The following is a 460090-nucleotide window of genomic DNA, read 5'->3' as shown; positions in this document are numbered from 1 at the left end:
CCGTGGCCAGGCTGACGAACTCCACCACTTCGACCGTTTCACCGTCCAGCCGGAAGTGCGTCCCGACCCCCAGCCTTGTTCCGGCCCCGCTCATGCGGCCCTCCGCAGCACGTGCCCCGCGCTCAACGGCCGGTCCAACGCGGTCGTCACATGCCCGGACCACAGCAGATGCAGCACCGCCGACTTCACCAGTGGCCGAGGCCACTCGGGCAGTAGCCGGAAAGCATCGCCCAGCGGTATCCCGTCCAGATCCGCAACCCGCAGGGCGGCCACCAGATCAGGGTCGAACAGCCAGGCGCGGCGGTAGCCGGCCAGGAACCGGACGTTCTCAAGCACGGACGGATCCGGCTCGCTCCACACCTCGTACTGCCACCCGCGCGACGTGACCGTCTCCCGTGTCCAGGCGAAGGTGAAGGCGATCTCCGGCTTCTCAAGCCGGTGCTGCGGCTTGACGTCCACGACCACCGGACCGTCGTCCGTCAGCAGCAGATAGTCCGGGATGTGCTTGCGCACTTTGCCATCGATCCCAGCCTTGAGCAGGAACGGCTGGGCCACGATATGCCGCACCTCAGGGGCGAAGTCGGCGAACAGCAGCCGCCCCAGCTCCAGCCGTGACTCGTAGATCACGTGGTCGCCCATGGTGGCCGACCAGTAGGTGCCCGAGTAGTGCTGCTGTCCCTTGAACCAGCGGAACGTCCGCCACGGCCGGGCCTCCCGCAGCAGCCCGAGCGGCACTAACGGCCACTCCAGGTCCTCCACAACGGCCCCGTCATCGCGCCGGACACTCATCCGTACCGGCGCGGCAACCGCTGTACCCATCGGACCACCAACCCCGCGATTTCCGAGCGGCCTCACTAGCCACCGAACGCTGGGGTCCTGCCCCGGCCAGAAGTGGAGACGCCGACCGGGAGGGTCCTGTACACGAAGAGGGGAACTACTCGCTCATGGGGCATGAATCCCATCCCCGTGTCCTATTGGACACGGGGTGGACATCGCCGGTGGGAAAAGGACACGGGATCTGGGATCCCACACCCGGTCAGCCCCCGTACGCCCCCGAAGCCGTCAGACGCAGCGCCGTGTCGATGAGCGGAACGTGACTGAACGCCTGGGGGAAGTTGCCCACCTGGCGCTGGAGGTGCGGGTCCCACTCCTCCGCCAGCAGGCCGAGGTCGTTGCGCAGCGACAGCAGCTTCTCGAACAGCTTGCGGGCCTCGTCCACGCGGCCGATCATCGCCAGGTCGTCGGCCATCCAGAACGAGCAGGCGAGGAACGCGCCCTCGTCGCCGGGCAGGCCGTCGACGCCCTCGTTGTCGCCCTCCGTCGGGTAGCGCAGGATGAACCCGTCCGGCGTGGACAGCTCCCGCTGGATCGCCTCGATGGTGCCGATGACACGCTTGTCGTCCGGCGGCAGGAAGCCCATCTGCGGGATCAGCAGCAGCGACGCGTCCAGCTCCTTCGAGCCGTACGACTGCGTGAAGGTGTTGCGTTCCTTGTCGTAGCCCTTCTCGCACACGTCGCGGTGGATGTCGTCGCGCAGTTCCTTCCACCGCTCCAGCGGGCCGTCGGCGTCGCCGGATTCGATCAGCTTGATCGTGCGGTCGACGGCGACCCAGGCCATCACCTTGGAGTGCACGAAGTGGCGGCGCGGGCCGCGCACCTCCCAGATGCCCTCGTCCGGGTCCTGCCAGTGGTCCTCCAGGTAGCGGATCAGCTTCAGCTGGAGCAGCGAGGCGTAGTCGTTGCGCGCGAGACCCGTCATGTGGGCCAGGTGCAGGGCCTCGGTGACCTCGCCGTAGACGTCCAGCTGGAGCTGGTGCGCGGCGCCGTTGCCGACCCGGACGGGGGTGGAGTTCTCGTAACCCGGCAGCCAGTCCAGCTCCGCCTCGCCCAGCTCCCGCTCACCGGCGATGCCGTACATGATCTGGAGGTTCTCCGGGTCGCCGGCCACGGCCCGCAGCAGCCACTCGCGCCAGGCGCGGGCCTCCTCGCGGTAGCCGGTGCGCAGCAGCGAGGACAGGGTGATCGCCGCGTCCCGCAGCCAGGTGTAGCGGTAGTCCCAGTTGCGGACGCCGCCGATGTCCTCCGGCAGGGAGGTGGTCGGCGCGGCGACGATGCCGCCGGTCGGAGCGTACGTCAGGGCCTTCAGCGTGATCAGCGAGCGGACCACGGCCTCCCGGTAGGGGCCGTGGTACGTGCAGTGGTCGACCCACTCGCGCCAGAAGTCCTCCGTCGCCTCCAGGGACTGCTCCGGCTCGGGCAGCGGCGGCGGCTCCTTGTGCGAGGGCTGCCAGGAGATCGTGAACGCGATCCGGTCACCCGGGGCGACCGTGAAGTCCGCGTACGTCGTCAGGGACTTGCCGTACGTCTCGGTGGATGTGTCGAACCACACGGAGTCGGGGCCCGCCACGGCCACCGTGCGCCCTTCGTGCTTGTGCACCCACGGCACCACCCGCCCGTAGGAGAACCGCATCCGCAGCGCCGAGCGCATCGGCACGCGGCCCGAGACGCCCTCCACGATCCGGATCAGCTGCGGGGCGCCGTCACGCGGCGGCATGAAATCGGTCACCCGGACCGTGCCCCGCTGGGTGTCCCACTCGGACTCCAGGATCAGCGAGTCACCGCGGTAGCTGCGCCGGGCCGCGGTGGGCGGCTGCTGGTCGGAGGCGTACGCGGGCCCGAGCCGCCAGAAGCCGTGCTCCTCGTTGCCCAGCAGGCCGGCGAAGATGGCGTGCGAGTCGAAGCGGGGCAGGCACAGCCAGTCGACTGTGCCGTCCCGGCAGACCAGGGCTGCGGTCTGCATGTCTCCGATGAGTGCGTAATCTTCGATGCGCCCGGCCACGTGCAACTCCAGTCGAACGGCCACGTCACCCCATAAGGGGGCTGTCGCTAGTGCGGTCAAGGGGATTTTCAGCAAGTCTTGCAATTGCATCGTTGAGCGATGAAGCAAAACAGGTCGCTTGCCGTGATGCAAAGCGCCAATTGTTGCTCAACGAACTGACGAGCTCACGTTGTTCCGGTACTTCCGGGCGGGGGATGGTGCCGTTGGGCCGGCGGGCTCGGCAGCGAGTGTCCGAGCAGGATACGACGCACGCCCATGTTCCGGGTGCCCGTCCAGGCAAGGCGAGTACGCCGAACGAGTGAGCATGGGGTGAGAGACCGGTGAGGGTGACCGCCTCCGTGTCGACATGTGTGCGGAGCGTGGCCGGAAGCCATCGCCCCGCGGCGCTGATACGCTGGTAGCCCGTGGACCGGTGGGCAGCAAACCCCCGAACCGCAGCGACGGCAACCCCCCGGAAACCTCCGGCAGGCAGCCGCACCGCACCCCCAGACCGCGACCACGGGAGCCCCGTCTTGGCCATGCCGCCCGCCGCTTTTCGTAACTCGACGACCAAGCACATCTTCGTCACCGGGGGTGTCGCCTCCTCGCTCGGCAAGGGCCTGACGGCCTCCAGCCTCGGCATGCTGCTCAAGGCCCGCGGTCTGCGCGTCGTGATGCAGAAGCTCGACCCGTACCTGAACGTGGACCCGGGCACGATGAACCCCTTCCAGCACGGTGAGGTGTTCGTCACCAACGACGGCGCCGAGACCGACCTGGACATCGGCCACTACGAGCGCTTCCTCGACCGGGACCTGGACGGCTCGGCCAACGTCACCACCGGCCAGGTGTACTCCACCGTGATCGCCAAGGAGCGGCGCGGCGAGTACCTGGGCGACACCGTGCAGGTCATCCCGCACATCACCAACGAGATCAAGCACCGCATCCGCCGCATGGCGACGGACGAGGTCGACGTCGTGATCACGGAGGTCGGCGGCACGGTCGGCGACATCGAGTCGCTGCCGTTCCTGGAGACCGTCCGCCAGGTCCGGCACGAGGTCGGCCGTGACAACGTCTTCGTCGTCCATATCTCGCTCCTGCCGTACATCGGCCCCTCGGGTGAGCTGAAGACGAAGCCCACCCAGCACTCGGTTGCGGCCCTGCGCAACATCGGTATCCAGCCGGACGCGATCGTGCTGCGCTGCGACCGCGAGGTGCCGACCGCGATCAAGCGGAAGATCTCGCTGATGTGCGACGTCGACGAGGCCGCCGTGGTCGCCTGCCCCGACGCCCGCTCGATCTACGACATCCCCAAGACCGTGCACGGCGAGGGCCTGGACGCCTACGTGGTCCGCAAGCTCGACCTGCCGTTCCGCGACGTGGACTGGACAACCTGGGACGACCTGCTCGACCGCGTCCACAACCCGGACCACGAGATCACCCTCGCGCTGGTCGGCAAGTACATCGACCTGCCCGACGCCTACCTGTCGGTCACCGAGGCGCTGCGCGCCGGCGGGTTCGCCAACCGGGCCCGCGTCAAGATCAAGTGGGTCACCTCCGACGACTGCAAGACCCCGGCGGGCGCGGCCCAGCAGCTCGGCGACGTCGACGGCGTCTGCATCCCCGGCGGCTTCGGCGACCGCGGTGTGCTCGGCAAGGTCGGCGCGATCAAGTACGCCCGCGAGAACAAGATCCCGCTGCTCGGCCTCTGCCTCGGCCTCCAGTGCATCGTGATCGAGGCCGCGCGCAGCCTGGCCGACATCGGCGACGCCAACTCCACCGAGTTCGACCCGGCCACCGCCCACCCGGTCATCTCCACGATGGCCGAGCAGCTCGACATCGTCGCCGGTGAGGGCGACATGGGCGGCACCATGCGGCTCGGCATGTACCCGGCGAAGCTGGCCGAGGGCTCGATCGTGCGCGAGGTGTACGACGGCAAGGAGTACGTCGAGGAGCGCCACCGGCACCGCTACGAGGTGAACAACGCCTACCGCGCCGAGTTGGAGAAGCGGGCGGGCATCCTGTTCTCCGGCACGTCCCCGGACGGCAAGCTCGTCGAGTACGTCGAGTACCCGCGCGAGGTCCACCCGTACCTGGTCGCCACGCAGGCGCACCCGGAGCTGCGCTCGCGCCCGACGCGCCCGCACCCGCTGTTCGCCGGGCTCGTCAAGGCCGCTGTCGAGCGGAAGACTTCGAAGTAACACACCAGTTGTACGGTGGCCGGGGTGCATCCCTTCAAAGGGTGTGCACCCCGGTTTCTTTTCGGCACGTCGGGCCCGGTGCGTGGAGTCGTGCCGGGCACGTGGAAGGACAGGCATGACGATCAAGGACACCCCGGAGGAGTGGGAGATCCGGGCGACGGACACCCCCTTCGTGGGCAACAAGACCTCCGTCCGCACCGACGACGTGGTCATGCCCGACGGCAGCGTGGTCCGCCGCGACTACCAGGTCCACCCCGGCTCCGTGGCCGTCCTCGCCCTCGACGAGGCCGACCGCGTCCTGGTTCTGCGCCAGTACCGCCACCCCGTGCGCCACAAGCTGTGGGAGATCCCGGCCGGTCTGCTCGACGTCCCCGGCGAGAACCCGCTGCACGCCGCGCAACGCGAGCTGTACGAAGAGGCGCACGTCAAGGCCGAGGACTGGCGGGTGCTGACCGACGTCTACACCACCCCCGGCGGCTGCGACGAGGCCGTTCGGATCTTCCTCGCCCGCGATCTCTCCGAGGCCGAGGGTGAGCGCTTCGCGGTCGAGGAGGAAGAGGCCGACATGGAGCTCGACCGGGTGCCGGTCGAGGACCTCGTCCGGGGCGTGCTGGCCGGGGAACTGCACAACAACTGCCTCGTCGTGGGCGTCCTCTCCCTGGTCGCCGCGCGCGCCGGCGACGGCCTGGACGCACTGCGCCCGGCCCAGGCGCCGTGGCCGGCGCGTCCGTTCGAGGCGTGAACCCTCCGGAGGTGGGCCGGGTCGGGGGCGGCTGACCCAGGCCGGGCGGTGGATCCGGGCCGGGCGGCGGGTCCGGGTCGGGCGGTGGATCCGAGTCAGGCGGTGGATTCGGGCGCCGGAGACGCGGCCTGCTGACCGGCCCTGCCGCCACAGCGGCATTGCGCCTGTGGCGACTGGGTCAGGTGGGCGTTGGGCCGCCCGGTGTGACGGGGCGCCGCCGCGCCCACTCTCCGCACGCTCTTCGCTTCGCTCGCGCAGAGGTCCTGGTTGTGGTGTGACGATCGGCTGATCCGATCGGGGGACGTGCCCGCCGTGCCCGTCGTGCTTCGGCCGGGGCGTTGCAGAGCGTGAACTAGGCTCTGTTCACGCCCGGACCGGAGTCCCGGCGGGCTTGTGCGTGTGGTGGGACGGGAGTGTGGCCCGTGACGGATCAGGTCGTGGAGACAGGCGACGTGCGGCTGACCGGACACGCTTCCGGGGAGAGCCGATTCCTGGGCCGCACACGCGAGTTGAAGGAACTGCGCGCCGACATCGAGCGCGCCGGCCTCGACACCCTCGCGGGCCGCAAGCCCCCACGCGCGCGCGTGCTGCTCATCGCCGGCAGGCCCGGCTCGGGGCGCACCGCACTCGCCGAGGAGCTCGTACGGCAGGTCGCGGACCGTTACCCGGACGGGGTGCTGCGCGCCCGGCTGAGCGACCCCGACGGCACCCCCGTGCCGGTCGAGCGCACCGCCCGGGACCTGCTCGCCGCCCTGGAGCAGGAGGCCCCGGCAGGCGCCTCCGAAGACGACCTGACCGACGCCCTGCGCACTGCCCTGGCCGACCGCCGTGCCCTGCTCCTGCTGGACGACGCTGCCGACGCCGAGCAGGTCGACGCCCTGCTGCCCGACACACCGGACTGCTTGGTCGTCGCGGTCTCCGAGGGCCCGCTGACCGGTATCTCGGACGTCCGCCCGTGCACCCTGGGTGGCCTGGACGCCAAGTCCGGGGTGGAGCTGCTGTCCCGGTACACCGGCGCGGTCCGCATCACCGTCGACCCCCGGGCCGCCGAGGGCCTCGCCGAGGAGTGCCAGGGGCAGCCGGCCGCACTGATGCTGGCGGGCGGCTGGCTCGCCGCCCGCCCCCAGGCGGCCGTCTCCGACCTCGCCAAGCAACTGCGCGCCGAGGACATCGAGGGGAACGCGCTGAACCGGGTCTTCCGGCTCGCCTACGCCGCCCTGCCCGCCACCGCCGCCCGGATGCTGCGCCTGCTCGCCCTCGCCCCGGCCGGACTCGTCGACCCGCAGACCGCCTCCGCCCTCGCCGGCTGCTCGGTCGCCGGCGCCCGGACCACCCTGGACGACTTCGTGGCCCTCGGCTTCCTGCACGCGGTGGAGTCGCCGCTGCCGCAGTACGAGGTGCCGGGCTGTCTGCACGCCCAGCTCCGCGTCCTCGCCGAGCGCCATGAGCGCCCGGCCGAGCTCCAGCTGGCCCGCGCCCGCATGCTGGAGCGGACGGTGCGACTGCTCCAGGCCTGCCGGGCGATCACCGAGACCGACAGCCCCCAGGCCCGCCAGAAGCTCATCGACCTGCCGCCGGCCCTGCGTTTTCCCACGCCCCGGGCGGCCGCCGACTGGCTGCGCGTGACCCGGCCCGCACTGCTGGCCTCGGCCAGGCTCGCGGTCGCCGACGGGCAGCTGGACACCCTGGCCCGGCGGCTGATGTCCCAGCTGGTGCGGACCATGGTGGCGCATGTCGGCACCCAGGCGGCGGCACCCGACCTGTACGGCATCCACAACCTGGTCCTCGACGTGGCCGAGCGCCGGAACCTGCCCCGCGAGCGGGCCGCCGCCCTCCTCAACCTCGGCGACCTCGACGCCCGGACCGGGCGCACGGCCGACGCGCTGGCCCGCTACCGGGCCGCGCTGGACGCCGGACGCGAGGTGAGCGATCCGTATGCGACCGGGCGCGCGATGGAATCCGTAGGCGGTGCGCATCTGGAGCTCGGCGACTTCGACCGGGCCGCCGACTGGTTCGGCCGGGCCCTGGTCGAGCGGCTCGCCCGGGACGAGCGTGCCGACGCCGCCCGGCTGTACGGGCGGATCGCCGCCGCCCACACCTACGCGGGCCGCTACGGCGAGGCCCTGCGGAACTGGCGCGCGGCGATCGCCGGGCACCGCAAGAACGACGACGTGGCCGCCCAGGCCCGGGCGCTGAGCGAGTTGGCGCGGGTCCAGGAGTACGCCGGCCGGCCCGAGGAGTCGCTGCGCACCTGTCGCGAGGCCGTGGAGTGGGCGCGGCGGGCCGAGGACACGCGGTTGCAGGCCGCGCTGCACCTGCGGGTCGCCGACACCCTCGAGCACCTCGGCGACCCCGCGTCGGCCCGGCTGCACCGGGGCGCCGCCGAGCGGATCCTCGGCGAGCACCAGGAGGGCCAGGAAGAGCCCGTAACGGCCTCCCACGGCGACTCACAGCGGAAACCGGAACCTGACGCCTGCGAAATCCGTGGCACATCCGCTGAAGATTGATGCAATGAAAGGCTAGACAGCGGGAACACCTTCATTAGACTGGCTCTGCCGCACGTTCTCCTGCGGTCTGTCCCGGTGTGCCCGTGCGCGCCCGGGTATGCCTAGTAATGCGCCCATACCCTCCGAGCCAAGGACCGTGATCGACGTGAAGGTCGGCATCCCCCGCGAGGTCAAGAACAACGAGTTCCGGGTGGCCATCACCCCCGCCGGCGTGCACGAGCTGGTGCGTCATGGCCACCAGGTCGTCATCGAGCGCGGTGCCGGCGTCGGCTCCTCGATCGCGGACGAGGAGTACGTCGCCGCCGGTGCGCGGATCCTGGACACCGCCGACGAGGTCTGGGCCACCGCCGACCTGCTGCTGAAGGTCAAGGAGCCCATCGCCGAGGAGTACCACCGCCTCCGCAAGGACCAGACGCTCTTCACCTACCTGCACCTGGCCGCCTCCAAGGAGTGCACGAACGCCCTGCTGGAGTCCGGCACCACGGCGATCGCCTACGAGACGGTCGAGCTGTCCGGCCGCGCGCTGCCGCTGCTCGCCCCGATGTCCGAGGTCGCGGGCCGGCTGGCCCCGCAGGTCGGCGCCTACCACCTGATGCGCGCCAACGGCGGCCGCGGCGTGCTGCCCGGCGGCGTCCCCGGAGTGCCGGCCGGCCGGGCCGTGGTCATCGGCGGCGGCGTCTCCGGCTGGCAGGCGGCGCAGATCGCCATCGGCCTGGGCTTCCACGTGACCCTGCTCGACAAGGACGTCAACAAGCTCCGCGAGGCGGACAAGATCTTCGGCACGAAGATCCAGACCGTCGTCTCCAACGCGCTGGAGCTGGAGAAGGCCTGCCTGGAGGCCGACCTCGTCATCGGCGCGGTGCTGGTCCCCGGCGCCAAGGCCCCGAAGCTGGTCACCAACGAGCTCGTCTCGCGGATGAAGCCCGGAAGTGTCCTTGTCGACATCGCGATCGACCAGGGCGGCTGCTTCGAGGACTCCCGTCCGACCACCCACGCCGAGCCGACCTTCCAGGTCCACAACTCGGTCTTCTACTGTGTCGCCAACATGCCCGGCGCGGTGCCGAACACCTCCACCTACGCGCTGACCAACGCCACGCTGCCCTACATCGTGGAGCTCGCCGACCACGGCTGGGCGGACGCGCTGCGCCGCGACCCGGCACTGGCCAAGGGCCTCAACACCCATGACGGCAAGGTCGTTTACAAGGAGGTCGCCGAGGCGCACGACGTGGAGCACGTGGAGCTGTCCTCGCTGCTCGGCTGAGCCCGCGGCCGGTAAGCCGGCCAAGTCGCCAAGGGGTAAAGGCGATACGTCAACACAGGTCGTCAATGCCGCGCACCCGGCCGGACCTTGCCCGACAAGGTCCGGCCGGATGTGTGTATGGTCACTTCGCGGTTCTCGGGCAACTCGCCTCGAACGTAACCCTTCAACCGATTCGCACACCGGTGAAACCTGCCGTGCGACGGCCGTACGCCCTTGACAGCGGGATGTTTCATTGCCGACACATCGGGCCGGGTCCGGCGGATTGTGTTGCTGCGGACGCCCGACACGCCATAGAGTCGCCAATCGTCGGCATGGTGCCACGCTGACCTGTCTAGAAGTTTCCTGGTCACCAAGGAGGTAAGACGACTTGTGAATGAGTCGACATTTACTCCCGGGGGTGGTCAACCAGGAATGCCTGCACGGGGCCAGGGTCCCGCGGGGTTCGCTGCTGTCGGCTCCGTCGCTGTGCGCACCTTCGCAGCCCACCAGAGTCAGCAGGCGACTCACACAGCACACCAGAAGATGGATGGCCATCACGTGAACGCCATGGCCGGCGACGGAAGTGGCGCGCCCCACAACCACTTCGCCGACTACGACGAACTGCCCGAGGGGCACTTCTACGACCCCGACGCGGAGTACGAGCCCGACCCCGAGTACGCGGCCACTCTCGCGCCCGACGCGGCCAGACAGCGCCGGGAGCGTATCGGCCCGACCGGGCGCCCGCTGCCGTACTTCCCGATCCCGGGTCCGCTGACCGAGCACGGACCCGCGAAGATCATCGCGATGTGCAACCAGAAGGGCGGCGTCGGCAAGACGACGTCGACCATCAACCTGGGTGCCGCGCTCGCGGAGTACGGACGCCGGGTCCTGCTCGTGGACTTCGACCCGCAGGGCGCGCTGTCGGTCGGACTCGGCGTCAACCCGATGGAACTCGACCTCACCGTCTACAACCTGCTCATGGAGCGGGGGATGGCGGCCGACGAGGTGCTGCTGAAGACGGCGGTCCCCAACATGGACCTGCTGCCCAGCAACATCGACCTGTCGGCGGCCGAGGTCCAGCTGGTCTCCGAGGTCGCCCGTGAGTCGACGCTGCAGCGCGCCCTGAAGCCGCTGCTGCCCGACTACGACTTCATCGTCATCGACTGCCAGCCCTCGCTCGGCCTGCTCACGGTGAACGCCCTGACGGCCGCGCACAAGGTGATAGTGCCTCTGGAGTGCGAGTTCTTCGCGCTGCGTGGTGTGGCCCTGCTGACGGAGACCATCGAGAAGGTCCAGGAACGGCTCAACCCGGAGCTGGAGCTCGACGGCATCCTCGCCACGATGTACGACTCGCGCACGGTGCACAGCCGTGAGGTGCTCGCGCGTGTGGTCGAGGCGTTCGACGACCACGTCTACCACACGGTCATCGGGCGCACGGTCCGCTTCCCGGAGACCACGGTCGCCGGTGAGCCGATCACCACGTACGCCTCCAACTCCGTCGGTGCCGCCGCCTACCGCCAGCTCGCCAGGGAGGTGCTCGCCCGGTGTCACGCCGAGTGAGTCTGCCGGGGGCCGACGAACTCTTCCGTACGACAGGGGGGATGGCGCTTCAGTCGTCCACGCCCAGGCGTCCGGCCAACGGCGACGCCCGGGTGCCCGCTCCTGCGGGGGAGGGTGACGCGGTGGCGGCAACGGCCGCGGAGGACGCGCCGCAGTCGGTGCCCGCGCAGGGCGGTGACGGCGAGGGTGCGGAGCATGTCGCGGCGGACTCGGAGTCGGCCGAGGCCGGGGAGTCCCGCAGCCGCTCGGCGGCCGCCGAGCGCGGCGGCTCCGCCCGGCGGCAGGCGGCACAGGAAGGTTCTGCCGCGGGTGCGGCCGGTGCCGCCGCTGCGGCACCCCGCAAGCGCGGGCGGGCCGCCTCGCGCCGTCCCAGCGGCCGTGAGAGGCACGACGAGAAGATCACGGTGTACGTGTCGGCCGAGGAGCTCATGGACCTGGAGCACGCCCGTCTCGTGCTCCGCGGCGAGCACGGCCTGGCCGTCGACCGCGGCCGTATCGTCCGCGAGGCGGTCGCCGTGGTCCTCGCCGACCTGGAGACCCGCGGGGACGCCAGCATCCTCGTACGACGGCTGCGCGGGCGGTAGCGGTAGCCTGCGGAGGCCATGACCTCGAACGCTTCCCCACCGCCCGTCGGCGGCCCGTCCGGCCGCCGGCGCGCGCTGGGGCGTGGCCCGGGGGCTCCGCGGGTGGCTCCGCAGGGTGAGCCGACGGACGTGGTCGAGCCCGGTGCGCCGCCTGCGGACACCGCCCGGTCGGGCGGGACGTCGGAGGAGACCGGGGCTGCCGGGTCGGGCGTGTGGTCCGCGGAGGCAGCGGCCGGCGCGCAGGCGTTGGTTGCCGAGGAGCCGCCCGTCGTCGTGGAGCGACAGACCCCTGCCGGGCCTGCCGGTCCCGGGGCGGGCCGTGAGGGCGTTTCCCCGGAGGGAGACGACGCGTCCGGGCCTGGGCCCGAAGCGGGTCAACCGGCGGCGGGGCGTGAGCATCCCGCCCTCGGGCCGGTGGCTGCGGTTGAGACCGCCGCCCCGGCCGCCGAGCCCGTCGAGACCGGGTCCCGGCGCGAGGCGTTCCCTTCCGCTCCTGGGACCGATGCCGACGCCGAGGCCGCCGTTCCGGAGAGGGAAGACGAGGGTGTTCCTCCGCAGGCCGAGGCCGAGGCCGAAGCCGGGGTGGCCCCCGGAGCGCAGGCCCCGCGGGGGCGGAGCGAGTCGGGGGGCACCGCCCAGCCCCCGGCCGGAGGTGCCGACGGCGATGACGGGGTCTTCAAGGTCCGGCTTGCCAACTTCGAAGGGCCCTTCGATCTGCTGCTTCAGCTGATCTCCAGGCACAAGCTGGACGTCACCGAGGTCGCGCTGTCGAAGGTGACCGATGAGTTCATGGCGTACATCCGGGCGATGGGGCCGGACTGGGATCTGGACGAGACGACCGAGTTCCTCGTCGTCGCGGCCACGCTGCTCGATCTGAAGGCGGCGCGGCTGCTGCCCGCCGCCGAGGTGGAGGACGAGGCCGACCTCGCGCTGCTCGAAGCCCGGGACCTGCTGTTCGCCCGGCTGCTCCAGTACCGGGCGTACAAGCGGATCGCCGACATCTTCAGCGGGCGGCTCGACGACGAGGCCCGGCGCTATCCGCGTACCGTCGGGCTCGAACCCCACCATGCCGAGCTGCTGCCCGAGGTGGTCATCAGCATCGGCGCGGAAGGGTTCGCCAAGCTCGCCGTGAAGGCGATGCAGCCAAAGCCCAAGCCGCAGGTGTACGTCGACCACATCCACGCCCCGTTGGTCAGCGTGCAGGAGCAGGCCGCGATCGTCGTCGCGCGGCTCAGGGAGCTCGGCGAGGCCGGCTTCCGGGAGCTCGTGGCGGACACCGACGACACATTGACCGTCGTGGCCCGGTTCCTCGCGCTGCTGGAGCTGTACCGCGAGAAGGCCGTCGAGCTGGAGCAGGAGACCGCGCTCGGTGAACTGCTCGTGCGGTGGACCGGCGGGGACGGGGACGAGACGCCGACCGTCACGGACGAGTTCGACCGGCCGCCCGAGCCGCCGAAGGAGGAGAAGAAGGCATGAGCCAGGAAGCCACCGAGGTCCCGGCCGGGTTGCGTGCCGTCGCCGATCTCGATCTCAAGCCCGCTCTGGAGGCCGTCCTCATGGTCGTGGACGAGCCCGCTACCGAGGAGCACCTCGCGAAGATACTGGAGCGGCCGAAGCGCCGGATCGCGGACGCGCTGCGCGAGCTGGCCGACGAGTACACCGTCCAGGGCCGCGGCTTCGAACTGCGGTTCGTGGCGAACGGCTGGCGGTTCTACACCCGCGCCGAGTACGCGCCCGCCGTCGAGCGGTTCGTGCTGGACGGCCAGCAGGCCCGCCTCACCCAGGCCGCCCTGGAGACCCTGGCCGTCGTCGCCTACCGGCAGCCGGTCAGCCGCAGCCGGGTCTCCGCCGTACGCGGAGTCAACTGCGACGGCGTCATGCGCACCCTCCTCCAGCGCGGTCTGATCGAGGAGGCGGGCACGGAACTCGAAACAGGTGCGATCCTGTACACGACGACGAACTACTTTCTGGAGCGGATGGGCCTGCGCGGTCTGGACGAGCTCCCGGAACTCGCGCCCTTCCTCCCGGAGGCGGAGGCGATCGAGGCCGAGACCCAGGAAGGCGTACCGTCGTTCGACCCGGACGCGCCTGATGACGACGTGCCGGGCCGCCCGGTCACCCCGGGTACCGACGACGAAGACGACCAGACGGAACTTTGATGCGAAGCAGCGGCAGCGGCAAGAGCGGCGGGCGCGGTAACCACCGCGGCGCCGGCAACGACAGGGACCAGAAGCAGGGGCAGGGCCGCCCCCGCAAGCCCCGCCCGGAGGAGCGCCGCTACGACGTGGGCCCCGGAGCGACGAAGGACGGCCCCAAGGCCGGACGCGGCGGCGCCGCGCGCGGCGGAGCCAAGGGCGGGCCCAAGCAGCCCCAGAAGGGCGGTCGTACGGCCCCGGCGCGCCCCCGCGAGTACGAGGCGAAGATCGAGGAGCGCAACCGCGACCGGTATGCCGGGAAGAAGGACGTCAAGCTCCCCAAGACCTTCCCGGGCGCCGAGCAGGAGGGCGAGCGCATCCAGAAGGTCCTCGCCCGCGCGGGCTTCGGCTCCCGGCGTGCCTGCGAGGAGCTGATCGAGGAGGCCCGGGTCGAGATCAACGGCGAGATCGTGCTGGAGCAGGGGCGGCGGGTCGACCCGGAGAAGGACGAGATCAAGGTCGACGGGCTGACCGTCGCCACGCAGAGCTACCAGTTCTTCTCGCTGAACAAGCCCGCCGGGGTCGTCTCCACCATGGAGGACCCGGAGGGGCGGCAGTGCCTCGGTGACTACGTCACCAACCGCGAGACCCGGCTCTTCCACGTCGGCCGGCTCGACACCGAGACCGAGGGTGTCATCCTGCTCACCAACCACGGCGAGCTGGCCCACCGGCTGACCCACCCCAGGTACGGCGTGAAGAAGACCTACCTCGCGCACATCGTCGGCCCGATCCCGCGCGATCTGGGCAAGCAGCTCAAGGACGGCATCCAGCTGGAGGACGGCTACGCGCGCGCGGACCACTTCCGGGTCGTCCAGCAGACCGGCAAGAACTACCTCGTCGAGGTCACCCTCCATGAGGGCCGCAAGCACATCGTGCGCCGGATGCTCGCGGAGGCCGGGTTCCCGGTCGACAAGCTGGTCCGCACCGCCTTCGGCCCGATCACCCTCGGCGACCAGAAGTCCGGCTGGCTGCGGCGGCTGTCCAACACGGAGGTCGGCATGCTGATGCAGGAAGTCGATCTCTAGGCTTACGGGGACACCCCGAGTGCCGAGAGTTCCCCGTGTCCTTCAGGGCGCGGGGACGGAAGGACTTCTGACATGGCCACGCTCGTCTACAAGCAAGCCGCCACCGGAGCGCTGACCGGCCTCGCCCTCGGGGACGCACTGGGGTATCCGACCGAGTTCAGCGACGTACCGTCGATCGTCGCCAGATTCGGCCCGTGGCGGCGGCTGGAGCTGCCGGCACCGGCGCTCGTCACCGACGACACGCAGATGACGCTGGCGCTCGGCCGGGGCATCCGGACGGCGATGGACCGGGGTGTACTCGAGCCCGAGGGGATGGCCGCCGCCGTACGGCAGGAGTTCATCGCCTGGAACCGCTCTCCGGAGAACAACCGCGCTCCCGGCAACACGTGTCTGCGGGCCTGCGCCCTGCTGGAACATGCTGACCGCCCCTGGCAGGACGCCAGTCAGATCCACTCCAAGGGCTGTGGCGCCAACATGCGTGTCGCGCCCCTGGGGCTGGTTCCCGGTCTGAGTGACGAACAGCGCGCGGGTGCCGCCCAGTTGCAGTCCGCCCTCACCCACGGGCACCCCACCGCGCTCGCCGCGTCCGACCTGACCGCGCACGCCGTTCGGCTGCTCGCGGAGGGCGCCGAGCCGGCCGGGCTGGTCGGTCTGCTCCGCTCGTACGCCCTGGAGAACCGCAGCCACTACCACGAGCGCTGGCTCGGCGACCTGTGGCGCCGGGCCCAGGATCCGAGCCCCGAGCAGTTCATCGCGCGCGGCTGGGACGAGTGCCTGGCGATTCTCGACCGGCTCCGGCACGCCGTGGGCACCGTCTCGCCCGAGGCCGACCCGTGCCTGGCCACCGGCGAGGGCTGGATCGCCGAGGAGGCACTGGCGACCGGTCTGCTGTGCTTCCTGCTCTTCGCCGACGAGCCGCTCACGGCCCTGCGCCGCGCCGCCTGCACCGCCGGCGACTCGGACTCCATCGCCTGCCTGGCCGGCGCCTTCGCCGGCGCGTACCTGGGCGCCGAGGCCTGGCCGAACGAGTGGGCCGATCGCATCGAGTACCGGAGCGACCTGCTGACCCTCGGGGCGCTCTGGGACGCCTGATCAGGCCCTCGGACCGAGGATCGAGGACCGAGGCGCGGCGGGCGGGATGCTGGGGTCGGCGCGCAGGGCCGGCTCGCAGAAGGCTCTCGGGCCGCATGCCCGGGAGCGTGCGCGGGCCCTTACGTCAGCCGAACCGACTTTCCCTCCACGGTGATCTTCTCGGCGGGCAGCGGCCGCGTCGCCGGGCCGTGGGCCACCGAGCCGTCGGCGATGCGGAACTTGCTGCCGTGACATACGCAGTTGATGGTGCCGTCGGAGACGGACGCCACCGTGCAGCGCTGGTGGGTGCAGATCGCCGAGAAGGCCTTGAACTGGCCCTGCTCGGGCTGGGTCACCACGACTTCTTCCTCCTTGAAGATCTTTCCGCCGCCGACGGGGATCTCGTCCGTGGAGGCCAGCTCCTGGCCGGCCGTCTCCTGGCCGGTGGGTGAGCTCGTCGACGCGGAGCCGTTGTCGTCACCGCCCCCGCCGCAGGCCGCGACGAACGCCAACGCGCCCGTCGCGCCCGTCGCGAGGAGGACCGTGCGGCGTGTGGTCTCGTAGGTCATGTCGTCACTCCGAAGGCGCCAAAGAGGGATAAATCGGAATTCTCTCTGCATCTTGGCATCGAAATGCCCAGGAGGCGGCAATGCCGGTGTCTCATCGGACGGGCGCCGCGCACCCCGGCCGCGCGGGCTGACTAGGCTTGACACCCAGAGCGACACACACGCCAGCAAGGAGCAACGCCGTGGCGGTACGAGCGGTCCGGGGCGCCGTCCAACTCGAACGGGACGAAGCCGGGCACATGGACGAGCAGGTCGGAGCCCTGCTCACGGCCATCCTGGAGCGCAACGACCTCACCGCCGAGGATCTGATCAGCGTCTGGTTCACGGCCACGCCCGACCTGCACAGCGACTTCCCGGCGGCCGCCGCCCGCAAGCTCGGCATCGTGGACGTCCCGCTGATCTGCGCCCAGGAACTGAACATCGAGGGCGCCATGCCGCGCGTCGTTCGCGTCCTCGCGCACATCGAGTCGGACCGGCCCCGCGCCGACATCGCCCACGTCTACCTCGGCGCCGCTGCCGCCCTGCGCAAGGACATCGCCCAGTGAGAACCGCACTCGTCATCGGTACCGGGCTCATCGGCACGTCCGCCGCCCTCGCCCTGTCGCAGCGGGGCGTCACCGTGCACCTCGCCGACCACGACGCGGAGCAGGCCCGTACGGCTGCCGCGCTCGGCGCCGGTACGGACGAGGTGCCGGACGGGCCCGTCGACCTCGCGATCGTCGCCGCCCCGCCCGCGCACGTGGCCGACGTGCTCGCCGACGCCATGCGCCGCGGCGTGGCGCGCGGCTACCTCGACGTCGCCAGCGTCAAGGGCGGGCCGCGCCGTGAGCTGGAGGCACGCGGCCTCGACCTGACCGCGTACCTCGGCACGCATCCCATGTCGGGCCGCGAGAGGTCCGGCCCGCTGGCCGCCTCCGGCGACCTCTTCGAGGGCCGCCCCTGGGTGCTGACCCCGACCCGGGACACCGACACCGAAGTGCTGAACCTCGCCCTGGAACTGGTCTCGCACTGCCGTGCCGTGCCGGTCGTGATGGACGCCGACGCCCACGACCGTGCCGTCGCTCTCGTCTCCCACATGCCCCACCTGGTCTCCAGCCTGGTCGCCGCACGCCTGGAGCACGCCGAGGAGGCCGCCGTACGGCTGTGCGGGCAGGGCATCCGGGACGTGACCCGGATCGCCGCCTCAGACCCCCGGATGTGGATCGACATCCTCTCCGCGAACCCCGGGCCGGTCGCCGACCTGCTCACGGACGTCGCCGCCGACCTGGAGGAGACCGTGCGGGCCCTGCGTGCCCTCCAGTCCTCCGACGAGGACAAGCGCCGTGACGGCACCACCGGCATCGAGGACGTCCTGCGGCGCGGCAACGCGGGACAGGTCCGCGTCCCCGGCAAGCACGGATCCGCCCCGCGGGTCTACGAGGTCGTGGCTGTGCTCATCGACGACCAGCCGGGACAGCTGGCCCGGATCTTCGCGGACGCGGGCAGGGCCGGCGTCAACATCGAGGACGTGCGCATCGAGCACGCGACCGGGCAGCAGGCCGGTCTGATGCAGCTGATGGTGGAGCCGAAGGCGGCACCCGTACTGAGCGCCGCACTGCGGGAGCGGGGCTGGGCGATCCGGCAGTAGTGCATGCTGGATGTGGCTGACCGACGCGCGGCCGGACGAGTGACCCGCACCCAGTAACCTTGTGCGGGGCAGTCGCGCCCTCACCCCGCCAGCCCAGTCCAGGAAGGTCCCCACTGTGGAAAGCGCCACGCCAGTGATTGTCGCCATCGACGGCCCCGCCGGCACGGGCAAGTCGAGCACGTCGAAGGCCGTGGCGGCGCAGCTCGGTCTGAGCTACCTGGACACCGGCGCCCAGTACCGGGCGATCACCTGGTGGATGGTGAACAACGGCATCGACATCGATGACCCGTCCGCCATCGCCGCCGCGGCCGGCAAGCCCGAGATCGTCTCCGGCACCGACCCGGAGGGGCCGACCATCACGGTCGACGGCGTCGACGTGGCGGGCCCGATCCGCACCCAGGAGGTCTCCTCCAAGGTCAGCGCGGTCAGCGCGGTGCCCGAGGTGCGCGCCCGCATCACCGAGCTGCAGCGCTCGATCGCGTCCTCCGCGAAGAACGGCATCGTGGTCGAAGGCCGGGACATCGGCACGACCGTGCTGCCGGACGCCGACCTGAAGATCTTCCTCACCGCCTCCGCGGAGGCGCGTGCCGCCCGCCGCAGTGGTGAGCTGAAGGGCGCCGACGTGCACTCCACCCGCGAGGCCCTGATCAAGCGGGACGCCGCCGACTCCGGCCGCAAGACCTCGCCGCTGGCCAAGGCGGACGACGCCGTCGAGGTGGACACCACCGAGCTCACGCTGGCCCAGGTCATCGAGTGCGTCGTCACCCTCGTCGAGGAGAAGCGGGCCGGGAAGTGACCGAACTGCCTTCTCCGCGGGGCGCCGAGGTCGGGCGGCGCATCGGCGTCGGCCTGATGTACGGGCTGTGGAAGCCGCGCGTGCTCGGCGCATGGAAGGTGCCCGCGAACGGCCCGGTGATCCTCGCGGTCAACCACTCCCACAACATCGACGGCCCGATGGTCATGGGCGTGGCACCCCGGCCGACGCACTTCCTGATCAAGAAGGAGGCGTTCGTCGGCCCGCTCGACCCGTTCCTGACTGGCATCGGCCAGCTGAAGGTGGACCGCGACACCACCGACCGCACGGCGATCACCCGGGCGCTGGGCGTGCTGGAGAACGGCGGCGTGCTCGGCATCTTCCCGGAGGGCACCCGGGGCGAGGGCGACTTCGCCTCGCTGCGCGCCGGGCTCGCCTACTTCGCGGTGCGCAGCGGTGCGCCGATCGTGCCGGTCGCGGTGCTGGGAAGTACCGACCGACCGGGACGGTTGATAAAGGGGCTGCCTCCGCTGCGGTCCCGCGTCGACGTCGTCTTCGGGGAGCCCTTCGAGGCGGGCGACGGCAGCGGGCGCCGTACGCGCACGGCGCTGGACGAGGCGACCGGGCGCATCCAGAAGCAGCTCGCCGCCCACCTGGAAAACGCCAGGCGCTTCACCGGGCGCTAGGCAACACTGAGTAGTGGATCAGCCCGCGAGACAGCGGGTACTCCACCGACCACCACGATGAACGACGAGGTACGGACTTCATGAACGACCACATCCAGCCCGACGGCTCGGACGCGTACGAAGGTGCGCCCGAGCACGACCACGGGGCGCTCGGCGACGCCGAGTACGCGGAGTTCATGGAGCTCGCCGTGGAGGAGGGCTTCGACCTCGAGGACGTCGAGGGCGCGATCGAGGAGGCCGGGCACGGCCCGCTGCCCGTCCTCGCCGTGGTCGGCCGCCCCAATGTCGGCAAGTCGACCCTGGTGAACCGCATCATCGGCCGCCGCGAGGCCGTCGTCGAGGACAAGCCCGGCGTCACCCGCGACCGTGTGACCTACGAGGCCGAGTGGGCGGGCCGCCGCTTCAAGGTCGTCGACACCGGCGGCTGGGAGCAGGACGTCCTCGGTATCGACGCCTCCGTGGCAGCCCAGGCCGAGTACGCCATCGACGCGGCCGACGCCGTGGTCTTCGTCGTCGACGCCAAGGTCGGCGCCACCGACACCGACGAGGCTGTCGTCCGGCTGCTGCGCAAGGCCGGCAAGCCGGTCGTGCTGTGCGCCAACAAGGTGGACGGCCCGAGTGGCGAGGCCGACGCGGCCTACCTGTGGTCGCTGGGCCTGGGGGAGCCGTACCCGGTCTCGGCGCTGCACGGCCGGGGCACCGGCGACATGCTCGACCAGGTCCTTGAGGTGCTACCCGAAGCGCCGCGCGAGACATTCGGCGGGGGCGGCATCGGCGGGCCGCGTCGCATCGCCCTGATCGGCCGCCCGAACGTGGGCAAGTCCTCACTGCTGAACAAGGTGGCGGGCGAGGAGCGCGTCGTCGTCAACGAGCTGGCGGGCACCACCCGTGACCCGGTCGACGAGCTGATCGAACTCGGCGGCGTCACCTGGAAGTTCGTCGACACGGCGGGCATCCGCAAGCGGGTCCACCTCCAGCAGGGCGCCGACTACTACGCCTCGCTGCGCACCGCCGCCGCCGTCGAGAAGGCGGAGGTCGCGGTCATCCTCATCGACGCCTCCGAGTCCATCTCGGTGCAGGACCAGCGGATCGTCACCATGGCCGTCGAGGCGGGCCGTGCGGTCGTCCTCGCCTTCAACAAGTGGGACACCCTCGACGAGGAGCGCCGCTACTACCTGGAGCGGGAGATCGAGACCGAGCTCGGCCAGGTGGCGTGGGCCCCGCGCGTCAACGTCTCGGCGCGCACCGGCCGCCACATGGAGAAGCTGGTCCCGGCAGTCGAGACGGCCCTGGCGGGCTGGGAGACCCGGGTCCCGACGGGCCGGCTGAACGCGTTCCTCGGCGAGCTGGTCGCCGCCCATCCGCACCCGGTCCGGGGCGGCAAGCAGCCGCGCATCCTGTTCGGCACGCAGGCGGGCACCAAGCCGCCGCGGTTCGTACTGTTCGCCTCCGGCTTCATCGAGGCGGGCTACCGGCGCTTCATCGAGCGTCGCCTGCGCGAGGAGTTCGGCTTCGAGGGGACGCCGATCCACATCTCGGTGCGGGTGCGCGAGAAGCGCGGCGCGAAGAGGAAGTAGCACGAAGCAGCGGAAGGGCGGCCCCAGCCGGGGCCGCCCTTCCGCTGTACGGTGCTCGCTTCAGACGCCGCTTCTCCGACCCGGCGGCAGTGCGGCCGGCACGTGGTGCATCCCCGTGCCGTGCGAGCCGATGGTCCCGACGCGCTGCCACTGCGGCTGCTGTCCGGCGGCGTGGCGGGCGCTCTGGGCACCCGCGCTGTAGGCATTGTACGAGCTGTTGTGCGAACTGCCGTACGAGTCCGTACTGTGCGGGAGGTTCCCGAAGGCGGTGAAGCCGAGTTTCTCCTCGCCGCTGCGGTCGCCGGGAAGTGCGCGGAAGGACTTGACGTACTCGGCGTAGAGCGCGTCGTAGATCGGCGTGGCCGATGGGCCGCACTGGGAGTCCTGAGCCGACCGTGCGGAGGGGATCGACGAGTAGGACTGGCGGCGGGGAACGTCGTATGCGTGCACGTATGTCCAAACGACCCCGCGGGTCAAGGGATGCGGCCCGGATACGGCTTTCGCGGGGGGTGCGGCCTGCCCGGGTGACGCGCCGCTCAGATGCCGGCGAGAGGCAGCGCGGCGGCGACCAGCTTTCCGTTGGCCGCCGCCTTGTCCAGCGCGTCCCGCAGCAGGTCCTCGCGCGGCTGGCGGCCGATCGAGCCGACCGGCGCGGCGAACATCAGCACCTGCTGGTGCTTGTTGGCGGCCGCGCGCCAGCCCTCGGTGACCTGGAGCGGCTGGTGGGCCTGCCACCAGGCCACCGGCTGGCCGCCGTTGCTGCCGGGCTGGAGCACCGCGTGCAGCCGGCCCACGGCGAGCAGCACGGACCAGCCGTGCAGCACGGGCGGCACGGCGGACAGCTCGGTCAGCGGCGTGAAGCCCTGCTCGATGAGCAGCGGCAGGAAGTCGTCGCCGGAGCCGGTGGTGCCGGGCCGGGCGATGGGCGCGGTCGGCTCCACCACCAGGGCCGGGTGCAGCTCCCCGGCGATCAGCACGAGTCCGCTGGTCACGCCGAGCACCGCCTGCTCGGGCACCACCTTGTCGGGCTCCAGGTCGACGGTGTCGCCGGTGATGGACTTCACGGCGCCCCGGAGCTGTTCCTCGGTGAGCTGGACGACCTGCGAGGGCAGGCAGCCGGCGTGGGCGAAGGCGAGGACGGCGGTCTCGTCCCCGATGAACAGGACGGTGCTGGTGCGCTCCTGTTCGGAGTCGCCCGGAGTGCGGCAGGACGTGCAGTCGTAACTGCCCGGGGCGGTCTCTCCGGCGAGCAGGCGGTCGGCTTCTTCGTCGCCGATCTCGGCGCGTACCTCGTCGCTGACGTCGAGCATGCGCGGCACGGGTGGCTCCCTCGGGGATGCGGTGCGTGGCAAGGCCGGGTGGCTCCCGGCCGTGGTCCGGGTGGGCCCGGCTCATGAAGAAGACAACGGGTGATCTGTGGCGGGAGTCACGCCCCAGAGCGAACGGAATCGAACCAACCAGCGCACAGGGTCACGCTCGGCGCGGAATCGCGCACTCACTGTCAAGTCCCCGCTCCGCAAAGGGTGTTGACGGGGTGAGGTGGGTCACAGGTCGTCAGGCGGATGGGTCGACATATCAGGAAATCCAGGAATGAAGTGGGTGTCCGGAATTAGCCGTTACCCGAGGTATCGGGGAACTGGCCTGGAAAGACGGACCACCGGTTGATGACGGCCCGCAACCTCCTTAGATTCCTCGGCCGTGTGCAGCGAGCACCGCTCGGGTACGTCCGCCGGCCGCGTGATTCTCCGGAACCACGCGCAGCACCACACCGGTGGACGGGGCGAGCGCGACCCACGCGCCCCATGGCGCGGGGAGTGGCGTTCCGCCTTGGGGGACCCCGAGTGTTTCGAGAGGGAACTACATGTCCGAATGTGCCGATACCACGCGCGACAACGCTCGGAAGAACCAGGTTCGTACGACGGCGGTCCTCGCCGGGGCGGCACTGCTCGCGCCCCTCGGACTGCTCGCCGCGACCGGAAACGCCGCGGCGGCTGACAGCGGAGTGTGGGACCGCATCGCCCAGTGCGAGAGCGGCGGCAACTGGCACATCAACACCGGCAACGGCTACTACGGCGGACTCCAGTTCGCCGCCTCCACCTGGCGCGCCTACGGCGGCACGGCCTACGCGCCCACCGCCGACCAGGCGAGCAAGTCCCAGCAGATCGCCGTCGCCACCAAGGTCCAGCGCGCCCAGGGATGGGGCGCCTGGCCGGCCTGCTCGGCACGCGCCGGGGCGAGCGGCAGCGCACCCGCGGCGTCCGCGGCCGACCCGGTCACCTCGGTCAAGCCCGCTCCGGCGAAGCCCTCGCAGACGCCGGCGCGTTCCACGGCACACCCGGACCGCGGCTCCTCCCGCGGCGACTACACCGTCCGCGAGGGCGACACGCTGAGCGGCGTCGCCGCCCGGCACGGGACCACCTGGCAGCACCTCTACGCCGCCAACAAGGCCGCCATCGGAGGCGATCCCGGCCTGATCATGCCCGGCCTGCGCCTCGAACTCTGAAGCCGCTCCCGCTCGCCGGGACACGCGGGGCCCCGTCCGGCCGGCCGGACGGGGCCCCGCGTGTCTCCGGCTCACGGTCCGAGCTCGCTGGCCTCCCCGGCGAACACGACGGACCCACGGCGCAGTTCGTACACCAGGACCGGCCGGTCCCGCAGGGCGGGCGGCAGGCGCTGCTCGGCGACCACCACGCACGCGTCGAGCGCGCTCAGCAGCCCGTAGGTGCGGGCCGCGACCGAGGGCGACATGCCCTGGGCGGGCTCGTCGACGAGCACCACGCGCGCGCGTGCCGACAGCACCCGGGACAGGGCGAGCATGCGCTGTTCCCCGCCGGAAAGAGTGCCGGCACGCCGCTCCAGCAGGGGCCGCAGCTGCGGATAGGCGTCGAGGGCAGGGCCGTGGTCCGGGGCGGCGAGTTCGAGGTTCTCGCGCACGGAGAGCGAGCCGAACACGGCCTGCCGCTCCGGCACCAGGCACAACCCGCGCCGGGCGCGCTCGTACGCCGGTACGCGGGTCACGTCGGCGCCGTCCCACACCACGGCGCCGCCCGACAGGGGCACCGTTCCGGCCAGGGCGCGCAGGGCCGTGCTGCGGCCGGAGCCGTTGCGGCCCAGCAGCACGGTCAGGCCTGGACCGGGGGCGGCGAGGGTGACGCCGTGCAGGGCCTCCAGCGGGCCGTAGCGCACGCGCGCGTGGCGCAGGGAGACGGTCGTCATCGCCCGGCCGCCGTTCCCAGGGCGTCCAGGACGTGCCCGGGCGGGCCGGAGGCGACGATCCGGCCCGCCGTCATCACGTGCACGACGTCGGCGAGGCCGGCGACCAGGTCCAGGTCGTGCTCGACGACGAGCAGGGCAGTGCCGTCGGCGGCCAGGGCCTTCAGGACCCGGGCGAGAGCGGCCACTTCGGCGGTGTCGAGGCCGGCGGCGGGCTCGTCGAGCAGCAGGACGCGCGGGGCGCCCGCGAGGGCCCGGGCCAGTTCGACGCGGCGCAGCGTCCCCGTGGGCAGGTCGGCGGCGGGCTGCGCCCGTACCGGCCCGTCCAACCCGAGCAGCCTGAGCGTCCGCTCCACGGCGCCCGGGTCGGTCACCCGGCCCTGTTCGGCGCCCACCCGGACGTTCCCGGCCACGGTCAGCGACGGGAAGACGGCCAGTCGCTGGAAGGTCCGCGCGACACCGAGCCGGGTGCGGGCGTGCGCGGGCAGGGCGGTGATGTCCCTCCCGCCCAACCGCACCTCACCGCGCGCGGGCCGTAGCGTGCCGGCCAGACAGTGGAACAGAGTGCTCTTTCCCGCCCCGTTGGGACCCACGACCGCGGTGATCCGGCCGGGGGAGACGTCGAGGTCGACCCCGTCGAGGGCGGTGAAGCCGCCGTAGTGGGCGTGGAGGCGGCGGGCGGTGAGGAGAGGAGAGGCGGGGGCGGACGGTGTGGATGTGTCCGGGGAGGCCGGCGGCCGTCCGCTCCGGTGGCGTGCCGCACGTGTGGTCACTCCTGTCGCTGTCGCGCCTGCGGGCACCGGCGCCGCCCGGACCGCCCGCCGCTCCGCCGGGCGCAGCAGCCCGCGGGCCCGGGTTCCCGCAGGTGTAAGGGCCGGTCTGCGGCGCAGGCGTTCCGCCGCTGTCCGCAAGGACTCGTACGGGCCGCCGGGGAAGCGGCCCACGAGGACCGCCAGGACGCCGATCACAGCCGCCGCCACGCCGCCGCGCGTGCCCGCGTCCAGGCCGACCAGGAGGGCCGCGGCGGCGATGGCGCCGAGGGTGCTGTCGGCACCCAGCACCACGACCGCGGCGAACCACAGCAGACCGCGCACGGGGTCGTAGGCGGTGGGATCGAAGGCACGCAGGCCCATGCCGAGCATGCCGCCGCCCAGCGCGGCGAGCGCGGCGCCCGCGACGAAGGCGAGCAGCTTGAGGGACGGCACCCGGACGCCCGCCGCCTGCGCCCCCGCCTCGTGGTCCCGCATCGCCGCGAGGGCCCGGCCCGTCCGCCCCCGGCGCAGCGCGTGCGTCGCCAGCAGTGCGAGTGCCAGCAGGAGCAACTCCAGGACGTAGTAGGCGCGGTCCCCGTCGAAACCCGCCGGGCGGCCCAGCGACAGGCCCGACGTGGCGTACGGCTGGGCGAAGACGAAGCGGCTCACGCCCACCCCGACGGCGAACGTCGCCAGCGCCAGGGCCAGACCCCGGCGGCCGATCGCCGGCCAGCCCGTGAGCAGGCCGAGCGGTGCCACCAGGACGACCGCCACCGCGAGGGCCGCCAGCTCCGGCATGGCCGGCAAGGCCGGGAAGCGGCCCGCCGCCAGCAGCGCGGTGAACAGGGCGCCCAGACCCGCGTACGCCGCCTGCCCCAGGGAGATCTGGCCGCCGCGGCCGGTGACCACCACCAGGGACAGCAGGACGACGGCCAGCGCCGGCACCTGGATCGACGTGTGCAGGTCCCGGCCGGCCAGGCCCAGCGGCAGCAGGAACAGCACGGCCGCCACGATCCACGCGCCGGGCGGCGTCGGAACCCGGGCGGTGGCCGTGCGCGGCAGCGCGTCACGTGTGCCCACGCCCGGCAGGACCAGGGCCGCGACCAGCAGGGCGACGACGAACAGGTTCGTGCCGGCCGCCTGGAGCAGCGGCGCGCCCCACCCGGACGGGTGCAGCCGCGTGAGCTGACTCTGCGCCACCCCGACGCCCAGCGCCACCACCACCGCGACCGGCAGGCTTCGCATCCGCGCGGCCACCGCGACCGCCACCACCTCCATGACGAGCAGCGGCAGCCCGTACGGGTCGAGACGCACGTACGGCGCCAGCAGTACGCCGGTCAGGCCCGCCGTGAAGGAGCCGAAAGCCCAGCCCGCCGCCGCGACCCGGTCCGCGTCGATGCCGCCCAGCACCGCGAGCTGCCGGTCGTCGACCACGGCCCGCAGCTCCCGCCCGAACCGCGTCCGGCGGACGACCGCCGCGACCCCGGCGGCCAGCACCAGCACCACCGCCAGCTGCCCCCACGGCTCGTCCGGCACCAGCTCCGGCGCGTCGTCCCGCGCCCCCTGCCCCCACAGCAGCGCAGCCCCGCCCACCAGCAGCACGAACACCCCGATGGACGCCACCAGCGTCTGCGCGGGGTCACCGCCGAGGACCGCCAGAGGCCGGAAGACGAACCGTTCCAGTACGACGCCCAGCCCCGGCGCCAGCACCAGCAGCGTCACCGCGGCTCCGAGCCACAGCGGCCAGCCCCACTCGACCACGCACTGCCGCAACGCGTATGCGCACACCATCGCGACCGCGCCGTGCGCGAAGTTCAGCACGCCGGTCGCGCGGTACGTCACGATCAGGCCGATCCCGGTCAGCGCCGCCGCGCTGCCGACCGACAGACCTGCCAGGGTGAGGTCGTACGTCAGCGAGGACATCGGCCGGGCTCAGTCGGTCTCTTCGGTGGGCTCGCAGATCGGGCACGGGCCCAACTCGCCGCTCGCCACCAGCTTGGAGTCCACCGGAACCGCCTCCGCCTTCCCCGCGACCAGCGGGCAGTCCGCGCGGTGCCACAGCGTGCCGCCCGGCACCATCAGCAGCTCGCCGCTGACCGCGAGGGGCGCGAGCGCGGCCTGCCCGGTCTCGACGGCTGCCTGACCGGCATCGTCGGGCTCGGCCGCCACCAGCAGGCCGTACAGCTCCTCCACGCGCGCGGCGGCGATCGAGCTCCGGCCGTGGGCCAGCAGCACCGCTCCCGAGATGATCAGGGCCGCGCCGGGAACCGTGCAGGAGGCGAGGTAGGGCAGCTGCCGTTCGGCGAAGCGCTCCCCGGAGACGCCGTACCAGCCGACGACGCACAGCACCGCACCGGCGGCCAGCGCCGCCCAGCCGGCCCAGAGGACGGGATGCACGGTCCGCAGTCGGCTTGTCCGCATCGCTGGCTCCCACACGTCGGTTGTCCGGGCACGCGCCTGGCCGCCTGTTCAAGTCCGCCGATCGCTTGCACTATGCCCCTTGGAAGCTGACCCTGAAAGCACCGGGCGCACATGGCCCGGACCGACACCCGGTGGTGAGCCAGATGGTTCTCGGCAGCGACCTCAGGCGGGGGAACGCGACACGGGGCCCACGAGCCGCGGGACGGGGTACGGCGATCACGGCCGCCCTGGTCCTGGCCCTCGCCCCGGCCCTCGCGGCATGCACCGACGACGACGGCGGCGGCAGCCAGGCCACGCCGCCCCAGCCGACCGCGGACCGGACCGCGAGCGCACCGGCCAGCGCGCCGGCGGACCGGGCCGCGGCCGAGACGGAGATCAGGCAGAACTGGCAGAAGTTCTTCGACCCGAAGACCTCGACCCAGGACAAGCAGGCCGTCCTTGAGAACGGCGACCGGATGGGCCCCGTCCTTGAGGCCTTCAGCGGCGACGAGCGCGGCGGGCAGGTCCAGGCGAAGGTCACCAAGATCGAGTTCACCTCGGCGACCGAGGCGGACGTGACGTACACGCTCACCCTGAAGGGCGCCACCGCCCTGCCGGACGCCTCCGGGACGGCCGTCGAGCAGGACGGCACCTGGAAGGTGTCCGCCAAGACGCTGTGCGCGCTGGTGCAACTGAGCGGCAATGCGTCGCCGGTCCCGGGCTGCTGAGGCCCTCGCCGCGGTGCTGCTGCTCGCCCTGAGCGCGGCCTGCGGCAGCCGGCTCCCGGAGAGCGACTTCGAGCACGACGGCCGCACCTCCGCGCCCCGCGACTCCCCGCCCCTGCGGGTCGGCATCATCACCAGCGCCACCAGCCCGGTCGGCGGCGCCGCCTTCACCGGCCCGCGCGACGGCGCCGAGGCGTGGTTCGACCGGCTCAACGCGCGCGGGGGCATCGACGGCCGCCGCGTGGAGGTGCGCCGGTGCGACGACGGCGGCAGCGGCGTCGGCAACAACGAGTGCGTGCACCGGCTGGTCGAGGAGGACAAGGTGGTGGCCCTGGTCGCCACCACCGCCCTGGACTACGCGGGCGCCTCCCGCGTCTCACGCGCGCGCGTGCCCGACATCGGCGGCCAGCCCCTCGGCAGCGCCTACGACACCTACCCGCACCTCTACGGCATCTACGGCAGCCTCGCGCCGCGCGACGGCACCACCGGCTGGGACGGCAAGCTGTACGGCGGCACCGAGGTCTACCGTTACTTCAAGCGCGCGCACGGTGCCCGGACCGCCGCCGTCGTCTCCTACAACCAGTCCGCGTCCGCCGCCTACGCCCGGCTCGTCGAGCGGGGCCTGCGCGCCGAGGGCTACAAGGTCGTCACCGAGCAGGTCGACTTCGCCCTGCCCAACTTCCGCGCCGTCGCGGCCGACCTGAAGGAACAGGGCGCCGACCTCGTCTTCGACGCCATCGACAGCCACGGCAACGCCCGGCTGTGCCAGGCCATGGACGAGGCCGGTGCCGACGTCACCGCCAAGGTGACCAACGTGCAGAACTGGACGTCCGCCGTCGCCGACGCGTACAAGGACGCCCCGCGCTGCCGCAACGCCCTCTGGGCGACCGGCTCCAGCCGCAACGTCGACGACACCGGCCATCCGGCCGTACGGGAGTTCCGCGAGGCCACGAAGGACCTGAAGACGCACTCGCAGTGGCAACTGGAGGGCTGGGCGGCCGCCCGGTGGTTCACGGACGCCGCCAAGTCCTGCGCGAGGACGGGCATCACGCGCGCGTGCGTCGACGCCTACATGAGCCGCAGCGAGGGATACACCGCGGGCGGACTGCTTCTGCCTGTCGAGTTCGAGCGGCGCCCCGAGCCGCCGAGGACCAGCCGGACCTGCCTGTCGGTGGCCCGCTGGCAGGACGGCAAGGGCTGGGTCGGCCAGGGGGACATGAACCGCACCTGCTTCGACGTCCCGCAGCTGGCCTACGAGCCTTGAGGACAGCGGCTGTCCGCAAGGGCTGGCAGACTCGCCTCCATGTTGGAGACCTCGGCACGCCTGCTGCGCCTGCTGTCCCTGCTCCAGGCCCACCGCGAGTGGTCCGGCCCCGACCTGGCCGAACGGCTCGGCGTCAGCGCCCGCACCCTGCGCCGGGACGTGGACCGGCTGCGCGAACTCGGCTACCCGGTCAATGGCAGCCCCGGCACGGGCGGCGGCTACCAGCTGGGGGCGGGCGCCGAACTGCCGCCGCTGCTGCTGGACGACGACGAGGCCGTCGCCGTGGCGATCGGGCTGCGCACGGCGGCCGGGCAGGGCATCGAGGGCATCGGCGAGACCTCGGTACGGGCCCTCGCCAAACTGGAACAGGTGCTGCCGAACCGGCTGCGCCGCCGCGTGGGCGCCCTCAACGCCTTCACCGTGCCGATGCTGCGCGGCCCCGTGCCCGACGCCGTCGACCCGGCCGTGCTGACCGAGCTCGCCCACCTCTGCCGGGACGCCGAGCGCCTGCGCTTCGAGTACCGCGGCCACGACGGCACCCAGAGCCGCCGCAGTGTCGAACCGCACCGCCTGGTGTGCACCGAGCGCCGCTGGTACCTGGTCGCCTGGGACCTCGACCGGGAGGACTGGCGCACGTTCCGCGTGGACCGCATCACGCCCAGGCCACCGCACGGGCCGCGCTTCGAGCCGCGCGAGGCGCCCGCCGAGGACCTCGCCGCCTACGTCTCCCAGGGCGTCTCCACGCGCGTGTACGCAGCCCACGCCGTCGTGCGGCTCCTGGTGCCCCTGGAGGAGGCCACCGCGCACATCTCGCCCAGCGCCGGGGTGCTGGAGCCGGAGGGCCCGGACAGCTGCCTGCTGCGCTGCGGCGCCGGGAGCCTCGACGTGATGGTGATCCACGTGGTGATGCTGGGCTTCGAGTTCGAGGTGCTGGAGCCGGTCGGGCTGATCGACGCGATCAGGAGGACTCGGGACCGGCTTGATGGGGCTCTGGCTCGGGCTGCGCAGTCACCGCCGCGTACTGCGGATGGTGCAGGTCGAACGCCGGCGACTCCGACCGGATCCGGGGCAGCGCCGTGAAGTTGTGCCGGGGCGGCGGGCACGAGGTCGCCCACTCCAGGGAACGACCGTAGCCCCAGGGGTCGTCGACCTCGACCTTCTCGCCGTACTTGGCGGTCTTCCACACGTTGTAGAGGAACGGCAGCGTCGACATGCCGAGCAGGAACGCGCCGATCGTCGAGACGGTGTTGAGCGCGGTGAACCCGTCCGCGGCGAGGTAGTCGGCGTACCGGCGGGGCATGCCCTCGGCGCCCAGCCAGTGCTGCACCAGGAACGTGGTGTGGAAGCCGACGAAGAGCGTCCAGAACTGGATCTTGCCGAGCCGCTCGTCGAGCATCTTCCCGGTGAACTTCGGCCACCAGAAGAAGAAGCCGGCGAAGATCGCGAAGACGACGGTGCCGAAGACGACGTAGTGGAAGTGCGCCACCACGAAGTACGTGTCCGTCACGTGGAAGTCCATCGGCGGCGACGCGAGGATCACCCCGGTCAGCCCGCCGAGCAGGAACGTCACCAGGAAGCCCGTCGCCCACAGCATCGGCGTCTCGAAGGACAGCGAGCCCTTGATCATCGTGCCGGTCCAGTTGAAGAACTTCACGCCCGTCGGCACCGCGATCAGGAAGCTCATGAAGGAGAAGAACGGCAGCAGTACCGCGCCCGTGGCGAACATGTGGTGCGCCCACACCACCATCGACAGGCCGGTGATCGCCATCGTCGCGCCGACCAGCGTCAGATAGCCGAACATCGGCTTGCGGCTGAAGACCGGGATGATCTCCGTGATGATGCCGAAGAACGGCAGCGCGATGATGTACACCTCGGGATGGCCGAAGAACCAGAACAGGTGCTGCCACAGGATCGCCCCGCCGTTGGTCGCGTCGAAGACCTGCGAGCCGAACCGCCGGTCCGCCTCCAGCACCAGCAGCGCCGCCGCCAGCACCGGGAACGCCATCAGGATCAGGATCGACGTGAACAGCGTGTTCCAGACGAAGATCGGCATCCGGAACATCGTCATGCCGGGCGCGCGCATCCCGATGATGGTGGTGATGAAGTTGACCGCGCCGAGGATCGTGCCGAAGCCGGACAGCGCCAGCCCCATGATCCACAGATCGGCCCCGATGCCCGGAGTCCGCTCCGCGCTGTTCAGCGGGGCGTAGGCGAACCAGCCGAAGTCCGCCGGGCCCGAGGGCACCAGCAGCGAGCCGAGCACGATCAACCCGCCGAAGAGGAACAGCCAGTACGAGAACATGTTCAGCCGCGGGAAGGCGACGTCGGGCGCGCCGATCTGCAACGGCATCAGCTCGTTCGCGAAACCCGCGAAGGTCGGCGTCGCGAACAGCAGCAGCATGATCGTGCCGTGCAGCGTGAAGGCCTGGTTGAACTGCTCGTTGTCGATGATCTGGAGGCCGGGGCGGGCCAGCTCGGCGCGCATCAGCAGCGCCATCACGCCGGCGACGAGGAAGAACAGGAACGACGTGATCAGGTAGAGGTGGCCGATCTTCTTGTGGTCCGTCGTGGTCAGCCAGTCGACCACCACCCGCCCGTGCTTCTTCCTCGGCACGGGCCGCGCCGTCGCCTGTACGGTCTGCGTCCCCATCGCTCGCTCGCCCCTTCGCTCATCGCGTGCCGGGCCCGCCGAAGCCCGCGCCACACGTACGCGCGAGCTCACGCCATGATGCTCGCGTCACCGAGCGCTCCGACAGGGGGGCGTACCGGCCTCTCTGTGCCGAATCCATGCATTTCCTGTGCGGCGGCGGCTCCACCGGCCCGGTGCGGCGCCGGAATGGAATGGGGCCCCGAAGTCACTTCTCCCGGAACTTTCCGCCGGGCTTTTCCATGGGCTCATGTGACACGCGGGAATTACGATCGAATGCCTGCGGAAGGCCTATGAAACCGCTCGTCCGTGTGACGGACAGCGCCCGAAACACCTGTCGTGATCTTGTGACAGAAGCGTGACAGGGGAGGGACAGGGACAGGGGGAACCGGCCCGGACTTCCGTGGTCGCCGGGCGCGGCATAGCGTGGCGGCATGGCATCGATTCCGACACCTTCCGCGGAACCCGACGACAGCCCGGACACCTATGTCGGCCTGGAGGCCGGCCGGGCCGAGCACCTCGCGCGTGAGCGCGGCTGGCCGACGGTGCGCTCGCTGCCGCCGGGGGCGATCATCACGATGGAGTACCGCGTGGGCCGGCTGAACTTCGAGGTGAAGGGCGGCCGGGTGGCGCGGGCCTGGAAGGGCTGAGACACCGCGAAGGCCCCGGTTCCGCTCCGGAACCGGGGCCTTCGCCGTGCCGGGACGGGGTGTGCGCACCGGTCCGCCGTCCGTCGTGGTCAGCCACCCGTCAGGGGCGGGCCGAGGAGGATGCCGAGCCGCGTGGATGCCGCTCCGTGTGCGGCGGGCGGCGGCTGCCCGCGGGGGTGATCGGTGAGCGCTCCGAGCGGGCCGTGTGCGGTCCCGGCGCCAGGTAGGCCGGGGCCCGGGGCGAGCGGGCCGCGACGTCGTCCCGGTCGGCGGTCAGCGGCGTGACCATCACGGGCGGCGCGCTGGCCGGGCCGGCGGCCGACGCCGTACGGCTCCGGCGGGCCCGCCAGCGGTCGCGCAGGTCGAAGATCCTCGCCTCGGAACGGGCGATCAGCGGCTCGAACCACGGCAGGCCGAGCAGGATCAGCAGCCCCGCGACCCAGCCCAGCAGCACATCGCTCAGCCAGTGCGTACCGAGGTAGACGGTGGCCATCCCGACGCCGAGCGAGGTCACCGCGGACACGGCGGACAGCCAGCGCTGCGCTCTCGCCGTGGAGGCCAGGTAGGCCAGGATTCCCCAGGTCACCACGGCGTTGGCGGTGTGACCACTCGGAAATATATCGCCGCCGCGCCACATCTCGTTCGAGCCGATCACGGTCGCGTAGTGCGGTCCCAGGCGGCCCATGCCGTACTTGGCGGCGCCGACCGTGATGTTCAGCAGGAGCAGCGAGACGCCGAGGGCGAGGAGCGGGCGCAGGGTGTGCTGCCGCCAGGAACGCCAGCCCAGCCAGGCCGCGACCATCACGGCGGTCGGGCCGCGCTGGCCGAGCACCACGTAGTAGTCGACGAACCAGTGGATCTCCGACCACTGCTGGTACGGCCGGAAGAACATGACCTGCCAGTCGAGCCGCACCAGCCAGGACGTGATGATCACGGCCCACACGATCGCGCCGTAGAAGGCCAGGGTCGCCGCGAAGAGCACGATGCGGTGCCTGCTCATCTTCGGCACATCGATGTGGGCCGGTCGTTCCGGCTCACGGTCCAGCCGGGCGAACACCCGGTCCAGACGGGTGAGCTTCGGTTCGGTACGCACCCAATCGACGTTACAGCGAGTGAGCTCGGATCCCTGGCGAATCAACGGCTTTGTGATGACGATGTGATGTGGGATTCCTCTCAGGAGGAGGTTTATTTCCAGCGAATCCCTAACCGCCGGGCCCTGCGGCCTTCAATTCCTTTGATCATTCCGGATGCGGTTTTATTGAGCTTTTGAATTCGTTCACCGGGGCATGGTGCGGAATTCTCCGGGCGCTCACAGCGGGTCAGGGGGGACCCGAGCCGTTCAGCCAGAACGCCCCGTACGCCGCCGAGGCCACCGCCACCGACCCGAGCACCAGCGCTGACCTGCGCATACGCAGCCGGGCCAAGGCCAGGGCGAGGGGTAGCAACAGCGGGAAGGCGGGCATCAGCAGGCGCGGTTTCGAGCCGAAGTAGCTCGACGCGCACAGGGCGAGCGCGGTGACTGCTCCGGTGTAGACCAGCAGGGGCAGTGGCTGGCGCTGACGTACGCCGGCCACATACAGCCAGACGACTGACACGACCCCGGCGATCAGCCCGGCGCCGGCCAGGGCCGAGGGAAACGACGTGAACTTTTCGGCGACGAACCGGGCGAAGGCGTAACCCCCGTCGAAGCCGTTGCGCCATCCCGCCTGCACGTCGAGATAGCCGAGCGGCCCCTTGCCGGTGTGGTGGCCGACCCACAGCACGTATCCGGCGGTGCCGAGGGGGGCGAGCAGCATGCCGAGGGCACGGCGGGCGCGAGGGCCGGGCCCGTCGGCGTCGCCGGCCCGCCGCTCCCGCGCGAAGGAGGCGATCCCCGCCGCCCACACCGCGGCCACCACGGCCGTCCCGACCGGGCGGGTCAGGCCCGCCAGCAGGGCCAGTGTGCCCGCAGTCACCCAGCGGCCCGTCAGGACCGCGTACAGCGACCACGCGGCGAGCGCCGTGAACAGCGACTCGCTGTACGCCATCGACTGCACGATCCCGACCGGAAGGACGGCCCACAGCAGCACCGCGCACACCCCGGCCCGGCGGCCGTACGCGTGGTCCGCGACCGCGAAGATCCCCCACGCCGCGGCGAGGGAGGCGACCAGGCTGACGAGGAAACCGCCGTCCGCGTACGACAGCGGGGACACCGCCGCCACCAGCCGCTCCAGCCAGGGCAACAGCGGGAAGAACGCGAGGTTCGAGTGCACGTCCCCGTTCGCCAGGCGCACCTCGTAGCCGTAGCCGAGTTCGGCGACCCTGGTGTACCAGAGCGCGTCCCAGCGAGCGGTCAGCAGCGTGTACGCGCTCTTGTCCCGCGCCGCGCTCCACAGGGCCAGGGCCACGAGGCCCAGGGCACGGACGGCCGCGTACCCGAGGAGCGCCGGGGCCGCCCGGCGCAGCGCCCCGGCGCGGGACGGAGCCGCGCGCGTCTCAAGATCGGTCACGGGCCCGATTATCGACCCGGGCCGGAACCGGCCGGCCGCCCGGGGCGTGGACGACGGCGAGGGGAGTGGCGTACGCCACACCTTTCCGCCGGACGTGTGAGAGGTCCGCCACTCGGCTCCGGCGCGGACTCGCGTACTCTGACGTGTCACTCGCTTTTCGTTTGCGCGGGCCGGAGACCACCGCTCCTCTCCGGCCGAGTCGCGGGGGCGTGTCCCCCACCCCGTGAGCCCGCCGAACGCGAGGGAACATCTGGGAGGTACGTACATGTCCGGGACGACCACGGCCGCTGCGCTGCGCCGTCGGGCGGCCGGGGCCGGTGCCAACCGCTGGGTGGTTCTCGTCGTCCTCTGCGTCAGCCTGCTGCTGGTCGCCGTCGACGCCACCGTGCTGCACGTGGCGGTCCCCGCCGTCACCGAGGACCTGAAGCCCGGCGGGATAGAGCTGCTCTGGATCGTCGACGTCTACCCGCTGGTCTGCGCCTCGCTGCTGATCCTGTTCGGCACGCTGGGCGACCGCGTCGGCCGCAGAAGGGTCCTGCTCCTCGGGTACGCGCTGTTCGGCGTCGCCTCCGGCCTGGCGGCCCTGGCGGACAACGCCCAGGTACTGATCGTGGCGCGGGCGCTGCTCGGCGTGGGCGGCGCGATGATCATGCCGGCGACCCTGTCGATCCTGCGGCAGGTCTTCCCGGACCGGCGCGAACGGGCGCTCGCGATCGGCATCTGGAGCGCCGTGGCCGCGGTGGGCGCGGCGGTCGGACCGCTGCTCGGCGGCTTCCTGCTGGAGCACTTCTGGTGGGGCTCGGTGTTCCTCGTCAACATCCCGTTGATGCTGGTCAGTCTCCCGGTGGGGCGACTTCTGCTGCCCGAGTCGAAGGGTGACGGCGAAGGGCCCTGGGACGTGGTCGGCGCGCTGATGGCGGCGATCGGGCTGTTCGGGGTGGTGCTGGGCGTCAAGCGGCTCGGCGGCGGGGAGTCGGTGGGGAGCCTGCTCACCGTGCCGCCGCTGGTCGTGGGCGCGGCGCTGCTGGCCGCCTTCGTACGGCGGCAGCGGCGGCGGACGCATCCGCTGGTCGATCTCAGGATGTTCGCGCGGCCGGCGTTCAGCACGTCCGTCGGGTGCATCGTGCTGGCGATGCTCGCACTGGTGGGACTCGAACTGATCGCCGCGCAGTACCTCCAGCTGGTGCTCGGGCTGTCACCGCTGGAGACGGGGCTGCGGCTGCTGCCGCTGACGTTCGCCGCGATGGCGGCCGGGCTGGCGGGGGCGCGGATGCTGCGGCGGTTCGGGCCGCGGCGGATGGTGTGCTTCGGGTTCTGTCTGACGGCGTTCGCGGTGGTGCTGCTGACGGCGCTGGGCCGGACGGACGACTGCGCGCTGATGCTGACCGGGTTCGTGCTGCTCGGCTTCGGGCTGGAGACGACGCTGTTCGGGGCGTACGAGTCGATGCTGAGCGAGGCGCCGCAGGAGCAGGCCGGCGGGGCGGCGGCGATCGGTGAGACGTCGTACCAGCTGGGGGCGGGGATCGGGATCGCACTGCTCGGCACGGTGATGAACGCGGCGTACGCGCCCGGGTTGTCGGATGTGCCGGGGGTGCCGGAGCCGGCGTCCTCTGCTGCGGGGCATTCGCTGGGGGAGGCGTACGAGGTTGCTGCGCAGCTGGGCGGGGTTGCGGGTGTTGCTCTGCGGCAGGCCGCGCGGGATGCGTTTGTGCACGGGCTGCATGTGACGTTGCTGGTGAGTGCGGGGTTGTTGTTGCTCGGGGCGGTGATGGCGTTGCGCTTGCCGCGGGTCATGCAGTGTGAGGGCGCTGGTGCGGTGGAGTTGCCCGCACCCAGGGACGCCGCGGAGTCGCGCGTCTCGGTGTGACGTGCTTGCCCACCCACGCGCCACCCGTATCTGCCGATCGAGGGGTGGAGGTCACCTGCGGGGTGGGGCGCCGTCGGCGGCTTGCGGGGGGTCGGGGTAGGGGGAGTGGTGCGGAGCGGGTGCCGCCGGGCTGTGCGGGGTGGGGAGGTGGTGTGGTGCGGCTTTGGCTGGTGGGCTGTGCTGTGCGGGGTGGGTGAGTGGTGTGGTGCGGCTTTGGCCCGGCTGTGCGCGGGCCGGGGCAGGTGAGTGGTGTGGTGCGGCTGCCGCCGGGCTGTGTGCGTAGTGAGCGGGCGTCCGTGTCGCGCTGGGTGTCGCGTGAGCCGGTGAGCGCAGTGCGCTGGGGTGTCGCGTGAGCCGCGGTGAGCGCGGTGCGCTGGGGTGTCGCGTGAGCCGCGGTGAGCGCGGTGCGCTGAGGTGTCGCGTGAGCCGGTGTGTGCGGTGCGCTGGGTGTCGCCGCGATCCTCCGCCGAGGGCGGCGGTGGGCCCTCGGCCCGGCGACCGGTTCGCCCGCGCCGGCGAGAGGAGCAGCCCTTCGGGTAGCGCGTCCGTGCGCCGTCGGCGGCGCCGCGCGCTGGAGCCTTCCGGGCCGCGAAGCGGCCGGCTGAAGCCCGCGGCCGCCGACGGCGCGGTGGCACCACTGGCGACCTCGGCCCGTCGGTTGGGAGCTACGGGTGGTGCGGGGGTGGGCGAAGGTCGTAGCGTCTTGGCTAGCGGTGCTAGTTAAAGAGCTTCGGAGGGTGTCCGCATGTCCGAGTCGTCCAAGCTTCCTCCCTTCGACCCCGCCGACCCCCTCGGCCTCGACGAACTTCTGGAGCCGGAGGATCTCGGCATCAGGGACACCGTGCGGGCCTGGGCCGCGGACCGGGTGCTGCCGTACGTAGCCGAGTGGTACGAGAAGGGGGAGCTGCCCGGGATCCGGGAGCTGGCCCGGGAGCTGGGGAGCATCGGTGCCCTCGGGATGTCCCTGGAGGGGTACGGCTGCGCCGGCGCGTCCGCCGTGCAGTACGGGCTCGCCTGTCTGGAGCTGGAGGCCGCCGACTCCGGGATCAGGTCCCTCGTCTCCGTGCAGGGCTCCCTCGCCATGTACGCCATCCACCGGTTCGGCAGCGAAGCGCAGAAGCAGGAGTGGCTGCCCCGGATGGCCTCCGGCGAGGTCATCGGGTGCTTCGGGCTGACCGAGCCCGACCACGGATCCGACCCGGCCTCCATGCGGACGTACGCCAAGCGCGACGGCACCGACTGGATCCTCAACGGCCGCAAGATGTGGATCACCAACGGGTCGGTCGCCGGCGTCGCCGTCGTATGGGCGCAGACCGAGGACGGGATCCGCGGGTTCGTCGTGCCGACGGACGGCGCCGGGTTCTCCGCGCCCGAGATCAAGCACAAGTGGTCCCTCAGGGCCTCCGTCACCAGCGAACTCGTCCTCGACGACGTACGGCTGCCCGCCGACGCCGTACTGCCGGAGGGCACCGGCCTGCGCGGGCCGCTCAGCTGTCTGTCGCACGCCCGGTACGGGATCGTCTGGGGCGCCATGGGCGCGGCCCGGAGTTGTTTCGAGGCCGCGGTCGACTACGCGAAGTCGCGGGAGCAGTTCGGACGGCCCATCGGCGGCTTCCAGCTCACCCAGGCCAAACTGGCCGACATGGCGGTCGAACTGCACAAGGGAATTCTGCTCGCCCATCATCTCGGGCGGCGTATGGACGCCGGCCGCCTGCGTCCCGAGCAGGTCAGCTTCGGCAAGCTCAACAACGTACGAGAGGCGATCGAGATCTGCCGCACGGCCCGCACCATTCTCGGGGCCAACGGGATCTCGCTCGAATACCCCGTGATGCGGCACGCGACCAACCTCGAGTCGGTGCTCACCTACGAGGGCACCGTCGAGATGCACCAGCTCGTGCTCGGCAAGGCGCTCACCGGACTCGACGCCTTCCGGTGAACCCTGCGCGGGGGCAGGGCCGGTGAGCGGCCCTGCCTCAGCTCTGGTTGAAGAAGCCGTCCGTGCGGTGCGCGGCCGGGTCGCCGTTCACGATCTCCGTGTTGGCGGGGGTCAGCAGGAACACGCGGGTCGACACCCGCTCGATCGAACCGCGCAGGCCGAAGATCAGCCCGGCCGCGAAGTCGACCACGCGCTTGGCGTCGCCGGCGTCCATGGCCGTGAGGTTCACGATGACCGGCACGCCCTCGCGGAACAGCTCCCCGATGGCGCGCGCGTCCCGGAAGCTGTCCGGGGTCACCGTGCCGATGCGGCGCCCCTTCTCCTCGGCGACGTCCGAGGCCACCTTGACGCGCGGATCGGTGACCCAGGCCTCCCCGGGCTCGGTCCCGTCGGAGTAGTCGTCGTCGTAGTAACGCTCGTCTTCGTTGTCGTCGACGAGGCCAAGCCAGGCACTTGCCTTGCGTACCGATCCCATGGACGCCTCCTCTCACAGCGGTCTTTCTGCTTTCCGCATCCCTATGGTCGTCCATGATGCGGATGGCGCGCCAAGTGGATAGACGCCGCACGGGGGGTTTGTGACGGTACTGGTGCACAGCGAATCCGTCGAGAGTCCGTGTTTCCCAAGGGCCTTGTCGTAAACGACTGCTGACTGTGAGTGAAATATGATTCTTCGCGGCGTACGGGTGATGAGCGGAGCGTATGGGTGAACGCGATGGCCGATACCATGCGGCACCAAACGTCGTACGGAGCACGGGGGGACAGCGGTGTTCGGAATGGTCAGGCCCTGTCGGCACCGGCTCGGGGAGAGTCTCGCGGCCCAGTGGATGGCTCATTTGTGTGGGCTGTGTCTCGCGTTGCGCGGGGACCACGGCCAGCTCGCGCGCATCGTCACGAACTATGACGGGCTTCTCGTCTCCGTGTTGACGGAGGCTCAGGTGGAGCGGACGCCCGGCACGTCGAGTGGAGTGGGGCGGCGTACGGCAGGGCCGTGTCCGCTGCGCGGGATGCGCACCGCGTCCGTCGCGCACGGTGAGGGAGCGCGGCTCGCGGCGGCCGTGTCGCTGGTGCTCGCCTCCGCCAAGGTGCGCGACCACGTCGCCGACGGCGACGGACTGCTGGCCCGCGCGCCGGTCGCGCGCGCCGCGCGCCGGGTCGCCGCGGGCTGGGACCGCGCCGGGGCGCGCACCGGCTCCACCGTCGGGTTCGACACGGCCGTCCTGGTCGACGCCGTGGACCGGCAGGGCGGCATCGAGGCGCTCGCCGGGCCCGGGACACCGATCCTGACGGTCACCGAACCGACCGAGACCGCGACCGCCGCCGCCTTCGCGCACACGGCGGTCCTCGCCGGCCGGCCGCACAACGCCGGGCCGCTCGCCGAGGCCGGACGGCTCTTCGGGCGGCTGGCCCACCTGCTGGATGCCGTGGAGGATCTGAACACTGACGCCGCGTCAGGCGCCTGGAACCCGATCGCCGCGACCGGCACCTCCCTCACGGAGGCCCGGCGGCTCGCCGACGACGCCGTGCACGGGGTGCGGCTCGCGCTGCGCGAGGCCGAGTTCACCGATGCGAAGCTCGTGCATCTGCTGCTTGTGCACGAACTGCGGCGCTCGGTGGACCGGGCGTTCGGCACGGTGCCGGTGTGCGCGTCACACCAGGGCGGGCCGTACGGGCAGCAGCCGTCTCAGGGGCCGTACGCCCAGGGGTCGCACGGTGCTCCGCGGGACCCGTACGCGGGCGGTGGCGGAAACCCGTACGCCGGAGGGGGAGGAGGGTACGGCGGCGGCGGTTTCGGTGGCGGCGCGCCGGTGCCCCAGCCGCCCCGGGGCCGGCGCGGGTTCTGGGCCGGCTGCGGGATGTTCTGGCTGCTGTGCTGCACCTGCAAGCTGTGCTGTGCCAAGGAGTACGAGGGGCCGTGGTCCCGCAAGAAGCGTGAAGGCTGCTGCCGGGATTGCGACTGCGACGGGTGCGACTGCTGCTGCCCCTGCGACGGCTGACCGCCCCCGTATCCGTCACATGCTGCTGCTGCCGCCGGGCGACTTCGCCCCCATTTCGCGGCTTCATGACAGGTCGTTCGAATGGCCACGGCCGAAAGGCCCTCTTGCGCCTACCGGCCGTTCGGCCGAATACTCCCCCACAGCGCTTGTCAGGGGCACGGCGGTTCGGAATTCGAACAAGCCGGTCCCGGACTGCGCCTCACGGGCCCGAAACCCCACGAGGGCCCCCGACTTCCTTTGTGGAGGAACGAAAAGTGAGGATCAAGCGCACCACCCCCCGCAGCGGCTTTTCGAGACGGACCCGGCTGATCGCCGTTTCCACCGGCCTCGTCGCCGCCGCCGCGATCGCGATCCCCAGCGCGAACGCGTCCGACACCCCCGCCACCTTCAGTGCCACCGAGCTCAAGAGCGCCAGCGGCTCGATCCTGAAGGCCGACATCCCGGGCACCGCCTGGGCTGTCGACAGCAAGACCAACCGCGTGCTCCTGACCGTCGACAGCACGGTCAGCCAGGCCGAGATAGCGAAGATCAAGCAGCAGGCCGGCGCCAACGCCGACGCGCTCACGATCAAGCGCACCCCCGGCAAGTTCAACAAGCTGATCCAGGGCGGCGACGCCATCTATGCGAGTAGCTGGCGCTGCTCCCTCGGCTTCAACGTCCGTGCCAGCAACGGCACCGAGTACTTCCTGACCGCCGGTCACTGCACCGACGGCGCGGGCACCTGGTACTCCAACTCCGGCCGCACCACGGTCATCGGCTCGACCGCCGGCTCCAGCTTCCCGGGCAACGACTACGGCCTCGTCCGCTACAGCGGCTCCGTCAGCCGTCCCGGCACCGCGAACGGCGTGGACATCACGCGCGCGGCCACCCCGAGCGTGGGCACCACCGTGATCCGCGACGGCTCCACGACCGGTACGCACAGCGGCCGTGTCACCGCCCTCAACGCCACCGTCAACTATGGCGGTGGGGACGTCGTCTCCGGCCTGATCCAGACCACCGTCTGCGCCGAGCCCGGTGACTCCGGCGGTTCGCTCTACGGCAGCAACGGCGTCGCGTACGGTCTGACCTCCGGCGGCAGCGGTAACTGCTCCTCCGGTGGTACGACGTTCTTCCAGCCCGTCACGGAGGCCCTGAGCGCCTACGGGGTCAGCGTGTACTAGGCCGGTCCAGGTCGGCAGCAGGCTGAGTTCATGTGCCCCCGCACGCACCGCGTGCGGGGGCTTCCCTTTGTCGGCGGAGGTCGTCGTGGGCTGACCGGACAGGCGTTTTTCAGCCATGACCAGACCTCACAGAGTGGGCACACATTACTCACGCGTAGTGTTTGCAGTGTGAACGCGCGTGAAGCAGCTGGGAGTTGGGTCCGATTTGACCGTGGACGATCAAAATGAGGGGGCGTGCGTTCCGTAATCTACGCGCGTCCTGAACTCGACCTTGTGTGCTCCCTGTTGTCCTCGGAATAGTGGTCGCTCGTCAACAAAGCCTTCCGGTTCGCGAGGTCCCCACAACCTCTCGGGCCGACCCCCCACAGGAGGACGTGAGTTGAAGCACCGACGCATACCCAAGCGGCGTGTAGCCGTGGCAGGTGCGGGTATCGCCGCACTGGTCGCCGCGGGAGTCACCTTCCAGACTGCGAACGCGAGCGAGACCCCGGAGGCCTCCGCGCCCCAGACCCTGTCGGTCACGGCGGCCGGAAAGCTCGCCTCGACGCTGGCCGAGGACCTGGGCGCCGACGCGGCGGGCACGTACTACGACACGAAGAGCAAGAACCTCGTGGTGAACGTGCTCGACGAGGCCGCGGCCAAGGCCGTCGAGAAGGCCGGAGCCAAGGCGAGAGTCGTGGCGAACTCCCTCGCCGAACTCAAGAGCGCCCGCAGCACGCTGAAGCAGGACGCGACGATCCCGGGTACCGCCTGGGTGACCGACCCGACGACCAACAAGATCGTCGTCACCGCCGACCGTACGGTGTCCAAGGCCGAGTGGGCGAAGCTGACGAAGGTCGTCGACGGGCTCGGCGCGAAGGCCGAACTCAATCGGACGAAGGGCGAGTACAAGCCCTTCGTCGCCGGTGGCGACGCGATCACCGGGGGCAGTGGCCGCTGCTCGCTCGGCTTCAACGTGGTCAAGGGCGGCGAGCCGTTCTTCCTGACCGCCGGGCACTGCACCGAGGGCATCTCCACGTGGTCGGACTCCAGCGGCAAGGAGATCGGCACCAACGCGGACTCCAGCTTCCCGGGTGACGACTACGGGCTGGTCAAGTACACCGCGGATGTGGCTCACCCGAGTGAGGTGAACCTCTACAACGGCTCGACGCAGAAGATCACGGGTGCCGCCGAGGCGACGGTCGGCATGGAGGTCACGCGGAGCGGTTCGACGACCCAGGTGCACGACGGGAAGGTCACGGGGCTGGACGCCACCGTGAACTACGGCAACGGTGACATCGTGAACGGTCTGATCCAGACCGACGTGTGCGCGGAGCCCGGTGACAGTGGTGGCTCGCTCTTCTCGGGCAGCAACGCGATCGGGCTTACGTCCGGTGGCAGTGGTGACTGCACGTCCGGTGGGGAGACGTTCTTCCAGCCTGTGACGGAGGCGCTGTCGGCTACCGGGACCGAGATCGGCTGAGTTCTGGGTTCCAGGTTGTGAAGTCCCGCCCCTTGTGTGAGGGGCGGGACTTTCGTGTGTGCTGCCGGTGCGTTAGCGCCTTCGCGGTGGTGGGTCGGGACACGTCCCCTTCCCGCGTGCGCGGGCACGCCTCCCTGTGGGCGGGGTTACGGCGCCCTGTCGTGGGCGCGCGAGTGCCGGGTCGCGGATGCCGCCACGGTGGCGCAGCAGGATGGCCAGGTCGATGCCGATCGGGCCGAAGATGCCCTGGAGGGCCGGGGTGGCCGCGCCCACGGCGAAGATGATCAAGGTGCCCAGACCTGGAAGGGTCGCTGTGTTTTCGCAGGTGGGGCGGGGTCGAATAGATGTCGCACATACATTCGAGAATTGGTCTATGGTGGGGGTGGGGTAGCTGGGAACAGATGTTCGAGAGCCGGTGTGGTTCACGAGTGCGGGAGGTGCGTGTGCCGGGGTTCACGCATCTGCACACCGTCTCCGGGTTCTCGTTGCGGTATGGAGCCTCGCACCCGGAGCGGCTGGCCGAGCGTGCCTCCGAGCGGGGCATGGACGCCCTGGCTCTCACTGATCGCGACACGCTTGCCGGTGCTGTCCGGTTCGCGAAGGCCTGTGCGAAGGCGGGGGTCCGTCCGGTGTTCGGGGCGGATCTGGCGGTGGCGGGAGCGGAGCCCCCTGAGCCCGGGGCCGGGCGGGGGCGGCGCCGGACTCCTGTGCGCGGTGGCGCCTTCGTCGACGAGTCGGCCCCCCGGGCGACCTTCCTCGCCCGGGACGGTGCCCGTGGGTGGGCCGGGCTGTGCCGGCTGGTCTCGGCGGTGCATGAGGGGGAGGGGACGCCCCTGCTGCCCTGGGGGCGCAATCACGCCGAGGGCGTGACCGTGCTGCTCGGGCCTGACTCGGATGTGGGGCGTGCCCTGGCCGCCGGGCGTCCCGACCGCGCGGCGCGGCTGCTCGTGCCCTGGCGGGAGGTCTACGGCGACGCCCTGCGGCTGGAGGCCGTCTGGCATGGCCGGAAAGGTACGGGGCCCGGCTCCCTGCGACTGGCCGCCCGGACCGTCGGGTTCGCCGCCGAGCAGCGGATCCGGCCCGTGCTCGGCAACGCCGTACGGTACGCCGACCCGGGGCTGGGGCCGGTCGCCGACGTGCTGGACGCCGCGCGCCGGCTGGTGCCCGTCGACCCGACCAAGGAGTTGGACTCCGGCGAGGCCTGGCTCAAGGACGCGGGGGCCATGCTCGGGGTGGCGGAGCGGATCGTGGAGGCCGCCGGGTTCCGGCGGGGCACCGCTCACCGGCTGGTGGAGCAGACCGAGGCCACGGCCGCCGAGTGCCTGGTCGATCCCGAGGACGACCTCGGGATCGGCACCGTCCACTTTCCCGAGGCGCATCTGGTCGGAGCCGGCCGCCGTACCGCCCAGCGGACGCTGGCCTCGCGGGCGGCGGCGGGGATGGTGCTGCGCGGATACGACCGGCGGCGGGAGTACTGGGAGCGGATGCACCACGAGCTGGACATCATCGCCCACCACGGCTTCGCCTCCTACTTTCTGACCGTGGCCCAAGTGGTCGACGACGCACGGGAGATGGGTATCCGGGTCGCCGCCCGGGGGTCCGGTGCGGGGTCGCTCGTCAACCATCTGCTCGGGATCGCGCACGCCGATCCGATTGAGCACCGGCTGCTGATGGAGCGGTTCCTGTCGAAGGAGCGGGTCGTGCTGCCCGACATCGACATCGACGTGGAGTCCGCGCGTCGGCTGGAGGTCTACCGCGCGATCATCGACCGGTTCGGCACCGAGCGGGTCGCGACGGTCGCGATGCCGGAGACGTATCGCGTGCGGCATGCGATCCGTGATGTGGGGGCCGCCCTGTCGATGGATCCGGCCGAGATCGACCGTGTGGCCAAGTCCTTTCCGCATATTCGGGCGCGGGATGCCCGCGCCGCGCTGGAGGAGTTGCCCGAGCTGCGGGCGCTGGCGGGGGAGAAGGAGAGATACGGGAGGCTGTGGGAGCTGGTCGAGGCGCTGGACGCGCTGCCGCGCGGGGTGGCCATGCACCCGTGCGGGGTGCTGCTGTCCGATGCCTCCCTGCTGGCGCGTACGCCGGTCATGCCGACCAGTGGCGAGGGTTTTCCGATGTCGCAGTTCGACAAGGACGACGTGGAGGACCTCGGGCTGCTCAAGCTGGACGTGCTGGGAGTGCGGATGCAGTCGGCGATGGCGCACGCCGTGGCGGAAGTGGAGCGGGTGTCGGGCGTCAGGGTCGATCTGGACGCCCTGCCGCCGGGGGATCCGGAGACGTACCGGCTGGTCCGGTCCACCGAGACCCTCGGCTGCTTCCAGATCGAGTCGCCGGGGCAGCGGGACCTGGTCGGGCGGCTCCAGCCGGCCACCTTCCACGATCTCGTCGTCGACATCTCGCTGTTCCGGCCCGGGCCGGTCGCCGCCGACATGGTGCGGCCGTTCATCGAGGCACGGCACGGGCGGGCGCCGATCCGCTATCCGCACCCGGATCTGGAGGAGCCGCTGAAGGAGACGTACGGGGTCGTCGTCTTCCACGAGCAGATCATCGACATCGTCGACATCATGACCGGCTGCGGGCGCGGGGAGGCGGACCGGGTGCGGCGCGGGCTGTCGGACCCGGAGTCGCAGGGACGGATCAAGGTGTGGTTCGCGCAGCACGCGGCGGCGAACGGTTATGACGCGGAAACGATTCAGCGGACCTGGGAGATCATCGAGGCCTTCGGCTCGTACGGCTTCTGCAAGGCGCACGCGGTCGCCTTCGCCGTACCGACCTACCAGTCGGCGTGGCTGAAAGCGCATCATCCGGCCGCCTTCTACGCGGGGTTGCTCACGCACGATCCCGGCATGTACCCGAAGCGGCTGTTGCTGGCGGACGCGCGGCGGCGCGGAGTGCCCGTGCTGCCGTTGGATGTGAACGCGTCGGGCGTCGCACACCGTATCGAACTGGTGTCCGGTAAATGGGGGCTGCGGCTGGCGCTCTCCGATGTGCACGGCATCAGCGAGGCCGAGGCGGCGCGGATCGCCGAGGGGCAGCCGTACGCCTCGCTGGTCGACTTCTGGGAGCGGGGCCGGCCCAGTCGTCCGCTGGCCCAGCGGCTCGCGCAGGTGGGGGCGCTGGACGCGTTCGGCGCGAACCGCCGTGATCTGCAACTGCATCTGACCGAGCTGCACCGGGGCGCGCGAGGGGCGGGCGGTGGCCAGCTCCCGTTGGCCGGCGGGCGGAAGACCGCACCGGCCGGGCTGCCCGACCTCACGTCGTCGGAGCGGCTCAGTGCCGAGCTGGGTGTGCTGTCCATGGACGCCTCACGCAATCTGATGGACGATCACCGGGCGTTCCTCGACGAGCTGGGCGTGGTGTCCGCGCGTCGGCTGCGCGAGGCCCGGCACGGGGAGACGGTGCTGGTCGCGGGCGCCAAGGCGGCCACCCAGACACCGCCGATCCGGTCCGGCAAGCGGGTCATCTTCAGCACCCTGGACGACGGCACCGGCTTGGTCGACCTCGCGTTCTTCGACGACTCGCACGACGCCTGCGCCCACACCGTCTTCCACTCCTGGCTGCTGCTGGTGCGCGGGGTGGTGCAGCGGCGCGGCCCGCGCAGCCTCAGCGTGGTGGGCGCCGCCGCATGGAACCTCGCGGAGCTGCTGGAGGTGCGCCGGGAGGAGGGGCTCGAGGGAGTCGCGGCCCGGTTGGCCGGTGCCGGGGGTCCCGGCGATGACGGTGAGGGGGCCGCGCGTCGGCGGCTCGCCGGCTCGGAGGGAGCGCCCGCGCCGGCGGGCTCCGCGGCCCAGGGGCCGACGGAGCAGCGGAAGATCCGCATGCCCACGGGGTACGAGATGCACCCCTGGGCCGATCTGCGTCCTGCGGGTGAAGGGCCCGCGGTGGGAAGAAAGTTGTGGCACCAGAGTCCGGGGAGTGCGGGATGACCATCCTCTGCGTACGTTTCCAGCTGCCTCCGACGCGCGAGGCCGACCTGCCCCGACTGCTCGGGATGCTGGAGGAGTTCACGCCCGTCGTCCAGGCCCTGCCACCGGACGGGGCGCTGGCCGACCTGCGGGGCGCCGAGCGGTACTTCGGGCGGGACGCCGTCGAACTGGCCTCGGTGATCCGGGTGCGCTCGCTCGCGCTGTACGGGGTCGACTGTGTGATCGGTGCCGGGCCCGGGCCGATGCTGGCCCGCGTGGCGCTGCGCGACGCGGTGCCCGGGGTGACGTGTGCGGTGCCCGAGGAGCGGGACGCCATCGCGGAGTTCCTCGCGGAGAAGCCCGTCGCCGCGCTGCCCGGCGTCGGCGCCGCGACCGCCCGTACGCTGGGCGACTACGGCCTCGACACCCTCGGCAGGGTCGCCGCCGCGCCGCTGTCCACGCTCCAGCGGCTGGTCGGCGCGAAGGCCGGCCGCGAACTGCACGAGAAGGCGAACGGCGTCGACCGCGGCCGGGTCGTCCCGAACGCCGTCTCCCTCCCCCAAGCTCTCGGCTGCGCTCGAGCAGGGGGGACCCCCATCCTCGCGACGGAACGCCCCTTCGGCCGCGACGAACTGGACCCGGACCGCCACCGCCGTGCTCTGCTGTCGGCCGCCGAGGAGCTCGGTGCCCGGCTGCGCGCCCTGGAGAAGGTCTGCCGCACGCTCACCCTCACCGTGCGCTACGCCGACTGCTCCGCCACCACCCGCAGCCGCACGCTGAACGAACCGACCGCGCACTCGCCGGACCTGACCAGGGCCGCGTACGGCATGTACGAGGCGCTCGGCCTGCAACGCGCCCGGGTCCGCGCGATCGCCCTGCGCGCCGAGGGGCTCGACCCCGCCGACCGGGCCTCCTACCAGCTGACCTTCGACCCCGTGGACGAGAAGGTCCGCCGCATCGAGGAGGTCGCGGACCGCGCGCGGGCGAAGTTCGGGCCGCGGGCGGTGATGCCCGGGGGGCTAGGGGGGCTGGCGGCGTAGATCCCTCTGCGTGACGTCAGTTGGCCCACGGCGGCACGATGCGGGTGCCGTCGGCGAGCCGTGCCTCCAGGCCGATCGAGGTGGTGACCCAGGAGTAGGCGGTCCGGTCGGTGGGGTTCTCGACGGTCAGGGTGGCGCCGGGGTTGATGATCACTGTGTCGCCCGCCGTGATCCGCTCGGTGCGGCCGTCGAGGGTGATCAGCAGCTCGCCGTCGAGCAGATGGAAGATCTCCTCCCGGTTGACGGTGTGCGCGGGCGCCTTGAGACCGGCGGGGATCTCACCGCGCCAGGCGCACAGCTCCTTGCTGCCGCTGTGCGGGGTGGCGTACGAGGCGAAGCGGGCGCCGTGGATCTCGTGGGTGACGGCTTCGGACGAGCGGACGACGGGCATGACGGCCTCCAAGTGGTCAAGCAGCTTGACTATATGGTCAAGCCGCTTGACCGTCACGTCAAGGGTGTTTCAATGCATGCGTGCAGAACTCCGAGGCCATGGCCCTGTCCGCCGCCCTGCTCGCCGCCGCCGGCGGGCTCACGCAACGCATCCACGAGGGCGTTGTCGCGCGCGGTTTCGAGGGGCTGCGACCCGCGCACGGCTTCGCCTTCGCCCGGCTCGCCCCGGACGGCGCGACGGTCACCGACCTGGCCGTCCACCTAGGGGTGACCAAGCAGGCCGCCAGTCAGCTCGTGGACGAGATGGTGCGCAAGGGATACGCCGAGCGGCGGCCGCATCCGGAGGACGCGCGGGCGCGACTGGTCGTGCTGACCGGGCGGGGGTGGGATTGCACGCGGGCGGCGGAGGAGGCGGCTGCGGAAGCCGTGCGGGAGTGGGCGGCCGTACTGGGGGAGGGGCAAGTGCGGGTGCTGCGGGAGCAGTTGCTGCGCATCGCACCCCAGGGGCCCATCCGGCCTGCCTGGTGAAGGGGCGCCAGACCGGCCCACCGCCGTCGGTTACCACTGGAAGTTTTTACTGACGCGTAACTTCCCAGTTCGACTACTCGCTCGTAACTTGACGAGTGAACAGCATCCCGTGATCCGGATCACAGGCGTCGTGCCGTCGCACCTCCCTTGAGCCGCACCTCCCTTGAGCCGCAAGGAGATCACTCGATGCTGCCCTGGAAACGAGTGCTCAGACCCCTGGCCGCGCTGCTGCTGACCGCCGCGGCCGTCACTGCCCCCGCCACCGCCGCGCAGGCGGCAAGTGCTCCTACGGCCGGCTGGAACGACTATTCCTGCAAGCCGTCCGCCACTCATCCCCGCCCCGTCGTCCTCGTCCACGGCACTCTCGGGAACTCCGTCGACAACTGGCTGGGCCTCGCCCCTTATCTGAAGGTCCGCGGCTACTGCGTCTTCTCCCTCGACTACGGCCGGCTCGAGGGAGTCCCCTTCTTCCACGGCCTCGGACCCGTCGAGAAGTCGGCCGGACAGCTCAAGGACTTCGTCGACAAGGTGCTCGCCGCCACCGGCGCCGCCGAGACCGACATCGTCGGACACTCGCAGGGCGGCATGATGCCCCGCTGGTATCTGCGGTTCCTCGGCGGAGCCGCCAAGGTGAACGCCCTGGTCGGCATCGCGCCCAGCAACCACGGCACCACGCTGAACGGCTTCACCGACTTGCTGCCGTACTTCCCGGGCGCAGGGGACCTGTTGGCGAAGACCACTCCCGCCCTCGCCGACCAGGTCACCGGCTCGGACTTCCTCAAGCGGCTCAACGCGGGCGGCGACACCGTGCCCGGCGTGCGCTACACCGTCATCGCCACCCAGTACGACGAGGTGGTCACGCCGTGGCGCAGCCAGTACCTGAGCGGGCCGGACGTGCGCAACGTCCTGCTCCAGGACCTGTGCCCGGTCGACCTGTCCGAGCACGTGGCCATCGGGCTGTTCGACAGGATCGCCTTCCACGAGGTGGCCAACGCCCTCGACCCGGCACGGGCCAGGCCCACCACCTGTGCGTCGGCGTTCGACTGACACGTGTAGGGGAAACGTTTCGGGGCCTGTCCGGCCTGAGCCGCCGGACAGGCCCCGAGTCATGGGGGCAGCGGCCCCGGTCAGCGGCCCTGCCGAGCGCCACTCACCGTCCGCCGCCGGGCCGACAGGAACAGGGCCGACGAGCCGAGCGCCAGCGCGACCGCGCCGCCGATCGCGAGGTACGGGGTGCTGCCGTCGCCGCCGGTCTCGGCGAGGTTCTCCGTGGCACCGGCCGCCTTCGGCTGGTTGGGAGCGGCTTCGGCTGCCGTGGGCCGGTTCGGGACGGTGCTCTCCGGGGCCGCGGCCGGCTCGGCCGAGGTGCTGGGGTCGTTGTCGCCGTGCCCTTGGTGCTCGATCGACGACTTGTCGTTGCCCGCCTCGATCTGCTCCTTGGTCGGAGCGGAGGCCGTCGGGCCCGGGGCGGTGCCGCCTGCCGCGCTGTCGCCGCCGCCGAAGCTGACGTCCGAGCAGGAGTAGAACGCCTCCGGGCTGTCCGACCGCTGCCAGACGGCGTACAGCAGATGCCTCCCGGAGCGCTCGGGCAGGCTGCCGGAGAAGGTGTGGAAACCGCCTGTTGCGGCTGGGTCGGTGGCCGTCGCGACAGGGTGCTCCAGGTCCAGGTCGTTCCAGGCGAGCGGCTCGGCCGGGTCGTAGCCGGGCTTGGTGATGTACACCTTGAAGGTGCCCTTGTGAGGGGCCGTCACGCGGTACGTGAAGGTGTGCGAGCCGCTGCGCACCCCGGTCGCCGGCCAGTCGGCGCGGGCCAGGTCGAGCCCCTTGAACTGCTCGTTGTTCGCGCTGCACAGCTTGCCGTCCGGGATGAGCTGCTGGTGCCGCCCGCCCGCGTCCCCGATGCGGATGCCGTTCCAGTCGTAGAGGGCCTGCGTGCCGCCCGCCGCGACCGCCGCCTTGCACGCGGCCGACTCGGGGCTCTCCGGGCCCTCGGCGTAGCACTGCGAGACCCGGCTGACCGGGTCGCCCATCGAACCGTGCGCTGCCGCCGGCGTGGCGGTCAGTCCGGTCAGGGCGAGCGGGAGGGTGCCGAGGGCGGCGACGGTGACTGCCGTGCGGCGTGCGGGCATGCGGGAACTCCTCGAAACGACACGGGGGAACAGGGCCGGGCCCGAGTGGGCCGGATCCCGTGGGGTGATTCGAAGCTAGCCCCTGAGAACCGCGAAATCGCCTGCTGAGGGCGGGTGAGGGAGACCCTTATGGCCGCGTTAAGGGAGTGCTCAGCCTGGCATCAGGCAGGTACCGTGCGCGCCATGGAGGACGAGGAGATCCGGCCGGCCGGCGTCGCCGACGTACCAGTCGTCAAGGACGTGATCGACGCGGCCTTCCGCCCCTACATCGAGCGCATCGGCCAGGCCCCGAAGCCCATGGAGGAGGACCACGCGGCGAACGTGGCGGCGGGAAAGGTGTTCGTGACGGGCGAGCCCGTGATCGGCCTCGTCGTGGTCGAGGCGTTCGAGGACCATCTCTTCCTCGACACCATCGCCGTCCACCCCTCCGCGCAGGGCGGGGGAGTGGGGCGACGGCTGCTCCGGTTCGTGGACGCACGCGCGCGTGGGCTCGGCCTGCCCGAGGTCAGGCTCTACACGAACGCGATGATGTGGGAGAACCAGAGGATCTATCCGAAGTACGGCTACGAGTTGATGGAGCGCCGCGCCGAAGGGCCCTACGACCGCGTCCACTATCGCAAGCGGCTGCTCTGACGCGTCTCATGATCGGTACCCGCCGCTCAGGCGTCCGGCCACCACGTGCGTGCGATGTCCTTGCGGACTTCCGGGCGTCCCGCGGGGCGCTCGTCGGCCTCCTCGCGGGCCCGGCGGACGTCCGTCTTCTTCAGGGGCTTCTGCACGGTCACACGGCGCATGGCTGCCTCCTTAAAGGGGCTACCGGGTTCCGCGTTCTCACGGAGGTAGACCTTTCGGGGGAGAGTTCCTCATCACTCCTGGTCTGTCAGTGGCGGTTGTCACGATTCGGGTGTCAGTGGCGGGTGTCACTATTGGGCACATGGCGAACGACAGTGACGGCACGACCTCGGCGAACACCGGCGCCGACGTGGACTGGGACGCGCGGGCCGCCGGCTTCGACGAGGAGCCGGACCACGGTCTGCGCGATCCGGAGGTGCGCCGGGCCTGGGCCACTCGGCTGCGCTCCTGGCTGCCCGGGCGGGCCGGCGACGTCCTCGATCTCGGCTGCGGCACCGGCAGTCTGTCGCTCCTCGCGTCCGAGCAGGGGCACCGGGTGACGGGCGTGGATCTCTCCCCGGCGATGGTGACGCTCGCCCGGCAGAAGCTGGCCGGGCGTGACGCGGTGTTCCTCGTCGGTGACGCGGCGGCACCGCCGGTCGGGGAGCGGCGCTTCGATGCCGTGCTCGTCCGGCATGTCCTGTGGGCCCTGCCCGATCCCGGCCGCGCTCTGCGGCACTGGGCGGGGCTGCTGCGGACGGGAGGGCGGCTCGTGCTGGTGGAGGGCGTGTGGGGGACGGCCGAACCGGCCGGGATACCGGCGGAGCGTGTCACCGGCCTCCTCGCGCCGATCGCCGGGCAGGTGAGCGTGGAGCGGCTGTCCGGCGATCCGCTGCTGTGGGGCGGGGAGGTGACGGACGAGCGGTACGCGGTGGTGGCTGTGACGGGGTGAGCGGAGGGCTCAGGCCAGGAGTGCGGCGAAGTCGTCGCCTCGGGCCAGTGACTCCAGTTCGTCGAGCGCGGCGAGCGCGGCGGCTGCCGCCGCGGGGTCCGTCTCACCGAGGCCGCTGTCGGCGAACTCGTCCTCGTCCAGGCGTCGGACGTCCGTGCCGTCCGCGGAGACCCACAGGTCCAGGTCGAGGTCCTCCACGACCAGCTCCGGGCCGGAGCGCGAGGCGGGGCGGGTGATGTCGCAGTACCAGCCCTTCAGCGCGCCCGTGGCGGAGCGGACCTCCTTCACCGCGTACCAGCGGTCACGCCAGTAGTACTCCGTGAAGACGTCCCCGGGCTCGAAGCGGACGAAGCCGAAGTCGCGGACGCCGCTGCCCGCCCACGGGGCGCGGACCGCGACGCGGGTGCCGTCGTCCGTCAGGAGTTCACCGGTGTAGCGGATCTTCGTACGGCCCGCCTTGACGAGCACGACGTCCAGCTTCCCGGGCAGGTCAGCCGATTTCACGGACATGGCGCACTTCCTTCGCACAGATCTCGTAGCCGAACCACTTGTTGATGGCGATCATCGGTTCGTTTCCGATGTCGTTGCCGGTGAACGCCTCCGTGTAACCCGCGGCGCGGGCCCGGTGCAGGGAGTCGTTCTTGGCGAGCTTCGCCAGGCCCCGGCCGCGGAACGCCCGGGCGGTGCCGGTCATGGCGGTGCCGTAGCGGGTGCCGTCCGTGTGCGCCACGCTGAAGGCGGCCGGGCGGCCGTCGACGACCGCGACCGTGGTCAGCTCGCGGTTGAGGAGCGGGTGCTTCCAGTTCTCCTCCAGCCAGGCCTCGTAGTCCGTGAACTCGGCCTCGATGTCGCTCGGTTCGTCCGACGCCGTCTCGGCGTCCAGCTCGAACATCGGGCGCGGGTCGTCCGCGAAGTCGGCGGCCGTGCGCAGCTCGACGCCCGCCGGCGGGTCCTGGCGGGGTGGCAGCGTGCCGGCCAGATCCAGACGCATGAAGTAGGCGGAACGGCTCGACCGGAAGCCGTGCCGCTCGGCAAAGGCGACGTTGTCCGGCTCGTCCAGGACCCAGGCGAACAGTTTCCGGACGCCCAGCGAGGCCAGACGCTCCTCGGCAGTGCGCAGCAGGAGCGAACCGGCGCCGCGCTGCCTGCGGTCGGGGCGTACGTAGATGTTGGCGGAGCCCTGGCCGGGCTCCGGGCTCTCGTGGGCGACGCTGATCTGGGCCGTGCCGATGATCTCGCCGTCCTCCTCGGCGACGAGCTGCCCGAAGTGGGCGTCCGGGTGGGCGCGGGTCAGGGTGTGCACCACGGACTCGGGGGTGGACAGCATGTAGGGCAGGGCGAGACGGCGGGTATGGGAGAACCCCTCGGCGTCGGCTCGGACATCGGGTCGCAGGTCGCGCACGATCACGGTCATGGAGGCGCACGTTACGTGGGAGCGCAGCCTGGGGGCCTCCCATTTTCCGTCGGGTACGGGACAATCGGCCTGTGACCTTGAAGATCGACATCGACGACAGTGCTCCGCCGTACGAGCAGGTACGGGCGCGGATCTCCGAGCAGGCGCGGTCGGGGGAGCTGCCGGTGGGGTACCGGCTGCCGACCGTGCGGGGGCTGGCCGAGTCGCTGGGACTCGCCGCGAACACGGTCGCCAAGGCGTACCGGGCGCTGGAGGCGGACGGCGTGATCGAGACGCGGGGGCGCCACGGCACGTTCGTGGCCGCCGCCGGTTCGGCGGCGGACCGGGAGCTGGCGGCCGCCGCCCAGGCGTATGTCGAGCGGGCTCGAAGGCTCGGGCATGCGGAGGACGCGGCGCTTGCCGCGGTACGGGACGCCCTGCGGGCGGGTTACGGGGAGTAGGGCGTCGCTCAGCCGGCCCGCGTCAGACGCTCGGGTGTCCGGGTGATCTCCAGGCCCGCCGATCGCCCCGCCCGCGCGAACGACATCGCGTCCGCCACCGCCGCACCTCCCGGGTCGTTGTTGAAGTACGCGTAGACGTCCTCGCCCTCGGGCCAGGTCGTGGCGATGCGGTCGAGCCAGGTGGCGAGGGAGCGGCGGCCGTAGTGGGGCCAGGGATGCGCGCGGCCCTGGTGGAAACGGACGTAGCCCCAGTCGGTGGTGCGCCACAGCGGGGTCGCGGGGCGGGCCAGGACGTCGGCCCAGCACAGGGCCGCGTGCCGGGACTCGAGGACCGCGCGGACCTCCGGCGTCCACCAGGAGTCGTGGCGGGGCTCGACCGCGACCCGGGTCGAGGCGGGGAAGCAGGCGAGGCAGGCGTCCAGGAGGCCCGGGTCGGCGCGCAGGTTGGGCGGGAGCTGGAGCAGGACCGGGCCGAGGCGGTCGCCGAGGCCCGCCGCGTGGCTCATCAGGCGGTCGACCGGCTCCTCGGGGTCCTTGAGCCGTTTGATGTGGGTCAGATAGCGGCTCGCCTTCACCGCGACCACGAAGTCCGCGGGCACCCGACCGCGCCAGTCCTCGAAGGTCTCCCGGGCCGGCAGCCGGTAGAAGGCGTTGTTGATCTCGACGGTGGCGAAGTGCCCCGCGTACTCCTCCAGCCAGAGCCGCATCGGCAGCCCGGACGGGTACAGGACATCCCGCCAGTCCTTGTACTGCCACCCGGACGTGCCGACGAACAGGGTCATAGACCCATGAAAACACCGGCGCGCTCGGACCTCCTACAGATGACCTCCTACAGATGACCTCCTACAGATACAGCCCCGCGTCGGCGTCCCCGCGCGGCTCCGGCAGGGCCGTCGGGGACGTGCCCCGGCGCAGCGCGTACAACTCGGCCAGCGTCGCGCCCTCGCGGCCGATGCCGTCCTCGTGGCCGAGCCAGCTCACCGCCTCCCGGCGGGTCAGCGGACCCACCTCGATCCGGGCGAGGCAGCGGCCGGGCCGGACCACGGCGGGATGCAGGCGCTCCAGGTCCTCGTTGGTCGTGACCCCGACCAGGACGTTGCGGCCCTGTCCGAGCAGTCCGTCCGTCAGGTTCAGCAGCCGCGACAGCGCCTGGCCGGCCGTGTGCTTGGCCTCGCCGCGGATCAGCTCGTCGCAGTCCTCCAGGAGCAGCAGCCGCCAGCGGCCCTTGCCCGCCGAGTCCTCCTCGCCGATCGCGATGTCCATCAGATAGCCGACGTCACTGAAGAGCCGCTCGGGGTCCAGGACGCAGTCCACCTGGCACCAGTCCCGCCAGGAACGGGCGAGGGTGCGCAGCGCCGACGTCTTGCCGGTGCCCGGCGGGCCGTGCAGGAGGAGGAGCCGGCCCGAGATGTCCTCGGGGGTCGTCTTCATCAGGCGGTCCATCGCGTCCGCCACCGGTGCCGTGTAGTTGGGCCGCACCTCGTCCCAGGTTCCCGCCGCGATCTGGCGCGTGGTGCGGTGCGGGCCGCGGCGCGGGGAGACGTACCAGAAGCCCATCGTGACGTTCTCCGGCTGCGGTTCGGGTTCGTCCGCCGCGCCGTCCGTGGCCTGGTCGAGGACCTTCTTCGCCAGCTCCGCGCTGGTCGCCGTGACCGTGACGTCGGCGCCCCGGTTCCAGCGGGAGATCAGCAGCGTCCAGCCGTCGCCCTCCGCGAGCGTCGCGCTGCGGTCGTCGTCCCGGGCGACGCGCAGCACGCGGGCGCCGGACGGCATCAGCGTCGCCCCGGACCGTACGCGGTCGATGTTCACCGCGTGGGAGTACGGCTGCTCGCCCGTCGCGAAGCGGCCGAGGAACAGCGCGTCGACGACATCGGACGGAGAGTCGGAGTCGTCAACGTTGAGCCGGATCGGCAGCGCCTCGTGCGGGTTTCCAGACATGCCGCCATGATCCGGCACGAGGACGCCGCGTGCACCCGGTTTCCCGGTGCACGCGGCGTGTTCCCCAGGTGGAGGTCAGACCCCGAAGCGGGAGACCAGCCGGCGTGCCTGGCGTGTCCTGCGGACCACGGCGTACCCCTTGGTCAGGGCACGGTCCCTGGCGAACGTACGGGCGATCGCACGGCCCTCGACCACCCGCTCGAACTCGTCGGTGCCCGTGCTGCGGCGCACCGTCACGCGCCGCAGGGCGTACGGCCCCTGCACGCGGCGCGCGAGGCCGTTGCCGACGGCGAGTGCCTGGGCGTACCCCGTCTCGCGCACCGCCTGCCGGACCCGGCGGCTGGAGTAGCCGTAGGGATAGGCGAACGAGGCCGGTACGGTGCCCAGTTGGTCAGCGACGATCTCCTTGCAGTGGATCAGCTCGAACCGCAGCGTGGCGTCGGAGACCCGGTCGAGCTGTGGGTGGCTGTGGCTGTGCCCGCCGATCTCGACGCCCGCCGCCGCGAGCTCGCGGACCTGGTCCCAGTCCAGCATGGTGTCCAGGCCGCCGCCGGTGTCGTACGGCCCCCGGATCCACCCGGTCGAGACGAACAGGGTGGCCGGGAAGCCGTGCTTGGCGAGCACGGGCAGGGCGTGCCGGTGCACACCCTCGTAGCCGTCGTCGAACGTGATGAGGACCGGCCGCTCGGGCAGCGCGCGGCCGGAGCGCCAGCACGCCGCCAGCTCGGCGGTGGTGACGGGGCTGAGACCCCGGTCCGCGAGCACCGCCATCTGCTCGGCGAACGCGTCGGGGGTCACGGACAGGGCACGGGTCGCGTCGTTCGGATCGGTCGCGACCGCGTGGTACATGAGGATCGGTACGCGTACGTCACTCACGGACCCGCCCCTTCCAGCGCCGCTCCCTCGGCAGGCACGCGCGGAGCCGCGGCATCCGCCCCGGGGGCCGAGAGCTCGGGCACCGAGAACGTGGTCCCGCCCCGGCGGGCCCGCACGCCGCCCACCACGTATCCGCCCGCCGCCGTCAGCACCCCGGCGACGATCGCCCCCGCACGCCCGGCACCGCCCGGCCGGGCCAGCAGCGCGTCCCGCAGCCCCCGGGCCACTCCGGCCGGCAGGACCCGGGTGGCGTACCGGCGTTCGGACTCCAGTCCCTTGTCGGCGCCGACACTCCGGGCGACCAGGGCCTTGGACAGGCCCTCGGCGTACGTGCGCGTGCGGAAGTAGCGGAAGTGCTCGCGGGCCTCCGGCACCCGGTGGTGGATCACCGCCCGGTCGTCGATCAGCAGCACCGCGTCGGGCCGGGCCCGGCTGAGACGGATGCACAGTTCCGTCTCCTCGCAGCCCAGCGGGCGTTTGTCGCCGTCCCGGCCGATGCCGGTGGCGAAGCCGCCCGCCGCGTCGAAGGCGCTGCGGCGGAACGAGGCGTTGCCGCCGAGCACGTTGCGCACCCGGACCCGGCCGCGCGGCAGGCCCCGGTAGGTGCAGCCCACCACCCAGTCGAACTCCTCGGGGAACCAGGCGGGCCGCCGCCCCGACGCCCAGACGGGCTCCGTGCGCCCGCCGACCGCCATCACGCGCGGGTCGGCGTACGCCTCGGCGAAGTGCAGGAGCCAGTCGCGCTCGGCCACGGCGTCGTCGTCGAGGAAGGCGACGACCTCGCCGCGCGCGGCCGCGATCCCGGTGTTGCGGCCGGCGGACAGGCCGCGGGGGCCCGCGTTGGCGAGCACCCGCACCACAGCGCCGCCGGAGGGTTCCTTGTACTCCTTGGCCAGCCGCTCCCGGAGCGTCTCGTTGTGGTCGACGACCAGCAGTGTCTCCAGGGCGGGCCGTGACTGCGCCCGCACCGAGGAGACCGCCGCGAGGATGTCCTCCCAGCGGTCCTCGGTGTACGCGCAGATCACGACGGAGATGCCGGGACCGCTCAAGACACCTCTCCCCGCATGGCGTCAAGCATCGGCGACTGCGGTGAACGGCGGCGCAGGGCACGGCGGTTGGAGCGCTCCTGGAGGATCACCCGCAGCACGCGCAGCCCGTCCCGCACGGCCCGCAGATTACTGGTGCCGTGGATGCGCAGGTACTCGTGGCTCGGGATCTCCTGCACCTTGAGCCCGGCCTTGACGACCCGGATGTTCATCAGCGTCTCGACCTCGAAGCCGGTGCAGTCGAGGTCGATCTTGTCGAGGCAGTGCCGCCAGAACGCGTTGTAGCCGTAGCACAGGTCGGTGTAGCGGGCGCCGAACTTGCGGTTGACGACCGTGCACAGCGCCCAGTTGCCGAGCTTGCGGATGAAGGTCATGTCGTCCGTGCCGCCGCCGTTGGCGAAGCGGGAGCCCTTGGCGAAGTCCGCACCGGAGACCAGGGCGGAGACGTACGACACGATCTCGTTGCCGTCCGCCGAGCCGTCCGCGTCGACCATCACGATGATGTCGCCGGTGCACGCCTGGAACCCGGTGATCAGGGCGTCGCCCTTGCCCTTGCCGCGCTGCTCGACGACCTTGACGTCGGGCCACAGCTCGCGGGCCACCTGGACGGTGTCGTCGGTGGAGTTGCCGTCGACCAGGACCACTTCGTGGATCCAGTCGGGCAGGGTCTTGAAGACGTACGGAAGGTTGTCCGCCTCGTTCATGGCCGGGATGACCACGCTCACCGGCGGCGCTATGGCCAGGTGAGAGGAGACGGGCCGGTACTTCCCGGCGGTCGGCGGATGCTGGTCCGCCGCGGCCGGCTGCAGAACTGAGCTCATGAGTCTGGTCCCTCTCGTCCGGTGGACCGCCCCCCCAGGGCAGTCCGGATCCAATCCGGTTCGAAAGGGGGGTTCTCACCCGTGGCACGCCGAGATGGAGCTTCGGGCACGCCGGGTGAGCTGGCAAAGCTGGTCGACAGCGGAAAACGGCAGCCGACCGCGCGGCACGGCCCGGAGACAGCTGCGGTCACCGAGCACGGCACCCCCCTACCGCGCCCCGCGCCGGCCGTCGCGGTCCTTGAGCCCTCCCCTAGAGCCGCGTGCTGACGGACCGATGCGGGTGAGATGTATGACGGTATTGACGATTGAACCCGTATGGCAAGACCTGGAACGTCCTCTCACGTTTTTGTTGGTTTGGTCGTTGTGGGATGCGCTTCGTGGGTCGCAAGTTGAAAGGTTCCGGTGACGGAAACAACCGTTCCCCGGAGGCGGGTCGAGCCTCCGGGGAACGGTTGTTCAGGTGCTGGTGTCCGTGCTTGTGTCCGTGCCGGTTACGGCACGAGCTTCAGCAGCCGGTTCGGCGAGCCCGAACCCGCGCTGGTGACCTTGCCGGTGGTGGCGCCGCCGACCAGGGCCGAGGCGACCTGGGCCGGCGTGGAGGTGGTGTGGCCCGCCAGGTAGACCGCCGCCGCGCCCGCGACGTGCGGGGTCGCCATCGAGGTGCCGGAGATGGTGTTGGTCGCGGTGTCGCTGGTGTGCCAGCCGGCCGTGATGGAGGAGCCGGGCGCGAAGATGTCCAGGGCCGAGCCGTAGTTGGAGTAGCTCGCCTTGGCGTCGGTGCTGGTGGTGGCGCCGACCGTGATCGCCTCGGCGACCCGGGCCGGGGAGGACGAGGAGGCGGTGGTGCTGCTGTTGCCCGCGGCGACGGCGTAGGTGACGCCGCTGGCTATGGAGTTGCGGACCGCCGTGTCCAGTGCGGCGGAGGCGCCGCCGCCGAGGGACATGTTGGCCACCGACGGACCGGAGTGGTTCTTCGTCACCCAGTCGATGCCCGCGACCACACCGGCCGTGGTGCCGGAGCCGCTGTTGTTCAGCACGCGCACGCCCACGATTTTCGCCTTCTTGGCGACGCCGTAGGTCGAGCCCGCGATCGTGGTGGCCACATGGGTGCCGTGGCCGTTGCCGTCGGAGGCGTTGTTGTCGCCGTCGACGGCGTCGTAACCGTGCGCCGCACGGCCGCTGATCTGCTGGTGGGTGATGCGCACACCGGTGTCGATCACATAGACCGTCACGCCGCTGCCCGCGCTGTCCGGGTAGGTGTAGCTGCCGGAGAGCGGGAGCGAGGTCTGGTCGATGCGGTCCAGGCCCCAGGGGGCGTTGGTCTGGGTCGCGGAGAGCTGGACGCGCTGGTTCTGCTCGACCGAGGCCACCGCCGGGTCGGCGGCGAGGCGCCTGGCCTCGGTGGCGGAGAGGGTGGCGGAGTAGCCGTTCAGCGCCTTGCCGAACGTCTTCTGGACCGAGCCGCCGTACTCCTTGACGAGGCCCTTGCCCGCGGCCGAGGACGCCTTCAGGCCCGCGCTCTTCTTGAGCGTGACGATGTAGCTGTCCTTGATCGCGGCGGGGGAGTCCGCGGCGAGCACCCGGCCCTCGGCGGGAGCGGCGGCCTGGGCGGGGAGGGCGGTGAGCCCGCCCACGAGGGCGGCGGTCGCCGACAGGGTGATCGCGGCGAACCCGAGTCTCTTGCTACGCAGTTGTGCCATTACGAGGGAGTCCTCCTCTAGGCGGCGCGCGCCTGGGTGGGGCGCGCGTCATGTGGGGGTTGTGCGCGTGCTCGCGCACACGGCCGGGAGCGTCGCGTTCCGCTCGCGGCCGGAGTAAAGCGTCGACCATCTACCGGCGTAGAACAAGGAGTTGAGCGCTAGTCAACAAATCTGTCATGGGCACGTAACAAAGGGTGGTGGATGCGTAACAAGACGTGGGGTGAACGCGCCGCGTCCATCCCGGAAAGGGCCGAAAAGGCTTGGCATGGACACTTCCTGTCAACGCGCGTCACTGCTATGACGGTTGTGGCAGAGATCCTGCTATAGGAGGTTCCATGAGACGTTCCCGATTTGTCGTCCTCCTGAGCTCGCTCCTCCTCGCCGTCGGCACCGCCCTCACCGGGGCAGCCGCGGCGCAGGCCTCACCACTCGCCGCAACTGGCGGATATGTGGCGCTCGGAGACTCCTACTCCTCCGGAACCGGCGCCGGCAGCTACATCGCCTCCAGCGGCGAATGCAAGCGCAGCACGAAGGCCTACCCCTACCTCTGGGCCGCCGCCCACTCACCCTCGACGTTCAACTTCACGGCCTGCTCGGGTGCCCGAACGGGTGACGTCCTGGCCGGCCAGCTCGCCCCGCTCAGTGCCGCCACCGCCCTCGTCTCCCTCAGCATCGGGGGCAACGACGCCGGATTCGCCGACGTCATGACGACCTGTGTGACCCAGTCCGACAGCGCCTGCATCTCCCGCATCAACACCGCACGGGCGTACGTCGACTCCACGCTGCCCGGCAAGCTCGACAGCGTGTACTCGGCGATCCGCTCCAAGGCACCCAACGCCCACGTCGTCGTGCTCGGCTACCCCCGCTTCTACAAGCTCGGCGCCACCTGCCTCGGCCTCTCCGAGGCCAAGCGCAAGGCCATCAACGACGCCTCCGACCATCTCAACACCGCCATCGCCAAACGCGTCGCGAACCACGGCTTCACCTTCGGCGACGTACGCCCGACCTTCACCGGCCACGAGATCTGCTCCGGCGACTCCTGGCTGCACAGCCTCAACCTGCTCAACATCGGCGAGTCGTACCACCCGAAGGCCCTCGGCCAGTCGGGCGGTTACCTGCCCGTGCTCAACGCCAACGACTGACCGCTCAGCCGGAGTCCGTGTCGGACTCCGTGTCCGACTCCGTGTTCGACTCCGTGTCCGAAGGAGAAGGGGAGGCCCCGCCCGTCGGGGTCTCCGTCTCGCACGTGATCGAGAACGGCACCGACTCGGACGTCGTCCGTACCGGCTCCCGCACCTCGACACTGATCTCGTTCTCGAAGGTCCCGGTCTCCGCGTCCGTCGTCACGGTCACCGCGTCCTGCTTCGTACGGCCGTCGCCCTCCGGGAACGACAGGGTCTTCCAGCCACCGTCGAGCACCGAGCCGTCCTGCGTCACCCAGCGGTAGCGCACCTCGGCCGGCAGCCGCCCCACCGTGAACGTCGCCGTGAACCTCGGCGCCTGAGCGCTCGGCGGCGGACACGTGCCCGAGTAGTCCGTGCGCGTGCCGTCCAGGCCGACCCGCACCGACTGCGGCGGCGGACTGCTCTCCTCGCTCTCGCTCTCGCTCGGCGTCGGGGAAGGACTGGACTTCCCGCTCCCGGTGCTCTGCGGCGGATCCTTGGTCTCGGCGGGCGTACTGGCCCCGGCACCCCGGTCGCCGTTCCCGTCGCCGTCCCCGCCGTTCAGCAGCGCGTACGTCAGCCCGCCCACCGCGAGCGCCAGCGCGATCACGCCCGCGACCAGCACCCGGCCGGCCCGGCGGTCACGGTCCTGACGGGTGGCCGTCGTCGTCCCACCGGAACCGGACGCCGCCGCCTGCCCCGGGAAGGGCATCGGGGGCGTGGGTGAGGGCTCGGGGTGGCCCGCCACCGTCGGCGGATACGGCACCGCCCGTACGGTGTCCGCGCGCGGCGAGCCGCCCGCGCCGATGACCCGCAGGTCCTGCTCGGCCCGCCCGGCCGGCAGCCGCTGCGCGGGATCCTTGCGCAGCAGCCCCTCGATGACCGGGGCCAGCGGCCCGGCCCGGTACGGCGGCGGCAGCTCCTCGTCGACGATCGCGCGCAGCGTGCTCAGCGGGGTGTCGTGACGGAACGGGGAATGGCCCTCGACCGCAGCGTAGAGCAGCACACCGAGCGACCACAGGTCGGACTCCGGGCCCGGCGTGCGGCCGAGCGCCCGCTCCGGGGCGAGGAACTCGGGCGAGCCGATGACCTCCCCGGTCATGGTCAGCGCGGAGCTGCCCTCGACCATCGCGATCCCGAAGTCGGTGAGCACGATCCGGCCGTCGTTCGCGATCAGCACATTGGCCGGTTTCACGTCCCGGTGCAGCACCCCGGCCTCGTGCGCGGCCCGCAGCGCGGCCAGCACCTCGGCGCCGATGTGCGCGGCACGCTGGGGCGGCATCGGGCCCTCGGCGTCCAGGACCTCGGCCAGGGAGAGCCCGCGGACCAGTTCCATGACGATCCACGGCCGGCCGCCGTCCGTCGCCACGTCGTACACCGTGACCACGTTGCGGTTGGCGACCCGGGCCGCCGCCCACGCCTCCCGCTCCAGCCGGGCGTACATCCGCCGCACGTCGTCGCCCCCCAGCCCGGCCGGGGCGCGCACCTCCTTGACGGCGACCTCGCGGTGCAGCACCTCGTCGCGGGCGCGCCACACGGTCCCCATACCGCCCTCGCCGAGCGGTGCCAGGAGCCGGTAGCGGCCCGCGATCACACGCTCATGGCCCGGTTCTTCGGACACGGCGCCCCCATTCGCAGCCGGGCGAAATCTCCACGAGGTCTGTTTTCCCCATGAGGTCGGATTTCCTCACGAACGTAACTCAGCCCAGTGCGGATGCCGCCCCCTTGAACACCAGTCCGGCCCCGAGTACCAGCACGGCGAAGGCCGAGCCGAGTGGGGCGGTCCGGCGCACCAGGGCCGCCATCGGGCCCGCCGTCCAGCGGGGGCGCCGGTCCAGGAGCCGGGTCATTCCGCTGCCCGCCTTGACGACGGCGTATCCGGCGGCCGTGAGGGTGAGCGCGAGCCCGACGCCGTACGCGACGACCAGCAGCAGACCGAACCAGGCCTGACCGAGGGCCGCGGCACCGACGAGCACCACCACGGCGGACGGGCTGGGCACGAGCCCGCCCGCGAAGCCCATGAGGATCGTGCCGCGGAGGGTGGGGGCGACGGGGTGGGAGTGGGTGAACCCGCCGTGGGTGTGCTCGACCGTGTGGGGATGGGAGTGGGGGTGGGTGTGGTCGTGCGGGTGGTCGTGATCGTGCTCGTGGTGATCGTGGTCGTGATGGTGGTCGTGCGCGTGGCTGTGGCTCTCGTCGTCGTGTGTGTGGGTGTGGCCGCCATGGCCGTGGTGGTGGGTGTGCGCGCGGTTGCGCAGGGCACGGCGGACCAGGCTCGCGCCCGCCAGGGTCACCAGGATCCCGCTGGCCACGCCGAGCCAGGCGATCACCGAGGGGGCCGCCGCCGAACCGGCCGTCACCAGGAGGCCCAGGGCGACCACGCCCAGGGTGTGGGTGACCGTCACCGAGGCGGCCATGGGCAGGACGTCCTTCATCCGGGCCTGACCGCCCCGGGCCGCCGCCGTCGCGGCCATGATGGTCTTGCCGTGGCCCGGGGCGAGCGCGTGCATCGCGCCGAGGACGACGGCGATGAGCAGGGCCAGCGCGGCGAAGCCCGCGGTGAGGTCGTGCCGGGCGACCAGGTCGTCCAGGGCCCGCGTCCAGCGGTCGGCGCCGCGCGGCAGCACGGAGGCGGCGGGGGCGTCCGACTCCTCCTCGGCCAGGGCCGCACCGCCGGGGCGCACGCGCAGGGCGGCGGCCGCGGTGTCGGCCGGGGAGGAGAGCAACTCCTCGGGGTAGTGGGTCAGTTCGGCCGATATCGACTTCTCCGGTACGTCCGACCCGGTGAGCGTCATACGGTCGCCCCGAGCCGTGATCTCCCGCCAGCCCGGGCCGGAGGAGGCGCCCGCGCCACGGAAGGCGAGCGACACGGTCTCCTTGTCCGACGGGAGGGGAGCGGTCAGTTCGCATTCCACGCGGAGGGTGTCGAGCCCCGCCTGTCCGGGCCGCACGCGCGCGTGGCTGCGCCCGGTGGTGAGCCGGGTGCCGCGTCCGTCGACGGTGACCTCGCTGTCCGCGGCGGCCGCGGCGCACCGCTCGCGGGCCCACAGGGTGATGCCCAGCCGCTCGATGTCCGGTCCCGCCTGGGTCGCCGGGATCTCGGCGAGGTCCTCGACGTGGTGGACCCGGAGTTCGCCGGGGGCGGCGACCAGACCGTCGTAGCGGTTGACGGTGAAGTTGCCCAGAGGGTGGGCGCTCGCCGCGCCGGCGGGGAGCAGGGTGAGCGCGCAGGCGGCCGTGAGGACGGCGGCACCGGACGCGAACAGTCGGCGCAGGGTCACCGGGTCCCCTCCAGGTCCTTGAGCGCGGTACGGGCCTCGCGGGCGCCGAGCGGCGAGAAGCCGGGGTTCAGGTCGAGCGCGGCCTTCAGATGGTCGCGGGACTCGCGCTCGTCTCCGGTGGCGCGTTCGATCATCCCGCGGTGGTAGAGGAAACCGGCGTTGCGGTAGCCGGTGGCGGTGGCGCGGCGGGCGTACGGCAGGGCTTCCTCGTCGCGGCCGTTGACGTGCAGGGCCCAGGCGAGGGCGTCGGCGGTGTGCACGCTGTGCCGGCGGTTCCACTCGGCGCGGGCGGCGCGCAGGGCCTCCTTCTTGTCGCCGTGGTCGGCGGCGGCCATGGCCGAGTCGAGGTCGGCGTTGACACCGCCCGCGCGGGCGAGGGACGTCCAGGCGTCGACGAGGGCGTACTGGTCGCCGGCCTTCGCCCGGTCGCCGTCGGCGCCGCGGTCGTCGTACAGCTCGCCGAGGGCGACGAGCGGGCCGGGCAGCGGGAAGCGGGCGACAACCTGCTCCAGTCCCTCGACGGCGGCCGCGCGGTCGCCGTTCGCGGCCTGGGCGCGGGCGCGGCCCTCCAGGGCGGGGAGGTAGTCCTCGTCGGCGGCGAGGGCGCGGGCGTAGTGGTCGAGAGCCGTCTTGTACTCGCCCTGGTTCCAGGCGAGTTGCCCGAGGGCGGTGGCGACGTACGCGATGTCGGCGGGCGAGTCGGCGGATTCCAGGGCGCGCTCCAGCACGTCACGCGCCGTACGGACGTCGCCGCGCAGCTCCTTCACGTACGCGTACCGCGTGAAGACGGGCACCCCGGGCCGCCTGTCGTCGGCCGTGCGGGCGGCCTCGGCGGCGTCCTCGTACCGGCCGAGTTCGACGAGGGCGTCGATACGGGTGCACAGGGCGCGTTCGTTGTAGGGGTTCTGCTTCAGGGCCCGGTCGGCGTCCTTCAGCGCGCCGGTGAAGTCGTGCCGGGCGGCGGCGAGGGCGGCACGGCCGGCGAGAGCCTGGTCGTTACCGGGGTCCAGCTCCAGGGACCGCTTCAGCGCGCGCTCGGCCTGCGGATACCGCGAGGGGTCGCCTTTCGTCCGGGCCTGTTCGACGTAGGCGATCCCGAGGGTGGCCCAGCTGCCGAAGTCCCTGGGCTGGGCGCGAAGATGCTTCTGCAGGGACCCGATCCCCGAGTCGAGATCCCCCCGGGCCAGTACGCCGGGCGCCAGCGCCCCACCCGCGGACACGGCCTCGACACCGGCCCCCGCGCGACCGTCCCTCACACCCCCGAAGGCGACCGCCCCGCCGGTCAGCGCGACAGCCAACAGCGCGGCGCAGCCGGCCAGATGAGCAGCCCGCCAACGGCGCCCTCGGTCAGCGGCCCGCCGCATCGCGGCCACGCGCGGCTCGACACCGGCGCCGGTCTCGCAGGGAGCCTGGGGACGGGAGACGCTTTCGGCGTCGGCGGCGTTCTCCTCGTTCTCGGGGGGAGAGCTGGGGCTGCCGTGCCCGTGCTCTGCCCCGTCGGATGAGTGCGGGCGCGCCCCGTCGTCCGCCTCGGCGGCCGCGTCCCCGCCCGGCCCCGCTTCCGCCCCGGCACCGTCGGAGTCCAGGCCGGCTCGCTCCGGACCCCGCCCCGTCGAGCTCTCTCCGTCGGACTCCTGGTCCGGGCGCGGGTGGTCGTCGTCGCGCCTCTCCGGTGCGCTGTCCGTCGTACGCGGAGGCATGGCCTCTCCTCAGTCGGCTGTGCGGGTGCGGTGGGGGTGAGACAGAGGCGCGGCCCGTGCCGTGGGGGACGGGAAACGGGCCGCGCCGGTCGGTGGGAGCGGAGCGGGTCAGTACGCCCGGTTCCGCATGCGGCGCCACCACATGAGGGCTGCTCCGACCAGGACGATTCCGCCCGCCCCGGCCCCGGCGGACGCGGCGATCAGACGCATGTCGTCCGAGCCCTGAGCGTTGGCCGGCTGGAGCGCGTCGCCGAGCTGGCTGCGGACGTCGTTGCCGCCCTCCACGCCCTTGGCGAGCGGCCCGCGCGACCCCTCCGTCGGCAGGGCGACGTACGGGAAGGCCTTCTCGAAGTCCTTGTCGTTCTTGTCGACCGCGTCACCCAGGTCGTTCTTCGCGCCCAGCAGCTCACCCTCGACGACCTGGAGCGAGGCGTCGATCACGTCGTCCGTCAGCCGCCGCCCGTTCGGGAAGCCCGCGTTGTCGCCGTCCAGGACACCCAGCCGCTTGGGCTTCGCGGCCGGCTTGATGGACGTGTTGAGACGCAGCTGCTCCGACGGCGTCACGTGCGGCGGCTGGTTGAGGTCCTTGACGCCCTTCAGGAACACGTCGACCAGGTCGTTGCGCGGCTCGTCGGGCGCCGGGATCTTGTAGATCGCCTCGATGAGCTTGGGCAACTCCGGGTTGGTGACGTTCTCCAGGAACTGTGCGTCGTCCCGCGGCGCGGAAGCGTTGAACTTGTCCTTGTCCTTCAGCGGGTTGACGACCTCGTTGACCAGCGGGTTGCCGAGGCGCGAGACCTGCGCGAAGTAGCCCTGGGCGTTCTTGCGCTGCGTCGTCGACCAGATGCCGACGACCGGCTGCTCGTGCGACTCGGTGATGAAGCTGTTGGGGACCTGCAGGGCGATCGAGTTGACGTTGTAGCCCTTGAGGGTGTCGTTGCCGACCTCGGAGAGGTTCCCGCCGTACAGCAGGTCGAAGACCCTGAGGTCCAGGAAGAACGGGTCGTCGGCCTGCCCGGCGAACGTCTGGGCGCCGCCGGCGAGTTTGTGGACCGCCTGCTTGCGCAGGGTGTTGTAGTCAGGCATCGACGCCTTGCCGACGTTCGACGGCGCAACCGGCACGTCGTCGGCGACCTTGGTCTTCGACACGGCCTTCAGCTTCCGCAGCTTGATCAGCTCGAGGTCGTACGTCTGCGTGATGTTGAGGTCGGGGTCGTCGAGGCTCTCGACCGGGCCCGTGTTGTAGAGGAACGTCTTGTCGTTCTTCGTGTGCGTCTTGAACGTGTACCGGAAGAGCAGGTCTTCCTGCGCGTCGCCGTTGCTGTCGATGCGCAGGTCGTACTGGGCGTCCTCGGCGAACGTGAAGAAGTTGGGCCCGCCGGCCGGTTCCTCGAAGGGGATCCAGTTCGCGACGATGGTCGTCGTGTCCGGCTTGTCCGGGCTGACGAACGCGTACACGTCGGTGTTGTCGAACTGCGGGGTCCCCGAGATCAGCGGGGCCTCGCGGTGGCTGGAGGCGGAGGCCGCCTCAGGTTCCAGCGCGGTCACACCGGCGGCTGCGAGCCCGCCGGCGGCCAGCGCGCCACAGATCACGGTCGCGATGCTCGTGCGTCCCGCACCGGTCCTGGAGATAGGTGTCATGCCGTCCGTCCTCCGTGCCAACTTGCCTGACACACGCCATTCGGAGCGGTCGGCGAAGCGGATTGGTCGAATCTCAAACGTTCTTACGGCGCGTCGGGGAAGTTGTTTCATCGCCGGGCGACCCGCGTTTTCGGCGCGCTGATCCGTAACCCCATCCGGAGGTGTGTGCGTTGCGAATGCCTCGTGTGAGGGGACAGGCCCGATGTGGCCTGGGAGAGGGGGACCGAGTGGAGGCGGACGAGCTGCTGCTGCTCGTGGCGGGTGGGGACCACAATGCCTTCGAGGAGTTGTACGGGCTGGTGTCCGGCCCGGTGTTCGGGCTCGTACGGCGAGTGGTGCGCGACCCCGCCCAGTCGGAGGAGGTGGCTCAGGAGGTGCTGCTCGAACTGTGGCGCTCGGCAGCGAAGTTCGACCCGGGCCGGGGCAGCGCGATGTCGTGGATCCTCACCCTCGCCCACCGCCGTGCCGTCGACCGGGTGCGCAGCGCCCGCGCGGCCGGCGAGCGTGAGCAGCGGGAGGCCTGGCGCGCCCACCACCCGGCCTTCGACCAGGTCACCGAGGAGGTCGAGGCGGGACTCGAACGCGAGTGGGTACGCGTCTGCCTGGACCGCCTCACGGAACTCCAGCGGCAGTCCGTCACCCTCGCCTACTACGAGGGCTACACCTACCGTGAAGTGGCCGAGCGGCTCTCCCTGCCGCTGGGCACCGTCAAGACCCGGATGCGCGACGGGCTGACCCGGATGCGCGAGTGCCTGGGAGGCGTGGCATGAGTCTCTTCCGCCGCGAGGACCCGCACTCGCTCGCCGCGCCCTACGCGCTCGACGCCCTGGAACCCCCGGAGCGGGTCCGCTTCGAGAAGCACCTGAGGGACTGCGGCCGCTGCGCCGCCGAGGTGCGCGCCCTGTCCGAGGACGCCGTCCGGCTCGCCTGGTCCACGGCCGCCCCGCCCCCCGCCGCCCTGCGCGACCGGGTCATGGCCGCCGTACGGACGACTCCGCAGGAACCGGCGCCGCAGAACGCGGCGCGTGAGCCGGTACGCGTGCGAGCGCCGCAGCTGCCGCCGCACGTGTGGGGCACCCAGCCGCCGCCGCGGCAGCGGGAGCGGCGCCGGATCCCGCTGTTCGTGCCCTTCGCCACGGCCACCGCCGCCGCGGCCCTCGTCGTCGCCTCGCTGTTCGCGGTGCAGGCGAACCGGACCCAGGACCAGCTGACCGCCGAGCGGGACCGGTCACGTGAGATCGCCCACGTTCTCGCGGCTCCCGACGCCCGTGCGAGCAGCGGCCGGGACGGGCGGGGCAGAACAATCGGAGTGATCGCTTCCGCAACGGAGGGGAGCGCGGTGGTCACCCTCGGCGGATACGGTGCCCCGCCGGGCGGCCGAGTGCACCAGTTGTGGCTCATGCGCCCGGGCGCGCAACCACGCTCCCTGGGCCTCTTCGAGGGCGACACGCCCCTGGTCGCGACGGATCTCGGCACCTCCGCGACGTCACTGGCCGTAACCGTCGAGCCCGACGGCGGATCGCCGCAGCCCACCACCCAGCCAATCGTCCAACTCGCCCTGAAATCTGTTGGATTCGGAGAGTAATTGGGCATACATCGTCAACCCCCTTGTGGGGAAGGTGAATCCTGTGACCGCGATACACGAGTGCCCGGCCGGGGCGATAGGGTTAACCTGCCCGGGCCGGGTGGACTCGTACGGGTGGGGAGTGACATGGAACAGATAACAGTGCGCAGCAGGGCGAGGGTCCCTGCGATCACCTGCGGGAGCAGCGCGACCAGTTCGCGCCTCGACCGCCACCTCTCGGTGCTGGGTGGTCCTGCCGTCCCGCAGCGGGAGACGGTCGAGGCGACCTCGCTGATGCGTGAACTGACCGCGCGTCAACCGCAGGACCGCAGTGGCAGGGGAGCACGCGTGCGCCGCGTCTCGCTCTTCGCGCCGCTGCGTAGGCTGCGCCGCTCGCTGTTCGGCGGCAGGTAGGGGCCCGCGCTCGGGCGGTCACACCACCCCTGGCGTAACGCTGCGCACTCGTCGTCCGTCATCCCCACGGCACGCAGCGGCGCCAGGTGTGTACCCGAGCGCGGTCCCCCCCCAGTCGGTGCCTCATCCCCGCCCGGCAGTGACCGGGGGCGTCGTCCGGCTTCGGTCTTCCGGCCGCCCCTTCACCGCTCCCCGTGCGCGTACTGACGCACGGCCAGCGGCACGAACATCCCCAGCAGCACGGCGCACCACATGAGTGACCCCGCGACGGGGTGGGCCACCGGCCAGGCCGCCCCCTCGGGCACGGGCGCGTTGCCGAAGAGGTCCCGCAGGGCCGTCGCCACCGCGCTGATCGGATTCCACTCGGCGACCGTCCGCAGCCACCCCGGCAGCCCGCTGGTCGGGATGTACGCACTGGACAGCAGTGGCAGCAGGAACGTCGCCCCGCCCAGCTGACCGGCCGCCTCCTCGTTCCGGGTGAGCAGGCCGAGGTAGATCCCGGCCCACGTGCACGCGAAGCGGAAGAGCAGCAACAGCCCGACGGCTCCCGCCGCTTCGAGCACGCCGCCCTCGACCCGCCAGCCCACGGCGAGTCCGACCAGCAGGAACGGCACCGTCCCGGCGGCCGTGACCACCACGTCCGCGGCCGCCTGCCCCAGCGGTACGGCGGCCCGGCTCATCGGCAGCGTACGGAAGCGGTCCGTCACGCCCCGGTGGGTGTCCTGGGCCGCCTGGAACATGCCGGTCATGATCCCGCCCGCGGCGGTCGCCACCAGCAGACCCGGCACGAGGAACGACCGGTACGCCTCGCCCGGCATCGCCAGCGCGCTGCCGAAGACGTAGCCGAAGAACAGCAGCATGCTGACCGGCATCGTCTGGGTGAGGATCAGCAGACCCGGGTTGTTCCGCATCCGCAGCAGCTGGCGGCCCAGCATCGCGGTCCCGTCGTACGCCAGCATGCTCATGCGGCACGCTCCTTTTCGCCGGTCGTGGTCGTGGTGTCCGTGAGGCGCAGGAAGACGTCGTCGAGGGTCGGTGGCCGCAGGCTCACGTCGAGCAGCGGCACGCCCGCCGAGTCCAGCGTGCGAACGAGCAGGGGAAGGGTGAGCGTCGGGTCCTTGGCGATCGCGCCGACGGCGTTCCGCTCGTGGTCGAAGGACGGCTGCGCGCCCGTGAGCTGGTCGAGGACCGCCGCCGCCTTCGCCAGCGCGTCCGCGTCCGTCACGACGACCTCGGCGTGCGCCCCGACGAGCGCCTTGAGCTGCGCCGGCGACCCGGTGTGCGCGACCCGGCCCCGGTCCACCAGGGCGATGTCGTCGGCGAGCTGGTCGGCCTCTTCCAGGTACTGGGTGGTGAGGAGCACGGTCGTGCCCTCGGCGGTCAGGTCGCGCACCGCGTCCCAGATGAGGTTGCGGCTGGACGGGTCGAGGCCGGTCGTCGGCTCGTCCAGGAACAGCACCTCGGGGCGGCGGATCAGGCTCGCCGCCAGGTCCAGCCGACGCCGCATGCCGCCGGAGTAGGTGGAGGCGGGCCGGTCGGCGGCCTCGGCCAGCCCGAAGCGGTCGAGGAGTTCGGTGGTCCGGCCGGCGGGACCGCGCACCCGGTGCAGCCGGCCGAAGAGCAGCAGGTTCTGACGTCCGGTGAGGTCCCCGTCGATCGACGTGTCCTGCCCGGTGACACCGATCCGGCTCCGTACGGCGGCGGCCTCCCGGGCGAGATCGTGCCCGGCGACCCGCGCGGAGCCCGCGTCCGGCCGCAGCAGCGTGGTCAGCAGCCGTACGGCCGTGGTCTTGCCCGCCCCGTTCGGCCCGAGGACCCCGCACACCGTCCCCTCGGCCACCGCGAGATCCAGCCCGCGCAGTGCGTGGACCTTCCCGAACCGTTTCTCCAGACCGTCACTAAGTACAGCGTACGTAGAAGTCATGGCATGACCATAGCGCACTACGTACGCTGTACGTAACTAGGATGGTGGCCGAGGTGATGATCGATGGCGGGCCGAGCTGCCGTACCCGAAGTGATCTGGGCGCGCCCCGAGCGCACCGGACGTGGGCCGAAACCGGCGTTCACCCGCGCCGACATCGCGGCGGCGGCGGTGCGGATCGCCGACGCGGAGGGGCTGGACGCGGTGTCGATGCGGCATGTCGCGGCGGAACTGGGCTGCGGCACCATGTCGCTGTACAACTACGTCCCCCGCAAGGAGGACCTGCACGAGCTGATGGTGGACGCCGTCGGTGCCGAGCACGAGCTGTTCGAGCCCACGGGCGACTGGCGCGCCGACATGCTCCGCAACGCGGAGGAGACGCGGGCCATCATGTACCGCCACACCTGGGTGCCGCGCCTGATGTCGGGGATGTTCGGCTTCAGCCCCAACACCCTGCGCTACCTGGAGCACTGCCTGGCCTGCCTCGAACCGCTCGACGCTCCGGCCGGTACGAAGACGGAGCTGATCGCACTGCTCAACGGGGTCGTGACGACGTACACCGCGAACGACATCGCGACCGTCGAGCGAACCCGCTCCATGCCGTGGTCCGAGGAGGAGGAGAACGCGGTCCGGATGGCCTATCTGGGCAGCCAGGTGGCCACCGGCGCGTATCCGCGACTGGCCGCGGCCTTCAAGGAGCAGAGCGGGCCCGTCGATCTGGAAGCAGTGTTCAGGCGGGCCCTCGAACGCGTACTGGACGCCTACGACCCCGACCTGCGCTAGAGCAGCGCGAGCTGTCCCTGCGGGCCCTCCTCGGGGCCGTCCAGCACCGAGGCCGGGCGGCGGGCCGACGCCGGCACCGGGAGGACCCCGGCCTCGCGCAGCTCGGCCGTCGTGATCGGGTCGGGGGCCGCCGGCTCCTCAAGCGGGCGCAGTTCGGCCAGCAGGGCCAGGACCGTGACCAGTTCCAGCAGCTCCGACGTCCAGGCCTGGGGCCACGTGGCCGGGCGGATCGCGGCGAGTGTGCCCGGCTCGGCCTCGGTGACACGCGCCGTGAACCACTGCTCCAGCACGCGCACCCCGCCCACCTCGAAGTCCCAGGCCTCCGGCGGCACCGGGGAGATGCGGCCCTCGTCCAGCAGGAGAGCCTCCTCGTCCCTGTCGTAGTGCAGGGTCAGGGGGCGGGAGGGCAGCGGGGCGCGGACGTAGGGGCGGCGGCCGCCGGGGAGCTTGGGGCGTTCGCCGTCGCGGCGCATCAGCCACAGCAGCCGGTGGCCCAGCTCCAGGCCTCGCGCCCAGGCGTCGGCGTCCCCGGTGAGCGGGACGGAGAGGTCCGGGCGGGCCGTCGCCGTGAGCCAGGCCAGCACGTCCAGGGGCGTGGGGGCGCTGCCCAGGCGGGCGCTCAGATACTCCAGCAGGCCGGGGGCCAGGTTGGGTTCCCGCCCGCCGGGTCGCCGGAACAGCGGGCGGACACGGCCGGGCCGGAGCAGCGGGAGCAGTGAGGTGACGAGCAGGCGCGGGGCGAGCGCCTCGGGCATCTCCAGCACGAAGACCTGCCGTTCGTCCGCCACCCGCCACAGCTCCGGGCGCGCCGCGTCGATCAGCCGCTGGTCGGGGATCAGCCACTGCTCGTCGAAGGGGGCGTACAGCACGCGCACCGGCTCCGGGCACGGCCCCGAGGCGCGAGCCAGCTTCTCCGTGCCGCTGCCGGCCTGACCGGGCAACTGGCCGACCGCCGTGTGCGGCGTGCGCGAGCGGGTCGGCTCGAACAGGCTCTCGCGGTCGGGTCCCTCGGCCTTCATCAGAGCGTCCCAGCGGGCCTTCAGGGACGCCGCGTCGGGGCCCGCCGGCCACCCCCGGCCGAGCCGCGGCGGTGCGACGGACCACGGCATGAGGTCCGCCAGCAGCGGAGCGTCGTCGTGCGTCACGCAGGGCATCGTACGGTGTGGCTCCGACACGCCGGTCAGGTAGCGTCCAGGGTCACCGTGAAGGAGAAGCGGTCCCCCCGGTACTGGATGACGGCCACGTCCAGAGGCCGCCCGCCGGCGTCGTACGTGATGCCCGTGTAGTGCAGGATCGGGCTGAGCAGCGGCACTTGGAGCAGTTTCGCGGTCTCCGGGTCGGCCAGGCGGGCCTCCACCGTGTCCGTGATACGGCTGATGTCCGCTCCGGCGACGTCCCGCAGCACCTTGGTCATGGGCCAGCGGACCAGGTCGTCCAGGTCCATGCGCGCGGCCAGTTCGGGGCGCACGTAGTTGCGGGCGTGGTTGGTCGGCTCACCGGTCTTCTCGTCGCCGCGCAGCCGGTGGTACGTCGCCACCTCGGGCAGATCCGGGAAGAACTCGGCGAGTTCGGCCGGCACCGGGGCGGTGCCGTGGTCCAGCAGCTCGGTCGTCATGCCGGACTGCTGGGCCACGATCGCGTCCACCGAGCCGAGCAGGCGGACCGGGGAACCCCGGCGCGCGTGCGGCTCGATGAACGTGCCGCGCCGCCGGTGGCGCGAGATGAGCCCCTCGTCCTCCAGCTCCTTCAGCGCCTGCCGCATGGTCAGCACGCTCACGCCGTAGTGCCCGGCCAGCTGCTCCTCGGTGGGCAGGCGCAGCGGGTCCTGGGGTGAGCGGCCGAGGATCGAGGCGCGCAGCGACTGCGACACCTGATACCAGAGCGGCAGCTTGCGGTTCAGGACGATCGAGTCCGGAGCGAAGGAGGTCACGGGCCATCCGTACCGGTCGGGGCTGTTCAGTGCAAGGGACGGAAGTGCCGCTCCAGGCCCTGCCAGACGTCGTCGTAGCGCTGCTGGAGGTGTTCGGCACGGGCCGCTTGCGATGTGAGGGTGAGCGGCCAGCGCGTCTCGAACATGAACGCCAGGCCGTCGTCGATCTTCTGGGGCCTCAGCTCGGCGGCGCTCGCCCGGTCGAAGGTCTCCCGGTCCGGGCCGTGCGCCGACATCATGTTGTGCAGCGAGCCGCCGCCCGGCACGAAGCCCCCCTTTCCGGCCGCCTTCGCGTCGTACGCGCCCTCGATGAGGCCCATGTACTCCGTCATCACGTTCCGGTGGAAGTACGGCGGCCGGAAGGTGTCCTCGCCCACGAGCCAGCGTGGTGCGAACACCACGAAGTCGACACCCGCCAGGCCCGGAGTGTCCGACGGAGACGTCAGCACCGTGAAGATCGACGGGTCCGGGTGGTCGTACGTGATGGTGCCGAGCACATTGAAACGGCGAAGGTCGTAGATGTACGGCACATGGTTGCCGTGCCAGGCGACGACATCGAGCGGGGAGTGGTCGTACGTGGCTGTCCACAGGTTGCCGCAGAACTTGTTCACCACCTCCACCGGGCCCTCGACGTCCTCGTACGCGGCGACCGGGGCGCGGAAGTCCCGGGCGTTGGCGAGGCCGTTCGCGCCGATCGGGCCCAGGTCGGGGAGGCGGAAGGGCGCCCCGTAGTTCTCGCACACATAACCGCGGGCTGACCCGTCCAGGAGCTCCACACGGAAGCGGACCCCACGCGGAATGAGCGCCACATGGCCCGGCTCCACATGGAGCGGACCGAACTCCGTCCGCAGCAGCAGCCCGCCGCGCTCCGGGACGATCAGTAGCTCGCCGTCGGCATCGCTGAACACCCGGTCCATCGAGGCGTTGGCGGCGTAGAGGTGGACGGCGATGCCGGTGCGCTGGGTGGCGTCACCGTTGCCGCCCAGGGTCCACAGGCCGGCCAGGAAGTCGGTCTCCGGCGCCGGGTCGGGGAGGGGGTTCCAGCGCAGGCGGTTGGGGTCGGGCACGGTCTGGGTGAAGGGTGCGGTACGGATCGAGCCGTTGTGCGTGCGGGTGAACGCCGGGTGCGCGGCCGACGGGCGGATCCGGTACAGCCACGAGCGGCGGTTGTGGGCCCGGGGCTCGGTGAAGGCCGTACCGCTCAGCTGTTCCGCGTACAGCCCGAGCGGCGCCCGCTGGGGCGAGTTGCGGCCCTCCGGCAGTGCGCCCGGGACGGCCTCGGAGCTGTGCTCGTTGCCGAAGCCGGAGAGATAGGTCAGCCCTTCGGCGGTTTTCCGCGCTCCCTCACGCTCGAACCCGCTCGCGCGGGAGGTACCCCCATCGCCCATGATCGCTGCTCCCTTGCGGTCCGATTCCTATGTGACACCGTAGGATTGCGATTTCCGCGGCGCAAGAGGGACACGCCGACCTGTGGGACCTCCTCTCGGCGGAGGAGGGGAACCCGACTCCAGGACGATCCGCCGGCCCGGACGCGTGTTCTACGCTCCCCGGCATGTCGTGGACACGCAGATCTCTGGCCGTGCTCGCGGTCTGTGTCCTCCTGACCGGATCCGCGGGCTGTGGCTCCGGTGATGGGCAGGAGAACGGGGCGTCGCCCGCACCGGTGGGCAGCCTCCTGGAGGACCGGGACGCGGAAGGGCGTCCCCTCCGTGACGTGGAGCGGCGGGACGCCCCCGACGTCGGCATCGAGGTGCAGCCCGACGCGGCCGGCGGCTGGGAGGTGCGTCTTACCGTGCGGAACTTCCGCTTCTCACCTTCCGGTGTGGCGGCCCGGGTGGTGGCCGGGCAAGGTGTCGCGCGGCTCTATGTGGACGGCCGCCCGGTCGCCCGGCTCCGCGCCGCGGAGCACCGTCTCGCCGACCGCCTCGTACCGCGCGGCACGCACCAGGTCACGGCCCGCCTCTGCGCCGACGACGGCACGGTGTGGGCGGTGGACGGCGCACCCGTGGAGAGCACGGCCGACATCACCGCGTCGGAGCCCGGCCCCCACCCCACGCCGAGCGCGGACGCCCGGCGGCAAGCGCGGCCGCATGCGGCGGACATCCGGTCCCGGACCGGGGGGCGAGGTTCACCGGACCGCGCCGGACAGGCATCATGAAGCCCGTGCCCCACGCGACATCGCTCCGTCGTGCGCCCGTGCAGCGGCGCAGCGCCGAACGCCTGACCAGGATCCTCGACTCCTGCGCCGACCTCCTCGACGAGGTCGGCTACGACGCCCTGAGCACCCGTGCCGTCGCCCAGCGGGCCGGAGTCCCCATCGGCTCGGTCTACCGCTTCTTCGGCAACAAGCGCCAGATGGTCGACGCGCTGGCCCAGCGCAACCTCGATCGCTACTCGGAGCGGGTCACCCGGCGCCTGCGGGAGGCGGGTGACGGGGGCTGGCGCGAGGCCATGGACGCCGTCCTCGGCGAGTACCTGGAGATGAAGCGCACCGCGCCCGGCTTCTCCCTCGTCGACTTCGGCAACCAGATCCCGGTCGGCGCCCGACAGGCCGAACCCAACCACCGCGTCGCCGACCGCCTCACCGAGCTCCTCTCCGGCTATCTCGACCGTGAGCCCGACGAGGAGCTGCGCCGGGTCTTCCTCATCGCCGTGGAGACCGCCGACACCCTCGTGCACCTGGCGTTCCGGGTCGCGCCGGAAGGGGACCAGAAGATCATCGAGGAGATGCGGGAGATGCTGCGGGCGTATCTGGCCCGGGTGCTCGACTGACCTCACCGCGGCCAGGACCTCCCCGCCATGCGTACCGGTCGGTATGCTCGGGCCGTCCGCGCGTCACCGTAGCCGCCGCCCCTGGAGGACCCGTGTCCCGCACCGCCCTGCGTATCTGTCCCCTGTGCGAGGCCACGTGCGGCCTGACCCTCACCATCGAGGGGACGCGCGTCACCCACGCCCGAGGTGACCGCGACGACGTCTTCAGCAAGGGGTTCGTCTGCCCCAAGGGCGCCTCCTTCGGGGCCGTCGACGCCGACCCCGACCGGCTGCGCACCCCGCTCGTGCGCAGGGACGGCGAGTTGCGCGAGGCCACCTGGGAAGAGGCCTTCGACGCGGTCGCCGCCGGCATCCGGCCCGTCGTGGAGCGGTACGGCCCGAACTCCGTCGGCGTCGTCCTCGGCAACCCCAACGTGCACACCGTGGCCGGCGCCCTCTACCCGACGGTGCTGCTCGCCGGGCTCGGCACGCGCAGCGTCTTCACCGCCTCCACGGTCGACCAGATGCCCAAGCACGTCTCCAGCGGACTGCTCTTCGGCGACGCGAACGCCATCCCCGTGCCCGACCTGGACCACACCGACCATCTGCTCCTGATCGGCGCCAACCCGCTGGAGTCCAACGGCAGTCTGTGCACGGCCCCCGACTTCCCCGGCAAACTCAAGGCCCTCAAGGCCCGCGGCGGCACGCTCGTCGTGATCGACCCGCGGCGCACCCGCACCGCCAAGCTCGCCGACCGGCACATCGCCGTGCGGCCCGGCACCGACGCTCTGCTGCTGGCGGCCATGGCCCAGGTGCTCTTCGCCGAGGGCCTCACCGAGCCGACCCCGCGCGTGCAGGGCGTCGAGGAAGTGGCCGACGCCCTGCGGGAGTTCACCCCCGAAGCCGTCGCCGCCGCCTGCGATGTCGAGGCCGGCGTCATCCGCACCCTCGCCCGCGAGCTCGCCGCCGCCCCCACCGCCGCCGTCTACGGCCGCATCGGCAGCTGCACCGTCCCGCACGGCACCCTGGCCAGCTGGCTCGTCGACGTACTGAACATCCTCACCGGCAACCTCGACCGCCCCGGCGGCGCGCTCTTCCCGCAGGCCGCCACCGACAAGACCCCGCGCCCCGCCGGACCCGGCCGCGGCTTCGCCCTCGGGCGCTGGCACTCCCGCGTGAGCCGGCACCCGGAGGCCAAGGGCGAGTTGCCCCTCTCCGCCCTCGCCGAGGAGATCGACACCGCCACCGAGGAGGGCGAGCCGGTGCGCGCGCTCCTGGCCGTCGCCGCCAACCCCGTGCTCTCCGCACCCGACGGCGACCGGCTCGACAGGGCGCTCGAATCGCTCGACTTCATGGTCAGCGTCGACCCGTACCTCAACGAGACCGCACGCCACGCCGACGTCGTCCTGCCCCCGCCCCCGCCCTCCCAGAGCCCGCACCACGACTTCGCCTTCAACACCCTCGCCGTACGCAACCAGGTCCGCTACACCCGCCCCGCGATCCCTCTGGAGCCGGGCCGGATGGCCGAGACTGAGATCCTGGCCCGGCTGATCCTCGCCGTGACGGATTGGGGCCTCCCCTGCTCGAGCGAAGCCGAGAGCTTGGGGAAGCACGGGGCCGATCCCGCCGCCGTCGACCAGATGGTCATCGACCAGACCCTCGGCAAGGCGGTCGAGGAACCGCACTCGCCCGTCCACGGACGGGACCCTCGCGAGCTCGCAACGAGGCTCACCGGGGACAACGGCCCCGAGCGACGGCTGGACATGATGCTGCGCCTCGGCCCCTACGGCGACGGCTTCGGCGTACGACCGGACGGACTGACCCTGGAGAAGCTGCTCGCGCACCCGCACGGCATCGACCTCGGCCCGCTGCGCCCCCGGCTCCCGCAGCCGCTGAAGACCAGGAGCGGCAAGGTGGAGCTGCTGCCGCAGCCGATCGCGGACGACCTGCCCCGCCTCAAGCGCGCCCTGAAGGAGCGCCCCGACGGGCTCGTCCTGGTCGGCCGCCGGCACCTCCGCTCGAACAACAGCTGGATGCACAACGTGCCCGCCCTCACCGGCGGTTCCAACCGCTGCACCCTGCACATCCACCCCGAGGACGCCGAACGGCTGGGCGTGCGCGACGGGGCGCCGGTGCGCGTGAAGGGCGCCGGGGGAGAGGTGACCGCACCCGCCGAGGTCACGGACGAGGTGCGCCGGGGTGTGGTGAGCCTGCCGCACGGCTGGGGCCACGACCGCCCCGGCACCCGCCTCGGCCACGCCGCGACCGACCCCGGCGTCAACGTCAACCAGCTCCTCGACGGCCGTCTGCTCGACCCGCTGTCGGGTAACGCGGTCCTCAACGGAGTGCCCGTCGAGGTCACCCCCGAGACGGCCCCCGGATGCGCATCCGTGACCGAAAAGCTCACCGCTCTGACCTGAGCAAAGCTGTGACCAGCAGTTTTGCGCTTATTGCTCGCACGTCAACGTCTTGTTAACGCTGCTTGAACGCACCTAACGTCTCGGACACCGCCGGCCCTGGTGGGATGTTCAAGGGCGAACGTTAGGTATCCACTCATGTTGACCATCCTCGGCTTCGCCATGATCGCGACCTTCCTGGTCCTGATCATGATGAAGAAGATGTCGCCGATCGCGGCGCTCGTGCTGATTCCCGCGCTGTTCTGCGTGTTCGTCGGCAAGGGCGCCAAGCTCGGCGACTACGTCCTCGACGGCGTGACCGACCTCGCCCCCACTGCGGCGATGCTCATGTTCGCGATCGTCTACTTCGGTGTGATGATCGATGTCGGCCTCTTCGACCCGATCGTCCGCGGCATCCTCAAATTCTGCAAAGCCGACCCGATGCGGATCGTCGTCGGCACCGCCGTGCTCGCCGCGATCGTGTCGCTGGACGGCGACGGCTCCACCACCTTCATGATCACCGTCTCGGCGATGTACCCGCTGTACAAGCGCCTGAAGATGAGCCTGGTCGTGATGACCGGTGTCGCCGCCATGGCCAACGGCGTGATGAACACCCTCCCCTGGGGCGGCCCGACCGCCCGCGCCGCGACCGCGCTCAAGCTCGACGCCAGCGACATCTTCGTCCCGATGATCCCGGCGCTCCTGGTCGGCCTGCTCTTCGTGTTCGTCCTCTCCTACGTCCTCGGTGTGCGTGAGCGCCGGCGGCTGGGCGTGCTGACGCTGGACGACGTGCTGGAGGAGGAGAAGGAGACCGAGACGGTCCTCGTGGGAGCCGGCGGTTCCGGCGACGGCAAGGTCGACATGCGCAAGAGCGCCGCGGGCAACGGTGGCGCCGCCGGCGGTGCGGGCTCCGGGTCGGACGCCCCCGAGGGCGACACGCGGGACGAGGACGGCTTCCAGGGCCTCGACCCGAACCGGTCCACCCTGCGCCCCAAGCTCTACTGGTTCAACGCGCTGCTCACGGTCGTCCTGCTCACTGCGATGATCATGGAGTGGCTGCCGATCCCGGTGCTGTTCCTGCTCGGTGCCGCGCTCGTCCTCACCGTGAACTTCCCGCACATCCCCGACCAGAAGGCCCGGATCGCCGCGCACGCCGAGAACGTCCTGAACGTCTCCGGCATGGTCTTCGCCGCCGCCGTCTTCACCGGCGTCCTGCAGGGCACCGGCATGGTCGACCAGATGGCCAAGTGGATGGTGGACGTCATCCCCGCCAGCATGGGCCCGCACATGGCCATCGTCACCGGTGTGCTGAGCCTGCCGCTGACGTACTTCATGTCGAACGACGGCTTCTACTTCGGTGTCCTCCCCGTGCTCGCCGAGGCGGGTGCCGCGCACGGCGTCTCCCCGCTGGAGATGGCCCGTGCCTCGCTCGTCGGCCAGCCGCTGCACATGTCGAGCCCGCTCGTCCCCGCCGTCTACGTCCTGGTCGGCATGGCCAAGGTGGAGTTCGGCGACCACACGAAGTTCGTCGTGAAGTGGGCCGCCCTCACATGCCTGGTCATCCTCGGGGCAGGCTTGCTGTTCGGCATCATCTGATCCCCGTGGTCATCCGACCCGCATGGAGGACATCGTGAGGCCCGGTGGGAACCGCGGCTGGCTGCTCCGCCTCGTCATCGCCTTCAGCTTCGCGCAGGGGGCGGTGTCGATGGCCCGGCCCGCCGTCTCCTACCGGGCCCTCGCGCTGGGCGCGGACGAGCGTGCGGTCGGTGTGATCGCCGGTGTGTACGCGCTGCTGCCGCTGTTCGCCGCCGTCCCCCTGGGCCGCCGTACCGACCACGGCCGCTGCGCGCCCCTGCTGCCCTTCGGTGTGGTCCTCATATCCGGCGGCTGCGCGCTCAGCGGCGTCGCGAACTCCCTGTGGGCGATGGCCCTGTGGAGCGGCGTGATGGGGCTCGGCCACCTCTGCTTCGTCATCGGCTCCCAGTCCCTCGTCGCCCGCCAGTCCGCGCCGCACGAACAGGACCGCAACTTCGGCCACTTCACCATCGGTGCCGCGCTCGGCCAGTTGGTCGGCCCCATCGCCGCGGGCGCGGTGATCGGCGGCGACGACATGACGGGCACCAGCGCGCTCGCCCTGATCGTGGCGGGTGCGATCGGGGCGGTCGCGTTCACTTCGCTGTGGCACATCGAGCACCGTCGCACGGCGGCCACGTCCCGCGCGGAGAAGGGCGACCGTGTCCCGGTCGGGCGCATCCTGCGCACCCGGGGCGTGCCGGCCGGCATCCTCATCAGTCTCGCGGTGCTGTCCGCGACCGACATCCTCACCGCCTACCTTCCGGTGGTCGGCGAGCACCGGGGCATCGCGCCGTCCGTGATCGGCGTCCTGCTCAGCCTGCGAGCGGCGGCCACCATCGCGTGCCGCCTGGTGCTCACGCCCCTCCTGCGGCTGCTCGGCCGCACCCTGCTGCTCACGGTGACCTGTCTGCTGGCGGCCCTGCTGTGCGCGGGCATCGCCCTGCCGGTGCCGGTGTGGGCGCTCGGCCTGCTGCTCGTGCTGCTCGGCTTCTGCCTCGGCGTGGGGCAGCCGCTGTCCATGACGACGGTCGTTCAGGCCGCCCCCGACGAGGCCCGCTCCACGGCCCTGGCGCTGCGCCTGACCGGCAACCGGCTCGGCCAGGTCGCCGCTCCCGCCGCGGCCGGGCTGATCGCCGGGGTGGCGGGGGTGGCGGCGCCGTTCGTGATGCTCGGGGTGCTGTTGCTGCTGTCCTCGGGGGTCGCCATGCGGTCGCGGGGGGAGCCGGGTGCGGCGGCAGGGGGCGGGTCGGAGGAGGCGTCGGAGGAGGAGGCAGAGGAGGGGGCGGGCCAAGCAGGGGAAGGGTCGGGTGCGGTCCGCCGGTCAAGGGTGCGGCTGCGGCGGAAGAGCGATATCTGACGGGTCGTAGGGCGCGGTTGCGATCCGTTTCGGCGGCTATGCGGCAGAGGGGCGGGTGACGCGGCATTTGCACGAAGGGCGTGGCCGAATCAGGCCGTCCGCCTTCTCACCAGCTGGACCAAAACCCCGGATCGCGCCTCGTGTCTTCCCCAGGCCGCACACATTCCGTTAACTTCCGTGACCCACAGCCCCGTACGACCCGCACGGGGCTTCCGACCGCGGAGCACCAGCGCCCTGATGACCCCTCGGGGGCACCTCATGACACGCGCCATCTCCCTGCACGACGTGAGCAAGGCCTACACACGAGGCGTCCGCGTGGTGGACCGGCTGTCGCTGGACATCACGCCGGGCGAGTTCCTCGTGCTGCTCGGGCCGTCCGGCTGCGGCAAGTCGACCGTGCTCCGGATGATCGCCGGCCTGGAGGAGATCGACGAGGGGGAGCTGCTGCTCGACGGCGAGTACGCCAACGACCTGCCGCCGTCCGGGCGGGACATGGCGATGGTCTTCCAGAACTTCGCCCTCTACCCGAACATGACCGGCCGCGCCAACATCGGTTTCCCGCTGCGTATCGAGGCCCCGGGCGCCGACCCGGGGCCGCGCGTGGACGCCACCGCCCGGATGCTGGGCATCGAGGACCTTCTCGACCGCCTGCCCGCCCAGCTCTCCGGCGGTGAACGCCAGCGGGTCGCCATGGGCCGGGCGATCGCCCGTCACCCCTCGGCCTTCCTGATGGACGAGCCGCTGTCCAACCTCGACGCCAAGCTCCGCACCCATCTGCGGGCCGAGATCTCCCAGCTCACCCGCGAGCTGGGCGTCACCACGGTCTACGTCACCCACGACCAGTCCGAGGCCATGTCGCTCGGCGACCGGGTCGCCGTGCTGCGCGGCGGCGTGCTCCAGCAGGTCGACAGCCCGCGTGTCGTCTACGCGCTGCCCGGCAACGTGTTCGTCGCCGCGTTCATCGGCACTCCACGCATCAATCTCCTGCGCGGCCTGGTGCGCGCCCCGCTGGACGGCGCGATGACCATCAGCCTGGGCAAGCAGTTCCTGCGCCTGCCCGAGCCGCTCTCCCTGGACCACCAGTTGCTGCGCGTCCAGCAGGGGCGCGAGGTCATCGTGGGCCTGCGTTCGGAAGCCGTCCGGATCGCCAAGCGCTCCGCGGCCCGCCCCGGCGAGGTGCCGATCACCGGACTGGTCGAGCACGTGGAGTTCCAGGGGCACGAGATCCTCGTCCACTTCAACACCGGCTCCAGCCCCGCGGTCGTCCCGGAACTGGAGGCCCCGCGTCCCCGCCCCGGCCGCCCCGCCCGGCGCCGCCGCCGCGAGGGCTCGGTCATCGGGCGCCTGCGGGAGCGGTCCGCCGCTGGACGGGCGGGCCCCGTCGTGGCCCTGGACCACCCCGGGGACGCGCGCCCCGGCGTCGCGGCCGCCGAACCTCGCCTGCCCGGCGACCTCATCGTCCGCACCACCCCGGACCTGGCCCTCCGCCACGGCATGCAGGTGCCGCTCCTCGTCGACCTCGCCCATCTCTTCGTCTTCGACCAGCACGGCGACCGCATCTGCCCGCACCCGGCGCGCCTGCCCGATCTGGAGGAGTGAGGAGCCGCACACCCGGGCGGGGTCGACTCCGTGCTGTGATGACCCGGGACCCGGGACGTCTGGCGCCGGAAAACTATCGTCGCTAGTTTATGTGCCGGACGACGATGCCCCGCCCCCGGAGGAAGCGCGATGAAGGCACACGACGGCATGTACATCGGGGGCGCCTGGCGCCCCGCCGCCGGCCAGGACGTGATCGAGGTCGTGAACCCGGTCGACGAGCAGGTCATCGGCACGGTCCCCGCGGGCACCGCCGAGGACGTCGACGCCGCCGTACGGGCCGCGCGCGCCGCCCTGCCGGAGTGGGCCGCGACTCCGCCCGCCGAGCGGGCGGCGCGTCTGGCGGCCCTGCGGGACGTGCTCGTGGCCCGGGCGGACGAGATCGCCGAGACGGTGACGGCGGAACTCGGCTCGCCCCTGAAGTTCTCGCAGGCCGTCCACGCGGCCGTGCCCATCGCGGTCGCGGGCTCCTACGCCGAGCTGGCGGCCACGTACGCCTTCGAGGAGAAGACCGGCAACTCGGTCGTCCACCACGAGCCGGTGGGTGTCGTGGCGGCGATCACGCCCTGGAACTACCCGCTGCACCAGATCGTCGCCAAGGTCGCCCCGGCCCTCGCGGCCGGCTGCACGGTCGTCGTGAAGCCCGCCGAGGACACCCCGCTGGTCGCCCGCCTCTTCGCGGAGGCCGTGCACGAGGCCGGGATCCCGGCGGGCGTCTTCAACCTGGTCACGGGGCTCGGCCCGGTCGCCGGCCAGGCCCTCGCCGAGCACCCGGGCGTCGACCTGGTCTCCTTCACCGGCTCCACCGCCGTCGGCCGCGGGATCGCCGCGATCGCCGCCGGGCAGGTCAAGAAGGTCGCCCTCGAACTCGGCGGCAAGTCCGCCAACGTCATCCTCCCGACCGCCGACCTGGCCAAGGCGGTCAACGTCGGCGTCGCCAACGTCATGTCCAACTCCGGGCAGACGTGCAGCGCCTGGACCCGCATGCTGGTCCACCGCGACCAGCACGACGAGGCGGTGGACCTCGCCGCGACGGCCGCCGCCAAGTACGGCGAGCGCATCGGCCCGGTCGTCAACGCCAAGCAGCAGGCCCGGGTGCGCGGCTATATCGAGAAGGGCGTCGCGGAAGGCGCCCGCCTGGTCGCCGGCGGCCCCGAAGCGCCGCGCGAGAAGGGCTACTTCGTCAGCCCGACCGTCTTCGCCGACGTCACCCCCGACATGACCATCGCGCAGGAGGAGATCTTCGGCCCGGTCCTGTCGATCCTCCGCTACGACGACGAGGAGGACGCCCTCCGGATCGCCAACGGCACGGTCTACGGGCTGGCCGGCGCCGTCTGGGCCGGTGGCGAGACCGAGGCGGTGGCCTTCGCCCGCCGGATGGAGACCGGCCAGGTCGACATCAACGGCGGCCGCTTCAACCCCCTCGCCCCCTTCGGCGGCTACAAGCAGTCCGGCGTGGGCCGCGAGCTCGGCGTGCACGGCCTGGCCGAGTACCTCCAGACCAAGTCCCTCCAGTTCTAGCCCCAGGGGAGTCCCTTCCGTCATGGCTGTCCGCGCCGCCGTCCTGCCCGCCGTCGGTTCCCCGCTGGAGATCACCGGCATCGACCTGCCGGACCCCGGACCCGGCCAGATCCGCGTCCGGCTCGCCGCCGCCGGGGTCTGCCACTCCGACCTGTCCCTGTCCAACGGCACCATGCGCGTCCCGGTTCCGGCCGTCCTCGGCCACGAGGGCGCCGGCACGGTCGTCGCCGTCGGCGAGGGCGTCGGTCACGTCGCGCCCGGCGACGGGGTCGTCCTCAACTGGGCCCCGTCCTGCGGCACCTGCCACGCCTGCTCGCTCGGCGAGGTCTGGCTGTGCGCCAACGCGCTGGGCGGCGCCGCCGACGTCTACGCCCGCACCACCGAGGGCACCGACCTCCACCCCGGTTTGAACGTCGCCGCGTTCGCCGAGGAGACGGTGGTGTCCGCGGCCTGTGCCCTGCCCGTCCCGGACGGCGTTCCGCTCACCGACGCGGCCCTCCTCGGCTGCGCCGTCCTCACCGGCTACGGCGCCGTCCACCACTCGGCCCAGGTACGGCCCGGCGAGACGGTCGCGGTGTTCGGCGTCGGGGGAGTGGGACTCGCCGCCCTCCAGGCCGCCCGGATCGCGGGCGCCTCGAAGATCGTCGCGGTGGACGTGTCCGCCGAGAAGGAGGAGCTGGCCCGGGCGGCCGGCGCCACCGACTACGTCCTCGCCTCCGAGAACACCGCCCGCGAGATCCGCGCGCTCACCGGCAAGCAGGGCGTCGACGTCGCCGTCGAGTGCGCCGGCCGCGCGGTCTCCATCCGCACGGCCTGGGACTCCACCCGACGCGGCGGCCGCACCACGGTCGTCGGCATCGGCGGCAAGGACCAGCAGGTCACCTTCAACGCCCTGGAGATCTTCCACTGGGGCCGCACCCTCTCCGGCTGCGTCTACGGCAACTCCAACCCCGCGGACGACCTCCCGGTGCTCGCCGAACACGTCCGGGCGGGCCGTCTGGACCTGACCGCCCTGGTGACCGAACGCATCTCCCTGGACGGCATTCCGACGGCCTTCGAGAACATGCTGGCGGGCAAGGGCGGCCGGGCACTGGTCGTCTTCTAGCCCGTATCCCCCGGCACCCCGGCCTCCGCGCGAGGCCGGGGCCTGAGGCATGCCCGCACCCGTAGTCGGTGGCGCGTACAGGCAAAACTCCTGGTGCGCGACCCGTTGACGTACATACCGTCCGGTCAGTACGTTCCCCGGACCCGAGCCACCCCCCGTTCCGTCCCCGCACCCACCGGAGCGTGCACCGCATGGACACGGCCCCTTCCGCTCAGCCGGACACCCCCACCACGCCCGCCCTGGGCAGCCGCCGCCGCGTAGCCACCGCCGCGGCCCTCGCCTCGGCCGTCGAGTGGTACGACTACTTCGTCTTCGGCATCGCCGCCGCGCTCATCCTCGGCGACCTCTACTTCCCCGCAGGCAGTCCCACCGCCGGCGTGCTGGCCTCCTTCGCCACGTTCGCCGTCGGCTTCCTCGCCCGTCCCCTCGGCGGCATCGTCGCCGGCCACCTCGGCGACAAGCGCGGCCGCAAGCCGATGCTGGTCCTCGCGCTCACGCTGATGGGCGTGGCCACCACCGGCATCGGCCTGCTGCCGACGTACGACACGATCGGTGTCGCCGCCCCGATCCTGCTCGTCCTGCTCCGCGTCGCCCAGGGCGTCGCCGTCGGCGCCCAGTGGGGCGGCGCGATGCTCCTGGCCACCGAGTACGCCCCGGAGGGCAAGCGCGGCGTCTACGGCAGTGTCGTCCAGCTCGGCGTCCCCATCGGCGTGGTGACCGCCAACACGGTCTTCCTGGCCGCCGGCGCGCTCACCACCGACTCGGCGTTCGCGACCTGGGGCTGGCGGGTGCCGTTCATGGTCGGCCTGCTCGTGCTCGGCCTCGCCTGGTACATCCACACCCGCGTCGAGGAGACCCCGGCGTTCCGGGAGGCCGAACGCGCCCTCGCGGAGCAGGAGAAGTCCGAGCAGAGCTCGCCGCTGCGCACGATCCTGCGCGGCCACCTCGGCACGGTGCTCCTCGCCGGCGGTTCCTTCGCCGTGAACACCGCGACCTTCTACATCCTCATCACCGGCGTCCTCGACTACACGACCCGCGAGCTGGACATGGAGAAGGGCCCGGTGCTCACGGTCTCGCTCTGCGTCAGCCTCACCCAGCTCGTGCTGATCCCCGCCGCCGCCGCCCTCTCCGACCGCATCGGCCGCATCCGGATCTACGCCTTCGGCGCGGTCGGCATCGCGCTGTGGGCCGTACCGCTCTTCCTGCTGATCGACACCGGCTCACTGCTGTGGCTCGCGGTCGGCACCTTCGTCGCCAGCTGCTTCCTGAGCATCATGTACGGACCCCAGGCCGCCCTGTTCGCCGAGCTGTTCACGCCCGAGATGCGCTACACCGGCGCCTCCCTCGGCTATCAGATCGCGGCCGTCGCCGGCGGCGGCCTCGCCCCCTTCGTCATGGTGCTGCTGCTGGAGGCCACGGGCACCTCGATGGCGGTGTCCGGCTACATCATCGCGCTCTCGGTGATCGCCCTGGTGTCGATCAAGGTCCTCGCGGGCAGGGCGCGTTCGGCGGAACCGGAGGCCGCGCCCGAGGCCAAGGCGGAAGCCGAGTCAGCGGGCTGAGTCCGAAGTCCGCTCGGGCCGGGGCTCCGCGACCGCTCCCGGATCCCCGGCCCGAGCCGCCGCCCGCGACCGCGACCGGGACACCGCGACACCCGCCAGGCACAGCACACCGCCGACCAGGGTGAGCAGCCCCGGCACCTCGCCGAGGAACAGCCAGGACATCAGGACGACCAGCGCGGGCGCCGCGTACGTCGTCGCGCCCATCCGGCTCGCGGTCGTCCGGGACAGGGCGTACGCCCACGTCGTGAAGGCGAGAGCGGTCGGGAAGACGCCCAGGTACACCATGTTGAGCGTCGCGGAGGCCGGCGCTTCGGCGGCCTCCTGGACGAGCTGCCCGGCGAACGGCAGACAGACCACGGCGCCGACCAGGCAGCCGAACGTCGTCACCTGCAACGGACTCGCCGTACCCAGCGCCGGCTTCTGCGCGACGACACCACCGGCGTACGTGACCGCCGCCAGCAGACACAGCACGACCCCGAGCACCGAGGAACCGCCCTCGCCGGACATCGAAAGCCCCACGGTCACCGCACCTGCGAACGACACCGCCATTCCCGCCAGCAGCCGCGGCGGCATCGGATCACCGAGCAACCGGGCACCGAGCAGCGCGATGAGGATCGGCCCGGTGTTCACGACCAGGGCGGCCGTACCCGCGTCGACCTGCTGCTCGCCCCAGTTGAGGGCGACCATGTAGACGCCGAACCACAGCAGCCCCGACACCGCGATCCCGCGCCAGGCCGAGCGCGGCGGCCACCCCTCCCGCCGCAGCAGGCAGATCACCCCCAGCGTCAGCGCTCCCGCCAGCAGCCGCCCGAGCGCCAGCGCGCCCGGCGAGTAGGCCTCCCCCGCGCTGCGGATCGAGACGAAGGCGGACGCCCACAGCACGACGGTCACCGTGGCCGCCGCGGCGGCCAGCAGTTCCGCGCGACGGGCGGGACGGGACGGGGTGTTGTTCATCATGATCCCGAGGCTAGGTGGGGAGAGGGAACGGACGCTCGCGAATATCGGACGGAGCTTCAGCGGCCCATCAGGTGGTGGGCTCGTTCGGTGAGACCCGGGGTCAGCGCAGCGCCCCGGCCTCCACGCCCAGCAGCTCGAACAGGGCCCCTTCACCGGCCGCCGTCACCTTCACGGCCCGCTCGGAGCCGATACGCACACACCACCCCGTCTCCAGGGCGTGCCGGCACAGCGCCGCGCCCGCGACGCCCGCGAGATGAGGCCGGCGTTCGGTCCAGTCGAGACAGGCACGGGCCAGCGGACGCCGGCCACGCCGGTCGAGGCCGATCCCGGCCGACCCGAACCACGCCAGCCCGGCGTCGGTGAGCGCGAACCCGGTCTCCTGCAGCAGCAGCCCGCGCGCCGTCAGCGCGTCCGTGACCGCGATGCCGAGCCGCCCGGCGAGATGGTCGTAGCAGGTGCGGCCCCGGGCCATCGCCGAACCGGCGCTCGACTCCCGCAGGTTCCGCGGCCGTGCGGCCGTACCCGGCGCGACCTGCGCCGCCAGGTCCTCCACCAGCTGCGCGACCCGCGCGTCGGCCAGCCGGACGTACCGGTGCCGGCCCTGCCGCTCCTCGGCGAGCAGCCCGCCCGCGACGAGCCTGCCGAGGTGCTCGCTCAGCGTCGACGCGGCCACACCCGCGTGCCGCGCCAGCTCGCTCGCGGTCCAGGCCCGTCCGTCGAGCAGCGCCAGCAGGCACCCGGCCCGGGTCTCGTCAGCGAACAGCGCGGCGAGCCGTGCCAGGCTCGTGGCCTGCGGGTCTCTCGTCGTCATGGCCCCAGCATGAAATACGGACCCTTCGGCCGTCGCCGAAGTATCGCCGCCGCGGTGTGGCTACGCGGTCCGCCGCACCTGCTCGTACTGCCGTGCCAGCCCGTCCAGCAGGGCCGTCAGCCCGGTCTCGAAGGCCCGCTCGTCGATCTTCTCCTGCTGCTCGGCGAGGAGATGGGCCTGCTGGAGATGGGGGTAGTCGGCGGGGTCGTAGGCGCTCGCGTCGTCCACGAAGCCCCCGGCGAAGGAGCCGAGGGCGGAGCCCATCACGAAGTAGCGCATCAGCGCGCCGATGGAGGTGGCCTGCGCCGGCGGCCAGCCCGCCTCGACCATCGCGCCGTAGACGGCGTCCGCGAGGCGCAGCCCCGCCGGGCGGCGGCCGGGGCCGCGGGCCAGCACCGGGACGATGTTCGGGTGGTCGCGCAGCGCGGCCCGGTAGGAGACGGCCCAGTCGTGCAGGGCGGTCCGCCAGTCCCGGCCGTCCTGGAACATCGTCAGGTCCACCTGGCCGCTCACCGAGTCGGCGACCGCCTCCAGGATCTCGTCCTTGGTGCGGAAGTGGTTGTAGAGCGAGGGCCCGCTGACCCCGAGTTCGGCGGCGAGCCGGCGGGTGGAGACGGCCGCGAGGCCCTCCGTGTCCACGAGCGCGCGGGCCGTCTCGACGATCCGGTCGGTGCTGAGCAGGGGCTTGCGCGGTCGGGCCATGGCGCACATAGTAGGGCTGAGCGCAAAACTAGCAGTGCTAATTTAAATGTACGGTTTTCAAGTGGGGTGACTCGTGGTGAACCTGGAGCTCAGCGAGGAGCAGAGCGCCGTCCGACAGCTCGCACGGGACTTCGTGGAGCGGGAGATCACCCCGAACGCCGTCGCCTGGGACCGCGCCGAGGAGGTCGACCGCGCGATCGTCAAGAAGCTCGGCGAGGTCGGCTTCCTGGGGCTGACGATCGACGAGGAGTACGGCGGCTCGGGCGGCGACCATCTCGCGTACTGCCTGGTCACGGAGGAACTCGGCCGGGGTGACTCGTCCGTGCGCGGGATCGTCTCCGTCTCGCTGGGGCTCGTCGCCAAGACCGTCGCCGCCTGGGGGAGCGAGGAGCAGAAGCGGCGGTGGCTGCCGGGGCTCACGTCCGGCGAGTCGGTCGGCTGCTTCGGCCTCACCGAGCCGGGCACCGGCTCGGACGCCGGCAACCTCGCGACGCGGGCGGTGCGGGACGGCGACGACTACGTCATCAACGGCACCAAGATGTTCATCACCAACGGCACCTGGGCCGACGTCGTCCTGCTCTTCGCCCGCTCCACGGACGCCCCCGGCCACAAGGGCGTCTCCGCCTTCCTGGTCCCCACCGGCACGCCCGGCCTGACGCGCCGCACGATCCACGGGAAGCTGGGACTGCGCGGCCAGGCCACGGCCGAGCTCGCGCTGGAGGACGTGCGGGTGCCCGCCTCGGCGCTGCTTGGGGAGGAGGGCAAGGGTTTCTCGATCGCCATGTCCGCCCTCGCCAAGGGCCGGATGTCGGTCGCCGCGGGCTGTGTCGGCATAGCCCAGGCCGCGCTGGACGCGGCAGTGCGGTACGCGGGCGAGCGCGAGCAGTTCGGGAAGACCATCGCCCGCCACCAGCTGGTCCAGGAGCTGATCAGCGACATCGCCGTGGACGTGGACGCCGCGCGGCTGCTGACCTGGCGGGTCGCCGACCTGATCGACCGCGGGCAGCCGTTCGCCGTCGAGTCGTCCAAGGCCAAGCTGTTCGCCTCGGAGGCTGCCGTCCGCGCCGCCAACAACGCGCTCCAGGTCTTCGGCGGTTACGGCTACATCGACGAGTACCCCGCGGGCAAGTTGCTGCGGGACGCCCGCGTGATGACCCTCTACGAGGGCACGAGCCAGATCCAGAAGCTGGTCATCGGGCGGGCGCTGACGGGGGTTTCGGCGTTCTGAGTACGTCCCTGAGTACTTCAGCGGATGTGACGTGGGCCATGTCCGCTGAAGCTTGCCCCATGAGTGACACACCGGGCAGCAAGCAGCAGAACACGGCCGCCTTCTACGGCCAGGCCGTCGCCTCCTTCGCCGTCGCGATGGCGGCCACCGCCATCGGCATCTTCCAGCTGAGCGCCGACGCCTGGGTGCGGGGCTTCCTCGCCATCGCCGTCCTGTACCTGGTCACCTCCTCCTTCACCCTCGCCAAGGTGATCCGGGACCGGCAGGAGGGGGCGGCGCACTCGTACAGCCCCTTCGAGAAGCACTGAGCGGTCGCGTCGGGCGGTCGCACTGACGGGGCACACCGGGGCGGTCACACTAAGCGCTCGCTCACCTTCGGCGGTATGGTGTTGTCCCTGTCAGTGGAGAGGGGCGAGTGATGAGTACGGCGGAGGAGACGGCCGGCGGCGAGGCGCAGGCGTGGGGCGAGGTCACGCCCGACGCGGCGCGGCGGCTGCTGATCGCCGCGGTGGAGGCCTTCGCCGAGCGCGGGTACCACGCCACGACGACCCGGGACATCGCGGGTCGCGCCGGGATGAGCCCGGCCGCGCTCTACATCCACTACAAGACCAAGGAAGAGCTGCTGCACCGCATCAGCAGGATCGGCCACGAGAAGGCCCTGGAGATCCTGCGGACGGCGGCCCGGCGGGAGGGCACCGCCCGGGAGCGGCTGGCAGGCGCGGTCAGCTCCTTCGTCCGCTGGCACGCCGGCGGACGCACCACCGCCCGGGTCGTCCAGTACGAGCTGGACTCGCTCGGTCCGGACGCCCGTGCCGAGATCCTCGCGCTGCGGCGGCAGTGCGACGCCGAGGTGCAGGGGGTCATCGAGGACGGCGTGGCGGCCGGTGAGTTCGACGTGCTGGACGTGAAGGGCACGACCCTGGCCGTTCTCTCGCTGTGCATCGACGTGGCCCGTTGGTTCAGCGTCGACGGGCCGTGGACGCCGGACGAGGTCGGCGCGCTGTACGCCGACCTCGTGCTGCGGATGGTGGGGGCCGGGGAGAAGTAGCCCGCCGGGATCAGAGGTAGTAGCGGGAGACGGACTCGGCGACGCACACCGGCTTGTCGCCGCCCTCGCGTTCCACGGTGAAGGCGACCGTCACCTGGACGCCGCCCTGCACGTCGTCGACGCCGTTGATCGTCGCCGTGGCGCGCAGCCGGGAGCCGACGGGGACGGGGGAGGGGAAACGGACTTTGTTCGTCCCGTAGTTGACGCCCATCTTCACGCCCTCGACGGAGATCAGCTGCGGTCCGAACAGGGGGAGCAGCGACAGGGTGAGATAGCCGTGGGCGATGGTGGTGCCGAAGGGGCCCGCGGCGGCCTTCTCCGGGTCGATGTGGATCCACTGGTGGTCGCCGGTGGCCTCCGCGAAGAGGTCGATCCGCTTCTGGTCGATGTCGAGCCAGTCGGTGTACCCCAGTTGCTCGCCCACCGCCGACTTCAGGTCGTCGACGGACGTGAAGATCCTCGGCTGTGCCATGTCCCGGCCTCTCGCGTCAGGGAGTCTGCGTGCGCTCGTATCTCTAAGCGACTGCTTAGCATGGTCGGCTGGGGGAGCCGTGTCAACGGACTGGGTAGGGTTCGACGGTGCCCCAGATTTCAGAGAAGATCCACGAGCTCACGGTCGGCCAGCTGGCGGCGCGCAGCGGGGCCGCCGTTTCCGCCCTGCACTTCTACGAGTCCAAGGGCCTGATCAGCAGTCGCCGCACTTCGGGCAACCAGCGCCGCTACTCGCGTGACACGCTGCGCCGGGTCGCCTTCATCCGGGCGGCGCAACGGGTCGGCATCCCGCTGGCGACGATCCGCGAGGCGCTGGCGGAGCTTCCCGAGGAGCGGACGCCGACCCGGGAGGACTGGGCGCATCTCTCGGAGGCCTGGCGCTCGGAGCTGGAGGAGCGCATCAAGCAGCTGAACCGCCTCCGCGACCACCTCACCGACTGCATCGGCTGCGGCTGCCTCTCCCTCGACACCTGCGTCCTCTCCAACCCGGGCGACGTCTTCGGCGAACGCCGCGCAGGGTCGCGCCTGATGGTGGACAAGGGGCGCGGGTAGCGCCTGCGGCCGGCTTGTGGGTCGGGGCCGTGCCGGGGGGCGTCCCCGGAACTGCGGGTCCGCTGAGCTGCGGGCAGTCGTGCCTCCCCCAGCGCCTTAAGGGCCTGGGAGGTGCCTCCAGGGTGGCACGGGTGGGCGCAGCGGCACCTCGTTCCGCCGGGTTGCGGACCCATCCGGCCTCAGCAACGGTGCTGAGCACCTCGCTGACCTGCCTCGTACTCCACCAACCCCGCCGCGACCAACTCCGCATTGGACCCGGCCAGTCGTCCAGTCGGCAGACGCAGCACATCCTCGACGCCGACCCGCGTAGCCAACCCCAGCCGCCCCGCAAGCCGCAGCACCGGCCACGCACCCTCGTCCTCCCCGTGCAGCAGGACAGGACGCCCATGCGCGGCACCAAGGTCGGACAACAACCCCCGTGCAGAAGCCACCGCACTCGAAGGGTCGGTGTCCGTCACCTCGGCCAAGACCCGCAGCACCTTCGGCCCGAGCGGCGAGGCCGCGAACCGCTCCGCCCCGTCCGTTCCGGACCAGATGCCGGCCTCAACCCCCACGCCGAGCTCCATGAGCAGCGCGGCCGTCTCCTCCGCCCCCGGCTCATGCCAGTTGACCGAGGCGTGGTCGGGCAGCACGGTCCACTCGCGTATCCGATCCAGCCGGGCGGCGGGGTCGGGCTCCGCCCACGCGCCCGTGGTCACACCGACCGGCACCGGCACCCGCGCCCGGATCGCCGACAGCGTCATCGCGAGCACCCGCGGCGACAACGTGTCCCGCCCGCAAGGTGTCTTGGGGTGGACATGGATGTCCGTCGCCCCCGCGGTCACGGCCTCGGTGGCCGAGTCGGCCGTCGACTCGGGTGTCAGGGGTACGGCCACACCGTCAGCGGCCGTCCGCGAACCGTTCAGGCACACCTGCATCATGCCGACGATGGTGCCAGCCACCACCGACAGTGGGGGTGCGGCATCCCCGGCGCACCCCCCGCGCACCCGCATCCGTCAAGCCGACACCAACAGCCTCGCCCGCCTGGCGTCCGTCAGGGACTCGGGCGTGAGCACCGGACGCGGTACGAGAATCCCGCAGTCCGTGCAGACCGGACCCGCCGAGGGCTCGTGGTCCAGGTCGTACTTCCAGGCGAGTCGCTCCCCGCCACACACCGGGCACGTCGAGCCCGGCTCGCGCTCCAGCGCGGCGATCAGCCGGCGCAGCACCTCGGCCAGCGGTTCACGGGGATGGACCGCCGGATCGTCGCACCACGCCACGCCGAAACCGCCCCAGGTCAGCCGGTGCCAGTCGTCCACACTGCCCGGCCGGCGCAGTCCGTCGTGCTTCTCCTTCTTGCGGCGCTCGGCGAACTCGACCTCGTAGGCCAGCCAGACCGCCCGCGCCTCCTCCAGTTCGTCCAGTGCGGCCACGAGCCGCACTGGATCGGGGGACCGGTCCTCGGGACCGAATCCTGCCCGGGAACACAGATGGTCCCAGGTCGCCCTGTGCCCGTAAGGGGCGAACCTCTCAAGGCACTTGCGCAGCGAATAGCGCCGCAGTGCCAGATCGCACCGCGGATCGCGGACCTGTCTCGCCAGACTCCGGAAACCGGCCATCGTCCTGCACCTCCGTCACACCTGCACCTGTAATCCGGTCACTTCGGCGTCGTCGTAAGGACGTCGCCGAATAGACGTATCGACAAGCGAATCGGCTCCATCCGATTTCAAATGGCCTCCATAAGCCGTCCGACGAGGCCCGTGAGCCGACTGCCGTGGTCCGTGTGCCTGTTGTGCTGACTCCAAAAAGTGACGCTTGCTCATCTTCAATGCCGGGGATACCGGCGGTAACATCCCGCCCACCCCCATCGGGAGGAGCCCCCCACATGCCACGGCGTACCCCACGCACCGTTCTCGACAGAATGAGAACTCCCCGCGGAATCCCCGGGTTCCTGAAGACCGCGTCGGTATGCGCGCTGATCGCAGGTCTTTTGTCGCCGCTGTCGCAGGCGGCCGCCTCGGAGACGGAGACCGCGCAGGCCAAGGCGGCGGCGAACGACTACTGCGGCAACCAGTGTTCGGACATCCTCCCGCCCGGACAGAACGGCAACGCCACCCTCGCGCAGATCCTCCTGAACCAGGCATTCGGCACCCAGCCCGAGCACGCCGAGGACCAGCTCGGGCCCTACGCCGACCTCGCCAAGGGGTACACCGGCCTCACCAACGACAAGATCAACAACTTCTTCAACGACGCGTCGTTCGGGGTCCCGGCGGATCAGGTCGCCTCCACCGTCAAACCCGCCGGGCGCGGTGACGTGACGATCGTCCGGGACAAGAAGACCGGTGTGCCGCACATCACCGGTACCACCAGGTACGGCACGGAGTTCGGTGCCGGCTATGCGGCCGCCCAGGACCGGCTGTGGCTGATGGACGTCTTCCGGCACGTCGGGCGCGGTGAGCTGACCTCCTTCGCGGGCGGCGCGCCCTCCAACCAGGGCCTGGAACAGCAGTTCTGGCGGCACGCCCCGTACTCCGAGGCCGAGCTCCAGGCGCAGATCGACAACGCCGTCGCCACCAACGGCGAGCGCGGCAAGCTGGCCCTCGCCGACGCCAAGGCCTACCTCGACGGCATCAACGCCTACATCGACGCCTCCGACAGCGGCCGGTACTTCCCCGGTGAGTACGTCCTCACCGGACACAAGGACTCGGTCACCAACGCCGGGAGGATCGAGCACTTCAAGATCACCGACATGGTCGCGCTGGGGTCCGTCATCGGCGCGCTGTTCGGCTCCGGTGGGGGCGGTGAGGTCAACAACGCGCTCTCACTGCTCGCCGCCCAGGAGAAGTACGGGGTGGCGGAAGGCACCAAGGTCTGGGAGTCCTTCCGGGAGCGCAACGACCCCGAGGCCGTCCTCACCCTCCACGACGGCAGCTTTCCGTACGTGACCAAGCCGGACGACCCGCAGGGCGCGGCCGTGCCGGACGCCGGTTCGGTGAAGCCGGAGCCGCTCGTCCACGACCGCACCGGCAGCGCCACCACGCCCAGTGCCACCGGGGCGTCCAGCGAGGCGGCGAAGACGGCCCTGTCGTCCGCCAAGCGCGGCATGTCCAACGCGCTCGTGGTGGGCGGCGAGCACACCGCCAGCGGCCACCCGGTCGCCGTGTTCGGCCCGCAGACCGGCTACTTCGCCCCCCAGCTGCTGCTCCTCCAGGAGCTCCAGGGCCCGGGCATCAGCGCCCGCGGCGCCTCCTTCGCGGGCCTGAGCATGTACGTCGAACTCGGGCGCGGCCAGGACTACTCGTGGAGCGCCACGACCTCCGGCCAGGACATCATCGACACGTTCGCCGTCGAACTGTGCCAGGACGACTACCACTACCTGTATCGCGGCACCTGCACGCCGATGGAGAAGATCGAGCGGAAGAACGCCTGGAAGCCGACGACCGCCGACGGCACCGCGGCCGGCTCCTACACGATGCGCGTCTGGCGCACGAAGTACGGGCCCGTCGAGTACCGCGCGACGGTCGGCGGCAAGAAGGTCGCCTACACCACCCTGCGCTCGTCCTTCATGCACGAGGCCGACTCCATCATCGGCTTCCAGATGCTGAACGACCCGGACTACGTCAAGGGCCCGGAGTCGTTCCAGAAGGCGGTGCAGCACATCAACTACACCTTCAACTGGTTCTACGTCGACTCCGAGCACACCGCTTACTACAACAGCGGCGACAACCCGGTGCGCGCGAACGGCGTCGACGCCGAGTTCCCGGTGTGGGCCCGGCCGGCGTACGAGTGGCGGGGCTGGGACCCGGCGACCAACACGGCCGACTACACCCCGCCCTCCGCCCACCCCAACTCCATCGACCAGGACTACTACATCTCCTGGAACAACAAGCAGGCCAAGGACTACACGACAGCGCCCTGGGGCAACGGCTCCGTGCACCGCGGCAACCTCCTCGAGGACCGGGTGAAGAAGCTGGTCCAGCAGGGCGGGGTGACCAGGACCTCGCTGGTGAAGGCCATGGCCGACGCGGGCACGGCCGACCTGCGTGCGGAGGACGTCCTGCCCAAGCTGCTGAAGGTCGTCAACAGTGCGCCGGTCACCGACCCCGCCGCCGCGGCCGCCGTCGGCAAGCTCCAGGCGTGGGTCGCCGCGGGCGGCAAGCGCACGGAGACCTCGGCCGGTTCGAAGAAGTACGCCGATGCCGACGCGGTCCGCATCCTGGACGCCTGGTGGCCGCTGCTGGTCAAGGCCGAGTTCGAACCCGGCCTCGGCAGCGAGCTGTTCGCGGCCATGACCGCCAACCTCCCCGTCGACGAGTCCCCGTCCGCCTCCCACGGCCCCACCGGGTCGCACGCCGGAAGCTCCTTCCAGTACGGCTGGTGGAGCTACGTCGACAAGGACATCCGGGCCGTTCTCGGCGAGCAGGTGCGGGGGCCGCTGGCCCGCGGGTACTGCGGCGACGGAGACCTCCGCGCCTGCCGTGACACCCTCATCAGCACCCTGAAGGCGGCGGCCGGCAAGACCGCGGCCCAGGTCTATCCCGGGGACGACCAGTGCTCGGCGGGCGACCAGTGGTGCGCCGACTCGGTCATCCACCGCACCCTCGGCGGCATCAAGCACGGCAAGATCAGCTGGCAGAACCGGCCGACCTACCAGCAGGTCGTGGAGTTCACCTCGCACCGGTGACACAGGGCTCGGTCCTGTCGTTTGGATCAGATCGCAGACGCGGGGCCTGGCACGCGCATCGGCGGCGTTGTCGTCGGTTGCCGATGCTCCGCATCGACGCCCTCCTCCGCCTTGCAGCTGCACGCACCAGGCCCCGCTCACCGGCACTGAAGAGATGCCGTCGATTCCCTGCGACCTGACCCAAACGACAGGTCCTGGGCGGCGGGTCAGCGGACGCGGCCCGCCGCCAGCACCAGCCGGGCCAGTTCCTCGTGCAGGATGTCGCTGTGCGCGCCGGCGGGCGGGCCACCGCGTCTGACCACCGCCGCCGCGTCGACGTTCACGCACCCCGAGGCGGGCAGCTTCGCCCGCAGGGCCTCGGAGAGGGTGTACGCGCGCGTGCCCGGCACCGCCTGCACCCCGCCGTAGCCCATCGCACCCCACTTGGCGCCCAGGGCCCGCCCGATGCCGAGGCCCGCGACCGTCCGGCTGTCGCCGGCCATGCGTGAGGCCAGCGGATACATCGTGCCCAGGGCCGAGTCGTGCCGGGAGTGGCAGCACACCACCGGACCGTCGACGCGGTTCTGCTGCCCCTGGAGCACCCCTCCGGCGCGCGCGTCGTGCGGCAGCCGGGCCGCGAACGCGTAGTGCGAGAACGCCCCTTGGAGCAGCGTCACCGACTTCACCGTGCGCACGCCCTCGGGGAGGCCGCGCAGCGCGAACGACACCAGCCGCGCGCCGAAGCTGTGCCCCACCAGGTGCACGCGCACGCCCGGCGCCGCCTCCGCGAGCTGCCCGACGACCCGGCCGAGACCTCGCTCACCGACGGTTCCCGCGCGGCGCTTCATCGCGTAGTACGTCGCCTGCCGCAGCAACTCGTGGGCACCCTCCCAGGGGTTGGGGAGGCCGAACCCCTGCTGCGCGCCGGACGCTTCGAGCCCCGCCAGCGCCCGCGCGAACTCCTCGCAGGCCGCCGCCGAGCCGGCGAACATCTCCGGCTCGCTCTGCGGCACGCCCTCCGCCACCGTGTCCGCCGCGAACAGCGCCTGCGGCCCGGGCGCCACCACCTCCACCAGCAGCCGCACCAACCGCCCGAACTCCTCCAGTTCGGCCTCCTCCGGCGGCTGCTGCTCCAGCAGCCGGGCGATCTGGTCGACCAGGATCGCCCGGCCCGGGAAGGACTCCAGCAGCGCGTGCCGCGTGTCCTTGTCGAGCACCGGGCGCCGGGGTGCCTCGGCCGCCACGGCCCGCGGGAAGTCCGGGATGGGTTCGTCGGAGAACCGCATGGCCGGCCACAGCACCCCGACGTACCCGATCCGGGCCGCCGGGGCCAGCCGCGGGACGGGCGCCAGGAACCGGTCGTAGAGCCGGGTCGCACCCGAGCGGTCGTTGTTCCAGCCGTGCGCGAAGACGACGAGGTCGCGCACCTTCCGTTCGGTCACCCCGGCGAGCAGCCGGTCGCGCTGGCGGCCCGCCGGGTCCCCGTCCGCGTCGAAGGTCAGCTCCCAGTAGGGAGTCACGCTCATCGCCGGATCCGCCATGACAGGCCCCCTGTTCCCCCGGGTGACGCGCGCGTTGTGGCGCATCGTCCTGCCAACGGGGGAACTTGGCCATACGTCACGGGCGCATTGGGTGCGCGAGGCCGCGCTCAGCGGTAGAGGAGGTACTTCCGCCGCATTCTCCGGAACGCCGCCAGCTCCTCCTGCCACCCCGCCACGACCTCGTCGGTGTCCGCGCCCGCGTCGATCATCGTCCGCACGCGCGCGGAGCCGGTGAGCTTGTCGATCCAGTGGTCGGGGCGCCAGGCGAACCCGCTCCACACCTTCCTGGCGGTCACGAGCAGGGCGATCCCCGTCCGTACGGGATCGAAGACGTCCCGGTCATGCACGTGGACCTGCACCCCGCCGATCGTCCTGCCCTGGAACTTCGAGAAGGTGGGCGCGAAGTACGCCTCCCTGAAGCGCACGCCGGGCAGGGCGAGTTCGTTCGCGGCGGCGGCCCAGCGCCGGTCGACACCCTCCGCGCCGAGCAGCTCGAACGGCCGGGTCGTGCCGCGCCCCTCCGACAGGTTCGTGCCCTCGAACAGGCACGTCCCGGAGTACACCAGGGCCGTCTCCGGCGTCGGCATGTTCGGGCTCGGCGGCACCCAGGGCAGCCCGGAGGCGTCGTGGAAGTCGGAGCGCTTCCAGCCCGACATCGGCACGGTCTCCAGCGGAACCGGCTCGGTCAGGAACTCCTCGTTGAACAGCCGTGCCAGCTCCGCGACGGTCATCCCGTGGGCCTGGGAGATGGGCTGCCGCCCGACGAACGTGGCGAACTCCTTGTGCAGCACCGGCCCCAGCGCCGCACGTCCCGTGACCGGGTTGGGCCGGTCCAGGACCACGAACCGCTTGCCGGCGAGCCGCGCGGCCTCCATGCAGTCGTACAGCGTCCAGATGTACGTGTAGAAGCGCGCGCCGACGTCCTGGATGTCGAACACGACCGTGTCCACGCCGGACGCGGTGAAGATGTCGGCGAGCGGGCGGCCGCTCTTGAGGTACGTGTCGTAGACGGGCAGGCCCGTCGCCGGGTCGTCGTAGCGGCCCTCGGAGCCGCCGGCCTGGGCGGTGCCGCGGAAGCCGTGCTCGGGGCCGAAGACGGCGGTGAGATCGACGCGGTCGTCTTCGTGCATGACGTCGACGATGTGGCGGACGTCGCGGGTGATGCCGGTGGGGTTGGTGACGATCCCGATGTTGTGGCCGTCGAGCAGGGCGTAGCCGTCGTGGGCGAGTCGTTCGAAGCCGGTGCGCAGTTGCCTGTGGCGCTGGGCCGCGGTCGCGGTGGGTGTGACTGAGGCGGCTGCTGCCGTGGCCGCCGCGAGTACGGCTCGTCTTGAAGGGCGCATGCGGTGACCTCCTTGAGCGGGGACGGTCGGCATGGGCACGGTATGCGCTCCCGCGGGCTGTGTGGAGGCCGCGGGCCGCCTGGGGTCGACCGCGCTCACGCGGCGGAGCCGCACATCGGTTCGGCCCCGCGCCCCTTGAGGGGCGTTGCCGACATCCCTTCCCAGCTACATACCGACCGGTTAGTCTGGCGCGGAGCAGGAACGAGTCGCCTCGAAGGAGACCGATGGTGGAAGCCGTTGAGGGTGCTGGAGTCGTGGTCACGGGCGCTGGTGGTGGCATCGGGGCCGCCCTCGCCCGGCGCTTCGCCGCCGAAGGGGCCCGGGTCGTCGTCAACGACCTGGATGCCGCGCGGGCCAAGGCCGTTGCGGACGAAATCGGGGGCATCGCCGTGCCCGGTGACGCCTCGGGGATCGTCGCCGACGCCCGCGACGCGCTCGACGGGACGGTCGACGTGTACTGCGCCAACGCCGGTGTCGCCTTCGACGGCATCGATTCCGGTCAGGCGCTGGACGAAAAGGCGTGGGCGACCTCCTGGGACGTGAACGTCATGGCGCACGTCCGGGCCGCTCATGAGCTGCTGCCCGCCTGGCTGGAGCGGGGCAGCGGCCGGTTCGTCTCCACCGTCTCCGCCGCCGGGCTGCTCACCATGATCGGCGCCGCACCCTACGCCGTCACCAAGCACGGCGCCCTCGCCTTCGCCGAGTGGCTCTCGCTGACGTACCGGCACCGGGGCGTGAAGGTCCATGCCATCTGCCCGCAGGGTGTACGCACGGACATGCTGGCCGCCACCGGCAGCGCGGGCGACCTGGTGCTCCAGCCGACCGCGATCGAGCCGGAGGCAGTGGCGGACGCCCTGGTGAAGGGCATCGAGGAGGACCGCTTCCTGATCCTGCCGCACCCCGAGGTCGCCGCCTACCACCAGGCTCGGGCCAGTGACCCCGACCGGTGGCTGACCGGCATGAACCGCATCCAGCAGCAGTGGGAGGAGAACCGGTGACCGAGTCCCGTTACGCGGCCAAACCCTGGCTGGACCTGCTGAGTGACGCCCAGAAGGGCGCGATAAGCCCCGCCGACTCCCTCGTGCACGCCCTGCGCCGGGGCGTGGCCGAGACACCGGACAACTACTTCCTGGCCTACTTCGACGGCCGCCTGACCTACCGGGACATCGACGAGCTCAGCGACTCCGTCGCCGGGTATCTCGTGGCGCGCGGACTGGAGCGCGGCGACCGGGTCGCGGTACTGCTGCAGAACTCCCCGCACTTCGTGCTCGCCCTGCTGGGCGCCTGGAAGGCGGGTGCGGTCGTCGTGCCCGTCAACCCGATGTACAAGTCGGGTGAGGTGGCCCACGTCCTGCGGGACGGTGAGGTCGCCGCGCTGGTCTGCTCGGACCGGGCGTGGGAGTCGTATCTGCGCGAGACGGTGGCGGACTCGCCCGTGCGGATCGTGCTCACCGGATGCGAGCTGGATTTCCAGACGCGGGGCGACGCGCGCGTGCTGACCTTCGAGCGGCTGCCGCAGGCCCCGGACGCCGACGACCTGGTGGCTGTGGCCCGGGCCGGCAACAAGGCGCCCGAGGACCGGGACCCCGGTCCCTCCGACATCGCGCTGATCAGCTACACCTCGGGCACCAGCGGCACGCCCAAGGGCGCCACCAACACACACGGCAACATCATGTACAACGCCGAGCGGCAGCGGACGATCCTCGGTCTGCCCGAGCGGCCCGTGTACTTCGCGCTGGCGCCGCTGTTCCACATCACCGGCATGGTCTGCCAGTTCGGCGCCTGCCTGAGCAGCGCGGGCACGCTCGTGCTGGCCTACCGCTTCGACGCGGGGGTGGTGCTCGACGCGTTCGCCGAGCACCGGCCGCACTACACCGTCGGCCCCTCCACGGCCTTCATGGCGCTGGCCGCGCACCCGTCCGTCACCCGCGACCACTTCTCCTCCTTCCGGGTGATCTCCTCCGGTGGTGCCCCGCTGCCGCCCGCGCTGGTGGAGAGGTTCCGGGCGGGCTTCGGTCCGTACATCCGCAACGGCTACGGGCTGACCGAGTGCACCGCGCCGTGCGCCTCCGTGCCGCCCGGTCTGGAAGCGCCCGTCGACCCGGTCTCAGGGACCCTCGCGGTCGGCCTGCCGGGCCCCGACACGGTCGTACGCATCGTCGACGACAACGGCGACGAGGTGCCGTTCGGCGAGCAGAACGAGATCGTCGTACGGGGCCCGCAGGTCGTGCCCGGCTACTGGCGGCGCCCCGACGCCACCGCCGAGACGTTCCCCGGCGCCGAACTGCGCACCGGCGACATCGGCTTCATGGACGAGCAGGGCTGGCTGTACGTCGTCGACCGCAAGAAGGACATGATCAACGCGTCCGGCTTCAAGGTGTGGCCGCGCGAGGTCGAGGACGTGCTCTACACGCACCCGGCGGTGCGCGAGGCCGCTGTCGTCGGCGTGCCCGACGGGTATCGCGGGGAGACCGTCAAGGCGTACATCAGCGTGCGTCCGGACGCCGACACGGACCCGGATGCACTCGCCGCCTACTGCAAGGAGAGACTGGCCGCCTACAAATATCCGCGCCAGGTGGAGATCCTGCCGGACTTGCCGAAGACGGCCAGTGGGAAGATCCTCCGTCGGGAGCTTCGTTCCCGGACGCAAGGCAACTGACAGCAGTACGGAAAGGCAGGTGGCGGCAGTGCCCAGGACGACGGACTCGGACGGCACCCCCGTACCTCAGCGGCTCCTGGCCGCCGCCACCCGGCTCTTCGCCGAGCGGGGCTACGACCGGACCTCGGTGCAGGAGATCGTCGAGGCGGCCGGGGTCACCAAGGGGGCGCTGTACCACTACTTCGGCTCCAAGGACGACCTCCTGCACGAGGTGTACGCGCGCGTGCTGCGCATCCAGCAGGAGAGACTGGACGCCGTCGCGGACGCCGATGAGCCGGTGGAGAAGCGGCTGCGGGCCGCGGCCGCGGATGTCGTGGTGACGACCATCGACAACCTCGACGACGCGATGATCTTCTGGCGGTCGATGCACCATCTGAGCCCCGAGAAGAACAAGCAGGTCCGCGCCGAGCGCCGCCGCTACCACGAGCGCTTCCGCGCGCTGGTCGAAGAGGGCCAGCAGTCGGGCGTCTTCTCCAAGGCGACCCCGGCGGACCTGGTGGTCGACTACCACTTCGGCTCGGTCCACCACCTGTCGACCTGGTACCGCCCCGAGGGCCCGATGAGCCCCCAGCAGGTAGCCGACCACTTGGCGGACCTGCTGCTGCGAGCCCTGCGCCCGTAAGGGAAATGCCGGGCTGAGCCACTTCCAGCCCGTCCGGCGTTTGAGGACGAGGCCGTTCAGGCCGAAGGGGGGTCTGGGGGCCCAGCCCCCAGCGGGGTCGAAGGGGTGGAGCCCCTGGGGATGATGGGGGAGGGCAGGGGCGGCGGGGCGAGAAAACCCCGCCGCCCCGCCGCGTCACACGTACCGCTTCAGCTCCCGCCGCGCCAGCGACCGCTGATGCACCTCGTCCGGCCCGTCGGCGATCATCAGCGTCCGCGCTCCCGCGTACAGCTCCGCCAGCGGGAAGTCCTGACTCACACCCCCCGCCCCGTGCAACTGAATCGCCCGGTCGAGAATGTCCACGACCGCCCGGGGCGTAGCGATCTTGATCGACTGGATCTCGGTGTGCGCCCCCTTGTTCCCGACCGTGTCCATCAGCCACGCCGTCTTCAGAACCAGCAGCCGCAACTGCTCGACGGTCACCCGCGCATCCGCGATCCAGTTGTGCACCACACCCTGCTGGGCCAGCGCCTTCCCGAAGGCCGTACGGGACGTGGCCCGCCGGCACATCAGCTCGATCGCCCGCTCCGCCATCCCGATCAGCCGCATGCAGTGGTGGATCCGGCCGGGACCGAGCCGGGCCTGTGCGATGGCGAAGCCGGCGCCCTCCTCGCCGATGAGGTTCGACGCCGGCACGCGCGCGTGGTCGAAGATCACCTCGGCATGGCCGCCGTGGTAGTGGTCCTCGTAGCCGAAGACCTGCATCGCCCGCTTGATCGTCACGCCCGGGGTGTCACGGGGGACCAGGATCATCGACTGCTGACGGCGGATGTCGGAACCCTCCGGGTCCGTCTTGCCCATCACGATGAAGATCTTGCAGTCCGGGTGCATCGCCCCGGAGATGTACCACTTGCGGCCGGTGATGACGTACTCGTCCGTGCCGTCGGGGGCCGGCTCGATGTGCGTCGTGATGTTGGTGGCGTCCGAGGAGGCCACCTCCGGCTCGGTCATCGCGAACGCCGAGCGGATCTCGCCCGCGAGCAGCGGCTCCAGCCACTGCTTGCGCTGCTGCTCGTCGCCGAACTGGGTGAGCACCTCCATGTTGCCCGTGTCGGGTGCCGCGCAGTTCGTCACCGTCGGGGCGAGCTGCGGGGAGCGCCCCATGATCTCGGCGAGCGGCGCGTACTGGAGGTTGGTGAGCCCCGCGCCGTACTCGGAGTCCGGCAGGAAGAGGTTCCACAGGCCCTGCCTGCGCGCCTCGGCCTTCAGTTCCTCGACCACCGCCGGGGTCTCCCACGGCGAGGAGAGCAGGGCCCGCTGCTCGTGCGCGACGGCCTCGGCCGGATAGACGTACTCGTCCATGAAGGCCAGCAGCTTGCCGCGCAGCTCCTCGGTGCGCGCGTCGAACGCGAAGTCCATGTCCGTCAGCCTTCCTGAAGAGTGGTGAGACCGTGCTCGATGAAGACCGGAACCAGGTCACCGATGCGGTCGAAGCCGCGCCCGACCGTCTGGCCCAGGGTGTAGCGGTAGTGGATGCCCTCCAGGATCACGGCGAGCTTGAACCAGGCGAACGCCGTGTACCAGGAGACCGCGGAGACGTCGCGCCCCGAGCGCGCGGCGTACCGCTCGATCAGTTCGGCCGGGTCCGGGTGTCCCGGCGCCTCGGCCGTCGTGGAGACGGGGGAGTCAGGGGCGTCGAGCGGCAGGCTGTACATCGCCAGCAGGCCCAGGTCGGTGAGGGGGTCGCCCAGGGTGGACATCTCCCAGTCGAGGATCGCCTTGATGCGGTCGTCCTCGCCGATCAGGACGTTGTCCAGCCGGTAGTCGCCGTGCACCACGGCCGGGGCGGGGGAGGAGGGCAGCCGCCGTCCGAGCGTCGCGTGCAGCTCGTCGATCCCGGCCAGCTCGCGGTTGCGCGAGGCGTCCAGCTGCTTGCCCCAGCGTCGCAGCTGCCGGTCCAGGAAGCCCTCGGGCCGGCCGAAGTCCGCGAGCCCCACCTCGCCCGGGTCCACCGCGTGCAGCTCCACCAGCGCGTCCACCAGGTTCAGCACCGCGCCCCGGGTCCGCTCCGGACCGAGCGGGGCGAGCTGGTCGGCCGTGCGGTACGGGGTGCCCTCGACGAACTCCATGACGTAGAACGGCGCGCCGAGCACCTCCTCGTCCTCGCACAGCAGCACGGGCCGCGGAACCGGCACGGCGGTCGGGTGCAGCGCGCTGATCACGCGGTGCTCGCGCTTCATGTCGTGCGCGGTGGCCAGGACATGGCCGAGCGGGGGCCGCCGTACGACCCACCGGGAGGTGCCGTCGGAGACGGCGTAGGTGAGATTCGACCGTCCGCCCTCGATCAGCCGGCCGGACAGCGCGCCGCTCACCAGGCCGGGCCGCTCGCGGTCGAGCAGGCCGCGCAGCCGGTCCAGGTCGAGTCCGGGCGGGTGGTCGGGGCTCATGCGTCGCTCCTACGGGCAGGGGAACAGTTCCCGACTCATGATGCCGACCGGTCGGTATGTCGTCCAGAGTGGGGCCGAAACGTGATCGGAGCCACGATAGGCCGCCGGCTCCCGCCGCGGGGAGCCAGGGAGGTTTCGGCCGGTTCGTTCAGGCCATCCGGCTTGCGAGCCGTAAGGGGAGCCCGGAAGGTCGAAGCCATGAAGGCGATCAGCTACTCACGGTACGGCGGACCCGAGGTGCTGGCGTTCGGGGAGGTCCGCGATCCCAAGGTCGGCCCGGACTCGGTGCTGGTGAAGGTGCGGGCGGCGGCCGTGAACCCCGTCGACTGGAAGGCTCGCGAGGGCCATCTCGAAGGGCTCTTCGAAGCCGCTTTCCCCGTGGTGCCCGGCTGGGACGTCTCGGGCGTCGTCGTACGGCCCGGTGTGGCCGTGTCGGAGTTCGACGTCGGCGACGAGGTCATCGGATACGTACGCGAGGACTTCCTCTCCCGCGGCACCTTCGCCGAGTACGTGGCCGCGCCCCTGCGCACCCTCGCGCGCAAGCCGCGCAACCTCTCCTTCGAGGAGGCGGCCGGACTGCCGCTGGTCGGGCTCACCGCCTACCAGGTGCTGGTCAAGGTGCTCCAGGTGAAGCGGGGCGAGACCATTCTGGTGCACGCCGCGGCCGGCGGGGTCGGCTCGCTCGCCGTACAGCTGGCCGCCCACCTCGGTGCCCGGGTGATCGGCACGGCCAGCGAGTCCAACCACGACTTCGTGCGCGGCCTCGGCGGGGAGCCGGTGGCGTACGGCGAGGGCCTGAGGGAGCGCGTGCGCGGGCTGGCGCCCGAGGGCGTGGACGCGGTGTTCGACACGGTCGGCGGGGAGACGCTGCAGGTCTCTGCGAACCTGCTGGCCCCCGAGGGCCGCCTGGTGTCGATCGCCGACGTCGGCGTCGTGAACTACGGCGGCCGCTACTACTTCGTCCGCCCCGACGCCGAGGACCTCCAGCGGCTGGCCGAACTGGCGGAACAGGGCGTGGTGAGCGTGCATGTCTCCGAGACGTTCCCGCTGGAACGGGCGGCGGACGCGCACCGGCTGAACGAGGAGGGCCGGACCCGCGGCAAGATCGTCGTGACGGTGGACTGGGAGACGGAGGAGACGTAGCCGCCGGGGCCGCACCCTGGATGCGGCGTCGCGGCGTGCAGTGCCTTGGTGCGCGGCGTCCCGGCGTCGCGGCGCCTTGGCGTGTGGCGCTCTGGTGTGCGGCGTCCGGCGTTCGGCGCCCTGCGTCCTGGCGGCGTGCGGGATCCTGGCGTCCGGCGTGCGGTGCACCGGCGGCCGGCGCTGTGACGTCCGGCGTGCGGCGTCCCGGCGTCGCGGCGCCTTGGCGTGTGGCGCTCTGGTGTGCGGCGTCCGGCGTCCGGCGTCCGGCGCCCTGGCGGCGTGCGGGATCCTGGCGTCCGGCGTGCGGTGCACGGCGGCCGGCGCCCTGGCGGGCGGACCCCGGCGGCAGTCGCCCGCGGCGTCCCGCCCCTAGAGAACGAGCGCCGCCCCGCCCCTAGAGAACGAGCGCCGCCCCGCACACCGCCATCGCCAGCGTGCACAGCACCGCGGCCGTGGCGTGCCGGGGTGCTAACGCGGCGGGGCTGGCGGTGGCCGAGAGAGCGCGGATGCGGCGGTGGGCGATGCTCAGGAAGCCCAGCCACAGGACGCAGCACAGCGCGCACGCGACGAGCCCGGGCGCCGACGCCCCACCGTGCAGCGCGGTCTTCACGGCGAGCACGGCGGAGACCGTGCCCGACAGTGTCGTACGCCGCCACGCGAGCCGGGTCCGCTCGGGTTGCAGCCCGGGGTCGCGGTCGGGGTCCTGCCGCCGGGCCGCCGGCGCGATCACCCCTCCCACCCCACGAGCACCACGACGACCATGGCGAGGGCCACGATCGCGACGACGAGGCTCAGCACCGCCGGGAACCGGGACACCGGCAGGTCCTCGCCCCGGCGCATGGCCCGCTCGCAGCGCACCCAGTGGTTGACCGCGCGCAGCGAGCACAGCACGCCCGCGGCCAGCAGCGCGAGCGCCAGCCCCACCCGCCAGCCCCAGCGCAGGTCCGGCAGGAACTGGTCCACGGCGAAGCCGCCGCCGATCAGCGCGAGCGCGGTGCGCAGCCAGGCCAGGAAGGTGCGTTCGTTCGCCAGCGAGAACCGGTAGTCGGGCGTCTCGCCGTCCTGCCGCACCTGCGCGGGCGCGAACCACAAGCGGACGTTCCGTACGAACTCGATCACGTGCGCGACCCTACCGGGGACACGTCACCGGGCGTTGCCAGTGCCGCCTCCGCCATGTCCCTCCGCAGCCCTGGGACAACCCGCTCAGTCCGTCGACCGGAACGCCCTGAGCCGCTCGTACGCCGCCAGTCCGTCCGGTACCCACTCCCAGTCCCGCAGGCGCCGCCGCACCTCGTCCTCGGACAGGAAGTCGTGCCAGGCCACCTCCTCGACCTGCGGCTGTACGGGAAGGTCGCAGCGGACCTCGTATACGGCCGACCACCAGGTCTGGCCGGCGCCGTCGTCGTAGAGGAACTTGAAGAGGTACCGCGGGAGCGGCAGACCCGTCACGCCCAGTTCCTCCTCGGCCTCGCGCAGGGCCGCGGTGTCGTAGGCCTCGCCCGCGCCGACCACTCCGCCGACGAACATGTCGTACAGGGAGGGGAAGACCAGCTTGGTCGGCGTCCGCCGGTGCACGAAGATCCGTCCCTCGGCGTCCCGGGCCTGGATGAACACACAGCGATGCCGCAGACCCCTGGCGTAGGCCTCGCCCCGGGGCGACTGCCCGATGACCCGGTCGTTCTCGTCGACGATGTCGAGGATCTCGTCAGCGGCACTCATGCCGTCGTCCACAGCACTCATGCCCTCATCCAAGCAGGGCGCGAGGCGTCACTGCGGCTGCGGCTGAAGCCGCCCCACGGGTGCCCGCTCCGCCGTCCCCGTCGGCATGGCCGGATGGAGACCCAGCAGCACGATCCCGGCCACCACGGCCAGGAGACCGCCCGCCTCCCAGCTCATGGCCACCGCGTCGGTCCGCAGCCGGTCGCCCAGGAAGCCGACGCCGCAGATGATCCCGGCGATCGGCTGGGCCGCGGTCAGGGCGGGCAGTGACTTGCGCAGGGACGCGGTCTCGAAGGCGCTCTGCACGAGGAGCAGCCCCGTGACGCCCAGCGCGAGCACGGCGTACGGCTGCCAGCCGGTCAGCAGCTCGGTGAAGCCGCCCTCGGAGAACTTCTCCCCGCTCACCCGGGTCAGCGCGTCCTGCACGCCGTAGAGCAGCCCGGCGGCCAGGGCCAGCAGCACCGGCCCGGAGCTCAGCCGGGAGCGTTTCGCATGCGCCGTGAACAGCAGGGCGAGCCCGACCATGGCCCCGATGATCAGCCACTGTCGCGTCGGATCGGCCGTCGCGGCGCCGCCCTGCGGCTCGCCCGCCACGATGAACGCGCTCACCCCGCCCGCCAGCAGCAGCAGTCCCGCCCAGCCCTGGCGGCCGAGCGGCTGCCGGGTCTGCCGGCGGGACAGCGCGAGCGCGAACAGCAGGTTCGTCGCCAGCAGCGGCTCCACCAGCGACAGCTCGCCCTGCCCCAGCGCGGCGGCGCCCAGCGCCATGCCGACCACCATCAGCGCGATACCGCCGAGCCAGCGCGGCACCTTCACCAGGTCGACCAGCAGCCGGAAGGACAGGAAGTCGTTGAGCGGGGCGCGCTGGGCCGCGTTCTGCTGGAGCACGAAGCCGAAGCCCAGACAGCAGGCGGCACTCACGGCGAGCACCAGTACTAGAACCGACACGCGGTGTACCTCGATCGTCAGGTCGGGTCACTATGGCGTAGGGGCCGACTGTACCGGCCGGCTTCGCCCGGCGCGCCCGTACGTCGTCCCATCGTGCGGGGCGCTGACCACTCAGCACTATGACGCACGCCACAAAGGGCGAAACGGATAAATCGGATGCCCGTCACATCCTCCTCTGCTCTCTCGCTGATCACAAAACCCTCACTCGTAACAGCAGTTGACGCGTGTAACGCCCTTGTGACTCTTGACGTCAACCGTTGGCTGGGGGTTGGCTGTGTGTGATCAGTTCATGGCGAAGCGCACACACGCGCTCCATCAACGGCCGTGAGCCGGAACACAAGAAGAGCGCGTGAGGAAGTTCCGCGGTGCCCCCACCCCCGCCTCCCCTCGGCCGTGGCCGCAGACGTGCGTCTCAGGCCTTCGACGAGGCCCTCGACGACGCCGACCTCGTGGCCGCGCGCGCCGCGCTGGCGCAGGGCCGCTGGCAGAACGCCCGCTCCCTGCTGGTGCACACCGGAGACGACTGGGACCGGCGCGGCCACCGCGTCACGGTCCTGGCCCGGGAGTCCTACTGCGCCGCATGGTCCCGCGAGTGGCTGCTCGCCGAACCCGAGTCCGCCGACGCCTCCGTCCTGCTCGCCCTCGCCCAGGTCCGGCGGTCCCTGCACGGCAAGGGCAAGCCGGTCCGGGCCCGCGAGGCCTGTGAGACCGCCGCCGCCCGCGCCCCCGCCGACCCCACCCCCTGGCTCGGCCTGCTCCTGCTGGAGTGCGCGGTCGGCACCGACCAGGACGTGGTCCGCGCCTTCGAGCAGGTCCGCGCCCGGTACGCCGACCACCACCACGCCCACCACCTGATGGTCGCCCGGCTCGCCGCACGCCGCACGGAGGCCGGCCCGGATCCGCTGCACGAGGTCTACGAGTTCGCCAACTGGGCCGCCGAACAGGCACCAGCCGACTCACCGCTCGCGATCCTGCCGGTCATCGCCCACGCCGAGCGCTTCCGCGTGCTGGCCGCCGCCGAATACGAACCCGCCGACCCGGCCGCATCGGGGCACTGGACCGGCCGCCGCGCCCGGCAGGTGATGAAGGCCGCCTTCGACTGGTGGCTGGAGTGGGAACTGGAGGGGCATCCGCGCCGGCTGATCGACCTGAACTTCCTCGCCCACGCCAAGTTCTGCGAGGGGCGGGGCGCCGAGGCCGCCGCCCTGTTCCACCGGATCGGCCGGCACGCCACCCCCGCGCCCTGGTCGTACCCGGACCGCGACCCGCACACCGCCTTCGCCGCCGCCCGCGCCGCCGCGCTCGGCGCGGCCTGACACCCCCGGAAATCCAGAAGTGAGGACGCTCTCCCGATGACCACGGACAGTTCGAGCACGAGCACATCCGCCCCGGGCGGCATCAGTACGTTCAAGGGGCAGGAGCGCGCCCTGCGCGCCGACCGGCTCGGCACCGGGGGCCTGCTGCTCTCCGTCCTCGCCGCGACCGCCCCGCTCATGGTGGTCGCGGGTGTCATGCCCACTACATTCGCGGTGATGGGCATCGTCGGCCAGCCGCTGCTCTTCGTCGTCCTCGGCGTCGTACTGATCCTGTTCAGCATCGGCTACGCCGAGATGAGCCGCCACGTCCACAACGCCGGCGCCTTCTACGCGTACATCTCCCGCGGCCTCGGCGGCACCGCCGGCGCGGGCGCCGCCCTGGTCGCCCTCGTCGCCTACAACGCGCTCCAGATCGGCATCTACGGCATCTTCGGCTTCGAGGTCTCCGGGCTCCTCGCCACCTACGCCGAGGTGGAGATCGCCTGGTGGATACCGGCGCTCGTGGCCGCGCTCGCCGTCGGTCTGCTCGGCTGGCTGAAGATCGACGTCAACGCGCGCGTGCTCGGCGTGCTGCTCGTCATCGAGGTGCTCCTCGTGGTGATCTTCGACGTCGCCGCCCTCGCCGACCCCGGCAAGGAAGGCCTCTCGCTGCACGCCTTCAACCCGGACACCCTCACCGGCGCGGGCGTCGGCACCGCGCTGTGCTTCTGCATCGCCGCGTTCCTCGGCTTCGAGCAGGCGCCCGTGTACGCCGAGGAGACCAGCCGCCCGCACGTCCTGGTGCCGCGCGTGATGTTCCTCGCCGTCGGCGGGGTCGCCGTCTTCTTCGCGCTGAGCAGCTGGGCCCTCACCGTCGCCACCGGCCCCTCCGCGATCATCGGCACGGCACAGAAGCAGAGCGCCGGGCTGCTGTTCTTCCTCACCGACTCCCGTCTCGGCGGCACCTTCACGGACGTCCTGCACGTCCTGTTCGTCACCGGCATGTTCGCCGCGCTGCTCAGCTTCCACAACGTCGTCGCCCGGTACGCCTTCGCCATGGGCCGCGAGGGCCTGCTGCCCACCGCCTTCGGCCGCACCAGCGGCACCAGCGGTGCTCCCGGCACCGGCTCGCTGCTCCAGACCGTCGTGGCCGTGGTGGTCGTGGTCGCCTTCGCGATCGCCGACGACGGGCCGGTCGGCGACCCGACGGCGCCCGTCCTGCACCTGTTCACCTGGTTCGGCAACATCGGCGCCCTCGGCGTGATCGTGCTGATGGCGGCTGCCTCCCTGTCGGTCGTCGTCTTCTTCGTCCGCCGGGGCGCCGCGGGCGCCCAGGCCTGGCGGCTGGTCACCTCCGCGCTGGCGGGCCTCGCCCTGCTCGTGATCGCCGGCTACACGGTGAAGGACTTCGAGGTCCTCGTCGGCGCCGGCCCGGGCTCCTCGCTGAGCTGGGTGCTGCCCGGCACCATCGGCCTGGCTCTGGTCGCAGGCCTGGCCCTGGGCCTGGTGCTGCGCGCCCGCGCCCCCGAGAAGCACGCCCGGATCGGGCTCGGCAACGAGGCGTTCCAGCTGGACAAGGCCGCGTCGTCCTGACCCCGGCCACGTAAGAAGTGGTTACGGAACTCTGACGAGCACCCGCGGCCCCTGTCCTACAGGGGCCGCGGGTGCTCGAATGAGAACGTGAACGAGGACGTACATGAGGGCGTGAACGACGGACAACCCCCACAGCGGGGCACCCCGGTCGGCCGCCGCGTCTTCCTCGGCACCCTCGGGCTGGGCGCACTCGGCGTGGTCGCCGCGCCCCGGCTGCAACGCGGCCTGGAGGGCTTCCTCGGCGGCGCCGCCGACAAGGACCCCACCGGCCTGACCGGACTGCTCCCGAACGGCGGCGGCTTCCGCTACTACTCGGTCGCCTCGTCCGTGCCGCGCAAGAACGCCGACAACTACCGCCTCGAGATCGACGGACTGGTCGACCGCCCCACCACCTACACCCTGGCCGACCTCAAGGCCCTGCCCCAGACCCGCATGGTCCGCGACGTCCAGTGCGTCACCGGCTGGCGCGTCCCAGACACCCCCTTCGAGGGAGTACGCCTGTCCCGGCTGCTCGACGCGGCCGGGGTCCGCCCCACGGCCAAAGCCATCCGTTTCACCTGCTTCGACGGCACGTACACCGAGAGCCTCACCCTCGACCAGGCCCGCCGCGCGGACGTCCTGGTCGCCCTGCGCATGCAGGACGAGGACCTCGGCCACTCCCACGGCGGCCCGGTCCGGCTCTACGTGGCGCCCATGTACTTCTACAAGTCCGCCAAGTGGCTCTCCGGCATCACCGTCACCGACGAGGTCCGGCCGGGTTACTGGGAGGAGCGCGGCTACGACGTCGACGCCTGGGTGGGACGCTCGAACGGACGTGACGATGAGCCTACGAGCTGACACCACGGTCGCTGTCAGGCGCTTCAGCCGAACCGAGCGCTGGGTACACCGCACGACGGCCGCGCTCATGGGCGTCTGCGTACTGACGGCGGCCTGCCTCTACGTCCCCCAGCTCGCCGAACTCGTCGGCCGCCGCGCCCTCGTCGTCACCCTGCACACATGGGCCGGCCTCGCCCTGCCCGTCCCGGTCCTGGCGGGGCTCGCCTCCCGCGCCCTCCGTACCGACCTGGGCCACCTCAACCGCTTCGGCCCGCACGACCGCACCTGGCTGCGCGCCGCCCTGCACCGCGACAAGCGGCACGCGTCCCGCCCCGCGGGCAAGTTCAACGCCGGCCAGAAGATCTACGCGGCCTGGATCGCCGGCGCCACCCTCGTCATGCTCGGCACCGGCCTCATGATGTGGTTCACCCACCTCACTCCACTCCTGTGGCGCACCAGCGCGACCTTCGTCCACGACTGGCTGGCCCTCACCATCGGCATAGTCCTGGCCGGCCACATCGGCATGGCCCTGGCCGACCCGGAATCGCGCAGAGGCATGCGCACAGGCTCGGTGAGCAAAGAGTGGGCAAACCGAGAGCACTCCCTGTGGCGCCCGTAGCTATCGCCCTTGGCTGAGACCGCCATTCGGGGGCGCAGTACCGGGAAGGGGGCAGGTTAGCCGTTACGTGCGAGTGCCCCGCGGGCGCTGTTCCGCGGGGCCTCTTGGTGTCTGGTGAGCGAGGCGCACCCGCCCTGCCCCATCCTCGCCCTCGCGCCTACGTCGAACGCCGGACCGAGGAAGGGTTGTCCAAGAAGGACATCATGCGCTGCCTCACACGGTTCGTCGCCCGCAAGGAATACTCTGACCAACCGGGACGAATCACTCAAAGCAGCCTCACTCCAGTGGCTTGGCAACCATAGGAGCATCCACGGTCAGGCCGACACCACCCATTCAACTTCAGTAGCTAAGGTGCCTCTATGTCTTCTTTCTCAAGAAGTGTGGCAAATTCCAGATTTGCACACCTTGCCGCATTTCCGTTTCGGGCCGCTCATGTCGCGCGTTTTGATGCTCGGATCCTGGCGCTGTCCGGTCGCTGGCTCGTCCGTTCTCGCGAGCACACCAACTACACCTTCCATCTCGAGCCGCTGAATCTGGAGCACCTTGCCTGGTGGGTCGCGGATGTGGCCGACGTACATGTGACCGACGCCCGCAAGTACATGGCTGAGGCCGAGGACGACGAGCAGTTGAAGCGCCATGTCCAGGCCGCCACTCTCGCCAGCAGCCGACGCCGACTGGCCGACACCGAGGTACGTCTGCACAAGCGGCTCGGTTGGTACGCCCTCGTCCGTGCGCTGCGGCCCCTGCATGTCGTGGAGACCGGCACGGACAAGGGGCTCGGCGCTGTGGTACTCGCAGCCGCACTCCTGCGCAACGGAGAGGGCCGGCTCACCACGATGGATGTGAACCCGAACGCCGGTTACCTCATTCAGCGCGAATACGCGACGGTCACCACGCTGACCATTGCCGACTCTCTCCAGGCCATCCCGAAGTTGCCGCGCCCGGTGGACTTCTTCCTGCACGATAGTTGCCACACCCGTACACACGAATTCGCGGAGTACCAGGCTGTGGCACCACTTCTCAGTGAACGGGCGGTCGTCCTCAGTGACAACTCGCACGGCAGTGATGCGCTGCCGACATGGGCGGAGGCGACCGGAAGACGATTCTCGTACTTCCAGGAACGGCCGGTCGGTCACTGGTATCCCGGAGGCGGCATCGGACTTGCGCAGTCCCTGCTCCAGGCTCGCGATCGATAGCCGACCCTGGTTCTGCTTGTTCCTCCAGCGTTGCCCCGACCCGCCATGCCCATCGGCAACGCTTGACGTGCGCAGAGTCCGGCGGACGACCCCGCGGAGGCGTCAAGGTCGCGACAGCGCGCAGCGTAGTCCAGCTGGGCGTCTCTTGGCCGACCGCCTCGACGAGACAGTCGATGTTCGAGGCGATCAGGAGCCAGGAGCACCGCGGCAGCAGGCTCAGGCGGGCAACGGCATCTGCCAGTGCTCCCGCTTCCAGGGCCATCATGGCCTGGACGTCGGCAGAGTCCGGCTTCAGCGGCACCGTGGCCTCGCGCACCAGGTCGACAATCGCCTCGGTGGTCTCACGGCGGACCTTGAACCAGCCTCTGGCACCCACGCCTGGAACTTCCATCCAGGAGGTCAGCCACTCCTGGGCGACAACCGGATCGGTCGTCATCGGGCACAGCGTCCACGGCGGCGTCAGCCCACGCTCGCAAAACAGGCCCTCCAAGGCGGCGCGGCGGTGCTCGTACGCTTCGGCGAGCAGCTCCTGGCCGTCACGAAATGTCCGCCACAGCCCAGGGGCGCGGGGAACTGCGCGACCAACCACAACGCACCCGCACCCGCGCGACAACAACAACCCCTACGGCGCCACGGCGAAATCCAACAGCACCTTGCAGGACCGGCTCCGATCAGCGGCCAGCGCAAAAGCACCCTCGGCCTCCCCCACGGGAACCACCGCACTGATCAGCCCATCGAACACCGCCTCCCCCGCAAGCAGCTCAAGCGCCTGATCGAACTCCCCGTCGAAGCGAAACGCCCCCCGCAACTCGATCTCCCGACTCACCACCAGGTTCCCCGCGAACGCACTGTGCCCCGGCGGCAGCATCCCCAACTGCACCACGACCCCACCCCGCCGCACCCGCCGCAGACACGTGTCGAGCCCCGCCGCCACCCCGGACGCCTCGATCGCCACGTCCACTTCATCGGGCCACCCGGAGTCGTCCGGGTCATCGGCCCGTACGACCGTCCCGGCACCGGCGATCCGGGCGTACTCCAGCGCCTCGGGCAGCAGATCCGTGACGGTCACCCGCGCGGCCCCGGCCGCCTTCGCCGCCGCGACCACGAGACAGCCGATGGGTCCGGCACCGGTCACCAGGACGTGCCGCCCGGCCACCTGCCCGGCCCGCCGCACCGCGTGCAGGGCGACGGACAGAGGTTCGGCGAGCGCGGCCCGGCGCAGCTCCAGCCCGTCCGGCAACGCCCGCAACTGCCCGCAGGGCACGACCACTTGCGCCGCGAATCCCCCCTGCACATGCGGAAAGCGCGCCGCACTGCCCAGATACCGCGTGTCCCGGCACACGTTCCGCCGACCGTCCGAGCACTCCGGACACACCCCGCACGGCGTCGCCGGATGCACGGCGACAGCGGCACCCGGTGCCGGTCCCGAGGCGCCGGCACCGTACTCGACCACCGTCCCGACCACCTCGTGCCCGAGCACCATCGGCTCCCGGAGCCGGAAGTCGCCGACCCCGCCGTGCCGCCAGTAGTGCAGATCGGACCCGCACACCCCGCCGTAGCGGACGGCGACCAGCGCCTGCCCCGGCCCGGGCTCGGGGACCGGCAACTCCGCCACGCGCAGGTCACCCTGACCGTGGATCACACAACCCAGCATCACAGCCTCCCGGCAGGTGGTCACAACACGCTCGTCATACCGCCGTCGACGTACAGCACCTGCCCGCTGACGAAGTCGGCCGCGGGGGAGGCGAGGAACAGCACCCCGCCCACCAGGTCCCGGGTGCGGCCCCAGCGGCCGGCCGGGGTGCGTCGCCGCACCCAGGCACTGAACTCCTCGTCCTCGACCAGCGGCCGCGTCAGCTCGGTCTCGATGTAGCCCGGGCCGAGCCCGTTGACCTGCACACCGCTCGGACCCCAGTCCGCGCACATGCCCTTGGTGAGCATCTTCAGCGCGCCCTTGGTGGCGGCGTACGGGGCGATCCCGGGCCGTACCACCTCGCTCTGCAACGAGCAGATGTTGATGATCTTGCCGTGGCCGCGTTCCGTCATCCGGCGCGCCGCCTCCCGGCCGACCAGGAAGGCACTGGTCAGATTGGTGTCCAGGATCCGGTGCCAGTCGGAGTCGGTGAACTCCAGCAGCGGGGCGCGCAGTTGCACGCCCGCGTTGTTGACGAGGATGTCGAGCGGGCCCACCCGCTCCTCGACGTCAGCGATCCCGTCCGCCACGGACGATCCGTCGGTCACGTCGAACGCCGCAGTGTGCACCCGGTCGCCGGGCAATCCGGCGGCGGCCTCGGCGAGCCGGTCCTTGTCGCGTCCGTTGAGGACGACCGTGCAGCCGGCCTCCGCCAGACCACGCGCGAGCGCGAGTCCGATGCCCCGGCTGGAACCGGTCACCAAAGCCGTACGGCCGCTGATGTCGAAGAGGGGGTGAGCCGTCATGGCCGTGGCACTCCTAGATCACGAGGGACAAGAGCAGGACGATGCCGCCGGCGACCACCGAGATGATCGTCTCCATGACCGACCAGGTCTTGATGTTCTGGCCGACACTCAGCCCGAAGTACTCCTTCACCATCCAGAACCCGGCGTCGTTGACATGGCTGAAGAACAGCGAGCCGGCGCCGATGGCGAGGACCAGCAGGGCCGCGTGCGTGGTCGACATGTCGGCCGCGAGCGGGGCGACCAGACCGGCGGCCGAGACGGTCGCCACCGTCGCCGAACCGGTCGCCAGCCGGATCGCCACCGCGATCAGCCAGGCCAGCAGCAGCGCGGGAATCGACCAGTCCTTGGAGATGTCCAGGACCATCTGGCCCACCCCGGTGTCGATCAGGGTCTGCTTGAAGCCGCCGCCCGCGCCGACGATCAGCAGGATGCCCGCGATGGGCATGAGGCTCTTCTCGACGAGCGGCGAGATCCGCTCCTTGGAGAACCCGGCGGGCCGCAGCAGCGTGAAGATGCCGACCAGCACCGAGGCGAGCAGCGCGATCATCGGGGCGCCGATGACGTCGAAGACGCGTTGGACCAGGTTCTCCGGGTCGTCGATGACGATGTCGACCAGCGCCTTGGCGAGCATCAGGATCACCGGCAGCAGGACCGTGAACAGCGTGGCGCCGAAGCCGGGACGCTTCTCCAGGTCCTCCGAAGCACGCTGCGGAATCATGCGGTCCGGGGCGGGGACGTCCACCCAGCGGGCCGCGTACCGCGAGAACAGCGGGCCGGCGATGATCACCGTGGGTATCGCGACGAGGACACCGAGGGCCAGCGTCACTCCGAGGTCGGCCTTGACCGCGTCGATCGCGACCAGTGGACCGGGGTGCGGCGGCACCAGGCCGTGCATCACGGACAGGCCCGCGAGCGCCGGGATGCCGATGCGCATCAGCGAGTAGTTGCCGCGCTTGGCGACCATCAGCACCACCGGGATCAGCAGCACGATGCCGACCTCGAAGAACAGTGGCAGCCCGATCACGGAGGCGATGAGCACCATCGCCCACGGCATCGACCGCCCGCCGGCCTTCGCGAGGATGGTGTCGACGATCTGGTCGGCGCCCCCGGAGTCGGCGAGCATCTTGCCGAGGACGGCACCGAGGGCGATCAGCACGCCGACGCCGGCGACCGTGGTGCCGAGGCCGGTGCTGAAGCTGGTGAGGACCTTGTCCAGCGGTGCCCCGGCGATCGCGCCGAGCGCCAGCGACCCGATGGTCAGCGCCAGGAACGCGTGCAGCTTGGACTTGGTGATGAGCAGGACGATGACGGCTATGCCCGCCAGGACGGCGATGCCCAGCTGAGCGTGGCCGGCCGAGGTGATCGGCTCGGGTGCGTCCGCTGCCAGCATCTCGACGCTGAGTCTGGTCACGGGGTGGGTTCCCTTGCGTTGGAGGGGACTGGGGGAGGGGGCCGGCAGGGGTTACTGGACGGGTTCGGGGAGGTCTTCCAGGGCGAGCGCCGCCCGCTCGGTGATCTCCTCCGGGCTGCCCGAGACGTCCACGTCGACCCCGGCCTCGTCCGCCTGAAGCGGCTGGAGCGTGGCGAACTGGGAGTCGAGCAGCGCCGTGGGCATGAAGTGCCCCTGCCGGTGCGACATCCGGTCCTCGATGAGCGCGCGGTCACCCGTGAGGTGCACGAAGACCACGCCGGGCGCGGCGGCCCGCAGCCGGTCGCGGTACGACCGCTTCAGCGCCGAGCAACTGACCACCCCGCCGAGCCCGGCCCGCCTGTGCGCCCACGCGCCGATGGCGTCCAGCCAGGGCAGGCGGTCCTCGTCGGTGAGCGGTGTACCGGCCGACATCTTGGCGATGTTGGCCTGCGGGTGGAAGTCGTCGCCTTCGGCGTACGGAACGCCGAGCCGGGCCGCGAGCAGGGGACCGATGGTGGTCTTGCCGGTGCCGGCGACGCCCATGACCACGACGACGTGGGGGGTGTTCATCGCTGCCTCACTGTCTGCTGTCTCCGTCGACACGTGATGTCGACGCAACTGAAACCCATTAGGTACGACGAATTCAAGAGTCGGTGACGAATAAGTCTGACTTTTTATCTCCGTGATCTACCCCGTACGCTGAGTGCATGAGCACACCGGGCCGGGGGCTGCACGGCCATGTCTTGGACACCCTCGGCCCCGAGATCACGGCGGGCGAGTATCCGCCGGGCAGTGTCCTGCGCACGGACGAGCTCGCCCAGCGCTTCGACGTGTCACGCTCGGTGATGCGCGAGGCGGTCCGCGTCCTGGAGTCCATGCATCTGGTCGAGTCCCGCCGCCGCGTGGGCGTGACGGTCCGCCCGACGTCGGAGTGGAACGTCTACGACCCCCAGGTCATCCGCTGGCGCCTGGCCGGCAAGGACCGCGCCCGGCAACTGCGCTCCCTCACCGTGCTGCGTTCGGCGATCGAACCGGTCGCCGCGGGCCTCGCCGCCCGGCACGCCACGTCCGAGCAGTGCGCCGAACTCACCCAGTGCGCCCTCGGCATGGTCGCCAACTCACGTGGTCACAAGCTGGAGGGGTACCTCGTCCACGACATGGCCTTCCACCGCGTCATCCTGGACGCCTCCGGCAACGAGATGTTCGCCCGCCTCGGCGATGTCGTCGCCGAGGTTCTGGCCGGCCGCACCCACCACGACGTGATGTTCGAGGACCCCGACCCGGCCGCCGTCACCCTGCACGTCCAGGTCGCCGAGGCGGTCCGCGCGGGAGACGCGGTCCGCGCGGAGGAACTGACCCGCGAGATCACGGTCGGCGCCCTCCAGGAACTCGACATCCTCGCGCCGTAGCGCCCGCTACGGCAGATACTCCCCGTCGATGTACACCCATGCCCCGTCGACCCGCTCGAACCGACTCCGCTCGTGCAGCGAGCCGCCCCGGTACGAGGCCCGGAACTCCACGGTCCCGACGGAGTGGAACGCCGACCCGTCTCTCGTGTCCAGGATCTCCAGCCCGGTCCACCGCATCCGCGGATCCAGCTCCAGCGTCGCGGGCCGCGTCCGCGGATGCCATGTCCGGAGCAGATACCCGGCGTCCCCCTTCACGAAGGCGCTGTACCGCGACCGCATCAGCGCCTCGGCGGTCGGCGCGGCGGCGGAGCCGGAGTGGTAGCGGCCGCAGCACGCCTCGTAGGCCTCGGGGAGCCCGCAGGGGCAGGAACGCCTGGTCATGGTCACCTCTTCGCGACAACGCCTGAGGGCCGTGACCTCGCGGTCACGGCCCTCAGCTTCGTGTGTCCGAGGGGGGACTTGAACCCCCACGCCCGATAAAGGGCACTAGCACCTCAAGCTAGCGCGTCTGCCATTCCGCCACCCGGACAAGGTGTCTGTCGCGCGGGTTCTCCCCGCGGCGACGACGTAAACATTACCAGGCTCTCAGGGGTGGCCGATCACCCCCCGCCCGCACCCGGCCGGGCGTGAACGACGTGTGACGGGCCGGGAGCGCTCTTGGGGAGCGGGCCGGGGAGAGAGAGGATGAGGGGGACCCACCAGCAGTGACACCGGGAGGAAGCACGTGAGCGAGACGGACACGGCCAGGAGCGTCACCGGCGAGGACGAGGTCGTGGACCTCTGCCGCGAGCTGATCCAGATCGACACCAGCAACTACGGCGACCACTCGGGTCCGGGCGAGCGCAAGGCGGCGGAGTACGTCGCCGAGAAGCTCGCCGAGGTGGGGCTCGAACCGCAGATCTTCGAGTCGCACCCGGGCCGCGCCTCCACGGTGGCCCGGATCGAGGGCGAGGACCCGTCCCGGCCCGCGCTCCTCATCCACGGCCACACCGACGTCGTACCGGCCAACGCGGACGACTGGACCCACCACCCCTTCTCCGGAGAGATCGCCGACGGCTGCGTGTGGGGCCGCGGTGCCGTCGACATGAAGGACATGGACGCGATGACCCTCGCGGTCGTCCGGGACCGGCTGCGCAGCGGGCGCAAGCCCCCGCGCGACATCGTCCTCGCGTTCCTCGCGGACGAGGAGGCGGGCGGCACCTACGGCGCCAAGCACCTCGTGCGGAAGCACCCTGAACTGTTCGAGGGCGTCACCGAGGCGATCGGCGAGGTCGGCGGGTTCTCCTTCACGGTCAACGAGAAGCTGCGGCTCTACCTCGTCGAGACCGCCGAGAAGGGCATGCACTGGATGCGGCTCACGGTCGACGGCACGGCCGGCCACGGCTCGATGACCAACACCGACAACGCGATCACGGAGCTGTGCGAGGCGGTCGCCCGGCTCGGCCGGCACACCTGGCCGGTCCGGGTCACCAAGACCGTACGGGCCTTCCTCGACGAGCTCTCCGACGCGCTCGGCGTCGAGCTGGACCCCGAGAACATGGACGAGACCCTCGCCAAGCTCGGCGGCATCGCGCGCATGATCGGTACGACCCTGCGCAACTCGGCGGCCCCGACCATGCTGGGCGCCGGCTACAAGGTCAACGTCATCCCCGGCCAGGCCACCGCGCACGTCGACGGCCGCTTCCTGCCCGGCTACGAGGAGGAGTTCCTCGCCGACCTCGACCGCATCCTCGGCCCGCGCGTGCGGCGGGAGGACGTGCACGCCGACAAGGCGCTGGAGACCGACTTCGACGGCAGGCTCGTCGACGCCATGCAGACCGCGCTGCGCGCCGAGGACCCGATCGCCCGGGCCGTGCCGTACATGCTCTCCGGCGGCACCGACGCCAAGTCCTTCGACGACCTCGGCATCCGCTGCTTCGGCTTCGCTCCGCTGAAGCTGCCGCCGGAGCTGGACTTCGCCGGCATGTTCCACGGCGTGGACGAGCGGGTGCCGGTGGAGGGCCTGAAGTTCGGAGCTCGGGTGCTCGACCGGTTCATCGACGCGTCCTGAAAGCGGCCATACGAAGCACCGCTATTCGGTCGGGTGTGCGAGATCGACTGGGAAGGGTGAATGCGACCATAAGCTCGTAGCTTCATTACTCCCTCCTCGTTACAGGTAATGCGATCGCAAGATGGGTCGTTTTGCCAACTAGGAGGAATAATGATCAAGAAGGTCGTCGCTGCTGCGGCTGCCACCGGTGGGCTGGTTCTCGCGGGCGCGGGCCTGGCCGTTGCCGACTCGGGTGCCCAGGGTGCCGCCGCGCACTCCCCGGGCGTCGTGTCCGGCAACGTCATTCAGGTGCCCGTTCACGCCCCGGTGAACGTCTGCGGCAACACGGTCTCCGTGATCGGGCTGCTGAATCCCGCTTTCGGCAACACCTGCGTCAACAAGTGACGCTCCCCCCTCTTTGAGGGGAGTTCCAAGCCACCGGTCCCGGAGCGCGTGCCATGCGCTCCGGGACCGAACGCTTCTTTCGAGGAATTCGAGAAGAATTCGAGACAGGTCGAAGGCAGGTATTCAGGAATGCGACAGGTCACCCGCAAGGGTCTGATGACAGTGGCGGCCGCGACCGGCGTGATCGCCGCCGCGGGCGGCTCCGCTCACGCCGACTCGGGTGCGCAGGGCTCCAGTTCGGGCTCGCCCGGCGTGCTGTCCGGGAACACGGTGCAGGCGCCGGTGCACACGCCGGTCAACGTGTGCGGGAACACGGTCAATGTGATCGGTGTCCTCAACCCGTCGGTGGGCAACTCGTGCGCCAACCAGGGCGGTGGATCGTCGTCGGGAGGATACGGCGAATCAGGCGGTCACGGCGGCTCGCACGCCGGCGGCCATGCCAGTGACTCGCCCGGCGTCGGCTCGGGCAACCATGTCGAGGCGCCGCTCCACGTGCCGGTGAACGTCTGCGGCAACAGCGTCGACGTCATCGGCGTCGGCAACTCCAGCACGGGCAACGACTGCGCGAACGGCGGCTCCGGCGGGCACCACGGCAACCCGCCCGGCGGCGGCAACGAGAACCCGGGCCACCCGGGCACCCCCGGGAACCCGGGTGGCCCTGGAAACCCGGGCCACCCCGGTGATCCGGGCGATCCCGGAAACCCGGGCAACCCCGGTGATCTTGGAAACCCGGGTGCCCCCGGCACCCCCGGAAACCTTGGCGATCCCGGCACCCCGGGCACGCCGCTCGGCGCGGACGGCGAGGCGCCGGGCGGCTCCGCGCACGGCAACCAGCCGGGCGGCCAGTTCGTCACCCAGCCCAGGGGCGACTCGCAGCTCGCCAGCACCGGCAGCGACCTGCCGCTCGGCCTCGCCCTGTCGGCCGGCGCGGGCGCGCTGCTCGCGGGCTCGATCCTCTACCGCAAGGCGCGCACCTCGGCCTGACAGCCCCGGAAAGGCCTGACGGCCCCGGAAAACGGAGCGGGCCCCGCCGACGCGGGGCCCGCTCCCGTGTGTGCCTTCTCCCAGTGCGCCGTCTCAGCTCACCACGTAGCCCGCACCTGGCGGATGATCCGCCGACGCAACCGCACCTTGCGGCTGCCGTCGCGCAGCAGGCTCAGACGGTGCAACTCCCAGTGTCCGTACTCCGCGTGGTCCGTCAGCAGACGTGCCGTTTCCTTGCGGGAGACCCCACGCGGTACGTACACGTCGACAAATTCGTATTCCGGCATCGCATCTATTGTGCGGGCTGGGGCCTGGTACGGATAGCGTCTGCACTATGTCTGATGCTGCGCAGCCCACCGCTGCCGAGGTACGCGCCGCCGCCGAGGCGGTCAAGACCGCGCTCGACCGCCACCTGGCCGCGGTCGAACGCAGGTCGGGGGAGGACGACCCGGCCGTCTACGAGGCGTTCAACCAGCTGGCCGCGGCCGCAGAGGTGTACGACGAACTGCTCTACGACCGTTACGACGAGGTCACACCCTTCGAGATCCCCGGTACGGAGGACGCGCTGCCCCCGTACACCGGGCCCGAGGAACCGAACGCGCTGAGCGTACTGATCCGCCGCGACTACGCGGTGGCGGAGCCGCAGCGGCTGCTCGCGCAGGCGCAGCGGATCGAGTCCGCGGAGGGGGAGGACGGCCCGGCGGCCTCCGGGACGATCCATGGTGCGCTCGGCCTCCTCTTCGGCGAGTTCGAACCCGACGAGATCGCCTCCCGGCACAAGGAGTTCGGGCTGGAGGAGGGCGACTCCACGCTCTGGGTGACGGCGGCGGAGGAACCGGCCGAACCCGGCGAGTGGCTGGAGGCGCCGTTCGAGCAGGTCGATCCGCAGAGTGTGGTCTGCCGCTTCGACGTCAGTGCCGTGTTCGACGACGAGATCGGCATCGACGACGACGATGACGACGACGATGACGACGACGATGACGACGACCCGGAGGAGCTGGCGGAGGACCTCGACACCGATCTGGACGAGGACGAGGATCTGGAGCCGCTGGACGCCGACCGCCGCTGAGCGCACGCGTCGGCCACTCGACGGCGGTGGTCACGGGGACGACCCGTGACCACCGCCGTCGTCGTCAGCCGCTGATCTGCGGAGCGAGCAGCACCGGGAGCCGGGTCGTGCGGGGCTTCGCCGGAACCTCGGCCACGGCCCTGGCCAACGCCTGTTCCACACCGTGCACGACGGACAGATGGCGGTCGGCGCGCCCGAACGCCGTGTACACCCACGGCCGGCTGAGGGCCTGCGCGGCATCGCCGGGCAGCACCACGACCACCGCGGGCCACCGGCTCCCCACCGCCTGGTGCGCGGTGAGCGCCCAGCCGTGCCGCACGGACTGCTCCACCCGCTCCTTGGGTACGACGACGCCCTCGCCCTCGCACGACAGGTGCAACCCTTCGGCGTCCGCCTTCACCACGCGGCCCGGCAGCGCACGGCCCGGCACGGGGGAGTAGACGATCCGGTCACCGGGGTCGAAGCCGCCGAAGCGGCCCGGGCCCGGGTTGAGCCGCTCCTTCAACGCCGCGTTGAGCGCACGCGTGCCGACGGCGCCGCCGTGCCCCGGTGTGATCACCTGTGTCTCCTCGGCAGGTACGCCGATCGCCCGCGGCACCGAGTCCACGACGAGCTGCACCGTCCGGTGCACGGCCTCGCCCGCATCCCGCACGGGCACGATCACGACCTCCTTGCCGGGGGCTTCGACCTGGTTCAGCTCGCCGATACCGATACCGGAGACCAGCTCGCCCAGCGGCCCGGGATCCGGCCGCCGCGAGGCGACCTGCGGGCAGATCCGCGCCGCGAGCAGATCCGCGAACACCCGGCCCGGGCCCACGGACCACAGCACTCCCGGGTCCCCGACCAGCACCAGCCGCGCCCCGTCCGGCAGCGACTCCGTCAGCAGTGCGGCCGTCTCGACATCCAGCTGCGGCGCGTCGAGCACGACGAGCAGATCGAGATCCAGCGCCCCGTCGGCATCCCGGCCGGGTCCCTCGACACCGGACAGCAGTCCGGCGACGGTGGCGACGGGGGAGTGGGTGCCGGGGGGCGGGGTGCCGGGCGCGGCCTCGGACCGGCGCAGCAGGGCCGCGAAGCGGGTGCGGCCGATCGGGCCGTGGGTGGCGGCCCAGGCGCGCAGGCCGAGGGCGCGCGCGGCGGTCAGCAGCGCCGCGGGCTCGGGCAGGGAGGCCTCGCCGCCGGTGTGCAGGACGAGGCCATGAGCGGCGACCGCGCGCAGCAGCTCACCCGTCGAACCCTGGGCCGCGGCGGCGCCCCGCTCCCAGTTCTCGGCCGAACCGTCCTGCTTGGGCACCGAGTTCACCAGCCGGGCCAGACCGTCGGCCAGGCTCTCCTCCGCGAGCGCGTACCGCTCAAGGCCGACCAGGACACGGACCGGACGCTCCTCGTCCTCCTCCGTGCCCTCCTCCTCGGCCCGGGCCGGCACGGCACCGGTCTCCTCCAGCGCGTCCTGGAAGACCAGCGCGTCGCCCTCCGCGATCGCGTCCTGCACGGCGCTGTCGGGGTCCGGCACGCCCCGCTGGGCCAGGGCCGCGAGGAGCGCCGGCATCTCCAAGGCGGTGTGCCCGGCCAGGGCCGCCTGTTCCAGGAGCCAGACGGTGACGGCCCGGCCCCGCCGCTCGTCGTCCGGACCGCACTCGGCGCCGAGCAGGGCACGCGCGAAGCCGTCGGCCTGCTCGGGCCGCACGCCGGCGATCCGCAGCAACTGCCAGGGGTCCGCGCGCAGCAGCTCGTCCGCGCCCTCGCCGAGTGCCGCGGCCACCTGCGGCGCCAGCACCTCGGGGGCACCGCCCTCGCCGAGCACCTGCCGTACGGCCTGCACCGCCGCCGGCGCGGGAGCCGTAGACGCGGCGACTGCCTCCGCGGCCACCGGCTGCGGCCGTCGTACCGGCTCCGGGGCGGAGCGCCGGGGGGCGCGCTCGGGCTCCTCGAACACCGTGGCGGCCGGCTTCTCGCCGCTCTCCACGGCCCGCACGGCCGCGAGCAGATCGGCGGCCTTGCCGCTCAGCTTGGTGCCGGCCTCGATCGGCGTCTTCTTCTCGGCCTTGCGCTGCTCGATACGCTCCCGCTCGGCGCGCTGGGCCCGCAGCTCGGCCTCGGCCGCGGACACCTCGCCGGAAGCGGCTGCCTCACCTTCGGGCCCCTCGGCCGCGGACACCTCACCAGAGCCGGCCGCCTCATCTTCGGCCCCCTCGGCCGCGGACACCTCGCCGGAACCGGCTGCTTCCCCCTCGGTCCCCTCGGTCTCCGCACCACCGGTCGGCGTCCCCGGCTCGGCGTCGTCCGTGGTCTCCGGCTCCGTGCTCACAGCGTGCTCCAGTCGTGATCGGGATAGCGGTGCACAGGCGCCGACACGTCGTCGAGCGCCCGGCAGATCTCGTCAGGAAGACTAAGGGTCTCCACTGACAATGCCGCCGTGAGCTGCAGAGCGTTGCGCGCGCCGACGATGGGCGCGGCCACCCCCGGCCGGTCGCGGACCCAGGCCAGCGCCACCTGGAGCGGTGTCACCGCGAGACCGTCGGCCGCGGTCGTCACGGCGTCCACGATCCGCCTCGCCGTGTCGTCCAGATAGGGCGCGACGAACGGCGCGAGGTGCTCCGAGGCACCGCGCGAGTCCGGCGGCATCGTGTCGTTGCGGTACTTGCCCGTCAGCACCCCGCGCCCCAGCGGCGAGGACGGCAGCAGCCCGATACCCAGGTCCAGCGCGGCCGGCAGCACCTCGCGCTCGACGCCCCGCTGGAGCAGGGAGTACTCCAGCTGCGTAGCCGCCAGCCGGCTCCGGGTGCCGGGGGCCGCCAGCTGCCAGGTCGCCGCCTTGGCCAGCTGCCAGCCGCAGAAGTTGGAGACGGCGGCATAGCGGGCCCGGCCGCTCGCGACCGCGAGGTCGAGGGCCTGGAGAGTCTCCTCCAGCGGGGTGTCCGGGTCGAAGGCGTGCACGTGCCACAGGTCGACGTAGTCGGTGCCGAGCCGGGAGAGCGAGGCGTCCAGCGCGGAGAGCAGATGACCGCGGGAGGTGTCGAAGCGGCGGTCGGGGTCCGGCACGCTGCCGGCCTTGGTCGAGATGACCAGGTCCCGGCGGGCCACCAGGCCGTCCATGAGCTTGCCGAGCAGGTACTCGGCCTCTCCGTCGCCGTACACGTCCGCGGTGTCGACGAGGGTCCCGCCCGCTTCCCAGAACGTCTTCATCAGGTCCGCGGCGTCGTGCTCGTCGGTGTCCCGTCCCCAGGTCAGGGTGCCGAGCCCGATCCGGGACACACGCAGGCCGGTGCGGCCGAGATGCCTCTGCTCCATGAACGCCGAGATTACTGGCCAGAACCTTCCGTGTGGGGGGCTGTGGACGGCCGATTTCCGGGAGACGACCATGAGTTGTCCGGCACGACTGCCCGCCGCTAGGTCCCCGCACAGCCGCACGCTAAGGTCTCCGGACGTGCACGTTACTGATCGGTAAGGGGATTCGGCATGCAGCTCGGTATCAACCTCGGCTACTGGGGTGCCGGAATGGACGCGGACAATCTGGCCGTCGCCCAGGAGGCCGACCGGCTCGGATACGCCGTCTGCTGGGCCGCCGAGGCCTACGGCTCCGACGCCGCCACCGTACTGACCTGGGTCGCCGCCCAGACCGAACGTATCGACGTCGGCTCCGCCATCTTCCAGATCCCGGCCCGCCAGCCCGCGATGACCGCCATGACGGCAGCCACCCTCGACTCCCTCTCCGGCGGCCGCTTCCGGCTCGGCCTCGGCGTCTCCGGCCCGCAGGTCTCCGAAGGCTGGTACGGCGTCAAGTTCGACAAGCCGCTGGCACGTACGCGTGAGTACGTCGAGATCGTCCGCAAGGCCATGACGCGCGAACGCCTGTCCTACGAGGGCCGGCACTGGACGCTGCCCCTTCCCGGCGGCCCGGGCAAGCCCATCAAGCTGACCGTGCACCCGCAGCGCGAGCACATCCCGTTGTACATCGCCGCGATCGGCCCGAAGAACCTGGAGCAGACCGGCGAGATCGCCGACGGCGCCCTGCTGATCTTCCCCTCCGCCGACCACCTCGAGGACACGACGATCAAGTACCTGCGCGCCGGACGCGAGAAGGCCGGCAAGACGCTCGACGGCTTCGACATCTGCCCGACCCTCCCGCTCGCCGTCGGCGACGACAAGGACGTCGCCGCGCTCGCCGACACCTTCCGCCCTTACACCGCGTTGTACGTCGGCGGCATGGGCAGCCCCAAGCAGAACTTCTACAACCAGCTCGCCCAGCGCATGGGCTACGAGAAGGAGGCCGCCGAGATCCAGGCCAAGTACCTGGCCGGCGACAAGCAGGGCGCCGCGGCCGCCGTACCGCACGAGCTGATCGACAAGACCACGCTGCTGGGGTCCGTCGACCGGATCGCGGACCGGATGAAGGCCTACGCGGAGGCCGGCGTCACCACCCTCAGCCTCGCCCCGGCGGGCTTCACCCTCGACGAGCGGCTCGCGTCCCTCCGCGCCGGCACGGAGGCCCTGGAGCGTGCCGGGCTCGCCTGACACGGCGGAGCCCGGCGGGGTTGTCTGCGGCCGTGGTGGGGGCTCGGGGGTCTTCCCCGCCACGGCCGTCACGCAGAACAACGCCGTACGCCCCCGGCGGTTACGCCGAGATCTCCCCCGTCCCGGGGCACGACCGCCCGCAGGCCTGCCGGTCTCCCCTGTCCGCCATTCGGCGGAGTTGTCCGACGTACCTGTTGCACCACCTGCCCCGCCGCACTTGACTCGTTCTGTGCGGAATCCTGCGGAATCACGCAGCACGCGCACGTGCGCGGGAGAGGTGCTCACGATGCTTTCGGCCAAGAGTGTGTTCCAGGAGATCCTCGCCAACGACGAGTCCTTCGCCCTGTTCTGCTCCATCGCCGCGAGCGGCGAGTCCCAAGGCGGCTGGGAGAACGCCCGTATCGCCGCGCTCGTCCCCGACAGCGAGCGGGAACTCGCCCCCAAGATCACCCGGCACGGCGCCGACGAGGACAAGCACGGCCGGATCTTCAACGCCCTGATGAAGAAGCGCGGCCTCGACCCCGTCCCGGTCCCGCCGGAGACCGACTACACGATGCTCCTGGAGAAGAACGGCATCGGCCTCGCGCACGAGCAACTGGGGCGCGACGAGCGGCTCACGGTCCAGGACATCGTCACGTACCTCTCGCACAGCAGGGTCACCGAACAGCGCGCCTCCGAGCAGATGGAACTGCTCCGCAAGTACTTCGCCGACGACCCCGACATCGGCCGCGCGGTCAAGCAGATCTCCAACGACGAGGACAACCACCTCGCCTACTGCCACGAGGAGCTGCTGCGCTTCGCCCGCGCGGGCCACGGCCGGGCCATCCAGCGGATCCTGCGCGAGTGCGCGCTCGCCGAGATCCGGATCTACCGGGACGTCAGCCTCGCGGTCATGGCGAACATGGGCCGCATCCTCGGCTGGTCCAGGGCCAAGTCGGCGGTGCTCGCGGCGGGCATCCACGCGATGTACGCGTACGAACGGCTGGGCGGCTGGCGCCGGATGGTGTCGCTGAAGCTGCCCGAGCGCCGCGACGCCCTCGGCGGGCCCGCGTCCGCGGCACCCGAGTTCGTCTGAGACGGCCCGGTCTACAACCAGCCCCGGTGCTTGAACAGCCGGAACACCAGCACCTCGAGAACGGCCATCACCGCGATCAGCACCGGATAGGACCACTCCCAGCGCAGCTCGGGCATGTGCTCGAAGTTCATGCCGTAGATCCCCGCGAGCATCGTGGGGATCGCGGCCATGGCCGCCCACGCGGAGATCTTCCGCATGTCGTCGTTCTGCCGGACGCTCATCTGCGCCAGATGCGCGGAGAGGATGTCCGACACCAGCCGGTCCAGATTCTCCACGGACTCGTTCACGCGCGTGAGGTGGTCGCTCACGTCCCGGAAGAACGGCCGGGCCCGGTCGTCCACGAACGGCACCGCCACGCCGGACGGCGCCGTGCCCGCCAGCCGGCTCATCGGCAGGGCCAGCGGCCCGGTCGCCCGGCGGAACTCCAGGACCTGCCGCTTGAAGTTGTAGATCCGGGACGCGGTGTGCCGAGAGCCCCCGCCGTCCGGTGAGAAGACCTCCGCCTCCAGCCCCTCCAGGTCGGCCTGCAACTCGGTCGCGACGTCCAGGTAGTGGTCGACGGCGGCGTCGGTGACCGCGTAGAGCACCGAGGTGGGGCCGTTGCCCAGCAGGTCCGGCTCGTGCTCCAGCCGGTGCCGTACGGCCTTGAGCGGGGCGCCCTCGCCGTGCCGTACGGTCACGACGAAGGAGTCGCCCAGGAAGATCATGATCTCGCCGGCGGAGACGGTGTCGCTCTGCGGCTCGTACGCCACCGGCTTGAGCACCACGAAGAGCGAGTCGTCGTACACCTCCAGCTTGGGCCGCTGGTGGGCCTTGAGGGCGTCCTCGACGGCCAGGGGATGCAGCCCGAACTCCTGGGTCACGAGGTCGAATTCGCGCTCCGACGGCTCGTGCAGCCCGATCCACACGAAACCGCCCGCCGCACGGGCCTCACCCAGGGCATCGGAGAAGTCCTCCGGCCCTTCCGACCGGTGTCCGTCGCGGTAGATGGCACAGTCGACGATCACGAAGCGAGTCTCCCGTCACTCGAACGACACCGTACGCGCGCGTGCGCCTACGCTGGACCGCATGCCCACGTTGATCCTGGTCCGGCACGGACGTTCCACCGCCAACACCGAGGGACTGCTCGCCGGCTGGACGCCCGGTGTCGCCCTCGACGAACGCGGCGCGGCGCAGGCCGCCGCGCTGCCCGGGCGGCTCGCCGAGCTGCCCCTCGCCGAGATCGTCACCAGCCCGCTCCAGCGCTGCCAGGAGACGATCCGGCCCCTTCTCCAGGCCCGGCCGGAACTCACCCCGCACACCGACGAGCGCATCGGCGAGTGCCACTACGGCGACTGGTCGGGGCGCAAGCTCGACGAGCTCAAGGACCAGCCCCTGATGGAGGTGGTGCAGGCGCACCCCTCCGCGGCGGCGTTCCCCGGCGGGGAGTCCATGCGTGCCATGCAGACACGCGCCGCCGAGGCCGTACGCGAGTGGAACGCGCGCGTGGAGCGCGACCACGGCGCCGACGCCGTCTACCTCATGTGCTCGCACGGCGACATCATCAAGTCGCTCGTCGCGGACGCACTCGGACTTCATCTGGACCTCTTCCAGCGGATTTCCGTTGAACCGTGTTCCATCACCGCGATCCGTTACACACGACTGCGGCCGTTTCTCGTCCGCCTCGGCGACACCGGCGACTTCACGTCCCTGGTGCCGCGCGAGGAACCGCCGGGCGACGAGGCCCCCGTCGGGGGTGGTGCGGGCGCACCGTGATCGTCGGCCGCAGTAGGGTGAAGCGGTCGCAGCAGTGCCGTGGTCACACGGTTCCCACGATTCCAATGGAGACAGGACGTGTCCCGTCAGGTGTTCCTCTACGACCATCCGGAGCGTTTCGTGGCCGGTACGGTCGGACTGCCCGGGCGCCGTTCGTTCTTCCTCCAGGCCTCCGCCGGCTCCCGGGTGACCAGCGTGGCCCTGGAGAAGACCCAGGTCGCCGCGCTCGCCGAACGCATGGACGAACTGCTCGACGAGGTCGTACGCCGTAGCGGAGGCAGCGCCTCCGTCCCCGCCGTCGCACCGTCGGAGATCACCGACACCGCTCCGCTGGACACCCCCATCGAGGAGGAGTTCCGGGTCGGCACCATGGCGCTCGCCTGGGACGGCGAGGAGGAGCTGATGATCGTCGAGGCACAGGCGCTCGTCGAGCTCGACGCCGACTCCGAGGAGGACCTCGCCGAGGCCGAGGAACGACTGCTCCAGGACGAGGAGAACGGACCACCGATGCTGCGGGTCCGGCTCACCGGCGCGCAGGCGAGGGCCTTCGCCAAGCGCGCCCTCGACATCGTCAACGCCGGGCGGCCGCCGTGCCCGCTGTGCAGCCTCCCGCTCGACCCGGAAGGACACGTATGTCCGCGCCAGAACGGATACCGCCGCGGAGCGTGACACCTCCTCCGGACGCCACCGAACTGCTCGCCCGGGGCGAACTCACCGTGCGCGGACGCATCCGTGAGGCGTCCAACGCGGCCCTGTACTGCACGGTGTCCCACGACGGCCGGGACGCCGCCTGCATCTACAAGCCGGTCGCCGGGGAGCGGCCCCTGTGGGACTTCCCCGACGGGACGCTGGCCCAGCGCGAGGTCGCCGCGTACGAGGTGTCCGAGGCGACCGGCTGGGGCCTCGTCCCGCCCACCGTGCTGCGGGACGGCCCCTACGGCGAGGGCATGTGCCAGCTGTGGGTCGAGGCGGTGCCCGAGGCGGAGCTGCTCGCCCTGGTCGACGGGGAGGAACCGGAGCCGGGCTGGAAGGCCATCGGCTTCGCCGAGATCGGCGAGGGCCGCACCGCGCTCCTCGTGCACGCGGACGACGAGCGGCTGCGGCGGCTCGCGGTGCTGGACGCCGTGCTCAACAACGCCGACCGCAAGGGCGGGCACCTGCTGCCGACCTCCGAGGGGCGGCTGTACGGGATCGACCACGGGGTCACCTTCAACGTCGAGAACAAGTTGCGGACCCTGCTGTGGGGATGGGCGGGGGAGCCCCTCACGCGGGAGGCCGTCGACGTCCTCGAAGGCCTCAGGAAGGACCTGGCGGAGGACGGCCCTCTCACCGCTCGGCTCCAGCCGCTGATCACCGGCGCCGAGATCGACGCCGCACGCGCGCGTGTCGGCGCGTTGCTCGCCTCGGGGAAGCATCCGGAGCCGAGCGGGGAATGGCCGCCGATTCCATGGCCACCCGTCTAGCAGCACAGCCGCCGGTTCGCCGCAAGAGCGCCTTCTCGGCCGTCCGGCCCGCTCCCATTCGTATATGGAACTCCAGTCCGGTTAGGCTCAAGGCATGCATGCCTGGCCCGCTTCCGAGGTCCCCGCCCTGCCTGGTCAGGGCCGCGACCTGAGGATCCACGACACCGCGACCGGCGGTCCGGTCACCCTCGACCCCGGTCCCGTCGCCCGTATCTACGTCTGTGGCATCACCCCGTACGACGCCACGCACCTGGGACACGCGGCGACCTACAACGCGTTCGACCTCGTGCAGCGCGTGTGGCTCGACACCAAGCGGCAGGTTCACTACGTCCAGAACGTCACCGACGTCGACGACCCGCTCCTGGAACGCGCGCAGCGCGACGGCCTCGACTGGGCCGCGCTCGCCGAGCAGGAGACGGCCCTTTTCCGCGAGGACATGACGGCCCTGCGGATGCTGCCGCCGCGGCAGTACATAGGCGCCGTCGAGGCGATACCCGGGATCGTCCCGCTCGTCGAGCGGCTGCGGGACATGGGCGCGGCCTACGAACTCGAAGGCGACGTCTACTTCTCCGTCGAGTCCGACCCGCACTTCGGCAAGGTCTCCGGGCTGGACGCCGCGGCGATGCGGCTGCTGTCCGCCGAGCGCGGCGGCGACCCGGACCGGCCGGGCAAGAAGAACCCGCTCGACCCGATGCTGTGGATGGCGGCCCGGGAGGGCGAGCCCAGCTGGGACGGCGGATCGCTCGGGCGTGGACGGCCCGGCTGGCACATCGAGTGCGTGGCCATCGCCCTCGACCACCTCGGCATGGGCTTCGACATCCAGGGCGGCGGCTCCGACCTGGCCTTCCCGCACCACGAGATGGGCGCCTCGCACGCCCAGGCCCTCACCGGCGAGTTCCCCATGGCCAAGGCGTACGTGCACGCCGGCATGGTCGCCCTCGACGGCGAGAAGATGTCCAAGTCCAAGGGCAACCTGGTCTTCGTCTCCACACTCCGGCGTGACGGCGTCGACCCGGCCGCCATCCGGCTCGCGCTGCTCGCCCACCACTACCGCGCCGACTGGGAGTGGACCGACCAGGTCCTCCAGGACGCCGTCGCGCGGCTCGGCCGCTGGCGGGCCGCCGTGTCCCGGCCCGACGGACCGCCGGCGGAGGCGCTCGTGGAGGAGATCCGCGAGGCCCTCGCGAACGACCTGGACGCCCCGGCCGCACTCACCGCGGTCGACCGCTGGACCGCGCAGCAGGAGCAGAACGGCGGCACGGACGAGGGCGCCCCCGGGGTGGTCTCCCGCGCCGTGGACGCACTGCTCGGCGTCGCGCTGTAGCCGGCCACAGCCAGAGGGGGCGTCTTCCGTTCGGGAGACGCCCCCTCTGGCGTGCGGGTGCTGCGATGGGCCGCCGGCAGGCCACGGTGGCGTCTCCGGCCTGCTCGTCGGCGACGGATGGGCAGCGAGATGGCTGCCGTGGGGCTCTGGCGGCCCCGAGGGGCTCCGGGTCCGTCCCCCCCCCCGCGCCCGCTTGCCGTCGCCGACGCGGGTGGCGAGGTGGTGCGGTGGGGCCCGGGCAGGCTGCGACGGCTCCTTTTTTTGGGGGGGGCGCCTGCTGTCTGCTCGTCGTCGCCGACGGCGTGGGTGACGAGGTGCTCGGATGGGGCCTGGCAGGTGGCGAGGGCCGCGGGCGTGTCTCCCCGCCCCGGGCGCCCGCCCTCACCGGCAAGGGTGACAAGGTGCGGCAGCGGAGCCCCGGCAGGCCGTGCGAGCTTCGGTGGTGTGTCCGGCCTGCTCGTCGTCGAGGGCATGGCGGCGAGGTGCTGGGGTTGGGCCCTGGCAGGCTGCGCGGGCTCCGGTCGCCGCTCCGGCGTGCTCGTCGTCGCCGACGGTAGGGGTGGCGAGGTGCTGCGGTGGCCCCCGCCAGGCCGCGAGGCTGTGGGCGCGTCCCCCGGCGCTCGCTCGCCGCCGCCCGGCGTGGGCGGCCCGCGGCAGGCGAGGATCGTGCCTCAGTCCTCGGACGATTCCTCGTCGTCCGTGCCCGGCTTGGGTGGCTTCGGCGGGCGTGTGCGGCCGCTGGGGTTGTCCCGCAGGTACGACGTGCTGTCGCTGCCGTCCGCCGTGGCGTGGCCGCCGGAGGAGGGCGGTCCGCCGCCGTCGCGGCGGCGCAGATAGCGCTCGAACTCGCGGGCGATCGCCTCGCCCGACGCCTCCGGCAGCTCGGCGGTGTCCCGGGCCTCCTCCAGCGACTGGACGTACTCGGCGACCTCGCTGTCCTCGGCGGCCAGCTGGTCCACGCCGACCTGCCAGGCGCGCGCGTCCTCGGGCAGCTCGCCCAGCGGGATGCGCACGTCGATCAGGTCCTCCAGCCGGTTCAGGAGGGCCAGCGTGGCCTTCGGGTTCGGCGGCTGCGACACGTAGTGCGGCACCGCCGCCCAGAGGGAGACGGCCGGAACGCCCGCGTGTGTGCAGGCTTCCTGGAGGACGCCGACGATGCCCGTGGGCCCCTCGTACTTGGTCTCCTCCAGGTCCATGCGGCGGGCCAGGTCCGGGTCGGACGTCGTCCCGCTGATCGGAACCGGACGGGTGTGCGGGGTGTCACCGAGCAGGGCGCCCAGGACGACCACCAGTTCCACGCCGAGTTCGTGCGCGAAGCCGAGCAGTTCGTTGCAGAACGACCGCCACCGCATGGACGGTTCGATACCCCGGACGAGGACCAGGTCGCGTGGCTTGTCCCCGCCGACCCGGACCACCGACAGCCTTGTCGTCGGCCACGTGATCTTGCGGACGCCGGCTTCCATGAACACCGTGGGGCGGTTCACCTGGAAGTCGTAGTAGTCCTCGGCGTCCAGCGCAGCGAAGACCTCGCCCTTCCACTCCCTGTCCAGATGCGCGACCGCGGTGGAGGCGGCGTCGCCGGCATCGTTCCAGCCTTCGAACGCGGCCACCATGACCGGGTCGATCAGCTCGGGAACCCCCTCGAGCTCGATCACCCAGCGCCTCCTTCCGACGTGCCCTCGCGTACCCCCCAACCTTACGGCGTGCCAAGGGGGCGCCCGCAGCCCCCTCGCAGGGGGAGTGACCCCATCACTGCCCCGCGATCCACCCCGGAACACACTGGATTCATCCGAGCTGTCAGTGAGGCCCTGGTCACAGCGTGGAGCGCAGCCACTGCTCCACGCTCGCGATGTGCACCGTCGCCCAGGAACGCGCCGCCTCGGCGTCCCGGTCCCGCAGGGCCGCGAGGATCGCCCGGTGCTCGCGCAGGGTGCGGCCGACCGCGTCCTCCTGGGTCAGGCCGCGCCAGATCCGGGCCCGGGTGGTGGGCCCCGACAAACCGTCGAGCAGCGAGCACAGAACCGAGTTGCCCGAGCTCTGCACGATCCCCCGGTGGAACTCCAGGTCGCAGGCGACGAGATCCTCCACGGACGGGTCGTCGCCGAGCTTGTCCAGCTGGGCCGTGAGCGCGTCCAGTTGCTGCTCGCTGATCCGCAGGGCCGCCATGGCCGTCGCGGCCGGCTCCAGGATGCGGCGTACGGCCAGGAACTCCAGGACCGTGTCGTCGCGGTGGAAGTCCACGACGAAGCTCATCGCCTCCAGCAGGAGTTGCGGGTCGAGGCTGGTGACGTACGTGCCGTCGCCCTGCCGGACGTCCAGGATCCGGATGAGGGACAGCGCGCGCACTGCCTCCCGCAGGGAGTTGCGGGACAGGCCGAGGTCGGCGGCGAGTTCGCTCTCCTTGGGCAGCCGGTCGCCCGGCCGCAGCGCGCCGGAGACGATCATGCCCTTGATCTTCTCGATCGCCTCGTCGGTGACTGCCATGGCCGGCCTCCCTGTCGCTCAAGACCTCCGACGTGTCAGGCCATTATGGGGGGTCGGGAACGCGGAAGGGGCGGCTCCGTCGGCGTGGAGCCGCCCCTCCCGGAAACGGGATCCCCCAGGTTGTGCCTACCTCTTGTCGAGCAGGTCCTGGACCTTGGCGCGGACGTCGTCCGTGGCCAGGCCGCGGATCGTCAGCGTCGTGCGGCGGCGCAGCACGTCGTCCTGCGTCTCGGCCCACTCGTGGTCCCGGGCCCAGACGACCTGTGCCCAGATCTCCGGGGCGTCCGGGTGGACGCGCTCGGCGAGCTCGGGGCTCTCGTTGGCCAGGCGGGCGATGTCGAAGGCCAGCGAGCCGTAGTGCGTGGCCAGGTGCCTGGCGGTGTCGGCCGCCATGCGCGGGCCGGGCGCCGGGCGGTCGGTCAGCAGCCGGTGGGCGACCGCGCGCGGGTTGGCGATGCCGGGCAGCGGCAGCTTCTTCGGCAGCGAGCCGATGGGCTCGAAGTCGTCGCCCAGGGGGTGACCCGGCAGCGACTCCAGCTTCTTCATGATCGTCCGGCCGATGTGGCGGAAGGTGGTCCACTTGCCGCCCGCGATGGACAGCATGCCGCCCTTGCCCTCGGTCACCACCGTCTCGCGCTTGGCCTTCGCGGTGTCGCCGGGACCGCCCGGCAGGACGCGCAGACCGGCGAAGGCGTAGGTGATGAGGTCGCGGCTCAGCTGCTGGTCGCGGACGGAGAAGGCGGCCTCGTCGAGGATCTGGGCTATGTCCTTGTCGTTGACCGAGACGTCCGCCGGGTCGCCCTCGAACTCCTCGTCGGTGGTGCCGAGGAGCAGCATGTCCTCCCAGGGGAGGGCGAAGGTGATGCGGTACTTGTCGATCGGGGTGGCGAGCGCGGCCTTCCACGGGGAGGTGCGCTTCAGGACAAGGTGCGCGCCCTTCGACAGGCGGATGGACGGCGCGGCGTTCGGGTCCTCCATCTTCCGCAGGTGGTCGACCCACGGGCCGGTCGCGTTCAGCACCAGCCGGGCGCTGACGCCGAACTCGTCGCCGGACAGGCGGTCCTTCAACTCGGCGCCGGTGACGCGGCCCTGGGTGAAGCGCAGGCCCGTCACCTCGGCGTGGTTGAGGACGACCGCGCCCGCTTCGACGGCCCCGCGGACCGTCATCAGTGCCATGCGCGCGTCGTTCATCTGGTCGTCGCCGTACACGGCCACGGCCTTGAGGTTCTCGGTGCGCAGCTCGGGCACGTCCTGCGCGGCCTTGGCCGGCGAGAGCAGATGCCCGACGCCGTCACCGAAGGCCGACAGCGCGGAGTAGGCGAAGACGCCCGCCCCGAGCTTCGCCGCACCATGCGGCCCGCCCTTGTACACGGGGAGGTAGAACGTGAGCGGGTTCGCCAGGTGGGGAGCCACCTGCCGGGAGACCGCACGGCGCTCGAAGTGGTTCTCCGCCACCAGCTTCACGGCGCCGGTCTGGAGGTAGCGCAGACCGCCGTGCAGCAGCTTGGAGGAGGCGGAGGAGGTGGCACCGGCGAAGTCGCCGGCGTCGACCAGAGCCACCCTGAGGCCGGACTGCGCGGCGTGCCAGGCGGTGGAGATGCCCAGGATGCCGCCGCCGATCACGAGAAGGTCGTACGACGCCTTGGCGAGCTGCTCCCTGGTCTCGGCTCGGCTCGGGTTCGAGCCGGAGGACGGGCGCGTCCCCAGGGCAGGCACGGACTTCAGGGTGGACTGAGTGGTCATGCTGTTTCTTACTCCTCGTCCTCGAGCCAGCCCATGGTCCGCTCGACGGCCTTGAGCCAGCTCTTGTACTCACGGGCGCGGGTCTCCGCGTCCATGCGGGGGGTCCACTCGGCGGCCCGGCGCCAGTTGGCGCGCAGGTCGTCGGTGCTGTTCCAGAAGCCGACGGCGAGGCCGGCGGCGTAGGCGGCGCCGAGGCAGGTGGTCTCGGCGACCATCGGGCGCACCACGGGGGCGTCCACGAAGTCGGCGAGGGTCTGCATCAGCAGGTTGTTGGAGGTCATGCCGCCGTCGACCTTCAGGGCGGCCAGCTCGACGCCGGAGTCCTTCGTCATGGCGTCAGCGATCTCGCGGGTCTGCCAGGCGGTGGCCTCCAGGACGGCACGCGCCAGGTGCGCCTTGGTGACGTACCGGGTCAGGCCGGCGATCACACCGCGGGCGTCCGAGCGCCAGTAGGGGGCGAACAGGCCGGAGAAGGCCGGCACGAAGTAGGCGCCGCCGTTGTCCTCCACCGACAGCGCGAGCGTCTCGATCTCGGCGGCCGTGGAGATCAGGCCCATCTGGTCGCGCATCCACTGCACCAGCGAGCCGGTGACGGCGATCGAGCCCTCCAGGGCGTAGACCGTGTCCTGGTCGCCGATCTTGTAGCCGACGGTCGTCAGCAGGCCGCTGTACGAGTTGATGATCTTGTCACCGGTGTTCATCACCATGAAGGTGCCGGTGCCGTAGGTCGACTTGGTCTCACCCTCGGCGAAACAGGTCTGGCCGAACAGGGCCGCCTGCTGGTCGCCGAGCGCGGAGGCGACGGGGATGCCGCCGAGCAGGTCGCCCAGCTTGCCGCCGGTGATCTCGCCGTAGACCTCGGCGGAGGAGCGGATCTCGGGCAGGATCTGCTTCGGGACGCCGATCGACTCGCAGATCTTGTCGTCCCACTGCATGGTGTGCAGGTTCATCAGCATCGTGCGGGAGGCGTTGGTGACGTCCGTGACGTGCCTGCCGCCGTCGACACCGCCGGTCAGGTTCCAGATGACCCAGGTGTCCATGGTGCCGAAGAGGATGTCGCCCGCCTCGGCGCGCTCCTTCAGCCCGTCGACGTTGTCGAGCAGCCAGCGGGCCTTCGGACCGGCGAAGTAGGAGGCGAGGGGGAGGCCCGTCTCGCGGCGGAAGCGGTCCTGGCCGACGTTGCGGCCGAGCTCGCGGCACAGGGCGTCGGTGCGGGTGTCCTGCCAGACGATGGCGTTGTGGACCGGCTCACCGGTGTTCTTGTCCCACAGCACGGTCGTCTCGCGCTGGTTCGTGATGCCGATGGCCTTGATGTCGTCACGGGTGATGCCGGCCTTCTCGATGGCCCCGGCGACGACCTCCTGGACGTTCGTCCAGATCTCCGTGGCGTTGTGCTCGACCCAGCCCGGCTTCGGGAAGATCTGCTCGTGTTCCTTCTGGTCGACGGACACGATCCGGCCGTCGCGGTCGAAGACGATGCAGCGGGAAGAGGTGGTGCCCTGGTCGATGGCGGCGATGAAGGGGCCGGCGGTGTGCGCGTCGGTCACTGTGTGCTCCTGGAAGTTCCGGGTTTATGGGGCTTTACGTACGGCGCGTGCCGAGAGTTTCGCAAAGGCGCGAGGATCGCTTCTAGGCGAACGCGACGTTGTAGATGCCGGCCGCGATGGCGCCGCCGATCAGCGGACCCACCACGGGGACCCAGGCATAGCCCCAGTCGGAGCCGCCCTTGTTGGGCAGGGGCAACAGGGCGTGCACGATGCGCGGACCGAGGTCACGGGCCGGGTTGATCGCGTAGCCCGTCGGGCCGCCGAGGGAGAGGCCGATGGAGACCACCACGAGCGCGGTGATCAGGGCGCCCAGGGTGCCCAGGCCGTTGCCCTTGTCGTTCAGGCCCTGGGTGAGCACGGCGAGCACCAGCACGACGGTGCCGATGATCTCCGTGGCGACGTTCTGCCAGGCGACCCGGACCTCGGGCCCGGTGGAGAAGACGCCCAGCACGGGGCCGGCGCCCTTCTCCTGGGCCTCGACGGCCTTGGCCGTGGTGGCCTGTGCGCCCGGACCGCCGACGATCTCGCGGTCGGTGAGGTGGGCGTGGAACTGGCCGTAGTAGGCGATCCAGACCAGGGCGGCACCGATCATGGCGCCGAGGATCTGTCCGGCCCAGTAGACCGGGACGTTCTTCCAGTCGCCGTCCTTGATCGCGATCGCCAGGGTCACGGCGGGGTTCAGATGGGCGCCGGACAGCGGCGCAGTGGTGTAGACCGCCGTGAGCACCGCGAAGCCCCACCCGAAGGTGATGGCGAGCCAGCCGGCGTTGCGGGCCTTGGATGCCTTCAGCGTGACGGCGGCGCAGACTCCGCCGCCGAGGAGGATGAGTATGGCGGTACCGATGGTCTCGCCGATGAAGATGTCGGAGCTGGACACCCGCGACTCCTTTGTCCTTCGTCCAGGGGTGAAGTTCTTTACCGGCCTGGCGTTGTCACACTCTAGCGCGTATTGCCGGTAGCTGTTCGACAATGTCGACCGATGGACGGGAGTCTTGCTTCGGCGTTACGAGCACGTCAAGGGCTGTGTTGTCGAAAACACGATCGTTACTGATCGCCGCGGCCTGGTGGATCTCCGGCGGCAGGTGAGCGCGGGCATGCCGCGGGGCCGGAACGCCCTGCGGCGCCCCGGTCCCTCGTGTCCCGTCAGAACCGCCCGGCACCCAGGTCCCGCGACACCGCGCGGGCGCAGTCCCGGACCGCCGCGATCAGCTCGGGGCGCAGCGCTCGCTCTTCGTCGGACCGGCACAGCCGCTCCACGGCGCCCGTGATGCCTACCGCGCCGACCGGCATGCGCCGCCGGTCGTGGATGGGCGCGGCGAGGGAGGCGACGCCCTCCCAGGTCTCCTCGACGTCCGCCGCGTAACCACGCGCGCGTGTGACGTCGAGGATGTGCTCGAAGGCCTCCGGCTCGCACACGGTCCGGTCGGTGAACGCCTTGCGGTCGGCCTCCAGGGCCTCGCTGTGCGCCACCGGGTCGTAGGCGGAGAGCACCTTGCCCAGGGCCGTGGAGTGCAGCGGCTGCATGGCCCCGATCTCCAGGACCTGCCTGCTGTCGTCGGGCCGGAAGACGTGGTGCACGATCAGCACGCCCTGCTGGTGCAGGACGCCCAGGTAGACGCTCTCGCCGCTGGACCGGGCCAGGTCGTCGGCCCACACCAGGGCGCGCGCCCGCAGCTCGTGCACATCGAGGTAGGTGGTGCCCAGGCGCAGCAGCTCCGCGCCGAGCTGGTAGCGCCCGGAGGTGTCGTCCTGCTCGACGAAACCCTCCTGCTGGAGGGTGCGCAGTATGCCGTGGGCGGTGCCTTTGGCCAGGCCCAGCGACGAGGCGATGTCCGACAGGCCGAGCCGCCGCTCGCCGCCCGCGAGCAGGCGCAGCATCGCGGCCGCCCGTTCGAGCGACTGGATGTTCCGTGCCATCGCCGTACTGCCTCCGTCCCCTTCGGCCGCCGACCAGCGGCGCCCGCAGCCCTTGTTCGGCAATGTCGAACACTACCGGTCGTTGCCGACCTCTCGCTAATGGCGGGTCGCCATTTGTTGCGCCGGCGGGTCGCCGTGTGGGCATCGGCGCCGCCCGGGGGTGCGTCACAGATGGCTCATCAGTGGCACAGCAGCCGTTCGGGACGCCATCCGCGTCCGCCCCGTGGACGCCCTGCCCATCCCGGCCCGCTCCCGGTTACGCTGGCGCCGTGCGCCTTTCCCCCGGATGCCCTCCGTGTCTCCGGGCAGCCGCATAGCCGACAGCCGTCGCACTCGAGGGAGCCCTTTACATGGCCTCGTTGCCACCGACCCCTTCCGCAGACAGCCGGACTCGTGTGTCCGCCCTCCGAGAGGCCCTGGCCAGCCGTGTGGTCGTGGCCGACGGGGCCATGGGCACCATGCTCCAGGAGCAGGACCCGACGCTCGAGGACTTCGAGAATCTCGAAGGCTGTAACGAGATCCTCAACCTGACCCGGCCCGACATCGTCCGCTCCGTCCACGACGCGTACTTCGCGGTCGGCGTCGACTGCGTCGAGACGAACACCTTCGGCGCCAACCACACGGCCGCGGCGGAGTACGAGATCTCCGACCGGGTGCACGAGCTGTCCGAGGCGGGCGCCCGGATCGCCCGCGAGGTGGCCGACGAGTACGCCGCCGGAGACGGCCGGCCGCGCTGGGTGCTCGGCTCGATCGGCCCCGGCACCAAGCTGCCCACGCTCGGCCACGTCACCTACTCCACGATCCGCGACGGCTACCAGGCCAACGCCGAGGGCCTGCTCGCCGGCGGCGCGGACGCGCTGCTCGTGGAGACCACGCAGGACCTGCTCCAGACGAAGGCGTCCATCCTGGGTGCCCGCCGGGCCATGGAGGCCACCGGCGTCGAGGTGCCCCTGCTGTGCTCGATGGCCTTCGAGACCACCGGCACCATGCTGCTCGGCTCCGAGATCGGCGCGGCGCTGACCGCGCTGGAGCCCCTCGGCATCGACATGATCGGCCTGAACTGCTCCACCGGCCCGGCCGAGATGAGCGAGCACCTGCGCTACCTGACGCGCCACTCGCGCATCCCGCTGCTGTGCATGCCGAACGCCGGCCTGCCGATCCTCACCAAGGACGGCGCCCACTTCCCGCTCGACCCCGAGGGCCTGGCCGACGCCCAGCAGAACTTCGTCCGCGACTACGGCCTCTCCCTGGTCGGCGGCTGCTGCGGCACCACCCCCGAGCACCTGCGCCAACTCGTCGAGCGCGTCCGGGACGTCACCCCGAGCGAGCGCGACCCGCAGCCCGAGCCGGGCGCCGCCTCCCTCTACCAGAGCGTGCCGTTCCGGCAGGACACCTCCTACCTGGCCATCGGCGAGCGCACCAACGCCAACGGCTCGAAGAAGTTCCGCGAGGCCATGCTGGACGGCCGCTGGGACGACTGCGTGGAGATGGCCCGCGAGCAGATCCGCGAGGGCGCGCACATGCTCGACCTGTGCGTGGACTACGTCGGCCGCGACGGTGTCGCCGACATGGAGGAACTGGCCGGCCGCTTCGCCACCGCCTCCACGCTGCCGATCGTGCTGGACTCCACCGAGGTCGACGTGATCCGGGCCGGGCTGGAGAAGCTCGGCGGCCGCGCGGTGATCAACTCGGTGAACTACGAGGACGGCGCCGGTCCGGAGTCCCGCTTCGCCAAGGTCACGCGGCTCGCGCAGGAGCACGGCGCCGCGCTGATCGCGCTGACCATCGACGAGGAGGGCCAGGCCCGCACCGCCGAGAAGAAGGTCGAGATCGCCGAACGGCTCATCGACGACCTGACCGGCAACTGGGGCATCCACGAGGAGGACATCCTCGTCGACTGCCTGACCTTCACCATCTGCACCGGCCAGGAGGAGTCCCGCAAGGACGGGATCGCCACCATCGAGGGCATCCGCGAGCTGAAGCGGCGCCACCCGAAGGTGCAGACCACGCTCGGCCTGTCCAACATCTCCTTCGGCCTCAACCCGGCCGCCCGCATCCTGCTCAACTCCGTCTTCCTCGACGAGTGCGTCAAGGCGGGCCTGGACTCGGCGATCGTGCACGCGTCGAAGATCCTGCCGATCGCCCGCTTCAGCGAGGAGGAGGTCCAGACGGCTCTGGACCTCATCCACGACCGCCGCGCCGAGGGCTACGACCCCCTCCAGAAGCTCATGCAGCTGTTCGAGGGCGCCACCGCCAAGTCCCTCAAGGCCGGCAAGGCCGAGGAACTGGCCGCCCTGCCGCTGGACGAGCGCCTGAAGCGGCGCATCATCGACGGTGAGCGCAACGGACTCGAACAGGACCTGGACGAGGCCCTCCAGGAGCGGCCCGCGCTCGACATCGTCAACGAGACCCTGCTGGAGGGCATGAAGGTCGTCGGCGAGCTCTTCGGCTCCGGCCAGATGCAGCTGCCGTTCGTCCTCCAGTCCGCCGAGGTGATGAAGACGGCCGTCGCCCACCTCGAACCGCACATGGAGAAGACCGACGAGGCCGGCAAGGGCACCATCGTGCTCGCCACCGTGCGCGGCGACGTGCACGACATCGGCAAGAACCTCGTCGACATCATCCTGACCAACAACGGCTACAACGTCGTCAACCTCGGCATCAAGCAGCCGGTCTCCGCGATCCTGGACGCCGCCGAGGAGCACAGGGCCGATGTCATCGGCATGTCCGGTCTCCTGGTCAAGTCCACCGTGATCATGAAGGAGAACCTGGAGGAGCTGAACACCCGCGGCCTCGCCGCCCGCTTCCCGGTGATCCTCGGCGGCGCCGCCCTCACCCGCGCCTACGTCGAGCAGGATCTGCACGAGCTGTACGAGGGCGAGGTCCGCTACGCCCGCGACGCCTTCGAGGGCCTGCGCCTGATGGACGCCCTGATCGGCGTCAAGCGCGGTGTGCCCGGTGTGAAGCTGCCCGAGCTGAAGCAGCGCCGGGTGCGGGCCACCGCCCCGGCCGCCGTGGAGGAGCGCCCCGAGGAGGGGCACGTCCGCTCCGACGTCGCCACCGACAACCCCGTGCCCGAGCCGCCCTTCCGCGGCACCCGCGTGATCAAGGGCATCCAGCTCAAGGAGTACGCGAGCTGGCTCGACGAGGGCGCCCTGTTCAAGGGCCAGTGGGGCCTCAAGCAGGCCCGCACCGGCGAGGGCCCGTCGTACGAGGAACTCGTCGAGACCGAGGGGAGGCCTCGGCTGCGCGGGCTGCTGGACAAGCTCCAGACGGAGAACCTGCTGGAGGCGGCCGTGGTCTACGGCTACTTCCCGTGCGTCTCCAAGGACGACGACCTGATCATCCTGGACGAGCAGGGCAACGAGCGCACCCGCTTCACCTTCCCGCGCCAGCGCCGCGGCCGGCGCCTGTGCCTGGCCGACTTCTTCCGCCCGGAGGAGTCCGGCGAGACGGACGTCGTGGGCCTCCAGGTCGTCACCGTCGGCTCGCGCATCGGCGAGGAGACCGCGCGTCTCTTCGAGTCCAACGCCTACCGCGACTACCTCGAACTCCACGGCCTGTCCGTGCAGTTGGCCGAGGCGCTCGCCGAGTACTGGCACGCGCGCGTGCGCTCCGAACTCGGCTTCGCCGGCGAGGACCCGGACGAGATGCAGGGCATGTTCGAGCTGAAGTACCGGGGCGCCCGCTTCTCCCTCGGCTACGGCGCCTGCCCCAACCTGGAGGACCGCGCGAAGATCGCCGACCTGCTCCAGCCGGAACGCATCGGCGTCCACCTGTCCGAGGAGTTCCAGCTGCACCCCGAGCAGTCCACGGACGCCATCGTGATCCACCACCCGGAGGCGAAGTACTTCAACGCCCGCTGAGCCGCCCCGCCGGGCACACGGCACGCCGGCCCCCGGTGTATGCACGGTGTGCCCGGGGGCACAGCGGTTAAACGAGGCGCTTCCTCCGCACACGACGTAGACTGGTCGGTCCACTGCAGGCCGGTTCCCACGTGGGAACCGGCCTGATCGTCCCTCAAGGAGGTAGGTGGATGACCAGTACGGTCCCCGCGCTCGGTACACGTACGGCCGAGGGCTCGGCCCTGCAGGCCGTGCTCCTCGACATGGACGGCACCCTGGTGGACACGGAGGGCTTCTGGTGGGACGTCGAGGTCGAGGTCTTCGCCTCCCTCGGCCACGTGCTCGACGAGTCCTGGCGCCACGTCGTCGTCGGCGGCCCCATGACCCGCAGCGCGGGGTTCCTGATCGAGGCCACCGGCGCGGACATCACCCTCGACGAGCTCACGGTGCTCCTGAACGACGGCTTCGAGGACCGCATCGGCCGCGCCCTGCCGCTGATGCCCGGCGCCGGGCGGCTGCTGGCCGAGCTGTACGAGTACGAGATCCCCACGGCCCTGGTCTCCGCCTCCCACCGGCGCATCATCGAACGGGTGCTGGCCTCCCTGGGCGCGCACCACTTCGCCCTGACGGTGGCCGGCGACGAGGTCCCACGCACCAAGCCCCACCCCGACCCATATCTGGTGGCCGCCGCCGGACTCGGCGCCGAGCCCGCCCGGTGTGCCGTCATCGAGGACACCGCGACCGGGGTCGCCGCCGCCGAGGCAGCGGGCTGCCAGGTCGTGGCGGTGCCCTCCGTGGCCCCCATCGCCCCGGCCCTGAGGCGCACGGTCGTCACCTCCCTCGAAGAGGTTGACCTGACATTTCTGCACGGGTTGATGACGGAAATGCGCTAGGTGTTCACCCAGCGTGCAGCGGTGTTAGGACGGTAATTCCGAAGGTGAATTCGACCTCTTCCGGATGGCTGAATTCCCCTGCCCTCGCACCCATTTACGGGTGTGACGTTCCCCACGCACTCCGGGGTCGACAGCGGAGTCGGCGTGTGCTGCACACCCCCTCCGGGAGGCCGTCGGCGTGCCCTTGTGTCCCGATTGATGGGATGCTGCACCAATGCTTCCGCTGTCGGGTTTTCAGTGTGTCCACGCCCGGTTCCGCAGCGTGATGGGTACTCAACTCCGGTGGTTGCGAACCCTCCTGCCGGCCGCGACTAATCTCGTCGCGAGAACATCGCCCCACCCCCGTGATCCGCTGCGCCACCCCTGCATGCCGGGTACACGGAGTCGACAGCTCTGGAGAAACTCGAGCATGAACCGCAAGACTTTGGTGCTGCCGGCCGTGATCGGCCTGCTCGCGCCGGTGCTCGCCGCTTGCGGCGGGTCCGACAGCGGGAGCGACAACGGCGGCGCGATCGTCGTCGGCACCACGGACCGGTTCACCGCCTCGAAGGACGCCCCCGCGCCCCTCGACCCGGCGTACGCCTACGACGTCGGCACCTGGAACATCCTGCGCCAGACCGTGCAGACCCTGATGATCCAGCCGCGCGGCGAGGGCGAGCCGGTACCGGAGGCCGCCGAGCGATGCGGCTTCACCGACACCGGCAACGAGCGCTACGCCTGCACCCTGCGCGACGGCCTGAAGTTCGCGAACGGCGACCCCGTCACCGCGGCCGACGTCAAGTACTCCATCGACCGGGCCCGTTCCCTCAAGGCCGACAGCGGCGTGTTCGCGCTGCTGTCCACCATCGACACCGTCGAGACACAGGGCGACCGCGAGGTCATCTTCCACCTCAAGACCGCCGACGCGACCTTCCCGTACAAGCTGTCGACACCGGTCGCCGGCATCGTCGACCCCGACGAGTACCCGAAGAACAAGCTGCGCGACGGCTTCGACCTCCAGGGCTCCGGCCCGTACACCCTCAGGGCCGACGTCGAGAACGACGAGATGGTCAAGGCCGAGTTCACCCGGAACCCCGACTACAAGGGGAGCCTGAAGGTGAACAACGGCAAGGTCGAGATGGTCTCCTTCAAGGACACCGACGCCATGGGCGAGGCTCTGGGCAAGGGCGACATCGACCTGATGACCCGCACCATGTCGCCCGACCAGATCCGCAAGTTCTCGGGCGACGCGGACACCGGCATCGACCTCGTCGAGATGCCCGGCCTGGAGATCCGCTATCTGGGCTTCAACACCGACGCCCCGCCCGTGAAGTCCAAGGCCGTGCGCCAGGCGATGGCCCAGGTCGTCAACCGCAGCGAGCTTGTCTCCAAGGTCTACGGCTCTCAGGCCGAGCCGCTGTACTCGCTCGTCCCGGCCACCGTCACGGGCCACTCCAACTCGTTCTTCAACAAGTACGGCGACCCGAACGTCACCAAGGCCCGCGCACTGCTCAACCAGGCCAACGTCACCACCCCGGTGAAGCTGACGCTGCATTACACGACCGACCACTACGGCCCGGCCACCGAGAAGGAGTTCGAGGTCCTGCGCGACCAGCTGAACTCCAGCGGCCTGTTCGAGGTCAGCATCAAGGGCACCCCGTGGGACACGTTCCGCCCGGCCGAGAAGAAGGGCGAGTACGGCGTCTACGGCATGGGCTGGTTCCCGGACTTCCCGGACGCCGACAACTTCCTCGCGCCGTTCCTCGACGCGGACAACACTCTCGGCTCGCCCTATGACAACCGCCAGATCCGCAACACCCTGATCCCGGAGTCCCGCCGTGAGGCGGACCGGCTGTCCGCCTCCACCAGCCTGACGGACATTCAGGACATCGTCGCCTCCGACGTGCCGGTGCTGCCGCTGTGGCAGGGCAAGCAGTACGTCGCCGCGCGCGACGACATCACGGGTACCGCTTATGCGCTCAACTCCTCGTCGACGCTCCAGCTGTGGGAGCTCGGCCGGGGCGTGAGTGACTGACGGACCCGCTGGAACCCCGGGGCCGGTGACCGCGACCCCCGGGGAACCGTGCCCCGGAGCCAGGGACATGCTCCGGGTGTTCTCGAGAACCGACGACAAGGCACACACGTGAACATACGCAACCAGTGGCCGGTCCTGCCCATCGTGGCGGGGCTCGCCTCCGGCCTGCTGACCGGCTGTGGCACGGAGACCGGGGACTCCGCGGGGGACGGCTCCAACGTGGTGGTGGGGATGTCCGACGACGTCCTGGCCACCGACCCGGCCTCCGGCTACGACCCCGGCTCCTGGCTGTTGTTCAACAACGTCTTCCAGTCGCTGCTCAGCTTCCCCAAGGGCGCCACGGAACCGCAGCCGGAGGCTGCCGAGAGCTGCGTCTTCAGCGACACGCAGACCACGGTCTACAAGTGCACGCTGAAGGACGGCCTCAAGTTCAGCAACGGTGACGCGCTCACCTCCGAGGACGTCAAGTTCTCCTTCGACCGCATGCTGAAGATCAACGACCCCGACGGGCCCGCGATCATGTTCCCCACGCTGGAGAACGTCGAGGCGCCGGACGAGAAGACGGTCGTCTTCCGGCTCAACACGGCCGACGCCACCTTCCCGAGCAAGATCGCCTCGGGCGCCGGCTCCATCGTCGACCACCGCCAGTACGACGCGGACGGGCTGCGCAAGGACGGCAAGGCCGTCGGCTCCGGCCCGTACCAGCTCGACTCGATCGACGACGAGCAGGCCGTCTTCTCCGTCAACGAGAACTACAAGGGCACCGCCGAGGTGAAGAACACCGGCGTGACGCTCAAGTTCTTCGACGGCGACCAGACCGCCCTGAAGCAGGCCATCCAGAACGAGGAAGTCGACATCGCCTACCGCGGTCTGACCGCCGGCGACATCGCGGACATGGAGAAGGCCGACGACGGTACCGGCGTCGAGGTCGTCGAGGGCAGCAGCGCCGAGGTCCAGCACCTGGTGTTCAACATGGACGACCCGGTCGCCGGGAAGGCCGGCGTACGCAAGGCCATCGCCCACCTGCTCGACCGCGAGGCCCTCATCAAGGACGTCTACCAGGGCACCGCGGCCCCGCTGTACTCGATCATCCCGGCCGGGATCGCCGGCCACAACACGGCCTTCTTCGACACCTACGGCGCCCGCCCCTCCAAGGAGAAGGCACAGGCCGCGCTGCGCGCCGACGGCATCACCGGCAAGGTGAGGCTGACCCTCTGGTCGACGCCGTCCCGCTACGGCCCCGCCACCGACCAGGAGTTGAACGCCATCGCCGGCCAGCTCAACGCCAGCGGCCTGTTCGACGCCGACGTCAAGTCCGTCCCCTTCGGCCAGTACGAGAAGGACATCGCCGCCGGCAAGTACGGCGTCTACGTGAAGGGCTGGGTGCCGGACTACCCGGACGCCGACAACTTCACGGCCCCCTTCTTCGGCAAGGGCAACGTGCTGGGCAACAACTACGACAACAGCACCATCAGCGGCACGCTCATCCCGCGCACCGCCGCCCTGACCAACCGCGCCGCCACCGACAAGGAGTTCGGCGAGCTGCAGGACATCGTCGCCGACGAACTGCCCGTCCTGCCGGTGTGGCAGGCCAAGCAGTACGCGGTCGTCCGCGACGGCGTCTACGGCCTGGAGTACTGCCTCGACGCGTCCACCGTGTTCCGCTTCTGGGAGCTGAGCAAGGACTCCTGACGCACACGCGTGACGAGGGCGCCCCCTGCTCGGCAGGGGGCGCCCTCGTCGTGTTCCGGGTGGGGGCGGCTCACTGGGCGCCGGGGCGCACCAGCCCGCTCTCGTACGCGTACACCGCGGCCTGCACGCGGTCGCGCAGGCCCAGCTTGGTGAGCACGTGCCCGACGTGCGTCTTGACGGTGGTCTCGCTGACGAACAGGTCGGCGGCGATCTCGGCGTTGGACAGCCCGCGCGCCACCAGCTTGAGCACCTCGACCTCGCGGTCGGTGAGGGTGTGCAGCGTGTCCGGCACCGGCTCCTCGCCCGACGGCAGATGCGTGGCGTACTTGTCGAGCAGCCGCCTGGTGATGCTCGGCGCGAGCATCGCCTCGCCCGCGGCCACGACCCGGATCGCCTGCACCAGCTCGTTGGCCGGGGCGTCCTTCAGCAGGAAGCCGCTGGCACCCGCCCGCAGGGCCTCCACCACGTACTCGTCGAGGTCGAAGGTGGTCAGCACCAGGACCTTCGCCGGACCGTCCCGCCCGGGACCGGTGATCTGCCGGGTCGCCTCCACACCGTCCATCCGCGGCATGCGGATGTCCATCAGGACCACGTCGGGCTGTAGCGCCCGCACCTGGTCGAGCGCCTGGAGGCCGTCTCCGGCCTCGCCGACGACCGCGAGGTCCTGCTCGGCCTCCAGGATCATCCGGAAGCCTGTACGGAGCAGGGGCTGGTCGTCGACCAGTAGGACGCGGATGGCCACGTAAGTCTCCTTCGCTAGTCCGGCCCCATTCTGCCCTGCGCGAGGCCGCCGGACTCAGCCGCCCTGGCCGGTCTCCCTCAGCGGGAGCGGGTACGGCGGGGGAGTGCCGCCGAACTCCGGGCAGTGGGCCTGGTGGTCGCACCAGCCGCACAGCTTGGTGGGGCGCGGCCGCCAGTCGCCCGTCTCGGTCGCCAGCCGGATCGCCTCCCACAGCGCCAGCAGTTTGCGCTCGACCCGCTCCAGGTCGGCGAGGACGGGGTCGTACGTCAGCACCTGACCACTGCCGAGATAGACCAGCTGGAGCCGCCGCGGGACCACGTTCTTCAGCCGCCAGACGACGAGGGCGTAGAACTTCATCTGGAACAGGGCGCCCTCGGAGTACTCGGGCCTGGGGGCCTTCCCCGTCTTGTAGTCGACGATCCGCACCTCACCCGTGGGCGCCACGTCGACCCGGTCGATGATCCCGCGCAGCCGCAGCCCGGACTCCAGCTCCGCCTCGACGAACAGCTCCCGCTCGGCCGGCTCCAGCCGGCTGGGGTCCTCCAGACTGAACCAGCGCTCGACGAGCTGCTCGGCCTCGCCCAGCCAGCGCGCCAGCCGCTCGCCCTGCGGATCGTCGGCGAACAGCTCCACGACCTCCGGCCGCGTCTCCCGCAGCCGGTCCCACTGGCCCGGGATCAGCGACTTCGCCCGGGGCGCCGTGCGCTCGGCCGCCGGGGCGTCGAAGAGGCGCTCCAGGACCGCGTGCACCAGTGTGCCCCTGGTCGCCGCCTCGCTCGGCTTCTCGGGCAGCCGGTCGATGACCCGGAAGCGGTAGAGCAGCGGGCACTGCATGAAATCACTGGCACGCGAGGGGGACAGCGAGGCGGGCGGTATGGCGGTGGGCGCGGTCTCGGTCGCCGTCTCCACTGCCGTCTCGATGACCGCCTCCACGGACCCGGCCGGGACCGGCGGATCCACCGCCGCGGCAGGGCTGCTGTCGGGCTGCGCCGCGCCCTCGGTGCTCGTCTCCATGCCCCAGACCATACGGCCCGCCACTGACAGTGACCCAGCCGCGGGCGGGAGCGCGGAGGCGGGGCGGAGGGAAACTCAGGGGTGCCGGGGCGGAACGCACCTCGACGGACGCATACCATCGACTCGAGACCCTCCCGTCCGGCAGGCGCGGGAGACGCAGCGAACGAGGGGACACCGGTGGACGAGAGCGGCGGGCGCGGGCAGCCGCGGTCCGGCAACGAGGAGTCGGCCGAGCGCCACGCAGGGCCTCCGGCCCGGGCCACCGACCCCACCTCCGCCGACGAACAGTCCACGGACGTACGGCGGTTCCCCTCCACGAGTGACGACGACACCCCTGCCGCGACGCCGCCGCCCCGGCCGGACGACCGCCCGGCCCCCCAGACACCCGAACCGGCGCCCGCCCCGGCAGCGGACCAGGCCCCCGACGCCGGCCGTCCGGCCGGTCGACCGGAAGACCCGGAGCCCGACCAGGACTCAGCCGCCACCGCCGACGGTCCCCCGGAGGCGCATCCCGGCCGCCCCGAGCCCGATGCCCTGCGCAAGTCCGCCCCCGCCCACGGTGAGCACGAGGGCAGCCGCCGGTCGGAGACCGGCGCGCACGCGGACGGCCCCGAGCATGATGCCTTTCGCAAGGCCCCCGACCAGGGCGAGCACGGCGGCAGCCGTCCGTCGGCGAGCGACGCGCACCCCGACCGTGCCTACGCCACCGGCCCGCACACAGCCTCTGCCACGGGCAAGCCCGATGCGAACAGCCGGCACACCACCCCCGGCCCCGGTGACCGCCACCCCGCGCACTCGGCCGACGGCAAGGGCCCCGCGCCCCAGCGCCCCCCGGAGCCGCGAGGCGGGCTCCTGATGGGGCGGCCGTTCGGCGTGCCCGTCTACGTCGCGCCCAGCTGGTTCCTCGTCGCCGCGTTGATCACCTGGGTGTTCGGCGGGCAGCTCGAGCGCGTGCTGCCCGAGCTCGGCGCCGCCCGCTACCTGGTCTCCCTGTTCTTCGCGGTCGCCTTCTACGCGTCCGTGCTGGTGCACGAGCTGGCCCACACGGTCGCCGCCCTCCGCTTCAAGCTTCCGGTCCGCCGTATCAGGCTCCAGTTCTTCGGCGGCGTCTCCGAGATCGAGAAGGAGGCCGAGACCCCCGGACGGGAGTTCGTGCTCGCCTTCGTCGGGCCGCTGCTCTCCCTCGCCCTGGCAGGCGTCTTCTACGCCGCCATGCAGACCGTGGAACCCGGGACAGTCCCGGGCGTCCTGCTGGCCGGCCTGATGATCTCCAACCTCATCGTGGCCGCGTTCAACCTCCTGCCCGGCCTGCCCCTCGACGGCGGGCGCATGCTCCGCGCGGTCATCTGGAAGATCACCGGCAAGCCGATGAGCGGCACCATCGCCGCCGCCTGGGTCGGCCGCGCCCTCGCCGTCTCCGTCCTGATCGGCCTGCCCCTGCTGACCCAGTCCGGCGCCCTCGGCACCGAGGCCGTGGACAACGTCGGCATGGACACCGTCCTGGACGCCCTGCTCGCCGCCATCCTCGCCGCGATCATCTGGACCGGCGCCGGCAGCAGCCTGCGCATGGCCCGCCTGCGCGAGCACCTCCCCGAACTGCGCGCCCGTGCGCTCACCCGCCGTGCCGTCCCGGTCGAGACCGACACCCCGCTCTCGGAGGCCCTGCGCCGCGCCAACGCCGCGGGAGCCCGCGCCCTGGTCGTCGTCGACGCCCACGGCAACCCCGTCTCCCTCGTCCGCGAGGCCGCCATCGTGGGCGTCCCCGAACACCGCCGCCCCTGGGTCGCGGTCAGCGGCCTCGCCCAGGAACTGACCGACGGCATGCGCGTCTCGGCGGAACTGTCCGGCGAGGAGCTCCTGGACGCCCTCCGGGCGACCCCCGCGACCGAGTACCTGGTGGTCGAGGAGACCGGCGAGATCTACGGCGTCCTGTCCGCGGCCGATGTGGAACGAGCCTTCGTGAAGGCCATGGCCCGTCCCTCCTAGTGGTCGGAGGGCCTCTCATGTGCCGGTAGGCTGGTCACATGTCCGAACCGACCGGTGCCGCCCGCAGGCGCGGGCCCTTCAAGGTCGGGGACCAGGTACAGCTGACCGACCCCAAGGGCCGCCACTACACGTTCACGCTCGAGGCCGGGAAGAACTTCCACACCCACAAGGGTTCCTTCCCGCACGACGAACTGATCGGCGCTCCCGAGGGCAGCGTTGTCCGCACCACGGGAAACGTCGCCTACCTCGCGCTGCGCCCCCTGCTCCCCGACTACGTCCTGTCCATGCCCCGCGGCGCCGCCGTGGTCTACCCCAAGGACGCGGGGCAGATCCTCGCCTTCGCCGACATCTTCCCCGGCGCCCGCGTCGTGGAGGCCGGCGTCGGCTCGGGCTCGCTCAGCAGCTTCCTGCTGCGCGCCATCGGCGACCAGGGCATGCTGCACAGCTACGAGCGCCGTGCGGACTTCGCCGAGATCGCCCAGGCGAACGTGGAGCGCTACTTCGGCGGCCCGCACCCCGCCTGGCAGCTCACCGTGGGCGACCTCCAGGACAACCTGTCCGACGCCGACGTCGACCGCGTCATCCTCGACATGCTCGCTCCCTGGGAGTGCCTGGAGGCCGTCTCCAAGGCGCTGGTCCCCGGCGGCATCCTGTGCTGCTACGTGGCGACCACCACCCAGCTGGCCCGGACCGTCGAGTCCATCCGCGAGATCGGCTGCTTCAACGAGCCGACCTCCTGGGAGACGATGATCCGCAACTGGCACATCGAGGGCCTGGCCGTCCGTCCGGACCACCGGATGATCGGCCACACCGGCTTCCTGCTCACCGCCCGCCGCCTCGCCGACGGCGTCGAGCCGCCCATGCGCCGCCGCCGCCCCGCCAAGGGCGCCTACGGCGAGGACTATGCGGGCCCCAACGCCGACGGCGGCACCGGCCGCTGAGACGGCCCGCCGCCCCGCACAACACACAGGCGCCGTGGCGGAGTTCCCGGACCCGATCCGAACTCCGCCACGGCGCCTCGCTGTTGCCCCGGGTTGCCGCGGCGGGTGAACCAGCGCGTGTCTCCATTGACCTGTAACAGACCTCCTGCGGCCCGCCTTGCCGACGTGACGCGGACCGGCGGCGGCCCGCGCCGGCAGGTGCTTGCTGACACAGCGGCAGGGACCGTAACTCTTCTGCCTCCCCCGGCGCAGGACGTGCACCCCGCCGTTCCCTCGCGGTGTGACGTGTGGCACCATGCTGGCCACCCCACCACCGGCACAGCCCTCAGGAGACACTCCTAGTGCAGCCTTCCGCCGTCCCGGAGCTCGCTCACACTCACACCCGTCCCATCCACTGGCTCGCCACCGCCACGGCCGTCGCCGGCGTCGTGGCCCTTTCCTCGATCCTCCAGCCGGGCGCGGCCACGGCGGCCCAGGCGGCCGGTCCCGAGACCAGAAGCGCTCCGGCGCACGTCGCGCCGCCCGACGCGGCCGCGGTGACGTTCCCGATCGAGTGCGGCCCGGTGAAGGCCGTGGTGAAGAAGCGGGCTTCCGGCGACCTCGACGGCGACGGCAGCCCCGAGACGGTGGCCGTGGTCCACTGCGACTCCCCGATGGGCACCCCGCCGGACGGCGTGTACGTCCTCACCAGGGGCGGCGACGGCGGCGAACCGCGCGTGGTGGCGACCCTGCTCGACCCCAAGGACGGCACCACCGTCAGCGACTTCGCCGTACGCGACGGCGCCGTCACGGCCACGCTCCTCGGCTACTCGTCGCCCGATGTGCCGCGTTGCTGCCCCGATGTGCACAGCGACGTGAAATGGCGTTGGCAGAACGGCGCGTTCGTGCGCTCGGCGCCGGCCGGTGCCCGCAGCGCGTGAGGTCCCTGCGCCCCACGTGTGAGATATCAGACAGTAGTGACGGAGCGTGGAGAAGTAGTCACTCTGCGTCCGGCCCGTACACCTCGGCCCTGTCCGAAACTCGACGTACGTGGATGCACTCGCCCGGACACTCCTTCGCGGAGTCGATCACGTCCGTGAGAAGCGGCAACGGAACGGGCGTTGTCGCGCCCTTGTCCTGGAGCAACTCGTCGTCGGAGCTCTTCACATAGGCCAGACCGTCGATGTCCAGCTCGAACACCTCGGGCGCGTACTGGGCGCAGATGCCGTCACCGGTACACAGGTCCTGGTCGATCCAGACCTCCAGCGCCTCGCCGTCGACCCCGGCCTCCTGCTGCACGCTCATGTCTCCTGCCGTTTCATACGTCGAGCCATGTCGGGAATCCGGCCAGCTCTGACGGGTGTTGAACGCTTCGACCCTACCTCCGGCTGGGTTCCAATCATGTTCGCTGGGTATTCCCCTGGCGTGAGGGAGAGCGCAAGGGTGAAGATCGGACACACCCCGACCGTCTTTGTGATCTAGGGGTTTCAATCGACACCCGCCCAGGTAGGGTCTGGAAGCGTCCAGCTCCCCTTGGAGGAGGTGAGGACCGTGGCAGCCCACGACGACGACATGAACCGCGGCATCCGCCCGGGACGCGGGTCCGACGACCCGGCCGGGCAGATCGCCTACCTTGAGCAGGAGATCGCCGTCCTGCGACGCAAGCTCGCCGACTCTCCGCGACACACGAGGATTCTCGAAGAGCGGATCGTCGAGCTGCAGACCAATCTGGCCGGCGTGTCCGCGCAGAACGAGCGACTCGCCAACACGCTCCGTGAGGCCCGTGACCAGATCGTGGCCCTCAAGGAGGAAGTCGACCGGCTCGCACAGCCGCCGGCCGGCTTCGGGGTCTTCCTGACGGCGAACGAGGACGGCACCGCCGACATCTTCACCGGCGGCCGCAAGCTCAGGGTGAACGTCAGCCCCAGCGTCGAGCTCGAAGAGCTCCGGCGTGGCCAGGAAGTAATGCTCAACGAAGCGCTCAACGTGGTCGAGGCCATGGAGTACGAGCGCGTCGGTGACATCGTCACCCTCAAGGAGATCCTCGAGGACGGCGAGCGGGCCCTCGTGCTCGGGCACACCGACGAGGAGCGAGTGGTACGGCTCGCCGAGCCGCTGCTGGACGTGAACATCCGGCCCGGTGACGCCCTGCTGCTCGAACCCCGCTCGGGCTACGTCTACGAGATCGTTCCGAAGAGCGAGGTCGAGGAACTCGTCCTCGAAGAAGTCCCCGACATCGGCTACGAGCAGATCGGTGGTCTCGGCGGCCAGATCGAGGCCATCCGCGACGCGGTCGAGCTCCCCTACCTCTACCCGGACCTGTTCAAGGAGCACGAACTGCGGCCGCCGAAGGGTGTCCTGCTGTACGGGCCCCCCGGATGCGGCAAGACGCTCATCGCCAAGGCCGTGGCCAACTCGCTGGCCAAGAAGGTCGCCGAGGTGACCGGCCAGGCCGCAGGCAAGAGCTTCTTCCTCAACATCAAGGGCCCCGAGCTCCTGAACAAGTACGTCGGTGAGACGGAGCGGCAGATCCGCCTCGTCTTCCAGCGGGCCCGTGAGAAGGCCAGCGAGGGCACGCCCGTCATCGTCTTCTTCGACGAGATGGAGTCCCTCTTCCGCACTCGTGGCTCCGGTGTCAGCTCGGACGTGGAGAACACCATCGTCCCGCAGCTGCTCGCCGAGATCGACGGTGTGGAGGGCCTGCAGAACGTGGTCGTGATCGGTGCCTCCAACCGTGAGGACATGATCGACCCGGCCATCCTGCGGCCCGGTCGGCTGGACGTGAAGATCAAGATCGAGCGTCCGGACGCCGAGGCGGCCAAGGACATCTTCGGCAAGTACCTCACCGAGCGCCTCCCGCTGCACAGCGACGACCTCGCCGAGCACAGCGGATCCAAGGCCTCCACGGTTCAGAGCATGATCCAGACGGCCGTCGAACAGATGTACGCCGAATCCGAGGAGAACCGCTTCCTGGAGGTCACCTACGCCAACGGCGACAAGGAAGTCCTCTACTTCAAGGACTTCAACTCCGGCGCCATGATCGAGAACATCGTGGGCCGCGCCAAGAAGATGGCGATCAAGGACTTCCTCGAGAAGAACCAGAAGGGCCTCCGGGTCTCCCACCTCCTCCAGGCCTGCGTGGACGAGTTCAAGGAGAACGAGGACCTGCCGAACACCACCAACCCGGACGACTGGGCCCGGATCTCCGGAAAGAAGGGCGAGCGGATCGTATACATCCGTACGCTCATCACCGGAAAGCAGGGCGCGGACACCGGACGCTCCATCGACACGGTGGCGAACACCGGTCAGTACCTGTAAAAGGCAGGGCGGCTGCGGGTGCCCTCGGCGGGTACCCGCAGCCGACTGTTTTTCAGGCCAGCTGGAGCAACGCAATGACGCAAATGATCTCCCCACCAGCGCAAAGGCGTTCTAGGCTCTTGCGTACCGCCAAGTCGCGCAGTGCGGGGACGGGCACCGCACACGCAACCGAGCGCCAGCGGTATCTGAGTGGCGCCCACGACCGAGGGCGCCGCCGGGCAAGGAGGGCCGCATGACCGTACGGCGAGTAATGGGCATCGAGACGGAGTACGGAATCTCCGTCCCCGGCCACCCCAACGCCAATGCCATGCTCACCTCGTCCCAGATCGTGAACGCCTACGCGGCGGCGATGCACCGGGCCCGCCGGGCCCGCTGGGACTTCGAGGAGGAGAACCCGCTGCGGGACGCGCGAGGCTTCGACCTCGCCCGCGAGGCCGCCGACTCCAGTCAGCTCACCGACGAGGACATCGGCCTGGCCAACGTGATCCTCACCAACGGCGCACGGCTCTACGTCGACCACGCACACCCCGAGTACAGCGCCCCCGAGGTCACCAACCCGCGGGACGCCGTCCTGTGGGACAAGGCCGGCGAGCGGATCATGGCGGAGGCCGCGGAACGGGCCGCCCAGCTGCCCGGTGCCCAGCCGATCCACCTGTACAAGAACAACACCGACAACAAGGGCGCGTCCTACGGCACGCACGAGAACTACCTGATGAAGCGGGAGACCCCCTTCTCGGACATCGTGCGCCACCTGACGCCGTTCTTCGTCTCCCGCCAGGTCTTCACCGGAGCGGGGCGCGTCGGCATCGGCCAGGACGGGCACGAGCACGGCTTCCAGCTCAGCCAGCGAGCCGACTACTTCGAGGTCGAGGTCGGTCTCGAGACGACGCTCAAGCGCCCGATCATCAACACCCGCGACGAGCCGCACGCGGACGCCGAGAAGTACCGCCGTCTGCACGTGATCATCGGCGACGCGAACCTGTCGGAGATCTCGACGTACCTCAAGCTGGGGACGACCTCCCTGGTCCTGTCGATGATCGAGGACGGTTTCATCGCCGTCGACCTGGCCGTCGACCAGCCGGTCCGCACCCTCCACCAGGTCTCGCACGACCCGTCCCTGAAGCGCCTGATCACGCTGCGCAGCGGCCGTACGCTCACGGCGGTCCAGCTTCAGATGGAGTACTACGAGCTCGCGCGCAAGTACGTGGAGGAGCGGTTCGGGGCCGACGCCGACGACCAGACCAAGGACGTCCTGTCCCGCTGGGAGGACACCCTCACCCGTCTGGAGCACGACCCGATGAGCCTCGCCGGCGAGCTGGACTGGGTCGCCAAGCGGGAGCTCATGGAGGGCTACCGGCGCCGGGACGACCTCGACTGGGACGCGGCGCGGCTGCACCTGGTCGACCTGCAGTACGCCGACGTACGGCCCGAGAAGGGTCTGTACAACCGTCTGGTGGCCCGCGGGCGCATGAAGCGGCTGCTGGACGAGACGGACGTCGAGCGGGCCCGTACGGCGCCGCCGGAGGACACCCGCGCGTACTTCCGCGGCCGCTGCCTGGAGCAGTACGCGGACGACGTGGCGGCGGCCTCCTGGGACTCGGTGATCTTCGACCTGCCGGGCCGGGACTCCCTCCAGCGGGTTCCAACCCTGGAACCGCTTCGCGGAACGCGTAATCACGTCAAGGAGCTTCTGGATCGCTGCCGCACCGCGGAAGACCTGGTCAGGGTCCTTTCGGGCGGGTGAGCGCGTTCAGCGGGTACTCGGGTGGGGCCCGCCGGACAGGGTGGAAAATCCCAGGTCCGGGAATCATCGAGGTGGTCCCCGTACGTTGGAGCAACTGCGGGGCCATTGTCAGACCCGGCGAGTAGGGTCTGATCTTGACCGAGCAACTGTGTCGGGCGAACCGAGCGGGGTGAGGGATATGGCGACCAAGGACACCGGCGGCGGACAGCAGAAGGCCACCCGGTCCACCGAGGAGGTCGAGGAGCAGGCGGCAGAGGCGCAGGCTTCGGAGGACGTCAAGGAGCGTCACGAGAAGCTGAGCGACGACGTGGACTCGGTTCTGGACGAGATCGACGACGTCCTCGAGGAGAACGCCGAGGACTTCGTGCGCTCCTTCGTTCAAAAGGGTGGCCAGTAGAGCATCTCTGCCTTCAATTCGAAGGTGTATGGGGTGCATGGGTGATGGACGGGCGGCGCGGAGCGCTGCGCGCGGGCAGTGCATGACGTGATGCCTTCGCGTGCGGCGCTCCGGGCGCCGGTGGCGTCCGGAGCCGTTCGCCCGCCTGATGAGCGCGGAGGGCAAGTGCGGCGTCGCTCCGGCGGAGTTGGTCCCGCCGGGCATGTGGATCACCGCCGAAGGACGGGTAGGGTCCGAGGCATACCGTGCCCCCGGTCGCAACCGGACCGGGGTTGTTCCAAGGATCGGCCCGACGTCACAGGGCGGGCTGTCGCATACGTGGAAGGAATCGCGTGGAAGCCAACACTCGTAGCACCGGGCGTCTACCAGCTGCCTTCCTGACGCCAGGGTCTTCCTCCTTCATGGACTTCCTGTCCGATCACCAGCCCGAACTGCTGCCGGGTAACAAGAAGTTGCCGCCGGTGCAGGGGGCGATCGAGGCGCCGCACGGCACGACGATCGTGGCCGTGACGTTCCCCGGCGGCGTCGTCCTCGCCGGTGACCGGCGGGCCACCATGGGCAACGTCATCGCGCAGCGGGACATCGAGAAGGTCTTCCCGGCCGACGAGTACTCGGCCGTGGGCATCGCCGGTACGGCGGGTCTGGCCGTGGAGATGGTGAAGCTGTTCCAGCTGGAGCTGGAACACTTCGAGAAGGTCGAGGGCGCGCAGCTGTCCCTGGAGGGCAAGGCGAACCGGCTGTCGACGATGATCCGCTCGAACCTGGGGATGGCCATGCAGGGGCTGGCCGTCGTTCCGCTGTTCGCCGGGTACGACGTGGACCGGGAGAAGGGGCGGATCTTCTCCTACGACGTGACGGGCGGGCGCTCCGAGGAGCAGGGTTATGCGGCCACGGGTTCCGGGTCGATCTTTGCTCGCGGCGCGATGAAGAAGCTCTTCCGGGACGACCTGAACGAGGCCGAGGCCACGACGCTCGTGGTCCAGGCGCTCTACGACGCGGCAGACGACGACTCGGCGACCGGCGGTCCCGATGTCGCCCGCCGGATCTATCCCATCGTCACCGTGATCACCGAGGACGGTTTCCGCCGGCTCTCCGAGAACGAGTCGTCCGAGATCGCACGCTCGGTTCTGGAGCGGCGTCTGGAGCAGCCCGACGGCCCGCGGGCCGCACTGCTGTGAGCAGCGGGCTGTCTTCATGAGGGTGGTCCAGTGAACCGACGGAATCTTCAAGAGAGGGACGGATAACCGGTGTCGACGCCGTTCTATGTCTCACCCCAGCAGGCGATGGCCGACAAGGCCGAGTACGCCCGCAAGGGCATCGCCCGTGGTCGCAGCCTGGTCGTGCTGCAGTACGCCGACGGCATCGTGTTCGTCGGGGAGAACCCGTCCCGTGCGCTGCACAAGTTCAGCGAGATCTATGACCGGATCGGCTTCGCGGCCGCCGGCAAGTACAACGAGTACGAGAACCTTCGGATCGGCGGTGTGCGCTACGCCGACCTGCGGGGTTATACCTACGACCGGGCCGATGTGACGGCCCGGGGCCTGGCGAACGTGTACGCGCAGACGCTGGGCACGATCTTCTCCAGTGTCGGGGAGAAACCGTACGAGGTGGAGCTGGTCGTCGCGGAGGTCGGGGAGACGCCCGAGGGCGACCAGATCTACCGGTTGCCGCATGACGGTTCCATCGTGGACGAGCACGGCTCGGTCGCGGTGGGGGGCAACGCGGAGCAGATCAGCAGCTATCTGGACCAGCGTCACCAGGACGGTATGACGCTGGCCGAGGCGCTGAAGCTGGCGGTGCAGGCGCTGTCCCGTGACACGAACGGCAGCGAGCGGGAGATTCCCGCGGAGCGGCTGGAAGTGGCGGTGCTGGACCGTACGCGGCCGCAGAAGCGCAAGTTCAAGCGGATCAGTGGGCGCCAGCTGGGCCGACTGCTGGAGGCGGGCGGGGCGACCACGGCGTCGGAGGCCGAGGCGGACGCGGATGCTGAAGCTGAGGCGTCCGGGGACGGCGAGTAGTCGTCCACTGTCGCGCGCCCTGGCCGTTTCTGCGGTCGGGGCGCGCGGTCGTATGCCTGCGCGTGCCTCCGGCGGTTGGGCGGGGTGCCTGCGGCGGCCTGTGCGGGTGCGGTGGGGGTGCGTGTGGCGCCTGCGGCCGGCTTGTGGGTCGGGGCCGCGTCGGGGGTGTCCGTCCTCGGAACGGCGTGATGGGGTCGGACGCCGACTGACTGTCCGCTGACGCGCCAACCGCTGCGGGCGGACACCCCCGCCCATCAGTCGCAGGCCGTCGCTGTGGGCTGCGGTGCAGGTGCAGGTGCAGGTGCCTGGGGGCCTGCTGTGCTGCCGCAGGCCATCCCGTTCCGCCAAGTTGCGGGCACCACCCCGCCCCGGCACCAACGCCGAGCGGCTACGGCAAGACCGGTGGTGCCGTAGAGGCCCGCACCACCAGCCGCACCGGAATGTCCCCGCCCTCGGGCTCACGGCCCTCCAGGACGGCCAGCAGCGCCCGCATGCCCCGTTCGCCGAACAACTCGGCGTCCAGGCGGACCGTCGTCAGCTCAGGGTCGATCGCCGTGGCCAGGGCCAGATCGTCCAGGCCGGTGACCGACAGGTCGTCCGGGACGCGCAGGCCCAGGCGGCGAGCTGCCTTGTACGTGCCGGCGGCCAGCTGGTCGTCGTCGCAGATCACGGCCGTAGGGCGGGGGCCGGGCTCCGAGAGGGCGGGTTCGGCCGCGGCCACCGCGCCCTCGATGGAGATCGGTGAGCGGGCCGTGCGGACGGACGTACCGGGCACCTCGGCCAGACGAGCCGCCAGCTCCCGGGCGCGTACCTCGAAGGTCCAGGACGGTACGTCCGCCGCGAGGTGGAGGAACCGCCGGTGGCCGAGGGACAGCAGGTGCTCCGCGACCTGGCGGACACCGTCGGCGATGTCCAGGTTCACCGTCGCCGCCCCCAGGCTGCCCGCCGGGTCGCTGTCCAGCATCACCAGCGGCAAAGCCTCCCCACGGATCGCGGTCAGCGCGTCCGCGGCCATGGACGAGGCGATGACGCCGTCCAGAGCGGCTTGGGCGGAGGCGAAGGGATCCCGGGCGGGGCCGATGCCCTCGGGGGAGGGGTAGAGGACCACGCCGAAGCCGTGCTCGGCGGCGACGCGGGTGGCGCCCGTGTAGACACCGGCGAAGAACTCCGTGGTCAGGGCCGGGACCACGAGCAGGACCGTGCGGGTGCGGCCCAGGCGCAGGTTGCGGGCGGCCAGGTTCGGGCGGTAGCCCAGGTCGCGCGCGGCCTCGCGGACCCGCTCCGCCGTCGCCTCCGAGACGCGCCCGCGCCACTTGTCCCCGAGGACCAGGGAGACCGCCGCCTGGGAGACGCCGGCGGCCTGGGCGACGTCCCGGCTCGTGGGGCGGGTGCTGCCTCGTGCCACCGTCGGGCCGCTCCTTCGTCTGGACTCGTGAACAGCGGCCATGGTACGTATGGAAGCCGACGTTATACGTAAAACCTAGGGCGGGGACATGGCCACGGGATATCTGGAGATCCTCCGGGCGCGACACGCCGCCCGGCTGCTCGTCGGCACGCTCGTCGGCCGGCTGCCCAACGCCACGGCGGCCATCGCCATCCTGCTGTTCGTACGGGCCGAAGGCGGTTCGTACAGCGTCGCGGGGGCGCTGGTGGGCGTGTACGGCGTCGCCAACGCCGTGGGGCAGCCGGTGCTGGGCCGGCTCGTGGACCTGCGCGGGCAGCCGCGGGTGCAGTTGCCGGCGGCTCTTCTCTCCGGGCTCGCCATGGCTGTTTTCGCGTTTGCCGGTATCGGGTCGCTGCCCCTCGCGTATGCCGCCGTCGCGGCCGCCGGGCTCTTCACGCCGCCCCTCGAGGGCGGGCTGCGGGCTCTGTGGTCGTCCGTCCTCCGCAAGGAGGAGCACGTACACACCGCGTACGCCATGGACGCCGTGGCCCAGGAGGTGATGTTCACCGTCGGGCCGCTCCTCGTGACGCTGTGCGTGTCCCTGTGGTCCGCCCAGGCCGCGCTGCTCGTGCTGAACGTGGTCGGGGTGCTGGGGGCGCTGTCCGTGGTGGTGTCGCCGCCCTCGCGCGCGTGGCGGTCGGCGCCGCGTGAGGCGCACTGGCTCGGGGCGCTGCGCTCGTCGGGGCTGCTGGCGCTGCTGGCGGCGTTCCTGTTCATAGGGATGGCGCTCGGCTCCATCACGGTCGCCTCGGTGCCCTACGCGGACGACCACGGCGGTGACGTGGTGTACGGCTGGCTGATGGCGGCCCTGGGGTTCGGGGCGCTGGTCGGCGGCTCCGTCTACGGGGCGCGGCAGTGGGCCGGTGAGCCCGCGCGGCGACTGCGGGTGCTGGTGGCCCTTCTGGTGGTGTGTTACCTGCCGCTGATGCTCATGCCGGACGCGGTGCCGATGGTGGCGCTGACGGCGCTCGCCGGCGTCTTCCTCGCGCCCGCCATCGCCTGCGCGTTCGTCCTGGTCGACCGGCACGCCCCGCGCGGCACGGTCACCGAGGCGTTCTCCTGGCTGGTGACGACGTTCACCGTGGGCCACTCGGTCGGAGCGGGCGTCGCGGGGCCCGTCGTAGAGACGGGCGGGGCCCTGTGGGGCTTCGCCGTGCCGTGTGTGGCGGGTGGCGTGTCCCTGCTGGTTTTGACCGCCACGGGGCGGGTACTCGCAGCTCCCGGTGGGGGAGCGGTGGTTGCCGCCGGTTCGGAAAATGATCCAAACCGTGCCGTCGAACCCCGTTTCAGTTCAGGGGATCGGGCGTAATGTTCCCTCATGGACCGCCGCATTTTCGGGCTGGAGAACGAGTACGGCGTCACGTGCACGTTCAGGGGACAGCGCCGCCTGTCTCCTGACGAGGTGGCGCGGTACCTCTTCCGCCGTGTCGTGTCATGGGGCCGCAGTAGCAATGTCTTTCTGCGAAACGGCGCCCGCCTCTATCTCGACGTGGGTTCACATCCGGAATACGCCACACCCGAATGTGACAACGTGACCGAACTGGTCACCCACGACAAAGCGGGCGAGCGCATTCTCGAGGGACTCCTGGTGGACGCCGAACGACGCCTGCACGAGGAGGGAATCGCGGGCGACGTCTACCTCTTCAAGAACAACACCGATTCGGCGGGCAACTCCTACGGCTGCCACGAGAACTATCTCGTCGCCCGGCACGGGGAGTTCTCCCGGCTCGCGGACATTCTGATTCCGTTCCTGGTCACACGGCAGTTGCTGTGCGGCGCGGGCAAGGTGCTCCAGACGCCGCGCGGTGCCGTGTACTGCGTCAGCCAGCGGGCCGAGCACATCTGGGAGGGCGTCTCCTCGGCGACGACCCGCTCCCGGCCGATCATCAACACGCGTGACGAGCCGCACGCGGACGCCGAGCGCTACCGCCGCCTGCACGTCATCGTGGGCGACTCCAACATGTCCGAGACGACCATGCTGCTCAAGGTCGGCGCCACCGACCTGGTGCTGCGCATGATCGAGGCGGGCACGGTGATGCGGGACCTCACCCTGGAGAACCCGATCCGGGCGATCCGCGAGGTCAGCCACGACATCACCGGCCGCCGCAAGGTCCGCCTGGCCAGCGGACGCGAGGCCTCCGCCCTGGAGGTGCAGCGCGAGTACTACGAGAAGGCCCTGGACTTCTGCGACCGCCGCGGCATCCGCACCGGCACCGTGGAGCAGGTCCTGGAGCTGTGGGGCCGCACGCTGGACGCGATCGAGACCGAGGACCTCGACCGCATCGGCACCGAGATCGACTGGGTCATGAAGTACAAGCTCCTCGAGCGGTACCGGGCCAAGCACAACATGACCATGTCGCATCCGCGCGTCGCGCAGATAGACCTCGCCTACCACGACATCCACCGCCGTCGTGGCCTGTACTACCTGCTCGAGAAGAAGGGTCAGGCAGCACGCATCTGCAACGACTTGAAGATCTTCGAGGGCAAGTCCGTTCCGCCGCAGACCACTCGGGCCCGGCTGCGCGGCGACTTCATCCGGCGCGCGCAGGAACAGCGCCGTGACTTCACGGTCGACTGGGTGCACCTCAAGCTCAACGACCAGGCCCAGCGCACCGTGTTGTGCAAGGACCCGTTCCGTTCCGTGGACGACCGGGTGGAGAAGCTGATCGCCGGAATGTGAGGAAATGCGCCGGCGGGGAAATCGCCGGAACGCCACACGGGCGCCGTACGTTACAAGTACGGCGCCCTTCTCACGCCGTAGAGTTGCGCGCACGCCATCAACGAGACGATCGATTACGAGGCCCCCACAGTGCGCCGACGCTCACTTCTCATCTCTGTACCCGCTGGACTGGCCACGCTCGCCGCATGCGGCGACGACAAGTCCGACTCGAGCAAGGCCAGCGACAGCCCGTCGCCCTCGGCGTCGGCGCCGTCCGCGGCCCCGCCGCCGAAGATCGTCGACGGTCCGCTGCCGGCGGTCACCGCGGGCACGAAGTTCGACGAGAAGCCGACGATCGCCAAGGGCAGTGGAGCCCCGTCGAAGCAGCTCGCGGTGAAGACCCTGGTCGCGGGCAGCGGCAAGACCATCGCGGAGAACGACTTCGTCGTCGCGAACTACCTGGGCCAGGTCTGGAACACCGCCAAGGTCTTCGACAACTCCTACGACCGCAAGACCCGCCTGGCCATCCAGCTCGCCCAGGGCCAGATCATCGACGGCTGGCGGTACGCGCTGGCCGGCAAGAAGGCCGGCAGCCGCGTCGAGATGGCCGTCCCGCCCACCTGGGGCTACGGCTCGCAGGGCAACCCGCAGGCGGGCATCAAGGGCACCGACACCCTGGTCTTCGTCGTCGACGTGCAGGACACGTTCAACGCCAAGAGCTCCGCCAAGGGCAAGGAGGTCCCGCAGGGCAACGCGGACCTGCCCAAGGTCGGCACCAACACCGACGGCAAGGCGCCCTCCATCGAGGTGCCCAAGGCGGCCGCGCCGAAGAAGCTCGTGGCGGAGTACGTCCTGGAGGGCGACGGCGAGGAGGTCGCCGCCGACAACAGCGTCCTCGTGCAGTACAAGGGCGTGCTGTGGGACGGCGGCAAGGAGTTCGACTCGTCGTACGCCAACAAGCAGCTGGTGTCGTTCTCGCTCCAGCAGGTCGTCAAGGGCTGGGCGCAGGGCCTGACCGGCAAGAAGGTCGGCAGCCGGGTCCTCATCGTCATCCCGCCGGAGCTGGGATACGGGGACAAGCCGCCGCAGGGCAGCGGCATCAAGAAGGACTCCACGCTGGTCTTTTCGGTGGACATCCTCGCGAAGCTGTGACGCGCGTGGGATGTAAGACTGTGCGTGTTCGCCTTTCCGTAGACAAGCAGGAGCTAGAGACGTGAGCATCGACAAGCCCGAGATCGACTTCCCGGGCGGCGAGCCCCCGGCGGACCTCGAGATCAAGGACATCTGGGAAGGCGACGGCCCGGTCGCGCAGGCGGGCCAGACCGTCACCGTGCACTACGTCGGCGTCGCCTTCAGCACGGGCGAGGAGTTCGACGCCAGCTGGAACCGCGGCACCCCCTTCCGCTTCCCGCTGGGCGGCGGCCGGGTCATCAAGGGCTGGGACCAGGGCGTGCAGGGCATGAAGGTCGGCGGCCGCCGCCAGCTGACCGTCCCCGCCCACCTCGCCTACGGCAACCAGAGCCCGACCCCTCTGATCAAGCCCGGCGAGACGCTGATCTTCGTGGTCGACCTGCTCGGGGTCTGAGCAGGATCCGAACAGACTCGATCACGTGGGGCCCATGCCTGTTCGGGCATGGGCCCTCGGCTTTTGCCGGGCCACCGTGTGGCGGTACGGTCATCGCTCGTAAGCACCATAGGGAGGCGAAGCGCGTCGATGGCCATTGCCAAGGCCGAGCGTCTGATGAACCTGGCGCTGTGTCTGCTCGGGACGCGGCGGCCGCTCAGCAAGCGCGAGCTGCGCGACTCCATCGAGGCCTACGTCGAGGCCTTCGGGCCGGGCAACGGCTCGGGCGGCAACGACGACTCCTTCAACCGCATGTTCGAGCGCGACAAGGACGACCTGCGCGAACTCGGTCTGGTCATCGAGACCGTCGAGAGCCTCGACGGCGAGGTCGGCTATCTGGCCCGCCGCGACAGCAACCGTCTCCCGCCCATCACCCTGGACGCCGAGGAGGCCGCGGCGCTCGGGCTCGCCGCCAAGGTGTGGCAGCAGGCCCGGCTCGCCGGCGCGGCCAGCGGCGCCCTCCAGAAGCTGCGCGCGGCCGGGCTCCCCGAGGACGTCGATCCGTACGGGTCGCACGGCGCCCTTGAGCCGCGCATCCCCGTGCACGAGGCGGCGTTCGAACCGCTGATGCTCGCCTGCCGGGACCGCAGGCCCCTCGTGTTCGACTACCGCAAGGCCACCGCCGCACACCCCGAGCAGCGGCACGTGGAGCCGTGGGCGCTGGAGTGCTGGCGGGGCCACTGGTACCTGGCGGGCTGGGACCGCGACCGGGGCGCCGAGCGGGTCTTCCGGCTGTCCCGGATCACCGGCAAGGTCCGCTCGCGCGGCGGCCGGTACACCGCTCCCGTGCCGGACGTCGTCACCGTCCGTGAGACCGTCGCGAGCTGGGCCGGGGAGATCACCGACCGGTCGGCGCGGATCCGGCTGCGCTCGGACGCGGGGTACCCCCTTCGGGCGAAGGCCACCTCCGTACGGGAACTCGGTGACGGCTGGGACGAGTTGGAGATTCCGTACGGCCACGGGCTGGACGCCTGGCTGGTGGAGTTCGGGCCGGACGTGGTCGTCCTTGAGCCCGCGGAGCTGCGGGCCGACGTGGTGGACCGGCTGCGGGCCGTGGCCAAGGGCTGAGGGGGAGCGGACGAGACAGTGGCAGGCAAACCGGTCAGGCCCGTGAACGCCATCGACCAGACCAGACGGATGCTCTCCCTGGTGACGTATCTGAGGGAGCGCCCCGGGGCCCGGGTCGAGGACGTCGCGCGCGCCTTCGGCATCACCGAGGACGAGCTGGTCTCCGACCTCGACGTGCTGCCCATGTGCGGCACCAGCTTCCGCGGCGGCGACCTGCTCGACATCGACACCGACGGCGAGCGCATCTGGTGGCACAACCCGGCCGCCCTGGCGGCGGAGGCGGCCGAGCCGCTCAGGCTCGCCGCCGACGAGGCCACCGCCCTGCTCGTCGCCGCCCGGGCCGTGGCCACGCTGCCCGGACTGCGTGAGAGCGACCGGCAGGCGCTGCTGCGTGCGACGGCCAAGGTGGAGGCCGCGGCCGGCGAGGCGGCGGGCGCCAGCTCGCGGCTGTCGGTGACCTTCGAATCGGAGGGTGGCGTCTTCGCGGACGTCGACCGGGCGATCGCCGAGCGCCGCCGCCTGTGGATCCGCTACTACTCGCCCGCGCGCGACGAGGTCACCGAGCGGGAGATCGACCCGATCCGCCTGGTCAGCGTGGGGCACACGTATGTCGAGGCCTGGTGCCGCCGCTCGGAGGCGCGTCGCACCTTCCGGCTCGACCGGGTCGCCGAGATCAAGATCCTGGACGAGCCGTCGGCACCGCCGGAGATCGAGCTGCGGGACCTGTCGGAGGCGCTGGTGCAGCCCGCGGCCGAGGACCCGGAGGTCGTGGTCGAGGTCGGGCCCGGCGGCCGCTGGGTCGCCGAGTACTACCCGCATGACACTGCGGATGAGCTCCCGGACGGCGGGCTGCGTATCACTCTGCGGACCCCCGAGCCCGCGTCGCTGCGGCGCCTGGCGCTGCGGCTGGGGCGCGACGGCCGCATCGTGTCGCCGCCCGAGCTGGCGGACAGCGCCCGGCAGGCCGCCCGCGAGGCGCTGGCGGCGTACGACGGGATCGAGGCGGTGGCGGCGGCCGACGATGCGGAGGGGGCCGAGGTCCGCGGGCCGCACGCGGTGGCGGACGGGCCGGACGGCAGGCGCGTGTGAGCCGCAGGTGCCCGGGGCGCCGACGGCCGGTTGCCAGGGCCGTCCCCCGCCACCGCTGCGGTGCCGGGGGGCGGACCTGGTCGACGTCGGTGGCGAGCCGGCCCGCCCCGGCGTCCCCCGGGTGCCCCGAAGGCGAACGACCCGAGAAAGAGGAGCCAGGGCTGTGAGCGAGTCGGTGACGTCCGGTGCGATGGGCATGACGGTGGAGTCCGCGTTCGGCGGGATGAGGAGCGTGACCCCGGTGGTGTTCCGGGCGGGCTGCCCGGACTGCCGGGGGCGCTTCGAACTCACCGCGGGTGCCCTGCGCCTCGCCATCGGCGCCACGAGCCGCACCACCTTCTACTCCTTCACCTGCCCGGAGTGCGGTGCGTCCGTGCGCAAGCCCGCGGGGGAGCGGATCGTGGAGCTGCTCACCGGCGGCGGCGTGCGGACCCTTCGGCTGCACTCGACCCTGTAGAGGGTCTGGACGTGCGGCGTTCCAGGAGGGTCTAGGCTCGGCGTCATGTTCTGGCCGATGTTCGCGATTGCCGTGGGATTCGTGGGTCTCGCCGTGCTCGGGGTGCTCGCCGTGCGGGTCTTCGTCGAGGCACAGCGCCTGGGCAGCCAGGTCACGGATTCGGCGCGCCGTATCAACCGCGCAGCGGAGGACCTGGAGCGGGCGGCGGAGAGCGCGGCCCGGTCCGTGGACGCCCTGTGAGCTGTCCTGCGGGCGGCTGTGAGTCGGGCTTTGGGGCACTTCGCCCTGTCACCTCGGCGGTTCGGACAGGTACGCTGCTGGTCGCGGCCCGGTTAACGAGGCACTGGCCGCGGACGGGAGTACGCACAGGGGATGCAGAGGGATTGCCTCACGTTTACCCCTGAGCGTTACGATCGCTGTCGACACGATCGTTCGGACACATGTCCGACTGGTCGGACAGCACCCCACCACAGCCGCCTCGGTGAGAAGGTAAAGACTTATGTTCGGAAGGCTCGGAGCCCCCGAGATCATTCTCATCCTCGTCGTCATCATCCTGCTGTTCGGCGCGAAGAAGCTTCCGGACATGGCTCGGTCGCTCGGCAAGTCCGCCCGCATCCTCAAGAGCGAGGCCAAGGCGATGAAGGACGAGAACAAGTCGTCCACGACCCCGGCCGGCCCGCCCAACAACGACGAGCAGCCCTCGCAGCGCACCATCCAGGCCGCCCCCGGTGACGTGACCAGCTCGCGCCCGGTCAACGAGCCGACGGACACGACCAAGCGCTGACGCAGGGCCGGTGACCTCCGGCCCGCCGCACGAGATGGGAACGTGGGTTGCTGAAGTCTGCCCGCAAGAAGGAGACGGATCCCGAGGGGCGGATGCCCCTCGCGGAGCACCTTCGCGAGCTCCGCAACCGGCTCGTGAAAAGCCTGCTGGCGATCGTTGTCACGACAATCGTCGCCGCTTTCTTCTACAAGGACATCATCCAGTTCTTCACGGATCCCATCCTTGATGCGGTGGGATGCCAGTACAGCTTCGCCGAACTGGCGAAGGGCACCGAGGAAACCCAGTGTGCGCGGATCGTCCAGAACGGTCTGCTGAGCCCGTTCACCCTCGCTCTCACGGTCTCGCTGTCCTCGGGTGTGGCCCTTGCGGCTCCGGTGTGGCTGTACCAGTTGTGGGCCTTCGTGGCGCCAGGCCTGCACCGACACGAGAAGAAGTACTCACTCGCCTTCGTGGCCGCGGGATTCCCGCTGTTCCTCATGGGCGGGTTCTTCGCCTACTGGTCGCTGCCCAAGATGGCGTCGGTGATGCTCGAGTTCTCGATCATCGGCAGCGACAACCAGCTTCCCCTGGATGATCTCCTGCAGCTGGTCATGCGGATGATCATCGTCTTCGGACTCTCCTTCGAGCTGCCGTTGCTGCTGGTCATGCTGAACTTCGGCGGTGTCCTCTCCGGCAAGAGGATGGCCGGCTGGTGGCGCGGCATGATCATGGGCATCACTCTGTTCGCCGCGATCGCCACTCCCAGCACCGACCCGATCTCCATGCTTGCCCTGGCGGGCCCCATCTGGGTCATGTACTTCGCAGCGAGCGCGATCGCCCTCGCGAACGACAGGCGGCGTGCCCGTCGCGAGGCGGAGAAGCCGGCGGACGACGAGGCCTCCGAGCTGGATCTCACCCCCGAGGACATCGGCGCGATCGAGCCCGTGACCACCAGCCGCGCCGCGCTGCCCGAGCAGGCGAGCGCGGACCGGACGGACCGGGTCAACGGTTATGACGACGTGACCTGAAGATCGGCAGGCAGCTCATAGGGTCGGTCGCGTGACCAGCGAGATCACCCTCTTCGTCAACCCCACCGCGGGCCGCGGCCGGGGCGCCCGCGCGGCGCAGCCGGCCGCTTCCGCTTTGCGGGCGGCCGGTTTCTCGGTACGCACGGTGCTCGGGGAGGACGCCGCCGACGCCCTCACACGGGCGCGTGCCGCCGTCGAGGGCGGTACCGGGGCACTGATAGCCGTTGGCGGTGACGGCATGGCCAACCTCGCGCTGCGGGCGGTCGCGGGCACGCGCACCCCGCTCGGCCTGGTCGCCGTCGGCACCGGCAACGACTTCGCCCGCACCCTCGGCCTGCCCGTGCGGGAGCCGGCCGCAGCGGGCCGCATGATCGCCGACGCCCTCAAGTGCGGCCGGATCCACGACGTGGACCTCGGGCAGGTGGGCGACAGCTGGTTCGGCACGGTCCTCGCCTCCGGATTCGACTCCCGCGTCAACGACCGGGGCAACCGCATGCGATGGCCCGCCGGCCGCTTCAAGTACGACCTCGCGATGGTCGCCGAACTCGCGGCGTTCCGGCCCGTCCCGTACCGGATCAGGCTCGACGACGGCGACGTGCGTGAGGTCGAGGCGACCCTGGTGGCCGTCGGCAACGGCTCCTCGTACGGCGGCGGCATGCGGATCTGCCCCGGCGCCGACCTGACCGACGGCCTGTTCGACATCACGGTGGTCGGGGACTGCAGCCGTACGACGCTGCTGCGGGTGTTCCCGAGGGTGTACCGGGGGGCCCACGTCGAGCATCCGAAGGTGACCGTGCTGCGGGCGGCGCGGGTCGAGATCACCGCCGAGGGGATCACGGGGTACGCGGACGGGGAGCCGCTGGGGCCGCTGCCGCTGAGCGCGCGCTGCGTGCGCGGGGGAGTGCGCGTCGTCGGCCCCTGAGCTGGAGGGATCCGAGGTTTCACAGGATCGGTTCCGGATAATGATCGTCCTGTTGTCGGTGCGGCCCGGTACGCTCGAAAGCACGATGACAGAGGATCTCTCACCGGCCGAGCGGTACGCGGCAGCCCGTCAGCGCGCTGCCGAGCAGGCCACCGCGCTCGCCTCCTTCCGCGAGATGTACGACTTCGGCCTCGACCCCTTCCAGATCGAGGCCTGCCAGGCGCTCGAGGCGGGGAAGGGCGTGCTGGTAGCCGCGCCCACCGGCTCCGGCAAGACGATCGTCGGCGAGTTCGCCGTCCACCTCGCCCTCCAGCAGGGCAAGAAGTGCTTCTACACGACGCCCATCAAGGCGCTGTCGAACCAGAAGTACGCCGACCTGTGCCGCCGCTACGGCACGGACAAGGTGGGCCTGCTCACCGGCGACAACAGCGTCAACTCCGGCGCGCCGGTGGTCGTGATGACCACCGAGGTGCTGCGGAACATGCTGTACGCCGGTTCGCAGACCCTCCTGGGCCTCGGCTACGTGGTCATGGACGAGGTGCACTACCTCTCCGACCGCTTCCGTGGAGCCGTATGGGAAGAGGTGATCATTCATCTTCCCGAGTCGGTCACGCTCGTCTCCCTCTCGGCGACCGTGTCGAACGCCGAGGAGTTCGGCGACTGGCTCGACACGGTCCGCGGCGACACCGAGGTGATCGTCTCCGAGCACCGGCCCGTGCCGCTGTTCCAGCACGTGCTGGCCGGGCGGCGGATGTACGACCTGTTCGAGGAGGGCGAGGGCCACAAGAAGGCAGTCAACCCCGACCTCACGCGCATGGCGCGCATGGAGGCGAGCCGGCCGTCGTACCAGGACCGCCGGCGCGGCCGACTGCGCGAGGCCGACCGCGAGCGCGAGCGCAGACAACGGTCCCGGGTGTGGACGCCGAGCCGGCCCGAGGTCATCGAGCGGCTCGACGCCGAGGGGCTGCTGCCCGCCATCACCTTCATCTTCAGCCGCGCCGCCTGCGAGGCCGCCGTCCAGCAGTGCCTGTACGCGGGCCTCAGGCTCAACGACGAGGAGGCGCGCCAGCGGGTACGCGCGCTCGTCGAGGAGCGCACGGCGTCCATCCCGCACGAGGACCTGCACGTCCTCGGCTACTACGAGTGGCTGGAGGGCCTGGAGCGCGGCATCGCCGCCCACCACGCGGGCATGCTGCCGACCTTCAAGGAGGTCGTGGAGGAACTGTTCGTGCGCGGCCTGGTCAAGGCCGTGTTCGCGACCGAGACCCTCGCCCTCGGCATCAACATGCCCGCCCGTTCCGTGGTGCTGGAGAAGCTCGTCAAGTGGAACGGCGAGCAGCACGCGGACATCACCCCGGGCGAGTTCACGCAGCTCACCGGCCGGGCCGGGCGACGTGGCATCGACGTCGAGGGCCACGCCGTGGTGCTGTGGCAGCGCGGCATGAACCCCGAGCACCTGGCGGGCCTGGCCGGCACGCGCACGTATCCGCTGCGCTCCAGCTTCAAGCCGTCGTACAACATGGCGGTCAACCTGGTCGAGCAGTTCGGCCGGCACCGCTCGCGCGAGCTGCTGGAGACGTCCTTCGCGCAGTTCCAGGCGGACAAGTCGGTCGTCGGCATCTCCCGGCAGGTGCAGCGCAACGAGGAGGGACTGGAGGGCTACAAGGCCTCCATGACCTGCCACCTCGGCGACTTCGAGGAGTACGCGCGGCTGCGCCGCGAACTGAAGGACCGGGAGAACGAACTGGCCCGGCAGGGTGCGGCACAGCGGCGCGCGGAGGCCGCGGTCGCGCTGGAGAAGCTGAAGCCCGGTGACGTCATCCACGTGCCCACCGGCAAGTACGCGGGCCTGGCGCTGGTGCTGGACCCGGGCCTGCCCGCGGGCCGTTCCAACGGCCACCGCGGATTCGAGCACCACGACGGGCCGCGCCCGCTGGTGCTGACCGCCGAGCGGCAGGTGAAGCGGCTGGCGGCCATCGACTTCCCGGTGCCGGTGGAGCCGCTGGAGCGGATGCGGATCCCGAAGTCCTTCAACCCCCGTTCCCCGCAGTCCCGTAGGGACCTCGCGTCCGCGCTGCGTACCAAGGCCGGGCACATCCCGGCGGACCGGCACCGCAAGCGGCGCTCCCAGGCGGCCGACGACCGTGAGATCGCCCGGCTGCGGACCGCGCTCCGCGCGCATCCGTGTCACGGGTGCAACGACCGTGAGGACCACGCCCGTTGGGCCGAGCGGTACCACCGTCTGATGCGGGACACCTCGCAGCTGGAGCGGCGCATCGAGGGCCGTACGAACACGATCGCGCGGACGTTCGACCGGATCGTGGCGCTGCTGACCGAACTGGACTACCTGCGCGGTGACGAGGTCACCGAGCACGGCAAGCGGCTCGCGCGGCTGTACGGCGAGCTGGACCTGCTCGCCAGCGAGTGCCTGCGCGAGGGCGTCTGGGAGGGGCTCGGCCCGGCCGAACTGGCCGGGTGCGTCTCGGCGTTGGTGTACGAGGCGCGCGCCGGGGACGACGCGCTGGCGCCGAAGCTGCCGTCGGGGAAGGCCAAGGCCGCGCTGGGGGAGACGGTGCGGATCTGGGGGCGGCTGGACGCCCTGGAGGAGGAGTTCCGGATCACCCAGACGGAGGGGGTCGGGCAGCGTGAGCCCGATCTCGGGTTCGCCTGGGCCGCGTACATGTGGGCCTCCGGGAAGGGGCTCGACGAGGTGCTGCGCGAGGCGGAGATGCCGGCGGGGGACTTCGTGCGGTGGTGCAAGCAGGTCATCGATGTGCTGGGGCAGATCGCGGCGGCGGCGCCGGAGGGGTCTTCAGTGGTGAAGAACGCCCGTAAGGCCGTTGATCTGTTGCTGCGGGGAGTTGTCGCCTACTCGTCGGTGGGGTGAGCTTGCTGCGTGGGTGCCGGTGTTCGTGGTTGCTCGCGCCCAGGCGGCGGAGCCGCACATTGACACAGCCCCGCGCCCCTGAAAGTACGTTGCTCTGAAGGTCCCTCACTCGTGAAGGTGAGGGACTTTCGCATACCCGTTCGCAACTACCCTTCGTATTCGAACGGTGTCGCAGCGTGTAAACGGTTGAGCGTACTATCCCTTCGCGACCGGTTTCCGGCAGTTGCTGAATATGACACGGCGATGATCCGGTCGGACTAAGCTCGCCCGCAGCGCACCGGCTTGAGGTGAATTCGTGCGCTTGTTCCCCAATGTGCGGAAGAGTCCTGCAGCTTCATGACATACCCCCTTGCAAGTCCTCCCGAACCCCAGCCGACTCCTTTCAGAAGGCCCACATGGTGAGTGTTCAATCCCCTCCCGGTCGCGGTGAACTTCCCTACGCGCGCGTGCTGCTGCTGCCGGCCATAGCTATGGCCGCGGCGACCGGAGCCGCTGTCGCCCTGGTGACGGCGCCGGCCCGGCTCGCCGTCGGCTGGTGCGGTGGCATCGCCACCGTGCTGGTGATCGCGACGGCGGCCGAAGCGGTGCGCCGCGGCCGTGCCCTGCGGAAGCAGCGGGGCGAGCACGCCCGTCACAGCGCGCAGCTGGAACAGCGGATCGCCGCCCACGAGCACGAGTTGGTCCGCTTCTCGAGGGAGATCATCCCCGCGGCGCTCCGTCTGCTGAGCACCGGAGAATCCCCCAGGGAGGTGATTCGCAAGCTCGGCCTCGCCAACCCCGAGTACCGCGACCTCCCCGCCCCGCAGACCGAGACGCTGCTGACGGTGCTCAGGATCGTCGACCGCGAAGTGACCATGCGTGACGCTGCCGCTCGCTCCTTCGTCAGTGTCGCCCGCCGCGTCCAGTCGATCATCCACCAACAGGCCGAGGAACTCAGGGAGATGGAGGAGGACCACGGCCGCAACCCCGAAGTCTTCGACGACCTGCTGCGCATCGACCACGGCAACGCCCTGATCGGCCGCCTCGCCGACTCCGTCTCCGTCCTCGGCGGCGGCCGCCCCGGACGGCAGTGGCCCGAGCCGGTGTCCCTGTACAGCACACTGCGCGGCGCCATGTCCCGCATCCTGGAGTACCGGCGCATCCAGCTGTCCTCCATCGCAAAGATCAGTGTCAAGGGCATCTACGTCGAGCCCGTCATCCACGCCGCCGCCGAGCTCCTCGACAACGCCACGCGCTACTCGCCGCCGCAGACCAAGGTGCACGTCACGGCCACCGAGGTGCAGACCGGCGTCTGCATCGAGATCGAGGACGGCGGTGTCAACCTCAACGAGGAGGCGCGGGCCCGGATCGAGGGCATGCTGGAGGCCGCCAAGGCGGGCGTCGACCTGCAGGACATCGGCGAGCACCCGCGCCTGGGCCTGGCCGTGGTCGGCCGCCTCTGCACGGCGTACAACATGCAGGTCTCGCTGCGCGCCTCCGCGTACGGCGGTGTCCGCGCCATCCTCATCGTGCCGAGCGAGATGGTGACCCACGAGCCCGGTGTCGGACTCGCCCACGGCATCGGCGCCACCGGCATCCCCATGACCGTCGGCATCCCCGAGGGGCCGAAGCGCACGCCCAAGAAGCGCCGCCCCACCAACCCGCGCATCCCCGAAACAGTCTCCCTGGAGGACGACGATGTCCCCGAGGTCACCGAGTGGACGCCGAACGGCCTGCCGCAGCGCCGCAGCCGGGTGAAGATGTCCCTCACCGAGCGGATCGCCCAGCAGGCCGCCTACGACCGGGAAGACCGGGAGGCCGCCGCACGGGGTGAGGCGAACCCCTGGGCGACAGCGGAGCCCGAGCCCGAGCCCCTGCTCGACATGAATGCCCCCGACGCCCCCGGCAAGGGCCTCGAGGCCTTCTGGGAGGGACTCAAGCAGGGCATCGAACCCGGCACGCACCCGACCGACTTCCTGCGGAATCCGACCAAGTACCTGCACCTGATCAACGACCCGGCCCCCACCGAGGCCGACGACGAGGGGGACCTCAAGTGATCCAGCAGCGAGGCAACTTCGACTGGATGCTCAAGCAACTCGCCGACGGCGTGCCGGGCATCGAGATGATCGTGGTGCTCTCGGCCGACGGTCTGCGCATCGCCCGCCACGGCGGCGAGCCCGACGCGGCCGACCGGGTCGCCGCGGCCTGCGCCGGCCTGCAGTCCCTCGCGAGCAGCATCTGCCAGGAACTCACCGTCGGCGACGGCGAGATGAAGCTCGTCATGATCGAGATCGACCGCGGCTACTTCTACCTGATGAAGGCCGGAGCCAACGCCTTCCTCGCGGTGCTCTCCGACGTGCGGTGCGAACCCGGCCGGATGAGCGCGATGATGCGCGACCTCGTCGTCCGCATCGGCGGCCATCTCACCAGTCCGCCCCGGCGGAACGGGCAGATCGTATGACGCCTCCCCAACGCCAGAGGCGCGAGTCCGCCCCGGAACCGCCCAAGCCCCAGGAGGGCGAGGGCAAGGTCAGGAACCCGGAGCGGATGTACGTGGTGGCCGGCCCGGACGGTGAACGGGCCGAGCTCGACCTGGTGACGTTAATCGTGGCGCGTGCCGCGGACCCGCCGCCCTCCGCCTCGCCCGAGCAGGCGGCGCTGCTCCGGCTCTGCGCCGCCCCCCTGTCCGTCGCCGAACTGTCGGCCTACCTCAGCCTGCCGTTCAGCGCGATGGGCGTGCTGCTCACCGAGCTGCTGACGGCGGATCTGGTGACGGCGCGCTCCCCGATCGTCCGCCAGGCGGTCCCCGACCGTTCCCTCCTCGAAGCGGTGATGAATGGACTTCAAAGGCTCTGACACCATCCCGGGCCCCCGGGCCGAGGACCAGTTGCCACACACGGCACAGGCCGCGGCCAAGATCGTGATCGTGGGAGGCTTCGGCGTCGGCAAGACGACCATGGTCGGCTCGGTCAGCGAGATCAAACCGCTGACCACCGAGGAGACCATGACGCAGGCCGGCATCGGTGTCGACGACAACTTCGGTTCCGCGTCCAAGACGGCCACCACCGTGGCGATGGACTTCGGCCGGATCAGCATCACCGACCAGCTCGTGCTGTACCTCTTCGGCACACCAGGCCAGCAGCGCTTCTGGTTCCTGTGGAACGGCCTGTTCGAGGGTGCGCTCGGCGCGGTGGTGCTGGTCGACACGCGTCGGCTGGAGGTCAGCTTCGACGTGATGGGGCGCCTGGAGGAACGCGGCGTGCCGTTCGTGGTCGCCATCAACTCCTTCCCGGACGCGCCCCGTTACCCCATCGAGGAGCTGCGCACGGCGCTCGACCTCTCCCCGGACATCCCGATCATGGAGTGCGACGCGCGACGGCGGGCCTCCAGCCGCGACGTCCTGATGACCCTCACGCGCTTCCTGCACTCGCTCTCCATGACGGGCTCGCTCACCTGATCCCGTATCCGCCCCATCCCTTACCTCCCCCCTGTACACCTGGATTTACTTCAGTTTCGGAGCGACCACTGTGACGCCTGAATCCCACGCCTCGACGGGTACGGACGCCCCCCTGCCCGGCCCGCCCCCCGGCTGCCCCGCGCACGGCCCCGGGGCCGGGGGGCTGCCCCGGCTGCACGAGTCGGAGGACCTGGCAGCGCTGTACGAGCAGCTGCGGAAGGAGCACGGCCCCGTGGCACCCGTGCTGCTCCACGACGACGTACCGATCTGGATCGTGCTCGGCCATGCCGAGAACCTGCACATGGTGCGCTCGCCCACGCAGTTCTGCCGGGACAGCCGGATCTGGACCCCGCTCAGGGACGGCCTGGTCAAGCCCGATCACCCGCTGATGCCGCACATCGCCTGGCAGCCCATCGCCTCGCACGCCGAGGGCGACGAGCACAAGCGGCTGCGCGGCGCGGTGCAGGGCGCCATCTCGACCATCGACTTCCGCAGTCTGCGCCGCTACATCAACCGCAGCACGCAGGCCATCGTCAACCGGTTCTGCGAGCAGGGCGAGGCCGACCTCGTCGGACAGTTCGCCGAGCACCTCCCGATGGCGGTGATGTGCGAGATCCTCGGCATGCCCGACGAGTACAACGACCGTCTCGTCGAGGCCGCCCGCGACGCGCTCAAGGGCACCGAGACGGCGATCACCAGCCACTCCTACGTCATGGAGGCCCTGAGTCGGCTCACCGCCCGGCGCCGCGTCCAGCCGGAGGAGGACCTGGCCAGCTACCTGATCACCCACCCGGCCCGGCTGACCGACGACGAGGTCAGGGAGCACCTGCGCCTGGTGCTCTTCGCCGCCTACGAGGCCACCACCAACCTGCTGTCCAACGTGCTGCTCACGGTGCTGATCGACCCGCGCTTCCGGGCCCAGCTCAACGGCGGCCAGATGACGGTGCCGGAGGCGGTGGAGCAGTCGCTGTGGAACGAGCCGCCGTTCAGCACGGTCTTCGCCTACTTCGCCAAGCAGGAGACCGAGCTGGGCGGGCAGCGCATCCGCCGGGGCGACGGGCTGCTCTTCGCGCCGCTCCCGGCCAACGTCGACCCGCGGGTACGGCCCGACCTGTCCGCCAGCATGCAGGGCAACCGCTCCCATCTCGCCTTCGGCGGCGGCCCGCACGAGTGCCCCGGCCAGGACATCGGCCGCTCCATCGCCGACGTCGGCGTCGACGCGCTGCTGATGCGGCTGCCGGACGTCGAACTCGACTGCGACGAGGACGAGTTGCGCTGGACGGCGTCCATCGCCTCGCGGCACCTCGTGTCCCTGCCGGTGCAGTTCGCGCCGAAGCCACCGCAGGACGTGACGGAGACGCCGAACCACAACCACGTCCCCGCCCAGCGGTCCGACTGGCAGATCGGTATCACGCAACCGCAACCGCAACCGCAGCCCCAGCCCGTAGCGGTCGCCGCACAGCCGCAACCGGCCCCGGCGCAACCTCAGCCGGCCCCCGTGCAGCCGCAGGCGCAGCCGACGGCGCAGGAACCGGCCCGCCGCAAGGGCGTCTGGCAGCGCTTCCTGAGCTGGTGGCGCGGCTACTGACCGTGCGACGGGCCGTCGTACGTCCCGGCGGCCCACCGGTCGTGCGACGCCCAGGCCGCGAGCACCCGGCCGCTGCGGAACCGGTGCTCCACGCCCGTGACCGGGTCGGTGAACTCCAGGGCCCGGGCCAGCAGTTGGAGCGGGCGCCGGAAGTCGCCGGCCGGCACGGGCGAGGTGACCTCGGGGTAGAGGGGGTCGCCGAGGATCGGCACGCCCAGCGCGGTCATGTGCACGCGCAGCTGGTGGGTCTGCCCGGTGCCGGGCACGAGCCGGTACCGGGCGAGTCCGCCGGACCCGTCCGGGCGGTGTTCGACGAGTTCGACGCGGCTGACGGCGTTGGGCTCGCCCGCCACCTCCCGGGCGGTGAGCTCGCCGCGCTCCTTCACGATCCGGCTGCGCACGGTCCGGGGCAGGGTGAGGCCGGGCTCGTACGGGGCGACGGCCTCGTACTCCTTGCGCACCCGCCGGTCGCGGAACAGCGTCTGGTACGCACCGCGCTCCTCGGGGCGCACCGTGAACAGCACGAGTCCGGCGGTGAGCCGGTCCAGGCGATGCGCGGCGCCGAGCGTCGGGATGTCCAGCTCGCGGCGCAGCCGGGCCAGCGCGGTCTCGGCGACATGGCCGCCGCGCGGGGTGGTGGCGAGGAAGTGGGGTTTGTCGGCGACCACGATGTGCTCGTCCCGGTACACGACCTCCAGCGGGAACGGCACCGGCACCTCGTCGGGCAGCTCCCGGTGGAACCACACGAACATCCCGGGCACATACGGCGCGTCCGCCGGCACGGCCCGCCCGTCCGCCCCGACGATCCGCCCCGCGTCGAACATCCCGTCGACGACCCCGTCACCGGCCCCCGAGAGCCGCTCCACCAGATGCTCACGCACCGTGGCCCACGCCCCCGCGACGGGCAGTCGCACGCGCACCGGGTCCACCCCGTGGCGCTGCGGGAGGGGAGCGGGCGGAATGCGGGTCCTGCGTCTCATCGCGGCCCAGCGTACGAGGCGGGCGGGCACCGGCGGAAAACCACTGGGGCCGCCCACCGCCCCCTTGCCAGGATGTGGGCATGCCCTTCCTCATCAGCCCGGTCCTGACGCCCAAGGTCCTCACCGACCACCCGCAGCCCGCCCTGGCCACCGGCGACGGACTCCTCCTGCGCCCCTGGCGGGCCGAGGACGCCCCTGCGGTGTACGAGGTCTTCCAGGACCCCGTGATGCACCAGTGGCACGCCCGGACCGCCGACTCCGAGGAGGAGGTCGCCGGCTGGATCCGCGACTGGCATCAGGCGTGGGAGGAGGAGCGGGAGGCGCAGTGGGCCGTCGTCGCCCCGGACTCCGACCGGCTGCTGGGGCGGGTGGCGCTGCGCGAGATACGGCTCGACGACGGCGTGGCGGAGGTGGCGTACTGGACCGTCCCGGCGGCACGCGGCCGGGACGTCGCCGCCCGGGCCACGACCGCACTCGCCCGCTGGGCGCTCGACGAGATCGGGTTCCACCGTCTCGAACTGCTGCACGCCGTGCGCAACGAGGCCTCCTGCCGGGTCGCCTCGCGGACCGGTTTCGCCCTCGAAGGCACCAAGCGCAGCGCCATCCTGCACCCGGACGGCTGGCACGACATGCATCTGCACGCGCGCGTGCGAGGCGCCTGACCACGGTATGCCCGGGTCGGAGTGACGTGCTCGCGCCGCTCAGGCGGCGGGGGCGCTCTCCTGCTCCGCCTCGATGCGCGCGTTCCACTCCCGTTTCGAGGCCTGCCAGCCGTCCTCGTTGTGGCCGCGGCGCCAGTAGCCGGAGATCGACAGGTCCTCGCGGGAGATGCCGCGCTCGACGCGGAGCAGCTGGCGCAGCTCCTTCACGAAGTGCGCCTCACCGTGGACGAACGCGTGCACCCGGCCCTCGGGGAACTCCAGGCCCCGCACGGCCTCGACGAGCGCCTCGCCGAGCGGCCGGTCACCGCGGTGCAGCCAGACGACCTCCACATCCGAGTCGATCTTCTGCTCCTCCTCGGTGCCGGAGACCTCCACGAAGGCGTACGCCCTGGCCCCGCGCGGCAGTGCCTCCAGGGAGCGGGCGATCGCGGGCAGCGCGCTCTCGTCGCCGACGAGCAGATGCCAGTCGGCGTCCGGGTCGGGCGCGTACGCCCCGCCGGGGCCCATGAACCGCACGGTCTCGCCCGGCTGGACGCGCGCCGCCCACGGCCCGGCCAGACCCTCGTCACCGTGGATGACGAAGTCCAGGGTCAGCTCGCGGTGTTCGGCGTCCCAGTGGCGCACCGTGTACGTCCGGGTCACCGGCCACTGCTCGCGCGGCAGCTCGTCGCGGATGCGCTGCATGTCGAAGGGTTCCGGATAGGTCACACCCTCCGGCGGGAACAGCAGCTTCACGTAGTGGTCGGTGCATGAGCCCGCCGCGAAGTCGGCGAGACCCTCGCCACCGAGCACCACGCGCTGCATGTGCGGGGTCAGCCGCTCGGTGCGGACGACCTGAGCGGAGTGCGGTTTGCGCGGCTGGCGTCCCGGTCGCTCTGCCATGAGGGCCTCCCTGAATTCATGTGGTTAGGCTTACCTAAGTTAGCACCTGCCCCCACTTAACACCTCTCGAATGAGATGTTGATGAGAGCCACCGGCCTCAGGAGGGCCACCGGCCCCATGCAGAGGTCACGCCGCGAGCGTCGTCAGCAGGCGCTCCAGTGACCCGCCCAGCCCCCAGCGGGCCGCCAGTACCTCCAGCTCCGCCGAGTCGCGCGGTGTCCGCGGCAGCGCCGTCGTGACGTCCGGCAGCGGTACGTCGTCCGCGACCCGGACCACCTTCGGCGCGACCGCCAGATACGGGCGGGCCTCGTCCAGCCGCCTGCGCTGCGTCGGCGTCAGCTTCGACCCCCGGTCCTCGACCGCCGCCAGGATCCCGGCCAGGTCCCCGAACTCGGCCAGCAGCTTGGCGGCCGTCTTCTCGCCGATGCCCGGCACGCCCGGCAGGCCGTCGCTGGGGTCGCCGCGCAGCAGGGCCAGATCCGCGTACCCGCTGCCGTCGACGCCATACTTCTCGCGCAGCGCCGCCTCATCGGTGTGCTGCAACGTGCCCACGCCCTTCAGCGGATACAGCACGCGCACCCCGCGCGCGTCGTCCACCAGCTGGTACAGGTCGCGGTCGCCCGTGACGATGTCGACCGGGCCCGTCGCCCGCGCCGTGAACGTGCCGATCACGTCGTCGGCCTCGTATCCCGCGACGCCCACGCGCGCGATGCCCACCGCGTCCAGCACCGCCTCGATGACCGGCACCTGCGGCGACAGCGTGTCGGGCACCTCCTCCTCGTCAGGGCCGGCCGTGTGCTCCTCGGCGACGCGGTGGGCCTTGTAGGAGGGGATCAGCTCCACCCGCCAGTGCGGCCGCCAGTCGGCGTCCATGCAGGCCACGAGACGGTCCGGCCGATGGTCCCGGACCAGGCGGTCGATGAAGTCGAGCAGCCCGCGCACGGCGTTCACCGGCGTGCCGTCCGGTGCCTTCACCGAGTCCGGGACGCCGAAGTAGGCGCGGAAGTACAGGGAGGCGGTGTCGAGAAGCATCAGTCGTCCGGTCACGCCACGCATCATGCCGTACGCCACCGACAGCGACTCGCCTCATATGTGACGCGCCCCACTTGCGCGTTTGGAATTCGAGATCGGGGGGAGGCGCCGCCCGCGCGAGGCTCGTTGCACATTTCAACTGTTTGCGCCCTGCCCTCGCGCTGTTCTGTCGCCGTGAAAATTGAGGTGCACGTGTCAGCAAGGTTGCAGGCGGAGAGCCTGTACAAGGTGTTCGGCAGGAGACCGGACCGGGCGGTCGAGCGGCTCCGCGCCGGGGCCGACCGGGACGAGCTGCGCGCCGAGGGCGCGACCGCCGCAGTCATCGACGCGTCCTTCACCGTGGAGCCCGGTGAGATCTTCGTCGTCATGGGCCTGTCCGGCTCCGGCAAGTCCACCCTGCTGCGCATGCTGAACGGCCTGCTCGATCCGACCGCCGGACACGTGCGCTTCGACGGCCAGGACCTGACCACGCTCGGCGACCGTGAGCTGCGCGAGGTCCGCTCCAAGAAGATCAGCATGGTGTTCCAGCACTTCGCGCTCTTCCCGCACCGCAGCGTGCGCGAGAACGCCGCCTACGGTCTGGAAGTGCAGGGCGTGCCCCGCGCCGAGCGCGTACGCCGCGCCGACGAGGCGCTCGCCCTGTGCGGCCTGGCCGGCTGGGAGAAGTCCTGGCCCGACGAGCTGTCCGGCGGCATGCAACAGCGCGTCGGTCTCGCCCGCGCGCTCGCCACCGACGCCGACCTGCTGCTGATGGACGAGTCCTTCAGCGCCCTGGACCCGCTGATCCGCCGCGACATGCAGGACCAGCTGCTGGAGCTCCAGCAGAAGCTCAAGAAGACGATCGTCTTCATCACTCACGACCTGAACGAGGCCATGCGCCTCGGCGACCGGATCGCCGTCATGCGCGACGGCCGCATCGTGCAGAACGGCACCGCGCAGGACATCCTGCTGCGCCCGGCCAACGACTACGTCGCCTCCTTCACCCAGGACGTCGACCGCTCCCGCGTGCTCACCGCGGGCGAGCTCATGGACACCTCGGTCACCGGTGACGACCCCGGCTGCCACTGCGAGACCGCCACGGCCGACACCCCGTTCACGGAGCTCTGCGCGATCAGCGCCCGGCTCTCCCACCCCGTCTCGGTCGTGGACGAGGACAACAAGCTGATCGGCGTCGTCCCCCGGCAGCGCCTGATCGGCTTCCTCGGCGACGAGCGGGACACCACCCCGGAGCCCTGCGACTCCCCGCGGGACAAGGGCGGAGAGAAGGTGACCGCCCGTGCCTAGGATTCAGCTCGGCACCTGGGTCAACGACGCGGTCGACTGGCTCACCACCCACATGGGGTGGCTGTTCGACTTCTGCAAGACCGTCTTCCTCGGCCTCTACGACGGCATCAACGCCGTCCTCCAGGCACCCGAACCGCTGCTCCTCGCGGGCATCTTCGCCGTGATCGCCTTCTGGCTGCGCGGCACCCTCGCCGGGGCCCTCGCCTTCGTGGGATTCGCGTTCATCGACTCCCTCGAACTGTGGGAGAACGCGATGATCACCCTGGCGCTCGTCCTCGTGGCGACCGTCATCGCGCTGGTGATCTCCATACCCGTGGGCATCTGGGCGGCCCGCTCCGACCGCGTCAGCGGTCTGGTCCGGCCCGTCCTGGACTTCATGCAGACGCTGCCCGCGATGGTCTACCTCATCCCGGCGATCCTCTTCTTCGGCACCGGCGCCTCCGCGGGCATCGTCGCCACCCTGATCTTCGCGCTCGCCCCGGGCGTGCGCATGACCGAGCTGGGCATCCGGCAGGTCGACAAGGACCTGGTCGAGGCCGCCGACGCGTTCGGCACCACACCCCGCAGCATCCTGCTGCGCGTCCAGCTCCCCCTCGCCCTGCCCACGGTCATGGCCGGCGTCAACCAGGTCATCATGCTCGGACTGTCCATGGCCGCCATCGCCGGCATGGTCGGCACAGGTGGCCTCGGCGGCGACGTCAACCAGGCCATCGGCCAGCTCAACGTCGGCCTGGGCGCCGAGGCCGGTGTCGGCATCGTGATCCTCGCGATCTACCTCGACCGCATGACCAGCGCGCTGGGCACCCAGGTCTCCCCGCTCGGCCGCCGCGCCGCCGCCAGGCTCCGCGCCGCCCAGGGGCTGAAGATCTGGTCGTACCGGCCCCGCCCGGCCGTCGCCGTGATCGGCGTCGTCGTCCTCGCCCTCGTCTCGGGCGGCATGGGGGTCTTCGGCGGCGGCACCAGCTCCACCGCCGCGGCCGGCGGCAAGGACGTCGGCCAGGGCAAGAAGATCAGCATCGGCTACATCCCCTGGGACGAGGGCGTCGCCTCCACCTTCCTCTGGAAGGAGGTCCTGGAGCAGCGCGGCTACCAGGTCGAAGCCAAGCAGCTCGACGCCGGACCGCTTTACACCTCCCTCGCCCAGGGCGACATCGACTTCCAGACCGACGCCTGGCTGCCCACGACCCACGCCCAGTACTGGAAGAAGTACGGCAAGCAGCTCGACGACCTGGGCGCCTGGTACGACAAGACGTCCCTGGAGCTCTCCGTGCCCTCCTACATGAAGGGCATCGACTCCCTGGCGGACCTGAAGGGCAAGGCGTCGGAGTTCGGCGGCAAGATCACCGGCATCGAGTCCAGCGCAGGCGAGATGGCCCTGCTCAAGAGCAAGGTCCTCAAGGAGTACGGCCTGGACAAGGAGTACAAGGTCGTCGACAGCTCCACGCCCGCGATGCTGGCCGAGCTGAAGCGCGCCTACGCCGAGAAGGAACCGATCGTCGTCACGCTCTGGTCGCCGCACTGGGCGTACAACGACTACGACCTGAAGAAGCTCAAGGACCCCAAGGGCGCCTGGGGCAAGGGCGACGGCGTGCACACGCTGGCCCGCAAGGGCTTCGCGGACGACGACCCGACGGTCGCCGGCTGGCTGAAGAAGTTCAAGATGAGCGAGAAGGAGCTCACCAGCCTCGAAGCCGAGATCAACAAGGCCGGCAAGGGCAACCAGCAGGAGGCGGTCCGCACCTGGCTGAAGCAGCACCCCGGCTACGTCGACAAGCTCGCCCCGGTGAAGGGCACCGGAGGCGGGACGCCCGCCGAGGCCGAGCGACCGCTGGACGTGGCGTGGTTCCCCTGGGACGAGGACATCGCCGTCACGTACCTGTGGAAGAACGTCCTCGAACGGCGCGGCTACAGGATGAACCTGAAGCAGATGGACGTCGGCCCGGTCTACACGGGTCTGGCCTCGGGTGATCTCGATCTCAACTTCGACGCCTGGCTGCCCTACGCCCAGAAGAACTACTGGGACAGGAACAAGGACCGGCTCAAGGACCTCGGCACCTGGTACGAACCGACCTCCCTGGAGATCGCCGTGCCCTCCTACGTCAAGGGCGTCGACTCCCTGGAGGACCTCAAGGGCAAGGCCGGAACCTTCGACGGGAAGATCATCGGCATCGAGCCGGGCACCGGCGAGATGGACCTGCTGAAGAACAAGGTCCTGCCCGGCTACGGCCTGGACAAGGAGTACGAGGTCGTCGACGGCTCCACCCCGGCCATGCTGGCCGAGCTGAAGCGCGCGTACGCCAAGAAGGAGCCGATCGCCGTCACCCTCTGGTCGCCGCACTGGGCGTACAGCGACTACAGGCTGACCAAGCTGAAGGACCCCAAGAAGGCCTTCGGCGAGGGCAACACGATCCGCACCATCTCCAACGAGAAGTTCCCCGAGCAGTACCCGCAGCTCACGAAGTGGATCAAGAACTTCAAGATGAGCGAGGACGAGCTCGGCAGCCTGGAGAGCGAGATCAAGGACCGCGGCCAGGGCCATGAGGAAGAGGCCGTCGCCGCGTGGCTGAAGCAGCACCCCGACATGGTGGAGCGCATGACGCCGCAGTGAGGCCCGTTGCGGGGCGGGACGCGACACGCCGCGTCCCGCCCCGTACCCGTACCCGAACCCGAACCCGAACCCACGAGCAGGATCCGGACAACCACAGAGCGCTACGCCACCCCCCGAACCCCTCCGCCCTCCCTGTTCCTCCCGTAGGAGGAATCCGTACGCCGCCTCCTGGGACGGCGGATCCCTGGCGCGAACTGTGAGGTCGCGCACCACCTTGTATGACGTCGATGTGACGGGCGCATGCAGCGGTTTGCCGAATATGCGTAGGGTGCAGACAACTCAACAGAAGCGGTGTGCCGGAACACCGGCGCACAGGGAGCGGATCGACGGGCGAAGGAGGGAGCCGGAGCGATGGGCGACCACAAAGAACAGCCCCTTCGGGTGGGCGCGGCCGTGCGCCGGCGGCGCCGCGCGCTGGAGCTCACCCTCGCCGTCGTGGCCGAGCGCAGCGGCCTGTCGGTCCCGTTCCTCAGCCAGGTCGAGAACGACCGGGCGCGGCCCAGCACGAGCTCCCTGGAGAAGGTCGCCGACGCCCTGCGCACCACCGCGGTCGAACTCCTCGCCGCGGCCGACCCGGCGTGCAGCGTGGACGTCGTCCGCGCCGACGACACCGAACCGCTGCCCCAGCCCCGGGCCCGGTCCCTGGTGCGCGGCCACCACCAGATGCACGCCTCCGAGTTCACCGGCGACCACGACCCCGGCCGTGAGTTCCAGTACCGCAACGACCAGTTGATGTACGTCGCCGACGGCGCGGTGGAGATCGAGGCGGAGGGCCGCGCCTACCGGCTCGGTCGCGGCGACACGCTGTACCTCACCGGCGGTGTGCGGCACCGCTGGCGGGCGGCGGAGTCCGACACCCGGGTGGTCGTCGTCGCCGTGGCGGAGCACATCGAGGCGGTCCGGGACCGGCCACGCGGGTGAGGGTCGTCTCGCTGGTCCCGTCGCTGACCGAGGCCGTGGCCCGGTCAGCGCCCGGTGCCCTGGTCGGCGTCACCGACTGGTGCACGCATCCGTCCGGCCTCGACGTCGTACGCATAGGCGGCACGAAGAACCCCAAGACCGACCGGATCGCCTCCCTCGCTCCCGACCTGGTGATCGCCAACGAGGAGGAGAACCGCGAACCCGACCTCGCGGCCCTGCGCGCGGCGGGCGTCGAGGTCCTGGTGACGGAGATCCGCGACGTGCCGCAGGCCTTTCGGGAACTGGCGCGGGTCCTGGACGCCTGCGGGGTGGCGGCGCGCCCGCGCTGGCTCGACGAGGCGGAGGAGACCTGGTCGTCCCTGCCGCCGCCCCCGACCCGTCTGACGGCGGTCGTACCGATCTGGCGCCGCCCGTGGATGGTCCTGGGCCGCGACACCTTCGCGGGCGACGTCCTCGCCCGCCTCGGCGTCGACCACCTCCACGCGGCGCACCCCGACCGCTACCCCCGCATCCCGCCGGCGGAACTCCGGGCGTCCGCACCGGACGTGGTGATCCTCCCGGACGAGCCGTACCGCTTCACCGCCGACGACGGCCCCGAGGCTTTCCCGGGCCTGCCCTGCGCGCTCGTCAGCGGACGGCACCTGACGTGGTACGGACCGTCGCTGGCCGAGGCGCCACGGGTACTGGGCCGGGCCCTGCGAGCAGCTCGCCCCTGAGCAGCCCGCGCACGGTGCCCACGACGGCGGTGCCCCACGCGGCGACGAGCACCGTGTACAGCACGACCGCCGGCCCCGCGTAGGCCACGAGCCCGGTGTGCCGGCCCAGCGCCTCGGCGCCCGTGACACAGGTGCCGACCGGGAAGGTGAACGACCACCAGGTCATCGAGAACCGCATCCCGTGCCGCCGGGCGCGCAGCACATGGGCGGTGGCGAGGCAGAACCACAGCAGCGCGAACCCCATCACGGGCACGCCGTAGAGCACGGCGAGGACACCGAAGCCCTGGCTGTACGGCGCCGGTACGACCCCGGGGGCGACGTCCGCGAACGCGCCGACGGCGGTCGTGGACTGTCCGAGCGGCCCCAGCACCAGGAACAGCGTCGGGGTGAGGGCGAGCGGCAGCGGCCCGCCGGTGATCAGCCGCCCGAAGACCAGCGGCAGCATGACCAGGGTCGCGAGCAGGCTGAGCCCGAACAGCGCGAAGCAGACGAGGAGCAGCGTCTCGCGGGCCTGACCGGGCGGCAGACGGTGCACCAGCGGCGGCCCGACGGCGGCGGACACCATGGGCGCGACGAGCGGCAGCAGCCAGACGGGCGTGGCCTGCCCCGGCTCGACCCGGTGCCGTACGGCCATCAGATACGGCACCGCGACGGCGGCGGCCAGCCCGAGAGCCGTTCCGGCGCCGAACATCACGGTGTCGAGCGCGACGGCCGCCCGCAGGCCGATCCAGTCCCGGCCGACGGTGAGGGCACCGCCACCGACGGCCAGCAGGGCCATGGCGAGGCAGCCGTAGAACGGGGCCGTCGCCGGGTCGAGGAGGTGGGCGCGGGCCTGGTCCCGGTGACGGGCCCAGTGCACGGCCCGGGCACAGAGCAGCGCGACGAGCAGGACCAGCGAGAGGGCCCAGACACCGGCCAGCACGACGCGCAGCCCGGGGACGTGCGGTGACAGGGCGGCCCCGGCGGTGGCGACGACGGCGGTGCCCATGACGGTGGCGTACCAGTTGGGCCCGAGGTGACGTACGGAGACTGCGCACGGAAGGGGCCGGGCTGCGGTGACCATGACTCCACGGTCGGGCCGCGGGCACCCCACCACCAGGGAGTAGGCCTCTATGGCGACATAAGCTGGGTTTATGAGCAGGACGGAAGAGCAAGGCGGGGTCCCGACCGCCGGGTCCCTGGCGCACCGGGTGCCGGATCTGGGCGCGTTGGAGCTGCTGCTGGCGGTGGCGCGGCTCGGCAGCCTCGGCGGGGCGGCGCGGGAACTCGGCATCACCCAGCCCGCGGCCAGCAGCCGGATCCGGTCGATGGAGCGGCAGCTCGGCGTGGCGCTGGTCGACCGGTCACCGCGCGGGTCCCGGCTCACGGACGCCGGTGCGCTGGTGACGGACTGGGCGCGGCGGATCGTCGAGGCGGCGGAGGCGTTCGACGTGGGGGCGCAGGCACTGCGCGATCGCCGCGACTCCCGGTTGCGGGTGGCGGCGAGCATGACGATCGCCGAGTATCTGCTGCCGGGCTGGCTGCTCGCGCTGCGCGCCCAGCGGCCCGACACGGCGGTGTCCCTGCATGCCGGGAACTCGACGGTGGTCGCGGAGCGGCTGCTGTCGGACGAGGCGGATGTGGGGTTCGTCGAAGGGCTGACGGTCCCGACGGGGCTGGACTCGGTGGTCATCGCGCACGACCGGCTGATAGTGGTCACGGCTCCTGGCCATCCCTGGGCGCGCCGGCGGCGTTCCCTGGCCGCGGAGGAACTGGCGTCGACGCCCCTCATCCTCCGTGAGAAGGGCTCCGGCACCCGGCAGGTCCTGGACGCGGCGCTGGGCGGGCTGGCCCGGCCGCTGATCGAGCTGTCGTCCACCACGGCGGTCAAGGCGGCGGCGGTGAGCGGGGCGGGGCCGGCGGTGCTGAGCGAACTGGCGGTGGGGGAGGAGCTGGCGATGCGTCGGCTGGTCCGGGTGCCGGTGGAGGGGGTCGCGCTGGCGCGGGACCTCAGGGCGGTGTGGCCGACTGGGCATCGCCCGACGGGGCCGGCCAGGGACCTGCTGTCGCTGACGCGGGGGTAGTTTCCTCGCCCCCGCCGCCCCTACCCGTCCCATCCCCGGGTGCCCTGCCCCTTCGACCCCGCTGGGGGCTGCGCCCCCAGACCCCGCTTCGGCCTGAACGGCCTCGTCCTCAATCGCCGGACGGGCTGGATGTGGCTCGGCGTAGCGTTTCGAGCCGGCCTCCTGGCCGACCGATTCGGGTGGCGGGTGGGCACAGGCCGGGGGGCCCAGGGGGCGGAGCCCCCTGGGAGCGTGCGCGCACCGGCTCAGGTCACCCCCGCCGCCTCCACCAGTGCCCGCATCACGCGCACGTCCTCGCCCATCTCCGGATGCCACTGCACTCCCAGCACCCAGCCCTGGCCGGCCGGCAGTTCCAGGGCCTCCACCGTGCCGTCATCCGCGTAGGCCGACGGGACGAGCCCCTCGCCCAGGCGGTCCACGGCCTGGTGGTGATACGACGGCACCGACGTCTCCTCCGGCACGACACCGGCGTACAGACTCCCCGGCACCGGCTTGACGGCATGGCTGCCGAAGACGCCCACGACCTCCGCATGCCCGTCGAGGTGCTGCACCAGCGTCCCCCCGAGGGCGACGTTCAGCAGCTGCATACCCCGGCAGATGCCCAGCAGCGGCACACCCGCCGCCAGCGCCGCGTCGATCAGGGCCAGCTCCCACGCGTCCCGCTCCCGCGCCGGCGGCCCGGTGCGGGGATGCGGCTCGGCGCCGTACCGTACGGGCTCCACATCCGGCCCGCCCGCGATGACCAGCCCGTCCAGCCGGGCCACGGCCTCGGCCGCGTACGCGGCGTCGTCCGGCGGAAGCATCGCGGCCAGGCCGCCCGCTCGCTGCACGAGCCGGGGGTAGCCGACCGGCAGCAGCGCGGCCTCCAGTTCCCACACCCCCCACCGCGCACCGGACTCAAGATAGGTGCTGACACCGATCAACGGCCTGGCCACCAGAACTCCCTCAACGGTCGACGCCTCAGTCCCGTGTCAACTCTGCCTCGGCCGCGGCCAGTGCCGCGAACTCCTCCTCCGGCGCCTTCGCCACCAGCCGCTTGCGGCTGTACAGACCGAAGTACGCGATGGCCACGACGTACACCGCGAGCGCGATGAACGCGGCCGTCACATCCACCAGGAACGTCGCCACCAGCGCCGCACAGGCCAGCACCAGGGCGACGGAGGAGGTCAGCACCCCGCCCGGCGTACGGTACGGCCGCGGCAGCTCCGGCTCGCGGCGGCGCAGCACGATGTGCGACAGGGACATCAACGCGTAGGAGATGGTCGCGCCGAAGACCGCGATGTTCAGCATCCGGGCGCCGTTCCCGGACACCGCCGCCAGCACGAAGCCGATCGTCCCGGGCACCAGCAGGCCCAGGTAGGGCGCCTTGCGGCGGCTGGTGAGGGACAGGAAGCGGGGCAGATAGCCCGCGCGGGACAGGGCGAACAGCTGGCGCGAGCCCGCGTAGATCAGGGAGAAGAACGACGCCACCAGGCCGGCCAGGCCCGCGTAGTTGACGATCCGGCTCAGCGTCGTCGCCTTGCCGTCCGGCTGGAGCGCCTCGACCAGCGGGTTGCCCGCCTCCTGGATCGCCGCGGAACCGCGTGTTCCCGCCGCCGCGACGAAGGTCACCACCGCCAGCACGACCAGGATGCCCATCGACCAGCGGATCGCCTTGGGCAGCGTACGGGCCGGCTCCCGCGTCTCCTCGGCGGCCAGCGGCACGCCCTCGACGCCCAGGAAGAACCACATGCCGAACGGGAACGCCGCCCAGATGCCGAGCAGGCCGAACGGGAGCCAGGAGCTCGACCCCGCGGCGGAGGAGTCGACCGGGATGTCGTCCAGCGAGGCGAACGAGAAGTCGGGCAGCGCCGCCAGTGCGAACACGACCAGGGCGACCACCGCGATGCCCGTGACGACGAAGCTGAAGCGCAGCGCCTCGCCCACGCCCCAGAGGTGGATGCCGAGGAAGATCGCGAAGCAGACCAGGTACACCGGCCAGCCGGACTCCAGGCCGAACAGGCCCAGCGACTCGACGTAGTCGCCGATGAAGATGACGATGGCGGCCGGCGCGAGGACGTACTCGATGAGGATCGCCGTACCGGTCAGGAAGCCGCCCCACGGGCCGAGCGCCCGCCGGGCGAAGCCGTAGCCGCCGCCCGCCGTCGGCAGGATCGAGGACAGCTCGGCGAGGGCGAAGACCATGCACGCGTACATCGCGCCCATGAGCACCATGGCGATCGCCAGGCCGCCGAAGCCGCCTTCGGCCAGGCCGAAGTTCCAGCCCGAGTAGTCGCCGGAGACGACGTAGGCGACGCCGAGGCCGGTCAGCAGCACCCAGCCGGCGCTGCCGCGGCGGAGCGCTCTGCGTTCCAGATAGTCGTCCGCCTGCGCGGCGGCGGGTGTGCTGGTGGATTCCTGGGACATGGGCAGACTCCCGACGGGCAGCGGACACGGAGTCGAGCGGGCTCCGGCTCAATGGAATGGATCCATACCTTTTCGGTGCCGACCGGAGAATGGCAATACCCGTGCGTTAATCGCCCGTAAATCCTCACGCGCCGCGAACCGCGCCCGGCTCAGCCGAGGAAGCCGCGCAGCAGCGCCGCCGTCCCCGCGCAGTGCTCCCGCATCATCTCCCGCGCCCCGTCCGCGTCCCGGTCCAGGACCGCCTCCACCAGGGCGGTGTGCTGCCGCTGCGAGTGCTCGAGGTTGCGTACGAGCAGCGGGATGCAGTCGAGCAGGTCGTTCACGGTGGCCCGTACCGCCGCGTACTGCGCGGTCAGCGTCGGTGAGCCGCACAGCTCGGCCAGCGTGAGATGGAGCAGGGTGTCCTGCCGCCGGTAGTCGCCCAGCGGCGCGTCGTGCGTGCGGGACAGCGCCTCCCGCAGCCGCACCTCCTGCTCGTCCGACAGGCCGTGCGTGGCGCACAGCCCCGCCGCGCCCACCTCCAGCACCTCCCGGAACCGCAGCATGTCCTCCAGGTCGACCTCGGCGATCCGGCGCCGCAGCTCGTCCTCGCCGCCGGCGTCGTTGCGCGGCAGCACGAACGTGCCGCCGTACCGGCCCCGCCGCGACTCCACCAGCCCCTGGTCCTGGAGCACCTTCAGCACCTCGCGCAGCGTCACCCGGCTGATCCCCAGCCGCTCCGCCAGCTCCCGCTCGGCCGGCAGCCGCTCGCCCCCCGGCACCAGGCCCAGCCGTACGACCTGGAGGATCTGCTCCAGTGCCTCCTCGAAACCGTTGCCCGCGCGCACCGGCCGCAGCACCGGCGTCAGCCCGTCCCGCGTCCCGCCGCCAGCTTCCTCCGGCATGTGGCCGTACCCCCTTCCCAAGCAATGGTTCTCAGGAATACCTTATGGCTTCCGGCGGAACCAGAGCCAAGGAGGCCCTCCCGTGGCAGACCGCACACCCCCGCTGAGCGTCGAGGAGCTGCATGCCCTCGTCGCCGGCGGTGAGATCGACACTGTCGTCCTGGCCTTCCCCGACATGCAAGGGCGGCTCCAGGGCAAGCGGTTCGCCGCGCGCTTCTTCCTGGACGAGGTCCTCCAGCACGGCACGGAGGGCTGCAACTACCTGCTCGCCGTCGACACCGAGATGAACACCGTCGACGGCTACGCGATGTCCTCCTGGGACCGCGGCTACGGCGACTTCGCCATGCACCCGGACCTGAGCACCCTGCGCCGCGTCCCCTGGAACGAGGGCACGGCCATGCTCCACGCCGACCTCGCCTGGAACGACGGCTCACCGGTCGTCGCCGCACCCCGCCAGATCCTGCGCCGCCAGCTGGAGCGCCTCGCCGAACTCGGCTACACCGCCCAGGTCGGCACCGAGCTGGAGTTCATCGTCTTCAAGGACACCTACGAACAGGCCTGGGACGCCAACTACAGAGGCCTGACCCCGGCCAACCAGTACAACATCGACTACTCGGTCCTCGGCACCGGCCGCATCGAGCCCCTGCTGCGCCGCATCCGCAACGAGATGGCGGCCGCCGGCCTCACCGTCGAATCCGCCAAGGGCGAGTGCAACCCCGGCCAGCACGAGATCGCCTTCCGCTACGACGAGGCCCTGGTCACCTGCGACCAGCACGCCGTCTACAAGACCGGCGCCAAGGAGATCGCCGCCCAGGAGGGCATGTCGATCACCTTCATGGCCAAGTACAACGAGCGCGAGGGCAACTCCTGCCACATCCACCTCTCGCTCGCCGACGCGGACGGCAACAACGCCATGGCAGGCGACGGCGAGGACGGCATGTCGGACGTCATGCGCCACTTCCTCGCCGGCCAGCTCGCCGCGCTGCGCGACTTCTCCCTCCTCTACGCCCCCAACATCAACTCCTACAAGAGGTTCCAGCCCGGCTCCTTCGCCCCGACCGCCGTCGCCTGGGGCCATGACAACCGCACCTGCGCACTGCGCGTGGTCGGCCACGGCCGCTCGATGCGCTTCGAGAACCGGCTGCCGGGCGGCGACGTCAACCCCTACCTCGCCGTCGCCGGGCTGGTCGCGGCCGGACTGCACGGCATCGAGCACAAGCTGGAGCTGCCCGAGCCCTGCCCCGGCAACGCCTACACCGCCGACTTCGCCCACGTCCCCACCACCCTGCGCGAGGCCGCCGAGCTCTGGGAGAACAGCCCCATCGCCAAGGCCGCCTTCGGGGACGAAGTCGTCGCCCACTACCGCAACATGGCGCGCGTCGAACTGGACGCCTTCGACGCCGCGGTGACCGACTGGGAGCTGCGCCGCTCCTTCGAACGCATGTGAGGTCCTACTTGTCTTCCGAGCACCTTCTGGAAGTACTGAACCCCGCGACCGAGGAGGTCGTCGCCGCCATCGCCGGGGCGACCCCGGCGGACATCGACGCGGCCGTCACCCACGCCGCCAGGGCACAGCGGATCTGGGCCGCCCTCACCCCCGGTGACCGCGCCCGGCTGTTGCGCCGCTTCGCCGCCACCGTCGACCAGCACTTGGAGGAACTGGCCCGGCTGGAGGTCCGCGAGGCCGGGCACCTCATCGGCAACGCCCGCTGGGAGGCCGGCAACGTCCGTGACCTGCTGGACTACGCGGCCGGGGGAGTGGAGCGGCTCACCGGCCGGCAGATCCCGGTGCCCGGCGGCCTGAACGTCACGATCCTCGAACCGCTCGGCGTCGTCGGCGTGATCGCGCCCTGGAACTTCCCCATGCCCATCGCCGCCTGGGGCACCGCCCCCGCCCTCGCGGCCGGGAACGCGGTCCTCCTCAAGCCCGCCGAGACCACCCCGCTCACCGCCCTGCGCCTGGCCGAACTCGCCCTGGAGGCCGGACTCCCGGAGCACCTCTTCCAGGTGCTGCCGGGACGCGGTGACATCACGGGCGACGCCCTGGTCCGGCACCCCGGAGTCGCCAAGATCGTTTTCACCGGTTCGACCCGGACCGGGACGCGCGTCGCGGCCCTCGGCGCCGAACAGGTCAAGCCCGTCACCCTCGAACTCGGCGGCAAGAGCCCCAACATCGTCTTCGCCGACGCCGACCTCAAGACCGCCGTCGACCCCTTCTCCTTCCTCGACAACTCCGGCCAGGACTGCTGCGCTCGCACCCGCATCCTGGTCCAGGAGACGGTGTACGACGAGGTCCGCGAGCTGCTCGCCGAGACGCTGGCCGCCGTGGTGGTGGGCGACCCGGCCGACGAGAAGACGCAGATGGGCCCGCTGATCTCCCGGCAGCAGCTCGACCGCGTCCGCGGCTTCGTGCCCGACGACGCCCCGGCCCTGCGCGGCAGCGCACCCGAGGGGCCCGGCTTCTGGTTCCCGCCGACCGTGCTCACCGCGGAGCGGCCCGACTCGGCGGCGGCCTGCGAGGAGATCTTCGGCCCGGTCGCCGTCCTGCTGCCCTTCACCGACGAGGCCGACGCGATCCGGCTAGCCAACGACACCCCGTACGGCCTCTCCGGCTCCATCTGGACCCGGGACGTCGGCCGCGCCCTGCGCGTCTCCCAGGCCGTCCGCGCCGGCAACCTGTCCGTCAACTCCCATGCCAGCGTCCGCTACTGGACCCCGTTCGGCGGCTACAAGCAGTCGGGCGTCGGCCGCGAGCTCGGCCCCGAGGCCCTGGCCGCCTTCACCGAAACCAAGAACGTCTTCATCAGCACGGAGGGCCCCGCACAGTGACCGCTCAGGAAAGCATCTGCCGCCGGCTGGTCGGCCGTACCGCCGTCGTCACCGGAGCCGGCAGCGGCATCGGCCTCGCCGCCGCCCGCCGCCTCGCCTCCGAGGGCGCGCACGTCGTCTGCGCCGACGTCGACGAGGTCCGCGGCAAGGCGGCCGCCGAGGAGACCGGCGGCATCTTCGTCAACGTGGACGTCACCGACCCCGAGCAGGTCGAGGCCCTCTTCAAGACGGCCTACGACACCTACGGCAGCGTCGACATCGCCTTCAACAACGCCGGCATCTCCCCGCCCGACGACGACTCCATCCTGGAGACCGGGCTGGAGGCCTGGAAGCGCGTCCAGGAGGTCAACCTCACCTCCGTCTACCTCTGCTGCAAGGCCGCCATCCCCTACATGCGGCGCCAGGGCAAGGGCTCGATCATCAACACGGCCTCCTTCGTGGCGAGGATGGGCGCCGCCACCAGCCAGATCTCGTACACGGCCTCCAAGGGCGGCGTCCTCGCCATGTCCCGTGAGCTGGGCGTGCAGTTCGCCCGGGAGGGCATCCGGGTCAACGCCCTGTGCCCCGGACCGGTCAACACCCCGCTCCTCCAGGAGCTGTTCGCCAAGGACCCGGAGCGCGCCGCGCGCCGCCTGGTGCACATCCCGCTGGGCCGGTTCGCCGAGGCCGAGGAGATCGCCGCCGCCGTGGCCTTCCTCGCCAGCGACGACTCCTCCTTCGTGAACGCCACCGACTTCCTGGTCGACGGCGGGATCGCGGGGGCGTACGTCACACCCCTGTAATAGCCGTGCCCTGACGGCCGGACTCTCGCTCTACAGTGCCGGGATGAGCATGACGCCACCGCCCGGCTGGTACCCCGACCCGCACGGCCCGCATCTGGAACGCTGGTGGGACGGCACGGCCTGGACCGAGCACCGCCGTGCGGCCGGGGCGCCCGTTGGCCCGGTGCCCCCGCCCAGGGGCGGCGGCACCGGGCGCGCGAAGGCCGTCGCCCTCCTCGCCGCCGGAGCCGTCCTCGTCGCGGCGATCGCCACCGGAGCCGTCGTGCTGAGCGACGACGGTGACGGCACGGAGCCGAGGACGGCCCCGACGTCCGCGCCCCCGGCCACGACCGACCCGCCGGAGCCGGCTCCCGAGGCGTCCGCGTCGACGTCCGAGCCGTCCGCCGACGACCCGGCCGTCGTCGAGGACCAGCTCAACGGCGTCACCTTCCCGCTGCTCGACGGCTGGGTCCGGCCGCAGCACGTCGCCCAGGACGACGTCGTCATGACGACGGACGGCACCTACGACTGCCCCGCCGGCGTCGGCCTCTGCCGCCACGGCCTCGTCTTCTCCCGCACGGTGACCGAGAACGACGAGAAGTCCCCCGAGGCCCTCGCCAAGGCGGACATCAAGGACGCCGCCGACGAGGCCTACGACCGCGACGAACTCGGCCGCGAGCTCTACGGGGGCATCGAGTCGCACCAGGTCGTCAAGTCCGGGCCGGTCGCGGTGGCCGGCCGCGCCGGATACCTCGTGCGCTGGCGCGTGCGGACCGCCAAGGGGCCGGGCGGCTACGTCCAGTCGCTCGTCTTCCCGTCCAGCGTCGGCACCGAGTCGCCCGTCCTCGTCCGCTACGTCTTCGACGCGGGCGAGGACGGACCGCCGCTCGCCGACATGGACCGCATCACCCAGGGCATCCGGCCGTTCGGCGACGCGGACACGGGCGGCGGTGTGGGCAGCAGCATCGGCCCTTCGGACTGAACGGCCGGCCTTGTGAACCTGACCGGCTACAGGAACGTATGACCCTCGCCGCGGTACGTCGGCACGGTCGCCGTCACCGCGTCCCCCTCGACCAGATGCAGCACGTCGAACCGCTCGCACAGCTCACCGGCCTTCGCGTGCCGGAACCACACCTTGTCACCGATCAGCAGGTCGTCGGCGGGCGAGCCCAGCAGCGGCGTCTGCACCTCACCGGCCCCCTCCTGAGGGTCGTAGCGCAGCCCCTCCGGCAGATACGGCACGGGCAGCCGGTCGGGCCCGGCCGCGCCGGAGGCGGGGTATCCACCACCGAGGACCGTCACCACCCCGACGCCCGGCCGCCGTACGACGGGCTGGGCGAACAGGGCCGCCGGACGGCCGCTGAACGACGTGTAGTTGTCGAACAGCCGCGGCACGTACAGCCCCGACCCGGCGCCGATCTCGGTCACCGCGTCCTCGGACGCCGTGTGCTGCACCGAGCCGGTGCCGCCGCCGTTGACGAACTCCAGGCCCGGCACGACGGCCCGCACCGCACGCACCACCTCCGCACGCCGCTCGGCGAGTTCACGCTTGGCGGCGGCCTGCATCAGCCGGACGGCACGGGACCGCAGCGGCCGCCCCGCCACCGCGTCCCCGACACCGGCGACGTGCCCCTCGTACGCCATGATCCCCACGACCTCGAAGCCCGGCCGGCGGGCCACGGCCCGGGCCACGTCGGCGACCTGGGCGGGGGAGTGCAGCGGCGAACGCCGGGCCCCGACGCGCACCCGCCCGCCGAGCAGTTTCAGGGAGGTGTCCAACTCCAGGCAGACGCGCACGACTTCACGTCCGCCGCCCCGCGAAGCGTCGATCAGGTCGAGCTGGGCGACGTCGTCGACCATCACGGTGACGGCGGCGGCGAGCTTGGGATCACCGGCGAGTTCGGCGTACGCGGCCCGGTCGGCGGACGGGTAGGCGAGCAGCACGTCGTCGAACCCCGAGCGGGCCAGCCACAGCGACTCGGCGAGGGTGAACGACATGATCCCCGCGAAACCGTCCCGGGCCAGGACGCGTTCCAGCAGCGCCCGGCACCGCACGGACTTGCTGGCGACCCGCACGGGCTTGCCCCCGGCGCGACGGACCAGGTCGGCGGCGTTGGCGTCGAAGGCGTCCAGATCCACGATCGCGAGTGGGGCGTCGAGATGGGCGGTGGCCCGGTCGTAACGGGCCCGGTCGGAGGCGCGCGCAGTCATGAACGCAGCCTGCCAGACAGGATTACCGCAGGGTAGGGGGACGTTCCGGGCAGATGCCCCGGGCTCGTGGACTGGTTCCCGTTCGCGCAGGAACAAGCCGTAGAGTGACGCGCACGTACGGCGGAGCGGCGCCGGCCGGGTTTCCGCGCCGGGATGACGCTCCATCCGTACGGGTATGTGTGCCCGGGACGACTCAGTGCCGGGCCTCGGGCAGGACGACACCGGCCCGCGCAGCACGCAGCGGCCCGGGTACGAGGAAACGGGGGGTGCATGAGCACGGAAGCACGGCGTGCCTCTTTCCCCTCGCGTCCCAGCAGTCCGCCACGGCCTTCGCATGCCCCGAACTCGCCCGAGGACGCCCGGACGGCATCTTCCGACGCGGCCACGGGTGACGCCCCGTCGCTTTCGGACGACGGGGGGCGTTCCGGCGTCCGTGGGCCGAGTGCGGGGCCGGCCGGCAGGCCGACCCCGGGTACGCGGCGCCCGTCGCCGGAGCGGGGCACGGGCCCGTCAGGGTCTGCTGCCGCCGGCCAGGAAACGGGCGCTCGGGTCGGTGGCGCGGCCTCCGGCGGGGCCGACGGCTCGAACGGCCGTACTCGTTTCCCCAGCTTCGGCGACACCATGGCCCGGCATACCGAGCCCACAGCGCCGCCCGCGCCCCGCGCTTCCGACCGCTTCCCGGACACGCGGCCCAGCGTCGGCCGCGTGACGCGACCCGAGCCGGACAGGCCGTCCACCCCACCAGCCGCCCCTCCGCGACCGCGTCACCTCCCCACGCCGGGCTCGTCCGGCGGGCCGGGGCGTTCGGACGCTCCGGGCGGGGCCGCGTCGGAGACGGCAGGCCGGTCGGGGGGCGCCCCCACGTCACGCCGTACCGGCGCCCCCGCCGAGAACTCCTCGGAGACGACCGCACGCCTGCGACCGGTCCCCGCCGACCCGTCACCCGCCGAGGGAGCCGAGCGCCCGTCCTCCGCGCCTGCTGAGTCCTTCGGCCGCCCCGGTTCCGTGCGGCCCGGTGTTCCGCCGCGCCCCTCGCGGGAGCCGCAGATCAGTGCCGGAGCCGACACCGGTGCCACTGCCGGGGGCATGCGCATGCCCCCGGCGCCCGCCCACCGGCCCACCAGCGTGTCTCCCGACCCGTCCCTCTCCTGGAGCGCCCCCCTGACCCCCGGCCCCGCTCCCGCCGGCACACGACCCGTCGTGTCCTTCGGGGAGCCCGAGGGATACGACGGCGACGCGCGGCCCCGGCCGCTCGGGCGGCGCGGGGCGTCCCAGGCCGCCGCTGCCGCCGTCTGTCTCGTGCTCGGGCTGGGGCTCATCTCGGGCGCGGTCACCGGGAGCTGGCTCGTGGGGGACTCCGGGGAGGAGGGCTCGCGCAGCACCTTCACCACGGCCGGCAGCCTCTGGCACAGCGTTCCCGTCGACCAGCTGTTCCCGCCCACCGTGCAGGGCCAGGGCGCCGGCCCCGGCGGAGCCGACCGCACCTGGACCCGTATCGCCGTCGCCCCGGACAGCGGCTGCAAGGACGCCTTCGACCCCCTGCTGCGCAAGGCGCTCGCCCCCGTCGGCTGCGAGCGGCTCCTGCGCGCCACCTACACCGACGCCACCGAGAGCTACGTGACCACCGTCGGCCTCCTCTTCACCACGGCCGACGCTCCGGGCATGACCTCCCTCGCGAACCGTTTCCGCAAGGAGCGCCTGGACCGCCGCAGTGACCTGATGCCCCTGCCGTACGCCGCGAAGGACACGCCCGCCGCCCACTTCGGCCCTGAGCAGCGCGCCGCCTGGACCGTCTCCGTGCTGACCGAGGCCCCGGTGGTCGTCTACGCCGTCTCCGGCTGGGCCGACGGCCGCACCGTCGACGACCCGCAGCCCGCCGAGGACGCCATGGCGTCCGGCGCCACCACCGCCTCCGCGCAGGCCGGCCTCGGGAACGAGGCACAGGGCCTCGCCGACCGCGTCGAACGCGGCCTGCGCAAGAACGTCCGCTCGGCCACGGAGCAGCCGTCGTGAAAGCCGCCAGGAAACCGGCCGGGAAAGCCACCAGGAACCCGGTCGGCACAGCAGCCAGGGCCGGCCGGTCCGCGGCGCTGAGCGTCCTGCTCGCCGCCGGCCTCGTCCTTCTGCCCTCCACCACCGCCCACGCCGACGGCATCCGTGCCCAGCAGTGGGCCCTGGAGGCCATGCACACACAGGAGGCCTGGCAGACCACCGAGGGCGAGGGCGTCACCGTCGCCGTCCTGGACACCGGCGTCGAGGCCGACCACCCCGACCTGATCGGCAACGTCCTCACCGGCGAGGACCTGGTCGGCTTCGGAGCCGAACGCGGCGACCGCGCCTGGGCCCGGCACGGCACTGCCATGGCCGGCATCATCGCCGGGCACGGACACGGCCCGGGCAACGCCGACGGCGTCCTCGGCATCGCCCCCGAGGCGAAGATCCTCCCCGTCCGCGTGATCCTGGAGGACGGCGACCCCTCCCGGGCCAAGGCCCGCAGCACCCGTGGCAACGCCCTCGCCGACGGCATCCGCTGGGCCGCCGACCACGGCGCCGACGTCATCAACCTCTCCCTCGGCGACGACTCCGTCTCCGCGCACCCGGAACCCGCCGAGGACCAGGCCATCCAGTACGCCCTGAAGAAGGGCGTGGTCGTCGTCGCCTCCGCCGGCAACGGCGGCGAGAAGGGCGACCGCATCTCCTACCCGGCCGCCTACCCGGGTGTCATCGCCGCCACCGCCGTCGACCGCGCCGGCACCCGCGCCCCCTTTTCCACCCGCCGGTGGTACGCCACCGTCAGTGCCCCCGGCGTCGACGTCGTCATCGCCGACCCCGACCACAAGTACTACGAGGGCTGGGGCACCAGCGCCGCCGCCGCCTTCGTCTCCGGCGCCGCCGCCCTGGTCAGGGCCGCCCACCCCGATCTGACCCCGGCCCAGATCAAGTCGCTCCTGGAGGACACCGCCCGCAACGCCCCCGCCGGGGGCCGCGACGACTCACGCGGCTTCGGCTTCGTCGACCCGGCCGCCGCCATCAAGGCCGCCGACCGGCTGAAGCCGCAGGGCCTCCGCTCGGCGGCGTACGGCTCGAAGTACTTCGGCAGCGGCCCGGACGACACCGGCTCCGGCGACGACACCGCCGACTGGGCCGCCCCCCTCGCGGGCGGCGCGGGCGGCGTCCTGCTGGTCGCGGCCGTGGTCCTGTGGCGCGGCCGCCGCGCGAGCCGCGACGACTTCTAGTCACCGGGCACCAGGACCGCCCGCCGAGGCGGCGGCACCCGGCCTATAGGGTCGACGACCGTGGCGAACAAGAACATCCCCGACTCCGGCTTCTCCGACGACGACGGCTCCGCCGACCCCCGGCTGAGCGCGGCACTCGCCGCCTGGTCCGAGGACCGCGGTGCCGTGGGCCCGGTCCTCGACGCCCTCAAGGGCGCCCGGCTGCTCGTTCCCGTCGTGGCCGTGCTCGGCGAGGTCGAGGAGGACGAGCGGGGACTGCGCCGCGAGAAGACCAGCGACATGGCCGTACCGACCCTGAAGGCCGGGAACCGCACCGCCCTCCCCGCCTTCACCTCCACCGACTCCCTCGCCCGCTGGGACCCGGCGGCCCGCCCTGTCGCCGTACCCCTGCACCAGGCCCTGCAGGCCGCCGCGCACGAGAAGGCGGACACGGTCGTGCTCGACCTGGCCGGACCCGTGCCCTTCGAACTGACCGGTCCCGCCCTGCTCGCCCTCGCGGAGGGCCGTTCGACCACCGACCCGCTCACCGACCCGGCCGTCGTCGAGGCCGTACGCGACGCCGTGGCCGCCGAGCCCGCCGTCCTGCGCGCCCACCTCGGCCCGGGCCAGGCCGACGGCACCCTCGCCCTGGTCCTGGACCCGTCCGCCGCCCCCGCCGAAGCCGCCCGGGCGGTCGCCCGGCGGCTCGCCGCCGACGAGACACTGAGGGCCCGCCTGGTGCGCGGCCTCGACCTGGCACTGCTGCCAGCCGGGGCGACGCCACCGGGCGAGCCCTTGTACGAACGCTGAGGCGGGGATCTGTCGGACAGGCCTAGCCGTAGACCGGGCCCGTGTACTTCTCGCCCGGGCCCTTGCCCGGCTCGTCCGGGACGAGTGACGCTTCGCGGAACGCCAGCTGGAGCGACTTCAGACCGTCGCGCAGGGGCGCCGCGTGGAACGAGCTGATCTCGGTGGCGGACGCGTCCAGCAGGCCGGCCAGCGCGTGCACCAGCTTGCGGGCCTCGTCCAGGTCCTTGTGCTTGTCGCCCTCCTCGGTCAGACCGAGCTTCACAGCGGCGGCGCTCATCAGGTTGACGGCGACCGTCACGATCACCTCGACCGCCGGGACCTCGGCGATGTCGCGGGCCATGGCGTCGAAGTCGGGGGACTCAGGAGGGGTCTCACTCATGCCCCACACGATAGGCGCAGGCCGGGGCGTGCGCCGTACCAGGCCCCGGGGCGCCACAATTAGCCGTTCCTGGCCATTGCTGGTAATCTCGTGTAACGACCGGTCGGACCCGCATGCCTCGCGGCCCGCGAGCCCGACCCACAAGTGGAGGCTTTCGAACTCCCACCTGACCGCCCCCAGGGCGGCGGGTCACCGGTCAGACGGTCCCGTCCCAGCGGCGGTGATCCGTCCGAAATCGCGCCCCGCGGCTCCCGCGGCGGTGCTCCGGTAGTTCGAGGAGCCCCGCCTGGGAATCGTCCGGGGCATTTTTTGTGCTTCGGCGCGGTTAGGTCTATCGAACAGAGACGTTACGCGGCCGTCCGCCAGACCGTCGCGTGGTGCTACCGAGGAGGATCCATCAGCGCCGAGCCCCGCATCAACGACCGGATTCGCGTTCCCGAGGTGCGACTTGTCGGTCCCAGTGGCGAGCAGGTGGGCATCGTCCCCCTGGCCAAGGCACTGGAGCTTGCGCAGGAGTACGACCTGGACCTGGTCGAGGTCGCGGCGAACGCCCGTCCGCCCGTGTGCAAGCTCATGGACTACGGGAAGTTCAAGTACGAGTCGGCCATGAAGGCCCGTGAGGCGCGCAAGAACCAGGCGCACACGGTCATCAAGGAGATGAAGCTCCGGCCGAAGATCGACCCGCACGACTATGACACCAAGAAGGGTCACGTCGTTCGGTTCCTCAAGCAGGGCGACAAGGTCAAGATCACGATCATGTTCCGTGGTCGCGAGCAGTCCCGGCCCGAGCTGGGCTACCGACTGCTCCAGCGGCTCGCGGAGGACGTCGCAGACCTCGGTTTCGTCGAGTCGAACCCGAAGCAGGACGGCCGAAACATGATCATGGTTCTCGGTCCGCACAAGAAGAAGACCGAGGCGATGGCCGAGGCTCGTCAGGCGCAGGAGGCCCGCAAGGCGGAAGCGAAGGCCAACCCCGGCCGCTCGCAGAACGCCGCGGAAGCCGACGCGGACGTCGAGGCGCCGGCCGAGGAGCCCGCCGAGGCGTGACCCCTGGGACGCGAGTCCCAGGAAGCAACCGAAACAAGACGACGCTCCACCGTGCCCGGTTTTCGCGACCGGGCACCGGAGCGCCACCGACGAGGAGAGAACGGCGCTATGCCGAAGAACAAGTCGCACAGCGGGTCCAGCAAGCGCTTCAAGATCACCGGCTCCGGCAAGGTGCTCCGCGAGCGTGCCGGCAAGCGCCACCTGCTCGAGCACAAGTCGTCCCGTGTGACGCGTCGCCTCACCGGCAACGCCGAGATGGCCCCGGGCGACGCCAAGAAGATCAAGAAGCTTCTCGGCAAGTGACGTCCCGGCGCGTGAGCGCCGTACGTCAGGACCGGGACCCTATCGATTTCGGGCCGTGTGAGGACCACCGCGGCCCCGCTACAAGGAGTTAAAAAGTGGCACGCGTCAAGCGGGCAGTGAACGCCCACAAGAAGCGCCGGGCGATCCTCGAGCAGGCCTCCGGCTACCGCGGTCAGCGTTCGCGCCTGTACCGCAAGGCCAAGGAGCAGGTCACCCACTCGCTGGTCTACAACTACAACGACCGCAAGAAGCGCAAGGGTGACTTCCGCCAGCTGTGGATCCAGCGCATCAACGCCGCTGCCCGCGCCAACGGCATGACCTACAACCGCTTCATCCAGGGTCTGAAGGCCGCGAACATCGAGGTCGACCGCAAGATCCTGGCCGAGCTGGCCGTCAACGACGCCGGTGCGTTCGCCGCGCTCGTCGAGGCCGCCCAGAAGGCGCTGCCGAGCGACGTCAACGCCCCCAAGGCGGCCTGACGCCGGCTCCGAGCCGATGTGACGGAAGGACCCGCAGGCCACTGGCCTGCGGGTCCTGCTGTGCAGCCAGCTACTGAGAAAGCGAACGCAATGTCCCCCGCCACCCCTGAGCTCATCTCCCCCCGGTCCCCCCGCGTCTCCGCCGCGCGGCGGCTGGCGAAGCGGAACTTCCGGGGCAAGGAGCGGCTGTTTCTCGCGGAGGGGCCGCAGGCGGTCCGGGAGGCGGCCGGGCATCGGGCCGGAGGCGCGGCCACGCTCGTGGAGCTGTTCGCCACGCTGGAGGCCGCCGAGCGGTACGCAGACATCGTGGGGGCGGCCCGGGACGCCGGTGCCCGGGTGCACCTCGCCTCCGAGCAGGTCATCGCCGACATCTCCACCACCGTCACCCCGCAGGGCCTCGTCGGCGTCTGCCGGTTCCTGGACACGCCCTTCGAGGAGGTCCTGGCGGCGCGCCCCCGGCTCGTCGCCCTCCTCGCCAACGTCCGTGACCCCGGCAACGCCGGGACCGTGCTGCGCTGCGCCGACGCCGCCGGTGCCGAGGCCGTCGTCCTGACCGACGCCTCCGTCGACGTGTACAACCCCAAGGCCGTCCGCGCCTCCGTCGGCTCCCTGTTCCACCTGCCCGTCGCCGTCGGCGTCCCCGTGGAGCAGGCGGTCGAAAGGCTGCGGGCCGCCGGTGTGCGTGTCCTCGCCGCCGACGGGGCCGGTGACCGCGATCTCGACGACGAGCTCGACAAGGGCACCATGGGCGGGCCGACCGCCTGGGTCTTCGGCAACGAGGCCTGGGGTCTCCCGGAGGAGACACGCGCCCTCACGGACGCCGTCGTCCGCGTCCCGATCCACGGGAAGGCCGAGAGCCTGAACCTCGCCACCGCCGCCGCCGTATGTCTCTATGCGTCGGCGCGTGCACAGCGCGCCTCCGGAGGGTGCCGCTCCGTCACCGGGAACTAGTAGGGTGACCAGCTCAGGGACCCCTCTGTGGAGCCTTGGAGGTGGGGTACGGGGATGAGCGTCGGCACGAGCAGCGCACCGGGGGCCCAGGACGCCGGGAGCCCGCCCGCCGTGTCCCGGCCACCCGGTGATCTCGCCGACCTCGGCATCGACCCCGACATGCTGCCCGACGGACTCGTCGTCGCCGACGAGCAGGGCCGGGTCGTCTGCTTCAACGCCGCCGCCGAGCGCATCACCGCCGTCCGCGCCCGGGACGCCCTCGGTCAGCGTCTGGAGAAGGCCCTGCCATTAGAGGATCTGGAGGGGCGGCGCTGGTGGCAGCTGACCGATCCGTACGGCGGCCTCGCGATCCGGGTCGGACAGCCCGAGCGCAACCTCCTCCTCCCCGGCGGCCGTGAGGTGCTGGTCTCCGCGCGCTACGTCCGTACGCGGCCCACCGGGCCCCTGAGGCGCCTGGTCGTCACCCTGCGCGACACCGAGGCCCGCCGCCGCACCGAGCGCAGCCACGCCGAGCTGATCGCCACCGTCGCCCACGAGCTGCGCTCCCCGCTCACCTCCGTCAAGGGCTTCACCGCCACCCTGCTCGCCAAGTGGGAACGCTTCACCGACGACCAGAAGCGGCTGATGCTGGAGACCGTCGACGCCGACGCCGACCGGGTCACCCGGCTCATCGCCGAGCTGCTCGACATCTCGCGGATCGACTCCGGGCGGCTGGAGGTGCGGCGCCAGCCCGTCGACATCGGCGCCGCCGTCGGACGGCACATCCAGGCCTACGTCGCCGCCGGGCAGCCCGCCGACCGGTTCCTGCTGCGCGTCCAGCAGCCGCTGCCCGATCTGTGGGCCGACCCCGACAAGATCGACCAGGTGCTCAGCAACCTCCTGGAAAATGCCGTGCGGCACGGCGAGGGAACTGTCACGATCGACGTCACGGCCACGGCGTCCCCCCGCGAGGGCGAGTACGCCGAGAACGCAGCTACGTCGGTCACGGTGAGCGACGAGGGGCCCGGCATCCCGGAGGAGTCCATGAACCGCGTCTTCACCCGCTTCTGGCGGGGCAGCAAGCGCGGTGGCACGGGCCTCGGGCTCTACATCGTCAAGGGCATCGTCGAAGCCCACGGCGGCACCATCACGGTCGGCCGCGCGCCGGGCGCCGGTGCCGAGTTCCGATTTACGTTGCCCGTGGCGGCTCCGGCGTATCTCGCCTGAGGACCACGGGCGCATTCGTATACCTCCACCCCGTTAGACTCGGCCATTGGCACCTTTGTGTCCCGCAGACGGCCATCGGAGTCGGTGACGGGGACCTTCAGCCAGCCAATCGGAAGCACGGGAAGAGATGTCGGCACCGAATAAGTCGTACGACCCTGTAGAGGTCGAGGCGTTGAAACCGGAAGAGATCGAGCGCATGCGGGACGAGGCGCTCGCCGCCTTCGCCGCCGCGGACTCCCTCGACGCGCTCCACGAGGCCAAGGTCGCCCACACCGGCCCCGCCTCCCCGCTGGCCCTCGCCAACCGCGAGATCGGCGCCCTGCCGCCGCACGCCAAGGCCGACGCCGGCAAGCGCGTCGGGCAGGCCCGCGGCGCCGTGAACAAGGGCCTCGCCGCCCGCCAGGCGGAACTCGAGGCCGAGCGGGACACCCGTGTGCTGGTCGAGGAGGCGGTGGACGTCACGCTGCCCTACGACCGCGTCCCGGCCGGCGCCCGGCACCCGCTCACCACGATGATGGAGCGGGTCGCGGACGTCTTCGTGGCCATGGGCTACGAGATCGCCGAAGGGCCGGAGGCCGAGGCGGAGTGGTTCAACTTCGACGCCCTCAACTTCCTGCCCGACCACCCGGCCCGGCAGATGCAGGACACGTTCTTCGTGCAGGGCCCGAAGGGCACCGAGGAGTCCGGGTCCGGCGTCGTCCTGCGCACCCACACCTCCCCGGTGCAGGCGCGCGCCCTGCTCGACCGTGAGCTGCCGGTCTACATCGTCTGCCCCGGCCGGGTGTTCCGCACCGACGAGCTGGACGCCACGCACACGCCCGTCTTCCACCAGATCGAGCTGCTCGCGATCGACGAGGGCCTGACCATGGCGGACCTCAAGGGCACCCTGGACCACATGGTCCAGTCCCTGTTCGGCGAGGACATGAAGACCCGGCTGCGGCCGAACTACTTCCCCTTCACCGAGCCGAGCGCCGAGATGGACATGCTCTGCTACGTCTGCAAGGGCGAGTCCATCGGCAACCCCGACCGGCCCTGCCGCACCTGCTCGTCCGAGGGCTGGATCGAGCTCGGCGGCTGCGGCATGGTCAACCCGCGGGTGCTCACCGCCTGCGGCGTCGACCCCGAGAAGTACAGCGGCTTCGCCTTCGGGTTCGGCATCGAGCGGATGCTGATGTTCCGCCACAACGTCGAGGACATGCGAGACATGGTCGAGGGTGACGTCCGGTTCACCCGGCCGTTCGGGATGGAGATCTGATGCGGGTCCCGCTTTCTTGGCTGCGGGAGTACGTCGACCTGCCGGCCACCGAGACCGGCCGAGACGTCCAGGCCAAGCTCATTTCGGCCGGTCTGGAGGTCGAGACCGTCGAGCAGCTCGGAGCCGACCTCAAGGGCCCCCTGGTGGTCGGCCAGGTGGCGACCATCGAGGAGCTGACGGAGTTCAAGAAGCCGATCCGCTTCTGCACCGTCGACGTCGGCCAGGCCAACGGCACGGGTGAGCCCCAGGAGATCGTCTGCGGTGCCCGCAACTTCGCCGTCGGCGACAAGGTCGTCGTGGCCCTGCCCGGTGCCGTCCTGCCCGGCGACTTCCAGATCGCCGAGCGCAAGACCTACGGCAAGATGTCCCGCGGCATGATCTGCTCCAGCGACGAACTGAACATGGGCGACGACGGCACCAAGGGCATCATCGTGCTGCCCCCGGAGACCGAGGTCGGCAAGGACGCGATCGAGCTGCTGGAGCTGGTCGACGAGGTCCTCGACATCGCCGTCACGCCCGACCGCGGCTACTGCCTGTCGCTGCGCGGCGTGGCGCGCGAGACCGCCACCGCCTACGGCCTGCCGCTGCGCGACCCGGCACTGATCGATGTGCCCGGCCCCAACGCGTACGGCTACCCGGTGCAGATCTCCGACCCCACCGGCTGCGACCGCTTCACGGCCCGCACGGTGACCGGTCTCAGCGCCGAGGCCCGCTCCCCGATCTGGCTCCAGCGCCGGCTGCAGAAAGTCGGCATGCGCCCGATCTCGCTCGCCGTCGACGTCACCAACTACGTGATGACGGAGCTCGGCCAGCCGCTGCACGCCTACGACCGCGGCCTGGTCCAGGGCACGATCGGCGTGCGCCGGGCCGAGCCGGGCGAGAAGCTCACCACCCTCGACGGAGTCGAGCGCACGCTGGACGCCGAGGACCTGGTGATCACCGACGACCGCGGCCCGATCGGGCTCGCCGGCGTCATGGGCGGCGCCAACACGGAGATCGCCGACCACGACGACACCGAGAACGCCACGGCGGACATCGTGATCGAGGCCGCCCACTTCGACGCGGTGTCGATCGCGCGCACGGCCCGTCGGCACAAGCTGTCCTCCGAGGCGTCCCGGCGCTTCGAGCGCGGCGTCGACCCGCAGGCCGCGGCGGCCGCCGCGCAGCGCACCGTCGACCTGCTGGTCCTGCTCGCGGGCGGCACCGCCGAGGCCGGTGTCACCGAGATCCTCGCTCCGTCGGCGCCGCGCACCATCACCATCCCGGCCGACCACCCGGACAAGGTCGCGGGCGTGGCCTACGGCCGGGAGACCGTCGTGCGGCGGCTCCAGGAGGTCGGCTGTGACGTGTACGGACAGGACGAGCTGATCGTCACCGTGCCGTCCTGGCGCCCCGACCTCACCGACCCGAACGACCTGGCCGAAGAGGTCATCCGCCTGGAGGGCTACGAGAACCTGCCCTCCACGCTGCCCAAGCCGCCGGCCGGCCGCGGTCTGACCGACCGGCAGCGGCTGCACCGCCGTGTCGGCCGGGCCCTGGCCGGTGCCGGATACGTCGAGGCGCTGAACTACCCGTTCATCGGCGAGCAGGTCTTCGACCAGCTCGGCCTCGAAGCGGACGACCCCGCCCGCCGGGTCGTGAAGCTCAGCAACCCGCTGAGCGACGAGGAGCCCGCGCTGCGCACGACGCTGCTGCCGGGTCTGCTCGCCGCCCTGCGGCGCAATGACGGCCGGGGCTCGCACGACCTCGCCCTGTTCGAGTCCGGCTTGGTCTTCCGGCCGCGCGAGGAGCAGCGGATCGCCGCCGTGCTGCCCGTCGACCGCCGCCCGACCGACGAGGAACTCGCCGGGCTGAACGTCGCGCTGCCCGAGCAGCCGCGGCACGTCGCCGTCGTCCTCGCCGGCGCCCGCGAGCAGGCCGGCTGGTGGGGCAAGGACCGTCCGGCCGACTGGGCCGACGCGGTCGAGGCGGCGCGTTCCATCGCCCGTGAGGCGGGCGCCGAGCTGATCATCCGCAAGGGGCAGTACGGGCCGTGGCACCCCGGGCGGTGCGCCGAGCTGGCGATCACCGTGGACGGTGCCGAGCGGGTCGTGGGCCACGCGGGGGAGCTGCACCCGCGCGTGGTGAAGGCGCTGGGGCTGCCGGCGCGTACCTGTGCGATGGAGATCGACCTGGATGCGGTGGAGTCGGCTGGTGACGCCACGGTGAAGGCGCCGCGGATCTCCACGTTCCCCGTTGCCACGCAGGATGTCGCCCTGGTCGTCGACGTGGTTGTTCCGGCGGCGGAGGTCGAGGAGGCCTTGCGTGATGGTGCCGGGGAGCTGCTGGAGTCCATCCGGTTGTTCGATGTGTACGAGAACGTCGAACAGTTGGGAGAGGGGCGGAAGTCGCTCGCGTATGCGTTGCGGTTCCGGGCGGCTGATCGGACGCTGACCGTGGATGAGGCTTCCGCGGCTCGGGATGCGGCGGTTGCCCTCGCGGGTGAACGCGTCGGGGCCGAGTTGCGGAGTTAGTGCCCCTCACTCGTTTGAGTGGTAAATGTAGGCAAACCTGCCCTTTCGGGAGTGCTGTCGACAGAATCGGACCGGCCTATTCGGGCCGGTCCGATTCTGTGTGTCAGGGCCTATTGGGGGGCCATCGGCATGATCCGCATCAGGGGTCGGGTGCGTAGTCTCGGTCTGCCGACGATGTGGGGCGTGGCGGCCGTCACGTACAAGCTGGCCTGTCCGCTCGCTCAGGAGACCGGCCTCGAAGCGCGGATCGTCACCAGTGCCGTGTTCTTCGCGGTCGGTACCGGGCTGATCCTCCATGTGCGGCAGACGCTGATGCGCGAGCTGCGGCAGCTGCGCCGCGTCGCGGGTGCCGCGCAGAGCGCGCTGCTCAGGCCGCTGCCCTCGCGCATCGACGGGCTGGACGTCGCCGCCGCCCAGGTGTCGGCGGAGCGTGGGGCGGCCATCGGCGGTGACCTGTACGAGGTGGTCGCCACCGAGCACGGCGTGCGGGCCGTGATGGGTGACGTACGCGGGCACGGGATCGGCGCCTTCGGGACCGTCGCGGCCGTGCTCGGCTCTTTCCGTGAGGCCGCGCACGACGAGAAGGACCTCGGCGGGGTGCTGCACCGGCTGGAACGCGCCCTGGCCCGGCATCTGCGCCAGGAGCATCCGGCGGGCGCCGCCGAGGAGTTCGTGACGCTGCTGCTGGTGGAGATCCGAGCCGACGGCGAGATGGCCGCGCTGAACTGCGGGCATCCGTGGCCGTACCGGCTGAGCGGCGCGAGCGTCGACCAACTCGCCCCGGCCGATCCGTATCCGCCCCTGGGCCTGTTCCCGCTGCCGACCGAACTGTCCACCGTAGGCCTGGGGTATCTGGAGCACGGTGACGCGCTGTTCCTCTACACGGACGGTGCGCTGGACGCGAGGGACGCCCGTGGCCGGTTCTTTCCGTTGCCGCGTGCTCTGACGAGGGCGGTGCGGGACGCGCCGTTCTCCTCGCAGACGGTCCTGAGCAGGATTTCGCACGACCTTCTGCACCACACGCGGGGCGGACCGGCGGACGACATCGCCCTGCTCGTACTGACGAACGACCGGTGTACTCACCTGAGGGCGCGGGGAACCGCGCGGACAACCGCAACACGCCCGCAGCCGACGACGCGTCCCTGACACCACGGCGCCGGCGATGCCGTCCGCCCCGCCACGGAGTGTCGGGCAGGCGGCTGGGCGGACGGCGGAAGCGGGCCGCCGCACTGTACGAGGGGGAGCCGGCGGCCCGGCCGGCCTCTTTCGAGGCATTTCAGTCAACCGGCTGGCGACTCTCCGCGACAGTGCGCACACAGCGCGGATTCGAGCACTCCGTTCACACCCCGTGTGAAGGCGGAGCCACTAATCTGGCCGCACCGAGCCACCGGGGGGCCCACATGCAGCCCAACACTCTGCTCGACGCGATCCTGGACGAGGCCGGGATCTCGCACGCGGGGCTGGCCGCACACGTCAACCAGGCGGGACGGGCGCGTGGCCTGTCCCTGAGGTACGAACACACCGCCGTCGCCCGGTGGTTGAAGGGGCAGCGTCCCCGGGGCCAGGTGCCCGACCTGATCTGCGAGGTGCTCGCCGCCCGATTGCGGCGGCAGGTGACCCTCGACGACATCGGCCTGGGCATGCCCGGTGAGCCGTCCGCTGCGCACACCGGCTCGCTGTCCGGCTTCGTCGAGCGGGCCACCGCCCTGTGGCGCTCCGACCAGCAACAGCGCCCGCACATCCTGGGCGCGCCCGCGCTCACCGGCACGCCCGCCGTCATGCCGGTGTGGGAGTGGGAGAACCCGCCCGAGGACGTGGACGTCTCCCGCGGCGGCAGACACCGGGTCACCCCCGGCGACCTGGAGATGCTGCGGGCCGCCCGTACGCACTACGAGCAGATGTACCGCAAGGCCGGGGGCATCGCGACGCGGGCCCGCATCGTCGGCTTCCTCAACGCCGAGGCCGCGCCGCTGCTGCGCGGCAGCTACACCGACGAGCTCGGTCGCCAACTCCACCGGGCCACGGGCGGGCTGGTGGCCGTCGCCGGGATCTGCGCCTACGACTCCGACGCGCACGGCCTCGCGCAGCGCTACTTCCATCAGGCCCTGCGGCTCGCCAAGGCCAGCGGCGACCGAGGGCTCGGCGCCTACATCATCGCGCTGCTGGTCAACCAGTCGCTGTTCATGCGGGAGTACCGGCAGGCCGTCGCCTTCGCGGAGGCCGCGCTGCGGGCCGCCGGCAAGCACATCACCCCGGCGCTCGCCTCCGACCTGTACGCGATGCAGGCCAAGGCGTATGCGCATCTCGGCGACGGCACGAGCGCCCTGTCCTGCATCCGGCGGGCCGAGCAGGCCGCGGCACGCATCCGGCGTGGCTACGAGCCCGACGAGACCGGTTATGTCCAGCCGGGGCTGGTCAACGTCCAGGTGGCGGAGGCACTGCTGAGCCTCGGAGAGATCGCGGCCGCCGGGGAGCATGCCGCGGCCGCGGTCGACAACCCGGCGCACGACCGCGGGCGGGTGCACCGGCTGGCCATGCTCAGCACGATCGAGCTGCGGCAGGGCAACGCGGACAAGGCCGTGGCCATCGCCGTGCAGATGGCCGAGCAGGCCCGCGGCATGGAGTCCCATCGGCTGCGGGACAGGCTGCGCGCGGTGCGGGAGCACCTGGTGCGCAGCGGCTGCGCGGGCACGTCCGAGGCCGCGGAACTCATCGACGGGGCACTGCGCGTACCGTTGTAGACCCAGGGCGACGGGCGCCCGCGTCATCCCGAGCGACTTCCCGTGCGCCTGCTGTCAGTACATCCCTGCTGCGATATTGCCACTTACTCGACGGAAGGTGGCAGAACCGTGCAGTGGACGAAACACAACGAACAAACTGTGTACTCAAACCGCTGGTTCAGCGTCAATCTCGCGGATGTCGAACTGCCGGACGGCCGGCACCTCGACCACTTCCTCATACGGCTGCGGCCCGTTGCCGTGGCCACGGTCGTGAACGAGGCCAACGAGGTGCTGCTGCTCTGGCGGCACCGCTTCATCACCGACAGCTGGGGGTGGGAACTCGCGGCGGGCGTCGTCGAGGACGGCGAGGACATCGCCCGCGCGGCCGCCAGGGAACTGGAGGAGGAGACCGGCTGGCGGCCGGGACCCCTGCACCACCTCATGAGCGTGGAGCCGTCCAACGGGCTCACCGACGCCCGGCACCACGTGTACTGGGCCGACGAGGGCGAGTATGTCGGGCACCCCGTGGACGACTTCGAGTCGGACCGCAGGGAATGGGTTCCCCTCAAGCTCGTCCCCGACATGGTCGCCCGCGGGGAGGTCCCGGCCGCCAACATGGCGGCCGCGTTACTGCTGCTGCACCATCTCAGGCTCGGTCAGGACACGTTGCCCTGAGCTAACGTCCCAGCGCCTGCCAGATCGCCACGACGAGGGCACCCACGGCGGTGAGGGCGGCGACCGCGGGCAGCGGCCAGCGCGCGTGTTCGAGGGAGTTGATCCGGGTGTTGAGCTCGTCGAGTTCCTTGGCGGTCTCCTCGGTGCGGTGGCTGAGCAGAGCCAGTCCGCCTTCGACACGGGCGTATGCCACATCGAGGCGGCGTCGTAACTCTGCGAGTTCTCCATGAACGACCGGATGCTCGGGATCGGCGGTCACGAGTCCGCTCCTTTCCGTAGTCGTTGCACATCCCTTGCATGCGCATGAGGAGTCAACTCGCCTGGTGGGCGCCTGGGGAGAGTGTGCGACGGGCATATGCGAGCCCGGCGCGCACACGGTGTGTGAATGCCACGGGCCCGGCACCAATTCCGGTGCCGGGCCCGTGGCATGGCTGAATTCTGACCGTCCGTAATCAGCCTTGGGGGAACCCGGGCCGTATGACGACATGGGGACGCCGCCGGGCCCGGCGGTGGCCGGAGGAGCGGCGGCGTTGAGGTGGCGGCCTCGGCCGGGCGGTCAGCCGTACGTGTAGAAGCCCGACCCCGTCTTGCGGCCCAGCCGGCCCGCGTCGACCATGCGCTGGAGGAGCGGGGGAGCGGCGTACAGGGGCTCCTTGTACTCCTCGTACATCGACTGGGCCACCGAGGCGACCGTGTCCAGGCCGATGAGGTCGGAGAGCTTCAGCGGGCCCATCGGGTGGGCGCAGCCCATCTCCATGCCGTTGTCGATGTCCTCGCGGCTGGCGATGCCCGTCTCGAACATCCGGATCGCGGAGAGCAGGTACGGGATCAGCAGCGCGTTCACCACGAAGCCGGAGCGGTCCTGGGCGCGGATCGCGTGCTTGCCCAGCAACTTCTCGGTGAACAGCTGGGCCCGGCTCAGCGTGCCCTCGGACGTGGTGAGGGCCGGGATCAGCTCGACGAGCTTCTGCACCGGGGCCGGGTTGAAGAAGTGGATGCCGATGACCTGGTCGGGCCGCGAGGTCGCCACCGCCAGCTTCACCAGCGGGATGGAGGAGGTGTTGGAGGCCAGGATGGCGTCGGGCCGGGTCACGACCTGGTCGAGCACCTGGAAGATCTCGGTCTTGACCTGCTCGTTCTCGACGACGGCCTCGATCACCAGGTCGCGGTCGGCGAACTCGCCGAGGTCCGTGGTGAAGCTCAGTCGGGCCTGCGTGGCCTCCAGCTCCTCCTCGGTGATCTTGCCGCGCTCGGCTGCCTTGGCCAGGGAGTTGAACAGCCGGGTCCGGCCGATCTCCAGGGCCTCGCCGGTGGTCTCGGCGACCATGACGTCCAGACCGGCCCGGGCGCACACCTCGGCGATCCCCGCGCCCATCTGACCGCAGCCCACGACTCCGACGCGTGCAATGTCTCCCGCTGGGATGTCCGTCACATCGTCCCTTTCGCTGCTGATCCACTTCTGGGCAGGTGCTCCGGGTTCCGGTGCCTGCTCCGTTCGTGCACGTTACTCCCAAGTATCGATGATCGATCGCGGGGGGCGGGTCCGCTTCGGGCATGCTGGGCACGGAGCGATCCGCAGCCGGGCGGATCCGCGGCTTTTTGGGGCATGCGGATGGGACGAGTGTCACGCAGGGCGTTCGCGGTGGCGGCGCTGTCGGCTTTCACGATGACGCCTCCGGCGTCGGCCGCGCCCAAGCGGGACGGCAGGGGCGGAGGCAGGGCGGCCTCCGAGATGCGGGGCGTGTGGCTGGCCACCATGGCCAACCGCGACTGGCCGTCGAAGCCGGGGCTGACCGCCGCGCAGCAGCGGGCCGAGCTGATCACCCACCTCGACAGGGCGGTCCGCAACCGGCTCAACACCGTGATCTTCCAGGTCCGGCCCGCGGCGGACGCCCTGTGGCCCTCGTCGTACGAGCCGTGGTCGCAGTACCTCACCGGCACCCAGGGCAAGAACCCGGGCTGGGACCCGCTGGGCACGGCCGTGGAGGAGGCCCACGCCCGCGGCCTGAAGCTGCACGCCTGGTTCAACCCGTACCGCGTCGCCGCCCACGCCGATCCGAACCGGCTCGCCGCCGGCCACCCCGCCCGCAGGAACCCGGGCTGGGTGGTGACGTACGGCGGGAAGCTCTACTACAACCCCGGGCTGCCCGAGGTCCGTGACTTCGTGCAGGACGCGATGCTCGACGCGGTGAAGAAGTACCCCGTGGACGGCGTCCACTTCGACGACTACTTCTACCCGTACCCGGTGGCGGGCCAGACCTTCGACGACGACACGGCCTACGCGGAGTACGGCGCCGCCTTCCCGGACCGGGCCGCGTGGCGGCGGGACAACATCGACAAGCTGGTACGGGAGACGGCGGACCGCGTCAAGCAGGTCCGGCCCGGCACCCCCTTCGGCATCAGCCCCTTCGGTGTGTGGCGCAACGCCGCCACCGATCCGCTCGGCTCGGACACCCGAGCGGGCGTGCAGACCTACGACGACCTGCACGCGGACACGCGCAAGTGGGTGCGCGAGAGCTGGATCGACTACATCGTCCCGCAGCTGTACTGGAACATCGGCTTCGCCGCCGCCGACTACGCGAAGCTGGTGCCCTGGTGGGCGGGGGTCGCGCGCGGCACGTCGACGAGGCTCTACGTGGGGGAGGCGCTGTACAAGGCCGGTGACCCGGCGCAGCCCGCGTCCTGGCAGGACCCGGCCGAGCTGTCCCGGCACCTGACGCTGGCCAGGGATCACGCGCAGGTGCGCGGACACGTCTTCTTCGCCGCCAAGGACATGGCGACCGATCGGATCGGGGCGATGGCGAGGGTGGTCGCCGACCACTACGCGCAGCCGGCGCCCCCGCCGCGGTGAATCACGGTCCGGTGGTGGTCTCCCGGTGCCGGATCTCGGTGTCGGGTCCCGGCGAACACACGCCCTCGTGCCCGTCCTCGAACCGGACGCGGTACGGGGGACTGCCCTCCTGGCCCAGCACTTCGACGATCTCGCCGACCTTGTCGTGCTGACCGACCACCCTGCCGTGCTGGACAAGCTGGTCGCCCACGGTTGCGCGCATCTGGGGCCTCCTCACGATGTGTGGAGCAGCGGTCCGTGGCCTCCGAGTCTACGGCCGGGGGCGCCACTCGGCAGGGGCCGGGCGTGCCCCGCTCAGCCGCGCGCCCGTTGTGTGACGGCGATGCAGACCAGCACCGCCGCGGCTGTCAGCGGGGCGGCCACCGTCAGGTGCTCGCCCAGCAGCAGCACCGACCACACCAGTGTGAGCAGGGGCTGAGCGAGCTGCAACTGGCTGGCCTTCGGGATGCCGATGGCCGCCATGCCCCGGTACCAGACGACCAGTCCGAGGAACTGCGAACCCGCCGCGACCCACAGCAGCCCGGTGACGCTGTGCGCGGTCAGCTGCACGGTTTCCCGCGTCAGCGCGAACGCGGCGACGGTCACGGTCAGCGGCAGGCACAGCACCAGCGCCCAGCCGATGACGTGCCAGCCCGGCATGACCCGGGCCAGCCGGCCGCCCTCGGTGTAGCCGGCCGCGCACACCAGCAGCGCCGCGAAGAGGTACAGGTCGGCCGTGCTCAGGGCGCCGCCGCTCTGCTGCACAGTGAAGGCCAGCACCGCCGCCGCGCCGGCGAGGGCCGCCGTCCAGAAGGTGCGCGAGGGCCGGGTGCCGACGCGCAGGGCGGAGAAGAGCGCGGTGGTCAGGGGGAGCAGTCCGACCACGACGGCGGCGTGCGCGGTGGTGGAGGTCTCCAGTGCCAGCGTGGTCAGCAGCGGGAAACCGAGCACGACACCGGCCGCCACGACCGCGAGGCCGAACCAGTGGCGGCGGGCGGGCAGCGGTACCCGCAGGGCGAGCAGCGCACTGCCCGCGATCACCGCCGCCAGGACGCTGCGGACGGCGACCAGCGACCAGGGCCCGAAGCCCTCCAGGCCCCAGGCAGTGGCGGGGAAGGTGAGGGAGAAGGCGATGACGCCCAGGGCGGCCTGGAGGGTGCCGAGGCCGGGCTGCTGCTCCCGATCCACGGCGACTGCTATCCGGGAAGCGGTAGTAGCGCTACTCTGTACTCTCATGCAAGAGCGTAGCAGCGTCGGTGAACTGGCGGAACGGCTGCGGCGGGAGCTGGACCGCTACTCACCGGGTGGAAAGCTGCCGTCGAGTCGGGCCTTGGTCGAGCGGTTCCGGGTGAGTCCCGTGACCGTGTCGCGGGCGCTGGCGCAGCTCGCCGCCGAGGGACTGGTGGTCACCCGGCCCGGCGCGGGCGCGTTCCGTGCGCAGGCCCGGACGGCACCGGCCCCCGCCGGGGACACCTCCTGGCAGGAGGTCGCGCTCAGCGCGGACGGTGCCGCCGACCTCGTACCACGCTCGGTGGACGCCTCCGGGGTACTGGTCTCGCTGGCCGCCCCGCCGCCCGGCGTGATCGAGTTCAACGGCGGCTATCTGCACCCGTCGTTGCAGCCCGAGCGCGCGATGGCCGCCGCCCTGTCGCGCGCCGGACGCCGGCCCGGCGCCTGGGGACGTCCGCCCATGGAGGGGCTGCCGGAGCTGCGGGAGTGGTTCGCGCGGGGCATCGGCGGATCCCTCACGGCCGCCGAGGTGCTGGTCACCGCGGGCGGACAGTCCGCGCTCACCACCGCCCTGCGCGCCCTCGCCCCGCCCGGCGCCCCGGTCCTCGTCGAGTCGCCGACCTACCCCGGCATGCTCGCCATCGCCCGCGCAGCGGGCCTGCGCCCGGTGCCCGTCCCGGTGGACGCGGACGGCGTGAAACCGGCGCTGCTCGCCGACGCCTTCCGGGCCACCGGCGCCCCGGCCTTCGTCTGCCAGCCGCTCTTCCAGAATCCCACCGGTGCCGTGCTCGCGCCCGAGCGGCGCCGCGAGGTGCTGCGCATCGCCCGCGCGGCGGGCGCGTTCGTCGTCGAGGACGACTTCGTGCGGCGACTTGTGCACGAGGACGCGGGGCCGCTGCCGCGCCCGCTGGCCGCCGACGACCCCGACGGTGTCGTCGTCCACGTCTGCTCGCTGACCAAAGCGACCTCGCCGAGCTTCCGGGTGAGCGCCCTGGCCGCGCGCGGCCCGGTCCTGGAGCGGCTGCGCGCGATCCAGGTCGTCGACACCTTCTTCGTGCCCCGGCCCCTTCAGGAGGCGGCACTCGAACTCGTCGGCTCTCCTGCCTGGCCGCGCCATCTGCGAGCCGTGTCCGCCGAGTTGAAGGCGCGCCGGGACGCGATGACCGCCGCGCTGGCGCTGCACCTGCCGGAACTCGCCCTGCCGCACGTGCCGTCCGGCGGCTACCACCTGTGGCCGCGCCTGCCCGACGGAGCGGACGAACCGGGGCTGGTGTCGGCCGCCCTGAGGGCCGGCGTCGCCATCACCCCCGGACGCCCCTACTTCAGCGCCGAGCCGCCGGCCGCGCACGTCCGGCTGAGCTTCGCTGCGGTCGCCGGGACCGGGGAGATCCTGGAGGGGGTACGGCGACTGCGCAAGGCCTGCGACGAGGTGCTGGGATAAGAGTTCGACGCATGGCCGCCGACCTGCGAACATCCCGTCATGACCGACGCGCCGAGCCTGCCCGAGGGCTACGAGATCTCCACCGACCCCGCCCGCGTCGACGCCGAGCGGGTCCACCACTGGCTGTCCACCGACGCGTACTGGGCGCTGGGCCGCTCACGCGAGAAGCAGGACCGGGCGATCGAGGGGTCGCTCAACTTCGGCGTGTACGACACGGTGTCGGGGGAGCAGGTCGCGTACGCACGGGTCATCACGGACCGGGCGACGTTCGGGTGGCTGTGCGACGTGTACGTCGATCCGTCGGTGCGCGGCAAGAACGTCGGCACCGCGCTCGTGGCGGCCGTACGGGAGGAGCTGCGGCAGTACGGGGTGCGTCGGGTCCTGCTCGCCACGCAGGACGCGCACGGCGTCTACGGGAAACTCGGGTTCGCGGCGCTGGAACGGCCCGAGCACTGGATGGCGCTCATCTTCGGCCAGTGAGGGTCGATGCACCCTGGGTAACTCTCGGGTAATACCTCTTGACCTGCGCACTTGCGGCGCTCACGATCGCCGCATGCCACTTCGGGTCACGTTCGTCGCCGCCGCGCGCAGCTCGCCGCTGCTCGCCGAGCGCTTCGCGGACGACCGGCCGCTGGACCCGGCCGGCTGGGGTGAGGTGGAGCGCGTCGCCCACGAGCTGCTGCCGCTCGCCGCGGCCGAGCTGCGCTACTGCTCGCCGACCCCGCGCAGCCGTGCGACGGGGGAGGGGCTCGGGTACGCGCCGCTCGTGCAACTCGGCCTGCGGGACTGCGACATGGGCCGCTGGCGCGGGCTGACCCTGGGCGAGGCGATGGCCCGGGAGCCGGAGGCGGTGGACGCCTGGCTCGCCGACCCGCGCGCCACACCGCACGGTGGTGAGTCGCTGGTGGACTTCATCACCCGCGTCGGCGGCTGGCTCGACACCCGGCCCGTCGAGGACGGCTGCCGGGTCGTGGCGGTCGCCGAGCCGTCCGTGATCCGTGCCGCCCTGGTGTACGCCCTGAAGGCACCGCCCTCGACGTACTGGAACATCGACGTCCGTCCGCTGTCGACGGCCGCCGTGACGGGCCGGGCGGGGCGCTGGAACCTGCGCTTCGACGGGGTGCCGGCTCAGACTTCGCGTGCGTAGTCGGTGGGGAGCATTGATCAGTACTCGCGCGCGTAGTCGGTTCGGAGCACCAGGTCCTTGGCCGGGCCGCGTACGTGCCACACCGTCCGCCACTGGTCCGCGTCGCGGACGGTGAACTCGCCGCGGTAGAGGTCCGCGGCGCAGGGGTGGTCCGCGATGTGCCGCCCGGACGTCAGGTCCAGGTCGTGGAACGGCCGCCCGTCCGCGAACCGCACGTCCGCCGTGCCGCCCGGGCCCGGCAGGAATCGCAGCGTCCGCTCGGCGGGCCGGGCGACGCCCTGCCAGACGAAGGTGCCGGACTCGTGGTGCAGCAGCCCGCCGACCTCCTCCGCGGCGAACACGGTGGTTCCGGAGAACTCCCCCTGCTCACGGCTCGCGAGATCCCGCACCGACCTGGCCACGCGCCAGCGCCCGGCCAGATACGCGAGTGCGTCCGGCACTGGCCAGAAGTCGCCCATTCCGTACCGCTCTCCGTCCCAACCGTTGCTGCGCGACCCATTGACGCGCATCCGCCCCCTCCCTATCTTGCCGTTCGAAGTGCTGATCAATGTCTGATATTTCGAACACTCCTCTACCAGAGAGCCGCGGAGTATCCATGCCACGCACCGCCCGCACCCGATGGAGAGTCGGTCTCACGGCCACCGCCCTCCTGACGGCAGCAGCCCTCGTACCGGCCCCCGCGCACGCCGAGGACGTCACCGACTACGCGATCACCGTCGACCCGTCCGCCAAGGGCGCGGCGATCGACGACACGATGTACGGCGTCTTCTTCGAGGACATCAACCGGGCCGCCGACGGCGGTCTGTACGCCGAGCTCGTGCAGAACCGCTCCTTCGAGTACTCCACCGCCGACAACGGCTCCTACACGCCCCTGACCTCGTGGGCGGTCGGCGGCACGGCCGAGGTCGTGAACGACTCGGGCCGCCTCAACGAGCGCAACCGCAACTACCTCTCACTGGGCGCCGGTTCCTCCGTGACGAACGCCGGCTACAACACCGGCATCCGGGTCGAGAAGGGCAAGAGGTACGACTTCTCCGTGTGGGCCCGCGCCGAGAGCGGCAGCACGCTCACCGTCTCCCTCAAGGACACGGCGGGCACGCTGGCGACCGCCCGGCAGACGGCCGTCAAGGGCGGCTGGGCCAAGTACAAGGCCACCTTCACCGCGACCCGCACCAGCAACCGCGGCCGCCTGGCCGTCGCCTCGGCGAACGCCGCCGCGCTCGACGAGATATCGCTCTTCCCGCGCGACACCTACAAGAACCAGCCGAACGGCCTGCGCAAGGACCTCGCCGAGAAGATCGCGGCCCTGAAACCGGGCTTCGTGCGCTTCCCCGGCGGCTGCCTGGTCAACACCGGTTCCATGGAGGACTACAGCGAGGCCTCGAACTGGCAGCGCAAGCGCAGCTACCAGTGGAAGGACACCATCGGTCCGGTCGAGGAGCGCGCCACCAACGCCAACTTCTGGGGCTACAACCAGAGCTACGGCCTCGGCTACTACGAGTACTTCCGCTTCTCCGAGGACATCGGCGCCATGCCGCTGCCCGTCGTCCCCGCCCTGGTGACCGGCTGCGGCCAGAACAAGGCCACGGACGACGACGCCCTGCTCAAGCGCCATATCCAGGACACCCTCGACCTCATCGAGTTCGCCAACGGCCCGGCGACCTCCAAGTGGGGCAAGGTGCGGGCGCAGATGGGCCACCCCAAGCCCTTCCACCTGACCCACCTCGGAGTCGGCAACGAGGAGAACCTCCCGAAGGAGTTCTTCGCCCGCTTCCAGCAGTTCCGGGCCGCCATCGAGGCCAAGTACCCGGACATCACCGTCATCTCCAACTCGGGCCCGGACGACGCCGGCACGACCTTCGACACCGCCTGGCAGCTCAACCGCGAGGGCAACGTCGACATGGTCGACGAGCACTACTACAACAGCCCGAACTGGTTCCTCCAGAACAACGACCGCTACGACTCCTACGACCGCAAGGGCCCCAAGGTCTTCCTCGGGGAGTACGCCTCCCAGGGCAACGCCTGGAAGAACGGCCTCTCCGAAGCCGCCTTCATGACCGGCCTGGAGCGCAACGCGGACATCGTCAAGCTCGCCTCGTACGCCCCGCTGCTCGCCAACGAGGACTACGTCCAGTGGCGGCCGGACATGATCTGGTTCAACAACCGGGCCTCCTGGAACTCGGCCAACTACGAGGTCCAGAAGCTGTTCATGACCAACGTCGGCGACCGCGTCGTCCCGTCGAAGGCCACGACCACGCCGAACGTCAGCGGCCCGATCACGGGTGGCGTCGGCCTGTCCACGTGGGCGACCAGCGCCGCGTACGACGACGTGAAGGTCACCGCCGCGGACGGCTCGACGCTCCTGAGCGACGACTTCTCCGGTGACGCCTCGAAGTGGACCACCAGCGGCCGGGGCAGCTGGAGCATCCAGGACGGGCAGTACGTCCAGACCGACACGGCCGCCGAGAACACCCTGGTCACGGCCGGCGACCCGGCCTGGAAGGACTACGACCTGCATGTGAAGGCCACCAAGAAGTCCGGCAAGGAGGGCTTCCTCGTCGCCTTCGGCGTCAAGGACACCGGCAACTTCTACTGGTGGAACCTGGGCGGCTGGAACAACACCCAGTCCGCGATCGAGCAGGCCGTGGACGGCGGCAAGGGCACGCTGATGACGAAGGCCGGGTCGATCGAGACGGGCCGTGCCTACGACATCGACATCAAGGTGCGCGGCCGCCAGGTCACCCTGTTCCTGGACGGCAAGGAGTGGGGCAGCTTCAAGGACGACAAGCCGGCCGAGCCGTTCCGTCAGGTCGTCACCAAGGACGCGAAGACCGGTGACCTGATCGTCAAGGTCGTCAACGCCCAGTCCGCCGAGGCCCGTACGGCCGTCGACCTGGGTGGCGCGAAGGTCGCCTCCACGGCCCGTGTGACCACGCTGGCCGCCGAGGAGGACGCCGTCAACACGGAGACGGACACGCCGGTGACGCCGGTGACGTCCACCTTCCGTGGAGTGGCCGGGAAGTTCACCTACACCTTCCCGGCGAACTCCGTCACCTTCCTGCGGATCAAGCAGAGCTAGCACCTCGCGTGGGCCACCGCCCCCTGTGGGGTGGTGGCCCACGCCTTCTCATGTACGCCCGGGATGAACTCCGGCCATGAACTCCCGCTCCATCAGTGCCTTGAGTACGCGCGGTGCTCCGAGGGCGGCCGGAACCTGACCCCTGGGGGAATTGCATAAACGTGCAGAGAAACGTATAGTCATGCCCTCTAAGGAGGAGGTTCCATGGCGGTACGTGCGGCAGTGGCCGGAGCGAGTGGATACGCGGGCGGGGAACTGCTGCGTCTGCTCCTGGCGCACCCCGAGATCGAGATCGGCGCCCTGACCGGCAACTCCAACGCGGGGCAGAAACTCGGTGCGCTCCAGCCGCACCTGCTGCCCCTGGCCGGGCGAGTGCTCCAGGAGACCACCCCCGAGGTCCTCGCCGGGCACGACGTCGTGTTCCTCGCGCTGCCGCACGGGCAGTCCGCCGCCGTCGCCGAGAAGCTCGGGCCGGACGTGCTGGTGATCGACATGGGCGCCGACTTCCGGCTGACGGACGCCGCCGCCTGGGAGCGGTTCTACGGCTCGAGGCACGCCGGAACCTGGCCCTACGGCCTCCCCGAACTGCCGGGTGCCCGCGCTGCGCTGGAGGGGTCCAAGCGCGTCGCGGTGCCCGGTTGCTACCCCACGGCCGTGTCGCTGGCGCTCTTCCCGGCGTACGCCGCCGGGCTCGCCGAGCCCGAGGCCGTGATCGTCGCCGCGTCCGGCACCTCCGGCGCGGGCAAGGCGCCCAAACCGCACCTGCTGGGCAGCGAGGTCATGGGCTCGATGTCCCCGTACGGCGTCGGCGGCGGGCACCGGCACACCCCCGAGATCACCCAGAACCTCAGCGCTGCCGCGGGCGAGCCGGTCTCCGTCTCCTTCACGCCGACCCTCGCGCCGATGCCCCGCGGCATCCTCGCCACGTGCAGCGCGAAGGCGACGGACGGGACCACCGTCGAGTCCCTGCGCGTCGCCTACGAGAAGGCCTTCGCCGACGAGCCCTTCGTGCACCTGCTGCCCGAGGGGCAGTGGCCCGCCACGGCGTCCGTCTACGGTTCGAACGCCGTTCACGTACAGGTCGCGTACGACGCGGCCGCCGGACGGATCATCGTGATCAGCGCCATCGACAACCTCACCAAAGGCACCGCCGGCGGTGCCGTCCAGAGCATGAACATCGCCCTGGGGCTCGACGAGACCACCGGACTGACGACGATCGGAGTTGCGCCGTGAGTGTGACGGCAGCGAAGGGATTCACGGCGGCGGGCATCGCCGCCGGGATCAAGGAGAACGGCAACCCCGACCTGGCCCTCGTGGTCAACACCGGGCCCCGCCGCGCCGCCGCCGGCGTCTTCACCTCCAACCGCGTGAAGGCCGCACCGGTGCTGTGGTCCGAGCAGGTCATGAAGAGCGGCCAGGTGTCCGCCGTCGTCCTCAACTCCGGCGGCGCCAACGCCTGCACGGGCCCGAAGGGCTTCCAGGACGCACACGCGACGGCCGAGAAGGTCGCCGAGGTCCTCGGGCGGGGCGCCATCGAGGTCGCCGTCTGCTCGACCGGCCTGATCGGCATCCTCCTGCCGATGGACAAGCTGCTCCCGGGCGTGGAGAAGGCAGCCGCGTCGCTGAGTGAGCACGGCGGTGAGAAGGCCGCCATCGCCATCAAGACCACCGACACCGTCCACAAGACGTCCGTCGTCACCAAGGACGGCTGGACCGTCGGCGGCATGGCCAAGGGCGCGGGCATGCTCGCCCCCGGCCTCGCCACCATGCTCGTCGTTCTCACCACCGACGCCGACCTGGACGACGACGTACTCGACAAGGCCCTGCGGGCGGCCACCCGGACGACCTTCGACCGGGTCGACTCCGACGGCTGCATGTCCACCAACGACACCGTGCTGCTGCTCGCCTCCGGCGCCGCCGACGTCACCCCGGAGTACGAGGAGTTCGCCGAGGCCGTCCGGCAGGTCTGCGACGACCTCGGTCAGCAGCTCATCCGGGACGCCGAGGGCGCCAGCAAGGACATCAAGGTCGAGGTGATCAACGCCGCGACCGAGGACGACGCCGTCGAGGTGGGCCGCTCCATCGCCCGCAACAACCTCCTCAAGTGTGCGATCCACGGCGAGGACCCCAACTGGGGCCGGGTGCTGTCGGCGATCGGCACGACCAGCGCCGCCTTCGAGCCGGACCGGCTCAACGTCGCCATCAACGGCGTCTGGGTGTGCAAGAACGGCGGCGTCGGCGAGGACCGCGACAAGGTCGACATGCGCTACCGCGAGGTGCACATCGTCGCCGACCTCGCCGCCGGGTCCGAGACCGCGACGATCTGGACCAACGACCTCACCGCGGACTACGTCCACGAGAACAGCGCGTACTCGTCATGAGCACTACCCGCAAACACACCGCCCTGCCCAAGGCGCAGATCCTCATCGAGGCGCTGCCGTGGCTGGTCCGGCACAACGGCAAGACGGTCGTCATCAAGTTCGGCGGCAACGCCATGATCGACGAGGACCTGAAGGCCGCCTTCGCCCAGGACGTGGTGTTCCTGCACCACGCCGGCCTCAAGCCCGTCGTCGTGCACGGCGGCGGCCCGCAGATCAGCGCCGCCCTCGACCAGCACGGCATCGTCAGCGAGTTCAAGGCGGGCCTCCGGGTGACCACCGAGGACGCCATGGACGTCGTACGGATGGTGCTGGCCGGCCAGGTGCAGCGCGAGCTGGTCGGCCTGCTCAACCAGCACGGCCCGCTCGCCGTCGGCCTGACGGGCGAGGACGCGCACACCATCACCGCCACCAAGCACCAGCCCGAGATCGACGGCGAACTGGTCGACATCGGCCGCGTCGGCGAGATCACCGCGATCGACACGGGCGCGATCGAGGCCCTGCTCGCCGACGGCCGCATCCCGGTCGTCTCGTCGATCGCCCGCTCCCAGGACGACGGACATGTCTACAACGTCAATGCTGATACGGCGGCTGCGGCACTCGCTGCTGCACTGGGCGCCGAAACCCTCATGGTCCTCACGGACGTCGAGGGACTCTACGAGGACTGGCCCCACAGCGACGAGGTGATCAGCCGCCTCACCGCCTCCGAACTGGAGCGGCTGCTGCCGGACCTGTCGTCCGGCATGGTGCCGAAGATGGAGGGCTGCCTGCACGCCGTACGGGGCGGCGTCACCACCGCCCGGGTCATCGACGGCCGGGTCCAGCACTCGATCCTGCTGGAGATCTTCACCGACGAGGGGATCGGCACGATGGTCGTGGCCGACGAGAAGCCCGAGGGACCGGGCGGACAGGGGGAGTCGTGAGCAACCAGGAACTGACCGAACGGTGGCAGGGCGCCCTGATGAACAACTACGGCACCCCGAGGCTCCCGCTCGTCCGCGGCGAGGGCACCAAGCTGTGGGACGCCGACGGCAAGCAGTACCTGGACTTCGTCGGCGGCATCGCGGTCAACGCGCTCGGCCACGCCCACCCGGCCGTCGTCGAGGCCGTGAGCCGGCAGATCGCCTCCCTCGGACATGTCTCCAACCTGTTCGTCGCCGAGCCGCCGGTCGCGCTCGCCGAACGGCTGCTCCAGCTCTTCGGCCGCGACGGCAAGGTCTACTTCTGCAACTCCGGCGCCGAGGCCAACGAGGGCGCCTTCAAGATCGGCCGGCTCACCGGGCGGACCCACATGGTCGCGACCCAGGGCGGCTTCCACGGCCGCACCATGGGCGCCCTCGCGCTCACCGGCCAGCCCGGCAAGCGGGAACCCTTCCTGCCCATGCCCGGCGACGTCACGCACGTCCCGTACGGCGACGCGCAGGCTCTGGCCGCCGCGGTGACGGAGGAGACGGCCCTCGTCGTCATCGAGCCGGTCCAGGGCGAGAACGGGGTCGTGGTCCCGCCCGCCGGCTACCTCAAGGCCGCCCGGGCCATCACCGCCGCCACCGGCGCGCTGCTCGTCCTCGACGAGGTGCAGACCGGCGTCGGCCGGACCGGCCACTGGTTCGAGTACCAGGCCCACGAGGGTGTGCTGCCCGACGTCGTCACCCTCGCCAAGGGCCTCGGCGGCGGACTGCCGCTCGGCGCGACCGTCGCCTTCGGACGCGCCGCCGAATTGCTCCAGCCCGGCCACCACGGCACGACCTTCGGCGGCAACCCCGTCGCCTGCGCCGCCGGGCTCGCCGTCCTCGACACCATCGAGAACGAGGGGTTGCTGCAGAACGTCAAGCGGCAGAGCGAGAAGTTGCGGGACGGGATCGAGGCCCTCGGTCACGACTTGATCGATTTCGTCCGGGGCGCGGGCCTCCTCCTGGGTATCGTGCTCACCGAGCCGCTCGCGCCCCAGGTGCAGCAGGCGGCTCAGGACGCCGGCCTCCTGGTGAACGCGCCCGCCCCCGACGTCGTACGGCTCATGCCGCCGCTGAACATCGACGACGCGGAGGTGGACGCCTTCCTCCGGGCGCTGCCCGGCGTCCTCGACGCAGCAGCCGACGGGGACGGACGATCCGGGGAATGAGACGACGATGAGCCAGGCGCAGGACCACGAGCAGCCGGGGGCGAACGGGCCCGCCGTGCCGCAGACCCGCACCGCACGCCACCGCCGGATCGTGGACATCCTCAACCGGCAGCCCGTGCGGTCGCAGAGCCAGCTGGCGAAGCTGCTCGCCGACGACGGGCTGAGCGTCACGCAGGCGACGCTCTCCCGGGATCTGGACGAGCTGAACGCGGTGAAGATCCGCAACGCCGACGGCGACCTGATCTACGCGGTGCCGAGCGAGGGCGGTTTCCGCACGCCGCGCGCTCCGCTGGGCGGGTCGGCCAAGGAGGAGCGGATGCGGCGGCTGTCGCAGGAGCTGCTGATCTCCGCGGAGGCTTCGGCGAACCTCGTGGTCCTGCGGACTCCTCCGGGGGCCGCGCAGTTCCTGGCGTCGGCGATCGATCAGGCCGAACTGCACGACATTCTGGGGACGATCGCCGGTGACGACACGTTGCTGTTGATCAGCCGGAACCCTGACGGGGGGCAGGCGCTGGCCGACCATTTGCTGAGGCTGGCGCAGAACGGGCACTGAGCACGCCGTAGGGGTTGCCGGTGGTGTCGCGGGTGCGCTGTGGCTGGTCGCGCAGTTCCCCGCGCCCCTACGTAGCTGCGGGCAATCGTGCCGCTGAGGGCGGCACGGGTGGGCGCAGCGGCACCCCGCCGGCGCGGGTGGAGCGAACGCCCCGCCCCCAGCCCCCACTCACCCCAACCGTGCAGCCAACCCCCCAGTACAGCGCACCTCATCGCCGGCCGTAATCAACAGCGCCTCAACCCCCGGCAGCGACTCCAGCCAAGCCAGCCCCTCCCGCGACCCCATCGCAAACGCCGCCGTGGCCCAGCAGTCCGCCCAGGTCAGCCGAGGCCCCACCACGGTCACGGCGACCAGGTCGGTCACGGCCGAACGCCCCGTACGCGGGTCGACGATATGCGCGCCCCGCTCGGCGGTCCCGGACGTGGCCACGGCCAGCTCACCCACCCCGGCGGCGGAGATCACCGCCGCGAGACCCCCGGGCCGCAGGGGATCCGAGACCCCGACCCGCCACGGCCGCTGTGAACCCGGGACGCCGAGCAACTGCACATCGCCGCCGCCGTTGACGCTCACCCCGCTCACCCCGGGCACCGCCGCCAGCTGCCGCGCCGCCCGCTCGACCGCCCAGCCCTTCACGATGCCGGTCGGATCGAGGCGGCCCCCGTACGACGTGCTGAACCAGCCGTCGCTCAGCCGCTCCGCCTCGGCCGCCAGCTCCAGGACCTCGGCGACCTCGGGATCGCACTCCTCGACCGTCAGCCGGCCGCGTTGCAGCCGGGAGATCTGGCTGTCCTCGCGGTAGGTGCTGAACACCTCGTCGACCCGGTGCAGCCCGGCGACGGCCTCGTCCACCGCCGCGCGCACGGCGCCGGGTTCCCCGCCGCGGACGTCGAAGGAGAAGACGGTCCCCATCGTCTCCTCCGCATGACGTACCGCGGCGGGAGCCTGTGCGGAGTCGGCCACCGTGTCAGCCACCGGCCTGGTCCAGCGCCGACTGGAGGGACTGCTTGTAGCCGGCGCTGGTGTAGGTGGCTCCGGAGACGGCGTCGATCTGCGCGTTTCCGGCCGCCACTGCTGCCTGGTTGAGGCGAGGGACGGAGGCTGAGGTGATCTGGTCGCTGCGGCCGCCCTTGGGGGCCTGGACGGCTTCGGCCTTGGTGATCTTCCCGCCGGCGACGGTGACGCGGACCTGGACCGGGCCGTACTGCGTCTGCGCGACACTGCCCGTGACGGTCTTGGCCTGGGCGCTGCCCGAGCCGGAGCCCTGGGAGGAGCCGCCGCCTGCCGGAGCCTTGTCCAAAGCGGACTGGAGGGACTGCTTGTAACCCGCGCTGGTGTAGGTGGCGCCCGAGACCGCGTCGATGTCCGCGCTCCCGGCCGTCACCGCCGCCTGGTTGAGGCGGGGAACGGAGGCGGCGGTGATCTGGTCGCTGCGGCCGCCCTTGGGGGCCTGGACGGCTTCGGCCTTGGTGATCTTTCCGCCGGCGACGGTGAGGCGGACCTGGACGGGGCCGTACTGCGTCTGCGCGACATCGCCGGTCACGGTCTGGGCGTTGCCCGAACCCTGCGCGCCGCCCGCCGAGGCCTTGGCCTTGTCCAGGGCCGACTGGAGGGACTTCTTGTAGCCGGCGCTGGTGTACGTCGCCCCGGACACGGCGTCGATGTCCGCGCTCTGGGCGGCGACCGCCGCCTGGTTGAGGCGGGGCACGGAGCTGGCGGTGATCTGGTCGCTGCGCCCGCCCTTGGGGGCCTGGACCGCCTCGGCCTGAGTGATCTTGCCGCCGCTCATGGTCAGGCGCACCTGCACCGCGCCGTACTGCGTCTGCGCCGCGTCACCGGTGACGGCGCCGTTCACGCCGCCCTGCGGGGCCTGCCCGGCGGCCGCGGGCGGGAGCTGACCGCCCGCGGCCTGGGCGGAGCCCGGGTCGGAGGCCGGCTTCAGTGACAGCAGCAGCACGATCCCGGAGACGGTGGCTGCGCCGGCGAGTACGGCACGCCGGACGGGGTGACTCTTCCTCATCGTTTCTCAAGCTCCTGAAGGGCCGTTGATGTCCCGTCGCTCACATCTCGAACGACTCGTGATGGATACGGCGGGCGGGGACTCCCGCGCCGCGCAGTGCCTCGTACACCGACTGCGCGAAGCCGGGCGGCCCGCACATGAAGACGTCGTGGCGGTCGATGTCCGGGATCTTGCGCTGGAGTGACTCCGCCGAGATGTCGGGACGTTCCCCGTCGGGGCTGTTGACCGCGTACATCAGCCGGGCCCCGCGCTCGTCGGCGATCTTGGCGAGCTCGCTCCACAGGGCCAGGTCCTGGGTGCTGTTGGCCCGGTAGAGCAGCGTGATGTCGCCGGACGCGCCCGGCAGGGTTTCGAACAGGGCCCGCATCGGGGTGATGCCGACACCGCCCGCGACCAGCAGTACCTTGCCGCGGCTGCGGCGCTGCGCGGTCATCGCGCCGTACGGGCCCTCCGCCCACACCTTGGTGCCGGGCTCGAGCTCGCGCAGCCGGGAGGTGTGGTCACCGATCGCCTTGACGGTGATCCGCAGCATGTCCGGGCGGGGCGCCGCCGACAGGGAGTACGGGTGCGAACTGAAGCGCATGCCGGGCGCCTTGAACCGCCAGCGGAAGAACTGGCCCGCCTCCGCGCCCATCCGGTGCAGCTTGCGCCCGCCGATCAGTACGGACACGATGCCCGGGGTCTCCTCGATGACCGCCTCGACCCGCATCCGGTGCCGCAGGTTCAGCCGGATCGGGGTGAGGATCCGGTACCAGAGGACGAGTGCGGTCACCACGCCGTACAGCCCGTACCAGAAGGTCTTGGCGGCGGGTTCGACGGCGAACTCGTTGCCGGTCGTGATCTGGTGCCAGAACGTCAGGTACACCGCCGCGTAGGTGAGCAGGTGCACGTGGTACCAGGTGTCGTACCCGATCAGACGGCGGACGCCGCCGATCGAGAGGATCCCGATGACGAACAGCAGGCCCGTGCCGATGGCGGCCTTGCCCATGTCCGGAAGCTGGTTGATGGAATCGGTCGTCTGCTGGACGATGGCGCCGAGCCCCTTGCCCGCCTGGAGGGCGTAGCCCCACATGGTGAGGAAGACGTGGGCGAGGACCAGGCAGAGTGTGTAGCGGCCGGTCATGGCGTGCCAGCGGGCGACCCGGTCGGTGCCCACCCGTCGCTCCAGCGCGGGCACCCGGGCCATCTGGAGCACCACGAGCGCCATGAGGTAGCCGGCGAGCAGGCCGGTGATCCGGCCCGCGGCCAGGATCTTGCTCGTGGTGTCCGCGAGGGACGGTGTGTTGTCCCACCACAGCCACAGCACGGCCGCCGCACCCGCCCACAGGGCGATCAGCAGCGGTACGGCCGGGGAGCGGCGCGGGCGGATGCGGCGCATCGTCTGGCGGCGGGCGGCACGGCCGCCTGCGAGCGTGGTGGTCACGGTTCCTCCGTGGGGACTTGACCCTTGGCCCACAGATACGTGCCGGGACACGGGAGTGTTCAGCCGTGCACCGAGTCGTGCGCGTACGGAAGTGACCGGCGGTAACCCGGACAGGTTCCGGGGCGGCCTCCCGGGCCGAGCGCCTGTCTGGCAGACAGGCGCTAGTAGCGGGTGACGGCGGTGGTCCCGCTCGCCGTCCCGATGGCGATGTGGGGGCGCTTCGCCGGGTCGGCCCAGGTGAGGATCGTCCGCATCGCGCCCTTCGGCACGGACACGCAACCGGCCGTCGCCCCATGCCCTTCGACATGCAGGAAGATGCCCGCGCCACGTCCCCGCACGGGGCGCTCGTAGTTGAAGCCGATGACGAGCGCGTGCGCGTACCGCTCGCCGTAGGTGATCAGGCGCTCGGACTCCGAGGCCCGGCAGTCGGCCGCGCGGGGCTCGGTCCAGCGGTTGTAGGAGCGGGAGTCGTTGTCCTGGCACCACCAGGAGTCCCGGTGCACCCGGCGGTACGTGTACGCCGTCCCGCGCGGCGCCGCCTTGATGCCGAAGGCGTACGGCAGGCCGTACAGACCCGTGGGTGTCGTGTTCGTGCCCTGCTTGCGGGACGCGCCCTCGACCAGCCCGTTCGCTCCGAAACGCGCGGGTGCGGAACCCGCCTTCGCCCACCGCCCGTCCCGGAGGTCCCACCAGGTGACCGTGCCCGTCGTCGAGGCCGTCCCCGGGGCCACCGCGGTGATCAGCTGAGTGCCGCCGCCGGTGTCCGTCATCCGGGCCGGCAGCGCAGAGGAGGGGGCGGGCGGCCCGGCGCCGAGCACGACGAGGGAGGAGACGGCGAGGGCGGCGGCACCGGGGCGCATGCCTCAGACCGTAGAGGGCGGCAGCGGCAACGGCAGCCCGGGTAGTCCGTCCAGGCTGGTCGCGATGTGCTCCTTCTTGGTGAAGTAGGCGCTGAGCGAGGCGTCGTCCTCACGGGCGAAACGCTTGCCGTGCAGGTCGCGGTCCGCCTCGTACGCCATGAAGGGCACGGCGTAGCCGCAGGTGTCGCGGACGAGTTCGGCCGTGACGACGATGATCGCGCGCAGCCCGTGCTGCCCCGGGTCGATGTCCGGGAAGTGGCCGAGCAGTTCCCCGAAACGGGGGTCGTCTCGGAAGACCGGCTCCCCGCGGCCGTGCACCCGGACGATGTTCGGCGGGCCCTGGAAGGCGCACCACATCAGGGTGATCCGTCCGTTCTCCCGCAGATGGGCGATGGTCTCGGCGTTGGAGCCGGCGAAGTCCAGGTAGGCGACGGTGTGGTCGTCGAGCACCACGAAGGAGCCCTTGAGGCCCTTGGGGGAGAGGTTGACCGTGCCGTAGACGGACAGGGGAGCGGTGGCGGTGAAGAAGACCGGCTGCGCCTCGATGAACGAGCGGAGCCGGCCGTCTATGCGCTCATGAGTTTTTCCCATGTCCACCGATTGTGGGCGCAGGTCTTTCGGCTGTCTAAGGAATTGCGGTGATCCGGTCACCTCTGCCGGATCACCGCGTGCGGGCGCTACGCCCGTGGCCGCCCCGGCCGGCGCGAACTCGGGGCGGCCACAGCGCCTGTCACCTCACTTGGTGAGTGTGCAGGCGGCCAGGGAGTCCAGACCGGCCGGCTTCTCGGCCGTGCGGCCGATGGCCGTGGCGATGCGGTTGACGGTGGAGATCCGCTTGTCCTCCAGCGGGCCGAGGATGGCGTTCTGGACGAAGTTCGGTCCGCCCTGGCCGATGGTGTCGACGAGGCGCTTGTTGGCCTCCGCGACCTGCGTGTCCAGCAGCGCCAGGTTGCGGTCGACCTCGGCCTGGGCGGAGGCCGGGATCGCCGGGAGCTGGGAAGCGACGTCCGGGCAGCTGATCGTGCCGGCACCTGCGTTGCCCGCCTCGCCCGCCCCCGCGTCCTCGCCGGCACCCGCCCCCGCGTCCTCGCCGGCGCCCGCACCGGCCTCCGCGCCCGCGCCTGCCTCGGCACCGGCGCCGGCCTCGGCACCGCCACCGGCCTCGGCACCCGCGCCGGCCTCCTCGCCGGCGCCCGCCTCGCCACCCGCCGCCTCGCCCGCTCCGGCGCCGCCGTCGGCGTTGAGCTGGCAGGCGGCGAAGGCCTCCAGCCCCTCCGGCTTCTCGGCGGCACGCCCGATGGCGGTCTCGATGCGGTTCAGGGCGGCGACGCGCTTGTCCTCCAGCGGGCCGAGGATGGCGTTCTGGACGAAGTTGGGTCCGCCCTGGCCGACGGTGTCGACGAGGCGCTTGTTGGCCTCCTCGATCTGGGTGTTGAGCTGGGCGAGGTTGCGGTCGACCTCCGCCTGTGCCGAGGCCGGGATGTCCGGCAGCTGGCCGGTGACGTCCGGGCACGTGATGGTGCCGGGACCCGCCAGCGTCCGGGCGTTCGTCCCGCCGCTGTCGGGCGTCTCCCCGGCGAGGGCGAAGCCGGCGATCACCGTGCCGGACAGCGCCACCGCGGCGGCGCCGCCGATGAAGCCGACGCGACGCTTGTTGTACTTCGGAAGAGCCCTGGACATGCGGATGCCTCACTAGGGGTCGGGGGTGTCGTCGGTGTCAAACGCGGCGCCTGCGTTCGGCGAGAGGTACGAGTAAGCGGTTTCGCGCGTTCAAAGGATCTTCAAAGTCATCTCGGCATGGCCGGAATCAGGCCCTCGATCCGAGGCGCATTGACGAATCATGCGGAGGTCTGCATAATCATGCAGGTCAGTGATCGCAGTATGAGGGGAAGAACCCGTGACCGAGCGCGTCGTACTCGCCTACTCCGGCGGTCTTGACACCTCTGTCGCCATCGGCTGGATCGCCGAGGAGACGGGCGCCGAGGTCATCGCGGTCGCGGTGGACGTCGGCCAGGGCGGCGAGGACCTGGACGTCATCCGCAAGCGCGCCCTCGCGTGCGGCGCGGTGGAGGCCGAAGTGGCCGACGCCAGGGACGAGTTCGCCGAGGAGTGCTGCCTCCCGGCGATCAAGGCCAACGCCCTCTACATGGACCGCTACCCGCTGGTCTCCGCGCTGTCCCGGCCGGCGATCGTCAAGCACCTCGTCGCCGCCGCCCGGAAGCACGGCGCCACGACCGTCGCACACGGCTGCACCGGCAAGGGCAACGACCAGGTCCGCTTCGAGGCGGGCATCGCCGCCCTCGCCCCCGACCTGAAGTGCATCGCCCCGGTCCGCGACTACGCCATGACCCGCGACAAGGCCATCGCCTTCTGCGAGGACAAGGGCCTGCCGATCGCGACCACCAAGAAGTCGCCGTACTCCATCGACCAGAACGTCTTCGGCCGCGCCGTCGAGACCGGCTTCCTCGAGGACATCTGGAACGCGCCGATCGAGGACATCTACGAGTACACGCAGAACCCGGCCACCCCGCGCGAGCCCGACGAGGTGATCATCGCCTTCAAGGAGGGCGCCCCGGTCGCCGTCGACGGCAGGCCCGTCACGGTCCTCCAGGCCGTCCAGCAGCTCAACGAGCGCGCCGGAGCCCAGGGCATCGGCCGGATCGACATGGTCGAGGACCGCCTCGTCGGCATCAAGTCGCGTGAGGTCTACGAGGCTCCGGGCGCGATCGCCCTGATCACCGCCCACCAGGAGCTGGAGAACGTCACCGTCGAGCGCGAACTCGCCCGCTACAAGCGGGGCGTCGAGCAGCGCTGGAGCGAGCTGGTCTACGACGGCCTGTGGTTCTCCCCGCTCAAGCGCGCCCTCGACGGCTTCGTCGACGAGGCCAACCAGCACGTCACCGGCGACATCCGCATGACCCTGCACGGCGGCCGCGCGGTCGTCACCGGCCGGCGCTCCGAGCAGTCGCTGTACGACTTCAACCTCGCGACCTACGACACGGGCGACACCTTCGACCAGTCCGCCGCCAAGGGCTTCATCGACATCTACAGCCTGTCGTCGAAGATCGCGGCGCAGCGCCACCTGCGGGCGTAGCCCGACGGGAACCCGGCGTGGGCATATAAAGGTCCGCGTCACATCCATACCTCTCTAGGAGCAACGCAAGTGAGCAGCAACAGCGGTGACGTACGGCTCTGGGGCGGCCGTTTCGCCGACGGTCCCGCCGAGGCCCTGGCCAAGCTGTCCGCGTCCGTCCACTTCGACTGGCGGCTCGCGCCGTACGACATCGCCGGTTCGCGTGCGCACGCGCGCGTGCTCCACAAGGCGGGCCTGCTCACCGAGGACGAGCTGACCCGGATGATCGCCGGGCTCGACCAGCTGGAGGCGGATGTCGCCGACGGCTCCTTCGTGGGCACCATCGCCGACGAGGACGTGCACACCGCCCTGGAGCGCGGCCTGCTGGAGCGGCTCGGCCCCGACCTCGGCGGCAAGCTGCGCGCGGGCCGCTCCCGCAACGACCAGGTCGCGACCCTGTTCCGGATGTACCTGCGCGACCACGCCCGCGTCGTCGGCGGTCTGATCGCCGAGCTCCAGGACGCGCTGATCGGCCTCGCGGAGGCCCACCCGGACGTGGCGATGCCCGGCCGCACGCACCTCCAGCACGCCCAGCCGGTCCTCTTTGCGCACCACGTCCTCGCCCACGTCCAGTCCCTGTCCCGGGACGCCGAGCGGCTGCGCCAGTGGGACGCGCGCACGGCGGTCTCGCCCTACGGCTCGGGCGCGCTGGCGGGCTCCTCCCTGGGCCTGGACCCGGAGGCGGTCGCGAAGGACCTCGGCTTCGAGCACGGCAGCTCCGGCAACTCCATCGACGGCACGGCGTCGCGGGACTTCGTCGCCGAGTTCGCGTTCATCACGGCGATGATCGGCGTCAACCTCTCCCGGATCGCCGAGGAGGTCATCCTCTGGAACACGAAGGAGTTCTCCTTCGTGACCCTGCACGACGCGTTCTCCACCGGCTCGTCGATCATGCCGCAGAAGAAGAACCCGGACATCGCCGAGCTGGCGCGCGGCAAGTCCGGCCGCCTGATCGGCAACCTGACGGGCCTGCTGGCCACGCTCAAGGCCCTCCCGCTCGCGTACAACCGCGACCTCCAGGAGGACAAGGAGCCGGTCTTCGACTCCATCGACCAGCTGGAGATCCTGCTGCCGGCCTTCACCGGCATGATGGCCACGCTCACGGTCCACCGCGAGCGCATGGCGGAACTGGCCCCCGCAGGCTTCTCCCTCGCCACGGACATCGCCGAGTGGCTGGTCAAGCAGGGCGTACCGTTCCGCGTGGCCCACGAGGTGGCAGGCGAGTGCGTGAAGGTCGCCGAGGCGGAGGGCAAGGAACTGGACGAGCTGACGGACGAGCAGTTCGCGAAGATCTCGTCCCACCTGACTCCCGAGGTCCGCACGGTCCTGAACGTCCCGGGCGCCCTGGCTTCCCGCAACGGCCGGGGCGGCACGGCCCCGAGCGCGGTGGCGGTGCAGCTGGCCGAGGTGAAGGCGGACGTGGCTGCGCAGCACGAATGGGCCGTGGCCAAGAAGAAGGGCTGAGGGGAACAGACTGGGGGCGCGGGGAACTGCGCGACAAGCCCGGCACCACCCGCACTCGCCACAACACGGCAAGACCCGAGCTCTGAGGCGAAGGTCATCGCGGGGTTACGTTGGTCATCAGCAGCCGACCGAACGGAGCCCGCGATGCCCTTCGCCCGCCTGGCCAATGCAACAACACCCACCTGTCACATCGGCCTCGGCCTCGCCGCCGTCGGACGCCCCGGCTACATCAACCTCGGCCGGGACGAAGACCTCGGAGAAGACCGCAGCGTCGACACGCTGCGCACCCGTACCCACGAACTCCTCGACGCCGCCTACGCCCAAGGCGTCCGCTACTTCGACGCCGCCCGCTCCTACGGCCGCTCGGAGGAGTTCCTCGCCGACTGGCTCAAGGCGAGGCCCGGCCTGGACGACATCGTCGTCGGCAGCAAGTGGGGCTACACCTACACCGCCGACTGGTCCACCGACGCCGAGACGCACGAGGTCAAGGACCACGCCCTCGCCACCTACGAACGGCAGCGCGCCGAGAGCGACGCCCTGCTCGGTGACCGGCTCGACCTCTACCAGATCCACTCGGTGACCCCGGACAGCCCGGCCCTCACCGACAAGGAACTGCACGCGAGGCTCGCGGAAGCCGCCGCCCAGGGGCTCACCATCGGCTTCTCCACCAGCGGTCCCGCCCAAGCGGACGCGATCCGCGCCGCCCTCGCCGTGACGGTCGACGGCGAACCCCTCTTCCGTACCGTCCAGTCGACGTACAACGCGCTGGAGACCTCCGCCGCGCCCGCCCTCGCCGAGGCCCACGACGCCGGGCTCACCGTGATCGTCAAGGAGGGCATGGCCAACGGCCGGCTCGCCGGGCCGCACGCGCCGGACGTCCTGAAGGAGATCGCCGAGGAGACCGGGCTGGGCTGCGACGCCGTCGCCCTGGCGGTGATCCTGCGGCAGCCCTGGGCCGGCGTCGTCCTCTCCGGCGCGGCCACCACCGTCCAGCTCGCTTCCAACCTGCACGCGGCGGTCGTCGACCTCGACGACGACCAGCTGACCCGCCTCGCCGCGCTGGCCGAGGAACCGCAGGCGTACTGGGAGCGGCGCGGGCAGCTGCCCTGGCACTGATCACCACCTCTCCGTGAACCGGCAGCCGTGAGGCACGCATGCCCAGCATGAGACATACATGTCTCATATGGAGTATGGTCGTCTCATGGCTGTCGATCCTGACCACGTGCTGCGCACCGCCGCGGCCCTGCTGACCCACAAAGCCACCGCGACCATGGACGAGGTCGCGAAGGCCGCCGGGATCAGCCGCGCCACGCTGCACCGCCACTTTGCCGGGCGTGACGCCCTCGTCCGCGCGCTGGAGTCGCTGGGTATCGCGGAGTGCGAGGCCGCGCTGGACGCCGCCCGGCTCGACGAGGGCACGGCGAGCGAGGCCGTACGCCGACTGGTCGGGGCCATGGGGCCCGCCGCCGGACTGCTCGGGTTCCTCTACACCGAGAACCAGCTGTTCGAGGGCGAGGAGCAGAACGCGGGCTGGACCCTGATCGACGACCGGATCTCCGCCGTGTTCCGGCGCGGCCAGCTCAGCGGCGAGTTCCGCATCGACCTCACACCGGCCTGGCTCACCGAGGCGCTCTACGGCCTGCTGGCCTCCGGCGCCTGGATGGTGCAGAGCGGCAAGGGCGCCCCCAAGGACTTCCAGTACATGATCGTCGAGCTGCTGCTCGGCGGCGCACTACGGAGAGAGGAATCATGACCAGCACCCTGCAGCCGGCTGAGACGGCCGAGGCGGTGAAGCGCCCGGGCCGCTGGCTCGCGCTCGGCGTCCTGGTGCTCGCCGTGCTGCTGGTGGCCGTCGACGCGACCGTCCTCGGTCTCGCGACCCCCTACATCAGTGAGGACCTGAAGCCCTCCGGCACGCAGCTGTTGTGGATCGGCGACGTCTACTCGTTCGTCATCGCCGGTCTGCTCGTCTCCATGGGCAGCCTCGGCGACCGTATCGGCCGCAAGCGGATCCTGCTGGTCGGTGCCACGGCGTTCGGCGCGATATCCGTGTTCAACGCCTACGCCACGACACCGGAGATGCTGATCGTGGCGCGGGCGCTGCTCGGCGTCGCCGGCGCGACCCTGATGCCGGCCACGCTCGCCCTGATCCGCAACCTTTTCCACGACCCGCGCGAACGAAGTCTCGCCGTCGGCATCTGGGGCGCCACCGCCTCCGCGGGCACGGCCGTCGGCCCGATCGTCGGCGGGTTCCTGCTGGAGCACTTCTGGTGGGGCTCGGTCTTCCTGATCAACCTGCCCGTGATGGTCGTCCTGGTCCTCGTCGGCATCAAGCTGCTGCCCGAGTCGCGCACCGCGAACCCCGGCCCCTGGGACCTGGTCAGCGTCGTGCTGTCGCTGGTCGGCATGGTCGGCGTCGTGTACGCGATCAAGGAGGCCGCCACGCACGGCTTCGCGTGGGGCACCCTGGCCGGGGGTCTGCTGGGCGCGGCCGCCCTCTACGGGTTCGTACGCCGCCAGCTCACGCTCCCGGTCCCGCTGCTGGACATGCGGCTGTTCCGCAACCGCGGCTTCAGCGGGGCGGTGCTGGCCGACCTGCTGACCATCCTCGGTCTGTCCGGGCTGGTGTTCTTCCTCTCCCAGTACCTGCAACTCGTCCAGGGCAGGCGCCCGTTCGAGGCAGGTCTGGCGGAACTGCCCGCCGCGATCGGCGCGGTGGTGGCCGGCCTGGTCGCGGGGCGGGCGGCCCGGCGCTTCTCGGTGCGGGCCGTCGTCTCCGGGGGGCTCGCGGCGATCGGCCTCGCCCTGGCCGCGCTCACGGTGATCGGCCAGTCCACCGGTTACCCGCTGCTCGGGGCCGCGCTGCTGGTGGTCGGCGTCGGAGCCGGCTTCTCGTTCACCGTGACCGCCGACGTGATCCTCTCCAGTGTGCCCAAGGAGCAGGCGGGTTCGGCGTCCGCCGTGTCCGAGACAGCGTACGAACTCGGCGCGGCCCTCGGCATCGCCGTGCTCGGCTCCATCGTGACCGGCGTCTACCGCGACTTCACCGGACCGGCGGGCACACCGGCCGCGGCCCACGAGTCGCTGGGCGGCGCTGTGGAGGCGGCCGCGAGCATGCCCGCGCACACGTCCGCGGTGATGCTGGACGCGGCCCGCACGTCCTTCGTCGACGGCCTGGCTCTCGCGGCCGGCGTGGGAGCGGCGGTCCTGCTGGCGGCGGCGGTGGCGGCGTGGTTCCTGCTGCGGGGGCAGCGGCTGGAGAGCGGGGTGGAACACCCATAGCCCCCACGCGCGGCTCGGGCGCGCCTGAGGGGTGCGGCCGGTGCTGTCCACCGCCCCCTGCTGACACACCCTCAGGGGCGCGGGGGAACCGCGCGACAAGCCCCCCGCACCCGCGCCAGAAAACTACGCGGCTTCCTTCGCCTTACTCGCGTACATGTCCACATACTCCTGCCCGGACAACCGCATGACCTCGCTCATCACGGAGTCCGTCACAGCCCGCAGCACATACCGATCGCGGTCCATCCCCTCGTACCGGGAGAACTCCATCGCCTCACCGAACCGGACCGTGACCTTCCCCGGCCGCGGCAGCCCCGCCCCACCCGGCTGAAGCCTGTCCGTACCGATCATCGCGAACGGCACCACCGGCGCCCCCGTCATGAGCGTGAGCCGGGCGATCCCGGTGCGCCCCCGGTACAGCCGCCCGTCGGGCGACCGCGTGCCCTCCGGGTAGATGCCGAAGACCCTGCCCTCCTCCAGCACCCGGCGCCCGGTCATCAGCGCGGCGACTCCGCCCCGGCCACCGTCACGGTCGACGGGGATCATGCCGACGCCGGTGAAGAACCAGGCCATCAGCCGGCCCTTGAAGCCCTTCCCGGTGACGTACTCGTCCTTGCCGATGAAGAACACCTGACGGTCGCAGACCAGCGGCAGGATCATCGAGTCGATGAAGGTCAGGTGGTTGCCGGCCAGGATGACCGGACCGTCGCCGGGAATGTGCTCCGCACCTTCCACCTGAGGGCGGAACATAAGGCGCATGATCGGGCCGAGCACTGCCTTGATGAGCGCGAAGCGGGACAACGGGCCCTCCGTGTCAGGGATGCTGTATGAGTCTGTGCAGGTGAGGACGATACTCGCGGCCCCGGGGGTCGCGCACATCGGGCACGGCGACTTAACCGAGGTCTTACGCACTGTTGACGCGTGTTTACCTGTGGTGACGCGTCGTGGACGGTGCGTGACTCGGCCGCCACATGTGACGGACGTCGCTCCCCGGGCGTATCGGACGCGTTCCCAGAACCGCCGGGCCGAATCGCCGGGACGCGACGAACTGGACGATCCGTCGACGAGCCGTCAGTTGGCCGCCCCGACCAGCCACTACGACATCCGGCGTCACCCACGTGTTCCGCCCTGAGTCTCCCACCCGTCATGTACGCGCCCGTACGATCGGCCCGCACTGACGATCCGGCGGCAGGAAGGGCGCTCATGGGAACGCAGAGGTCGAACGAGCAAACGAGCGGGACCGGACGGCGGGCCCTGCTCGGCGCGGCGGTCCTCGGCGCCGGGGGAGCGGTCCTCGGCGTGACCGGCACGGCGAGAGCCGAAAGCGCCCGGCACGGCGGGCTGGAGAACCTGCCCAAGCCGACGATCGTCGGCCACCGCGGGGCCAGCGGCTACCGCCCGGAGCACACCTTCGGCTCGTACCAGCTGGCCCTCGACATGGGCGCCGACATCGTCGAGGCGGGCGACCTGGTACCGACGAAGGACGGCCACCTCGTCTGCCGTCACGAGCCGGAGATCGGCGGCACCACGGACGTCGCCGACCACCCCGAGTTCGCCGACCGCAAGAAGACCAAGCTCCTCGACGGCGTCTCCACCACCGGCTGGTTCACCGAGGACTTCACGCTCGCCGAGCTGAAGACCCTGCGGGCGATCGAGCGCATCCCGGCCAACCGCCCGCACAACACCCTCTACAACGGCCGCTGGCAGATCCCCACCTTCGAAGAGGTCCTGAAGTGGCAGGACGAGCAGACCCGCAAGCGCGGCAAGCAGGTGTGGATCTACCCCGAGCTCAAGCACCCCACCTACTTCCGCAAGCAGGGCCTCCCGCTGGAGGAGCGGGTCGCCAAGCTGCTGCGCAAATACCGCAAGGACCGGCGGACCTCCCCGGTCGTCCTGCAGTCCTTCGAGCCGACCAGCATCCAGCGCCTGAACAAGCTCGTCGACAACCCCCTGGCCGTCCTGCTGTCCTCGGCGGACACCCGCCCCTGGGACTTCGTGGAGACAGGCGACCCGCGCACGGTCGCCGACCTGGTCAAGCCGGCCGGCCTGCGGGAGATCGCCTCCTACGCCCAGGGCATCGGCCCGACCCTCGACCTGATCATCCCGCGCGACGCCAGGGGCAACCTCACGCAGCCCACGACGCTCGTCGCGGACGCGCACAAGGTGGGCCTGATCCTGCACCCGTGGACGCTGCGCAACGAGAACCCCTTCCTGCCCGCGAACTTCCGCAAGGGCACGGACGCGGACGCCTACGGTGACGTCTTCGGCGCGTACAAGGCGTATTTCGCGACCGGTATCGACGGCGTCTTCACCGACCAGCCCGACACGGGCCTGCTGGCCCGCGCGGACTTCGCCGGCAACTGAGCGTCAACATGTGAGCTCACACCCCCCGGTCGAGTGAGCTTCGGCGGCCCGGGCAACCCGCAGCCCGGGCGGCCGCGTCGCTCCGCATATGACGCACGACCTGGTCACCGCCCTGCGCCCGCTGCTCACTGCCGAGGCCTCCGCGGAGGCATATGCTGCCGGAGCCGAGCCGGGCGACCTGGAGCAGGCGGTCTGGCTCCGTCTGCTGGAGCGCCTCGACGCCGAGGGCCCGCCGCTCGACCCGCAGGAATGGCTCCGCCGGGCCGTCCGTTCGGAAGCGCGCCGCGCCCGCCGTACGGGCCGCCTCGAACTGCCGTACGCCGTCGAACCGGTCGACGACGGAGACCGCGACCCCGAGCAGCTCGCCCTCGCCGCGGCCCGTGGCCGTGCCCTGCGCGCCGCCGTGCGCCGCCTCCCGGGCCGCTGCCCCCGGCTGATGGAGGCCCTGCTCTCTCCGGAGGACCTGACATACCGGGAAATCGCAGGGGAGTTGGGTATCTCACAGGGCAGTCTTGGCCCGGAACGTTCCAGATGCCTGGGATGTCTTCGCAGATTACTCACGCCGGAGGTTGCGGCGCGCTGAGGGCGGGGATAGGAGTGAGGAACGACAGGTGATCAGATGAGCGGGAGGCGTGCGCACATGGGCATGAGCGTGACCATCTCTGCGGCGACCGAGCAGGACGCGGAGCAGATCTTCAGGCTGCAATACCTGTGCTTCCAGTCGGAGGCGGCGCTGTACGGCAACTACCGCATCGACCCGCTCGTCCAAACCCTCGACTCGGTCCGCGAGGAGGTCGCCCGGGACTGCGTCTTCGTGGCCCGGCTCGGCGACGAGGTCGTCGGCTCGGTCGTCGGCTCGGTCACCGAGGACGGCGCCGCCGCGATCGGCAAGCTCTGCGTCCATCCCCGCCTCCAGGGTCACGGCATCGGCGCCCGCCTCCTCCGAGCGGCCGAATCGGCCCTCGCCGACCAGCACGGCGCCACCCGCTTCCGCCTCCACACCGGCCACCGCAGCGAGGGCAACCTCCGCCTCTACCGCAAGGTGGGCTACGAAACCGTCGGCACGTCCCAGGGCGCGGACGGCGTACCGATGATCGTCCTGGAGAAGCCGGCCAGCACTTACGCAGCGACGGCTTGAATCTCGCCCCTAGGGGCGCGGGGCTGTATCGATGTGCGGCTCCGCCGCGTGGGCGCGAGCGACCACACATGGCCCGCGGCCGCCTGATCACCTCAGGCGGCATCCTCCTGCCGCGCACGCGACTTCCGCAGCCAGTAGATCGCCGATACCGGCAACAGAACCGGGATGAACACATAGCCCATCCCGAAGTCCGACCACACGGTCGCGTCGGGAAACGCCGACGGCTCGATCAACGTCCACGTCCCGACCGTCAGCACACCCACCAACTCGGCGACACAGCACGCCAGCGCAGCCTTGCGCGCCGTCTCCCCGCCGCGCACCAGCGAGTACGTGATGAACCCGTAGACCACACCCGCGACGGCCGACAGTGAGTAGGCGAGCGGCGCCCGGTCGAACTCCGTCGCGATCTGGTACGCGGACCGCGACACCGCGCCCACCACCATCACGCCGTACAGCCACACCAGCAGCGTGCCGGGCCCACTGGTCAGCCGCCGCCGGCTCACCTCAGCCTCCCCAGATGTCATAGAGCCGCACCTCCAGCACAGCCAGCACCACACCGCCGGCGGCGACCGTCACCGAACCCCACCGGGTGCGCTCCGCCAGCGACATGAACCCCGCCGCCGGGACACAGGCGAACGCCCCGAGCAGATACGCCACGAAGATCGTCGTGCCCTGCTCCGGCTTCTCGCCCCGCGCCAGCAGCACGATCCCCACCACCAGCTGGACCAGCGTCAGCAGCGTGACCACGGCCATCCCGATGAAGTGCCAGTCCTTCGTCGGCTGGTCACGGTAGGCGGCCCAGCCGCACCAGGCGGCGAGCAGCAGCGCGGCGACGCCGGTCACCAGCGTCAGGGCATCAAGCATGCTGCGACCTTATTACGGCCGAAAAGGCCCGATGCTTCCGGCCCTGGCCGGCACCGTAGGGTCGAGGGCATGAAGATCCACGCGCATGCCCTGTTGTTCGACAACGACGGAACCCTGGTCTCCTCCCTCGCCTCCGTGGACCGCTGCTGGACGCGCTGGGCCACGGAGTACGGGATCACGGCCGAGGAGTTCGCCCGGGTCGAGCTGCACGGCCGGCCGGCCGCCGAGATAGCCGCCGACCTGCTGCCCGCCGACGCGGTGCCGGAGGCCGTCGCGCGGATCGAGGACCTGGAGGTGGAGGACGTACCCAACGGCGGTGTGCACCTGCTGCCGGGGACCCGCGCCTTCCTCGACGCTCTGCCCGCCGAGCGCTGGGCCGTCGTCACCTCCGCCACCCGGCGGCTGGCCGAGGCCCGGCTCGACGCCGTCGGCATCCTGCCCAAGACGCTCGTCGCCGCGGACGACGTCACCCGCGGCAAGCCCGACCCCGAGCCCTACCTGCTGGCCGCCCGCACCCTCGGCGTCGACCCCGCCCGGTGCGTCGTCTTCGAAGACGCCCCCGCGGGCCTGACGGCAGGCCGCGCCGCCGGTATGACCACCGTGGTGTTGACCACAACCCACCGGGCCGACGAGCTCAAGGCCGACCTGGTGGTCGAGAACCTGTCGGCCCTGTCCGCACTGGTCACCGAGCAGGGTGTGGAGATCTCCCTGCGCGACTGACGGAAACCCGGCCCTGTCCACCACTGTCCAGCATCCGGACGGCGGCGGCCGGTCAGAGCCGTACGCGTGTTTTACTGACGACATGACCACGACGAGCGACCGCATCCCCGCGACCGAGGCGACCATGACGCCCGGTGCTCGTTGTATGTGTCGAATGTGCGCCTTCTAGAGGGCCCCTGCACCACCCCCTGAGCTCGCGCCCCGAAGCGAGACCGCGGCATGTCCGCACGCCCTGAGCCGTGCGTGACGCCAAGCCGCCCGCGCACATGTTCTCCCCGGTTCCACGCCCCAGCGAGAACCGTGTCGCGTCCCTGAACGAATGCACCTGTGCCCGGGCACACCCACGCCCGCGCACTCGACAGTGACGGAAACCCACGTGATCACCACAACGGACCTGACCAAGGTCTACCGTTCGCGCGGCCGCGAGGTCACCGCCCTGGACGGCGTCGACCTGCACGTCCGCGAAGGCGAGGTGTACGGCGTCATCGGCCAGTCCGGCGCCGGCAAGTCCTCGCTCATCCGCTGCGTCAACCTCCTTGAACGCCCCACCTCCGGCACCGTGACGGTCGCCGGACAGGACCTCACCGCCCTGGCCGGCCGCGGCCCGCGCGCCGGAAAGGAACTGCGGCAGGCGCGCAGCCGGATCGGCATGGTCTTCCAGCACTTCAACCTGCTGTCCTCCCGGACCGTCCAGGACAACGTCGAACTGCCGCTGGAGATCCTCGGCAAGTCCGGCCAGGAACGCTCCCGCAAGGCGCTGGAGCTGCTCGATCTGGTCGGCCTCTCCGACAAGGCCAAGGCATACCCCGCCCAGCTCTCCGGCGGCCAGAAGCAGCGCGTCGGCATCGCCCGTGCGCTGGCCGGCGACCCCAAGGTGCTGCTGTCCGACGAGGCCACCAGCGCCCTCGACCCGGAGACCACCCGCGCGATCCTGGCGCTGCTGCGCGACCTGAACCGCCAGTTGGGCCTGACCGTCCTGCTCATCACACACGAGATGGACGTCGTGAAGTCGGTCTGCGATTCGGCCGCGCTCATGGAGAACGGGCGCATCGCCGAGTCGGGCACGGTCAGCGAACTCCTGGCCACGCCCGGGTCGGAGCTGGCCGCCGCGCTGTTCCCGCTCGACGGCGAGGCCTCCGGCGAGGACCGCACCGTCGTCGACGTCACCTTCCAGGGCGAGAGCGCGACCCAGCCCGTCATCTCACAGCTCGCCCGCACCTACAACATCGACATATCGATCCTCGGTGCCGCCATCGACACCGTCGGCGGCCTCCAGGTCGGCCGGATGCGCATCGAACTGCCCGGCCGCTACGAGGACAACGTCGTGCCGATCGGCTTCCTGCGCGAAAAGGGCCTCCAGATCGATGTCCCGGGCCACGAGTCCGTGCTGGTGAAGGAAGGTGCCAAGTGAGCTGGTCCGAGATGCAGCCCCTGCTGGAGCAGGCGTGTTGGGACACGCTCTACATGGTCGGCTGGTCCACGCTCATCGCCGTCGTCGGCGGACTGCCGCTCGGGGTCCTGCTGGTCCTGACCGACCGCGGCGGCCTGCTCCAGAACCTCGTCACCAACAAGGTCATCGGGCAGATCGTGAACATCGCCCGCTCCCTGCCGTTCATCATCCTGATGGTCGCGCTGATGACCTTCACCCGCTGGATCACCGGCACCACCATCGGCCGCGAGGCCGCCATCGTGCCGCTCGCCATCGGCGCCATCCCCTTCTTCGCGCGCCTGGTCGAGACGGCCGTCCGCGAAGTGGACCACGGGCTCGTCGAGGCCGTGCAGGCCATGGGCGGCAACACCTGGACCGTCGTCCGCAAGGTCCTCGTCCCCGAGTCGCTACCGTCGCTGATCTCCAGCACCACCACCACGATCGTCGCCCTCATCGGCTACTCGGCGATGGCGGGCACCGTCGGCGCCGGCGGCCTCGGCGACATCGCCATCCGCTACGGCTACCAGCGCTTCGAGACCCAGCTGATGTGGATCACCGTCGCGATCCTCGCCGTCGTCATCTCGGTCATCCAGTTCGCCGGCGACTACGCGGCCCGCTCCCTGCACCGTCGCGGCGCCCACTCGGGCCCCGCACCGAAACTGCGGCTGCTCAAAGCCGCCTCCTGAACCGCCCCGTACACCCACAACGGGGTCGCACCACTCGCAAGGCCATAAGGAAAGGCACTTTTCGTGCGTAACACCGCCAAGACCACCACCGCCGTTCTCGCCGCCGGAGCCCTCACCCTCGGGCTCAGCGCCTGCGGGGCGGGCGGCTCCGGCTCCGACGGACCCCTGATCGTCGCCGCGAGCCCCGTCCCGCACGCCGAGATCCTCAACTACGTCAAGGACAACCTGGCGAAGAAGGAGGGCCTCGACCTCCAGGTCAAGGAGTTCACCGACTACGTCACGCCGAACACGGCGACGCAGGACGGCTCCGTGGGCGCCAACTACTTCCAGAACAAGCCGTACCTCGACGACTTCAACAAGAAGAACGGCACCGACATCGTGCCCGTCGTCACGGTCCACCTGGAGCCGCTCGGCCTCTACTCCCACAAGGTCAAGAAGGCCGACGACCTGAAGAGCGGTGCGACCGTCGCCATCCCCAACGACACGGTCAACGAGGCCCGCGCCCTCAAGCTCCTCGCCGCCGACGGGCTCATCACCCTCAAGGCGGGCGTCGGCAACGAGGCGACCCCCGCCGACATCGCCAAGAACCCAAAGAACCTCAAGTTCAAGGAGCTGGAGGCGGCCCAGACGCCGCGCTCCCTCGACGACGTGGACGCCGCCGTCGTCAACGGCAACTACGCCATCGAGTCCGACCTCAAGCCGTCGAAGGACGCCCTCGTCCTGGAGTCCCCGAAGAACAACCCGTACGGCAACTTCCTTGCCGTGAAGAAGGGTGAGGAGAACGACCCGCGCGTGAAGAAGCTCGCGAAGCTCCTCACCTCGCCCGAGGTGAAGAAGTTCATCCAGGACAAGTACGCCGGCTCCGTGCTCGCCTCCTTCTGAGCCCACGCCCGGCACCCCTCACGCACGGGGTCCCCCCCTCACCCGGTGGGGAGGGCCCCGTGGTGCGGATCAGTGCTTTCATGCTGCATGCTGGGCAGTTCAGCAGGCCCTGAAGGTTCACCGAAGGTAACGGAGCGGCGCATGACGAGCACCTTTCCCAACGTCTCCATCAGCACGGAGCGGTTGGTCCTGCGCCCCCTCGAGGAGCCGGACATCCAGTCGTTCGCCGACATGATGAACGACGAGCTCGTCACCGCCTGGACCACCGTCCCGCAGCCCTACACCGAGGCCCACGCCCGCTCCTGGATCACCGAACAGGCCCCCGCCGAACGGGCCGAGGGACGCGGCATCGTCTTCGCCGTCACCGAGTTCCTCACCCAGCGCCTCGTCGGCATCGTCCACCTCCGCAACACCGACTGGCGGATCCGCTCCAGCGAGATCTCCTACGTCATCGCCCCCTGGGCCCGTGGCGAGGGCTACGCCTCCGAGGCGGCGCTCATCACCGCGCAGTGGCTCTTCAACGACCAGAAGTTCGAGCGCCTCGAACTGCGCACCCCGGCCGACAACACCGCCTCCCAGCAGGTGGCCCAGAAGATCGGCTGCATCAGCGAGGGAGTGCTGCGCGGCGCCTGGATAGCCCGGGCACGGACGGACGACGGCGAGTGGACCGAGGTACGCACCGACCTGATCGTCTGGAGCCTGCTCCCCGAGGACCTCGAAGGCGTGGGCGACCAGCTGCCCGGCGGCTTCACGTCCTTCGGCGACTGGAACTGACTGCGGCGACCGGAACGGACACCGCGCGCGACGTCGCCGCCCCCTCCGCCGGCTGCACCGGGTACTCTCACGGAGCCCGCCTGCGGGCCGCTCATCACACGACACACAGACGACCTGCGAAAACCCCTGGAGACTGACGACGATGGCCGACCGGGTCACGGTGATCGGCTGGGACGGTTCGCCGCTGACCGCCGCGGCACGCGCCGCCCTGGGTGCCGCCACGCTCGTGGCGGGTGCAGCCCACCACCTGGCGCTCCCCGAGGTACCCGCCGGCGCCGAGCGCATCCGCCTCGGCAGCGTCGCCCTCGCCGCCCGCCGCATCGCCGGCCACCGCGGCACGGCCGTCGTGCTCGCCGACGGCGACCCCGGTTTCTTCGGCGTCGTACGTACCCTGCGCGCCCCCGAGTTCGGCCTCGAAGTAGAGGTCGTCCCCGCGGTCTCCTCGGTCGCGGCCGCCTTCGCCCGCGCCGGCATGCCCTGGGACGACGCACAGGTGGTCGTGGCACACCGCCGCACCCTGCGCCGCGCGGTGAACGTATGCCGCGCCCACACCAAGGTGGCAGTCCTCACCTCACCTGGCGCCGGCCCCGCCGAACTCGGCCTGCTCCTCGAAGGAGTCCACCGCTCCTTCGTCATCTGCGAGGAACTCGGCACCGCACACGAGCGGGTCAGCGTCGTCACCTCCGACAAGGCCGCCGACCACACCTGGCGCGACCCCAACGTCGTCATCGTCCTCGGTGGCCCGGCCGGACCCGGCACCGCGGGGGAGACCGGCGGCTGGATCGCCGGCCGCGACCCGTCCGCCGGGCCGCGCGGCTGGGCCCTGCCCGCCGAGGCGTACGGCGGTTACCTCGGTGAAGGCGAGACCCAGCTGCTGCGCGCCTCCCAACTCGCCCGTCTCGGACCGCGTATCGGCGACCTCGTGTGGGACATCGGCTGCGGCAGCGGCGCCTTCGCCATCGAGGCCGCGCGCGCCGGCGCCGCCGTCATCGCCGTCGACAGCGACCGGGCGGCCTGCGCCCGCCTCGACGCGGCCGCCCGCCGCCTCGGCGTCCAGCTCCAGGTCGTGCACGGCGCCGCCCCGCACGTCCTGGAGGACCTCCCCGAACCCGATGTCGTCCGCGTCGGCGGCGGGGGAGCGGCCGTCGTCTCGGCCGTCGCCGACCGCCGCCCGCAGCGCATCGTCGCGCACGCCGCCACCCGGGACGCCGCCGAACTCATCGGCCGGGACCTGACGGAGCACGGATACGGCGTCGAGTGCGCCCTGCTCCAGTCCGTCGAACTCGACACCCGGGCCTGGACGGAGAAGGAACGGAGCGTCGCGTTCCTGCTCAGCGGGGTGCAGCCCCGGCGCAGCGCCTGATCCCGCCGCGTCCCCGAGATCGGGTTGTCGTACTGCGCGCGGTAGGCTGGCCGATCGCTGCACCGCACGCGGACGTCCGGCAGATCGTCGGTCAATGTCCGGAAAGCCCGCCCGTTTTGGGGTGAGTGTGGTACGGCAGAACCGGAGGACGCGCAACGTGGCGCAGTCCACAGCGGAACCGTCGCGGATCAACGTGCCGTGACGGTGGTTCGGCCGCAACAATGCCAGTGAGTGGCTTTGTCGCCTTTTCCGGGCGGGCCGTTCGTGCCGCTGGGGACGCACGCTCGTTCTTCACTGTGGGGCGGTCGGTGCGCCGTTCCGGGTGAGCTGGTCGTAGGAGCACTAACCGATGGGCGAGGGGTACGCATGACCGACACCGGCCAGGTCCCGGGCGAGGGACTGCCGGAGAGCGCAGGCATGGTGGAACAGCCGGGCGCCCCCGCGCACGGTGCGTACGCCTACCTCTCCGAGAACACCGCCGAGGACGAAGACCTGCTGTTGCCGGGCTCCCATGGGGCCTGGGGCAACGAGGTCGCCCCGCCCGCGCCGGAGCCGGTCGTCGAGGCCGTGCACCAGCCGGGCCCGCACGAGCTCTCCGGCCGTGACAGCGGCTCGGTCGACCTCGGCGGCGTCCGCCTGCCCGACCCTCCGCCGATCCCGCCCATCACCCCGCGCCGGCCGCTGCACCTCGGCCCGCCCCTCCCCGACAGCTCCGCCAGCCCGGTCCGCTCACTCGCCGACCGCGGCCCCGCGGAAGCGCCGGCACGGCAGCCGGCAGCGCCGGTGCCGGGCCCCGAGTACCTCGACGTCCCGCGCGCCCAGGAGGCGCCCGCGCCGGCGGCCGCGCCCTGGGGCGCGCAGGTTCCGCCCCAGGCCCAGGTGAGCGCCGGGGCGGCGCCTGCGGAAACGGTTGTTCCGCCAACAGAGCCGACGGGCACGGCCCAGGCCGTCGCAACCCACGTCGCCCCGGAGCCGGCCCCGGCAGCGACGGCGGCCCCCGCCGGTTCCGAGCAGGTCGCCTACGCCGAGCAGCCCGCGCAGAGCACGGCGGCGCAGGGCGGGTCCGCGCAGGGGGTGTATGCGGAGCAGCCCGCGCAGAGTGCGGTGGCGGCGGGCGAGCCCGTCGGCGACCAGGTGGCTACCGGTGAGCCGGAGCAGGCCGTGCCCGCGCAGAGCGAGAGCGTGGGGGTCGCGGGTGAGCCGGCTGATGTGGGCGTGGGCCCGGATGGTGAGCAGGTGGCCGCAGCCGAGCCCGCGCAGGGCGCGGCAGTTGAGGGCGACCCGGCTGCCGTGGGCACCGGCCCCGCCGCTGACCATGTGTCCGCCGCCGAGCCGGAGCAGGGCGCTTCCGTGCAGGACCCGGGCGTGGGGAGTGACCCCGCCGGCGTGGCCGTCGATCCGGACGCCGGCCAGGTGACTCCCGCCGAGGCCGCGGCCGTGTCCGCTTCGGGACCGGTTCCGGGGGAGACCCCGGGGCCGGTCGTGGACGGTTCGGGTCAGGACGGTGAGCCGGCGCTTGCCGATGGTTCTCCCGAGGCGCCCGGGCCGGGTGCCGCAGGCCCATCCGCCGATGGTGGTGAGCAGGCCCCGGCGGTTGCCGCGGAGCAGGACGTGGCGTCCGCTCCTGTCCCGGAGGCCGCACCGGCGCCCGAGGCGGTCCCGTTCCCGGAGGCCGCCGCCGCGCCCGAGCAGGCTGTCGTAGCTCCGCCCGAGACGGACGCAGTGGAGACCGTCGCCGCCCAAGCGCCGGACGCGGTGGGCCCCGACGCTGCCGCACAGGCGCCGACAGCGGAGGTTGTCCCCGAGGCTGCCGCACAGGACGCGCCCGCGACCGAGTCCGTCGCGCAGGAGCCGGAGACCAGTAGCGACGAGGCCGCCGCGCAAGCGCAAGCCGCTGAGCCGATCGCACAGGCTCCCGAGGCAACCGACGCCGAGACAGCCGCCCAGGAACCCGAGATGACGGCACCGCAGACCGCCACTGCCGCCCCCGAAGAGCCTGCCCCCGTCACGCCCGCCCCGGCCACCGACACGGCCGCCCCGGAAACCGACGCTCCGTCCGCCGAGGCGCCCGCCCCCGTCGACGCGCCCGCCCCCGTGGCGCCCGCCGACGCACCGGAGACGACCGCACCGCCCCAGCCCCCTGCCGCAACGGCGCCTCCTCAGCCAACCGAGACGGCCACACCCGACTCCGGAGCCGAGGTCCCCGCACCTGCCCAGGCGGCGGCCCCCGGCACGACCGCCGAGGCAGCGGTACCGGCGGCAGCGGTACCGGCCCAGGCCTCCGAGGCAGCGGTACCGGCCCAGGCCTCCGAGGCAGCGGCGCCCGACCCCACAGCCGAGGCAGCGGCGCCCGCACCCGAGCCGGTGGCCGCCACGCCCGAGACGGCTGAGGCCACCCCCACCCCCGCGGCACCGGAAGCCCCCCAGGTCTCCGAGGCCCCGCAGCCCCCGGAGAGCAGCCCGGCATCCGCCGAGGACGTCACCGTCGTACTCCCCGGCCCGGCCCCGGACGAGCAGCCCGGACAGCATGTCCAGGGCCCGCAGCAGTCCCAGGCCGCCGTCCCCCAGCCGGCACAGCCCGAGGCGGAACCCGTGGTCATCGTCCCCGCACCCCGCGAAGGCGAAGCCGAACTCACACAGAACGCCGACGACCTGGACACCCGGGGCGCCGAACAGGAAGACCCGGCGGACCAGGAACGCCACGAAGCAGGGAGCGCGGCCGCAGTGGCAGAAGCACGACAGTCCACCGGCCCCGCCGCCCCCGGCTACGACCCCGCCGAGCGCGAGGCCGTACTGAAGGTCATGCGCGAACGCCGTGACATCCGCAACGGTTTCCGCAGCGACCCCATCCCGCACGAGGTGCTGCTCCGCGTCCTGGAGGCCGCCCACCACGCGCCCTCCGTCGGCCACTCGCAGCCCTGGGACTTCGTCGTCATCCGCTCCGCCGACACCCGGCGCGCGATGCACGAACTGGCCATGCGCCAGCGCGACGCCTACGCGAAATCCCTCCCCAAGGGCCGGGCCAAACAGTTCAAGGAACTGAAGATCGAGGCCATCCTCGACACCCCGGTGAACATCGTCGTCACCGCCGACCCGACCCGCGGCGGCCGCCACACCCTCGGCCGTCACACCCAGCCCCAGATGGCCCCGTACTCGGCCGCCCTGGCCGTGGAGAACCTCTGGCTCGCCGCCCGCGCCGAAGGCCTCGGCGTCGGCTGGGTCAGCTTCTTCGACGAGCGCGAGATGGTCCGCGCCCTCGGCCTGCCCGAGCACCTAGAGGTCATCGCCTACCTGTGCGTCGGTTACGTCGACGAATTCCCGGACGAGCCCGAACTTCTGCAGGCGGGCTGGTCCAAGCGCCGCCCGCTGTCCTGGGTCGTGCACGAGGAGACGTACGGCCGCCGCGCCCTGCCCGGAGAGGAACCGCACGACCTGCTTGCCGAGACCGTCGCGCAGATCCGCCCGCTCGACGCCAAGGCGCTCGGCGAGGCGTGGGAGCGCCAGAAGCGTATGACCAAGCCGGCCGGTGCGCTGGGCATGCTGGAGATCATCTCCGCGCAGCTGTCCGGTCTTTCCCGCCAGTGCCCGCCGCCCATCCCGGAGCCCGCGGCCGTCGCCATCTTCGCCGGCGACCACGGCGTGCACGCGCAGGGCGTCACCCCGTGGCCTCAGGAGGTCACGGCCCAGATGGTGGCCAATTTCCTCGGCGGCGGCGCCGTCTGCAACGCCTTCGCCACCCAGGTGGGCGCCGAGGTGTGCATCGTGGACGTGGGCGTCGCCGCCGATCTCCCGGCCACTCCGGGTCTGCTGCCGCGCAAGGTCCGGGCCGGTACGTCCGACATGACCACCGGCCCCGCCATGACCCGCGAGGAGGCCAAGCAGGCCATCGAGGTCGGCATCGAGACCGCCCGCGACCTGGTCGCCGCCGGCAACAAGGCACTCCTCACCGGCGAGATGGGCATCGCGAACACGACCGCGTCCGCCGCCCTCATCTCCGTCTTCACGGGTGCGGACCCGGCCGAGGTCACGGGCCGGGGCACCGGCATCAACGACGAGACCCTCGCCCGCAAAACCGAGGTCGTCCGCCGCGCCCTCGAACTCCACCAGCCGGACCCGGCCGACCCGGTCGGCGCCCTCGCCGCGATCGGCGGCTTCGAACATGCCGCCATCGTCGGCCTCCTCCTCGGCGGCGCGTCCCTGCGCACGCCGGTCATTCTGGACGGCGTCAGCGCCGGCGCCGCCGCCCTGGTGGCCCGCGCGATCGCCCCGGAGGTCCTGGCGGCCTGCATCGCCGGCCACCGCAGCGCCGAGCCCGGCCACGTGGCCGCCCTGAACAAGCTCGGCCTGCGCCCCCTGGTCGACCTCGACCTCCGCCTGGGCGAGGGTACGGGCGCCCTCCTGGCCCTCCCTCTGGTCCAGAGCACGGCCAGAGCGATGCACGAGGTGGCGACGTTCGATTCGGCTGGGGTGACTGAGAAGTAGTGCAAGGGCGGGGCCCAGGGGACTGCATCCCCGAACTCCCGCCCATGAGCCGGTGACTCGCAGGCGTCGTGGTCCGTGGGCAGTCGTTCCGCACGGCGGAACGGGTGGGCACGGACCCACGTACCCGCACCCGGCGACGACGCCCAGCCACCGGACACCCGTGCCGTCCCAGACCCCCGCGCCGTAAAATCCGCACGTCAGGGCTACCGAACCACCGCCGCAACAGGAGCCGCACCCTCATGGCCGAACACCCCGCCTACCCCGTAGGCCTCCGCCTCACCGGCCGCCGCGTGGTCGTCCTCGGCGGCGGCCAGGTCGCCCAGCGCCGCCTCCCGGCCCTCATCGCGGCAGGCGCGGACATCCTCCTCGTGTCCCCCGAGGTCACTCCCTCCGTACAGGCCATGGCGGACGCCGGCGAGATCACCTGGCACCGGCGCCCCTACGAGGAAGGCGACCTCGCCGACGCCTGGTACGCCCTCATCGCCACCGGCGACACGGAAGCGAACACAAGGGCCTCCGCCGAGGCAGAACGCCACCGCGTCTGGTGCGTCCGCTCCGACGACGCCGACGAGGCGACGGCCTGGACCCCGGCCACCGGCCACAGCGAGGGCGTCACGGTCGCCGTGCTGACCACGGACGCCCGCGGCCGCGACCCCCGCCACACCGCCGCCATCCGCGACGCCGTCGTCGAGGGCCTGCGCGACGGCACGCTCGTCGCCCCGCACCACCGCACCCGTACGCCAGGAGTCGCCCTGGTCGGCGGCGGCCCCGGCGACCCGGACCTGATCACCGTGCGCGGCCGCCGTCTGCTCGCCGAGGCCGACGTGGTCATCGCGGACCGCCTCGGCCCGCGCGACCTGCTCGCCGAACTCCCGCCGCACGTCGAGGTGATCGACGCGGCGAAGATCCCCTACGGCCGCTTCATGGCCCAGGAGGCCATCAACAGCGCGCTCATCGAGCACGCCAAGCAGGGCAAGTCGGTCGTACGGCTGAAGGGCGGCGACCCGTACGTCTTCGGCCGCGGCATGGAGGAGCTCCAGGCACTCGCCGAGGCGGGCATCCCCTGCACGGTCGTCCCCGGCATCTCCAGCTCCATCTCGGTGCCGGGCGCGGCCGGTATCCCGGTCACCCACCGCGGGGTCGCCCACGAGTTCACCGTGGTCAGCGGGCACGTGGCCCCCGACGACGAGCGCTCCCTGGTCGACTGGCCGTCGCTCGCCAAGCTGACCGGCACGCTCGTGATCCTCATGGGCGTCGACAAGATCGGGAAGATCGCCGAGACGCTCATCGCCCACGGCAAGACCCCGGACACGCCCGTCGCCCTGATCCAGGAAGGCACGACGGCCGGCCAGCGCCGCGTCGACGCGACCCTGGCGACGGTCGGGGAGACCGTACGGACCGAGGACGTGAAGCCCCCGGCGGTCATCGTCGTCGGCGAGGTCGTGAGGGTCGGCCCCACGGCCACCGCACCCCGCCAGTAACCCCGGGTAACACAACTGTCCCAAGCCGTTGGCACCGCACCCAGGACAAGGCAGTATCACCCTGTGGCCGATCTCATCACCGTCGAGGATCCCGACGACCCGCGCCTGCACGACTACACCGGCCTGACCGACGTGGATCTGCGCCGCAAGCGCGAACCCGCCGAGGGCCTCTTCATCGCCGAGGGCGAGAAGGTCATCAGAAGGGCCAAGGAAGCGGGCTACGAGATGCGGTCCATGCTGCTCTCGGCCAAGTGGGTCGACGTCATGCGCGACGTCATCGACGAACTCCCCGCCCCGGTCTACGCCGTCAGCCCGGAGCTCGCCGAGCAGGTCACCGGCTACCACGTGCACCGCGGCGCGCTCGCCTCCATGCAGCGCAAACCCCTGCCCACGGCGGCCGACCTCCTCCAGACCGCCCGCCGCGTCGTGATCATGGAATCGGTGAACGACCACACCAATATCGGCGCGATCTTCCGCTCGGCCGCCGCCCTCGGCATGGACGCGGTCCTGCTCTCGCCGGACTGCGCGGACCCCCTCTACCGCCGCAGCGTGAAGGTCTCCATGGGCGCGGTCTTCTCCGTCCCGTACGCCCGCCTGGACACCTGGCCCAAGGGCCTGGAGTCGGTCCGCGAGGCGGGTTTCACCCTCCTCGCCCTCACGCCCGACGAGAAGGCCCGGCCCCTCGACGAGGCCGCCCCGCACACCATGGACCGTGTGGCCCTCATGCTCGGCGCCGAGGGAGACGGCCTGTCCACCCAGGCCCTGGTCGCCGCCGACGAGTGGGTCCGCATCCCCATGTCCCACGGTGTCGACTCCCTCAACGTGGGCGCGGCGGCGGCCGTGGCCTTCTACGCCGTGGCCACCGGCCGGCCCCAGGGCTAGGGCCTGTCTCCTCGGTCGGCGTCGGGCCCAGATGAGGATGCCGTCGGCGAGGTGGCAAGGTCGAACGCTTCCACCGCACCCTGCGGGCTCCCTCCTCCCCTCCCAACCAGCTCGTCCCACGTGGCGCAGGACACGTTCATTGACAGGATTGCGCTGGGGAAAGGTCAGGGAAGTCATAGGGGCGCCCATGATTGCCGTGAAGGGATGACCCGTGACGTCCACTGCGCCTCCCCCGATACCCCGAGCCGCAGGATCGTTTCCGTTCATCGGCCACGCTCTGAAAATGCGCGACAACCTCGGCTTCATCGACTCGCTGCGCGAGACACGGGAACCACTCGTCGAGATCGTCCTGCAACCCGGGACGCGCACCATCGTGGTCCAGGACCCGGCCCTGATCCACCAGATGCTCAAGGCCTTGGGGCCCACCCTCGACAAGGGCCGGCTCTACGACAAGCTGGGCCAGCTGCTGGGCGACAGTGTCGTCACCGCCATCGGCCGGAACCACGTACGCAAACGCCGCCAGCTGCAACCGGCGTTCGCCCACACCGAGATCAGCCGGTACGTCGACATCATGCGCGCCGAGGTGACGGCCACGGTCGCCGGCTGGGAGCCCGGGCGGACCCTCGACGTACGCGAGGCGATGGTCGGGCTCAGCCTCGACATGCTGGCCAAGACTGTGTTCGCCGGCAGCCTCGACGACGCCGTCTTCCGCCGGCTGCGCAGCGACCTGTCGGTGGTGCTGAACGACGTCGGTGTGCGCATCATGCTGCCCGACTGGGCCGAGCGCCTGCCGCTGCCCTTCAACCGCCGCTTCGACCGGGCCCAGGCCGGAGTACGCGCCACCGTCAACGCCGCCGTCGAAGAACTGCAGGCCTCCGGGCACGACACCGGGGACATGCTCTCCATGCTGTTGCGCGCCGTCGACGAGGAGACCGGCGAGCCGCTGACCGGGCACCAGATCTGCTCCGAGATCCTCACCCTGGCCGTGGCGGGCACCGAGACCACCGCGTCGGTCATGTCCTGGGCGCTGTACGAACTCGCCCGCCACCCCGGCATCGAGGCCCGGGTCCTGGCCGAGCTGGACGAAGTCCTCGGCGAACGGCCGGTCACCTTCGACCACGTGACCCGGCTGCCGTACCTGAACCGGGTGATCACCGAGACCCTACGGCTGCACCACCCCGGCTGGCTGGTCACCCGCCGCACCACCCAGGAGACCCGGCTCGGCGAGTGGACGCTGCCCGCCGGCACCGAGCTGGCCTACTGCCAGCACGCCCTGCACCGCGACCCCGAGCGCTTCCCCGACCCGCTCGCCTTCGACCCGGACCGGTGGACCGACCCCGCGCAGGAGCCTCCGCCGGGCGCGTTCCTGCCCTTCGGGGACGGCAAGCACAAGTGCATGGGGGACCGTCTCGCCCTCACCGAGATGGTCACGGCGCTCGCGACGATGCTGCGTTCGGTACGGCTGGAACTCGCCGAGGGGCAGGTCATCCGCCAGGTCGCCCGGCTCACCGTACGGCCGCGCAGCCTGCGGATGACCGTCCGCCCCCGGAACCGTCCCCGAGCCGGGGTCGGCCTCTAGCGCGTGTCTCCCGCGTGGAAGTACCGCACCAACTCGCCCTGGCGGGACCGTCCCGACGAGCTCGGCTCATTCCAGACCGCTCACAAGCGGCTGATCAAATGGGCTGCCGACGGCACCTGGGAGATGATCCCCGCCGCGGTCCTGGCGCCGGCGGACGCCGATGACGACCTCGGATCGGACGGTTTCGGTGGACTCCACGGTCGTGCGGGCCCACCAGCACGCTGCCGGAGTACTCGAAAGGGGGGGCTGCCGGGTTGAGCACCAAGGTCCACCTGGCCGCAGACGGACACGCACAGCCTCGCGCCTTCACCATCACCGCAGGCCAGGCAAGTAATGCACCCGCCTTCGAGACGGCCGTCGTTGCCCAACCGCCGCTACGGCTTGAAGTCCCGCGGGGCGCCGTCCTGCTGGACGTGCTCCTGCCGGACACCGCCCCCGTCGCCGCCGAGTCCCCGCGCCGAGCCCTGGCAGCCCTGAACCAGGGCGATGCCGACCGCCACCAGCAGCGTGACCACGACGAACACGAACAGCCGCTGCCGCAGCAACCGGGGATTGGCGGGCCGCAGCCCGGTCCCCGTGTTCCTGGACGTCGGCCGCCCGGTACCACTGTGCGGGGCGGGCCGGCTGCCGCTGCCCGACCGCGTCCCGTTGCGTCCGGTGGGCGTCGGCCGTGCTCCGGACCGCGACGGGGCGCCGCCGCGCGAGGCGCCGGAGCCGCGCACCGGCGACCTGCCACGGTTCCCGCCGCCCGTCGACCGGTTCCCGCCGCCCGTCGACCGGTTTGCGCCGCCCGTCGCCCGGGATCCGCCGCGCGCGTCGGCACCACCCTGGGAAGCCGGACCGTCCGCCGACGGGCCGCCGTCCCCGGGCCCGGAGGAGCGCCGCGGCGGGGGAGTCCCCCGGCCCCGCTGCGCCCCGGAAGCCCCCGCACCCTGCTGTCCCTGCGGACGCCGGCCGCGCTCGGAGTGGGTGTCGGCGGGCCGGTCCGTCTCGGCACCGCGCGGCGCGGGCGCCCGTACGCCGGCGAGGTCCTGCGCCTCCCGGGCCGCGATCTCCTTGAGCCGCATGGACAGTTGGAGCGTGCTGGGCCGCTCCTCGGGGTCCTTCGCCAGGCACGCCCGCACGAGCGGAGCCAACGCGTCGGGTACGCCGTGCAGCTGCGCCTCCTCGTGCACGACGCGGTACAGCATCACCTCGGAACTGCCGTGCCCGAAGGGCGAGTCGCCCATCGAGGCGTACGCGAGCGTGGCACCGAGCGAGAACACGTCCGTGGCCGGCGTGACGGCGGCCCCGCGCACCTGCTCGGGTGCGAGGAAGCCCGGCGAGCCGACCGCCGTACCGACGTGGGTGAGCGTCGAGGCGCCGGTGGCCCAGGCGATGCCGAAGTCGATGATCCGCGGCCCCTTCGGGGACAACAGGATGTTGGAGGGCTTCAGGTCCCGGTGCACGACCCCCGCCTCGTGCACGGCGACCAGGCCCTCCGACAGGGCGGCACCGACGGCCGCGACATCGGCCGCGCCGAGCGGCCCCTCGGCGGCGACCTTGTCGTGCAGGGAGGGGCCGGGTACGTACTGCGTGGCGAACCAGGGCCGGTCCGCGTCGAGGTCGGCGGCCACGAGCCGTGCCGTGCAGCCGCCGCGGATCCGTCGTGCCGCCGAGACCTCACGGGCGAACCGCGAGCGGAACTCCTGATCTTCCGCCAGGTCAGGCCGGATGACCTTGAGCGCGACCCGCTGCCCCTTCTTGTCGGAGCCCAGGTAGACCACGCCCATCCCGCCCGCGCCGAGCCGTCTGTGAAGCCTGAACGAGCCGACGACGCGCGGGTCCTCGCGCCTCAGGCGCATCATCGCCATGTTCATCCCCGCTGCCCGGTCCTGTGACGAGCCACAGCTTACGTTTCCACAGCCGCCCGCGCGCAGAGGCCGCGCCCTCTCGGGGCGACGGATTGTCAGTGGTGGGTGGGAGACTTGAAGAGTGATCAGGGGGCGCGCGGACAGGCCGTGTTCACGCGGGGAGTGATCCCAACCACCTGCCACAGAAGGGGGATTGGACCCGTGAAGGGCGATCGCGTGGAGATAGTCGTGGATGCCGGTGACACGACGCGCACGTATGAGGTGGTGGCGAGCAGGGCGGGCCGCAGGGTGGAGACCGCGGTGCGCCGAGGTGTCGTGGAAGTGAGCGAAGTCACCCGGAGCGGAACAGTCGTGCGTACGGCCCGCTTCATGGCGAACCGGGTGCTGGCCCTGGTGGAACAGCCGGTTCCGCGGGAAGAAAGCTCGGACAAAGCGGGGTGAGTCGGGCGTCCCTTCGGGGAAGACCCTGAGACCTAGGTCCTCGTCTCCAACCTGGGGAGTACATCGCAGGTGACGGCTCATCCTCGGGGAGGCCCGGCAATCGGTACGAGGGCATGACGCCCGGGGAGGGCCGGGAACCTAGATTTGAGGTCAAGCGGCGGGTGCAGCACTCGTCCCCCGAGGTCAAACACCCGCCGCTGTCCACGACAACTGAGAACGGTCAGGAGAGGGGCCATGGCCCACACGGCACCGCGGACGCTGATCCGTGAGGAGGGACGCAAGGTGTACGCCGCCGCGTTCCGCCCTCGCCGGGACCGTCGCCACCCCATGGTGGCGACGCTGATGGCCCTCCCTCTGGCGGTCCTGCTCCTCCTCGTCTTCGACGGGTGGGAGACAGTGGCCACACAGGCGTCGTCCGTGGGAGAGATGCTGGGGCGCTGAGCGGCGACCCCAGGCCCGGAAGAGCGGTCCGGGCGGGGACATCCCACCCATGAAACCCCGTGGGGACGGGGGTGCGGCGGACGGCACAAATGCCGGCGCAGCTGGGGAGCTGCGCCGGCATTGTTTTGCGCCTGGACCGGCGCCGCTCCCGCGGATGTGGTTGCTGTCTGTGGGGGCTCCTCAATTATTGGTTGCGGTTCATGCGGGTTTATGGGCCCCCGCGTCCAGCACCAACGCCGGGTGTGCTGCGAACGCCGAGCTCCGCGTACTCTCACCAACATCCCCCGCATCCCAGGGAGCCCCGTGCCCGCACCCCCTCTCCTCCCCGAGCTGACCGCCCAGGTCAGAGCCGCGGCGCACGTACGCACCTCGGCCTGCCCCTGCGGCATCACCACCACACTCGCCGACCGCCCCGACGCCACAGTCGTCCGGCACGCCGACACCGTCGCCAAGGCCCACGCCCCGGACATGACCAGGGCCGATCTGGCCCCCCGCCTCACCGTGGCCGCCGCAATCCCGGACGTACTGCTTCCCCCACTCAGTCCGACGCCAGTCGCCCTGCACGGCCGCCTCGTGACGTTCTGGCCGTACGGCACCCCCGTGGACCCGGACACCCCCGACGCCGCCCCCTGGGAAGCCGCCGCCACCCTCCTCGCCCGACTGCATCGAACCCCGCCCCCGCCCGACCCGCCCACCATGCGAGGCCCCGCCAAGGCGGCCCGCGCCATCGCCCGGCTCGGGGATGCCGACCCGCACCCCGCCGCAACCCCCGTCCTGCGCGCCTGGGACACCCTCCCCGCCTGGGCCCGGGCCGAGGCACCGATGCCGTACACCGGCACCTTGTGCCACGGCGACCTCCATCTCGGCCAGCTCGTACGCCACCCCGCCCCCGAAGGCCCCTGGCTGCTGATCGACGTGGACGACCTCGGCCTCGGCGTCCCGGCCTGGGACCTGGCCCGCCCCGCCGCCTGGTACGCCTGCGGACTGCTCCCGCCCGACGAATGGGCCCGGTTCCTCGCCGCCTACCGCGCCGAGGGCGGCCCGGCCGTCCCGGCCGACGGCGATCCCTGGCCCGCCCTGGACGTCCCCGCCCGCGCCCTCACGGTGCAGACGGCGGCCCGGGCCGTCGCCAAGGCGGTCGAGGCCGGTCGCCCCCTGGACGACGTGGAGCAGTCGGTGGTGGACGCTTGTGACCGAATGGCTACCGTCCCGGCGCAGTTGGCGCAGGAGCACACGAAGTAGGGTGCAACCGACCACAGCCGGACAGAGTCTGTCCTGGCGACACACGAAGCAGGACCGACCGGCGAGGAGTTGAACCACCATGCAGTGTCCGAAGTGCCGTGCGCCGATGCACACGTACAACCGCAACGGTGTCCAGATCGAGCAGTGCAGCGGCTGCCGCGGGATCTTTCTCGACTACGGCGAGCTGGAGTCGCTGACCCGCCTGGAGGCCCAGTGGTCCCAGTCCGCCCCGCCGCCTCCGCCCGCCCCGCAGGCCTATCCTGCCCCTCCGGCCCCCGCCTGGGGAGCCCCGCACGGTGGCCACGGACATCATGGCCACCACGGTCACCACCGGCAGAAGGGCTTCGGGCGCATGCTGTTCTCGTCCTGACACGAGGACTGCGGCACGATGATCGCGAGACGACGAAGCCCCCGGCCGATGTGTACGGCCGGGGGCTCCGGTGTGGTGTGGACGATACTGGGATTGAACCAGTGACCTCTTCCGTGTCAGGGAAGCGCTCTCCCGCTGAGCTAATCGTCCTCGGGACCATGACCACTCGATGCAGCGGATCATGGGCACTGCGTGCGCGATACTGGGATTGAACCAGTGACCTCTTCCGTGTCAGGGAAGCGCTCTCCCGCTGAGCTAATCGCGCGGGTCGGATCTTCGAGCAGATCCAGTGGACGATACTGGGATTGAACCAGTGACCTCTTCCGTGTCAGGGAAGCGCTCTCCCGCTGAGCTAATCGTCCTTGGAGGTGGAGACGGGATTTGAACCCGTGTAGACGGCTTTGCAGGCCGTTGCCTCGCCTCTCGGCCACTCCACCAGGAGCGTAGGGGGCCGGGAGCCCCCTGTTCCTTCGAGCGGACGACGAGGCTCGAACTCGCGACCTCAACCTTGGCAAGGTTGCGCTCTACCAACTGAGCTACGTCCGCTTGTCGTTTCGGTCCGCTCTCGCGGCCCGGCGACGAGTTGAACTCTAGCGGATTCCGGGGCCAGCACAAAAACGCGTTTGTGCAGCGTGCTGCGCTTCCCCTGCTCAGGGCGGTCGCAGGGCCTCACGAAGGGGCATCCCGCGGTCACCCGCGGGGCACCCGCCATAGACTCGACAGCGTGCTCGACCTCCCTCCCCTCGCCCGCTTCGGCGACCGTGTCGCCACCGGGCTCCTCGACGTCACCGACGACCCCGAAGCCCTGGAGTCCAGCGGTTTCTGGGCGGTCTGCGCCGACTTCGAGGGCCGTCTGACCTGCGCACGCTTCCGGGACGTGCGGAAGGCGGCCGTGCCCGCCCCTGTGCCCGGTGCGTGGCGGGGACCGGCGGATGGTGACTGGACGTCGTCGCTCGACCGCGCGGCGTACACGGGAGCGGTGCGGCGGATCCGCGAGCACATCGCGGCCGGCGAGGTCTACCAGGCGAACCTGTGCCGGGTGCTGTCCGCGCCCGTCGCGCCCGGCGCCGACGTGGACGCCCTCACCGCGCTGCTGGCCCGCGGCAACCCGGCACCGTATGCAGGAACGATCCGCCTGCCCGGTCACGGCGTGGAGATCGCCACCGCCTCTCCCGAGCTGTTCCTGCGGCGCGACGGACGCGTCGTCGTGTCCGGGCCGATCAAGGGCACCGGCCGTACCGAGGCGGACCTGCAGGCGAAGGACTACGCCGAGAACGTGATGATCGTGGATCTGGTCCGCAACGACATCGGGCGGGTCTGCGCCACCGGCAGTGTGACGGTGCCCGACCTGTGTGCCGTCGAGAAGCATCCGGGGCTGGTCCATCTCGTGTCGACGGTCCGGGGTGAGCTGGGGGAGGGGGCCGGCTGGGCCGAGCTGCTCGCCGCCGCCTTCCCGCCCGGCTCGGTCACCGGCGCACCCAAGTCGAGCGCCCTGCGGATCATCGACGCGCTGGAGACGGCGCCCCGGGGGCCGTACTGCGGGGGGATCGGCTGGGTCGACGCCGACCGGCGGACCGGCGAGCTGGCCGTAGGCATCCGTACCTTCTGGATCGACCGGGCCGATGGTGTGCTGCGCTTCGGCACCGGCGCCGGCATCACCTGGGGCTCCGATCCCGAGGGGGAGTGGCGGGAGACCGAGCTGAAGGCGGCCCGGCTGCTCGCGATAGCGTCGGGAGCGTATGAGGTGAGTGGAGAGGACCTGACGTGAAGATCTGGCTCGACGGCGGCTTGCAGGACAGCGAGTCCGCCCGCGTCTCCGTCTTCGACCACGGGCTGACCGTGGGCGACGGCATCTTCGAGACGGTGAAGGCCGCGAACGGCCGGCCGTTCGCGCTCACCCGGCACCTCGACCGGCTGACCCGGTCGGCGCGCGGCCTCGGCCTGCCCGACCCGGACCACGACGAGGTACGCCGCGCCTGTACCGCCGTCCTCGAGGCCGACCCCATGCCGCTCGGCCGCCTCCGCATCACCTACACCGGCGGCCACGGCCCGCTCGGCTCCGACCGCGGCGAGCACGGCCCGACCCTCGTCGTCGCCCTCGGCGAGACCACCCGCCGCCCCGACTCCACCGCCGTGATCACGGTTCCCTGGACCCGCAACGAGCGCGGCGCGCTCAGCGGCCTGAAGACCACCTCGTACGCCGAGAACGTCGTGGCCCTCGCCCGCGCCCGCGAACAGGGCGCCTCCGAGGCCCTGTTCGCCAACACGGTGGGACAGCTGTGCGAGGGCACCGGGTCCAACGTCTTCGTCGTCCTCGACGGCGAGATCCACACGCCGCCGCTCGCCTCGGGCTGCCTCGCGGGCATCACGCGCGCGCTGGCGATCGAATGGACCGGCGCCGAGGAGACCGACCTGCCGCTGGACGTCCTGGAGCGGGCCGACGAAGTCTTCCTGACGTCCACGCTGCGGGACGTCCAGGCCGTGCACCGGGTCGACGACCGTGAGCTGGCCGGCGCGCCCGGCCCGGTGACCGCCAAGGCCATGCGGATCTTCGAGGAGCGGGCCGGGGACGACCTCGACCCCTGACAGCCCCGCATAATCGGCTGCCCAGGAGCGTGGTTGCGGGTAGAACACCCCTGATGACCACGACCCTGCGGCCGACCGAGCCGCTTCAGCAGAACGCCGACGGGACGCGCTCACGCCGCTACCAGGTGTGCGTGAACAGCCGTCCCGTAGGGGCGATACACCTCGGCACGCATCCCGTGTTCGGCGACGCCGTGGCCCGGATCATGAAGCTGCGCATCGAGGAACCGGACCGCGGACGCGGCCGGGGCACGGTGGCCGCGCTCGCCGCCGAGGAGGTGGCGCGCGGCTGGGGGTGCCGCCGTATCGAGGTGACCGTGCCCGCCGAGGCCGCCGCGGCGTTCCGGCTCGCCACCGCGCTCGGATACGTCGTGCGCAACCGCGGCATGGAGAAGCCGCTCGGCGACACCCCGCCGGAGCTGCCGGAGGGCAGCCGTGCCCGGCCCATGACGGAGGCGGAGTTCGGCCCCTGGCTGGAGAAGAGCAAGGAGGACTACGCGCAGAGCTGGATCGAGCGGGGCGTTCCGGAGCCCGAGGCCCGCGCCAAGTCGGAGCGGGACAACGCCACCCTGCTGTCCGACGGCCTCGCCACCCCCGGCATGCTGATCAGCGTCGTGGAACACGAGGGGACAGCGGTGGGCGTGCTGTGGCTCGCGGTGCGCGAGAACAACGCGTTCGTCTTCGACGTCGAGACCCACGCCGCCCACCGAGGCAAGGGACACGGCCGCACCCTCATGCTGCTGGCCGAGGCCCAGACGATCGTCGAGGGCAGGCGCGCCATCGGCCTCAACGTCTTCGCCGGCAACACCCCGGCCGAACGGCTCTACGCGTCTCTCGGCTACGAGACGAAGCTGTACGCGATGTACAAGCCGCTGTTGTAGCGGCCGCCCGGTGGGACCGGGGCCAGGGGGCGGGGCAGGGCGGGGCCTTCGGGTCAGCCCTGCCGCCCCTTCTCCTGCCCGGCCAGCAGCCGGTCCGCGATCTGCTCGATCCGCTCGCGCAGCCCCTCCTGGCTCTTGCCTCCGTCGAGCCGCTCGCCGCCGATGACGTACGTCGGGGTGCCGGTCACGCCGACCGCCTTGCCTTCGGCCTGGTCGGCGTCCACGATCAGGATGTGCCGGCCGTCGATCAGGGCGGTATCGAACTCCTCGGCGTCCAGGTCCAGTTCGTGGGCCAGCTCGACCAGGAAGGGTTCTCCCTTTCGGCCCAGCTCCTCGACCCGCCCCAGGAGCGCCTCGGCGTACTCCCAGCCCCGGCCCTGCTCCCACGCCTCCTCCGCGGCCTGCGCGGCGGCGAAGGCGTGCTTGTTCTTCTCGAGGGGGAAGTGCCGCAGCCGCAGCTCCAGACGGTGGCCGTAGCGGGCGCGCAGGGCACGGAGGTCGTCCAGCGCGGTGCGGCAGTCCGGGCACTGGAGGTCGCACCAGACCTCGAGGACGGGGGCGGCTGCAGGGGCAGAGGAGGAGTCGCTCATACCGACAGTCTTCCAGGCCGTGCACCCGCACCGGCACCTGCGGAGGAGGCGACCCGGAGATGTCCCTGATGTCGGGCCGGGGCATGGCTCCCCCGGGCGCGGCGGGTGCAGGATGGAAGGGAGGAAGTGCCCTGCTCGACCGCGCCACGCCTGGAGGACCGGATGATTGCCGAGACCGTCTGTTCCGCTGTGTCCGCGGCAGGCCTGGGGATTGCGGTCATCACGGCGTACCGCAAGCGCTTCCTCGCGGCGACCCGTATCGCTGCGTACTCACTCGTGCCGATCGGCCTGGTGATGACGGGCGTCGTCGAGTGGCTCGCCGACACCGCGTTCAGCCCGATGGCCTGGGCGGGCTTCGGGGCGCTCGGAATCGCGTGGGTGCTGTTCACGACCACCCGTGTCGTGGAGCGCCGCCGCGGCGGCACCCGCAAGGAACGCAGGGCGGCCCGCGCGGCGGCCCAGCCGGAGGCGGTGGCTCCGGCGGCCTCGGCGCCCTCCCTGGCTCAAGGGTCCCGCCCGACCACCCGGTCCGCGACGGCGCCCCGGCCCACGACGGCGCCGCGGGGCGAGGACGACTTCAGCGACATCGAGGCCATCCTCAAGAAGCACGGCATATGACGGCCGCTCGCTGGCCGAATCGTCACAGTGGGTCCGAGGGTGCGCGGAAGCGATCACAACCTGAACCGGACCTCGCGGAATCGGCGCACTCCCGTACGGAACGAGGCGGCTGATCGCGTCCGGCCGGGCGACTGCGTCATCATCGCCGCGAGATGCTGGACACGACGAGACAGAGCGACCCCGCGCCGCCGCAGGACGAGCCACGTCCTCGGCAGGACGAGCCACGTGGTTGCCTCTTCGCCCTTTCCCAGCCACCGCTGATGATCTTCCTGGCGGTGATCGGGAGTCTGCTGCTCATGGCCTCGTTGCACGATCTGCTGTTGCTGTGAGCCGTACCCGCGGTACCCGGCGCCACCCGCCGGGACCGCGTCGGCATCGACGATCCGCCCGCCACTCGCCCCGGCGGTGACGGTCAGCCCGCCGCTTCCTTGCGACGCGCCCGGTACGCGGCCACATGCAGGCGGTTTCCGCAGGTGCGGCTGTCGCAGTACCGCCGAGAGCGGTTACGGGACAGATCGACGAAGGCTCTCCGGCAGTCGGGCGCCTCGCATCGCCGCAGCCGCTCCTGCTCCCCGGCGACCACGAAGAAGGCCAGTGCCATGCCGCAGTCGGCGGCCAGGTGGTCGGCGACGGAGGCACCGGGCGCGAAGTAGTGCACATGCCAGTCGTAGCCGTCGTGGTCCGTGAGCCGGGGTGTGGTGCCGGCGGCCGCGACCAGCTCGTTGATCAGGCCGGCGGCGGCCCGGGCGTCCGAGGCGGCGAAGACGGCGGCGAACCGCCCCCGGATCTTCCGCACCGCGGAGAGGTCGAACTCCGAGAGCACCCCGACATCGCTGATCTCGTGGTTTCGTACGAAGTCCGCGAGTGTCGCCACGTCCGGCAGCCCGTCCGCTGCCGTGTCGTCCTCCGGTGCGGTGTTCACCAGATCGACCACGGTGTCGAGGGCGCACCGGGTGTCGTGGGTGATCAGCACGATTCGCTCCCTGGACTGGGGGTCGGGCAGGCGCCCGCGGATGCTGGCCGATGGTAACGGCTCCACCCCCGCCGGACCGCCCTCATGCCCGCACATGGCTTCGAATACAACGCCGCCGGGCAAACCATGGTTCCCGCCCGCCGTCCGGGCGGAAGGCCCGCCGCTGCGGGCATCCGCCCGGCGGCACACGCGAGCCGAACGGCGGCACACGCGAGCCGGCGCCGCCCCGCGTGATCCGCGGTGCCGACGCCGGTGTATCCCGTATGCGGTTGTCCAGGCCCGAGCCGTCTCCCCGAGTCGACGGCGCCGGGCTGCCTTGTGAGGGCCTCGCCCTAGCTTTCCGCCAGGATGTGCGAGAGCTCCTGATCGAGGTCGAAGTGCCGGTGTTCCGTGCCGGGCGGCACGGCGGCGTCGGTCCGCTTCAGGAAGGACTCCAGGGCCCGTGCCGGGGCCTCGAGCAGGGCCTCGCCCTCCGGTGAGCTCAGGGCGATGCACACGACGCCCTGACCGTGACTGCGCGACGGCCAGACGCGGACGTCGCCGGTGCCCGTAGGGCGGTGAAGTCCCTCGGCGAGGAGGTCGCGGGCGAACACCCACTCGACGGTCTCCTCGGCTCCGGTGTGGAAGGTGGCGTGCACGGCGTAGGGGTCGGCCGTGTCGTACCGCAGGCCTGCGGGGACAGGCAGGGAAGACTCGCTCGACACAACGAGGCGCAGGTGCAGCTCGCAGCTGACCGTGGTGTTCATAAGCGCCAGGGCCTTTCGCTCAGTGTGCGCTCGGGGATTCGCACGTCGGCGAAATCGACATGCCACCTACGGTGCCGTTGTAAACCCCTCTGAGTGTTTTGCGTGCCTTTACGTAACTCTTCCGGCGGAGAGATCGTTCGCGCCGTGCGTCCATTCCGGTGACTGGTTTCGCTCGGGTAGTGTTTGACCGATGAATACGGGGAGTGACGAGCCGGGCGAGGTGGCGGTGGCGCCGGACGAGACGGGGACGGACGAGGTGCGCAGCGAGCAGGAGCAGGGGCTCGGCTCGCGGGCGCCGGAATTCATCAAGGCGCGCCGCATGCTGCACGTGAGCTGGCAGGTAGGCGTCTTCATCATCGGGCTCGCGGTCGTCGTGGCGGGCATCATCATGCTGCCCCTGCCGGGACCGGGCTGGGTCGTGATCTTCGGCGGCATGGCGATCTGGGCGACCGAGTTCGTGTGGGCCCAGCTGGTGCTCCGCTGGACCAAGCGGAAGGTCACGGAGGCCGCGCAGCGCGCTCTCGACCCCAAGGTGCGGCGCCGCAACATCATCCTGACTGCGATCGGGCTGGTGATCGTGTCCGTACTGGTCGGTATCTACGTGTGGAAGTTCGGCATGGCCATGCCGTGGAAGATCAAGAACCAGTGAGCCCCGGCGGGGGTGCCGGTGCCGGCCGGCGCTGGTCACAGGCACCCCCTGACATGGGGTAATGTTCTTCCTGCGTCCGGGCGATTAGCTCAGTGGGAGAGCGCTTCGTTCACACCGAAGAGGTCACTGGTTCGAACCCAGTATCGCCCACCCGGATCGGCGGCCCACCTGCGACTGTGCAGGTGGGCCGCTGTCGTGCGGGGGTCCGTTGTCCCGGCCGCCGAACGCCCCGCGTGCCGCTCTCCTCCAGGGTCGGCTGACGGAAACCGGCCACCTGGCGCCCGGCTTCACGCCACCCACTTCGGCGCCGTCTTTCGGTCGCTCCCGAAACCCGCGTGAGCGGTCCCGCGCCGTTCGGCCCGCCGACCACGTCGGCCCCACCAGTGGCGTCACCCCCGCGGGCCCGGCGCGCCACCTCCGCACCCCGCCCCGGCTCCGGCCCGTTCGGTAAGAAAATCTTGTCCGAATCATTGACGCACCCTCAGCCCCTCCGTAGCTTGTGCCAGCAAGCGCTTACTTGAAACGATTCATGCGAGCGGGACGATGTGCGGGGAGGTCCAACCGTGGTGAACGGCAGGAATGTTGAGAGACGTACGATTCTGAAGGCGGCCGGGGCCACGGCGGCCACGCTGGGGCTGGCCGCGACCACCGGCTGCGGTGGTGACGGAGGGACCTCCGCGGACGGGACGGTGACGATCCGTTACGCGTGGTGGGGGGCGGAGGACCGCGCCCAGCGAATCAACAAGACCATCGCGCTCTTCGAGAAGAAGTACCCGAAGATCAAGGTGAAAACGGACTTCCAGCCTTATCTCGACTTCTGGAAGAAGTTCAACACCCAGGCTTCCGGCGGAAATCCGCCGGACGTCTTCCAGAATGCCATCGGGTTCCTGCGCAAATACGACGCGAAGAACGTGCTGCTCGATCTCAGCGAGCAGGTCAAGGCCGGCAACCTCCGGATGGAGGGATTCCGCGCAGGACTCGAGAAGTTCGGCGAGATCGACGGCAGGCTCCTCGGAGTTCCGGTCGGTTCCAACTCGATGGCCCTGGTCATCGACAAGCCCGTCTTCACCCGGGCCGGTGTGAAGCCGGAGATGGGCTGGACCTGGGACGACTTCGACGCGGCGATGAAGAAGATCCGCGACAAGACGGGCCGCGCCGGCGACAGCGGCATGTACGGCGTCATGTACCTCTACGACCTGTACCTGCGTCAGAACGGCAAGGCGTTCTTCACCGAGGACGGCCTCGGCTTCGCCGAGGCGGATCTGACGGACTGGTGGACGAAGGCCAAGAAGGGCGTGGAGGACGGCCGCTACGCCGACGCCAAGAAGGTCGCCCAGATCAAGCCCAAGTCCGCGGTCACCGGTGAACTCGCGGGCGGCGAGTTCACCTGGGACAACTTCACCGTCCGCTACACCGCCGAGGGCAAGAGCGAGTACGCCCTCGCTCCCATCCCGACCATGGACGGCAAGAAGACCGGCCAGTACCTCGGCTCGCTCATGCTGAGCGCCTCCAAGCGCACCCAGCACCCCAAGGAAGTGGCCCAGTTCATCGACTTCATGGTGCACGACCCCGAGGTCGCCAAGATCATGGGGTACGACCGGGGCGTACCCGCGACGCAGGCCCAGTACGACGCGTACAAGCCGACCGACGAGGTCAACAAGACGATAGCCGCCTACGAGGAGTCCCTCGTCGAGGCGGGTGTCCTGGAGCCCATCACCCCGCACCCGAACGGCGCGGACATCTGTGAGTCCGCCTTCCTGCGCATCGCCGAGGAACTCGCCCTGGGCAAGCGGTCGGTGGACGAGGCCGTCAAGCAGTTCTTCACCGAGTCGAAGACGGCTCTCGGCAGCTGATGGGAACCACCGTGACACACGCCCCTGCGATGGAGGGCCTGTCCCAGGACTCCGAGCCGCGGCACGGTCCGGTGAAGCCCGAGCGCCCCGCCGCCCTCAAGCGGCGGCGGCGCCGGGAGAACCTGGCCGGCTATCTCTTCATGTCTCCCTGGATCGCCGGGTTCCTGCTGCTCACCGCGGGCCCGATGGTCGCCTCGCTCTACTTCGCGTTCACCGACTACAACCTGTTCGACGCCCCCAAGTGGATCGGCCTCGGCAACTTCTCCGAGATGTTCGGCGATCCCCGCTGGCGCCACTCGGTGGAGGTGACGCTCTGGTACGTCGTCGTCGGAACGCCGCTCAAGCTGCTCGCGGCCCTCGGTGTGGCCCTGCTCCTCGCGCAGAAGCGGCGCGGACAGGCCTTCTACCGGGCCGCCTTCTACGCGCCGTCGCTGATCGGCGCGAGCGTCTCCGTCGCGATCGTCTGGAAGGCGATCTTCTCGGACGACGCGATCGTGGACCGTACGCAGAAGATCTTCGGGATCGACGTCGGCGGCTGGACCGGCGACCCGGACATGATCATCTACAGCCTGGTGGCGCTCACCGTCTGGCAGTTCGGCGCCCCCATGGTCATCTTCCTGGCCGGCCTCAAGCAGGTCCCGCGTGAGCTGTACGAGGCGGCCGAGGTCGACGGGGCGGGCAAGCTGCGGCGGTTCTGGAACATCACGCTGCCGATGATCTCCCCGGTTCTTTTCTTCAACGTCCTGCTGGAGACCATTCACTCCTTCCAGATCTTCAGCTCGGCGTACATCGTCGGCGGCGGCGCCGGAAGCAATGCCTGCGGTCCCGCTGACGGCTCGATGGTCTACACCTGCTACCTCTACGTCCAGGGCTTCGAGAACAGCCGGATGGGTCTGGCCTCCGCCATGGCCTGGATGCTGCTCGTCGCGGTCGCCCTGGTGACGGCGGTGCTGTTCTGGTCCCAGAAGCGCTGGGTGCACTACGAGGAGGGCGCCCGATGAGTGCGCAGGCCACCGACGCCACCCCACGAGCGGGCGGCCTTCGGCACAAACTGCCCGGATCCCTCGCCTGGCACATCGGGTCCCTGCTGATCCTCGCGGTGATCCTCTACCCGGTGATCTGGGTCATCGGCGGCTCCCTCAAGAAGAGCGAGGACATCGTCGGCAGCCTGGACCTCCTGCCGGGCGACCCGGTCCTCGACAACTACAAGAGCCTCGCCGACGGCATCGCCGACATCTCCATCTCCACCTTCTTCTTCAACTCCCTTTTTCTCGCGGTCGGTTCGGTGATCGGGATCGTGGTGTCCTGCTCGCTGACGGCGTACGCCTTCTCGAGGATCAGGTTCGCGGGGCGGAATCTGCTGTTCACACTGATGATCGGCACTCTTCTGTTGCCGTACCACGTGCTGCTGATCCCGCAGTACGTGCTGTTCCGCAACATGGGGATGATCAACACCTACACACCGCTGCTGCTCGGGAAGTACCTGGCCACGGAGGCATTCTTCGTCTTCCTGATGGTGCAGTTCATGCGCAACATGCCCAAGGAGCTCGACGAGGCGGCCCGCCTCGACGGCTGCGGGCACTTCCGCATCTACTGGTCGATCATGCTTCCGCTGTGCCGTCCTGCCCTGATCACCAGCGCGATCTTCACCTTCATCAACTCCTGGAACGACTTCATGGGCCCGCTGATCTACCTCAACGAGCCCGACAAGTACACGGTCTCGCTCGGCCTGAAGATGTTCGTGGACCAGGACGCCGTGGCCAACTACGGCGGCATGATCGCCATGTCGCTGGTCGCGCTGCTGCCGGTCCTCGCCTTCTTCCTCGCCTTCCAGCGGTATCTGATCGACGGCATGGCGACGTCCGGTCTGAAGGGCTGAGGTGATCCGGCCATGGCCACGACGCGAGTGAAGGCACGGGGGGAGTCGGCCTTTGCCGAGCGGTTCGGCGTGTTCGCCGAGTGTCTGCTGACGGGGGTCTGGATCGCGGTGGCCTCGCTGGGGATCGTCACGTATCCGGCGGCCTTCGCCGCGGGGGCGCGGCACCTGCGGCGCCGTACCGCGCACGAGGGCGGTGGCTGGCGGGAGTTCGTCGCCGACTTCCGTACGGCCGTACGCGGCGGGTGGCTCGCCGGGCTCGCCGGGTGGGCGGCCCTGGCCGCGGTCTGGGTGGACGTCCAAGCGGTCCGTGCGGGGATTCCCGGCGGGCCGCTGGTCGGGGCCGTCGGCGTCTGCGCGCTGATCGGCCTGGTCGTGGCCGGGCTGCGCGCGGCGGCGGTATGGGAGCCGGGCGCCCGTTGGCGGACCCTGCTCGCGGCTGCCTGGCGCCGGACACTCCTCGACCCGGCCGGTTCCTTCCTGATCATCGCCGGGCTGGCCGTGGTGGCCGTGTCCGCCTGGTTCGCCGCGCCGCTGGCGGTCGCCGTCCTCGGGGCCGTCGCGGCGGCGGCCGTCGCCGTGGAGGAGCGGTACCGGCACCGCTGACCGGCGGTGCCCTCGTCCCAGGCCGGCGCCCCGGGCGCCGCGCCTCTCACTGTCATGCCCCTGACCAGCGCACGGATGTGCTTCCCGCACGGACAAGGAAAGGCAGCATCTCTATGTCTCCCATCCCTCGCAGGTCCCTCCTGAAGGCGGCCGCCGTCGCCGGAGCCGCCGCCCAGTTCAGCTGGGCACTGGGGACGCAGGACGCGCAGGCGGCGCCCAGAGCCGAGCCCGCCGACGCCGACCCGGTGACCCTCGACTGGCTGGAGGACGGCGGCCTCGGCGCGGCCCCCGGCTCCACCGTCGGCGTCCCCTGGCCGAAGGGCGCCTACCAGAAGGACCAGAACTTCGCGCTGACGGACGCGGACGGCAAGGCCGTACCCGTGCAGTCGTGGCCGATCGCCTACTGGCCCGACGGCTCCCTCAAGTGGACCGCGCACGCGGTCGGTTCGGGTGACGGCAAGCTGACCCTCACCGCCGGGTCGCCCGCCGCACCGGAGAAGAAGGTCACCGTCGACAAGAGCGGCGGCACCATCGACATCTCCACCGGCGTCATCACCGCGAGGATCGGCAAGTCCGGCTCCACGATCGTCAAGTCGGTCACCCGCGGCTCCACGGAGATCGCGAAGAACGGCCGGCTCGTGCTGATCCGCCAGCCGGAGTTCGCGGACGAGGACCAGGGCACGGTGAAGACCGAGCGCTTCGACGGCGCCGTCTCCAAGGTCACCGTCGAGCAGGAGGGGCCGGTCCGCGCGGTCGTCCGCATCGACGGCAAACACCGCAAGGGCGGCCGCAGCTGGCTGCCCTTCTCGATCCGGCTCTACTTCTACGCGGGCGCCGACTCCTTCCGTATGGTGCACACCATCACCTACGACGGCACCCAGAAGCCGGGCAAGGCGGCCGGCGACTTCGTCCGCGGCCTGGGCGTCCGCTTCACCGTGCCGATGCGGGACGAGTCGTACGACCGCCACATCCGCATCGGCGGCGAGGGCACCGGCCTGCTGCGTGAGGCCGTCAAGGGCATCACCGGCCTGCGGCGGGACCCGGGCGCGGCCGTGCAGGCGGCGCAGTACGAAGGCAAGAAGCTGCCCGACCCGGCCACCTGGGACCAGCGGGTCACCACCCGGCTCCAGTACATACCCGAGTGGGGCGATTACACCCTCTCCCAGCTGTCCGCCGACGGCTTCACCCTGCGCAAGCGCACCAAGAAGGGCTACGGCTGGATCGGCGCGGGCGGCGGACGGCGCGCCTCCGGCTTCGGGTACGTCGGCGGGGTGAGCGGCGGATTCTCCTTCGGCCTGCGCGACTTCTGGGAGAAGTTCCCCGCCCAGCTCGACATCCGGGACGCCCACACGGACGAGGCCGAGGTCACCCTCTGGCTCTGGTCCCCCGAGGCCCAGCCCATGGACATGCGCTTCTACCACGACGGCATGGGCCAGGACACCTTCCCCGAGCAGATCGAGGGCCTCAACATCACCTATGAGGACTACGAGCCCGAGTTCGGCACCCCCTACGGCATCGCCCGCACCTCCGAGCTGCTGTTCTGGGCCAACGAGTCCACCCCGAGCGCCGAGCGGCTCGCCGAGCAGGTCGAGGCCGTCCGTGTGCTGCCGCAGCTCGCCGCCCCGCCCAAGCAGCTGATCAAGGCGGGCGTCTTCGGCAAGGGCCTGTACGCCGAACCCGACCGCTCCACCCCCGCCAAGGCCAAGATCGAGGACCACCTCGACTTCCTCTTCACCTACTACAAGGACCAGGTGGAGATGCGCCGGTGGTACGGCTTCTGGGACTACGGCGACATCATGCACACCTACGACACCGTCCGGCACCAGTGGCGCTACGACGTCGGCGGCTACGCCTGGGACAACTCCGAGCTGTCGCCGGACCTGTGGCTCTGGTACGCGTACCTGAGAAGCGGCCGCTCGGACATCTTCCGCTTCGCCGAGGCCATGACCCGGCACACCGGTGAGGTCGACGTCTACCACCTGGGCAAGTGGGCGGGCCTCGGCACCCGGCACGGCGTGCAGCACTTCGCCGACAGCGCCAAGCAGCAGCGCATCGCCAACACCACGTACCGGCGCTACTACTACTTCCTCACGGCGGACGAACGCGTCGGCGACCTCATGCACGCCAACGTCGACTCCGACGAGACGTTCCTCGCCCTCGACCCGCTCCGCAAGATCCGCACCGAGCCGTACACGCCCGACCGGCACGCCCTGTCGATCGGCTTCGGCACCGACTGGAGCGGCCTGGTCTCGGCGTGGCTGACGGAGTGGGAGCGCAAGGGCCCCAAGTGGGAGAAGGCCCGCGCGCGTGTGCTGTCCACCATGGAGACCATCGCCGCCCAGCCCAACGGCTTCGTCCAGGGCAGCGGCCTGTACGACCTCGACACCGGCAGGTTCGCCGTCGCCGACAAGCCCAAGGTCGAGGTCTCGCACCTGTCGGCCGTCTTCGGCCTCAACGAGCTGTGCGCCGAGCTCATCGACCTCGTCGACGTGCCGAAGTTCAAGGAGGCGTACCTCGACTACTGCCGCTACTTCAATGCCACCAAGGCCGAACAGGCGGCCCGCTACGGCAGCAACTTCGGCTCGCTGATCCTCTTCCAGGGCCACTCGCGCCTCGACGCGTACGCCGCCGTCCAGTCCGGCGACGAGAAGCTCGCCAAGCGCGCGTGGGACAAGTTCTACAACTCCGACGGCTACAAGGAGTCGGCCCCCTGGAAGACCGAGAAGCTCAGCGGCCCGCTCACGCTGGTGCCGGGCAGCGAGGCGCCCTGGGTGTCCACGAACGACACCTCGCTGTACGGCCTCGCCGCCATCGAGAACCTGGCACTGCTGGGTGACAAGATGCCGTAGCGGGGGACCGGACGAGCGGATCCCGTGGCGAGACACCGGGATCCGCTCGGCTAGTCGATGATCTGGTTGAAGAACAGGACGGCCGGGGCCACCACCCCGGCTCCGACGCTCACCGCGACCGGCCACTCGTTGCCGGCCAGCGCCGCCAGAACAGTGGCACCGATGCCGACCAGGGCTGCCAGCAGGAAGACGATCGCGGCGCGCTGACTGAGGAGCGGTCCGTCCCGGCCGGGCCCTCGACGGTCGGCCTGTGCCACCTCGGTGCTCCTTACCCGACGCCGTGAGCGGGCTCGTGCGCCCGCTGCCGCAGGGGCGCGCCGTGGTCACCCGGGACGGGCACCGGCACGTCCCACGGGTCCTGCGCGGGACGCAGGAGTTCGAAGTGGACACGGCCGTCACCGCTCGTCCGGACCCCGTGCACAGCGGGTTCGGGCAGGCTGTTGTAGTGGAACGGCGTCGAGAAGTAGTAGGCGCCGGTGTCCGGGACGGCGATGAGGTCGCCGGGTTCCAGGAGCGGCAACGCGCGGTCGCGTGCCAGCAGGTCCCCGGCGAAGCAGGCGGGGCCCGCGACGTCCTGGCGGACCGGTCCGCCCTGTTTGGCCTTCCCGCTTCCGTCATGCGCCTCGATCCGCAGGGGCCAGGCGTCGGGATTGAACACGGTCCGGGTGGCCACCTGCACACCGGCGTGGGTGACCGCGATCGGCCGGCCGCCCATGCTCTTCGTGTACTCGACGTACGCGGCGGTGAACCCGTTCTTGGCGAGGACGGAACGCCCGAACTCGGTGACGATCTCGTACCTGCCGGAGAACAGCGCGGGCGCCTGGGCACGCAGCTGCCGGACGTACGTGGCGAAGGTGGGCGTGGTCTCGTCGTCGGCGAAGTTGACGGGCAGTCCGCCGCCGATGTCGATGCCGACGACCTGGCGCCGTCCGAGGGAGGCGTTGACCTCCTCGGCGAACGCCACGGCCTGCGCGATCCCGCCGGCCATGAGGTCGAGCGGGCAGCCCTGCGACCCGGCATGCGTGTGCACCCAGGTCAGCCACGGGTGGTCGTGGTAGGCGCGCAGCAACCGCCGTCGGCTCCCCGGGTCGGCCAGGGGGACGCCGAACTTCGAGGTGCTCGTCGCCGTGCTCATCGCGGCGATGCTGCCGCCGCCGAGCTGGGAGTTGACGCGCACCCCGATCCTCGACACCGGGACGCGGTGGCCCAGGGCCCGGTCGATCCTGGCCAGTTCCTGGTAGTTGTCCGCGTTGACAGCCACACCCAGGTCCAGGGCGCGCCGCAGTTCTGCCTCCGTCTTGGCCGGCGAGTCGAAGACGATCCGCTCGGGTGCGAATCCGGCGGCCAGCGCGCGGGCCAGTTCACCCGCGGTGGCCACCTCGCAGCCCATGCCGAGCCGCCGCAGCTCCGCCAGCACAGGCACCAGGCAGTTGGCCTTGGCGGCGAACGCGTGCAGCACACGCGGCGACGAGGGGAAGGCGCGGTGCAGGGAGCCGACCGTCGCGGCGACGCCGTCGAGGTCGACGAAGGCGGCCAGCTGGGACCGCTCGGCGTCCAGCAGTCCCTGCCGCACCGCTTCCTGGAGGATCCGTTCGCGCCGCTCGGCGGCGGGGGTCGGTCCGGTCATGGTGAGCCCTCCGGTGTCGTACGCGCAGCACCCGGGACGGCCCCGGGGTGGAGTACCAGGCTGCTGTCCGCACCGGGACGGCGTCTTCGTCGAGTCGTCAAAGACGCGGGCCTCGCCCACGGCGGTTGAACGCAACAACCCCCGCCTCACGCGAGGGCGTTGTGCGGTACGACGAAGGAGAGGCCCTGCGATGGTGGCCGCGGCCAAGCGGCGGACGGCACCCGCGCGGCCGCACCTCGGTGCCGGTCGCTCAGGGGCGTGTGCCGTCGGGGTCTCCGTCCAGACGCAACTGGAGGTGGGCGAGTAGCCGGGCGTCGGGGCTGTCCAGGTCCAGCCCCGACACCTGCGTGATCCGGCGCAACCGGTAGCGCAGGCTGTTGGAATGCACCCCCAGCGTGCGCGAAGCGGCGGCCACGTCACCGAAGTGGTCGAGGTAGGCGCGCAGGGTCTCCACCAGGCAACTGCCGTTGTGATCGGCGTCGAACGCCCTCAGCCGGGCCACCGAGGTCCGCGGTGGCAGCGCCACCTCGCGCAGGGCGTCGACGACTTGAAGGATGCCCACCGTGTCCGCGACGTCCTCGCTCCGCGCGACGGTGCGTGGCCCGGCGGACGTGATGAGCGCCTGGAGGGTCCCCTCGGCCGACCGGCGTGATTCGGGTGCCCGTGACAGCCCGGGGACCACGTCGCCGAGCCCCACCTTCACCGACGTGCCGATCGTCACCGAAAGCTGTTCGGCCAGCGATTCCCCCAGCCGCGTCACCTGGCCGTCGGCCCGCCCCGGGTCGCGCTCCAGCCCGCCCAGCAGCACCAGGATCCTGCCGCCCGCCGGGACCACCACGACCCGGTGGCCCAGAGCCGCGCAGTGCAGGGTCAGCAGCCCGTACAGCCCGGACGGGTCGTTGTCGCCGTGGCGGCCGGACCCGGTTCCGACCGCCAGGACGGCGCAGGGCTCCCGGGGCGGCAGTGAGGCCCGCTCCGCGAGCACTTCGACGGATCCGCGGTCCTCCAGCAGCGCCCGAGCCGCGTCCTCCACCAGGCGGCTGTCCGAGCTGTGGGTGCGGTGATGCAGCAGATGGGCGGCGGCGGCCCGGGCCGCCGCGCGCAGCGTCTCCGAGGCGTTCGGGGACAGCGGGCGGCCGGCGACCGCCGCCACCCAGATCGACCCCAGTGCCTCTCCGCCGGCCCGTACGGCACCGACCAGGCGCTCCGGGTCCTGGCCGTGGGCCGGCCGGTGCAGCACGTCGCCCGCACCCCACAGCGCCTGGAAGAACCCCGCCTCCCGCATCGCCGCCACCCGCCAGGGCGGCACGCGGCGACCGAGGATGGTCAGTCGGCGCATCTCGTCCACGTTCTCCTCGGTGGAGGAGTACGCCAGCACCCGCGACTCCGTGTCCTCGATGGTCACCGAGCCTCCCACCAGGGCCGCCACCGCATCGGCCAGGGAGTCCAGATCACCCATGCGCACGCCGCTGGTCGCGGGCATCGGGGGAACGCCCGCCGAGGCCAGCCCCGCCCGCAGCACTCCCACGAGTTGGGCCCAGGTGCACCAGGCGGTACGGAAGAGCACCGCCGTGCCGCCCTCCTCCGCGGCTGTCTGCAACGCCCGCGCGGTGGGCTCCGGCCGCCCCGGGCCGAACACCACACCCGCCGCACCCGCTTCACCGGCCCGGCGCACCACGTCGACCGCATGCGCCGAGCGCGGGTCGACACCGACCGCGAGCAGTAACTCCCGCGGTCTGATGACGGGTTCGAGAGCGTCCAGCACATGGACGCCGGTGACGCTCGTCCGCAGTCCCTCCGGGGCCGTGTGCAACTCCACGGCTCCCACCCCCACCACGGAGAGCAGGTGCTCCAGCGTCCCCCGGTCCTCGGTGCCCGTGCCCCGGCCCGCCGATTCCTCCAGGTCCGTCATGATGCCTCCCCGTCCCTGCCCGGCCGTGCCGCCTGCCGCCGACGGCTGGATCGGAAAACGTATGACATCACGTGCCTTGTCCGCAGTCGAGACGCCCGTACGGCACGCGGAGGCGCCAACGGCGCGAACCCAGAAGCTAGTTCATCCTCCCCAGCACGTCCCGCACCCGCCGGACGTCCCGGATCCGCTGCTCGTACGTCGCCCCGAGTGCGAGCAGCAGGAGTCCGGCGAGGGCGGGAGGCGCCCAGCGGGGGAGTGCCCCGGTCACCTGCACGACGTACGGGGCGAGTTCGTGCAGCGCGACCAGGGCCAGCACCGAGCCGCCGAGCACCAGCGGCGCCTGGAGGTGGTGCCGGGCACCCAGCAGGGTGACCAGCAGTGCCGCGATGCCCAGCAGCAACGGCCGCTCCCAGTGCGGGTCGCCCCAGGCCGCGACGAGGCTCGGCAGGAGTGTGGCGGCGAGTCCGGGGCCGTACGCCGTCCAGGAGGAGGCCTGCGGGTCGCGACGCCTGCGCAGGGCACCGACGAGCAGCGCCGGAACGGTCACCGGGAATGTGTACGCCTCGGGTGTGTCGACCTCCCACGCGGCCAGGCGCACCCAGGCGGCCAGCACGAACAGGGCCGTGGCCGCGTAGCCGACGGGGCGGCGGTCCGGGCGCAGTGCCGTGCCCGCGGTGATGACGCCGCACAACGCCAGCACCAGGGCGAGCAGCGGCGGATCGGTGACCGCGAGGCCCACGGCCAGCAGGCCGGCGGCGGCTCCCACGGCCTCGACCGGCACCGTCGCCCGCGTCGCACCGAGACGCGGGGCGAGCAGGGCGGCGGCCACGGGAACGGCCAGGACCAGCAGGGCGGTTCGGGCCGGCGGCCAGTCCACGGAGGCACCCGTCGCCGAGGCGAGGGCGGCGGCGTACACAAGGGCGGCCGGAGCCGTGAAGGGGGCGACGTCCGACCGCCACGAGGCCATGGCGAACAGCGCCGTCAGCAGGGACAGCACCACGAGTGTCACGGTCTGGGAGGCGAGGGAGACCAGGGTGAGGTCGACGGCCGTGACCAGGGCCAGGACGAGGGCGGTGATCCGCGCGCCGGACGCCGTGGTCCGGCCCAGGTACAGCGCGGCCGCCGTCATGACTGCCAGGACCAGCAGCCCCGCGAGGTAGGGAAGCGCGAGGATCGCCGGAAGCAACAGCGCCGCGGTCCACAGCAGACCCAGCGCACCGAGCCGGGCACGCGGGGGCCACTGCTCCACGCGGACCGCCGAGGCGAGTACGGCCGCGACCGCCAGCAGGACGACGGGAGCCGCCGCCGCGTCCGACGGCCAGGGCGCCTCGACGGCGACAGCCGCACGCGCGTCCGACGGCGCACCGCTCCACACACGGCCCAACCACCCGGCCGGCCCCATCACCACCAGGGCGACGACGGGCAGCGCCCACAGCAGACCCAGTGCCTGTACGGCGGCGGAGGCCCAGGCGAGACCGTGCCGCACCGCGTCCGGTAGCAGCCGCCCGGCCCGCAGCCCCGCCAACAGGGCGACACCGAAGGCCAGATGAACCACAACCACCCACTGTGCCGGCACCGCGAAGCGAGCCACTCCGCCGAGCGCACCCACGGTGAGCAGCCCCGAGGCCGCCGCGAGACCGAGGGCGTGACGTACGCCCGGACCCGAGACCCGCCAGGCCGCACCCAGCGCGATCGCCGCCGCGAGCAGGAGCAGCGCCCCGGCCCGGGAGGCAGCGCCCGGGCCGCCGGCCGTCACGGACAGCCAGCCGGCCGCCAGAACGCCCCAGCCGCCCGTGCCGTACGCACCGACGACCGCACAGATCCGTACGGAAGCGGAAGGCACCAGCAACGCCGCCACCGTGTCGAGCCCGGCCGTCATCAGCAGCGCGGCGCTGATCGCGTACGGGTCGGCGCCGGCGGACAGGGCCCACAGCAGCAGCGGGAACTGGGCCGTCGCCAGGGCGCAGGGCAGGGGCAGCCGCAGCGCGGCCGTGGCGGGCAGCAGACCGTACGCCGACCAGACCCCCGCCAGCACCACCGTCGCGGCCGCCGCGTACCCCGTCCCGTCCGTCCCGGTGAGAGCCGCCTCGTGCAGGGCGTAGGCGTCCAGCACGGTCAGCGCCAGGCCGAGACCCGCCACGGACTCGGCCGTCGACCGCAGCCCCCGCTTCAGCAGGAGCGCCGGTCCGGCGAGCGCGGCCAGCGTGACCGCGCCGAGCACCAGCGCCCGCCCGGTGATCCCCATCTGACCCCAGCTGACCAGCGTGAACACCGCCGCCGCGAGCGTGAGCAGCACACCGCCGAGCACCAGCAGCACGTTCTGCACGCTGGGCGCGGCGGCTTCCGGGCGGGACCATGCGACGGGCGGCGGCTGCGTCCGCGCCTGAGCCCAGGCCTGCTGCGGTTGTTGCCGTGCCTGTTGCAGGGTCGCGACCAGCCAGGCGCGACGGGCCAACAACTGGGCCCGGCGGGCGTCAAGTTGCCGGAGTTCGACGTCGAGGAGCCGCAGTTCCTCGGCCGGGGGCGGAAGGTGGTTCATGACCGGCAGTGTGGTCCGCGTCACCCCCGTACGGCATGAGTGCGGATACTCAGGCGCATACTCAGACAGCCCGCACCGCACCTGGGCAGACTGCGGTCATGGACTGGAACCACTACCGCTTCCGCAGTCTCTGGCCCCTGCCCGCGCCGCCCGCCGCTGTGTACGAGGTGCTGGAACGCCCCGAGGACTACCCCCGTTGGTGGCACCAGGTCCGGGAGGTGACCCGGCTTGACGAGACCACCGGGGTGATCCGGATCCGCTCCGTCCTGCCGTACGACATGACCTTCACGGCGCGGCAGGTGCGGCGCGATCCCGCCGCCGGCGTACTGGAGGTCGCCATGTCCGGCGACATCGAGGGCTGGGCGTGCTGGACGATCACGCCGAACGGGACGGGCTCTCTCGCGCGGTACGACCAGGTGGTGAGCGTGACCAAGCCGCTGCTGAGGAGGTTCGCCGTACCGGGACGGCCCGTCTTCCGCGCCAACCACGCGCTGATGATGCGGTCCGGGCGGCGCGGACTCCTCGGACACCTCCAAGCGGTTTGAAGGAAACGTGCCGGGACCTGTATTGTTCAGTGCGTTCCCGGGCGATTAGCTCAGTGGGAGAGCGCTTCGTTCACACCGAAGAGGTCACTGGTTCGAACCCAGTATCGCCCACCGGAAACAGCCGGTCCGTCCCAGACGGACCGGTTTTTTCATGCCTGTCCAGGCGCCCGCACCAGGCGCTCAGGCCGCCGCCGGCAGGTCCGGACGCAGGGGCCAGGCCGGGTCCACCGACTCCTCCACACCGCTGCGCGCGAACCACGCCTGCAGGCCCCGGGCCTGCGCCGCGTGCCACACCGCCTGAAGCGTGTGCAGTTCCCCGGGGGCGAGGCGCTCCAACCGCGAAGCGAAACGGCGGCCCACCGCCCGGGTGACCTCCAGCGCCGCCACGGCGTCGGCCGCCGCGTCGTGCGCGCCCTCCAGGGCGACGCCGTAGTGCGCGCACAGATCGGTCAGGGTGCGGCGGCCCTTGCGGTAGCGGTCCAGGTGCTTGTCCAGGACCCTCGGGTCGAGCACGAACAGCGGCGCCGGCTCGAACCAGCGCTCCAGAGTCGAGGCGCGATGGCGGCGCAACTCCCGGTCGAGCAGCGTGAGATCGAACGGCGCGTTCATCACCACGACCGGGCGGCCGACGTGGGCCTGCTCGGCCAGCGCCTCCGCTATCTCGTACATCACCGGCGCCGGCCACCGGCCGTTGAGCTGCAGGTGGTCCTCCGTCAGCCCGTGCACCGCCGTCGCCTCGGCGGGCACCGGCACGCCCGGGTTCACCAGCCAGCGGCTGACCCGCGGCCGGACGCCCGGGGCGTCCTGGACGACGACGGCGGCCGACACGATCCGGTCGGTCTCGACGTCCACGCCCGTCGTCTCCGTGTCGAAGGCGGCCAGCGGCCCTTCGTACCAGCACGTCGTCATAGCCACACAACCCCTCGTTCACCCTCGGCAGTTGACGCACCGTCCGCTGCCCGATTCGGTGATACCCGGGCTGTTTGCGCCGTACGCCGGAAGGAGACAACAGGAGTACGGGTCGACGCAGTTCAGCGGCCCGCAGCGGGGACTCACTTGTTCTGGAAGGCTGTTGGCCATGGCCGTAGCGCAGCCCGAACGGGGCGGGCTGCTGCCCGAGCGCACGGCTCCCTCTCGCGGCACTCTCGCCACCACCGCCTGCATGGAGACACTGCAGGTCGGTTATCTGCACGCCGTCGCGGCGGCCGCGGGCTGCTCACTGTCCCAGCCGTTCCCCGACAACGGCATCGACTGGCACGTCAGCCACAGCGCCCCCGGGCACACGGTCGACGACGAGGTCACCATCAAGGTGCAGCTCAAGGCCACGTACCAGGTGCCGCCCGACCCACCGGGGCGCACCTTCGCCTTCACGCTCGACAACGACCACCTGGCGAAGCTCGCCCGCACGCCCGTGTCGGTGCACAAGATCCTGGTGGTGATGCTGGTGCCGCGCTCCCAGGACGACTGGCTGCGCGCCGGCCACGACCGGCTCGACCTCAGGCACTGCTGCTACTGGACCAACCTCGCCGGCCAGCCGATCACCGGCCGCCGCCGCACCACTGTGCGGATACCGACTTCACGCATCTTCGACGACCGGGCGCTGTGCGAGATCATGACGCGGGTCGGGACGGGAGGGAAACCGTGACGCACCGCCCGACCGAGGAGCCACTGAGGCCCGTGCGGCCCCACCCCGTCGACACCCCCTGGAGCGGCGCTCCGCCCGAGCCCGTGGACGTCGACCCGGCCGTGCTCAGCGCCCTGCTCCGGCGGCACGGCTGGCAGCGGCGCGGCGGCGCCCCGGGACGCTACGGCCGCTGGACACCGCCCGGCCCCGGCGGAACCGGCACCAGCCTCCTCGTTCCCGAGAGCCGCGCCTTCCCCGACAGCGACGACCTGCTCGGCGAGGCCCTGCTCGCCCTGTCCCGCAGCGGATCGCCCTCCGCCCGCGAGGTCCTCGTCTCCCTCGCCGTCCCCAGTGACGAGATCCGCTGGTGGCACGACGCCCCGGCCGGCCCCGCCGGAGCGGCGCCCTGGACCGTCGAGGACCGGCTGCGCACCGCCGCCCGCCGGATGCTGCTCGCGGCGGCACTCGCCACCCGCGCCCGGGCCGGCTACCACGGCGCCCGGCACCGGCGCTCCGCCGCCGCGTCCCTGGACAACGTCCTCGTCGGCTCCGCGACGGACGGCCGGCTCACCGCCTTCGTGCCCGTCGCCGACAACCGCCCCCTCGCCGTCCGCCTCCACCAGGCCCTGTACGCCGCCCGTGAGGCCATCGACTACCAGCGCGCCACCGGCGGCATGGACGCCTTCGACACCGCGGTCGAGGCGGGGGTGTGCCACGAGCTCACCGAGGCCCTCGTCGCCCTGGTCCGGGGCACGGAGGGCGCCCGGATCGCCGTCGAGTGGGCCCCGGCCGCCGGTGTGCCCGGGGGCTGCGCGCCGTCCGCCGAGCCCGTCGAGTTCTCGCCCGGCGACCTGCCCGTGCTGCGCGAGGCGGGCGCCCGCTACCTGCGCGAGGAGCCCGCCGTACCGGTGCGGATCACGGGAGCGGTGGTACGGATGCGCAGGTCGGGGCCGCTCGGCGAGGGCACCGTACGGCTGCGGGTACTGGCCGGGGCCGACGTACCCCACGTCCGGATCACCCTCGACGAGGAGGCGTACCGGATCGCCGGGCACGCCCACCTCGTCGGACTGCCGGTGCGGGTCCAGGGGCGACTGGAGAGCCGGGGCGGCTTCCGGCGCCTCACCGGCGCCCACGGCGTCGTACCGGTGCAGGTCGACGACGCCGAGCGGGACCGCCTCATGAAGGCGCTCCAGGAGAACGCCGGGGTGGCGGCCTTCTTCGAGGAGGCCTGCGGAGGGGACTGCCGGGACTGATTTCGCTCAGGACGGTCCGGGGTCGGTACGATCCATACTCGTGCGCGCGCTCCGGTATGGCGCCGCGACCCCACCTTCAGTCAGGAGAGACCGGTGTCAGACGTCCGTGTGATCATCCAACGCGATTCCGAGCGGGAAGAACGCGTGGTGACGACGGGCACTACGGCCGCCGAGCTCTTCGCCGGCGAGCGTTCGATCGTCGCCGCGCGCGTGGGCGGCGAGCTCAAGGACCTGTCGTATGCCCTGGCGGAGGGCGACGAGGTCGAGGGCGTCGAGATCTCCTCCGAGGACGGCCTCGACATCCTGCGCCACTCCACCGCGCACGTCATGGCGCAGGCCGTGCAGGAGCTCTTCCCCGAGGCCAAGCTGGGCATCGGCCCGCCCGTCAAGGACGGCTTCTACTACGACTTCGACGTCGAGAAGCCGTTCACGCCCGAGGATCTCAAGGCCATCGAGAAGAAGATGCAGGAGATCCAGAAGCGGGGGCAGAAGTTCGCCCGCCGCGTGGTGACCGACGAGGCCGCCCGCGAGGAGCTGGCCGCTGAGCCGTACAAGCTGGAGCTGATCGGCCTCAAGGGCTCCGCCTCCTCCGACGACGGCGCGGATGTCGAGGTCGGCGCAGGCGAGCTGACGATCTACGACAACCTGGACGCCAAGACCGGCGAGCTGTGCTGGAAGGACCTCTGCCGCGGTCCCCACCTGCCGTCGACCCGTGCGATCCCGGCGTTCAAGCTGATGCGCAACGCGGCCGCCTACTGGCGCGGCAGCGAGAAGAACCCCATGCTCCAGCGCATCTACGGCACGGCCTGGCCGACCAAGGACGAGCTGAAGGCGCACCTGGAGTTCCTCGCCGAGGCCGAGAAGCGCGACCACCGCAAGCTCGGCAGCGAGCTCGACCTGTTCTCCATTCCGGAGCAGATCGGCTCCGGCCTCGCCGTCTTCCACCCCCGGGGCGGCATCATCCGCCGGGTCATGGAGGACTACTCGCGGCGCCGCCACGAGGAAGAGGGCTACGAGTTCGTCTACACCCCGCACGCGACGAAGGGGAAGCTCTTCGAGACCTCGGGCCACCTGGACTGGTACGCCGACGGCATGTACCCGCCCATGCAGCTCGACGAGGGCGTGGACTATTACCTCAAGCCCATGAACTGCCCAATGCACAACCTGGTCTTCGACGCGCGCGGGCGCTCCTACCGTGAGCTGCCGCTGCGCCTGTTCGAGTTCGGGACGGTGTACCGGTACGAGAAGTCGGGCGTCGTGCACGGCCTGACCCGCGCCCGCGGCTTCACCCAGGACGACGCGCACATCTACTGCACGCGCGAGCAGATGTCGGAGGAGCTCGACAAGACGCTCACCTTCGTCCTCGGCCTGCTGCGGGACTACGGCCTGACCGACTTCTACCTGGAGCTGTCCACCAAGGACCCGGAGAAGTTCGTCGGCTCGGACGAGGCCTGGGAGGAGGCGACCGAGACCCTCCGCCAGGTCGCCGAGAAGCAGGGCCTGCCGCTGGTCCCGGACCCGGGCGGTGCCGCCTTCTACGGCCCGAAGATCTCCGTCCAGACCAAGGACGCCATCGGCCGCACCTGGCAGATGTCGACCATCCAGCTCGACTTCAACCTGCCCGAGCGCTTCGACCTGGAGTACACGGCCGCCGACGGCTCCAAGACCCGTCCGGTCATGATCCACCGCGCGCTGTTCGGCTCGATCGAGCGCTTCTTCGCGGTCCTCCTGGAGCACTACGCGGGTGCCTTCCCGGCGTGGCTGGCCCCGGTCCAGGCGGTCGGCATCCCGATCGGCGACGCGCACGTCGAGTACCTGGAGAAGTTCGCGGCGGCGGCCAGGAAGAAGGGCCTGCGCGTCGAGGTCGACTCCTCCTCGGACCGGATGCAGAAGAAGATCCGCAACGCCCAGAAGCAGAAGGTGCCCTTCATGGTCATCGCGGGCGACGAGGACATGTCCCACGGGTCCGTGTCCTTCCGCTACCGCGACGGCTCTCAGGAGAACGGCATCCCGTTCGACGAGGCCATCGCGAAGATCGTGAAGGTCGTCGAGGAGCGGGCACAGGTCTGACCGCACGGCGTCATCGCGACCTCACCGAACCGCGTACGGGCCCCCGGGAGATCCCGGGGGCCTTTGCCGTACCCCCAGCTCGACGCCATATGCTGCACTGCATGACGAGTGAGCCGGAGCAGCAGCTGGGAGTGGGGACGCAGGACGCGTTCCAGCGTCTGTGGACGCCCCACCGGATGGCCTACATCCAGGGCGAGAACAAGCCGAGCGGCCCGGGTGCCGGCGACGGCTGCCCCTTCTGCTCGATCCCGGCCAAGTCCGACGAGGACGGGCTGGTCGTCCGGCGCGGCGAGCAGGTCTACGCCGTGCTCAACCTGTACCCGTACAACGGCGGCCACCTGATGACCGTGCCCTACCGGCACGTCGCCGACTACACCGACCTCACGGCGGGGGAGACCGCCGAGCTCGGCGAACTCACCAAGCAGGCGATGACGGCCCTGCGCGCGGCCTCCGGCGCGCACGGCTTCAACATCGGCATGAACCAGGGCTCGGTCGCCGGCGCGGGCATCGCGGCGCACCTGCACCAGCACATCGTGCCGAGGTGGGGCGGCGACACGAACTTCATGCCGGTGGTGGGGCATACGCGAGTGCTGCCGCAGCTGCTGGCGGACACCCGGAAGATGCTGGCGGAGGCTTGGCCGGTCTGAGCTGCCGACTGCTGGGGCGCTGCGCCTGCGGGCGGTCGTGCCGCTGGGGCGATGAGGGGCGCGGCGCGCCCTCGTCGACCGCCGTCGGCCGGCAGGACCGCTGACCGCTGACCGCTGACCACTGACCACTGACCGCGGCGCGGTCCTGCCGATGCGCCGCGGTCAGTGGTCAGTGGTCAGCGGTCGATGGTGGCCATGTTCGCCTCGTCGTGGCGCTCGCCCGCGGCCGGTGTGAGGTTGTCCAGGCGGTCGAGCTGCGCGGCGCTGAGTTCGATGCCGTCGGCGGCGGTGTTCTCTTCGACGCGCGAGACCCGCCGGGTTCCGGGGGCGATGTCGTCGCCGCGGGTCAGCAACCACGCCAGCGCGGTCTGGGCCGGGTGGCTCCGATCTCGGCGCCGATGGTCCGCACCTCGTCGACGATGCGCAGGTTGCGCTGGAAGTTCTCGCCGGTGAATCGCGGGTTGGTCTTGCGCCAGTCGTCGTCGGTGAAGTCGTCGACGGTGCGGATCTGCCCGGTCAGCAGGCCGTGGCCGAGCGGCGAGTAGGGAACGAACCCGATACCGAGCTCGCGCAGCAGCGGGAGGATCTCGGCCTCGACGTCACGGGTCCACAACGAGTACTCGGTCTCTAGGCGTCGTAGACATCCGCCTTCTTCGGCGAAGCCTCCTGCACCGCCCCACTGAGCGCCGCCGACCTGGACCCGAACTTCTCCACGTCCACGCCGTTCTCCCGCAGCACCTTCAACGCCGCCGTATGCACCACACGCAGCACGGGCGTCGCAGCCCGAAGCGCATCGTCCGCCATGAACCGATGCCGCCACGGCTGGTCCGCCCACGCGTGCCGCAGACCGAACGGCTCCGGAAGCGTCAGGCTGCCGCCGAGCCAGTTCAGCAGCGGCGGATACCAGGTCAGCGGCGCGCGCGCGGCCAGCCGCACCACCTCGTCGGCGTCGATCAGGGGCATCTTCACGGTGCGGGTCTCCCAGAAGCGCAAGGCCTTCTGGACCGTCTTCTCCTTGGCCGCGGGCTTCTCGTTGAACAGGGAGTTGACCGGCCCCAGCGCGTGCCCGGTGACCTCGATGCGCAGGGTGTCGTGCAGCACCGTCACCGTGATCAGCATCGTGATGACCAGATGGCCGTCCCAGAGGGTCCACTGCACACCGAGATAGTGCCGGTCGCCGCTGCCGAACTGCTGCTTGTTGCAGATGTCCTGTATGGCGTGCGTCCGGATCGTGTAGGCGTCCACGTCCGTGCCGCTCGGCCGGGACACCTCCGTCGCCTTCTCGCCGATCGGCGTGACGATCCAGTGCGTGATGGACGGCTTGGGGAAGCCGCCGGTGTTGATGGACGTGCGCTCCAGCATGCCCAGGCCGCCCTGGATCGCCACGATGACGTCCCAGCTGCGGAAGGGGTGGAAGTCCTTGCCCGGCTCGGCGGACACCAGCTCCTCGGCCAGCTGCCAGCTGCCCCACCGCGTGCCCATGCCGAGTATGCCCTTGGGCCCGGCGTAGAAGACCGAGTTGGACCGCTGCTCGGCGCTCAGGCGCGCCAGCTCCTTGCGGACCTGCTCGGCCGCGTCGCCGGGGTTGCCCGGCACCGCCTCGGGGATCTTGGCGCCCACGCCGCCGCCCGCCAGCATGCTCGACCAGCGCTCCCGCAGGTCACGGGCCGTCCGCTCGCAGATCTGCTTGGCCCAGAACCAGCCGACGACCGGCATGATGATCGCCGCGCGCGCGTACCAGGCCCAGAAGCCCGCGAATGGCGTGCGGATCAGGAACAGCACGGCGAGCGCGCCCACCGCGACCAACAGGGTCGTGGCGAGAGCGCCGGCGCGCTTGTCCTCGCGCTTGGTCATGGTGGTGCGCAGCGTGAACACCAGCAGCCACATGAGGAAGCCCGGCAGGAAGAGCACCCCGCAGATGACCGTGATCGCCGAGAGCCAGTTGTCGCGGTCGCGGCGGATACGGTGGGCCGCCAGGCAGTGCTCCACGACGACTTGGGGCTCGATGCCGAACGACTGGATGACCGGCTTGCGCCCGGCGCCCAGCATGCGGTCGATGACGGCGCGGGAGAAGGCCTCGCCGAACCTGGGGCGGAAGATCTTCGCCCAGGAGCGCGGCGGTGTGACCTTCGACTGGTGCCACTCGTTGTCGGCGGCCAGGATCTTAGTGACCTCGTCGTCCCGGTACGCCGCCGCGGCCAGCGCGTAGGTCGCCGCCGTCTGGCCAGCCGCACCCGCCAAAGGCACCTGGGCCCCTGGGCTGAAGTCGAATCCGTCCGTCACTGCCGCCCCCATCGCTGCCGCTTCCGCATCAAGCGGCCTTCCCGACTTCCGCGCTTCGCACACCTGTTGATCAGGTCATCAGCGTATCCGCAGGCACCGACATCCGTAGGCGGGCGGTCCTGGGAACCGCCCGCCTGTGCGGAGGGAGCCCTCACGGGGGCCACTTGGCCCCCGTGGGCCCCGACTAGGAGGCCTTGCGCTCCTCTTCACGGATCCGGTCCGCGACCTGCTGCGGCATCGGCTCGTGCCGTACGTACCGGCGGCCGAAGCGTGCCGTGCCGTGCGACAGGGACCGCAGGTCGACCGCGTACCGGCCGATCTCGATCTCTGGCACCTCCGCCCGGATCAGGGTGCGCCCGCCCGGTGTCTGCTCGGTGCCGAGCAGCCGCCCGCGCCGCCCCGACAGGTCGCTCATCACGGTGCCCACGAACTCGTCGCCGATCAGCACCGACACCTCGGCCACCGGCTCCAGCAGATGGATCTTCGCGTCGGCCGCGGCCTCCCGCAGCGCGAGCGCGCCGGCCGTCTGGAACGCGGCGTCGGAGGAGTCCACCGAGTGCGCCTTGCCGTCCAGCAGGGTCACGCGTACGTCGATGAGCGGATACCCGGCGGCGACTCCCTTGGCGGCCTGGACGCGTACGCCCTTCTCCACCGACGGGATGAACTGCCGCGGCACCGAGCCGCCGACCACCTTGTCCACGAACTCGATGCCCGAGCCGCCCGGCAGCGACTCCACCTCGATCTCGCAGATGGCGAACTGCCCATGCCCGCCGGACTGTTTGACGTGCCGGCCGCGCCCGGCCGCCTTGGTCGCGAACGTCTCGCGCAGGGACACCTTGTGCGGCACGACGTCGACCTGGACGCCGTAGCGGCTGCGCAGCCGCTCAAGAGCGACGTCCGCGTGTGCCTCGCCCAGGCACCACAGGACCACCTGGTGGGTGTCCTGGTTCTGTTCGAGCCGCATCGTCGGATCCTCGGCCACCAGCCGGGCCAGGCCCTGCGAGAGCTTGTCCTCGTCCGGTTTGCTGTGCGCCTGGATGGCCAGGGGCAGCAGCGGGTCGGGCATCTGCCACGGCTCCATGAGCAGCGGGTCGTCCTTGGCCGACAGGGTGTCCCCGGTCTCGGCGCGGCTGAGCTTGGCGACGCACGCCAGGTCGCCCGCGATGACGTGCGACACCGGCCGCTGCTGTTTGCCGAACGGGGTGGACAGGGCGCCGATCCGCTCGTCGACGTCGTGGTCCTCGTGCCCGCGGTCGGCCAGCCCGTGCCCGGAGACGTGGACCGTCTGGTCGGCGCGCAGAGTGCCGGAGAACACGCGGATCAGCGACAGCCGGCCGACGTACGGGTCCGAGGAGGTCTTCACGACCTCCGCGACCAGCGGCGCGTCCGGGTCGCACGGCTTGAGCTCGCGCGGCTTGCCGTCGATCGTCGTCACCCGCACCGTCTCGTGCTCCAGCGGCGTGGGAAAGCCCCGGGTGATCAGCTCCAGCAGCTCCACCGTGCCGAGTCCCTGCCGGGCACCCCCGGCCGCGGGGGCGGCGGCCAGCACGGGGAAGAAGACCCCGCGCGCCACGGCCCGCTCCAGGTCCTCGATCAGCGTCTTGACGTCGACCGGTTCCCCGCCGAGGTAGCGGTCCATGAGGGTCTCGTCCTCGCTCTCCGAGATGATCCCCTCGATCAGCCGGTTGCGGGCCTCCTCGATCAGCGGCAATTGGTCCTCGCCCGGCTCGGACTCCTTGCGCTCGCCGGTCGAGTAGTCGAACAGCTTCTGCGACAGCAGCCCGACCAGGCCGGTCACGGGCGCGTGCCCGTCCGGTGCCTGCGGGCCGTGCAGCGGCAGGTAGAGCGGCAGGACCGCGTCGGGGTCGTCCGCGCCGAAGGCCTCCGCGCAGATCCGCGTCATCTCCTCGAAGTCGGCGCGCGCCGCCTCCAGGTGCGTGACGACGATGGCCCGTGGCATGCCCACGGCCGCGCACTCCTCCCACACCATGCGGGTCGAGCCGTCCACACCGTCGGACGCCGAGACGACGAAGAGGGCCGCGTCCGCCGCTCGCAGACCGGCCCTGAGCTCACCGACGAAGTCGGCGTATCCGGGGGTGTCGAGGAGATTGACCTTGATGCCGTCCCACTCGACGGGTACCAGGGAGAGCTGCACCGAGCGCTGCTGCCGGTGCTCGATCTCGTCGTAGTCGGAGACGGTGCCGCCGTCCTCCACGCGGCCCGCCCGGTTCACTGCCCCCGCCGTGAGCGCGAGGGCTTCCACCAACGTGGTCTTGCCCGATCCGGAGTGGCCGACCAGCACCACATTCCGTACGGACTGAGGGTGGTCGGCCGCCTGTGCCCTGCCGGCGGCCCCAGGGTGTGTCTGTGCCTTGTCGCCCATGATCCTGCCTCCCGTGCACGGTGAGGTCACTGTGGGCGCGGACACGCGGGATCCGCGTGCGGTGCGGCTCCGGCGACGCCCGCGGTTATTCGAGCTTTCCACTCCCGTCACGGTGCGTCCATACGAAGGACGTGATCGCGCCCCGCCCCGCGCCCCGGTGCGCCGTGACACGGGCCTCGGGTCCCGCCCGTCGCCCGCACGCGCGCGTGGCTACGATGGGCCAGCCGGTGGCCAGCAGGGGCCAGACGGCGACACCGACCCTCGGGAAGGCCATGCTGAACAAGTACGCGCGTGCATTCTTCACGCGTGTTCTCACACCGTTCGCCGCGTTTCTGATCCGGCGGGGCGTCAGCCCCGACACCGTCACGCTCATCGGCACGGCCGGTGTGGTCGCGGGCGCGCTGGTCTTCTACCCCGTGGGCGAGTTCTTCTGGGGCACGGTCGTGATCACGCTGTTCGTGTTCTCCGACCTGGTCGACGGCAACATGGCCCGCCAGCTCGGCCGCTCCAGCCGCTGGGGCGCCTTCCTGGACTCCACGCTCGACCGGGTCGCCGACGGCGCGATCTTCGGCGGCTTCATCCTCTGGTACGCCGGCGGGGGCGACGACCTCGTCCTGTGCGCCGTCTCGATCTTCTGCCTGGCGAGCGGCCAGGTGGTGTCGTACACCAAGGCCCGCGGCGAGTCGATCGGCCTGCCGGTCGCGGTCAACGGGCTGGTCGAGCGGGCCGAGCGGCTGGTGATCTCCCTGGTCGCGGCCGGTCTCGCGGGCCTGCACGCGTTCGGTGTCCCGGGCATCCAGTACCTGCTGCCGGTCGCCCTGTGGATCGTCGCCGTGGGCAGCCTCGTCACGCTCATCCAGCGGGTCGTCACGGTTCGCCGCGAGTCCGCGGAGGCCGAGTCCGCGGAGGCCGAGTCCGCGGAGGACGACAATGAAGGCGAGCAGGAGAACGCCTCCCACGGGAGCGAGGCGGCCACGTGAGCGCACAGGACCGGCTGACGGACGCGCTGTACGGCCTCGGCTGGAGCACCGTCAAGAGGCTCCCCGAGCCGGTCGCCGTACGGCTGGGGCACACCATCGCCGACCTCGCGTGGAAACAGCGCGGCAAGGGCGTACAGCGGCTGGAGAGCAACTACGCGCGCGTGGTGCCCGGCGCGAGCCCCGAGCGCCTCGCCCTGCTCTCGCGCGCGGGCATGCGGTCGTACCTGCGCTACTGGATGGAGTCGTTCCGGCTCCCCGCCTGGAGCGAGGAACGGATCAAGGACGGATTCGACTGCAAGGACCTGCACTACCTGACCGAGGGCATGGCCGCCGGCAAGGGCGTCATACTCGCCCTGCCCCACCTGGCCAACTGGGACCTCGCCGGTGCCTGGGTCACCACCAAGCTGGGTATCCCCTTCACGACGGTCGCCGAGCGCCTGAAGCCCGAGACGCTGTACGACCGGTTCGTCGCCTACCGCGAGGGCCTCGGCATGGAGGTCCTGCCGCACAGCGGCGGCACCGCCTTCGGCACCCTGGCCCGGCGGCTGCGCGACGGCGGCCTGGTCTGCCTGGTCGCCGACCGTGACCTGTCCGCCTCCGGCGTCGAGGTCGGCTTCTTCGGGGACACGGCCCGGATGCCGGCCGGCCCGGCCCTGCTCGCCCAGCAGACGGGCGCCCTGCTGCTCCCCGTCACGCTCTGGTACGACGAATCGCCCGTGATGCGGGGTCGTGTCCACCCGCCGGTCGAGGTGCCCGAGTCAGGCACGCGCGCCGAGATGGCGTCTGCCATGACACAAGCGCTGGCCGACGCCTTCGCGACGGGGATCGCCGACCACCCGGAGGACTGGCACATGCTGCAGCGCTTGTGGCTCGCGGACCTCGACCCTGCGAAGGGGACCTCGTGAGGATCGGCATCGTCTGCCCGTACTCCTGGGACGTACCGGGCGGCGTCCAGTTCCACATCCGGGACCTGGCCGAGTACTTCATCCGCCTCGGCCACGAGGTGTCCGTCCTCGCCCCGGCCGACGACGACACCCCCCTGCCGCCGTACGTCGTCTCGGCGGGCCGCGCGGTGCCGGTGCCCTACAACGGCTCGGTGGCCCGGCTCAACTTCGGGTTCCTGAGCGCCGCCCGGGTGCGCCGCTGGCTGCACGACGGCGCGTTCGACGTGATCCACATCCACGAGCCGACCTCGCCCTCGCTGGGTCTGCTGACCTGCTGGGCGGCCCAGGGACCGATCGTGGCCACGTTCCACACGTCCAACCCGCGCTCCCGGGCCATGATCGCCGCGTACGCGATCCTCCAGGCCGCCCTGGAGAAGATCAGCGCCCGGATCGCGGTGAGCGAGTACGCCCGCCGCACCCTGGTGGAGCACCTCGGCGGGGACGCGGTGGTGATTCCGAACGGCGTCGACGTCGACTTCTTCGCCAAGGCCGAGCCCAAGGCCGAATGGCAGGGCGACACGATCGGCTTCATAGGGCGCATCGACGAGCCCCGCAAGGGCCTGCCGGTGCTGATGAAGGCCCTGCCGAAGATCCTCGCCGCCCGTCCGCAGACCCGGCTGCTGGTCGCCGGGCGCGGTGACGAGGAGGAGGCGGTGGAGACCCTGCCCGTCGAGCTGCGCTCCCGGGTCGAGTTCCTCGGCATGGTCAGCGACGAGGACAAGGCCCGTTTCCTCCGCAGCGTCGACCTGTACGTCGCGCCGAACACCGGCGGCGAGAGCTTCGGGATCATCCTGGTCGAGGCCATGTCCGCCGGAGCTCCCGTCCTCGCCTCCGACCTGGACGCCTTCGCCCAGGTCCTGGACCGGGGAGAGGCCGGCGAACTGTTCCCCAACGAGGACGCCGACGCCCTGGCCGACGCGGCCGTTCGCCTGCTGGACGATCCGGCCCGGCGCGCGGAACTGCGCGAGCGGGGCAGCGCCCACGTGCGGCGCTTCGACTGGGCGACCGTCGGCGCGGACATCCTGTCCGTCTACGAGACGGTGACGGCGGGCGCGGCGGCGGTTGCGGAGGACGAGCGGGTGACGGGGTTGTGGGCCAGGCTGGGGTTCGCCCGGGACTGACACCGGGCGGCAGGCCGTGCCAGGCCACGCCGAAGGGCGGCCCGGCCGGCGTGCGCCGGTGCGGAGCCGATCGCCGGGCAGGGCGGGGTGAACCCTCGGCCCGGCCGGGCCGCTAGCCTTGCCGCCCGTGACCACCACTCTCATCTGGATCGCCGTGGCCCTGGTCGCGGTCGGGCTCTATCTCAGCTGGACCGCAGGCCGTCTCGACCGTCTCCACGCCCGGATCGACGCCGCTCGCGCCGCCCTGGACGCGCAATTGCTGCGCCGGGCCTCGGTCGCGCAGGAACTGGCGACGTCGGGGGTCCTGGATCCGGCCGCCTCGATCGTCCTCTACGAGGCCGCGCACGCCGCCCGTCAGGCGGTGGAGGAGCAGCGGGAGGTCGCCGAGAGCGAGCTGAGCCAGGCGTTGCGGGCCGTCTTCGGGGAGGTCCAGCAGATGGAGGCGGTGCGGGAGGCGCCCGGAGGCGAGGAGGCCGCCGAGGAGCTCGCGCAGGCGGTGCGGCGCGTCCCGATGGCCCGCCGCTTCCACAACGACGCCGTACGTGCCGCCCGTGCTCTCCGCCGGCACCGCAAGGTCCGCTGGTTCCGGCTGGCGGGCCACGCCCCGTTCCCCATGGCCTTCGAAATGGACGACGAGCCTCCGGTGGCCCTGGCGGACCGGGCCGCCTGAGCCCCCGTTCACGCGCCGTTCCCCGGCCGTCCGCCGGAAAAGGATCCACAGCGTTCCCATTGGCCCTTGCTGTGGCCTGGTCCCCTCACGTTTCCTCGGTGCTGCAGAATCCCCCTCTCCGTAGCGAGGTCACCCGTGTCCACCACGCCCCCCAACTCCCAGGCCCCCGAGACCGGCACCGCCCGTGTGAAGCGCGGCATGGCCGAGCAGCTCAAGGGCGGCGTCATCATGGACGTCGTCACGCCGGAGCAGGCGAAGATCGCCGAGGACGCGGGCGCCGTCGCCGTCATGGCCCTGGAGCGGGTCCCGGCCGACATCCGCAAGGACGGCGGCGTGGCCCGCATGTCCGACCCGGACATGATCGAGGGCATCATCGACGCCGTCTCGATCCCGGTCATGGCCAAGTCCCGCATCGGCCACTTCGTCGAGGCCCAGGTGCTGCAGTCCCTCGGCGTCGACTACATCGACGAGTCCGAGGTCCTCACCCCGGCCGACGAGGTCAACCACTCCGACAAGTGGGCCTTCACCACGCCGTTCGTCTGTGGCGCCACCAATCTGGGCGAGGCCCTGCGCCGCATCGCCGAGGGTGCCGCGATGATCCGCTCCAAGGGCGAGGCCGGCACCGGCAACGTCGTCGAGGCCGTGCGCCACCTGCGCCAGATCAAGAACGAGATCGCCAAGCTGCGCGGCTTCGACAACAACGAGCTGTACGCCGCCGCCAAGGAGCTGCGCGCCCCCTACGAGCTCGTCAAGGAGGTCTCCGAGCTCGGCAGGCTGCCGGTCGTGCTGTTCTCCGCGGGCGGCGTGGCCACCCCGGCCGACGCGGCCCTGATGCGCCAGCTCGGCGCCGAGGGCGTCTTCGTCGGCTCCGGCATCTTCAAGTCCGGCGACCCGGCCAAGCGCGCCGCCGCCATCGTGAAGGCCACCACCTTCTACGACGACCCGAAGATCATCGCCGACGCGTCCCGCAACCTCGGCGAGGCCATGGTCGGCATCAACTGCGACACCCTCCCCGAGACCGAGCGCTACGCCAACCGCGGCTGGTAACACCCATGAGTGAAGCACCTGTGATCGGCGTCCTGGCTCTCCAGGGCGACGTACGGGAGCACCTCGTCGCCCTGGCCGCGGCCGATGCCGTGGCCAGGCCGGTGCGGCGCCCCGAAGAGCTCGCCGAGGTGGACGGCCTCGTCATCCCCGGCGGCGAGTCCACCACCATCTCCAAGCTGGCCGTGCTGTTCGGCGTGATGGAGCCGCTCCGCGCGCGCGTGCGGGACGGCATGCCCGTCTACGGCACCTGCGCCGGCATGATCATGCTCGCCGACAAGATCCTCGACCCGCGCTCGGGCCAGGAGACCATCGGCGGCATCGACATGATCGTGCGCCGCAACGCCTTCGGCCGGCAGAACGAGTCCTTCGAGGCGGCCGTCGACGTCAAGGGCGTCGAGGGCGACCCGGTGGAGGGCGTCTTCATCCGCGCCCCCTGGGTCGAGTCCGTCGGCGCCGGGGCCGAGGTGCTCGCCGAGCACGACGGCCACATCGTCGCGGTCCGCCAGGGCAACGCTCTGGCCACGTCGTTCCACCCCGAACTGACCGGCGACCACCGCGTGCACGCCCTGTTCGTCGACATGACGCGCGCGAACCGGGCGGCCGAGTCCTTGTAGGATTCCTGCGTTCGTTGCTGAGATGGGTTACGCGAAGGAGACAGGCAGATGTCCGGCCACTCTAAATGGGCCACGACGAAGCACAAGAAGGCCGTCATCGATGCCAAGCGCGGCAAGCTCTTCGCGAAGCTGATCAAGAACATCGAGGTGGCGGCCCGGATGGGCGGCGCCGACCCCGAGGGCAACCCGACGCTCTACGACGCCATCCAGAAGGCGAAGAAGTCGTCGGTCCCCAACAAGAACATCGACTCGGCGGTCAAGCGCGGCGCGGGCCTGGAGGCCGGCGGCGCCGACTACGAGACGATCATGTACGAGGGCTACGGCCCGAACGGTGTCGCGGTGCTCATCGAGTGCCTCACCGACAACCGCAACCGCGCCGCCTCCGAGGTCCGTGTCGCCATGACCCGCAACGGCGGCTCCATGGCCGACCCGGGCTCGGTGTCGTACCTGTTCAACCGCAAGGGCGTCGTGATCGTCCCCAAGGGCGAGCTGACCGAGGACGACGTGCTGGCCGCCGTGCTCGACGCGGGCGCCGAGGAGGTCAACGACCTCGGCGAAAGCTTCGAGGTCCTCAGTGAGGCCACCGACCTGGTCGCGGTCCGCACCGCCCTCCAGGACGCCGGCATCGACTACGACTCCGCCGACGCCAACTTCGTCCCGACCATGCAGGTCGAGCTGGACGAGGAGGGCGCCAAGAAGATCTTCAAGCTGATCGACGCGCTCGAGGACAGCGACGACGTGCAGAACGTCTTCGCCAACTTCGACGTCAGCGACGAGGTCATGGAGAAGGTCGGCGCGTAACGCCGCCACGGGCTCCGCAGGACCCAACGGGCCGACGGGACACACCCGTCGGCCCGTCGCGTTGTCGGTGCCACCCGATAGCCTGCATGAACAGGCGATCGAGAGGGAGGACGCGTGCGCGTTCTGGGGGTGGACCCGGGCCTGACCCGGTGCGGTGTCGGCGTGGTCGAGGGCGTCGCCGGACGGCCGCTCACCATGGTCGGCGTCGGCGTCGTCCGTACGTCGGCGGACGCGGACCTCGGCCACCGCCTCGTCGCCATCGAGCAGGGCATCGAGCAATGGCTGGACGAGCACCAGCCGGAATTCGTCGCCGTCGAGCGCGTCTTCAGCCAGCACAACGTCCGTACGGTGATGGGCACCGCCCAGGCCAGCGCCGTCGCCATGCTCTGTGCCGCCCGCCGCGGGATCCCCGTGGCGCTGCACACCCCGAGCGAGGTCAAGGCAGCCGTCACCGGCAGCGGCCGGGCCGACAAGGCGCAGGTGGGCGCGATGGTGACCCGCCTGCTCCGGCTCAGCGCGCCGCCCAAGCCCGCCGACGCCGCCGACGCGCTCGCCCTCGCCATCTGCCACATCTGGCGCGCCCCCGCGCAGAACCGACTCCAGCAGGCCGTCGCCCTGCACACATCGAAAGGCCGTACGGCATGATCGCCTTCGTCAGCGGCACCGTCGCCGCGCTCGCCCCCGACGCCGCGGTCGTCGAGGTCGGCGGTGTCGGCATGGCCGTCCAGTGCACGCCGAACACGCTGTCCACCCTGCGCCTGGGCCAGCCCGCCAAGCTGCACACCTCCCTCGTCGTGCGGGAGGACTCACTGACCCTGTACGGCTTCGCGGACGACGACGAGCGGCAGGTCTTCGAGCTGCTCCAGACGGCCAGCGGTGTCGGTCCCCGGCTGGCCCAGGCCATGCTCGCCGTGCACAGCCCGGACGCCCTGCGCCGGGCCGTCGCGACCGCCGACGAGAAGGCCCTCACCGCCGTCCCCGGCATCGGCAAGAAGGGTGCGCAGAAGCTGCTCCTGGAACTGAAGGACCGGCTCGGCGCGCCGGTCGGCGCACCCGCCGTCGGTGCCCCGGTCAGCACCGGCTGGCGCGACCAGCTGCACGCGGCCCTGATCGGCCTCGGCTACGCGACCCGGGAGGCCGACGAGGCAGTGACCGCCGTGGCCCCGCAGGCCGAGGCCGCCGAGGGCACGCCCCAGGTGGGGCAGCTGCTGAAGGCGGCCCTGCAGACGCTGAACCGCGCCCGCTAGTCCGAGCAGTCCGTACCTCCGTACCGAGATTCCGAGGCACACTCCATGAACTGGGACGACACGACCGACGCCGATGCCGCCGAGCGGCTCGTCGGTGCGTCCGCCGACCGTGAGGACCAGGCCGTCGAGGCCGCCCTGCGCCCCAAGGACCTGGACGAGTTCATCGGCCAGGAGAAGGTCCGCGAGCAGCTCGACCTCGTCCTGCGCGCCGCACGCGCGCGTGGCGCGACCGCCGACCACGTGCTGCTCTCCGGCGCCCCCGGCCTCGGCAAGACCACCCTGTCGATGATCATCGCGGCCGAGATGGGCGCCCCCATCCGCATCACCTCGGGCCCCGCCATCCAGCACGCCGGCGACCTCGCCGCGATCCTCTCCTCCCTCCAGGAGGGCGAAGTCCTCTTCCTCGACGAGATCCACCGCATGTCCCGGCCCGCCGAGGAGATGCTGTACATGGCGATGGAGGACTTCCGCGTCGACGTCATCGTCGGCAAGGGCCCGGGCGCCACCGCCATCCCGCTGGAGCTGCCCCCGTTCACCCTGGTCGGCGCCACCACCCGCGCGGGCCTGCTGCCGCCCCCGCTGCGCGACCGCTTCGGCTTCACCGCGCACATGGAGTTCTACGAACCGGCCGAACTGGAGCGGGTCATCCACCGCTCGGCCAGCCTCCTGGAGGTCGAGGTCGAGCCGGAGGGCGCCACCGAGATCGCCGGCCGCTCCCGCGGCACGCCCCGTATCGCCAACCGCCTGCTGCGCCGCGTCCGGGACTACGCGCAGGTCAAGGCCGACGGCCTGATCACCAAGGACATCGCGGCGGCCGCCCTCGCCGTCTACGAGGTGGACGACCGCGGCCTCGACCGCCTCGACCGGGGCGTGCTGGAAGCCCTGCTCAAGCTGTTCGGCGGCGGCCCCGTCGGCCTGTCCACGCTCGCGGTCGCGGTGGGGGAGGAGCGTGAGACCGTGGAAGAGGTCGCCGAGCCCTTCCTGGTACGGGAGGGACTACTGGCCCGCACCCCGCGCGGCCGGGTCGCCACCCCCGCCGCATGGGCGCATCTCGGCCTCACCCCGCCCCGGACCGCCGGAAACGGACAACAGGACCTGTTCGGGGCGTGACGGCGCCGTCACCGCTCCGGGACGGCGAGGCCAGTGGCCGGAGCAGGAACCCCGGTGCCATGCTGAGCGTTGTTCCATGCGCGTGGACTCGCTTAGACTCCGCCGATGCCGCCTTTGTCGGCGGCGTACATACCCCCAACCATCTGGCCGCTCACAGCGCGGTCGTGTGAAGGAAGTACCGACCCGTGAGTCTCCTGACCCTCCTCCCGTTCATCGTGCTCATCGGGGCCATGTTCCTGATGACCCGGTCGGCCAAGAAGAAGCAGCAGCAGGCCGTGGAGATGCGGAACCAAATGCAGCCCGGCAGCGGTGTCCGCACCATCGGGGGCATGTACGCCACGGTCAAGGAGGTGAACGAGGACACCGTCCTCGTCGACGCCGGTCCGGGCGTCGAGCTCCTCTTCGCCAAGAACGCCATCGGCGCCGTCCTCACCGACGACGAGTACAACCGCATCGTCCACGGCATCGAGCACGACCTGAAGTCCGACGCCGACCTCGTCCCGGACGACGCCTCCTCCCTCACCGAGACCGGTGACTCCGCCGCCGACGCCACCGCTGACGGCAAGGCCGTCGACCTCGGCAAGAAGGACGCGGCCGACGAGCAGGCCGACGACGCCCCGGCCGGCGAGGCGAAGACGGACGAAGAGCCGAAGAAGACCGACGGCGACTCCGAGACGAAGTAGTCGCGTCCCGGGGTGCGCGGGCCCGGCCCGCGCACCCCGGGACACGACCGGCTCGCACGGAATCCCGACACCATGTCATGGCCGCCCGTCCGCCGATCCGGAGCGCGGCGGCCCGAGAGGGAGTACGAGAAGGTGGCCACACCTAAAAAGGGCCGGAGCGCGAGCGCCCAGAGCAAGCCGGGGCGCTCGCTGGCCCTGATCCTGATCGCCATCGCGGCGCTCACCGGTGGGATGTTCGCCTCGGGACACACGAAACCGCGTCTCGGCATCGACCTGGCCGGCGGTACGAGCATCACGCTCGAGGCGGTTCCCGAGGCCGGCAACGAGGCGGCGATCAACAAGACCAACATGGACACCGCCGTCTCCATCATGGAGCGCCGTGTCAATGGTCTGGGCGTCTCCGAGGCCGAGGTCCAAACGCAGGGCCGGGACAACATCATCGTCAACATCCCCAAGGGCACGAACTCCGAGCAGGCCCGCAAGCAGGTCGGCACCACCGCCAAGCTCTACTTCCGGCCGGTCATCGGCACCGAGGTCTCCGGCGGTGGTGGCGCGGCCAGCCCCTCGCCGAGCCCCACGGGAAGCCCCTCGGACAAGCCGTCCGGCAAGGCCTCCGACAAGCCCGAGGCCACCGGCAAGGGCTCCGCCTCCCCGTCCGCCTCTCCCACCACGCAGGGCCGAGCGGTCACGGACGCGCTGAAGGCCGACGCGACGCCGTCCGCGAGCGCCCCGGACAAGGCGAAGGCCAGCCCCTCCCCGTCCGGCGGCACTGCCGCCGACGACGCGCGCAAGCTCCAGGAGCAGTACGCCAAGCTCGACTGCACCAACGCGAAGACCCGCTCCGCCGTGGGCGACGGCGTCAAGGCCTCCCAGCCCACCCTGGCCTGCGGCAAGAACTCGCAGGGTCAGTGGCAGAAGTACATCCTCGGCCCCGCCGAGGTCGACGGCACCGACGTCGACAAGGCCCAGGCCGTCCTGAACACCCAGACCGGAGCGGGCTGGACGGTCACGATGGACTTCACCGACTCGGGCGGCAAGAAGTTCGCGGACATCACCGGCAAGCTGGCGAAGAACCAGTCCCCGCAGAACCAGTTCGCGATCGTCCTCGACGGCGACGTGGTCTCCGACCCGTTCGTCAAGCAGGCCCTGACCGGCGGCAACGCGGAGATCTCCGGCAACTTCACCCAGCAGTCCGCCCAGGACCTCGCCAACATGCTGTCGTACGGTGCGCTGCCGCTGACCTTCAGGGAGGACAGCGTCTCCACCGTCACCGCCGCGCTCGGCGGTGACCAGCTGAAGGCGGGTCTGATCGCCGGCGCGATCGGCCTGGCGCTGGTCGTCATCTACCTGCTGGCCTACTACCGCGGCCTGGCGTTCATCGCGATCCTCTCGCTGCTGGTCTCCGCCGCCCTGACCTACACGATCATGGCGTTGCTCGGTCCGACCATCAACTTCGCGCTGAACCTGCCGGCCGTCTGCGGTGCCATCGTCGCCATCGGTATCACGGCGGACTCGTTCATCGTGTACTTCGAACGCGTCCGCGACGAGATCCGGGAGGGCCGCTCGCTGCGCCCCGCCGTCGAGCGGGCCTGGCCGCGCGCCCGGCGCACCATCCTGGTCTCCGACTTCGTGTCGTTCCTCGCCGCCGCGGTGCTCTTCATCGTCACCGTCGGCAAGGTCCAGGGCTTCGCGTTCACGCTCGGCCTGACCACCCTGCTCGACGTGGTCGTCGTGTTCCTCTTCACCAAGCCGCTGCTGACGCTGATGGCCCGCCGCCCGTTCTTCGCGAACGGCCACAAGTGGTCCGGCCTCGACCCGAAGAGCCTGGGTGCTCAGCCCCCGCTGCGCCGCACCCGCCGCCCCGCCGCCCCCGTCGACACCAAGGAGGCCTGAGATGTCGAAACTCGGCACCCTCGGCGCCCGACTGCACCGTGGCGAGGTCGGCTACGACTTCGTCAAGAACCGCAAGATCTGGTACGGCCTCTCCATCCTGATCACCATCACGGCCATCGTCGGCCTGGCGGTCCGCGGCCTGAACATGGGCATCGAGTTCCAGGGCGGCGCCGTCTTCAACACCCCCAAGAACACCAGCGCCTCGGTGTCCCAGGCGGAGGGGTACGCGGAAGAGGCCTCCGGTCACGACGCGATCGTCCAGAAGCTCGGCGACGGCAGCCTGCGCATCCAGGTGGCCGGCATCGACACCGGCGCGGCCGACAAGATCAAGGACAAGCTCTCCGACGACCTCAAGATCGACGCGGAGCAGATCAACGCCGAACTGGTCGGCCCCAGCTGGGGTGACCAGATCGCCAGCAAGGCCTGGCAGGGCCTCGGCATCTTCCTGTTCCTCGTCGTGATCTACCTGGCGATCGCCTTCGAGTGGCGCATGGCGCTCGCCGCGTTCGTCGCACTGATCCACGACATCACCATCACGGTCGGCATCTACGCCCTTGTCGGCTTCGAGGTCACACCGGGCACGGTGATCGGTCTGCTGACCATCCTCGGCTACTCGCTCTACGACACGGTCGTGGTCTTCGACAGCCTCAAGGAGCAGACGAAGGACATCACCAAGCAGACCCGCTGGACCTACAGCGACATCGCCAACCGCTCGATCAACAGCACCCTGGTCCGCTCCATCAACACCACGGTGGTCGCGCTGCTGCCGGTCGCGGGCCTGCTGTTCATCGGTGGCGGCGTCCTCGGCGCCGGCATGCTGAACGACATCTCGCTGTCGCTGTTCGTCGGCCTCGCCGCCGGTGCGTACTCCTCGATCTTCATCGCCACGCCGCTCGTCGCCGACCTCAAGGAGCGCGAGCCGCAGCTGAAGGACCTCAGGAAGCGCGTCCTCGCCAAGCGGGGCAAGTCCGGCGCCCAGGGCGAGGCCGAGGCCCACGGCGACGAGGAGTCGTACGCCGGAGAGCCCGAGGACGCCGCACCCGCGGTCGTCGGCCCGCGCAACCAGCCCGCGTCCCGCAGCCGGGGCCGTGGCCGTCCCTCGGGGAAGCGCCGATGACCGACATCAGGGAGCTGCTGCTCAGCCGCATCAGGGACGTGCCGGACTACCCGGAGCCGGGCGTGATGTTCAAGGACATCACCCCGCTCCTGGCGGACCCGGCGGCGTTCACCGCGCTCACCGACGCACTCGCCGAGATCGCCGAGCGCGCCGGCGCCACCAAGATCGTCGGCCTGGAGGCCCGGGGCTTCATCCTCGGCGCCCCGGTCGCCGTCCGCGCCGGCCTCGGCTTCATCCCCGTACGCAAGGCGGGCAAGCTCCCCGGAGCCACCCTCGCCCAGGCCTACGACCTGGAGTACGGCTCGGCCGAGATCGAGGTGCACGCCGAGGACCTGTCCGCCGACGACCGCGTCCTGGTCGTCGACGACGTCCTCGCCACCGGCGGCACCGCCGAGGCCTCGGTCCAGCTCATCCGCCGGGCCGGCGCCGAGGTCGCGGGCCTCGCCGTCCTCATGGAGCTGGGCTTCCTGAGCGGCCGCGCCCGCCTGGAACCGGCTCTGAACGGCGCCCCGCTGGAGGCGCTGCTCACGGTCTAGCAAGCCCCCAGCAGCCCGGTGGGCACCGGCACGACACCGCGGAGGCGGGCCCGGAGGAATCCGGCGCCCGCCTCTCGCGTTTCTCGGGTAGACAGTCCTCACATTGGCCTGAAGGCGATCCTGGGGTCCAGGATGGCTACCATGGGGTCTCCGGAGCCTGACCGGGGGACCCGGATCGCGCACGAGGAGCCCTCTTGCCAGACGAGGCCCAGCACCTGACCGCCGCCAAGCCCGAGTCCGCCTCGGCAGCCGCGGCGAAGCCCGCGCCGAACGCGCCCCACGCGAAGAACGACACCCGCGGGCCGGTCGAGCACGCCCAGTCGGCGCCCGTCGACAAGCCCGCCGAGCAGTCGCGACCCAAACCCGCTCCGCCCGTACGACCGGCCGCCGGCCAGCCGGCCCGCACCGGCTCGTCCAACCGCGTACGCGCCCGTCTGGCCCGGCTCGGCGTGCAGCGCGCGACCCCGTACAACCCGGTGCTGGAGCCGTTGCTGCGGATAGTGCGCAGCAACGACCCGAAGATCGAGACGTCGACACTCCGCCAGATCGAGCGCGCCTACCAGGTCGCCGAGCGCTGGCACCGCGGTCAGAAGCGCAAGAGCGGCGATCCGTACATCACGCACCCCCTCGCGGTGACGACCATCCTCGCCGAGCTGGGCATGGATCCGGCCACCCTGATGGCCGGCCTGCTGCACGACACGGTCGAGGACACCGAGTACGGCCTGGACGATCTGCGCCGCGACTTCGGCGACGTCGTCACCCTGCTCGTCGACGGTGTCACCAAGCTGGACAAGGTGAAGTTCGGCGAGGCCGCGCAGGCCGAGACCGTGCGCAAGATGGTCGTCGCCATGGCCAAGGACCCGCGCGTCCTGGTCATCAAGCTCGCCGACCGCCTGCACAACATGCGCACCATGCGCTACCTCAAGCGCGAGAAGCAGGAGAAGAAGGCGCGCGAGACCCTCGAAATCTACGCGCCGCTCGCCCACCGCCTGGGCATGAACACCATCAAGTGGGAGCTGGAGGACCTCGCCTTCGCGATCCTCTATCCCAAGATGTACGACGAGATCGTCCGCCTGGTCGCCGAGCGCGCCCCGAAGCGCGACGAGTACCTCGCCATCGTCACCGACGAGGTCCAGCAGGACCTGCGGGCGGCCCGCATCAAGGCGACCGTCACCGGCCGCCCGAAGCACTACTACAGCGTCTACCAGAAGATGATCGTCCGCGGCCGTGACTTCGCGGAGATCTACGACCTGGTGGGCATCCGCGTCCTCGTGGACACCGTCCGCGACTGCTACGCGGCCCTCGGCACGGTGCACGCGCGATGGAACCCGGTCCCCGGCCGGTTCAAGGACTACATCGCGATGCCCAAGTTCAACATGTACCAGTCGCTGCACACGACGGTCATCGGCCCCGGCGGCAAACCGGTCGAGCTGCAGATCCGCACGTTCGACATGCACCGCCGCGCCGAGTACGGCATCGCCGCGCACTGGAAGTACAAGCAGGAGGCCGTCGCCGGCGCCTCCAAGGTGCGCACGGACGCGCCCAAGTCCTCCGGCAAGGACAAGGACGCCATCAATGACATGGCGTGGCTGCGGCAGCTCCTCGACTGGCAGAAGGAGACCGAGGACCCCGGCGAGTTCCTGGAGTCGTTGCGCTTCGACTTGTCCCGCAACGAGGTCTTCGTCTTCACCCCCAAGGGCGACGTCATAGCGCTCCCCGCCGGTGCCACCCCGGTGGACTTCGCCTACGCCGTCCACACCGAGGTCGGCCACCGCACCATAGGCGCCCGGGTCAACGGCCGGCTGGTCCCGCTGGAATCCACCCTCGACAACGGCGACCTGGTCGAGGTCTTCACCTCCAAGGCACCCGGCGCCGGACCCTCCCGCGACTGGCTCGGCTTCGTCAAGTCGCCGCGCGCCCGCAACAAGATCCGCGCCTGGTTCTCCAAGGAACGCCGTGACGAGGCGATCGAGCAGGGCAAGGACGCCATCGTCCGCGCGATGCGCAAGCAGAACCTGCCGATCCAGCGCATCCTGACCGGCGACTCCCTGGTGACCCTCGCGCACGAGATGCGCTACGCGGACATCTCCGCGCTGTACGCGGCGATAGGCGAGGGCCATGTCTCCGCGCAGAACATCGTGCAGAAACTCGTCCAGGCCCTCGGCGGCGAAGAAGCCGCCACCGAGGAGATCGACGAGTCGGTCCCGCCGGCCCGCGGACGCAGTCGCAAACGCCGCTCCAGCACCGATCCGGGCGTCGTCGTGAAGGGCGTCGAGGACGTGTGGGTCAAACTGGCCCGCTGCTGTACGCCCGTCCCCGGCGACCCCATCATCGGCTTCGTCACACGTGGTAGTGGCGTATCGGTTCACCGCAACGACTGCGTGAACGTGGAGTCACTGTCCCGCGAGCCGGAGCGCATCCTGGAGGTCGAGTGGGCACCCACCCAGTCCTCGGTCTTCCTGGTCGCCATCCAGGTCGAGGCTTTGGACCGCTCCCGGCTCCTCTCGGACGTCACCCGAGTGCTGTCCGACCAGCACGTCAACATCCTCTCCGCGGCCGTCCAGACCTCCCGCGACCGCGTCGCCACCTCCCGCTTCACCTTCGAGATGGGCGACCCGAAGCATCTCGGTCATGTGCTGAAGGCGGTCCGCGGCGTGGAGGGCGTCTACGACGTGTACCGGGTGACGTCGGCGCGCAACAGGTCGTGACAGGTCGTAGAGACCACGCGAAAGGGTAGAGAGCGCGCGAAAGGGGGCCCGTACGGCGCGTACGGGCCCCCCTTTCGGCCGGCTGATCAGCCTCCGAACTCCTGGAGACCCTTCAGCGCCTGGTCCAGCAGCGCCTGGCGGCCCTCGAGCTCACGCTCGAGCTTGTCGGCCTTGGCGTTGTTGCCCTGCGCCCGGGCCTGCTCGATCTGGCCCCTCAGCTTGTCCACGGCCGCCTGGAGCTGACCGGTCAGACCTTCGGCACGCGCGCGTGCCTCCGGGTTCGTCCGGCGCCACTCGGCCTCCTCCGCCTCCTGCAGGGCCCGCTCGACCGCCTGCATACGGCCCTCGACCTTGGGCCGGGCGTCGCGCGGCACATGACCGATGGCCTCCCAGCGCTCGTTGATCGAACGGAACGTGGCCCGGGACGTCTTCAGGTCCCTGACCGGCAGGAGCTTCTCGGCCTCCTCGGCCAGCTCCTCCTTGAGCTTCAGGTTCTCCGCCTGCTCGGCGTCCCGCTCGGCGAAGACGGAGCTGCGCGCGGCGAAGAAGACGTCCTGGGCGCCGCGGAAGCGGTTCCACAGGTCGTCCTCGTGCTCACGCTGGGCGCGGCCGGCGGCTTTCCACTCGGCCATCAGCTCGCGGTAACGCGCGGCCGTCGCACCCCAGTCCGTCGAGTTCGACAGCGCCTCGGCCTCGGAGACCAGCCGCTCCTTGATCTGCCGGGCCTCCTCGCGCTGGGCGTCCAGCTGCGCGAAGTGCTGCTTGCGCCGCTTGGAGAACGCCGACCGCGCGTGCGAGAACCGGTGCCACAGCTCGTCGTCGGACTTGCGGTCCAGCCGCGGCAGACCCTTCCAGGTGTCCACCAGGGCCCGCAGCCGTTCACCGGCCGCCCGCCACTGGTCGGACTGCGCCAGCTCCTCCGCCTCGGTGACCAGCGCCTCCTTGGCCTTGCGCGCCTCGTCGGACTGCTTCGCCCGCTGCGCCTTGCGCTCCTCGCGGCGCGCCTCCACCAGTTCGGTGAGCTTGTCCAGCCGGACCCGCAGGGCCTCCAGGTCGCCCACCGCGTGGTGCGCGTCGACCTGCTCCCGGATGTGGCCGATGGCCGCCTGGGCGTCCTTCGCCGACAGGTCGGTGGTCTTCACTCGCTTCTCGAGGAGGCCGATCTCGACAACCAGGCCCTCGTACTTGCGCTCGAAATAGGCCAGCGCCTCCTCGGGGGAGCCTGCCTGCCAGGAACCGACGACCTGCTCGCCGTCGGCCGTACGCACGTACACGGTCCCCGTCTCGTCGACGCGGCCCCACGGGTCGCTGCTCACAGCGCCTCCTCCACATGATGCCTGCGAGGGGCCTCAGCACCCCCGGGCATCGTCCACAGTTTCGTCACGGCCAACATAGGCGACCGGCGGGGGGCCTGTCCGCATCCCGCGCGACCGAAATTACGCAGTTGAGGGTCAGGATTTCGTGACCGTGGCCTTGTTGATCACGACCGTCGCGTTGGGTGCCGTACTGCCCGTCTGAGGGTCGGGAGCCTGCGCTCCGGCGTCGGCGATCTTCTTGAGGACCTTCATGCCCGCCTCGGACATCGTTCCGAACGGTGTGTAGTCGGGCGGCAGCTGACTGTCCTGGTAGACGAGGAAGAACTGGCTGCCACCGCTGTTGCGGCCCTGCTTCGTCTGGGCGTTGTACTGATTCGCCATCGCGACCGTGCCCGCGGGGTACACCCCGCCCTTGAGGCTCTTGTCCTTCAGATTCTCGTCCGGGATCGTGTAGCCGGGGCCGCCCATGCCGGTGCCCTGCGGGTCGCCGCACTGGAGGACGTAGATGCGCTGGTCGGTGAGCCGGTGGCACTTGCTGTGGTCGAAGTAGCCCTTGCCGGCGAGGAAGTTGAACGAGTTGACGGTGTGCGGCGCCGCCGACGCCTTCAGCGCGATGTCTATCTCGCCGCAGGTCGTGTCCAGCTTCATCGTGTACTTCGCCGACTCGTCGATCGTCATCGCCGGTTCCTTCTTCCAGGTCTCCGGCTTGACCTTGCCCGCGGCGGGCTTCTCGCACGGGTCCGGGGCCTTGCTGGGCGAGGCGCTCGGGCTGGCCTCCGCGCCCGCGTTCTCCGTCTTGCCGTCGTCCTCGAACGGCTTGGTCAGGAAGACCGTCACGGAGAGCACCACGACCACGCCGAGAACCGAGGCGATCACGGAGTTGCGGATACGGGCTTTGCGTCGCGCATCAGTGCGTCGCTGCTGCTGCCGCAAGTACTTCTCACGGGCGAGCTGACGCCGCCGCTGTTCCTGGCTGACCACCGGGTTCTCTCCTCATGCGTCTCGAACGTCGACCGGTACGCGTGGGGCCTGTGCGCCGACCGCCTGCGTGTGCCCCGTACCGTATATGGGTTCGCTGAGGAATCGGCAGCGCCGGTAGGCTCTGACAGCAGCCGCAGCCGCCCGTATCGACACAACGAAGGACGATCGTGCTCATTGCCGGGTTCCCTGCCGGGGCTTGGGGGACGAACTGCTACCTCGTCGCCCCCGCCGCCGGTGAGGAGTGCGTGATCATCGACCCCGGCCATCAGGCCGCCGACGGCGTCGCGGAAGCGATCGACAAGCATCGGCTCAAGCCCGTGGCCGTCGTCCTCACCCACGGCCACATCGACCACGTGGCCTCGGTCGTCCCGGTGTGCGGCGCGCACGACGTGCCGGCCTGGATCCACCCCGACGACCGGTACATGATGAGCGACCCCGAGAAGGGGATAGGCCGTTCCATCGGGATGCCGCTCCTGGGCGAGCTGACCGTGGGGGAGCCCGACGACGTCAAGGAACTGGCCGACGGTGTGAAGCTGGAGCTGGCGGGACTGGAGCTGTCCGTCGCGCACGCACCCGGTCATACCAAGGGGTCGGTGACCTTCGGCATGCCCGAGGCGGCGGACATCCCGCCGATCCTGTTCTCGGGCGACCTGCTGTTCGCCGGCTCCATCGGACGCACCGACCTGCCCGGCGGTGACATGGCCGAGATGCTCGACTCGCTGGCCCGCGTGTGCCTGCCGCTCGACGACTCGACCGTGGTGCTGTCCGGCCACGGCCCCCAGACGACCATCGGCCAGGAGCGCGCCACCAACCCGTATCTGCGGCAGGTGGCGGCAGGCCGCCAAGAGCGCAGCGCACCTCCGGCTCCCCGACGAGGAATGTGACGAGACCTTCCGTGAGCACCTTCAAGGCCCCCAAGGGCACGTACGACCTGATCCCGCCGGACTCCGCGACGTTTCTGGCGGTCCGTGAGGCGATCGCCGCACCGCTGCGCAACTCCGGCTACGGGTACATCGAGACGCCGGGCTTCGAGAACGTCGAACTCTTCGCCCGCGGCGTCGGCGAGTCGACGGACATCGTGACGAAGGAGATGTACGCCTTCGAGACGAAGGGCGGCGACAGGCTGGCCCTGCGCCCCGAAGGCACGGCCTCCGTCCTCCGCGCCGCGCTGGAGGCCAACCTGCACAAGGCGGGCAACCTCCCGGTCAAGCTCTGGTACTCCGGCTCGTACTACCGCTACGAGCGCCCCCAGAAGGGCCGCTACCGCCACTTCTCCCAGGTCGGCGCCGAGGCGATCGGTGCCGAGGACCCGGCGCTGGACGCCGAGCTGATCATCCTGGCCGACCAGGCGTACCGCTCGCTGGGCCTGAGCAACTTCCGGATCCTGCTCAACAGCCTGGGCGACAAGGTGTGCCGCCCGGTGTACCGGACGGCGCTCCAGGACTTCCTGCGCGGCCTGGACCTGGACGAGGACACCCTGCGCCGGGCGGAGATCAACCCGCTGCGCGTCCTGGACGACAAGCGTGAGTCGGTGCAGAAGCAGCTGGGGGACGCCCCGCTGCTGCGCGACTACCTCTGCGACGCCTGCAAGGCGTACCACGAGGAGGTGCGCGAGCTGATCACGGCGGCGGGCGTCGCCTTCGAGGACGACCCGAAGCTGGTGCGCGGCCTGGACTACTACACGCGCACGACGTTCGAGTTCGTCCACGACGGCCTGGGCTCCCAGTCCGCCGTCGGTGGCGGCGGACGCTACGACGGCCTGTCCGAGATGATCGGCGGCCCCGCGCTGCCGTCCGTCGGCTGGGCCCTCGGCGTCGACCGCACGGTCCTCGCGCTGGAGGCGGAGGGCGTCGAGCTCGAACTCCCCGCCACCACCAGCGTGTTCGCCGTCCCACTAGGCGAGGAGGCCCGCCGGGTCCTGTTCGCCAAGGTCACGGAGCTGCGCAAGAACGGCATCGCGGCCGACTTCTCCTACGGCGGCAAGGGCCTCAAGGGCGCGATGAAGAACGCCAACCGCAGCGGCGCCCGCTACACGATCGTCGCAGGCGAACGCGACCTCGCCGAGGGCGTCGTCCAGCTCAAGGACATGGAGTCGGGCGAGCAGACGGCGGTCGGAGTGAACGAGATCGTGGCGGAACTGGAAGCCCGGCTCGGCTAGCAGCAGACCACGGCGAAGGCGCCGGACACCCACCGAGGTCCCCGGCGCCTTCGTCACTGCTCCAGCAGCCCGTACCGCATCGCGCTCGTCACGGCCGCCGTCCGGTCGTCCACCCCCAACTTGCCGAAGACGCGCAGCAGATAGGTCTTCACCGTCGACTCCCCGATGAACAACCGACGTCCGATTTCCGCGTTCGTGCAGCCCTCGGCAACCAGCCGCAGCACGGCCGTCTCGCGCTCCGACAGCCGTGGCCACTCCGGCTTCGTGCGCAACTGATCGACCAGCCGGGCCGCCACCGACGGGGCCAGCACCGTCTCGCCGCGCGCCGCCGCCCGCACGGCCTCCGCGAGTTCCGCACGCGGCAGGTCCTTCAGCAGATAACCCGCCGCCCCGGCCTCCACCGCCCGCAGGATGTCCCGGTCCGTCTCGTACGTCGTCAGCACGACCACCCGGCACGGCAGCCCGGCCTCCGTCATCCGCACGATCGAGTCCACACCGCCGCCACCCGGCATCCGCAGATCCATCAGCACGATGTCGGGCCGCAACTCCGCCGCCAGCGCCTCCGCCTGCGGCCCGCTGGACGCGTCGGCGACGACCTCCAGATCGGACTCCGCGCTGAGCATCGCCCGCAGTCCCTCCCGCACGACGGGATGGTCGTCGGCCAGGACGATCCGGATCACGGTGTCTCCCTCCTCACGACCGGCAGCCGGACGGTCACGACCGTGCCGTCGCCCAAGGCACTGCGCACCTCGGCGGTTCCGCCCACTTCGACGGCCCGGGCCCGCAGCCCCGCCAGACCGTACCCACCACTGGCGGCACCCGGGTCGAAGCCGGGCCCGTCGTCCCGTACGGACACGGTCAGCATGTCGTCGGCGTACGCCAGCGAGACACCGACCGCCGCCGAACTCCCCGCGTGCTTACGGGCGTTGGCCAGTGACTCCTGGCAGGCGCGCAGGGCGACCACCTCGGGACCGGCGGGCAGCGTACGGACCGGGCCGGTCACCTCCAGCGCCGCGTCATGGCGCGCGGCGAGCCGCCGCAGCGCGTCCGGCAGGGACGCGCCGTCCAGGTCGGCGGGCGCACCCCCGGCGACCAGAGCCCGGGCCTCGGCCAGGTTCTGCCGGGCCGTCTCGTCCATCAGCCGCAGATGCCGCCGCGCCTCGGGCAGGTCGTGGTCCAGCTCCGCCTCGACCGCCTGGATCAGCATCACCAGACTGGTGAACCCCTGCGCGAGCGTGTCGTGGATCTCCCGGGCCAGCCGCTCCCGCTCGGCCAGCGCCCCATGGGCCTCGGACAGCCGGCCGATCTCATGCCGCCTCGCGTCCAGCTCCGCGATCAGCTCGGCCCGCTCCTGGCTCTGCTCGATGATCCGGATGGTCCAGATACCGATCACCACCGAGAACACCAAGGTGACCAGGCAGAAAAGCAGGTTGAAGACCACGTCCCGGGTGCCGGGCCGCCACAGCAGCGCCCAGCCCACCACGGGCACGAGGTTGATCACGGCCACCGCCACCAGCGCCGGCCGCAACCGCAGCGTCATGAAGCACTGCGGGATCAGCGCGAAGGTCAGCAGCCGCGTCTCACCGGCCAGGATCCCCGACGGCAGGAACAGCGCCAGCGCAGCCGTCAGATAGCCGATCGCCTGCCGCTGGTCGGGCGGGTCGCCCTGGATCAGCCGGCGCCCGACCACCAGGTACAGCGGGACCAGCGGGACGAGCAGCGCCGCCGCGATCGCGCGGACCGGCAGGCCGGGATACGCCGCGGCGAGCACGTAGGCCACGGTGACCACCCAGATGAGCGCGAAGTAGGTGTCCCAGAGCCGGAAGGAGCGCTCCCAGTTGTAGGCGCTGTCGGCATACGCCGCATCGCTCATCCCTCGCGCCGGTCCTTCCAGCGGAACGTCAGCAGGCACAGCGCCAATCCTCCGACGCACCACGCGGCGAGCACCAGGGCCACCCTTCCCAACTCCCAGCTCCCGGCCTGCTCCAGTACCTGCGCCGACTCCGGCAGGAACACTCCGCGCAGCCCCTGGCACATCCACTTCAGAGGGAACAGCGCGCCGATGGTGAGCATCCAGTCGGGGATGGTGCCGATGGCGATGTACACACCGGAGATGAACTGCAGCACCAGGAAGGGCAGGACGACCACGGAGCTCGCGCTGTTCGCGGACTTCGGGACCGAGCTGATCGCGATGCCGAGCAGGGCGCACGCCGTGATGCCGAGCACGAAGATCCACGCGAGGTCGAACCAGCGGCCCGCGTCCGACGGCAGGTCCACGCCGTAGCAGGTCGTGCCGACGAGGAGCAGGATCGCCGTCTCCAGCAGACCGGTGAAAAGAACCAGCCAGATCTTGCCGAGGAAGTAGGCCGCCGACGGCATCGGTGTGCCGCGCAGTCGCCGCAGCACCTTGTCCTCCCGCTCGATCGCGATCGAGATCCCGAGCGCCTGGAAACTCGTCGACATGATGCCGGCGGCCATCATCGCCGGGACGTAGAGCTGCGAGGCGGTGATGCCCGCGCCCTTCACGTCGTCCCGGAAGATCGACGCGAACAGGAACAGGAAGACGACCGGGAAGGCGAACGTGAACACCACCTGGTCGCGCTGCCGGAAGAACTGCCTGATCTCCAGGGCACCCCGCCGCAGCCCGAGCCCCCAGGCACCGGGCAGCCGGTCCACGCCGACCTCGCCGCGGTCCCGTACGACGGTCGTGGTCATGCCGCGCTCTCCTGTCCGGTCAGCCGGAGGTAGACGTCCTCCAGGGTGGGGCGGCTCACCGTCAGCCCCGGGATCTCGCCGTCGAAGCGGTGCATGAGCTTCGCTATCGTCCTGGTCGGCGCCTCGGTGCGCTCCGCGCGCGGGGTGCCGTCCGGCTCGGTCCACGCGACGACCGCCTCGGTGCCGTACCGCTCCCGCAACGCCCCGGGCTCGCCCTCGGCGACGATCCGGCCCTTCGCGACCACGGCCAGCCGGTGCGCGAGGGCCTCCGCCTCCTCCAGGTAGTGCGTGGTCAGCAGGATGGTCGTGCCGTCGTCGGCCAGGGCGCGGATCAGCGACCAGAACTGCCGCCGGGCCGCCGGATCGAACCCGGTCGTCGGCTCGTCCAGGAGCAGCAGATCCGGACCGCCGATCACGCCGAGCGCCACGTCCAGACGCCGGCGCTGGCCCCCCGACAGCGCCTTGATCCGGCTGTCCGCCTTCGCCTCCAGACCGACCAGGCCGATGACCTCCTCCGGGTTCCGCGGCCGCGGGTAGTAGCCGGCGAAGTGCCGCACCGTCTCCCGGACCGTCAACTCCGCGGGCGCCGATTCGTCCTGCCAGACGATTCCCACGCGCGAGCGCCACGCACGCGTGCCGGTCGCCGGGTCCGCCCCGAGCACGGACACCTCGCCCGCGTCCCGGGTCCGGTTGCCCTGGAGGATCTCCACCGTGGTGCTCTTGCCCGCGCCGTTGGGCCCGAGCAGGCCGAACACCTCGCCCTGACGGATGCCCAGATCGATGCCGTCGACGGCGGTCACGTCTCCGTACCGCTTGCGCAGCCCCCGCACCTCCACGGCGAGGTCGTACCCGTGTGCTGTCATGCGACGAGCCTCGGCCGGAACGTAACCCTCGGGGACGACCGTGCGGACATCCTTATGTCCACTGAACGGTGGACGGACGCCCGAGTGCGGCAGAATGGCACTGCCCGAAGATGGTCAGGCCTCAAGCGACGGAATCGGCGTGATGAGCAAGACGACAGTCAAGGACGTCTCCATGGAGCCCGAGACGGAGCGCGCCGAGACCGCGCCCCGCGCCGAGGGTGGCAGCCGGGCCCTCGCCCTGCTGCTGGTGATCACCGGCGCGGCCGGACTGCTCGCCGCCTGGGTCATCACGATCGACAAGTTCAAGCTCCTCGAGGCCAAGGTCGAGGGCAAGACGTTCACGCCCGGCTGCAGCCTCAACCCCGTCGTCTCCTGCGGCAGCGTCATGGAGAGCAAGCAGGCCGCCGTCTTCGGTTTCCCGAACCCGATGCTCGGCCTCGTCTGCTACGCCATCGTCATCGGCGTCGGCGTGAGCCTGCTCGCCCGCGCCCGCTTCCCGCGCTGGTACTGGCTCACCTTCAACGCCGGCTGCCTGTTCGGCGTCGGCTTCTGCGCCTGGCTGATGTTCCAGTCCCTGTACCGGATCAACGCGCTGTGCCTGTGGTGCTGCCTGGCGTGGGTCGCGACGATCCTCATGTTCTGGTACGTGACGTCGTTCAACATCCGCAAGGGCTTCCTGCCCGCCCCGAGCTGGCTCAAGGGCTTCTTCGGCGAGTTCACCTGGGTCATGCCGGTGCTGCACATCGGCATCATCGGCATGCTGATCCTGACCCGCTGGTGGGACTTCTGGATGAGCTGAGCCGGGAGCACCGGGGCCCGGAGGGATTGTCAGTGCCGTGATTTAGGGTTTCTGACGTGGAGCCCGACCTGTTCACCGCCGCAGCAGAAGAACGCCAGGAGAAGGAGCCGTCCAGTAGCCCCCTGGCGGTGCGGATGCGCCCGCGCACCCTCGACGAGGTCGTGGGCCAGCAGCATCTGCTGAAGCCGGGCTCGCCCCTGCGCAGACTTGTCGGCGAGGGCGCCTCCGGTCCGGCCGGTCCCTCCTCGGTGATCCTCTGGGGCCCGCCCGGCACCGGCAAGACCACCCTGGCGTACGTCGTCTCCAAGGCCACCAACGCCCGCTTCGTCGAACTGTCGGCGATCACCGCGGGTGTCAAGGAGGTCCGCGCGGTCATCGACGGCGCCCGCCGCGCATCCGGCGGATTCGGCAAGGAGACCGTCCTCTTCCTCGACGAGATCCACCGCTTCAGCAAGGCCCAGCAGGACTCCCTGCTCCCGGCCGTCGAGAACCGCTGGGTGACGCTGATCGCGGCGACGACGGAGAACCCGTACTTCTCGGTGATCTCCCCCCTGCTGTCCCGCTCCCTGCTGCTCACCCTCGAACCGCTCACGGGCGACGACATCAAGGGCCTCGTCCAGCGAGCCCTGACCGACGAGCGCGGCCTCAAGAGCGCCGTCACCCTTCCCGAGGAGACCGAGAGCCACCTCCTGCGCATCGCCGGCGGCGACGCCCGCCGCGCCCTGACCGCCCTGGAGGCGGCCGCCGGAGCCGCCCTCGACAAGGGCGAGACGGAGATCGGCCTGACCACCCTGGAGGAGACGGTCGACCGGGCCGCCGTGAAGTACGACCGTGACGGCGACCAGCACTACGACGTGGCCAGCGCCCTGATCAAGTCCATCCGCGGCTCCGATGTCGACGCCGCCCTGCACTACCTGGCCCGGATGATCGAGGCCGGCGAGGACCCCCGCTTCATCGCCCGCCGCCTGATGATCTCCGCCAGCGAGGACATCGGCCTCGCCGACCCGAACGCGCTGCCGATCGCGGTCGCCGCCGCCCAGGCCGTCGCCATGATCGGCTTCCCGGAGGCCGCCCTCACCCTCAGCCACGCCACCATCGCCCTGGCCCTGGCCCCCAAGTCCAACGCCGCGACCACCGCGATCGGCGCCGCCCTGGAGGACGTACGCAAAGGACTGGCCGGGCCCGTGCCCGCGCACCTGCGCGACAGCCACTACAAGGGCGCCACCAAGCTCGGCCACGGCCAGGGTTACGTCTATCCGCACGACCTGACCGAGGGCATCGCCGCCCAGCAGTACGCCCCGGACGCCCTCAAGGACCGCGAGTACTACGAGCCGACCCGGCACGGTGCGGAGGCCCGTTACGCGGACGCGGTCGAGTGGACCCGGAAGAACCTCGGTCGAAAGCGGTCCTGAGCACCCTGTAAACTCGTCCGGAGTGCCGCGTCCCGTGCAGTCAGAACGGGACAGTCGGCCGGAGCCCGGTCCTCCGGGATCGGCTCCAGGAGCGTCGCGCACCGTCGAACGGTGTCGCGGGCAGCCCACCACCACTCGTCGTACGGCGGGACGGTCGGTGGGCCACTCGCGTGCTGCACGTATGTGCCCAGACCAGGGGAGCGGCTGCCCGCCGAGTCCGTCAGGACGAGGAGGGTTTCCCCGGCTGCGGATGCGACCTCCCACAACCCTGACAAGCCGACACTAGGAAACGAGAAACAGTGGCGAACCAGTCCCGCCCCAAGGTCAAGAAGTCGCGTGCCCTCGGCATCGCGCTCACCCCGAAGGCCGTCAAGTACTTCGAGGCCCGTCCCTACCCGCCCGGTGAGCACGGCCGCGGCCGCAAGCAGAACTCGGACTACAAGGTCCGTCTGCTCGAGAAGCAGCGCCTGCGCGCGCAGTACGACGTGTCCGAGCGCCAGCTCGTCCGCGCCTACGAGCGTGCCTCCAAGGTCCAGGGCAAGACCGGTGAGGCCCTGATCATCGAGCTCGAGCGTCGTCTCGACGCCCTGGTCCTGCGTTCGGGCATCGCCCGCACGATCTACCAGGCCCGTCAGATGGTCGTGCACGGCCACATCGCGGTCAACGGCAAGAAGGTCGACAAGCCCTCCTTCCGTGTCCGCCCGGACGACGTCGTGCAGGTCCGCGACCGCTCCAAGGAGAAGACGCTCTTCACGATCGCCCGTGAGGGTGGCTTCGCCCCCGAGGGTGAGACCCCGCGCTACCTCCAGGTGAACCTCAAGGCCCTGGCGTTCCGCCTGGACCGTGAGCCGAACCGCAAGGAGATCCCGGTGATCTGCGACGAGCAGCTCGTCGTCGAGTACTACGCCCGCTGATCCCCGGCAGGCACGCGGTACTTCAGCCCGTCGTCTCCCCGCCCCTCCGGGCGGGCGAGGCGGCGGGCTTTCGCGAATCCGCCGTCCCCGGGCGGTAATCCGGTACGGAGCCGCATCCCCGGCGCGATAGGCTCGTCGCACGACTTTTTCGATGTTCAGGCACGTTTTCAGGGAGCGGGTGCACACAGTGTCCGGTGGAGAGGTTGCCGGAATCCTGGTGGCTGTCTTCTGGGCGATCCTGGTCTCCTTCCTCGCCGTCGCGTTGGCGAGGCTGGCCCAGACGCTCAGGGCGACCACCAAGCTCGTGGCGGATGTGACCGATCAGGCCGTCCCGCTGCTGGCCGACGCCTCCGCGGCGGTGCGTTCCGCGCAGACCCAGATCGACCGGGTCGACTCGATCGCCTCCGACGTCCAGGAGGTCACGTCCAACGCCTCCGCGCTGTCGACCACCGTCGCCTCCACCTTCGGCGGCCCCCTGGTCAAGGTCGCCGCCTTCGGCTACGGCGTGCGCCGGGCCCTCGGCGGCCGCCAGGAGGACGTGCCCGGCAAGGCGTCGAGGCGTACCGTGATCGTGGGCCGCACGGTCTCTCGGCGAAACGCCCGAGGGAAGAGGGACTGAGAGCCAGCGATGTTCCGCCGTACGTTCTGGTTCACCACCGGCGTCGCCGCCGGAGTGTGGGCCACCACCAAGGTCAACCGGAAGCTGAAGCAGCTGACGCCCGAGAGCCTCGCCAGAACCGCGGGGAACAAGGCGATCGAGGCCGGCCACCGGCTCAAGGACCGCGCGGTCGACTTCGCGCTCGACGTCCGCGACAACATGGCCCAGCGGGAGGCCGAACTGGGCGACGCGCTCGGGCTCAACGCCCCCGTCGACCCCGAACTCCCCGCACCGAGGCGGCACGCCGCCATCGAGAACCGCACAGAGCCGAAGACGTACGTCGTCGACAACACGTCGTACACGTACAAGAAGAACTCGTACAACCGGAATGAGGACCACTGATGGAGTCGGCTGAGATTCGCCGCCGCTGGTTGAGCTTCTTCGAGGAGCGCGGTCACACCGTCGTCCCTTCGGCGTCGCTCATCGCGGACGACCCGACTCTGCTCCTCGTCCCGGCCGGCATGGTGCCCTTCAAGCCCTACTTCCTGGGTGAGGTCAAGCCGCCCTTCAGCCGTGCCACGAGCGTGCAGAAGTGCGTGCGCACGCCTGACATCGAAGAGGTCGGCAAGACCACGCGGCACGGCACGTTCTTCCAGATGTGCGGCAACTTCTCCTTCGGCGACTACTTCAAGGAAGGCGCCATCAAGCTCGCCTGGGAGCTGCTCACCAGCCCCCAGGACAAGGGCGGTTACGGCCTCGACCCCGAGCGCCTGTGGATCACCGTCTACAAGGACGACGACGAGGCCGAGCGCATCTGGCACGAGGTCGTCGGCGTGCCGAAGGAGCGCATCCAGCGCCTCGGCATGAAGGACAACTACTGGTCCATGGGCGTCCCCGGACCCTGCGGCCCCTGCTCCGAGATCAACTACGACCGCGGCCCCGAGTTCGGCGCCGAGGGCGGCCCCGCCGTCAACGACGAGCGGTACGTGGAGATCTGGAACCTCGTCTTCATGCAGTACGAGCGGGGCGAGGGCACCGGCAAGGACAACTTCGAGATCCTCGGCGACCTGCCCAGCAAGAACATCGACACCGGCCTCGGCCTCGAGCGCCTCGCCATGATTCTGCAGGGCGTGCAGAACATGTACGAGATCGACACCTCGATGGCCGTCATCGACAAGGCCACCGAGCTGACCGGCGTCCGCTACGGCGACGCCCACGCCTCGGACGTCTCCCTGCGCGTGGTCACCGACCACATGCGCACCGCCACCATGCTCATCGGCGACGGCGTCACCCCGGGCAACGAGGGCCGCGGTTACGTGCTGCGCCGCATCATGCGCCGCGCCATCCGCAACATGCGCCTGCTCGGCGCCACCGGCCCGGTCGTCAAGGACCTCATCGACACCGTGATCGGCATGATGGGCCAGCAGTACCCCGAGCTCATCACCGACCGCGAGCGCATCGAGAAGGTCGCCCTCGCCGAGGAGAACGCCTTCCTCAAGACGCTGAAGGCCGGCACCAACATCCTCGACACGGCCGTCACCGACACCAAGGCCGCCGGCGGCAGCGTCCTGCCCGGCGACAAGGCCTTCCTGCTCCACGACACCTGGGGTTTCCCGATCGACCTCACCCTGGAGATGGCCGCCGAGCAGGGCCTCTCCGTGGACGAGGACGGCTTCCGCCGCCTGATGAAGGAGCAGCGGGAGCGCGCCAAGGCCGACGCCCAGGCCAAGAAGACCGGGCACGCCGGCGCCGGCGCCTACCGCGAGATCGCCGACCAGGCCGGTGCCACCGACTTCATCGGCTACACCGACACCGAGAGCGAGTCCACGATCGTCGGCATCCTCGTCGACGGCGCCTCCTCCCCGGCCGCCACCGAGGGCGACGAGGTCGAGATCGTCCTCGACCGCACCCCGTTCTACGCCGAGGGCGGCGGCCAGATCGGCGACACCGGCAAGATCAAGGTCGACACCGGTGCCGTCATCGAGGTCCGCGACTGCCAGAAGCCGGTCCCGGGTGTCTACGTGCACAAGGGCGTCGTCCAGGTCGGCGAGGTCACCGTCGGCGCCAAGGCCCAGGCCTCCATCGACGACCGCCGCCGCAAGGCCATCGCCCGTGCCCACTCGGCCACGCACCTGACCCACCAGGCCCTGCGCGACGCCCTCGGCCCGACGGCCGCCCAGGCCGGTTCCGAGAACCAGCCCGGCCGCTTCCGCTTCGACTTCGGCTCCCCGTCCGCCGTTCCGACGGCCGTGATGACCGACGTCGAGCAGAAGATCAACGAGGTGCTCGCCCGCGACCTGGACGTCCGCGCCGATGTCATGGGCATCGACGAGGCCAAGAAGCAGGGCGCCATCGCCGAGTTCGGCGAGAAGTACGGCGAGCGCGTGCGCGTCGTGACCATCGGCGACTTCTCCAAGGAGCTGTGCGGCGGCACGCACGTGCACAACACCGCCCAGCTGGGTCTGGTGAAGCTGCTCGGCGAGTCGTCCATCGGCTCGGGTGTCCGCCGGATCGAGGCCCTGGTCGGCGTGGACGCCTACAACTTCCTCGCCCGTGAGCACACGGTCGTCGCCCAGCTCCAGGAGCTGATCAAGGGCCGCCCGGAGGAGCTCCCGGAGAAGGTCTCCGCCATGCTCGGCAAGCTGAAGGACGCCGAGAAGGAGATCGAGAAGTTCCGCGCCGAGAAGGTCCTCCAGGCCGCCGCCGGACTCGCCGAATCCGCCAAGGACGTCCGTGGCATTGCTGTCGTGACCGGTCAGGTCCCGGACGGCACGACCGCCGACGACCTGCGCAAGCTCGTGCTCGACGTGCGCGGACGCATCCAGGGCGGACGGGCCGCCGTCGTCGCCCTGTTCGCGGTGGCGAACGGCAAGCCGCTGACGGTCATCGCCACCAACGAGGCCGCCCGTGAGCGCGGCCTGAAGGCCGGCGATCTGGTCCGTACGGCCGCCAAGACCCTCGGCGGCGGCGGTGGCGGCAAGCCGGACGTCGCCCAGGGCGGCGGTCAGAACCCGGCCGCGATCGGCGAGGCCGTGGACGCCGTCGAGCGCCTGGTCGCCGAGACGGCCAAGTAAGAAACGGGTCTGGAAGATGCGCAGAGGACGTCGACTCGCGATCGACGTCGGGGACGCCCGCATCGGGGTCGCCTCGTGCGACCCCGACGGGATCCTCGCCACCCCGGTGGAGACTGTCCCGGGGCGTGACATCCCCGCAGCCCAGCGGCGGTTGAAGCAGCTCGTCGAGGAATACGAGCCCCTTGAGGTCGTCGTCGGTCTCCCGCGCTCCCTCAAGGGCGGAGAGGGCCCGGCCGCGGTCAAGGTGCGGGGCTTCGCCCAGGAACTGGCGCGCATGATCTCCCCGGTTCCGGTGAGACTCGTGGACGAACGCATGACGACGGTGACGGCGAGCCAGGGACTGCGCGCTTCGGGCGTGAAGTCCAAGAAGGGCAGGTCCGTCATCGATCAGGCGGCGGCGGTGGTCATCCTGCAACAGGCGCTGGAGTCCGAACGCGTGTCAGGTAAAGCGCCCGGCGAAGGCATCGAAGTGGTCATCTGATCGCGATACGGTAACGTTCCGCGCGATGCGGCGGCATTCGAACAGCCGCCGCACAGCAAGAGGCGGGACGGGAGCCGAGCCGGAAGCCGCGTGACCGCCGCCTCGCGGCTCTAGGGGATCGATGACTGAGTATGGCCGGGGCCAAGGCTCCGAACCGTGGCATCCGGAGGACCCGTTGTACGGGGACGGCGGATGGGGAGGAGAGCAGGCCCACCCGGGTCAGCAGTCTCCCTACGACGGCCAGCCGCAGCACTATCCAGAGCAGCCGCAGCAGCCGCAGTATGGCGACTGGGGCACCGGTGAGCAGGCCGGATACGGTCAGGCGCAGCAGCAGTACCAGTACGACCAGCAGCAGTACGCGGCGCAGGCCCACGGGCATCAGCAGTACCCGGGCCAGGGACACCCACGGGACCAGGGACACCCACAGGACCAGGGACACCCACAGGACCAGGGACACCCACACGGCCAGGGGTATCAGCAGCAGTACGACAACGGCGGCTGGGCCACCGGCCCGCACCAGCAGGTCTCGTATCCCGGCGACCCCGCCGACCCGTACGGTCAGCAAACCGGTGCCTACGGCCAGGGCCAGTCGGACTACTACGGGACACCCGAGGCGTATCCGCCACCGGAGCCGCCCGGTCGGCGGCGTGCCGAGCCGGAGCCGGAGACTGACTGGGACCCCGGCCCCGACCAGGGCGAACACGCCTTCTTCGCGGGCGGCGACGACGATGACGACGGCGACGAGCCGGGGGACCGTCGCCGGCGCGACGACCAGCGGGGACGCGGCGGCAAGCCCAAGAAGCGCCGCAACGGAACGGCCTGCCTGGTGGTCGTCCTGGTCCTCGGCGGCGGCCTGGCAGGCGTCAGCTACTTCGGCTACCAGTTCTTCCAGGATCGTTTCGGCGACGCCCCGGACTACGCCGGGGACGGCAACGGGCAGCAGGTGACTGTCGAGATCCCCGAGGGAGCGCTCGGTTACAAGATCGGCCAGGTGCTGAAGAGCGCAGGGGTCGTCAAGAGCGTCGACGCGTTCGTCGCGGCCCAGCAGAGCAATCCGCAGGGCAAGACCATCCAGGACGGCGTGTACACGCTGCAAAAGCAAATGTCGGCCGACAGTGCGGTCGAACTGATGCTCAGTCCGGAGAGCCGCGACAACCTGATCATCGCCGAGGGCAGGCGCAATGCCGACATCTACCGGCTCATCGACAAGCGGCTGGAGGTCAAGGACGGCACCACCGCCGCGGTCGCCAAGAAGGACTGGAAGAAGCTCGGCCTGCCCGGCTGGGCGCTGAACCACGAGGGCGTCAAGGACCCGCTGGAAGGGTTCCTCTACCCGTCCAGCTACGGCATCGCCAAGGGGGAGAAGCCCGAGGACGTGCTGAAAGACATGGTGACCCGGGCCACCCAGACGTACGAGAAGCTCGGCGTGGAGAAGAAGGCCCAGAGCCTCGGACTCGAAGACCCCTGGCAGCTGATCACCGTCGCGAGCCTGGCCCAGGCGGAGGGCACGAGCCACGACGACTTCCGCAAGATGGCCGAGGTCGTCTACAACCGCATGAAGCCGGGGAACCCGCAGACCAACGGCATGCTGGAGTTCGACTCCACCTACAACTACATCAAGAACCAGAGCAAGATCGATCTGAGTCTGAGCGAGCTGCGGAACTACGACAACCCGTACAACACGTACTTCCACAAGGGCCTGCCGCCCGGACCGATCGACAACCCGGGCGAGGAGGCGCTCAAGGGCGCCCTCAACCCGACGAAGGACGGCTGGTACTACTTCATCTCGCTGGACGGCAAGACCAGCGAGTTCACCAAGACCAACGCAGAGCACCAGAAGCTCGTCGACAAGTTCAACGCCTCGCGGAACAACTGATCGCGGAACGACTGAGGAAGACCTGATGGCCGCACCACGCCGAGCCGCCGTTCTCGGCTCCCCGATCGCCCACTCCCTCTCGCCGCGGCTGCACAACGCGGCGTACCGGGCGCTGGGACTGGCCGACTGGTCGTACGACCGCTTCGAGATCGACGAGGGCGCGCTGCCCGGGTTCCTGGAAGGACTCGGCCCGGAGTGGGCCGGGCTGTCGCTGACCATGCCGCTGAAGCGGGCGGTGATCCCGCTGCTCGACGAGATCACCGACACTGCCGCCTCGGTGGAGGCGGTCAACACCGTGGTGTTCCGGCCGGACGGACGCCGGGTCGGCGACAACACCGACATCCCCGGGCTGGTGGCGGCGCTGCACGAGCGCGGTGTGGAGAAGACGGAGAGCGCGGCGATCCTGGGTGCCGGGGCGACCGCGTCCTCGGCTCTCGCTGCACTGGCCCGGATCTGCACGGGCGAGGTCGCCGTGTATGTGCGCAGCGAACGGCGCGCTGCGGAGATGCGGCAGTGGGGCGAGCGTCTCGGCGTCCGGGTCCGGCCCGCCGACTGGACCGACGCCGCCCGTGCCTTCGAGGCGCCCCTGGTCATCTCCACGACCCCCGCGGGGGGCACCGACGCGCTGGCCGAGCAGGTGCCCGAGCGCGTGGGCACCCTGTTCGACGTCCTCTACGAGCCCTGGCCCACGCCCCTCGCCGCGGCCTGGGAGGAGCGGGGCGGACAGGTGCTGAGCGGCCTCGACCTGCTGGTCCACCAGGCGGTGTTCCAGTTCCGGCAGTTCACCGGCGACCCACGGTCGCCGCTCACCGCGATGCGGGAGGCCGCTCGGCGGGGCTGACGCGGCCGGTCTCCACCGGACCCGCGCTCACGGCTGTCCGCCAGCCGGACTCGGATCGGAGTCGTCCCCGTGGCATGGGAGGATCGGTGGTGCCGGACGGGCCGCGCACCCGGTCGGACCGTAGCCGTACGCGATGACGTGCGTACGCTGGGCAGTAAGCAGGCCGCGAACACTGAGGAGCACCGTTGAGCAGGTTGCGCTGGCTGACCGCGGGGGAATCCCACGGTCCCGCACTCGTCGCGACGCTGGAGGGCCTTCCCGCCGGCGTGCCGATCACCACGGACATGGTGGCGGACCATCTCGCGAGGCGGCGCCTGGGCTATGGGCGCGGTGCCCGGATGAAGTTCGAGCGGGACGAGATCACCTTCCTCGGCGGCGTCCGGCACGGCCTCAGCCTCGGCTCCCCGGTCGCGATCATGGTGGGCAACACCGAGTGGCCGAAGTGGGAACAGGTCATGGCGGCCGACCCGGTCGACCCGGAGATTCTCGACGGCCTCGCCCGCAACGCCCCGCTCACCCGCCCCCGGCCCGGCCATGCCGACCTCGCAGGGATGCAGAAGTACGGCTTCGACGAGGCCCGGCCGATCCTGGAGCGGGCCTCCGCGCGGGAGACCGCGGCCCGGGTGGCCCTCGGCGCGGTGGCCCGGTCGTACCTGAAGGAGACGGCCGGCATCGAGATCGTCTCCCACGTGGTGGAGCTCGCGGCCGCGAAGGCGCCGTACGGCGTGTACCCGACGCCCGCGGACGTGGAGAAGCTGGACGCGGATCCGGTCCGCTGCCTGGACGCCGACGCGTCGAAGGCGATGGTCGCCGAGATCGACCAGGCCCACAAGGACGGCGACACCCTCGGCGGCGTGGTCGAGGTGCTGGCGTACGAGGTGCCGGTCGGCCTCGGTTCGCACGTGCACTGGGACCGCCGCCTGGACGCCCGCCTGGCCGCCGCCCTGATGGGCATCCAGGCGATCAAGGGAGTCGAGGTCGGCGACGGCTTCGACCTGGCCCGCGTCCCCGGCTCCAAGGCGCACGACGAGATCGTCGCGACCGACGAGGGCATCAAGCGGACCTCCGGCCGCTCCGGCGGCACCGAGGGCGGGCTGTCCACGGGTGAGCTGCTGCGCGTGCGGGCCGCGATGAAGCCGATCGCGACCGTCCCGCGGGCGCTGAAGACGGTGGACGTCGTCACCGGCGAGGCCACCGCCGCCCACCACCAGCGTTCCGACGTGTGCGCGGTGCCGGCCGCCGGCATCGTCGCCGAGGCGATGGTCGCCCTCGTCCTCGCGGACGCGGTCGCGGAGAAGTTCGGCGGCGACAACGTGGCCGAGACCCGCCGCAACGTGCGGTCCTACCTCGACAACCTGGCCATCCGATGAGCCCGCTGATCGTGCTGGTCGGCCCGATGGGCGTGGGCAAGTCCACCGTCGGGCAGCTGCTGGCCGAGCGGCTCGGGACCGGCTACCGGGACACCGACGACGACATCGTCGCCGCGCAGGGCCGGACGATCGCCGAGATCTTCGTCGAGGAGGGCGAGCCCGCCTTCCGCGCGATCGAGAAGCAGGCCGTGCACGAGGCACTGGCCGGGCACGACGGTGTGCTGGCACTGGGCGGCGGCGCCGTCCTCGACCCGGACACCCGCGCGCTGCTCGCCGGGCAGCGTGTGGTGTACCTGTCGATGGACGTCGAAGAGGCGGTCAAGCGCACCGGTCTCAACGCGGCCCGGCCGCTGCTCGCCATCAACCCGCGCAAGCAGTGGCGCGAGCTGATGGAGGCCCGCCGGCACCTCTACGAGGAGGTCGCCACGGCCGTGGTCGCCACCGACGGCCGCACCCCCGAAGAGGTCACCCGAGCCGCCCTGGACGCACTGGAGTTGAAGGAAGTATGAGTGAGGCAGTGACCCGGATCCAGGTCGGCGGCACGGCGGGCACCGAGCCCTACGAGGTCCTCGTGGGCCGGCAACTCCTCGGTGAACTGCCCGGGTTGATCGGCGGCAAGGCCAAGCGCGTCGCGATCGTCCACCCCGAGGCACTGGCCGAGACCGGTGACGCCCTGCGCGCCGACCTGGCCGGGCAGGGCTACGAGGCGGTCGCCATCCAGGTGCCCAACGCCGAGGAGGCCAAGACCGCCGAGGTCGCCGCCTACTGCTGGAAGGCGCTGGGCCAGTCCGGGTTCACACGCACGGACGTCATCGTCGGTGTCGGCGGCGGCGCGACCACGGACCTGGCCGGGTTCGTGGCCGCCACCTGGCTGCGCGGGGTGCGCTGGATCGCGATCCCGACCACCGTCCTCGCCATGGTCGACGCGGCCGTCGGCGGCAAGACCGGCATCAACACCGCCGAGGGCAAGAACCTGGTCGGTGCCTTCCACCCGCCCGCCGGTGTGCTCTGCGACCTCGCCGCGCTGGACTCCCTCCCGGTCAACGACTACGTCTCCGGACTCGCGGAGGTCATCAAGGCCGGCTTCATCGCCGACCCCGTGATCCTCGACCTCATCGAGTCCGACCCCGACGCGGCCCGCACCCCGGCAGGCCCGCACACCGCCGAGCTCATCGAGCGCTCCATCCGGGTCAAGGCCGACGTGGTGTCGTCCGACCTGAAGGAGTCGGGCCTGCGCGAGATCCTCAACTACGGCCACACGCTCGGCCACGCCATCGAGAAGAACGAGCGCTACAAGTGGCGGCACGGCGCGGCGGTCTCGGTGGGCATGCACTTCGCCGCCGAACTCGGCCGTCTGGCAGGCCGGTTGGACGATGCCACGGCCGACCGCCACCGCACCGTCCTCGAAGCCGTCGGGCTGCCGCTGTACTACCGGCACGACCAGTGGCCCAAGCTGCTCGAGACCATGAAGGTCGACAAGAAGTCCCGCGGCGATCTGCTGCGCTTCATCGTCCTCGACGGTCTGGCCAAGCCCACGGTCCTGGAGGGACCCGACCCGGCCGTGCTGCTCGCCGCCTACGGAGAAGTGGGACAGTAAGTCCTCCGGCGCTCCTTCCGCCCGAATTCGCCTTACGGGGCTGGGCACTTCGGGCTGCCCCCGGCCGTTCACACAACGATGGCCGGGGGCGGTACCGTTCGGTAGCAGCGGGTTCCGCCCCCGCTGTCAGCGCCCATCGCCTGTACGAGACGGAGTGGCACCGGATGCAGCACGCAGTGGGTTCTCCGCTGCCGCCGCCCCACCAGCCGGGGCACGGACCGGCCGTCGGCTGGTCGCCGGCCGCACACCACCCGGGGCCGCACCACCCGGGTGCGCACCAGGGCTCCGTGCCCCTGCCCCCGCCACCCCCGGCGCCCGGTTATCCCGCGCCCCCGCCCGGACCGGCCGCGCCCCCACCGCAGGCCTCCGTTCCTCCGGCCCCGGACACCACCGGCCATGTGCCGCTGCCGCCCGGCGGTCCGGTCGCCATGCCCAGCGCGCCGCCCGCCACGGCGGTCCCCGACCCGGCCGGTACGACGCTCGCCGTGCTGCTCATCGGGCCCGCGGGCGCCGGGAAGACCAGTGTCGCCAAGTACTGGGCGGACCATCGCCGGGTCCCCACGGCGCACATCAGCCTCGACGACGTACGCGAGTGGGTCCGCTCGGGCTTCGCCGACCCCCAGTCCGGGTGGAACGACAACTCCGAGGCCCAGTACCGCCTCGCCCGCCGCACCTGCGGTTTCGCCGCGCGGAACTTCCTGGCCAACGGCATCTCCTGCATCCTCGACGACGCCGTCTTTCCCGACCGGCCCGTCGTCGGCCTCGGCGGCTGGAAGCGGCACGTCGGGCCGGGCCTGCTGCCGGTCGTCCTCCTGCCCGGGCTGGACATCGTCCTGGAACGCAACGCGGAGCGCACGGGCAATCGACGGCTGACGGACGAGGAGGTCGCCCGTATCCATGGGCGAATGGCCGGGTGGTACGGGTCCGGTCTGCCGATCATCGACAACTCGCAGCTGGATGTCCCGGAGACGGCGCGGGTGCTGGACGATGTGCTGGCTCGGTCCATCGCGAGTCCGCCGCAGTGGTAGCTGGGGTGTGGTTCCAGCTGCGGGCAGTCGTGCCTCCCCCAGTGCCTTAAGGGCCTGGGAGGTGCCCGCAGGGCGGCACGGGTGGGCGCAGCGGCACCCCGTCGCGCCGGGCTGCGCAACGCCCCGGCCTCAGCTCCGACGCCCAGGACACTGAGACGCCGGGCTACGGGTCGGGCGTACCGCCCAGCCGTCGCGGACAACCCCCACTCGGCCCTCCCGACCGGCGACATCCCCCCATCGCTCGTAGGCTCGGGGTCATGTCAGAGGTGTACGCGGCCCGCCGGACGCGTCTGAGGGAATACTGCAACGCGGGCGGCAGCGCGGCGGCGCTGATCTCACGCCCCGCCAATGTGCGCTATCTCGCGGGCGCAGCCCCGTACGGCGCCGTTCTCCTGCTGGGCAAGACCGAGGACCTCCTGGTGTGTGCCGGCCCGACGGCCGACCGCCCCACGCAGGAGCGCCCCGACGAGGCCCTGCGTGTACAGCCCCTGCCCGGTGCCGGCGGCGGCGACCCGGCCGTCGCGGCCGCCGGGCTCGCCGCGGGCCAGGGTGCCGACTCCCTCGCCGTGGAGGAGCACCACCTCACCGTGGCCCGGCACCGAGCTCTCGGCTCGGTCGCTCCCCGCCTGCGCCTGGCCAACGTCGGCTGCGCGGTCGAGCAGCTCAGGGTCGTCAAGGACGAGGAGGAGATCTCCTGCCTCCGCATCGGCGCCGAGATCACCGACCAGGCCCTCGGCGAACTGCTGGAGTCCATCCTCGTCGGGCGGACCGAGCGCCATCTCGCCCTGGAGCTCGAAAGACGCCTGGTGGATCACGGGGCAGACGGACCGGCCTTTCCCACCTCCGTCGCCACCGGGCCGAACGCCGGACGGCCCGGGCACCGGCCCACCGACCGCCGTGTCGAGGAGGGCGACTTCCTCTCCGTCTGCCTCGGCGCGACGTACCGCGGCTACCGCTGCGAGATCGGCCGTACGTTCGTCATCGGCACCGCTCCCGCGGACTGGCAGGTCGAGCTGTACGACCTGGTCTTCGCGGCGCAGCGCGCCGGACGTGAGAGCCTGGTACCCGGCGCCGCCTGCCGGGATGTCGACCGTGCCGCCCGCCAGGTCCTGGACTCCGCGGGGTACACGGAGGGCCTCACGGCCCTGACCGGACACGGGGTGGGGCTCGAAATCGACGAGGACCCTCAATTGAGTCCCGCGGCCATGGGTAAACTGGACGCTTGCGTGCCGGTCACCGTCGAACCTGGGGTCCACCTCCCGGGACGGGGCGGTGTCCGGATCGATGACACGCTCGTCGTCCGCCCCGAGGCGGATGGCGGACCCGAGCTACTCACCATCACGACCAAGGAGCTGCTCGCCCTGTAGGCAGGTGCGTGCCCCGGGGTCGTACGTCAGTCCAGGAGATTCCGCAACCGTGGCTTCCACGAACGACCTCAAGAACGGCATGGTGCTCAAGCTCGAAGGCGGCCAGCTCTGGTCCGTCGTCGAGTTCCAGCACGTCAAGCCCGGCAAGGGCCCGGCCTTCGTGCGCACCAAGCTCAAGAACGTGCTCTCCGGCAAGGTCGTCGACAAGACCTTCAACGCCGGCGTCAAGGTCGAAACGGCCACCGTCGACAAGCGCGACATGCAGTTCTCCTACATGGACGGCGACTACTTCGTCTTCATGGACATGGAGACCTACGACCAGCTCATGGTCGACCGCAAGGCCGTCGGCGACGCCGCCAACTTCCTCGTCGAGGGCTTCACGGCCACGGTCGCCCAGCACGAGGGTGAGGTGCTCTTCGTCGAGCTGCCGGCCGCCGTCGAGCTGACCGTCCAGGAGACCGAGCCGGGCGTCCAGGGCGACCGCTCCACCGGTGGCACCAAGCCCGCCACGCTGGAGACCGGCCACCAGATCCAGGTCCCGCTCTTCATCACCACCGGTGAGAAGATCAAGGTCGACACCCGCACCAGCGACTACCTCGGCCGGGTGAACAGCTAACCGTGGCTGCCCGCAACACGGCCCGCAAGCGCGCCTTCCAGATCCTCTTCGAGGGCGACCAGCGCGGCGCCGAGGTCCTGACCGTCCTCGCCGACTGGGTCCGGCTCTCCCGAGCCGACACCCGGCAGCCGCCGGTGAGCGAGTACACGATGGAGCTGGTCGAGGGCTACGCGCAGCACGCGAAGCGCATCGACGAGCTGATCGCCCAGTACTCGGTCGGCTGGACGCTCGACCGGATGCCGGTCGTCGACCGCAACATCCTGCGGCTCGGCGCCTATGAGCTCATCTGGGTCGACGAGACCCCGGACGCCGTCGTCCTCGACGAGATGGTGCAGCTGGCGAAGGAGTTCTCCACGGACGAGTCGCCCTCGTTCGTGAACGGCCTGCTCGGACGGCTGAAGGAGCTCAAGCCCTCGCTCCGCCGCGACGAGGTCTGAGACAGACAGAACGCCGGAGGGCCCGCAGCGTGACTGCCGCGGGCCCTCCGGCGTTCCCGTACCGTCGAGGGCTGCCAGGCCCTCAGAACGCCGCCGGGGTGGCCGAAACCCATACGGTTTCGGCCACCCCGGCGGTACGTTTCTGCTGCTCCCCCTGGAGCGGTCAGGCGTCCTCGTGGGTCGCCACCGCGCGGCGCGCGTCCGCGTCCAGGACGCCCCAGCTGATCAGCTGCTCGGTGAGGACCGAAGGCGACTGGTCGTAGATGACGGCGAGTGTACGCAGGTCGTCCTGGCGGATCGAGAGCACCTTGCCGTTGTAGTCACCGCGCTGCGACTGGATCGTGGCCGCGTAGCGCTGAAGCGGGCCCGCCTTCTCGGCCGGCACCGTGGCCAGCCGCTCCAGGTCCAGGACCAGCTTCGGCGGCGGCTCGGCGGCGCCGCCCGGGGTGGTGCCCGGGAGCAGCTCCTGCACCGGAACGCCGTAGAAGTCCGCCAGCTCGGCAAGGCGCTGTACGGTCACGGCACGGTCGCCGCGCTCGTACGAACCGACCACGACCGCCTTCCAGCGTCCCTGGGACTTCTCCTCGACACCGTGGAGGGAAAGGCCCTGCTGGGTGCGGATCGCCCGGAGCTTGGCCCCGAGCTGTTTGGCGTATTCGCTGGACATATAGCTCCCCGGCACTGTGTCGACGCGTCTGGCGTGGGTGCCAGGCCGCGCGGCTGGTAACTCACTGTGAGGTTACGCAGCGTTACTCTGCCGCGTCAAGCCGAATGGTCCGCACCGACTCTTCCGTGGTATCGGCACTCTGTTAGGCCGAGCGGGTGATCCGAGGGGGCCGTCCGGGCGACAGCGCGGGCCTGCTACCGTGGATGGCGCAATCCCGACGTCCTTTAAGGTCCGTCCCGTGAGGCGGAGAAGGAGGTCCGTTTCGTATGGACACGCACGACTCGCAGTCCGATGCCCGGCCCGTTCTCGAAGGGCCCGACATCGCACGGGTACTGACCCGTATCGCCCACGAGATCGTCGAACGCGCAAAGGGCGCCGACGACGTGGTGCTCCTCGGCATTCCGACCCGGGGCGTCTTCCTCGCCCGGCGGATCGCCGACAAGCTCGAGCAGATCACCGAGCGCAAGGTTCCCTGCGGCTCGCTCGACATCACCATGTACCGCGACGACCTGCGCATGCACCCGCCGCGTGCGCTGGCCCGCACCGAGATCCCCGGTGACGGCATCGACGGCAAGCTCGTCGTCCTCGTCGACGACGTCCTCTTCTCCGGCCGCACCATCCGCGCCGCCCTCGACGCCCTGAACGACATCGGGCGCCCCCGCGCGGTGCAGCTCGCGGTCCTCGTCGACCGCGGCCACCGCGAACTGCCCATCCGCGCCGACTACGTCGGCAAGAACCTCCCCACGTCGTTGCGGGAGACGGTCAAGGTCCAGCTCGCCGAGGAGGACGGTCGCGACACCGTGCTGCTCGGTGCCAAGCAGACCGCCCAGTAGCGCTCCAGGCGTACACCGCTGTCGTACGCCCGCTCAGTGCGCCCTGGCGCACCCGTCTGCCCCAATTCTCCAGCTTGAACTGCCTTACGGAGCCTGACAGATGCAGCGTCATCTCATCTCGGCCGCCGACCTCACCCGCGACGACGCCGTCCTGATCCTCGACACCGCCGAGGAGATGGCCCGGGTCGCCGACCGGCCGATCAAGAAGCTGCCGACCCTGCGCGGCCGCACGATCGTCAACCTCTTCTTCGAGGATTCCACCCGGACGCGGATCTCCTTCGAGGCCGCCGAGAAGCGGCTCTCCGCGGACGTCATCAACTTCTCCGCCAAGGGTTCGAGCGTGTCCAAGGGCGAGTCCCTGAAGGACACCGCCCAGACCCTGGAGGCCATGGGCGTCGACGCCGTGGTCATCCGGCACGGTGCCTCCGGAGCCCCGTACCGGCTGGCGAACTCCGGCTGGATCGACGCGGCCGTCGTCAACGCCGGCGACGGCACCCACCAGCACCCCACCCAGGCCCTGCTGGACGCCTTCACCATGCGCCGCCGTCTGATCGGCCCGGACGCCGGGATCGGCCAGGACCTCGAAGGCAAGCGCATCACCATCGTCGGCGACGTCCTGCACAGCCGGGTCGCCCGCTCCAACGTCGATCTGCTGCACACCCTCGGCGCCGAGGTCACCCTCGTCGCCCCGCCGACCCTGGTGCCCGTCGGCATCGAGACCTGGCCCTGCGAGGTGTCCTACGACCTCGACAGCACGCTGCCCAAGTCCGACGCGGTGATGATGCTGCGCGTCCAGCGCGAGCGCATGAACGCCGCCTTCTTCCCGACCGAGCGCGAGTACTCCCGGCGCTACGGCCTCGACGGCGACCGCATGGCGCGAATGCCCGAGCACGCCATAGTGATGCACCCCGGCCCGATGGTCCGCGGCATGGAGATCACCGCCGAGGTCGCCGACTCCGACCGCTGCACCGTCGTCGAGCAGGTCGCGAACGGAGTCTCCATCCGGATGGCCGTCCTGTACCTGCTGCTGGGCGGAAACGAACCCGCCGTCACCCAGACCCGTACCGAGGAGAAGTAAGACAGATGAGCAAGATCCTGATCCGTGGTGCGAAGGTGCTCGGCGGCGAGCCGCACGACGTGCTGATCGACGGCGGGACCATCGCCGAGGTGGGCAGCGGGTTGTCCGCCGAGGGCGCCGAGGTCGTCGAGGCCGAGGGTAAGGTGCTGCTGCCGGGCCTGGTCGACCTGCACACCCATCTGCGCGAGCCCGGCCGCGAGGACTCCGAGACCGTCCTCACCGGTACGCGCGCCGCCGCCTCCGGCGGCTACACCACAGTGTTCGCCATGGCCAACACCTTCCCGGTCGCCGACACCGCCGGTGTCGTCGAGCAGGTCTGGCGGCTCGGCAAGGAGCACGGCTACTGCGACGTCCAGCCGATCGGTGCCGTCACGGTCGGCCTGGAGGGCAGGAAGCTCGCCGAGCTGGGCGCCATGCACGAGTCGGCCGCAGGCGTCACCGTCTTCTCCGACGACGGCAAGTGCGTCCACGACGCCGTGATCATGCGCCGGGCCCTGGAGTACGTGAAGGCCTTCGGCGGTGTCGTCGCGCAGCACGCGCAGGAGCCGCGGCTGACCGAGGGCGCCGAGATGAACGAGGGCGTCGTCTCCGCCGAACTGGGGCTCGGGGGCTGGCCCGCGGTGGCCGAAGAATCGATCATCGCCCGGGATGTCCTGCTCGCCGACCACGTCGGCTCCCGCGTCCACATCTGCCACCTGTCGACCGCCGGGTCCGTCGAGATCGTCCGCTGGGCCAAGTCCCGCGGCATCGCCGTCACCGCCGAGGTCACCCCGCACCACCTGCTCCTCACCGACGAGCTGGTCCGGACGTACAACCCCGTCTACAAGGTCAACCCGCCGCTGCGCACCGAGCGCGACGTCATGGCGCTGCGCGAGGCGCTCGCCGACGGCACGATCGACATCGTCGCCACCGACCACGCCCCGCACCCGCACGAGGACAAGGACTGCGAGTGGGCCGCGGCCGCCATGGGCATGGTCGGCCTGGAGACCGCGTTGTCAGTGGTGCAGGACACCATGGTCGACACGGGCCTGCTGGACTGGGCCGGCGTCGCCGACCGTATGTCCGTCAAGCCCGCGCAGATCGGACAGGCCAAGGGGCACGGCCGTCCCGTCTCGGCAGGTGAGCCCGCCAACCTCACCCTCGTCGACACGGCATACCGTGGCTCTGTGGACCCCGCGGGCTTCGCCTCGCGCAGCCGCAACACCCCCTACGAGGGGCGTGAGCTGCCGGGCCGTGTGACGCACACGTGGCTGCGGGGCAAGGCCACGCTCGTCGACGGGAAGCTCACGTGACACCTGTACTTCTGCTGGCCGCCGAGAAGGAATCGGCGCAAGTGACCGACTGGGCCGCCCGTATCGGCTGGGTCGTCGGCCTCGCCCTGTTCGTCGCGCTCGTCTACTGGCTGATGCGCGAGGGCTGGAAGTGGCGCGGCACGCTCCAGGGCGACCTGCCCGAGCTGCCCACGACCCCGGAGGAGACGGGCCCGGCGCGCCTGACGATGAGCGGCCGCTACCACGGCTCCACCACCGCCGGACAGTGGCTCGACCGCATCGTCGCGCACGGTCTGGGCACCCGCAGCCGCACCGAGCTGACTCTCACGGACGCCGGACTGGACGTCGTACGCCCCGGGGCGAGCGACTTCTTCGTCCCGGCCGCACAGCTCCGCGAGGCCCGGCTCGACAAGGGCATCGCAGGCAAGGTACTCACCGAGGGCGGCCTGCTCGTCGTCACCTGGGAGCACGGCGACAAGCTGATCGACTCCGGCTTCCGCTCCGACCACGCGGCCGAGCACAACGAGTGGGTCGAGGCCATCAACTCCATGATCGAAACGAACAGCAGGGAAGGCGCCGAACGATGACGACCTCCACCAGGGGAGCTGCCAAGACTCCCGCCGTACTCGTCCTGGAGGACGGCCGGGTCTTCCGCGGCCGTGCCTACGGGGCCGTGGGGGAGACCTTCGGCGAAGCGGTGTTCTCCACCGGCATGACCGGCTACCAGGAGACCCTCACCGACCCGTCGTACCACCGCCAGGTCGTGGTGATGACCGCACCGCACGTCGGCAACACCGGCGTGAACGACGAGGACCCCGAGTCCAAGCGCATCTGGGTCTCCGGGTACGTCGTGCGTGACCCCGCGCGCGTGCCGTCCAACTGGCGCTCCCGGCGCTCGCTGGACGAGGAGCTGGCGGCGCAGGGCGTCGTCGGCATCTCCGGCATCGACACCCGCGCCCTCACGCGCCACCTGCGCGAGCGCGGCGCCATGCGCGTCGGCATCTTCAGCGGCGACGCCGTCCAGGACGACAGCGCACTCCTCGCGCGCGTGCAGGAAGCCCCGCAGATGAAGGGCGCGAACCTCTCCGCCGAGGTCGCCACCACCGAGCCGTACGTCGTGCCCGCCATCGGCGAGAAGAAGTTCACCGTCGCCGCCGTCGACCTCGGCATCAAGGGCATGACCCCGCACCGCATGGCCGAGCGCGGCATCGAGGTGCACGTGCTCCCGGCGACCGCGACCGTCGAAGACGTGTACGCGGTGAACCCGGACGGTGTGTTCTTCTCCAACGGCCCGGGCGACCCGGCCACCGCCGACCACCCGGTCTCCGTGATGCAGGGCGTCCTGGAGCGCGGCACCCCGCTGTTCGGCATCTGCTTCGGCAACCAGATCCTGGGCCGCGCGCTCGGCTTCGGCACCTACAAGCTGAAGTACGGCCACCGCGGCATCAACCAGCCGGTGCAGGACCGTACGACCGGCAAGGTCGAGGTCACCGCGCACAACCACGGCTTCGCCGTCGACGCCCCGCTCGACCAGGTCTCCGAGACCCCGTTCGGCCGCGCCGAGGTGTCCCACGTGTGCCTGAACGACAACGTGGTGGAGGGGCTCCAGCTCCTCGACCGCCCCGCCTTCAGCGTCCAGTACCACCCCGAAGCGGCAGCCGGCCCGCACGACGCCGCCTACCTGTTCGACCGCTTCGTATCCCTGATGGAGGGCCAGCGTGCCTAAGCGCACCGATATCCAGTCCGTCCTGGTCATCGGCTCCGGCCCGATCGTCATCGGCCAGGCCGCCGAGTTCGACTACTCCGGCACCCAGGCGTGCCGGGTCCTGAAGGCCGAGGGCCTGCGGGTCGTCCTGGTGAACTCCAACCCGGCGACGATCATGACCGACCCGGAGATCGCCGACGCCACCTACGTCGAGCCCATCACCCCCGAGTTCGTCGAGAAGATCATCGCCAAGGAGCGCCCGGACGCGTTGCTGCCCACCCTGGGCGGCCAGACGGCCCTCAACACCGCGATCTCGCTGCACGAGAACGGCGTCCTGGACAAGTACGGCGTCGAGCTGATCGGCGCCAACGTCGAGGCGATCCACAAGGGCGAGGACCGCGACCAGTTCAAGGAGGTCGTGGAGGAGGTCCGCAAGAAGATCGGCCACGGCGAGTCCGCCCGGTCCTACATCTGCCACTCCATGGACGACGTCCTCAAGGGCGTCGAGGAGCTCGGCGGCTACCCGGTCGTCGTCCGCCCGTCCTTCACCATGGGCGGCGCCGGCTCCGGCTTCGCCCACGACGAGGAGGAGCTGCGCCGCATCGCCGGTCAGGGCCTCACGCTCTCGCCGACCACCGAGGTGCTCCTGGAGGAGTCCATCCTCGGCTGGAAGGAGTACGAGCTGGAGCTGATGCGCGACAAGCACGACAACGTCGTGGTCGTCTGCTCCATCGAGAACTTCGACCCCATGGGCGTGCACACCGGTGACTCCATCACCGTCGCCCCGGCGATGACGCTCACCGACCGCGAGTACCAGACCCTGCGCGACATCGGCATCGCCGTCATCCGCGAGGTCGGCGTCGACACCGGCGGCTGCAACATCCAGTTCGCCGTGAACCCCGACGACGGCCGCGTGATCGTCATCGAGATGAACCCGCGCGTGTCCCGCTCCTCGGCGCTCGCCTCCAAGGCGACCGGCTTCCCGATCGCCAAGATCGCCGCCAAGCTCGCCGTCGGCTACACGCTGGACGAGATCCCGAACGACATCACGCAGGAGACCCCGGCCTCCTTCGAGCCGACGCTCGACTACGTGGTCGTGAAGGCCCCGCGCTTCGCCTTCGAGAAGTTCCCGAGCGCGGACTCCACCCTCACCACCACCATGAAGTCGGTCGGCGAGGCCATGGCCATCGGCCGCAACTTCACCGAGGCCTTCCAGAAGGCCCTGCGCTCGCTGGAGAAGAAGGGCAGCCAGTTCACCTTCGTCGGCGAGCCCGGCTCCGCCGGAAACAAGGACGAGCTGCTGCGCGAGGCGGTCCGTCCCACCGACGGCCGGATCAACACCGTCATGCAGGCCATCCGCGCGGGCGCCTCGCCCGAGGAGGTCTTCGAGTACACGAAGATCGACCCCTGGTTCGTCGACCAGCTCTTCCTGATCAAGGAGATCGCCGACGAGCTGGCCGCGGCACCCGAGCTGACCACCGACCTGCTCGCCGAGGCCAAGCGGCACGGCTTCTCCGACACGCAGATCGGCGAGATCCGCGGCCTGCGCGAGGACGTCGTCCGCGAGGTCCGGCACGCGCTGGGCATCCGCCCGGTGTACAAGACGGTCGACACCTGCGCCGCCGAGTTCGCCGCGAAGACGCCGTACTTCTACTCCTCCTACGACGAGGAGACCGAGGTCGCGCCCCGGACCAAGCCGGCCGTCATCATCCTGGGCTCCGGCCCGAACCGCATCGGCCAGGGCATCGAGTTCGACTACTCCTGCGTCCACGCCTCCTTCGCGCTGAGCGACGCCGGGTACGAGACCGTGATGGTCAACTGCAACCCGGAGACCGTCTCCACGGACTACGACACCTCCGACCGCCTGTACTTCGAGCCGCTGACGCTCGAAGACGTGCTGGAGATCGTCCACGCCGAGCAGCAGGCCGGCCCGGTCGCGGGCGTCGTCGTCCAGCTCGGCGGCCAGACCCCGCTGGGCCTGTCGCAGGCGCTGAAGGACAACGGCGTACCGATCGTGGGCACGTCCCCGGAGGCCATCCACGCCGCCGAGGACCGGGGCGCCTTCGGCCGGGTCCTCAAGGAGGCCGGCCTCCCGGCCCCCAAGCACGGCACCGCCACCACCTTCGCCGAGGCCAAGGCCATCGCCGACGAGATCGGCTACCCGGTCCTGGTCCGCCCGTCGTACGTCCTGGGCGGGCGCGGCATGGAGATCGTCTACGACGAGACGCGCCTGGAGGCGTACATCGCCGAGTCGACCGAGATCAGCCCGTCCCGTCCGGTCCTGGTCGACCGGTTCCTCGACGACGCGATCGAGATCGACGTCGACGCGCTCTACGACGGCCAGGAGCTGTACCTCGGCGGCGTCATGGAGCACATCGAGGAGGCCGGCATCCACTCCGGCGACTCGGCGTGCGCCCTGCCCCCGATCACCCTCGGCGGCTTCGACATCAAGCGCCTGCGCGCCTCCACGGAGGGCATCGCGAAGGGCGTCGGGGTGCGCGGCCTGATCAACATCCAGTTCGCGCTCGCCGGCGACATCCTCTACGTCCTGGAGGCCAACCCGCGCGCCTCCCGGACCGTCCCCTTCACCTCGAAGGCGACCGCGGTGCCGCTGGCCAAGGCCGCCGCCCGGATCTCGCTGGGCGCCACGATCGCCGAGCTGCGCGCCGAGGGCCTGCTGCCGGCCAGCGGCGACGGCGGCGAGCTGCCGTTCGACGCGCCGATCTCCGTCAAGGAGGCCGTCATGCCGTGGTCGCGTTTCCGCGACATCCACGGCCGCGGCGTCGACACGGTTCTCGGCCCGGAGATGCGCTCCACGGGCGAGGTCATGGGCATCGACTCCGTCTTCGGCACGGCGTACGCCAAGTCGCAGGCGGGCGCCTACGGCCCGCTGCCCACCAAGGGCCGCGCGTTCATCTCGGTCGCCAACCGCGACAAGCGCTCGATGATCTTCCCGGCGCGCGAGCTGGTCGCGCATGGCTTCGAGCTGCTCGCCACCTCCGGCACGGCCGAGGTCCTCAAGCGCAACGGCATCAACGCCACGATCGTGCGCAAGCAGTCCGAGGGCACCGGCCCGAACGGCGAGAAGACCATCGTCCAGCTCATCCACGACGGCGAGGTCGACCTCATCGTCAACACCCCGTACGGCACCGGCGGCCGCCTCGACGGCTACGACATCCGCACGGCGGCCGTGGCACGCTCCGTGCCCTGCCTGACGACGGTCCAGGCGCTCGCGGCGGCGGTCCAGGGCATCGACGCCCTCAACCGCGGCGACGTGAGCGTCCGATCGCTCCAGGAACACGCGGAACACCTGACCGCGGCCCGCGACTAGCAGCCCCGAGGGGGACACCGGAAACGGTGTCCCCCTCTTCGTGAGGACGCCATGTCTTCGTGAGGACACCATGTACAAGATCTTCTTCAGCCTGTTCTTCAAGCGGATGGACCCGGAGCAGGCCCACCACCTGGCCTTCCGCTGGATCCGCCTGGCCGCCCGCGTGCCCGTGCTGCGCACCTTCCTCGCGGCCGCCCTCGCACCCCGCCACAAGGAGCTGCGCACGGAGGCCTTCGGGCTGCGCATGCACGGCCCCTTCGGTCTCGCCGCGGGCTTCGACAAGAACGCCGTCGGCATCGACGGCATGGCGATGCTCGGCTTCGACCACGTCGAGATCGGCACGGTCACCGGCGAGCGCCAGCCCGGCAACCCCAAGCAGCGGCTGTTCCGCCTGGTCAAGGACCGGGCACTGATCAACCGCATGGGCTTCAACAACGACGGATCGCTCCGCGTCGCCGCCCGTCTGGCCTCCCGGACGCCCGTCTTCAAGACCGTCGTCGGCGTCAACATCGGCAAGACCAAGGTCGTACCCGAGGAGGAGGCCGTCGCGGACTACGTGAAGTCCGCCGAGCGGCTGGCGCCCTACGCCGACTACCTCGTGGTCAACGTCTCCTCCCCGAACACGCCCGGTCTGCGCAACCTCCAGGCCACGGAGGCGCTGCGTCCGCTCCTGAGCGCCGTCCGCGAGGCCGCCGACCGCACGGTGTCCGCACGGCGTGTCCCGCTCCTGGTCAAGATCGCGCCGGACCTCGCCGACGAGGACATCGACGCCGTCGCCGACCTCGCCGTGGAACTCGGCCTGGACGGGATCATCGCGACGAACACCACCATCGCGCGCGAGGGACTGGGCCTGAAGTCCGACCCCTCCCTGGCCAAGGAGACCGGCGGCCTGTCCGGCGCGCCCCTGAAGGAACGCTCCCTGGAGGTCCTGCGCCGCCTCTACGCGCGCGTGGGCGACCGGATCACCCTGGTGGGCGTCGGGGGCGTCGAGAACGCCGAGGACGCCTGGCAGCGCATCCTGGCCGGTGCCACGCTGGTCCAGGGCTACAGCGCCTTCATCTACGAGGGGCCGTTTTACGCTCGCGATCTCCACAAGGGGCTCGCCGCGCGCCTGCGCACCAGCCCGTACGCCACGCTCGCCGACGCGGTGGGCGCCGACGTGAGGAAGCCGTCATGAGCGGTCTCGAACCCTTCGGCGCGCGTCTGCGCCGGGCCATGGACGAGCGCGGCCCGCTGTGCGTCGGCATCGACCCGCACGCCTCGCTGCTCGCCGAGTGGGGCCTCAACGACGACGTGGCGGGCCTGGAGAGGTTCAGCCGCACGGTCGTCGAGGCGGTGGCCGACCGGGTCGCCGTGCTCAAGCCGCAGAGCGCGTTCTTCGAGCGGTTCGGCTCGCGCGGCGTCGCCGTCCTGGAGAAGGCGGTGGCCGAGGCGCGGGCGGCGGGCGCGCTGGTCGTGATGGACGCCAAGCGCGGCGACATCGGCTCGACCATGGCCGCCTACGCCGAGTCCTTCCTGCACGAGGACGCCCCGCTGTTCTCCGACGCCCTGACCGTCTCGCCGTACCTCGGCTACGGCTCGCTGAGCCCGGCCGTCGCGCTGGCCCGGGAGAGCGGCGCCGGGCTGTTCGTGCTGGCGCTGACCTCCAACCCGGAGGGCGGCGAGGTCCAGCACGCGGTGCGGTCCGACGGCCGGAACGTCGGAGCGACGATGCTGGCGCACCTGTCCGCCGAGAACGCGGGGGAAGAGCCCCTGGGGTCCTTCGGCGCGGTCGTCGGCGCGACCCTCGGTGACCTGTCGTCGTACGACCTGGACATCAACGGCCCGCTCCTCGCGCCCGGCATCGGTGCCCAGGGGGCCACGCCGGCCGATCTTCCCCGGGTCTTCGGGACGGCGGTGCGCAATGTCGTGCCGAACGTCAGCCGGGGAGTGCTACGCCACGGTCCCGACGCGGTCGCGCTGCGTGACGCCGCGGAGCGCTTCGCGGAGGAGATCCGTCACACCGTGACCTCCTCCTGACCTCCTCCTGACCTCTTCCGGAGTCCTCCGATGAGTGGTCCGGGGCGTGCTTGAGCCTGAATACATCCTCAAATCCGGGGCAGTATGTCCTAAATGTCCGTTCAGATGAAGGCTGACCAGGACTTTTCCGCTGTTCTCGCTGACTCTGGCGGACTTGCCCGCTAGTCTCCGACGAGAGTGAACGGGCAAGCGTGTTGCTCGTAGCTCCCCAGGTGTGGGGCGACTAGGTTCCTCACCGGTCCGTATCCGACAGTTCGACATCCGAGGTGACGTAGGCGTGGCTCTTCCGCCCCTTACCCCTGAACAGCGCGCAGCCGCGCTCGAAAAGGCCGCCGCGGCTCGCCGGGAGCGGGCCGAGGTCAAGAATCGACTCAAGCACTCCGGCGCCTCCCTTCACGAGGTCATCAAGCAGGGTCAGGAGAACGACGTCATCGGCAAGATGAAGGTCTCCGCCCTCCTCGAGTCCCTCCCGGGCGTGGGCAAGGTCCGCGCCAAGCAGATCATGGAGCGACTCGGTATCTCCGAGAGCCGTCGTGTGCGCGGCCTCGGGTCCAACCAGATCGCATCCCTGGAGCGCGAGTTCGGCAGCACCGGCTCCTGAACCGGGCACTCCGGGGAAGCGAGTCCCGGGCACTCCGGGATTGCTGGATAATCGCTGCATGGCTGCAACACCCCGGGGGATGACCCCCGTACCCCCGGACGTACGTCCGCGGCTGACCGTGCTCTCCGGCCCCTCCGGGGTCGGCAAGAGCACGGTCGTCGCCCATATGCGCAAGGAACACCCCGAGGTCTGGCTCTCGGTGTCGGCGACGACCCGCAAGCCCCGCCCCGGCGAGAAGCATGGAGTCCACTACTTCTTCGTCACCGACGACGAGATGGACAAGCTGATCGCCAACGGTGAACTGCTGGAGTGGGCCGAGTTCGCCGGCAACCGCTACGGCACGCCGCGCGCGGCCGTGCAGGAGCGCCTGGAGAAGGGCGAGCCCGTCCTCCTCGAGATCGACCTCCAGGGCGCCCGTCTGGTCCGGGAGTCGATGCCCGAGGCCCAGCTGGTGTTCCTGGCTCCCCCCTCCTGGGAGGAACTGGTGCGCAGACTCACCGGGCGGGGCACCGAACCGCCCGAGGTGATCGAGCGCCGGCTCCAGGCGGCGAAGACCGAACTGGCGGCCGAGCCGGAGTTCGATACGACCCTGGTCAACACCTCCGTCGAGGACGTGGCTCGCGAGCTGCTAGCCTTGGTGGACGTCGTGTGACCATCGCTGATCGATTCCGGGTCTCGCTGATCACCCCGACAGAATCTTTCCCATCCATCGGAAGGTAGAGCGTGTCCTCTTCCATCTCCGCGCCCGAGGGCATCATCAACCCGCCGATCGACGAGCTCCTCGAGGCCACCGACTCGAAGTACAGCCTCGTGATCTACGCGGCCAAGCGGGCCCGCCAGATCAACGCGTACTACTCGCAGCTCGGCGAGGGTCTCCTCGAGTACGTCGGTCCTCTCGTCGACACCCACGTCCACGAGAAGCCGCTCTCGATCGCCCTTCGCGAGATCAACGCGGGGCTGCTGACGTCCGAGGCCGTCGAGGGCCCGGCGCAGTAAGTGCTATTTGCAGCTCGACGCTGACTTTTCCACAGGCCCGGCAGGCCGACTGCCGGGCCTGTGGTGTGTCATGGAGTCGTACGTTGTGCCGGTTGCCGAGGTCCGGGGAGAGACGGTGGACAAACCGAAGGTCGTTCTGGGGGTCAGTGGCGGCATCGCCGCGTACAAGGCCTGTGAGCTGCTGCGGCGGCTGACGGAGTCGGGCCATGACGTGCGCGTGGTGCCCACCGCCTCCGCGCTGCACTTCGTCGGCGCCGCCACCTGGTCCGCGCTCTCCGGAAACCCGGTCTCCACCGAGGTGTGGGACGACGTGCACGAGGTCCCGCACGTCCGCATCGGACAGCACGCCGACCTGGTCGTCGTCGCCCCCGCCACCGCCGACATGCTCGCCAAGGCGGCCCACGGCCTCGCCGACGACCTCCTCACCAACACCCTGCTCACCGCCCGCTGCCCGGTCGTCTTCGCTCCCGCCATGCACACGGAGATGTGGGAGCACCCGGCCACCCAGGAGAACGTGGCGACGCTGCGCCGCCGCGGCGCCCTCGTCATCGAACCCGCCGTGGGCCGTCTCACCGGCGTCGACACCGGCAAGGGCCGGCTGCCCGACCCGGGCGAGATCTTCGAGGTCTGCCGCCGGGTGCTGGCCCGGGGCGTGACCGAGCCCGACCTGACGGGCCGGCATGTCGTGGTCAGCGCCGGCGGCACCCGCGAGCCCCTGGACCCCGTCCGGTTCCTCGGCAACCGCTCCTCCGGCAAGCAGGGCTACGCCCTTGCCCGCACCGCGGCCGCCCGCGGCGCCCGCGTCACGCTGATCGCGGCCAACAGCGCCCTGCCCGACCCGGCCGGCGTGGACGTGGTCCCCGTCGGTACCGCCGTGCAGCTGCGCGAGGCGGTGCTGAAGGCGTCCGCCGACGCTGACGCGGTGGTCATGGCGGCGGCGGTGGCGGACTTCCGCCCGGCGGTGTACGCGGCCGGGAAGATCAAGAAGAAGGACGGCCAGGAGCCGGAGCCGATCACCCTGGTGCGGAATCCGGACATCCTCGCGGAGATCTCCGCCGACCGCGCGCGGCCCGGACAGGTGATCGTCGGCTTCGCGGCGGAGACCGACGACGTGCTCGCCAACGGCCGCGCGAAACTGAAGCGCAAGGGCTGCGATCTGCTGGTGGTGAACGAGGTCGGGGAGAGCAGGACCTTCGGTTCCGAGGAGAACGAGGCCGTCGTCCTCGGCGTCGACGGCAGCGAGACCGCGGTGCCGCACGGCCCCAAGGAAGCCCTGGCCGAAACCGTATGGGGCCTGGTGGTCGAGCGTCTTCGCTGATGTTTCAGTCGCCCCCGCGCCTCGGCGAAACCCGGCCGATCGGGGCGTGGCGCCTCTGGCCAACGCGGCTCGCCATTGGGCAGAATGCCCGTGCCGCAGGTCACAGCACTCCCGAGTGGCGAGACAGGGGGACCGTGGCCGAAGCGTGACCGATAAACTGTTCCACGGACGGCGCGAGGTGCAGCCCCCGCCGTCCGCCAATGATCAGCCAGCAGCCGCTGCAACCCCAGGGAGCGTTGTGTCCCGTCGCCTGTTCACCTCGGAGTCCGTGACCGAGGGTCACCCCGACAAGATCGCTGACCAGATCAGCGACACCATTCTCGACGCGCTGCTCCGCGAGGACCCGGCCTCCCGGGTCGCCGTCGAAACCTTGATCACGACCGGCCTGGTGCACGTGGCCGGCGAGGTCACGACCAAGACGTACGCGGACATCGCGACGCTGGTCCGGAGCAAGATCCTCGAAATCGGCTACGACTCCTCGAAGAAGGGCTTCGACGGCGCCTCCTGCGGTGTCTCGGTGTCGATCGGCGCGCAGTCCCCGGACATCGCCCAGGGCGTGGACACGGCTTACGAGTCCCGCGTCGAGGGCGACGAGGACGAGCTCGACAAGCAGGGCGCGGGCGACCAGGGCCTGATGTTCGGCTACGCGACGGACGAGACGCCGACGCTGATGCCGCTGCCGATCTTCCTGGCGCACCGCCTGTCGAAGCGCCTGTCCGACGTGCGCAAGAACGGCACGATCCCCTACCTGCGCCCGGACGGCAAGACGCAGGTCACCATCGAGTACGACGGCGACAAGGCGGTCCGCCTGGACACCGTGGTGGTCTCCTCCCAGCACGCCTCCGACATCGACCTGGACTCGCTCCTGGCTCCGGACATCAAGGAGTTCGTCGTCGATCCGGAGCTCAAGGCGCTGCTCGACGAGGGCATCAAGCTCGACACGGAGAACTACCGCCTCCTGGTCAACCCCACCGGCCGCTTCGAGATCGGCGGCCCCATGGGTGACGCCGGCCTGACCGGCCGCAAGATCATCATCGACACCTACGGCGGCATGGCCCGCCACGGCGGCGGCGCCTTCTCCGGCAAGGACCCGTCCAAGGTCGACCGCTCCGCGGCGTACGCGATGCGCTGGGTCGCGAAGAACGTCGTCGCCGCGGGTCTCGCCACCCGCTGCGAGGTCCAGGTGGCCTACGCCATCGGCAAGGCCGAGCCGGTGGGTCTGTTCGTCGAGACCTTCGGCACCGCCAAGATCGACACGGAGAAGATCGAGAAGGCGATCGACGAGGTCTTCGATCTCCGTCCGGCCGCCATCATCCGCGACCTCGACCTGCTCCGCCCGATCTACTCCCAGACGGCCGCCTACGGCCACTTCGGCCGCGAGCTTCCGGAGTTCACCTGGGAGCGGACGGACCGCGTGGACGCCCTGCGCAAGGCCGTGGGGCTGTAAGTCCCCGGAGGACGGAGGGGCCGCAGGCCCGACGCCGTCGCGGTACCTCGCGAGGCCCGGCACCCTTCGGGGCGCCGGGCCTCGTCGTGTGCCCGGTGCGCGGGCGACGGGGTACTCGGGCGCCGTCGGATGTCAGTGGCGTTTGGTAAGAATGCAAGAGTGAGCAGCGAGAACGACCAGGCGGGCGGCGGCGCGGAGGGTGCGCCGCCCGAGCAGCTCGCGCTCATCCGGGAGAATGTGCGGAAGGCCAAGACGCCCCGGGCCAAGCCGCGGACCTGGCGGGGGGCCGCGCTCGCCAAGGACCTGCCCGTCGCGCGGGTGCTCGTCGACAAGGGCGTGCTCCATCTCGACCGGTACTTCGACTACGCCGTGCCCGAGGAACTGGACGAGCAGGCCCAGCCGGGCGTGCGGGTGCGGGTGCGCTTCGGTGCCGGGCGGCACCGGGTGCGGGAAGGGCGGCGCGAGGGCGGCGGGCTGATCGACGGGTTCCTCGTCGAGCGGCTGCCCGAGTCCGACTACTCGGGTCCGCTGGCCGCGCTCGCCCAGGTCGTGTCGCCCGAGCGGGTGCTGAGCGAGGAGTTGCTGGGCCTGGCCCGGGCGGTCGCCGACCGGTACGCGGGCAGCCTCGCCGACGTCCTGCAACTCGCCGTACCGCCGCGCAACGCCCGGGCCGAGCAGCGCCCCTCGCCCGCACCGCTGCCGCCGCCCCCGGCGCCCGAGGCAGGCTCCTGGCAGCGGTACGAGCGGGGAGCGGCCTTCCTGGAGTCACTGGCCTCCGGCGGTGCCCCACGGGCTGTGTGGAACGCGCTGCCCGGACCGGAGTGGAGCGAGGAGCTGGCCCGGGCCGTCGTGGCGACGCTGGCCTCCGGTCGCGGGGCCCTCGCCGTCCTGCCCGACGGGCGGGCGGTCGCGCGGGTCGACGCCGCCCTGACCGCCCTGCTGGGGGAGGGGCGGCACGCGGTGCTCACCGCCGACGCGGGGCCCGAGAAGCGGTACGCGCAGTGGCTCGCGGTCCGGCGGGGCTCCGTACGGGCCGTGATCGGGACCCGGGCCGCGATGTTCGCACCGGTCCAGCACCTCGGGCTCGTGGCCGTCTGGGACGACGGGGACGACAGCCACAGCGAGCAGCACGCCCCGCAGCCCCACGCACGTGAGGTGCTGCTGCTGCGGGCCGCCCAGGACAAGTGCGGCTTCCTGCTGGGCAGCTGGGGCTGCACGGTGGAGGCCGCGCAGCTCGTCGAGAGCGGATGGGCGCGCCCGCTGGTCGCCGGGCGTGAGCAGGTGCGCGCCGCCGCTCCGCTCGTCCGCACCGTCGGGGACGGGGACCTCGCACGGGACGAGGCCGCCCGTGCCGCCCGGCTGCCGACCCTCGCCTGGCAGGTCGTCAGGGACGGTCTGCGGCAGGGCCCGGTGCTGGTGCAGGTGCCCCGGCGGGGATACGTGCCGCGCATGGCGTGCGCCAACTGCCGGGCGCCCGCGCGGTGCCGACAGTGCTCCGGGCCGCTGGAAACGCGGGACGGCGGTGCGTTGTGCTGCGGGTGGTGCGGTCGTGAGGAGAGCGGCTGGCACTGCCCGGAGTGCGGTGCCTTCCGGCTGCGCGCCTCCGTGGTGGGCGCGCGGCGGACCGCCGAGGAACTCGGACGGGCCTTCCCGGCCGTTCCGGTGCGGACCTCGGGTCGTGAGCACGTGCTCGACACGGTGCCGGGGGCGCCCGCCCTGGTGGTGAGCACGCCGGGAGCCGAGCCCGTCGCCGAGGGCGGTTATGCGGCGGCGTTGCTGCTGGACGGGTGGGCCATGCTCGGGCGGCCCGATCTGCGGGCCGGGGAGGACGCGTTGCGGCGGTGGATCGCGGCCGGGTCGCTCGTCCGGCCGCAGCCGGCCGGCGGCACGGTGGTGGTCGTGGCCGAGCCGACGCTGCGGCCCGTCCAGGCGCTCGTACGGTGGGACCCCGTCGGTCACGCGGTGCGGGAACTCGCCGAGCGGGCCGAGCTGGGGTTTCCGCCGGTGTCGCGGATGGCGGCCGTGTCGGGGCCGGCGGAATCGGTGGCCGAGTTTCTCCGTGCGGCCGAACTGCCACCGGAGGCCGAGGTGCTGGGGCCGGTGCCGTTGCCCGTCCCCGCAGCGGGGCGACTGCGGCGGGCGGGGGCCCCGCCGCCCGGGGAGGAGTGGGAGCGGGCGCTGATCCGGGTGCCGCCGGGGAAGGGCGCCGCGCTGGCCGCCGCGCTGAAGGCCGCGCAGGCCGCGCGGATGGCTCGGGGGAGCGGGAGTGGCAGTGGCGGTGCCGGCGGGAGTGGGGTGTGGGTGCGGATCGATCCGGCGGACATCGGGTGAGCCGCTGCCAGGGGTGCGGCGGGGCAGTGTCCGTGGAGCCGGCTGTCCTCCGGCACGGTGACGTGCGCGAGCAGTGCTGCGGCACGGCAGCGTCCGAACACGCCGCTGCCCTCCCGGAGGCGTTCCGAGAGGGCAGGGCACGGGGGCAGGGGCGGCTCAGCCGTTGCGCGGGCCGGGGAAGGCCGTCGGCCTGGCCTCGTCGCGGAGCGCCGGGCTGCCCGCCGTCGGCTGGGTGGGCATGGAGCGGGCCGCCGGGACCGTCGGGACCGTGGGGAGGCCGGTGTTCACACTGACCGTGCGGGCGCCGGACGGCTCCGGTGTGCGCTCCGCCTCGGCCGCGGCCGGCTGGGCCGTGGCACGGCGTGCGCCGTAACGGCGGTGGACCGCCTGTTTGGTGACTCCGAGTGCGGAGCCCACCGCGTCCCACGAGAAGCCGAGTGAGCGGTCGAAGTCCACGGCCGCCGTCACCAGGGTCTCGACACTGTCCCGCAGCTCCTGGGCGAGACGTACTGTCGGGGCGGGGGCGCGTCCGTAGACGACGAAGCCCGTGGAGGGGCCGGAGCGGCGCGGGCGGTAGACGTTGCCCAACTGGGCGGTGAGTGTGCGCAGTGCGTCCACCTGCCGGCGGACCCGCTCGATGTCCCGCACCAGCAAGTGCAGGCTGGCCCGAGCCTGGGCGTCGTGGGTTGCGTGGTCGGCCATGAACAAGCCTCTCGAACCGGCGTTGAAAGGAATGGGCCGCGATCGCGGCCCGATGTGGTCAACTCTGTCTTGACCAACGCGGATTCGCTCCGCGGGTCACGGTGTGGGGGCGTGGGGCCATATTCGTGCGCCTGTTTGCGCGGGGTGTGCGCCTCGGCCTTCGGTCTCGGCTCGTCTCCCGCCCGCGCATCACCCGTAACGGTTGGCCAAGAAGCTGAGGTCTCCCGTGGGGGCCGGGCGCCGTCGGCGGCTTTCCGTTCCCGGGCTCATAGACTTGGGCGTTGCCCGTCCTTGATCCCCTCCCCGAGAGGCCCCCACCACCCCATGAAGCTCGTCTTCGCCGGTACACCCGAGGTCGCCGTTCCCGCTCTGGACGCTCTTCTCGCCTCTGAGCGGCACGAGGTGGCCGCTGTCGTCACGCGGCCCGACGCGCCGGCCGGGCGGGGGCGCAGGCTCGTCGCGTCGCCCGTCGCCGAGCGGGCGGAGGAGGCCGGGATCGAGGTGCTGAAGCCCGCGAAGCCGAAGGACCCCGAGTTCCTGGAGCGGCTGCGGGAGATCGGGCCGGACTGCTGTCCCGTCGTCGCCTACGGCGCGCTGCTGCCCCGTGTCGCCCTCGACGTCCCCACTCACGGCTGGGTCAATCTGCACTTCTCCCTGCTGCCGGCCTGGCGCGGTGCCGCGCCCGTGCAGCACGCCATCATGGCCGGGGACGAGATCACCGGGGCTTCCACCTTCCTGATCGAGGAGGGGCTCGACTCCGGTCCGGTCTACGGGACGGTCACCGAGGAGATCCGGACGACCGACACCAGCGGGGATCTGCTGACGCGGCTGGCCTTCGCCGGCTCCGGGCTGCTCGCGGCGACCATGGACGGGATCGAGGACGGCACGCTGAAGGCCGTACCGCAGCCGGCCGAGGGGGTCAGCCTGGCCCCGAAGGTCAACGTCGAGGACGCCCGCGTCGACTGGACGACTCCCGCGCTGCGCGTCGACCGGATGGTGCGGGGCTGCACTCCGGCTCCCGGCTCCTGGACCACCTTCCGCGGTGAGCGGCTCAAGCTCATCCAGGTCACCCCCGTGCCGGACCGGACGGATCTCGCCCCGGGGCAGATCTCCGCCGGGAAGAACAACCTGTACGTCGGCACCGGCTCGTACGCCGTCGAACTGCTCTGGGTGCAGGCCCAGGGCAAGAAGCCGATGCGGGCGGCGGACTGGGCACGCGGGGTGCGGATCGCAGAGGGCGAGCGGCTCGGGGGCTGACACAGCGACACGTCCGGGGCGGCGTAGGCTGGACGGCGCACTTCTTCTCACACCCGGAGCACCTTTTTCGTGAGCGACCAGCCCCGCCGGCCCCGTAAGTCCGGCAAGCCCTACCGGCGGCCCCAGAAGGACCCCGTCCGCATCCTCGCCTTCGAGGCGCTGAGGGCCGTGGACGAGCGGGACGCCTACGCCAACCTCGTTCTGCCGCCGCTGTTGCGCAAGGCGCGGGAGAAAGAGGGACCCGAGAAGTTCGACGCCCGGGACGCGGCGCTCGCCACCGAGCTGGTGTACGGGACGCTGCGACGGCAGGGGACGTACGACGCGGTCCTCTCGGCCTGCGTGGACCGGCCGCTGGGGGAGGTCGACCCGCCGGTGCTGGACGTGCTGAGCCTCGGCGCGCATCAGCTGCTCGGGACGCGGATCCCGACGCACGCGGCCGTGTCCGCCACCGTCGAACTCGCGCGGGTCGTGCTCGGCGACGGGCGGGCCAAGTTCGTCAACGCCGTGCTGCGGAAGGTCGCGCAGCACGATCTGGACGGCTGGCTGGAGCGGGTCGCGCCGCCCTACGACGCGGATCCCGAGGACCATCTCGCCGTCGTCCACTCGCATCCGCGGTGGGTCGTGTCGGCGCTGTGGGACTCCCTCGGCGGCGGTCGCGCCGGCATCGAGGACCTGCTGCGCGCCGACAACGAGCGGCCCGAGGTCACCCTGGTGGCGCGGCCCGGGCGGGCCACCGCCGAGGAGCTGCTCGAAGAGGACGCCGCCGTGCCGGGGCACTGGTCGCCGTATGCCGTGCGGCTGACCGAGGGCGGTGAGCCGGGTGCCGTCGCGGCCGTGCGGGACGGGCGTGCGGGCGTGCAGGACGAGGGCAGCCAGTTGGTGGCGCTCGCCCTCGCCAACGCGCCGCTGGACGGGCCCGACCGGCGGTGGCTGGACGGGTGTGCGGGGCCCGGCGGCAAAGCCGCGCTGCTCGGCGCCCTCGCGGCCCAGCGGGGCGCGCTGCTCGTCGCCTCCGAGAAGCAGACCCACCGGGCCGGGCTCGTGGCCAGGGCGCTGGAGGGGAACCCCGGGCCTTACCAGGTGATCGCCGCCGACGGGACGCGTCCGGCGTGGCGGCCCGGCAGCTTCGACCGCGTGCTGGTCGACGTGCCGTGCACCGGGCTCGGTGCCCTGCGGCGCCGCCCCGAGGCGCGCTGGCGGCGTCGGCCAGAGGATTTGGAGGGGTTCGCGCCGTTGCAGCGCGGCCTGCTGCGTACCGCCCTGGAGTCGGTGCGGGTCGGCGGCGTCGTCGGCTACGCGACCTGTTCGCCGCACCTCGCAGAGACCCGGGCCGTCGTCGCCGACGTGCTCAAGCAGCACCCGGACACCGATCTCATCGACGCCCGGCCGCTGCTGCCCGGCGTACCGGACCTCGGCGAGGGGCCCGACGTGCAGCTCTGGCCGCATGTGCACGGGACCGACGCGATGTACCTGGCGCTCATCCGCCGGACCGGCTGACCCCCGCTCCGACGCTCTCCCGGGCCGCCGCACCGCCGTCCTCCCTGGCCAGCCGGTGCGGCCACCACACCTTCGGCCCCACGTCCAGGAACAGCGACGTCACCAGGACCGAGCGCACGATGAACGTGTCGATGAGGACGCCGAGGGCGACCGCGAAGCCGATCTCGGCGAAGGCGACCATCGGCAGGGTGCCGAGGGCGGCGAAGGTGCCGGCCAGGACCAGGCCGGCGGAGGTGATGACCGCGCCGGTGGCGGCGAGACCCGTGACCACGCCCGGTCTGGTGCCCTGGTGGACCGCCTCCTCGCGGATGCGTGTGGTGAGGAAGATGTTGTAGTCGATGCCCAGGGCGACCAGGAAGACGAAGACGAACAGGGGGAAGTCGGTCGCCTCGCCCGCGTAGCCGAAGATGTGGCGGAACGCCAGCGCGCTGATGCCGAGGGCCGCCGCGAACGACAGGATCACCGTCCCGATCAGCAGCAGCGGGGCGATCAGGGCGCGCAGCAGCACGCACAGGATCAGCAGGACGACCACCAGCACCAGCGGGATGATCAGCACGTTGTCGTGGGTGATCGCCTTGTCCATGTCCACCAGGCCCGCCGTACCGCCGCCCACCTTGGCGTCGGCGTCCGGTACCGCGTGGACGGTGTCCCGTACCCGCTCCACGGTCTGTTTCGCAGCGTCGCTGTCGGCCGGGGCGGTCATCGTGGCCTCGAAGAGGACCCTGCCCTGGAAGGATGGTTTCGTGCCCGGTGGCAGGCCCAGCGACTCCGGGACCACGCCCGGCGTGGCGGCGACCGCGCGACCCACCTGCTGGGCCTGCGTCTGGTTGCTGACGATGACGAGCGGATTGCCGCTGCCCGCCGGGAAGTAGCGCGCCGACACCTCCTGGCCGGTGATCGAGTCCGGTTTCCCGGTGAACGCGTCCGCGTTGCCGATGCCCTCCGCGCGCAGCTGGATCAGGCCCAGCGAACAGACCGCCAGGACCAGTGTCGTGACGGCCCAGGTCGTGCGCGGGCGGCGGGCGATACGGCGGCCCGTGCGCGCCCAGATGCCGCGCTCGGTCGGGTCGGGCGCGCCGTAGTGCGGGATCACCGGCCAGAAGATCCACCGGCCGAAGATCACCAGCAGGGCGGGGAAGAGGCTCATCATCGCCGGCAGGGCGACCGCGACGCCGATGGCGGCCACCGGGCCCAGGCCGCTGGTGGAGTTCATCTCGGCGGCCAGCAGCACCAGCATGCTCAGCACGACCGTCGCGCCGGAGGCGAGCACCGCGGGGCCCGCGCGGTGCAGCGCCAGAGCCATCGCCTCGTGCCGGTCCTCGTGCCGGCGCAGCTCCTCCCGGTAGCGGGCGATCAGCAACAGGGCGTAGTCCGTCCCCGCGCCGAAGACGAGAACCGTGAGGATGCCGGCGCTCTGGCCGTTGACCGTCAGGCCCGCGTGCTCGGCCAGCAGGTAGATCAGCGCCTGGGAGGTGAACAGCGCACAGACCACCGCGATCAGGGGAACCAGCAGCAGGGTCAGGCTGCGGTAGGTGATCAGCAGCATGACGATGACGACCGTCATCGCCGCGAACAGCAGCGTCGAGTCGATGCCCTCGAAGGCCTCCGCGAAGTCCGCCGACGTGCCGCCCGGGCCCGTGATGTGCAGGGCCAGCCCGCCGCCGCCCTCGCCGACGGCGTCCCGGATGGAGTCGACGGCGGGCGAGATCCGCTCCCAGCCCTTCTCGTCCATCGTGATCGGCGCGAAGACCTGCGCCGCCCGCGGACCGTTCTGCCGGTCGAGGACCGGCCCCCGGGTCTCCGCACCCCGGATGCCGTGGTCCCGCAGCTCCTTGAGCTGCCGCACGTCCTCGGCGATCTCCGCCCGGTCCTGGGCCGTCAGCCCGCTGTCCCGGGCGTAGATCACGACCGCCGGGATCTGCTCCGGCCGGAAGTCCTCGGAGAGCTCCAGCACCTGCGTCGACTCCGCGGACCCCGGCAGCCAGGACGACGCGTCGTTGTCCTGAGCGTCGGTGAGCTTCATGGCGAACGGCGCGGCGACGAACAGCACCACCACCCACAGGACCAGTACCAGCCACTTGGCCCGCCGCCCACAGACCAGATGGCCGATGCCCTGTTTCCCGGTCATGGCTCCGCCGCGTGGGAGCGAGCAAGCACGCGCGACCCGCTGCCGACGTGCCGGCGTCCTCGCCCGGGACCGATGCCGACAACCCCCGGAGGGCATGGCAGTCTTAGTTCATGGCCGCGCAGATCAACCCCAGCATCCTGTCCGCCGACTTCGCCCGCCTCGCGGACGAGGCGAAGGCCGTGGAGGGAGCCGACTGGCTCCACGTCGACGTCATGGACAACCATTTCGTCCCGAACCTCACCCTCGGCGTGCCGGTCGTAGAGTCGCTCGCCCGTGCGACGGAGACCCCGCTGGACTGCCATCTGATGATCGAGGCCCCGGACCGGTGGGCGCCCCAGTACGTGGAAGCGGGGGCCGGTTCCGTCACCTTCCATGTCGAGGCGGCCGCCGCCCCGGTCCGGCTCGCCCGGGAGATCCGCGCCAAGGGCGCCCGCGCCTCCATGGCGCTGAAGCCCGCGACCCCCGTCGAGCCGTACGAGGACCTGCTCCCCGAGCTCGACATGCTGCTGATCATGACGGTCGAACCGGGCTTCGGGGGACAGGCCTTCCTCGACATCATGCTTCCGAAGATTCGCCGCACCCGCGAGTTGATCAGCAAGCACGGTCTGGAGCTCTGGCTCCAGGTCGACGGCGGAGTCTCCGCTTCCACCATCGAGCGGTGCGCGGACGCCGGAGCCGACGTTTTCGTGGCCGGATCGGCGGTCTACGGGGCAAACGACCCGGCAGAGGCGGTACGTGCACTACGCACGCAGGCGGAGGCGGCGACCGCCAAGGCCTCCTGGGCCTGCGACCACTGAGCTACAGCAAAGTGAACGGCTCCCATCAGGGCTGATCATCCGCGCCGGATCTGCAAGGATGAACGGCGAATCCAGAGTGTGAACAGCAGTGAGGAGATCGCCGTGTCGGGTATGTCGGCGGGCCGGTCAGCCATGCGGATGGGACCCGCTGAGCTGGTGCAGGCGGCGGCCATGGCCCGCCGCTTCTACCTCGAGGGCAAGTCCAAGATCCAGATCGCGGAGGAGTTCGGCGTCAGCCGCTTCAAGGTGGCCCGGGTCCTGGAGACCGCCCTCGAACGGGATCTCGTACGTATCGAGATCCGTGTGCCTGCGGAGCTGGACGCCGAGCGCTCGGACGCGCTCCGCGCCCGCTACGGCCTCAGGCACGCCGTCGTGGTCGAGTCCCCGGCCGATGCCGAGGAGTCGCCCGACCCCGAGAACCTGGGAGAGGTGGCCGCCGACCTGCTCGGCGAACTGGTCAACGAAGGTGATGTGCTGGGCCTGGCCTGGGGCCGCTCCACCATCCACATGGCGGCGGCGCTCGACCGGCTGCCGCCGTGCACGGTGGTGCAGCTGACGGGCGTGTACGACGCCGGGACCGCCGAGCGCGGCTCGGTCGAGGCGGTACGCCGTGCCGCCCAGGTGTCCGGCGGTGACGCGCACCCCATCTACGCGCCGATGCTGCTGCCCGACGCGGCCACGGCCACGGCGCTGCGCAACCAGACGGGGATCGCCCGGGCCTTCGAGCACTTCGACAAGGTCACCGTCGCCTGCGTCTCCATCGGCTCCTGGGAGCCGGGAATCTCCACGGTGCACGACATGCTCAGTGACGAGGAGCGCGCGCACTACGCCTCCCTCGGTGTCGCCGCCGAGATGTCCGCGCACCTCTTCGACGCCGAGGGCCGAAGGGTCGGCCGGGACCTGGGCGAGCGGTGCATCACCGTCAAGGCCGACCAGCTCCGCCGTATCCCCGAGGTCGTGGCGATCGCCGGCGGACAGCGCAAGGGACCCGCGATCGACGCGGTGCTGCGGTCCGGGCTCGTCACCAGCCTGGTCACGGACACGTCGGCCGCGGACTATCTGATGACGGCGGGCCCGGCACCGAAGTCCGCGCTCAACAGGACCGACCCGGACGGAGTCTGACGGATGGCCAGGGAGCCGCACGAGGTGCCGGACGACCCGGCGGGCCGGATCGTGATCGTGCTGGACCTCGACGGGGTCACGGACAAGGCGGGCCTCATGGACCGCTGCGCCCGTGACCTGCCCCTGCCCGAGTGGTTCGGCCGCAATTGGGACGCCCTCGCCGACTGCCTGGCCGATCCCGGCCTATGGCCCGACGGTGCCGTGGAGCAGGGCCTGCTGGTCATCGTCCGGGGCTGGCGGAAGTACGCCGAGACGCGGCCCGAGGAGTGGCAGGTCGCGGAGGAGATCTTCGCCGAGGCGACGGACCGGGGCCCGGGTCTCTTCGTGACCCTCGGGCTTGGAGCATCCTCCTAAGACGCCTCTGACCAGCCTGGATGATCTGCTGGGGGACGTGCGCACACCCGGCATGGGACAATGAAGTACGTGCTCTTTCCCCCTGGCCGGCCGGTCGGGGGGTCACCTCTGATCGACTGGGATGTGCAGCACGTGCGTTTCCTCAATGACATCCAGCCCGGGTACGACCTGACGTACGACGACGTCTTCATGGTGCCGAGCCGCTCCGCGGTCGGCTCGCGCCAGGGCGTGGACCTCAGCGCCCCGGACGGCACGGGCACCACCATCCCGCTCGTCGTCGCCAACATGACCGCCATCGCCGGGCGACGTATGGCCGAGACCGTGGCCCGCCGCGGCGGCCTCGTCGTCATACCGCAGGACATCCCGATCGACGTGGTCACCGACGTCGTCTCCTGGGTGAAGAGCCGCCACCTGGTCCTGGACACCCCGATCATGCTGGCGCCCCACCAGACCGTCGCGGACGCGCTGTCGCTGCTGCCCAAGCGCGCACACAACGCCGGAGTCGTCGTCGACGAGAACCACCGGCCGATCGGCGTGGTCACCGACTCCGACCTGTCCGGCGTGGACCGCTTCACGCAACTGGCCGAGGTCATGTCCCGGGACCTGCTGCTCATCGACGCGGACATGGATCCGGGCGAGGCCTTCGACACCCTCGACCACGCCAACCGCCGCTACGCCCCCGCGGTCAACAAGGACGGCACGCTCGCCGGCATCCTCACCCGCAAGGGCGCCCTGCGCGCCACGCTCTACAAGCCGGCCGCCGACGCGCGGGGGCGGCTGCGCATCGCCGCCGCCGTCGGCATCAACGGCGACGTCGCGGGCAAGGCCAAGCAGTTGCTGGACGCGGGCGTCGACACGTTGGTCATCGACACCGCGCACGGCCACCAGGAGTCGATGATCAGCGCCCTGAAGCTGGTGCGCGACCTCGACCCGCAGGTGCCGATCGTCGCGGGCAACGTCGTGGCCGCCGCGGGCGTGCGCGACCTGATCGAGGCGGGCGCGGACATCGTCAAGGTCGGTGTCGGACCCGGCGCCATGTGCACCACGCGCATGATGACCGGCGTCGGCCGGCCGCAGTTCTCCGCCGTCCTGGAGTGCGCCGCCGAGGCGAAGAAGTACGGCAAGCACGTGTGGGCCGACGGCGGCATCCGCCACCCGCGCGACGTGGCCATGGCCCTCGCGGCCGGCGCGTCCAACGTGATGGTCGGCTCCTGGTTCGCGGGCACCTACGAGTCCCCGGGCGACCTCCAGCACGATGCCCAGGGACGGGCCTACAAGGAGTCCTTCGGCATGGCCTCCGCGCGGGCCGTGCGCAACCGCACCTCGGAGGAGTCGGCGTACGACCGGGCCCGCAAGGCGCTGTTCGAGGAGGGCATCTCCACGTCCCGGATGTTCCTCGACCCGGCCCGCCCCGGCGTCGAGGACCTGATCGACTCGATCATCGCGGGCGTCCGCTCCTCCTGCACGTACGCCGGAGCCGGCTCCCTGGAGGAGTTCGCCGAAAAGGCCATAGTCGGCATCCAGAGCGCCGCGGGCTACGCCGAGGGCCAGCCGCTGCACGCCAGCTGGAACTGACAACCCCCACGCCCTCGTCCAAGGCCCCCGATGAAAAATCGGGGGCCTTGTGCGTACGAGCGCCCTACCGTCGTACGACATGGAGATCACCGTCTGCCGGGCCGCCGATGTGGCGCTGCTCGACCAGTGCCTCGGCTCCCCGGGCGCCACCTCGTTCCACGTGCGCCGCTTCGCGCGCCAGGAGCGGGGTGAGAGCACGTATCTCGTCGCCTGGCTCGACGGACGGCCCGTGGGGCACACGGAACTGCGCTGGGGCGGCTGTGACGACGCGGCCGTACGGGCGGCACGGCCCGGCTGCCCGGAGATCAACGCGCTGACCGTGTGGCCCGAGACGCTGCGCTCGCGCGGCATCGGCAGCGCCCTGGTCCGGGCCGCCGAGGAACGCGCCCGGGAGCGGGGCCGCACGGCCGTCGGCCTCGGCGTCGCCGACGACAACCCGCGCGCCGCCGCCCTCTACGCCCGGCTCGGCTACCTGCCCCTCGCCCCCTACGTGGGCCGCTGGTCCTACGAGGGCCCCGACGGCGTCACGCACAAGTGTGTCGAGGAGCTCACGTTCCTGGTGAAAGAGCTGGTCCGAGCAAGTCATGTGCAACGGACGAACGCAGCGGTGCAACGAACCTCCGGCCCATCCCGAGGAACGCAATGATCTTGCGGGCATGCGCAAGGTTGCTGCATTACACGGGCAACGCCCCTGCTCGTAGGCTGTCGCCTCGTACGTGGCGTGGCGGGGACCCCGCTCGGTGGGTCCCGGCTGTCGGGCGGGGCGCTGCCGGTCCCTGCCACCCGAGACCGGCAGCGACGAAGGAGTCAGCGCGTGCTCGACCAAGGCGCACCCCCGCACAGCAGTAGTCAGACCGCCCCGCCGTCCCCGGGCGTCGGCGCGCGCCTCATGCGTCGCAAGCCGGTGGAGAACCTGGTCGCGGAGGGTGGCCAGGGCGAGGGAGGCTCGCTGCGGCGCACCCTCGGGCTGTGGCAGCTCACCATGATCAGCATCGGTGCCACCCTCGGCACCGGCATCTTCGTCGTCCTCGGCGAGGCCGTCCCCAAGGCGGGCCCGGCCGTCACGCTCGCCTTCGTCATAGCCGGCCTGACCGCCCTGTTCTCGGCCCTGTCCTACGCCGAGCTGGCGGGCACCATCCCGGTCTCCGGCTCCTCGTACTCGTATGCGTACGCAACGATGGGCGAGCTGATCGCCTGGATCTGCGGCTGGTGCCTGGTCCTGGAGTACGGCGTGTCGGTCGCCGCCGTCGCCGTCGGCTGGGGCGAGTACCTGAACGAGCTGCTCGACGGGACCGTCGGCGTCACCATCCCGGCGGCCCTGTCCGCCCCGCCCGGCGACGGCGGCGTGTTCAACCTGCCCGCGCTGATCGTCGTCCTGCTCGCGATGGCGTTCCTGCTGGGCGGCGCCCGCGAGTCCGCCCGCGCCAACACCGTCATGGTCATCGTGAAGATCGCCGCGCTGGTGATGTTCTGCGCCATCGGCGTCCAGGGCTTCCGCTCCGGCAACTACGAGAACTTCATGCCGCTGGGCATGGCGGGCGTCAGCGCCGCCGGGGCGACCCTGTTCTTCTCCTACATCGGCTTCGACGCCGCCTCCACCGCCGGCGAGGAGGCGAAGAACGCCCAGCGCGACCTGCCGCGCGCGATCATGCTGTCGCTGGTCATCGTCACGGCGCTCTACGTCCTCGTCGCCGCCGTCGCGGTCGGCGCCAAGCCCTGGGAGAACTTCACCGACTCCGAGGCCGCCCTCGCCCAGATCATGCGCGAGGTCACCGGGCAGACGTTCTGGGGCACGCTGCTGGCGTTCTGCGCCGTCATCGCGATCGCGAGCGTGGTGCTGACCGTGCTGTACGGCCAGACCCGCATCCTGTTCGCCATGTCCCGCGACGGCCTCGTGCCGAAGGTGTTCGCCAGGGTCCACCCGAAGACCGGAACGCCCCGCGCCAACACCCTGATCGTGTCGCTGTTCTGCGGTGTCCTGGCATCCGCGATCCCGCTCGGGCAGCTCGCCGACGCCACCAGCATCGGCACCCTGTTCGCCTTCGCGCTGGTCAACGTGGCCGTCGTGGTGCTGCGCCGGACCCGGCCGGACATGCCCCGCACCTTCCGGGTGCCGCTCTCCCCGGTCCTGCCCGCTCTGGGCTTCGCCTTCTGTATCTGGATGATGGGCAGCCTGTCGACCGTGACCTGGGTGGTCTTCGGTGTCTGGATGGCCGCCGGGCTCGTGTTCTACTTCGTGTACGGCTATCGCCGTTCCCGACTCGCACCATCCGAAAAGTGACCAACCCACTGTGCTGAACGATCTCGACGAACGCATCGTGCACGCCCTCGCCGAGGACGCCCGTCGCTCCTACGCCGACATCGGCCACATCGTCGGCCTGTCCGCGCCCGCCGTGAAACGGCGCGTGGACCGGCTGCGGGCCACCGGAGCCATCACCGGCTTCACGGTTCGGGTGGACCCGGGCGCCCTCGGCTGGCAGACCGAGGGGTTCGTCGAGATCTACTGCCGGGGCAACACCTCCCCGGAGACCATCCAGCGGGGCCTGGAGCGCTACCAGGAGGTCGTGGCCGCGTCCACCGTCACCGGGGACGCGGACGCGATCGCCCAGGTCTTCGCCTCCGACATGCGGCACTTCGAACGGGTCCTGGAGCGGATCGCCGGGGAGCCGTTCGTCGAGCGGACCAAGTCCGTGCTCGTACTGTCGCCGCTGCTGCGGCGCTTCTCGTCGGGTTCGCCCACCTGAAGAACAGCGGCATGACCGCCCGGCCAGGCCTACCATCGGGGTCATGACCTGGCGACATTGATCCACCAGCCGCGCCTCCCGAGGGCCGCCTCGGACGCCGTACCTCCGGCATCCGATCCGTCCCTGCGGGAAGGCCTCATGACACTCTCACCTGCACGCGTGCCCGCCACCGGTGTCCGGCGGCTGACGACCACGCTGTACGGCTACGCGTTCCTCGACGACTTCGTCCTGCTCTACCCGGTGTACGCGCTGCTGTTCGCCGACACCGGCATGTCGCTCTGGCAGATCTCCTCCCTGTTCGCCCTGTGGTCGATCACCTCGGTGGTGCTGGAAGTGCCCTCCGGCGCCTGGGCCGACGCCATGTCGCGCCGGAGGCTGCTGTGGATCGGCCCGCTGCTCACCGCCGCCGGCTTCGCGCTGTGGGTGATCGTGCCGTCGTACTGGGCCTTCGCGGCCGGCTTCGTCCTGTGGGGCGCGGGCGGGGCGCTCGGCTCCGGCGCGCTGGAGGCGCTGGTGTACGACGAGCTGGACCGGCTCGGCGCCGCCGGCCGGTACGCGCGGGTCATGGGCCGGGCACGGGCCGCGCGGCTGGTGGGCACAGTGGCCTCTCTCGGCCTCGCGGGGCCCGTCTTCGCCCTGGGCGGCTACGCGGCTGTCGGTGCCGCGAGCTTCCTCGCCTGTGTGCTGACCGCCGTTACCGCGACCCGGTTCCCCGAGCACCGGGTGCGCCCGGACAACACCGGCGACAGCTGGGCGACGACCCTGCGAACCGGGCTCGCCGAGGCCCGCGGGGGTCGTTCCGTGCGCGGCGCCCTGCTGCTGATTCCGGCCGTGGCCGCGGTGTGGGGCGCGCTCGACGAGTACACCCCGCTGCTGGTCCGGGACATCGGCGTCGCCGAAGCGACGGTGCCCTACCTGATCATGCTGATCTGGGCGGGCGTCACCGTCGGCAGCCTCCTGAGCGGACCGGCCGAACGCCTCGGCCCGGCCGGTCTCGCCGCGCTGCTCGCGGGCGCCGCACTCGCCCTGGCCGTGGGAGCCGCGGCCCGCTCACTGGCCGGCATCGCTCTCGTGAGCCTCGCCTTCGCCGGGTTCCAGCTGGCGGAGGTGCTGGCCGACGCCCGCCTCCAGCACCGTATCGACGAGTCCCGCCGGGCCACCCTCACCTCCGTCGCGAGCCTGGGCACCGAGCTGGCGACGGTCGCCACGTTCGGCGTGTACGCGCTGCTCGGCACGGACATGGCGCACAGCACCGTCTTCGCGATGCTGGCGATCCCTTATCTGGTGACAGCGCTGGCGCTGGCTAGAAGTCGGGCCGCCACGGCACGACCGTGAAGTCGCCCGTCCCCTTCCTGACCTTCTCGAAGGGGGCGGAGCTGACACACTTGGGCAGGTCCTTCGGACCGAGGTCCTCGGTCGTCGCCCAGCTGTAGCCGAGCCGGTCGTGGCGGCCGAGGTCGTGCACGGTGATGCCGACCCGGGTGCCCTTGGCGCCGGGCAGGTCCGTGGCGGTGACGACCCCGGAGACGACGGCCACCTTGCCGCCGGTGACCAGGCAGTCGACCCTCGCCTTCGCCCAGGCGCCCTCGCCGTTCAGGTAGTGGCTCCACTCGAAGGTGCCCGTGGCCTTCATCGGGTCGGCCGTGTCCTTCGAGGCCAGGTGCGCGTCGAACGAGAAGGTGATGTCGTCCCCGTCCGAGCGGTACAGCTTGGCCTTGCCGGTGAGCGCGGCGGCCTCGCGCTTGCTCTCGCCGGGGGCGGGTGCTCCGGCGGGAGCGGCCTCACGCGTGCTCTCGTCGGAGGTGGAGGCCCCGGCGGAGCCGGCCGCGGCGGCGACGGTGAGCAGCAGCGCGGAGCCGAGTAAAGCGGTCCTCGTACGGCGGTTCATGGCGGTCCTTTCCGCAGGTGACGCACGTCAACTGGACGCTCACCACTGTCCCGGCGCAGCGCCCGCGCCACATCGCGCCGGGGACGGGACCCCGCCTCCGCCGCGCGGCGGGGAAACCGGCCCGGGCCTGCGCCCACGGGCGGACCGGACGTACGACCGGAGTGGCCGCAACGAATCGCCGCAGACCCGGCGGCGAACGCAATGATCCGCTCACGAGCGCGCAACGGCTGCTCCTTGTCCGGCCGGAGCCGCCGACCGTACCGTCTATCCGGCCCCCGAAATCCCCGCGTACCGGTGAGGAACACGCATGCGCACCGCCCTGCTCCAGAGCTCCGGCCGACCCGGCTCCACCGTCGAGAACCTCAAGGTCCTCGACGAGGCCGCGGGCCGGGCCGCCGCCGCGGGCGCCGGGCTGCTGATCGCGCCGGAGATGTTCCTGACCGGGTACGCGATCGGCGATGACATCGGCCGGCTCGCCGAGACCGCCGACGGCGACTGTGCGGACGCCGTCGCCGAGACCGCGACCCGGCACGGACTGGCGATCGCCTACGGCTACCCCGAGCGGGCCGGCGACGCCGTGTTCAACTCCGCCCAGCTGATCTCCGCCGACGGCACCCGTCTCGCCAACTACCGCAAGACCCACCTCTTCGGCTGCTTCGAGCGCGACCACTTCACGCCCGGGGACCAGCCGGTCGTCCAGGCGGAGGTCGACGGTCTGCGCGTCGGGATCCTGATCTGCTACGACGTCGAGTTCCCGGAGAACGTCCGCGCCCATGCCCTCGCCGGCACCGACCTGCTGGTCGTCCCGACCGCGCAGATGCACCCGTTCCAGTTCGTCGCCGAGTCGATGATCCCGGTGCGTGCCTTCGAGAACCAGATGTACGTCGCGTACGTCAACCGGGTCGGCCGGGAAGGGGAGTTCGAGTTCGTGGGGCTGTCGACGCTCGCCGGGCCCGACGGGGTCGCCCGCACCCGGGCCGGGCGCGGCGATGAACTCGTCCTCGCCGACGTCGACCCCGCTTTCCTCGCCGCGTCACGCGAGGCCAACCCGTATCTGCGGGACCGGCGCCCGGGCCTCTACGGGCCGCTCGTCTGACATCCCCCGCACCTGTCTGTTTCTTCTGCAAGGAGTCCGTACCCCATGACGTCCACCGTGCCCAACGCCGTCGAGCACGCAGACGCGCAGCAGCCGCCGATCACCATGTTCGGCCCGGACTTCCCGTACGCGTACGACGACTTCCTCGCCCACCCGGCGGGGCTCGGGCAGGTACCCGCGACCGCGCACGGCACGGAGGTCGCGGTCATCGGCGGCGGCCTGTCCGGCATCGTCGCCGCGTACGAGCTGATGAAGATGGGCCTCAAGCCGGTCGTGTACGAGGCCGACCGGATCGGCGGCCGGCTGCGGACGGTGGGCTTCGACGGGTGCGACGGTTCCCTCACCGCCGAGATGGGCGCGATGCGCTTCCCGCCGTCCTCCACCGCCCTCCAGCACTACATCGACCTGGTCGGCCTTCAGACGCGTCCCTTCCCCAACCCGCTTGCGGAGGCGACCCCGTCGACCGTCGTCGACCTCAAGGGCGAGTCGCACTACGCCGAGACGATCGCCGACCTGCCCCAGGTCTACCGGGATGTGGCCGAGGCCTGGAACCGGTGCCTGGAGGAGGGCGCCGACTTCTCCGACATGAACCGGGCCCTGCGCGAGCGGGACGTCCCGCGCATCCGAGAGATCTGGTCCAGGCTCGTCGAGAAGCTCGACAACCAGACCTTCTACGGCTTCCTCTGCGACTCCGAGGCCTTCCGGTCCTTCCGGCACCGGGAGATCTTCGGCCAGGTCGGCTTCGGCACGGGCGGCTGGGACACCGACTTCCCCAACTCCATCCTGGAGATCCTCCGCGTCGTCTACACCGAGGCCGACGACCACCACCGCGGCATCGTCGGCGGCTCCCAGCAACTGCCGCTCCGCCTCTGGGAGCGCGAGCCGGAGAAGATCGTCCACTGGGCCTACGGGACCTCGCTCGCGAGCCTCCACGAGAACCGTGAGCCCCGCCCGGCGGTCACCCGCCTGCACCGCACCGCCGGCAACCGCATCACCGTGACCGACGCGCGCGGCGACATCCGCACCTACCCGGCGGCGATCTTCACCGCCCAGTCCTGGATGCTGCTGTCGAAGATCGACTGCGACGACTCGCTCTTCCCGATCGACCACTGGACGGCCATCGAGCGCACCCACTACATGGAGAGCTCCAAGCTCTTCGTGCCGGTCGACCGGCCGTTCTGGCTCGACAAGGACGAGGAGACGGGCCGGGACGTCATGTCGATGACGCTCACCGACCGCATGACGCGCGGCACTTACCTGCTCGACGACGGCCCGGACAAGCCCGCCGTCATCTGCCTCTCCTACACCTGGTGCGACGACAGCCTCAAGTGGCTGCCGCTGTCCGCGAACGAGCGGATGGAGGTCATGCTGAAGTCGCTCGGCGAGATCTATCCCAAGGTCGACATCCGCAAGCACATCATCGGCAACCCGGTGACCGTCTCCTGGGAGAACGAGCCCTACTTCATGGGCGCGTTCAAGGCCAACCTGCCCGGCCACTACCGTTACCAGCGGCGCCTGTTCACGCACTTCATGCAGGAGCGGCTGCCCGAGGACAAGCGCGGCGTCTTCCTCGCCGGCGACGACATCTCCTGGACGGCCGGCTGGGCCGAGGGCGCCGTCCAGACCGCCCTCAACGCGGTCTGGGGCGTCATGCACCACTTCGGCGGCTCGACCGACCCGGCCAACCCGGGGCCCGGCGACGTCTACGACGAGATCGCGCCCGTCGAGCTGCCGGAGGACTGAAGAGACTCGAGCCGTGGTCCGGGCAGGGGCGTGAGCAGCATGCGCCCCGCGAAGCCCACCGCCGTGTCCAGGCGTTCCGTGAACTCCTCGGCGACGTCGGGGAGCCCGCGCAGCGCCCACAGGGCCCGGGCCGCCGTCCAGGTGGCGTCGCGGGCGCGCTCCAGGCTCCATGCGCCGAGCAGATGGGTCAGCGGGTCGGCGATCTGGAGGAGGTCGGGGCCCGGCATCAGATCTTCGCGGATGCGCTCCTCCAGCGAGACGAGGAGATCGCCCACCGTGTCGAACTCGTCCTCCAGCTCGGCGGGTGCGCAGTCGAGCGTACGGCAGGTGTCCACGACGGCCAGCGCGAGATCGTGCCCGATGTGCGCGTTGATGCCCGCGAGCGCGAACTGCAACGGCCGTACCCCGGGATGCCGGCGGAACTGGAACAGCGGCCGCCAGCAGGCCGGCGGGCGCCGCTCGTCGCCCACCGCCTCGACGGCCTCCAGGTACCGCTCCGCGAACCGTACGTCCAGCGTGATCGCGGAGTGCGGGTCCGCGAACCGCCCGGTGCCGACGTACCGGTCCACCGCCTCCGTGACGGCGAGGTAGACGCGGTTGAAGACGGCCACCCCGTCCCGGGGGTGCAGGGTCGCGTCGAGGGCGCGCATACGGGAGATGACTCCGTCGACCGGAGTGTCCACGGCTGGGGGGACTTGTTCGCGTCGCGGCATGCGGGCAGAGTCCCAGCTCTAGGCTGGCGGGAGTGCAGGCAGGCCCGGCGCTTCCCCGAAACGGGGGAACGCAGCCCGCCGCAGGGGGAGGGGGACCGGCACCGTGTCAGGCTTACGTGCCCAGCGCCTGGCCGCCCGCAGGGCCGAGCGCCGGCGCGCCGTCCGGCGTGGCGCGATGGTCGTGGCGGCCTTCGTCGTGGTCGCGGCCGGCTCGATCGCCGGGGTGCTGTCCGCGTTCGACGCCCGGGGCGGCTCGGACCAGGCCAGGCGCCTCGAGGTGTCCGCGTCGCCCCGCCTGGCGCCCCTGCCCGCGATGCCGTCGGCGTCCCCGTCGGCGACCGAGTCCGCTTCCCCCACGCCCTTCACCTCCGCGCCCAGGACGCCGAGCCCCACACCGTCGCCGTCGAGAACCAGGAAGAAGCAGGAGCGCACCACCCCCGTGAGCCCCCGGCTCTACCGCCACCCCGACTCGCAGGTGCTCGCATGGGTTCGGGCCAACTCCGGCGATCCCCGCCACGCGGTCATCGCCTCCCGCATCGCCGACCAGCCGGCCGCCGTCTGGTTCGCCGACTACTCCCCGGACACGCTCACCGCCCGGGTCGCCGCGGTGACGTCGGGCGGTGCCGCACTGGGCCGGGTGCCCGTCCTCGTGCCCTACGCGATCCCCGGCCGGGACTGCGGCGGTCACTCCCAGGGCGGGGCGCCCGACCTGGACGCGTACGACGCGTGGATCGACCGGTTCGCCGACGGGCTGGGCTCCGGCGAGGTCATCGTCGTCCTGGAGCCGGACTCGGTCGCCCAGGCCGAGTGCCTGCCCGCCGGTGAGCGCGCGGACCGCTTCGCCTCGCTGGCCCGGGCCGGACGCGTCCTGAAGGCCGCCAATCCGCGGGCCCGGGTGTACTTCGACGCGGGGCACTCGGGCTGGAACGCGCCCGGCAAGCAGGCGGCATGGCTGCGGCAGGCGGGTGCCGCCTCGCCCGAGTCCTCCGACGGGATCTTCAGCAACGTCTCCAACTTCCACACCACGGCCGACGAGGTGGCCTACGACCGGCGGGTCCTCGACGCGCTCGGCGGCCCGGCGGGCCTGGGCGCCGTCATCGACACCAGCCGCAACGGCCACGGCGCCCCGCCCGACGGCACATGGTGCGACCCGGCGGGCCGCAAGCTCGGCCGGACACCGACCCTCAGCACGGGCGAGGACCGGATCGACGCCTACCTGTGGGTCAAGCTGCCGGGGGAGTCGGACGGTTGCAAGGGCAGGCCCGGGACGTTCACGGCCTCGTACGCCTACGACTTGGCCTCGTCGTAGGAGCTGGTGCCCTCGTCCAGCAGCGGCTGCTGCGTCCTCAGGTGGGGCGGGGCGAAGGCCCGCAGCGCGTGGTAGCCGGTGATGACGACCAGCGTGCCGAGCGCGATGCCGCTCAGCGAGAAGGTGTCCGTGATCTTCATGGAGACGTTGCCGACGCCGATGATGATGCCCGCGGCCGCCGGGACCAGGTTCAGCGGATTGCGCAGGTCCACCCCGGCGTTGAGCCAGATCTGGGCGCCGAGCAGGCCGATCATGCCGTACAGGATGACGGTGATGCCGCCGAGCACCCCGCCCGGGATCGCGGCGACGACCGCGCCGAACTTCGGGCAGATGCCGAAGAGCAGGGCGAAGCCGGCGGCGGCCCAGTAGGCGGCCGTGGAGTAGACGCGGGTCGCGGCCATCACGCCGATGTTCTCGGAGTACGTGGTGTTGGGCGGACCGCCGACCGCGGTGGACAGCATCGAGCCGACGCCGTCGGCCGCGATCGCCGTGCCGAGCTTGTCGTCCAGCGGGTCGCCGGTCATCTCGCCGACCGCCTTGACGTGCCCGGCGTTCTCCGCGACCAGCGCGATGACGACCGGCAGGGCGACCAGGATCGCCGACCACTCGAACGACGGGCCGTGCAGGGTCGGCAGCCCGATCCAGTCCGCCTTGCCCACACCGGAGAGGTCGAGCCGCCAGTGGTCGGTGAGCTTGCCGCTCGCGTCCACCGAGTGGATCCTGCCGAAGACCAGGTCGAAGACCCAGGAGATGCCGTACCCGAAGACCAGCCCCAGGAAGATCGCGATCCGGGACCAGAAACCGCGCAGACAGACGACCGCCAGCCCGGTGAAGAGCATCACGAGCAGGGCCGTCCACTGGTCCTGCGGCCAGTACGTCGAGGCCGTCACCGGCGCCAGGTTGAAGCCGATCAGCATCACCACCGCGCCGGTCACGATCGGCGGCATCGCGGCGTGGATGATCCGCGCCCCGAACCGCCGCACGGCGAGCCCCACCAGGAACAGCGCGGCGCCGACGACGAAGACCGCGCCGGTGACGGTGGCGCTGCTGCCGCCCTGGGCGCGGATGACCGCCGCCACGCCGACGAAGGACAGCGAGCAGCCCAGGTAGCTGGGGACGCGGCCACGGGTGGCGAGCAGGAACACGACGGTCGCGACGCCCGACATCATGATCGCGAGGTTGGGGTCCAGGCCCATCAGGACCGGCGCCACGAAGGATGCTCCGAACATGGCCACCACGTGCTGGGCACCGAGCCCGGCGGTGCGGGGCCAGGAGAGCCGCTCGTCGGGGCGGACCACCGCGCCGGGCGCCGGGGTGCGTCCGTCGCCGCCGTGCAGTTTCCAGCGGACGCCGAGATCCATGGTGCGGTTTCGCTTTCGTCGTGCGTGCGAGTGTCCGGACCATTGTCGGGGTGCGTCAGGAGTGGTGGTGACCGGGGCCGACCAGGAGGGTCGCGGGTCCGTTCAGGGCCGCGGGTCGGGGACCGCCTCGTCCGGCCGGCTGATCGTCGCCCGGTCGCCGGGGCGCAGCACGCGCGCGAACGCCACCAGACCGCAGGACAGCAGCGTCACCAGAGCGAACGACACCATCAGGCTGGTCGCCTGCGCCAGCATGCCGATCGCGCTCGGCGCGATCAGACCCGAGGTGTACGTGATGGTCGCGACGCCCGCGATGGCCAGGCTCGGGTTGGACCCGCTGCGGCCCGCCGCCGCGAAGCACAGCGGCACGACGACGGCGATGCCCAGCCCCATCAGCGCGAACCCGGTCATCGCCACCGCCGGGTGCTCCGCCACGACGATCAGCAGCCCGCCGAGGACGGCGAGCACACCGCTCGCGCGCACGGTCCGCACGGCGCCGAAGCGGTCCACGATCCGGTCGCCGGCGATCCGGGCGATGGCCATGGTGAGCGTGAAGCCCGTCGTGCACGCCGCCGCGAGACCGGCCGAGGTCTGAAGCTGTTCGCGCAGATAGACCGCCGACCAGTCCAGGCTCGCGCCCTCGGCGAACACCGCGCAGAACCCGATAGCGCCGATGAGCAGCGCCGACCGGGGCGGCAGGGCGAACCGCGGCGGCGGCTCCTCGTCCTCGGCGGGCTGGAGGTCGAGCACCCACTGGCAGGACAGCACGCCGACGACGGTGAGGACCGCGGCGGCCAGGACGTGGTGCAGCCGGGCGTCCGAACCGAGGTGCGCGGCGAGCGTGCCGGCCGCCGAGCCGACCAGGGCGCCGGCGCTCCACATGCCGTGCAGCCCGGACATGATCGACCGGCCGAGGCGGTTCTCGACCTCGACGCCCAGCGCGTTCATCGCCACGTCCGCCATGCCCGCCGTGGCGCCGTAGGCGAACAGGGCCAGGCAGAGCGTGAGCATGTTCGGGGCGAGGGACGGCAGGACCAGTGAGAGCGTCCACAGGGCGATCAGTCCGCGCAGCGCGTTGCGGGCACCGAAGCGGTGACTGACGCTGCCGGCGAGCGGCATCGCGACGGACGCGCCGAGCGCGGGGAAGGCGAGCGCGATCCCCAACTGTCCGGCGCTGACACCCGCGTGGTCCTGGATCCACGGCACGCGGGTGGCGAACGAGCCGGTCACGGCGCCGTGCACGGCGAACACGGCGGCCACGGCGTACCGCGACCGCTTCACCTCGCGCTGTTCGTAGACCACGTTGCTCATTCTCCGGCCCCGTCCTCTCCTGGTCTTCCCCGCTCCCGTCGCGTCTCCACGTCCGTGGCCGCGTTGGCGCGCGTAAACTATCAGGAACCCTGCCTGATAGATAAGGGGTTACCGGCCGGCCGGAGCACACGGCCGTGCGGCCCGACCGATCTGGAAGGATCCCGGCATGCCCGCATCCCCGAGCACCGCCCGGGCCATCAACGACCGGCACGCCCTGCGTCTCCTCCAGCAGGAGGGCCCGCTGACGGCAGGCCAGTTGAAGCAGCTGACCGGTCTGTCCCGGCCGACCGTCGCCGACCTCGTCGAACGCCTCACCACCGCCGGGCTGATCGCGGTGGTCGGCGAGGCGGGGGAGCAGCGGCGCGGACCCAACGCCAAGGTGTACGGCATCGTCGCCGACCGGGCGCACCTCGCCGCGCTGGACGTACGCACCGAGGGCGTCGCCGTGACCGTCGCGGACCTGGTGGGACGGGTGCTGGCCGAGGCGTCGGCGCCCATCGGCGGTGACACGGGCACGGGCCCCGCCGTGGAGCAGGCGGTCGCGCTGGTCGAGCGCGTGGTGAAGGAGGCCGGCGCCGACCGGCTGCACACCGTGGGGATCGGGGCGCCAGGCCTGATCGACCCGGCCAGCGGCGAACTCCGCGACTCCTCCGGGCTGCCGGAGTGGCACCGCCGGCTCGTCGCCGCCCTCCAGGAGCGGCTGCCCGAGGCCCGGGTCAGCGTGGAGAACGAGACCAACCTCGCGGCGCTGGCGGAGCAGCGCGACGGGGTGGCCCGGGACCGGGACACCTTCGTCCTGCTGTGGCTGGGCCACGGAACGGGCGCGGCGGTGGTCCTCGACGGCGCGCTGCGGCGCGGTGCCTCCGGCGGCACCGGCGAGATCGGCTTCCTCCCGGTCCCGGGCGCGGCCGCGCTGCCGTCCTCGACGGACTGCGAGGGCGGCTTCCACTCCCTGGCCGCGTCGGGCGCGGTCGTGGACCTCGCGGCGCGGTACGGGGTCTCGGCGGAGCCGGGGCAGGAGCCGTCGGTGGTGGGAGTCGTACGGGCGGCCGTCGGTCTGGTGCGGTCGGCAGTGCGTCAAGTGCGGGAGGCGGAGGCGGAGACGGGGGCCGGGGCGTCCCGGGCCGCGAGTGAGGCCAAGGCGCCTCAGTCCGTGAGCGGAGGTGGAGAGTCCGGGTCCGCGAGCGGGGGCGAGGCGTCCGCGCCCCCGACAGCCGTCCCCGCTGCCCGTTTCCTCGACGCCCTCGCCGACCGTCTCGCCGTCGGCGTCGCCTCGGTCGTCGCGATCCTGGACCCCGGTTGCGTAGTGCTCGGCGGCGAGGTCGGCCAAGCGGGCGGCGAAGAACTCGCCGCCCGCGTGCAGGACCGCATCGCCCGGATGACGCCCCTGCCCACGGAGGTACGGACGACCACGCTCGGCGGCGGCGCGGTCCTGCGCGGCGCCCTCCTCACGGCCCGCGACCGCGCCCAGGAGGAACTCTTCACCCCAGGGGAGCGGCCGACTCAGCGGTGGTAGGCCGCCGCCCGGGCGTCACGCCCTGGACCGCCCGCTGCCCGCCCGCGCCTGTTCGCCCCCGTACCGCCGCCCCAGATATTCCTCGAACGTGCCCGTGCCGGTCGCCCGCTGCGGTGTCAGGTGACCACCGCTGCGGAAGTCCCGGTACGCCGCGCCCCACAGCGGCACGTTCACGACTGCCCGGCGTCGCCCGGTCGCCTTCAGATACGCGCGGGCCAGGGACGCGAACGTCCGCACCTCCGGCCCGCCCATGTCATCGACCCGCCCCGCCGGGGCCCCTGCCGCGAGTTCGACCAGCCGGTCGGCGACCTCGGCCACCTCGACCGGCTGGTCCCGGACACCGGCCGGCAGGAACAGGACCGGCAGCTTCGACAGCCCCTGGAGCAGCATGACGAGAAGGTCATGGAACTGCGTCGTCCGCAGCACGGTCCAGCCGAGCCCCGACTCCTCGACCTGCTTCTCCACCGCGAGCTTGCTCTCGTAGTAGCGGAACGGCACCCGGTCGACGCCCACGATGGAGATGTAGACGAGGTGTCGCACACCGGCCCCGCGCGCCGCGCTGATCAGGTTCGCGGCCGCCTGCTCGTCGCCCTTCGGCGACGAAGCGCAGTGCACGATCGTGTCCACACCGGCGACGGCCGCGTCCAGCGCGCCACCGCCCTCCCGCAGGTCGACCGCGTACGGCTGGGTGTGCCGGCTGAGCACCCGCACCTCGTGCCCGTCCGCGCGCAGCCGCTCGGCGACGAGCCGGCCGAGCGTTCCGGTGCCGCCGGTGACCAGGATCGTGGTCATGCTGTTCGGTCCCTTCGGACGCCGGCGCTCCCGGACGGAGCGCCCCTCTGCAACTGAGACCGAACAGCCCTGCCGGATGTGACACACCCGCCCGGCGATCCCGCGACCGCGCCTGCCCTGCTACGGCCGGGTGACCTGACGCCGTGCGAACGCCAGCTTCTCCGGGTTGACCACGGCCCGTACCCCCGCGACCAGCCCGTCGCGCACCTCGAACGCCGCCAGGCCGACGAGCGTGTCGCCCGCCCAGGTGGCGAGCCCCGTCGCGCCGTTGACCTCGGTGACCGTGAACTCCAGGCCCACCGCGAACTTCGGGCCCCCGCCCGCCAGGAACTGGGCGACCTTGAGCCCGCCCTCGATGGGCCACCTGGCCGCGATGACCTTCCCGCCCCCGTCGCTCCACCAGGTGGCGTCGGCCGCGAGCAGCTTCTCCAGCCCGGCCAGGTCGCCGTCGCGGGCCGCCGCGATGAACGACGTGACCAGCTCCTCCTGCCGCTGGGACGCGGCCTCGAACCGGGCCTGCGGCTCGCCCACCCGTTGCACGGCCCGCCGGTACAGCTGACGGCAGTTCGCCTCGCTCAGATCGAGCACCCCGGCGATCTCCCGGTGCCCGTACCCGAACGCCTCGCGCAGCACGTACACCGCCCGCTCGGTCGGCGTGAGCCGCTCCAGCAGCACCAGCATCGCCATCGACACGGCGTCCCGCTGTTCGGCCGACTCCAGAGGCCCGAGCGTGCCGTCCGCGGTCACCACCGGCTCGGGCAGCCAGGTACCGACGTACCTCTCGCGCCGGGCCCGCGCGGAGGTCAGCCGGTTGAGGCAGAGGTTGGTGACGACCTTGGCGAGCCAGGCCGCCGGATGCTCGATCCCCGCACGGTCCGCGCCACTGAAGCGCAGATAGGCGTCCTGGACGGCGTCCTCCGCCTCCTCCGCGGAGCCCAGCAGCCGGTAGGCGAGCGAGAACAGCCGGGGCCGGTGGGTGTCGAACTCGTCGGCGAGCGTGGTGGTCATGCGCCTCACCCTGCCAGAACACCGTCCGTACGGCGGGGAGAAGGCCCGACGGCGGGCAAGGGCCGTCGTCACCGCCGCCGGGCCGGTCTGCGCCGATGCGCATGACCCTAGAAAGGACTAGACCACAGCGTCAATAGGTGTGTACCAACCCGGGGAGCCCGACAAGGGCGGATGCCTGAACCGGAGTTGGATCGCCTCGTCGCGCTCGGGAAGGGCGGCGACACGTTCTGTGAGGCACCCCACACTGTCCGCCCGTCTGGACCTCGATCAGGCATGGCACACTAGCCATGTATCAGTAGCAGCGCACTCCGGGGTCGGTGAAAGTCCGAACCGGCGGTTACAGTCCGCGACCCGGTCGCCTCCAGCGGCCGGTTGACCAGGTGAAATTCCTGGACCGACGGTTAAAGTCCGGATGGGAGGCAGTGCGCGGCGAGCGGGCACATGTGCGCGCCGCCGAAGAAGTCCGTCCTCCGGGCGGACTCCGTCCGGCGTCGTTCCCGGTGTTCTCGCTCGTATCTTCTGTCGTCATCGACAGCCCCGGAGTCCGTGCCCGAAGAGGCAGGAGGACCCGGGAAGTGTTCACCGGAATCGTCGAAGAGCTGGGCGAGGTCACCGCCGTCGAGACCCTCGACGACGCCTGTCGCTTCCGCCTGCGAGGCCCCGTCGTCACCCAGGGCGCGAAACACGGCGACTCCATCGCCGTCAACGGCGTCTGCCTCACGGTCGTCGACCACGAGGGCGACGAGTTCACCGCCGACGTGATGGCCGAGACCCTCAACCGCTCCAGCCTCGGTGCGCTCGAGGCCGGCTCCCGCGTCAACCTCGAACGCCCCATGGCCGTCGGCGAACGCCTCGGCGGGCACATCGTGCAGGGCCACGTGGACGGCACCGGCGAGATCCTGGAACGCAAGCCGTCCGACAACTGGGAGATCGTGAAGATCTCCCTCCCCGCGGACCTCACCCGGTACGTCGTCGAGAAGGGCTCCATCACCGTCGACGGCATCAGCCTCACCGTCGTCGACGCCGGCCCCGACTACTTCACCGTCAGCCTCATCCCCACCACCCTCGACCTGACCACGCTCGGCCACAAGCAGCCCGGCGACCCGGTCAACCTCGAGGTGGACGTCATCGCCAAGTACGTCGAGCGGATGCTGGGCGACCGTGTGCAGGGGGCGGCCAAGTGAACTGGCTCAACTCCGAGGCGTTCACGCTCTTCGGCCAGCACATCAAGTGGTCGGACATGATCGGCAACGTGATCGGTCTGATCGGCCTCGCCTTCGGCTGGCGCCGCTCCATATGGACCTGGCCCGCCCAGTTCGTCTCCGGTCTGATCCTCTTCGCGGCCTTCGCCACCGCCCATCTCGCCGGCAGCGCCGGCAAGCAGGTCGTCGTGATGCTCGTCGCCACGTACGGCTTCTGGCGGTGGAACCGCGGCCGGCAGCAGGCCCAGGACGGCTCCATCGCCGTACGGTTCGCCACCTGGCGCGAGCGCGGGGTGCTGGCCGGCGCCGCCGCCCTCGGCACCCTCGCGGTCGGCGGCCTGTTCACGGCCTTCCCGACACTGTCCTGGGACCCCTGGCCGGACGCCTACATCTTCGTCGGCACGGTCGTCGCGATGTACGCCCAGGCCCGCGGCATGGTCGAGTTCTGGTTCGCCTGGCTGCTGGTCGACCTGGTCGGCGTCCCGCTGAACTTCGCCAACGGCTTCGCCTTCTCCGGCTTCGTCTACGTCATCTACGGCGCGCTGGTCCTGTGGGGCCTGCGCGACTGGTGGCTGCGCTCGCGCGCGGCAGCACAGCCCACCCTGGAAGGAGCGCCGGCATGAGCGCCGCAACCGTCCTGTACACCGACGGCATCGAGGACTTCGTGCTCGACCCCGTCGAGCAGGCCATCGCCGACATCGCGGCGGGCCGCCCGATCGTGGTCGTCGACGACGAGGACCGGGAGAACGAGGGCGACCTCGTCATCGCCGCCGAGAAGGCGACCCCCGAGATCGTCGCCTTCATGATGAGCGAGTGCCGCGGCTTGATCTGCGCCCCCATGGAGGGCGACGAACTCGACCGGCTGCGCCTGCCGCAGATGGTCGAGGACAACACCGAGTCGATGAAGACGGCGTTCACGGTCTCCGTCGACGCCTCCCCCGCGCACGGCGTGAGCACCGGCATCTCGGCCTCCGACCGCGCCACCACCCTCCGGCTGCTCGCCGACGGCGCCGCCCAGCCCGACGACTTCGTCCGCCCCGGCCACATCTTTCCGCTGCGCGCCCGGCCCGGCGGCGTCCTGACGCGCAACGGCCACACCGAGGCCGCCGTCGACCTCGCCCGCCTCGCGGGCCTGCGCCCGGCCGGCGCGATCGTCGAGATCGCCGGTGAGGACGGCACGATGCTGCGCCTGCCCGAGCTGATCCCCTTCGCCCGCAAGCACGGCCTGACGATCATCTCGATCGAGGACCTGATCGCCTACCGCCGCAGCAGCGAGCCCACCGTCCGCCGCGAGGCCAGGACCCAACTGCCCACCGCCCACGGCACCTTCACGGCCCACGGCTACCGCTCCACCGTCGACGGCGTCGAGCACGTCGCCCTCGTGCACGGTGAGATCGGCGACGGCGACGACGTCCTGGTCCGCGTCCACTCCGAATGCCTCACCGGCGACGTCTTCGGCTCCGCCCGCTGTGACTGCGGCCCTCAGCTGGACGCCTCGCTGGCCCGCATCCAGGCCGAGGGCCGGGGGGTCGTGGTCTACCTGCGCGGACACGAGGGCCGCGGCATCGGCCTGATGTCCAAACTGCGCGCCTACGAACTCCAGGAGCGCGGCCGCGACACCCTCGACGCCAACCTCGAACTCGGCCTGCCCGCCGACGCCCGCGACTACGCCGCCGGCGCCCAGATCCTGGCCGACCTCGGCGTGCGCGGCGTCCGCCTGCTGACCAACAACCCCGACAAGACCGACGCGCTCGTCCGTCACGGCATCGTGGTCAAGGCCCGCGTGCCGATGCCCGTGAGCGCCGGCGAGCACAACCTCCGCTACCTGCGCACCAAGCGGGACCGGATGGGCCACGACCTGCCCTGGCTGGACACGACCACCGTGCCGGCCTGCGGCAACCAGTAAGACAGCACAGCGAGAAGGCTCTGAGGAGAGACGTGAGCGGCAAGGGTGCACCGGAGCTGTCCGTACGCAATGTGGGTGACCTCCGGGTCGCCGTCATCGCGGCACAGTGGCACGAAAAGGTGATGGACGGTCTGGTCGACGGCGCCCTGCGCGCCCTGCACGACCTGGGCATCGACGAGCCGACCCTGCTCAGGGTCCCCGGCAGCTGGGAACTCCCGGTCGTCGCCAAGGTCCTCGCGGGCCGCGGTTACGACGCGATCGTCGCCCTCGGCGTCGTCATCCGCGGCGGGACCCCGCACTTCGACTACGTGTGCCAGGGCGTGACCCAGGGCCTCACCCAGGTCTCCGTCGACACCGGCGTCCCCGTCGGCTTCGGCGTGCTGACCTGCGACACCGAGGAGCAGGCCCTGGACCGGGCCGGCCTGGAGGGCTCGAACGAGGACAAGGGGCACGAGGCGGTGACGGCGGCGGTGGCCACCGCGGCCACCCTCCGCTCAGTATCCGAACCCTGGCGCTGACGAAAGCCACATGTGGCATAGGCTGAGCGTCACCATGTCCAAGAAGACGTTCGAGGAGCTCTTCAGCGAGCTCCAGCACAAGGCCGCCCAGGGCGATCCCGCCACTTCCCGCACCGCTGAACTGGTCGAGAAGGGCGTCCACGCCATCGGCAAGAAGGTCGTCGAAGAGGCCGCCGAGGTCTGGATGGCCGCCGAGTACGAGGGCAAGGAGGCGGCCGCCGAGGAGATCTCGCAGCTGCTGTACCACGTCCAGGTGATGATGGTCGCCCGCGGCATCTCCCTCGACGACGTCTACGCCCACCTGTAAGCCGCACCCGTTCCCGTAACACACCCACGCAAAGGAAGCCGACCTCATGCTGCGCATCGCCGTCCCCAACAAGGGTTCCCTGTCAGGCCCTGCGGCGGAGATGCTGCATGAGGCCGGTTACCAGCAGCGCCGGGAGTCCAAGGAACTGCGGATCGTCGACCCGACGAACGAGGTCGAGTTCTTCTACCTCCGCCCCCGCGACATCGCCATCTACGTCGCCTCCGGCCAGCTGGACATCGGCCTCACCGGCCGGGACCTGCTCATCGACTCCGGCGCCGACGCGGAGGAGATCCTCGCCCTCGGCTTCGCCCGCTCCACCTTCCGTTACGCCGGCAAGCCCGGCACCATCAGCGGCCTGGCGGACCTGGCGGGCAAGACGATCGCCACCTCCTACGAGGGCATCGTCGCGGCGCACCTCGCCGAGCACGGCATCGACGCCTCCGTCGTCCACCTCGACGGTGCCGTCGAGACCGCCATCCAGCTCGGCGTCGCCCAGGTCATCGCGGACGTCGTCGAGACCGGCACCTCGCTGCGCAACGCGGGCCTGGAGGTCGTCGGCGAGCCGATCATGCAGTCCGAGGCCGTCGTGATCCGCCGCACCGGCGCGGACGGTGACGACCCCAAGGTGCAGCAGTTCCTGCGCCGCCTCCAAGGCGTCCTGGTCGCCCGGACGTACGTGATGATGGACTACGACTGCCGCGTCGAGCAGCTGGAGAAGGCCGTCGCCCTCACCCCGGGGCTGGAATCGCCGACCGTGTCCCCGCTGCACAACGAGGGCTGGGTCGCCGTCCGCGCGATGGTCCCGGCCAAGGAGGCGCAGCGGATCATGGACGACCTGTACGACATCGGCGCCCGGGCCATCCTGACCACGGCCATCCACGCCTGCCGTCTCTGAGGGGCGCGCACCGATGTCCGATCTGCCCACTCTGCCCGTCACCTTCCGGCCGGGCAGCACCCGCGCGGTGCTGCTCACCGCCGCCGTCGCGATCCTCGTGGTGATCACGGCCGTCGCGATGCTGCTGAAGCAGCTCAGCCCGGCCGAGCGCCTCAGCTTCATCGTCACGGCGCTCCTGCTGGACGCGGTACTGCTCCTGCTGGCGCGGCCCAAGGTCGTCGCCGACGAGGACGGCGTCACCGTGGTGAACCTCACGAACAAGCGCCGGCTGGAATGGGCCGAAATCCTTCAGGTGACCCTCCGGCCCGGCGACCCGTGGGTGTTCCTCAACCTCAGCGACGGCACCAGCCTGCCCGCGCTCGGCATCCAGCCGGGCATCGCCCGACAGCGCGCGATCGCCGACGCCCGGGCCCTGCGGGCGCTCGCCGAGGCCCGCTCCGTCGTGGATCCCGAGCGGCCTCAGAGCTGACTCGGCGGATCCACAGGGCGGTCGCCACTGCCGCACCTGGCCGTGTCTTGATTAATCTGTTGGTGGAGGCGCGATGGATGCGCCTCCGCCCCTGTTGCCCCGCCCGGTGCACAGAGGCTCCTGCTAACCGAGGAGTGACCCCCTCCGGCGATGGACGGATCGTCCTGCAGTACCTGCGCCGCCCCCTGCCGACATAGCGCGGACCGTGTCCGCGACCGTGCGGAGGCGGCAGCATCATGAGCATCCCCCTGCTGCTTCTGGCAGCCGCGTTCCTGCTGATTCTCGCCAACGGATTCTTCGTGGCGGCCGAATTCGGACTCGTGACGGTCGAGCGGCCGGAGGCCGAGAAGGCCGCCGCCGAGGGCGACCGGCGCGCCCAACGCGTCGTCGAGTCGCTCAGGGAGCTGTCCTTCCAGCTCTCCGGAACTCAGCTGGGCATCACCATCACCTCCCTCGTCGTCGGCATGCTCGCCGAGCCGGCGCTCGCCGAGCTGCTGCACGGCCCGTTCATCTCGATCGGCGTCCCCGAGGGGGCCGTCTCCGGTGTCACGGTTGTGGTCGGCATGCTGCTGGCCTCCGCCGTGCAGATGGTGATCGGCGAGCTCCTGCCCAAGAACTGGGCGGTGTCCAGGCCGCTCCAGGTCGCGCGCTTCGTCGCGGGCCCGCAGCACGTGTTCGCACGGCTGTTCCGGCCAGTCATCGCCGGCCTCAACGCCGTCGCGAACCGGCTCGTGCGCGCCCTGGGCTTCGAGCCCGCCGAGGAACTGGCCTCCGCCCGGACCCCCGGCGAACTCGTCTCCCTCGCCCGCCACTCGGCCCGGGCCGGCGCCCTGGAACAGGACACCGCCGATCTCTTCGTCCGGACCCTGTCGCTGGGCGAGCTGACCGCGCAGCACGTGATGACGCCGCGCGTGAAGGTCAGCGCCCTCCAGTCCTCGGCCACCGCGGAGGACGTGGTCAACCTGACCCGGGCCACCGGCCTGTCCCGTTTCCCCGTCTACCGGGAGAGGATCGACGAGGTCGTCGGCATGGTCCACCTCAAGGACGCCCTGGCGGTGCCCGTGCAGGACCGGCTGCGCACCCCCGTCGGCCGCATCGCCCGCCCGGCGCTGCTCGTCCCCGAGACGCTGCCCGTACGGCCGCTGCTCGCCCGCCTGCGCAGCGAGCAGCCGATCGCGGTCGTCGTCGACGAGTACGGCGGCACGGCCGGTGTCGTCACGCTGGAGGACATCGTCGAGGAGATCGTCGGCGAGGTCCGCGACGAGCACGACGGACACGACCTGCCCGAGCTCGCCTCCGCGCCGCCGGAGGACGGCAGGCCCGCCTGGGACGTCGACGGCAGCTGCCGGGTCGACATCCTCCAGCGCATAGGCCTCGAAGTGCCCGAGGGCCCGTACGAAACCGTCGCGGGTCTGATCGCCGACCTGCTGGGCCGTATCCCGGCCGTCGGCGACAAGGCGGAACTGCCCGGCTGGCGGCTGTCGGTACGCCAGGTCGGCCACTACCGCGCCGAACGGGTCCGCCTGGTCAGGACCGCCCCCGTCGCCGTGATGGAGGCCGCCCGATGAGCGTGCTCCAACTGGCCTTCGCCGCACTGCTCGTGCTGGCCAACGGCTTCTTCGTCGGCGCCGAGTTCGCGCTCGTCTCCGTACGCCGCAGCCAGATCGAACCCCTCGGCACCGCCCGCTCCCGGCAGGTCCTCTACGGCCTGGAGCGGCTGCCGCAGATGATGGCGGCGGCCCAGTTCGGCATCACGATCTGCTCCCTCACTCTCGGGGCGGTCGCCGAACCGACCGTCGCGCACCTGCTGGAGCCGGTCTTCGAGTGGGTCCATCTGCCGCAGGGCATGATCCACCCGCTCACCTATGTCATCGCCCTCGCCGCCGTGGTCTTCTTCCACCTCGTCATCGGCGAGATGGTCCCGAAGAACCTGGCGATGGCGGCGCCCGAGAAGGCCGCGCTGTGGCTCAGCCCCGGCCTGGTCTGGTTCGCCCGCTTCTGCAAGCCGATCACCGCCGCCCTCGGGGCCTGCTCCCAGGGCATCCTGCGGCTCTTCCACGTCGAGCCCAGGGACGAGGTCGAGGCCGTCTTCACCAGTGAGCAGCTCAACCGGCTGGTGGAGGACGCCGGCCAGGCGGGTCTGCTCGACCCCGAGGAGGCCGAAAGCCTGGAGGACGCCCTGGAGCTGGGCTCCCGCCCGGTGACGGACGTCCTGCTGAAGCGCGAGTCACTGGTGACGGTCAGCCCGTCGGTCACCCCCGGCCGCATCGTCGAGCTCACCGCCCGCACCGGGTACTCCCGGTTCCCGGTCGCCGCGGAGAACGGTGCGTTCATGGGCTACCTGCACGTCAAGGACGTCCTCGACCTGGAGCACTCGGACCGGGCCGTGCCGCAGCAGTTGTGGCGGCCCATGACGATGCTGCGGTCCGAGTTGCCGTTGGACGACGCGCTGACGGTGATGCGGCGGGCGGCGACGCATCTGGCCCAGGTGGCCGACGGGTCCGGGAAGGTGCTCGGGCTGGTCGCGCTGGAGGATGTGCTGGAGCTGTTGGTGGGGGAGGTGCGGGATCCCGCGCATCGGGAGGTGCGCGAGGTGAGGCTGACCGAGCCGAGGTCCGGCGAGGAGGTACTGGCGACGTAGTGGCCTAGCTGCGGGCAATCGTGCCGCTAAGGGCGGCACGGGTGGGCGCAGCGGCACCCCGCTCCGCCGGGCTGCGGACCCACCTGGCCCCAGCCCCTACGCCAGTTCCTACAGTCCGGGCGGATCCTGCGGCCCCCGCCCGGACAGCACCTCTCCATATGCCTGCATCAGATCCGGCAACCGCAGCGTCGCCAGGTCCTCCCTGCCCAACACCCCGGGACAGACGGACAACCGAAGATCCCGGTACGCGCAGCTCTTCTCGTACAGCGTCCGCAGGAACCGCCCGTTGCCCAGCTCGTCGATCCACCCCTGGTCCACCACATGCCCGGCGATGGAGCGCAGCTCGTCGAGGGCCTCCTCGTCCCACAGGTCGCCGTTCTCCGCGGCGAGGACCTTGCCGATCTCGGTGAGTTCGGGGGGCCGGTAGGAGGGGAAGTCGACGCGGGTGGTGAAGCGGGAGGACAGCCCGGGGTTGGCGGCGAGGAGGCGGTCCATGCCCTCGGGGTAGCCGGCCAGGATCACCACGAGATGGTCGCGGTTGTCCTCCGCCCGTTTCAGCAGCACCTGGAGCGCCTCGTCGCCGTACGCGTCCCCCTTGCCGTAGCCCGAGTTGGACAGCGAGTACGCCTCGTCGACGAAGAGCACACCACCGAGCGCCGAGTCGATCAGTTCGTTCGCCTTCACGGCCGTCTGCCCGAGGTATTCGCCCACGAGGTCGGCCCGCTGGGCCTCCACGAGATGGTCGCCGCCGAGCAGGCCGAGGGCGTAGAAGACGCGGCCGAGGATGCGGGCGACGGTGGTCTTGCCGGTGCCGGAGGGGCCGGAGAAGACGAAGTGCCGCTTGGGCGGCTGGACCGGAAGGCCCTGCCCGGCCCGCAGCCGGGCCATGTTCAGCTGTGCTGACAGCGCCTTGACCTGGCGTTTCACCGGCTCCAGACCGACCATGCGCTCGAGCTCGGCGAGAGCTTCCTCCAGTAAGGCCGGGTCGGTGGGCCCGGCGGGCAGCGACGGCGCCGGGCCGGTCCGCGAGCGCACCGTGGGGTCGGTCACCGGCGGCAGGGGAGCGGAGGCCGGCGGTTCGGGATCGGGCAGTCTCAGGTCGCGGCCCTCGGTGCCGAAGAGCGGGTCGAATCCGTCCGGACCGTCCACGGCGTCCTGGCCGGCGCCGGTGAGCGTGATCGCCGCGAGGTCGGTGGACTCGTCGTACCCGTCGCCCTCGGCGATCGCGGCGAGCCGGGCCGAGGTGTCCATGAAGGCCGGGTCGACGCGGTGCACGGCCCGGTAGAGGGGGAGCGCGGCCGCGCTGCGGCCGGTGCCCTCGTGCGCCCGGGCCAGCCAGTAGCGCAGCTCCTTGCGCTGGGGCTGCTCACTGCGGCACCGCATCAGCGCGGCGGACAGCAGCGGTTCGGCCTGTCCGTACATCTCCAGGCGGACCCGGGCCATGCCGCCGAACAAGCCCGCCTCGATGCCGAGCATCGGATCGTCGAGGAGCGGGTCGGTGTGGCGGACCAGCTGCTCCCAGTCCTTGACCAGATAGGCGCGGCAGGCGTGCAGGAAGCGGACCTGGGCGTCGGTGTCCACCGGCGGCAGCCCGGCGAGGGCTCGGTCCAGCTCGGGGACGTGGCGGCCGTCCAGCCAGTGGGAGGCGTGCGCGAGCAGCAGGTCGCGGGGGCTCTCCAGGACGGGCTGCACCCACCAGCCCAGCCAGTACCAGGAGTTGAGGGTGCGGCGATACCGGGAGCGCTGCTCCCCGAAGCGGTCCCGGTGCCGGAACATCCTGAGCAGCGCGGTCGTCGTGTCGACGCGCAGGGCGTGCAGCCCGAGCCAGCCGTCGGCCATCCCGGAGTCCATCCGCACGGCGGCACGGAACTCCTCCTCCGCCTGCGGATAGGCGCCCATGGTGTAGGCGTCCACGCCTCGCAGCCAGGCGAGGTCGGCCGGGGCCTGCGGGCCCTGCGTGCCGAAGTCCATCACGTCCCCCACGAACCGTGCCCCCGTCGGTATGCCAACGAGCCGTCCCCCAGCCGGCTGCCCTGCTCGAACCGCTGTGCCACGGACCGGAGTTGCAAGGTGCGCGAAGCAACCGTCCGTAGGTCGCAACGAGGGCATCGTACCTGCGGGAGCGGCGCCCCCGTAGGGTGCCTCACGGGGCGTTCGGCGAGGTGGGAGCGGATGCGGCGCACTCCCGCACGGTGACCGAGGGTGAGCAATCGGCGCCGCCGATACCCCGAAAACCGGAAGAAGACAGAACGAAGCCCCCGATCACGGGGGAACAACCGGGGGCTTCGCGTCTGTGGGCGGCTCCGAATGGCCGCACATTCAGAACGTAAGACCTGTACGGGCCCCCGGTCAAGCCGAGTTGAAGCACTCCGGCAAGTTGTTCCGCAAGGCCCTTCACAAGTTCAGCACACTGCGGGCGGTCCGTCACCGTGCGTGAGGGGCTGGTCCGATCCAACAGGCCCCGCAGACCCCGGAGTCACCTCATATCCCTTCTCTCGCTGCCGTACCAGGAGATCGGCGAACTGCCGCGAGGGATCGCCGGCGAAATGCCGGCGTTCCGCCGGTACCCATCCGTTCCAGAACTCCCGCTGTTCCTCCCCGTCCCGCGACCGTCCCCGCGCCCAGGCTTCCTCACGGGGCACCTCCATCCACAGCAGCAGGGCCAGGTGGGGCCGCAACGCCCGGCGTCCCGCGCCGACGCCCTCCACCAGGACCACCGGAGCGGGCGGCAGGGGGCGCGGCGGGCCGAAGTGGCGGGCGCGCCAGTCGTAGGGGGTGTAGTGCGCGGTCCGGCCGTGGGCCAGCGGCTCGATCACCTGGTCCAGCAGGCGCCCGGTCCAGCCGAACAGTTCGTCGTGGGTGGCGATGTCGTCGAGGCGCAGTACCGGCGCGCCCCCCAGTGCCACGGCCAACTGCTCGGCGAACGTCGTCTTTCCGGAGCCGGCGTGCCCGTCGACGCCGACGAGGCGGACCGGGCCGCAGGAAGGGGGGAGGCGGCGGATCCGGGAGGCCAGGTCGCGGACGGCGGGCCCCGGTGCGGGACGGAAGGGCTGATTCATCTCGCCCAGCACTCTAACGACGGCGCCCTCGGCGCGTGCCAGTGGTCGACGCCAATATTGGTGGGCGTGGCGCGGGCCGAAGTGCTGGCGGGACCCGGCGGGCTGTGCTCCTATGTGGCGCATATACGTGTGCGACCGATCGCGCCACGGACCTGCCCCGCCCCTGCCCGACTCCGACTTCCGGGGGTCCCCGCCATGCGCAGAGCCGAACAGCCGTCCCGCAGAACCGTCCTGGCCGCCGCGGTCGCCGCCGCCGTCACGGCAGGCTCGGGTCCGGCGGCCGCCGACACCGAGGGGCCCATGGCGACGGACACCACAGAGCCCGCCCGTGCGGTCCCGGCCCGCACCGTCGACAACCGGGCCTGGACCTCGTACGGCGACTGGCGCGGCGGCACCGCCAAGGGCACCCGTGCCGTCGCGGGCGCCCGCCCGGGCGTGGTGATCGCGAAGCCGGCCGGAACCACCGACTACACGGACCCGCACACCGGCACCACCGCCCGCTGGGAGTACGGCACCTGGACGTCCCCGGCCCACCGGCTCGCCGTCCCCGCGACGGAGGCGATCGTCTCCTGGAACGCGCACACCCCGGCCGGCACCTGGCTCCAGGCGGAGATCAAGGCCGCCTACACCGACGGCACCAGCACCCCCTGGTACGTGATGGGCCGCTGGGCCGCCGGCGACCAGGACATCCGGCGCACCTCGGTCGACGATCAGAGCGACGGCAAGAGCACCGTCTGGACCGACACCCTGGCGATCGACGACCCGTCGACAGGCCCGCGCCTCGCCTCGTACCGGCTGCGCCTGACCCTCTACCGCAAGCCCGGCACCAAGGCAACGCCCACCGTGTGGCGGCTCGGCGCGATGGGCTCCGACGTACCCGACCGGTTCACCGTCTCGGCGTCCGCGCCCGGCCTCGCCAGGGAACTGGTCGTCCCGCGGTACTCGCAGGAGATCCACAAGGGCCAGTACCCCGAGTACGACAACGGCGGCGAGGCCTGGTGCAGCCCGACGTCCTCCCAGATGATCATCGAGTACTGGGGCGGCCGGCTCACCCCGGAGCAGCTGGCCTGGGTGGATCCGTCGTACGCCGATCCCCAGGTGTGCCACGCGGCCCGCTCCACCTACGACTACCAGTACGCCGGCTGCGGCAACTGGCCCTTCAACGCCGCCTACGCGGCCACGTTCAAGGACCTCCAGGCCGTGGTCACCCGGCTCGGCTCGCTCACCGACCTGGAGACGCTGATCGCGGCGGGCATCCCGGTCATCACCTCCCAGTCCTTCCTGAAGGAGGAGCTGACCGGCGCCGGATACGGCACCGCCGGGCACCTCATGACCGTCATCGGCTTCACCTCCGACGGCGACGTGATCGCCAACGACCCCTTCTCGGCGAGCAACGAGGCCGTGCGGCGTGTCTATCGGCGCCGGGAGTACGAGAACATCTGGCTGCGGACCAAGCGGTACAACGCCTCCGGCAGGGTCGTCTCCGGCACCGGTGGCGTCTGCTACCTGTACTTCCCGGCACGCCCGACCGCGCCCCAGCGCAAGGCGCTGACGGCCGTGGGCGTGCGCGTGTGACCAAGCTCTCGGACGCAAAAGCCGCTCTCGGTGGCAAGGTGGACAGAACTCAGGGGGAGCCCGTCCGCATCACCGAACCAGCGAGATGTCCATGACCGCGCACTCAGCCACCGCAGCCCGTGTCCGTACCGGCGGCCCTCAGGACGACCGCCCCGAGATCGTCGAGCATGTCGCGGGCTGGACCCTCGTCGTGGTCCTCGCGATGCTCGTGACCCAGCTCGGGCTGCTCTGACCCCGCGCGGGCTGCTGTGACCTGGCCCACGGCCCAGTCCTCCGGCCTGCCATACTGCGGATGTCCCGCCTCGCCGCCCGTTGGAACCAGGGTCGAAATTGAATATCAGTCAACAGCCTGCCGCGCGTCCCATGGCCCGCGGCACCGAGCGCTCGCTGGCGCGCCGTGCCGAACTCATCGCAATCGGGCGGAGGTTGTTCGCCGACACGTCCTACGACGCCCTGTCGATGGACGACATCGCCCGGCAGGCGCACGTCGCCAAGGGGCTGATCTACTACTACTTCCAGTCCAAGCGCGGCTACTACCTGGCCATCATCCAGGACTCGGTCACCGACCTGGTCACCCTGGCGGCGAGCGGACACGAACTGCCCCCGGTCGACCGCGTCCAGCGCACCATCGACAGCTATCTGACCTACGCCGAGCACAACCAGGCCGCGTACCGCACCATCGTCAGCGGGGGCGTCGGCTTCGACACCGAGGTGCACGCCATCCGTGACGGCGTGCGCGCGGCCATCGTCGCCGCCATCGCCGAGGGGGCGTACGGCCGCGTCGACATCACCCCGCTGGCGCGCATGGGCCTGCTCGCCTGGGTGTGTGGCGTCGAGGGTGCCACCCTCGAATGGGTCGACCGCCCCGAACTGTCCCGCGAGACCATGTGCGAGCTGCTGGTCAAGGGGCTCGGCGGCGCCCTGCGCGCGATCGAGGACCTGGACCCCGCCTACCCGGCTCCGGAGGCCGCCCGCCAAGGCGCATGAGCCGGGGCGGAGGGGTCCGTCACGGTCCCTCCGCCCCCGCCCGCCCAGGCCTACTTCATGGCCTTGATCAGCTCACCGTTCGCCGTGTCGCCGCTCAGCTCCCAGAAGAAGGTCCCGCCCAGCCCCTGCTGGTTCTTGTAGTTCATCTTGGTCGCGATGGTCGCCGGAGTGTCATAACTCCACCAGTTGTTCCCGCACTTCGCGTACGCCGTGCCGGCCACCGTCCCCGTCGCCGGGCACTTGGTCTTGAGCACCTTGTAGTCGTCGATGCCCTGCTCGTACGTGCCCGCCGCCGGGCCGGTCGCGGTGCCGCCCGGCGCCGACTGGGTGACGCCGGTCCAGCCGCGGCCGTAGAAGCCGATGCCGAGCAGCAGCTTCGAGGCCGGGATGACGAGGCCCTTGAGCTTCGCGATGGTCGCAGAGCTGTGGTTGTCCGCCCTCGGTATGCCGGAGTACGAGGCCAGCGGGGAGTGCGGGGCCGTCGGGCCGGCGGCGTCCCAGGCGCCGAAGAAGTCGTACGTCATCGGGTTGTACCAGTCGACGTACTGGGCCGCGCCCGCGTAGTCCGCCGCGTCGATCTTGCCGCCCGGGGTGGCGTCGGCGGTGATCGCCGCGGTGACGAGGTTCTCCGAGCCGAATTTGGCGCGCAGCGCCTGCATCAGGTTCTTGAAGGCCGCCTTGCCGCTGGTGTCGCAGGTGGCGCCGCAGGCGTTCGGGTACTCCCAGTCGATGTCGACGCCGTCGAAGACGTCCGCCCACTTGGAGTTCTCGACCAGGTCGTAGCAGGACTGGGCGAAGGCGGCCGGGTTCTTCGCGGCCTCACCGAAGCCGGCCGACCAGGTCCAGCCGCCGAAGGACCACAGGACCTTGAGGCCCGGGTGTTTCTGCTTCAGCTTGCGCAGCTGGTTGAAGTTGCCGCGCAGCGGCTGGTCCCAGGTGTCGGCCTTGCCGTCGACGGACTCGGCGGCGGTGTGGGCCCGGTCGGTGGCGGCGTAGGCGTCGCCCATCGCGCACTTGCCGCCGGTGACGTTTGCCGAAGGCGTAGTTGATGTGCGTGAGCTCGGCCGCCGATCCCGACGACTCGATGTTCTTGACGTAGTACCTGCGGTCGTAGGTGCCCCATTCGGTGAAGTACCCGATGACCTTGGAGCCGGCGGCCTTGGCCTGGGGAGCGGCCTTCGGCTCCGCGGCGGCCTCCTGAGCCGAGGTCGCCGCGGTGGCGGAGGTGTCCGCGCCGGCCGGCAGACCGGCGCCGAGGGCGGCGCAACAGGCCGCGGACACGATGGCCCGGAAGCGGGGACGGTGGGGGGTGTGCATCCGGTGTCTCCTCGTGGGGAGAGGGGAACGCGTGTCGATTGGCATGAACGCGGTGAATCGGTGGAGCGAAACAGTAGGAGGACTAGACCAGTCGGGTCAATGGTGCGGACCAATTTCGCCGCCCCGGACGCGCTCGGCCATTTCTTGAAGTAAGCGGTCGTTAACTGGTGACGGGATGCCTCCGATCGGGCATACTCACAGCGCAGAGCCGCTGGTCAGCAGCTTCCGAGACCCGGAACTGCAAGCATCGGCCAGGCACCAGAACGACCCGGCGGCGCCGCCCCACCCACGGGCCCGTCCGCCAGTGCCCGACAGGGAGGAGAGCGTCGCCATGCCCGACCGCGCCCCGCAGCCGGTGGACCGGCAACTGCCCACGGAGGAGGCCCGGGACCTGATCTCGCTGGTCCGCGACATCGCGCAGCAGGAGATCGTCCCGAAGGCGGCCGAGGAGGAGGACGCCGGCCGCTTCCCGCGCGAGCTGTTCACCCTCCTCTCGCGCTCCGGCCTGCTAGGCCTTCCGTACGACTCCGAGTACGGCGGTGGCGACCAGCCCTACGAGGTCTACCTCCAGGTCCTGGAAGAGCTCGCCGCGGCCCGCCTCACCGTCGGACTCGGCGTCAGCGTGCACTCCCTGGCCTCCTATGCGCTCGCCGTACACGGCACCAAGGAGCAGCAGGTCGAGCACCTGCCCGCGATGCTCGGCGGCGGCATGCTCGGTGCCTACTGCCTCTCCGAGCCGCACTCCGGCTCGGACGCGGCCGCCCTGCGCACCAAGGCGGTGCGCGACGGCGACGCCTGGGTGATCACCGGCACCAAGGCCTGGATCACGCACGGCGGGATCGCCGACTTCTACACGGTCATGGCGCGCACCGGCGAGGAAGGCCCGCGCGGGATCACCGCGTTCCTGGTCCCCGGCGACGCGCCGGGGCTGAGCGCCGCTCCGCCCGAGAAGAAGATGGGCATGAAGGGCTCGCCCACCGCCCAGGTCCACTTCGACGGCGTACGCGTCTCCGACGACCGGCGTATCGGCGAGGAAGGGCAAGGCCTCGCGATCGCCCTGACCGCGCTCGACTCGGGGCGGCTCGGCATCGCGGCATGCGCGATCGGCGTGGCGCAGGCGGCGCTCGACGAGGCGCTGGCGTACGCGACCGAGAGGCGCCAGTTCGGCAAGGCGATCGCCGACTTCCAGGGGCTGCGCTTCATGCTCGCCGACATGGCGACGCAGATCGAGGCGGGCCGGGCGCTCTACCTGGCGGCGGCGCGACTGCGGGACGCGGGCCGGCCGTTCGCCATGCAGGCGGCCATGGCCAAGCTGCACTGCACCGACACGGCGATGCGGGTCACCACCGACGCCGTGCAGATCCTCGGCGGCTACGGCTACACCGCGGACTTCCCGGCGGAGCGCTACATGCGCGAGGCGAAGGTGCTCCAGATCGTCGAGGGCACCAACCAGATCCAGCGGATGGTCATCGCCCGCCATCTCGTGGGTCCAGAGGGACGCTGAACTGGTCGAGGCCCCGCCAGGGCGCCGCGAGCCGCATCCACTCCGGGTCGTGCCGGCCCGGAAGAGTGCGGCCGCGCTCGGCCCAGGCCCGCATCAGGTCGTGGTAGATCGGCGGGTCCTGATAGCGCGGCGCGGTCGGCCGAACCGATTCTGCGGGCGGTGGGACGAACAAGAGGCGTTGACGCCCTGTCGCTGAGGAGATGGGGGTCATACCAGGGCAACGCGGAAGAGGCCGGAGAGGTCACCCGGGGGCGGAATCGGGCGTGCGTTCAGGGGCGCAAGGGTGCCCGGTTTCGCGTCTGGGCTGCGGGCCTGTCTCCGGACGCACTGATCCCGCACCACGGCAGACTGCGAGCCGTGGTGCGGGGCAGTCACTGGGATGGAGCGAGCGGGCGAAGAAGGCCCGCGCTCAGGCCGCTTGGCGGCGCATGACCGGGACCCTGATGGGGCGTGAGCCCGGGCCGCCGACGTGCGAGAAGGGCTGAGTCCGCCAGTCGAGTCCCTGAGGGAGCGTCAACAACAGGGCGGTGTCCTGCTCCTGAGGTTCGACGGACTCGTCCGCGGGGCGGGCGTCCGCGGCCCTGCGGCCGGTTCCGGCACAGACCGTGAGTCCGAAGGGGTTCCACGGCGAGGCGCACAGCGCGTGCTCCGGCAGAACCTCCTCATCCGCCAGCAGGGCGATTGGCTGTGCGCAGTCCGGGCAGACGACCCGGAACATCTCGAAGGTGTCGTAGGCGTCGAGTTCGTCGTCGAAGGCGTCGGGTTCGACGCCCTCCGGCTCGGGCTCGACGACGAGCTGCTGCCGCTTGGGTGCGGTGCGGCCTGGGCGCTTAAGACTCTGCATTGTGTTCTCCCCCTCGGGCTGGGCCGTTCAGGCACTGCGGCCTCGACCACAGCAAGCACTTCCCGTCCCCCCTGGGAGGTAATCACGAGAACATTACGGAGACTGTTCGAGCCCTGTGGCGTTCGTCACATGCCGGGCGCAGGTGCCCACTGCGGTGGGTTTGTCCCCCGGACGGCTGACAGTCGCCGCCGGCCAGATCACGAACCGGCCATGGCCCGGGCCGCTCAGGTATCCGAGGAGATCAACCGCACTGTAGGTTCTTGCGCCATGGAGGAGCTGGACCGACAGATCGTGCAGCTGCTCGTCAAGGACGGGCGGATGAGCTACACCGACCTGGGCAAGGCCACGGGCCTGTCCACCTCGGCCGTGCATCAGCGGGTGCGCCGGCTGGAACAGCGTGGCGTCATCCGCGGCTATGCCGCGGTCGTCGACCCGGAGGCCGTCGGTCTGCCCATGACCGCGTTCATCTCGGTCAAGCCCTTCGACCCCAGTGCGCCCGACGACATCGCGGATCGCCTCGCGGACGTTCCCGAGATCGAGGCATGCCACAGCGTCGCGGGCGACGAGAACTACATCCTCAAGGTGCGGGTCGCGACGCCGCACGAGCTGGAGGAACTGCTGGCGCGGGTGCGGTCGTTGGCGGGGGTTTCCACGCGGACGACGGTGGTGCTGTCCACGCCGTACGAGGCGCGGCCGCCCAGGATCTGACCGCTGGTTCCTCGGCTGCGGTTGTTCGTGGCCGGTCGCGCCCACGCGGCGGAGCCGCACATCGACACAACCCCGCGCCCCCTTTCGGGGCGTTGAAGTGATGCCTGTGAGACTGTGCTTCATGAGTGAGTCCACCGCCCCGCCGAAGACCGTCCTGCTCCGTCGTGGAGAGGTCCACAGTCCTGCCGATCCGTTCGCGACCGCGATGGTCGTGGAGCGGGGGCAGGTCGCCTGGGTCGGTTCGGAGGGGGCGGCCGATGCCTTCGCGGACGGGGTCGACGAGGTGATCGACCTGGACGGGGCGCTCGTCACTCCGGCGTTCACGGACGCGCATGTGCACGCCACCGCCACCGGCCTAGCCCTCACCGGCCTCGACCTGTCCGCCGCCCCCTCCCTCGAGGCCGCACTGGCCCTCGTACGGGACTTCGCCGCCGCCCGGCCGGACGACCGTGTGCTGCTCGGGCACGGCTGGGACACCGCCCGCTGGCCCGGCGGCCGTCCCCCGACGCGCGCCGAACTCGACGAGGCCACCGGCCACCGGCCCCTCTATCTCAGCCGGATCGACGTCCACTCGGCGGTCGTCACGACGGCCCTGCTCGACCTGGTCCCCGACGCCCCCCGCGAGGACGGACCGCTCACCGCCGATGCCCACCACGCCGTCCGCGCCGCCGCGTTCGCGGCCGTGACGCCTCGCCAGCGCACCGACGCCCAGCGCGCCGCCCTCGCGCACGCCGTCTCGCTCGGCATCGGCACGATCCACGAGTGCGGCGGCCCGGAGATCTCCTCCGCGGACGACTTCACCGGCCTGCTGCGCCTCGCCGCCGAGGAGCCCGGTCCGCGCGTCGTCGGCTACTGGGCCGAGGAGGATGTCGCCAAGGCCCGCGAGCTCGGCGCGGCCGGCGCCGCGGGCGACCTGTTCGTCGACGGCTCCCTCGGCTCGCACACGGCCTGCCTGCACCAGCCGTACGCCGACGTCGACCACACCGGCCGGGCCTATCTGGACACCGCCGCCGTCGCCGCCCACGTCGTGGCCTGTACCGATGCGGGCATCCAGGCCGGCTTCCACGCCATCGGCGACGCGGCGGTGGACTCCGTGGTCGAAGGTGTGCGGGTCGCCGCCGAAAAGGTCGGTCTCGCCCGTGTCCGGGCCGCCCGCCACCGGGTCGAGCACGCCGAGATGCTCACCTCCGGGACCGTCGCGGCCTTCGCCGAGCTCGGTCTCACCGCGTCCGTCCAGCCCGCCTTCGACGCCCTGTGGGGTGGCGAGGACGGCATGTACGCGCAGCGGCTGGGTGCCGAGCGGGCGCGTGCGCTGAACCCCTACGCGGCGCTGCTGCGCGCCGGTGTGCCGCTCGCCTTCGGCTCCGACAGCCCGGTCACCCCCCTCGACCCCTGGGGCACGGTGCGAGCCGCCGCCTTCCACCGCACGCCGGAGCACCGCGTCTCCGTGCGTGCCGCGTTCACGGCGCACACGCGCGGCGGCTGGCGGGCCGTCGGACGGGACGACGCGGGCGTCCTGGCGCCGGGTGCGCCCGCCGACTACGCGGTGTGGCGCACCGGCGACCTCGTGGTCCAGGCTCCGGACGACCGGGTCGCCCGCTGGTCGACGGACCCCCGCTCCGGCACCCCCGGCCTGCCCGATCTGACCCCTGGCCACGACCTGCCCGTCTGTCTGCGCACCGTGGTGGGCGGGCGCACGGTCTTCGTAGGGCCGGGCGAGTGATCTACGGGGGTGGCGCGCACGAGATCGTGCGCCGCGCCCCCGTCGCGCGACCTGGGCATCCTCCGCGCTGACCAGGACTTTGCCGCGATATGTGCAGGTCAAACGGCTGTTGACAGGCGGCCGCAGGGGGCCGGTAGGTTCGGCCGAGTCCACCACCGGACGCCCGACCGGGGAACGTCCGCGCACTCGCCGCAGCGCCGCCGGGTCAGGGACGGTGTGCCGCACCGGGGCACCGCCACTGGGAGCCAGGCTCAGGCCGGCGCGGCGCCGAGGCAGCGTTCCGGCCGGTCGGGGAGGTGTGACCCGGGTGGGGCCCGGGAGCTCAGTAGACAACGGCTTTCGGTCGATCCGCAGCCGGCGGATCCCAGGTCGGCCCGAAGGGCGCCGGGCCCCCATCCGCCGTACGCTCGCCGCCCGAAGGGCGCATTCTTACCCGTGTCTTGCGGATTCGACACCACCATTCGAACGTCCTGTCACGTCATCGCAGGCCGGGCCCACTATGGTGGATCCCTGCGTACGGACATGAAGGGGCATCAGTGAACGACGGCGACGGAACCCTCGCGGCAGGAGCCCAGGGGAGGAAGTTCGGCCCGCTCGGCACGGCCTTGGTGATCATCCCGACCTACAACGAGGCGGAGAACATCAAGAGCATCGTCGGCCGGGTGCGCGAGGCCGTCCCCGAGGCGCACGTACTCGTGGCCGACGACAACAGCCCGGACGGCACGGGCAAGCTGGCCGACGAGCTGACCGTCGACGACGACCACGTCCACGTGCTGCACCGCAAGGGCAAGGAGGGCTTGGGCGCCGCCTACCTCGCGGGCTTCCGCTGGGGCCTGGAGCACGACTACGGCGTGCTGGTCGAGATGGACGCCGACGGCTCTCACCAGCCCGAGGAATTGCCCCGTCTGCTCACCGCCCTGAAGAGCGCCGACCTGGTGCTCGGCTCGCGCTGGGTGCCCGGCGGCCGCGTGGTGAACTGGCCGAAGTCCCGCGAGGTGATCTCCCGGGGCGGCAGCCTCTACTCCCGGCTGGCGCTCGACCTGCCGCTGCGCGACATCACCGGCGGCTACCGCGCCTTCCGTCGAGAGACCCTGGAGGGCCTCGGCCTCGACGAGGTCGCCTCCCAGGGCTACTGCTTCCAGGTGGACCTCGCCCGCCGCGCCGTCAAGGCCGGCTACCACGTCGTGGAGGTGCCCATCACCTTCGTCGAGCGCGAACTCGGTGACTCCAAGATGAGCCGCGACATCCTCGTCGAGGCGCTCTGGCGGGTCACGGCGTGGGGCGTGGGGGAGCGCGTCGGCAAGGTCACGGGTCGCGGCGGCAAGCCGTCGAAGCCGTAGCCGTCGCTCCTGGCCGGCACCCCGCCCTCTCCTCGCCGACGCTCACAGGAACACCTGATGGTGGCCTTATCCCGTGCTGAGCCGGGGCCAGGCACACTGGAAGCATGACGACTGGCGCTCAGACCCCCACGTACCCCGCCCGGCCCCCGCGCTCCCGGCTGCGCACGTTTCTGCCGTTGGGGATCGCCGCGTGGCTCGTGCTGGAGATCTGGCTGCTCACCATGGTCGCGGGGGCGTCGAGCGGGCTGGTGGTCTTCCTGGTCCTGGTGGCGGGCTTCATCGTCGGCTCGGTCGTCATCAAGCGGGCCGGCCGGCGGGCCTTCCGCAAGCTCTCCGAGGCGCTGCAACAGCAGCAGAGCGGCGTGATGCCCGCGGCGGCCCGGCCGAACAGCGAGGGCAACGGCCTGATGATGCTGGGCGGACTGCTGCTGATGATCCCCGGCCTGGTCTCGGACGCGGTGGGCCTGCTCCTGCTGCTGCCCCCGGTCCAGAAGGCCGTGAGCCGCTCCGCCGAGCGCACCTTCGAGCGCAAGCTCCGCGAGGCGGACTCGGGCACTCTGGGCGGGGCCTTCCAGCAGGCCCGTATGCACCGTCCCGACGGCAAGGTCGTCCAGGGCGAGGTCATCAGGGACGAGCCGGGCGGCGCCTCGCAGGAACCGCGTCCGCCGCTGACGCACTGAGCGCACGACAAAAACCGCGGGCGCCGTACTTCACGTACGGCGCCCGCGGTCCTTGACGCGCTGTAACTTTCGGCCAGGCCCCGGAGGGACTTACGCCGACTTGCGGCTGTCTCGGGGATGAATCGCGATGTTCATCGCCCCGGAGCGCAGAACCGCCAGGCGCTCCTCGAGGACCTCTTCGAGTTCCTCACGGGTGCGCCGCTCCATCAGCATGTCCCAATGCGTACGCGCGGGCTTGGCCTTCTTCTCTTCCGGGCCGTCGCCGTCCACGAGGAGTGCCTGGGCCCCGCAGACCTTGCACTCCCACTCCGGCGGGATCTCCGCCTCGACCGAGAAGGGCATCTCAAACCGGTGCCCCTTCTCGCATGCGTACTCCACGGCCTGGCGCGGTGCCAGGTCGATGCCGCGGTCCGTCTCGTAGCTGGTCACCACGAGGCGCGTGCCGCGAAGAGCTCGCTCACTCATGAATCGTGCCTCCCGGGCTTGTCGCCCACAGGACAGGTGTCGCTGTCGTCGTCATCCGGTCAACGTCCGGTCGGCGGTAAAGATTCCCGTTCCGAGTCCCGTTCCGGGTCATGCGTCGCCGTCGTAGCCGCCCTTGTTGTACCCACCAGCGCCCGGTTTGTCACATCTGCTAGCAGATGTAACCCAGCGTTTCGGCATCTTTGACGCGCAGTAACGGTACGCCTGGCAGGCCAAACGCGTACACTACAGCCCTTTCGCGTCGAGTGCTAAATCCTGTCCGGAACCGGGTTCCCCGCTTCTTCGATCGCACGCCGCACCGGAACCCGCGCGAGCAGGGCGAACCCGATGACGAAGAACCCCACCAGCGAGATGATCGCGTCCCGGTAGCTCCCGGTCAGCTGATAGGTGAGCCCGAACAGCAGCGGCCCCAGCCAGCTCATTCCGCGGTCGCTCATCTCGTACGCGGAGAAGTATTCGGCCTCCTTGCCGGGCGGGACGAGATGGGAGAACAGGGACCGGGACAGTGCCTGACTGCCGCCGAGGACCAGGCCGATGCCGGCGGCCAGGGCGAAGAACCACGCCGGTGCCCCGGCCGGCAGGAAGAACCCGGCCGCCAGCGTCACCGTCCACGCCACCAGCGAGCCGAGGATCGTGCGCTTGGCCCCGTAGGTCCGGGCCAGCCGGCCCATCGTCAGCGCGCCCGCCACCGCCAGCACCTGCACCAGCAGGACGGCGCCGATCAGGGTGGACTGCCCGAGGCCGAGTTCCTCTGATCCGTAGACCGAGGCCTGGGAGATCACCGTCTGGATGCCGTCGTTGTAGACGAGGTAAGCGAGCAGGAAGGCGAGGGTCAGCGGGTGCCGGCGCATGTCGCGGACGGTCGCCGCGAGCTGCCGGAACCCGGGAAGGGCCGCCTCCCGTGTGACGGACCCGCGATCGCGCAGCCGGGTCAGCGGGATGAGGGAGAACGCGCCCCACCACAGGCCGGCCGACGCCAGGCAGATGCGGACCGCCGTGCTCTCGGAGACGCCGAAGCTGTCGTGCCCGGTGTAGAGGACCAGGTTGACGACGAGGACCAGCGAGCCCGCCGCGTAGCCGAAGGCCCAGCCGCGGGAGGAGACCGCGTCCCGCTGCTCGGGCGGGGCGATCTGCGGCAGGTAGGAGTTGTAGAGCATCATCGCCACGGAGGACGCGGCGTTCGCGACGATCAGCAGCACCCCGCCGAGCAGGTAGCGGTCGCCGTCCAGGAAGAACATGGCCGTCGTGGCCGTGGCTCCCAGGTAAGCGGCGGTGGCGAGCAGGGGCTTCTTGCGGCCGGTGCGGTCGGCGGCGGCGCCCACCAGGGGCATCACCAGCACGGCCACGATCACGGACAGGGACACCGAGTACGCGAAGAAGGACCCGGCGCGCACCGGGATCCCGAGAGGGTGGACGTACCCGTCGGCACCGGCCGCCGACTCGGCGACCGACGTCAGGTAGGGGCCCAGGAACACGGTGAGCACGCTCGTCGAGTAGACGGAGCAGGCCCAGTCGTAGAAGTACCAGCCGCGCTGCTCGCGCCTCAGTCCCGCGGCCCCGTCGGCCGCCTCCGGACGCGCGGTGTCGGTGCCCACCCGTGCCCTCGCCTCCCCGTGAACGCGCAGGGGCGACCGGCCGGGGGTCTCATACCCAGACGCCGCGGTCCTCCATGACCTTGCGCAATGTGTCGATGTGATCGGTCATGATGCCATCCACGCCGAGATCCAGGAGCCGGTGCATGCTTGCGGGGTCGTTGACGGTCCACACGTGTACCTGGAGCCCGCGCGTGTGGGCGGCGCGGAGGAAGCGGTGGTCCACGACCTGGATGCCGGACTGGATCTCGGGGACCTGGGCGGCGACCGCCGAGCGGCGCACCGCGGCCGGCAGCCCCCAGGAGCGCAGCCGCAGATTGAACACGCCCCGGGTGCCGTACGAGGTGGCCAGGCGCGGGCCGGCCAGCCGCTGGGCGCGCACCACACGGGCCTCGGAGAACGAGCCGAGGCAGATCCGGTCCCAGGCGTTCGTCCGGCCGACCAGGTCGAGGAAGGGCAGCAGGGCGGCCTCCGCCTTGACGTCGACGTTCCAGCGCACGTCCGGGAAGGTCTCCAGGAGCTCCTCGAACAGTGGCACCGGTTCCTCGCCCGCCACGCGCGCGTGGCGTACCTCCTGCCACGGCAGGTCGGCGATCCGGCCCGCGCCGTCCGTCACCCGGTCCAGTGTCGCGTCGTGGAAGGCGACGAGTTTGCCGTCCCGGGAGGCGTGGACGTCGGTCTCGATGTATCGGTAGCCCGCCTCGACGGCGCACCGGAACTGCCGCACGGTGTTCTCCAGGCCGTCCGCGGCCCCACCCCGGTGGGCGAAGGCGATCGGGCCGGGATGGTCGAGGTAGGGGTGGCGAATCCGCGGGGTCACGGACGCAGTATCGCTCCTCGGGGTTGACCCGTGGCAACGACCGTGCTGCCGCCGGATGCCGAGGGGACGGCGAACACGCGCAGGAACAGCTGGGCGAGCGGGCCGATCGACACCGCGTACAGGAGGGTGCCGATGCCGACGGTGCCGCCGAGGGCGAAGCCGGTCGCCACGACCGCGAACTCGATGCCCGTGCGCACCAGGCGGATCGAGACGCCCGTGAGCTGGTGCAGGCCCGTCATCAGGCCGTCGCGCGGGCCCGGGCCGAAGCGCGCCGCGATGTACAGGCCGGTCGCCGCGCCGTTCAGGACGATGCCCGCCACCATCAGGCCCACGCGGAGCGTCCAGCCGTGAACGTCGGGCACCAGGGCGAGCGTCGCGTCCATCGCCATGCCGATGACCAGCACGTTGGAGATCGTGCCCAGACCCGGCCTTTGACGCAGCGGGATCCACGCGAGCAGCACCGCGGCGCCCACGAGGGTCAGCACGACGCCGATCGACAGACCGGTCCGCTCGGCGAGGCCCTGGTGCAGCACGTTCCACGGCTCGAGTCCGAGCCCCGACCTGACGAGCAGCGCCGAACTCGCCCCGTACAGCGCGAGACCGGCGTAGAGCTGCGTCAGCCGCCGGACCAGACGCCCCTGCGTGGCCATCATGTGCCCCCCTGTGGATGTAGTGGACTGCTTCATGACACCCTGTGGCTTGGATGGAGAGGTCATCCATGGCCAATCCTGGGAAGGTGGACTGATTCTCATGGCGCAGTGGACCTCGGCCGTGGGTGCGGCGCAGCTCGCACGGCTGCTCAACTCCCAGCAGGACCGCCCGGCGGGGCCCGGCACGCGCCGGCCGCCCGCCTACCGCGCGCTCGCCGACGGCATCCGTCTGCTGGTGCTCGAAGGGCGGGTCCCGGTGGCCGCCCGGCTGCCCGCCGAGCGGGAACTCGCCCTCTCCCTGTCCGTCAGCCGTACGACGGTCGCCGCCGCGTACGAGGCGCTGCGCAGCGAGGGCTTCCTGGAGTCCCGGCGCGGGGCGGGCAGCTGGACCGCCGTACCGGCCGGGAACCCGCTGCCCGCGCGCGGCCTGGAACCCCTGCCGCCCGAGGCCCTCGGCTCCATGATCGACCTGGGCTGTGCGGCGCTTCCGGCCCCTGAGCCGTGGCTCACCCGGGCCGTGCAGGGCGCGCTGGAGGAGCTGCCGCCGTACGCGCACACGCACGGCGACTATCCCGCCGGGCTGCCCGCGCTGCGGTCGATGATCGCCGAGCGCTACACCGCTCGTGGGATCCCGACCATGCCCGAGCAGATCATGGTGACGACCGGGGCGATGGGCGCGATCGACGCGATCTGCCATCTGTTCGCCGGGCGGGGTGAGCGCATCGCCGTCGAGTCGCCCTCGTACGCCAACATCCTTCAGCTGATGCGGGAGGCGGGGGCCCGGCTCGTGCCCGTCGCGATGGCCGACGGGCTCGCCGGGTGGGACATGGACCGCTGGCGGCAGGTCCTGCGGGACGCCGCGCCCCGGATCGCGTACGTCGTCGCCGACTTCCACAACCCGACCGGTGCGCTCGCCGACGAGGACCAGCGGCGGCGGCTCGTCGACGCGGCCAGGTCCGCGGGGACCGTGCTGATCGCCGACGAGACGATGACCGAGCTGTGGCTCGACCCGGACGTGCGGATGCCGCGGCCCGTGTGTGCCTTCGACCCGGCCGGGTCGACGGTGATCACCGTGGGGTCGGCGAGCAAGGCCTTCTGGGCCGGGATGCGCATCGGCTGGGTGCGGGCCGCGCCGGACGTGATCCGAAGCCTGGTCGCGGCGCGGGCGTACGCGGATCTCGGTACGCCGGTGCTGGAACAGCTGGCTGTCAACTGGCTGTTCGGCACGGATGGTTGGGAGCAGGCCGTGGAGGTGCGGCGTGAGCAGGCGCGGCAGAACCGGGACGAGATCGTGGCTGCGGTGCGGCGGGAGCTGCCCGGGTGGGAGTTCGAGGTGCCTCGGGGCGGGATGACGCTGTGGGTGCGAACGGGGGGTCTGTCCGGGTCGCGGCTCGCGGAGGCGGGGGAGCGGGTGGGCGTGCGGGTGCCGTCCGGACCGCGGTTCGGGGTGGACGGGGCGTTCGAGGGGTATGTGCGGTTGCCGTTCACCGTGGGGGGTGCGGTGGCTGAGGAGGCGGCTGTGCGGCTGGCCGCGGCGGCGCGGATCGTGGAGGACGGGGGCGTGGGGGCCGGCGAGTCGCCGCGTACGTTCGTGGCGTAGCGCCCGCAGCTGCGGTGATCGGCCCGACTGACCGCGGCTAGGACGCCTTTGTGGGTTTCGTCAGTACGGGTACCGTCTTTTGTTCCGTCGGCTCCGTTGGTTCCTCCGTCAGTACGGGTACCGGCTCGGGCTCCTGCACCGGCTCCGGGTCCGGCACCGTCTCCGGTTCGACCGGCTCCGGTGTCCCCTGCGTCGGATCCGGATCGGGCACCGTCTCCCCGTCCGCCGGTGTCGTGCGGGGCGGGAGGAGGCCCAGTACCGCCTGGCGGTGGGCGTCGGAGGTGGCCTCGTCGTAGGGGTTGGGTGTGGCCGGGACCTGGAGGCGGTGGACCGGGCCCGTGCCCAGGCGGGCGTAGCCGCGGCCTGGCGGGACCTCGTCGACGGGGGTGGTGTGCGGGGGTGCGCCGAGGACGGACTCGACCTGGTCGGCCGTCGCCGGACCGAGGACCACGCGCGCGCGGGTGTGCTGCCGTACGGCGTCGGTGAGGGCGTCGACGCTGTCGAGCTGGTCGGCCACCACCACCGTCACGTTCGCCGGGCGGCCGTGCCGCAGGGGGACCTGGAGCAGGGACTGCGGGTCCTTGCGGTCGTCCGCGGCGGCCAGGTGGGTGAACGCCGTGGGGCGGTCCAGGAGGATCCACAGGGGACGCTTGGTGTCGTCGGGCGGCGGGTGGCCCGCCTGATGGGCGCGGTTGGCGGCGACGAGGCGGCGCTCGGTCTCGTGCGCGACCCACTCCAGGCTTGCCAGCGCCCCGGTGACCCCGCACTCGACGGCCATGACGCCGTCCCGGCCGGTCAGGCAGGCGTACTCGCCGGTGCCGCCGCCGTCGACGATCACCACGTCGCCGTGCTGGAGCGCCTGGAGGGCGATGGACCGCAGCAGGGTCGAGGTGCCGCTGCCCGGCTGGCCGAGGGCGAGCAGATGGGGTTCGGTCGAGCGCAGGCCCGTGCGCCAGACGACCGGGGGCACGTCCCGTTGCTGCTCGCCGAAGGTGAGCGGGAGCGTGCGCCGGACCTGCGTGGGGTCGGTGAAGCCGAGGACCGTCTCGCCGGGGGTGGTGACGAAACGCTGGGCGGCGACGTCGACGGGTAGCGGCAGGAGCACGCTGACCGTCAACTGGTTGCCCTCCTCGTCCCACGTGAAGTGGTATTCGCGGCCGCGGCCCGACTTGGCCGCGAGCAGGTGCTCGATCCGGGCGCGGGCCTCGGCCTCGCCGTCGGTGAAGTACGCCGGGTAGCGGACCACCAGGTGCGAGATCCGGCCACCGCCGTCGAACGCGTAGGTGGGGAAGGCCTTGTCCCACGCACCGCCGTGGGCGTACAGCGGCTCGGGGTCCTCGGTGGAGGAGAAGTACGGCACGAGAGCCTCGTAGAGCGCCTGGAGGCGCTCGGTCTGCGACTCGTCGGGCCCGTCGGGTGCCGACGCGGTGCGGTCCCGGCCCTTCCAGGCCGCAGCCGCCATCAGGGTGACTGCGGCGAGCAGCGGTCCGTACGGCAGCAACGCCACGACCAGCATCACGGAGGCCACCAGGAACAGCAGCGCCCCCCGTTTCTCCTTGGGGGTCTCGGTCCATCTGCGCCGCCCGGCCGCTGTCAGCCGACGCAGACCACGCGTGATCGTGATCAGCGGGTGGAGGACGTCGGCGGCGCTGTCGGCCGCCGTCCGGGCCAGCTCCCGGCTCCGGGCGAGCTGCGCGCTGCCGTTGCTCAGAATGCGGGGGAGGGGGCGCCGGGTCACTGCTGCCTCCAGAGAGTGCGTACGGGCGGGATGCGTACGGGGGGGGGAGTGTCAGAACTTGATTCCGCCGAGGAGGCTCGCCAGGCTCTCGCCGCCCGCCTTGATGCTCGGGGCGATGGCCGTGCTCGCCAGATAGAAGCCGAACAGCATCGCGACCACCGCATGCGACGCCTTCAGGCCGTCCTTGCGGAAGAAGATGAAGACGACGATGCCGAGCAGGACCACGCCTGAGATCGAGAGGATCATTTGAGTTCTCCTGGTTCGCGGGGACAGTCACCATGAGTACTTCCAGGCTCACAGGATGTATCCATACGATAAAAGGTGCAACTGGGTGAAATTCGGACCATTTACCCCGGCTGGCGGAGTGGTCCCCGGCCCGGTCGCGCTGGGCTGTCGCGCTCGGCGAGGTCTGTGATGATCTTTACCTCGGGCACATCGGGACATGTGCCGCGCGAGCCAGTACCCTGGCGATTCACTCGTACGGCTGCACCGCTCGCAGACGTACGCACCCGACGTGATGTGTGACGTGAGAGGCGGTCCGGCCGATGACCGAAGCCCCCGACCCCGAGGTCGTGGAGCTGGCGACCAAGATCTTCGATCTGGCCCGGCGGGGCCGGACCGAGGCGCTCGTGGCGTACGTCGACGCGGGCGTTCCGGCCAACCTCACCAACGACCGCGGTGACTCGCTCGTGATGCTCGCCGCCTACCACGGCCACTCCGAGGCGGTGCGCGCGCTGCTCGCCCGCGGAGCCGAGGCCGACCGGGTGAACGACCGGGGCCAGACCCCACTCGCGGGAGCGGCCTTCAAGGGCGAGGCGGACGTCATCAAGGCCCTCCTGGAGGGCGGCGCCGACCCGTCCGCCGGCACCCCCTCGGCGGTCGACACCGCCCGGATGTTCGGTCGGACGGAATTGCTCGAACTGTTCGGCGAGCGCTGAGCCGACCAGTCTGACCTGGAACGACGACGAAAACGGGGGAGGCGGGACGGGGCCGCCGAAATTTCGGTCGCGGCAGACGGAAGTGCCGGGTCATCATGACGACGTGGTTCACGGACGTGATGGATGGGCAGGTGTTGCCGCACCGCGCGGGCCGTGACGCGGTCCGCAAGGGCCACCGACGAGAGGCAGAGGAAGATGGTCTACAGCAAGCAGGAAACGGCGGGCACTCCGACGTGTTGTCGCGCGGCCAGGTAGTACACGTCCCCGGTTGCGTCGACGCTTGATGTGAGGCTGTTTCCCATGTTCGAACCGGTCATAGCGCCCAGCGGTACGCTGCTCGGCCTGCTCCAGCGGGGCCGCGGCGACGGCACGCTGCACGCGCTCACCGCCCCGCGCCCCGAGGCGCTCGCGGCGTTGGACCACTGCGTGCTGCGCGATCCCCGGCACGACTGGCAGGTGGAGAACCGCTCCCTCTACTACGCCCGCCTCTACCTCGACCTGAACGGCGAGCTGGACGCGATCGAGGCCCACCTCTTCGACGCCGAGGACGTCCTCGACGCCGACGAGTCGCGCACCGGGCTCGCCCTCGCGGTCCTCGGGCACCTCGCCTCCTACGGCAGGCGGGACGCGCTCGAACTGCTGCGCAGGTACGCCGCCCACGGCTCCAACTGGGCCTGGGCCCTCGACGAACTGGCCCTCAGGGACGACGACGCGGGCCTGCGCGCCCTCGCCGCACCCGTCCTCGCGCGGTTCCCGGCCGATCCGGAGGGCGACGCCGAGCTGGCCGCGACCGTCCGTGACGCCTTCGAACCCCGGCCGTGGCGGCTGTGGGCCACGGACCCGCGCGAATCCATCGCCACACGCGTGCGTGCCGCCCACGAGACGGGCTGTTTCGACCGCTGGCAGCGACAGATGCGGCCGACCGGGCCCCGCCCCGGGTGGAGTGTGCAGGCCGTCTTCGAATGGGCCCAGCAAGGCCTCGAACGAGGCGCCGCACTCCATGTCCCGGCCGCCCGATGTCTCACCGCCGTGGCGGGGCCCGAGGACCGGGCCGAGATCGTCCAGGCGGCGAAGGACGGCGGCGACGGCGCCCGGTGCACCGCCCTGCGCTACCTCGCCGACGGCAACGATCCCGACGCCCTCGGCCTGATCGAGGGTGCCGTGGCCACCGGCTCGACGGTCGTCGCGGACGCCGCTGTCGACGCCTTCGAACGCATGCGCTCGCTCGCCGCCGTGGACCGGGCGCGCGGCTGGGCCCGGCGGCCGGACGCGCTCGGCGCCGCCGCCGGACGCGTTCTCGCCTGCCTGGGCGGGGCGCAGGACCGCGACCTGGTCCTCGCGGCCCTACGCGAAGCCGTACGGGGTGAAGGCCCCGACGCGCCGACCCTGTGGACCCTGGTCGACGGCACCGGACGGCTCGGCATCGCCTGCGCCGCACCCGTGCTCCGCCACATCTACCGCGAGACCGCCTCCTCTCATCTGCGCGGCCGGGCCGCCCGTGCCCTCGCCGCCACCGACCCCTCCTTCGCCACCGGCTTCGCCGTCGAGTGCCTGTGGGACTGTGAGGAGACCACCCGCGAGATCGCCGCGCGGCACGCCGAGACCGGAGACGCCCGTGTCGTCGAGCGACTGCGCCGCCTCGCCGCCGACCCCGCCGAGGAGGCCGAGGTCCAGACGGCCGTACGCGGCCGGATCGGCCCCGAGGAGACCGCTGTGTGACCCCGCTCTGTGTGAGCGTGTGAACGTCCCTTTGTGCAAGGCCGCCAGGGCGGAATCAGGCCGCCCGGGTGAACGAGGGGTGACTCGCGGGTCAGGGGCGCATGGACGCGGCCTGACCTGCGCGGGTGCGCCTCAGAACGCTCATAGGACGTTCCTCGACTGGAAAGATCCACGTTGACGCGGCCACGTCCGGCACGGCGACAACACCGGTATGCGTGTCGTCATCGTGACCGAATCCTTTCCCCCCGATGTGAACGGCGTGGCCCACTGCGCGCTCCAGACCGCCCGGCACCTCGTCGATCGCGGTCACGCCCCCGTCGTCGTCGCCCCGGCCCCTGCGCCCGGGAACAAGCCCGACGCCAACGCGCCGTGCCCCGTCGTCCACGTCCCCTCCCTCCCGCTCCCCGGCTACCCCCAGGTCCGCGTCGCCCTCCCCAGCCGCCGCCTGGCCGCCACCCTCATCGAGCAGCGTGCCGATGTCGTCCACCTCGCCAGCCCCTTCGTCCTCGGCGTGCGCGGCATGGCGGCCGCCGCCCGCCTCGGCACCCCCGCCGTCGCCGTCTACCAGACCGACCTGGCCGGATACGCCCGTACGTACATGGGTGCGGGAGAGGCCGCCGCCTGGCGGCGGATCCGCTCCGTGCACGGCGCCGCCGACCTCACCCTCGCCCCGTCCAGCGCGGCCCTGCGCGACCTGGAGACACACGGTGTGCCCCGCGTCGAGCTGTGGCCGCGCGGCGTCGACACCGAACGTTTCCGGCCCGACCGCCGCGACGATGCCCTGCGTCGCGAACTCGCCCCGAACGGCGAGCTGATCGTCGGCTACGTCGGCCGGCTCGCCCCCGAGAAGCAGGTCGAACTCCTCGCCGGTGCCTGCGGCCTGGAGGGCGTCCGGGTCGTGGTCGTCGGCGACGGCCCGAGCCGGCCCAGCCTGGAGCAGGTGCTGCCCGGCGCGGTCTTCCTCGGCCGCCGTACGGGTGACGATCTGGCCCGGGTCTTCGCCTCGCTGGACGCGTTCGTGCACACGGGTCCCTTCGAGACCTTCTGCCAGACGGTGCAGGAGGCCATGTCCAGCGGCCTGCCCGTCGTGGCGCCCGCAGCGGGCGGACCGCTGGACCTGGTCGCCCACGGGCGCACCGGCCTGCTGGTGCCGCCGCGAGACGCGACCGCCGTACGGGAGGCGGTGCGGTCCCTGGCCGCCGACGCCGGCCTGCGGGCCGCCTTCGGCGCCGCGGGGCGCGCCGCCGTCGAGGGCCGCACCTGGGCGGCCGTCGGGGACCAGCTGATCGGGCACTACGCGAACGTGCTCGCCGCGCGCAGGACGGCGGTGGCGGCATGAGCGATTCGGGTTCGGGCAACAGCAGCCGCCAGTCGCTTCGGATCGTGCGGCTCGCCAACTTCGTCGCGCCCGCGTCCGGCGGTCTGCGCACCGCGCTGCGCGAACTGGGCAAGGGCTTCAAAGAGGCGGGGCACGAGCCCGTCCTCGTGGTCCCCGGCGAGCGGATGAGCGACCAGGAGACCGAGCAGGGGCGCGTGATCACCCTCCCCGGGCCGCTGCTGCCGGGCACCGGCGGCTACCGCGTGCTCGCCGACAAGCGGCGGGTGGCCCGGCTCCTGGAGGAACTCGCGCCGGACCGGCTGGAGGTGTCGGACCGTACGACCCTCAGGTGGACCGGCAAATGGGCGCGGCGCGCCCGGGTCCCGGCCGTGATGGTCTCCCACGAGACCGCCGACGGCGTGCTGCGCACCTGGGGCCTGCCCGAGGGAGCCGCTCGGCGTGCCGCCGACGCCCTCAACGTCCGTACGGCGCACACCTACGCGCGCGTGGTGTGCACCACCGAGTTCGCCGAGCGCGAGTTCGTGCGGATCGGGGCACGCAACGTCGTCCGCGCCCCGCTGGGCGTCGACCTGGTGCAGCGGCACCCCGCGCTGCGCGACCCGGAGCTGCGGGCGCGGCACGCGCGCGTGGACGAGACGCTGCTGGTGTTGTGCTCGCGGCTGTCCGTGGAGAAGCGGCCCGGCACGGCGCTGGACGCCTTGGAGGGGCTGCGGCGGCGCGGGCGACGGGCGGTGCTGGTGGTGGCCGGGGACGGTCCGTCGCGGGCCCGGCTCGAACAGCGGGCGCGCCAGAGCGCCCTGCCGGTCACCTTCCTCGGGCACGTCTCCGACCGCGGGCTGCTCGGCGCGCTCCAGGCGTCCGCCGACGTGGCCCTGGCGCCTGGGCCCGCCGAGACGTTCGGGCTCGCCGCGCTGGAGGCCATGGCGTGCGGCACGCCCGTGGTGGCGAGCGCGTCGTCCGCGCTGCCGGAGGTGATCGGCTCCGCGGGGGCCGTCGCGTCGGACCACGGGGAGGCCTTCGCGGACGCCGTCGACCTGCTGCTGGAACGCCCGGAGGCAGACCGGCGCGAGGCGGCACGCGCGCGTGCGGAGTGCTTCGGGTGGGACGCGGCGGTCGACGCGTTCCTCGCCGCGCATGACGCTGCCGTCCCCGTGCGTCCGTTCGTGCCCGGGGGCGTGGCATGAGACGTCCGTGGTCGGAGGGGCCTACGCGGTTCGAGGAACCCCCGCGGTTCGTGGCCCTCGGTGACTCGCTGACCGAGGGGGTGGGTGATCCCGTCGGCGACGGGGCGTGGCGCGGCTGGGCCGCGCTGCTCGCCGCCGGGCTCTCCGAGGGACCCGCCGGGCTCTCCGAGGGACCCGCCGGGCTCTCCGAGGCACCGGCCCGGTTCACCAACCTCGCGGTGAGCGGGGCGCAGACGCGTGACGTGCTGGAACGGCAGTTGCCTGCCGCGCTGGAGCTGCGGCCCGACCTCGTGTCCGTCGTCGTCGGCGTCAACGACACCCTGCGCTGCACCTTCGACATCCAGACCGTGGCGGCCCGGCTCGACCAGGTGTACGCGGCCCTCACCGGGCAGGGCGCGGTCCTGCTCACCGCCTGCCTGCCCGACCCGGGCACGATGCTCGGGCTGCCGGGAGCACTGGCCCACCCGCTGGCGCGACGGCAGCGGGCCGTGAACACGGTCGTCCACGCGCTGTCCGACCGGTACGGAGCTCTCCACCTGCACGCGTGCGAGGGCGACTGGATCACGGACCGCGCCATGTGGAGCGCGGACCGGCTGCATCCGGGAGAGCGCGGACACCGGCAGCTGGCTCTGCGCTTCCACGCGCTGCTCGCGGAGCACGGCCTCGCGACGGGGCCCGCGCCCTCGCCCGAGCCCGAGTTCCCCGTCCCGACCAGGTCGGCGAGCCTGCGGTGGCTGGCCACGGCGGGGACCGGCTGGGTCGCCCGCCGGTGCACCGACCTGCTGCCCCAGCTCCTGACACTCGCCGCCGACGAGCTCCGGCACCGGGCCCGGGGGACGAGCGCCCGGCTCGATCTACGGGCCTCCGCGGCCGTGTCCGCCGCGCTCGCCGCCCTGTCGGCGGCGGAGCAGCCGGACGCGGCCTGACGGGTCGGCAGTCACCGACGCGGTCAGGCCGGTTTCAGCGGCGCCGTACGGCCACGAAGCGGACCGGCGTGCCCGGAACCGCCTGGGCGGCTGCCGGAAGGTCGGCGGCGTGGACCACCGCGATCACCGGGTAGCCCCCGGTGGTCGGGTGGTCGGCGAGGAACACCACCGGCCTGCCGTCGGGCGGGACCTGGACCGCGCCCAGCACCATGCCCTCGCTGGGGAGTTCCCCGGGCCGGGCCCGCTCCAGGGCGGGTCCCTCCGTGCGCAGCCCGATGCGGTTGCTCGCGGGGGACACCCGGTAGGGACGTGAGACGAAGGTGCGTACGGCCTCCGGTGTGAACCAGCCGTCGCGCGGGCCGAGTGTCACCCGCAGGACCAGCTCGGCCGGTGGCGCCGGCTGCGGGGCGACGTCCACGCGCGCGTACGCGCCCGCCGGCCGGCCCAGGGGCAGCACCGTGCCGTCCGTGAGAGGGGGCGGGCCGAGCCCCGACAGCAGGTCCGTCGAGCGGCTGCCGAGCACCGGCTCGACGGCGATGCCCCCGGAGACGCCCACGTAGCTGCGCAGGCCCGACACGGCAGGTCCGACGTCCAGCAGTGCCCCGGCGGTCACGCGCACCGGCGCGCCCCAGCCGACGGGCCGTCCGTCCACCGTGACGTGGCAGGGCGCGCCCGCCACGGCCACGGTGACGGTGGAACGGGGGCGTACGGCACAGCCGTTGACGGTCGTCTCCAGCACGGCCGCCTCGGGCGGGTTGCCCGTCAGCCGGTTGACGAGGTCCGCCGCGGGCCGGTCCAGAGCCCCGGAGCGGGGCACTCCGAGGTGGGCGTGCCCGGGGCGTCCCAGGTCCTGCACGGTGGTCAGGGCCCCGGCCCGGACGACGGCGAGCGCGCGGTCGGTCACGAGTGCCCCACCGGGTCGACGGGGACGAACCGCACACGCGTGCCCGGCGACAGCAGAGCGGCCGGCACGCGCGTGTGGTCCCACAGGACGACGTCCGTCGTGCCGATCAGCTGCCAGCCGCCCGGCGACGAGCGCGGGTACACGCCCGTGTACGGGCCCGCCAGCGCCACCGAGCCGGCCGGGACGGCCGTGCGCGGAGTGGCCCGGCGCGGGACGTCGTAGTGCGGTGGCAGGCCGGTGAGGTAGCCGAAGCCGGGGGCGAAGCCGCAGAAGGCGACGCGGAACTCCGTCTGGGCGTGGATGCGGGCGACCTCCCGCTCCGGCACGCCCCAGAGCGCGGCGACGTCGGCCAGGTCCGGGCCGTCGTAGCGCACCGGGATCTCGACCACCGCACGCGCGCGTGGGGGAGCGGGCGGCAGCTCGGCTGCGGTCAGTTCGGCGGCCAGCCGGGCGGGGGAGTCCAGGCCGTCGAGGAGGACCGTGCGGGCCGCGGGCACGATCTCGCGGGCCGACAGCGAGCCCTCCGCGCGGCGCCGCAGCAGCTCGGCGTGCAGGGCCTGGGCCTCGTCGCCCGAGGAGACCTCGACGAGCAGGGCGTCCTCGCCGACCGGCAGGACCCTCATGCGAAGGCCTCCACACGGACGTCCGACGCCTCCAGCCGCTCCCGCACGCGGCGTGCCAGCTCCACCGCGCCGGGCGTGTCGCCGTGCAGGCACAGGGAACGCGCGCGTACCTCGATCCGTGTGCCCGAGTGGGAGACGACCTCGCCGGAGCGGGCGAGGCTCAGCGACCGCTCCACGACGGTGTCGGGGTCGGTGACCACGGCGCCCTCCAGGGTGCGCGGCACGAGCGTGCCCGCGTCGGTGTACGCCCGGTCCGCGAACGCCTCCGTGACGACCGGCAGTCCGGCCTTCCCGGCCAGCTCCAGCAGGCGCGAGCCGGGCAGGCCCAGCACCGGAAGAGTGGCGTCCGCGAGGAGCACGCCGTCGACGACCGCGGCGGCCTGCTCCTCGTCGTGCACGACCCGGTTGTAGAGCGCGCCGTGCGGTTTCACGTAGGCCACGCGGGCACCCGCCGCGCGGGCGAAGACCTCCAGGGCGCCGATCTGATAGGCCACCTCGGCCGCCAGCTCGGCGGACGGCACGTCCATCGCGCGCCGTCCGAAACCGGCCAGGTCCCGGTAGGACACCTGGGCGCCGATCCGGACGCCGCGCTCGGCCGCCAGCTCACACACCCGGCGCATGGTGGCCGCGTCCCCGGCGTGGAAGCCGCACGCCACGTTGGCGCTGGTGACGACCGACAGCAGCCGTTCGTCGTCGGTGAGCCGCCAGCGGCCGAAGCCCTCGCCGAGGTCGGCGTTCAGATCGATGGAGGTCATAGCGAGTCGGGTCTCCTGTCAGGCCACGCGGTACTGCTCGTCGCGGGCGTCGGTGAGGAACATCTGCCCCGGGGCGTGCGTGAGGGCGAAGGGCGGGCGCGAGGCCGTCACGGCCGCCTGCGGGGTCACACCGCAGGCCCAGAACACCGGGATGTCGTCCGGCTCGGCCTCCACCGGCTCGCCGAAGTCGGGGCGGCCGAGGTCGTCGATGCCGAGCCCCGAGGGATCGCCGCAGTGTACGGGGCTGCCGTGCACCGCCGGCAGCAGACTGCTCTCCCGGATCGCCGCCGCCAGATGCTCCGGCGGCACCGGCCGCATGGACACCACCAGCGGTCCGTGCAGCCGCCCCGCCGGACGGCACTGCCGGCCGGTGACGTACATCGGGACGTTGCGGCCCTGCTCGACGTGGCGGATCGGAACGCCCGCCTCGCCCAGCGCCCACTCGAACGTGAAGCTGCACCCGATCAGGAACGACACCAGGTCGTCCCGCCAGTACGCGCACACGTCCGTCGGCTCGTCCACCAGCTCGCCGTCCCGCCACACCCGGTAGCGCGGCAGGTCGGTGCGCAGGTCCGCGCCCTTCGCGAGCACGGTGGTCCAGGATCCCGCGTCCGTGACGTCGAGGACCGGGCAGGGCTTGGGGTTGCGCTGGCAGAACAGCAGCATGTCGTAGGCCCAGTCGGCGGGCACGGAGATCAGGTTGACCTGGGTGTGACCCGCCGCGACCCCGGCCGTGGGGCCCGTCAGACCCTCCCGGAAGCGGACGCGGGCCGTTTCCGGGCTCCACGCGCGCGCGTGCTCGTCGACGAGGACAACGGGACGGTCCCCTGTCTCGGTGCTCGTGCGGTTCACGTGAGTTCCTTCCCGCGCGTCTCCGGCAGCCCCAGCAGCGCCAGCGCCGCCAGGCCGTATCCGATCGCCCCGAAGACCAGCGCGCCGCCCACGCCCCAGCTGTCGGCCAGGAACCCGACCGTCGTCGGGAAGACGGCACCCACCGCGCGCCCCGTGTTGTACGTGAAGCCCTGCCCCGTGCCGCGCACCGCCGTCGGGTACAGCTCGCTCAGGTAGGAACCGAAGCCGCTGAAGATCGCCGACATGCAGAACCCGAGGGGGAAACCGAGCACCAGGAGCAGGGTGTTGGCGCCGCTCGGGATGTTCGCGTACGCCAGGATGCAGATCGCCGACAGCAGGGCGAAGAGCCAGATGTTGCGCCGCCGGCCCAGCTTGTCGGTGAGGTAACCGCCCGTCAGATAGCCGATGAAGGCGCCCGATATCAGAAACGTCAGATAGCCGCCGGTGCCGACGACCGACAGGTCGCGCTCGGACTTGAGGTAGGTCGGTACCCAGGTGGCCAGCGTGTAGTAACCGCCCTGGACGCCGGTCGAGAGCAGCACCGCGAAGATCGTCGTCCGTAGCAGGCCGGGCTTGAAGATCGCCGCGAACGAGCCCTTCTCCGCGCTCTGTTCACGAGCGGCGGCCGCCTCGGGCGCGTCGTGCACACTGCGCCGCACCCAGATGACGAGCAGCGCGGGCAGCGCCCCGGTCCAGAACATGATGCGCCAGGCCAGATCGTCGCCGGCCACCGAGAAGATGAGGGTGTAGGCGATCACGGCCATGCCCCAGCCCACGGCCCAGGAGCTCTGGATCGCGCCGAGCGTGCGGCCCCGGTGCTTGGCGCTCGCGTACTCGGCGACCAGGATCGCGCCGACCGCCCACTCGCCGCCGAAACCGAGACCCTGGAGGGCGCGGAAGACCAGCAGCGTCTCGTAGTTGGGTGCGAAGCCGCAGGCGACGGTGAAGACCGCGTAGGTGATCACCGTGACCATCAGCGCCTTCACCCGGCCGACGCGGTCGGCGAGCACGCCCGCGAGGGCGCCGCCGATCGCGGAGACCACCAGGGTGACCGTCGTGAAGAGTCCGGTCTGACCGCTGTTCAGGCCGAAGTAGGCGGACAGCGCGACCATGCTCAGCGGCAGCGTGAAGTAGTCGTACGAGTCCAGGGCATAGCCGCCGAAGGCACCGGCGAACGCGCGCCGGCCGCGCGGGCCCAGGGCGCGCAGCCAGCCGAACGCCCCGTCACCGGCGGTGTCTTCGGCCGCCGCGGGGCGTGTGTCGTCGGTCAGGGCCTGTGGTGGAGGAGTCGTGCTCATGGGCACCTCGCAGAGAGGGAACGGAGGGTGCTTCGGGCTGAGCCGTGGGTGCTCTGGGGGGCGAGCTTGGCCGCGTCGGGAACGAGCCGTGCATAGCACCGTAGAGGATTGTTCAACGATCCCTCAATACCCATGTTGGTTCGTTCTTGCGATCTGCGATTGAATTCCGGCATGGCTGAGCAGCTGAGGGACCTCTCCGACGACCGGGCTCTCCTGGGGCGCACCAGCACCGCCGAACGCGTCTCGGACATCCTCAGGAGCCGGATCGCCGAGGGCTACTTCCCACCCGGGACCCGGCTGTCGGAGGACAGCATCGGCGGCGCGCTCGGCGTCTCCCGCAATACCCTGCGTGAGGCGTTCCGGCTGCTCACGCACGAACGCCTGCTCGTCCACGAGCTGAACCGGGGTGTCTTCGTCCGGGTCCTGACCGTCGAGGACGTGGAGGACATCTACCGCACCCGGCGGCTCGTCGAGTGCGCCGTGGTGCGTGGTCTCGGAGAGCCGCCGTACGGCCTCGACGGGCTGGCCGGTGCCGTGGAGGAAGGGCGGCGGGCGGCTCGGGAAGGCGACTGGAAGGGTGTGGGTACGGCCAACATCCACTTCCACCGGGAACTGGTCGCTCTGGCGGTGAGTGAGCGTACGGACGAGCTGATGCGGAGTGTCTTCGCCGAACTGCGCCTGGCTTTCCATGTGGTGGACGAGCCGCAGCGGCTGCACGAGCCGTATATCGCACGAAATGTCGCGATTCTTGAGGCTCTTCAGATGGGGGACCGCGGGAAGGCCGAGGGACTGCTCGCCGGGTACCTCGACGACTCGCTGGAGCGGGTTGTCGAGGTGTACCGGCGGCGGGTCGGCGAGGACGGCTGACGAGGCCCACCCGCGTCGTTTGGGTCGTTGTCAGACCCAGGACCTAGTCTGTGCACCGTGACTTCGCCTGCATCGACGGACAGCGTTCCGCCCCAGCTCGGCGCGGGGCCGCGCCCCGCCCTGGGGCCGGCCGCCGACGAGGGCCTGGCGCGGCGCCTGCGTGCGCTGGCCTGCACCGCGCCGCTGCACGACCTCGACGCGCGCAAGGCCAACCTCGCCGGTGAGTACTCGGTGTACGGCATGGCGGAGGTCGCCCTCGCGGCCATCGACCTCGTCACCCTGAACATGGACTTCGACACGGGCGCGGACCACGACCAGATCGTCGCCCGCCTCATCCCGCGCATCGCCGCGCAGGCCCCGCTGCGGACCGCCGCCGAGCACGAGCGGGTGGCGCGCTGGGTCCTGGAGAACCTGATCAACGTCGGCAGCGTCGACCGCGGCTTCCGCGCGGTCTACGGCACGTTCGGGGCGGACGGCACGTATGTGCGCCGTGACTACGACTTCAAGCTGATCGAGGAGGTCCCCGGCCCGGGCGGCACCGTCTACCTGCGGACGACGGACGAGGCGGTCAACGTCCTCGTCGGCGCCCTCGACACGGACGTCACCAGCGCGCAGATCGCCGCCGAGGTCAAGCTGGAGGTGCTGATCAGCCGGGGCCGGCTCGCCGACGCCCAGCTCGCGGCCGAACAGGCCCGCTACCGCACCGTGCAGTACTCGGAGACCCTGCGCCGCGCCCTGGACGCGACCCGGCGCAATGTGCGCGCGGTGGACTGGCTCACCACCGTGCCCGACATGATCGCCGAGGCCCTGGAGCACGTGGCCGACCGCTACCGTCACGAGAACGCGATCCTCACCAACATCCGCAAGGCCCGTGACGAGTCCGAGGACCCCGAGCACAAGCGCCGCGCCGCCGAGCTCGTCGACATCGTCAAGGACTGCATCCGGCGGCACACGCAGTTGCAGTCCCGGCTGCTCGAGGCCGGGCCGCTGTTCCGCGCCGAACAGGACCGGCAGGCCTTCGCCACGCCGATGACGACGTCGGGGATCGACCTGTACGGGCATCTCGTCTCGCCCGTTCTGCCGCTGCCGCTGGAGCAGGCCGTGCGGGTCACGGACGCGTTCTTCGTGCACGGCACGGGGCTGCGTACGCCGGTGTCCGTCCGGGTCGGGGATCTCGTCGACATACTGCTGACGCCGCCGGCGGAGCGGGAGCATCTGGGCGCGGAGATGCCCGAGCCGGATCTCATCGCCACGCCCGACGACAGCCGGTTCAGCGAGGAGCAGATGGCGGCGGCGCAGGAGCTGCTCGACCTGCCGGCGGATGCGCCGCGCCGGTTGTCCGGGTTGCTGGCCGAGGCCCGTCGGCAGGACCCCGAGCTGCCGTATCTGGTGGCCCTGCTGGCGGTGCATGCCGCGAGTCCGCCGGTCGGTACCGCCTATCGGCAGGGGGAGCAGAAGCTCTTGTTCGCCGTGGACGACGGGACGGAGCTGGACGATCCGGAGTTCGGCGGGGCGGATCTGATCGTCGGCACCGCGCTGCTTGACGCGGCGGGGATGGCGGCGGATCGGACGGAAGCCGCGTGATGTATCCGCCGGTGGGCGGCTGCGGGCCCGTTGTGGATGGTCGCGCCCGCGCGGCGCAGCCGCATGTGTCACCGCCCCGCACCCCTGAGGGCGACGCCCGCACCTTCGTTTTGAGGATCAAGGAGTTCAAGCCGTGAACGAGCACGTCGAGTGGAGCGAGCCGGAGGGACCGGCCCCGACGGCCGGCGCCGCCGTCACCCCCGCCGACGCCGCCGACGCGGCGCGGCTCGTGTCCTTCGGGTTGCAGCCCAAGCTTCAGCCCGCCCGCGACCAGGAGTACACGGACCTGCTGCGGCGCTACCGCGAGGACCCGCCGTTCGCGCGGCTCGCCGACGCGGTGGCGACGGGGCTGGGACTGATCGTGCTGGAGGTGTCCCCGCGCGCGGGCATGGCCGTGACCGCCGCCGAGGACTCGGTGTTCGCCGTCCGCATGGGCGACTACGCGCGTCGTACGTCCGCCGACGGCGGCGACCGATTCCTGCACGGGCTGGCCCATCTCGCCGTCGCCGCCATGGCGTTCCCGCGACCGGAGGACCTCGCCGACGACGGCTACATCGGCCGCGTCACGGTCAACGGCGTCGACGCCTTCGTCCGCCAGGCCTGCCGCCGCCTGGAGGAACGCGCCGATGAACAGGGCGAGAACACCGACCCGGCCACCGACGCGCCCGGCCTGGAGGCCGCCTGGCGGATCTGGGTACGCCGCAGCTCGACCGGGGCCACCAAGGACGCGCGCCGGCTCGCCGGTTCGACCACCGGCATCGTCGCCAAGGCCGTCGCGTTCCTCACGGACTCCGGATTCCTCCAGCGCACCGGCGACGACAACGGCGGCACGTACCGCACGACCGCCCGCTACCAGCTCCAGGTCCGCGACATGGCCGGCAGCGCCGCCATGGCCGAGCTGCTGGAGCTGGGCGTCGTCCCGGTCACCGACGGCACGCCGACGCTGCTGCCCCCCGAGGAGAGCGACGACCTGGAGCTGGTCGCCGACGCCGGGCTGCCGTTCCACTCCTCCTGAACTCCCCATCTCACGAAGACTTACGAGAGTCCGCCATGTACGAGCTGTCCCGGGTCCGCCTCTACTCGATCGGGCCCGCCGGTGCGCGCTACGCCGACACCGTGCTTGACCTGCGCGGTGTCGGCGAGCCCGTGCCCGACCCCGCGCCCACGCAGGCGGAGTTCTTCGAGGAGGAGCCCGTCGGCCCGCCGCGCCGGCCGGCGCCCGCGGGCGTGCTCTTCCTGGAGAACGGCGGCGGCAAGTCGGTGCTGCTCAAGCTGATCTTCTCCGTGATGCTGCCGGGCCACCGGAACACGCTCGGCGGCGCCAGCTCCGGTGTGCTGCGCAAGTTCCTGCTCGCCGACGACTGCGGGCACGTGGCGCTGGAGTGGCAGCACGTGCTGACCGGCGAGTGCGTCGTCGTGGGCAAGGTCAGCGAGTGGCGCGGGCGGCAGGTCTCCAACGACCCGCGGAAGTTCGCCGAGGCCTGGTACTCCTTCCGGCCCGGCCCCGGACTGAGCCTCGACAACCTCCCCGTGGCCGAGTCCACCGCCGTACGGGCCCCGGCCGAGGGCCAGTCGGGCGCGCGCGGCCGGCGTCGCACCATGAAGGGCTTCCGCGACGCCCTCATGGAGGCGGGCAAGACGTACCCGCACCTGGAGGTGCACTGGGAAGAGATCCACGACCGCTGGATCGAGCACCTGGGCGACCTCGGGCTCGACCCCGAACTCTTCCGCTACCAGCGGGAGATGAACGCCGACGAGGGTGAGGCCGCCGGTCTCTTCGCGGTCAAGAAGGACGCCGACTTCACCGACCTGCTGCTGCGCGCCGTCACCGACACGCGCGACACCGACGGGCTCGCCGACCTGGTCAGCGGCTTCGGCAACAAGCTGGGGCGGCGCGCCGAGCTGATCGCCGAACGCGACTTCACCGCCGGGTCCGTCGACCTGCTCGGGCGGATCGTCGAGGCCGCCGAGGCCCGCTCCCGCGCGCGTGACATCCACACCGCAGCCGAGCGCCGTACGCGCACCCTCGCGCGCAGGCTGTCCGCGCGCGGCGTGCAGGAGCGGGCCCGGGCCGCCGACCTGGCCCAGCGGGTCACCGCCGCCGCGTACGCCGTCACGCACGCCGAGGCGGCCCGCGAGCGCAGCGCGCTGATCTCCGCCGAACTCGCCTACCGGCACGCCTCGCTGGCCCTCGCCGCGGCCGAGAAGTCCGCCGCCGCGCAGAAGCGCGAGCTCGCCGACGCCCGCACGCTGTACTCCGCATGGCAGGCCGCCGAGGCCGTTCTGCGCCACCGCGCCGCCGCCGACCGCGTCGCCCGCGTGTCCGCCGCGATCCAGGAGGCGGAGCGCGACGCCGCCCCGGCGCTGGCCGCCCGCTCCAAGGCCGCCGTGGACCTCGTACGGGCCCTGCACGCGGCCGCGGAGAAGGCGGAGAACCACGCCAACGAGGAGGAGGAGCGCTCCGCCGCCCTCCAGGAGATCAGCGACACGGCCTACCGGGACTCCACCGCAGCCGCCACGCAGGCGCAGCGGGCCCGCAGCGAGGTCGGGCACCTCAAGCAGCGCCTCGCCGAGGTCGAGCAGGAGACCGCCGAGGCGGTCCGGGCCGGCTGGCTCGACGACAGCGCGCCGGACGCCGACCCGGCCCGCGCGGCACTCGCCGCCAGCGACGCCGAGAAGACCACCGTCGCGGCCTGGGACTCGGCCCGCGAGGCGTCCCGCCGAGCCACCGAGCACGCACGCGAGGCCGCCGCCACCGAGACCCGCGCGGAACTGACCGCGGCCCGCGCGGCGGACGCGGCGACGGCGGCCGAGCGGTCGTACGAGGCCGAGCGCCGCACCGCCGAGGCGCTGGCGGGGGAGGAGCGGCTGGCCGAACTGCTCAGCCTGACCCCCGAGACCCGCCCGGGCATTCCGCAGCCCCGTCACGGCACGGACAGCGAGCCGACCACCCGGCCTCTCCCGGGCGAGCAGGGGCTCACCCCCGAGGAACTCGACCGCTTCGCCGACGACCTGCGCGAACTGCTCGACGACGCCGTCACCTCCGCCGAACGGCAGCTGTTCGAACTGCGTACGGCCGCCGCCGACGACTCCCGGATCCTCGGCGCGCTGGGTGACGGCGGGCTGCTGCCGCCCGGCCCGGACGTGCTGGCCACGGTCGAGTTCCTCGGCGAGCACGGCATCCCCGCGCTGCCCGGCTGGCGCTATCTCGCACAGGCCGTCGACCCGGCCGACCACGCGCGCGTGCTGGCCGCCCGGCCCGAACTGGTCGACGGCGTGATCATCACGGACCCGGACTCCCACGCACGCGCCCGGGAGGCGCTGGGCGACGCGGCGCTGCTGCCCCGGTCCGCCGTGGCGGTCGGCACGGCGGCCGCCCTGCTCGCCCCGACGCCCGCCCCGGACACCGACAGCGGCGACGTGTTCCTCGTGCCGCCGAACCCGGCCATGCACGACGAGCACGCCGCCGACGAGGAGCGGCAGGCGCTGCGCGCCCGGACGACCGAGCGGGACGAGGAGATCCGCAGGCTCGCCGCCCGGCTCGGCAAGGACCGCGAGCTGGCCGCCCGGCTCGCCTCCTGGCGCACCGGCTGCCCGGCCGGCCGGCTGGCCGAGCTGGCCCGGGCGGCACACGACACCCGCGCGTTCGCCGAGGAGTCGGAGGCCGAACTGGCCGAGGCGCGCACCGTGCGGGCCGAGGCCGACGAGGCCGCAGCCGAAGCGGCCCGCGTCCGGGACGAGCGGCAGGAGGCCGCCCAGAAGGCCCGCCGCTCCGCCGACGCCCTCGCCGGGCTCGCCTTCCGGCTGCGCGAGCGGGCCGGCTGGCAGGTCAAGCTGCGCGAACTGGCCGACGAGGCGGCCGAGTCCGAGGCCGGCGCCCAGGCCTGCCTGGAACGGGCCCGGGCCGCCGACGAGGACCGGCGCGGAGCCCAGCGCGCCGCCGACGACGCCCGCCGCACCGCCCGCGCCCTGCGGGCCGAGCGCTCCGAGATCGCGGGGGCGCCCGACGACGTACCCGAGGACGACGCCCAGACCCCGAAGGCCTCCTTGCCCGCCCTGCGCGAGGCCTACCGGGCGGCGTCGCAGTTGTACGAGAAGGTCGGCGTCGGCGCCGATCTGCGGGCCGAGCAGGCCCGCGCCGAGAGCGACGAGAGCGCGGCCCGCGCGGAGCTGGACCGGCTGAGCAACAAGGTCCGTACGCGCGCCGAGCAGCTCCTCGAATCCCCCGACGGCTCCGACGGACCCAGCCGCCAGGCCGCCGCCGCCCGTGCCGAGGAGCTGGTGCAGCTCCTGGAGACCCGCATGTCGAGCGCGAGCGAGCAGCTCGGGCGGCTGCGCGGCGAGGCCGAACGGCTCGCGCCCGAGGACGGCGAGGCCCACACCGCCCTCCCCGAGGATCTCCAGCCGCGCGACGCCGAGCACGCGCAGACCTTGCTGCGCACCGCCACGGCCGAACTCGCCTCCCACACCGAGGCGCTGAACCAGGCACGCGAGGCGCACACCGAGCTCCTCGACGCCCACCGCGCCGCCGAGGACGCGGCGAGCGGCTTCGACGAGATCGCCGCCATGCTCCGCGACCTGCTGCGCGAGCACACCACGGAGGAGGAGCAGGAGGAGACCGAGCCGTACCCCGGCAGCCCGGAGGAGGCCCGGCAGTCCGCTGCCGAGGCCCGCCGCTCCCTGCGCGGCTGCGCCGCCGACCTGTCCGCCGCCGAGGCCGCCGTCCGCGAGGCCAGTGACATCCTCGTACGGCACGCCAACTCCACGCGCTACGAGCAGGTCCGCACCCCGGCACGGCAGCAGATCCGCGAACTGCCCGCCTCCGCGCTGCCCGAACACGCCCAGAAGTGGGCCGACGCCTTCGCGCCCCGGCTCCGAGTCCTGACCGACGAGCTGGAGCAGCTGGAGCGCAACCGCGACTCGATCGTGGACCGGCTCCGCGGACTCGTCGAGTCGGCCCTGGCCACCCTGCGCTCCGCCCAGCGGCTCTCCCGCCTCCCGGAGGGCCTCGGCGAGTGGTCGGGACAGGAGTTCCTCCGCATCCGCTTCGAGGAGCCCGACCAGGCCACGCTCACCGAGCGGCTGGGCGAGGTCATCGACGAGGCGACCCGTGCCGCCGTCAAGAAGAACTCCGACCTGCGGCGGGACGGCATGTCCCTGCTGCTGCGGGGCGTCGCCGCGGCCCTCCAGCCCAAGGGCGTCGCCGTCGAGATCCTCAAGCCGGACGCGGTGCTGCGCGCCGAGCGGGTCCCCGTCGGGCAGATGGGCGACGTCTTCTCCGGCGGCCAGCTCCTCACCGCCGCGATCGCCCTGTACTGCACGATGGCCGCGCTGCGTTCGAACGACCGGGGCCGCGACAAGCACCGGCACGCCGGCACGCTGTTCCTCGACAATCCCATCGGCCGTGCCAACGCCACGTACCTGCTGGAACTCCAGCGGGCGGTGTCGGACGCCCTGGGCGTCCAGCTCCTGTACACCACCGGCCTGTTCGACACGACCGCGCTGGCCGAGTTCCCCCTCGTCATCCGCATGCGCAACGACGCCGACCTGAGGGCCGGCCTCAAGTACATCAGCGTCGAGGAACACCTCCGCCCGGGGCTGCCGCAGCAGCCCCGGGCGGAGGAGGCGGTGCACAGTGAGATCACGGCGACGAGGATGTACAAGCGCCCGGCGCCGACCACCGGTTGATCAGGCGTCCTCCTTCAGGACATCCGCGCACTTCTCGCCGATCACCGGTCGGGCCGCAGGCCAGCGGCAACAGCAGGGCGCGTCCAGCGCTCCAGCCGCAGGACGTCGTCGTCGCCGACGTCGCTCGGGCCCGCCTCCGGCACGCACACCGTGACGGAGGGTCCTCGGAGAGCCGGGCCACCGCAACGCTGCCCGCGGTACCGCCGCCGACCACGGCGTAGTCGAACTCATGCGTACTCATGGGTCTTGTCAGTCGGCTGCCGGGGTGGCGACGGGAGCGGTGGCCGTGGCGTCCGAGCGGTGCTCGGCGAGCACGCCGGTCTTGTGCCGCTGGACGAACCAGTAGTAGGCGAAGCCGCCGCCCGCGATGACGGCGACGAAGAGTACCGCGCCCCAGCGCAGGTACCAGTGGTAGGGAGCCGTGGCGTTGTAGACGGCGGCCCGCGGCCAGATCAGGTTGAGCGTCATGGCCGCGCCCCACAGCACGGCCAGGATGTTGACCGGCAGCCCCCAGCGGCCCAGCGAGAACCGGCCCTCACCCGCGGGCTGCCACTTTCCGCGCAGTCGGGCGACCAGCAGCGGCACCGTGACCCCCAGGTAGGCGAGGTAGATCATGATGATGCCGATGCTGGTGACGACGGTGAAGATCTGAGGCTGGCGGATGTTGACCACCAGGATGGCCAGCGCGAGGATGCCGATGATCACGGTCGGCAGGACCGGCGTCTGGAACCGGGGGTGGCACTTGGCCAGCCGTGAGGACGCCGGCAGGTTGTTGTCGCGGGCCATCGCGAACGCCAGCCGGATTGCCGCCGTGTGCACCGCCAGCGCGCACACCGTCACGGCGATCAGCACGCACCACAGCATCGCCTTGCCCGCCGTCGGACCCAGCACGTCCAGGACGACGTACTGCAGGCCGTCCGTGGACAGCTTCTCGCCCTTCAGGCTGGAGACGCTCATCAGCGCGAGCAGCAGGATCAGGCCGCCGAGCACGAAGGAGGCGACGATCGCCCGGATGATCGCGCGCGGCGCGTTGCGGGTCGGGTTCAGGGACTCCTCGCCGAGCGAGGCGGCGGTGTCGAAGCCGTACATGACGTACGCCGAGGCCAGCGAGGCCACCAGGAAGGCGCCCAGGTATCCGGTTCCGTAGCCCGCGCCGGTGCCGTGCGTCTCCATGACGACCTCAGGACCGCGCGCGATGTGGACCGCGAACAGGACGATCAAGACGACAGTGGCGATCAACTCGATGAACACGCCCGCCGTGTTGATCCTGGCCATCAACTTGACGCCGAAGGCGTTCACGAGGGTCGTGAACAGGATCAACACCGCGGCCAGGACGACCGCGTTGGTCGCCACGTCGTACGTACCGGTGCCGTCCCCCACGAACTGGAAGAACGAGGAGATCTGCGGCAGCGTCAACTGGTAGGCCAGCGACACGGCCGATATGGACACGATCGAGGCGATCAACATCATCCAGCCGGCGAGCCAGCCCAGATGCGGATTGCCTATCTTCTTCGACCAGTTGTAGACGGAGCCCGCGACGGGATAGCGGGCGGCGAGCTCCGCGAAGCACAGGGCGACCATGAACTGGCCGGCGAAGACCATCGGCCACGACCACCAGTAGGCGGGGCCGCCGCTGGCGTAGCCGAAGTAGAACAGCTGGAAGGTGCCGGTCAGGATCGAGATGTAGCTGATCCCGGCGGCGAAGGTGTGAAAGTTGCCGAGGGTGCGTTTCAGTTCGGGTCTGTAGCCGAACTCGGTGAGTTCGGCGTCGTCCTGGCCGTGCTGGTCTGTGGACTGCGTGGGTCTCATGGGCGGTCCTCAAGGGGTGTTCACTCAGGGCGGGCTTGATCATTCGAACCAACCCTGGGGTGTGGGGCGGGTGTTGCGCCAGATGTGCTTCGACGGTGAGGACCGGCCCCGAACGACTCCTCCCGGGCCATCGACATGCTCGCGGCGTACTCGTCCAGCACGTGGACGGGTAGCAGAAGCCGTCGGCGAGGTCCGACTGGTCCGGGCGCGAGCCGCCGCAGCGCAGCACCGCACTCTCCGTCAGGCCCTTCGCCACGTATGCCCCGACCTTGTCCCGGTGCGCGGCCGGGATCAGCGGCCCGGCCCGGGCCGACTCGCCGAACGGCCCGCCCAGCCGGATGTCCCGCGCCCGCCGTCGACCTCGTCGACGAACCGGTCGTGCAGCGAGCCCTCCACGAGCAGCCGGCGCCCCGGCCGAGCACACCTGCCCGGAGAGCAGGAACACGGGCGGTCAGCGCCATCTCGACGGCAGCCAGACACCGGCGTGGCCGGACTGCGCGGCGCCGTCACCGGCATCGAGCTCACCGACGGCACCCTCCCCGCCGGACGTCGTGATCGCCGGCAACGGCGGCGCCCCGGCGCCGCCTGGCTGGTCGGTTCGCCCCTGGCCCTGCGCGACGGCGTCCTCTTACGAGCGGGACGGCCGTACGACCGCGGTGCCGGCCATGGACCGCCCGCGCCCGTTCATGCGGGCGAGACGCGAACTCGCGGAGAGCGCCGGGGAGGAGCAGTCGGTCGTGTGGTGAGGGGTACGGCTCGGGCATCGACCGCATGGGGTGCATGGGCCGCAGGCCGGACCCGTCGCATCCGTCGAGCGTCCGGCCGCGGTCCTCTCGTCGGCACTTGCCCGTCACTCCTTACGGGTGGGACAACTGCCCAGCCCCGCCCCGTCGGCGTATTCGCTCCTGCGCCCGTTCGCCGGCGCGCGCCTGCCGTCGGGCCCGGCGCCGCTCGCGTCGCAGGGCCCGTGCCGTGCTGCTCGGCATGGACACCACGCCGTTGCGCTGGTTCCAGACCTGACGCGTCACCCACACGTCGAGCGCTCCCCAGGTCGCCACGATCGTGCTCAGCACGCTGCTGATCACCATGGGGAACGCCAGCCAGGACCCGGCCATCGTGCACAAGAAGGCCACCATGGCCTGAATCAGCGTCAGAGCGATGAGAAGTACCGACCGCACGGAGGCCGTCCGTACCGGATCCGGCAACCGGCGCCGCCGCGCCGGCTCCTCGACCCACAGGGGCCGGTAGTTTCGCTGCTCGCGCACGTCACGGCCCACCTCGTGAGCCGGAACACCCGCCTCCCGAGCCGTGCTCTCCGCCTCGTCAGCAGGCTTGTCGCGATCAGTCGCTTCGGCATCCTGATGCGCCGTCACTTGCACCCCACCCGCCCTGGGCGCCCCGCGCCGCTCCGCCGTGCCCGTCACCGTGTCACTCCCCACCGCCAGCAGACTGCTCGCTCGCATCCGTAGACCCGTGCTCCCCAGCGGCTGCCCGGCTTGCGCTATTTTACGCCGCCCGGATGCGGGATGCGGCTCCTGTGGCCGATTCCGCCTCCATTTCCCGTAGAGAAGGACGAACAACCCGCCACGAAGATTCCCGGAAACCGAAAAATTTCAGCCAACCGCCTGAGCGGTCCACGGGCATTGGCCCGCGCGACCACCATCGGTTTCGGGTAGACAACTCCCGCAATGATCGGACAACTCCACATGCCTCGTGGCTGGCGCGGAAGTTCAGCCTCCGGACCGGCTTCGAGTTCCCTGGGCGTCGGTAGTAGGCTCGCGCCGTTTGTTGACGCACATGTGTACCCCCGGTAGCCCGGGGGCCCGAGCTGGGGGAGGCCATGCGCTTTCGCGGGAAGTCCATCCGCCGGAAGATCGTGGCGCTGCTTCTCGTGCCGCTGGTGTCCCTGACCGCGATCTGGGCCTTCGCCACGGTGCTCACGGGACGTGAGGCGGGCGACCTGTTCAACGTGTCGTCCGTCGTGGAGAAGATCGGCTATCCCATCGAGGACACCGCCCGTGTCCTCCAGGAGGAACGCCGCCAGACCCTCGTCTACCTCGCCGACCCCCGTGCCTCCGACGGGCTCGCCGCGCTTCGGCGCAGCCGGACCGCCACCGACGAGGCTGTGGGCAGCATCCGCGACAACGCTCGGAATCCGGACGTGCGCGACGCGATGGGTGCGGACACCGACGAGCGGCTGACCGCGGTCCTGGACGCCTTCGAAGGCATCGAGTCGCTGCGCCGCAGTGTCGAGGACGGCACCGTCAACCGCTCGCAGGCCCTCGACCTCTACAACCGGCTGGTCGACCCGTGCTACGTCCTGCTCGCCAACCTCCACGTCGTCGACAACGTGGAACTGGACAAGCAGTATCGCGCTCTGGTCAATCTCGCCCGCGCCCGCGAACTGCTCTCCCGCGAGGACGCCCTCCTCGGCTCCGCCCTGATCGTCGGCGAGATCTCCCACTCCGAAGAGCGCGATGTCTCCGACCTCGTGGCCCAGCGCACCCTGATGTACGACACCAGCCTCCCGCTGCTGCCCGTCTCGGAACGCGACCGCTACGAGAGCTTCTGGAAGAACGCCTCCACCGCTCCGCTGCGCGTGGCTGAGGAAGCGGCCGTCTCCTCCGCCGACGGAACACCGCGCGGCGTCACCGCCAAGAGCTGGGACAGCGCCGCCGGCAACGTGCTCGACGAACTCGGCACGCTCAACGACCAGGCCAACGACCGCTACCAGAACCGCGTCGAACCGGTGGCCATGGGCGTCATCGCCAAGGCGGTCATCGCCGGCGTGCTCGGCCTGCTCGCTCTCCTGGTCTCCCTCTTCCTGTCCGTACGCGTCGGCCGCACCCTCATCCGCGATCTGCGGCAACTGCGTCTGGAGGCCCACGAGGCGTCCGGAGTGCGACTGCCCAGCGTGATGCGCCGCCTGTCGGCGGGCGAGCAGGTCGACGTGGAGACCGAGGTCCCGCGCCTGGAGTACGACAAGAACGAGATGGGCGAGGTCGGCCAGGCCCTCAACACCCTCCAGCGCGCCGCCGTCGAAGCAGCCGTCAAGCAGGCCGAGCTGCGCGCCGGCGTCTCCGAGGTCTTCGTCAACCTCGCGCGCCGCAGCCAGGTCCTGCTCCACAAGCAGCTCACCCTGCTCGACGCCATGGAGCGCCGGACCGAGGACACCGAGGAACTCGCCGACCTGTTCCGTCTCGACCACCTGACCACCCGTATGCGCCGGCACGCCGAAGGCCTCGTGATCCTCTCCGGCGCCGCGCCCTCCCGCCAGTGGCGCAAGCCCGTCCAGCTCATGGACGTCGTACGCGCCGCCGTCGCCGAGGTCGAGGACTACGAGCGCATCGAGGTCCGCCGCCTTCCGCGTATCGCCGTCACCGGCCCGGCCGTCGCCGACATCACGCATCTCGTGGCGGAACTCCTGGAGAACGCCACGGTCTTCTCCCCGCCGCACACCGCCGTCCAGGTCCTGGGCGAGCGGGTCGCCAACGGCTTCACCCTGGAGATTCACGACCGCGGCCTCGGCATGGCCGCCGAAGCGCTCCTGGACGCCAACCTCCGGCTCGCCGAGACCCCGGAGTTCGAGCTGTCCGACACCGACCGGCTCGGCCTGTTCGTGGTCAGCCGCCTCGCCCAGCGACAGAACGTCCGCGTCTCCTTGCAGCCCTCCCCGTACGGAGGCACGACCGCCGTCGTCTTCATCCCGGACGCCCTGCTGACGGACGACGTACCGGACACGAACGGCATCGGGTTCCGGCTCGACCGCCCCCAGTTGGCCAAGGAGAGCGAGCCGCAGGACAGCCGCCGCGCCGCGCTGTCCCAGGGGCCTGTGCAACGGCCCGGCCTTCCGGCCTCCCTCCTGGACGGACCGGTGGAGTTGGAGGCCCCCGTCGGCCTGGACGCGATCGGCGACTTCCCCGGCGCGCTCGACGACGAGGCCGGCGAACACGGCGCCCTGTTCCGCCCCCGGCCCCTCACCCGCGCCCAGGACGAGGCAGCCGGCCGTCGCCTCGATCCGCACCAGGCCGCCGACGCCCACGGCGCACACGACCGGACCGACACCGACGACGACCCGAACGCCCCGGTCCAGCTGCCGCGCCGCCACACCCCGAAGCTGGTCAGCTCACACGGGCGCCCGGTCACCGAGCAGCGCCCGCGGCGGGGCAAGACGGACGAGGAGACCACCACGGGCACCGGCCGAGCGGAGTCGGGTGGCACCTCCCCGCTCCCTTCGCGTCGCCGGGGCGACGATTCCGTGAGCGGCGGGGCCACGGGCCGGTCCGGGCCGGAGCCCGCGTCCGAGCTTCCGGTCCGCCGCCGCCCCGAGGGCTCCTCGACCGGTAGCGGGCGGGGCGAAGCCCACGCGGACGCACCGCCGCCCCTTCCGGCCCGCCGACGGGGGGCGGAGTCCGGTCGGCGGGCCATCGGCGCGGCCGGCCGGAACGACGAACGCACCGAAGCACCGCCCTCGTCCGGCGCAGGGTCGGAGCCGCCCAATCTGCCCACGCGGACACGCCGCGCGGAGATCGCCTCGAGCGGCCCGGACGGCCCCGACCGTCGCTCCGGCCTCACGCCGGAGACCGCCCGCGGTCCAGCGCGCCAGGTGACCGGCTCCGGTGCCAGGCCCCAGGAGACCGGCTCGGCTCCCGGCTCCGCACGACGGGGACAGGGCCCCGGCTCCGCACCGCACGAGCCTGGCTCCGGCACCGCGCCGCTGCCCCGGCGCGTCCGCCAGGCCAACCTGGCTCCGCAGCTGAAGCGGGGGTCCGAGCCGCGTACCGAGGACAGAGCCGAGCCCGTCGAACGCGACGCCGACGAAGTACGCAGCCGTATGGCCTCGCTCCAGCGCGGCTGGCAGCGCGGCCGCCAGGAGAACGCAGTGGGCGATGCCGCCCGCAGCGGCACAGCACGACAAGGAACGACAGAGGGGGACGGTCGATGACCGCACCGAAGGCGACCGGCCACACCGCAAGCAACAACGGGGAGCTGAACTGGCTCCTCGACGACCTGGTGGACCGCGTCGCGAGCATCCGCAAGGCCCTCGTGCTCTCCGGCGACGGTTTGCCGACCGGGGTGTCCAGGGACCTGACAAGGGAGGACAGCGAGCACCTGGCCGCCGTGGCCTCCGGGTTCCACAGCCTGGCCAAGGGCGTGGGACGCCACTTCGAGGCCGGCAGCGTCCGCCAGACGGTCGTCGAGCTCGACGACGCCTTCCTGTTCGTGACCGCCGCAGGCGACGGCAGCTGCCTCGCCGTCCTCTCGGACGCCGACTCGGACGTCGGCCAGGTCGCCTACGAGATGACGCTCCTCGTGAAGCGAGTGGGTGTGCATCTGGGCGCCGCTCCGCGCACCGATCTGCCCGCAGGCGGGTAGTGGGATGACATGAGCGCTGACGGTCAGGGAAGAAGGCACTGGTTCGACGACGAGGCCGGACCGGTCGTCCGTCCGTACGCCATGACGCGCGGCCGCACCAGCAGCCAGGGCCAGCACCGCCTGGACCTGATCGCGGTCGTGGTCACGGAACCGCACGCGGACGACCCGGAAGCGGACCACATGCTCTCCCCGGAGCATGTGGACATCGTCGAACTGTGTCGTGACGTCCCGCAGTCGGTCGCTGAACTCGCAGCGGAACTCGATCTGCCGATCGGGGTGGTACGGGTCCTTGTCGGAGATCTCGTGGAAGCGGAATTCGTCCATGTGAACCGGCCCGTACCCCCTGCCGAGCTGCCGGACGAGAGTATTCTGCGCGACGTGATCAACGGCCTCCGGGCGCTGTGAACAGCGCGGAAGCGGGGTACTGACGTGACAGGCTGGCAGTTCTGGGTCGACCGAGGCGGCACCTTCACCGACATCGTCGCGCGTCGCCCGGACGGCCGGCTGCTCACGCACAAGCTGCTGTCGGACAGCCCGGCCCGCTACGCCGACGCGGCGGTCGAGGGCGTCCGCACCCTGCTGGCCGGCTCCGGAGACCCCGTCGACACCGTGCGCATGGGCACGACGGTCGCCACCAACGCCCTCCTGGAGCGCAAGGGCGAGCGGACCCTGCTGGTCATCACCCGCGGCTTCCGCGACGCCCTGCGCATCGCCTACCAGAACCGCCCGAGCATCTTCGCCCGCCGCATCGAACTGCCCGCGCTGCTGTACGAACGGGTCGTCGAGGTCGACGAGCGCATCGCCGCCGACGGCAGCATCCTGCTCGCGCCTGACCTGGACGCCCTCGCCAGGCCCCTCCAGGAGGCGTATGACGACGGGATCCGAGCCGTCGCCGTGGTCTGCATGCACAGCCACCTCCACCCCGCCCACGAACAGGCCGTCGGGGAACTCGCCGCCCGCGTCGGCTTCCCGCAGATCTCGCTCTCCAGCGAGGCCAGCCCCCTGATGAAGCTCGTCCCCCGCGGGGACACCGCCGTCGTCGACGCCTACCTCTCTCCCGTCCTGCGCCGCTACGTCCGGCACGTCGCCGACGCCCTCGAAGGCGTACGGCTGATGTTCATGCAGTCCAACGGAGGCCTCACCGAGGCCGGGCAGTTCCGCGGCAAGGACGCCATCCTGTCCGGGCCGGCCGGTGGCATCGTCGGCATGGCCCGCATGTCGCAGCTCTCCGGCTTCGACCGGGTCATCGGCTTCGACATGGGTGGCACCTCCACCGACGTCTCCCACTTCGCGGGCGAGTACGAACGCGTCTTCGACAGTCGGATCGCCGGCGTCCGGCTGCGCGCACCCATGCTCGACATCCACACCGTCGCCGCCGGCGGCGGCTCCGTCCTGCACTTCGACGGCTCCCGGTACCGCGTAGGGCCTGACTCGGCGGGCGCGGACCCGGGGCCCGCCTGTTACCGCGGCGGGGGCCCGCTCGCCGTCACCGACGCCAACGTCATGCTCGGCCGCATCCAGCCCGCCCACTTCCCGAAGGTGTTCGGCGCGAACGGCGACGAGCCCCTCGACGACGCACTCGTCCGGGACCGCTTCACCGCCCTCGCGCGCGAGATCCGCGAGAAGACCGGCGACGACCGCACCCCCGAACAGGTCGCCGAGGGGTACCTGCAGATCGCCGTCGCCAACATCGCGTCTGCCGTGAAGCGGATCTCCGTCCAGAAGGGCCACGACGTCACCCGCTACGCCCTCACCACCTTCGGCGGCGCCGGCGGCCAGCACGCCTGCCTGGTCGCCGACTCGCTCGGCATCCGCACCGTCCTCGTGCCGCCCATGGCCGGTGTCCTCTCCGCACTCGGCATCGGCCTCGCCGACACCACCGCCATGCGCGAACAGTCCGTCGAGGCGCCCCTGGAACCCGCCTCCATGCCCGGCGTCCTCAAGACCGCCGAAGACCTGGAAGCCGCGGCACGCGCCGAACTCCTCGCCGAGGACGTCCCCGAGGAACACATCGAGATCACCCGCCGCGCGCAGCTCCGCTACGACGGCACCGACACCACCCTCACCGTCGAGCTGACCGAGCCCCGCACGATGCGGCACGCCTTCGAAGAACGTCATCGCGCCACGTACTCCTTCACGCTCGACCGCCCGATCGTCGTCGAAGCCCTCTCCGTCGAAGCCACCGGCATCACCGAACCCCCCGATCTCTCCGCTCTCGCCCCCTACGAAGCCACCGCCGACGGCAGCCCCGCGGCGTCGCAGTCCGTCCGCCTCCACACGGGCGGCGCCTGGCGCGACGTACCCCTCCACCGCCGCGAGGCCCTTCCCCCCGGCGACACCGTCACCGGTCCCGCGATCATCACCGAAGCCGGCGCGACGACCGTCGTCGACGACGGCTGGCGGGCCGCGGCGACCGACGAGGGGCATCTGGTCATGGAACGCGCCGCGATTACGGAGAGTTCCGATCTCGACACGAAAGTCGACCCGGTTCTGCTCGAGGTCTTCAACAACCTCTTCATGTCCATCGCCGAACAGATGGGCGCCCGTCTCGAATCCACGGCCCAGTCCGTCAACATCAAGGAGCGCCTGGACTTCTCCTGCGCGCTCTTCGACCCGGACGGAAACCTGGTGGCCAACGCCCCGCACATCCCCGTCCACCTGGGTTCGATGGGCACGAGCGTCAAGGAGGTCATCCGGCGGCGAGGCTCCCGCATGCGCCCGGGCGACACCTATGCCGTCAACGACCCGTACCACGGCGGCACCCATCTGCCCGACGTCACCGTGATCACCCCCGTCTTCGACACCGCCCCGTCGGGCGACACGGAGAGTGACCCCGAGATCCTCTTCTACGTCGCCTCACGCGGCCACCACGCCGAGATCGGCGGCATCGCCCCCGGCTCCATGCCCGCGAACAGCCGCACCATCGAGGAGGAGGGAGTCCTCTTCGACAACTGGCTGCTCGCCGAGAACGGCCGCTTCCGCGAGGCCGAGACCCTCCGCCTCCTCACCGAGGCGCCGTACCCCTCCCGCAATCCGAAGACCAACCTCGCCGACCTGCGCGCCCAGATCGCCGCCAACCAGAAGGGCGTCGACGAGGTCGGCCGCATGATCGAGGACTTCGGCCTCGATGTCGTCCAGGCCTACATGAGGTATGTCCAGGACAACGCGGAAGAGGCCGTGCGCCGCGTCATCGACGCCCTCGACGACGGCGACTACGCCTACGAGACCGACTCGGGAGCCGTCATCCGCGTCACCGTGCGCGTGGACCGCGAGAACCGGGCCGCGACCATCGACTTCACCGGAACCTCGGCGCAGCTGCCGACCAACTTCAACGCCCCCTTCTCGGTCGTCAACGCGGCCGTCCTGTACGTCTTCCGCACGCTCGTCGCCGACGACATCCCCCTCAACGACGGCTGCCTGCGTCCCCTGGACATCGTCGTACCGCCCGGCTCCCTGCTCGCACCCGAGCCGCCGGCCGCCGTCGTCGCAGGCAACGTGGAGACCTCCCAGGCCGTCACCGGTGCCCTCTACGCGGCGCTCGGCGTCCAGGCCGAGGGCTCCGGGACGATGAACAACGTCACCTTCGGCAACGAACGCCACCAGTACTACGAGACCGTCGCCTCCGGCTCCGGCGCGGGCGACGGCTTCCCGGGCGCCTCCGTCGTCCAGACCCACATGACCAACTCCCGCCTCACCGACCCCGAGGTCCTGGAGTGGCGACTGCCCGTGCGCCTCGAGGAGTTCGCGGTCCGGCGCGGCAGCGGCGGAGCCGGCCGGTGGCGCGGCGGCGACGGCGCCGTGCGTCGTATCCGGTTCCTGGAGCCCATGACCGTCTCCACGCTGTCCCAGCACCGGCGTGTCCCCCCGTACGGTATGGCGGGCGGAGAGCCGGGCGCTCTCGGCGCCAACCGGGTGGAACACGCCGGCGGCACCGTGACCGAACTCGGCGGCAGCGACTCCGCGGACGTCGTCACCGGCGACGTACTCGTCATCGAAACCCCAGGCGGCGGGGGCTACGGCCCGCCGTCGCCCGAACCCCCATCAAGCAGGAGAAGAGATCGATGATCTTCGGGCGTTCTGAGCGCGGCAAGCCTCCGGTCGAGCCCGTCACGCTCAAGATCCTGGTGGCCGGCGGCTTCGGCGTGGGCAAGACCACGCTCGTCGGCGCGGTCAGCGAGATCCGGCCGCTGCGCACCGAGGAACTGCTCACCGAGGCCGGGCGTCCCATCGACGACACCAGCGGTGTCGAAGGCAAGCACACCACGACCGTGGCCATGGACTTCGGCCGCATCACGCTCCGCGAGGACCTGGTGCTGTACCTCTTCGGCACGCCCGGCCAGGAGCGGTTCTGGTTCATGTGGGACGAGCTCTCCGAGGGCGCTCTCGGTGCCGTGGTTCTCGCCGACACCCGTCGCCTGGAGGACTCCTTCGCCGCCGTCGACTACTTCGAACGGCGCTCGATACCGTTCCTCGTCGGCGTCAACTGCTTCGAGGGCGCCCCGCGTTACCCGGTGGAGGACGTGCGCCAGGCCCTCGACCTCGACGACGGCGTACCGCTCCTGATGTGCGACGCCCGCGACCGCGAGTCGGTCAAGGAAGCACTCATCGGCGTCGTCCAGCACGCCATGGCGTACGCGGCCGACCGCCGCCAGACGGCGACCACCTGACGCTCGGCCGACCGGCGGGCGCGGACCGTACCCCCGCCGACAGGGGTACGGCCCGCAGTCCGGAAACGCCGCTCCACGCGCGCGTGGCTAGCTGTCGCCGTCCTCCTCCCAGCCGAAGCTCTTCTCCACGGCCTTGCGCCAGTTGTGGTGCTCGCGGTCCCGCACCGACGCCTCCATGGACGGCGTCCACTCGACGTCCTTCTGCCAGTGCGCCTTGAGCTCGTCCAGGTCGTTCCACACACCGGTGGCCAGACCGGCCGCGTACGCGGCGCCCAGACAGGTGGTCTCGGAGACCTTGGGCCGCACCACCGGCACGTCGAGCACGTCCGCCTGGTGCTGCATGAGCAGGTTGTTCTTCGTCATGCCGCCGTCGACCTTCAGAGTGGTGATGTGCACCCCGGAGTCCTGGTACATGGCGTCCACGACCTCGCGCGTCTGCCAGCTCGTCGCCTCCAGCACCGCGCGCGCGAGGTGCGCCTTCGTGACGTACCGGGTCAGCCCGGTTACCACACCACGTGCGTCGGAGCGCCAGTACGGCGCGAACAGGCCCGAGAACGCCGGCACGATGTACGCGCCGCCGTTGTCCTCCACGCTCGCGGCCAAGGGCTCGATCTCGTCGGCGGTACGGATGATGCCGAGCTGGTCGCGGAACCACTGGACCAGCGCGCCCGTTATGGCTATCGACCCCTCCAGACAGTAGACCGGCGCCTCGCCGCCGATCTTGTACCCCATCGTCGTCAGCAGGCCGCTCTTCGACGCCACCGGGCGGTTGCCGGTATTGAGCAGCAGGAAGCTGCCCGTGCCGTACGTGTTCTTCGCCGTGCCGACGTCGTAGCAGGCCTGGCCGAACACGGCGGCCTGCTGGTCGCCCAGCGCGGAGGCGACGGGTACGCCGGCGAGCTGGCCGAGGGCGGTGCCGTACACCTCGGCGGAGGACTTGATCTCGGGCAGCATGGCCTCGGGGATGTTCATCGCCGAGAGGATCGAGGAGTCCCACTGGAGGGTCTCCAGGTTCATCAGCATGGTGCGCCCGGCATTGGTCACGTCGGTGACGTGCTGCCCGCCGTCCGTGCCGCCGGTGAGGTTCCAGATCAGCCAGGAGTCCATCGTGCCGAAGGCGATCTCACCGCGTTCGGCACGCGTCCGGAGATCCGGCACATTGTCGAGCAGCCAGGCCGCCTTGGGCCCGGAGAAGTAGGTGGCCAGCGGAAGGCCCGTCTGCTCGCGGAAACGGTCCTGCCCCTCCGAGCCGCCCAGCTGGTTGCACAGCGCCGCCGTCCGCGTGTCCTGCCACACGATGGCGTTGTGCACCGGCTTGCCCGTCGCGCGGTCCCACAGGAGGGTGGTCTCGCGCTGATTGGTGATCCCCATCGCGCTCAGCTGGTCGGCACGCAGGCCGGCCTTGGCGAGCGCCCCGGCGACCACCGCCTGCACCTTGGACCAGATCTCGGTGGCGTCGTGCTCCACCCACCCGGGTTTCGGGAAGATCTGGCGGTGCTCGCGCTGGTCCACGGCGACGATGGCGCCGTCCTGGTTGAAGACGATGCAGCGGCTGGAGGTGGTGCCCTGGTCGATTGCGGCGACGTACTTCTCGGCGTTTTCCGTCATGGCTACCCCTTGGGCTGGTTCAGAAGGCTGCGTTGTAGATGAGGCCACCCAGCAGTCCGCCGATCAGTGGGCCGGCGACCGGGATCCACGAGTAGCCCCAATCGGACGTTCCCTTGTTCGGGATCGGCAGGAGGGTGTGGATGATGCGTGGGCCGAGGTCACGCGCCGGGTTGATGGCATAGCCCGTGGGACCACCCAGGGACAGGCCGATGCCGACGACCAGGAGGGCGACCAGGAGGATCGCGATGCCGGACCCGTAGATGCCCTCGGCGCCGGGGACCAGTCCGATGCCGATGCCCTCGACGTGCCTGTTGTTACCGACCAGGGCGAGGAGGGGCAACACCAGGGCGATGGTCGCGAGGATCTCGGTGACCAGGTTGGCCACCGGGTTCCGGATCTCGGGGATCGTGGAGAAGATGCCCAGCGTCGGGACCGGTTCGTCCGCCGTGCCCTCCGTGGTGCCCGTCTTCCGCACATTGGCCTGGAACTGGGCGAAGTACACGAGGTAGGCCAAGACAGCCCCGATCATGGCACCGGCCATCTGCCCGAGCAGGTAGATCCAGACCTTGTCCCACACGCCGGTGTCGACGGCGATGCCGAAGGTGACGGCCGGGTTCAGGTGCCCTCCGGAGAGAGGAGCGGCGGTGTACGCGCCGGCCAGCACACCGAAGCCCCAGCCGAACGCGATCACCACCCACCCGGCGGCCCGGGCTTTGGAGAATCTGAGGGTGACGGCGGCGCACACACCGGCACCGAACAGGATCAGGATCGCCGTGCCGATCATCTCGCCGAAGAAGATGTCTCCGTTACTCATGGCGGCTCCTAGGCCGTGGCCCGGGACGGTCCGCCCCGGTCCTCACGTGCAGGGTGCGTTTCCCATGACTCTTCAGCCGAAGGCAGGGAGATCCCGCGCCCCGCCCGGCGTCCGTGACGAGCGTGCCGTCGCAGCCGAATCGCCCGTGGGGGGAAGGGCCTTGGCGTAGGCGCGCCCTCGCGCCGCAGTGCCGGATACGCCGAGTATGTACGGCGATGTCGACTGACACGGGAAGTGTTCACCGGCACCCAGGGGGCGTCAAGGTCGCCGACCGCAACGGTTGACGGCCATGTGACGGCAGTCGGGCTCCTGCGGGCCGGGTGGCCGGTTGTACGGCCCTGGCGCCCGGTCGGGTCGTTGTTCGGATCTGGTCGGGCCCTACGCGGACCTTGGTGACCCGCGCGAGGCATTGCTGGTGGTGTCGTCCGGCCTCCACTGAGCTCCGCCTTGGGCGACCGCCCAGCCGCACCTGACTTCTCGCTTGCTAGCCACCAGCATCCACCTGACCAGGCGGTCTCTCAACCGGACGAGCTGCGCCCCGCTCCTGGCCCCGTACAGGGCCCTTTTGGGCGGGCCACAGCCGTGCCCAGGCGCCCGCCCCCGACGGCACCACAACCCCACCTGCCTCCAAACGGACCCATTCTGCCGCCCCACACCCCCGGTAGCCCCAGACCGCCCCAGGCCGCCCCAGGAGTCTGCACGTCCCTCTCACGCCACACCCGGCTCCGCCACCCCACACCCCGCCCGTGCCGGCGTCGGCTCAGCGCCGCGGCGGGTCTCATGTCCGGGCACACCCGCCCGGCCCAGCACCCAACTCGCCCCGTGCAGCGCCTTCGCCGCCTTCTTCAATGGGGCCAGGCAGGCCGCCGCCTGCCGGTGGTCGGTCACGCTGCCCGGCGCGCACAGCACTGTGGCGAGCGACAGCGTGACCGGCCGACCGCCCGCCGACCAGGGGGCGTCCAGCACGGAGGCGGCCAACGGATCGAGACTCTCCGGTTCGGCGAGCACCAGGAAGTCGTCGCCGCCGATGTGTCCCACGCGGGTGCCGTCCGTCGCCGCCTGCTGCAACGCACGCCCCACCGCCCGGATCAGCTCGTCGCCCGCCGCGAACCCGGCCCCGTCGTTGACCTGCTTGAAGTGGTCGACGTCCAGCCAGCTCAGCGCGAACGCCCGCCCGGACGCGATCCGCCGGTCCACCTCACCGGTGATCGCGTCCGAGCCGGGCAGACGCGTCAGCGGATTCAGCCCCGCAGCCTCCTCCACCTGTGTCTCGGCCAGTGCGCGCACGAGATCCGCGAGCCGTACGACGCCCACACACCGCCCGTACTCGTCCACGACGGCGACATCGTCCGACGTACGGTCCCGTTCGCCGACCGCCACGACGTCCAGCACCTCCCAGGCGGTGGCGTCGATGCCCACCATCCGCGGTGGGTCACCGAGCTTGACCGCGGGCCGGTCGGCGTACAGGGCGTGCCCGTAGCGCCCCGACATCGACAGCAGGAAGCGGGACCGGTGCACCGACCGGACCGGCACTCCGGCGGTGTCCACGAGCAGCACCCCGGACACGTCCGGCGAGCCGGTCAGCAGCGCCCGGACCTGCCCGGCGGACGCCGTGGCCGGCAGCAGCGCGGCGGGGCGCACGAACTCCCGCACCGACGGCCCGGACCGCGGCACGGCCACATCGGCGGGGGCGCGGGGCGGAACGTAGACGTCCGCGGCGGGCAGCCGGGCCGGCGGGGCGAACAGCTCGCCCTGCGCCAGCTGCGCCCCGGCCGCCAGCGCCGCCGCGCACTGCCCTTCGGTCTCGACGCCCTCGACGGCCAGGAGAGCCCCCAACCCTTCGCACAGCGTCCGCATCGACCGCACCACCGCCGGCCGCGCCAGCAGCGATGCGTCCAGCTTCACCAGGTCGGGCGTGATGTCCGAGAGGAGCCGCAAGGGCACGTCACCGTCGCCGACACCGTCCGCGCAGATCCGGAAGCCCTGACCGCGCAGCCTGGACACCGCCTCCAGCAGTGCCCGCTGCGGCACGTGCGTGTACGGCGGACAGACGTCGATCGTCACCTCCCACGGAAGCCGCCCCGCCTCGCGCACGGCGTCGTGCAGCGAAGGGAGCCCGCCGAGGTCGGCGAGGGTGCCGGCGAACACGTTGACGAACAGTGGCAGCAGGGTCTCCTTGCGCACCGCCGCGCGGACCGCCGACACCGCCAGCCGGCTGTCGAGCTCGGGATCCCGGCGGGCCTCGGCCAGGATGTCGCCGGTCTCCGGGCGGGCGAGTATCTCCAGGCCTGCCACCGCGCCGGTCGTCAGGTTGACCACCGGTTGGAAGGCGAAGCGGAGAGTGTCCGTCCAGGAGTGCACGGGAGCATGATGGCTCCACCGGCGCACGCCCAAGCGCAGTTCATGAGACGTTCACGCAGGATTCCGGAGTGGTCACACAGCGTATGCCAGGCGCGGCCACGGCCGCACCGCCAGCGCCCACGTCGGCACGGCTCCGTGGCACGACCCGGCACAGCCCGGTGCCACGTCCGACACAGGGCTCACGTCCGACACAGGGCTCACCGCACTCACCGCACCGCGATCACCGCCGACCCATGCCCGAACAATCCCTGGTTCGCGCTGATGCCCACGCGCGCTCCGACGACCTGCCGGTCACCCGCCTCGCCCCGCAACTGCCAGGCCAGCTCGCACACCTGGGCTATCGCCTGCGCCGGCACCGCCTCGCCGAAGGAGGCCAGCCCACCGCTGGCGTTCACCGGTATTCGACCGCCCAGGGCCGTCGCCCCGTCCCGCAGCAGCTTCACGCCCTCGCCTTCGCCGCACAGCCCCAGGTCCTCGTACCACTGCAACTCGAGCGCCGTGGACAGGTCGTAGACCTCGGCCAGCGACAGGTCCTCCGGCCCGACTCCGGCCTCCTCGTAGGCCGCCCGGGCGATGGACACCCGGAACGTCTCGGCGGGCGGATCGACCGCCACCGCGGAGTCCGTGGCGATGTCCGGCAGGTCCAGAACGGTGTTCGGGTAGCGCGGCGTCACCGTCGACACGGCCCGGATCCGCACCGGATCCGCATGACCGTGCCGCCGGGCGAACTCCAAGCTGGACAGCACCACCGCCGCGCCGCCGTCGGAGGTCGCGCAGATGTCGAGCAGCCGCAGCGGATCGGCGACGACGGCGGAGGCGGCGACCTCCTCGGCGGTGACCCGCCGGCGGTAGCGCGCGTTGGGGTTCAGCGCTCCCATCGCCGCATTCTTCACCTTCACCTGTGCGAAGTCGTCCGGGGTGTCGCCGTGCACGGCCATGCGCCTGCGGGCGTACAACCCGAAGTACACGGGGTTGGTCGCCCCGAGAACCCGGAACCGCAGCCAGTCGGGATCGTCGGCCCGGTCTCCCCCCGCGGGACGGAAGAATCCCTTGGGGGCGGCATCGGCTCCCACCACGAGCGCCACGTCGGTGAGCCCGGAGAGGATCTGCGCCCGCGCGGCGTCCACGGCCTGCGCCCCGGACGCGCACGCCGCGTACACGCTCGTGACCCGGGCTCCTTGCCAACCCAGTGCTTTCGCGAACGTCGCTCCGGCGACATATCCGGGATAGCCGCCACGGACGGTGTTCGCGCCGATGACTGAACCGATCTCCCGCCAGTCAAGGCCGGCCTCGGTGAGCGCCGCGTGGGCGGCCGCGACGCCGTACTCGACGAAGTTCCGTCCCCACTTGCCCCACGGGTGCAGGCCCGCGCCCAGCACCGCCACCTCGCCCGTCACGCCTCCACCCCCGTCGGCCGCCAGTGCCACGTCGTCCAGGTCGTTTCCGCGTCCTCGTGGAGCACGCCGGGCACAACCTCCACCTCCATGCCCACCGTCAGGTCCGCGACGGTGACCCCGGGAGCCGCCTGTCCCAGGACCACGATCCGCTCGGCCTCCAGCTCCACAGCGATCAACGCGCACGGCTCCCACGAAAGTTCCGGATCGCTCACGTAGGGTGACGGCGGCCGGTACCGGCTGTCCGTGTACGACCAGACGCGGCCACGCCGCGACAGCGGGACCTGCGCCAAAGCTCCGCCCGCACAGGCCGGGTTGCGGCAGTGATGGTCCTCGCGGGGGAAGAAGACCGAGGCACACGCCGCACAACGCGTGCCGAGCAGCCGGAAGCCGTCCCCCTCCCCGGCGAACCACCCCGCCACCACAGGTGTTCGTGTACGCGACACACTGCCTCCCCGCAGACCGAATCTGACGGAACGTCAGAAGTCTGCCACGGCCTCCCGGATTTCGGCATCCCTTCCCCGGCGGGACCGACTCCTGGTAGACGCAGGAGCCATGACACGACTCACCACCGTGGCACGCGGCCTGATCACCGCCTTCGCCGCCGTGCTGGCAGCGACCGCCCCCACCACCACCGCCCAGGCCCAGACCGGGCCTCAGGCGCCCAAGGACTTCGTGGCCCTGCCTAGCGTGGACCCGACGATCATCCAGGAGATGCGCTACTTCACCCCGCACAACTTCGTCGGCGAGCGCATCGACGGGTACGTCCAGCCGATCTGTGTCCTCACCCGCCCTGCCGCCCAAGCCCTCCGCAGGGCCCAGACGAAGCTGCTGCGCCAGGGCTACACACTCAAGGTGTACGACTGCTACCGGCCGCAGCGCGCTGTGGACCACTTCGTCCGCTGGGCCAAGGACCTCGACGACCAGGCCATGAAGGGCGAGTTCTACCCGAACGTCGACAAGACCCGGCTGTTCGCCGACGGCTACATCGCCGAGAAGTCCGGCCACAGCCGCGGATCGACCCTGGACATCACCCTCGTGAAACTGCCGGCGAAGCCGACCCGGCCGTACCACCCCGGAGAGCCCCTCGTGCCGTGCTTCGCACCCAAGAACGAGCGGTTCCCCGACAACTCCGTCGACATGGGCACCGGCTTCGACTGCTTCGACACCCTTTCGCACACCCTCGACCCACGCGTCCAGGGCGAACAGCGCGCCAACCGGCTGCTCCTCAAGAGCACCCTCGAAGGTCTCGGCTTCGTGAACCTGGCAGAGGAGTGGTGGCACTACACCTACAAGCCCGAGCCCTACCCGGACACCTACTTCGACTTCCCCGTGTCCAAGAAGGCGCTCACCAGCGCTCACTGAACCGCCCGCCCGAGACGCCCTCTCCGTGATCCGCTACAGTCCGCCGCGTGTCCGAAACTCAGCACTCCAGTTCCAACTCCGCGCCGAACGCCCACTGTTCGAGCTGCGGCGCGCCCTACGGAGAGGGCGTCTCGGGCTGGCCCCGCACCTGCCCGGCGTGCGGCGGCGTGGCCTACCGCAATCCACTCCCGGTCGCGGTGGCCCTCCAGCCCGTGTACGACACCAAGGGCACCGCCCTGGTCGTCATCACCCGAACCGTCGCCCCCGCGCGCGGGGGCACGGCCCTGCCCGGTGGCTACATCGACGACCGGGAGGACTGGCGGCACGCCGTCGTACGCGAACTCAAGGAGGAAACGGGCATCGACGCCGCCAGTCGCGACGTACGCCTCGTCGACGCGATGAGCTCGCCCGACGGACACCTGCTGCTGTTCGGCCTCCTACCGGAACGCCCTGTCGAGGGCCTGCCGCCCTCCGCCGCCACGGACGAGACGGAGGGCTGGCATCTCCTGCGCAGGGCGGAGGAACTCGCCTTCCCCCTGCACACCGTGGCCGTACGGGCCTGGTTCGAGGGCCGCTACATCTGAGCTCATCGCTCCCCGGCCCCGCGGACGCGCACCGGGTGGGACGGCTCGCCCCCGCCGTCCTCCCCCTCCCGCTCGACGACCACCCGCGAGCCCATCCACCGAGCGGTGTAGCGCTCGATCTCCGGCTCGTCCCACCCGTCGCCCCCGTCCGGCACGACCAGCCCGCCCCCGGTCCGTCCCCGGGCCGGCGCCCACACCTCCAGCTCCAGCCCACCGTCCTCCCCGCGTACGGGAAGCACCGCACCCGCGCGTGCGAACACCGGGATCCGCGACAGAGGTGCGTCGACGAGCACCTGCGCCGGCCCCTCGTACGCCTGCTCCGTCACCGTGTCGTACCAGCGCCCCCGCGGCAGCTGCACGGCACGCCGGTCCGCGCCCGGGTCGAGCACCGGCGCCACCAGCAGGCTGTCACCCAGCAGGAAGGCGTCCCCACAGTCACGCAGCGCCCGCTCCTCCGGCGCCGCCCACCACAGGGGCCGCACATAGGGAGCTCCGGTACGCCGCGCCAGATGCGCCAGCGTCACGAAGTACGGCAGCAGCCGTCGGCGTTCGACGAGCGCCACGCGCGCGTGCTCCAGCACCTCGGCACCGAACTCCCACGGCTCCCTGCGCCCCGCCCGCAGACTCGCGTGCGTACGGAACAGCGGCAGATACGCGCCCAGCTGGAACCACCGCAGGAACAGCTCGGGCGAGGGATCCCCGTCGAAGCCTCCGATGTCCGGCCCCGAGTACGGCACACCGCACAGACCGAGCCCCATCACCAGCGCCAAGGACGCCCGCAGTCCCGGCCAGCCGGTCGCCACGTCCCCCGACCAGGTCCCGCCGTAGCGCTGCATGCCGGCCCACCCGGAGCGGGAGAACAGGAACGGCCGCTCCTGGGGCGCGAGCTTCCGCAGCCCCTCGAAGCCCGCCCTGGCCATGCACAGCGCGTACACGTTGTGCGCCTCACGATGGTCACCGCCCCGCCCCTCCAAGGAGTGCCGCGCCGAACGCGGCAGCGTCGACTCCCCGAAGGCGGCGAACGACGTGGGCTCGTTCATGTCGTGCCAGAAGCCCGAGAACCCCTGCGTGAGCCGCTCCTCGTAGAGGCCGCCCCACCACTCACGCACGCGCGCGTGCGTGAAATCGGGAAACACCGCCTCCCCGGGCCACACCACACCCTGCACGACCTGCCCGGAGGCATCCCGCACGAACGCGTCCTCGGCCGTCCCACCGTCGTACACGGCATTGCCGGGCAGCGCCTTCACGGCCGGGTCGACGATCGACACCAGCCGGATGCCGTCCCGCCGGAGTTCCTCGGCCAGAACAGGCAGCTTCGGGAAGCGGTCCTGGTCGACGGTGAACACCTGATGCGTGTCGAGGTGGTCGATGTCCAGGTGCACGGCGTCGAGCGGCAGACCGTGCTCCAGGTAACCCGCGACGATCCGCCGCACCTCCTGCTCCCTGCCGAACCCCCACCGCGCGTGGTGATGGCCGAGCGCCCACGCGGGCGGCAACGCGGGCGCGCCGGTGAGTGAGGCCCAGGCGAGCAGCACGCGCGCGGGGGTGCCCACCATCACCCAGCAACGCAGGGGACCGCCGTCCATCCGCAGCTCGCTCGTCCCGGCCCGATCATGCCCGGAGCCGGCGCCCTCCTCGCCCTCCCGCAGCGTCACCCTGCCGTCCCACGAGCTGTCGTGAAACACCAGATGAGTACCGCCGTCGGACACCACCATCTGCACGGGCATCGTGATGTACAGCGGGTCGTCACCGGGCGCGAAGGCGTGACCGGGGTCGGTGTTCCACAGCCGGTACGTCCCGTCCGGCAGCCGAGGACCCGAAGCACGACCACCCAGCCCGAAGAACCGCGCGTCGGCAGCCACCTCCGACCGCTGCATCCACCGCGCCGGGCCACCGCCGACCGGCTCCCACCACCGCGGCGGCAGATCACGGCGCAGGGTCACGCCACCGGGGGTGAGCACCTCCACCGCGCCATGCCGCGACACGGCGACCGTCACCCGCTCGGCCACCACCCGCCAGCCGCCGTCCTTGTCCGGCTCCAGCACCGCCCGGGGATCAGCCTCCGGACACCGGCCGGCCAGCGCGTACGACGGCTCGGGTTCCGCCCCGTCCCAGCCCCAGAAGACGGCGCCGTTCAGGGCGACGAGAATCCGCAGCTCCGACCGGCTGAACCGGACGACTCCGCCCCCCGGCCCCGGCTCCACCTCCTGCACGGCACCGGGCACCCGCGCGCGCTCCGCCCCCCGCGACGGCAGCCCGGTGGCGTCGGCCCGCCGCCTGCGCCACGCTGCTCGTACGGTACGCACACCCAGCGCCGCGCCCACCGAACCCACCGCTTTCACCGAACGCACCAGGTCACGACCGTTCATGCTGCTCACCCTGCCACTGACCGCCCTACGCGCGGGTGTCGTTCAACTGCCGTTCACCCGTGCCACGACCACATCTTCACGACACGGACTATGTGGGGCGCACCCTGGTGCCGAAGTCGATCACATGGCATTGTCCGTGCCAGCCGCGTCACGCGCACACCCCAGCCCGTGCGCGGAGGACGCACACGACGCGCACAGTCCGGGAGCCGACCATGTCGACCGATAGTCCTCAGCCGCTCTGGCAGCCAGATCCCGAGCGCATCGCCCGGGCACGGATCACGAGGTTCCAGGCCTGGGCGGCCGAGCACCACGGCGCCCCCGCCGAGGGCGGCTACGCGGCCCTCCAGCGCTGGTCCGTCGACGAGCTGGACACCTTCTGGAAAGCCGTCACGGAGTGGTTCGACGTCCGCTTCTCGACGCCCTACGCGCGCGTGCTCGGCGACCGTTCGATGCCAGGCGCCCAGTGGTTCCCCGGGGCGACCCTCAACTACGCCGAACACGCCCTCCGCGCGGCCGACACCCGCGCTGACCAACCGGCCCTCCTGTACGTCGACGAGACGCATGAACCAAGCCCCGTCACCTGGGCCGAACTGCGCCGCCAGGTCGGCTCCCTGGCCGCCGAGCTGCGCGCCCTCGGCGTACGCCCCGGAGACCGTGTCAGCGGCTATCTCCCCAACGTCCCGCAGGCCGTGGTCGCCCTCCTCGCCACAGCCGCCGTGGGCGCCGTCTGGACGTCCTGCGCGCCCGACTTCGGCGCACGCAGCGTCCTCGACCGCTTCCAGCAGGTCGAACCCGTCCTGCTGTTCACGGTCGACGGCTACCGCTACGGCGGCAAGGAGCACGACCGCCGCGAGATCGTCGCCGAACTGCGCCGCGAACTGCCCACCCTGCGCGCCGTCGTCCACATCCCCCTCCTCGGCACGGAGGCACCCGAGGGCGCCCTGGACTGGTCGGCCCTCACCTCCGCCGACACGGACCCCGTCTTCGAGCAGGTGCCCTTCGACCACCCCCTGTGGGTGCTCTACTCCTCCGGCACGACCGGCCTGCCCAAGGCCATCGTCCAGTCCCAGGGCGGCATCCTCGTCGAGCACCTCAAGCAACTCGGCCTGCACTGCGACCTGGGCCCCGAGGACCGCTTCTTCTGGTACACGTCGACCGGCTGGATGATGTGGAACTTCCTCGTCTCCGGCCTGCTCACCGGCACCACGATCGTCCTCTACGACGGCAGCCCCGGCTACCCGGACACCGGCGCCCAGTGGCGCATCGCCGAACGCACCAAAGCCACCCTCTACGGCACCTCGGCCGCCTACGTCATGGCCTGCCGCAAGGCGGGCGTACACCCGTCCCGCGACTTCGACCTCTCCTCCGTCCAGTGCGTCGCCACCACCGGCTCGCCCCTGCCACCCGACGGCTTCCGCTGGCTCCACGACGAGGTCCGAGACGACCTGTGGATCGCCTCCGTCAGTGGCGGCACGGACGTGTGCTCCTGCTTCGCCGGAGCCGTACCGACCCTCCCGGTCCACGTCGGCGAGCTCCAGGCCCCCTGCCTCGGCACCGACCTCCAGTCCTGGGACCCGAGCGGCACCCCCCTGGTCGACGAGGTCGGCGAACTCGTGGTCACCAACCCCATGCCGTCGATGCCGATTCACTTCTGGAACGACCCCGACGGCAGCCGCTACCACGACAGCTACTTCGACACGTACCCCGGCGTATGGCGGCACGGCGACTGGATCACCGTCACCTCCCGCGGATCCGTCGTCATCCACGGCCGCTCCGACTCCACGCTCAACCGCCAGGGCGTACGCATGGGATCCGCCGACATCTACGAGGCCGTGGAGCGCCTCCCCGAGATCAGGGAATCCCTCGTCATCGGCATCGAACAGCCCGACGGCGGATACTGGATGCCCCTCTTCGTGCACCTGGCCCCCGGAGCCGTCCTCGACGAGGCCCTGCTGAACCGCATCAAGCGGACCATCCGCGAACAACTGTCACCGCGCCACGTCCCCGACGAGATCATCGAAGTACCCGGCGTCCCCCACACCCTGACCGGCAAACGCATCGAGGTCCCGGTCAAACGCCTCCTCCAGGGCACCCCGCTGGAGAAGGCGGTCAACCCGGGCTCGATCGACAACCTCGACCTGCTGGGCTTCTACGAGGACCTGGCCCGAAAACGCGCCTGACCGAACCACCCTCGGACTCGCCGACGGCCACGGTGAGTCCGAGGCCGATCCCCTTGCCCAGGCCCCGTTGTCAGTGCCGCCGATTACTGTGAGTGAGCATTGATCGACCATGCACAGGGGGAACAAATGACGCACACCGACAGCCGGACCATGCGACGTGTCCTGCGCCGCGAAATCGCCGGCACCATCGGCCTGCTCACCGACGAGCACGACTTCCGGGCCATGCGGCGCTACCGCAGCTTCACCTTCGACGACCACGCGGCCTACCTCAAGCATGTGGAAGGCCTCCTCAGGACTCGGGCGCTACAAGGCAGCCACACCACGGTGGCCCTCTTCGACCCCGAGGAGTACGCCGAGTTCTGCACGCAAAAAGGCCTCGACCCCGACAACCCGTCGAGCCGCACACGCTTCACGGCACGACTCGCGGTAACAGGCCCGACCCTTCCGTACGACGGCCAGCCCCTGTCCGACCTCCTCCCCGCCCTCGTCGACGAGGCCGTGCGACAGGCCACCTGGGAGTACGCGACCACACTGCTTGCTCACCTGGGCGCCTGCACCTCCTGCGGCGAGGACATCGGACGCACCGCCTTCGCCCGGGCCTCGGACCTTCTCGTCCGCATCCTCGACACGGCCCCACCCGGCAACCGGCACCTCGTATGCAGCGTCACCGGACCGCCCGAAACACTCGTCGCCGCCCTCCACGTCGCCGACACCGGCGGCGCCGTCGAACTGGACGAGACCGAAGCCCTCGAGTTCACCACGGTCCTGGCCCTCGGCCTGGCCACCGAAAGCCCCGGAGGACTCGTCATCCGCGCCAGCGCCCCCGGCAGCCCGGACCGCGTCTACGGCTGGCGTCTGCGCGCATACGGACTCGAACCCCTCACAGCGGGAGAGGTCTTCGACGCCTACTGCACCGACGTCGAATCCGGTGACCTGATCTCCCCTGAATCCAACGTCGATTACTGCGAGCCGCCCGGCCTGGGAGAGGTGAAACCGGCACAGGGACACAACCACTGAAAAACGGGCGGGGCGCCCCACCTCAGTGGAGCGCCCTGCCCGGGCAGCCATCGGCCGGCCACGCCCGGACTCACTCGCCCGACAACACCGCCTGCGCCGCGCTGCGCGCGTCCTCGGCGGTGTCCGAGGCCCGTGCCGCCGCAGCGGCCCGCTCGCACTGCGCCAGCGTGTACTTCGCCAGCGTGGCCCGGACATAGGGAATCGACGCCGCGCCCATCGAAAGGGAGGTGACGCCCAGACCAGCCAGCACACACGCGAGCAGCGGGTCGGACGCGGCCTCACCACAGACGCCACAGCTCTTGCCCTCGGCCTTCGCCGCCTCGGCGGACAGCGCTACCAGGTCGAGCAGCGCGGGCTGCCATGGGTCCTGGAGACGGGAGACCGCACCCACCTGACGGTCGGCGGCGAAGGTGTACTGCGCCAGGTCGTTCGTCCCCAGCGACAGGAACTCGACCTCCTGGAGAATCGAGCGCGCCCGCAGCGCGGCCGACGGGATCTCGACCATCGCGCCGAACTTCGCCCGCAGCCCAGCCTCTCGGCACGCGTCCGCGAAGGCCCGGGCATCGGTGCGGTCCGCGACCATCGGGGCCATGACCTCGAGGTAGACCGGCAGCCCTTCCGCGGCCTTCGCGAGCGCCGTCAGCTGGGTACGCAGAACCTCCGGATGATCCAGCAGCGTCCGCAGGCCCCGCACGCCGAGCGCCGGGTTCGGCTCGTCGGCCGGCGTCAGGAAGTCGAGCGGTTTGTCCGCACCCGCGTCCAGCACGCGCACCACGACACGCCCCTCGGGGAACGCCTCCAGCACCTGCCGGTACGCAGCGACCTGCTTCTCCTCGGACGGTGCCTGCTTGCTGTCGTCCAGGAAGAGGAACTCGGTACGGAAGAGACCGACACCCTCGGCCTCGGCCTCGACAGCTGCTTCCACATCCGCAGGGCCGCCGATGTTCGCGAGCAGCGGTACCTTGTGACCGTCCGCAGTGGCACCGGGACCCGTCGAGGCCGCCAGCGCCGCCCTGCGCTCGGAGGCCGCGGCCTCGAGCTGAGCCTTCTTCCCATCGCTCGGGTCCACGAAGATCTCGCCGGTGCTGCCGTCGACGGCGATCATCGTGCCCTCGGCGAGCTCCCCGGCACCCGGCAGCGCGACCACGGCCGGCACCCCGAGCGCCCGCGCCAGAATCGCGCTGTGGCTGGTCGGACCGCCCTCCTCGGTGACGAAGCCGAGCACCAGAGTCGGGTCCAGCAGCGCCGTGTCGGCAGGCGCGAGGTCACGGGCGACAAGAACATAGGGCTCGTCGCTGTCGGGCACACCCGGCATCGGCACACCCAGCAGACGGGCGACGATACGATTCCGCACGTCGTCGAGGTCGGCCACGCGACCGGCGAGGTACTCACCGGCGCCCGCAAGCAGCTCGCGGTACGCGGCGAACGCGTCGTACACCCCGCGCTCGGCCGTGCTGCCGACGGCGATCCGCCGCTCCACGTCTGCCATCAGCTCGGGGTCCTGGGCCATCATGGCCTGGGCTTCGAGCACCGCCTGTGCTTCACCCCCCGCCAAGTTGCCCCGCGCCATCAGGTCGGCCGCCACAGCTTCCACGGCCTTGCGGGCGCGCCCCTGTTCGCGCTCCGCCTCCTCCGCGGGGATCTGCTTCGCGGGCGGCTCCAGCACCGCCGTTCCCATATGCCGAACCTCGCCGATAGCCACACCGTGGCTCACGCCGACGCCTCGCAGCGTTGTGTCCATCTCACCCGTCTCCGATAGTGCGGCGGATTCAGCCGCCGCGTTGGTTCACCTGCTAGCCGCCGTACGACGGCACTGACGTCACTTCCAGAGGAAGAGACTGTCGCCGGCCTTCACATCGCCGTCGTCACGAAGATCGGAGAGTGCTTCGGCCGTGGCCTCCAGCGCCACGATCGGGCAGACCGCGGACTTGCCGGCGGCCTCGACGGCAGCCGGGTTCCAGCGCACGATGCCCTGCCCGCGGCTGACGGTGTCACCCTTGTTCACGAGCAGCTCGAAACCCTCGCCGTTGAGCTGCACGGTGTCGATACCGAGGTGGGTGAGCACACCGTGACCGTTCTCGTCGACGACGACGAACGCGTGCGGGTGCAGGGAGACGATAACGCCGTCCACGGGCGAGACGGCCTCGGAAGGCTCACGTACGGGGTCGATCGCTGTGCCCGGGCCGACCATGGCCCCGGAGAAGACCGGATCCGGCACGGCTGCCAGTCCGATGGCGCGTCCTGCGAGTGGGGACGTCACGGTGGTCATGGGAAGCCTCCCAGGGGTGGAGATCGATATGGGCCGTCCCTGTCGGTACCGGGCGGCACACTGTTCAGCAGGGTATGTCACCTGAAGTGCGGGTTCGGCGAGAGCGCTTCAGAGTGGTCTAGACCATACCGCAAATCGATTTGCACCCGCTCCCCGGCCGCGTGTACAGTCGTACTCCTGCCTGGGGCTGAGCGACGCAACCTCGTGTCCTCGCCTGGCAGCACCCAACTTGTCAGATCCTATCTCGGGGTCGCCTTCTGCATGCCTGCAGGACGGTGGTCAGAGGGCCGGAAAAACACTGGTAGAGTTGGAAACATCGAAGGGAAGCGCCCGGAGGAAAGCCCGAGAGGGTGAGTACGAAGGAAGCGACCGTTCCTTGAGAACTCAACAGCGTGCCAAAAGTCAACGCCAGATATGTTGATACCCCGTCCATCGGACAATCGATGGTCGAGGTTCCTTTGAAAAAACACAGCGAGGACGCTGTGAACGGTCGGGCCTATTCCGCCTGACTGTTCCGCTCTCGTGGTGTTGCACCGGATTACC

The 460090-nt window shown here is 71.3% G+C and carries 405 protein-coding genes, 8 tRNA genes, 8 pseudogenes and 1 riboswitch (1 of these 422 cut by a window edge); of the genes and pseudogenes, 272 read left to right on the top strand and 149 right to left on the bottom strand.

Going from position 1 to position 460090, the window contains the following annotated elements:
• The 3 genes from ACZ6TU_RS21785 to ACZ6TU_RS21775 form a co-directional block, all read right to left on the bottom strand.
• Positions 1-94, bottom strand: partial view of a transposase gene (locus ACZ6TU_RS21785; RefSeq protein WP_469550333.1) — the 5' portion only. Its footprint begins 2057 nt before the window's first position; the window shows 94 of its 2151 coding nt (coding positions 1-94); the start codon lies at positions 92-94; its stop codon lies beyond the left edge, outside the window.
• Positions 91-819 (bottom strand): TnsA-like heteromeric transposase endonuclease subunit, encoded by a 729-nt coding sequence (locus tag ACZ6TU_RS21780; RefSeq protein WP_469550330.1) that lies wholly within the window; start codon positions 817-819, stop codon positions 91-93. Before ACZ6TU_RS21780 ends, ACZ6TU_RS21785 begins: the two co-directional genes overlap by 4 nt.
• A gap of 217 nt (positions 820-1036) precedes the next feature.
• Positions 1037-2839: a glycoside hydrolase family 15 protein gene (locus ACZ6TU_RS21775; RefSeq protein WP_467675862.1), complete on the bottom strand. Its 1803-nt coding sequence runs from the start codon at positions 2837-2839 to the stop codon at positions 1037-1039.
• Between the two features lie 518 nt (positions 2840-3357).
• On the opposite strand from ACZ6TU_RS21775, the gene ACZ6TU_RS21770 reads away from it, so the two are divergent.
• From ACZ6TU_RS21770 to ACZ6TU_RS21725, 10 genes are all read left to right on the top strand, one after another.
• Positions 3358-5016, top strand: a complete 1659-nt coding sequence (locus ACZ6TU_RS21770) for a CTP synthase (RefSeq protein WP_467675926.1) — start codon at positions 3358-3360, stop codon at positions 5014-5016.
• Positions 5017-5131: 115 nt separating this feature from the next.
• A complete protein-coding gene (locus ACZ6TU_RS21765; protein ID WP_467675861.1) occupies positions 5132-5758 on the top strand; it encodes an NUDIX domain-containing protein in 627 nt (208 codons plus the stop codon).
• A gap of 422 nt (positions 5759-6180) precedes the next feature.
• Entirely contained in the window at positions 6181-8265 is a 2085-nt protein-coding gene (locus ACZ6TU_RS21760; RefSeq protein WP_467675859.1) for a tetratricopeptide repeat protein, read from the top strand.
• Between the two features lie 136 nt (positions 8266-8401).
• Positions 8402-9526, top strand: a complete 1125-nt coding sequence (gene ald, locus ACZ6TU_RS21755; RefSeq protein ID WP_469550326.1) for an alanine dehydrogenase — start codon at positions 8402-8404, stop codon at positions 9524-9526.
• A gap of 411 nt (positions 9527-9937) precedes the next feature.
• Positions 9938-11065: a ParA family protein gene (locus ACZ6TU_RS21750; protein ID WP_467675855.1), complete on the top strand. Its 1128-nt coding sequence runs from the start codon at positions 9938-9940 to the stop codon at positions 11063-11065.
• Complete coding sequence (locus tag ACZ6TU_RS21745; protein ID WP_467675853.1) at positions 11050-11649, top strand: hypothetical protein; 600 nt, start codon at positions 11050-11052, stop codon at positions 11647-11649. The genes ACZ6TU_RS21750 and ACZ6TU_RS21745 overlap by 16 nt, the downstream gene beginning before the upstream one ends.
• 414 nt (positions 11650-12063) lie before the next feature.
• Complete coding sequence (locus tag ACZ6TU_RS21740; RefSeq protein WP_469550322.1) at positions 12064-13125, top strand: segregation and condensation protein A; 1062 nt, start codon at positions 12064-12066, stop codon at positions 13123-13125.
• Positions 13122-13808 carry an SMC-Scp complex subunit ScpB gene (gene scpB, locus ACZ6TU_RS21735; RefSeq protein WP_467675850.1) on the top strand — a complete coding sequence of 229 codons (687 nt, stop codon included), beginning with the start codon at positions 13122-13124 and terminating at the stop codon, positions 13806-13808. Before ACZ6TU_RS21740 ends, scpB begins: the two co-directional genes overlap by 4 nt.
• The gene (locus ACZ6TU_RS21730; RefSeq protein ID WP_467675848.1) at positions 13808-14869 is read left to right on the top strand and encodes a pseudouridine synthase; all 1062 of its coding nucleotides are present in this window, start codon (positions 13808-13810) and stop codon (positions 14867-14869) included. Before scpB ends, ACZ6TU_RS21730 begins: the two co-directional genes overlap by 1 nt.
• Positions 14870-14941: 72 nt before the next feature.
• Positions 14942-15961 (top strand): ADP-ribosylglycohydrolase family protein, encoded by a 1020-nt coding sequence (locus ACZ6TU_RS21725; RefSeq protein ID WP_467675846.1) that lies wholly within the window; start codon positions 14942-14944, stop codon positions 15959-15961.
• A 119-nt stretch (positions 15962-16080) separates the two neighbouring features.
• Here the strand turns inward: ACZ6TU_RS21725 and ACZ6TU_RS21720 are convergent, their stop codons facing one another.
• Positions 16081-16509: a Rieske (2Fe-2S) protein gene (locus ACZ6TU_RS21720; RefSeq protein WP_467675845.1), complete on the bottom strand. Its 429-nt coding sequence runs from the start codon at positions 16507-16509 to the stop codon at positions 16081-16083.
• Positions 16510-16688: 179 nt separating this feature from the next.
• Here ACZ6TU_RS21720 and aroH point away from each other — a divergent pair, with 179 nt between their 5' ends.
• The 5 genes from aroH to der all read left to right on the top strand — a co-directional run bounded on the left by aroH (position 16689) and on the right by der (position 21150).
• Entirely contained in the window at positions 16689-17051 is a 363-nt protein-coding gene (aroH, locus tag ACZ6TU_RS21715; protein WP_467675843.1) for a chorismate mutase, read from the top strand.
• Positions 17048-18133: a prephenate dehydrogenase gene (locus ACZ6TU_RS21710; protein WP_467675841.1), complete on the top strand. Its 1086-nt coding sequence runs from the start codon at positions 17048-17050 to the stop codon at positions 18131-18133. The genes aroH and ACZ6TU_RS21710 overlap by 4 nt, the downstream gene beginning before the upstream one ends.
• A 115-nt stretch (positions 18134-18248) precedes the next feature.
• Positions 18249-18929, top strand: coding sequence for a (d)CMP kinase (gene cmk, locus ACZ6TU_RS21705; RefSeq protein ID WP_467675839.1), 681 nt, complete (start codon positions 18249-18251; stop codon positions 18927-18929).
• Positions 18926-19573, top strand: coding sequence for a lysophospholipid acyltransferase family protein (locus tag ACZ6TU_RS21700; protein ID WP_469550315.1), 648 nt, complete (start codon positions 18926-18928; stop codon positions 19571-19573). The genes cmk and ACZ6TU_RS21700 overlap by 4 nt, the downstream gene beginning before the upstream one ends.
• Before the next feature lie 80 nt (positions 19574-19653).
• Positions 19654-21150 carry a ribosome biogenesis GTPase Der gene (gene der, locus ACZ6TU_RS21695; RefSeq protein ID WP_469550312.1) on the top strand — a complete coding sequence of 499 codons (1497 nt, stop codon included), beginning with the start codon at positions 19654-19656 and terminating at the stop codon, positions 21148-21150.
• A gap of 60 nt (positions 21151-21210) precedes the next feature.
• On the opposite strand, the gene ACZ6TU_RS21690 is transcribed toward der, so the two are convergent.
• Both ACZ6TU_RS21690 and ACZ6TU_RS21685 read right to left on the bottom strand, forming a co-directional pair.
• Complete coding sequence (locus tag ACZ6TU_RS21690; RefSeq protein ID WP_469550309.1) at positions 21211-21600, bottom strand: hypothetical protein; 390 nt, start codon at positions 21598-21600, stop codon at positions 21211-21213.
• 86 nt (positions 21601-21686) lie between these two features.
• Positions 21687-22469 (bottom strand): hypothetical protein, encoded by a 783-nt coding sequence (locus ACZ6TU_RS21685; protein WP_467675831.1) that lies wholly within the window; start codon positions 22467-22469, stop codon positions 21687-21689.
• Positions 22470-23011: 542 nt separating this feature from the next.
• On the opposite strand from ACZ6TU_RS21685, the gene ACZ6TU_RS21680 reads away from it, so the two are divergent.
• On the top strand, positions 23012-23653 hold the full coding sequence (locus ACZ6TU_RS21680) for a LysM peptidoglycan-binding domain-containing protein (protein WP_467675829.1): 642 nt from the start codon (positions 23012-23014) through the stop codon (positions 23651-23653).
• A gap of 71 nt (positions 23654-23724) precedes the next feature.
• Here ACZ6TU_RS21680 and ACZ6TU_RS21675 read toward each other — a convergent pair whose 3' ends face one another.
• The 3 genes from ACZ6TU_RS21675 to ACZ6TU_RS21665 are packed head-to-tail and all read right to left on the bottom strand — an operon-like array spanning position 23725 to position 27536.
• A complete protein-coding gene (locus ACZ6TU_RS21675; RefSeq protein WP_469550304.1) occupies positions 23725-24366 on the bottom strand; it encodes an ATP-binding cassette domain-containing protein in 642 nt (213 codons plus the stop codon).
• Positions 24363-27038, bottom strand: coding sequence for an ABC transporter permease subunit (locus ACZ6TU_RS21670; protein ID WP_467675825.1), 2676 nt, complete (start codon positions 27036-27038; stop codon positions 24363-24365). Before ACZ6TU_RS21670 ends, ACZ6TU_RS21675 begins: the two co-directional genes overlap by 4 nt.
• A gap of 9 nt (positions 27039-27047) precedes the next feature.
• Positions 27048-27536: a hypothetical protein gene (locus ACZ6TU_RS21665; protein WP_469550301.1), complete on the bottom strand. Its 489-nt coding sequence runs from the start codon at positions 27534-27536 to the stop codon at positions 27048-27050.
• 143 nt (positions 27537-27679) lie between these two features.
• Between ACZ6TU_RS21665 and ACZ6TU_RS21660 the strand changes: the two genes are divergently transcribed.
• From ACZ6TU_RS21660 to ACZ6TU_RS21650, 3 genes are read left to right on the top strand one after another with little or no spacing between them, the layout of a single operon-like run.
• Positions 27680-28243: an MTB12 C-terminal domain-containing protein gene (locus tag ACZ6TU_RS21660; RefSeq protein ID WP_467675821.1), complete on the top strand. Its 564-nt coding sequence runs from the start codon at positions 27680-27682 to the stop codon at positions 28241-28243.
• Entirely contained in the window at positions 28218-29504 is a 1287-nt protein-coding gene (locus ACZ6TU_RS21655; RefSeq protein ID WP_467675819.1) for an ABC transporter substrate-binding protein, read from the top strand. Before ACZ6TU_RS21660 ends, ACZ6TU_RS21655 begins: the two co-directional genes overlap by 26 nt.
• A 39-nt stretch (positions 29505-29543) precedes the next feature.
• Positions 29544-30584, top strand: a complete 1041-nt coding sequence (locus ACZ6TU_RS21650) for a helix-turn-helix transcriptional regulator (protein ID WP_467675817.1) — start codon at positions 29544-29546, stop codon at positions 30582-30584.
• Here ACZ6TU_RS21650 and ctaD read toward each other — a convergent pair.
• A pseudogene (gene ctaD / locus ACZ6TU_RS21645) lies at positions 30583-32154 on the bottom strand (aa3-type cytochrome oxidase subunit I); the annotation flags it as partial. The gene ACZ6TU_RS21650 and the pseudogene ctaD sit on opposite strands and share 2 nt — an antisense overlap.
• Before the next feature lie 431 nt (positions 32155-32585).
• On the opposite strand from ctaD, the gene ACZ6TU_RS21640 reads away from it, so the two are divergent.
• Complete coding sequence (locus tag ACZ6TU_RS21640; protein ID WP_469550297.1) at positions 32586-32801, top strand: I78 family peptidase inhibitor; 216 nt, start codon at positions 32586-32588, stop codon at positions 32799-32801.
• Positions 32802-32901: 100 nt separating this feature from the next.
• Here the strand turns inward: ACZ6TU_RS21640 and ACZ6TU_RS21635 are convergent, their stop codons facing one another.
• Together ACZ6TU_RS21635 and ACZ6TU_RS21630 are read right to left on the bottom strand one after the other, a co-directional pair.
• Positions 32902-33894 carry a phosphatase PAP2 family protein gene (locus tag ACZ6TU_RS21635; protein WP_467675813.1) on the bottom strand — a complete coding sequence of 331 codons (993 nt, stop codon included), beginning with the start codon at positions 33892-33894 and terminating at the stop codon, positions 32902-32904.
• 226 nt (positions 33895-34120) lie between these two features.
• A complete protein-coding gene (locus ACZ6TU_RS21630; RefSeq protein ID WP_469550295.1) occupies positions 34121-35290 on the bottom strand; it encodes a hypothetical protein in 1170 nt (389 codons plus the stop codon).
• Positions 35291-35555: 265 nt separating this feature from the next.
• On the opposite strand from ACZ6TU_RS21630, the gene ACZ6TU_RS21625 reads away from it, so the two are divergent.
• Positions 35556-37157 carry an MFS transporter gene (locus tag ACZ6TU_RS21625; protein WP_467675809.1) on the top strand — a complete coding sequence of 534 codons (1602 nt, stop codon included), beginning with the start codon at positions 35556-35558 and terminating at the stop codon, positions 37155-37157.
• A 745-nt stretch (positions 37158-37902) separates the two neighbouring features.
• Positions 37903-39093: an acyl-CoA dehydrogenase family protein gene (locus tag ACZ6TU_RS21620; protein WP_467675807.1), complete on the top strand. Its 1191-nt coding sequence runs from the start codon at positions 37903-37905 to the stop codon at positions 39091-39093.
• Positions 39094-39130: 37 nt separating this feature from the next.
• Here the strand turns inward: ACZ6TU_RS21620 and ACZ6TU_RS21615 are convergent, their stop codons facing one another.
• On the bottom strand, positions 39131-39568 hold the full coding sequence (locus tag ACZ6TU_RS21615; RefSeq protein WP_467675805.1) for a cell division protein SepF: 438 nt from the start codon (positions 39566-39568) through the stop codon (positions 39131-39133).
• A gap of 289 nt (positions 39569-39857) precedes the next feature.
• Here ACZ6TU_RS21615 and ACZ6TU_RS21610 point away from each other — a divergent pair, with 289 nt between their 5' ends.
• The 5 genes from ACZ6TU_RS21610 to ACZ6TU_RS21590 all read left to right on the top strand — a co-directional run bounded on the left by ACZ6TU_RS21610 (position 39858) and on the right by ACZ6TU_RS21590 (position 48660).
• Positions 39858-41087, top strand: coding sequence for a DUF5685 family protein (locus ACZ6TU_RS21610; RefSeq protein ID WP_467675804.1), 1230 nt, complete (start codon positions 39858-39860; stop codon positions 41085-41087).
• Between the two features lie 254 nt (positions 41088-41341).
• The gene (locus ACZ6TU_RS21605; protein ID WP_467675802.1) at positions 41342-42247 is read left to right on the top strand and encodes a S1 family peptidase; all 906 of its coding nucleotides are present in this window, start codon (positions 41342-41344) and stop codon (positions 42245-42247) included.
• Between the two features lie 379 nt (positions 42248-42626).
• Entirely contained in the window at positions 42627-43709 is a 1083-nt protein-coding gene (locus ACZ6TU_RS21600; RefSeq protein ID WP_467675800.1) for a S1 family peptidase, read from the top strand.
• A gap of 443 nt (positions 43710-44152) precedes the next feature.
• Positions 44153-47641, top strand: a complete 3489-nt coding sequence (locus ACZ6TU_RS21595) for a DNA polymerase III subunit alpha (protein ID WP_467675799.1) — start codon at positions 44153-44155, stop codon at positions 47639-47641.
• Positions 47638-48660, top strand: coding sequence for a DNA polymerase Y family protein (locus tag ACZ6TU_RS21590; protein ID WP_467675797.1), 1023 nt, complete (start codon positions 47638-47640; stop codon positions 48658-48660). Before ACZ6TU_RS21595 ends, ACZ6TU_RS21590 begins: the two co-directional genes overlap by 4 nt.
• A 16-nt stretch (positions 48661-48676) precedes the next feature.
• Here ACZ6TU_RS21590 and ACZ6TU_RS21585 read toward each other — a convergent pair whose 3' ends face one another.
• A complete protein-coding gene (locus ACZ6TU_RS21585) occupies positions 48677-49051 on the bottom strand; it encodes a cupin domain-containing protein (protein ID WP_469550288.1) in 375 nt (124 codons plus the stop codon).
• Between the two features lie 80 nt (positions 49052-49131).
• On the opposite strand from ACZ6TU_RS21585, the gene ACZ6TU_RS21580 reads away from it, so the two are divergent.
• Together ACZ6TU_RS21580 and ACZ6TU_RS21575 are read left to right on the top strand one after the other, a co-directional pair.
• Complete coding sequence (locus tag ACZ6TU_RS21580; protein ID WP_467675793.1) at positions 49132-49578, top strand: MarR family winged helix-turn-helix transcriptional regulator; 447 nt, start codon at positions 49132-49134, stop codon at positions 49576-49578.
• A 186-nt stretch (positions 49579-49764) separates the two neighbouring features.
• On the top strand, positions 49765-50625 hold the full coding sequence (locus tag ACZ6TU_RS21575; protein WP_469550284.1) for an esterase/lipase family protein: 861 nt from the start codon (positions 49765-49767) through the stop codon (positions 50623-50625).
• 80 nt (positions 50626-50705) lie between these two features.
• Here ACZ6TU_RS21575 and ACZ6TU_RS21570 read toward each other — a convergent pair whose 3' ends face one another.
• Positions 50706-51707: a lytic polysaccharide monooxygenase gene (locus ACZ6TU_RS21570; RefSeq protein WP_469550281.1), complete on the bottom strand. Its 1002-nt coding sequence runs from the start codon at positions 51705-51707 to the stop codon at positions 50706-50708.
• Positions 51708-51890: 183 nt separating this feature from the next.
• Between ACZ6TU_RS21570 and ACZ6TU_RS21565 the strand changes: the two genes are divergently transcribed.
• Positions 51891-52340 (top strand): GNAT family N-acetyltransferase, encoded by a 450-nt coding sequence (locus ACZ6TU_RS21565; RefSeq protein ID WP_467675787.1) that lies wholly within the window; start codon positions 51891-51893, stop codon positions 52338-52340.
• A 26-nt stretch (positions 52341-52366) separates the two neighbouring features.
• Here ACZ6TU_RS21565 and ACZ6TU_RS21560 read toward each other — a convergent pair whose 3' ends face one another.
• Entirely contained in the window at positions 52367-52501 is a 135-nt protein-coding gene (locus ACZ6TU_RS21560) for a hypothetical protein (protein WP_010046145.1), read from the bottom strand.
• A 140-nt stretch (positions 52502-52641) separates the two neighbouring features.
• On the opposite strand from ACZ6TU_RS21560, the gene ACZ6TU_RS21555 reads away from it, so the two are divergent.
• Positions 52642-53271, top strand: coding sequence for a class I SAM-dependent methyltransferase (locus tag ACZ6TU_RS21555; protein ID WP_467675785.1), 630 nt, complete (start codon positions 52642-52644; stop codon positions 53269-53271).
• 9 nt (positions 53272-53280) lie between these two features.
• On the opposite strand, the gene ACZ6TU_RS21550 is transcribed toward ACZ6TU_RS21555, so the two are convergent.
• Positions 53281-53781: a ribonuclease FAU-1 family protein gene (locus ACZ6TU_RS21550; RefSeq protein WP_467675783.1), complete on the bottom strand. Its 501-nt coding sequence runs from the start codon at positions 53779-53781 to the stop codon at positions 53281-53283.
• The gene (locus ACZ6TU_RS21545) at positions 53762-54685 is read right to left on the bottom strand and encodes a GNAT family N-acetyltransferase (RefSeq protein ID WP_467675781.1); all 924 of its coding nucleotides are present in this window, start codon (positions 54683-54685) and stop codon (positions 53762-53764) included. Before ACZ6TU_RS21545 ends, ACZ6TU_RS21550 begins: the two co-directional genes overlap by 20 nt.
• A gap of 71 nt (positions 54686-54756) precedes the next feature.
• Here ACZ6TU_RS21545 and ACZ6TU_RS21540 point away from each other — a divergent pair, with 71 nt between their 5' ends.
• Positions 54757-55125: a GntR family transcriptional regulator gene (locus ACZ6TU_RS21540; protein WP_467675779.1), complete on the top strand. Its 369-nt coding sequence runs from the start codon at positions 54757-54759 to the stop codon at positions 55123-55125.
• An 8-nt stretch (positions 55126-55133) separates the two neighbouring features.
• Here ACZ6TU_RS21540 and ACZ6TU_RS21535 read toward each other — a convergent pair whose 3' ends face one another.
• The 6 genes from ACZ6TU_RS21535 to ACZ6TU_RS21510 form a co-directional block, all read right to left on the bottom strand.
• A complete protein-coding gene (locus ACZ6TU_RS21535) occupies positions 55134-55907 on the bottom strand; it encodes a DUF72 domain-containing protein (protein WP_467675777.1) in 774 nt (257 codons plus the stop codon).
• Between the two features lie 61 nt (positions 55908-55968).
• Positions 55969-57063 carry a DUF5925 domain-containing protein gene (locus ACZ6TU_RS21530; protein WP_467675775.1) on the bottom strand — a complete coding sequence of 365 codons (1095 nt, stop codon included), beginning with the start codon at positions 57061-57063 and terminating at the stop codon, positions 55969-55971.
• A 75-nt stretch (positions 57064-57138) separates the two neighbouring features.
• On the bottom strand, positions 57139-57939 hold the full coding sequence (locus ACZ6TU_RS21525; protein WP_467675773.1) for a polysaccharide deacetylase family protein: 801 nt from the start codon (positions 57937-57939) through the stop codon (positions 57139-57141).
• Complete coding sequence (locus tag ACZ6TU_RS21520) at positions 57936-58988, bottom strand: glycosyltransferase family 2 protein (protein WP_467675772.1); 1053 nt, start codon at positions 58986-58988, stop codon at positions 57936-57938. The genes ACZ6TU_RS21525 and ACZ6TU_RS21520 overlap by 4 nt, the downstream gene beginning before the upstream one ends.
• On the bottom strand, positions 58985-59806 hold the full coding sequence (locus ACZ6TU_RS21515) for a glycosyltransferase family 2 protein (RefSeq protein ID WP_467675770.1): 822 nt from the start codon (positions 59804-59806) through the stop codon (positions 58985-58987). Before ACZ6TU_RS21515 ends, ACZ6TU_RS21520 begins: the two co-directional genes overlap by 4 nt.
• A 491-nt stretch (positions 59807-60297) precedes the next feature.
• Entirely contained in the window at positions 60298-61506 is a 1209-nt protein-coding gene (locus ACZ6TU_RS21510) for a S8 family peptidase (protein ID WP_467675768.1), read from the bottom strand.
• A 335-nt stretch (positions 61507-61841) separates the two neighbouring features.
• On the opposite strand from ACZ6TU_RS21510, the gene ACZ6TU_RS21505 reads away from it, so the two are divergent.
• The gene (locus tag ACZ6TU_RS21505) at positions 61842-62648 is read left to right on the top strand and encodes an SGNH/GDSL hydrolase family protein (protein ID WP_467675766.1); all 807 of its coding nucleotides are present in this window, start codon (positions 61842-61844) and stop codon (positions 62646-62648) included.
• Positions 62649-62652: 4 nt separating this feature from the next.
• Here ACZ6TU_RS21505 and ACZ6TU_RS21500 read toward each other — a convergent pair whose 3' ends face one another.
• The 4 genes from ACZ6TU_RS21500 to ACZ6TU_RS21485 form a co-directional block, all read right to left on the bottom strand.
• Positions 62653-64290 (bottom strand): serine/threonine-protein kinase, encoded by a 1638-nt coding sequence (locus ACZ6TU_RS21500; RefSeq protein ID WP_469550269.1) that lies wholly within the window; start codon positions 64288-64290, stop codon positions 62653-62655.
• Between the two features lie 79 nt (positions 64291-64369).
• Entirely contained in the window at positions 64370-65950 is a 1581-nt protein-coding gene (locus ACZ6TU_RS21495; protein ID WP_467675763.1) for a HoxN/HupN/NixA family nickel/cobalt transporter, read from the bottom strand.
• Positions 65947-67650: a tetratricopeptide repeat protein gene (locus ACZ6TU_RS21490; protein WP_469550264.1), complete on the bottom strand. Its 1704-nt coding sequence runs from the start codon at positions 67648-67650 to the stop codon at positions 65947-65949. The genes ACZ6TU_RS21495 and ACZ6TU_RS21490 overlap by 4 nt, the downstream gene beginning before the upstream one ends.
• Positions 67651-67758: 108 nt before the next feature.
• Positions 67759-69291, bottom strand: a complete 1533-nt coding sequence (locus tag ACZ6TU_RS21485) for a DUF4331 domain-containing protein (protein WP_467675759.1) — start codon at positions 69289-69291, stop codon at positions 67759-67761.
• Positions 69292-69518: 227 nt separating this feature from the next.
• Between ACZ6TU_RS21485 and ACZ6TU_RS21480 the strand changes: the two genes are divergently transcribed.
• The 3 genes from ACZ6TU_RS21480 (at position 69519) to ACZ6TU_RS21470 (ending at position 71269) form a co-directional block, all read left to right on the top strand.
• Positions 69519-70061 carry a sigma-70 family RNA polymerase sigma factor gene (locus ACZ6TU_RS21480; protein WP_467675757.1) on the top strand — a complete coding sequence of 181 codons (543 nt, stop codon included), beginning with the start codon at positions 69519-69521 and terminating at the stop codon, positions 70059-70061.
• Positions 70058-70876 carry an anti-sigma factor gene (locus ACZ6TU_RS21475; protein ID WP_467675755.1) on the top strand — a complete coding sequence of 273 codons (819 nt, stop codon included), beginning with the start codon at positions 70058-70060 and terminating at the stop codon, positions 70874-70876. The genes ACZ6TU_RS21480 and ACZ6TU_RS21475 overlap by 4 nt, the downstream gene beginning before the upstream one ends.
• 126 nt (positions 70877-71002) lie before the next feature.
• On the top strand, positions 71003-71269 hold the full coding sequence (locus ACZ6TU_RS21470) for a hypothetical protein (RefSeq protein ID WP_059422390.1): 267 nt from the start codon (positions 71003-71005) through the stop codon (positions 71267-71269).
• Between the two features lie 182 nt (positions 71270-71451).
• Here the strand turns inward: ACZ6TU_RS21470 and ACZ6TU_RS21465 are convergent, their stop codons facing one another.
• Positions 71452-72234 carry an ABC transporter permease gene (locus ACZ6TU_RS21465; protein WP_467675753.1) on the bottom strand — a complete coding sequence of 261 codons (783 nt, stop codon included), beginning with the start codon at positions 72232-72234 and terminating at the stop codon, positions 71452-71454.
• Positions 72231-73193, bottom strand: a complete 963-nt coding sequence (locus ACZ6TU_RS21460; protein ID WP_467675751.1) for an ATP-binding cassette domain-containing protein — start codon at positions 73191-73193, stop codon at positions 72231-72233. Before ACZ6TU_RS21460 ends, ACZ6TU_RS21465 begins: the two co-directional genes overlap by 4 nt.
• 63 nt (positions 73194-73256) lie before the next feature.
• On the opposite strand from ACZ6TU_RS21460, the gene ACZ6TU_RS21455 reads away from it, so the two are divergent.
• Positions 73257-73973: a TetR/AcrR family transcriptional regulator gene (locus ACZ6TU_RS21455; protein ID WP_467675749.1), complete on the top strand. Its 717-nt coding sequence runs from the start codon at positions 73257-73259 to the stop codon at positions 73971-73973.
• Here ACZ6TU_RS21455 and ACZ6TU_RS21450 read toward each other — a convergent pair.
• Genes ACZ6TU_RS21450 through hmgA form a run of 3 tightly spaced genes read right to left on the bottom strand, consistent with a single transcriptional unit; the run spans position 73970 to position 77291 of the window.
• A complete protein-coding gene (locus ACZ6TU_RS21450) occupies positions 73970-75127 on the bottom strand; it encodes a type ISP restriction/modification enzyme (RefSeq protein WP_469550411.1) in 1158 nt (385 codons plus the stop codon). The two genes, ACZ6TU_RS21455 and ACZ6TU_RS21450, sit on opposite strands and share 4 nt — an antisense overlap.
• Before the next feature lie 26 nt (positions 75128-75153).
• Positions 75154-75903, bottom strand: a complete 750-nt coding sequence (locus ACZ6TU_RS21445; protein ID WP_467675747.1) for a GntR family transcriptional regulator — start codon at positions 75901-75903, stop codon at positions 75154-75156.
• A gap of 26 nt (positions 75904-75929) precedes the next feature.
• The gene (gene hmgA / locus ACZ6TU_RS21440) at positions 75930-77291 is read right to left on the bottom strand and encodes a homogentisate 1,2-dioxygenase (protein ID WP_469550260.1); all 1362 of its coding nucleotides are present in this window, start codon (positions 77289-77291) and stop codon (positions 75930-75932) included.
• Between the two features lie 164 nt (positions 77292-77455).
• Here hmgA and ACZ6TU_RS21435 point away from each other — a divergent pair, with 164 nt between their 5' ends.
• The 9 genes from ACZ6TU_RS21435 to ACZ6TU_RS21395 all read left to right on the top strand — a co-directional run bounded on the left by ACZ6TU_RS21435 (position 77456) and on the right by ACZ6TU_RS21395 (position 89766).
• The gene (locus tag ACZ6TU_RS21435) at positions 77456-78061 is read left to right on the top strand and encodes a hypothetical protein (protein WP_469550258.1); all 606 of its coding nucleotides are present in this window, start codon (positions 77456-77458) and stop codon (positions 78059-78061) included.
• A complete protein-coding gene (locus ACZ6TU_RS21430) occupies positions 78058-78675 on the top strand; it encodes a TetR/AcrR family transcriptional regulator (RefSeq protein ID WP_467675741.1) in 618 nt (205 codons plus the stop codon). Before ACZ6TU_RS21435 ends, ACZ6TU_RS21430 begins: the two co-directional genes overlap by 4 nt.
• Before the next feature lie 92 nt (positions 78676-78767).
• Positions 78768-81074 (top strand): molybdopterin oxidoreductase family protein, encoded by a 2307-nt coding sequence (locus ACZ6TU_RS21425; protein WP_469550256.1) that lies wholly within the window; start codon positions 78768-78770, stop codon positions 81072-81074.
• Between the two features lie 99 nt (positions 81075-81173).
• Positions 81174-82646: a CitMHS family transporter gene (locus tag ACZ6TU_RS21420; protein ID WP_467675737.1), complete on the top strand. Its 1473-nt coding sequence runs from the start codon at positions 81174-81176 to the stop codon at positions 82644-82646.
• A 34-nt stretch (positions 82647-82680) separates the two neighbouring features.
• Positions 82681-83982, top strand: a complete 1302-nt coding sequence (locus ACZ6TU_RS21415; protein WP_469550254.1) for an MFS transporter — start codon at positions 82681-82683, stop codon at positions 83980-83982.
• Between the two features lie 258 nt (positions 83983-84240).
• Positions 84241-85581 (top strand): ABC transporter ATP-binding protein, encoded by a 1341-nt coding sequence (locus ACZ6TU_RS21410; protein WP_469550251.1) that lies wholly within the window; start codon positions 84241-84243, stop codon positions 85579-85581.
• Between the two features lie 129 nt (positions 85582-85710).
• Complete coding sequence (locus ACZ6TU_RS21405) at positions 85711-87099, top strand: aldehyde dehydrogenase family protein (RefSeq protein WP_467675731.1); 1389 nt, start codon at positions 85711-85713, stop codon at positions 87097-87099.
• A 22-nt stretch (positions 87100-87121) separates the two neighbouring features.
• Positions 87122-88204 (top strand): Zn-dependent alcohol dehydrogenase, encoded by a 1083-nt coding sequence (locus ACZ6TU_RS21400; RefSeq protein WP_467675729.1) that lies wholly within the window; start codon positions 87122-87124, stop codon positions 88202-88204.
• 191 nt (positions 88205-88395) lie between these two features.
• Entirely contained in the window at positions 88396-89766 is a 1371-nt protein-coding gene (locus ACZ6TU_RS21395; protein ID WP_467675727.1) for an MFS transporter, read from the top strand.
• Here the strand turns inward: ACZ6TU_RS21395 and ACZ6TU_RS21390 are convergent.
• From ACZ6TU_RS21390 to ACZ6TU_RS21380, 3 genes are all read right to left on the bottom strand, one after another.
• Complete coding sequence (locus ACZ6TU_RS21390) at positions 89755-90723, bottom strand: DMT family transporter (RefSeq protein ID WP_467675725.1); 969 nt, start codon at positions 90721-90723, stop codon at positions 89755-89757. The two genes, ACZ6TU_RS21395 and ACZ6TU_RS21390, sit on opposite strands and share 12 nt — an antisense overlap.
• A 100-nt stretch (positions 90724-90823) precedes the next feature.
• Positions 90824-91534 carry an ArsR/SmtB family transcription factor gene (locus ACZ6TU_RS21385; RefSeq protein WP_467675723.1) on the bottom strand — a complete coding sequence of 237 codons (711 nt, stop codon included), beginning with the start codon at positions 91532-91534 and terminating at the stop codon, positions 90824-90826.
• A 60-nt stretch (positions 91535-91594) separates the two neighbouring features.
• Positions 91595-92236, bottom strand: a complete 642-nt coding sequence (locus ACZ6TU_RS21380; RefSeq protein ID WP_467675722.1) for a TetR/AcrR family transcriptional regulator — start codon at positions 92234-92236, stop codon at positions 91595-91597.
• Positions 92237-92312: 76 nt separating this feature from the next.
• Between ACZ6TU_RS21380 and ACZ6TU_RS21375 the strand changes: the two genes are divergently transcribed.
• The 3 genes from ACZ6TU_RS21375 to ACZ6TU_RS21365 all read left to right on the top strand — a co-directional run bounded on the left by ACZ6TU_RS21375 (position 92313) and on the right by ACZ6TU_RS21365 (position 94512).
• On the top strand, positions 92313-93464 hold the full coding sequence (locus tag ACZ6TU_RS21375; protein WP_469550246.1) for an acyl-CoA dehydrogenase family protein: 1152 nt from the start codon (positions 92313-92315) through the stop codon (positions 93462-93464).
• Positions 93465-93523: 59 nt separating this feature from the next.
• Entirely contained in the window at positions 93524-93772 is a 249-nt protein-coding gene (locus ACZ6TU_RS21370) for a YiaA/YiaB family inner membrane protein (protein ID WP_467675718.1), read from the top strand.
• Between the two features lie 110 nt (positions 93773-93882).
• A complete protein-coding gene (locus ACZ6TU_RS21365) occupies positions 93883-94512 on the top strand; it encodes a TetR/AcrR family transcriptional regulator (protein WP_467675716.1) in 630 nt (209 codons plus the stop codon).
• A 10-nt stretch (positions 94513-94522) separates the two neighbouring features.
• Here the strand turns inward: ACZ6TU_RS21365 and ACZ6TU_RS21360 are convergent, their stop codons facing one another.
• The gene (locus ACZ6TU_RS21360; protein WP_467675714.1) at positions 94523-94984 is read right to left on the bottom strand and encodes a MaoC family dehydratase; all 462 of its coding nucleotides are present in this window, start codon (positions 94982-94984) and stop codon (positions 94523-94525) included.
• A gap of 107 nt (positions 94985-95091) precedes the next feature.
• On the opposite strand from ACZ6TU_RS21360, the gene soxR reads away from it, so the two are divergent.
• The gene (gene soxR, locus ACZ6TU_RS21355) at positions 95092-95556 is read left to right on the top strand and encodes a redox-sensitive transcriptional activator SoxR (RefSeq protein ID WP_467675712.1); all 465 of its coding nucleotides are present in this window, start codon (positions 95092-95094) and stop codon (positions 95554-95556) included.
• A gap of 179 nt (positions 95557-95735) precedes the next feature.
• Here the strand turns inward: soxR and ACZ6TU_RS21350 are convergent, their stop codons facing one another.
• Together ACZ6TU_RS21350 and ACZ6TU_RS21345 are read right to left on the bottom strand one after the other, a co-directional pair.
• Entirely contained in the window at positions 95736-96476 is a 741-nt protein-coding gene (locus ACZ6TU_RS21350) for a 3-keto-5-aminohexanoate cleavage protein (RefSeq protein ID WP_467675922.1), read from the bottom strand.
• Between the two features lie 75 nt (positions 96477-96551).
• Positions 96552-97154, bottom strand: coding sequence for a hypothetical protein (locus ACZ6TU_RS21345; protein ID WP_467675711.1), 603 nt, complete (start codon positions 97152-97154; stop codon positions 96552-96554).
• Between the two features lie 266 nt (positions 97155-97420).
• Here ACZ6TU_RS21345 and ACZ6TU_RS21340 point away from each other — a divergent pair, with 266 nt between their 5' ends.
• Positions 97421-100219: a penicillin acylase family protein gene (locus tag ACZ6TU_RS21340; protein WP_467675709.1), complete on the top strand. Its 2799-nt coding sequence runs from the start codon at positions 97421-97423 to the stop codon at positions 100217-100219.
• 206 nt (positions 100220-100425) lie between these two features.
• Here ACZ6TU_RS21340 and ACZ6TU_RS21335 read toward each other — a convergent pair whose 3' ends face one another.
• Positions 100426-101739: a serine-threonine protein kinase gene (locus tag ACZ6TU_RS21335; protein ID WP_469550240.1), complete on the bottom strand. Its 1314-nt coding sequence runs from the start codon at positions 101737-101739 to the stop codon at positions 100426-100428.
• A gap of 107 nt (positions 101740-101846) precedes the next feature.
• Positions 101847-103082 carry an exo-beta-N-acetylmuramidase NamZ family protein gene (locus ACZ6TU_RS21330; protein WP_467675705.1) on the bottom strand — a complete coding sequence of 412 codons (1236 nt, stop codon included), beginning with the start codon at positions 103080-103082 and terminating at the stop codon, positions 101847-101849.
• 224 nt (positions 103083-103306) lie between these two features.
• On the opposite strand from ACZ6TU_RS21330, the gene ACZ6TU_RS21325 reads away from it, so the two are divergent.
• From ACZ6TU_RS21325 to ACZ6TU_RS21315, 3 genes are read left to right on the top strand one after another with little or no spacing between them, the layout of a single operon-like run.
• The gene (locus ACZ6TU_RS21325; RefSeq protein WP_467675703.1) at positions 103307-104080 is read left to right on the top strand and encodes an SDR family oxidoreductase; all 774 of its coding nucleotides are present in this window, start codon (positions 103307-103309) and stop codon (positions 104078-104080) included.
• Positions 104077-105741 (top strand): class I adenylate-forming enzyme family protein, encoded by a 1665-nt coding sequence (locus tag ACZ6TU_RS21320; RefSeq protein WP_469550236.1) that lies wholly within the window; start codon positions 104077-104079, stop codon positions 105739-105741. Before ACZ6TU_RS21325 ends, ACZ6TU_RS21320 begins: the two co-directional genes overlap by 4 nt.
• A gap of 28 nt (positions 105742-105769) precedes the next feature.
• The gene (locus ACZ6TU_RS21315; protein WP_467675699.1) at positions 105770-106363 is read left to right on the top strand and encodes a TetR/AcrR family transcriptional regulator; all 594 of its coding nucleotides are present in this window, start codon (positions 105770-105772) and stop codon (positions 106361-106363) included.
• 174 nt (positions 106364-106537) lie between these two features.
• Here ACZ6TU_RS21315 and ACZ6TU_RS21310 read toward each other — a convergent pair whose 3' ends face one another.
• Positions 106538-107761 carry an acyl-CoA dehydrogenase family protein gene (locus ACZ6TU_RS21310; protein ID WP_469550233.1) on the bottom strand — a complete coding sequence of 408 codons (1224 nt, stop codon included), beginning with the start codon at positions 107759-107761 and terminating at the stop codon, positions 106538-106540.
• Positions 107762-107766: 5 nt separating this feature from the next.
• The gene (locus tag ACZ6TU_RS21305) at positions 107767-108789 is read right to left on the bottom strand and encodes a phosphotransferase family protein (protein ID WP_467675696.1); all 1023 of its coding nucleotides are present in this window, start codon (positions 108787-108789) and stop codon (positions 107767-107769) included.
• A 198-nt stretch (positions 108790-108987) separates the two neighbouring features.
• On the opposite strand from ACZ6TU_RS21305, the gene ACZ6TU_RS21300 reads away from it, so the two are divergent.
• Entirely contained in the window at positions 108988-109932 is a 945-nt protein-coding gene (locus ACZ6TU_RS21300; protein WP_467675694.1) for an NADP-dependent oxidoreductase, read from the top strand.
• Between the two features lie 394 nt (positions 109933-110326).
• Here the strand turns inward: ACZ6TU_RS21300 and ACZ6TU_RS21295 are convergent, their stop codons facing one another.
• The 4 genes from ACZ6TU_RS21295 to ACZ6TU_RS21280 all read right to left on the bottom strand — a co-directional run bounded on the left by ACZ6TU_RS21295 (position 110327) and on the right by ACZ6TU_RS21280 (position 112599).
• Complete coding sequence (locus ACZ6TU_RS21295) at positions 110327-110662, bottom strand: DUF202 domain-containing protein (protein WP_467675692.1); 336 nt, start codon at positions 110660-110662, stop codon at positions 110327-110329.
• Positions 110659-111051, bottom strand: coding sequence for a YidH family protein (locus tag ACZ6TU_RS21290; RefSeq protein ID WP_338776857.1), 393 nt, complete (start codon positions 111049-111051; stop codon positions 110659-110661). The genes ACZ6TU_RS21295 and ACZ6TU_RS21290 overlap by 4 nt, the downstream gene beginning before the upstream one ends.
• Positions 111052-111135: 84 nt before the next feature.
• Positions 111136-111651, bottom strand: a complete 516-nt coding sequence (locus ACZ6TU_RS21285) for an NUDIX hydrolase (protein ID WP_467675921.1) — start codon at positions 111649-111651, stop codon at positions 111136-111138.
• 48 nt (positions 111652-111699) lie between these two features.
• Positions 111700-112599: a DMT family transporter gene (locus ACZ6TU_RS21280; RefSeq protein WP_467675690.1), complete on the bottom strand. Its 900-nt coding sequence runs from the start codon at positions 112597-112599 to the stop codon at positions 111700-111702.
• A 365-nt stretch (positions 112600-112964) separates the two neighbouring features.
• Here ACZ6TU_RS21280 and ACZ6TU_RS21275 point away from each other — a divergent pair, with 365 nt between their 5' ends.
• The 5 genes from ACZ6TU_RS21275 (at position 112965) to ACZ6TU_RS21255 (ending at position 118118) form a co-directional block, all read left to right on the top strand.
• Positions 112965-113915 carry a hypothetical protein gene (locus ACZ6TU_RS21275; protein ID WP_467675688.1) on the top strand — a complete coding sequence of 317 codons (951 nt, stop codon included), beginning with the start codon at positions 112965-112967 and terminating at the stop codon, positions 113913-113915.
• Positions 113916-113951: 36 nt separating this feature from the next.
• Entirely contained in the window at positions 113952-115487 is a 1536-nt protein-coding gene (locus tag ACZ6TU_RS21270) for an APC family permease (RefSeq protein ID WP_469550225.1), read from the top strand.
• A gap of 87 nt (positions 115488-115574) precedes the next feature.
• Positions 115575-116324: a molybdopterin-dependent oxidoreductase gene (locus ACZ6TU_RS21265; protein WP_467675684.1), complete on the top strand. Its 750-nt coding sequence runs from the start codon at positions 115575-115577 to the stop codon at positions 116322-116324.
• On the top strand, positions 116308-116922 hold the full coding sequence (locus ACZ6TU_RS21260; RefSeq protein WP_467675682.1) for a cytochrome b/b6 domain-containing protein: 615 nt from the start codon (positions 116308-116310) through the stop codon (positions 116920-116922). Before ACZ6TU_RS21265 ends, ACZ6TU_RS21260 begins: the two co-directional genes overlap by 17 nt.
• Positions 116923-117521: 599 nt before the next feature.
• Positions 117522-118118: a class I SAM-dependent methyltransferase gene (locus ACZ6TU_RS21255; protein WP_467675919.1), complete on the top strand. Its 597-nt coding sequence runs from the start codon at positions 117522-117524 to the stop codon at positions 118116-118118.
• A gap of 622 nt (positions 118119-118740) precedes the next feature.
• Here the strand turns inward: ACZ6TU_RS21255 and ACZ6TU_RS21250 are convergent.
• The 4 genes from ACZ6TU_RS21250 to ACZ6TU_RS21235 are packed head-to-tail and all read right to left on the bottom strand — an operon-like array spanning position 118741 to position 122538.
• Positions 118741-119772, bottom strand: coding sequence for an L-idonate 5-dehydrogenase (locus ACZ6TU_RS21250; protein WP_467675678.1), 1032 nt, complete (start codon positions 119770-119772; stop codon positions 118741-118743).
• Positions 119773-119792: 20 nt separating this feature from the next.
• Complete coding sequence (locus tag ACZ6TU_RS21245) at positions 119793-120557, bottom strand: SDR family oxidoreductase (RefSeq protein ID WP_467675677.1); 765 nt, start codon at positions 120555-120557, stop codon at positions 119793-119795.
• Positions 120558-120570: 13 nt separating this feature from the next.
• Entirely contained in the window at positions 120571-121968 is a 1398-nt protein-coding gene (locus ACZ6TU_RS21240; protein ID WP_467675675.1) for a GntP family permease, read from the bottom strand.
• A 51-nt stretch (positions 121969-122019) separates the two neighbouring features.
• Positions 122020-122538, bottom strand: coding sequence for a gluconokinase (locus ACZ6TU_RS21235; RefSeq protein ID WP_469550221.1), 519 nt, complete (start codon positions 122536-122538; stop codon positions 122020-122022).
• A gap of 137 nt (positions 122539-122675) precedes the next feature.
• On the opposite strand from ACZ6TU_RS21235, the gene ACZ6TU_RS21230 reads away from it, so the two are divergent.
• The gene (locus ACZ6TU_RS21230) at positions 122676-123377 is read left to right on the top strand and encodes a FadR/GntR family transcriptional regulator (RefSeq protein ID WP_467675671.1); all 702 of its coding nucleotides are present in this window, start codon (positions 122676-122678) and stop codon (positions 123375-123377) included.
• A 6-nt stretch (positions 123378-123383) separates the two neighbouring features.
• Here the strand turns inward: ACZ6TU_RS21230 and ACZ6TU_RS21225 are convergent, their stop codons facing one another.
• Together ACZ6TU_RS21225 and ACZ6TU_RS21220 are read right to left on the bottom strand one after the other, a co-directional pair.
• A complete protein-coding gene (locus ACZ6TU_RS21225) occupies positions 123384-123758 on the bottom strand; it encodes a YchJ family protein (protein WP_469550219.1) in 375 nt (124 codons plus the stop codon).
• Between the two features lie 63 nt (positions 123759-123821).
• Positions 123822-123906 (bottom strand) — tRNA-Leu (locus ACZ6TU_RS21220).
• Between the two features lie 195 nt (positions 123907-124101).
• On the opposite strand from ACZ6TU_RS21220, the gene ACZ6TU_RS21215 reads away from it, so the two are divergent.
• The 3 genes from ACZ6TU_RS21215 to ACZ6TU_RS21205 all read left to right on the top strand — a co-directional run bounded on the left by ACZ6TU_RS21215 (position 124102) and on the right by ACZ6TU_RS21205 (position 126795).
• On the top strand, positions 124102-125427 hold the full coding sequence (locus tag ACZ6TU_RS21215) for a M20/M25/M40 family metallo-hydrolase (RefSeq protein ID WP_467675667.1): 1326 nt from the start codon (positions 124102-124104) through the stop codon (positions 125425-125427).
• A gap of 150 nt (positions 125428-125577) precedes the next feature.
• Positions 125578-125811: a chaplin ChpH gene (chpH, locus tag ACZ6TU_RS21210; protein ID WP_467675665.1), complete on the top strand. Its 234-nt coding sequence runs from the start codon at positions 125578-125580 to the stop codon at positions 125809-125811.
• A gap of 129 nt (positions 125812-125940) precedes the next feature.
• The gene (locus ACZ6TU_RS21205) at positions 125941-126795 is read left to right on the top strand and encodes a chaplin (protein ID WP_467675663.1); all 855 of its coding nucleotides are present in this window, start codon (positions 125941-125943) and stop codon (positions 126793-126795) included.
• A 98-nt stretch (positions 126796-126893) separates the two neighbouring features.
• On the opposite strand, the gene ACZ6TU_RS21200 is transcribed toward ACZ6TU_RS21205, so the two are convergent.
• A complete protein-coding gene (locus ACZ6TU_RS21200) occupies positions 126894-127082 on the bottom strand; it encodes a DUF5703 family protein (RefSeq protein WP_010045410.1) in 189 nt (62 codons plus the stop codon).
• 47 nt (positions 127083-127129) lie between these two features.
• Between ACZ6TU_RS21200 and ACZ6TU_RS21195 the strand changes: the two genes are divergently transcribed.
• A complete protein-coding gene (locus ACZ6TU_RS21195; RefSeq protein ID WP_469550215.1) occupies positions 127130-127864 on the top strand; it encodes a hypothetical protein in 735 nt (244 codons plus the stop codon).
• Between the two features lie 64 nt (positions 127865-127928).
• Here ACZ6TU_RS21195 and ACZ6TU_RS21190 read toward each other — a convergent pair whose 3' ends face one another.
• The gene (locus ACZ6TU_RS21190; protein ID WP_469550213.1) at positions 127929-130172 is read right to left on the bottom strand and encodes a helix-hairpin-helix domain-containing protein; all 2244 of its coding nucleotides are present in this window, start codon (positions 130170-130172) and stop codon (positions 127929-127931) included.
• Complete coding sequence (locus tag ACZ6TU_RS21185) at positions 130169-131155, bottom strand: aldo/keto reductase (protein WP_467675657.1); 987 nt, start codon at positions 131153-131155, stop codon at positions 130169-130171. Before ACZ6TU_RS21185 ends, ACZ6TU_RS21190 begins: the two co-directional genes overlap by 4 nt.
• A 168-nt stretch (positions 131156-131323) precedes the next feature.
• On the opposite strand from ACZ6TU_RS21185, the gene ACZ6TU_RS21180 reads away from it, so the two are divergent.
• Both ACZ6TU_RS21180 and ACZ6TU_RS21175 read left to right on the top strand, forming a co-directional pair.
• Positions 131324-132379 carry an LLM class F420-dependent oxidoreductase gene (locus tag ACZ6TU_RS21180; RefSeq protein WP_467675655.1) on the top strand — a complete coding sequence of 352 codons (1056 nt, stop codon included), beginning with the start codon at positions 131324-131326 and terminating at the stop codon, positions 132377-132379.
• A gap of 286 nt (positions 132380-132665) precedes the next feature.
• Positions 132666-133454, top strand: a complete 789-nt coding sequence (locus ACZ6TU_RS21175) for a ferritin-like domain-containing protein (protein ID WP_467675653.1) — start codon at positions 132666-132668, stop codon at positions 133452-133454.
• A gap of 11 nt (positions 133455-133465) precedes the next feature.
• Here the strand turns inward: ACZ6TU_RS21175 and ACZ6TU_RS21170 are convergent, their stop codons facing one another.
• The gene (locus ACZ6TU_RS21170) at positions 133466-134461 is read right to left on the bottom strand and encodes a magnesium and cobalt transport protein CorA (RefSeq protein ID WP_469550208.1); all 996 of its coding nucleotides are present in this window, start codon (positions 134459-134461) and stop codon (positions 133466-133468) included.
• Between the two features lie 61 nt (positions 134462-134522).
• Between ACZ6TU_RS21170 and ACZ6TU_RS21165 the strand changes: the two genes are divergently transcribed.
• The 4 genes from ACZ6TU_RS21165 (at position 134523) to mshC (ending at position 137996) form a co-directional block, all read left to right on the top strand.
• Positions 134523-135209 (top strand): histidine phosphatase family protein, encoded by a 687-nt coding sequence (locus ACZ6TU_RS21165; RefSeq protein WP_359191569.1) that lies wholly within the window; start codon positions 134523-134525, stop codon positions 135207-135209.
• A gap of 78 nt (positions 135210-135287) precedes the next feature.
• A complete protein-coding gene (locus ACZ6TU_RS21160; RefSeq protein WP_467675649.1) occupies positions 135288-135878 on the top strand; it encodes a DUF3090 domain-containing protein in 591 nt (196 codons plus the stop codon).
• Positions 135842-136672, top strand: a complete 831-nt coding sequence (locus tag ACZ6TU_RS21155) for an SCO1664 family protein (protein ID WP_469550204.1) — start codon at positions 135842-135844, stop codon at positions 136670-136672. The genes ACZ6TU_RS21160 and ACZ6TU_RS21155 overlap by 37 nt, the downstream gene beginning before the upstream one ends.
• Positions 136673-136766: 94 nt before the next feature.
• On the top strand, positions 136767-137996 hold the full coding sequence (mshC, locus tag ACZ6TU_RS21150; protein ID WP_467675645.1) for a cysteine--1-D-myo-inosityl 2-amino-2-deoxy-alpha-D-glucopyranoside ligase: 1230 nt from the start codon (positions 136767-136769) through the stop codon (positions 137994-137996).
• Between the two features lie 671 nt (positions 137997-138667).
• Here mshC and ACZ6TU_RS21145 read toward each other — a convergent pair.
• The 6 genes from ACZ6TU_RS21145 to ACZ6TU_RS21120 all read right to left on the bottom strand — a co-directional run bounded on the left by ACZ6TU_RS21145 (position 138668) and on the right by ACZ6TU_RS21120 (position 145687).
• Complete coding sequence (locus tag ACZ6TU_RS21145; protein ID WP_388061893.1) at positions 138668-139651, bottom strand: PAC2 family protein; 984 nt, start codon at positions 139649-139651, stop codon at positions 138668-138670.
• A gap of 157 nt (positions 139652-139808) precedes the next feature.
• Entirely contained in the window at positions 139809-140480 is a 672-nt protein-coding gene (locus ACZ6TU_RS21140; protein ID WP_150479914.1) for a FadR/GntR family transcriptional regulator, read from the bottom strand.
• Between the two features lie 126 nt (positions 140481-140606).
• On the bottom strand, positions 140607-142223 hold the full coding sequence (locus tag ACZ6TU_RS21135) for a glycerol-3-phosphate dehydrogenase/oxidase (protein WP_467675643.1): 1617 nt from the start codon (positions 142221-142223) through the stop codon (positions 140607-140609).
• A gap of 8 nt (positions 142224-142231) precedes the next feature.
• Complete coding sequence (glpK, locus tag ACZ6TU_RS21130) at positions 142232-143770, bottom strand: glycerol kinase GlpK (RefSeq protein ID WP_467675641.1); 1539 nt, start codon at positions 143768-143770, stop codon at positions 142232-142234.
• Positions 143771-143852: 82 nt separating this feature from the next.
• Complete coding sequence (locus ACZ6TU_RS21125; protein ID WP_086600090.1) at positions 143853-144647, bottom strand: MIP/aquaporin family protein; 795 nt, start codon at positions 144645-144647, stop codon at positions 143853-143855.
• A gap of 266 nt (positions 144648-144913) precedes the next feature.
• Positions 144914-145687: an IclR family transcriptional regulator gene (locus tag ACZ6TU_RS21120; RefSeq protein ID WP_467675639.1), complete on the bottom strand. Its 774-nt coding sequence runs from the start codon at positions 145685-145687 to the stop codon at positions 144914-144916.
• 350 nt (positions 145688-146037) lie between these two features.
• Here ACZ6TU_RS21120 and metH point away from each other — a divergent pair, with 350 nt between their 5' ends.
• The 4 genes from metH to ACZ6TU_RS21100 all read left to right on the top strand — a co-directional run bounded on the left by metH (position 146038) and on the right by ACZ6TU_RS21100 (position 154131).
• Positions 146038-149553, top strand: coding sequence for a methionine synthase (gene metH, locus ACZ6TU_RS21115; RefSeq protein WP_467675637.1), 3516 nt, complete (start codon positions 146038-146040; stop codon positions 149551-149553).
• 170 nt (positions 149554-149723) lie between these two features.
• Positions 149724-150425: an HAD family hydrolase gene (locus ACZ6TU_RS21110; RefSeq protein ID WP_467675635.1), complete on the top strand. Its 702-nt coding sequence runs from the start codon at positions 149724-149726 to the stop codon at positions 150423-150425.
• 409 nt (positions 150426-150834) lie between these two features.
• A complete protein-coding gene (locus ACZ6TU_RS21105; RefSeq protein WP_469550197.1) occupies positions 150835-152439 on the top strand; it encodes an ABC transporter substrate-binding protein in 1605 nt (534 codons plus the stop codon).
• 108 nt (positions 152440-152547) lie between these two features.
• A complete protein-coding gene (locus ACZ6TU_RS21100; RefSeq protein ID WP_467675631.1) occupies positions 152548-154131 on the top strand; it encodes an ABC transporter substrate-binding protein in 1584 nt (527 codons plus the stop codon).
• Between the two features lie 70 nt (positions 154132-154201).
• Here ACZ6TU_RS21100 and ACZ6TU_RS21095 read toward each other — a convergent pair whose 3' ends face one another.
• Complete coding sequence (locus ACZ6TU_RS21095; RefSeq protein WP_010045368.1) at positions 154202-154873, bottom strand: response regulator; 672 nt, start codon at positions 154871-154873, stop codon at positions 154202-154204.
• A gap of 14 nt (positions 154874-154887) precedes the next feature.
• Positions 154888-155887 (bottom strand): annotated as a pseudogene (locus ACZ6TU_RS21090) (RecB family exonuclease).
• Positions 155888-156064: 177 nt separating this feature from the next.
• Between ACZ6TU_RS21090 and ACZ6TU_RS21085 the strand changes: the two are divergent.
• The 3 genes from ACZ6TU_RS21085 (at position 156065) to ACZ6TU_RS21075 (ending at position 159734) form a co-directional block, all read left to right on the top strand.
• The gene (locus tag ACZ6TU_RS21085) at positions 156065-157873 is read left to right on the top strand and encodes a site-2 protease family protein (protein ID WP_469550193.1); all 1809 of its coding nucleotides are present in this window, start codon (positions 156065-156067) and stop codon (positions 157871-157873) included.
• Between the two features lie 38 nt (positions 157874-157911).
• Positions 157912-158814, top strand: a complete 903-nt coding sequence (locus ACZ6TU_RS21080) for a tRNA (adenine-N1)-methyltransferase (protein WP_020274881.1) — start codon at positions 157912-157914, stop codon at positions 158812-158814.
• A 341-nt stretch (positions 158815-159155) separates the two neighbouring features.
• On the top strand, positions 159156-159734 hold the full coding sequence (locus ACZ6TU_RS21075; RefSeq protein ID WP_469550189.1) for a hypothetical protein: 579 nt from the start codon (positions 159156-159158) through the stop codon (positions 159732-159734).
• A gap of 58 nt (positions 159735-159792) precedes the next feature.
• Here ACZ6TU_RS21075 and ACZ6TU_RS21070 read toward each other — a convergent pair whose 3' ends face one another.
• Positions 159793-160098, bottom strand: coding sequence for a ferredoxin (locus tag ACZ6TU_RS21070; protein WP_467675627.1), 306 nt, complete (start codon positions 160096-160098; stop codon positions 159793-159795).
• A gap of 246 nt (positions 160099-160344) precedes the next feature.
• Between ACZ6TU_RS21070 and arc the strand changes: the two genes are divergently transcribed.
• From arc to prcA, 5 genes are all read left to right on the top strand, one after another.
• Positions 160345-162111 (top strand): proteasome ATPase, encoded by a 1767-nt coding sequence (gene arc / locus ACZ6TU_RS21065; protein ID WP_467675625.1) that lies wholly within the window; start codon positions 160345-160347, stop codon positions 162109-162111.
• A 232-nt stretch (positions 162112-162343) separates the two neighbouring features.
• The gene (dop, locus tag ACZ6TU_RS21060) at positions 162344-163855 is read left to right on the top strand and encodes a depupylase/deamidase Dop (protein ID WP_467675623.1); all 1512 of its coding nucleotides are present in this window, start codon (positions 162344-162346) and stop codon (positions 163853-163855) included.
• Positions 163856-164033: 178 nt separating this feature from the next.
• Positions 164034-164252, top strand: coding sequence for a ubiquitin-like protein Pup (locus ACZ6TU_RS21055; protein ID WP_010045349.1), 219 nt, complete (start codon positions 164034-164036; stop codon positions 164250-164252).
• 332 nt (positions 164253-164584) lie between these two features.
• Complete coding sequence (gene prcB / locus ACZ6TU_RS21050) at positions 164585-165430, top strand: proteasome subunit beta (protein WP_469550186.1); 846 nt, start codon at positions 164585-164587, stop codon at positions 165428-165430.
• 69 nt (positions 165431-165499) lie between these two features.
• Positions 165500-166270, top strand: coding sequence for a proteasome subunit alpha (gene prcA / locus ACZ6TU_RS21045; protein ID WP_467675619.1), 771 nt, complete (start codon positions 165500-165502; stop codon positions 166268-166270).
• A gap of 388 nt (positions 166271-166658) precedes the next feature.
• On the opposite strand, the gene ACZ6TU_RS21040 is transcribed toward prcA, so the two are convergent.
• A complete protein-coding gene (locus ACZ6TU_RS21040) occupies positions 166659-167675 on the bottom strand; it encodes a LacI family DNA-binding transcriptional regulator (RefSeq protein WP_467675617.1) in 1017 nt (338 codons plus the stop codon).
• Positions 167676-167763: 88 nt separating this feature from the next.
• On the opposite strand from ACZ6TU_RS21040, the gene ACZ6TU_RS21035 reads away from it, so the two are divergent.
• From ACZ6TU_RS21035 to ACZ6TU_RS20955, 17 genes are all read left to right on the top strand, one after another.
• Positions 167764-169023, top strand: coding sequence for an MFS transporter (locus ACZ6TU_RS21035; protein WP_467675615.1), 1260 nt, complete (start codon positions 167764-167766; stop codon positions 169021-169023).
• Between the two features lie 9 nt (positions 169024-169032).
• Positions 169033-170394, top strand: a complete 1362-nt coding sequence (pafA, locus tag ACZ6TU_RS21030; RefSeq protein WP_467675613.1) for a Pup--protein ligase — start codon at positions 169033-169035, stop codon at positions 170392-170394.
• 129 nt (positions 170395-170523) lie between these two features.
• On the top strand, positions 170524-171525 hold the full coding sequence (locus ACZ6TU_RS21025) for an FKBP-type peptidyl-prolyl cis-trans isomerase (protein ID WP_467675611.1): 1002 nt from the start codon (positions 170524-170526) through the stop codon (positions 171523-171525).
• Between the two features lie 61 nt (positions 171526-171586).
• On the top strand, positions 171587-171958 hold the full coding sequence (locus tag ACZ6TU_RS21020; protein WP_248507422.1) for an FKBP-type peptidyl-prolyl cis-trans isomerase: 372 nt from the start codon (positions 171587-171589) through the stop codon (positions 171956-171958).
• 129 nt (positions 171959-172087) lie between these two features.
• On the top strand, positions 172088-173065 hold the full coding sequence (locus ACZ6TU_RS21015; RefSeq protein WP_467675609.1) for a helix-turn-helix transcriptional regulator: 978 nt from the start codon (positions 172088-172090) through the stop codon (positions 173063-173065).
• 18 nt (positions 173066-173083) lie between these two features.
• A complete protein-coding gene (locus ACZ6TU_RS21010) occupies positions 173084-174154 on the top strand; it encodes a helix-turn-helix transcriptional regulator (protein WP_467675607.1) in 1071 nt (356 codons plus the stop codon).
• A gap of 163 nt (positions 174155-174317) precedes the next feature.
• A complete protein-coding gene (locus ACZ6TU_RS21005; RefSeq protein ID WP_467675605.1) occupies positions 174318-174611 on the top strand; it encodes a hypothetical protein in 294 nt (97 codons plus the stop codon).
• Between the two features lie 45 nt (positions 174612-174656).
• Positions 174657-174851 carry a hypothetical protein gene (locus ACZ6TU_RS21000; protein ID WP_059419435.1) on the top strand — a complete coding sequence of 65 codons (195 nt, stop codon included), beginning with the start codon at positions 174657-174659 and terminating at the stop codon, positions 174849-174851.
• A 259-nt stretch (positions 174852-175110) separates the two neighbouring features.
• On the top strand, positions 175111-175395 hold the full coding sequence (tatA, locus tag ACZ6TU_RS20995; RefSeq protein ID WP_059419437.1) for a Sec-independent protein translocase subunit TatA: 285 nt from the start codon (positions 175111-175113) through the stop codon (positions 175393-175395).
• A gap of 47 nt (positions 175396-175442) precedes the next feature.
• The gene (tatC, locus tag ACZ6TU_RS20990; protein WP_467675603.1) at positions 175443-176402 is read left to right on the top strand and encodes a twin-arginine translocase subunit TatC; all 960 of its coding nucleotides are present in this window, start codon (positions 175443-175445) and stop codon (positions 176400-176402) included.
• 31 nt (positions 176403-176433) lie between these two features.
• Complete coding sequence (locus ACZ6TU_RS20985; RefSeq protein WP_467675601.1) at positions 176434-177324, top strand: diacylglycerol kinase; 891 nt, start codon at positions 176434-176436, stop codon at positions 177322-177324.
• Positions 177325-177364: 40 nt separating this feature from the next.
• Positions 177365-180211 (top strand): DEAD/DEAH box helicase, encoded by a 2847-nt coding sequence (locus tag ACZ6TU_RS20980; RefSeq protein ID WP_467675599.1) that lies wholly within the window; start codon positions 177365-177367, stop codon positions 180209-180211.
• Positions 180212-180606: 395 nt separating this feature from the next.
• Positions 180607-182247 (top strand): sensor histidine kinase, encoded by a 1641-nt coding sequence (locus tag ACZ6TU_RS20975; protein ID WP_467675597.1) that lies wholly within the window; start codon positions 180607-180609, stop codon positions 182245-182247.
• Positions 182244-182651, top strand: coding sequence for a roadblock/LC7 domain-containing protein (locus ACZ6TU_RS20970; RefSeq protein ID WP_467675595.1), 408 nt, complete (start codon positions 182244-182246; stop codon positions 182649-182651). The genes ACZ6TU_RS20975 and ACZ6TU_RS20970 overlap by 4 nt, the downstream gene beginning before the upstream one ends.
• Positions 182648-183046: a DUF742 domain-containing protein gene (locus ACZ6TU_RS20965; protein WP_469550174.1), complete on the top strand. Its 399-nt coding sequence runs from the start codon at positions 182648-182650 to the stop codon at positions 183044-183046. Before ACZ6TU_RS20970 ends, ACZ6TU_RS20965 begins: the two co-directional genes overlap by 4 nt.
• Positions 183027-183647, top strand: coding sequence for a GTP-binding protein (locus tag ACZ6TU_RS20960; protein ID WP_467675591.1), 621 nt, complete (start codon positions 183027-183029; stop codon positions 183645-183647). The genes ACZ6TU_RS20965 and ACZ6TU_RS20960 overlap by 20 nt, the downstream gene beginning before the upstream one ends.
• Positions 183648-183717: 70 nt before the next feature.
• Positions 183718-185235 (top strand): cytochrome P450, encoded by a 1518-nt coding sequence (locus ACZ6TU_RS20955; protein WP_469550170.1) that lies wholly within the window; start codon positions 183718-183720, stop codon positions 185233-185235.
• On the opposite strand, the gene ACZ6TU_RS20950 is transcribed toward ACZ6TU_RS20955, so the two are convergent.
• On the bottom strand, positions 185229-186215 hold the full coding sequence (locus tag ACZ6TU_RS20950; RefSeq protein ID WP_467675587.1) for an RluA family pseudouridine synthase: 987 nt from the start codon (positions 186213-186215) through the stop codon (positions 185229-185231). The two genes, ACZ6TU_RS20955 and ACZ6TU_RS20950, sit on opposite strands and share 7 nt — an antisense overlap.
• Positions 186216-186295: 80 nt before the next feature.
• Here ACZ6TU_RS20950 and ACZ6TU_RS20945 point away from each other — a divergent pair, with 80 nt between their 5' ends.
• On the top strand, positions 186296-186877 hold the full coding sequence (locus tag ACZ6TU_RS20945; protein WP_469550168.1) for a GNAT family N-acetyltransferase: 582 nt from the start codon (positions 186296-186298) through the stop codon (positions 186875-186877).
• 39 nt (positions 186878-186916) lie between these two features.
• Here the strand turns inward: ACZ6TU_RS20945 and ACZ6TU_RS20940 are convergent, their stop codons facing one another.
• Both ACZ6TU_RS20940 and ACZ6TU_RS20935 read right to left on the bottom strand, forming a co-directional pair.
• A complete protein-coding gene (locus tag ACZ6TU_RS20940; protein WP_467675583.1) occupies positions 186917-187759 on the bottom strand; it encodes a siderophore-interacting protein in 843 nt (280 codons plus the stop codon).
• Between the two features lie 126 nt (positions 187760-187885).
• Positions 187886-188791 carry a 5'-3' exonuclease gene (locus ACZ6TU_RS20935; protein ID WP_467675917.1) on the bottom strand — a complete coding sequence of 302 codons (906 nt, stop codon included), beginning with the start codon at positions 188789-188791 and terminating at the stop codon, positions 187886-187888.
• Between the two features lie 192 nt (positions 188792-188983).
• On the opposite strand from ACZ6TU_RS20935, the gene ACZ6TU_RS20930 reads away from it, so the two are divergent.
• The 4 genes from ACZ6TU_RS20930 to ACZ6TU_RS20915 all read left to right on the top strand — a co-directional run bounded on the left by ACZ6TU_RS20930 (position 188984) and on the right by ACZ6TU_RS20915 (position 194320).
• Positions 188984-190075 carry a quaternary amine ABC transporter ATP-binding protein gene (locus ACZ6TU_RS20930; RefSeq protein ID WP_467675582.1) on the top strand — a complete coding sequence of 364 codons (1092 nt, stop codon included), beginning with the start codon at positions 188984-188986 and terminating at the stop codon, positions 190073-190075.
• Positions 190068-192683, top strand: coding sequence for an ABC transporter permease/substrate binding protein (locus tag ACZ6TU_RS20925; RefSeq protein ID WP_469550164.1), 2616 nt, complete (start codon positions 190068-190070; stop codon positions 192681-192683). The genes ACZ6TU_RS20930 and ACZ6TU_RS20925 overlap by 8 nt, the downstream gene beginning before the upstream one ends.
• A gap of 351 nt (positions 192684-193034) precedes the next feature.
• A complete protein-coding gene (locus ACZ6TU_RS20920) occupies positions 193035-193604 on the top strand; it encodes a helix-turn-helix domain-containing protein (RefSeq protein WP_467675578.1) in 570 nt (189 codons plus the stop codon).
• Positions 193601-194320: a helical backbone metal receptor gene (locus ACZ6TU_RS20915; RefSeq protein WP_469550162.1), complete on the top strand. Its 720-nt coding sequence runs from the start codon at positions 193601-193603 to the stop codon at positions 194318-194320. The genes ACZ6TU_RS20920 and ACZ6TU_RS20915 overlap by 4 nt, the downstream gene beginning before the upstream one ends.
• On the opposite strand, the gene ACZ6TU_RS20910 is transcribed toward ACZ6TU_RS20915, so the two are convergent.
• On the bottom strand, positions 194232-195383 hold the full coding sequence (locus ACZ6TU_RS20910) for a TDT family transporter (protein WP_469550161.1): 1152 nt from the start codon (positions 195381-195383) through the stop codon (positions 194232-194234). The genes ACZ6TU_RS20915 and ACZ6TU_RS20910 overlap by 89 nt on opposite strands.
• Positions 195384-195453: 70 nt before the next feature.
• Between ACZ6TU_RS20910 and ACZ6TU_RS20905 the strand changes: the two genes are divergently transcribed.
• The gene (locus tag ACZ6TU_RS20905; protein WP_469550159.1) at positions 195454-196383 is read left to right on the top strand and encodes a LysR family transcriptional regulator; all 930 of its coding nucleotides are present in this window, start codon (positions 195454-195456) and stop codon (positions 196381-196383) included.
• A gap of 245 nt (positions 196384-196628) precedes the next feature.
• Here the strand turns inward: ACZ6TU_RS20905 and ACZ6TU_RS20900 are convergent, their stop codons facing one another.
• The 3 genes from ACZ6TU_RS20900 to ACZ6TU_RS20890 all read right to left on the bottom strand — a co-directional run bounded on the left by ACZ6TU_RS20900 (position 196629) and on the right by ACZ6TU_RS20890 (position 199673).
• Entirely contained in the window at positions 196629-197321 is a 693-nt protein-coding gene (locus ACZ6TU_RS20900; RefSeq protein WP_469550406.1) for a gamma-glutamyl-gamma-aminobutyrate hydrolase family protein, read from the bottom strand.
• Between the two features lie 22 nt (positions 197322-197343).
• A complete protein-coding gene (gene eat / locus ACZ6TU_RS20895; protein ID WP_467675570.1) occupies positions 197344-198789 on the bottom strand; it encodes an ethanolamine permease in 1446 nt (481 codons plus the stop codon).
• Positions 198790-198938: 149 nt separating this feature from the next.
• Positions 198939-199673: a FadR/GntR family transcriptional regulator gene (locus ACZ6TU_RS20890; protein WP_467675568.1), complete on the bottom strand. Its 735-nt coding sequence runs from the start codon at positions 199671-199673 to the stop codon at positions 198939-198941.
• 82 nt (positions 199674-199755) lie between these two features.
• Here ACZ6TU_RS20890 and ACZ6TU_RS20885 point away from each other — a divergent pair, with 82 nt between their 5' ends.
• From ACZ6TU_RS20885 to ACZ6TU_RS20870, 4 genes are read left to right on the top strand one after another with little or no spacing between them, the layout of a single operon-like run.
• Positions 199756-201120, top strand: coding sequence for a glutamine synthetase family protein (locus ACZ6TU_RS20885; protein WP_467675566.1), 1365 nt, complete (start codon positions 199756-199758; stop codon positions 201118-201120).
• Positions 201121-201128: 8 nt separating this feature from the next.
• Positions 201129-202502 (top strand): aldehyde dehydrogenase family protein, encoded by a 1374-nt coding sequence (locus tag ACZ6TU_RS20880; RefSeq protein WP_467675564.1) that lies wholly within the window; start codon positions 201129-201131, stop codon positions 202500-202502.
• The gene (locus ACZ6TU_RS20875) at positions 202499-203284 is read left to right on the top strand and encodes a 3-oxoacyl-ACP reductase (protein ID WP_467675562.1); all 786 of its coding nucleotides are present in this window, start codon (positions 202499-202501) and stop codon (positions 203282-203284) included. The genes ACZ6TU_RS20880 and ACZ6TU_RS20875 overlap by 4 nt, the downstream gene beginning before the upstream one ends.
• 49 nt (positions 203285-203333) lie before the next feature.
• The gene (locus tag ACZ6TU_RS20870; protein WP_469550404.1) at positions 203334-204245 is read left to right on the top strand and encodes a DUF2510 domain-containing protein; all 912 of its coding nucleotides are present in this window, start codon (positions 203334-203336) and stop codon (positions 204243-204245) included.
• A gap of 26 nt (positions 204246-204271) precedes the next feature.
• Here ACZ6TU_RS20870 and ACZ6TU_RS20865 read toward each other — a convergent pair whose 3' ends face one another.
• The gene (locus ACZ6TU_RS20865) at positions 204272-205474 is read right to left on the bottom strand and encodes an amino acid deaminase/aldolase (RefSeq protein WP_467675560.1); all 1203 of its coding nucleotides are present in this window, start codon (positions 205472-205474) and stop codon (positions 204272-204274) included.
• 1200 nt (positions 205475-206674) lie between these two features.
• On the opposite strand from ACZ6TU_RS20865, the gene ACZ6TU_RS20860 reads away from it, so the two are divergent.
• From ACZ6TU_RS20860 to ACZ6TU_RS20850, 3 genes are all read left to right on the top strand, one after another.
• Positions 206675-207487 (top strand): hypothetical protein, encoded by an 813-nt coding sequence (locus ACZ6TU_RS20860; RefSeq protein WP_467675911.1) that lies wholly within the window; start codon positions 206675-206677, stop codon positions 207485-207487.
• Between the two features lie 77 nt (positions 207488-207564).
• Positions 207565-208710, top strand: a complete 1146-nt coding sequence (gene mycP, locus ACZ6TU_RS20855) for a type VII secretion-associated serine protease mycosin (RefSeq protein ID WP_467675909.1) — start codon at positions 207565-207567, stop codon at positions 208708-208710.
• 60 nt (positions 208711-208770) lie between these two features.
• Positions 208771-209499: an SseB family protein gene (locus ACZ6TU_RS20850; RefSeq protein ID WP_467675558.1), complete on the top strand. Its 729-nt coding sequence runs from the start codon at positions 208771-208773 to the stop codon at positions 209497-209499.
• A gap of 22 nt (positions 209500-209521) precedes the next feature.
• On the opposite strand, the gene ACZ6TU_RS20845 is transcribed toward ACZ6TU_RS20850, so the two are convergent.
• Positions 209522-209878, bottom strand: coding sequence for a DUF1844 domain-containing protein (locus tag ACZ6TU_RS20845; protein ID WP_467675556.1), 357 nt, complete (start codon positions 209876-209878; stop codon positions 209522-209524).
• A gap of 396 nt (positions 209879-210274) precedes the next feature.
• Here ACZ6TU_RS20845 and infC point away from each other — a divergent pair, with 396 nt between their 5' ends.
• The 10 genes from infC (at position 210275) to ACZ6TU_RS20795 (ending at position 221027) form a co-directional block, all read left to right on the top strand.
• Positions 210275-210925, top strand: a complete 651-nt coding sequence (gene infC, locus ACZ6TU_RS20840) for a translation initiation factor IF-3 (protein WP_467675908.1) — start codon at positions 210275-210277, stop codon at positions 210923-210925.
• A gap of 108 nt (positions 210926-211033) precedes the next feature.
• A complete protein-coding gene (gene rpmI, locus ACZ6TU_RS20835) occupies positions 211034-211228 on the top strand; it encodes a 50S ribosomal protein L35 (protein WP_059419477.1) in 195 nt (64 codons plus the stop codon).
• A 95-nt stretch (positions 211229-211323) separates the two neighbouring features.
• Positions 211324-211707, top strand: coding sequence for a 50S ribosomal protein L20 (gene rplT, locus ACZ6TU_RS20830; protein WP_365455709.1), 384 nt, complete (start codon positions 211324-211326; stop codon positions 211705-211707).
• Positions 211708-211797: 90 nt separating this feature from the next.
• Positions 211798-212658: a TrmH family RNA methyltransferase gene (locus ACZ6TU_RS20825; protein WP_467675554.1), complete on the top strand. Its 861-nt coding sequence runs from the start codon at positions 211798-211800 to the stop codon at positions 212656-212658.
• A 54-nt stretch (positions 212659-212712) separates the two neighbouring features.
• Entirely contained in the window at positions 212713-213864 is a 1152-nt protein-coding gene (locus ACZ6TU_RS20820) for a sensor histidine kinase (protein WP_467675553.1), read from the top strand.
• Between the two features lie 127 nt (positions 213865-213991).
• Positions 213992-215119 (top strand): phenylalanine--tRNA ligase subunit alpha, encoded by a 1128-nt coding sequence (gene pheS / locus ACZ6TU_RS20815; protein WP_467675551.1) that lies wholly within the window; start codon positions 213992-213994, stop codon positions 215117-215119.
• Complete coding sequence (pheT, locus tag ACZ6TU_RS20810) at positions 215119-217632, top strand: phenylalanine--tRNA ligase subunit beta (protein ID WP_469550150.1); 2514 nt, start codon at positions 215119-215121, stop codon at positions 217630-217632. Before pheS ends, pheT begins: the two co-directional genes overlap by 1 nt.
• A gap of 174 nt (positions 217633-217806) precedes the next feature.
• On the top strand, positions 217807-218778 hold the full coding sequence (locus tag ACZ6TU_RS20805; protein WP_469550400.1) for a PP2C family protein-serine/threonine phosphatase: 972 nt from the start codon (positions 217807-217809) through the stop codon (positions 218776-218778).
• 254 nt (positions 218779-219032) lie between these two features.
• Complete coding sequence (locus tag ACZ6TU_RS20800) at positions 219033-220373, top strand: transcriptional regulator (RefSeq protein WP_469550147.1); 1341 nt, start codon at positions 219033-219035, stop codon at positions 220371-220373.
• Positions 220374-220481: 108 nt separating this feature from the next.
• Positions 220482-221027, top strand: coding sequence for an NUDIX hydrolase (locus tag ACZ6TU_RS20795; RefSeq protein WP_086848493.1), 546 nt, complete (start codon positions 220482-220484; stop codon positions 221025-221027).
• A gap of 1 nt (position 221028) precedes the next feature.
• Here ACZ6TU_RS20795 and ACZ6TU_RS20790 read toward each other — a convergent pair whose 3' ends face one another.
• Together ACZ6TU_RS20790 and ACZ6TU_RS20785 are read right to left on the bottom strand one after the other, a co-directional pair.
• A complete protein-coding gene (locus tag ACZ6TU_RS20790; protein ID WP_338776696.1) occupies positions 221029-221286 on the bottom strand; it encodes a hypothetical protein in 258 nt (85 codons plus the stop codon).
• A 297-nt stretch (positions 221287-221583) separates the two neighbouring features.
• Complete coding sequence (locus ACZ6TU_RS20785) at positions 221584-222459, bottom strand: 3-hydroxybutyryl-CoA dehydrogenase (protein ID WP_469550141.1); 876 nt, start codon at positions 222457-222459, stop codon at positions 221584-221586.
• A gap of 180 nt (positions 222460-222639) precedes the next feature.
• On the opposite strand from ACZ6TU_RS20785, the gene ACZ6TU_RS20780 reads away from it, so the two are divergent.
• Entirely contained in the window at positions 222640-223878 is a 1239-nt protein-coding gene (locus ACZ6TU_RS20780; RefSeq protein ID WP_469550138.1) for a glycoside hydrolase family 10-like protein, read from the top strand.
• Position 223879: 1 nt separating this feature from the next.
• Here the strand turns inward: ACZ6TU_RS20780 and ACZ6TU_RS20775 are convergent, their stop codons facing one another.
• On the bottom strand, positions 223880-224080 hold the full coding sequence (locus ACZ6TU_RS20775; RefSeq protein WP_059422898.1) for a DUF1918 domain-containing protein: 201 nt from the start codon (positions 224078-224080) through the stop codon (positions 223880-223882).
• A gap of 92 nt (positions 224081-224172) precedes the next feature.
• Positions 224173-225093, bottom strand: coding sequence for a DMT family transporter (locus tag ACZ6TU_RS20770; protein WP_469550135.1), 921 nt, complete (start codon positions 225091-225093; stop codon positions 224173-224175).
• Between ACZ6TU_RS20770 and ACZ6TU_RS20765 the strand changes: the two genes are divergently transcribed.
• The 3 genes from ACZ6TU_RS20765 to ACZ6TU_RS20755 all read left to right on the top strand — a co-directional run bounded on the left by ACZ6TU_RS20765 (position 225092) and on the right by ACZ6TU_RS20755 (position 227675).
• Positions 225092-226528 (top strand): aminotransferase-like domain-containing protein, encoded by a 1437-nt coding sequence (locus ACZ6TU_RS20765; protein WP_467675539.1) that lies wholly within the window; start codon positions 225092-225094, stop codon positions 226526-226528. The genes ACZ6TU_RS20770 and ACZ6TU_RS20765 overlap by 2 nt on opposite strands.
• Positions 226529-226567: 39 nt before the next feature.
• The gene (locus ACZ6TU_RS20760) at positions 226568-227008 is read left to right on the top strand and encodes a GNAT family N-acetyltransferase (protein WP_467675537.1); all 441 of its coding nucleotides are present in this window, start codon (positions 226568-226570) and stop codon (positions 227006-227008) included.
• 73 nt (positions 227009-227081) lie between these two features.
• Positions 227082-227675, top strand: a complete 594-nt coding sequence (locus tag ACZ6TU_RS20755; protein ID WP_467675535.1) for a histidine phosphatase family protein — start codon at positions 227082-227084, stop codon at positions 227673-227675.
• 17 nt (positions 227676-227692) lie between these two features.
• On the opposite strand, the gene ACZ6TU_RS20750 is transcribed toward ACZ6TU_RS20755, so the two are convergent.
• Complete coding sequence (locus ACZ6TU_RS20750; protein ID WP_467675904.1) at positions 227693-228133, bottom strand: DUF6314 family protein; 441 nt, start codon at positions 228131-228133, stop codon at positions 227693-227695.
• Positions 228134-228270: 137 nt separating this feature from the next.
• Between ACZ6TU_RS20750 and ACZ6TU_RS20745 the strand changes: the two genes are divergently transcribed.
• The 6 genes from ACZ6TU_RS20745 to ACZ6TU_RS20720 all read left to right on the top strand — a co-directional run bounded on the left by ACZ6TU_RS20745 (position 228271) and on the right by ACZ6TU_RS20720 (position 235804).
• Positions 228271-230754, top strand: a complete 2484-nt coding sequence (locus tag ACZ6TU_RS20745; RefSeq protein WP_467675533.1) for an alpha-L-arabinofuranosidase C-terminal domain-containing protein — start codon at positions 228271-228273, stop codon at positions 230752-230754.
• Between the two features lie 204 nt (positions 230755-230958).
• A complete protein-coding gene (gene argC, locus ACZ6TU_RS20740; RefSeq protein ID WP_467675531.1) occupies positions 230959-231987 on the top strand; it encodes an N-acetyl-gamma-glutamyl-phosphate reductase in 1029 nt (342 codons plus the stop codon).
• A complete protein-coding gene (gene argJ, locus ACZ6TU_RS20735) occupies positions 231984-233135 on the top strand; it encodes a bifunctional glutamate N-acetyltransferase/amino-acid acetyltransferase ArgJ (RefSeq protein ID WP_467675529.1) in 1152 nt (383 codons plus the stop codon). Before argC ends, argJ begins: the two co-directional genes overlap by 4 nt.
• Complete coding sequence (gene argB, locus ACZ6TU_RS20730; RefSeq protein ID WP_467675527.1) at positions 233132-234055, top strand: acetylglutamate kinase; 924 nt, start codon at positions 233132-233134, stop codon at positions 234053-234055. The genes argJ and argB overlap by 4 nt, the downstream gene beginning before the upstream one ends.
• Entirely contained in the window at positions 234052-235251 is a 1200-nt protein-coding gene (locus ACZ6TU_RS20725) for an acetylornithine transaminase (protein ID WP_467675525.1), read from the top strand. Before argB ends, ACZ6TU_RS20725 begins: the two co-directional genes overlap by 4 nt.
• A 7-nt stretch (positions 235252-235258) precedes the next feature.
• On the top strand, positions 235259-235804 hold the full coding sequence (locus ACZ6TU_RS20720) for an arginine repressor (RefSeq protein ID WP_086561825.1): 546 nt from the start codon (positions 235259-235261) through the stop codon (positions 235802-235804).
• A 168-nt stretch (positions 235805-235972) separates the two neighbouring features.
• Here the strand turns inward: ACZ6TU_RS20720 and ACZ6TU_RS20715 are convergent, their stop codons facing one another.
• From ACZ6TU_RS20715 to ACZ6TU_RS20690, 6 genes are all read right to left on the bottom strand, one after another.
• Positions 235973-236776, bottom strand: a complete 804-nt coding sequence (locus ACZ6TU_RS20715) for an FAD:protein FMN transferase (RefSeq protein WP_467675523.1) — start codon at positions 236774-236776, stop codon at positions 235973-235975.
• Entirely contained in the window at positions 236769-237821 is a 1053-nt protein-coding gene (locus ACZ6TU_RS20710; RefSeq protein WP_469550125.1) for an FMN-binding protein, read from the bottom strand. The genes ACZ6TU_RS20715 and ACZ6TU_RS20710 overlap by 8 nt, the downstream gene beginning before the upstream one ends.
• 40 nt (positions 237822-237861) lie before the next feature.
• A complete protein-coding gene (locus tag ACZ6TU_RS20705) occupies positions 237862-239244 on the bottom strand; it encodes a ferredoxin reductase family protein (RefSeq protein ID WP_467675519.1) in 1383 nt (460 codons plus the stop codon).
• 161 nt (positions 239245-239405) lie between these two features.
• Positions 239406-240104, bottom strand: coding sequence for a L,D-transpeptidase family protein (locus ACZ6TU_RS20700; RefSeq protein WP_469550122.1), 699 nt, complete (start codon positions 240102-240104; stop codon positions 239406-239408).
• Between the two features lie 3 nt (positions 240105-240107).
• Positions 240108-240695 (bottom strand): pyridoxamine 5'-phosphate oxidase family protein, encoded by a 588-nt coding sequence (locus ACZ6TU_RS20695; protein ID WP_467675515.1) that lies wholly within the window; start codon positions 240693-240695, stop codon positions 240108-240110.
• Between the two features lie 144 nt (positions 240696-240839).
• Positions 240840-241784, bottom strand: coding sequence for a hypothetical protein (locus ACZ6TU_RS20690; protein ID WP_469550120.1), 945 nt, complete (start codon positions 241782-241784; stop codon positions 240840-240842).
• A gap of 217 nt (positions 241785-242001) precedes the next feature.
• Between ACZ6TU_RS20690 and ACZ6TU_RS20685 the strand changes: the two genes are divergently transcribed.
• From ACZ6TU_RS20685 to ACZ6TU_RS20665, 5 genes are all read left to right on the top strand, one after another.
• Positions 242002-243198, top strand: a complete 1197-nt coding sequence (locus ACZ6TU_RS20685) for an argininosuccinate synthase (RefSeq protein WP_469550118.1) — start codon at positions 242002-242004, stop codon at positions 243196-243198.
• 69 nt (positions 243199-243267) lie between these two features.
• Entirely contained in the window at positions 243268-244701 is a 1434-nt protein-coding gene (argH, locus tag ACZ6TU_RS20680; protein ID WP_467675509.1) for an argininosuccinate lyase, read from the top strand.
• Between the two features lie 144 nt (positions 244702-244845).
• Entirely contained in the window at positions 244846-245817 is a 972-nt protein-coding gene (locus ACZ6TU_RS20675; protein WP_467675507.1) for an aldo/keto reductase, read from the top strand.
• A gap of 85 nt (positions 245818-245902) precedes the next feature.
• A complete protein-coding gene (locus ACZ6TU_RS20670) occupies positions 245903-246454 on the top strand; it encodes a TetR/AcrR family transcriptional regulator (RefSeq protein WP_467675505.1) in 552 nt (183 codons plus the stop codon).
• Positions 246451-247983, top strand: a complete 1533-nt coding sequence (locus ACZ6TU_RS20665; protein WP_467675503.1) for an MFS transporter — start codon at positions 246451-246453, stop codon at positions 247981-247983. Before ACZ6TU_RS20670 ends, ACZ6TU_RS20665 begins: the two co-directional genes overlap by 4 nt.
• A gap of 123 nt (positions 247984-248106) precedes the next feature.
• Here the strand turns inward: ACZ6TU_RS20665 and ACZ6TU_RS20660 are convergent, their stop codons facing one another.
• Entirely contained in the window at positions 248107-248781 is a 675-nt protein-coding gene (locus ACZ6TU_RS20660; protein WP_059422858.1) for a lysophospholipid acyltransferase family protein, read from the bottom strand.
• A 402-nt stretch (positions 248782-249183) separates the two neighbouring features.
• Between ACZ6TU_RS20660 and ACZ6TU_RS20655 the strand changes: the two genes are divergently transcribed.
• The 3 genes from ACZ6TU_RS20655 to ACZ6TU_RS20645 all read left to right on the top strand — a co-directional run bounded on the left by ACZ6TU_RS20655 (position 249184) and on the right by ACZ6TU_RS20645 (position 251482).
• Positions 249184-250344 (top strand): glycerophosphodiester phosphodiesterase, encoded by a 1161-nt coding sequence (locus tag ACZ6TU_RS20655; protein ID WP_467675501.1) that lies wholly within the window; start codon positions 249184-249186, stop codon positions 250342-250344.
• A gap of 88 nt (positions 250345-250432) precedes the next feature.
• Complete coding sequence (locus ACZ6TU_RS20650; RefSeq protein ID WP_469550111.1) at positions 250433-250927, top strand: RNA polymerase sigma factor; 495 nt, start codon at positions 250433-250435, stop codon at positions 250925-250927.
• A gap of 57 nt (positions 250928-250984) precedes the next feature.
• A complete protein-coding gene (locus tag ACZ6TU_RS20645; protein ID WP_467675902.1) occupies positions 250985-251482 on the top strand; it encodes a GNAT family N-acetyltransferase in 498 nt (165 codons plus the stop codon).
• Between the two features lie 92 nt (positions 251483-251574).
• Here ACZ6TU_RS20645 and ACZ6TU_RS20640 read toward each other — a convergent pair whose 3' ends face one another.
• Together ACZ6TU_RS20640 and ACZ6TU_RS20635 are read right to left on the bottom strand one after the other, a co-directional pair.
• Complete coding sequence (locus ACZ6TU_RS20640) at positions 251575-252006, bottom strand: hypothetical protein (RefSeq protein WP_467675498.1); 432 nt, start codon at positions 252004-252006, stop codon at positions 251575-251577.
• The gene (locus ACZ6TU_RS20635; protein WP_114250993.1) at positions 251987-252346 is read right to left on the bottom strand and encodes a hypothetical protein; all 360 of its coding nucleotides are present in this window, start codon (positions 252344-252346) and stop codon (positions 251987-251989) included. Before ACZ6TU_RS20635 ends, ACZ6TU_RS20640 begins: the two co-directional genes overlap by 20 nt.
• Before the next feature lie 69 nt (positions 252347-252415).
• Here ACZ6TU_RS20635 and ACZ6TU_RS20630 point away from each other — a divergent pair, with 69 nt between their 5' ends.
• The 11 genes and pseudogenes from ACZ6TU_RS20630 to ACZ6TU_RS20580 all read left to right on the top strand — a co-directional run.
• Complete coding sequence (locus ACZ6TU_RS20630; protein ID WP_469550106.1) at positions 252416-253066, top strand: HAD family hydrolase; 651 nt, start codon at positions 252416-252418, stop codon at positions 253064-253066.
• Positions 253067-253442: 376 nt separating this feature from the next.
• Positions 253443-254477, top strand: coding sequence for a methionine ABC transporter ATP-binding protein (locus ACZ6TU_RS20625; RefSeq protein WP_467675494.1), 1035 nt, complete (start codon positions 253443-253445; stop codon positions 254475-254477).
• Positions 254474-255181, top strand: a complete 708-nt coding sequence (locus tag ACZ6TU_RS20620) for a methionine ABC transporter permease (protein WP_467675492.1) — start codon at positions 254474-254476, stop codon at positions 255179-255181. The genes ACZ6TU_RS20625 and ACZ6TU_RS20620 overlap by 4 nt, the downstream gene beginning before the upstream one ends.
• Positions 255182-255244: 63 nt before the next feature.
• Complete coding sequence (locus ACZ6TU_RS20615) at positions 255245-256063, top strand: MetQ/NlpA family ABC transporter substrate-binding protein (protein ID WP_467675490.1); 819 nt, start codon at positions 255245-255247, stop codon at positions 256061-256063.
• A 141-nt stretch (positions 256064-256204) separates the two neighbouring features.
• A complete protein-coding gene (locus ACZ6TU_RS20610; protein ID WP_467675488.1) occupies positions 256205-256837 on the top strand; it encodes a GNAT family N-acetyltransferase in 633 nt (210 codons plus the stop codon).
• Between the two features lie 142 nt (positions 256838-256979).
• Positions 256980-258200 (top strand): precorrin-6y C5,15-methyltransferase (decarboxylating) subunit CbiE, encoded by a 1221-nt coding sequence (gene cbiE / locus ACZ6TU_RS20605; RefSeq protein ID WP_467675486.1) that lies wholly within the window; start codon positions 256980-256982, stop codon positions 258198-258200.
• A gap of 366 nt (positions 258201-258566) precedes the next feature.
• On the top strand, positions 258567-262682 hold the full coding sequence (gene cobT, locus ACZ6TU_RS20600; protein WP_469550100.1) for a nicotinate-nucleotide--dimethylbenzimidazole phosphoribosyltransferase: 4116 nt from the start codon (positions 258567-258569) through the stop codon (positions 262680-262682).
• A 239-nt stretch (positions 262683-262921) separates the two neighbouring features.
• On the top strand, positions 262922-264163 hold the full coding sequence (cobA, locus tag ACZ6TU_RS20595; RefSeq protein WP_467675482.1) for a uroporphyrinogen-III C-methyltransferase: 1242 nt from the start codon (positions 262922-262924) through the stop codon (positions 264161-264163).
• 63 nt (positions 264164-264226) lie between these two features.
• Positions 264227-265045, top strand: coding sequence for a TrmH family RNA methyltransferase (locus ACZ6TU_RS20590; RefSeq protein ID WP_469550097.1), 819 nt, complete (start codon positions 264227-264229; stop codon positions 265043-265045).
• Positions 265046-265256: 211 nt separating this feature from the next.
• Entirely contained in the window at positions 265257-266624 is a 1368-nt protein-coding gene (locus ACZ6TU_RS20585; RefSeq protein WP_467675478.1) for a cytochrome P450, read from the top strand.
• A 12-nt stretch (positions 266625-266636) separates the two neighbouring features.
• Positions 266637-267058, top strand: a pseudogene (locus ACZ6TU_RS20580) (transposase); the annotation flags it as partial.
• Here the strand turns inward: ACZ6TU_RS20580 and ACZ6TU_RS20575 are convergent.
• Positions 266999-268483 carry a serine/threonine-protein kinase gene (locus ACZ6TU_RS20575; protein WP_469550094.1) on the bottom strand — a complete coding sequence of 495 codons (1485 nt, stop codon included), beginning with the start codon at positions 268481-268483 and terminating at the stop codon, positions 266999-267001. The pseudogene ACZ6TU_RS20580 and the gene ACZ6TU_RS20575 overlap by 60 nt on opposite strands.
• 195 nt (positions 268484-268678) lie before the next feature.
• Between ACZ6TU_RS20575 and ACZ6TU_RS20570 the strand changes: the two genes are divergently transcribed.
• The 4 genes from ACZ6TU_RS20570 (at position 268679) to ACZ6TU_RS20555 (ending at position 270971) form a co-directional block, all read left to right on the top strand.
• Positions 268679-268918: a hypothetical protein gene (locus ACZ6TU_RS20570; protein WP_114250981.1), complete on the top strand. Its 240-nt coding sequence runs from the start codon at positions 268679-268681 to the stop codon at positions 268916-268918.
• A 234-nt stretch (positions 268919-269152) separates the two neighbouring features.
• Positions 269153-269359 (top strand): hypothetical protein, encoded by a 207-nt coding sequence (locus ACZ6TU_RS20565; RefSeq protein ID WP_467675474.1) that lies wholly within the window; start codon positions 269153-269155, stop codon positions 269357-269359.
• Positions 269360-269662: 303 nt separating this feature from the next.
• On the top strand, positions 269663-270601 hold the full coding sequence (locus tag ACZ6TU_RS20560) for a phosphotransferase family protein (protein ID WP_467675472.1): 939 nt from the start codon (positions 269663-269665) through the stop codon (positions 270599-270601).
• Between the two features lie 79 nt (positions 270602-270680).
• Positions 270681-270971, top strand: coding sequence for a TFIIB-type zinc ribbon-containing protein (locus tag ACZ6TU_RS20555; RefSeq protein WP_392043117.1), 291 nt, complete (start codon positions 270681-270683; stop codon positions 270969-270971).
• A 78-nt stretch (positions 270972-271049) separates the two neighbouring features.
• Here ACZ6TU_RS20555 and ACZ6TU_RS20550 read toward each other — a convergent pair.
• From ACZ6TU_RS20550 to ACZ6TU_RS20530, 5 genes are all read right to left on the bottom strand, one after another.
• Positions 271050-271121: transfer RNA gene (locus ACZ6TU_RS20550), tRNA-Val, on the bottom strand.
• 43 nt (positions 271122-271164) lie between these two features.
• Positions 271165-271236: transfer RNA gene (locus ACZ6TU_RS20545), tRNA-Val, on the bottom strand.
• A gap of 25 nt (positions 271237-271261) precedes the next feature.
• Positions 271262-271333: transfer RNA gene (locus ACZ6TU_RS20540), tRNA-Val, on the bottom strand.
• 1 nt (position 271334) lies between these two features.
• Positions 271335-271408, bottom strand: a tRNA-Cys gene (locus tag ACZ6TU_RS20535).
• A 36-nt stretch (positions 271409-271444) separates the two neighbouring features.
• Positions 271445-271517: transfer RNA gene (locus ACZ6TU_RS20530), tRNA-Gly, on the bottom strand.
• Positions 271518-271695: 178 nt separating this feature from the next.
• On the opposite strand from ACZ6TU_RS20530, the gene ACZ6TU_RS20525 reads away from it, so the two are divergent.
• The 3 genes from ACZ6TU_RS20525 to ACZ6TU_RS20515 are packed head-to-tail and all read left to right on the top strand — an operon-like array spanning position 271696 to position 274435.
• Positions 271696-272739 carry a chorismate-binding protein gene (locus ACZ6TU_RS20525; RefSeq protein ID WP_467675470.1) on the top strand — a complete coding sequence of 348 codons (1044 nt, stop codon included), beginning with the start codon at positions 271696-271698 and terminating at the stop codon, positions 272737-272739.
• Positions 272736-273557 carry an aminotransferase class IV gene (locus ACZ6TU_RS20520; RefSeq protein ID WP_469550087.1) on the top strand — a complete coding sequence of 274 codons (822 nt, stop codon included), beginning with the start codon at positions 272736-272738 and terminating at the stop codon, positions 273555-273557. The genes ACZ6TU_RS20525 and ACZ6TU_RS20520 overlap by 4 nt, the downstream gene beginning before the upstream one ends.
• A gap of 53 nt (positions 273558-273610) precedes the next feature.
• On the top strand, positions 273611-274435 hold the full coding sequence (locus ACZ6TU_RS20515) for a GNAT family N-acetyltransferase (RefSeq protein ID WP_467675466.1): 825 nt from the start codon (positions 273611-273613) through the stop codon (positions 274433-274435).
• Between the two features lie 53 nt (positions 274436-274488).
• Here the strand turns inward: ACZ6TU_RS20515 and ACZ6TU_RS20510 are convergent, their stop codons facing one another.
• Positions 274489-275025, bottom strand: a complete 537-nt coding sequence (locus tag ACZ6TU_RS20510; protein WP_467675464.1) for a DsbA family protein — start codon at positions 275023-275025, stop codon at positions 274489-274491.
• 162 nt (positions 275026-275187) lie between these two features.
• Between ACZ6TU_RS20510 and ACZ6TU_RS20505 the strand changes: the two genes are divergently transcribed.
• Positions 275188-275643, top strand: a complete 456-nt coding sequence (locus ACZ6TU_RS20505) for a hypothetical protein (RefSeq protein WP_467675462.1) — start codon at positions 275188-275190, stop codon at positions 275641-275643.
• 152 nt (positions 275644-275795) lie between these two features.
• Positions 275796-275972: a hypothetical protein gene (locus ACZ6TU_RS20500; RefSeq protein ID WP_202511221.1), complete on the top strand. Its 177-nt coding sequence runs from the start codon at positions 275796-275798 to the stop codon at positions 275970-275972.
• Between the two features lie 83 nt (positions 275973-276055).
• Here the strand turns inward: ACZ6TU_RS20500 and ACZ6TU_RS20495 are convergent, their stop codons facing one another.
• Positions 276056-276616 carry a CGNR zinc finger domain-containing protein gene (locus tag ACZ6TU_RS20495; protein ID WP_467675460.1) on the bottom strand — a complete coding sequence of 187 codons (561 nt, stop codon included), beginning with the start codon at positions 276614-276616 and terminating at the stop codon, positions 276056-276058.
• Between the two features lie 332 nt (positions 276617-276948).
• Positions 276949-277362, bottom strand: a complete 414-nt coding sequence (locus tag ACZ6TU_RS20490) for an SsgA family sporulation/cell division regulator (protein ID WP_004002642.1) — start codon at positions 277360-277362, stop codon at positions 276949-276951.
• A 190-nt stretch (positions 277363-277552) separates the two neighbouring features.
• Here ACZ6TU_RS20490 and ACZ6TU_RS20485 point away from each other — a divergent pair, with 190 nt between their 5' ends.
• The 7 genes from ACZ6TU_RS20485 to ACZ6TU_RS20455 all read left to right on the top strand — a co-directional run bounded on the left by ACZ6TU_RS20485 (position 277553) and on the right by ACZ6TU_RS20455 (position 285195).
• Positions 277553-278011: a TIGR02611 family protein gene (locus ACZ6TU_RS20485; RefSeq protein WP_467675458.1), complete on the top strand. Its 459-nt coding sequence runs from the start codon at positions 277553-277555 to the stop codon at positions 278009-278011.
• Between the two features lie 78 nt (positions 278012-278089).
• A tRNA-Val gene (locus tag ACZ6TU_RS20480) sits at positions 278090-278161 on the top strand.
• 413 nt (positions 278162-278574) lie between these two features.
• Positions 278575-279864 carry an ABC transporter substrate-binding protein gene (locus ACZ6TU_RS20475; RefSeq protein WP_469550082.1) on the top strand — a complete coding sequence of 430 codons (1290 nt, stop codon included), beginning with the start codon at positions 278575-278577 and terminating at the stop codon, positions 279862-279864.
• Entirely contained in the window at positions 279864-280865 is a 1002-nt protein-coding gene (locus ACZ6TU_RS20470; protein WP_467675454.1) for a carbohydrate ABC transporter permease, read from the top strand. Before ACZ6TU_RS20475 ends, ACZ6TU_RS20470 begins: the two co-directional genes overlap by 1 nt.
• A complete protein-coding gene (locus tag ACZ6TU_RS20465) occupies positions 280862-281743 on the top strand; it encodes a carbohydrate ABC transporter permease (protein WP_467675452.1) in 882 nt (293 codons plus the stop codon). Before ACZ6TU_RS20470 ends, ACZ6TU_RS20465 begins: the two co-directional genes overlap by 4 nt.
• A gap of 12 nt (positions 281744-281755) precedes the next feature.
• Positions 281756-282346 (top strand): hypothetical protein, encoded by a 591-nt coding sequence (locus ACZ6TU_RS20460; RefSeq protein ID WP_467675450.1) that lies wholly within the window; start codon positions 281756-281758, stop codon positions 282344-282346.
• 113 nt (positions 282347-282459) lie between these two features.
• Complete coding sequence (locus ACZ6TU_RS20455; protein ID WP_469550076.1) at positions 282460-285195, top strand: exo-rhamnogalacturonan lyase family protein; 2736 nt, start codon at positions 282460-282462, stop codon at positions 285193-285195.
• A gap of 50 nt (positions 285196-285245) precedes the next feature.
• Here the strand turns inward: ACZ6TU_RS20455 and ACZ6TU_RS20450 are convergent, their stop codons facing one another.
• The 4 genes from ACZ6TU_RS20450 to ACZ6TU_RS20435 form a co-directional block, all read right to left on the bottom strand.
• A complete protein-coding gene (locus tag ACZ6TU_RS20450) occupies positions 285246-285452 on the bottom strand; it encodes a hypothetical protein (RefSeq protein ID WP_469550074.1) in 207 nt (68 codons plus the stop codon).
• 11 nt (positions 285453-285463) lie between these two features.
• Complete coding sequence (locus tag ACZ6TU_RS20445) at positions 285464-286822, bottom strand: type III PLP-dependent enzyme domain-containing protein (protein WP_469550071.1); 1359 nt, start codon at positions 286820-286822, stop codon at positions 285464-285466.
• 250 nt (positions 286823-287072) lie between these two features.
• On the bottom strand, positions 287073-288734 hold the full coding sequence (locus tag ACZ6TU_RS20440) for a helix-turn-helix domain-containing protein (protein WP_469550068.1): 1662 nt from the start codon (positions 288732-288734) through the stop codon (positions 287073-287075).
• 136 nt (positions 288735-288870) lie between these two features.
• Positions 288871-291273 carry an SCO7613 C-terminal domain-containing membrane protein gene (locus tag ACZ6TU_RS20435; RefSeq protein ID WP_469550066.1) on the bottom strand — a complete coding sequence of 801 codons (2403 nt, stop codon included), beginning with the start codon at positions 291271-291273 and terminating at the stop codon, positions 288871-288873.
• A gap of 98 nt (positions 291274-291371) precedes the next feature.
• Between ACZ6TU_RS20435 and ACZ6TU_RS20430 the strand changes: the two genes are divergently transcribed.
• Both ACZ6TU_RS20430 and ACZ6TU_RS20425 read left to right on the top strand, forming a co-directional pair.
• The gene (locus tag ACZ6TU_RS20430; protein WP_467675438.1) at positions 291372-291818 is read left to right on the top strand and encodes an SRPBCC family protein; all 447 of its coding nucleotides are present in this window, start codon (positions 291372-291374) and stop codon (positions 291816-291818) included.
• A 39-nt stretch (positions 291819-291857) separates the two neighbouring features.
• A tRNA-Val gene (locus ACZ6TU_RS20425) sits at positions 291858-291929 on the top strand.
• A gap of 69 nt (positions 291930-291998) precedes the next feature.
• On the opposite strand, the gene ACZ6TU_RS20420 is transcribed toward ACZ6TU_RS20425, so the two are convergent.
• Complete coding sequence (locus tag ACZ6TU_RS20420; protein ID WP_467675900.1) at positions 291999-292727, bottom strand: exonuclease domain-containing protein; 729 nt, start codon at positions 292725-292727, stop codon at positions 291999-292001.
• Positions 292728-292896: 169 nt separating this feature from the next.
• Here ACZ6TU_RS20420 and ACZ6TU_RS20415 point away from each other — a divergent pair, with 169 nt between their 5' ends.
• The 4 genes from ACZ6TU_RS20415 (at position 292897) to ACZ6TU_RS20400 (ending at position 297412) form a co-directional block, all read left to right on the top strand.
• On the top strand, positions 292897-293463 hold the full coding sequence (locus ACZ6TU_RS20415; RefSeq protein ID WP_467675436.1) for a DUF4365 domain-containing protein: 567 nt from the start codon (positions 292897-292899) through the stop codon (positions 293461-293463).
• Positions 293460-294695: a hypothetical protein gene (locus tag ACZ6TU_RS20410; protein ID WP_467675434.1), complete on the top strand. Its 1236-nt coding sequence runs from the start codon at positions 293460-293462 to the stop codon at positions 294693-294695. The genes ACZ6TU_RS20415 and ACZ6TU_RS20410 overlap by 4 nt, the downstream gene beginning before the upstream one ends.
• Before the next feature lie 93 nt (positions 294696-294788).
• A complete protein-coding gene (gene thrS, locus ACZ6TU_RS20405) occupies positions 294789-296765 on the top strand; it encodes a threonine--tRNA ligase (RefSeq protein ID WP_467675432.1) in 1977 nt (658 codons plus the stop codon).
• A gap of 89 nt (positions 296766-296854) precedes the next feature.
• Positions 296855-297412, top strand: a complete 558-nt coding sequence (locus ACZ6TU_RS20400; RefSeq protein WP_467675430.1) for an HIT family protein — start codon at positions 296855-296857, stop codon at positions 297410-297412.
• A 176-nt stretch (positions 297413-297588) separates the two neighbouring features.
• On the opposite strand, the pseudogene ACZ6TU_RS20395 reads toward ACZ6TU_RS20400, so the two are convergent.
• The 3 genes and pseudogenes from ACZ6TU_RS20395 to ACZ6TU_RS20385 all read right to left on the bottom strand — a co-directional run.
• A pseudogene (locus tag ACZ6TU_RS20395) lies at positions 297589-298043 on the bottom strand (aldo/keto reductase); the annotation flags it as partial.
• On the bottom strand, positions 298040-299707 hold the full coding sequence (locus tag ACZ6TU_RS20390; RefSeq protein WP_467675428.1) for a hypothetical protein: 1668 nt from the start codon (positions 299705-299707) through the stop codon (positions 298040-298042). The pseudogene ACZ6TU_RS20395 and the gene ACZ6TU_RS20390, both read right to left, overlap by 4 nt.
• A gap of 172 nt (positions 299708-299879) precedes the next feature.
• A complete protein-coding gene (locus ACZ6TU_RS20385) occupies positions 299880-302078 on the bottom strand; it encodes an elongation factor G-like protein EF-G2 (protein WP_467675426.1) in 2199 nt (732 codons plus the stop codon).
• Between the two features lie 215 nt (positions 302079-302293).
• On the opposite strand from ACZ6TU_RS20385, the gene pgsA reads away from it, so the two are divergent.
• From pgsA to relA, 15 genes are all read left to right on the top strand, one after another.
• On the top strand, positions 302294-303058 hold the full coding sequence (gene pgsA / locus ACZ6TU_RS20380) for a phosphatidylinositol phosphate synthase (protein WP_467675898.1): 765 nt from the start codon (positions 302294-302296) through the stop codon (positions 303056-303058).
• Complete coding sequence (locus ACZ6TU_RS20375; RefSeq protein ID WP_469550057.1) at positions 303055-303963, top strand: phosphatidylinositol mannoside acyltransferase; 909 nt, start codon at positions 303055-303057, stop codon at positions 303961-303963. The genes pgsA and ACZ6TU_RS20375 overlap by 4 nt, the downstream gene beginning before the upstream one ends.
• On the top strand, positions 303960-305123 hold the full coding sequence (locus tag ACZ6TU_RS20370) for a glycosyltransferase family 4 protein (protein WP_467675422.1): 1164 nt from the start codon (positions 303960-303962) through the stop codon (positions 305121-305123). Before ACZ6TU_RS20375 ends, ACZ6TU_RS20370 begins: the two co-directional genes overlap by 4 nt.
• Before the next feature lie 127 nt (positions 305124-305250).
• Positions 305251-305793 carry a LemA family protein gene (locus ACZ6TU_RS20365; protein ID WP_467675420.1) on the top strand — a complete coding sequence of 181 codons (543 nt, stop codon included), beginning with the start codon at positions 305251-305253 and terminating at the stop codon, positions 305791-305793.
• 135 nt (positions 305794-305928) lie between these two features.
• A complete protein-coding gene (gene pdxS, locus ACZ6TU_RS20360; RefSeq protein ID WP_467675418.1) occupies positions 305929-306840 on the top strand; it encodes a pyridoxal 5'-phosphate synthase lyase subunit PdxS in 912 nt (303 codons plus the stop codon).
• A gap of 5 nt (positions 306841-306845) precedes the next feature.
• The gene (gene pdxT / locus ACZ6TU_RS20355; RefSeq protein WP_467675416.1) at positions 306846-307454 is read left to right on the top strand and encodes a pyridoxal 5'-phosphate synthase glutaminase subunit PdxT; all 609 of its coding nucleotides are present in this window, start codon (positions 306846-306848) and stop codon (positions 307452-307454) included.
• Positions 307455-307502: 48 nt separating this feature from the next.
• The gene (locus tag ACZ6TU_RS20350) at positions 307503-308255 is read left to right on the top strand and encodes a YebC/PmpR family DNA-binding transcriptional regulator (protein ID WP_086561764.1); all 753 of its coding nucleotides are present in this window, start codon (positions 307503-307505) and stop codon (positions 308253-308255) included.
• A 114-nt stretch (positions 308256-308369) separates the two neighbouring features.
• Positions 308370-308900, top strand: coding sequence for a crossover junction endodeoxyribonuclease RuvC (gene ruvC, locus ACZ6TU_RS20345; RefSeq protein ID WP_467675414.1), 531 nt, complete (start codon positions 308370-308372; stop codon positions 308898-308900).
• Positions 308897-309502: a Holliday junction branch migration protein RuvA gene (gene ruvA, locus ACZ6TU_RS20340; RefSeq protein WP_467675412.1), complete on the top strand. Its 606-nt coding sequence runs from the start codon at positions 308897-308899 to the stop codon at positions 309500-309502. The genes ruvC and ruvA overlap by 4 nt, the downstream gene beginning before the upstream one ends.
• A 45-nt stretch (positions 309503-309547) precedes the next feature.
• Positions 309548-310612: a Holliday junction branch migration DNA helicase RuvB gene (gene ruvB, locus ACZ6TU_RS20335; RefSeq protein WP_467675411.1), complete on the top strand. Its 1065-nt coding sequence runs from the start codon at positions 309548-309550 to the stop codon at positions 310610-310612.
• 185 nt (positions 310613-310797) lie between these two features.
• Positions 310798-311295: a preprotein translocase subunit YajC gene (gene yajC / locus ACZ6TU_RS20330; RefSeq protein WP_467675409.1), complete on the top strand. Its 498-nt coding sequence runs from the start codon at positions 310798-310800 to the stop codon at positions 311293-311295.
• 132 nt (positions 311296-311427) lie between these two features.
• Positions 311428-313188 carry a protein translocase subunit SecD gene (gene secD / locus ACZ6TU_RS20325; protein WP_467675896.1) on the top strand — a complete coding sequence of 587 codons (1761 nt, stop codon included), beginning with the start codon at positions 311428-311430 and terminating at the stop codon, positions 313186-313188.
• A 1-nt stretch (position 313189) separates the two neighbouring features.
• Positions 313190-314305: a protein translocase subunit SecF gene (gene secF, locus ACZ6TU_RS20320; protein ID WP_467675407.1), complete on the top strand. Its 1116-nt coding sequence runs from the start codon at positions 313190-313192 to the stop codon at positions 314303-314305.
• Positions 314302-314841, top strand: coding sequence for an adenine phosphoribosyltransferase (locus ACZ6TU_RS20315; protein WP_467675406.1), 540 nt, complete (start codon positions 314302-314304; stop codon positions 314839-314841). The genes secF and ACZ6TU_RS20315 overlap by 4 nt, the downstream gene beginning before the upstream one ends.
• A gap of 194 nt (positions 314842-315035) precedes the next feature.
• Positions 315036-317549: a GTP pyrophosphokinase gene (gene relA / locus ACZ6TU_RS20310; RefSeq protein ID WP_467675404.1), complete on the top strand. Its 2514-nt coding sequence runs from the start codon at positions 315036-315038 to the stop codon at positions 317547-317549.
• Positions 317550-317635: 86 nt separating this feature from the next.
• On the opposite strand, the gene ACZ6TU_RS20305 is transcribed toward relA, so the two are convergent.
• Positions 317636-318865, bottom strand: coding sequence for a DUF349 domain-containing protein (locus ACZ6TU_RS20305; RefSeq protein ID WP_467675403.1), 1230 nt, complete (start codon positions 318863-318865; stop codon positions 317636-317638).
• A 135-nt stretch (positions 318866-319000) separates the two neighbouring features.
• The gene (locus tag ACZ6TU_RS20300) at positions 319001-319846 is read right to left on the bottom strand and encodes a peptidylprolyl isomerase (protein ID WP_467675401.1); all 846 of its coding nucleotides are present in this window, start codon (positions 319844-319846) and stop codon (positions 319001-319003) included.
• 167 nt (positions 319847-320013) lie between these two features.
• On the opposite strand from ACZ6TU_RS20300, the gene ACZ6TU_RS20295 reads away from it, so the two are divergent.
• Positions 320014-320730 carry an MBL fold metallo-hydrolase gene (locus ACZ6TU_RS20295; RefSeq protein ID WP_469550044.1) on the top strand — a complete coding sequence of 239 codons (717 nt, stop codon included), beginning with the start codon at positions 320014-320016 and terminating at the stop codon, positions 320728-320730.
• Positions 320731-320741: 11 nt separating this feature from the next.
• Complete coding sequence (gene hisS, locus ACZ6TU_RS20290; protein ID WP_467675397.1) at positions 320742-322004, top strand: histidine--tRNA ligase; 1263 nt, start codon at positions 320742-320744, stop codon at positions 322002-322004.
• A 53-nt stretch (positions 322005-322057) separates the two neighbouring features.
• Here the strand turns inward: hisS and ACZ6TU_RS20285 are convergent, their stop codons facing one another.
• From ACZ6TU_RS20285 to ACZ6TU_RS20270, 4 genes are read right to left on the bottom strand one after another with little or no spacing between them, the layout of a single operon-like run.
• Complete coding sequence (locus ACZ6TU_RS20285) at positions 322058-322684, bottom strand: response regulator (protein WP_469550041.1); 627 nt, start codon at positions 322682-322684, stop codon at positions 322058-322060.
• Positions 322681-323877, bottom strand: coding sequence for a sensor histidine kinase (locus ACZ6TU_RS20280; protein WP_469550038.1), 1197 nt, complete (start codon positions 323875-323877; stop codon positions 322681-322683). The genes ACZ6TU_RS20285 and ACZ6TU_RS20280 overlap by 4 nt, the downstream gene beginning before the upstream one ends.
• Entirely contained in the window at positions 323874-324719 is an 846-nt protein-coding gene (locus ACZ6TU_RS20275) for an ABC transporter permease (RefSeq protein WP_469550034.1), read from the bottom strand. The genes ACZ6TU_RS20280 and ACZ6TU_RS20275 overlap by 4 nt, the downstream gene beginning before the upstream one ends.
• Positions 324716-325582, bottom strand: a complete 867-nt coding sequence (locus tag ACZ6TU_RS20270) for an ABC transporter ATP-binding protein (protein ID WP_467675389.1) — start codon at positions 325580-325582, stop codon at positions 324716-324718. Before ACZ6TU_RS20270 ends, ACZ6TU_RS20275 begins: the two co-directional genes overlap by 4 nt.
• Positions 325583-325724: 142 nt before the next feature.
• Between ACZ6TU_RS20270 and ACZ6TU_RS20265 the strand changes: the two genes are divergently transcribed.
• The 16 genes from ACZ6TU_RS20265 (at position 325725) to nusB (ending at position 341992) form a co-directional block, all read left to right on the top strand.
• Entirely contained in the window at positions 325725-326381 is a 657-nt protein-coding gene (locus ACZ6TU_RS20265) for a vitamin K epoxide reductase family protein (RefSeq protein ID WP_467675387.1), read from the top strand.
• A 56-nt stretch (positions 326382-326437) separates the two neighbouring features.
• Positions 326438-327793, top strand: a complete 1356-nt coding sequence (locus tag ACZ6TU_RS20260) for a replication-associated recombination protein A (RefSeq protein WP_469550030.1) — start codon at positions 326438-326440, stop codon at positions 327791-327793.
• A gap of 299 nt (positions 327794-328092) precedes the next feature.
• A complete protein-coding gene (gene rpsD / locus ACZ6TU_RS20255) occupies positions 328093-328707 on the top strand; it encodes a 30S ribosomal protein S4 (protein WP_345664456.1) in 615 nt (204 codons plus the stop codon).
• 178 nt (positions 328708-328885) lie between these two features.
• Positions 328886-329326 carry a DUF948 domain-containing protein gene (locus ACZ6TU_RS20250; RefSeq protein ID WP_467675383.1) on the top strand — a complete coding sequence of 147 codons (441 nt, stop codon included), beginning with the start codon at positions 328886-328888 and terminating at the stop codon, positions 329324-329326.
• 9 nt (positions 329327-329335) lie between these two features.
• Entirely contained in the window at positions 329336-329707 is a 372-nt protein-coding gene (locus tag ACZ6TU_RS20245; protein ID WP_467675381.1) for a hypothetical protein, read from the top strand.
• Positions 329707-332379, top strand: coding sequence for an alanine--tRNA ligase (gene alaS / locus ACZ6TU_RS20240; protein ID WP_467675379.1), 2673 nt, complete (start codon positions 329707-329709; stop codon positions 332377-332379). The genes ACZ6TU_RS20245 and alaS overlap by 1 nt, the downstream gene beginning before the upstream one ends.
• A gap of 16 nt (positions 332380-332395) precedes the next feature.
• Positions 332396-332860 carry a Holliday junction resolvase RuvX gene (ruvX, locus tag ACZ6TU_RS20235; RefSeq protein ID WP_467675377.1) on the top strand — a complete coding sequence of 155 codons (465 nt, stop codon included), beginning with the start codon at positions 332396-332398 and terminating at the stop codon, positions 332858-332860.
• Between the two features lie 121 nt (positions 332861-332981).
• Positions 332982-334736, top strand: coding sequence for an endolytic transglycosylase MltG (gene mltG, locus ACZ6TU_RS20230; protein ID WP_469550022.1), 1755 nt, complete (start codon positions 332982-332984; stop codon positions 334734-334736).
• Positions 334737-334761: 25 nt separating this feature from the next.
• Positions 334762-335577 carry a shikimate dehydrogenase gene (locus ACZ6TU_RS20225; RefSeq protein ID WP_467675373.1) on the top strand — a complete coding sequence of 272 codons (816 nt, stop codon included), beginning with the start codon at positions 334762-334764 and terminating at the stop codon, positions 335575-335577.
• Between the two features lie 185 nt (positions 335578-335762).
• Positions 335763-336947 (top strand): chorismate synthase, encoded by a 1185-nt coding sequence (gene aroC / locus ACZ6TU_RS20220; protein ID WP_467675371.1) that lies wholly within the window; start codon positions 335763-335765, stop codon positions 336945-336947.
• The gene (locus ACZ6TU_RS20215; RefSeq protein WP_467675369.1) at positions 336944-337456 is read left to right on the top strand and encodes a shikimate kinase; all 513 of its coding nucleotides are present in this window, start codon (positions 336944-336946) and stop codon (positions 337454-337456) included. Before aroC ends, ACZ6TU_RS20215 begins: the two co-directional genes overlap by 4 nt.
• Positions 337453-338544, top strand: coding sequence for a 3-dehydroquinate synthase (gene aroB, locus ACZ6TU_RS20210; RefSeq protein WP_467675367.1), 1092 nt, complete (start codon positions 337453-337455; stop codon positions 338542-338544). The genes ACZ6TU_RS20215 and aroB overlap by 4 nt, the downstream gene beginning before the upstream one ends.
• Before the next feature lie 164 nt (positions 338545-338708).
• On the top strand, positions 338709-339572 hold the full coding sequence (locus ACZ6TU_RS20205) for a Pro-rich N-terminal domain-containing protein (RefSeq protein ID WP_467675365.1): 864 nt from the start codon (positions 338709-338711) through the stop codon (positions 339570-339572).
• Between the two features lie 257 nt (positions 339573-339829).
• On the top strand, positions 339830-340939 hold the full coding sequence (locus tag ACZ6TU_RS20200) for an aminopeptidase P family protein (protein WP_467675363.1): 1110 nt from the start codon (positions 339830-339832) through the stop codon (positions 340937-340939).
• 49 nt (positions 340940-340988) lie between these two features.
• Positions 340989-341555, top strand: coding sequence for an elongation factor P (efp, locus tag ACZ6TU_RS20195; RefSeq protein ID WP_059420847.1), 567 nt, complete (start codon positions 340989-340991; stop codon positions 341553-341555).
• Between the two features lie 2 nt (positions 341556-341557).
• Positions 341558-341992, top strand: a complete 435-nt coding sequence (nusB, locus tag ACZ6TU_RS20190; protein WP_274814998.1) for a transcription antitermination factor NusB — start codon at positions 341558-341560, stop codon at positions 341990-341992.
• 163 nt (positions 341993-342155) lie between these two features.
• On the opposite strand, the gene bldD is transcribed toward nusB, so the two are convergent.
• Positions 342156-342659, bottom strand: coding sequence for a transcriptional regulator BldD (gene bldD / locus ACZ6TU_RS20185; protein ID WP_020938842.1), 504 nt, complete (start codon positions 342657-342659; stop codon positions 342156-342158).
• A 266-nt stretch (positions 342660-342925) separates the two neighbouring features.
• On the opposite strand from bldD, the gene pyrR reads away from it, so the two are divergent.
• The 14 genes from pyrR to ACZ6TU_RS20115 all read left to right on the top strand — a co-directional run bounded on the left by pyrR (position 342926) and on the right by ACZ6TU_RS20115 (position 359589).
• Positions 342926-343492, top strand: coding sequence for a bifunctional pyr operon transcriptional regulator/uracil phosphoribosyltransferase PyrR (pyrR, locus tag ACZ6TU_RS20180; protein ID WP_059420843.1), 567 nt, complete (start codon positions 342926-342928; stop codon positions 343490-343492).
• Between the two features lie 100 nt (positions 343493-343592).
• The gene (locus ACZ6TU_RS20175; RefSeq protein WP_467675361.1) at positions 343593-344570 is read left to right on the top strand and encodes an aspartate carbamoyltransferase catalytic subunit; all 978 of its coding nucleotides are present in this window, start codon (positions 343593-343595) and stop codon (positions 344568-344570) included.
• A 5-nt stretch (positions 344571-344575) separates the two neighbouring features.
• Positions 344576-345862, top strand: a complete 1287-nt coding sequence (locus ACZ6TU_RS20170; protein ID WP_467675359.1) for a dihydroorotase — start codon at positions 344576-344578, stop codon at positions 345860-345862.
• Positions 345859-346428: a PH-like domain-containing protein gene (locus ACZ6TU_RS20165; protein ID WP_467675357.1), complete on the top strand. Its 570-nt coding sequence runs from the start codon at positions 345859-345861 to the stop codon at positions 346426-346428. The genes ACZ6TU_RS20170 and ACZ6TU_RS20165 overlap by 4 nt, the downstream gene beginning before the upstream one ends.
• Positions 346425-347567 carry a glutamine-hydrolyzing carbamoyl-phosphate synthase small subunit gene (carA, locus tag ACZ6TU_RS20160; protein ID WP_467675355.1) on the top strand — a complete coding sequence of 381 codons (1143 nt, stop codon included), beginning with the start codon at positions 346425-346427 and terminating at the stop codon, positions 347565-347567. Before ACZ6TU_RS20165 ends, carA begins: the two co-directional genes overlap by 4 nt.
• On the top strand, positions 347560-350877 hold the full coding sequence (carB, locus tag ACZ6TU_RS20155; protein ID WP_469550008.1) for a carbamoyl-phosphate synthase large subunit: 3318 nt from the start codon (positions 347560-347562) through the stop codon (positions 350875-350877). Before carA ends, carB begins: the two co-directional genes overlap by 8 nt.
• Positions 350878-350947: 70 nt before the next feature.
• A complete protein-coding gene (locus ACZ6TU_RS20150; protein WP_467675351.1) occupies positions 350948-352054 on the top strand; it encodes a quinone-dependent dihydroorotate dehydrogenase in 1107 nt (368 codons plus the stop codon).
• Positions 352051-352896: an orotidine-5'-phosphate decarboxylase gene (gene pyrF / locus ACZ6TU_RS20145; RefSeq protein WP_467675349.1), complete on the top strand. Its 846-nt coding sequence runs from the start codon at positions 352051-352053 to the stop codon at positions 352894-352896. The genes ACZ6TU_RS20150 and pyrF overlap by 4 nt, the downstream gene beginning before the upstream one ends.
• 277 nt (positions 352897-353173) lie before the next feature.
• Positions 353174-353497: an integration host factor gene (locus ACZ6TU_RS20140; RefSeq protein ID WP_003977346.1), complete on the top strand. Its 324-nt coding sequence runs from the start codon at positions 353174-353176 to the stop codon at positions 353495-353497.
• Between the two features lie 58 nt (positions 353498-353555).
• A complete protein-coding gene (gene gmk / locus ACZ6TU_RS20135) occupies positions 353556-354149 on the top strand; it encodes a guanylate kinase (RefSeq protein ID WP_467675347.1) in 594 nt (197 codons plus the stop codon).
• A gap of 71 nt (positions 354150-354220) precedes the next feature.
• Positions 354221-354493, top strand: a complete 273-nt coding sequence (gene rpoZ, locus ACZ6TU_RS20130) for a DNA-directed RNA polymerase subunit omega (protein WP_003988945.1) — start codon at positions 354221-354223, stop codon at positions 354491-354493.
• A 115-nt stretch (positions 354494-354608) separates the two neighbouring features.
• Positions 354609-355811, top strand: coding sequence for a bifunctional phosphopantothenoylcysteine decarboxylase/phosphopantothenate--cysteine ligase CoaBC (gene coaBC / locus ACZ6TU_RS20125; RefSeq protein WP_467675345.1), 1203 nt, complete (start codon positions 354609-354611; stop codon positions 355809-355811).
• Between the two features lie 238 nt (positions 355812-356049).
• A complete protein-coding gene (gene metK, locus ACZ6TU_RS20120; protein ID WP_467675343.1) occupies positions 356050-357258 on the top strand; it encodes a methionine adenosyltransferase in 1209 nt (402 codons plus the stop codon).
• A 159-nt stretch (positions 357259-357417) separates the two neighbouring features.
• Positions 357418-359589: a primosomal protein N' gene (locus ACZ6TU_RS20115; protein WP_469550000.1), complete on the top strand. Its 2172-nt coding sequence runs from the start codon at positions 357418-357420 to the stop codon at positions 359587-359589.
• A gap of 156 nt (positions 359590-359745) precedes the next feature.
• On the opposite strand, the gene ACZ6TU_RS20110 is transcribed toward ACZ6TU_RS20115, so the two are convergent.
• Entirely contained in the window at positions 359746-360291 is a 546-nt protein-coding gene (locus ACZ6TU_RS20110; protein WP_467675339.1) for a hypothetical protein, read from the bottom strand.
• Positions 360292-360615: 324 nt separating this feature from the next.
• Between ACZ6TU_RS20110 and fmt the strand changes: the two genes are divergently transcribed.
• Positions 360616-361548 (top strand): methionyl-tRNA formyltransferase, encoded by a 933-nt coding sequence (gene fmt / locus ACZ6TU_RS20105; protein WP_469549996.1) that lies wholly within the window; start codon positions 360616-360618, stop codon positions 361546-361548.
• Between the two features lie 69 nt (positions 361549-361617).
• Entirely contained in the window at positions 361618-363045 is a 1428-nt protein-coding gene (locus tag ACZ6TU_RS20100; RefSeq protein ID WP_467675335.1) for an RsmB/NOP family class I SAM-dependent RNA methyltransferase, read from the top strand.
• Here ACZ6TU_RS20100 and ACZ6TU_RS20095 read toward each other — a convergent pair.
• The gene (locus ACZ6TU_RS20095) at positions 363026-365173 is read right to left on the bottom strand and encodes an MMPL family transporter (RefSeq protein ID WP_467675333.1); all 2148 of its coding nucleotides are present in this window, start codon (positions 365171-365173) and stop codon (positions 363026-363028) included. The two genes, ACZ6TU_RS20100 and ACZ6TU_RS20095, sit on opposite strands and share 20 nt — an antisense overlap.
• A 110-nt stretch (positions 365174-365283) precedes the next feature.
• Here ACZ6TU_RS20095 and rpe point away from each other — a divergent pair, with 110 nt between their 5' ends.
• The 8 genes from rpe (at position 365284) to ACZ6TU_RS20055 (ending at position 373100) form a co-directional block, all read left to right on the top strand.
• Entirely contained in the window at positions 365284-365970 is a 687-nt protein-coding gene (rpe, locus tag ACZ6TU_RS20090) for a ribulose-phosphate 3-epimerase (RefSeq protein ID WP_467675331.1), read from the top strand.
• Positions 365971-366048: 78 nt separating this feature from the next.
• Positions 366049-367092: a sugar-binding transcriptional regulator gene (locus ACZ6TU_RS20085; RefSeq protein WP_356929292.1), complete on the top strand. Its 1044-nt coding sequence runs from the start codon at positions 366049-366051 to the stop codon at positions 367090-367092.
• Positions 367093-367095: 3 nt separating this feature from the next.
• Positions 367096-367446, top strand: a complete 351-nt coding sequence (locus ACZ6TU_RS20080) for a barstar family protein (protein ID WP_467675329.1) — start codon at positions 367096-367098, stop codon at positions 367444-367446.
• Between the two features lie 132 nt (positions 367447-367578).
• Positions 367579-369021 carry a GuaB1 family IMP dehydrogenase-related protein gene (locus tag ACZ6TU_RS20075; protein WP_467675327.1) on the top strand — a complete coding sequence of 481 codons (1443 nt, stop codon included), beginning with the start codon at positions 367579-367581 and terminating at the stop codon, positions 369019-369021.
• A 79-nt stretch (positions 369022-369100) separates the two neighbouring features.
• Positions 369101-369667: a GNAT family N-acetyltransferase gene (locus ACZ6TU_RS20070; RefSeq protein WP_467675325.1), complete on the top strand. Its 567-nt coding sequence runs from the start codon at positions 369101-369103 to the stop codon at positions 369665-369667.
• A gap of 168 nt (positions 369668-369835) precedes the next feature.
• Positions 369836-371302 (top strand): amino acid permease, encoded by a 1467-nt coding sequence (locus ACZ6TU_RS20065; protein ID WP_467675323.1) that lies wholly within the window; start codon positions 369836-369838, stop codon positions 371300-371302.
• A 10-nt stretch (positions 371303-371312) separates the two neighbouring features.
• On the top strand, positions 371313-371765 hold the full coding sequence (locus tag ACZ6TU_RS20060) for an Lrp/AsnC family transcriptional regulator (protein WP_010046396.1): 453 nt from the start codon (positions 371313-371315) through the stop codon (positions 371763-371765).
• 138 nt (positions 371766-371903) lie between these two features.
• Positions 371904-373100 (top strand): MFS transporter, encoded by a 1197-nt coding sequence (locus ACZ6TU_RS20055; protein ID WP_467675321.1) that lies wholly within the window; start codon positions 371904-371906, stop codon positions 373098-373100.
• Here the strand turns inward: ACZ6TU_RS20055 and ACZ6TU_RS20050 are convergent.
• Positions 373069-373653: a Repetin gene (locus ACZ6TU_RS20050; RefSeq protein WP_467675320.1), complete on the bottom strand. Its 585-nt coding sequence runs from the start codon at positions 373651-373653 to the stop codon at positions 373069-373071. The two genes, ACZ6TU_RS20055 and ACZ6TU_RS20050, sit on opposite strands and share 32 nt — an antisense overlap.
• A 307-nt stretch (positions 373654-373960) precedes the next feature.
• Between ACZ6TU_RS20050 and ACZ6TU_RS20045 the strand changes: the two genes are divergently transcribed.
• Both ACZ6TU_RS20045 and ACZ6TU_RS20040 read left to right on the top strand, forming a co-directional pair.
• Entirely contained in the window at positions 373961-374749 is a 789-nt protein-coding gene (locus ACZ6TU_RS20045) for a carbon-nitrogen hydrolase family protein (RefSeq protein WP_467675318.1), read from the top strand.
• A gap of 45 nt (positions 374750-374794) precedes the next feature.
• Positions 374795-376492: a flavin monoamine oxidase family protein gene (locus ACZ6TU_RS20040; RefSeq protein WP_467675316.1), complete on the top strand. Its 1698-nt coding sequence runs from the start codon at positions 374795-374797 to the stop codon at positions 376490-376492.
• On the opposite strand, the gene ACZ6TU_RS20035 is transcribed toward ACZ6TU_RS20040, so the two are convergent.
• Positions 376453-377205, bottom strand: a complete 753-nt coding sequence (locus tag ACZ6TU_RS20035; protein ID WP_467675314.1) for a DUF5995 family protein — start codon at positions 377203-377205, stop codon at positions 376453-376455. The genes ACZ6TU_RS20040 and ACZ6TU_RS20035 overlap by 40 nt on opposite strands.
• A 175-nt stretch (positions 377206-377380) precedes the next feature.
• On the opposite strand from ACZ6TU_RS20035, the gene ACZ6TU_RS20030 reads away from it, so the two are divergent.
• The gene (locus ACZ6TU_RS20030; RefSeq protein ID WP_467675894.1) at positions 377381-378514 is read left to right on the top strand and encodes a glycoside hydrolase family 6 protein; all 1134 of its coding nucleotides are present in this window, start codon (positions 377381-377383) and stop codon (positions 378512-378514) included.
• Here the strand turns inward: ACZ6TU_RS20030 and ACZ6TU_RS20025 are convergent.
• A complete protein-coding gene (locus ACZ6TU_RS20025; protein WP_467675312.1) occupies positions 378493-379875 on the bottom strand; it encodes a uracil-xanthine permease family protein in 1383 nt (460 codons plus the stop codon). The two genes, ACZ6TU_RS20030 and ACZ6TU_RS20025, sit on opposite strands and share 22 nt — an antisense overlap.
• Before the next feature lie 102 nt (positions 379876-379977).
• A complete protein-coding gene (locus ACZ6TU_RS20020; protein ID WP_467675310.1) occupies positions 379978-381183 on the bottom strand; it encodes an MFS transporter in 1206 nt (401 codons plus the stop codon).
• Positions 381184-381349: 166 nt separating this feature from the next.
• Between ACZ6TU_RS20020 and ACZ6TU_RS20015 the strand changes: the two genes are divergently transcribed.
• Positions 381350-382699 (top strand): ROK family transcriptional regulator, encoded by a 1350-nt coding sequence (locus ACZ6TU_RS20015; RefSeq protein ID WP_467675308.1) that lies wholly within the window; start codon positions 381350-381352, stop codon positions 382697-382699.
• A 15-nt stretch (positions 382700-382714) separates the two neighbouring features.
• Here ACZ6TU_RS20015 and ACZ6TU_RS20010 read toward each other — a convergent pair whose 3' ends face one another.
• Both ACZ6TU_RS20010 and ACZ6TU_RS20005 read right to left on the bottom strand, forming a co-directional pair.
• Positions 382715-383491: an SDR family oxidoreductase gene (locus tag ACZ6TU_RS20010; protein WP_469549975.1), complete on the bottom strand. Its 777-nt coding sequence runs from the start codon at positions 383489-383491 to the stop codon at positions 382715-382717.
• A 120-nt stretch (positions 383492-383611) separates the two neighbouring features.
• A complete protein-coding gene (locus ACZ6TU_RS20005) occupies positions 383612-384499 on the bottom strand; it encodes an RNA polymerase sigma-70 factor (RefSeq protein ID WP_467675304.1) in 888 nt (295 codons plus the stop codon).
• A gap of 299 nt (positions 384500-384798) precedes the next feature.
• Positions 384799-384929: riboswitch (FMN riboswitch) on the top strand.
• A 145-nt stretch (positions 384930-385074) separates the two neighbouring features.
• On the opposite strand from ACZ6TU_RS20005, the gene ACZ6TU_RS20000 reads away from it, so the two are divergent.
• The 9 genes from ACZ6TU_RS20000 (at position 385075) to ACZ6TU_RS19960 (ending at position 392437) form a co-directional block, all read left to right on the top strand.
• The gene (locus ACZ6TU_RS20000) at positions 385075-385683 is read left to right on the top strand and encodes a riboflavin synthase (RefSeq protein ID WP_467675302.1); all 609 of its coding nucleotides are present in this window, start codon (positions 385075-385077) and stop codon (positions 385681-385683) included.
• Complete coding sequence (locus tag ACZ6TU_RS19995) at positions 385680-386324, top strand: nicotinamide mononucleotide transporter family protein (RefSeq protein WP_467675300.1); 645 nt, start codon at positions 385680-385682, stop codon at positions 386322-386324. Before ACZ6TU_RS20000 ends, ACZ6TU_RS19995 begins: the two co-directional genes overlap by 4 nt.
• Positions 386321-387607, top strand: a complete 1287-nt coding sequence (locus tag ACZ6TU_RS19990; protein ID WP_469549971.1) for a bifunctional 3,4-dihydroxy-2-butanone-4-phosphate synthase/GTP cyclohydrolase II — start codon at positions 386321-386323, stop codon at positions 387605-387607. Before ACZ6TU_RS19995 ends, ACZ6TU_RS19990 begins: the two co-directional genes overlap by 4 nt.
• 32 nt (positions 387608-387639) lie before the next feature.
• Positions 387640-388125 carry a 6,7-dimethyl-8-ribityllumazine synthase gene (ribH, locus tag ACZ6TU_RS19985; protein ID WP_030247057.1) on the top strand — a complete coding sequence of 162 codons (486 nt, stop codon included), beginning with the start codon at positions 387640-387642 and terminating at the stop codon, positions 388123-388125.
• A gap of 34 nt (positions 388126-388159) precedes the next feature.
• Positions 388160-388432, top strand: a complete 273-nt coding sequence (locus ACZ6TU_RS19980; RefSeq protein WP_467675296.1) for a phosphoribosyl-ATP diphosphatase — start codon at positions 388160-388162, stop codon at positions 388430-388432.
• Positions 388433-388478: 46 nt separating this feature from the next.
• Positions 388479-389327, top strand: a complete 849-nt coding sequence (hisG, locus tag ACZ6TU_RS19975) for an ATP phosphoribosyltransferase (protein WP_467675294.1) — start codon at positions 388479-388481, stop codon at positions 389325-389327.
• A 13-nt stretch (positions 389328-389340) separates the two neighbouring features.
• Positions 389341-389796 carry a PH domain-containing protein gene (locus tag ACZ6TU_RS19970; RefSeq protein WP_467675292.1) on the top strand — a complete coding sequence of 152 codons (456 nt, stop codon included), beginning with the start codon at positions 389341-389343 and terminating at the stop codon, positions 389794-389796.
• A 236-nt stretch (positions 389797-390032) separates the two neighbouring features.
• The gene (locus ACZ6TU_RS19965; RefSeq protein ID WP_467675290.1) at positions 390033-391364 is read left to right on the top strand and encodes a hemolysin family protein; all 1332 of its coding nucleotides are present in this window, start codon (positions 390033-390035) and stop codon (positions 391362-391364) included.
• Positions 391361-392437, top strand: coding sequence for a hemolysin family protein (locus ACZ6TU_RS19960; RefSeq protein WP_467675288.1), 1077 nt, complete (start codon positions 391361-391363; stop codon positions 392435-392437). The genes ACZ6TU_RS19965 and ACZ6TU_RS19960 overlap by 4 nt, the downstream gene beginning before the upstream one ends.
• 108 nt (positions 392438-392545) lie before the next feature.
• On the opposite strand, the gene ACZ6TU_RS19955 is transcribed toward ACZ6TU_RS19960, so the two are convergent.
• Both ACZ6TU_RS19955 and ACZ6TU_RS19950 read right to left on the bottom strand, forming a co-directional pair.
• Positions 392546-394408, bottom strand: a complete 1863-nt coding sequence (locus ACZ6TU_RS19955; protein WP_469550394.1) for an AAA family ATPase — start codon at positions 394406-394408, stop codon at positions 392546-392548.
• Positions 394409-394839: 431 nt separating this feature from the next.
• Positions 394840-395496 carry a uridine kinase family protein gene (locus tag ACZ6TU_RS19950; RefSeq protein ID WP_467675286.1) on the bottom strand — a complete coding sequence of 219 codons (657 nt, stop codon included), beginning with the start codon at positions 395494-395496 and terminating at the stop codon, positions 394840-394842.
• Positions 395497-395691: 195 nt separating this feature from the next.
• On the opposite strand from ACZ6TU_RS19950, the gene ACZ6TU_RS19945 reads away from it, so the two are divergent.
• The 3 genes from ACZ6TU_RS19945 (at position 395692) to ACZ6TU_RS19935 (ending at position 398058) form a co-directional block, all read left to right on the top strand.
• Positions 395692-397071 carry a peptidase C39 family protein gene (locus ACZ6TU_RS19945; RefSeq protein WP_469549965.1) on the top strand — a complete coding sequence of 460 codons (1380 nt, stop codon included), beginning with the start codon at positions 395692-395694 and terminating at the stop codon, positions 397069-397071.
• Positions 397072-397162: 91 nt separating this feature from the next.
• The gene (locus ACZ6TU_RS19940) at positions 397163-397303 is read left to right on the top strand and encodes an SCO1431 family membrane protein (RefSeq protein ID WP_467675282.1); all 141 of its coding nucleotides are present in this window, start codon (positions 397163-397165) and stop codon (positions 397301-397303) included.
• A gap of 98 nt (positions 397304-397401) precedes the next feature.
• Positions 397402-398058 carry a TetR/AcrR family transcriptional regulator gene (locus ACZ6TU_RS19935; RefSeq protein WP_467675280.1) on the top strand — a complete coding sequence of 219 codons (657 nt, stop codon included), beginning with the start codon at positions 397402-397404 and terminating at the stop codon, positions 398056-398058.
• A gap of 50 nt (positions 398059-398108) precedes the next feature.
• Here ACZ6TU_RS19935 and ACZ6TU_RS19930 read toward each other — a convergent pair.
• Positions 398109-399375: pseudogene (locus ACZ6TU_RS19930) on the bottom strand (glycoside hydrolase family 18 protein).
• A gap of 331 nt (positions 399376-399706) precedes the next feature.
• Here ACZ6TU_RS19930 and ACZ6TU_RS19925 point away from each other — a divergent pair.
• A complete protein-coding gene (locus ACZ6TU_RS19925; RefSeq protein WP_467675276.1) occupies positions 399707-400879 on the top strand; it encodes an acyl-CoA dehydrogenase family protein in 1173 nt (390 codons plus the stop codon).
• Positions 400880-401288: 409 nt separating this feature from the next.
• Here ACZ6TU_RS19925 and ACZ6TU_RS19920 read toward each other — a convergent pair whose 3' ends face one another.
• Complete coding sequence (locus ACZ6TU_RS19920; protein WP_467675274.1) at positions 401289-401723, bottom strand: hypothetical protein; 435 nt, start codon at positions 401721-401723, stop codon at positions 401289-401291.
• A 267-nt stretch (positions 401724-401990) separates the two neighbouring features.
• Between ACZ6TU_RS19920 and ACZ6TU_RS19915 the strand changes: the two genes are divergently transcribed.
• The 4 genes from ACZ6TU_RS19915 (at position 401991) to fxsA (ending at position 406174) form a co-directional block, all read left to right on the top strand.
• The gene (locus tag ACZ6TU_RS19915; protein ID WP_010046337.1) at positions 401991-402431 is read left to right on the top strand and encodes an Lrp/AsnC family transcriptional regulator; all 441 of its coding nucleotides are present in this window, start codon (positions 401991-401993) and stop codon (positions 402429-402431) included.
• Positions 402432-402552: 121 nt separating this feature from the next.
• A complete protein-coding gene (locus ACZ6TU_RS19910) occupies positions 402553-404154 on the top strand; it encodes an amidohydrolase (RefSeq protein WP_469549960.1) in 1602 nt (533 codons plus the stop codon).
• A gap of 536 nt (positions 404155-404690) precedes the next feature.
• Positions 404691-405494, top strand: coding sequence for a polyprenol monophosphomannose synthase (locus tag ACZ6TU_RS19905; protein ID WP_467675270.1), 804 nt, complete (start codon positions 404691-404693; stop codon positions 405492-405494).
• 104 nt (positions 405495-405598) lie between these two features.
• Positions 405599-406174, top strand: coding sequence for an FxsA family membrane protein (gene fxsA, locus ACZ6TU_RS19900; RefSeq protein WP_467675268.1), 576 nt, complete (start codon positions 405599-405601; stop codon positions 406172-406174).
• A 90-nt stretch (positions 406175-406264) separates the two neighbouring features.
• Here the strand turns inward: fxsA and ACZ6TU_RS19895 are convergent, their stop codons facing one another.
• The 4 genes from ACZ6TU_RS19895 to yczE all read right to left on the bottom strand — a co-directional run bounded on the left by ACZ6TU_RS19895 (position 406265) and on the right by yczE (position 409719).
• Positions 406265-406639, bottom strand: coding sequence for an RNA polymerase-binding protein RbpA (locus tag ACZ6TU_RS19895; RefSeq protein WP_010046329.1), 375 nt, complete (start codon positions 406637-406639; stop codon positions 406265-406267).
• Positions 406640-406905: 266 nt separating this feature from the next.
• Positions 406906-408252 carry an MFS transporter gene (locus ACZ6TU_RS19890; protein WP_469549955.1) on the bottom strand — a complete coding sequence of 449 codons (1347 nt, stop codon included), beginning with the start codon at positions 408250-408252 and terminating at the stop codon, positions 406906-406908.
• 49 nt (positions 408253-408301) lie between these two features.
• Positions 408302-409069: a glycerophosphodiester phosphodiesterase gene (locus ACZ6TU_RS19885; RefSeq protein WP_469549953.1), complete on the bottom strand. Its 768-nt coding sequence runs from the start codon at positions 409067-409069 to the stop codon at positions 408302-408304.
• A complete protein-coding gene (gene yczE / locus ACZ6TU_RS19880) occupies positions 409066-409719 on the bottom strand; it encodes a membrane protein YczE (RefSeq protein WP_467675891.1) in 654 nt (217 codons plus the stop codon). Before yczE ends, ACZ6TU_RS19885 begins: the two co-directional genes overlap by 4 nt.
• 100 nt (positions 409720-409819) lie before the next feature.
• Between yczE and ACZ6TU_RS19875 the strand changes: the two genes are divergently transcribed.
• Complete coding sequence (locus tag ACZ6TU_RS19875; RefSeq protein WP_467675262.1) at positions 409820-411319, top strand: SCO1417 family PLP biosynthesis transcription factor; 1500 nt, start codon at positions 409820-409822, stop codon at positions 411317-411319.
• Between the two features lie 37 nt (positions 411320-411356).
• Here ACZ6TU_RS19875 and ACZ6TU_RS19870 read toward each other — a convergent pair whose 3' ends face one another.
• On the bottom strand, positions 411357-413057 hold the full coding sequence (locus tag ACZ6TU_RS19870) for a hypothetical protein (RefSeq protein ID WP_467675260.1): 1701 nt from the start codon (positions 413055-413057) through the stop codon (positions 411357-411359).
• 51 nt (positions 413058-413108) lie between these two features.
• Positions 413109-413303 carry a hypothetical protein gene (locus ACZ6TU_RS19865; RefSeq protein ID WP_030843336.1) on the bottom strand — a complete coding sequence of 65 codons (195 nt, stop codon included), beginning with the start codon at positions 413301-413303 and terminating at the stop codon, positions 413109-413111.
• Positions 413304-413602: 299 nt separating this feature from the next.
• On the opposite strand from ACZ6TU_RS19865, the gene ACZ6TU_RS19860 reads away from it, so the two are divergent.
• The 5 genes from ACZ6TU_RS19860 (at position 413603) to ACZ6TU_RS19840 (ending at position 419163) form a co-directional block, all read left to right on the top strand.
• Complete coding sequence (locus ACZ6TU_RS19860; protein ID WP_467675258.1) at positions 413603-413995, top strand: ankyrin repeat domain-containing protein; 393 nt, start codon at positions 413603-413605, stop codon at positions 413993-413995.
• Between the two features lie 300 nt (positions 413996-414295).
• Positions 414296-415714 carry a HEAT repeat domain-containing protein gene (locus tag ACZ6TU_RS19855; RefSeq protein WP_467675256.1) on the top strand — a complete coding sequence of 473 codons (1419 nt, stop codon included), beginning with the start codon at positions 414296-414298 and terminating at the stop codon, positions 415712-415714.
• Positions 415715-415925: 211 nt separating this feature from the next.
• Positions 415926-417053: a glycosyltransferase family 4 protein gene (locus ACZ6TU_RS19850; protein ID WP_467675254.1), complete on the top strand. Its 1128-nt coding sequence runs from the start codon at positions 415926-415928 to the stop codon at positions 417051-417053.
• Positions 417050-418237 (top strand): glycosyltransferase, encoded by a 1188-nt coding sequence (locus ACZ6TU_RS19845; protein ID WP_467675252.1) that lies wholly within the window; start codon positions 417050-417052, stop codon positions 418235-418237. The genes ACZ6TU_RS19850 and ACZ6TU_RS19845 overlap by 4 nt, the downstream gene beginning before the upstream one ends.
• Positions 418234-419163, top strand: a complete 930-nt coding sequence (locus ACZ6TU_RS19840) for an SGNH/GDSL hydrolase family protein (RefSeq protein ID WP_467675250.1) — start codon at positions 418234-418236, stop codon at positions 419161-419163. The genes ACZ6TU_RS19845 and ACZ6TU_RS19840 overlap by 4 nt, the downstream gene beginning before the upstream one ends.
• Before the next feature lie 34 nt (positions 419164-419197).
• Here the strand turns inward: ACZ6TU_RS19840 and ACZ6TU_RS19835 are convergent, their stop codons facing one another.
• From ACZ6TU_RS19835 to ACZ6TU_RS19815, 5 genes are read right to left on the bottom strand one after another with little or no spacing between them, the layout of a single operon-like run.
• A complete protein-coding gene (locus tag ACZ6TU_RS19835) occupies positions 419198-420067 on the bottom strand; it encodes a 5-oxoprolinase subunit C family protein (RefSeq protein WP_467675248.1) in 870 nt (289 codons plus the stop codon).
• Positions 420064-420690 (bottom strand): 5-oxoprolinase subunit B family protein, encoded by a 627-nt coding sequence (locus ACZ6TU_RS19830; protein ID WP_467675246.1) that lies wholly within the window; start codon positions 420688-420690, stop codon positions 420064-420066. The genes ACZ6TU_RS19835 and ACZ6TU_RS19830 overlap by 4 nt, the downstream gene beginning before the upstream one ends.
• A complete protein-coding gene (locus ACZ6TU_RS19825; RefSeq protein ID WP_467675244.1) occupies positions 420687-421445 on the bottom strand; it encodes a LamB/YcsF family protein in 759 nt (252 codons plus the stop codon). The genes ACZ6TU_RS19830 and ACZ6TU_RS19825 overlap by 4 nt, the downstream gene beginning before the upstream one ends.
• A gap of 18 nt (positions 421446-421463) precedes the next feature.
• The gene (locus tag ACZ6TU_RS19820) at positions 421464-422297 is read right to left on the bottom strand and encodes a putative hydro-lyase (RefSeq protein ID WP_467675242.1); all 834 of its coding nucleotides are present in this window, start codon (positions 422295-422297) and stop codon (positions 421464-421466) included.
• Positions 422294-423595: an MFS transporter gene (locus ACZ6TU_RS19815; RefSeq protein WP_467675240.1), complete on the bottom strand. Its 1302-nt coding sequence runs from the start codon at positions 423593-423595 to the stop codon at positions 422294-422296. Before ACZ6TU_RS19815 ends, ACZ6TU_RS19820 begins: the two co-directional genes overlap by 4 nt.
• 171 nt (positions 423596-423766) lie before the next feature.
• Here ACZ6TU_RS19815 and ACZ6TU_RS19810 point away from each other — a divergent pair, with 171 nt between their 5' ends.
• From ACZ6TU_RS19810 to ACZ6TU_RS19795, 4 genes are all read left to right on the top strand, one after another.
• Positions 423767-424462 carry a GntR family transcriptional regulator gene (locus ACZ6TU_RS19810; RefSeq protein ID WP_467675238.1) on the top strand — a complete coding sequence of 232 codons (696 nt, stop codon included), beginning with the start codon at positions 423767-423769 and terminating at the stop codon, positions 424460-424462.
• Positions 424463-424519: 57 nt separating this feature from the next.
• Positions 424520-426046, top strand: a complete 1527-nt coding sequence (locus ACZ6TU_RS19805) for a hypothetical protein (protein WP_467675237.1) — start codon at positions 424520-424522, stop codon at positions 426044-426046.
• Positions 426047-426179: 133 nt separating this feature from the next.
• Positions 426180-427061, top strand: a complete 882-nt coding sequence (locus tag ACZ6TU_RS19800; protein ID WP_467675235.1) for a hypothetical protein — start codon at positions 426180-426182, stop codon at positions 427059-427061.
• A gap of 35 nt (positions 427062-427096) precedes the next feature.
• On the top strand, positions 427097-431734 hold the full coding sequence (locus tag ACZ6TU_RS19795; RefSeq protein WP_469549940.1) for a hypothetical protein: 4638 nt from the start codon (positions 427097-427099) through the stop codon (positions 431732-431734).
• An 83-nt stretch (positions 431735-431817) separates the two neighbouring features.
• On the opposite strand, the pseudogene ACZ6TU_RS19790 reads toward ACZ6TU_RS19795, so the two are convergent.
• The 3 genes and pseudogenes from ACZ6TU_RS19790 to ACZ6TU_RS19780 form a co-directional block, all read right to left on the bottom strand.
• Positions 431818-431975: pseudogene (locus tag ACZ6TU_RS19790) on the bottom strand (choline oxidase); the annotation flags it as partial.
• An 8-nt stretch (positions 431976-431983) separates the two neighbouring features.
• Positions 431984-433543 carry an APC family permease gene (locus tag ACZ6TU_RS19785; protein WP_469549938.1) on the bottom strand — a complete coding sequence of 520 codons (1560 nt, stop codon included), beginning with the start codon at positions 433541-433543 and terminating at the stop codon, positions 431984-431986.
• Positions 433544-433694: 151 nt separating this feature from the next.
• A pseudogene (locus ACZ6TU_RS19780) lies at positions 433695-433967 on the bottom strand (aldehyde dehydrogenase family protein); the annotation flags it as partial.
• A gap of 127 nt (positions 433968-434094) precedes the next feature.
• Between ACZ6TU_RS19780 and ACZ6TU_RS19775 the strand changes: the two are divergent.
• Positions 434095-434289, top strand: a complete 195-nt coding sequence (locus ACZ6TU_RS19775; RefSeq protein WP_469549935.1) for a hypothetical protein — start codon at positions 434095-434097, stop codon at positions 434287-434289.
• A 111-nt stretch (positions 434290-434400) separates the two neighbouring features.
• On the opposite strand, the gene ACZ6TU_RS19770 is transcribed toward ACZ6TU_RS19775, so the two are convergent.
• Complete coding sequence (locus tag ACZ6TU_RS19770) at positions 434401-434982, bottom strand: hypothetical protein (protein WP_467675887.1); 582 nt, start codon at positions 434980-434982, stop codon at positions 434401-434403.
• 401 nt (positions 434983-435383) lie between these two features.
• Between ACZ6TU_RS19770 and ACZ6TU_RS19765 the strand changes: the two genes are divergently transcribed.
• The 5 genes and pseudogenes from ACZ6TU_RS19765 (at position 435384) to ACZ6TU_RS19745 (ending at position 443586) form a co-directional block, all read left to right on the top strand.
• Entirely contained in the window at positions 435384-438488 is a 3105-nt protein-coding gene (locus tag ACZ6TU_RS19765; RefSeq protein ID WP_469549932.1) for a sensor histidine kinase, read from the top strand.
• Positions 438485-438919, top strand: coding sequence for a roadblock/LC7 domain-containing protein (locus ACZ6TU_RS19760; protein ID WP_467675228.1), 435 nt, complete (start codon positions 438485-438487; stop codon positions 438917-438919). Before ACZ6TU_RS19765 ends, ACZ6TU_RS19760 begins: the two co-directional genes overlap by 4 nt.
• Positions 438920-438928: 9 nt before the next feature.
• The gene (locus ACZ6TU_RS19755; RefSeq protein ID WP_467675226.1) at positions 438929-439324 is read left to right on the top strand and encodes a DUF742 domain-containing protein; all 396 of its coding nucleotides are present in this window, start codon (positions 438929-438931) and stop codon (positions 439322-439324) included.
• A 24-nt stretch (positions 439325-439348) separates the two neighbouring features.
• A pseudogene (locus tag ACZ6TU_RS19750) lies at positions 439349-443000 on the top strand (hydantoinase B/oxoprolinase family protein).
• Positions 442981-443586 (top strand): GTP-binding protein, encoded by a 606-nt coding sequence (locus ACZ6TU_RS19745; protein ID WP_467675224.1) that lies wholly within the window; start codon positions 442981-442983, stop codon positions 443584-443586. The pseudogene ACZ6TU_RS19750 and the gene ACZ6TU_RS19745 overlap by 20 nt, the downstream one beginning before the upstream one ends.
• 87 nt (positions 443587-443673) lie before the next feature.
• Here the strand turns inward: ACZ6TU_RS19745 and glpK (ACZ6TU_RS19740) are convergent, their stop codons facing one another.
• The 5 genes from glpK (ACZ6TU_RS19740) to ACZ6TU_RS19720 form a co-directional block, all read right to left on the bottom strand.
• Positions 443674-445194, bottom strand: coding sequence for a glycerol kinase GlpK (gene glpK / locus ACZ6TU_RS19740; protein ID WP_467675222.1), 1521 nt, complete (start codon positions 445192-445194; stop codon positions 443674-443676).
• A gap of 19 nt (positions 445195-445213) precedes the next feature.
• The gene (locus tag ACZ6TU_RS19735) at positions 445214-446008 is read right to left on the bottom strand and encodes an MIP/aquaporin family protein (RefSeq protein ID WP_467675220.1); all 795 of its coding nucleotides are present in this window, start codon (positions 446006-446008) and stop codon (positions 445214-445216) included.
• Positions 446009-446716: 708 nt separating this feature from the next.
• Positions 446717-448369, bottom strand: a complete 1653-nt coding sequence (locus tag ACZ6TU_RS19730; protein ID WP_469549927.1) for an EAL domain-containing protein — start codon at positions 448367-448369, stop codon at positions 446717-446719.
• 206 nt (positions 448370-448575) lie between these two features.
• Positions 448576-449766, bottom strand: coding sequence for a lipid-transfer protein (locus tag ACZ6TU_RS19725; RefSeq protein ID WP_467675216.1), 1191 nt, complete (start codon positions 449764-449766; stop codon positions 448576-448578).
• Positions 449763-450188: a Zn-ribbon domain-containing OB-fold protein gene (locus ACZ6TU_RS19720; protein WP_467675885.1), complete on the bottom strand. Its 426-nt coding sequence runs from the start codon at positions 450186-450188 to the stop codon at positions 449763-449765. The genes ACZ6TU_RS19725 and ACZ6TU_RS19720 overlap by 4 nt, the downstream gene beginning before the upstream one ends.
• A 130-nt stretch (positions 450189-450318) precedes the next feature.
• Between ACZ6TU_RS19720 and ACZ6TU_RS19715 the strand changes: the two genes are divergently transcribed.
• Together ACZ6TU_RS19715 and ACZ6TU_RS19710 are read left to right on the top strand one after the other, a co-directional pair.
• Entirely contained in the window at positions 450319-451128 is an 810-nt protein-coding gene (locus ACZ6TU_RS19715) for a M15 family metallopeptidase (RefSeq protein WP_469549925.1), read from the top strand.
• A 47-nt stretch (positions 451129-451175) separates the two neighbouring features.
• A complete protein-coding gene (locus tag ACZ6TU_RS19710) occupies positions 451176-451712 on the top strand; it encodes an NUDIX domain-containing protein (protein WP_467675212.1) in 537 nt (178 codons plus the stop codon).
• 2 nt (positions 451713-451714) lie between these two features.
• Here ACZ6TU_RS19710 and ACZ6TU_RS19705 read toward each other — a convergent pair whose 3' ends face one another.
• Entirely contained in the window at positions 451715-454081 is a 2367-nt protein-coding gene (locus ACZ6TU_RS19705) for a glycoside hydrolase family 31 protein (RefSeq protein ID WP_469549922.1), read from the bottom strand.
• Between the two features lie 212 nt (positions 454082-454293).
• Here ACZ6TU_RS19705 and ACZ6TU_RS19700 point away from each other — a divergent pair, with 212 nt between their 5' ends.
• Entirely contained in the window at positions 454294-456261 is a 1968-nt protein-coding gene (locus ACZ6TU_RS19700) for an acetoacetate--CoA ligase (RefSeq protein ID WP_469549919.1), read from the top strand.
• A gap of 126 nt (positions 456262-456387) precedes the next feature.
• Positions 456388-457278 carry a hypothetical protein gene (locus tag ACZ6TU_RS19695; RefSeq protein WP_467675206.1) on the top strand — a complete coding sequence of 297 codons (891 nt, stop codon included), beginning with the start codon at positions 456388-456390 and terminating at the stop codon, positions 457276-457278.
• A 70-nt stretch (positions 457279-457348) separates the two neighbouring features.
• Here ACZ6TU_RS19695 and ptsP read toward each other — a convergent pair whose 3' ends face one another.
• Positions 457349-459019: a phosphoenolpyruvate--protein phosphotransferase gene (gene ptsP / locus ACZ6TU_RS19690; protein WP_469549916.1), complete on the bottom strand. Its 1671-nt coding sequence runs from the start codon at positions 459017-459019 to the stop codon at positions 457349-457351.
• A 78-nt stretch (positions 459020-459097) separates the two neighbouring features.
• Positions 459098-459547, bottom strand: a complete 450-nt coding sequence (locus tag ACZ6TU_RS19685) for a PTS sugar transporter subunit IIA (protein WP_467675202.1) — start codon at positions 459545-459547, stop codon at positions 459098-459100.
• Between the last annotated feature and the right edge of the window lie 543 nt (positions 459548-460090).

The sequence above is a fragment of the Streptomyces sp. NPDC052064 genome (assembly GCF_055585925.1).
The sequence above is the reverse complement of the archived record's forward strand: the minus strand, read 5'-3'. Positions and strand labels throughout refer to the sequence as shown.

What these genes read in the sequence shown, in the direction of transcription:
- ACZ6TU_RS21780 (WP_469550330.1), bottom strand. Translation starts at nt 819, where the DNA reads ATGGGTACAGCGGTTGCCGCGCCGGTACGGATGAGTGTCCGGCGCGAT.
- ACZ6TU_RS21770 (WP_467675926.1), top strand. Translation starts at nt 3,358, where the DNA reads ATGCCGCCCGCCGCTTTTCGTAACTCGACGACCAAGCACATCTTCGTC.
- ACZ6TU_RS21765 (WP_467675861.1), top strand. Translation starts at nt 5,132, where the DNA reads ATGACGATCAAGGACACCCCGGAGGAGTGGGAGATCCGGGCGACGGAC.
- ACZ6TU_RS21750 (WP_467675855.1), top strand. Translation starts at nt 9,938, where the DNA reads ATGCCTGCACGGGGCCAGGGTCCCGCGGGGTTCGCTGCTGTCGGCTCC.
- scpB (WP_467675850.1), top strand. Translation starts at nt 13,122, where the DNA reads ATGAGCCAGGAAGCCACCGAGGTCCCGGCCGGGTTGCGTGCCGTCGCC.
- ACZ6TU_RS21730 (WP_467675848.1), top strand. Translation starts at nt 13,808, where the DNA reads ATGCGAAGCAGCGGCAGCGGCAAGAGCGGCGGGCGCGGTAACCACCGC.
- ACZ6TU_RS21725 (WP_467675846.1), top strand. Translation starts at nt 14,942, where the DNA reads ATGGCCACGCTCGTCTACAAGCAAGCCGCCACCGGAGCGCTGACCGGC.
- ACZ6TU_RS21720 (WP_467675845.1), bottom strand. Translation starts at nt 16,509, where the DNA reads ATGACCTACGAGACCACACGCCGCACGGTCCTCCTCGCGACGGGCGCG.
- der (WP_469550312.1), top strand. Translation starts at nt 19,654, where the DNA reads ATGAACGACCACATCCAGCCCGACGGCTCGGACGCGTACGAAGGTGCG.
- ACZ6TU_RS21680 (WP_467675829.1), top strand. Translation starts at nt 23,012, where the DNA reads ATGTCCGAATGTGCCGATACCACGCGCGACAACGCTCGGAAGAACCAG.
- ACZ6TU_RS21675 (WP_469550304.1), bottom strand. Translation starts at nt 24,366, where the DNA reads ATGACGACCGTCTCCCTGCGCCACGCGCGCGTGCGCTACGGCCCGCTG.
- ACZ6TU_RS21670 (WP_467675825.1), bottom strand. Translation starts at nt 27,038, where the DNA reads ATGTCCTCGCTGACGTACGACCTCACCCTGGCAGGTCTGTCGGTCGGC.
- ACZ6TU_RS21665 (WP_469550301.1), bottom strand. Translation starts at nt 27,536, where the DNA reads ATGCGGACAAGCCGACTGCGGACCGTGCATCCCGTCCTCTGGGCCGGC.
- ACZ6TU_RS21660 (WP_467675821.1), top strand. Translation starts at nt 27,680, where the DNA reads ATGGTTCTCGGCAGCGACCTCAGGCGGGGGAACGCGACACGGGGCCCA.
- ACZ6TU_RS21655 (WP_467675819.1), top strand. Translation starts at nt 28,218, where the DNA reads ATGCGTCGCCGGTCCCGGGCTGCTGAGGCCCTCGCCGCGGTGCTGCTG.
- ACZ6TU_RS21650 (WP_467675817.1), top strand. Translation starts at nt 29,544, where the DNA reads ATGTTGGAGACCTCGGCACGCCTGCTGCGCCTGCTGTCCCTGCTCCAG.
- ACZ6TU_RS21640 (WP_469550297.1), top strand. Translation starts at nt 32,586, where the DNA reads ATGGCATCGATTCCGACACCTTCCGCGGAACCCGACGACAGCCCGGAC.
- ACZ6TU_RS21625 (WP_467675809.1), top strand. Translation starts at nt 35,556, where the DNA reads ATGTCCGGGACGACCACGGCCGCTGCGCTGCGCCGTCGGGCGGCCGGG.
- ACZ6TU_RS21620 (WP_467675807.1), top strand. Translation starts at nt 37,903, where the DNA reads ATGTCCGAGTCGTCCAAGCTTCCTCCCTTCGACCCCGCCGACCCCCTC.
- ACZ6TU_RS21615 (WP_467675805.1), bottom strand. Translation starts at nt 39,568, where the DNA reads ATGGGATCGGTACGCAAGGCAAGTGCCTGGCTTGGCCTCGTCGACGAC.
- ACZ6TU_RS21590 (WP_467675797.1), top strand. Translation starts at nt 47,638, where the DNA reads ATGACCATCCTCTGCGTACGTTTCCAGCTGCCTCCGACGCGCGAGGCC.
- ACZ6TU_RS21585 (WP_469550288.1), bottom strand. Translation starts at nt 49,051, where the DNA reads ATGCCCGTCGTCCGCTCGTCCGAAGCCGTCACCCACGAGATCCACGGC.
- ACZ6TU_RS21575 (WP_469550284.1), top strand. Translation starts at nt 49,765, where the DNA reads ATGCTGCCCTGGAAACGAGTGCTCAGACCCCTGGCCGCGCTGCTGCTG.
- ACZ6TU_RS21570 (WP_469550281.1), bottom strand. Translation starts at nt 51,707, where the DNA reads ATGCCCGCACGCCGCACGGCAGTCACCGTCGCCGCCCTCGGCACCCTC.
- ACZ6TU_RS21565 (WP_467675787.1), top strand. Translation starts at nt 51,891, where the DNA reads ATGGAGGACGAGGAGATCCGGCCGGCCGGCGTCGCCGACGTACCAGTC.
- ACZ6TU_RS21560 (WP_010046145.1), bottom strand. Translation starts at nt 52,501, where the DNA reads ATGCGCCGTGTGACCGTGCAGAAGCCCCTGAAGAAGACGGACGTCCGC.
- ACZ6TU_RS21555 (WP_467675785.1), top strand. Translation starts at nt 52,642, where the DNA reads ATGGCGAACGACAGTGACGGCACGACCTCGGCGAACACCGGCGCCGAC.
- ACZ6TU_RS21550 (WP_467675783.1), bottom strand. Translation starts at nt 53,781, where the DNA reads ATGTCCGTGAAATCGGCTGACCTGCCCGGGAAGCTGGACGTCGTGCTC.
- ACZ6TU_RS21545 (WP_467675781.1), bottom strand. Translation starts at nt 54,685, where the DNA reads ATGACCGTGATCGTGCGCGACCTGCGACCCGATGTCCGAGCCGACGCC.
- ACZ6TU_RS21535 (WP_467675777.1), bottom strand. Translation starts at nt 55,907, where the DNA reads ATGACCCTGTTCGTCGGCACGTCCGGGTGGCAGTACAAGGACTGGCGG.
- ACZ6TU_RS21530 (WP_467675775.1), bottom strand. Translation starts at nt 57,063, where the DNA reads ATGTCTGGAAACCCGCACGAGGCGCTGCCGATCCGGCTCAACGTTGAC.
- ACZ6TU_RS21515 (WP_467675770.1), bottom strand. Translation starts at nt 59,806, where the DNA reads ATGAGCTCAGTTCTGCAGCCGGCCGCGGCGGACCAGCATCCGCCGACC.
- ACZ6TU_RS21510 (WP_467675768.1), bottom strand. Translation starts at nt 61,506, where the DNA reads ATGGCACAACTGCGTAGCAAGAGACTCGGGTTCGCCGCGATCACCCTG.
- ACZ6TU_RS21505 (WP_467675766.1), top strand. Translation starts at nt 61,842, where the DNA reads ATGAGACGTTCCCGATTTGTCGTCCTCCTGAGCTCGCTCCTCCTCGCC.
- ACZ6TU_RS21490 (WP_469550264.1), bottom strand. Translation starts at nt 67,650, where the DNA reads ATGCCTCCGCGTACGACGGACAGCGCACCGGAGAGGCGCGACGACGAC.
- ACZ6TU_RS21485 (WP_467675759.1), bottom strand. Translation starts at nt 69,291, where the DNA reads ATGACACCTATCTCCAGGACCGGTGCGGGACGCACGAGCATCGCGACC.
- ACZ6TU_RS21475 (WP_467675755.1), top strand. Translation starts at nt 70,058, where the DNA reads ATGAGTCTCTTCCGCCGCGAGGACCCGCACTCGCTCGCCGCGCCCTAC.
- ACZ6TU_RS21470 (WP_059422390.1), top strand. Translation starts at nt 71,003, where the DNA reads ATGGAACAGATAACAGTGCGCAGCAGGGCGAGGGTCCCTGCGATCACC.
- ACZ6TU_RS21465 (WP_467675753.1), bottom strand. Translation starts at nt 72,234, where the DNA reads ATGAGCATGCTGGCGTACGACGGGACCGCGATGCTGGGCCGCCAGCTG.
- ACZ6TU_RS21460 (WP_467675751.1), bottom strand. Translation starts at nt 73,193, where the DNA reads ATGACTTCTACGTACGCTGTACTTAGTGACGGTCTGGAGAAACGGTTC.
- ACZ6TU_RS21455 (WP_467675749.1), top strand. Translation starts at nt 73,257, where the DNA reads ATGGCGGGCCGAGCTGCCGTACCCGAAGTGATCTGGGCGCGCCCCGAG.
- ACZ6TU_RS21450 (WP_469550411.1), bottom strand. Translation starts at nt 75,127, where the DNA reads ATGCCCTGCGTGACGCACGACGACGCTCCGCTGCTGGCGGACCTCATG.
- hmgA (WP_469550260.1), bottom strand. Translation starts at nt 77,291, where the DNA reads ATGGGCGATGGGGGTACCTCCCGCGCGAGCGGGTTCGAGCGTGAGGGA.
- ACZ6TU_RS21435 (WP_469550258.1), top strand. Translation starts at nt 77,456, where the DNA reads ATGTCGTGGACACGCAGATCTCTGGCCGTGCTCGCGGTCTGTGTCCTC.
- ACZ6TU_RS21430 (WP_467675741.1), top strand. Translation starts at nt 78,058, where the DNA reads ATGAAGCCCGTGCCCCACGCGACATCGCTCCGTCGTGCGCCCGTGCAG.
- ACZ6TU_RS21410 (WP_469550251.1), top strand. Translation starts at nt 84,241, where the DNA reads ATGACACGCGCCATCTCCCTGCACGACGTGAGCAAGGCCTACACACGA.
- ACZ6TU_RS21405 (WP_467675731.1), top strand. Translation starts at nt 85,711, where the DNA reads ATGAAGGCACACGACGGCATGTACATCGGGGGCGCCTGGCGCCCCGCC.
- ACZ6TU_RS21400 (WP_467675729.1), top strand. Translation starts at nt 87,122, where the DNA reads ATGGCTGTCCGCGCCGCCGTCCTGCCCGCCGTCGGTTCCCCGCTGGAG.
- ACZ6TU_RS21395 (WP_467675727.1), top strand. Translation starts at nt 88,396, where the DNA reads ATGGACACGGCCCCTTCCGCTCAGCCGGACACCCCCACCACGCCCGCC.
- ACZ6TU_RS21390 (WP_467675725.1), bottom strand. Translation starts at nt 90,723, where the DNA reads ATGATGAACAACACCCCGTCCCGTCCCGCCCGTCGCGCGGAACTGCTG.
- ACZ6TU_RS21385 (WP_467675723.1), bottom strand. Translation starts at nt 91,534, where the DNA reads ATGACGACGAGAGACCCGCAGGCCACGAGCCTGGCACGGCTCGCCGCG.
- ACZ6TU_RS21380 (WP_467675722.1), bottom strand. Translation starts at nt 92,236, where the DNA reads ATGGCCCGACCGCGCAAGCCCCTGCTCAGCACCGACCGGATCGTCGAG.
- ACZ6TU_RS21370 (WP_467675718.1), top strand. Translation starts at nt 93,524, where the DNA reads ATGAGTGACACACCGGGCAGCAAGCAGCAGAACACGGCCGCCTTCTAC.
- ACZ6TU_RS21365 (WP_467675716.1), top strand. Translation starts at nt 93,883, where the DNA reads ATGAGTACGGCGGAGGAGACGGCCGGCGGCGAGGCGCAGGCGTGGGGC.
- ACZ6TU_RS21360 (WP_467675714.1), bottom strand. Translation starts at nt 94,984, where the DNA reads ATGGCACAGCCGAGGATCTTCACGTCCGTCGACGACCTGAAGTCGGCG.
- ACZ6TU_RS21350 (WP_467675922.1), bottom strand. Translation starts at nt 96,476, where the DNA reads ATGATGCAGGTGTGCCTGAACGGTTCGCGGACGGCCGCTGACGGTGTG.
- ACZ6TU_RS21345 (WP_467675711.1), bottom strand. Translation starts at nt 97,154, where the DNA reads ATGGCCGGTTTCCGGAGTCTGGCGAGACAGGTCCGCGATCCGCGGTGC.
- ACZ6TU_RS21340 (WP_467675709.1), top strand. Translation starts at nt 97,421, where the DNA reads ATGCCACGGCGTACCCCACGCACCGTTCTCGACAGAATGAGAACTCCC.
- ACZ6TU_RS21335 (WP_469550240.1), bottom strand. Translation starts at nt 101,739, where the DNA reads ATGGCGGATCCGGCGATGAGCGTGACTCCCTACTGGGAGCTGACCTTC.
- ACZ6TU_RS21330 (WP_467675705.1), bottom strand. Translation starts at nt 103,082, where the DNA reads ATGCGCCCTTCAAGACGAGCCGTACTCGCGGCGGCCACGGCAGCAGCC.
- ACZ6TU_RS21325 (WP_467675703.1), top strand. Translation starts at nt 103,307, where the DNA reads ATGGTGGAAGCCGTTGAGGGTGCTGGAGTCGTGGTCACGGGCGCTGGT.
- ACZ6TU_RS21310 (WP_469550233.1), bottom strand. Translation starts at nt 107,761, where the DNA reads ATGGACTTCGCGTTCGACGCGCGCACCGAGGAGCTGCGCGGCAAGCTG.
- ACZ6TU_RS21305 (WP_467675696.1), bottom strand. Translation starts at nt 108,789, where the DNA reads ATGAGCCCCGACCACCCGCCCGGACTCGACCTGGACCGGCTGCGCGGC.
- ACZ6TU_RS21300 (WP_467675694.1), top strand. Translation starts at nt 108,988, where the DNA reads ATGAAGGCGATCAGCTACTCACGGTACGGCGGACCCGAGGTGCTGGCG.
- ACZ6TU_RS21285 (WP_467675921.1), bottom strand. Translation starts at nt 111,651, where the DNA reads ATGAGTGCCGCTGACGAGATCCTCGACATCGTCGACGAGAACGACCGG.
- ACZ6TU_RS21270 (WP_469550225.1), top strand. Translation starts at nt 113,952, where the DNA reads ATGACCACGGACAGTTCGAGCACGAGCACATCCGCCCCGGGCGGCATC.
- ACZ6TU_RS21260 (WP_467675682.1), top strand. Translation starts at nt 116,308, where the DNA reads ATGAGCCTACGAGCTGACACCACGGTCGCTGTCAGGCGCTTCAGCCGA.
- ACZ6TU_RS21255 (WP_467675919.1), top strand. Translation starts at nt 117,522, where the DNA reads ATGGCTGAGGCCGAGGACGACGAGCAGTTGAAGCGCCATGTCCAGGCC.
- ACZ6TU_RS21250 (WP_467675678.1), bottom strand. Translation starts at nt 119,772, where the DNA reads ATGCTGGGTTGTGTGATCCACGGTCAGGGTGACCTGCGCGTGGCGGAG.
- ACZ6TU_RS21245 (WP_467675677.1), bottom strand. Translation starts at nt 120,557, where the DNA reads ATGACGGCTCACCCCCTCTTCGACATCAGCGGCCGTACGGCTTTGGTG.
- ACZ6TU_RS21235 (WP_469550221.1), bottom strand. Translation starts at nt 122,538, where the DNA reads ATGAACACCCCCCACGTCGTCGTGGTCATGGGCGTCGCCGGCACCGGC.
- ACZ6TU_RS21230 (WP_467675671.1), top strand. Translation starts at nt 122,676, where the DNA reads ATGAGCACACCGGGCCGGGGGCTGCACGGCCATGTCTTGGACACCCTC.
- ACZ6TU_RS21225 (WP_469550219.1), bottom strand. Translation starts at nt 123,758, where the DNA reads ATGACCAGGCGTTCCTGCCCCTGCGGGCTCCCCGAGGCCTACGAGGCG.
- chpH (WP_467675665.1), top strand. Translation starts at nt 125,578, where the DNA reads ATGATCAAGAAGGTCGTCGCTGCTGCGGCTGCCACCGGTGGGCTGGTT.
- ACZ6TU_RS21205 (WP_467675663.1), top strand. Translation starts at nt 125,941, where the DNA reads ATGCGACAGGTCACCCGCAAGGGTCTGATGACAGTGGCGGCCGCGACC.
- ACZ6TU_RS21200 (WP_010045410.1), bottom strand. Translation starts at nt 127,082, where the DNA reads ATGCCGGAATACGAATTTGTCGACGTGTACGTACCGCGTGGGGTCTCC.
- ACZ6TU_RS21195 (WP_469550215.1), top strand. Translation starts at nt 127,130, where the DNA reads ATGTCTGATGCTGCGCAGCCCACCGCTGCCGAGGTACGCGCCGCCGCC.
- ACZ6TU_RS21185 (WP_467675657.1), bottom strand. Translation starts at nt 131,155, where the DNA reads ATGGAGCAGAGGCATCTCGGCCGCACCGGCCTGCGTGTGTCCCGGATC.
- ACZ6TU_RS21180 (WP_467675655.1), top strand. Translation starts at nt 131,324, where the DNA reads ATGCAGCTCGGTATCAACCTCGGCTACTGGGGTGCCGGAATGGACGCG.
- ACZ6TU_RS21175 (WP_467675653.1), top strand. Translation starts at nt 132,666, where the DNA reads ATGCTTTCGGCCAAGAGTGTGTTCCAGGAGATCCTCGCCAACGACGAG.
- ACZ6TU_RS21165 (WP_359191569.1), top strand. Translation starts at nt 134,523, where the DNA reads ATGCCCACGTTGATCCTGGTCCGGCACGGACGTTCCACCGCCAACACC.
- ACZ6TU_RS21155 (WP_469550204.1), top strand. Translation starts at nt 135,842, where the DNA reads ATGTCCGCGCCAGAACGGATACCGCCGCGGAGCGTGACACCTCCTCCG.
- mshC (WP_467675645.1), top strand. Translation starts at nt 136,767, where the DNA reads ATGCATGCCTGGCCCGCTTCCGAGGTCCCCGCCCTGCCTGGTCAGGGC.
- ACZ6TU_RS21140 (WP_150479914.1), bottom strand. Translation starts at nt 140,480, where the DNA reads ATGGCAGTCACCGACGAGGCGATCGAGAAGATCAAGGGCATGATCGTC.
- ACZ6TU_RS21135 (WP_467675643.1), bottom strand. Translation starts at nt 142,223, where the DNA reads ATGACCACTCAGTCCACCCTGAAGTCCGTGCCTGCCCTGGGGACGCGC.
- ACZ6TU_RS21120 (WP_467675639.1), bottom strand. Translation starts at nt 145,687, where the DNA reads ATGGCACGGAACATCCAGTCGCTCGAACGGGCGGCCGCGATGCTGCGC.
- metH (WP_467675637.1), top strand. Translation starts at nt 146,038, where the DNA reads ATGGCCTCGTTGCCACCGACCCCTTCCGCAGACAGCCGGACTCGTGTG.
- ACZ6TU_RS21110 (WP_467675635.1), top strand. Translation starts at nt 149,724, where the DNA reads ATGACCAGTACGGTCCCCGCGCTCGGTACACGTACGGCCGAGGGCTCG.
- ACZ6TU_RS21105 (WP_469550197.1), top strand. Translation starts at nt 150,835, where the DNA reads ATGAACCGCAAGACTTTGGTGCTGCCGGCCGTGATCGGCCTGCTCGCG.
- ACZ6TU_RS21080 (WP_020274881.1), top strand. Translation starts at nt 157,912, where the DNA reads ATGTCCGAACCGACCGGTGCCGCCCGCAGGCGCGGGCCCTTCAAGGTC.
- ACZ6TU_RS21070 (WP_467675627.1), bottom strand. Translation starts at nt 160,098, where the DNA reads ATGAGCGTGCAGCAGGAGGCCGGGGTCGACGGCGAGGCGCTGGAGGTC.
- dop (WP_467675623.1), top strand. Translation starts at nt 162,344, where the DNA reads ATGACCGTACGGCGAGTAATGGGCATCGAGACGGAGTACGGAATCTCC.
- ACZ6TU_RS21055 (WP_010045349.1), top strand. Translation starts at nt 164,034, where the DNA reads ATGGCGACCAAGGACACCGGCGGCGGACAGCAGAAGGCCACCCGGTCC.
- ACZ6TU_RS21035 (WP_467675615.1), top strand. Translation starts at nt 167,764, where the DNA reads ATGGCCACGGGATATCTGGAGATCCTCCGGGCGCGACACGCCGCCCGG.
- pafA (WP_467675613.1), top strand. Translation starts at nt 169,033, where the DNA reads ATGGACCGCCGCATTTTCGGGCTGGAGAACGAGTACGGCGTCACGTGC.
- ACZ6TU_RS21015 (WP_467675609.1), top strand. Translation starts at nt 172,088, where the DNA reads ATGGCCATTGCCAAGGCCGAGCGTCTGATGAACCTGGCGCTGTGTCTG.
- ACZ6TU_RS21000 (WP_059419435.1), top strand. Translation starts at nt 174,657, where the DNA reads ATGTTCTGGCCGATGTTCGCGATTGCCGTGGGATTCGTGGGTCTCGCC.
- tatA (WP_059419437.1), top strand. Translation starts at nt 175,111, where the DNA reads ATGTTCGGAAGGCTCGGAGCCCCCGAGATCATTCTCATCCTCGTCGTC.
- ACZ6TU_RS20980 (WP_467675599.1), top strand. Translation starts at nt 177,365, where the DNA reads ATGATCGTCCTGTTGTCGGTGCGGCCCGGTACGCTCGAAAGCACGATG.
- ACZ6TU_RS20975 (WP_467675597.1), top strand. Translation starts at nt 180,607, where the DNA reads ATGGTGAGTGTTCAATCCCCTCCCGGTCGCGGTGAACTTCCCTACGCG.
- ACZ6TU_RS20965 (WP_469550174.1), top strand. Translation starts at nt 182,648, where the DNA reads ATGACGCCTCCCCAACGCCAGAGGCGCGAGTCCGCCCCGGAACCGCCC.
- ACZ6TU_RS20960 (WP_467675591.1), top strand. Translation starts at nt 183,027, where the DNA reads ATGGACTTCAAAGGCTCTGACACCATCCCGGGCCCCCGGGCCGAGGAC.
- ACZ6TU_RS20950 (WP_467675587.1), bottom strand. Translation starts at nt 186,215, where the DNA reads ATGAGACGCAGGACCCGCATTCCGCCCGCTCCCCTCCCGCAGCGCCAC.
- ACZ6TU_RS20945 (WP_469550168.1), top strand. Translation starts at nt 186,296, where the DNA reads ATGCCCTTCCTCATCAGCCCGGTCCTGACGCCCAAGGTCCTCACCGAC.
- ACZ6TU_RS20940 (WP_467675583.1), bottom strand. Translation starts at nt 187,759, where the DNA reads ATGGCAGAGCGACCGGGACGCCAGCCGCGCAAACCGCACTCCGCTCAG.
- ACZ6TU_RS20935 (WP_467675917.1), bottom strand. Translation starts at nt 188,791, where the DNA reads ATGCTTCTCGACACCGCCTCCCTGTACTTCCGCGCCTACTTCGGCGTC.
- ACZ6TU_RS20920 (WP_467675578.1), top strand. Translation starts at nt 193,035, where the DNA reads ATGGGCGACCACAAAGAACAGCCCCTTCGGGTGGGCGCGGCCGTGCGC.
- ACZ6TU_RS20910 (WP_469550161.1), bottom strand. Translation starts at nt 195,383, where the DNA reads ATGGTCACCGCAGCCCGGCCCCTTCCGTGCGCAGTCTCCGTACGTCAC.
- ACZ6TU_RS20905 (WP_469550159.1), top strand. Translation starts at nt 195,454, where the DNA reads ATGAGCAGGACGGAAGAGCAAGGCGGGGTCCCGACCGCCGGGTCCCTG.
- eat (WP_467675570.1), bottom strand. Translation starts at nt 198,789, where the DNA reads ATGTCCCAGGAATCCACCAGCACACCCGCCGCCGCGCAGGCGGACGAC.
- ACZ6TU_RS20890 (WP_467675568.1), bottom strand. Translation starts at nt 199,673, where the DNA reads ATGCCGGAGGAAGCTGGCGGCGGGACGCGGGACGGGCTGACGCCGGTG.
- ACZ6TU_RS20870 (WP_469550404.1), top strand. Translation starts at nt 203,334, where the DNA reads ATGACGCCACCGCCCGGCTGGTACCCCGACCCGCACGGCCCGCATCTG.
- ACZ6TU_RS20865 (WP_467675560.1), bottom strand. Translation starts at nt 205,474, where the DNA reads ATGACTGCGCGCGCCTCCGACCGGGCCCGTTACGACCGGGCCACCGCC.
- ACZ6TU_RS20845 (WP_467675556.1), bottom strand. Translation starts at nt 209,878, where the DNA reads ATGAGTGAGACCCCTCCTGAGTCCCCCGACTTCGACGCCATGGCCCGC.
- rpmI (WP_059419477.1), top strand. Translation starts at nt 211,034, where the DNA reads ATGCCGAAGAACAAGTCGCACAGCGGGTCCAGCAAGCGCTTCAAGATC.
- ACZ6TU_RS20825 (WP_467675554.1), top strand. Translation starts at nt 211,798, where the DNA reads ATGTCCCCCGCCACCCCTGAGCTCATCTCCCCCCGGTCCCCCCGCGTC.
- ACZ6TU_RS20820 (WP_467675553.1), top strand. Translation starts at nt 212,713, where the DNA reads ATGAGCGTCGGCACGAGCAGCGCACCGGGGGCCCAGGACGCCGGGAGC.
- pheS (WP_467675551.1), top strand. Translation starts at nt 213,992, where the DNA reads ATGTCGGCACCGAATAAGTCGTACGACCCTGTAGAGGTCGAGGCGTTG.
- pheT (WP_469550150.1), top strand. Translation starts at nt 215,119, where the DNA reads ATGCGGGTCCCGCTTTCTTGGCTGCGGGAGTACGTCGACCTGCCGGCC.
- ACZ6TU_RS20805 (WP_469550400.1), top strand. Translation starts at nt 217,807, where the DNA reads ATGTGGGGCGTGGCGGCCGTCACGTACAAGCTGGCCTGTCCGCTCGCT.
- ACZ6TU_RS20800 (WP_469550147.1), top strand. Translation starts at nt 219,033, where the DNA reads ATGCAGCCCAACACTCTGCTCGACGCGATCCTGGACGAGGCCGGGATC.
- ACZ6TU_RS20780 (WP_469550138.1), top strand. Translation starts at nt 222,640, where the DNA reads ATGGGACGAGTGTCACGCAGGGCGTTCGCGGTGGCGGCGCTGTCGGCT.
- ACZ6TU_RS20775 (WP_059422898.1), bottom strand. Translation starts at nt 224,080, where the DNA reads ATGCGCGCAACCGTGGGCGACCAGCTTGTCCAGCACGGCAGGGTGGTC.
- ACZ6TU_RS20765 (WP_467675539.1), top strand. Translation starts at nt 225,092, where the DNA reads ATGCAAGAGCGTAGCAGCGTCGGTGAACTGGCGGAACGGCTGCGGCGG.
- ACZ6TU_RS20770 (WP_469550135.1), bottom strand. Translation starts at nt 225,093, where the DNA reads ATGAGAGTACAGAGTAGCGCTACTACCGCTTCCCGGATAGCAGTCGCC.
- ACZ6TU_RS20760 (WP_467675537.1), top strand. Translation starts at nt 226,568, where the DNA reads ATGACCGACGCGCCGAGCCTGCCCGAGGGCTACGAGATCTCCACCGAC.
- ACZ6TU_RS20755 (WP_467675535.1), top strand. Translation starts at nt 227,082, where the DNA reads ATGCCACTTCGGGTCACGTTCGTCGCCGCCGCGCGCAGCTCGCCGCTG.
- ACZ6TU_RS20750 (WP_467675904.1), bottom strand. Translation starts at nt 228,133, where the DNA reads ATGGGCGACTTCTGGCCAGTGCCGGACGCACTCGCGTATCTGGCCGGG.
- ACZ6TU_RS20745 (WP_467675533.1), top strand. Translation starts at nt 228,271, where the DNA reads ATGCCACGCACCGCCCGCACCCGATGGAGAGTCGGTCTCACGGCCACC.
- argC (WP_467675531.1), top strand. Translation starts at nt 230,959, where the DNA reads ATGGCGGTACGTGCGGCAGTGGCCGGAGCGAGTGGATACGCGGGCGGG.
- argB (WP_467675527.1), top strand. Translation starts at nt 233,132, where the DNA reads ATGAGCACTACCCGCAAACACACCGCCCTGCCCAAGGCGCAGATCCTC.
- ACZ6TU_RS20720 (WP_086561825.1), top strand. Translation starts at nt 235,259, where the DNA reads ATGAGCCAGGCGCAGGACCACGAGCAGCCGGGGGCGAACGGGCCCGCC.
- ACZ6TU_RS20710 (WP_469550125.1), bottom strand. Translation starts at nt 237,821, where the DNA reads ATGAGGAAGAGTCACCCCGTCCGGCGTGCCGTACTCGCCGGCGCAGCC.
- ACZ6TU_RS20700 (WP_469550122.1), bottom strand. Translation starts at nt 240,104, where the DNA reads ATGCGCCCCGGTGCCGCCGCCCTCGCCGTCTCCTCCCTCGTCGTGCTC.
- ACZ6TU_RS20695 (WP_467675515.1), bottom strand. Translation starts at nt 240,695, where the DNA reads ATGGGAAAAACTCATGAGCGCATAGACGGCCGGCTCCGCTCGTTCATC.
- ACZ6TU_RS20690 (WP_469550120.1), bottom strand. Translation starts at nt 241,784, where the DNA reads ATGTCCAGGGCTCTTCCGAAGTACAACAAGCGTCGCGTCGGCTTCATC.
- ACZ6TU_RS20675 (WP_467675507.1), top strand. Translation starts at nt 244,846, where the DNA reads ATGCCCTTCGCCCGCCTGGCCAATGCAACAACACCCACCTGTCACATC.
- ACZ6TU_RS20670 (WP_467675505.1), top strand. Translation starts at nt 245,903, where the DNA reads ATGGCTGTCGATCCTGACCACGTGCTGCGCACCGCCGCGGCCCTGCTG.
- ACZ6TU_RS20665 (WP_467675503.1), top strand. Translation starts at nt 246,451, where the DNA reads ATGACCAGCACCCTGCAGCCGGCTGAGACGGCCGAGGCGGTGAAGCGC.
- ACZ6TU_RS20655 (WP_467675501.1), top strand. Translation starts at nt 249,184, where the DNA reads ATGGGAACGCAGAGGTCGAACGAGCAAACGAGCGGGACCGGACGGCGG.
- ACZ6TU_RS20650 (WP_469550111.1), top strand. Translation starts at nt 250,433, where the DNA reads ATGACGCACGACCTGGTCACCGCCCTGCGCCCGCTGCTCACTGCCGAG.
- ACZ6TU_RS20645 (WP_467675902.1), top strand. Translation starts at nt 250,985, where the DNA reads ATGGGCATGAGCGTGACCATCTCTGCGGCGACCGAGCAGGACGCGGAG.
- ACZ6TU_RS20640 (WP_467675498.1), bottom strand. Translation starts at nt 252,006, where the DNA reads ATGACATCTGGGGAGGCTGAGGTGAGCCGGCGGCGGCTGACCAGTGGG.
- ACZ6TU_RS20635 (WP_114250993.1), bottom strand. Translation starts at nt 252,346, where the DNA reads ATGCTTGATGCCCTGACGCTGGTGACCGGCGTCGCCGCGCTGCTGCTC.
- ACZ6TU_RS20630 (WP_469550106.1), top strand. Translation starts at nt 252,416, where the DNA reads ATGAAGATCCACGCGCATGCCCTGTTGTTCGACAACGACGGAACCCTG.
- ACZ6TU_RS20610 (WP_467675488.1), top strand. Translation starts at nt 256,205, where the DNA reads ATGACGAGCACCTTTCCCAACGTCTCCATCAGCACGGAGCGGTTGGTC.
- cbiE (WP_467675486.1), top strand. Translation starts at nt 256,980, where the DNA reads ATGGCCGACCGGGTCACGGTGATCGGCTGGGACGGTTCGCCGCTGACC.
- cobT (WP_469550100.1), top strand. Translation starts at nt 258,567, where the DNA reads ATGACCGACACCGGCCAGGTCCCGGGCGAGGGACTGCCGGAGAGCGCA.
- cobA (WP_467675482.1), top strand. Translation starts at nt 262,922, where the DNA reads ATGGCCGAACACCCCGCCTACCCCGTAGGCCTCCGCCTCACCGGCCGC.
- ACZ6TU_RS20575 (WP_469550094.1), bottom strand. Translation starts at nt 268,483, where the DNA reads ATGAACATGGCGATGATGCGCCTGAGGCGCGAGGACCCGCGCGTCGTC.
- ACZ6TU_RS20565 (WP_467675474.1), top strand. Translation starts at nt 269,153, where the DNA reads ATGGCCCACACGGCACCGCGGACGCTGATCCGTGAGGAGGGACGCAAG.
- ACZ6TU_RS20555 (WP_392043117.1), top strand. Translation starts at nt 270,681, where the DNA reads ATGCAGTGTCCGAAGTGCCGTGCGCCGATGCACACGTACAACCGCAAC.
- ACZ6TU_RS20515 (WP_467675466.1), top strand. Translation starts at nt 273,611, where the DNA reads ATGACCACGACCCTGCGGCCGACCGAGCCGCTTCAGCAGAACGCCGAC.
- ACZ6TU_RS20510 (WP_467675464.1), bottom strand. Translation starts at nt 275,025, where the DNA reads ATGAGCGACTCCTCCTCTGCCCCTGCAGCCGCCCCCGTCCTCGAGGTC.
- ACZ6TU_RS20505 (WP_467675462.1), top strand. Translation starts at nt 275,188, where the DNA reads ATGATTGCCGAGACCGTCTGTTCCGCTGTGTCCGCGGCAGGCCTGGGG.
- ACZ6TU_RS20500 (WP_202511221.1), top strand. Translation starts at nt 275,796, where the DNA reads ATGCTGGACACGACGAGACAGAGCGACCCCGCGCCGCCGCAGGACGAG.
- ACZ6TU_RS20490 (WP_004002642.1), bottom strand. Translation starts at nt 277,362, where the DNA reads ATGAACACCACGGTCAGCTGCGAGCTGCACCTGCGCCTCGTTGTGTCG.
- ACZ6TU_RS20485 (WP_467675458.1), top strand. Translation starts at nt 277,553, where the DNA reads ATGAATACGGGGAGTGACGAGCCGGGCGAGGTGGCGGTGGCGCCGGAC.
- ACZ6TU_RS20470 (WP_467675454.1), top strand. Translation starts at nt 279,864, where the DNA reads ATGGGAACCACCGTGACACACGCCCCTGCGATGGAGGGCCTGTCCCAG.
- ACZ6TU_RS20465 (WP_467675452.1), top strand. Translation starts at nt 280,862, where the DNA reads ATGAGTGCGCAGGCCACCGACGCCACCCCACGAGCGGGCGGCCTTCGG.
- ACZ6TU_RS20460 (WP_467675450.1), top strand. Translation starts at nt 281,756, where the DNA reads ATGGCCACGACGCGAGTGAAGGCACGGGGGGAGTCGGCCTTTGCCGAG.
- ACZ6TU_RS20455 (WP_469550076.1), top strand. Translation starts at nt 282,460, where the DNA reads ATGTCTCCCATCCCTCGCAGGTCCCTCCTGAAGGCGGCCGCCGTCGCC.
- ACZ6TU_RS20445 (WP_469550071.1), bottom strand. Translation starts at nt 286,822, where the DNA reads ATGACCGGACCGACCCCCGCCGCCGAGCGGCGCGAACGGATCCTCCAG.
- ACZ6TU_RS20440 (WP_469550068.1), bottom strand. Translation starts at nt 288,734, where the DNA reads ATGACGGACCTGGAGGAATCGGCGGGCCGGGGCACGGGCACCGAGGAC.
- ACZ6TU_RS20435 (WP_469550066.1), bottom strand. Translation starts at nt 291,273, where the DNA reads ATGAACCACCTTCCGCCCCCGGCCGAGGAACTGCGGCTCCTCGACGTC.
- ACZ6TU_RS20430 (WP_467675438.1), top strand. Translation starts at nt 291,372, where the DNA reads ATGGACTGGAACCACTACCGCTTCCGCAGTCTCTGGCCCCTGCCCGCG.
- ACZ6TU_RS20420 (WP_467675900.1), bottom strand. Translation starts at nt 292,727, where the DNA reads ATGACGACGTGCTGGTACGAAGGGCCGCTGGCCGCCTTCGACACGGAG.
- ACZ6TU_RS20415 (WP_467675436.1), top strand. Translation starts at nt 292,897, where the DNA reads ATGGCCGTAGCGCAGCCCGAACGGGGCGGGCTGCTGCCCGAGCGCACG.
- ACZ6TU_RS20400 (WP_467675430.1), top strand. Translation starts at nt 296,855, where the DNA reads ATGCTGCACTGCATGACGAGTGAGCCGGAGCAGCAGCTGGGAGTGGGG.
- ACZ6TU_RS20390 (WP_467675428.1), bottom strand. Translation starts at nt 299,707, where the DNA reads ATGGGGGCGGCAGTGACGGACGGATTCGACTTCAGCCCAGGGGCCCAG.
- ACZ6TU_RS20385 (WP_467675426.1), bottom strand. Translation starts at nt 302,078, where the DNA reads ATGGGCGACAAGGCACAGACACACCCTGGGGCCGCCGGCAGGGCACAG.
- pgsA (WP_467675898.1), top strand. Translation starts at nt 302,294, where the DNA reads ATGGGCCAGCCGGTGGCCAGCAGGGGCCAGACGGCGACACCGACCCTC.
- pdxT (WP_467675416.1), top strand. Translation starts at nt 306,846, where the DNA reads ATGAGTGAAGCACCTGTGATCGGCGTCCTGGCTCTCCAGGGCGACGTA.
- ACZ6TU_RS20350 (WP_086561764.1), top strand. Translation starts at nt 307,503, where the DNA reads ATGTCCGGCCACTCTAAATGGGCCACGACGAAGCACAAGAAGGCCGTC.
- ruvA (WP_467675412.1), top strand. Translation starts at nt 308,897, where the DNA reads ATGATCGCCTTCGTCAGCGGCACCGTCGCCGCGCTCGCCCCCGACGCC.
- ruvB (WP_467675411.1), top strand. Translation starts at nt 309,548, where the DNA reads ATGAACTGGGACGACACGACCGACGCCGATGCCGCCGAGCGGCTCGTC.
- secF (WP_467675407.1), top strand. Translation starts at nt 313,190, where the DNA reads ATGTCGAAACTCGGCACCCTCGGCGCCCGACTGCACCGTGGCGAGGTC.
- ACZ6TU_RS20315 (WP_467675406.1), top strand. Translation starts at nt 314,302, where the DNA reads ATGACCGACATCAGGGAGCTGCTGCTCAGCCGCATCAGGGACGTGCCG.
- ACZ6TU_RS20280 (WP_469550038.1), bottom strand. Translation starts at nt 323,877, where the DNA reads ATGAGCGATGCGGCGTATGCCGACAGCGCCTACAACTGGGAGCGCTCC.
- ACZ6TU_RS20275 (WP_469550034.1), bottom strand. Translation starts at nt 324,719, where the DNA reads ATGACCACGACCGTCGTACGGGACCGCGGCGAGGTCGGCGTGGACCGG.
- ACZ6TU_RS20270 (WP_467675389.1), bottom strand. Translation starts at nt 325,582, where the DNA reads ATGACAGCACACGGGTACGACCTCGCCGTGGAGGTGCGGGGGCTGCGC.
- ACZ6TU_RS20265 (WP_467675387.1), top strand. Translation starts at nt 325,725, where the DNA reads ATGAGCAAGACGACAGTCAAGGACGTCTCCATGGAGCCCGAGACGGAG.
- ACZ6TU_RS20245 (WP_467675381.1), top strand. Translation starts at nt 329,336, where the DNA reads ATGTTCCGCCGTACGTTCTGGTTCACCACCGGCGTCGCCGCCGGAGTG.
- alaS (WP_467675379.1), top strand. Translation starts at nt 329,707, where the DNA reads ATGGAGTCGGCTGAGATTCGCCGCCGCTGGTTGAGCTTCTTCGAGGAG.
- ruvX (WP_467675377.1), top strand. Translation starts at nt 332,396, where the DNA reads ATGCGCAGAGGACGTCGACTCGCGATCGACGTCGGGGACGCCCGCATC.
- mltG (WP_469550022.1), top strand. Translation starts at nt 332,982, where the DNA reads ATGACTGAGTATGGCCGGGGCCAAGGCTCCGAACCGTGGCATCCGGAG.
- ACZ6TU_RS20225 (WP_467675373.1), top strand. Translation starts at nt 334,762, where the DNA reads ATGGCCGCACCACGCCGAGCCGCCGTTCTCGGCTCCCCGATCGCCCAC.
- ACZ6TU_RS20215 (WP_467675369.1), top strand. Translation starts at nt 336,944, where the DNA reads ATGAGCCCGCTGATCGTGCTGGTCGGCCCGATGGGCGTGGGCAAGTCC.
- aroB (WP_467675367.1), top strand. Translation starts at nt 337,453, where the DNA reads ATGAGTGAGGCAGTGACCCGGATCCAGGTCGGCGGCACGGCGGGCACC.
- ACZ6TU_RS20205 (WP_467675365.1), top strand. Translation starts at nt 338,709, where the DNA reads ATGCAGCACGCAGTGGGTTCTCCGCTGCCGCCGCCCCACCAGCCGGGG.
- ACZ6TU_RS20200 (WP_467675363.1), top strand. Translation starts at nt 339,830, where the DNA reads ATGTCAGAGGTGTACGCGGCCCGCCGGACGCGTCTGAGGGAATACTGC.
- bldD (WP_020938842.1), bottom strand. Translation starts at nt 342,659, where the DNA reads ATGTCCAGCGAATACGCCAAACAGCTCGGGGCCAAGCTCCGGGCGATC.
- pyrR (WP_059420843.1), top strand. Translation starts at nt 342,926, where the DNA reads ATGGACACGCACGACTCGCAGTCCGATGCCCGGCCCGTTCTCGAAGGG.
- ACZ6TU_RS20175 (WP_467675361.1), top strand. Translation starts at nt 343,593, where the DNA reads ATGCAGCGTCATCTCATCTCGGCCGCCGACCTCACCCGCGACGACGCC.
- ACZ6TU_RS20170 (WP_467675359.1), top strand. Translation starts at nt 344,576, where the DNA reads ATGAGCAAGATCCTGATCCGTGGTGCGAAGGTGCTCGGCGGCGAGCCG.
- carA (WP_467675355.1), top strand. Translation starts at nt 346,425, where the DNA reads ATGACGACCTCCACCAGGGGAGCTGCCAAGACTCCCGCCGTACTCGTC.
- ACZ6TU_RS20150 (WP_467675351.1), top strand. Translation starts at nt 350,948, where the DNA reads ATGTACAAGATCTTCTTCAGCCTGTTCTTCAAGCGGATGGACCCGGAG.
- pyrF (WP_467675349.1), top strand. Translation starts at nt 352,051, where the DNA reads ATGAGCGGTCTCGAACCCTTCGGCGCGCGTCTGCGCCGGGCCATGGAC.
- gmk (WP_467675347.1), top strand. Translation starts at nt 353,556, where the DNA reads ATGGCTGCAACACCCCGGGGGATGACCCCCGTACCCCCGGACGTACGT.
- ACZ6TU_RS20110 (WP_467675339.1), bottom strand. Translation starts at nt 360,291, where the DNA reads ATGGCCGACCACGCAACCCACGACGCCCAGGCTCGGGCCAGCCTGCAC.
- fmt (WP_469549996.1), top strand. Translation starts at nt 360,616, where the DNA reads ATGAAGCTCGTCTTCGCCGGTACACCCGAGGTCGCCGTTCCCGCTCTG.
- ACZ6TU_RS20095 (WP_467675333.1), bottom strand. Translation starts at nt 365,173, where the DNA reads ATGACCGGGAAACAGGGCATCGGCCATCTGGTCTGTGGGCGGCGGGCC.
- rpe (WP_467675331.1), top strand. Translation starts at nt 365,284, where the DNA reads ATGGCCGCGCAGATCAACCCCAGCATCCTGTCCGCCGACTTCGCCCGC.
- ACZ6TU_RS20080 (WP_467675329.1), top strand. Translation starts at nt 367,096, where the DNA reads ATGGCCAGGGAGCCGCACGAGGTGCCGGACGACCCGGCGGGCCGGATC.
- ACZ6TU_RS20070 (WP_467675325.1), top strand. Translation starts at nt 369,101, where the DNA reads ATGGAGATCACCGTCTGCCGGGCCGCCGATGTGGCGCTGCTCGACCAG.
- ACZ6TU_RS20055 (WP_467675321.1), top strand. Translation starts at nt 371,904, where the DNA reads ATGACACTCTCACCTGCACGCGTGCCCGCCACCGGTGTCCGGCGGCTG.
- ACZ6TU_RS20050 (WP_467675320.1), bottom strand. Translation starts at nt 373,653, where the DNA reads ATGAACCGCCGTACGAGGACCGCTTTACTCGGCTCCGCGCTGCTGCTC.
- ACZ6TU_RS20045 (WP_467675318.1), top strand. Translation starts at nt 373,961, where the DNA reads ATGCGCACCGCCCTGCTCCAGAGCTCCGGCCGACCCGGCTCCACCGTC.
- ACZ6TU_RS20040 (WP_467675316.1), top strand. Translation starts at nt 374,795, where the DNA reads ATGACGTCCACCGTGCCCAACGCCGTCGAGCACGCAGACGCGCAGCAG.
- ACZ6TU_RS20035 (WP_467675314.1), bottom strand. Translation starts at nt 377,205, where the DNA reads ATGCCGCGACGCGAACAAGTCCCCCCAGCCGTGGACACTCCGGTCGAC.
- ACZ6TU_RS20030 (WP_467675894.1), top strand. Translation starts at nt 377,381, where the DNA reads ATGGTCGTGGCGGCCTTCGTCGTGGTCGCGGCCGGCTCGATCGCCGGG.
- ACZ6TU_RS20025 (WP_467675312.1), bottom strand. Translation starts at nt 379,875, where the DNA reads ATGGATCTCGGCGTCCGCTGGAAACTGCACGGCGGCGACGGACGCACC.
- ACZ6TU_RS20020 (WP_467675310.1), bottom strand. Translation starts at nt 381,183, where the DNA reads ATGAGCAACGTGGTCTACGAACAGCGCGAGGTGAAGCGGTCGCGGTAC.
- ACZ6TU_RS20015 (WP_467675308.1), top strand. Translation starts at nt 381,350, where the DNA reads ATGCCCGCATCCCCGAGCACCGCCCGGGCCATCAACGACCGGCACGCC.
- ACZ6TU_RS20010 (WP_469549975.1), bottom strand. Translation starts at nt 383,491, where the DNA reads ATGACCACGATCCTGGTCACCGGCGGCACCGGAACGCTCGGCCGGCTC.
- ACZ6TU_RS20005 (WP_467675304.1), bottom strand. Translation starts at nt 384,499, where the DNA reads ATGACCACCACGCTCGCCGACGAGTTCGACACCCACCGGCCCCGGCTG.
- ACZ6TU_RS19990 (WP_469549971.1), top strand. Translation starts at nt 386,321, where the DNA reads ATGAGCGCCGCAACCGTCCTGTACACCGACGGCATCGAGGACTTCGTG.
- ACZ6TU_RS19980 (WP_467675296.1), top strand. Translation starts at nt 388,160, where the DNA reads ATGTCCAAGAAGACGTTCGAGGAGCTCTTCAGCGAGCTCCAGCACAAG.
- hisG (WP_467675294.1), top strand. Translation starts at nt 388,479, where the DNA reads ATGCTGCGCATCGCCGTCCCCAACAAGGGTTCCCTGTCAGGCCCTGCG.
- ACZ6TU_RS19970 (WP_467675292.1), top strand. Translation starts at nt 389,341, where the DNA reads ATGTCCGATCTGCCCACTCTGCCCGTCACCTTCCGGCCGGGCAGCACC.
- ACZ6TU_RS19965 (WP_467675290.1), top strand. Translation starts at nt 390,033, where the DNA reads ATGAGCATCCCCCTGCTGCTTCTGGCAGCCGCGTTCCTGCTGATTCTC.
- ACZ6TU_RS19960 (WP_467675288.1), top strand. Translation starts at nt 391,361, where the DNA reads ATGAGCGTGCTCCAACTGGCCTTCGCCGCACTGCTCGTGCTGGCCAAC.
- ACZ6TU_RS19955 (WP_469550394.1), bottom strand. Translation starts at nt 394,408, where the DNA reads ATGGACTTCGGCACGCAGGGCCCGCAGGCCCCGGCCGACCTCGCCTGG.
- ACZ6TU_RS19950 (WP_467675286.1), bottom strand. Translation starts at nt 395,496, where the DNA reads ATGAATCAGCCCTTCCGTCCCGCACCGGGGCCCGCCGTCCGCGACCTG.
- ACZ6TU_RS19945 (WP_469549965.1), top strand. Translation starts at nt 395,692, where the DNA reads ATGCGCAGAGCCGAACAGCCGTCCCGCAGAACCGTCCTGGCCGCCGCG.
- ACZ6TU_RS19940 (WP_467675282.1), top strand. Translation starts at nt 397,163, where the DNA reads ATGACCGCGCACTCAGCCACCGCAGCCCGTGTCCGTACCGGCGGCCCT.
- ACZ6TU_RS19925 (WP_467675276.1), top strand. Translation starts at nt 399,707, where the DNA reads ATGCCCGACCGCGCCCCGCAGCCGGTGGACCGGCAACTGCCCACGGAG.
- ACZ6TU_RS19920 (WP_467675274.1), bottom strand. Translation starts at nt 401,723, where the DNA reads ATGCAGAGTCTTAAGCGCCCAGGCCGCACCGCACCCAAGCGGCAGCAG.
- ACZ6TU_RS19915 (WP_010046337.1), top strand. Translation starts at nt 401,991, where the DNA reads ATGGAGGAGCTGGACCGACAGATCGTGCAGCTGCTCGTCAAGGACGGG.
- ACZ6TU_RS19910 (WP_469549960.1), top strand. Translation starts at nt 402,553, where the DNA reads ATGAGTGAGTCCACCGCCCCGCCGAAGACCGTCCTGCTCCGTCGTGGA.
- fxsA (WP_467675268.1), top strand. Translation starts at nt 405,599, where the DNA reads ATGACGACTGGCGCTCAGACCCCCACGTACCCCGCCCGGCCCCCGCGC.
- ACZ6TU_RS19895 (WP_010046329.1), bottom strand. Translation starts at nt 406,639, where the DNA reads ATGAGTGAGCGAGCTCTTCGCGGCACGCGCCTCGTGGTGACCAGCTAC.
- yczE (WP_467675891.1), bottom strand. Translation starts at nt 409,719, where the DNA reads ATGGCCACGCAGGGGCGTCTGGTCCGGCGGCTGACGCAGCTCTACGCC.
- ACZ6TU_RS19875 (WP_467675262.1), top strand. Translation starts at nt 409,820, where the DNA reads ATGGCGCAGTGGACCTCGGCCGTGGGTGCGGCGCAGCTCGCACGGCTG.
- ACZ6TU_RS19865 (WP_030843336.1), bottom strand. Translation starts at nt 413,303, where the DNA reads ATGATCCTCTCGATCTCAGGCGTGGTCCTGCTCGGCATCGTCGTCTTC.
- ACZ6TU_RS19860 (WP_467675258.1), top strand. Translation starts at nt 413,603, where the DNA reads ATGACCGAAGCCCCCGACCCCGAGGTCGTGGAGCTGGCGACCAAGATC.
- ACZ6TU_RS19855 (WP_467675256.1), top strand. Translation starts at nt 414,296, where the DNA reads ATGTTCGAACCGGTCATAGCGCCCAGCGGTACGCTGCTCGGCCTGCTC.
- ACZ6TU_RS19850 (WP_467675254.1), top strand. Translation starts at nt 415,926, where the DNA reads ATGCGTGTCGTCATCGTGACCGAATCCTTTCCCCCCGATGTGAACGGC.
- ACZ6TU_RS19845 (WP_467675252.1), top strand. Translation starts at nt 417,050, where the DNA reads ATGAGCGATTCGGGTTCGGGCAACAGCAGCCGCCAGTCGCTTCGGATC.
- ACZ6TU_RS19840 (WP_467675250.1), top strand. Translation starts at nt 418,234, where the DNA reads ATGAGACGTCCGTGGTCGGAGGGGCCTACGCGGTTCGAGGAACCCCCG.
- ACZ6TU_RS19830 (WP_467675246.1), bottom strand. Translation starts at nt 420,690, where the DNA reads ATGAGGGTCCTGCCGGTCGGCGAGGACGCCCTGCTCGTCGAGGTCTCC.
- ACZ6TU_RS19825 (WP_467675244.1), bottom strand. Translation starts at nt 421,445, where the DNA reads ATGACCTCCATCGATCTGAACGCCGACCTCGGCGAGGGCTTCGGCCGC.
- ACZ6TU_RS19815 (WP_467675240.1), bottom strand. Translation starts at nt 423,595, where the DNA reads ATGAGCACGACTCCTCCACCACAGGCCCTGACCGACGACACACGCCCC.
- ACZ6TU_RS19810 (WP_467675238.1), top strand. Translation starts at nt 423,767, where the DNA reads ATGGCTGAGCAGCTGAGGGACCTCTCCGACGACCGGGCTCTCCTGGGG.
- ACZ6TU_RS19795 (WP_469549940.1), top strand. Translation starts at nt 427,097, where the DNA reads ATGTACGAGCTGTCCCGGGTCCGCCTCTACTCGATCGGGCCCGCCGGT.
- ACZ6TU_RS19785 (WP_469549938.1), bottom strand. Translation starts at nt 433,543, where the DNA reads ATGAGACCCACGCAGTCCACAGACCAGCACGGCCAGGACGACGCCGAA.
- ACZ6TU_RS19765 (WP_469549932.1), top strand. Translation starts at nt 435,384, where the DNA reads ATGCGCTTTCGCGGGAAGTCCATCCGCCGGAAGATCGTGGCGCTGCTT.
- ACZ6TU_RS19760 (WP_467675228.1), top strand. Translation starts at nt 438,485, where the DNA reads ATGACCGCACCGAAGGCGACCGGCCACACCGCAAGCAACAACGGGGAG.
- ACZ6TU_RS19755 (WP_467675226.1), top strand. Translation starts at nt 438,929, where the DNA reads ATGAGCGCTGACGGTCAGGGAAGAAGGCACTGGTTCGACGACGAGGCC.
- ACZ6TU_RS19745 (WP_467675224.1), top strand. Translation starts at nt 442,981, where the DNA reads ATGATCTTCGGGCGTTCTGAGCGCGGCAAGCCTCCGGTCGAGCCCGTC.
- glpK (WP_467675222.1), bottom strand. Translation starts at nt 445,194, where the DNA reads ATGACGGAAAACGCCGAGAAGTACGTCGCCGCAATCGACCAGGGCACC.
- ACZ6TU_RS19735 (WP_467675220.1), bottom strand. Translation starts at nt 446,008, where the DNA reads ATGAGTAACGGAGACATCTTCTTCGGCGAGATGATCGGCACGGCGATC.
- ACZ6TU_RS19715 (WP_469549925.1), top strand. Translation starts at nt 450,319, where the DNA reads ATGACACGACTCACCACCGTGGCACGCGGCCTGATCACCGCCTTCGCC.
- ACZ6TU_RS19705 (WP_469549922.1), bottom strand. Translation starts at nt 454,081, where the DNA reads ATGAACGGTCGTGACCTGGTGCGTTCGGTGAAAGCGGTGGGTTCGGTG.
- ACZ6TU_RS19700 (WP_469549919.1), top strand. Translation starts at nt 454,294, where the DNA reads ATGTCGACCGATAGTCCTCAGCCGCTCTGGCAGCCAGATCCCGAGCGC.
- ACZ6TU_RS19695 (WP_467675206.1), top strand. Translation starts at nt 456,388, where the DNA reads ATGACGCACACCGACAGCCGGACCATGCGACGTGTCCTGCGCCGCGAA.
- ptsP (WP_469549916.1), bottom strand. Translation starts at nt 459,019, where the DNA reads ATGGACACAACGCTGCGAGGCGTCGGCGTGAGCCACGGTGTGGCTATC.
- ACZ6TU_RS19685 (WP_467675202.1), bottom strand. Translation starts at nt 459,547, where the DNA reads ATGACCACCGTGACGTCCCCACTCGCAGGACGCGCCATCGGACTGGCA.